The following is a 459,080-nucleotide window of genomic DNA, read 5'->3' as shown; positions in this document are numbered from 1 at the left end:
GGGTCCACGTCGACGGCACGCCGCTCGCCGCGCCGCCGGAGCGGACCGACCTGGCCGGCGGCGGCAGCCTCACCCGCCGTCCCTCCGACACCGGACCGACCGACGGGTACGACGTCACGTGGCCGGACGGCTCCGCCGCCGCGGTCGACCAGATCGGCCGGTACGGCTACCGCGTGCTGGTCCGGCTCGCCGACGGTCGGGCCGGGAAGGTGCGTGGACTGCTCGGCGACTTCGACGGCGACCCCGCCGACGACATCGCGCCCGCCTCCGGCCCCGCCCTCACCCAGCCGGCGCCGTTCGCGAAGCTCTACCCGGCGTACGCGGACAGTTGGCGGATCACCGCGGACCGTTCGCTGTTCCCCTACGACGCCGGGGAGGACACCGGCACGTTCACCGACCGGAGCTTCCCCGAGCGGCAGGTGACCGCCGCTGACCTCGACCCGGCCCGCCGCGCCGCCGCCGAACAGGTCTGCCGGTGGGCCGGCGTCACCGCCCCCGGCCCGCTCGCCGAGTGCGTCTTCGACGTCGCGGTCAGCGGGCGCCCCGAGTTCGCCGTCGCCGTCGCCACCACCGAACGCGTCGCCCCGCCGGCCGCCGCGCCGATCACCGCCGTGCCGGTGGCCACCGCCAGCCTGACGCCGGGCGGTGAGCCGCTGACGTTCGCCGGCCGCGCCGGGGACGCCGTCTTCGTCGACGCCACCGCCCCCGGCATCGACGACCGCTGCTCGCCGTACCTGCTCGTCGACCCCGGTGGGCGGGAGATCGCGAGCGGCTGCAACATCAACGGCGCCGGTTACGTCGACCGCGTCGACCTCCCCACCACCGGCACGTACGCGATCCGGGTCGCCGCCGTCCCCGGCGACGCCGGCCGTGCCGCCGTCCGGGTCTACCTGGCCCGGGACAGCGGCGGCACGCTTCAACCGAACGGCCCGGCCGTGACCGCGACCGTCGAGCAGCCGGGCGCCCGGTCGCAGTACCGGTTCACCGGCCGCAAGGGGGAGCGGGTCTTCGTCGAGGTGCCCGAGAGCACGCTGCCCGACCAGTGCTCCCCGCTGGAGTTGCGGAACGCCGAGGGGCAGTTGTTGCGCAGCGGCTGTGTGATCAACGGCGTCGGCGAGGTCGACGGCACGCTCCTGCCCGCCGACGGGACGTACACGGTGCTTGTCGACCCGGTCGAGCGCGGCACCGGCACGGCCACGCTGCGCCTGGTCACCGGCCGGGACCGGGACGCGACGATCACGGTCGGCGGGCCGCCGGTCGTCGCCGGGATCGACCGGCCCGGGGCGGTCACCGGCTACCGGTTCACCGCCGCCGCCGGCACGTCGGTGACGGTCACCGCGACCGCCGCGACGCTGCCCGACCAGTGCGGCACGCTGGTGCTGAACGCCCCGGACGGCAGCACGCTCGCCACCGGGTGCGTGATCAACGGGGCCGGCGGGATCGACTCGACCACGCTGCCGGCGGCCGGGGAGTACACGCTGTCGGTGGATCCGTCGGGGGCCGCGACCGGGGAGGTCACGCTGGCGGTGCGATGAGGTGGCCCTGCCGTCAAGGGCCGGCGCGGAGGCTGCTAACGTTCCGTCCCGTTGTCGGTGAGCGCCGCTAGCTCAACTGGCAGAGCAGCGGACTCTTAATCCGCGGGTTCGGGGTTCGAGTCCCTGGCGGCGCACCAACGATCAAGGCCCTGACCTGGTGGTGTTCACACCGGGTCGGGGCCTTTTTCGTGGGTGTCGATGGTGGGTGGTCGGGCTGCCCTGCTCGGGCGCGGATTTCCCGGCCTACGCCCGTCGACACCACCTGCTCGGGTGACGGCCTGGAATGCTTCGGCCATGCCTTCCTTTCCACCCACCTTCGCCGACCGGGTCGTCGCGTTGCCGCCCGGCGCCCAGTTCGAGGCGTTCCTCGACGAGCACCGCGACGCGCTCGCCGGCTGCCTGGACGGGCTGACCGAGGAGCAGGCACGCCGGTCGCTCGTCGCTTCCCGGACCACGCTGCTGGGTCTGGTGAAGCACGCGACCTTCGTGGAGAAGGTCTGGTTCGACGAGGCCGTCACCGGCCGGTCGCGCGCCGAGATCGGCATCCCGGAGCGGTCGGAGGAGTCGTTCGTCCTCGACGACGGCGACACGATCGCCACGGTGCGGCAGGCGCACCGCGACGCCTGTGCGGCGTCCCGACGTGCCACGTCGTCCCTCGGCCTGGACGACGTCCTGCGTGGACACCGCCGGGGCCCGCTGCCGCTGCGGTGGGTGTACCTGCACGTGCTGCGTGAGCTGGCCCAGCACTGCGGGCACGCGGACATTCTCCGTGAGCAGCTCCTCGACGGCTGACCTCCCGCGCGGGCCCGGTCGCGCCGCGGCTCAGCCCTGACGGGTGGGCCGGATGGTCAGGTCGCCGATCTCGACGTCGTCGGGCTGGTCGATGGCGAAGGCGATCGCCCGGGCCACCGCCGCCGGGTCGATACCGAGGCCGGCCATGTGCTGCCGGGCCTGCTCGCGCGCGGCCGGGTCGTCCAGCGCGTTGTCGATCAGCTCGGTACGCACGTAACCGGGGGAGATCGACGTGGTGCGCAGCGAGCCGTCGGTGCTCTCCTGGCGCAGCGCTTCCAGGAGCGTGCGGACCGCGTTCTTCGTGCCGGCGTAGACCGCCTGGGTAGGGACGATCTTGAGCCCCGAGGTCGACACGACGGTGACCAGGTGTCCGCTGCCCTGGCGGCGGAACGTCGGCAGCGCGGCGGCGATCCCGTGCAGGATGCCCTTGACGTTCACCTCGATCATGGCCGACCAGCCGGCCACGTCGAGGTCGGCCAGTGGGCCGATCCTGGTCATCCCGGCGTTGCCGACCAGGACGTCCAGCCGCCCGTACCGCTGCACGGCGGTGTCGACGAGCGACGTGAGGTCGTCCGCGTCGGTGACGTCGACGCGTACGGCGGTCGCGGCGCCACCGGCGGTGGTGATCTCGTCGACGAGCTGGTCCAGCCGGTCGGTACGGCGGGCGCCCAGCACGACGGTCGCGCCGAGTGACGCGAGGTGGCGAGCCGTCGCCGCCCCGATACCGCTGCTGGCGCCGGTGACGGCGACGACCTTGCCCTGGATGGCCATGATGCCTCCCCCTAGACTGGACACATGTCCGGTTACCCCGACCAGCCTAGCGGACACGTGTCCGCTTCCGCCACCGGCCACCCGTCGCGGCGGGCCGACGCGCAGCTCAACCGCGAACGGATCCTCGCGGCGGCCCGCGAGCTGGTGCGCCAACCGGGCGAGCTGAAGCTCAACGCGGTCGCCAAGGCGTGCGGCATCGGGCAGGGGACGTTGTACCGGCACTTCCCGACCCGGGAGGACCTGTTGGCCGAGGTCTACCGCCAGGAGGTCGACGAGCTGGTCGCCGCCGCCCCGCGACTGTTGGCCCGACACCAGCCGGTGGACGCGCTCGCGGCCTGGTTCGACCGGGTGGCCGCGTACGCCCGGGTCAAGCGCGAGGTGTTCGCCGCCGTGGAGGCGGCCACCTGGCGCGGCCTGGCCGCGCACAGCCTGGGCCCGATCGGCGAGTCGGTCGAGCTGCTGCTCGCCGCCGGCCGCGCGGCGGGCACCATCCGTCCCGACGCGGACGCCCGCGACGTCATCGTGCTCATCAGCTGGCTGTCGCGCCTGGACGACGCCGAACTCGACGCCCGCGGGTCCCGGCTGCTCGCCATCCTGGTCGACGGGCTCCGGGCGGGCCCGGCCTGAGCCGGGTGGCCGTCCGGCCACCGCACGGTGCAGCCGGCCGGGGGCCGCACGCGCCGACGCGTCAGCCCGGCGCCGGCGTGAAGAAGCGGACGATCTCGTCGGCTGCGGTGGGCGACAGCATCATCGCCTGGACCCGTGCGGACATCTCGGCGATCGGCTGGATCCGGCGGAACATCGCCTCCTCGTAGGCCCGGATCGCCGCGTCCGGGTCGGCGGGGGTGTGGACGAGCTGGGCGGCGAGTTCCGCCGCGTCGAGCATGGCCTGGTTGGCGCCCTCGCCGACCGGCGGCATGAGGTGAGCGGCGTCGCCGATGAGGGTGACGCCGGGGCGGTGCGTCCAGCGGGTGCCGGTGGGCATGGCCTGGATCCGGCGGAGGATCGGCGGCCCGTCGCCGGCTTCGATGAGTGCGGTCAGGCGGGGGCTCCAGTCGTCGAAGAGGGCCAGCAGGTCGCGCTTGGTGCGGCAGGTGTCCGGGTGCCGGTCGTCCGGGGGCAGGGAGATCCCGACCCGGATGCTGCCGTCGCCGAGGCGTTGCGCGGACAGGATCTGGCGTACCCCGACGCCCCAGAGGTTGCCGGGGCCGACCAGCTCGGCGACCTCCGGGTGGCGCCGGTCCGCGTCGCCGATGCGGAGCTCCACCATGGTGGACACGGCGGCGAGGGGAGCGTCGGTGAGCAGCGGCCGGACGACCGAGCGGGCGCCGTCCGCGCCGATGAGGACGTCGCAGTCGTCGTGGTGGCCGCCGTCGAACGTCAGCCGGAAGCCGCCGCCGGGGCGTGGCGCTGCCGCGACGAGTCGGTGCCGCCACCTGACCGTGCCGGCGGGCAGCGAGTCGAGCAGCAGGTCGCGCAGTACGCCGCGGTCGATCTCGGGGCGGCCGTCGAACGAGCCGGGCTGCGGCTCGTGGTGCACGAGGGTGCGACCGGCCGGGTCGAGGATGCGGTGTTCCTCGCCCTCCGGCCGCGCCTCGGACCGGAACCGGCCGGTGAGGCCCGCCTCGTCCAGCGCCCGCTGGCCGGACTCGGGGTGCAGGTCCAGCATCCCGCCCGGGGAACGCGTCGTGCGGTCGGCCTCGCGCTCGTGGACCACCGCGTCGATGCCGTGCCGGTGCAGGATCCGGGCCAGGGTCAGGCCGCCCAGGCCGCCACCGGCGATCGCGATTCGCATCGCCGCCTCCTTTAACGTACGCTGTATTTCATGGATACACCGTACGGTAGCGTACCGTTGCCGGTCTGGGAACGCCCCGAACCTCAGCCGCGGGCGGCGCCGGTGCCGTTGAGCCGGGCGAAGATCGCCGCCGTCGCGATCCGGCTCGCCGACGCGGACGGCCTCGACGGGGTGTCGATCCGCAAGCTCGCCAAGGCACTCGACGTCGGCCCGATGCGGCTCTACGACTATGTGCTCAACCGGTCCGAGCTGCTCGACCTGATGGTCGACGCGGTGTACGCCGACATCGCCGGGGCCGACCGGCACGACGGGTGGCGCGACACGGTGCTGGCCGTCATGCACCGGACCCGGGAGGCCGCGCTCGCGCACGAGTGGTTCGTCGACCTGCTCGGCGCGCGTCCCCACCTGGGCCCGCACGCGCTCGCCGTGGCCGAGGCGACCGCGGCGGCGCTCGGCCGGGCCCCCGCCGTACGCGGGATCGACGATCTGCAACGGGGCCTGGGCGCGCTCAACGCGTTCGTCGTCGGGGCGCTCCGCCGGGAGATCACCGAGCGGCGCACCGCCCGGTCGACCGGCACCGACGTGGCCGCCTGGCAGACCGCCCTCGGGCCCTACCTGACCCGCATGCTCGACACCGGTCGTTATCCGACAGTCGCCCGGCTCGTCGTCGACGGCGCCCACCTCGACGCCGCGGAAACGTTCCACCACAACCTGGTCACCGTGCTGGACGGCATCACCGGCCGTCCGTGACCGCCCCGGGTCGGGTCCGCGGCGACCGGTCAGGTGGACCGCTTCGGGAGCAGCAGCTCCTCGTGGTCGAGTTCGCGCTCCAGCACGCGGAGTTCCTCGTCGGGCAGCCGGCCGGAGTCCCGCCAGCGGACCAGCTCCTCGCGCTGGGCGTCGATGGTCGCCCGGCGGACCCGCAGCGCCGTCTCGTACGCCGGTGAGGTGGGCATCTCGGACGAGCCGCTCTGCTCGATCAGGTCGAGCCGGCCCCGGTAGCGGGCCAGGCGGGTCAGTAGCTGGGCACGGATGGTGTTGACGGCGACGCCGCTCTCCGGATCCTCGGCGGCGACGGCGTCGAGGCGGGCCAGGGCGGCCTCCACCGCGGCGGAGCGGGCCTCGTTGCGTACCCGGGCCTGGTCGGCCTCGTTGGCGCGCAGGCCGAGCCGGCGCACCAGCGGCGCGAACGTCAGGCCCTGCCCGACGAGCGTCACCAGGACGACCACGAACGTGCAGAACAGCAGCAGGTCACGGTCCGGGAAAGGAGCGCCGCCGTCGGTGGTGAGCGGCAGCGTGAAGATCGCGGCCAGGCTGATCACGCCGCGCGTGCCGGACCAGCTCAGCGCCGCCACCTCCCGTGCGGTCAGCCGGTCGGCGTTGCGGTCGGCGCGGGCGACCTGCCGGGCGCTCGCCGGCTCGTCGGCGTCGTCCGGCTCGGCGATGCCACCGAGCCGGGTGTGCAGCGACCGGGGGAGCGACTGGGTCAGGACCAGCCAGGCGGGACGCAGCAGCAACACCACGCCGACGGACACCGCGACGGCGGTGACGATTGTCGAGGTGTCGTACTGGCGCAGGTTCTTGACGACCTCGGGGAGCTGCTGGCCGATCAGCAGGAAGACGAACCCCTCCAAAAGGAAGTCGACCAGCCGCCACACCGCGTTGGTCTGGAGCCGGGCCGCGCCGGACCCGAACTGGGGCGTCTGGTGGCCGACGATCAGCCCGGCGACCACCACCGCGAGCACGCCGGAGACGTGCAGCTCCTCGCCGATCAGGTAGGCGACGAACGGGGTCGCGAGCGAGATCGCGTTGGACAGCAACGGATCCGCGGTGAGCGGTCGGGCCAGCCGCTTCGCCCAGGCGACGGCGGCGCCCACGGCGACGCCGCCGACCGCCGCGACGACGAACTGGGCGACGGCGCCGGGGAACGAGAACGTCCCGCCGACGGCGGCGGCCACCGCGACGCTGAGCATGGTCAGCGCGGTGGCGTCGTTCAGCAGCCCCTCACCCTGAATGATCGTGACCATCTTGGGCGGCAGGTTGACCCGGCGGCCGACCGCCAGCGCCGCCACCGGGTCCGGCGGCGCGACGGCGGCGCCGACCGCGATCCCGGCGGCCAGCGTCGCGCCGGCGACGAACAAGTGGAACCCGATGCCGACGAGCAGCCCGGTGAGGAGCACCAGCACCACCGAGAGGCTGACCACGATGCGCAGGTTGCGGCGCAGGTCGAGCAGGGAGGAGTCCAGCGCCGCGCTGTAGAGCAACGGCGGCAGCACGACCATCAGGACGAGGTCGGGATCGAGGCCGACGTTGGGGCCGGGGAGCAGCGCGTACGCGATGCCGATGAGCGGCAGGAGCGCCGCCGCCGGCAGGCCGGTGCGGGCCGCCACCCACCGTACGGCGATGATGACCGCGACGGCGGCGAGCACGAACAACAACGTCGAGTGGATGCTCACCTCGACCGACCCTACCCACGCCTGCGATCATCATGCGATGCGGGGAGCGGTATGAGCATCACGTCGGTGATCAACTACAAGGGCGGGGTCGGCAAGACCACCATCACCGCGAACCTCGGCGCCGAGCTGGCCGCCCGTGGCCGCCGGGTCCTGCTGATCGACCTCGACCCGCAGGCCAGCCTCACCTTCTCGTTCTATCCGGCGGACGAGTGGGAGAAGGACCTCGCGTACGAGAAGACGATCCTCCAGTGGTTCGGCTCGGTGCTGGCCGAGGAGCCCACCGACCCGCTGCACCCGTACGTGATCACGCCGAAACCGGCCAACGCGCTGCTGCCCGACGAGGGCCGCCTCGACCTCGTCGCCTCCCACCTGGGTCTGGTCGACGTCGACCTGGACCTCGCCGCGGCGCTCGGCGGGTCGCGCTTCCAGCACGGCAGCCCGCACTTCCTGCCGCTGCACCGGGCGCTGGCCGACGCGCTCGCCGCCGAGGAGTTCGCCGGGTACGACGACATCCTCATCGACTGCGCGCCGAACTTCACCATGGTCACCCGGACCGGCATCGTGGCCAGCGAGCACATCCTCACCCCGGCCCGGCCCGACTACCTGTCCACGCTCGGTATCGACTACCTGCGCAGCAAGGTCTCCGAGCTGGTCCGGGACTTCAACCGGGTCGCCGCGCCCGGACCGACAATCGACCCGCAGTACCTGGGCGTGGTGTTCACTATGATCCAGTACGCCGCGGGCGGGCCGATCAACGCGTCCCGCAACTACATGCGGCACACCGACAGCCTGGAGGTCCCGGTGTTCCGGCAGACCGTCCGGGAGAACAAGACCCTGTTCGGCACCGCCGGTGAACGGCGGCTGCCCGCCGTGCTGGTGCCGAACGCCAACGAGACGGTGCAGCACGAGCTGCGGCAGCTGGCCAGCGAGTTCCTGGCCCGCACCCGCCTGTGAGAAGGAGACTCCCGGTGTCCAACCCCGCCGACCTCGCCCACGCCGTCCTGCTGCGGGTGGCGGAGTTCGTCCGCGCGCTCCCCGCCGACCAGCTCAGCGCGCTGGCCGACGGCACCGCGAAGCTGGCCGTGGTCGACCGGACGCGGGCCGCCGCCCGGCCGGCCACCACCGCGTCGGCCGGCGTGGACGCCGACCGGGTCCGGGCCGACCTCGCCGCGATCGGGGACCGCGCGGCCGGCGTCCGCTACCTCGCCGACCTGAAGCTCACCGTGGCGAAGCTGCGGGCGCTCGCCGGCGAGCTGGGCATCGCGGTGCCGGGCAAGGCACGGAAGGCCGACATCGAGCGCGACATCGTGCAGTGGACGGTGGGGCGACGGCTGGACTCGGCCGCGGTCAGCCGTCCGCCGGCCGCCCGGGGCTGACCGCGGCCTCCGGCCGTTCGGGGTTGCCTGCGGTCTCCGGCAGCAGCGTCCGCACCTCGGCGAGCACCTCGGCCCAGAACGCGGCCGGGGCGGCGCTGCGCACCTGCCCGGCCAGGTGTTCGGCGAGCCGCCGCGCCTCCCGCCTGCTGAACGGCGCGTCCGTCGGGCCGCCCACCCGCTGCCGGGGCCGGGCCGGCGCGTCCAGCGGCACCGGGTCGCCGGTGCAGACGATGTCGAGGTGCCCGGTGGTGCGCGTCAGCGCCACGTAGAGCAGCCGGTGACCGCGTTCGTCGCCGGCCACGATCTCCTCCGGCTCGACCACCACCACCGCGTCGAACTCCAGGCCCTTGGCCTCCTGGGGACTGACCAGGTTGACCGCGCCGCCCAGCTCGCCGCGGTCGGCGCTGCTCCAGGCCATGTCGTTCGCCGCCAGCGCCGCCTCGACCGGGCGTCGCTGCCGCGGCGGGCAGACGATGCCGACGAACCGGCCGGCCTCGGCGTGCTCCCGCGCCACCGCGACCGCCCGGGCGGCCAGCTCGGCCAGGCCGACCCGGTGCACGCCGGTGTCGGCCGGGCCGTCCCGGACCACCTCCACCGGCGGCACGCCCGGCGCGGCCACCGGCAGCAGCGCCGCCGCCGTCGCGTACGCCTGCCGGGGTACCCGGTAGCCGTACCGCAGTGGGGCGACCCGGGCCGGATGCACGGTCGGTAGGTGCGCGAGCACCTCGTCCCACGAGTCGCGCGCCCACCTGCCGGTGGACTGGGCGAGGTCGCCGACCACCGTCAGTGACCCGGTGGCGCTGCGCCGGGCCACCGCGCGCAACTGCATCGGGGACAGGTCCTGCGCCTCGTCGACCACCACGTGCGCGTACCGTCGGCCCGGCCCGTCGATGAGGAACGCCAGCTCGTCCAGCAGCGGCAGGTCGGCCGCCGACCAGGTCTCCCGGGACAGCCGGTCCGCGCCGCGCCGGTGCAGCGCCGCCACCTCGGCCGGGGCGAACGCGTCCCCGGCGGCGGCCCGCAGCCGGGCGGTGGAGCCGAGCAGGTCGCGCAGCAGCCCGGTCGGCGTCTGCTGTGGCCAGAGCCGCTCGACGAGGTTGCCGACCGCCTCGGACCGGGCCGGGTCGACGCCGGTGCGGGCCGCCACCAGGGCGGCGAGCCGGTCACCGAGCAGCCGGCGCCGGCCGGCGTACGGCAGGGCGGCGGCCCGGGCCACGGCGAGCGCCTCGGCCACCTCGGTGCCGGGCAGCGTGACGAACCGACCGCCGACCAGCAGCCGCTCGGCCGGGTCGGGGACGCCGACCCGGGCGTCCAGCGCGCGGGCCAGCAGCTCGGCCATCCGGGCCTCGCCCTTGATCCGGGCGACCGCGTCGGACTCGGTCCGACCGCGTGGCACGTCCGGGGCGAGCCGGCCGACGTCGCGCAGCTCCACCCCGTCGTCGCCGAGGGCGGGCAGAAGCTGGCCGATGTAGCGCACGAAGGTCGGGTGCGGCCCGACCACCAGCACGTCCGCGGCGGAGAACTCGGTGCGGTGCTGGAACAGCAGCCAGGACACCCGGTGCAGCGCCACGGCGCTCTTGCCGGTGCCGGGACCCCCCTCGATCACCAGCACCTGGTCACGCGGGGCGCGGATCAGCGCGAACTGGGCGGCCTGGATGGTGGCCACGATGTCCCGCATGGTGCCGGTGCGGCCCCGGCTCAGCTCGGCCAGCAGGTGCGCGTCCACCGCCTCGGCGATCTCGGCGAGGATGGTGTCGGTCAGGTCGTCGATGGTGTTGCCGGTGCAGGTGAAGGCGCGCTTGCGGCGGATCCCGGCGGGGTTCTCCGGGGTGGCCTCGAACCAGCCGGTGGCGGCCGGGGCCTGCCAGTTGACCACCAGCACCTCGCCGTCGGCGTCCCGGATCAGGTGTCGTCCGACGTACCGGGTCCCGCCGGCCTCGTCGTCGATCCGGCCGAACGCCACCGCCTCGTCGGCCGCGCCGAGCGCCCGCCCCGCGGCGTCGGCGTAGCGGCGCAGGTGGGCCGCGGCGGTGGCGTGGGCGGCGGCGGACGGCAGCCGGGCGAGGTGGTCGCGGCGCTGGTCGCGGCGCTCGGCCGCGGTGTCGAAGTATTTCTGCTCGGCGGCGATGTCGGCTTCCCTGGACGCCACGCAGCCCTCCCTCACGCCGGTGTGGACCGGTCCGGCCGACGGGACTCGGTCGGGGCTCACCGTACCGGCTCGGTCCGACGTCACAGGCACCTCACCCGCCGGCAACAGCATTGACATACTTCACTGCTCGGCCTAGGGTCTGGTCGAATCGATTCGAGTCGTGCTGTGGCGTTCCAGCGGCGACGGCGGGCGGTTCGGGTCGCGATCGGGCACGTGCGGTGCGGGTGCCGCCGCCGACGCGACGGCCGGCTGGTCGCGCACCGGGCATGCGGACCAGGGGCGAAGTCCGGGACAGCTACGCCGCGCACGGCGGACCACGTCGTGCGCGTTCTCCCCGTGCCGGCCGGCGGAGTGGCGGTACGGGGGTCGTCGTCGATCCCCGTACCGGACAGGTTCCCACCAAGTGGCGAAGGAGCCGCGTCATGAGATTTCGCAGCACCGTCCTCGGACCCCTCGCGGCCATGGCGGTCCTGGTCGTGGTGGCCGCGACGACAGTGGCGGGCGGCCCGGGCGGGTCCGCCTCGGCCGCGGAGTTCGGCACGCTCGCCGGGACCGCCGGCTGTGGCCGGGCGCCCACGCTGACGAGTGGTCCCCGGACCATCCAGAGCAGTGGCCAGAACCGGAGCTTCATCCTGCGGATCCCCGACAACTACGACCGGAACCACGCCTACCGGCTGATCTTCGGATTCCACTGGAACGGCGGCACCGCGAACGACGTCGACTCCGGTGGGGCGGACCGGGAGGCCTGGTCCTACTACGGTCTGCGACAGCAGGCGAACAACAGCACCATCTTCGTCGCGCCCCAGGGCAACGGCAACGGCTGGGCCAACCCCGGCGGTCAGGACGTCACCTTCGTCGACGACATGATCAGGCTGATCGAGGGGGACCTGTGCGTCGATACGACGCAACTCTTCGCGCTCGGCTTCAGTTACGGCGGCGGCATGAGCTATTCGCTGGCCTGTTCCCGGGCGGGCGTGTTCCGTGCCGTCGCGGTCTACTCCGGTGGCCAACTCAGCGGGTGCGCCGGCGGCACGCAGCCGATCGCGTACCTGGGGATCCACGGCATCGGTGACCCGGTGCTCAACATCTCCGCCGGACGCTCGCTGCGGGACACGTTCGTGCGCAACAACGGCTGCACCCCGCAGAACCCGCCGGAGCCGAGGGCGGGCAGCCTGACGCACACCACCACCACCTACGCCGGCTGCCGGTCCGGCTATCCGGTGGTGTGGGCCGCGTTCGACGGTGGCCACACCCCCGGCCCGGTGGACGGCGGCGGGGACAGCGGCGCCCGGACCTGGACGAAGACCGAGGTGTGGCGATTCTTCACCCAGTTCGGCGGCACCGATCCGACCCCGACCCCGACCCCGACGGTCAGCCCGACCACTCCGCCGCCGGGCGGCACGTCGATCGTCCGCAACGCCGCCTCCGGTCGGTGCCTGGACGTCAACGGCGGCTCGCAGGCCAACGGCGCGGCGGCGATCATCTGGGACTGCCACGGCCAGAGCAACCAGTCCTGGACCTCGACGGCGGCCCAGGAACTGCGGGTCTTCGGCGGCAAGTGTCTGGACGTCAACGGCGCCGGTACGGCCAACGGCAGCTCCGTGATCATCTGGGACTGCAACGGCCAGTCCAACCAGAAGTGGCGGCTCAACGCGGACGGCACCGTCACCGGGGTCGGATCGGGTCGGTGCCTGGACCTGGTGGGCGCCGGCACGACCAACGGCACGCGGACCGAGATCCGGGACTGCACCGGCGCGGCCAGCCAGCGGTGGAGCCGCGTCTGAGCCGTTGACCGCTCCTTGTGTGAACGCTAACATATGACGTCTTATAGATTGACATTGATCGATTAATCGGGACCGGGAGGCGGATCGGATGTTCAGCACAGTGAGTCGTCCACGGAGATCGTGGCGGTCGGTGATGTCGGCTGCGGCGGCATCGGTCCTCGCGGCGGCGGCCGTTCTGACCGCGTCCGCCTCTCCGGCCCAGGCGGCCACCGCCATCACCATCAACGGGTCGTCCGGCGGGCGGACGCTCGACGGCGTCGGCGCGGTCAGCGGCGGCGGCGGAAACAGCAGACTGCTGATCGACTATCCCGAACCGCAGCGCAGCGACATCCTCGACTACCTGTTCAAGCCGGGCTACGGCGCCGCGATGCAACTGCTCAAGGCGGAGATCGGCGGCGACACCAACTCCACCTCCGGCGCCGAGCCCAGCCACGAGCACACCCGGGGCAGCGTGAACTGCAACCGGGGCTACGAGTGGTGGCTGATGGAGCAGGCCAGGCAACGCAATCCCAACATCGCGCTGGCCGGCCTGGCCTGGGGGGCGCCGGGCTGGATCGGCAACGGCAACTTCTGGTCCACCGACTCGATCAACTACCTGGTGGGTTGGCTGGACTGCGCGGCGACGCACGGGCTGACCATCAACTACCTGGGCGGATGGAACGAGAAGGGCTGGAACACCACCTGGTACAAGAACCTGCGGTCCACGCTCAACGCCCGCGGCTACGGCAGCGTGAAGATCGTCGCCTCGGACGACTGGGGGTGGGGGGCCGCCGACGACTCGCTGCGTGACCCGGCGTTCGCCGCCGCGGTGCAGGTCTTCGGCAGCCACTACGTCTGCGGCTACCGCGGCGCCCAGAGCAGTTGCCCCAGCTCCGCCAACGCCATCTCGACCGGCAAGCCGCTGTGGGCCAGCGAGAACGGCTCCGACGACTACAACGCCGGCGCGCCGGCGCTCGCCCGGGGCATCAACCGGGGCTACATCGACGGCAAGATGACCGGCTACATCAACTGGCCGGTGATCGCCGCCATCACCCCGAACATCCCCTGGGCGACCACCGGCGTCGCGGTGGCCCAGCAGCCCTGGTCCGGGGCGTACTCCATCGGCAAGAGCACCTGGGTGATGGCACACACCACGCAGTTCGCCGCCCCGGGTTGGCGCTACCTCGACGCGTCGAGCGGCTATCTCGGCGGCAACCGCAACAACGGCAGCTACGTCTCGCTGAAGTCCACCAACAACAGCGACTACAGCACCATCATCGAGACGCAGGACGCCGGCGCGGCCCAGCAGCTCGACTTCACCGTCACCGGCGGGCTCTCCACCGGCACCGTGCGCGTCTGGGCGACGAACGTCAGGTCCAACAACAGCGCCGACCACTTCGTCCGGGGCAGCGACATCACCCCGAACGGCGGGCGCTTCTCGCTCACCGTCCAGCCCGGCTACGTCTACAGCATCACCACCACCTCCGGGCAGGGCAAGGGCACCGCGGTCAGCCCGGCGCAGGGCAACCTGAAGCTGCCGTACAGCGACAACTTCGACAGCTACGCCACCGGCCGCGAGGCCAAGTACCTGATGGACCAGCAGGGCTCGTTCGAGATCGCCGGGTGCGCCGCCGGGCGGACCGGCCAGTGCGTCCGCCAGATGTCCGAGCAGGCGCCGATCTACTGGACGACCGGCCAGGCCGAACCGTACGCCCTGCTGGGCGACCTGACCTGGCGCAACTACACGGTCTCCTCGGACGTGCTGCTGGAGAAGCCCGGTTACGTCCAGCTCATCGGGCGCGGCAACACCTACAACCACCAGGGCCCGCAGAACATGAACGGCTACTACTTCCGGGTCACCGACGGCGGCGCCTGGTCCATCCGGAGCAACAACACCAGCGGCAACTGGCGCACCCTGGCCAGCGGCAACACCTCGGCGCTGGGCACCGGACGCTGGCACAACCTGTCGTTGAAGCTCAACGGCAGCACGCTCACCGCGGCGATCGACGGCTCCACGGTCGGCACCGTGTCGGACTCCGCCTGGGTCGCCGGCCAGATCGGGTACGGCACCGGCCAGGGTGTCACCGCCCAGTTCGACAACCTCACCATCACGCCGGGCGACGGTTCCAGCAGCCCGACCGGAGAGATCCGCAGCGCCAACGCCAACCGCTGCCTGGACGTCAACGGCGCCAGCCAGGCCGACGGCGCGGTGGTGCAGATCTGGGACTGCAACGGCGGCGCCAACCAGCAGTGGACGGTCGGCACGAACAACCAGCTCACCGTGTACGGCAACAAGTGCCTCGACGTGGCGGGCACCGCCTCCGGCAGCCGGGCGCGGATCATGACCTGCACCGGCGGCAGCAACCAGCAGTGGCGGCTCAACGCCGACGGCACCATCGTCGGCGTCGGCTCGGGGCTCTGCCTGGACGTCAACGGCGCGGGCACCGCCAACGGCACCGCGGTCCAGATCTGGACCTGCAACGGCGGCAGCAACCAGCAGTGGGTACGCGGCTGACCCCGCCACCCGTCGCCGACCCGGCCGTCCCGTCACGGGGCGGCCGGGTTGGCGCGTCCCTCCTACGATGACGGTCATGGATGTCGCCGCGGTGACGAACGTGGTCGTGGCCGCGATCTCGGTGCTCACCGTCGTCGTCTCGGCGTTCTTCGCGCTCCGGCAGCTCCGGCTGGCGCAGGGCGCGAACCACACCCTGGTCGCGATCGAACTGCTCACCCGCGACCGGATGAGCGACACGTTCCTGGACAGCCAGCAGTTCGTGCTCACCGAGCTGCGGACCGCCTGCCCGCGCGGCGTGCCGGTCAGCGAACTGCCCGCCGACGCCCGCAAGCACGTGAACCGGATCGCGCTCTACTACAACGGGCTGGGCCAGATGCTGGCCTTCAAGGTGGTCGAGCCGGCGCTGCTGCTCGGCACCGGTGGCTACCGCGCCCGGGAGGCGTGGGCCGTGCTGGAGCCGTACATCCTCGCCGAGCGGGCGGTGCGCGGTGAGTCGTACCTGTCCAACTTCGAGCATCTCGCGGTGCTGGCGACCGAGACGCCGTGGCCGGTCGCGGTGCGCAAGCTGGGCCTGCGTCGGTTCGACCACTACCCGGCAGACGTGGGTCGGGCGCCCCGACCGGCCGACGGACCGGATGGGGCAGCGTCAACCGGGGGTTGACGGGGGGTGTTCGTCAACCTATGGTTGACGCATGGACGAGACCGAACCGCTCAAGACGAGCCACCCGGTGCGCCTCGACGACCTGATCGAGGGCATCAAGAAAGCCCGCCCGGACGCACTCGACCAACTGGCCGACGCGGTCCTGCTCGCCGACCACCTCGGCGACGTCGCCGACCACCTGATCGGGCACTTCGTCGACCAGGCGCGCCGCTCGGGCGCCTCGTGGACGGAGATCGGCCGCAGCATGGGGGTGAGCAAGCAGGCCGCCCAGAAGCGCTCCGCCGCCAAGGCCGAGACCGCCGCCGCGCTCGACCCGAACGCCGGGTTCGGCCGGTTCACGCCGCGCGCCCGCAACGTGGTGCTGGCCTCGCAGGAGGAGGCACGGGCCGCCGGCCACGCCGAGATCACCCCGGAGCACGTGGCGCTGGGACTGCTCGCCGAGCCGGACGGGCTGGCCGCTGCGTTGATCAAGGCGAAAGGCGTACCCCTGGAGATGTTCCGGGAGGCCGTGGCCGCGACCCTGCCGGCGAAGGCCGACCAGGTTCCGGACCTGATCCCCTACGACGCACGCGCCAAGAAGGTCCTGGAGCTGACGTTCCGGGAGGCGCTGCGGATGGGGCACAACTACGTCGGGACCGAGCACATCCTGCTCGCCCTGCTGGAGGAGGAGGGGGCCGACGGCGTGCTCGGTGGCCTCGGCCTGACGAAGGAGGCGATGGAGTCCGCGGTGGAGGGCGCGCTGGCGGAGCTGACCCGTAAGCGCGCCTGAACCGCGTCGGGCACGGGCCACGGGGGCGCGTGCCCGACGTACGGTTGTCAGTCGACGGCGGGGAATCCGTAGCGGGCGGCGTGCTCCGGATCGGCCGGGTCGACCTGGCGGATGCCGGCGTCGGCGAGAAGCTTGTTCACCTCGTCGAGCCGGTCCCGGACCAGCCGGGCCTCCTCCTCGGTGACCCGGCCGCGGTGCGGCCGGCCGGCGTGCTCGATGGTGCCGTAGTCGATCTTCTCGGCGGTACGCCGCGTCTTCGGCGGCCTGACCCGCTCGGCGGTCCGCAGCAACTGCGCCATCGGCACGTCGGTCGCCATCGCGTCGAACTCGCTGGCGGTCAGCACCACCCGGCGCGGCTCACCGCCGCCGTGCCGGTCGTGGATCTCCACCACGGCCACGTCCAGCGCCGCGTCGTCGATGCTCTCCACGTCGACCGGGGTGGCGTCCAGTTGCACGGGCCCGGCGACCAGGTCCGGGTGCTCCAGCACGACGACCCGGACCACCTCGTCGTCGGGGGACAGCACCTGGCCGGTGAAGTCGGAGACGTGGATCGTCTTCTTGCCCATGCGCGGAGCTTCTCCTGTCGTAGGCCGGAAATCGGACCACAAGACGCTACCGCACAGGCGTACGAAGGCCGGTACGACCGCCGCCCGGTGTGTCGCCGCCCGCGTCGCTCAGAGACTGCCCCGCGGCGCCACCCACTCAGTCGGTTGGCCGGTCAGCGCGGCGATCCGGTCGTAGTCGGCGTCGTAGTGCAGCACCACCGCGCCGTGGAGTTCGGCGGTGGCCGCGATGACGAGGTCGGGCAGGCGGAAGTGGCGGTGCTGGCTGTCGGCCGCCAGGAGGCGATGGACCGACAGGGCGCGGTCCATCGCCTCCGTGGTGACGTCCAGCCAGCGGTGCCCGCGCAGTGCCTGCCAGAGGATCTCGTAGCCCTTGGGGCTGGGCGCGTTGTTCAGGTATTCCAGGGAGGTCATCTGGCACGCCGCCAGCCGTCCTTCCGCCAGCAGCGTCTCGAAGCGCTTCCGAACCGAGGGGTGGCGGCCCTGGAGCACGTACACCGAGGTGTCGGCCAGATAGATCCGGCCGGCCATCAGGCCGCGGCCTCGCCCTCTCGCGCGTGCTCGGCCAGCCGGCTCAGATCGCGCCCTCCGCCGTGCCGCCACGCCTGCTCCGACCTGGTGAAGTCCATCTCGACCTGGTCGAAGGCCGCGACGATCTCCTTGGCCTGTCGCCGGACCGCGAACGCGTGGAGCGCGGCGTTGATGGTGGCGACCTTGGTGTCCGTGCCCAGAGCCTCCCGGGCCGCCTCGAGCCACTCGTCGTTCACGTCCACGGTGATGCGCGTCATGTCGCCGACCATACACCGGAAGAGTCGCACGGGACGCACCAAGGAATCAGGTGTCGTGGTGCGTCACGTCGTCGTGAGGCCGCGCCAGGCGGGGGTGCCGGCCGGCTGCGCGTTCAGCTCGGCCCAGCAGGGCCCCCGGTGCCGGGCCTCGCGGTAGGCCGGCTGCGCCGGGAAGCGGTTGGCCGCGTCGGCGGCCCGCCAGCTCCGCGCCGGGTCCTGCTGGAATCGGTCATTCGGCTTCTGAGGCATGACCACTACCGTCCCAGAGAAACTTGTCCATGTATGAAAGTGAATATGACGCGGGGTCGAGGCGTTCGGTTCCGCCGAAGCGTCAGATTCCGGCGGCCGGCAGGCGGACCACGAATCGGCATCCGTCGCTGACGTTCTGGACCTCTACCCGCCCGCCGTGCGCCTCAACCAACCCGCGCACGATCGCCAGCCCGAGGCCGCCGGACCCGCTCGGCTCCACCGCCGCCGGCGTACGGGCCGGCTCGCCCCGGAACGCCACGTCGAAGACCCGGGGCAGATCGTCCGCCGGAATGCCGCCACAGGTGTCCGCGACCGCCAGCCAGGCGGTGTCGACGTCCCGCCCCGCGTCCACCGTCACCGTGCCGTCGGCCGGCGTGTAGCGGATCGCGTTCAGCAGCAGGTTGCCCACCACCCGCGCCAGCTCCCGCTCGCTGGCCGTCACCGCCGGCCAGCCCGACTCGGGGGCGACCAGCCGGATCCGGCGGGCGGCGGCCAGCGGCGCCGCGCCGGCCAACGCGTCGGAGACCACGTCGCCGAGCGCCACCGTGGACAGCGACAACCGGAGCGCGCCGGCGTTGATCCGGGACAGCTCGAACAGGTCGTCCACCAGCCGGGTCATCCGGTCGGTCTCGACCCGGATCCGGCGGTGGTACTCGGCCACCGTCACCGGCTCGTCGACCACCCCGTCCTCCAGCGCCTCGGCCATCGCCCGCAACCCGGCCAGCGGGGTCCGCAGATCGTGCGAGACCCAGGCGACCAGATCGCGGCGTCCCTTCTCGATGAGGCGTTCCCGGGCCCGGGCCTGGTCCGCCCAGACCGCGGCGGCGGCCAGCCGGCGGCCGAACAGCCAGCCCACCGCCAGGCTCACCACCGCGGCGGCGGCGAGCGTGGTCAGCACCACCTGGAGGTCGTGCGGGGAGAGGAACATGGCCTGGGCGACCACCGCCACCCCGGCGGCCACCGCGCCGACGGTCGTGGCCAGCAGCACCGAGATGTGCACGGTGATCGACCGGCCGCGCAGCACCCGCAGCGCCACCGCGCCGGCCAGCCCGACCGCGAGCGCCGCGGCCAGCGACGCACCGAAGATCAGCGCGAGGTCACCCATCGGCCGGCTCGTACCGGTAGCCGACACCCCAGACGGTGACGATGCGCCGGGGACTGGCCGGGTCGGTTTCGATCTTCTCCCGCAGCCGCCGCACGTGCACGGTCACCGTCGACTGGTCACCGAAGCTCCAGCCCCAGACCCGCTCCAGCAGCTCGGCCCGGCGGAACGCCCGCGCCGGATGCCGCATCAGGTGCGCCAGCAGGTCGAACTCGCGCAGCGTGAGGGCCAGTTCCCGGCCGTGCAGGCGGGCCACCCGGGGCCCGGTCTCCACCTCCAGGCCGCCGTCGGTGAGCAGCTCCGGCAGCACGCCGGCCGGCTCGCCGCCGGCCCGGCGCAGCACCGAGCGCACCCGCAGCACCAGCTCGCGCGGGGAGAACGGCTTGCCCAGGTAGTCGTCCGCGCCCAGTTGCAGGCCGAGGATGCGGTCCGCCTCGTCGCCGCGCGCGGTCAGCATGACGATGGGTACGCCGTCCGGCCGCTCCCGCAGCCGCCGGCACACCTCCAACCCGTCCAGCACGGGGAGCATCAGGTCCAGCACCACCAGGTGCGGCGGGCGGCGGGACACGGCGTCCAGGGCCGCCGCCCCGTCCCCGGCGTGCTCGACCTCGTAGCCGGCGTGCTCCAGGTAGCGGCAGACCACGTCGGCGACCGTCCGGTCGTCGTCGACCACCAGCACCCGCTGCCCCACGGTGCACCTCCTGCCGACCGGGAGGCCAGCGTAGCCACGGGCGGGCACGTGATCCATTGCCAGGTTCTTACGGCCGGCGGCGACCGGGCGGGCCCGGTGGGCGTACCGTGATCATGTGCTCGACCGACGGCTCTTCCTGCACCTGGCGACCTGGTTGGGGCAGTGGCCGGCGGGGCCCGGGTTGCACGTGGTCCGGTCCTGGCGCCGCGCCCGCCCGGCGTGGGACGGGCGACCGCGCCCGGCGATCGGCGTCACGGTCGGCGACAGCACCGTCCTCTCGGTGCCGCCGGCCCGGGTCGAGGCGGTGCGCGCGCTGGTCGCGGGGCGGTCGATCGAGGAGTGGCTGCCCGCGCTGCCGGCGGCGGTCGGCACCCCGGAACTCACCACGAACCGGGGCGTGTTCCGTTGGTGCACCGACCCGGCGCCGCTGCCCGACGTGGGGGAGTGGCTGCCGCCGGAGATGCCCGGCGCCCCACCGTGGCTGGGTCTGTTCGACACCGACGTGCTGGTGGTCCGGGACGCCGACGGCGCGTACCTGGCCGGCGTGGGGATCAAGCGGCACGACGCGTTCGGGCACGAGCTGGCGCTGGGCACGGTGCCGGCGGCCCGGGGGCGCGGACTGGCCCGGCGGCTGGTCGCGCAGGCGGCCCGGCGGGTGCTGGCCGAGGGGGCGATCCCCACCTACGTCCACGATCCGGGCAACCTGGCGTCCGCCCGGGTGGCCGAGGCGGCCGGGTTCCCGGACCGGGGCTTCACCTCGTTCGGCGTCTTCCCGCACTGAGCGGCGGCGCGGACCGTGGATCCCGGGCCGGATCCACGGTCCGCTGCCTCTCCCCCCAGGCCCCGATGTCGGTAACGCTAGGTGAACCTATGCGGCCGAGCAAGACGCTGACCTTGTCCGGTTGCGGACTTGACCTGTGGAATCGCCGTCGCAGTCAAACGGTGGGTCAGTGACGCAGCGTGTGGATCAGGGTGACTGCCTGGCGGGTGACCGGGCGGAGCACCCGCAGCCGTGACAACCCCACGAGCCGGTCGACCAGCGGGACCACGCCGTCGATGAGCTGCCGGGTCTTGGCCTGGCCGGGCGAGCGGTCGTGCACCCAGTAGAGCACCACGCCCAGGTAGCCGAGCCAGAGCAGCTCCGGCAGGGCCGCCCGCAGCTCCTCGTCCAGTTTCGCGGTGGAGCCCGAGAGCACCTCGCGGAAGAGCGCCACCGACGCCTCGCGAGGCGCCGACGACTCGGCGGAGAACGGGCTGAGCGGCGAGGTCGGCTCCGCCGCCGTCTTGAAGAAGGTGCCGGCGAACGAGTGGTACGGGCTGAGCACGTCGACGCCGGCGTGCAGCACGCCGGCCAGCCGCGGCGCGAAGTCCCGCTCCCGGGCGAGCACCGGCGCGGAGGCGGTCCGGTGCTCGCGCTGGGTGTCCGCGTAGAACTCCTGGATCAGGTGTTCCTTCGAGCCGAAGTAGTAGTAGGCGTTGCCCACCGCCACGCCGGCCTCCTGGGCGACGGCACGCATGGTGGTGCGCGCGTACCCCCGCTCGCGGAACAGGCGCATCGCGGTGTCCAGGATCAGCTGGCGGGTCTGCTCACCCCGGGCGGTCGCCCCACCGCTCGGGTCACCCGCACCGGTCGTCGGCGCACTGTGCTCGGTCATCGTGGTCACCGTATCCCGGTTCCCGGACGCGTTCGCGGACCGCGGCGGCGACCGCCACCACCCGCCGGGCCAGTGGCAGCAGGTGCGGGCGGGCCAGCCGTTCGGCGGTGGCGCGGTGCCCGGCGAGCGCCCAGAGACAGGCGAACCAGGCGCCGTCGCCGGTGTAGACCGCGCCGGTGTCGGCGACCACGGTCAGGTCCCGCAGCGTGGCGTCGTGGTCGAGCCCGGGGAAGCGTCGCCGGGCCTGCGCCGACCCGGCCGCCACGAACTCCAGCGGTACGAGGTGGTCCCGCGAGGCGAGCCACCGCCGGGCGGAGCGGCACAGCGGGCAGCCGGCGTCGAAGAGGACGGTGAACCCACGGATCCCACCGGCCCCGTGCCCGGTGGGATCCGGCGGGTGCCCGCCGGGGGCGGACGTCACCGTGCCGGCGGGTTCGGGCCGGCGGACTGGACCGGTCGCGGGCCGCCCCGCGGCGGGAGCGCGGCGCCCTGCGGCGGGAGTGCCACGCCGGGCGGCGGGAGCATGCCGGCCGGCGGGATCGGCGGGTGGGTCGCCTGGTGGCGCATCCGGCCGCGGCGGTAGCGGCCGAGCGCGAACACGTTGAAGAAGTGCAGCGCACCCAGGACCAGGAGCACCAGCCCCACCTTCAGCGAGAGCTGCTCCAGCGCCTGGCTGGCGTCGCCGATCGGGTCGGACTCCTTCATGGCCACCGTGACGTAGCCGAGGTTGAGCAGGTAGAAGCCGACGACCAGCAGGCTGTTGACCGCCTCGGCCAACCGGTCGTCGGGGAACACGTCCCGCAGGAACACCAGCCCGTTGCGGGAGAGCGTCCGCGCCACCCAGACGGTCAGCCCGATGCTGACCGCGAGGTACGCCAGGTACATCCAGACCTTCACGTCCATCCCCGTCGCCTCTCTTGAACGCGTTCAAATTGTCGTCGTCGGCGAGCGTACGACGTTTCTTGAACGTGTTCAAGTTGGTGTGGCCCGAACGCGCGCCGGCCCGCCGTCGGGTGGACGGCGGGCCGGCGGGCACGGACGGATCAGCCGGTCAGGCCGAGCACCCGGGCGGCGGCCCGGCCGTTGGCGTGGCTCGCGCCGTAGGTGGCGACGAACGCGCGCGACCCGGCCGGCCGCCAGGCCGCCGGCCAGCCCATCTCCACCACGGTCACCGGATGCGTGGCGGCCAGCGCCTCGACCAGCTCCCGCGCCCCGGGCAGCCGGTGCAGGTGCCGCCCGACCAGCACCACCGGCCGCTCGCCGGCGAGCCGGCCCAGCTCGCCCGGGTCGGTCTCGCCGGCCACCGCGCGGACCTGCTCGACTCCGGCGGCCAGGTGCGGACCCAGCCCCCACGGCACCCGCCCCTCGGCGATCGTGGCGGCGGCGTGCACCTGCACCACCAGCGGGGCGCCCGGACCGGGCAGGTCGCCCTCGACGTGCACCGCCCGCAGCGCGGCGGCGTAGCCGAGGCCGTCGGCGGGCGGGGTCGGGACGTCGGCCGGCCCGGCCCAGCCGGCGAGCGCGGCGGTCCGGCCGGCGGCCTCCTCCACCCGGGCGCGGTCCAGCCGGCCGTCCCCGAGCGCGGCGACGATCTCGGCCGCGACGTGTTCGACCAGGGCGGCGTCGACCTGGGCGCCGATGCAGAGCAGGTCGGCGCCGGCGGCCAGCGCGCGTACCGCGGCCGGACCCACCCCGCCGGCGGCCAGCGCCGCGCCCTTCATCTCCAGCGCGTCGGTGATCACCGTGCCGGTGAAGCCGTACTCGCCGCGCAGCAGGTCGTGCAGGACCGCCCGGCTGAACGTGGCCGGGCCGTCGCCGGTCAGCGCCGGCACCCGGATGTGCGCGGTCATCACCGCGCGGACGCCGGCGTCGACCACCGCGGCGAACGGCGGCAGGTCCCGCTCCCGCAGCACGGCCGGCGGCACGTCGACAGTGGGCAGCTCGTGGTGGGAGTCGGCGACCGTCGCGCCGTGCCCGGGGAAGTGCTTGGCGCAGGCGGCCACGCCGACCGACTGGAGGCCGGCGACCGCGGCGGCCGAGTGCACCGCCACCCGCTTCGGGTCCGCGCCGAACGAGCGGGTGCCGATCACCGGGTTCTCGTCGGCGGTGTTCACGTCGACCGTGGGCGCCAGGTCGAGCGTGAGGCCGAGCGCGGCCAGCTCCGCGCCGATCGCCGCGTACACCGCCCGGGTGAGGTCCGGGTCGTCGACCGCGCCGAGCGCGGCGTTGCCCGGGTACGGGCTGCCGGTGGCGTGGGCCAGTCGGGTGACGTCGCCGCCCTCCTCGTCGATCGCGACGATCACGTCCGGGCGGCCGGCGCGCAGCGCCGCCGTGGACGCCGCCACCTGGGCCGGGTCGTGCACGTTCGTGCCGAACAGGGTGTGCCCGGCGAGCCCGTCGGCGAGCAGGTCGACCGCCCAGTCCGGCGGCACCGGGCCCGGGTACGCGGCCAGCAACGTGCCCAGCGCGAGCCGACGGAGTCCTGGATCCAGCCCCACTGTCGTTCCCCTTTCCCTGCCGGGTCGTCCGACCTCCGTCGGACAGGGTGGCCGATACGCTAACGGGCACCCTTCGGCAGGCGTTTTATGGTTAGCAACCTTACGAAAAAAATTGAGGACGTTGGCATGAGTGCGACCCGGCTGCCCGGCACCCCCCGACTGTTGCGGGCGCTCAACGACCGTGCGGCGCTGGAGCTGCTGCTCGAACGCGGTCCGCTGACCCGGGCCCGGATCGGCGAGCTGACCGGGCTGTCCAAGGTGACCGCCTCCCAACTGGTCGAGCGGCTGGAGGAGCGCGGCCTGGTCGCCCGGGTCGGCGAGCAGGCCGGCGGGCGGGGCCCGAACGCCCAGCTCTACGCGGTGCGTCCGGGCAGCGCGTACGTGGTCGGCGTGGACGTCGGCGCGGAGCGGGTGGTGGCGGCCTGCGCCGACATCACCGGCACCGTCGCCGGCCGGGTCGAGCAGTCCACGAAGGACACCGACGACCCGGTCGGGGTGGTGCACAACGCCGTGGTGCAGGCCGCCAGCAGCGCCGGCGCGGAGCTGTCCGCGGTCCGGCGCGTCGTGCTGGGCACCCCCGGCCTGGTCGATCCGCAGACCGGCGACATCACGTTCGCGTTCAACCTGCCGCGCTGGCACAGCGGCCTGCTCGCCGCGCTCCGGGAGGATCTGGACACCCCGGTCGTGTTCGAGAACGACGTGAACCTGGCCGCGGTGGCCGAGGCGCAGTCCGGCGCCGCCCGGGGCACCGCCGACTTCGTGCTGGTCTGGGTGGACGCGGGCGTCGGCCTGGCGATCATGCTGGGCGGCCGGCTGCACCACGGCAGCAGTGGCGCGGCCGGTGAGATCGGCTACCTGCCGGTGCCCGGGGTGCCCATTCCGCGCGACGTGTCGCGGCGGGCCAAGCCGGCGTTCCAGCAGCTCGCGGGCGCCGACGCGGTGCGCGCCGTGGCGGCCGAGCACGGCTTCGCCACGCCGGACGCGGCCGAGCAGGGTGTCGCGGCGGCGCGGGCGGCCGAGGCGGTGCAGGCCGCCATCGCCGCAGGCGAGGCCGGTGGCCCGGTGCTTGACGAGCTGGCCCGCCGGCTGGCGCTCGGCGTGGCGAGCACCTGCGTGGTGCTCGACCCGCCGTTGGTGGTGCTCGCCGGCGCGGTCGGTCGGGCGGGCGGGGCCGCGTTGGCCGAGCGGGTGCAGCAGGAGGTCGCGGCGATCACGCTGGTCCGTCCCCGGGTGGTGAGCACCGGGCTGACCGAGGAGCCGATCCTGCGCGGCGCGTTGCGGACCGCGCTCGACGCGGTCCGGGACGAGGTGTTCGGCTCGACGGTCGGCTGACCGCCGACCTGTCACCGCACCGGCCGCCATGTGAAGGAATTCTTCACGCTGTAGGCAAAGTCTGCAAGGAGTTGCCGGCGATGTCCGGTCGGCTCGCGTCGGCACGGCCCGGCCGGACCGGGCCGCGCCGACGTGCTCAGATCAGGTCACGGCGGCGGAACACCGCGAACGCGGCGGCCACCAGCGCGGCGGTGAGCCCGAGCAGGACCACCAGGCCCGCCGGCCAACCCAGCGTGTACGAGCCGTCGCAGAAGCCGGAGATCCCGGTGCTGCACGCGTTGTCGTCCCAGAACCGCACCTGGCCGGCGAGCCACGCCCCCAGGTAACTGGAGAGCATGAACCGGTCCGGGCGGCCGACCTGGAGGATCTGGAACACCAGCCGCGCGCCCAGCTCCCACACCACCACGTACGCGGCCACCGTGCCGAGCGCCGCCGAGGTGTGCCGGCCCAGCGTGGCGACGGCGAACCCGAGCGCCGCGGCGAGCAGCACCAGCACCACGCCGCGCGCCCAGACCGCGCCGAGCCCGGCCCAGAACTCGCCGCTCATCCGGCCGGTCAGCCCCGACGCCTGGCCGATCAGCCAGAACGCCCCGAGGTACGCCACCGACGCCAGCACGGAGAGCCCGAGCAGGCCACCCAGCAGCGTGCCGAGCTTCGCGGCGAACACGGTCGGTCGGCGGGGCCGCCACAGCAGCAGGTTGACCACGCCGCCGGAGTTCAGGTCCGCCCCGATGTAGGAGGCGCCGACCAGGAACCCGAACAGCGCCAGGAACGCGATCAGGAAGTAGAGCAGTGGCTTCGCCTCCTTGGCGAAGACGAACACGCCACTGAGGTAGTCGGACGCGGTCGGCAACTGCTCGGACCGCGCCGGGTCGATCTGGGCGCAGTCACGCGGCAGGTAGTCGTTCTCGTCCGGGGTGAGCGTGCCGGCCTTGATCCGCAGGCACCGGTCGTGCGCCAGCTCCAGCCGGCGCACCTCGTCCGCGGCCTGCGACTGGGCCCGGCTCAGCTCCACCTCGGTCGGCCGGTGCGAGCCGCCCAGCGTGGTCACCACCGTCACCGCGAACGCGACCGCCAGCAACACCACCATGAGCTGCACGAAGCGCCGGGCGGCGAGCCGCTCCAGCTCGGCACGGACCAGGTTCACGCGTCCACCTCCCGGCTGCCCCGGACGTCGAGATCGATCACACCGTCGTACGCCGGCGCGCCGTCCACCTGGCGCGGCACCGCCACGTGCTCGTCGCCGCGGGTCAACTCCAGGAAGACGCTCTCCAGGTCGGGTCGGATCGGGACCAGCTCCCGCACCCACATGCCCTGCTCACCCAGCGTGCGGCTGATCACCTCGGGGTCCTCCACGCCGGTCACCACCAGATGGTCGGCGTGCCCGGCCACCGACAGGCCGGCCCGGCCCAGCAGCAGCGCGGCCGGCTCGGGCTCGGCCACCCGGACCCGCCACTGGTGCTGGTCGAAACCGGCAAGCACCTCGTCGACCCGGCCGTACGCGACCCGCCGCCCCCGGCTGACGATCGTCACGTGGTCACAGATCAACTGGATCTCGGCGAGGATGTGGCTGGACAGCAGCACGGTCACCCCGGACGCGGCGAGCGACCGGGTCAGGTCGCGCATCTCCCGGATGCCGGCCGGGTCGAGCCCGTTCGCCGGCTCGTCGAGGATCAGCAGCTCCGGGCGCTTGAGCAGGGCCGAGGCCACCGCCAGCCGCTGCTTCATGCCGAGCGAGTAGCCCTTGACCCGCTCCTCGCCCCGGTCCCGCAGGCCGACCTGCTCCAGCACCTCGTCCACCCGGGAGGTGGGCACGCCGCCGGCGAGCGCCAGCAGCCGCAGCGTGCGGTGCGCGGTGAAGTTGCCGAAGAACTGCGGACTCTCCACGATGGCGCCGACCCGCCCGGCCACGTCCGGCAGCCGCTCCGGGGAGCGGGCGCCCAACACGTGCATCAAGCCGGCATCCGGCCGGACCAACCCGAGCAGGGCCCGCAGCGTGGTCGTCTTGCCCGAGCCGTTCGGCCCGAGGAAGCCGTGCACCTGGCCCGCCTCGACCAGCATGTGGAAGTCGTCGACGGCGACCCGGCGCCCATGACGCAGCGTGCGGAACGTCTTGCGGAGGCCGGCGATCTCGATGACCGCGCTCATCCGCCTGCCTCCCGGCAGCGGTCGGGCATGAGTCGTCCTTCCTCAGGCAGTGACCAACGACACGGCGCCCCACCCTATGGCGGCGGCGCCGCCCGTGGGGGGCGCCGGGCCGGGTGCGTGGTTGGATGGGGCGGTGACTGGTGACCTGATCCCCGGCGCCGTGGGCGCCCCCGCCCCCTCGACCGTGGACGCGGATCTGGTGGTCAGCCTCGACGGGGTCGGCGTCACGCGCTCCGGCACCGCGCTGGTGCGCGACGTCGACTGGCAGGTCGAGCTGGACGAACGGTGGGTGCTGCTCGGCCCGAACGGCGCCGGCAAGACCACCCTGCTCAACCTGGCCGCCGGCCGGCTGCACCCGAGCAGCGGCGTCGCGCACGTGCTCGGCGAGCGCATCGGCCGCACCGACGTCAACGAGCTGCGTACCCGGATCGGCCTCTCCACCGCCACCCTCGCCGAGCGGATCCCCGCCGACGAGCGGGTCGTCGACGTGGTGGTGACCGCGGCCTGGTCCGTGGTCGGCCGCTGGCGGGAGAGCTACGACCGCACCGACGAGGCGCGGGCCGCCGCGCTGCTGAGCCAGCTCGGCGTCGGCCACCTCGCCGAGCGCGGCTACGGCACGCTCTCCGAGGGCGAGCGCAAGCGGGTGCAGATCGCCCGCGCCCTGATGACCGACCCGGAGCTGCTGCTGCTCGACGAGCCCGCCGCCGGGCTCGACCTGGGCGGTCGGGAGGACCTGGTGGCCCGGCTCGCCGAGCTGGCGTACGACCCGGACGCGCCGGCCATGGTGCTGGTCACCCACCACGTCGAGGAGATCCCGCCCGGCTTCACCCACGCGCTGCTGCTGCGCGAGGGCGGGGTGGTGGCGCAGGGCCTGCTCGCCGACGTGCTCACCGCCGACAACCTGTCCAAGACCTTCGGCCTGCCGTTGGTCGTCTCGCGGACCGGCGACCGCTGGACCGCCCGGGCCGCCTGAGACTGTCATGCCGCAGACCCGGATCGCCGTCGTCGGCAGCGCCAACATGGACCTGGTCGGCACCGCCGCCGCGCTCCCCCGGCCGGGGGAGACGGTGCTCGGCAGCGACTTCGTGATGCTGCCCGGCGGCAAGGGCGCCAACCAGGCGGTCGCCGCGGTCCGCGCCGGCGCGTCCTGCGTCTTCCTCGGCGCGATCGGCTCGGACGCGTTCGGCGTCACCCTCCGGGCCCGGATCACTGCGGCCGGCGTCGACACCGGCCACCTCCGGGTGACGTACGGGCCGTCCGGTGTCGCCCTGGTCATGGTCGGCGGCGCGGGGGAGAACGCGATCCTGGTCACCCCCGGCGCGAACGAGGCGTTCACCGGGCTCACCGAGGACGAGCTGGCCGCCGTACGCGAGGCGGACGTGCTGGTCGCGCAGCTTGAGGTGCCGGTCGAGACGGTGACCGAGGCGGCGCTGGCGGCCCGGTCCGCCGACACCCGGGTGGTGCTCAACGCGGCGCCGGCCCGGCCCCTGCCGCCCGAGCTGCTGGCCGCGACCGACCTGCTGGTGGTCAACGAACCCGAGGCGCAGGCGTTGACCGGCCGCGGTCGGGACGAGCCGGCGGCGCTGCTCGATCTGGTGCCCCGCGCGGTGCTCACGCTCGGCGGCGACGGCGCCTGGTACGTCGACCGGGACCGCCCGGCGCTGCACGTGCCGGCCCTACCGGTGGACGTGGTCGACTCCACCGCCGCCGGGGACGCCTTCACCGCCGCGCTGGCGGTGGCCTGGGGCGAGGGGCGCGACCTGGCCGAGGCGGTCCGCTGGGCGGCGGCGGCCGGGGCGGCCTGCGTCCGCAAGCTCGGCGCCTCCGTGGCCCTGCCCCACCGCCCGGAGATCGACGCGCTGTTCGGCGGGAGTCAAGGAGGGGCCCCTTCTTAACGCCTCCGGTATAGGCGGGGCCCCTTCTCAACCCTCGGCGCGCTCGCCGCGGCGGCGGAGCATGGCGAGGCCGGGGATGCCGGCCACCGCGAGTTTCAGGTCCCGGGTGACGTCCAGCAGGTCGTGCAGGTCCGGGCCGACCCGGTCCAGCGTGGCCAGGATCGGCAGCACGTCCGAGGTGAGGTGCTCCTTCAGCTTCGGCAGCTCGTCGACGAGCCGGATCGCGGCGGTCACCTCCTCCGGGCTGAGCTGCTCGACGAAGCGGGCCGCCATCGGCGCGGCCCGGCGCAGCGTCGCCTCGTACGCGGTCAGCAGCTCGGTCGCGGTGCCGGCGGCCTGCTCGGCGGTGGCCACCGTGCCGGCGGCCCGGGTCGCCACCGTGTCCGCCTCGGCCACCACCCCGGCGGCGGCCCGCGCCACCCGGTCCGCCCCGCCGACCACCGTGGCGGCGGCAGCCGAGACGCGCTCCGCCTCGCCGACCACCACCGCCGCCGCGGCGGCCACCTCGGTCGCGGTGTCGATCGCGGTGGTGGCGGCGGCGCTGATCACGGCCACCTCACGCACCGCCCCCTCGGCGTCGGTGAGCACCCGGTCGGTGCGGTCGAGCGTGCCCTCGATCCGGTCGACCACCCCGTTGATCCGCCGCACCAGCGCCTCCACCTCGTCGAGCACGGCGAAGGCGCGGGCGGGCACGCCGGCGAACGCGGCCGCCGAGCCGAGCGCCTGGTCCAGGGCGGAGCGGGTGAGGCCGACGACGGCGCGGGGCCGGGGAAGTGGGATCGCCATGATGACCAGTGTGCGTCGCGCCAGCCAGCGACGCTCGCCGGCCGCCGGGCGGTGCACGTGTCAGTGGCACGCGGGCAACGAGGCATCCGGGTGCGGAAACCCGGGGCAACGCCGGCTCTCCCGCGGCGCGGGCGTGCCGCGTAGGGTGCCGACATGCCCGCCCCCGGCTCGGCCCCGCGGCGACCCCTCGTGCTCGGCGTGCTCGCCCTGCTCGCCGTCGTGCTCGGCACGCTGCTGCTGGTCCGCGCGGACGCCGGCCTGAGCACGCGGCGGGCCACCGTCGCCGGGGTGCCGCTCACCGAGGTTCGCCAGTCCGGGACGGGCGGCGACCGTCGACCGGGGGTGGTGATCGCGCACGGGTTCGCCGGCTCCGCCCGGCTGATGCGACCGCTGGCCGACTCGGTGGCCCGGCACGGCGCGGTCGCGGTGCTGCTCGACTTCGCCGGGCACGGCGCCAACCCGGCCGCGCTGCCCGGTGCGGGTCGGGACGACGAGCGGGCCCGGGCGGTCCTGCGGCACGACCTGGACGTCGCGCTGGCCTGGCTGCGGAGCCGGCCGGACGTCGACCCGGACCGGATCGTCCTGGTCGGCCACTCGATGGGCGCCGGGGCGGTCACCCGATATGCGGTCGACCACCCGGAGATCACCCGGACCGTGGCGATCTCGCTGCCCGACGCGGACGACGTGCCGCCCGGCTGGGCGGGCCGCCTCACGGTGGTGGTTGGCGGGCTGGAGTTTCCCGACTTCCGCCGGGCGGCCGAGGCGGCGGCGGCCGGCGGGCCACCGGGGGCGCGGGAGCGGGTGGTGGCACCCGGCACCGAGCACATCTCGGTGCTCTTCGCGCCGCGTACCCACGCCGCGACGCTGGCCGCGATCCCGGGTCGCCCCGGCGGTCCGCCGCCGGCCCCGCTGACCCGCCTGGCCGGCGGCGGGCTGCTTCTGCTCGGCCTGGGGCTCGGCTTCGTACCGCTGGCCTCGCTGCTGCTGCGCGGCCCGCCGCCGCCCGCCGCGTCGGCCGGCGGACCACGCTCCCGGCCGGGTCGGTGGCTCACGGTGGCGGTGCCGGCGGCCGGGCTCGGCGCGGTCCTCGCCACGCCGTTGCCGACCGACCGGCTGCCGCTCGCGGTCGGCGGGCACGTGGCCGTGTTCCTGCTGCTCACCGGCGTGCTGCTGGTTGCGGCGCACCGGAGTTTCGGGCTTCGTCGGCCGCCGGCCGGCCACGCCCGCCGGCCGACGCGCGCCGCCGGAGTGGCGGCGGTGCTTCTCGGGTACGCGGTGCTCGCCGTCGCGTTGCCGCTGCACCTGGGGTTCACGTCGACGGCACCGGTCGGCGCCCGTTGGTGGCTGCTGCCCCTGGTGACGCTCTGTTGCCTGGCCTTCCTGCTCGGCGCCGAGCTGGTCACCGAGGGCCGGGGCGTGGCCTACGCGGCGGTCGGCGGGCTCGCGGTGGTGGTCCTGGCCGCCGCGGCGGTGACCGGCCTTGCGCCCGGGTTCGTGCTGCTGGTGGTGCCGCTCTTCGCGGCGCTGGTGGCCTGGCAGGCGGCGTGGGCCGGGGTGCTGCGCCGTCGCGACGCGCCGTGGTGGCTGCCGGCGGCGGTCGGTGCGGTGGTGCTCGCCTGGCCGATCGCCACCACGCTGCCGCTGACCTGAACCGGGGCGGGAATCAGCGGTTCGGCCGCGCCACCCGCAGCGCCCACCAGATCAGCGGCGCCTGCATCGGCACCCGGCCGTAGGCGACCGCCCGCTTCACCGGCCGTCGCCGTCGCCAGTCCCAGGCCATCTGCGCGTTGGCCGGCAGCACCGCGACGAACAACGCCGCCGCGGCCAGCCCACCCCGTCGTCGGGTCGCCGGATGCGCCACCGCCGCCGCCACGGCCAGTTCCGCGACCCCCGAGGCGTACGTCCAGAAGCGGGCCGGCCCGGGCAGGACGCGCGGCACGATCGGGTCGTAGAAGCCGGGGCGGGCGAAGTGGGTGACGCCCGCGGCGGCGAGCAGCCCGGCGAGCGCGACGGCCTCGCCGCGACGGTGGGTCATCGTCGGTCTCCCTGCTGTTCGACGGCGCGCTGCACGGCCCGGTAGATCTGCCCGAACCGTAGCGCGTCGGGCGTGCGGACCAGCATCGTCTCCCGGCCGTGGACCTGCACCCACAGCTCGTGCACCCGGTTGCCCCGCTCGTAGGAGCGGTCCAGCCAGCCCAGCGGCACCTCCAGGAACGGGGTGAGCACGAGCCCCACCACCACGAACGCGGCCAGGATGATCAGGGCGAGTTTCCAGTCGCCCCGGTCCTGCGCGGCCCAGGCCAGCGACAGCACGCAGACCAACGCCACCAGCGGCGGCAGCGACAGCAGCAGGACCAGCACGCCCCGGCCCAGGACCCGGCCCCGGACCGCCATCGTGGTGGTGCCGCGGGCGTGCCAGACGTACGTGATGTCGGCGAGCGCGACGACCTGCCCGCCGGCGTGGATGGTCTGCGAGGTGACCTGTACCGCGTCGTCCCGGTAATAGAGGGTCATAAATCAGCGTACCCACTGGGAGTGCGCGGGCGGAATCTGTGGGTAGCGTGGTCGGCATGGCGGACGGGGACGAGCGGGCGCGCAACGTCGAGGTGGTCCGGCGGTACCTGCGGACGTTCGTCACCAAGGACCTGGCCGAGCTGGCCGAGGTGGTCGACGAGGACGTGGCGATCTACGGCTCCGGCACGGCGGTACGCGGCCGGCGCTGGCCCGAGGCAGCCGTCTCCTCGCCCGGCCTGACCGTGCTCGACCAGGAGATCGTGGAGATCTTCGCGGCCGAGGACCGGGTGGTGGTGTCGATCGCGCAGACCTACCGGCGGGACGCGACCGGGGCGACCACGGTGCAGAGCGCCTGCAAGATGTACCGGTTGGCCGGCGGCCGGATCGTCGAGTTCTGGGGCGAGCAGGACACCTACGGCCTGCTGCGCGGGCTGGGCCTGGTGCCAGACGACCCGATCACCTTTTGAGCGGCGCCGGCACCGGGACCGGCACCGGGCCCCGAGGGCATGCGCTCCATGGCCCGCTGCACCGCCCGGTAGATCTGGCCGAAGCGCAGCGCGTCGCCGGTGTGCAGCAGCCGCACCGGCCGGCCCCGCCAGGTGGCCCACATCTCCAGCTCGCGGCTGCCCCGCACGTACGAGCGGTCCAGGTGTTCGAAGAGCACGTCGGCGAGCGGCCCGACCGCGAGGCCGACAAGCACGGAGGCCCCGACGATGGCGACGGTGACGGTGAGCGAACGGTGCAGCCAGACCGCCAGCGCGATGCCCAGCAGCGCGGCCACCAGCGGCCCGGCGAGCGCCGCGCCGATCGCGCCGCGCCCGGCGAGCACCCGCCAGGAGCGGCTGCCCCGGCGGTGCCACACCATGGTCAGCTCGGCCAGCGGGTAGCTGTGCTCGTCCACCCGCAGCGCGGTGGACGTGACCCGGACCGACCGGTCGTCGTAGTAGGTGGTCATGACCTCACTCCCGGTGTCCGGCGGCTACCGCACTGTCTACCCCAACGACGTGGGTCGTAAGGTTGGCACGCTACTTCGACGAGGAAGTGAGGGCGGCGTGGGCGAGTTCGTCAGGCTGGAAGTGAAGGACGGCATCGGGACCATCCGGCTGGAGCGGCCACCGATGAACGCGCTCAACACCCAGGTGCAGGAGGAGTTGCGCGCCGCCGCCACGGCGGCCACCGCCGACGCCGAGGTCCGCGCCGTCATCGTGTACGGCGGCGAGAAGGTCTTCGCGGCCGGCGCGGACATCAAGGAGATGGCCGACATGTCCTACGTGGACATGGCGGAGCGGGCGGCCGACCTGTCCAGCGCGCTGGGCGCGATCGCGCGCATCCCCAAGCCGGTGGTCGCCGCGATCACCGGGTACGCGCTCGGCGGCGGGTGCGAGCTGGCGCTGGCCTGCGACTGGCGGATCGTGGCCTCCGACGCCAAGCTCGGCCAGCCGGAGATCAAGCTCGGCATCATCCCGGGCGCCGGTGGCACCCAGCGGCTGGCCCGGTTGGTCGGCCCGGCCCGCGCCAAGGATCTGATCATGACCGGCCGGATGGTCGACGCCGACGAGGCGCTGCGCATCGGCCTGGCCGACCGGGTGGTGCCGGCCGCCGAGGTGTACGACGCCGCGGTGGCGTACGTGAAGCCGTTCCTGACCGGGCCGGTGCAGGCGCTGCGGGCGGCGAAGGCGGCGGTCGACGGTGGTCTGGACATGGACCTCACCTCCGGTCTGGCCTGGGAGAGCCAGCTCTTCGCGGCGCTGTTCGCGACCGACGACCGGCGCGAGGGCATGGCCGCGTTCGTGGAGAAGCGCAAGCCGGGCTTCACCGGCCGCTGACGCGAGGGTTGTTCACATCCGGTCTACCGGCCAGTAGCGTGTGACTCCGGTCGCGCGACGAAGGGGAGTGGCATGACGGAACGCCTCGAGGGGCACGGCGGCGAGTTGGCGCTGGCGGCGCTGCGGGCGCACGGCGTACGGGAGATGTTCACGCTCTCCGGCGGGCACGTCTTCCCGCTCTACGACGCCGCGCACAAGTCCGGCTTCCCGCTCTACGACGTGCGGCACGAGCAGTCCGCCGTGTTCGCCGCCGAGGCGGTGGCCAAGCTCCAGCGCCGCCCGGGCCTGGCCGTGCTCACCGCCGGCCCCGGCGTCACCAACGGTGTCTCCGGCCTGACCAGCGCGTTCTTCAACGCCTCGCCGGTGCTGGTGCTGGGTGGGCGCGCGCCGCAGTTCCGCTGGGGCTCCGGCAGCCTCCAGGAGATGGACCATCTCCCGCTGGTCGCGCCGGTGACCAAGCACGCCGAGACGGTGTTCAGCGCCGACGACATCCCGCGCGCGGTGTCGGCGGCGCTGACCACCGCGCTCACCCCGCACCGGGGCCCGGTCTTCCTGGACTTCCCGCTGGAGGCGGTCTTCTCGGTCGGCGACGCCGACCTGCCGGCGGTCACCCCGCCCGCACCGATCGAGCCCGACCCGGACGAGGTGGCGAAGGCGGCCGGCCTGATCGCCGGCGCGTCCCGGCCGGTGATCATCGCCGGCTCCGACGTGTACGCCGGCGACGCGGTCGACGCGCTGCGCGCCGCCGCCGAGGCGTTGCAGGTGCCGGTGTTCACCAACGGCATGGGCCGGGGCGCGTTGCCGCCGACCCACCCGCTGGCGTTCGCCAAGGCCCGCCGGGTCGCGCTGAAGGGCGCCGACGTGGTCGTGGTCATCGGCACGCCGCTGGACTTCCGGCTCTCCTTCGGCGACTTCGGCGACGCCACGGTGGTGCACGTGGTGGACGCGCCCAGCCAGCGCGCCGGGCACGTGCAGCCGGCCGCCGCGCCCGCCGGTGACCTGCGACTGATCCTCGGCGGGTTCGCCGAGCACAGCGGCGACCGGGCCGACCACGCCGGCTGGATCGCCGAGCTGCGCACCGCCGAGGACGCGGCGAAGGCGCGCGACGCCGAGGAGATGGGCGCCGAGACCGACCCGATCCGGCCGGCCCGGGTCTACGGCGAGCTGCGCAAGGTGCTCGCCCCGGACGCCATCACCATCGGCGACGGCGGCGACTTCGTCTCGTACGCCGGGAAGTACCTGGAACCCGCGCAGCCCGGCACCTGGCTGGACCCCGGCCCGTACGGCTGCCTCGGCACCGGCCTGGGCTACGCGATGGGCGCCCGGGTCAGCCACCCGGACCGGCAGATCTGCGTGCTGATGGGCGACGGCGCGGCCGGGTTCTCGCTGATGGACGTGGAGTCGCTGGCCCGGCAGAAGCTGCCGGTGGTGATCGTGGTCGGCAACAACGGCATCTGGGGGCTGGAGAAGCACCCGATGCGCGCCATGTACGGCTACGACGTGGCCGCCGACCTCCAGCCCGGCCTGCGCTACGACAAGGTGGTCGAGGCGCTCGGCGGCGCGGGCGAGACGGTGGAGAAGGCCGCCGACCTCGGCCCGGCGCTCGGTCGCGCGTTCGACGCCGGCGTGCCGTACCTGGTCAACGTGCTGACCGACCCGGCGGACGCGTACCCCCGCTCGTCGAACCTGGCCTGACCACGACCGTGACCGCCGCCGCCGGGTGACCGGCGGCGGCGCGCGGCGTTTCAGACCTCCGGGCGGTCCCGGTCGTCGGGGCGGTCCCGCAGCTCCGCCTCGCGGCGACGCAGGTCCTCCTCCCAACGGCGGAGGCGTTCCTGGTCCTCGTCGCGGGAGCGCTTGTCGAGCGACGCGAGGAAGTCGGGGTCGTCGTCCGGGGCGAGCGGCCCGCGGGCCGGTGCGGCGGGTCCCCCGAACCCGGTGCCGCCGGCCGGGCCGGTCGGGCGTTCGCGACCGGCCACGAACCAGGCGATCGAGCCGACCACCGGGAAGAACAGGATGACCAGCACCCAGATCATCCGGGGCAGCGCCTTGACCTGACCCTCCTCGGCGGAGAGGCAGCTGATCAGCGCGCAGACGGCGAGCACGACCTGGACCAGGAAGAGCAGTACGTAGAGGCGGGCCATGCCCCATGATGGCCCACCCGACGGGGTCAGTGCACCCGGCCGAGCACGTGCGCCACGCCGAGCAGAGCCAGCGCGGCGGCGCCGAGCGCGGTCAGCGGCACGGACAGACGGCCGAGCCGGCGCGGGCCGGTGCCGGTGGCGCGCCGCCAGTCGACCACCAGCACGGCCAGCCAGACCGCGACCGCCGCCCCGGCCGGCACCGCGTCCCGGACGCGGCCGGTGAACGCCGGCCGGAGCTGGAGCAGCAGCACGACGGTCAGCGTGAGCAGCGTCCGCCGCCAGGCCAGCCGGGTGCGTTCGACCGGGAGACCGGCGTCGGTCATGAGGTGCTGGCTGGGCATGCTCTCACGGCCCTCGCTTCGCTCGGTGCGTTCGCTCATGCCGGGGCACCTCGAAGCAGCACGGCCGCCACCAGCAGCAGCGCGCCGACCGCGACGATCAGCGCCAGCACGGCGGGGAAGCGGGATGCCGGCAGTTCCTCGCCCAGCCGGATGGCGCGTTCGGTGCGGGCCCAGTGGTCCACCGCCCGGATCGACACGGTGGCGCCGAGCAGCAGCAGCCCGACGGCGAGCACCTCGCGCAGGTGGGCCAAGGGGAGCGGGGGGAGGAACTGCGCGGCGGCCAGCCCGCCCGCGACCAGCGCCAGCCCGGTCCGCAGCCAGGCCAGGAACGTCCGTTCGTTGGCCAGCGAGAAGCGGTAGTCCGGCGTAGTGCCGACCGAACGCAGTTCCCGCGGGTCGAACCAGCGCTTGATCGACTCCCACACGGCACCGATTATCCGCTTTGCCACCGGCCTAGCCTGAGGGGATGACCGATCTTGACGCGCGCGCCCTGCGCGACGCCTACGACACGCAGGTCCGTCCGGAGCTGCCGGACCCGGTGCCCGCCGGGGTGACCATCGAGCGGGACGGCCCGCTGTTCCGCGTGCTCGGGCTGGACCAGCGCGGCTTCCTCACCTACCGGACGCTCGACGGCCTGGCCGGCGCCGAACTGGACGCGTTGATCGCCCGGCAGGTCGAGCTCTTCCGGGCCCGCGGCGAGGCGGTCGAGTGGAAGCTCGCCGGCCACGACGAGCCGGCCGACCTGGGCGACCGGTTGCGCGCCGCCGGCTTCGTCCCGGAGGACGAGGAGACCGTCGTGGTCGGCCCGGTGGCGCCGCTGGCCGCCGCCGTCCCGGTCCTCCCCGAGGGGGTACGCCTGCGCGAGGTCACCGGCCGCGCCGACCTGGCGCGGATCGCCGCCATGGAGGAGGAGGTCTGGCACGACGACCGGGGGCACCTGGTGACCGGGTTGGCCCGGGAGGTCGAGGCGGACCCGCAGTCGATCACGATCGTGGTGGCGGAGGCGGGGGAGTCGGTGATCAGCGCGGGCTGGATCCGCTACCAGGCCGGCACCGGGTTCGCCAGTCTCTGGGGCGGCTCGACGCTGCCCCGGTGGCGTCGCAAGGGCGTGTACCGGGCGCTGGTGGCGTACCGGGCGCGGCTGGCGCAGCAGCGCGGCCGGACGTTGGTGCAGGTGGACTGCTCGCCGGACAGCCGGCCCATCCTGGAGCGGCTGGGGCTCGTTGCGGTCACCACCACCACGCCGTACGTCTACACTCCGTGATCATGGACCGGTTGACGGAGGACGAGCAGCTCACCCTGAAGACCGGCGCGTTCGGGGCGGTGTTCCTGGTCTCCAACGCGGTGCCCGGGGTGCTGGGCATGGTGCGCGAGAGCATCGCCGCCTCCGGTGCGCTGGCCGACGTCGGTGGCGTGGTCAAGGAGGCGCTCACCACCGGTCCGCTGCCGCAGCTGCCCCGCGACTCCGCGCTGGAGATCGAGTCGGTGGTGCTGCCCGCGTTGGGCCGGGCGGTGGAGATCCTGCGCGCCAAGTCGCCGGGCGACGTCGAGGCGTACCGGTCGGTGGTGCTGGCGGCGGCGGACCGGGTGGCGGCGGCGCACCGGGGCGTGGCGCCGGCCGAGGCGGCGGCCATCGACAAGATCCGGGTGGCGCTGACCGAGGCGGCGTGACCACCACAGGTTACGGTGAGTTGCGTCACTCCGGGCCCCCGGGGAGTCGATGCTACTTGCGGGTAACATTGCCCCGTGGGCAAGTGCACAGCGGCCTGCGGTTGACCGAGCGTTAAGTCACGCGGCAGGCTGCGCCCGTGACCGGGCGAGTGATCGCTACACCAAACAGGAGGGTCGTCGAAGCGCGATGAACATCGTCGTACTCGTCAAGCAGGTGCCCGATTCGGGCGCGGACCGCAACCTGCGTCCTGACGACAACACCGTCGACCGCGGCTCGGCGAACAACGTCATCAACGAGATGGACGAGTACGCCATCGAAGAGGCGTTGAAGATCAAGGAAGCGCACGGCGGTGAGGTCACCATCCTGACCATGGGTCCGGACCGGGCGACCGAGTCGATCCGCAAGGCGCTCTCCATGGGGCCGGACAAGGCCGTCCACGTCGTCGACGACGCGCTGCACGGCTCCTGTGCGGTGGCCACCTCGAAGGTGCTCGCCGCCGCCCTCGGGCAGCTCAACGCCGACCTGGTCATCTGCGGTGCCGAGTCCACCGACGGTCGGGTGCAGGTCATGCCGCACATGATCGCCGAGCGGCTGGGCGTGGCCGCCCTGACCGGCGCGCGCAAGCTCACCGTCGACGGCTCGACGCTGACCGCCGAGCGGCAGACCGAGGAGGGCTACGAGGTGGTCACCGCCTCGACGCCGGCCGTGGTCTCCGTCTGGGACACCATCAACGAGCCGCGCTACCCGTCCTTCAAGGGCATCATGGCCGCGAAGAAGAAGCCGGTGCAGACGCTCTCCCTGGGCGACCTGGGCGTGGCCCCGGCCGAGGTGGGCCTCGACGGCGCCACCAGCGCCGTGCTGGAGCACACCAAGCGCCCGCCGCGCTCCGGCGGCGAGAAGATCACCGACGAGGGCGAGGGCGGCGTCAAGCTGGTCGAGTTCCTCGCCACCGAGAAGTTCGTGTGAGAGGTCTGGACATGTCTGAGGTTCTCGTCGTCGTCGAAGCCACGAAGGAATTCGGCGTCAAGAAGGTCACCCTGGAGATGCTCACCCTCGCCCGCGAGCTGGGCACCCCGAGCGCGGTCGTGCTCGGCGGCGCCGGCGCCGCCGAGGCGCTGAGCGCCAAGCTGGGCGAGTACGGCGCGGAGAAGATCTACGCCGCCGAGGGCGAGGAGATCGACGGCTTCCTGGTGGCCCCGAAGGCCACCGTGGTCGCCGAGCTGGTCAAGCGGGTGCAGCCGGCCGCCGTGCTGCTCGCCTCGTCGCAGGAGGGCAAGGAGATCGCCGCCCGCCTGGCGGTCAAGCTGGACAACGGCATCCTGACCGACGTGGTCGCCCTGGCCGCCGACGGCACCGCCACCCAGGTCGCGTTCGCCGGCTCCACCATCGTCAAGTCCAAGGTCACCAAGGGCCTGCCGCTGGTCACCGTCCGGCCGAACTCGCTCAACCCGACCCCGGCCGCGGCCACCCCGGCCGTCGAGCAGCTCACCGTGTCGGTCGCCGACGCGGACAAGCTGGCCAAGGTCGTCGAGCGGGTCGCCGAGCAGAAGGGCTCCCGCCCCGAGCTGACCGAGGCGTCGATCGTCGTCTCCGGCGGTCGCGGCGTCGGCAACGCCGACAACTTCAAGCTGGTGGAGGAGCTGGCCGACCTGCTCGGCGGCGCGGTCGGCGCGTCCCGCGCGGCGGTCGACTCCGGCTTCTACCCGCACCAGTTCCAGGTCGGCCAGACCGGCAAGACGGTCTCCCCACAGCTCTACGTCGCGCTCGGCATCTCCGGCGCGATCCAGCACCGGGCCGGCATGCAGACGTCGAAGACCATCGTCGCGGTGAACAAGGACGGCGAGGCGCCGATCTTCGAGCTGGCCGACTACGGCGTGGTCGGCGACCTGTTCAAGATCGTCCCGCAGGCCGCCGAGGAGATCCGCAAGCGCAAGTGACCCCAGGGTCGTGAACGAAGGCCGCCGCCCGGATCACCGGGCGGCGGCCTCTTCTCGCCGGGAGCTGATCGGCGGGCCGGGGAGCTGAGCCGGCCCGCCGATCAGCCCGTCAGGGTGCCCCTCAACAGGCTGTCGCCGGAGTGGCGGGTGTTGTTGTCGTACTGCTCGGCGCTGATGTCGACGACGGTGAAGGTGCTCAGGTCGACGTTGCGGGGGATCGGCAGCAACGCGTCCCCCGATCCGTTGCTCAACGTGCCCACCGAGAACATCTCCATCGTCTTCGGATCGATCAGCCAGACCTCGTAGTACCCCGGAACGCTCGGGAGATTCGCCACGTGCAGATGCAATTGGTTGTCCCCGAGCACCCGGGCGTCGCCCGAGGCGTCCTTCGGCGTCGCGCCGAACGCGGCCAGCGGCGCACTGGCCAACACCGTCGGCTGCGGCGCCGGATCGTCACCGCCGGTGCCGAGCACCGCGACGGTGCCCGCCACACCGATCACCGCGGCGGCGGTGGCGGTGACCGCGGTGCTCGCCCACCTCGGCCAGCGGCGGCCACGGCGTGGGCGGACGACGGTCGTCGACCGGTCGCCGACGTCGGCCGGATCGCCGGCACGCGCCGGCCGGCGGCCGTTCAACGTGGGCAGTTCCTCGGCGGCCCGGATCTCGGCGACGATGCCCTGCCAGACGTGCTCCGGCGGATCGGGCAGCTCGGTCAGGCCCTGGGTGCCGGCGCCGAGCCCGGCGACGTGCCGGAGCGTCTCCAGCTCGCCCCGGCAGTGCCCGCAGGCGACGAGATGGGTGGATTCTCCGTCGGCCGCCTCGCTCTCACCGAGCGCCAGAAAGACCAGCCGGTCGTGGTCCAGGTGCTGCACCGTCCACCTCCCATCTGCGTTTCAGGCTCTGCATGCCGCGCCGGATGTGGCTCTTGACCGTGCCGAGCGGCACTCCGGTCACGGTCGAGATCTGCTGGTGTGTCAGGTCGTCGTAGAACGCCAGCTCCAGCATCCGCCGTTGCTCGTCGGGGAGCCGGGCCAGCTCGTCGGCGACCACCAGCCGGTCGACCACCGTGTCCGGGTCGGGACCGGTGTCCACCGGCTCGGGCAGTTGCTTCACCGTCTCGACCACCCGGGTCTCCCGGGCCGCGGCGCGGATCCGGTCGACCACCTTGCGTCGCCCGATGCCGAGCAGCCAGCCGATCAGTGATCCCTTCGCCGGGTCGAACGTCTCGCGGCCGAGCCAGGCGGCGACGAACGTCGCCTGCGTCACGTCCTCGGCGTCACTGCGGTTGACCAGCGTCGTGGTGGCCAGGTGCAGCACCGCTCGGCCGTATCTGTCGTACGCCTCGCGCAGGGCAGCCTCGTCGCCGTCGCGGAACCGTGTCGCGAGATCGTCCTCGACCGGCGGCTCGGGGCCCTGCCTCGCCGCCGTCACCGGGCGGCTCGCCATCCGTGGGGCATGCCGAACTGTAACTCCCACCGCCCCCGCCCCACTCCCGGTGTGTCCGACACGACGCTCATCACCCCTTCCTTCGTCGGCGAGGGGCCCGACGGATGCGTCCGCGGCCGGAAAAAGAAAACGGATCCGGTGCGCATCCGGGGGCGGCGGGGCCGGCGTAACCCGTTCTGCAAGCCAGGCCTGACGAATCAGCACCAACCACCAGGAGGCACTCAAATGCAGTACGCCATGTTCCGTCGGGTCGCCGCGGGCGGCGCGGTGGCCGCCCTCACCTTCGCCGGCGTCGGCGCCGCCACCATGAGCCCGGCCTACGCCGCCTCGTCGAAGGTCTCCGTGGTCCACGGCATCCCGGACACCCCGGTCGACGTCTACGTCAACGGCAAGAAGACGCTCGACAACTTCAAGCCCGGCGACGTGGCCGGCCCGCTCACCCTGCCCGAGGGCGAGTACGACATCGCCCTGACCAAGCCCGGTGAGGCGGTCGACAAGGCCATCCTGAAGGTCGACGACGCCGAGGTGCCGGGCGGGGCGAACATCAGCCTCGCCGCCCACCTGAGCGCCGACGGCAAGCCGCAGATCACCCCGTTCGTCAACGACGTGTCCAAGGTGGGCGCCGGCAAGGCCCGGCTGATCGTCCGGCACACCGCCGCCGCGCCGGCGGTGGACGTGCGGGCCGGCGGCAAGCCGGTCTTCGAGGGGCTGACCAACCCGAAGGAGGCCAAGGCCGACGTGGCCGCCGGCACCGTCAAGGCGGACGTGGTGCTCGCCGGCACCGACACCGTCGCCATCGGCCCGGCCGACCTGAACCTGAAGGAGGGCACGGCCACCATCGTCTACGCGATCGGCTCCGCCGAGGCCAAGAACCTCGACCTGGTCGCGCAGACCATCAGCGGCCTGCACTCGGCGCCGGGCGGTGTGCCCAGCGGCACCGGCGGCCAGGCTGGCACCGGCGTTGACACCTGGTGGTACGTGCTGGCCGGCGCCGGCGTGCTGCTCCTGGTCGGCGGCGGTGCGCGGGTGGCCACCGCCCGGGCCGGTCGCCGGTGACGGTGCGCAACCGCGGGGCGCTGGCGGCGATGGCCGCCGGCGTCGCCGCGCTCACCGTGGCGACGCTTGTGGCGTGCGGGTCGCAGCCCGCCGAGGACGTCGGCGCCGACGAGGCGGCGGCCCTGGCCAGCGCCACCCCCAGCGCGACGCCGGCGGCGACACCGACCGGGGACGCGTCGGTGCCGGTGAACGCCGGCACGCTGCCGGCGGACGGCAAGGCCGTGCCACCGGTACGGCTGAGCATCCCGCCGATCAAGGTCACCGCCTCGGTCAACCCGGTCGGCATCAACGCGCGCACCAACGAGTTCGAGGTGCCGCCCAGCGTGGACCAGGTCGGTTGGTACCGCTACGGGCCGGGGCTGGAGGCCGACGCCGGCTCGGTGGTCATCGCCGGGCACGTGGACAGCGCGGAGCAGGGCAAGGGTGCGTTCTTCCGGCTCCGTGAGCTGGACCGGGGGGACACCTTCACCGCCACCGGCGCGGACGGGAAGGACCGTCGCTACCGGGTGGTGGCCCGGGAGGAGTACACCAAGACGAAGATCCCGCTGGAGCGGTACTTCGCCCGCGACGGCAGCCCGCGACTCACGTTGATCACCTGCGGCGGCCCGTTCGACCCGAAGACCCGGCACTACCGCGACAACATCGTCGTCACCGCGGTTCCCGCGTGAGCGCGAGGAGTGAGCCGGTCTTGCGAGCCCCGCAGTCGCGAACGAAGAGCGGCCCCGCATGAGCGTCCGGACCGCCCGTCCCGCCTCCGCACGGGACGGGCGGTCCGGCCAGCGGTGGCCCGCCCACCGGCCGTTAGGCTGAACGGTGATGGCATACCTGGATCACGCGGCGACGACCCCGATGCTCGACGAGGCACTCGAGGCGTACGTCGCCACCGCCCGCGAGGTGGGCAACGCGTCGTCGCTGCACGCGGCCGGCCGCCGTGCCCGGCGGCGGGTGGAGGAGTCCCGCGAGCGGGTGGCCGCCGCGCTCGGTGCGCGCCCCTCCGAGGTGATCTTCACCGGCGGAGGCACGGAGAGTGACAACCTCGCCGTGAAGGGCATCTTCTGGGCCCGCCGCGACGCCCGGCCCGATCGGGTCCGGGTGGTCTCCAGCGCGGTCGAGCACCACGCCGTGCTGGACGCGGTGGACTGGCTCGTCGGGCACGAGGGCGCGGAGGCCGGCTGGCTGCCGGTCGACGCGACCGGCCGGCTCGACCCGGAGCGGCTCCGCGCCGAGCTGGCCGAGCACGGCGACCGGGTGGCGGTGGTCACCGCGATGTGGGCCAACAACGAGGTCGGCACCGTCCAGCCGGTGGCCGCGCTGGCCGCGGTCGCCGCCGAGCACGGGGTGCCGTTCCACACCGACGCGATCCAGGCGGTCGGTCAGGTGCCTGTCGACTTCGCCGCGACCGGGGTGTCCGCGCTCACCGTGACCGGGCACAAGCTCGGCGGCCCGACCGGCGTCGGCGCGCTGCTGCTGGCCCGCGACGTCGCGGCCGTCCCGCTGCTGCACGGTGGTGGCCAGGAGCGCGACGTCCGCTCCGGGACGCTGGACACGGCCGGCATCGTCGCGTTCGCGGTCGCCGTCGAGGCCGCGGTGAAGGGCCAGCAGGAGTACGCGGCCCGGGTCGCCGCGCTCCGCGACGAGCTGGTCGAGCGGGTCCGTCGGGCGGTGCCCGAGGTGGTCTTCAACGGCGACCCGGCGGACCGCCTCCCCGGCAACGCGCACTTCTCCTTCCCCGGCTGCGAGGGGGACGCGCTGCTGCTGCTCCTCGACGCCCAGGGCATCGCCTGCTCGACCGGGTCGGCCTGCTCGGCCGGCGTGGCCCAGCCCTCGCACGTGCTGCTGGCCATGGGCGCAGACGACGACCGGGCCCGCTCCTCGTTGCGTTTCACGCTCGGTCACACCAGCAGCGGCGCGGACGTGGACACGCTCATCGCCGCGTTGCCGGCCGCCGTCGAGCGGGCCCGGCGCGCGGCCGCCCTCCGTACCCCCCGCTGACCCGGATACCCTCGGTAGGGACGAGGGGAGTGGGCCGGTGAGGGTTCTGGCGGCGATGTCGGGCGGGGTGGACTCCGCCGTGGCGGCGGCGCGTGCGGTGGAGGCGGGGCACGACGTGACCGGCGTGCACCTGGCGCTGGCCCGCAACCCGCAGACCTACCGCACCGGCGCCCGGGGCTGCTGCACGCTGGAGGACTCCCGGGACGCCCGGCGGGCCGCCGACGTGCTGGGCATTCCGTTCTACGTGTGGGACATGGCGGACCGGTTCCACGACGACGTGGTCGACGACTTCGTCGCCGAGTACGCGGCCGGCCGTACCCCGAACCCGTGCCTGCGCTGCAACGAGAAGATCAAGTTCGCCGCGGTGCTGGACCGGGCCGTGGCCCTGGGCTTCGACGCCGTGGTGACCGGCCACCACGCCCGGCTCGGCCCGGACGGCCTGCTGCGGCGCAGCGTCGACGCGGCCAAGGACCAGTCGTACGTCCTCGCGGTGCTGACCCGCGCGCAGCTCGACCGGTCGGTCTTCCCGCTCGGTGACTCGACCAAGGCCGAGGTGCGCGCGGAGGCCGCCCGGCGCGGCCTCGCCGTGGCCGACAAGCCGGACTCGCACGACATCTGCTTCATCGCCGACGGCGACACCCGCGGCTTTCTGGCCGAGCGGCTCGGCGAGGCCCCCGGCCCGGTGGTGGACGCGCTCACCGGCGCGGTCGTCGGCAACCACAGCGGCGCCTACCAGTACACCGTCGGGCAGCGACGTGGGCTGCACCTGGACCGCCCCGCGCCGGACGGACGGCCCCGCTACGTGCTCTCCATCACCCCGAAGACCAACACGGTGACGGTCGGCCCGGCCGAGGCGCTGGAGGTCTCCGCGGTGCGCGCGGTCCGCCCGGTCTGGACCGGCGGCCCGCGCCCGGACGGGCCGGTCGAGTGCGAGGTGCAGCTCCGGGCGCACGGTGACGTGGTCCCGGCCGCCGTCCAGGTCGACGCCGACGGCCTGCACGCCGCGCTGCGCCGACCGCTGCGCGGGGTCGCCGCCGGCCAGGCGATCGTGGCCTACCGGCCGGACCCGGCCGGCGACGTGGTCCTCGGCTCCGCCACCATCGCCACCATCGCCGCCTGACAGGTCGCCGCCCGGCTGCCCGTCCCGGCGGGCTGTCCCTGTGACGGGCTTGTTCTTGTGACGGGCTGCCCTGCTGGCGGGGCTGTCCACCCGGTGCGCTGCCGTCGCGGGCGGATCGTTTCCGGGCTGGGCCGTCTCGGACCGGACGTGTCCGGCGCGGCGCCTGACCGGCCCGACCTCTTCCACCCGGTGTCTCGCGCGGCACGTCGGGTCGGAGCAGGTATCCGGCGGTCCGGAACCTCCGGCGACGCGATGCCGTTGACCAGGCGGATCACCCGGTACCGACGAAGCCGGCGCGGAGCCTGCCGCCACCCCCTGCAAACTTGATGGCGTCGATGAGTCGCCTCGACCCGCCCTCGGCCCGGCTCTTCGATGACGCGGTTCGGCCGCTGTCCGGCGCGGTGACCCATCCGTGCCATCAAGTTTGTAGCCACTTCGTCAGTGACCGCCGGACGCTTCGGTGGCCATCCGCGCCCGCCCGGCGCCCCGACTCGCCCCGGCCGTGCGCCTTCGGCCGTGCGCCTTCGGCCGTCCGGCCGCTGCCGTCCGGCCGCTGCCGTGGCCCGGTCCCGGCCCGCGCTGTCCGCCGGGGGCGGCCCAGTCGATAGGCTTCGGCGGTGACTGATCAGCAGTGGCCCTGGCCGGCCGGGGCGGCGACCGGAATCGGTTCGCTGCCCGGCACCGACATCGCCGAGGCGCAGCGGATCGTGCTCGGCGAGCTGCCCGCGCTGCCGCATCTGCCGGAGCTGCCCGCCCGGGGCCCGGGCGCGGATCTCGTGGGCCGCACCGCCGGGCTGCTCGTCGAGCTTCCGGTCGAGCTGTACGCGGCCCGCTGGCGGATCGCCCTGCGTCCCGGCCGGGACCTGCGCCGCGCCCGTGACCTCATGGAACGCGACCTCGACCAGCTCGCCGAGCAGGCCGAGGAGTACGCCGGCCCGGTCAAGGTCCAGGCCGCCGGCCCGTTCACCCTGGCCGCCACGCTGGAGCTGCCGCTCGGCGGCCGGGTGCTGCGCGACCCGGGCGCGGTGCGGGACCTCGCCGGCTCGCTGGGCGAGGGGCTGCGCGGCCACCTGGCGGCGGTGAGCCGACGGCTGCCCCGCGCCACGGTGCTGCTCCAGCTCGACGAGCCGTCCCTGCCGGCGGTGCTGGCCGGGCGGGTGCCCACCGAGAGTGGCCTCGGCACCCACCGGCCGATGGAGGCCGAGGTGGCCCGCGCGCTGCTGCGCGGCGTGCTCGACGCGGCCGGCGTCCCCACGCTGGTGCACTGCTGCGCGCCGGACGTGCCGCTGGAGCTGATCCGTTCCGCCGGCGCGGTCGGCGTCGCCCTCGACCTGTCCCTGGTCACCGACCTGGACCCGCTCGGCGAGGCGCTCGACGCCGGGTTCGGGCTGCTGGCCGGCGCCGCGCCGACGCTGCCGCCGTCGTCCGGCCGGGCGCCCACGTCCGCGGAGGTCGCCGACCGGGTCCGCCGGCTCTGGGACCAGCTCGGCTTCCCCCGCCGGCGGCTGGCCGAACAGGTGGTGGTCACGCCCGCGTGCGGGCTGGCCGGCGCCACCCCGGCGTACGCGCGGGCCGTGCTGGCCGCCTGTCGCGACGCCGGCCGGCGGCTCGCCGAGGAGTGACGTTTTCCTGTCGTACGCCGGGGGCAGGATGGCCGGCATGATCGGACGACTGCGTTCCACCGTGATCGACTGTCCCGACCCGCGTGCGCTGGCCGGCTTCTACGCGGAACTGCTCGGTCTCCCGCTGATCGAGGACAATTCCGACGGCGACGACTGGGTGGTCCTCGGCGGCGCGCCCGGGCACCAGCCGCGGCTCGCCTTCCAGAAGGCGCTCGACCTGCGGGCACCCGACTGGCCCGACCCGGAGCGTCCGCAGCAGTTCCACCTGGACGTGACGGTGGACGACATCGAGGCGGCCGAGAAGGCGGCGCTGGCCCTCGGCGCCCGGCGGCTGCCCGGCGAGGGGGAGGGCTTCCGGGTCTACGCCGACCCGGCCGGCCACCCGTTCTGCCTCTGCTGGGACTGACCGCACGGGGCTTGCGCGGCCGGTGCATGATCACCACCGTGACCGCCTCCACCGACCGACGCGCCGCCGGCTCGCTCTTCGGCCTGGCCTACGGCGACGCCCTCGGCAAGCCGACCGAGTTCCTCACCGTCACCGAGATCGTCCGGCGCTACGGCCCGGCCGGTCCCCGCGAGCTGGAAGGTGACCCGGCACTGGTCACCGACGACACCCAGATGGCGCTGGCCGTGGCGTGGGCGTTGCACGACGCACCCGCGTACACGGCGGAGGCGGTGGAGCCGCTGCTGCGGCAGCGCTTCCTCGACTGGGCGGCCAGCCCGGAGAACAACCGCGCGCCGGGCATGACCTGCCTGCGGGCCTGCGCCGAGCTGAGTCGGGGCACCCGCTGGCAACAGGCCACGGTCGCCGGTTCGAAGGGCTGTGGCGCGAACATGCGGGTCACCCCGGTCGGGCTGCTCGACGTCGACCTCGACACGCTGGCCGGGCTGGCCCAGCTCCAGGCCGGCCTCACCCACGGGCACCCGACCGGGCTGGCGGCCAGCGAGCTGACCGCGTACGCGGTCCGGCTGCTGCGCGACGGCGCGGCGCTGCCGGCGCTGCCCGGCCTGCTCACCGAGCGGGCCCGCGAGCAGCGCACGGTCTACCGGGGCGAGTGGCTCGGCGACCTGTGGCAGCGTCCGGGCGTCACCGACCCGGCGGAGTTCATCGCCCGCGGCTGGGACGACTGCCTGCGGGTGCTCGGCCGGCTGGAGGCGGCGCTGGCCCGCCCCGACGACGGCGGCGACCCGTGTCGGCTCACCGGCGAGGGGTGGATCGCGGAGGAGGCGCTCGCGACCGCGCTGCTCTGCGCGCTGCGGCACCCGGACGAACCGGTCGCCGCGCTGGCTCGGGGCGCCACCACCGCCGGCGACTCGGACTCCATCGCCGCGCTGGCCGGGGCGTTCCTCGGGGCCGCGTACGGCATGGCCGCCTGGCCGGCCGGCTGGTCCGCCCGCATCGAGTACGCGGATCAGCTCACCGCCCTGGCCGACCCGCTGGACTGAGCGGCGTCCCGCGCTACGCGGTGAGGTGGGGCAGGCGGCGTACGCCGCGCCACACCTCGGGGTCGCAGTCGCCGGCGCGGTCCGCGAACGCGTCGAGCGGCACCCGGATCGGTTCGCTGACGTCGAGGAAGCTGTCGTGGTCCGCGCCCGGGTCCCAGGTACGGGTCGGGATCCGCACGTGGTCGTCCCGGTCCGACTTGTCCTGGCTGGTGATCTTCAGGACCTCGGCCGCCCGGCCGTCGACGCGCAGCACCAGGCAGGGGCGCACCTTCGAACCGGTGCCGTCGGCGTACGGCACGTCGGCCCACCAGATCTCCCCGGGCCGCGGCCGGTCCCCGGTCGGCCGGTCGGCGCCACGCGGCTTCGGCGGAGCGGCCACCCGCCCACCACCGGGTCGGTTGTCCCGCCCACGCCCGGGCCGGCTGCCCCGACCGTCGGTGGCGCGGCGGCGCCACTCGCTCCACAGCCAGCCCGCCGCCACGCAGGCCACGATCACCAGTGCCCAGATCAGCGCGTCGCGCATCCGTGCCCGCCTTCCGTCCGCTTCGGCCCAGCGATCGTCGCACGGTTGCGGCCCGTCCGCTCCGCGGCGCGGCACGCGTCCCCGGGGCGGCGGGTCGCCCTGCTCAGCACGGGTGGGCGGACGGTTGTCACAGCCGACCGTTACGGTTCGGGGGTAGCACGAGCACGGGAGGTCGACAGCGTGTCCGATGGTGGCGGCGTGTCCGAAGAAGCGGTTCCCCCGACGGTCGACGCCGCCCAGGAGGCGGCGGCCGGCGTCGAGCCGACCCCGGAGGCCCGGGAGCGGCACGCCACGCTGAGCCAGGAGCTCACCGAGCACCAGTACCGCTACTACGTGCTGGACGCGCCGACGATCACCGACGCCGAGTTCGACAGGCAACTGCGCGAGCTGGAGGCGCTGGAGGCGGAGTTCCCGGCGTTGCGCACCCCCGACTCGCCCACCCAGCGGGTCGGCGGCACGTTCTCCACCGACTTCACCCCGGTCACGCACGCCGAGCGGATGCTCTCGCTCGACAACGCGTTCGCCGACGAGGAGCTGGCCGCCTGGGCCGAGCGGGTCGAGCGCGACGCCGGCGGCCCGGTGCCCTACCTCTGCGAGCTGAAGGTCGACGGCCTGGCCATCAACCTGACCTATGAGAAGGGCCGGTTGGTCCGGGCGGCCACCCGCGGCGACGGCCGCACCGGTGAGGACGTCACCGCCAACGTCCGCAGCATCAAGGGCGTGCCGGCCCGGCTGACCCCGTCCGACGACTTCCCCGACGTGCCCGAGCTGATCGAGGTGCGCGGCGAGATCTACTTCCCGGTGGCCGGGTTCGCCGACCTCAACGCGAGCCTGGTCGAGCAGGGCAAGGCGCCGTTCGCCAACCCACGCAACGCCGCCGCCGGCAGCCTCCGGCAGAAGGACCCGCGGGTCACCGCCGGTCGGCCGCTGCGCCTGATCGTGCACGGCATCGGCGCCCGCAAGGGCTACCGGCCGTCCGCGCAGTCCGAGTCGTACGCCGCGCTCAAGGCGTGGGGGCTGCCCACCAGCGACCGCTGGAAGGTGGTGGCCGACCTGGCCGGCGTGGCGGAATACATCGCCTGGTACGGCAAGCACCGGCACGACGTCGAGCACGAGATCGACGGCGTGGTGGTCAAGGTCGACCCGGTCTCCATCCAGGGTCGCCTCGGCTCGACCAGCCGCGCGCCGCGCTGGGCGATCGCCTTCAAGTACCCGCCGGAGGAGGTCAACACCACGCTGCTCGACATCGACGTCAACGTCGGGCGCACCGGCCGGGTCACCCCGTTCGCCGTGCTCCAGCCGGTCCTGGTGGCCGGCTCCACGGTCGCGCTGGCCACCCTGCACAACGCTCGCGAGGTCGAACGCAAGGGCGTGCTCATCGGTGACACGGTGGTGCTGCGCAAGGCCGGCGACGTCATCCCCGAGATCCTCGGCCCGGTGGTCGACCTGCGGCCGGCCGACGCCCGCCCGTTCGTCATGCCGACCACCTGCCCGGCCTGCGGCACGCCGCTCGCGCCGGCCAAGGAGAGCGACGTCGACATCCGCTGCCCCAACGGGCGGACCTGTCCGGGGCAGATCCGCGAGCGGGTCTTCTACCTGGCCAGCCGCAAGGTGCTCGACATCGAGGTGCTCGGCGAGAAGGGCGCGGCGGCGCTGCTGGACGCGCAGATCATCACCAACGAGGGCGACCTGTTCCAGCTCGACGCCGAGCAGCTCGCCCGCTCGCCGTTCTTCGTCAACAAGGACGGCAGCCTCGGCACCAACGCCACCAAGCTGCTGGAGAACCTGGCCGAGGCCAAGGAACGGGATCTGTGGCGGGTGCTGGTGGCGTTCTCCATCCGGCACGTCGGCCCGACCGCGGCGCAGGCGCTCGCCCGGCACTTCCGCTCCGTCACCGCGATCGAGGAGGCGTCCGAGGAGGAGCTGTCCTCGGTGGACGGCGTCGGCCCGACCATCGCCGCGAGCCTCAAGGAGTGGTTCGCCGTCGACTGGCACCGCGACGTGGTGCGCAAGTGGGCCGCGGCCGGCGTCCGCATGGCCGAGGAGTCCGCCGACGAGGGGCCGCGCCCGCTCGACGGGGTCACCGTGGTGGTCACCGGCACGCTTGCCGGGTTCAGCCGTGACGAGGCCGCCGAGGCGATCCAGAGCCGGGGCGGAAAGGTGACCGGCTCGGTCTCCAAGAAGACCGGCTTCGTGGTGGTCGGTGACAACCCCGGCACCAAGGCCGACAAGGCCGCCACGCTGAAGCTGCCGATCCTCGACGAGGACGGGTTCCGGGTGCTGCTGGAGTCCGGTCCGGAGGCGGCCCGGGCGGTGGCCCGGGTCCAGGAGTGACCGGCGCCCGGGTGACCGCCCGGCGGCGTATACCAACTTAATTACGACTAGCACCGATTCGTGACTGTCGTGTCGGGGAAAGCGGTCCGGAGGGCGTTTCATTGGCGTACGGCGCGTGACTGCGCGCGCCAGGACCGTGCCCGGGAGGTGCGATGGCGACCGACGACCCGCGCAACTCCGTCCCGCCGGGGCGGACCGGGCCGTTCTTCGGCTTCGTCGGTGCGGTAGGTGTCGTCGCCCTGCTCGTCTCGGTCGGGCCGCTTGCCGCGCTGCCCGGCCGGCTGACCGAGCTGCCGGTAGCGTTCTGGACGATGGCGGCGCTCGCCGTCGCCTGCGACGCCCGCCCGTTCGTCCCGCCCGGCCGGCGGCAGACCTCGGCGGTCTTCCCGTCCACCTGCTTCACCTTCGCCATCCTGCTCGGCTGGGGTCTCGGCCCGGCGGTGGCGGTGCAGGCCGTGGCGGTGGCCGTCTCCGGCTGGCGTCTCGGGTACGCCGCCTGGCGCACCGGCTTCAACGCGGCCCAGTACGCGTGCGCGTTGGCCGCCGCGTACGCGGTCACCCGGTTCGGTCCGGGCGAGCTGTTCGGCGGTGGCCGGCTGCACTGGACGGACGTGGCAGCGGTGGGCGGCGCCACGGTGGCCTGGTTCGCGGTCAACTACGGGCTGGTCAACTCCGCCATCCGGCTGCGCTTCGGGGACCGGTGGTGGCCCAACGTCCGGCTCGGGCTGGCCTACGAGCTGCTCTCCACCGGCTCGCTGCTGCTGCTCGCGCCGGTGCTGGTGGCCGCCGCGCGGGCCAGCGCGGCGCTGATCCCGCTGGTGCTGGTGCCCCTCTTCGCGGTCTACCGGATGGCCCGGCTCTCCGCCGAGCGGGAGCAGCTCGCCGACGTCGACCCGCTGACCGGGCTGCCCAACCGCAAGGCGTTGCTCAGCGAGGTGGTCGAGCAGGTGCACCTGCACGCCGAGCGGGCCGCCCGGGGCGAGCCGGACGCCCACGTGGCCCTGCTGCTGCTCGACCTGGACCGGTTCAAGAACGTCAACGACGCGCTCGGCCACGCGGTCGGGGACCGGCTGCTGGTCGAGGTGAGCGCCCGGCTGATCGACGTGGTCGGCGAGCACGAGATGGTGGCGCGGCTCGGCGGCGACGAGTTCGCCATCGTCGTGCCGGGGCTGGCCGGCGTCGAGGAGGCCCGGGAGCGGGCCGACCGGGTGGTCGCCGCGCTGGCCGAGCCGGTGCCGTTGGACGGGCTGCCGCTGGACGTGGGCGGCTCGATCGGCGTCGCGCTCTTCCCCGAGCACGGCGAGGACTTCGCCACCCTGATGCGGCACGCCGACGTGGCCATGTACGACGCCAAGCACCGCACCGACACGGTCGCGGTCTACGCGCCGGAGTCCGACCACAACTCGGCCGAGCGGTTGAGCCTCCTGGCGGACCTGCGTCGGGTGCTGGAGTCCTCGCCGTCGCCCTCCGGGGAGCCGGTGGGCGTGCGCGGCGGGGACGGCGCGGCGCTGACGCCGGGTCTGCCCGCCGCCCGGCCGGCGCACCCGGCCCGCCGGCGGCTCCGGTGGCGTCGGGAGCGTGTCGAGGCGCGCTCCGACGACGACCTGATCGAGCGGATCCTGACCGGCGCCGACCCGACCCGCCGCCGGGCCGACCGGGTCCCCGGCCCGGTTCGTTCCGGCGGTGATGCGGCGTCGGCCGCGTCGGCCCCACCGGCGTCGGCCGCGTCGGCCCCACCGGCGTCGGCCGCGTCGGCCCCACCGGCGTCGGCCGCGTCGGCCCCACCGGCGTCGGCCGCGTCGGCCCCACCGGCGGCGGCGAAGGTGGCGCCGGCTGCGTCGACCGTGTCGGCCCCGGCCGGCGGATCAGCCGCGGAGGCCGTCCCGGCCGCGCGGCTCGCGGAGACCACGGCCGCGTCGGCCGCGGAGGCCGGCGAGATCACCATGTACTACCAACCGCAGATCGCCATCGCCACCGGCGAGGTGGTCGGCGTCGAGGCGCTGCTGCGCTGGCGGCACCCGCGCCGGGGCATGGTCGACCCGGGGGAGCTGATCCAGGTCGCCGAGCAGAGCGCGGTCATGCGGCTGCTCACCCGCCGGGTGGTGGACGACGTGGTGGAGCAGCTCGCCAAGTGGTCCGCGGCCGGGCTCACGTTGCGGTCCGCGCTCAACGTCAGCGTCCGGGACCTGCACACCGGCGAGATCGCCGACCAGATCGCCGACCGGCTGACCCGGTACGGCGTCCCGCCCGAGCGGCTCCAGGTGGAGATCACCGAGGGCGCGCTGATGGCCGACCCCCGTCGGGTGCTGGCCAGCATCACCCACCTGCACCGGATCGGCGTCGGGATCGCGCTCGACGACTTCGGCACCGGGTACTCCTCCCTTCAGCACCTGCGCCGGCTGCCACTGTCCGAGGTGAAGGTGGACCGGTCGTTCGTGCTGGGCATGGCCGACGACCCGGACGACGCGGCGATCGTCCGCTCGATGATCGAGCTGGCCGGCGCGCTCGGCCTGCGGGTGGTCGCCGAGGGCGTGGAGGACGAGCGCACCTGGCGGCTGCTGCACGCCGCCGGCTGTGACGTGGCACAGGGCTGGTTCCACGCCCGGCCGATGCCGGCCGAGGAGCTGATCGCCTGGCTGTCGCGTTACCGCCCGGTCCGCCCGACCGCGGTGGACGGCGACGGGCGGGCCGGGCCGGCAGCGGAGGGGGAGTCGAAGGCGTCGTCGTGACGGCGGGACAATAGACTCGCTCCGGTCACCGCGCGTCATCGTGCTCCGTCAGGCGCGCGGCCGGCACACGCAGACGTCTGAAGGACAGCCACGAAGGGGGCACCCGATGGCCGCCATCTCCCGCGAGGAGGTCGCGCACCTCGCGCGACTGTCGCGGCTCGCCGTCACCGAGGAGGAGCTGGACATGTTCGCCGGCCAGCTGGACGTGATCCTCCAGTCGGTCGCGCAGGTCGGCGAGGTCGCCGCGGCGGACATCCCGCCGACCTCCCACTCGGTGCCGCTGACCAACGTGCTCCGCGAGGACGTGGTGACGCCGAGCCTGACCCCGCAGGAGGTGCTGTCGGGTGCGCCCGACGCCGAGGAGCAGCGGTTCCGCGTTCCGCGGATCCTGGACGAGGATGTGGCATCGTGACCGACCTGACCAGGCTCAATGCCGTCGACCTCGCCGGCCTCGTCGCCAACGGTGACGCCTCGGCGGTCGAGGTCACCCGCGCCCACCTGGACCGGATCGGTGCCGTCGACGACCGGGTGCACGCGTTCCTGCACGTCGACAGCGACGGCGCGTTGGCCGCCGCGCGGGCCGTGGACGAGCGCCGCGCCGCCGGTGAGGAGCTGGGCCCGCTGGCCGGCGTCCCGGTCGCGGTCAAGGACGTGCTGACCACCAAGGGCGTGCCGACCACCGTCGGGTCGAAGATCCTGGAGGGCTGGCGTCCGCCGTACGACTCGACGATCGTCGAGCGGCTGCGGGCCGCCGGCACGGTGATGCTCGGCAAGACGAACATGGACGAGTTCGCGATGGGCTCGTCCACGGAGTACTCCGCGTACGGGCCGACCCGGAACCCGTGGGACACCGAGCGCATCCCGGGCGGCTCCGGCGGCGGCAGCGCGGCGGCGCTGGCCGCGTACGAGGCGCCGCTGGCGATCGGCTCGGACACCGGCGGCTCGATCCGTCAGCCCGGCGCGGTCACCGGAACGGTCGGCGCGAAGCCCACCTACGGCGGCACCTCCCGGTACGGCCTGGTGGCGTTCTCCTCGTCGCTGGACACGCCCGGCCCGTGCGCGCGTACCGTGCTCGACGCCGCGCTGCTGCACCAGGTGATCGGCGGCCATGACCCGCGCGACTCCACCTCGATCCCGGCCCCGGTGCCGGACGTGGTGGGCGCGGCGAAGCTCGGCGCGAGCGGTGACCTGACCGGCGTCAAGCTGGGCGTGGTCACCGAGTTCACCGGCGAGGGCGCCGAGCCGGGCGTGATGGCGGCGTTCCGCGAGTCGGTCGAGGCGCTGGCCAAGCTGGGCGCCGAGATCGTCGAGATCTCCTGCCCGCACTTCAAGTACGCGCTGCCGGCCTACTACCTGATCGCGCCGAGCGAGTGCTCCTCCAACCTGGCCCGCTTCGACGGCGTCCGGTTCGGCCTGCGGGTCGGCGACGACGGCAACCGGTCGCTGGAGGAGGTCATGTCGCTGACCCGCGAGGCCGGCTTCGGCCCCGAGGTGAAGCGGCGCATCATGATCGGCACGTACGCCCTCTCGTCGGGCTACTACGACGCCTACTACGGCCAGGCGCAGAAGGTCCGCACGCTGATCACGCGCGACTTCACCAGCGCGTTCGAGCAGGTGGACGCGCTGATCTCGCCGACCACGCCGTTCGTGGCGTTCCCGATCGGCGCGCGCACCTCGGACCCGTACCAGATGTACCTGGCGGACCTGTTCACCATCCCGACGAACCTCTACGGCGGTCCGGCCATCTCGGTGCCGTGCGGGTTGTCCGACGGGCTCCCGGTGGGTCTGCAGATCATGGCGCCGACCATGGCCGACGACCGGATGTACCGGGTGGCCGCCGCACTGGAGTCCAGCGTCGGCGCGTTCACCCCACCAGCACTGTGAGGCAGGAGCAGATGACGACGACACTGCCCGCGTACGACGAGGTCGTCGCGCGCTACGAACCGGTGATCGGCCTGGAGACCCACGTCGAGCTGGGCACGAACACCAAGATGTGGTGCGGCTGCCCGACCGACTTCGGTGGCGAGCCGAACACCCGGGTCTGCCCGGTGTGCCTGGGCCTGCCCGGCTCGCTGCCGGTGGCCAACAAGGCGGCCATCGAGGCGACCATCCGGATCGGCCTGGCGCTGAACTGCTCGATCGCCGAGTGGTGCCGGTTCGCCCGGAAGAACTACTTCTACCCGGACATGCCGAAGAACTTCCAGATCAGCCAGTACGACGAGCCGCTCTGCTTCGACGGTCACCTGGACGTCGAGGTCGACGGCGAGCTGGTGCGCATCGGCATCGAGCGGGTGCACCTGGAAGAGGACACCGGCAAGACGCTGCACGTCGGTGGTGCCACCGGCCGCATCCACGGCGCCACCGAGTCGCTCGTCGACTACAACCGGGCCGGCATCCCGCTGGTCGAGATCGTCACCAAGCCGATCCCCGGCACCGGTGCGCTCGCCCCGGAGATCGCCCGCGCGTACGTGGCCGAGCTGCGCGACGTGATCCGTTCGCTGGGCGTCTCGGACGTGCGGATGGAGGAGGGCTCGCTGCGCTGCGACGTCAACACGTCGCTGAACCTGCCCGGCGCGGAGTGGGGCACGCGGACCGAGACCAAGAACGTCAACTCGCTGCGCTCGGTCGAGCGGGCGGTCCGCTCGGAGATGCTGCGCCAGGCGTCGGTGCTGGACGCGGGCGGCCGGATCGTCCAGGAGACGCGCCACTTCCACGAGGACACCGGCGACACCACGTCGGGCCGGTCCAAGGAGACCGCCACCGACTACCGGTACTTCCCGGAGCCGGACCTGGTGCCGCTCGCGCCGGACACCGCCTGGGTGGCCGAGCTGAAGGCCGCCCTGCCGGAGCTGCCGCGGCTGCGCCGCAAGCGGATCCAGCAGGACTGGGGCCTCTCCGACCTGGACATGCAGTCGGTGGTCAACGCCGGCGCGGTGGAGCTGATCGAGGCCACCGTGGCGGCCGGCGCCACCCCGGCGGCGGCCCGCAAGTGGTGGCTCGGTGAGCTGTCCCGGCGCGCCAACGAGACCGGCGTGGAGCTGGCCGACATCGGGGCGACCCCGGCGCAGGTGGCCGAGCTTCAGGGCCTGGTCGACGCCGGCAAGCTCAACGACAAGCTGGCCCGTACGGTGCTGGAGGGCGTGGTGGCCGGCGAGGGCTCGCCGACCGAGATCATGACCGCCCGAAACCTGGAGGTCGTCTCGGACACCGGCGCGCTCACCGCCGCCGTGGACGAGGCGATCGCCGCCAACCCGGCCATCGCCGACAAGATCCGCAGCGGCAAGGTCGCGGCGGCCGGCGCGTTGGTCGGCGCCGTCATGAAGACCACCCGCGGCCAGGCGGACGCGAAGACCGTCCGCGAGTTGATCCTGGAGCGCCTCGGCGCTGCCTGACGTGCAAGGAAGGGCCCCTTCTTAACGCCTGGTGCATAAGAGGGGGCCCTTCCTGACACCTCACCCCCACACCGAGGGCGTCAACGGCGACGCCCGGATGGAGACAGCGTGAACACCGACGTCCTCGACGAGATCCAGCGCCGGGTGCTCTGGCTCGCCACCCGCATCGTCGACGCGGCCAACCACGACCGGGACACCGGCGACGGGGTGAAGGTCGGCGGCCACCAGGCGTCGAGCGCGTCGCTGGTGACCGCGATGACCGCGCTCTGGTTCCAGCACCTGGACGCCGAGGACCGGGTCGCGGTGAAGCCGCACGCCTCCCCGGTGTTCCACGCCATCCAGTACCTGCTCGGCAACCTGGACCGGTCCTACCTGCCGAAGCTGCGCGCGCGGGGCGGGCTCCAGTCGTACCCGTCGCGGACCAAGGACCCGGACGAGGTGGACTTCTCCACCGGCTCGGTCGGCCTGGGCGCCGCCGCGCCGCTGTTCGCCGCCGTCACCCGCCGCTACGTCGACGCGCACTTCGGCGCGCGCCCGCACTCCCGGTTCATCGCGCTGATCGGCGACGCGGAGCTGGACGAGGGCAACATCTGGGAGGCGGTCGCCGACCCGGCCACCACCGGCCTGGGCAACGTGATGTGGCTCGTCGACTTCAACCGCCAGTCGCTGGACCGGGTCGTCCCCGGCATCCGGATCAACCAGTGGCGGGGTCAGTTCGAGGCCGCCGGCTGGCACGTCGTCGAGGTCAAGTACGGTCGCCGGCTCGCCGAGGCGTACGCCCGGCCGGGCGGCGCGGCGCTGCGCGACTGGATCGACCGGATGCCGAACGAGCAGTACCAGTCGCTGTTCGGCCTGGCCGGGCCGGTCCTGCGCAAGCAGTTCCTGGACGGCGCGCCGGACGAGGTGACCGCGTTCGTCGCCGACGTCCCGGACGACGAGCTGGGCCCGCTCGTCACCGACCTGGGCGGGCACGACGCGCAGGCGCTGCTCGACGCGTACGCCCAGTGCGACGCGGTCACCGACCGGCCCAGCGTGGTGTTCGCGTACACGGTGAAGGGCTGGGGGCTGCCGATCGCCGGCAACCCGCGCAACCACTCGGCGCTGCTGAGCACCGAACAGGTGGCCGCGCTGCGGACGGCGCACGGCCTGACCGCGGAGACCGAGTGGGACCGCCTCGACCCGGCGTCCCCGGCCGGCATCTGGGCCGGCGAACGCCGGGAGGCGCTGTCCCGCGCGCCGCGCGAGCGGGCGCTGGGCGTCACCGTGCCGGAGTCGACCCGGGTACGCGCGAACAAGCCGGTCTCCACCCAGGAGGTGTTCGGCCGGGTGCTCGTCGACCTGGCCCGTGACCCGCAGGTGGCGCCCTACCTGGTGACCACCGCGCCGGACGTGGCCACCTCGACCAACCTGGCCGGCTTCATCAACAAGACAAGTGTGTTCGCCCCGACCGAGCAGCGTTCGTGGACCGAGGACCGGATGCTGCGCTGGACGGAGAGCCCCGCCGGGCAGCACATCGAGCTGGGCATCTCCGAGATGAATCTGTTCCTGCTGCTGGGCCAGCTCGGCCTCTCCTGGGACCTGTCCGGCCAGCCACTGCTGCCGGTCGGCACGGTCTACGACCCGTTCGTGCTGCGCGGGCTCGACGCGTTCCTGTACGGCACCTACTCGGGTTCGCGGTTCGTGGTGGCCGGCACCCCGTCCGGCATCACGCTGGCGCCCGAGGGCGGCGCGCACCAGTCCACCATCACCGCGTCGGTGGGCCTGGAGCTGCCCGGGGTGACGTTCCTGGAACCCGCGTACGCCGGCAGCCTGGACTGGCTGCTCTGCGACGCGCTCGGGCAGATCGCCGGCGGCGCCGCGCCGGCCGTCACCGCCGCGCCGGCCGAGGACGGGGCGTACTACTTCCGGCTCAGCACCCGACCGATCGACCAGGCGCCGTTCGAGGCGGCGCGGGCCCGGCTCGGTGACGCGGTGCTGCGCCGGCAGGTGGTGGCCGGGGCGTACCGGCTCGTCGACGCGCACCAGGCGTACCCGGATCTGGCGGACGCCCCGGTCGTGCAACTCGCCGCCTCCGGCGCGGTGCTGCCGGAGGTGCTGGCCGCCGCCGCGGAGCTGGCGGAGGAGGGCGTGGCGGCGCACGTGGTGGACGTGACCAGCCTGGACCGGCTCTACCGCGCGTGGCAACGGACGCTGCGTCAGGGCGTGCGGACCGCCACCGTGCCGAGCGTGCCCGGCGCGCTGCGGTCGGCGTTCGCCGACCGGGTGCCGGTGGTGACCGTGCAGGACGCGGCCTCGCACGCGATGGCCTGGCTCGGTTCGGCGGTCGGCGCCCCGGCGGTGCCGCTCGGGGTGGACGAGTTCGGTCAGTCCGGCACCGTCCGGGAGCTGTACGAGCTGCACGACCTGCTGCCCGGCAGCATCGTCAACGCGGCGCTGGCCGCGCTCGCCCTGCGCTGAGTCAGCTCGGGGTCGGGGCCGGGGTCGCGCTGGGCGATCCCGATTCCGGGGCGCCGCGGGTCGGCGTCGGGGTGACCGGCACCTCGTCGCCCTTGGCCGGGTCCCGGATGACGTGCCGTTCCAGGTTGACCTGCGACTGCCCGGTGCCGCCCACGGTGATCTCGTCGTACGCCTGGAGCAGCTTCTGCTGGTCGAAGTAGAGCACCGTCATGGCCAGCGGCGTCGGCTTCTCGCCCTCCAGCCCGCGCAGCCCGGCCCCACCGGTCGAGCCCTCCACCATCAGCGTCGTCGGCTGCTCGCCCGGCACCTGCGGCAGCTTCGACACCTGGCGGGCGTGGGTGTGCCCGGAGAGCACCAGCGGGCAGGTGCCGGAGAGCGGCCCGGCCGACGCCGGGTCGTGCACCAGCGCCACGTCCACCTTCCGCGGTGACTTCTCCACCGTGGCGGCGAGCTGCTCGCCGGCGCCGATCACCTGGTCGGCCACCGCCGACGTGAGTCCGCTGCCGGCCGGCGAGGTCTCCTTGTCCGGGGTGAACCGCGGATCGCCGATGCCGGCGATGGTCAGCCCGGCCACGGTCGTGGTCGAGTTGTTCAACACCACGGCGTTCGGCTGCTGGGCCACCGCCGCGGCGGTCCGCGGCGAGTCGTGGTTGCCGCGGATGTAGACGTAGGGCTTCTTGAGCAGGCCGATCGAACCGACGTAGGACGCCTCCGGCTCGCTGCCCCAGTCGGTGAGGTCGCCGGTGTCGATCACGACGTCGATGCCGAACTGCTCGACCACCGTGCGGATCAGCTGCCAGCCGGTCGGGTTGAGGTGCATGTCCGAGACGTGCAGCACCCGGGTGGTGCCCGGGGACGGCTGCACCACCGGCAGCGACGAGACCGTGGTGTAGAGCTTGCTGACGTTGCCGACCAGCCGCTGGAGCTGCTCCGCGTACTTGGTGTAGTCGTTGGCGATCCGCCGCGCGTCACCCACGATCGCGGGCGCGTTGACCAGCAGCCCCTCGTACCGCGGTTCCTCGATCGCCTGTGGCCGCAGGGTGGCCGCGCCCAGGCCGAGACTGCCGGCGGTGATGACCAGCGCCAACCCGCCGGCCCAGGCGGTCCGCCGCACGTCGCGGAAGACCAGCCCGGCCAGGAGCAGGGTGGCCAGCACCGCCGCGGCGAGCGTCCGCAGGCCGAGCCGCATCACGCCGTCGCGGACGTCCTGCACCGCCGACTGGCTGGCCCGGCTGATGCTCGCCGGATCGTCGATGAGTGCCTCGGTGCGTCGCTGGTCCAGGGAGCCCACCTCGACGGTCAGGTACGCCGGCCCGTCGTGGCTGTCCAGCAGCAACGCGCCCAACGGCGGGATGTCGACGGTGGTGCCGCCGCTCAGCGACGGGCTGAGCTTCAGCTCCGCCCGGAACGGGCCGATGTCGGTGCCGACGTGGCCGCCGGCGTACGTGCCGACCACGATGCCGCCGAGCGTGACCGCGAGCAGCGCCAGCGCCACGCCGACCCGGCGCAGCCGGTGGCCCGGCCGCCAGGCCGCGAGGCGGCGGGCGCGTCCGGTCGCCGGGGACGTCGGGTTCCCGGCGCGCTCCTCTTCGTTCTCCTGGCCGTCCATGCTGAGATTCTGACCTGCCCAGTGAGTGATCTTGGCAAACCTGCCCGAAGCGGCTCAGCTCCGGCCGGCGCCGCCGTCCGCGAGGACCAGCCGCAGGATCCGGTCGTCCTCGGCGGCCGGCCGGCCCCGGCCGTCCCGGTTCGAGGTGCTCACCCAGATCGAGCCGTCCGGCGCCACGGCGGCGGCGCGCAGCCGACCGTACCGCCCGGTGAGCAGCTCGCGCGGCTGGCCCAGGACGGTCCCGTTGCCGGCCAGCTCGACCAGCCACAGCCGCTGCCCGCGCAGGCACGCGGCGACCAGCAGCCGCTCCACGGCGGCCAGCCCGGAGCAGGACGCGTCGGCGGTGCGCCACTGCACGACCGGGTCCACGTAGCGGTTGTCGTCGCCGCGCCCCTCGACCTGCGGCCAGCCGTAGTTGCCGCCCTGGTTGATCTGGTTGATCTCGTCCCAGGTGTTCTGGCCGAACTCCACCGCGTACATCCGCTTGTCCGGCATCCAGGCGAAGCCCTGCACGTTGCGGTGCCCCGAGGACCACACCGGCGAACCGGCGGTCGGGTTGCCCGGGGCCGGCTTGCCGTCCGGGTTGATCCGGAGGATCTTGCCGGCGAGGCTCTTCGGGTCCTGCGCGTTCGCGGTGCGCCCGGCGTCCCCGGTGCTCACGTAGAGGAAGCCGTCCGGGCCGAAACCCAGGCCGCCGCCGTCGTGGTTGCCGGCCTTCGGGATGCCGGTGAGGATCGGCGTCGGCGTCTGACCCAGCCGCAGCTTCGCGACCCGGTTGTCGGCCTCGGCCGTGTAGTAGACGAAGATCATCCGGTCCTGCGCGTACTTCGGCGAGACGGCGATGCCGAGCAGGCCCCCCTCACCGCCGGCCGCCACGCCGGGCACCGTCTGCACCGGCCGGACGGCCAGCCCGTCCGGCCCCGACTCCGGGCCGACCTGGACGATCCGGCCGCTGTCCCGCTCGGTGACCAGCGCCGCGCCGTCGGGCAGGAACGCGATCGCCCACGGCACCGCCAGCCCCTTCGCCAGCACCGTGGCCACCACCTGCTGGCTCGCCCCGCCGGGGCTGGCCGTGCTCGACGGCGTCGGCAGGTTGGGTGGCTCGCCGGCCGGGTCCGGCTCGGGCTCGCCGAGTGCGCAGCCGGCGGTGCCCAGCAGCAGCGCCGCGCAGGACGCCGCCAGCGCCGTCCGGAGGCGGTGGGCGCGGGGGTACGGGAGTCGCGGGCTCACCCGGCCCAGCGTAGCCGCACGCGACGGCGAACCGGGCCGGACGAGCGCCGCCGGTGACCGCCGTGTCCGGGCCGTGTCCGGGCGCCGGGTGCGGATGACGTGGTGCGGGCCGGCCGCTCAACCGGCGCGCAGGGCGAGCACGGCGACGTCGTCCTCGCGGCGGTGCGCGGCGGCCAGCAGCCGGTCGCAGAGCGCGGCCAGCGGCACGTCGGGACCGTCGGCGGCGAGCCGGTCGAGCAGCTCCGCCTGCCCCTCGTCGATCGGCTGGTCGCGGCGCTCGATCAGACCGTCGGTGTGCAGCAGCAGCGTGTCGCCCGGAGCGAGTGTCAGCGTCCGGCCGGTGCGCCGGGGCGGGCGGACCAGACCGAGCAGCGGACCGCGTCCCTCCGCCACCGACACCGTGCCGTCGGCGCGGATCAGCACCGGCGGCGGGTGCCCGGCATTGCACCAGCGGACCTGGAGCCCACCGTCGCCGGGCCGGACCCGGGCCAGCACGGCGGTGGCGACCGTCGGCACCCGGAGCCCACCGATGGCCCGGTCGAGGTTGGCCACCAACTCCTCCACCGGATCGTCCCGCCCGTACGCGTTGCCCCGGACCAGATTCCGCAACTGGCCCATGGTGGCGGCGGCCTCGATGTCGTGGCCGGCGACGTCACCGATGGCGGCGATCAGCTCGCCGTCGGGCTGGACGAACGCGTCGTACCAGTCGCCGCCGACCTCGACCCGGTCCGCCGCCGGCAGGTAGCGGGCGGCCAGTTCCATCCCGGACACGGTCGGCAGCACCGGCAGCATGCTGTGCTGGAGCACCTCGGCCACGTGCCGCTGCTCGCCGTAGAGCCGGCTGTTGCCGACCGCCTGGCCGGCGCGTACCCCGATGTCCTGCGCGGTGCGCAGGTCGCTCGCGTCGAACCCGCGCCGGCCGGCGCGGTTGACAAGCGTGACGGTGCCGATCACCCGGTCGCCGACGGCGGTGATGGGCACCGTCAGGTGCGAGCCGATGCCGAGCCGTTCGGCAAGCGGCACCAGCTCCGGGCGGGTGGTGCCGCGCGCCACGTCCGCGATGCCGGCGGCGCTGCTCATCACCGGCCGACCGGAGCGCAGCACCGAGCGGATCAGCGACTCCGGGCCGAGCCCGGTGGTCAGCAGCGAGGCGAAACGGGCCAGGTCGGCGCGGCGGTCCCCGTCCCGGTGCACGCCGGAGACGCTGCGCGGCCGGCCCGCCGGGTCGACCAGCGTGATCAGGCACCAGTCGGCCAACAGCGGCACCATGGCGTGCGCCAGGCGGTCGACCGCGGTGGTCACGTCGAGCGTGCCGCCGAGCATCTCGCTCATCCCGGCCAGCATCGCGAGCCGGTCGTGGGCCTCCTCCGCGCGGCGGCGGGCCTGTTCGGCGCTGCGGACCGCGATCCGCAGCCGCAACTCCGACGAGCAGGCGGCGGCCAGGTCGGCGAGCGTACGCAACTGCTCCCTGGTCCAGGCGCGGGGCTTGCTGTCGATGGCGCAGAGCGAGCCGAGCACCCGCCCCTCCAGGTCGGTCAGCGGCATGCCCGCGTACGCCACCACGCCGAGGTCCTCGATGGCGAGGTTCAACCGCACCCGTGGGTAGAGCCGGGCGTCGGGCAGCACCATCGGCACCTCGATGTCGACGACGTGCTGGCAGAACGAGTGGCTGAGCGGGGTCTCCCGGCGATCGGCCCAGGGCTGCGGCAGCCCGGTCGCGCCGGGGAAGAACTGGCGATCCGCGTCGACCAGGGAGACCAGCGCGACCGGCACGTCGAGCAGGTCGCCGACCAGCCGCGCGAACCGATCGAACGCCTCGTCCGGCACCGCGTCGAGGCGTGTCTCGTCGAGGGACCGCAGCCGGTCGGGATCGGTAAGCGCCGGAATCGGCGCCGCCTTCCGCTCCGGGTCGTCCTCGCTCATCGCCCCCCTGTCGTGCGCACCGCGACGCCGGCCGGCGTCCCGCCCCCGATTAAACCCTGTCGCACTGGTGTCCGACCCCCGGCGGGGCGTTCGTCACGGCCGCCGCGGCGTCTACCTGCGGCTACGGATATCGTCGGCGGTCGTGAAGGCATGGATTCCGCACCCCGACGGTCGTCGCCTGCTCGGCGAACTGCCGCCCGACGTCACCGTGGAGGTGCTGACCGATCCGGCCCGCCTCCCGTCGTCCCCGGCCGGGGTGCGGTTCTGGGTGCCGCCGTTCCTGGCCGGCCCGGACGCCGGCGCGCTCCTGGCCGACCTGCCGGACGTCGAGGTGGTGCAGTTGCTCTCCGCCGGCGCGGACGCGTGGGCGGGTCGGATGCCGGCCGGCGTGACGCTCTGCGACGCCCGCGGCGTGCACGACTCGGCCACCGCCGAGTGGGTGGTCGGCGCGATCCTGTCCGCGCTGCGCGGATTCGCGCCGCTGGCCCGCGCCCAGGCTCGCCGGGAATGGGCGTACGACGAGGTCGCCCCGACCGACGAGCTGGCCGGCAAGCGGGTGCTGATCGTCGGCGCCGGCTCGATCGGCGCGGCGGTACGCGCCCGGCTCGCCCCGTTCGAGGTGAGCTTCACGCTCGTCGCCCGCACCGCCCGCCCCGACGAGGACGTGCACGGGGTGGCCGACCTGCCCGCCCTGCTGCCCGCCGCGGACGTGGTGGTGCTGCTGGTGCCGCTGACCGGGCAGACCCGGGGTCTGGTCGACGAGCGGTTCCTCGCCGCGATGCCGGACGGCGCGTTGCTGGTGAACGCCGCGCGGGGGCCGGTGGCCCGGACGCCGGCGCTGCTCGCCGAGCTGGCGTCGGGGCGGCTCCGGGCCGCGCTGGACGTCACCGACCCGGAGCCGCTGCCGGCCGACCATCCGCTGTGGGAGCTGCCGAACGTGCTGCTCACCCCACACGTCGCCGGCTCGGTGCGCGGTCTGCTGCCGCGCGCGTACCGGCTGGTGGGGGCGCAACTGCGTCGCTTCGTGGCCGGGGAGGAGCTGACGAACCGGGTGGTGGACGGCTACTGACCGGTGTCGTCGTCGGGCTGCTCCCGACCGGTGCCGTCGTCGGGAAGGCGCTGCCCGGTGGCGGCGACCAGCCGGGGGAGTTCGGTGGCGCGTACCGCGGGCAGCACGAGCACCTGCCCGTCGTCGAGCCGGACGACGGCCCGGCCACGGGCGTCGCCGGCCAGCTCGGCGACCCGGTCCCAGGGCACCCGTCGCTGCCCGACGAGTGCCCGCAGCCGTAGCTCCCGGGCGTCGGCGTCGGTGCCGGACCGCCACGCCCACAGCCCGATCCCGAGCGGCACCAGCAGCACCCAGAGCAGCCACCACCGGGCGGTGGCCAGCGGCAGCGCGCCGATGAAGGCGACGATGGCGGCCACCAGGATGGCCTGGTTGGGACGGAAACGGACGGTGTCGGCGCGACTCACGCTCCGATGATCGCATCCGACCAGCTCACGCCCCTGCGCCGCCCCCGGGTCGAGGCTGCCTGACTTGATTGTGACGCACGTCACTAACAACGTGCCGTCACCGGCCGATTCCGGGATCGTTCTTAGGCATGGCCGCAGCGGTCCACGCCGATGCGACCGTGCCTGCCCGACCCCGCACGTCGCACCGCAACAGCACCGCCCCGTGCCCCCTCACGAAGGCGACCGCCGTGCCCGTCATCCCCTCCGCCGGACCCCGCCGGCGGCCACCGCTGCCCGACCTCGCCGTGTCGGTCCTCGGCATGTCCTTCCTGCTGGCGGGCATCGCCGGGGTCGTGCCCGGTCCCGCCGCCGCGGCGCTCGCCGTGGCCGGCGCCTCCGCCCTCGCCTGCGTCCGGCTCGCGTGGCTGGCGGGCGTGCCGCCCACGCCGGCGCCGGCACCTCGCGCCGTCCCGACCCGAGGCCCCCTGCCCTCGGCCCGGACGCGCCGCGGCGTGACCGGGGCCGGCCATCCGAACTCGACGCCGCGCGCCGTTCCGGGTCGGCCGAGGACCTGCCTCGGCGTACCGGGGGCGGGCGGCTCCGGGCCGGCCGAGCGGACCACCGCCCCGGGCCGGGTCGAGGCGACCGGCCGGGTGGGCCCACCCGGCCCGGGCAGCGCGACCGGCCGGCAGGCCCGCCGGGTGGCGCTGTCCCGCCGGGTCGCCGCGATTCTCGACGCGGCCGTCCTGGTCGCCGGGCTCACCGTCGCGGTGCTGCCGCTGAGCGACCCGGCGCACCGGCTGCCGGTGGCGCTGGTCGGGCTCGGCCTCACCGCGCCGCTGCACGCCGCCGCGCTGCTCCGCCTGCCGGGTCGGTCCCGGCTCCCCGGCCGGGAACGCCTGCGCCGCACCGTCGACGTCCTCGCGCTCGGCGTCAGCCTGGTCTTCGCCGGCTGGATGCTGCTGCCCGCCGGCCCGGTGCCGCCGGTCGCGTGGGTCGCCACCGGTGGCGGGGCGCTGGCGTTGGCCGTGCTCGCCATGGCGGCGGTCTCCGAACGCCGGCGTCGGCCGGGCGCCGCGTGCTGCCACGCCGGCGCCGGTCTCACGCTGGGCGGGTTGGCGCTGCTGGTGGTGCTGCTCGCGTACGACGTTCCGGATCGCGCGCTGTCGGCCGTCGCGCCGCCGGTGCTGGCCGGTGCGCTGCTGATCGCCGCCGGCGCCCGGCGTACCTCGGCGGGGGAGCGACCGCACCACGGGGCCGCGCCGGCCGCGTGGCCCCGGCTCACCGCGCCGGCCGGCATCGCCGCGCTCGCGGCCGGCGTGCACCTGGGCACGGTGGGCGAGTTCACCCCGGCGGCGATGGCCCTGGGCCTGGCGGTCATCCCGCCGATCATGGTGGGTGAGCTGCTGGCCGCCGCCGACCAGCGCCGCCGGGTGGAGCGGCTCGCGGCCAGCGAGGCGTGGCTGCGGCGGCTGGTCGGCGTGGGCGACGACGGCGGTGAGCCGGCGTTGTTGACCCGGGCCGAGCTGGTGCGGGCACTGTCCCTGCGCAGCGGCGGCGCGCTCCTCCTGGTGGACGTGCACGGCGACGAGGCGGCCCCGCCGGACGGGCCGGCGCTGGTCGAGGTGGGGCGCCGGCTGCGCGCCGGCTGCGGTCGGCACGATCTGGTCGCCCGCGTCGGCGACACCGGGTTCGCCGTGCTCACCGACCTCGGGCCGGTGCCCGCGTACGCGCTGGGCACGCGGCTGCTGACGGCGCTCGCCGAGCCGTACCCCCGGCCCGAGGGCGGCACCCCGCTCCGGGTCAGCGTCGGGCTGGCCGAGACGACCGGTGGCGACCCGGAGGACGTGCTGCGCCAGGCCGACCTGGCCCGGCGGCGGGCGGCGCAGCTCGGCCGGGAGCGGATCGAGTGGTACGACGCCTACCTGGAGGAGCAACTGGTCCGCCGGCTCGACCTGGAACGGGAGCTGCCCGGCGCGGTGGCCCGGGGCGAGCTGGATCTGGTCTACCAGCCGGTGGTGGCGCTGGCCGACCGGATGCCGGTCGGCACCGAGGCGCTGTTGCGCTGGCGCAGCCCGGCGCTGGGCACCGTGCTGCCGGCGGAGCTGCTGCCGGTGGCGGCCGACCTGGACCTGCTCGGTGAGGTCGGGTGGTGGGTGGTGGACCGGGCCTGCCGGCAGCTCGCCGCCTGGTCGGAGGGGGGCCGCGAGCTGTGGATGGCGGTCAACGTGACGCCGCGGGAGCTGGCCGCGACGGACTTCGTGGCGCGAACCGCGACCGCGTTGGCGGCGTACGACGTGCCGCCGGAACGGCTGGTGGTGGAGGTGGCCGAACCGGCGGTGGGGGCGGAGTTGCCCACCGTGACGGCGCGGCTGGCCGGCCTGCGGTCGCTCGGGGTGCGCACCGCGCTCGACGACTTCCGCGCCGAACACGCCTCGCTCGCCCAGCTCCGCCGGTTGCCGATCGACCTGCTCAAGGTGGGCCCGCACCTGGTGGCGCCGGGCGGGGACGGGCAGCGTCCGCTGATCGACGTGGTGGCGAACCTCGGCGACCGGCTCGGCGTGGAGGTGGTGGTGGAGGGGCTGGAGTCCGACGGTCAGGTGGCCGGCGCCCGCCGGGCCGGTTGCCGGTACGGCCAGGGCTTCGCGCTGGCCAGGCCGGCGACCGCGGAGCGGGTCGAGGCGTGGTTCGAGGAGTTCCCCTCGGCGTCCCGGTGAGGAGCTGACTTAACCGGTTCAGCGTTGACGCGGCGGGGCGGTGCTGCCGCGCGGCGTCAGGTGGGCGGTCTCGTCCTGCAACTCGGTCACCGGCTCCCCGGCGATCACGGCGAGGAGCTGTCGGGCGGCGTGCGACCCGTACGCCGGGATGTCCCGGCCCAGCGCGGTCAGCGGCGGGTGCACGAGCTGGCAGAGCGGTGAGTCGTCCCAGGCGACGATCGAGAGGTCGCCGGGGACGGCCAGCCCCATCTCCTGCGCCACGGACAGCCCGGCGATGGCCATCACGTCGTTGTCGTAGATCACCGCGGTCGGGCGGTTGGCGGAGCTGAGCAGCCGGCGGGTGGCCCGCGCGCCCTCCTCGCCGGTGTAGTCGGACCAGACCGTGCTCGCCTCGTCCAGCCCGAGCCGCCGGCACACGTCGGTGAACGCGTCGGTGCGGATCTCGGTGTGCAGCAGCGAGGGGAGCCCGCCGACCCGGGCGATCCGCCGGTGCCCGAGCGCGACCAGGTATTCGACGGTCTCGACCAGGGCTGCCGCGTCGTCGGACCAGACGCTGGCCAGGGTGCCGGTGTGCCCGGGGCCGCCGATGACCACGGCGGGCAGTTGCAGCTCCTCCAGCGCGGGCACCCGCCGGTCGTCGGTGCGCAGGTCGCAGACGAAGACGCCGTCGACTCGGCGCTCGGCCCACCACCGGCGGTAGACCGCGATCTCCGCCTCCTGGTCGGTGACCACCTGGAGCGTGAGCGCGTACGAGCGGGCGGAGAGTTCCGCCTCGACGCCGCTGATCAGCTCCATGAAGAACGGCTCGATGCCCAGTATCCGGGCGGGCCGGCACAGCGCCAGCCCGACCGCCTTGGCGGTGGCGCCGGAGAGCGCCCGCGCGGCGCTGCTCGGGCTGAAGCCGATCTCGGCGGCGATGGCCAGGATGCGCTGGCGGGTCGCCTCGGAGACGCCGGGCTGCCCGTTCAGCGCATACGAGACCGCGCCCTTGGAGACCCCGGCGCGCCGGGCGACGTCGGCGATGGTCGGCCGCTTCACCGCAGCGTTCCTCCACTGTGTCCAGCCCTCGCGGGCGCCTTCCGGCCGCCGGGTGGCGGCGGGGAGTGACGCTACTGCACCCGGCCCGTCGGCCGGTCGGCGCGGCGGCCGGCCGGCGACTGAACCGCACAGTTGGTCACTTGTGCGGTTCAGCGTACGGGCATCCGGCCCGGTGTCCACCATCCCGACGCTCCCGAAACTGCTCCGGAAAGCGCTCCACCACGCATGGTCGCGCTCCCATCCGGTCCGGAAGGTTACGGGACGGCCTCGCTGTTAACCGGCCGTTGACAGTGCAAAGAGCGAACCGTACGGTGGCCTCACTTATCCGGTTCAGTCAACGTCTCTCGATCTCGGGAGCGTTCCCATTTGGCGCGGAGGATGACATGAAACGGTCCTGGACGCACTGGGCGCGCACGGCCGCCGTCGGTGCCGTCAGCCTGGTCATGGTCGCCGCCTGTAGCGGCAAGAGCACCACCGGCGGCGCGGACGCGGCCGACGGCCAGGTCACGTTGAAGATCAATTTCTGGGGTGACTTCGGCCTCCAGGACCTCAAGACGAAGTACGAGGCCGACCACCCCAACGTCAAGATCCAGCTCAACTCGGGCGAGTACAACGCCCAGCACGAGGACCTGCAGAAGAAGCTCGTCGCCGGCAACGGCGCGCCGGACATCGCGGCGATCGACGAGGGCTTCATGGTCCAGTTCCGCAGCCAGTCCGACAAGTTCGTCAACCTGCTGGACAAGGGCGCCGGTTCGTACGAGAGCAAGTACCTGCCCTGGAAGTGGAAGCAGTCGCTGTCCGCCGACGGCAAGACGCAGATCGGTCTCGGCACCGACGTGGGCGGCCTGGCCATGTGCTACCGCACCGACCTGTTCAAGGCCGCCGGCCTGCCCACCGACCGCGACCAGGTCTCCGCGCTCTGGCCCACCTGGGACAAGTTCCTGGAGGTCGGCCAGCAGTACACCGGCAAGACCAAGAAGAAGTTCATCGACGCCGGTACGAACCTGTTCAACCCGATCCTCGGGCAGCAGCAGGTCGGCTTCTACAACGACCAGGAGCAGCTCCAGATGGAGCAGGGCCCGAAGGTCGCGTTCGACTACACGGTCAAGGCCGTCCAGGGCGGGCTCTCCGCCAACCTGGTCAGCTTCCAGGCCGACTGGGACAAGGGCTTCACCAGCGGCGCGTTCGCGGTGCTCGCCTGCCCGGCGTGGATGCTCGGCCACATCAAGGACACCGCGCCCGGCACCCAGGGCAAGTGGGACATCGCCGCGGTGCCCGGCGGCGGCGGCAACTGGGGCGGCTCGTTCCTGACCATCCCCAAGCAGGGCAAGCACGTCGACGAGGCGTACAAGCTGCTGGAGTGGCTGGTCGCGCCGGAACAGCAGATCGAGATCTTCAAGAAGGTCGGCAACCTGCCGTCGCAGCCGGCGCTCTACGCCGACCCGGCCATTGCCGACTTCAAGAACCCGTTCTTCAACGACGCCCCGGTCGGCCAGATCTTCCCGAAGATGGCGCAGGGCCTCACCCCGCAGTACCTGGGCAAGAAGAACGGCCCGACCCGGGTCGCGGTGGAGAACGTCATCCGCCGGGTGGAGAACAAGTCGCTGAAGCCCGACGCCGCCTGGACCGAGGCGGTCAAGGAGGCCGACAAGGCCGCCAAGTCCTGACGCACCGCCGGTGCCGGAGCGGACCGACCCGCTCCGGCACCGCCGTACCCCGTCCACCCCCACCTCGGCTCTGGAGTGATCCGATGTCCAGCACCCGTGCCGCGCCCGCGCCGCAGCGCCACCGACCCGCGCCGGAGCGCGGCCGTCGCGGGGCCGAAGACCGGCGGCTGACCTGGCGCAACCGGCTGTACCGCTTCGACATGCGCTACATGCCGTACCTGATGATCGCGCCGTTCTTTCTGCTCTTCATCGTGTTCGGGCTGTTCCCGCTGCTGTTCAACGCGGTGGTCTCGCTGCGCAACTACCGCCTGGACGACCCGACGCTGCCCTACTGGGCCGGCGTCGAGAACTTCAGTCGCCTCATCGCCGACGAGGACTTCTGGAACGCGCTCTACAACACCTTCGGCATCTTCCTGCTCTCCACCGTCCCGCAGCTGCTGCTCGCGCTGCTGGTCGCCTCGCTGCTCAACCGGCAACTGCGGGCGCAGACCTGGTGGCGGGTCGGTGTGCTGCTGCCGTACGTGACGCCGATCGTGGCCTCGACCATGGTGTTCAGCGTCTTCTTCTCCCGCGACTTCGGCATGGCCAACTGGGCGCTCGGCCTGCTCGGCATCGGCGGCCCCGACGACCCGATCGACTGGCGGGCCGACAAACTGCACGCCTGGATCGCCATCGCCACCATGGTCAACTGGAAGTGGATCGGCTACAACGCGCTGCTCTACCTGGCCGCCATGCAGTCCATCCCGCGCGACGTCTACGAGGCCGCCGCGATCGACGGCGCCGGTCAGTGGAAACAGCTCTGGCGGATCACCGTGCCGATGATCCAGCCGGTGGTCGTGTTCACCGTGATCCTCTCCACCATCGGCGGGCTCCAGCTCTTCACCGAGCCGATGCTGTTCGACCCGAACGCCCAGGCCGCCACCGGCGGCCCGAACGGCGAGTGGCAGACCATCGCCCAGCTCATCTACAAGGTCGGCTGGAAGGACCTCAACCTCGGCTACGCCGCGGCCATGTCCTGGGCGCTGTTCCTGATCATCCTGATCGTCGCCGGCCTGAACTACCTGATGACGAACCGACTGTCCGGAGGGCGCAAATGAGCGTCGCAGCCCCACCCGCCGTCCCGCCGGCCCCGCGTAAGCGGCGCGCGATGGCCCGGGCGCCGCAGGAGACGCCGGCCGGGCTCTGGACCTACCTGCTGCTCGCGGTCAGCATGCTGTTCGCCGCGTTCCCGCTCTACTGGATGTTCGTCATCGCCACCAGCAACGACGAGGCGCTGGCGAAGCTGCCACCGGCGATCGTCCCGGGTGACCGGTTCCTGACCAACGTCGACGAGGTCTTCTCCCTCCAGGACGTCTACTTCGCCGCCTCGCTCGTCAACAGCGTCATCGTGTCGACGGTGGTCACCGCCTCGGTGCTGTTCTTCTGCTCGCTGGCCGGGTTCGCGTTCGCCAAGCTGCGGTTCAAGGGCAGCGGCGCGCTGATGCTCTTCGTGGTGCTCACCCTGACCGTGCCGAACCAGCTCGGCATCGTCGCGCTCTACATCGTGATGGGCAAGCTCGGCTGGAACGGCACGCTGCTCGCGGTCATCGCGCCCGGCCTGGTCACCGCGTTCGGCGTGTTCTACATGCGGCAGTTCATCGTGAACACCGTCCCGGACGAGCTGATCGAGTCGGCCCGGGTCGACGGCGCCACGACCATGCGGGTGTACGCGACGATCGTGCTCCCCGCGATCCGCCCGGCCCTGGCGGTGCTCGGCCTGCTCACGTTCGTGGCCACCTGGAATGACTTCCAGTGGCCGCTGATCACGTTGAGCGGCACCGACTACCCGACCTCGATGGTGGCGATCTCCGACCTGGCCAGCGGCAACTACGTGATCTACCGGCGGGTGCTGGCCGGCGCGTTCATCGCCACCGTCCCCCTGCTGCTGATGCTGTTCATCGGTGGACGCCAGATCGTCCGCGGAATCATGGAAGGCGCGGTGAAGTCGTGAGCCGTTCCACGCTGCTGCACGAGGGTTGGACGCTACGGGCCGAGCCCGGCGCGCAGGTGCCGCCGGAGATCGCCGGCGCCGAGGTGCCGGCCACGGTGCCCGGATGCGTACACACCGACCTGCTCGCCGCCGGTCTCGTCCCCGACCCGTACCTCGACGACAACGAGAACCGGCTGCTCTGGATCGGGCGCACCGACTGGGTCTACCGGACCACGTTCGCCTGGCAGCCGGGTGCGGACGACCGGGTCGACCTGGTCTGCGCCGGCCTGGACACGGTGGCCACCCTGACGCTCAACGGCGTCGAGGTCGGGCGCACCGAGAACCAGCACCGTTCCTACCGGTTCGACGTCCGCACGCTGCTGCGCCCGGGCGACAACACCCTGGCCGTACGCTTCGACTCGCCGTACCGCTACGCCGAGGCGCACCGGGACCGGCTCGGCGACCGGCCCAACGCGTACCCGGAGCCGTTCCAGTTCATCCGCAAGACCGCCTGCAACTTCGGCTGGGACTGGGGACCGACAGTGGTCACCGCCGGCATCTGGCAGGAGATCGGCCTGCACGCCTGGTCCACCGCCCGGCTCGCGGCGGTCCGGCCGCTGGTCACCGTCTCCGACGGCGTCGGCCGGGTGGAGCTGCACGTCGACGTGGAGCGGGCCGGCGACGAGCCGCTGGCCGTACGCGCCGACGTCGCCGGCGTCACCGCCGAGGTCACCGTGCCGGCCGGGGAACGCACCGCCGTGCTGGCGCTCACCGTGCCGGACCCGGCGCTGTGGTGGCCGGTCGGGTACGGCGACCAGCCGCTGCACGACCTCCACGTCACGCTGCACGCCGCCGACGGCCGGGACCTCGACGCCGCGTCCCGCCGGATCGGCTTCCGCTCGGTCCGCCTCGACACCACGCCCGACGCCCACGGCACCCCGTTCACGCTGCACGTCAACGACCTGCCGATCTTCGTCAGGGGGGTCAACTGGATCCCCGACGACGCGTTCCCCAACCGGGTCACCCGCGGCCGGCTGGCGCAGCGGTTCGACCAGGCGGTCGGCGCGAACGTCAACCTGCTGCGCGTCTGGGGCGGCGGCCGGTACGAGTCGGACGACTTCTACGAGCTGGCCGACGAGCTGGGACTGCTGGTGCAGCAGGACTTTCTGTTCGCCTGCGCGGCGTACCCGGAGGAGGAGCCGTTCCGCGCCGAGGTCGAGGCCGAGGCGCGGGAACAGGTGGCCCGGCTCGCCGGCCACCCGTCGCTGGTGCTCTGGACCGGCAACAACGAGAACATCTGGGGCTGGCACGACTGGGACTGGCAGGAGCCGCTCGCCGGCCGCACCTGGGGGCGCGGCTACTACCTGGAGCTGCTGCCCGCGATCGTCGGCGAGCTGGACCCGACCGTCCCGTACTGGCCGGGCAGCCCCTGGTCCGGCACCGAGGACCGGCACCCCAACGACCCGGCGCACGGCACCATGCACATCTGGGATGTCTGGAACGACGACGACTACACCAAGTACCGCGAGTACGTGCCCCGCTTCGTCGCCGAGTTCGGCTACCAGGCCCCGCCCGCGTACGCGACGCTGCGCCGGTCCATCTCCGACGAGCCGCTCGCGCACGACTCGCCCGGCATGGCCCACCACCAGAAGGCGATCGACGGGGACCGGAAACTCCAGCGCGGGCTGGACGCCCACCTGCCGCCGCCCGCCGACTTCGACGACTGGCACTACTACACCCAGCTCAACCAGGCGCGCGCCATCCAGCTCGGCGTCGAGCACTTCCGGTCCCACCGGCCGGTCTGCACCGGCACCATCGTGTGGCAGCTCAACGACTGCTGGCCGGTCACCTCCTGGGCCGCCGTCGACGGCGACGGCCGGCGCAAACCCCTGTGGTACGCGCTGCGCCGCGCCTACGCCGACCGGCTGCTCACCGTGCAGCCGCGCGACGGCGGGCTGGCGGTGGTCGCGGTCAACGAGACCGGGCAGGCGTGGACCGGCCCGGCGACGGTCACCCGGCTCACCGTCACCGGGGAGCCGAGGGCGAAGACCTCGGTCGACCTCGACGTCCCGGCGTACTCCTCGGTGGTGCTGGCGCTGCCGGCGGAGCTGGCGCGGCCGGACGAGGCCCGCCGTGAGCTGCTCGTCGCGGACGCCGGCGACACCGCGGAGCGGGCGCTGTGGTTCTTCGCCGAGGACCGCGACATCACGTGGCCGGCGGCGGAGTGGGACGCGACCGTCGAGCCGGTGGACGGCGGCCAGCGGGTCCGGGTGACCGCCCGGACCGTGCTGCGCGACCTGACGCTCTTTCCCGACCGGCTGGACCCGTCCGCGCAGGTCGACACCGCGCTGGTCACGCTGCTGCCGGGGGAGAGCGCCGTCTTCACGGTGCGCGCCGCCGCCCCGCTCGACCGGGCGGCGCTGACGCGCCGCCCGGTGCTGCGCTGCGTCAACGGCTGAAGGAGGGGCCCCCTGTTAACGCATTCCGCATAGCAGGGGGCCCCGCTTAACACTGACGCATCTGTCAGCGTCCGGCCCGCTTCCACGCCCGATAGAACTCCTTGTACAGGAATCGCTGTACCGGCGTGCCGGTGGCAGCCATCTGCTTGCCGATCACCCGGGCACCGATCCACATTCCCGAGACCTTTGGAATGCCGGGCACCGACTCGGCGACGGACGCCACGCCGTTGACGAGTTCCTGCTCCACCGCCGACAGTGCGATCTTGCGAAACCCGAGGCGTTCGAGCAGTTGCTTCTTCGCCTCGTCGATGTCCCGTACGAGGCGTAGGTAGTCCTCGTCGGTGACGCACCTGGCGACGGCCTCTCGTAGATCGGCCGCCTTCTGCCGATAATCGCCGATGCGGCTGACGACCAGGTCGACCCACGCGTTGTCGCCCAACCTGCCGGTCTCCGAGGCCTGCCAGAGCCGGCCACCGAGAAGCGGTAGTTCCAGCTCGAGCAGCCGCACCTGATGGGTGTCGCTCTCGCTCGCGGCAGTGGCGAGCGACTGGTGGATGCCGCGAATGGCCTTGATGACGTCGAGTACGACCCCCTCGGCGGCGCCCTCGCGGGACAGGTCGAAGGTGAGGAGGAAGTCTCTTCGTAGGGGGTGTGCCTGGTAGGAAAGGCCGGTGGCATCCGCTCTCGACCGGTACTTGAGCCCGCGGGCAAGGGTGGCCGCTACGTAGACCTCCTCACCCGGCGGGGCCATCGACTGAAGTGGCCCCCGTAGGACGATCGAGGCCGCCCTCGCCCACTCGCCGAAGGGGTCGTCCTCCACACCGTCGGAGGTCGCGATCCGATCGGCGTGATGACCGGCGACGCGGACATGTGTGGCCTGGAACGTGGACCACCCGTGGATGCGCTTCGACAGTGAGTTACGGGCGCCGGGCATGGCGTCGTCGCAGGCGAGCGCCTGTTCGATGAACTGTCCGAGTGCCCGGCTTCCCTGCCAGCTCTGCAGATCCTGAAGAGCGGACTCCTCGGCGGTTCGAGCGGCTTGGCTCTCGTCGGCGTCAAGATGCAGCGGATGGAGCAACTCGGCCTCTGCCAACGCCCGGAGCAGGAGAGGCCTGGTGCCGAAGTCCGCAGCGGTAGGTCGTGCGAGTACCGGGTGGGCGACCCACACCCGGTTCATGAAGATCAATGACTGGATCAGCTCGACGAACGCCTGTCGCGCGAACGGATCGCCGGGTTGCGCGCGGCGGTTCTGGGCGGCAACGAAGTCATCGGCACCGATGATCGATGTGACGTCTACGAGGACCTCGGTGTTTCGGTGCGGGAGTTCCGCGCCACCTCCACGAACCACTTGACTGCCTCCGGGCGACCCATCACGGTGCTGGCGAAAGTCGGTTCTGGCTGAGCGAGCGTCTCGATGGACACTGGCAGGCGTTTGCCTCCATCAATGTCCGTAGACATTAGACCGACGATCTCACCCAGACACAAGCCCGCCAAGCCGTCCCAGACCTTCTGTCGCCTGCGATAGAAGAGGTCGAAGCGTGGTGTGCCCTCGACCAGGTCGGTGAGGTCCAGCGCGGTCCGGATCATGTCGAGCGTCTGCGACGTGGTGCGGGTCTTCAGTCGATATCCGGCCTTGGTCATGGCCAACTCGTGAAGCGGCGCCTCGGAGGTCGCACTTCGTGTCAGAGATGCGACAAGTGCGGGCTCCGGGCCGTTGTTGAGCGCTGCGGGGCGGCCGTTGACCACGATCGTGCTGGTGGCTCGGGACGCGTGCACGACCACCGGCGCGCGGCCGGTGCCGAGTTCGGGGGCGACGATGAGCGCCGCCACCGGCTCCCGCCGCTCCAGCAGGCAGACGACCGAGCAGAACTCACTGCTCTGCGGTCGGACGAACTCCGCCGTGCCGTCGATCGGATCGATGATCCAGATCCGCTCGGGCTCCTCGTCGACGCCGGGCCGCCAACTGCCGCTTCCGGACTCCTCCGCCAGTACGCGGGCTGCCGGATCGAAGGCACGGAGCCTGTCGATGATCATCTTTTCGACTGCGAGGTCGGCCTCCGTGAGCAGAGTCCGATCGGCCTTCTCCTGCACGTCGATCTCCGACAACCGGGACCGATAGGCGGCAAGGGTGCGGAGGATTTCCGTCGTCAGCCCGGACCACAGCCGCTCAAGGTTCATCAACACTCCTACACGCCTGCGTGGGACAAGCCTGTCAGTGGTGGAGCCCATCCTCCCACCTCTTCCCTCGCCCGTAACAACATGGTCTACGCCGGCTGAGCGGGCCTGCAACGGCCAGGACCGGTCGGCCGCCAGCGGGTTGCGCGGAGCGCCGGGTCGCGTCATCACCCCGAAACGGCTTTGTCATCCACCGTTTCCGCCGCCCGGATGCGACATCGATTACGGTCACCGGACCAAACGTTTTCTACGAGGGGGAGAGCCCTGTTGAAGATCGGACGAATGTTCCGTTCAGGTGCCGCAGCCGCCGCGGCGGCCGGCCTCGCGGTCGCGCTGGTGTTCGCCGGCTCGACGCCGGCATCGGCCATCTTCGGCGGCACCACCAGCGGGGTGCTCCGCGGCCAGGTCAACATCTGGGCTGACTACGGAGACAAATACGTGTGCACGGGGACGCTGATCGGTCAGCGTTGGGTGCTCACCGCCAAGCACTGCTTCGACGGCGAAGACCCCGACTCGTTCCAGATCTGGACCGGCGACCGCAGGCCGATGTACGGCGAGGGAGTCCCGGTCATCGGCTGGGCGCCCAACGACAAGTACGACGTCGCGGTCGTGGAACTGCAGTGGTCCGTGCGCAATGTGCAGCTCATCGCGAAGTACAACGCCAACTCGCTCCTGAAGACGGGCATCCAGGTCGCCGTGCGGGGCTGGGGCCGGGATCAGCCGAACGTCCCCTCATCGGCTCCGACCTCGTCGCTCCGGGTCTGCTCCATGAAGGTGGACGGGTCCGCCGTGGACGAGATGCGGCTGACTCCCGTCGACGGAATTCCGCTGGAGGGAGATTCGGGTGCGGGCGTCTGGCAGGGCGACCGCGTCTATGGGATCTGGTATGCAACGTCGGGCCTTTCCTACGGCCATGCCACCCAGACGTCAGTGGTCGCCGGGTGGATCGAAGGCATGACGGGCATCCCTGGAGTGAGCTGACACGCAGCCCTACCCGATTTTCGGCGTTCCTTCCCGCACGCCACTCGTGCGGGAAGGAACGGCAGGTTCACGGCCTCTGCTGGTTGTCTGCCTCGTGGTTGTCGCCCGCCGCCGACGGGTCGTGGAGGTCGGGGCTGTCCTGGGAGGAGATGGCGGTCGAGACGAGACTCGCGGCGACCGGCTGCACCGGCGTGACGTCGTCCGGCGTACGCAGGCGCGGCGGGGCGGGCATCCACGGCTTCAGGTTCTGGATGATCTGCTCGTAGAAGTCGTCGACCGCGCGCAGCACGGAGTCGATGAAGGCACCCCGCCCGCTGCCCCGCTTGGTGCCCGCCGCCGTGCTCTGCGCGACCCGGAACGCCCGCAGCTCACGGGCCGGGTCGGTGATCAGCATGCTGGGCTCGGCGCGGACCTGTCGCAGCAGGTCCGTCGCGCCACCCCCGCGGGCGTGCAGGGCGAACGCCTCGATCCGTACCGTCTCCGGCGCGTCCTTGAGTTGGCGGACCAGCCAGTTCACCCTGGTGGTCGGCCTGCCGGTGCGCGGAGCGTCCACGTCGACGTGGCAGACGATCTGCCCGGCCCGCAGGTCGGCGGTGACGTGGAGGTGGCCGACCGCGCCCGGAATCCGGATGCTTCCGGTCAGGCTTCCGGTGGTGACGAGCTGGTTGACAAGCAACTGGGTGCGGGCGGCCGGGTCGGCGAGGTCACGGCGGCTCAGCGCGGGCGTGACGTCGGTGCCCAACTGCCGGCCGAGGCGCAGGCAGGCGTAGCGGATCAGGGCGTCGAAACGGCCGGCCACCTCCGCCGCGCCGCCGTCGCCGGCCCGCAGCGTCCCGGCCGACACCCCATCGCGTACGGAGACCCAGGCCGGTCCCATGTCGCTGAACTCCAGTGCGCCCGAACGTGGGTGCTCGAGGTACCTGATCAGCTCGCCCAGAATCCACGCCTGGTCCGGGTCGGCGATGCCGCGGTACTCCTTCTGGATCACCGCCTGGGTCAGGATCTCCGTCCAGGGCAGGTGGTAGAGCGCGACCTTGCGCAGCTTCCGGCGATCGATCGTGGTCGGGTGCTGGCCCGGGACCGGGGCGATCTCGTTGGAGATCGTGATGAGAGCGTCGAAGCCCTGTTCGCGGGCGATGTCCAGGTACGCCTCCACCTGCTCGGTCCGCAACGCGTTGCTGCCGGTCTTCACCTCCACCACCGCGGTCCACTGTCGCTGCCCCCGCGTGACGCGGATGAGGCCGTCCGGAAAGAGCTGCTGGTTGTCGAGCTTGAACGGCACCTCGATGAAGGTCTGCACCGTGCCGGCCGGTGCGCCGAGGGACTGGGTGAGCACCCGCCCGAACTCCCGTACCGCGCTCATCACCGCCAGCAGCGCGGATGTGGCCCGGCGTTCCTGCTCCTCCGCGCCGTTGATGCCGGACGTGGGGATCAGGCGGGCCGCGAGCCAGGTCTCCTGGGACATGCGGATACTCCTCGTGAAGGCGGTGGTACGAGAAGTTACCTGCGGGCCGGGCCGGAAAGCGGTGTGATCGTGGGCGCGTACGCATGGAAAGAGCTGCCCGGGTCGGGTGCCGGACGATCCGCCCGGCCGGATCGGGCTGCCGGACGGAGGCGTCCGTGTCAACGGTTCGGCCCTTACCGGCAATTCCGTCCATTAGTTGACTGCACTTCCCGCGCCGCTAGTGGAACGCCATGGGTGTCAAACGGGTGCTGACACACCCATGATGTTCCACTCACCCGGCCTGAGCGCGGTGAGTGGAACGGTATGGGTGTCAAATGGGGCCGGAGAGACCCATGGCGTTCCACTCGCCGGCTGGGGATCAGCGAGTGTGCTTGGTCTGGGCGGTGAAGGTGGTCCAGGCGGCGGGAGTGAAGGTGAGGACCGGACCCGCCGGGTCCTTGCTGTCGCGTACGCCGACCAGGCCGGGCAGGTTGTCGGCCACCTCGACGCACTCCCCGCCGTTGCCGCCGCTGCGAGTACTCTTGTGCCACTGGGCGTCGGTCAGATCAGCCATGGTGAGCCTCCCCAAGGATCTTGTTGATCAGGTGCCGTGATTGTTCCTCATCAAGCGTCAGCCGATCGAGACTCATCCACACCTTCTCGTAGGCCGCGAACTCCGACGGGCGGTCGAGGTAGAGCGCGCCCGTCCATGATTCGCAGTAGATGACGGCGGGCTCCGGAGTGCTCCGATTGCCTAGTGGGAATTCCAGCATCACGAACTCTCCGCCCACCGCACCAAGATGCGGCCCGGCGGACAGCGGGAGGATGCGCACGGAGACGTTCGGCAGGTCGGACATCTCCAGCAGATGCCGGAGTTGCTCGGCCATCACCGAGGGATCGCCGACCGGGCGAAGCAGCACCGACTCGCAGAGCGTCACCTGCACCCGTGGTGCCCTGGGCAGCCGGCGAGTGAGCAGGGACTGCCGTTGCAGACGCAGCTCGACCGCCAACTCCCGGTCTTCCGGACTCATGTCCGGCTGATCGACCTGATAGATGCCGAGGGCGTACCGCTTCGTCTGGAGCAGTCCCGGCACCAACGTGTTCTTGAAGAACCGGAGTCGGGAAGCGGCCGACTCCAAGCCGACGTACAGCTCGAACCAGTCCGGGATGGCGTCGCCGTAGGCGTGCCACCAACCCTTCGCCTTCGTCTCGCTCGCCAGCGCGGCCAGCGCGCCGGTCAGCTCCGCGTTCGCGTCGTAGAGCTGGCACATCGCCCGCACGTCGACCCCGCGCGCCGACCCGAGGCCGCTCTCGATCCGCCACACCTTCTGCCGGCTGCATTCCAGCGCCTCGGCCGCCGCGTCGAGCGTCACCCCGGCCTCGGTGCGCAACTGCCGCAGCGCCCGGCCGAGCTGCCGTCGCGGCACCGTCGAACCCATGTCCTCCGCCAACGACCACGCCTCCGTCCCATTTTGCAACATTCCGAGTACCCGTTCCGGAATGCCTATCCGTTATGCAGAAATAAGTCAAGAATCGGGGCCGGAGAGCGTTGCGCAAATGCCGATACAGCCACAGGATGACCAGCGCACAAGCCCTGTTCTAGCGGTTATCGGAAATGGGAGTGACGCTCTCGTGTACGTATTCTGGGAATCCCATGGGTGAGCGTTTCGTGGCGCATCTGCCGTTCACCGCCGTCGACCTGTCCGCCGCCCGCCACTTCGCCGGCACGCTGGCCCGCTCGGTGAGCTTTCTGTCCGAAGTGGACGCCGGTGAGGTCACCGTCAGCTTCGAGGACGCGCAGGGCGTACGCCATCGGGTCTTCTGCGACCTGCCGCTGCCCGACCGCCGCCGGTGCGCGCGCCGGGTCGACCACGACGGAGCCTGCGCGCCGAGGCCACCGCGATGAGCGACGTGACCGCCTGCCCGCAGTGCGGTGGCGCCGGTTGCCCGCGCTGCCGCTGGCGGGGCCGCCGCCGCGCGCAGCTCCTGCTGACCGTCGCCAACACCGACACCGGCGCGGTCGCCTCACACCGGGTGACGCCCGCCGACCTCGAACCGCGACCGGACGCGACAGGTCGCGTGGTGGCCGACCTGACCGCCCGGGTACGCGACCTCGCGTCCACCGTGGCCGTCGCGCTCGACCCCGACGCGCTGTGGATACGCCTCCCGCCGACCTGGCGTCCCGAGCTGTCCGTCGCCGACTGGTACGCCCTCGCGGCGCAGGCCCTCGCCGACGCGGCCCGCCGCCCGTGGCGGCTCTGGGTGGGCGGGAAGACCGCATCCGAACGGGTGGACCCGGACGGTCGGCTCACCCAGCTCTGCCGTCTGGCCGACCTGCTCCTGCTCGACCTCGTCGTGACGCTCCGCCGATGCGACGGCCGTCGTTCGTGGACGGCTTACCGAGACGACTGTCATCTGATGTGGATGGTTCGTTACGAGGTGCCCGGCTCACCCGTCCCCAACGGTCCGGTCGAGGGTAGCCCCGACCTGACGACTGCGATGACGCTCACCGATGCGCGAGCGGCCCTGACCGGCCTCACCGAGCGCGGGCTGACCGTGCCGGCCCGGCTGCTCGACCCCGGTCGGCGACGCTGCGGTGCACCGCCGATCCCCGTCTCACCCGGGCCGGTCGGCCGGATCGAGCGACGCGTCGTTGCCGAGCTGGCCGACGGTCGACCGGGCGCGCAGGCGGTGTGGCGGGACGGCGGCTGGTGGTACACCGGCCTGCGGTACGCCGGGTCACCCGCCCGGTCGGCGGTGCGTGGCCGGCCGCCGCTGTGTCGGGTCACCGAGCCGCCCGACCCGTCCCGGCTCGACGACCCGGGACCCTCGTCCAAAGAGCCGGGGACCGGGTTTCCGTCCGGTGGCACCCCCGGCCGGGACCGCCCGGCGGTACTGGTCACCATCACCGACCTGCGACACCGGGTGGTGCACCTGACCTGGCGCAGCGGTATCCCGGAGGCCACCCGCACGGTGGCGCACACGCCCGACGGCCGGCCGGTGGTGCAGCTCCCCGAGCGCTACCGGCTCGGCGCGTGGGCGCGCGTCTTCGACGTACGCCCGGAGGACCTGGCGGAGGCGGACGGCGGCCACATGATCGCCCGCGAGCTGCGCGACGGTTACGTCAGCCTGCCCTGGGCGGGGGCCGACCCGGTCGGGGAGTACGTGCGTCAGATCGGCGGCGGCCGGCTTCTCGTCACCGCCGTCCGCCCGGAGGTGCCGCCGCTGCCCGAGCTGGTCCGGCTCGTGCTCGGCCTCGACCTGGCGCTGCACGTCGGCGTGCTCGACCTGCGGCGGCACGCCGACCACCCGCTGCGGCCGGACGGCCGGTGGTGGTCGGTGGAGGTGCGGCGGCGCGACGCCCCGGTGCACCCGGACGACCTGCCCGACCGGCCCAGCCTGGCGGCGGCGCTCGACGACTGCCTCACCCACTTGGCCGACGACGTGGCCGCACTGGTCCCCGCCGACCCGGACGAGCCGCTTCCGGTGCCCGGCTCACCGGCCTGCGAGCTGGGTGCCGACCCGGCGCCCGAGCTGGTCCGGCTCGCCGCGCAACACGCCGGCCGGGCGGTGACCCTGCGCGTCACCCGCGACGGCCACACCGTGTACCGCCACGACGACGACGGCGTTCGCCGGTTGGGCGGCTAGTTGGGCAGGGCGGCGAGGCCGGCCAGCAGTTCCCACCGCTCGGCGTCGGTGAGCACCGCGTACGCCGGCTCGTCGCGGCGGTCGGTGTCGGCCTCGATCGGCGCGCGCTCCGGCCCGTCCGGCAGCGCACGGATCTCGTCGGCGGTCAGCCCGGCGGCCCGCCACGCGGCCCGGTGCGCGTCCGCCCGGTGGTGCCGCAGCGAGCCCAGCCGGGTGACGAGCAGCAGCGCCGGGGACGCGCCGTCCGGCTCGTACGGCGGGGACATGGCCCGGAACGCCGGCCCGCCGGTGGCCTGCGCGTGCGCCAGCACCCGGCCGACCAGGTCCGCGAGCCGGGGCACGATGCTCAGGCCGGGCAGCACCTCGGGCCGCGTCCCCCACAGCTCCTCGGCGGCCTCGCCGCTGGCGCGCTGACCGAACGACGCCAACTCCCGGCCTCGCTCGGTCAGGTGCCAGGCGCCCTCGTCGTCGCGGACGAAGACGCCCTGCGCCAGCTCCCGGCTCAGGTCGACGCCGGTGTAGATGAGGCCGTCGGCGAGCGCCTCGGCCGGCATCGGTCGGGCCAGCACGCCGGAGAAGAGCGTGTTCTCCATGCCGAGTTCGTGGCCGCGTTCGGCGTAGAACGCCGCCATCCGGGGGCGCGCCTTGAGGCGGGCGCCCATGTAGACCCGGTCGATCGCCGGTCGGATCAGTCGCGCGTAGCTCACCGTCGTCTCCACGTCGCCGGAGGTTACCGGTGAAAGGCGTCGAGCGGGGCCCCCGCCTATGCACGAGGCGTTAAGCGGGGGCCCCTCCTTGCACCTACTCGGGGACGCGGCGGTACGCGCCGTCGCTGGCCGAGGTCGCCATCGAGGCGTACGCGCGCAGCGCCGCCGAGACCGGGCGCTGCCGGTCGGCCGGGGTGTACGGGCGGTCGCGCTTCTCCTCGGCCACCCGGCGCGCGGTCAGCTCGTCGGCGGGCACGTTCAGCTCGATGGAGCGGCCCGGGATGTCGATGACGACCTCGTCGCCGTCGCGCACCAGCGCGATCAGCCCGCCGGAGGCCGCCTCCGGCGAGACGTGCCCGATGGACAGGCCGGAGGTGCCGCCGGAGAACCGGCCGTCGGTGAGCAGCGCGCAGGCGCGCCCGAGCCCTCGGCCCTTGAGGAACGAGGTGGGGTAGAGCATCTCCTGCATGCCGGGGCCGCCCTTCGGGCCCTCGTAGCGGATCACCACCACGTCGCCGGCGACGATCTGCTTGGCCAGGATGGCGGTCACCGCGTCGTCCTGCGACTCGAAGACCTTGGCCGGGCCGCGGAACGTCAGGCACTCCTCGGGCACCCCGGCGGTCTTCACCACGCAGCCGTCCGGCGCCAGGTTGCCGTGCAGGATGGCCAGCCCGCCGTCGGCGCTGTAGGCGTGCGCACGGTCGCGGATGCAGCCGCCGGCCGCGTCGGTGTCCAGCGACGACCAGCGGTTGGTGGTGGAGAACGGCTCGGTGGTGCGCACCCCGCCGGGCGCGGCGTGGAACAGCTCGACCGCCTCGGGCGTGGCCGAGCCGCCGCGCACGTCCCAGTCGGCCAGCCACCGGTCGAGGCTGGGGGAGTGCACCGCGCGCACGTCGCGGTGGAGCAGGCCGGCGCGGTCCAGCTCGCCGAGGATGGCGGGGATGCCGCCGGCCCGGTGCACGTCCTCCATGTGGTAGTTCGGCGAGTTCGGGGCGACCTTGGCCAGGCACGGCACCCGCCGCGAGACGGCGTCGATGTCGGCCACGTCGAAGTCCAGCTCGGCTTCGCGGGCGGCGGCGAGCAGGTGCAGGATCGTGTTGGTGGAGCCGCCCATGGCCACGTCGAGCGCGACCGCGTTCTCGAACGCGGCCCGGCCGGCGATCGCGCGCGGCAGCACCGAGGCGTCGTCCTCGTCGTACCAGCGCTTGGCGATCTCCACGGCGGTGCGGCCGGCCTCGACGAAGAGCGACCGGCGCGCGGCGTGGGTGGCCAGCGTCGAGCCGTTGCCGGGCAGCGCCAGGCCGATCGCCTCGGTCAGGCAGTTCATCGAGTTGGCGGTGAACATGCCGGAGCAGGAGCCGCAGGTCGGGCATGCCGAGCGCTCGATCTCGCCGAGCTGGTCGTCGGTGACCGCCTCGTTCGAGGACGCGATCATGGCGTCGATCAGGTCGATCTTGGAGTGGACGACGCCCTCGATCGCCACCGTCTTGCCGGCCTCCATCGGGCCGCCGGAGACGAACACGGTCGGGATGTTCAGCCGCAGCGCGGCGAGCAGCATCCCGGGGGTGATCTTGTCGCAGTTGGAGATGCAGACCAGGGCGTCCGCGCAGTGCGCGTTGACCATGTATTCCACCGCGTCGGCGATCAGCTCGCGGCTGGGCAGCGAGTAGAGCATGCCGCCGTGGCCCATGGCGATGCCGTCGTCGACGGCGATGGTGTTGAACTCCCGACCCACGCCGCCGGCCTCGGCCACCGCGTCCGCGACCAGGCCGCCGAGGTCCTTGAGATGGACATGACCGGGTACGAACTGGGTGAAACTGTTGGCGATGGCGACGATCGGCTTGCCGAAGTCGTCGTCGGTCATCCCGGTGGCCCGCCAGAGGGCCCGGGCACCGGCCATCGTCCGACCGTGGGTGGATGTCCTCGACCGCAGCTCAGGCATGTCCACCAGTCTGACACCGCCGGCCCGGCGACTTCCGGCCGTACACCCTGTGTCCCAACAGTTGCACACCCGGTCCCCCACGGAGGGCACGGATCCGGCAGAGTTGGACGTGTGCAGTCGTCCCCGGGGATGGTCGCCGTCGCGGCGCTGAGCGGTTGCGCCGCGGCCGGCGCCGTCACGCTGCTCGCCGCGTCGGCCCGGCGCCGCACCGGCCCCCGTCGGCAGGCCCACCTGCTGCTGGCCGTGGCCGGCGGGACCGCCCTGCTCAGCCTGCTCCTCGGCCTGGGCGGCCTGCTGCTCGCCGGGGACCACTGGGTGCACCGGCAGGGCCAGCGCACCGGCTGGGCCACGCTCGTCGCGGCGTCCACCACCGTGGCCGCGGTGGGTCTCGGCGCCGCGCTGCTGCGGTTGCCCGGCGCGGCGGCGACCCGGGCCGCCACCGCCCGGCTGCTGCTCGACGGCGTGATCATGGCGACCGCGCTGTGGTTCGTCGGCTGGGTGACGTTCAGCGCGCCGACCCGGCTGCTCGGCGACGCCACCCCGGTCGCCTGCCTGCCCATCCTGCTGGCCACCGTCAGCGCCGCGCTCACCACCGGGCTGACGCTGATCCTGGTGCTGCGCGCCGCCCCGCCGCGCGGCTGGCTGACGCTGCTCGGCGGCGGCGCGATCGCGGTGACCGCCGGGGGCCTGGGCGTGGCGGCCGGGCTGTGCCAGGGCGGCCCGCGCATGCTGCTGGCCGGCGCCGTGCTGACCGCGGCCGGCCTGGTGGCCACCGCCGTCGCCGGGCGCCGGGCGGACGCGACGCGGTTCGACGTCGACCTCATCCGCCGCGACGGCGAGTACGCGTTCGTGCCGATGTTCGCCATGGCCGCCTCCGCGATGTACCACCTCACCCAGGGTGGCCGGTTCGACGGGTACGGCATCGTGACCGGCAGCGTCGAGGGGTTCGCGCTCGTCGCCCGGCAATATCTCGCCCTCAACGACGTGCGCGGCTACGCCGTCCGGCTGGCCGAGCGGGAGGCGCACTTCCGCGAGCTGGCGCACACCGATCCGCTCACCGACCTGGCCAACCGGCGTGGGCTGCTGCGGGCCCTGCACCGGTGCGCCGAGACGGGGGTGCCCTGCGTGCTGCTCGGGCTCGACCTGGACGGCTTCAAGAACGTCAACGACATGCGCGGGCACGACGTCGGCGACGCGGTGCTCGCCGAGGTGGGTCGGCGGCTGCGCGGCAACCTGCGGCCGGGTGATCTGGCCGCCCGCCTCGGCGGCGACGAGTTCGCGGTGCTGATGCACGGTTCGGCCGAGCCCGGGCCGGTCGCCGAGCGGCTGCTCGGGCTGCTCGGCCGCCCGTACGAGGAGGCGGACGGGCCGGTCTTCCTCTCGGTCAGCATCGGGGTGGCCGGCAGTCCCGGCGACCACGACGTCGAGCTGTTGCTGCGCAACGCCGACCTGGCGTTGCGCTACGCCAAGCAGCGCGGCAAGAACCGGATCGAGCGCTACGACGCCACGTACGACCAGTTGCTGAGCCGGCGCACCCGGCTGGAGCACGAGCTGCGCGGCGCGATCGAGCGCGACGAGCTGCGGCTGGTCTTCCAGCCGGTGGCCTCGCTGCCCTCGGTCCGGCCGGTCGGCGCCGAGGCGCTGCTCCGCTGGCGCCACCCGGAGCTGGGCAACGTCCGGCCGGACGAGTTCATCCCGCTGGCCGAGGAGTGCGGGATGATCTCCAAGCTCGGCGCGTGGGTGCTGCACCAGGCCTGCTACCAGCTCTCCCGCTGGCTGGCCGACGGGCACGACGTCTGGGTGTCGGTGAACGTCTCGCCGCGCGAGCTGCACGCCCCGCAGTACGTCGTCCAGGTGGCCGACGCGTTGCGCGCGCACCACGTGCCGCCGCAGCGGCTGGTGCTGGAGGTGACCGAGCACGCGGTCGCCACCGACCTGGACGAGCTGATCCGGCGGCTGACCGCGTTGCGGCTGACCGGCGTCCGGATCGCGCTCGACGACTTCGGCGCCGGCTACTCCTCGCTGGGTCAGCTTCGGCGGCTGCCGATCGACATCCTCAAGATCGACCACAGTCTGGTCGCCGAGCACGAGCCGGTGCGGCCGGTGGGCCGGGAGGGGCCGGCGTTCGCCCCGATGGTCGACATCGTCATGCGCCTCGGCCACCAGCTCGGGCTGGAGGTGATCGCCGAGGGGGTCACCAACCCGACCGAGCTGGCCGCCGTGGTGGCCGCCGGCTGCCGGTTCGGCCAGGGCGCGCTCTTCGGCTGGGGAGTGCCGGCCGAGCACCTGGAGGCGATGCTGGAGGCGGCCACCGCGCCCGGCAACCGGCCCGCCGCGATCCCGCCCGCGCCGCCGTCCCCGCCGGCGCGTACGCCGTCGCCGTTGCTGCCCCGGCTGCGCAACAACCCGCCCGCCCAACGCCCCGCCGTGGAGGCGTCTCCGCAGGTGACAGCCGGCGTGGAGGGGGTGTCGACGACCGACACGCCCACGTCCGTGAACCAAAATGTGGGATCAGTTGACTCATCGCGTGAGATGCGTCAGGCTTAGCCGCATGTCGTCGAACCGGTCGCTGCGAGTACTTACCTGAGCGCACTCTCCTCCCGAGAGTGCGCTGGCCCCGTGCATCCTGCACGAGGGCTTTTTTGTTGCCGTCGGACCATCGCCGGGACGCCCGCCGTCCCATCCTGACAACCGCGTCACCCACTCACAGCCGAAGGCCTGAACCGCCATGACGAGACCCACGCCAGAGACCCTCGCCCACTCCGCCCGACGAGCCCGCACGGGCACCGGCGCGACCGGCGACGCCGACCACGCCCCCGCCGCCCGCACCGGCGCCGCCCCCGCCGCGAGCCGGGCCGTCCCGGCCGGCGCGGACCCGGCCGGCACACCGGTACGGCAGCCCGCCACCGCGCAGGTCTCCGGCGCCGGCTCGCTCGTGCGCTCGCTGGAGGCGCTCGGCGTCGACGTGGTCTTCGGCATCCCGGGCGGCGCGATCCTGCCCGCGTACGACCCGCTCTACGACTCCACCGTCCGGCACATCCTGGTCCGCCACGAGCAGGGCGCCGGGCACGCGGCCACCGGCTACGCCCAGGCCACCGGCCGGGTCGGCGTCTGCATCGCCACCTCCGGCCCGGGCGCGACCAACCTGGTCACCCCGATCGCGGACGCCTACATGGACTCGGTGCCGATCGTGGCGATCACCGGCCAGGTGGCCCGGCCGTCGATCGGCACGGACGCCTTCCAGGAGGCCGACATCCAGGGCATCACGCTGCCGATCACCAAGCACAACTTCCTGGTGCAGACCGCCGACGAGATCCCCCGGGTGCTCGCCGAGGCGTTCCACCTGGCCTCCACCGGCCGGCCCGGGCCGGTGCTCGTCGACATCCCCAAGGACGTCCTCCAGGCGCCGGCCACGTTCTCCTGGCCGCCGACGCTGGACCTGCCCGGCTACCGGCCCACGCTGCACCCGCACGGCAAGCAGATCCGCGAGGCGGCCCGGCTGATGACCACGGCCCGCCGGCCGGTGCTCTACGTCGGCGGCGGCGTGCTCAAGGCCGGCGCCACCGAGGGGCTGCGCCGGCTGGCCGAGCTGACCGGGATCCCGGTGGTCACCACGTTGATGGCGCTCGGCGCGTTCCCCGACTCGCACCGGCAGCACCTCGGCATGCCCGGCATGCACGGCACCGTCGCCGCCGTCTACGGCCTCCAGAAGGCCGACCTGATCGTGGCGCTCGGCGCCCGCTTCGACGACCGGGTGACCGGCAAGCTGGACTCGTTCGCGCCGGACGCCGCGGTGGTGCACGCCGACGTCGACCCGGCCGAGATCGGCAAGAACCGGCACGCCGACGTCCCGATCGTGGGTGACGCGCGGCACGTGATCGACGAGCTGATCGCGGCGGTCACCGCCGAGCAGGCCACCCACCCGGCCGCCGACCTGGCGGACTGGTGGCACCAGCTCGACGACCTGCGCGAGCGGTACCCGCTCGGCTTCGAGGAGCCGGCCGACGGCACGCTCTCCCCGCAGTACGTGATCAAGCGGTTGGGCGAGATCGCCGGTCCGGACGCGATCTACGTGGCCGGCGTCGGCCAGCACCAGATGTGGGCCAGCCAGTTCATCTCGTACGAGAAGCCGAACACCTGGCTGAACTCCGGTGGGCTGGGCACCATGGGCTACGCCGTGCCGGCCGCGATGGGCGCCAAGGTGGGCCGGCCGGAGACCACGGTCTGGGCGGTGGACGGCGACGGCTGCTTCCAGATGACCAACCAGGAGCTGGCCACCTGCGCGCTGGAGGGCATCCCGGTCAAGGTCGCCGTGATCAACAACGGCAACCTCGGCATGGTCCGGCAGTGGCAGACGCTGTTCTACGGGGAGCGTTACTCCAACACCGAGCTGGGCACGCACAAGCACCGCATCCCGGATTTCGTCAAGCTCGCCGAGGCGCTCGGCTGCGTCGGGCTGCGCTGCGAGAACGCCGCCGACGTGGACAAGACCATCGAGGCGGCCATGGCGATCACCGACGCACCGGTGGTCATCGACTTCGTGGTCGGCAAGGACGCGATGGTCTGGCCGATGGTGGCCGCCGGCACCAGCAACGACGAGATCATGTTCGCGCGGGGCGTGCGCCCCGTCTTCGACGAGGACGACATCTAACTATGACACTGCACACGCTGTCCGTGCTGGTGGAGAACAAGCCGGGTGTCCTGGCCCGGGTCTCCGGGCTGTTCTCCCGGCGCGGGTTCAACATCGACAGTCTCGCCGTGGGCGAGACCGAGAACCCGGACGTCTCCCGGATCACCATCGTGGTCAACGCCGAGTCCTCGCCGCTGGAGCAGGTGACCAAGCAGCTCAACAAGCTGGTCAACGTACTCAAGATCGTTGAGCTGGATGCGCAGGTCTCGGTGGCCCGGGAGCTGCTGCTGGTCAAGGTCCGCGCGGACCGCAGCGCCCGCGCCCAGGTGCTGGAGACGGTCGGCCTGTTCCGGGCCCGGGTGGTCGACGTCGCGCCGGACACGTTGACCATCGAGGCCACCGGCACGCCGGACAAGCTCGACGCGCTGCTGCGTGACCTGGAGCCGTTCGGCATCAAGGAGATGGTCCAGTCCGGCACGGTGGCCATCGGGCGCGGTTCCCGCGCCATCACCGCCGGCCCGGCGCTGCGCGCCGCCTGATCCGTACCCACCAGTTTTTCGACGGGCCGACGGGCACCGCCGTACGAAAGGGAAGTCAATGAGCGTTGAGGTTTTCTACGACGACGACGCCGACCTGGGCCTGATCCAGGGCCGCAAGGTCGCCGTGATCGGGTACGGCAGCCAGGGCCACGCGCACGCGTTGTCGCTGCGTGACTCCGGCGTCGACGTGGTGATCGGCCTGCCCGCCGGGTCGAAGAGCCGGCCCAAGGCCGAGGAGCAGGGCCTGCGGGTGCTCACCCCGGCGGAGGCGGCGGCCGAGGCCGACGTGATCATGATCCTGGCGCCGGACACCGCCCAGCGTGGCCTCTACGCCGACGCCATCGCGCCGAACCTGGCCGCCGGCAAGGCGCTCTTCTTCGGCCACGGCTTCAACATCCGGTACGGCCTGATCACGCCGCCGGCCGACGTGGACGTGGCGATGGTCGCCCCGAAGGGTCCCGGTCACCTGGTCCGCCGCCAGTACGTCGACGGCAAGGGCGTGCCCTGCCTGGTCGCCGTCGAGCAGGACCCCAGCGGCAACGCGTTCGCCCTGGCGCTGGCGTACGCCAAGGCGATCGGCGGCACCCGGGCCGGCGCGATCCGGACCACCTTCACCGAGGAGACCGAGACCGACCTCTTCGGCGAGCAGGCGGTGCTCTGCGGCGGCGCGGCGGCGCTGGTGCAGACCGGTTTCGAGGTGCTCACCGAGGCCGGCTACGCGCCCGAGGTGGCCTACTTCGAGTGCCTGCACGAGCTGAAGCTGATCGTCGACCTGATGTACGAGGGCGGCATCGCCCGGATGCGCTACAGCATCTCCGACACCGCCGAGTATGGTGACCTGTCCCGTGGCCCCCGGGTCGTCGACTCGCGGGTCAAGGACGAGATGCGCAAGATCCTCGGCGAGATCCAGTCCGGCGAGTTCGCCCGCGAGTGGGTGGCCGAGGACGAGGCCGGCCGGCCGAACTTCGCCAAGTGGCGGGCCGAGGGCGCGGCCCACCCGATCGAGGAGACCGGGCAGAAGCTGCGCGCCATGATGAGCTGGGTCGACCGCCCGATCACCGAGACCGCCTGATCGGACCCACCGCCCGACCGGGCACACCGTGCGACCCGCGACCCGACGCTCTTCCCGGCGTCGGGCCGCGGGTCGTCGTCGTCGGCACATGAACCGGCGGTGTCCGGCGCGTGACGACCGCGTGTGAGGGCCCTCACCCCCTGGTCCGGGACCCGGAGGGCGGGCCGACACCTACCATCCTTGGTGTGGTGCTCCACGCGGCACCCGACGGCCATGGCACGGATCGGCGCAGGGCGCAGTGCGGCGCCCCGACGCCCCAGGCCAACCGATACCGAGCGTCTACGAGGACCGATGAATCCTGTCGTACTGATCGCCGAAGAACTCGCCCCCGCCGCCATCGAGGTGCTCGCGCACGACTTCGACGTGCGCCACGTGGACGGCACCGACCGTCCGGCCCTGCTCTCCGCGCTCTCCGAGGCCGACGCGGTGATCGTACGCAGCGCCACCCAGATCGACGCCGAGGCGGTCGCGGCGGCGCCCCGGCTGAAGGTGGTCGCCCGGGCCGGCGTCGGCCTGGACAACGTCGAGGTGCCGGCCGCCACCGCGCGTGGCGTCATGGTGGTCAACGCTCCCACCTCCAACATCGTCTCCGCCGCCGAGCAGGCGGTCGCGCTGCTGCTCGCGGTGGCCCGCAACACCGCCAGCGCCAGCGCCGCGCTCAAGGCCGGCGAGTGGAAGCGGTCGAAGTACACCGGCGTGGAGATCCAGGGCAAGACCGTGGGCGTGGTCGGCCTCGGCCGCATCGGCGTGCTGTTCGCGCAGCGCATCGCCGCGTTCGGCACCCGGCTCATCGCGTACGACCCGTACATCCAGCCGGCCCGCGCCGCGCAGCTCGGGGTGCGCCTGGTCGGCCTGGAGGAGCTGCTGCGGGAGAGCGACTTCATCTCGATCCACCTGCCGAAGACGCCGGAGACGGTGGGCCTGATCGGCGAGAAGGAACTGGCGGTGGTCAAGCCGGGCGTCCGGATCGTCAACGCCGCCCGGGGCGGGCTGGTCGACGAGCAGGCGCTCGCCGACGCGATCGCGGAGGGCCGGGTCGCCGGCGCCGGCGTCGACGTGTACGCCAAGGAGCCCTGCACCTCGTCGCCGCTGTTCGCGTTCGACAACGTGGTGGCCACCCCGCACCTGGGCGCCTCCACGAACGAGGCGCAGGACAAGGCCGGTCTGGCCGTGGCGAAGAGCGTCAAGCTCGCGCTCCAGGGCGAGTTCGTGCCGGACGCGGTGAACGTGCAGGCCGGCGGCGTGGTCGCCGAGGACGTCCGGCCGCTGCTGCCGCTGGCCGAGAAGCTGGGCCGGGCGTTCACCGCGCTGGCCGGCGGCGTGGCCGCCAGCGTCACCGTCGAGGTGCGCGGCGAGATCGCCAGCCACGACGTGTCGGTGCTCAAGCTCGCCGCCACCAAGGGGCTGTTCAGCTCCGTGGTGGAGGAGCAGGTCACCTACGTCAACGCGCCGCACCTGGCCGCCGAGCGGGGCGTCGAGGTCACGCTGGCCACGCCGACCGAGACGGTGGACCACCCGAACCTGGTGACGGTGCGCGGCGCGCTGCCGGACGGGCGGACCGTCCGGGTCTCCGGCACGGCGGTGCACACCGGGGCCCGGGACGTGCTCAAGCTGACCGAGGTGGACGGCTTCGACGTGGAGATCGGCGCGGAGGGCATCCTGGTCTTCCTGCGCTACGTCGACCGGCCCGGCGTGGTCGGCACGGTCGGCACGCTGCTCGGCGAGGCCGGCGTCAACATCGCCGCCATGCAGGTGGCCCGGCGGGAGGCCGGCGGCGAGACGCTGATGACGCTCACCGTCGACCAGGCGCTCGGCGCCGACCTGCTCACCTCCGCGGCCGACTCGATCGGCGCGGTCGCGGCCAGCGCGGCCGACCTGCGCGACGAGTAGTCCGCACCGGACGGATCGGGGCCCGGCCGCTTCGGCCGGGCCCTTCGTCGTGCGGCGACGCCGGTCGCGTCGGTCAGGACCGGACGCGGGCGGGCGGCGGGTAGACCGAGCCGTCCTGCGCGTCGAAGAGCATCAGGTCGTGTTCGCCGGCCAGCCGCTCGATGTCCAACAGGACCTGGTCCGGGCAGGCGGGGTGCAGGTTCATCTCGACGTGGTCGGCGGCCGCGTGCAGCGGTGCGACCTCCCACGGCGTGCCCGGTCGGGCCGGCCGGTCGGGGTAGCTCGCCGTGATCGCCCGGTAGAAGCCGACCACGCGCGGGTCGGGGTGCTGCTCGCCGTGCCATCCCTCGCGGCACTGCCGCACGGCCGCTCGCACCTGCTCCGGGGTGGCCCCGTTCGGCAGGGCCCACACGCTCAGATCGAAACTCACGGCGGACAGCGTGCCATCCCGGGCGGCCGGCGTCACTTCCGCCCCGCCCCGAGGGTTCACCTGCTGATTGTCGACACCGCTCCGGCGGCGTCCGCTGTGGAGACTCTTGCGTCGAGTTGCGTCGATTCGCTAGCGTACCGGTGCGGTTTCCGGCTGAGTCGATGTCCCGGCCCGTCTTCGGGTGACGCGGTCGGGTGCCCGGCTTGTCGGCCCGCACCCCTCGATTGCGCGAGCCACGCGCATTCGTCGCTGACCGGCCCCCACGGTCGTTGCCGAGACCGCGGGGGCCGATCGCGGTTCCACGCCCCGGATGCGAGCGGGGCGCGACCGCGCGTCAGCGGCGCTGGTGCGCGAAGAGCGCGCGGTAGTCCGAGCCGTCGCGGAACCAGGCCAGGCCGGCCGGGCCGGCGGCGTACAGGGCGGTGGCGTAGGCGTCGGCGATCGCCAGGTCCGGGCCGACCACGGTGGCGGCGACCAGTCGTTCGGTCGGCTCCCCGGTGTGCGGGTCGACGACGTGCCCCCGCCGCCCGGTGACCCCGGAGGTGCCGACCGCGCCGGCGGTCATCTCCAGCACCAGCGGCGACCGGCGCGCCTCGGTCGGGTGGTGCACCGCGACCCGCCACGGGCCGCCGTGCGCGGCGTGGCCGCGTACCGTCAGGTCGGCGCCGCTGAGCACGGCGTAGTCGTGGATGCCGGCGGCCCGCAACCGCGCCGCGGCCCGCTCCACCGCCCAGCCGCCGAGCAGGCCGCCCGGGTCGAAGCCGCCCGGCACCGCCCAGGCGTCGAACCACCCGTCGGTCGCCGCCCGCATGGCGGCGCAGCGGTCCACCAGGTCGGCCAGCGGAGGGTACGAGTCGGGGCTGATCTCGTCGCGCCGCAGCCGCGACACCAGGCTGTCCGGCTGGTTCGGGCCGAAGGTGAGGTCGACGGCGCGCAGTTCGGCGACGGCGTCGCGGAGCGCCTCGCCGACGCCCCGGTGACCGAACCAGTCCGGCGCGTTGAGCAGCAGCGTGTACTCCGCGGTGGAGGTGCTGACGGTGTGCCGGACGCTGATCCGGTCGTAGGGGGTGGTGCCGTCGCGCTCCACCCGGTGGCTGCGGGCGCCGAGGCGCAGGTCGGGGCGGGGCTGGCGGAATCCGGTCTGGTCGACCCAGCGGGTCCGGGGTTGTTCGTCCGCCCAGTGTGCCCGCCGCTGGTCGATCCGCATGACACCCGCCCCCTCGCTGGCCGCCGCAGCGTCGCGGCGATGCCGGTGCCGGGCTCCCGTCGACCCGGTCGACTCGACCCTAAGCAGTGGAGATGACCGCACCATGAATGCCGGCTGGGAGCCTCCTGTGCATCGGGCTTCCCGGATGGTGGAAGACTCGTACCGGGAGGCGGGACGGCGACGTACCGTTGCGCAGAACGACGAGGTGAGGAGCGCCAGGTGGCACGCATCGCGGTGGTGGCCGGTGACGGCATCGGTCCCGAGGTGGTCGGGCAGGCCCGCAAGGTCCTCGACGCCGTGCTGCCCGGCATCGAGGCCACCGAGTACGACCTCGGCGCCGCGCGCTGGCACCGCACCGGCGAGGTGCTCCCGGACAGCGTCCTCGACGAGCTGGCCGGTCACGACGCCATCCTGCTCGGCGCCGTCGGCGACCCGACCGTGCCGCCCGGCGTGCTGGAGCGCGGCCTGCTGCTCAAGCTCCGCTTCGCCTTCGACCAGTACGTGAACCTCCGGCCGTCCCGGCTCTGGCCCGGCGTGACCGGCCCGCTGGCGGCCGTCAAGCCCGGCGAGGTGGACCTCGTGGTGGTCCGCGAGGGCACCGAGGGGCTCTACGCGGGCGCCGGCGGCAGCCTGCACCGGGGCACCCCGGCCGAGGTGGCCACCGAGGAGAGCCTGAACACCCGGCACGGCGTCGAGCGGGTGATCCGGGACGCGTTCGCCCGGGCCGGCCGCCGGGAGCGGCGCAAGGTCACGCTGGTGCACAAGACCAACGTGCTCACCCACGCCGGCTCGTTGTGGTCCCGCGCCTTCGCCGAGGTGGCCGCCGAGCACCCCGACGTGACCACGGAGTACCAGCACGTCGACGCCGCCGCGATGTTCCTGGTGACGAACCCGTCCCGGTACGACGTGGTGGTGACCGACAACCTCTTCGGTGACATCCTCACCGACATCGCCGCCGCGGTGACCGGCGGCATCGGGTTGGCCGCCAGCGGCTGCATCAACCCGGAGGGGCGTTACCCGTCGATGTTCGAGCCGGTGCACGGCTCCGCGCCGGACATCGCCGGCAAGGGCGTCGCCGACCCGGTGGCCGCCGTGCTCTCCGCCGCGCTGCTGCTCGACCAGCTCGGCCACGCCGACGCCGCCGCGCGGGTCACCGCCGCGGTCGCCGCCGAGCTGTCCGGGCGTACCCCCGGCACGCCGCTGCGCACCGACGAGGTCGGCGACCGGCTCGCCGCCCACGCGGTAGCCTGACCGGGCCGATCCCTCCTGGCGGCCCGGAACCGGGCCGCCAGACCCGTTTCCGGGCCAGCTCCCCCCGATTGGCATCGTCGATGTGCGGGGTCGGAGCTATCCGCTGAACGACCGTTCGGGGTAAGTTTCTGGCACCAGTGACGTCGGTGTGCGACCCCGCATGCCGTGGACCCGCAGGGAGGTCAGCGCGATGAGCGGTGGTGACAAGCTCGATTTCGAGACCCGTCCGAATCCCGCGCCGGTATCCGCCGCCGACCGGGCCGCCCTGCTGGCGAACCCGGGGTTCGGCCGGGTGTTCACCGACCACATGGTCACCATCCGCTACGCCGACGGCAAGGGCTGGTACGACGCCCGCATCGAGGCGCGCGCCCCGATCCCGATGGACCCGGCCGCCGCCGTGCTGCACTACGCGCAGGAGATCTTCGAGGGCCTGAAGGCGTACCGCACCGGTGACGGGGCGGTGACCATGTTCCGCCCGGAGGCCAACGCGGCCCGCTTCGTGGCGTCCGCCCGCCGGCTGGCCATGCCGGAGCTGCCGCCGGAGACGTTCGTGGAGTCGCTGCGCCGGCTGGTCGAGATCGACCGGGAGTGGATTCCGGAGCAGGAGGACGGCAGCCTCTACCTGCGGCCGTTCATGTTCGCCAGCGAGGTCTTCCTCGGCGTGCGCCCGGCCAACGAATACCTCTACTGCGTCATCGCGTCGCCGGCCGGCGCCTACTTCGCCGGCGGGGTGAAGCCGGTGACGGTCTGGGTCTCGCCGGACTACACCCGGGCCGCGCCCGGCGGCACCGGCGCGGCCAAGTGCGGCGGCAACTACGCCGCGTCGCTGGCGGCCCAGGCCGAGGCGATCGAGGCCGGCTGCGACCAGGTGGTCTTCCTGGACGCGGTCGAGCGGCGGTTCGTCGACGAGCTGGGCGGCATGAACGTCTTCTTCGTCTACGACGACGGCACGGTGGTCACGCCGCCGCTGGGCGGCACGATCCTGCCGGGCATCACCCGCGACGCGATCCTGTCGCTGGCCGCCGAGGCCGGGCACACGGTCCGGGAGAGTCCGGTCAGCTTCGCCGACTGGCAGGCGGACGCGGCCAGCGGCCGGCTGCGCGAGGTCTTCGCCTGCGGCACCGCCGCCGTGATCACCCCGATCGGCGGCGTGCGCTTCCCGGACGGCGAGTTCCTCATCGGCGGCGGCGAGCCGGGCCGCACCACCATGGCGTTGCGGCAGCGGCTGGTCGACATCCAGCGCGGCCGTGCCGCCGACCCCCACAACTGGGTCACCCGGGTGCTCTGACGACCCCGGAGGCGTGAGCAAGGAGTTGGCGTCCGCCCGGTCCGGCGCCGGACGCCAACTCCTTGTCGACACGTCATTCCAGAAGGTGGGTGCGGAGCGCGTCGAGCTGGGCCTCGGTGACGCCGGCGTGCGTCAGGTAGCCCTCGACCGAGCCGTGGCCGGCGCGTAGCTCGGCGAGGAACAGCTCCATCGCCTCGGCGGGGGAGCCCAGGAACGGCGGCGGCAGCTCCTCCGCGTCCGGCAGGGTGGCCCGCACCCAGGCGCTGAACCGTTCCGAGGCGGCGGTGCTGAGCGCGTAGTCCGCGACGATGTCGTCGTCGGCCACGCCGAGCACGGCCAGCGTGAGCGCGCAGACGATGCCGGTGCGGTCCTTGCCGGCGACGCAGTGCACCACCACCGGGGCGTTGGCGCTGTCGGCGATCAGGCCGACCGCCTCGGCCAGCCCCGCCGTGCCGGTGCGGGCCAGGTCCGCGTACCGGTCGGCGAGGTAGCGGGCCAGGTCGACGCCGGAGGACTCGAACTGCTGGGCGGCCCAGTCCGCGTGCTCGGGATGGATGTGCCGGTAGACGAGCCCGTCGTAGTCGGGCACCCGGCCGTCGCGCGCCACCTCGGTCGGCCGGCGCAGGTCGATCACCGTGCGGATGCCGAGCGCGGTGAACGCGGCCCGGTCGGTCTCGTCGATGCGGTGCAGGGAGTCGGAGCGGTAGAGCCGACCGCGTCGGACGGCGCGCCCGTCGCGGGCGGGGTAGCCGCCGACGTCGCGGAAGTTGAACAGGGCGGGGAAGGGGGTCTCCGGGGCATCCACCCCTGACACGGTAACGGCCGGCGGCGGCATCGGTGTGCCCCGCCGGCCGTGGCCGGTGCTGTCTCAGATCCGGGCCGGGCCGTCCGGCGGCAGCGCGGAGTAGTTCTCGCCGTAGTAACCGCCGAGCTTGTCCCGGTAGGCCGGGTCGGCGTGGTTGCTCTCGTCGTACTCCGGGGCCGCCTTGATCTGGTCCTTGTCCCGGTCGACGAAGACCTTCCGGTCGTCGTGGTCGACGCGGTTCACCGTGCCGGCCGGGAGCATGACCTTCTTGCCGAAGATCCACGGGCCGGTGTCGACCACCAGGTAGCTGTCGTCGACCTCGTGGCTCGCCTTGTCGATCTTGCCGATGCTGCCGTCGGTGGCCTCGACCTTGTAGCCGGTGAGGTCGGCGCTGGCCACGCCGGCCTCGTCGCGGTAACGCCAGGGGTCGAACGCGCCGGCGGGCGCGCCGCCGGCGTAGGCGCCCTGGCCGCCGTCGGCGACCGGGTCGGTGGTGCCGTGCGTGGTGTGCGGGTCGAGCCTGTCCATAGGGGTGACTCCTGTCCCGGCCGGTCGGCCGTCATGGAGTGAATGTGTCGTTGCTGAGCCGGTTCATACCCGTTGGCCGACTTTTCAATCCTTGCCCGCATCCCGGAATGTGGATTACCCCTCCCAACACGCGGCGGAGGTGGCAGAGTACCGGTCGTGACCAGCTCCGTCCTGATCATTAGCAGCTAGCGCGCCGGCTTCCCTCGCCGAGCGCGCCGACCTCCCGCATTTCGCGGGGGGTCTTTTTGTTGCTCTCCCCAGGCACGAGAAGAGGACTCCGATGACCTTCCAGGTGTACGACACGACGCTGCGCGACGGCGCCCAGCGTGAAGGGCTCAGCTACTCGGTGGTCGACAAGCTGGCGGTGGCCCGCCTGCTCGACGACCTCGGGGTCGGCTTCATCGAGGGCGGCTGGCCGGGCGCGGTGCCCAAGGACACCGAGTTCTTCCGCCGGGCCCGCACGGAGCTGGACCTGCGGCACGCCGTCCTGGTCGCGTTCGGCGCCACCCGCAAGGCCGGCCTGGCGGTCTCCGACGACCCGCAGGTGCGCGGGCTGCTCGACGCGGGGACCCCGGCCGTGGCGCTGGTCGCCAAGGCGGACCTGCGACACGTCGAGCGCGCGCTGCGCACCACCGCCGAGGAGAACCTGGCGATGGTCCGGGACACCGTCACGTACCTGGTGGCGCAGGGGCGGCGGGTGTTCGTCGACGGGGAGCACACGTTCGACGGCTTCCGCCACGACCCCGGCTACACCGCCGCCGTGGTGGCGACCGCGATGGCCGCCGGCGCCGAGCGGTTCGTGCTCTGCGACACCAACGGCGGCATGCTGCCCTCCCAGGTCACCGCCGCGATCGAGGACCTGGCCGCGCGGACCGGCGTGGCACCCGAGCGGCTGGGCATGCACGCCCAGAACGACACCGCCTGCGCGGTGGCGAACACGATCGCCGCGGTCGAGGCCGGGGTCCGGCACGTGCAGGGCACCGCCAACGGGTACGGCGAGCGCCCCGGCAACGCGGACCTGTTCGCGATCGTCGCCAACCTCCAGCTCAAGCTCGGCATGCCCGTCCTACCGGAGGGCTGCCTGGAACAGATGGTGCGGGTCTCGCACGCCATCGCCGAGATCGCCAACATCGCCCCCGACACCCACCAGGCCTACGTCGGGGCCGCCGCCTTCGCCCACAAGGCGGGGCTGCACGCGAGCGCGATCAAGGTCGACCCGTTGCTCTACAACCACGTGGACCCCGCCGTGGTGGGCAACGACATGCGGATCCTGGTGACCGAGATGGCCGGCCGGGCCAGCATCGAGCTCAAGAGCCGCGAGCTGGGTCTGGACCTGGCCGGCCATCCGGAGGCGCTCTCCCGGGTCACCGGCCGGGTCAAGGAGCTGGAGGCCGACGGCTGGTCGTTCGAGGCCGCCGACGCCTCGTTCGAGCTGCTGGTCCGCTCCGAGCTGCCGGACGCCGCGCCGGCCCGGCCGTTCGCGCTGGAGTCGTACCGGGTGCTTGTCGAGCACCGCGAGGACGGCGCGGTGGTCTCCGAGGCGACCGTCAAGATCCGGGTACGCGGCGAGCGGGTGATCGCCACCGCCGAGGGCAACGGCCCGGTCAACGCGCTCGACGAGGCGCTGCGGTCCGGGCTGGCCCGGCACTACCCGGAGCTGCGGGAGTTCGAGCTGGCCGACTACAAGGTGCGCATCCTGGAGGGCAGCCACGGCACCGGCGCGGTGACCCGGGTGCTGGTGGAGACCGCCGGCGCGGGCCGGGACTGGACCACGGTCGGCGTGCACCCCAACGTGGTGGAGGCGAGCTGGCACGCGCTCGTCGACGCGCTCACCTACGGCCTGGACAAGGCGGGGGCCCGGCTGAACGCCTGAGGCGGGGGCCCGCGCCCCGCTCACGCCGCCGGCAGGCGCAGCTCGGCCAGCACCGCCCGGTGGTCGCTGCCCGGCACCGGCCAGACGTCGACGGCGCGGACCGCGATGCGCCGGTCGACAAGCACGTGGTCGATGGTGACCGGCGGGATCGGGTCGCCGTCGTACGGGCCCCAGGTGCCGGCGAGCCCGGCCCCGACCGCGTCGGCGGCGTCGGTGTAGCCGGTCGCGATCAGGCGGCGCACGGTGGCGTGGTCCAGCGTGGCGTTGAAGTCGCCGGCCAGCACACTGAGCCCGGCGGTCGGGGTGGCCGGCGGCTGCGCGCGCTGGTCGGTCCACCACTGCGGCACCGCGTCGAGGATGTACGGCGCGCCCGGGTGCGCCGACTCCACCCGCAGCGGCGGCGCGCCCGGCACCGTCAGCGTGGCGTACGCCTGGGTGAGGAAATATCGCCGATGGCGTCGGTAGCCGGGGTCGTGCAGCGGATGGCGGGCGTACAGACCGGAGCCGGTGGAGCCCACCTCCGGGCTCAGCGACCGGTACGGCAGCAGCGTGGCCAGGCCGAGCCGGTCCAGGTCGGCGGCGAGCTGCGGGCTGAGCTCCTGCACGGTGAGCACGTCCACCCGGTGCACGCGGACCAGGGCCACCAGCCGGGCCGGGTCGGCCGAGCCCAGGCGCAGGTTGGCGGTGAGCAGCCGCAGCGTCGGTCCGTCGGCGGGCGGCTGGTCGTCGGCGACCGCACGCGGCGCCACGGCGCCGACCAGCGCCAGCGTGGCGAGCGCCGCGACCACCGCGGGCGCGTGGCGCCGCAGCGCGAGCGCCAGCCCCGCGACCACCGGCGCCACCGCGGCGACGTACGGCGTGAAGGCGGTCGTCAGCACCAGCGGGCCGCGTTCCAGCCCGGCCAGCCGCAGCACCGCCCAGGCGGCCACCGGCGCGACCGCCAGCCAGCACGCCACCGTCGTCCACCGGCTGCGTCGGGTGCCGCCGCGCGGGGGAGCGTCCATGGTGATCATGGCGGTGAGCGTACCGGCGGACGGGTCGGTCCGGTGTCCCGCGAAGCAATTTCGTGAATGGTCGAGCGTTGCCTTCTCACAATTTCAGGACGGCTTTCGAGGTGCGTCGGACACGCGATTAACGCTATTGACCGCCCCATTTTCCGGTGTTAGGTTCCACCTGGTTGAGACATCCCAATGCTTCGTAGTAAGGCCAGCTCAGCGGCCGTGCTCTCCACTGCGGGAACCCGATGTCCCGCAATTGCTCGCGCCGTTTCATCACCACGGTCAAAAGAGGGAGATCAGTCATGGCTACATTCTTCAAGCGGAAGGCGACGGTGGTGGCGCTCGCCGCGCTCGCCCTCACCGTGGCCGGTGGCGGGATCGCGGTCGCCGCCCAGCCGGAGTCGAAGGCCGGCCAGCCCACCCAATCCGCCGGGCAGCAGCCGGCGGTCAGCCCGGCCGAGCGGCAGGCCGCCCGGTCCGCCATGCGGGCCACGCTGGCCCCGCCGGCTCCCGGGCAGGTCGCCTGGGCGGTGGTGTCGTCCACCGGCGTGCTGCTCCAGCACTCCGGCAACGTGGTCTCCGCGTTCCGGTTCCCGCCCGGGCCGGGCGTGTCGCCGGGGCAGTTCCAGGTGCTGCTCGACTACGACGTGAGCCAGAAGGCGTACGTGGCGACCGTCGGCACCAACGACTCGGCGAACGTCCCGCCGGCCGGCGAGGTCTCCGTCGCGCCGCGGCTGCTGACGCCGAACGGGGTCTTCGTGCAGACCCGCAACTCCGTCGGCATCTTCTCGCCGCGCCCGTTCCACCTCGTGGTCACGAACTGACCCGCCCCGCCGGACACCGGCCCCCGCCACGGCGGGGGCCGGTGTCGTGTTCCGTCCCGGTCCGGTGCCCCGGACGCCGCTTCGCGCCGTTCCCGCCCGCTCGGCGAGGTCCTCCCGGTCCGGCCCGGACCGGGCCGACCTGGGCCGGATAATCCGACGTTTGTCGGCCGTCCGGCCCGGGAAGCAAGCACCGTGACGGACATCTCGGACACCCTGGCCAGCGTGCCCAGCCCGGTCGATGCGGACGCGAGCGGCGTCGAGCTGGACCAGACCCTCTTCGAGGTCAAACGCGTGATCGTCGGGCAGGATCGGCTCGTCGACCGCCTGCTCACCGCGCTCGTCGCCGACGGTCACTGCCTGCTGGAGGGCGTGCCGGGAGTGGCCAAGACGCTGGCCGCGCAGACACTCGCCACAGTGGTCGGCGGCACGTTCTCCCGGATCCAGTTCACGCCCGACCTGGTCCCGTCGGACATCGTGGGCACCCGGATCTACCGGGCCTCCACCGAGGCGTTCGACGTGGAGCTGGGACCGATCATGGCGAACCTGGTGCTCGCCGACGAGATCAACCGCGCCCCGGCCAAGGTGCAGTCCGCGTTGCTGGAGGCGATGGCCGAGCGGCAGGTCTCCATCGCCGGACGGAGCTGGCCGGTGCCCGACCCGTTCCTGGTGCTGGCCACCCAGAACCCGATCGAGTCGGAGGGCGTCTACCAACTGCCCGAGGCGCAACGCGACCGGTTCCTCATGAAGGTCGTGGTCGACTACCCGAGCGACGCCGACGAGCTGGCCATCCTCTACCGGATGAGCACCGAGCGACCCACCGCGCGCCCGGTGCTGGACCCGGTCCGGCTGCGGGAACTGCAACGCCGCGCCGCCGACGTCTTCGTCCACCACGCGCTCGCCGAGTACGTGGTCCGACTCATCCTCGCCACCCGGGACCCGGGCCGGTTCGGCCTGCCCGAGGTCGCGCCGCTGTTGGCGTACGGGGCCAGCCCCCGGGCCACGCTCGGCCTGGTCGCCGCCGCCCGCGCGCACGCGCTGATCCACGGCCGGGACTACGTGCTCCCCGAGGACATCCGGGACCTGGCGGTGGACGTGCTGGCGCACCGGCTGGTGCTCTCCTTCGACGCGGTGGCCGACGGTGTCACCGGCGAGGAGTTGGTGCGCCGGCTGGTCGAGGCGGTGCCCCCGCCCCGGCTGGTGACCGGTCCGGCGCCGGCGGCGGCGGACCTGGCGGCGGCGTGACCCGCCGCACCGCTCCCGCGCCGGCCGGTCCCGGCCTCGCCGACCTCGCCCCCGACCAGCGGCTGCGCCGGTTGGAGCTGATCGTGACCCGGCGGCTCGACGGCCTGCTGCACGGCCGGTACCGGGGCCTGCTGCCCGGCCCCGGCAGCGAGGCGGCCGGCAGTCGCGAGTACCGCCCCGGCGAGGACGAGGTACGCCGGATGGACTGGGCGGTCACCGCCCGCACCACCGTTCCGCACGTGCGGGAGGTCGACGCCGACCGCGAGTTGACCACCTGGCTGCTCGTCGACGCCAGCCCCAGCATGGAGTACGGCACCGCCACACTGGACAAACGCGAACTGGCGGTGGCGGCGGTGGCCTGCGTCGGCTTCCTCACCGCCGGCGTGGGCAACCGGCTCGGCGCCCAGGTGCTCGCCCCGGACGGGCTGCGCCGGTTCCCGGCCCGCAGCGGTCGGACCCATCTGCTCGGGCTGCTCCGCGCGTTGCTCGGCGCCCCGCGTACCGGTGAGCGGCCGGACGCGCGCGCGGTCGGACGGGCCGACGGCGGCCCCGACGCCCCGACGCCGGGCCTGGCCGACGGTCTGGCCGGGGTGCAGCGCGTCGCCACCTCGCGCGGCTTGGTGGTGGTGGTCTCCGACTTCCTGGACGACCTGCCGGACGACCCGGACGCGCCCCCGCCGTGGGCGACCGCGCTGCGCCGGCTGGCGGTCCGGCACCAGGTGCTCGCCGTGGAGGTGACCGACCCGCGCGAGCTGGAGCTGCCCGACGTCGGGCTGATCACCCTGGTCGACCCGGAGAGCGGGCGGCACCGCGAGGTGTGGACCGGCGACCCGGTGCTGCGCGAGCGGTACGCGCACGCCGCCGCCGGGCAGCGCGACCAGGTGCGTCGGGCCCTGCGCCGGGCCGGCGCCACCCACCTGACGCTGCGCACCGACCGGGACTGGTGCGCGGACGTGATCCGGCACGTGCACGAGCAGCGTCGGCTGGCCACCGCCCGGGGCGGTGCGGCATGAACTGGCAGTCACCCGCGCGCCTCTGGCTGCTGCTCGTGGTCGCCGCGCTGGTCGCCGGCTACCTGATGCGCCAGCGCCGGCAGAGCCGGTACGCGGTCCGCTTCACCAACCTGCGCCTGCTGGACCGGGTCGCGCCGCGCCGGCCGGCCTGGCGCCGGCACGTGCCGGCGGGGCTCTTCCTCGCCATGCTGGCGTTGCTGGTGGTCGGATTCGCCCGGCCCGAGGCGGAGGTGCGGGTGCCCCGGGAGCGGGCCACCGTGATGGTCGCGGTGGACGTCTCCACCTCGATGCTCGCCGGTGACGTGGACCCGGACCGGCTCACCGCGGCCAAGGAGGCCGGCCGGAAGTTCGTCGACGGGCTGCCGGACGAGTTCAACGTCGGCCTGGTCGCGTTCGCCGGCAGCGCGGCGGTGCTGGTGCCGCCGAGCACCGACCGGGAGGCGCTGCACGAGGGGATCCAGCGGCTCGCCGAGGGGATCACCGGCGTGCAGGGCACCGCCATCGGCGAGGCGATCAGCACCTCGCTCGGCGCGGTGAAGAGCCTGGACGCCAGCGCCGCCAAGAACCCGCCGCCGGCCCGGATCATCATCCTCTCCGACGGCGCGAACACCTCCGGGATGGACCCGATGGAGGCCGCGGACCAGGCGGTGGCCGCCAAGGTGCCGGTGCACACCATCTCGTTCGGCACGCCCGGCGGGTCGGTGGACCGGGGCGGCCGGGCGATCCAGGTGCCGGTGGACGGGCAGACGCTCAAGGCGGTCGCCGAGGCGACCGGCGGCGGCTTCCACGAGGCGTCGACCAGCCGCGAGCTGAAGGACGTCTACGAGGACATCGGCACCTCGGTCGGCTACCGCACGGAACGGCAGGACATCTCGGCCCGCTTCATCGGGTTCGGGCTGGTCCTGGCCATGGGCGCCGCCGCCGGCTCGCTGCGGTGGTTCTCCCGGCTGCCCTGACCCGCACATCCGGACCGGACGACGCACGACACGTGAGGAGCCAGGCATGGCAGTGCAGACCGGACTCGGCGAGCCGCGCGGCCCGTGGTTCGTCTCCCCGGAGCTGGACCCGGACGGACGCGGTCACGACGGCGTACCCGGATCGGCCGGGCCGGCGGGGCGACGGAGCTGGTCGGGCCGGCTGCTGAGCGCGGCGGCGGTGGTGGCGCTCTCCACCGTCTCCGGCGCGGCGGCCGGCACCTGGGCGGCCGACCGGGGCGCACCCGGCCCGTCCGCGGCCTCCGCCGCGCCGGTGCCGGCCGAGCTGGTCACCGCCGCCGGCAAGACGGTGCCCGGGGTGGTGTCGGTGATGGTCGGCGGGAGGTCCGGCGCGGGAGCGTCCGGCTCCGGCTTCGCCATCGACAACGAGCAGCACATCGTCACCAACGACCACATCCTGGCCCGGGGCGGCGCCGGCCCGGTGACGGTGGAGACCTCGGACGGGCGCCGGATCGCCGCCGAGGTGGTGGGCCGGGCGCCGGACAGCGACCTGGCCGTGCTCAAGGTGCCCGCGTCGGCCGGGTTGCCGCCGCTGCCGCTGGCGAAGCCGAACGGGACCCGGGTGGGCGAGCCGGTGCTCGCGGTCGGTTCGCCGCTCGGGCTCGCCGGCACGGTCACCGCCGGTATCGTCAGCGCGCTCAACCGGCAGGTCCGGATCGGCAACGGCCGGCACACCGCGGTGCAGACGGACGCCTCCATCAACCCGGGCAACTCCGGCGGGCCGCTGGTGAACGCGCGCGGGGAGGTGGTCGGCGTGAACACCGCCATCGCCACCATCGACGGGAACGGCTCGATCGGCATCGGCTTCGCCATCCCGATCGACCAGGTGCAGCAGACCGCCGACACGATCATCGGCCGGGGCGGCTGAGCTGCGCGGACAAGCCGGAACTGTCGGATATCCGGCGTGGGACCATCGGACCATGGAAATATTACGCTGAGTATGGATACTGGCGGAGGTGGAGCAAGCTGTCATCGCGGCCCTCCTCCTGGTGGGCCTGGTCATCGGCGCCGGAGTCGGCGCGTCGTACGCCCGTGCCAAGCGCGGCTGGAAGGACTACCAGACGGTCCGTACCAGCGTGCCGGGCGCGCGGCGCAACGCCTGGGCCGCGATCCGGGGCGTGGCCGTCAAGCTCGCCGTGATCGCCCTGCTGCTGGTCGGCGCCGCCGCGTACGCGGCGTCCGGCGCCGGTCAGGAGCGGGCCGGTCCGGCCCCGACCGGCACCCCGACCCCGAGCCACCTTCCGGGGCGCTAGCCTCGGGGCGTGGACGACGGACTCCGGGTGACCGACCGGCTCGTGGTGCCCGCCGCCGAGCTGCGCGAGCGGTTCTCCCGGTCGTCCGGGCCGGGCGGGCAGGGCGTCAACACCACCGACTCCCGGGTGGAGCTGAGCTTCGACCTGGCCGGCTCGCCCAGCGTGCCGCCCGCGCTGCGGGAACGGGCCCTGGGCCGGCTCGCCGGCCGACTGGTCGACGGCGTGCTGACGGTCACCGCCAGCGAGCACCGCGCCCAGTTGGCCAACCGGGAGGCGGCCCGGGAGCGGATGACCGCGCTGCTGCGCGAGGCGGTCGCCCCGCCGCCCAAGCCGCGCCGGCCGACCCGTCCGTCCCGGGGCGCGAAGGAACGCCGGCTGGCCGAGAAGAAGCGGCAGTCCCAGCGCAAGCGCGACCGCCGGGTGGACGGCGACTGACCGCTGTCCGGGGGTTGAATCACAGGCTTCGAAGCGCTTCAATGCGTACGGGAGCGTCAGGGCCGTCACCGACCATCGTCACGTGACAGGAGTCCCGTACGCATGCCCCGAATCCGCCTGCGCGCCGCGTTGACCGCGGTCGCCGCGCTGCTGCCCGCCCTCGCCCTCGGTCTCACCCTCGTCTCCGTCACCCCACCGGCCGCCGCCGCGGCCGCCCCGATCCGGGTCATGCCGCTCGGCGACTCCATCACCGGATCGCCCGGCTGCTGGCGGGCCGTGCTCTGGAACCGGCTCCAGTCCACCGGCCACACCGACGTCGACTTCGTCGGCACGCTCGGCCCCCAGGGCTGCGGCGTGCCCTACGACGGCGACAACGAGGGGCACGGTGGCTACCTGGCGACCAACATCGCCAACCAGAACCTGCTGCCGGGCTGGCTCGCCGCCACCCACCCCGACGTGGTGCTCATGCACCTCGGTACCAACGACGTGTGGAGCAACATCGCGCCGAGCACCATCCTGGCCGCGTACTCGAAGCTGGTGGACCAGATGCGGGCCGCCAACCCGGCCACCACGGTGCTGGTCGCGAAGATCATCCCGATGAACCCGGCGAGTTGCCCGGAGTGCGGGCAGCGGACCGTGGCGCTCAACGCCGCCATCGACGGCTGGGCGGCGGGGAAGACCACCGCCGCCTCGCCGATCGTGGTGGTCGACCAGTGGACCGGCTTCAACACCGCCACCGACACGTACGACGGGGTGCACCCCAACGCCGCCGGTGACCAGAAGATGTCCGACCGGTGGTACCCGGCGCTGACCGCCGCGTTGCGCGGGACCACCCCGACCACCCCACCGAGCCCGACCACCTCGCCGACGCCGACCTCGCCGACGCCGACGCCGAGCCAGACGCCGACCGGTCCGACGTACCCGACCGACAGCCCGTCGCCGACGCCCACGGTCGGCGGCTGCACGGCCACCTGGCGCATCGCCGGTCAGTGGCCGGGCGGCTTCCAGGCCGAGGTGACGGTCCGCAACACCGGCGCCGTGTCGATCCCCTTCTGGGTGGTCCGCTTCGCGCTCACCGGCGGGCAGCGGATCACCCAGGCGTGGAGTGCCCAGGTGGCGCAGGGCGGGACCGCCGTGACGGCCCGGAGCGCGGCCTGGAACGGCGCGCTGGCCCCGGGTGCCGAGGCCACGTTCGGCTTCCTGGCCGACGGCGCGGTCCCAAACCCGGTGCCGCTGCCGGCGTGCGCCCTCGGCTGACCCGGGCTGCCTCCGGCCGGAACCAGCGTTGACCACGTTGATCGCAATGCGTGACCGGCGAGGAGAAGGACGTGGTGTTTTCCGGTATGCCTCCTGGTCATAATTATGACCAGGAGGCATACCGCTCGCAGCGGGTCTGTTCCCGGCGCGCGACACGCCCGGCGCGCGACAGCGTCAGCGTCGGTTCGGCGCGGCAAAGTGCCATAGCCGCCGTGGGACGAGCGGGTCTCAGGCCGGGACGACGTGGTCCAGCGCGGCCAGCAGCCGGGCCCGCAGGCCGGCGGCCCGCTCGGCGAACCCGCGCTGGGCGGCGGCGTACTCGGCCCGGCCCTCCGGCGTCTCCACCCGCACCGGCGGGTGGCCCAGGTCGGCCAGGTCGTACGGGCTGGCCCGCATGTCCAGCGTCCGGATCTCGCGCGCCAGCGCGAAGCAGTCGGCCACGAGTTCCGAGGCCACCAGCGGGGAGAGTTTGTACGCCCATTTGTAGAGATCCATGTTGGCGTGCAGACAGCCCGGCTGTTCCAGCGCGTGCTGGCGTTCCCGGGTCGGCTGGAGCACGTTCAGCGGCCGGGCCGGCGCGGTGAAGAAGCGGAACGCGTCGAAGTGGCTGCACCGCACGCCGCGCTCCTCGACCACCGCCGCGGTCGCCGCCGGGCTCAGCCGCAGCGGCCAGGCGTTGTGCCGCACCTGCTCCTGGGTCTGCCGGTAGACCATCGCCCACTCGTGCATGCCGAAGCAGCCGAGGTGCGCCGGACGGGAGGCGGTCGCCGCCAGCAGTGTCCGGATCCAGGAGATCGACTCGGCGCGGCGGGTGCGTACCCGGTCGGTGTCGAGCGTGAGCCCGGCGGCGCCGGCGGTGTAGTCCGGGCCGAACCCGGCCGGGTCGGCGTCGCGCAGCTCCACGCCCGCGCCCGGGTGCCAGCGGCGCAGCTGGGCCGGCCGGTGCGAGTAGTAGGTGAAGAGGAAGTCCTCCACCGGGTGCTTCACGCCGGTGCGGCGGCGGGTCAGGTGCGGCGTCAGCCAGGCGTCGACCCGTTCCTCGTGGTCGCGCCGGCGGGCCCGCCAGTCGGCCGCGTCGAGCACGGCGGCGGGGGCGAGGGCGGCGGTCACGCACCCAGGGTACGACCGCCGGCCGGTCCCCGGTCAGTCCACGTCCACCCGCACGCCGGCGGAGAACACGCCGCTGCGCAGCTCCAACTGCTTCGGCGGCTCGGCCCCGCGCACGGTGAACACCAGCGGCAGCAGCACCCGCCGGCCGGCGGCCACCGGTTGGGCGAACACGTCCCGGCCCAGGTTCGCCACCCGGGTGGCGTCCTCGTCCGCGGCCACCCAGTTGCCGCTCGGCAGGTACGCGCGCTGCAACTGCCCGTGCCAGGTCTGCTGCTCCGACGTGAGGTTGCGCACGCCGACCGTGGCCAGGCAGGGCCGCCCGCCGGCCGGCGCCGCCGGCACCACGCCCGTGCCGCAGCTCATCCGGTAGACGGTGAACTCGAACGCGGTCTCGCGCAGCGGCACGCCGAGCGCTCCGGTCACGCTGCTGCCCACCCAGGCGCCGCTGGTCGGCTGCTTGGTGGTGTCCATCGCGGCGACCCGCTGGGTCGCGGTCCAGGCCGCCGCGCCGACCACGCCGGCCAGTACCGCCGCCGCCACGCCGACCGTCAACCAGACCGGCGGGCGGCGACGCCGGACGGTGGGCGTCGGCAGCGCCGGGCGCGGGTAGACCGTGCCCCGGTCCGTCGGGCCGCCCGTCTCGCGGCCGACCGGTGGGCCGGGCGGGACGGCACCGGGTCCGGCGGCGCCCACCGGGCCGGTCGGGCCCGTGGCGGACCTGGCGACGCTCACCGCCGGGGCAGCCCGCCGCCGGCGCCACGCCGTCCACCACAGCGCCCCGCCGACGAGCACCAGAAGCGCGGTCGCCGCGGCCAGCAGCACCGGCGGGCGGCGCCAGGCCGGGGCGGCCGTCGCCGGCGCCGTCGGGGCCGTGGCCGCGCCCACCCAGGTCGCCGTGGCGCAGTCGTACGGGCGGGTGCCGTCGGTGCCGTAGACGCAGGCGGGAGCCGTCACCGAACGGTCCTGGCCGGTGACCGCGAGCGCGGTGTGCAGCGTGGTGGTGCTCCGCGCCGGCAGGCGCAGCCGCCAGGTCACCTCGCCGGTGGTCGCCCCGACCGGGCCGGTGCGTTGCCCGCCGCCGGTGACCAAGGTGGCCCGGGACCCGGTCGGCAGCTCCTGCCGGACCATCGTCTCGACCGGCGCCGGGCCGGCGTTGCGGAGCTCGATCCGGTACCCCGGCGCCGGGGTGCCGGCGGCGCCGACGGCCAGGCTCACCGGTGGCATCGACGGCTGCACCGGCGCCGGGCCGGTGGTCGGCACCGCGGGGGGCACCGCCGGCACGCCGGTCGGGATCGGGGTGGCCGCCGCCACCGGGCGGACCGGCGTGGCGGCCAGGGCCGGTGGCGGGGCCGACCGGGCGGGCGCGGCGACCGCCCGGGGCGCCGCCGGGGGCAGCGCCGGCACGGCGGCGAGCACGCCGAGGCAGTTCACCAGCACGGCCAGGGTCCTGTGGTGTCGTCTCGATGCAGGCATACCAACGAACCTCCGGACCCGAAGCTATGGGCCGGGGCCCGCCGGGCGGGTACGAAGCCGGCATATTCCTCCCGGTCGGCGGGAGCCGGCGTATCCTGGCGCACCGGTCGAGGCCGGGATCACCTGCCGGTCTCCGGCGGCCGGCGGGCCGGTGCGGGATAGATTGGCCCGGTGCGTATCGCTCGTTTCGCTCATGCCAAGGGAATGTCGTTCGGGGTCGTCGAGGGCGAGCCGGAGGCCGGGCCGCAGGGCCTGACCATCGCCGAGATCGAGGGCCACCCGTTCGGGCAGATCCAGTTCTCCGGCGCCCGCTGGGCGCTCTCCGACGTCCGGCTGCTGTCGCCGATCCTGCCGAGCAAGGTGGTCTGCGTCGGTCGCAACTACGCCGAGCACGCCGCCGAGCACGGCAGCGAGGTGCCGAAGGAGCCGCTGCTCTTCCTCAAGCCGTCCACCTCGGTGATCGGCCCCCGGGACGCCATCCGGTTGCCGATCTTCTCCAAGCAGGTGGAGCACGAGGCGGAACTCGCCGTGGTGATCGGCGCCCCCGGCGCGCGGCGGGCCGACCGGGCCGCCGCCGAGCGGGCCATCTTCGGCTACACCTGCGCCAACGACGTCACCGCTCGGGACCTCCAGCGGTCCGACGGGCAGTGGACCCGGGCCAAGGGCTTCGACTCGTTCTGCCCGATCGGGCCGTGGATCACCACCGGGCTGGACGTCCGCGACCTGGAGGTGCGCTGCGAGGTGGGACGCGATCCGGAGGAGATGGAGGTGCGCCAGCTCGGCCGGACCAAGGACATGGTGTTCGACGTGCCGGGTCTGGTGTCGTACATCTCGCACGTGATGACGCTGCTGCCCGGCGACGTGGTGCTCACCGGCACGCCGGCGGGGGTTAGCCCGCTCACCGAGGGGGATACGGTCACCGTGCGGATCGAGGGCATCGGGGAACTCAGCAACCCGGTCGTTCCGGTCGCCTGATCCGTCCGATGCCTTGTTTCCGCAGCTCAGGTGCGGTTCGGGGGGTTGGATTTGGCCTGCTGGCGGTGGGAGGGTAAAGTTCATTCCCGGCGCCGCAAGGGGCCAATGGGGTATGGGGTAATTGGCAGCCCGACTGATTCTGGTTCAGTTAGTCTAGGTTCGAGTCCTGGTACCCCAGCGCAACCGCGGGTTCGTGAGAATCCCGGTCGCTGGATTCCGGCAGTTGCCACTGCCGGAGTGCACGAAAGTTCTGGCCCCGTCGTCTAGTGGCCCAGGACGCCGCCCTCTCAAGGCGGTAGCGCCGGTTCGAATCCGGTCGGGGCTACAGCACCGTCAGCCCGTCCCGTTCTCGGGGCGGGCTGTTCTGCTGTTCGGCCCCGGTGTGCTCGGCAGCCTCGCGGGGGCGACCCCCCGCGGCGGCGCCGGAAGCGGTGCCGCTAGACTACTCCCGCACCGCCCGCGAGGGTGGTGAAGCAGGAAAGGTGCCTGGCCCCGTCGTCTAGTGGCCCAGGACGCCGCCCTCTCAAGGCGGTAGCGCCGGTTCGAATCCGGTCGGGGCTACAGCTCACCGAACGGCCCGTCTCGCTCTCGCGAGGCGGGCCGTTCGCCGTTTCGCCGGGATCCTCTGCGCCCGGCGGGGGTCAGAGGCCGGAGAGGCGTTGGCCGGCCCGGACGACGGCCATGGCGTGGCGTTCGCCGGGACGGCGGCCGAGGCGCTCGATCGGGCCGGAGATGCTGATCGCGGCGATCACCCGGCCGGTGCGGTCGCGGATCGGGGCCGAGACGCTCGCCACGCCCGCCTCCCGCTCGGCGACGCTCTGCGCCCAGCCGCGCCGGCGCACCTCGGCCAGCGTGCGGCCGGTGAACTTGGAGCGGGGCAGCAGCGGCATGACCGCCTCCGGTGGCTCCCAGGCGAGCAGGATCTGCGCCGCCGAGCCGGCGACCATCGGCAGCACCGAACCGACCGGGACGGTGTCCCGCAGGCCGCTGGCGCGTTCGGCGGCGGCCACGCAGATCCGCTCGTCGGCGCGGCGCAGGTAGAGCTGGGCGCTCTCGCCGGTGGCGTCGCGCAGCGCGGCGAGCAGCGGCTCGGCGGCGGTGAGCAGCACGTCCGGCGCCGCGTTCGCCAGCTCGCCCAGGCGTGGCCCGGGGCGCCATCGCCCCTGGGTGTCCCGGACCAGCATCCGGTGGATCTCCAGCGCCTGCGCCAGCCGGTGCGCGGTGGCCCGGGGCAGCTTGGTGCGTTCAACGAGTTCGGCCAGGCTGGCGCCGTCGACACAGGCGGCCAGGATGACCACCGCCTTGTCGAGAACGCCGACACCGCTCATACTGTGTCCCACAAGCCGAAATTTACCTCCCAGAATTTAGGATGTCCAGATGGTGGGAGTCACTCAACCGAGGACCCTGGCCGAGAAGGTCTGGGACGCGCACGTGGTCCGCTCCGCCGCCGGCGAGCCGGACCTGCTCTTCATCGACCTGCACCTGCTGCACGAGGTGACCAGCCCGCAGGCGTTCGACGGCCTGCGCCTGGCCGGTCGCGGCGTCCGCCGGACCGATCTGACCATCGCGACCGAGGACCACAACACCCCTACCGGGTACGACGACCCGGCGTTCCGCTCCCGGCGCGGCGACCTGCTCACGATCGCGGACCCCACCTCCCGCACCCAGATCGAGACGCTGCGCCGCAACTGCGCCGAGTTCGGCGTGCGGCTGCACCCGCTCGGCGACGAGAACCAGGGCATCGTGCACGTCATCGGCCCGCAGCTCGGCCTCACCCAGCCGGGCATGACGATCGTCTGCGGCGACTCGCACACCGCCACCCACGGCGCGTTCGGCGCGCTCGCGTTCGGCATCGGCACCAGCGAGGTGGAGCACGTGCTGGCCACCCAGACGCTGCCCCAGGCCCGGCCGAGGACGATGGCCGTGAACGTCGTCGGCGAGCTGGCCCCCGGCGTCACCGCGAAGGACCTGGTGCTCGCGCTGATCGCGCAGGTGGGCACCGGCGGCGGGCGCGGCCACATCGTCGAGTACCGGGGCGAGGCGATCCGGGACCTCTCCATGGAGGGGCGGATGACGATCGCGAACATGTCCATCGAGTGGGGCGCCAAGGCGGGCATGATCGCGCCGGACGAGACCACGTTCGCGTACCTGAAGGGGCGGCCCCACGCGCCCCAGGGGGCCGACTGGGACGCGGCGCTGGAGTTCTGGCGGACGCTGCCCACGGACGACGGCGCGACGTTCGACACCGAGGTGACGCTGGACGCCGGCCGGATCACCCCGTTCGTCACCTGGGGCACCAACCCGGGTCAGGGCGTGCCGCTGGGCGCGGTCGTGCCGGACCCGGAGGAGTTCGTCACCGAGCCGGAACGGGTGGCCGCCCGCCGGGCGTTGGAGTACATGGACCTCACCCCCGGCACGCCGCTGCGCGACCTCGCGGTGGACGTGGTCTTCGTCGGCTCCTGCACCAACGGCCGGCTGGAGGACCTGCGGGCCGCCGCCGAGGTGCTGCGCGGGCGCCGGGTCGCCGACGGCGTACGCATGCTCGTGGTCCCCGGCTCCGCCGCGGTCCGGGAGGCGGCCGAGATCGAGGGGCTGCACCAGGTCTTCACCGACGCCGGCGCCGAGTGGCGGTTCGCCGGCTGCTCCATGTGTCTCGGCATGAACCCCGACACGCTGAAGCCGGGGGAGCGCTCCGCCTCGACATCCAACCGCAACTTCGAGGGCCGCCAGGGCCGGGGCGGACGTACCCATCTGGTGTCCCCGCCGGTCGCCGCCGCCACCGCCGTGGTCGGCCGGCTGGCCGCCCCCGCCGACCTGTAGAAGGGCAGCCGAGAGATGGACAAGTTCACCGCACACACCGGCACCGCCGTGCCGCTGCGCCGGTCCAACGTGGACACCGACCAGATCATCCCCGCCGTGTACCTCAAGCGGGTGACCCGGACGGGCTTCGCCGACGGTCTCTTCAGCGCGTGGCGGGAGGACCCGTCGTTCGTGCTCAACAACCCCGCCTACGCGGGGGCGTCGATTCTCGTCGCCGGCCCCGAGTTCGGCACCGGCTCGTCCCGCGAGCACGCCGTCTGGGCGCTGCGGGACTGGGGCTTCCGGTCGGTGATCTCGCCCCGCTTCGGTGACATCTTCCGGGGCAACGCCCTCAAGGAAGGTCTCCTTCCGGTGGAGTTGGAATTGAAGGCCGTCGAGGAACTGTGGGATCTGGTGGAATCCGAGCCCACCACCGCGGTCACCGTCGACCTCACCGCCCGCCAGGTCCACGCCGGGCAGGCCACCTGGGCCTTCCCGCTGGACGACCACAGCCGGTGGCGGCTGATGGAGGGCTTGGACGACATTGGACTCACCCTCCGCCACGAGGCCGAGATCGGCGCGTACGAGGCCGCCCGGCCGGCTTTCCTGCCCTCCATCGCCTGACCCCGACCCCCTTTTCGCCCCCACCGGCCCGGCCGGTGGGGGCGAATCCGTTGCGACACAAGGGCTTTTTTCCACCGAATGTTTGTGTCCAGGCAGCACAGGGCATACGGTGCGCGCAGAATGGCTCGCGTCGAGTCAGTTGCACAATCGGGAGGAAGTCGTGAACAAGGCCGAGCTCATCGAGGCGCTCGCCGTTCGCCTGGGGGACCGGAAGACGGCGACGGCCGCGCTCGACGCGGTTCTCGCTGAGGTCCAGGCGGCGGTCACCAAGGGCGAGAAGGTGGCGATCACCGGTTTCGGAGCGTTCGAGAAGCGGGTACGTGGGGCCCGAACAGCGCGCAACCCGCGGACCGGCGAGGCGGTGAAGGTCAAGAAGACCTCCGTCCCGACCTTCCGGGCGGGTGCGGGCTTCAAGGAGATGGTCGCCAGCGGCAAGGTTCCGAAGGACACCACCGCCGCGAAGAAGACCACCGCCGCCACCAAGACCACGGCGGCGGCGAAGAAGACCACGGCGGCGAAGACCACCGGGGCCGCCAAGAAGACCACGGCGGCGAAGGCCACCAAGGCCACCACCGCCGCGACCAAGAAGGCCGCGCCGGCGAAGAAGGCCACCGCGACCAAGACGGCCACGGCGGCGAAGAAGACGACCGCGGCGAAGTCCGCCACGGCGAAGAAGGCGCCCGCCGCCAAGAAGACGACCGCGGCGAAGTCCGCCACGGCCAAGAAGACCACGGCGGCGAAGAAGGCACCCGCGAAGAAGGCACCGGCCAAGAAGGCCGCCAGTCGGCGCTGACCGGACGGCCCGATCGAGGGCGCCCACCGTTCGCGGTGGGCGCCCTCGATTCGTCGGTACGCGTTGACCACCCGCCGTACCGGCCCGCAGAATCGCCGTGCCGAAACCCCCTCGGTCACGAGAAGAGGCGCCCGTGCGGCACCGTCACCTCTCCACCGTCGCGCTCGCCCTGGGCGTCGCGGTCTTCCTGGACGTCCTGCGGGTCTGGCTGCCGTCGGTCATCACGCTCTTCGGCCGCGCCGCCGAGACACCCGCCGAACTGCTCGGCGCGTTCGCGCTCGGCTGGTTCCTGCTCGCGCTTGCCGCGCCCACCGTGGTCCGTCGGCTCGGCGCCCGCCCGGTCGGCCTCGCCGCGGCCGGCGTGCTCGCCGCCGCCCGGCTGGCGCTCACCGCCGCGCCCGGTGGCGGCGCCCAGCTCTGGCTCGCGTGCGCCGGCCTGCTCGCCGGACTGACCTGGCTCGCCGCCACCGCCGCCCGCGTCGACCGGCCGGTGCCCGGGCTGGCGCTCGGCCTGGCCGGCGCCGCCGCCGGGCACGCGTTGCTCGGCACCGAGGACCTGGTCTGGCGCGGCGGCGCGCTCGGCTGGACGCTGAGCGTGGCGCTGGTGGCGGCGTTCCTGGCCGCGACCGTGCCCGCGCCACCGCCCGGCGCGGCGCCGGGGGAGCCGCCGGCGGCCGGCCGCCGGGCGTGGCTGCTCTGCGGTCCGGCACTGTTGCTGGCCAACCAGATCGCGCTCGCCCCGGCGGTGTGGGCGGCCGCCTCGGGTGTCGGCCCGGCCGGCTTCCCCGGTCTGTCCCGCGCCCCGGTCGGCATCGTGCCGTGGGGCGCGTTGGCGGTCGCGCTGTTCCTGGTGACCGCGCTGTACCGGCCCTCGGCCCGGTTGGTCCGGCCGGCCCGGGTGCTCTGGCCGGTCGCGCTGCTCGCCGGGGCGGCGCTGTTCGCCGCCGGGCGGCTCGGGCCGGCGTACCTGCTCACCGCCGCCGGTCTCGGCGGCTGCCTGGCCGCCACCGACACGGCCGCGCCCGGCGGCGACGTGCCGGACGGGCGGGCCGCGGCGCGGCGCGGTCGGGCGGCGGTCGGGGGGACGGTGGTCTTCGCGGCGGCCACGGTCGCCTACTACGCCGCCTACGACCTGGGGTACCCCAACGGGTGGGTGCCGGTCGCCACGGCGCTCCTGGTCGGCCTGGTGGCCGTTGCCGGGCCGTCCTGGTCACCGACGGAGCTGTCCGGGCGGGCCCGGCGGTGGAGCGTGGCCGCGCTGGTGCTGGCGACCGCGCTCGTGCCCGTGTTCCACCACACGCCGCTGTCCGCCCCGCGGCCCGGCGTCGCGCCGGCCACGGTCCGGGTGGCCGCGTACAACATCCGGATGGGGTTCGGCCTGGACGGCCGGCTGGACCTCGACGCGGTGGCCCGGGCGTTGCGCGGGGCGGACGTGGTGCTGCTCAGCGAGGTGGACCGCGGGTGGTGGCTCAACGGCGGCCACGACACGTTGGCGTTGCTGGCGGCGCGGCTGCGAATGCCGTACGTCTTCGCGCCCGCCGCGGACCCGGTCTGGGGCGACGCGGTGGTCAGCCGGTTTCCGGCGCGCTCCGGTCGGACCCGGCCGCTGCCCGCGCACGGCGCGCCGACCGGCGCGCAGGTCCTCGGCGTCACGCTCGACCTCGGCGGGCGGGAGCTGGCCGTGGTCGCCACCCACCTGCAACCGCCGCCCGGCCAGGACCCGGTGGAGCAGGCCCGCGAGGCGGCCACGTTCGCCCGCGGGTACGCGGCCGGCCGGCCGCTGGTGCTCGGCGGTGACCTGAACACCGAGCCGGCCGACCCGGCGTTCGCCGAGTTCACCGGCGCCGGTCTGGTGGACGCGCTGGCCGCGGCCCGGCCGCTGCGGACCAGCCCGGCCGACGACCCGCGGACCCAGATCGACCACGTCTTCGTCTCGCCGGGCGTGACCGCCGCCGAGGCGCGCGCCCCGCGCACCGAGGCCAGCGACCACCTCCCGGTGCGCCTGACCCTGACCCTGCCGTGAGCCCCCGCCCGCCGCCGGCCCGGTCCGGCGCGGCGGTGGTGAGAAGGGGCCCCGGCTATACCGGAGGCGTTAACCGGGGGCCCGGCCTTACAAGCGGTCGGGGAGGAGGAGACGGTCGCCGGCGAACGGGAGCAGCCAGCCGCCGCCCTTGGCGGTGGTGAAGTCGTCGGCGCTGCCGGTGAGCCGTTCCAGCGCGCCCGGGATCACCTTGCCCTGGCTGCACACCGCGACCGGCTCCCCGGCGGCGGCCAACGCGGCCAACCGCGCGGCGGCGGCCAACGCGCACTCCTCGGGCTGCTGGCCCGGCCCCGGCTCGTCCAGGTCGCCGCAGACCTCGATCGGCAGGTCCAGCCGGGCCGCCGCCGGATCCAGCGTCTGCACGCACCGGCGGGCCGAGGCGGAGAGCAGGCGGGCCGGGCGGACCAGGGCCACCAGCGGAACCAGCGCCCGCGCCTGGGCCCGCCCCTCGGCGTCCAGCGGCCGGCCGGTGTCCGGACCGGACCAGGTGCCCCGCTTGCCGGCGTGCGCGTGCCGGACCAGCAGCACGGTCGTGGTGACCGGTGGCAGCGCCGCGAACGCGGCGATCACCTCCGCGTCGTGCGGGTAGCTGACCCGGCGGGCCGCCGCGTCGACCGGGAACCAGGCCACGTCGTCCACCTCGGTGCCGGGCTGGAAACCGCCGCTGCCGACCGCCCGCATCGACCACCAGTCGACCGCCTTGGCGCGACCCTCGCTGCGGTAGCGGACCGTGGGCAGGCGCACCTGCGGCACCGCCCGCACGTCGGTCTCCTCGGCCACCTCCCGGACGGCCGCCGCCAGCGGGTGCTCGCCGGCGTCCAGCTTGCCCTTCGGCAGCGACCAGTCGCCGTACCGGGGGCGGTGCACCAGGCAGACCTCGACACCGCCGGGGCCGGGACGCCAGACGACCCCGCCCGCCGCCCGGATCCGCACCGGCTCCTCGTCGCTCATCGGATCACCGTATGCCCGCCCGCCGCGTGTCGCGCGTCGCTCAGTCCGCCCGGCCACCGACCCGACGCAGCAACAGTTCCTGGAGATGGGTCGACGGTGTGTCGCCGTCGCCGGTACGCCGGTGCCAGGTGCCGTCCGCGGCCAGCTCGAACGCGTCCACCTCGGGAGCGAACGCGGCGGCCAGCACGTGGTCCAGCTCGGCGCGGGCCACCGGGTCGCTCACCTGCACCAGCGCCTCCACCCGGCGGTCCAGGTTGCGGTGCATCAGGTCGGCCGAGCCCATCCAGAACTCGGCGTCGCCGTTGTTGCCGAACCGGAAGATGCGCGAGTGCTCCAGGAACCGGCCGAGGATCGACCGGACCCGGATGTTCTCCGACAGCCCCGGCACGCCCGGCCGCAGCGTGCACATGCCCCGGATCAGCAGGTCCACGTGCACGCCGGCCCGCGACGCCCGGTAGAGCGCGTCGGTGATCTCCTCGTCGACGAGCGCGTTCACCTTGAACTGCACCAGGCCCGGCATGCCCAGCCGGACGTGGTCGATCTCCCGCTCGATCCGTTCGATCAGGCCGCTGCGGATGCCCTGCGGCGCGACCAGCAACCGCCGGAAGGCCGTCTGCCGGCTGTAGCCGGTGAGCACGTTGAACAGGTCGGTCAGGTCGGCGCCGATCTCCGGGTCGGCGGTGAGCATGCCGAAGTCCTCGTAGAGCCGGGCGGTCTTCGGGTGGTAGTTGCCGGTGCCGATGTGGCAGTAGCGCCGGATCTGGTTGCCCTCCTGCCGCACCACCAACGCGGTCTTGCAGTGCGTCTTCAGGCCGACCAGGCCGTAGACCACGTGGCAGCCGGCCCGCTCCAGGGTGCGCGCCCAGCCGATGTTGGCCACCTCGTCGAAGCGCGCCTTCACCTCGACCAGCACCACCACCTGCTTGCCGGCGGCGGCGGCGTCGACGAGCGCGTCGACGATCGGGGAGTCGCCGCTGGTGCGGTACAGCGTCTGCTTGATGGCGAGCACGTTCGGGTCGGCCGCGGCCTGCTCGACGAAGCGCTGCACGCTTGTCGCGAACGAGTGGTACGGGTGGTGCACCAGCACGTCCCCGTCGCGCAGGGTGGCGAAGACGCTGCGCGGCACCTCGCCCTCGGTCAGCCGGGGATGGGTGGCCGGCACGAACGGCCGGTCCTTGAGGTCGGGGCGGTCGGCCTCGCCGTACACCTGCCAGAGCGCGGAGAGGTCGACCAGGCCGCGGACCCGCAGCACGTCGTGGTCGTCCATGTCCAGCTCGCGGACGAGCAGCTCCAGCATGTGGTCGGAGATGGAGGCGGCCACCTCCAGCCGCACCGGCGGGCCGAACCGGCGCCGGGCCAGCTCCCGTTCGAGCGCCTGGAGCAGGTCCTCGTCGCGGTCCTCGTCGACCTCCACCTCGGCGTTGCGGGTGACCCGGAACAGGTGGCACTCGACCACCTGCATGCCGGAGAAGAGCTGGCCCAGGTGGACCGCGATGAGGTCCTCCACCGGCAGGAAGCGGACGCCGGGCCGGTCCCGGGCGACCCGGACGAACCGGGGCACGTTGTTCGGCACCTTGACCCGGGCGAACAGCTCGGAGCCGCCGTCCGGGTCGCGCACCGAGACGGCCAGGTTCAGCGACCGGCCGGAGATGTAGGGGAACGGGTGCGCCGGGTCGACCGCCAGCGGGGTGAGCACCGGGAAGATGTGCTCCCGGAACCAGGTGCGCAGCCGCTCCCGCTCGGCGTCGTCCAGCTCGCTCCAGCGCAGGATGCGGACGTCCTCCTCGGCGAGCCGGGGGAGCACGTCGTCGACGAAGCAGGCGGCGTGCCGGGCGACCAGGTCGGCGGCCTTCTCGGTGATCAGGTCGAGCTGGGTGCGCAGCGGCAGCCGGTCGCCGCCGCGCACCGGCAGGCCGGCGGAGAGCCGGCGCTTCAACCCGGCCACCCGCACCATGTAGAACTCGTCCAGGTTCCCGGCGAAGATGGCCAGGAACTTCGCCCGCTCCAGCAGCGGCGTCCGGGGGTCCTCGGCGAGCGCGAGCACCCGGGCGTTGAAGTCGAGCCAGGAGAGCTCCCGGTTGAGGAAGCGATCCTCCGGCAGCGGCTCCGCGGCCGGCGGCTCGTCCCGCGGGCCGGCGATCGGGCCGGGCCCCTCGACCGGGTCGAGCGGCTCGTCCAGCCCGGTGGCGCCGGCCGCGTCCGGGTCGGCCCCGAGGCGCTCCTCGGGCGGCCGGGACGGCCGGAACCGCCCGTCCGCCCCGCGCGTCGGGCGGCCGTTGCGGGGCATGCCGGGGTCGAGGATGGGCGGCGGACCGTCGGAGTGCTCGCGAGGGGTGCTCACCACCCCATGATTCCCTGACGAGGGTGAACGGAAAATGAACTCGACCAGGTTGTTCAGGCCATCGTCGGCAACGTCACCCGGGTGACCTCGCCGGCCGCGTCCCGTTCGACGCGCACCCGCTGCCCGAGCCGCAGCAGCCGCAGCCCGGAGGCGTCGAAGGCGCGGGCCGGGAACGCCAGCTCGGTGCCGTCGTCGAGCAGCAGCACGCCGCTGCGCGTCGACGCGTCGTAGGTGGCCACCGTGCCCTGCATGCCAGCACCGTACCGGACCGGGTCGCCGGCGCGGTCCAGCAGCGCGCCGGTGCGTGGCCCCAGGCCCAGCCCGGCGGCGGTGGCCAGGTCGGCCGCGGTGTCCACGTCCCGCCGCAGGCTGGGCCAGTCGCCGGTCAGCGGCAGCGCGCCGCCGGCCGCGTGCGCACCGGCCGAGCCGGGCCCGAACCGGGGCGCCAGCGGCACCCCGGGCGGTGTGGCCAGCAGCACCGTGCCGGTGCCCGGGGCGTCGGCGACGAATCCGCGTACCCCCTCGGCCGCGCGCAGCGCCGCGGCCAGCTCGGCCGGGCGCAGCGCCGGCAGGTCGGCGGTGAGGGCGGCCACCGGGGCGCGCGGCCCGGCCACTGCGGCGCCGTGCCGGAAGGCGGCGTTGAGCCCGCCGGCGGGGTCGCCCGCGACCCGGGCGCCCGCCGCGGTCACGGTGGCGGTCACCCGCGGGTCGTCGGTGACCACCAGCACCCGCCCGACCGCCGGGCAGGCCAGCGCCGCGCGCACCGTGTCGGCCGCCAGGGCCAGCGCCAGCTCCTCATGGGGTACGCCGGGCAGCGCGCCGCGCAGGCGGCTCTTCGCCACCCCGAGGTGCTTCACCGGCGTCACCACGGTCCAGCTGGGCTCAGGCACACCGACCATCCTGCCAGCGCGGCCGGCGGTACCCTCACTGGCCGGACCGGTGGCGAGCAGGCATGATTCTTCCCCGGGGCGCGTGGGGCGGAACGAGGAGGCACTGTGGCACCGCGGAGGCTGGGATTCTGGCAACGGTTCGCCGTGGTGCTGGTGAAGCCGGTGTTGACCGTCTGGACCCGGCGCACCTGGCGGGGCATGGAGCACCTGCGGGGCGACGGCGGCGTCATCATCGTGCCCAACCACATCTCGCACGCCGACCCGCTGGTCTCCGCGCACTTCATCTACGACGCCGGGCGCTGGCCGCAGTTCCTCGGCAAGGCGAGCGTGTTCCGGGTGCCGGTGATCGGCTGGATCCTGCACCGGTGCAAGCAGATCCCGGTCGAGCGGGGCAGCGTCGAGGCGGTCAAGTCGCTTGACAAGCTGATCGCCGCGCTGGACGACGGAGGCGCCGTGGTGATCTACCCGGAGGGGACCACCACCCGGGAGCCGGAGCTGTGGCCGATGAAGGGCAAGACCGGCGCGGCCCGGCTGGCGCTGGCCACCGGCGCCCCGGTGATCCCGGTGGCCATGATCGGCCCGGAGCGGATGTTCGACCCGCGCACGGCCCGGTTCGGGCTCCGCCCGCGTACGCCGGTGACGGTGGTCGCCGGGCCGCCGGTCGACCTGGGCCGGTGGGCGGGCGCCACGCCGACCCGGCCGATCCTGGAGGAGATGACGGACACCATCATGCTGCGGATCCGGGACCTGGTCGCCGAGATCCGGGGCGGCACACCGCCGCCGCTGTGGCAGCGCCCGGCCCGCACCGGCACCCCGGAGGTCTCCGAATGAGCGGGCACGTCGCGGTGCTGGGCGCCGGTTCCTGGGGGACCGCGTTCGCCAAGATCCTCGCCGACGCCGGGCGGGACGTGACGGTGCTGGCCCGCCGCGCCGCGGTGGCCGAGGCGATCCGCGACGGGCGGCGCAACCCGGAGTACCTGCCGGACGTGCGCCTGCCCGAGCGGGTCACCGCCACCGGCGACGCCGCCGAGGCGATCGAGGGCGCCGAGGTGGTGGTGCTGTCGGTGCCCTCGCAGACGCTGCGCGGCAACCTCGCCGAGTGGACGCCGCACCTGGCCCCCGACGCCACGCTGGTGTCCCTGATGAAGGGCATCGAGCTGGGCACCACCAAGCGGATGAGCCAGGTGATCATGGAGACGGCCGGGGTGCCGGCCGACCGGGTGGTCGTGGTCTCCGGGCCCAACCTGGCCCCGGAGATCGCCGCCGAGCAGCCCGCCGCCACCGTGGTCGCCGGCACCGACAGCCGGCGTACCGCGCTGGTGCAGGCGTCGATCCGGACGCCCTACTTCCGCCCCTACACGAACGACGACGTGATCGGCTGCGAGCTGGGCGGCGCGGTGAAGAACGTGATCGCGCTCTCCTACGGCATCGCCACCGCGATGGGCTTCGGCGACAACACCCGCGCCATGCTGATGACCCGTGGCCTGGCCGAGACCGCCCGGCTGGGCGTGGCGCTCGGCGCCGACCCGATCACCTTCGCCGGGTTGGCCGGCATGGGCGACCTGGTCGCCTCCTGCTCGTCGCCGCTGGCCCGCAACCGCACGTTCGGCGAGCACCTGGGCCGGGGCGAGACGCTGGAGCAGGCGCAGGCGGCCACCCGGCAGACCGCCGAGGGCGTGAAGAGCTGCCTGGCCATCCGGGACCTGGCCCGGGCGCACGGGGTGGAGATGCCGATCACCGAGCAGATCGAGCGGATCTGCCACGAGGGGATGGACCCCCGCCTGGCCGTGGACGCGCTGATGAGCCGCACCGCCAAGCCGGAGTCGTACGAGTGAGCGCGGGCTGGGGGGACGGCACCCGCAGCGTCCACGCCGGCCTGCCGGAGGCGGTGCCGGGCCAGCCGTTCCTGCCCGGCCCGGTGTTCGCCGCGCCGTACCACCTCGACCCGTGGCGCGGGCCGGCGGCGGCGCCCGACGGGTACGGGCGGCCGGACAATCCCACCCGCCGGCTGCTGGAGGCGGCGATCGGCGAGCTGGAGGGCGGCGAGTGCCGGGCCTTCGCCAGCGGCCAGGCGGCCATCACCGGGCTGCTGCTGGCCGTGCTGCGCCCCGGTGACACGGTGCTGCTCCCCGCCGACGGCTACTTCCCGGTGCGCGCGTTCGCCACCGGGACGCTGGAGCGGATCGGGGTTCGCGTCGTCCTCGTGCCGACCGCCGGGCCGTACCCGTCGTTCGACGGCGTCCGGCTGGTGCTGCTGGAGACGCCGGCGAATCCCGGCCTCGACGTGGCCGACGTGCCGGCGCTGGCCGGGGCGGCGCACGCCGCGGGCGCGCTGCTGGCGGTGGACAACACCACCGCGACGCCGCTCGGGCAGCGCCCGCTGGACCTCGGCGCGGACGTGGTGGTGGCCTCCGGCACCAAGGCGCTCACCGGCCACTCCGACCTGCTGCTCGGCTACGTGGCGACGCGCGACGCCGCGCTGCGCGACGCGGTGACCGGGTGGCGGACCACCACCGGCGGGGTGCCCGGCGCGTTCGACTGCTGGCTGGCCCACCGCTCGCTGGCCACCGTCGACCTGCGGCTGGCCCGGCAGACCGCCAACGCCGGGGCGCTTGCCGAGCTGCTCGCCGGCCGACCGGACGTGACCGGCCTGCGCTGGCCGGGGCGGCCGGCGGACCCGGCGTACCGGGTGGCGTCGACGCAGATGCGGCGCGTCCCGGGCGTGCTCTCGTTCGACCTGGGCGACGCCGACCGGGTGGCCCGGTTCCTGGACGCGTCCCGCCTGGTGGCGGCCGCCACCTCGTTCGGTGGGCTGCACACCACCGCCGACCGGCGGGCCCAGTGGGGCGACGACACCGCGCCCGGCTTCGTCCGGCTCTCCTGCGGCATCGAGGACGCCGCCGACCTGGTCGCCGACGTGGCCGCGGCGCTGGACGCCGCCGCGCGTTGACGTGCCGGGCAGACGGCGGGTCGACCGCTGGGCTATCGTGACGGGCAGCCACGGCCCGTGCGGCCCCGACGCGAGGAGGTGAGTCCGATCCACCAGCAGAGGACCGGCGCTCCCTCCGAGTCCGTGTCGCCCCGGGGCTGAGGCGACGCCGGGGGCGCCGACGAGCGTTCCCCGAGAGGCTTGCCATGGCATCCACCGTGTTCACTCCCGACCGTCCCGCCCTCGTCCGCCGGCTGCGTGCCGCCGGTTGCGTCTTCGCCGAGGACGAGGCGGATCTCCTGATCGCCGCCGCCGACTCGGCCGGCGCGCTGACCCGCCTGGCCGACCGTCGCGTCGCCGGCCTGCCGTTGGAGCACCTGCTCGGCTGGGCCGAGTTCTGCGGGCGGCGGATCGTCGTCCACCCCGGCGTGTTCGTGCCCCGGGGGCGTACCGCGCTGCTCGTCGACGCCGCCGTGGCGGTGACCGGGCCGGCGCCGGCGGTGCTGGACCTCTGCTGCGGCTCCGGTGCCGCCGCCGTGGTGCTGCACGACCGGCTGGCGCCGCGCTGGTTGGGCGCCGCCGACGTCGACCCGGTGGCGGTGGCCTGCGCCCGGCGCAACCTCGACCCGCTGGGCGTGCCGGTCTACCGGGGTGACCTGTTCGCGCCGGTGCCGGCGCGCTGGCGCGGCCGGCTGGACCTGGTGGTGGCGAACGCCCCGTACGTGCCGAGCGACGCGGTGGCGATGATGCCGGCCGAGGCCCGGTTGCACGAGGCGCCGGTGGCGCTGGACGGGGGCGCGGACGGGCTGGCGGTGCTGCGCCGGGTGGCCGCCGGCGCGGCCGAGTGGCTGGCCCCGGGCGGGCACCTCGCGGTCGAGGTGAGCGAGGAGCAGGCACCCGCGCTCTGCGCCGTGTTCACCGCCGCCGGGCTGGACCCGACCGTGGTGCGCGACGAGGAGTGGGAGGCCACCGCCGTGACCGCCCGCCGCCCCGGCTGACGTCGCCGTGGCGGGTGGGCCGGCCGGGAACTAACCTCGGCTCAGACTCGACGGCGAGGCGGTGGCGGTGGGCAGCACAGGAATGCCGGTGGTGGTGGGGCTGGACAACGGCGGCACGAGCAACAACGCCACCGTGCTGACCGTCGACGGCCGGTTCCTGGTGGACGGGCTGCGGGAGATCCCGAGTGAGGTGGGCGACGGCCCGGAGGCGGCCGTCGAGGCGCTCGCGCGGGCCTTCGACGGGGTGCTCGCGTACACCGGGGTGCCCCGCGAGCTGGTCCGCGCGGTCGGGCTGGACACGCCCGGCCCGGCCAGCGCCACCGGGGTGATCTCGTCGCGCGGGTCGACCAACTTCGCGCAGCCCGCGTGGCGCGGCTACGACGTGCGCAGCGCGCTGGAGCGGCGGCTCGGCCTGCCGGTGGTGTACGCCAACGACGGCAACGCCGCCGCGCTCTACGCCCACCACGTGCACTTCGGCACGGACGCGGCGGCCCGCTCGTCGGTGTCCGCGATCGTCGGCACCGGCCTCGGCGGGGGCGTGGTCGAGGCCGGCCGGGTGGTCGGCGGCGCGGCCGGCATGGCGGGCGAGTTCGGGCACGTGCACATCCCACTGGACGGGCTGCTCGAACCGGGCCAGCCGGTGCCGGTCTGTGCCTGCGGCTTCGCCGGGGACGCGGAGAGCGTCGCCTCGCTCACCGCCATCCGGCGCAACCTGCTGCCGTACTGGCTGGCCCGGCATCCGGAGCATCCGTTGGCGGCGGAGGAGCCCGGCCGGGCGGCGAAGCTGCTCCGCGACCTCGGCGAGCGGGGCGACCCGTTGGCCCGTCAGGTGTTCGGCCAGCAGGCCCGGGCGCTGGGGCGGTTGTTCACCATCGCGGCGAACTTCACCGACCCGCACGCGTACTTCGTCGGTGGCGGCGTGGTGGAGGCCGCGCCGGAGTTCCGGGACTGGTTCCTCGCCACCGTCGCGGAGCACACGGTGCTCCGCGACGAGCAACGCGCGGTGGCGACGTTCGCGCTGGTGCCCGACCGTGACATGGCCGGCGCGCGGGGCGTCGCGATCGCCGCCCTGGAGCGGGTGAAAGGCGGGGCCCCGCTTGACGCCTCCGGCAGCGGTGGGGGCCCCGCCTGACATCCCGCGTTCAGGCGCGGGGCGGCGCGGCGGTGAAGGCGGCCCAGGCGGCGGGCGGGAACACGAGCACCGGGCCGGTCGGGTCCTTGGAGTCGCGGACCGCGACGGTCTCCGGCAGCGGCGCCATCTCCACGCAGGCGCCTTCGTCGCCGCTGTGGCTGCTCTTGCGCCACCGCGGCGTCGGGTGGCTGGGGGTCGTGCCGTTCATGCGGTCACCTCTCGTTGAGCAGACGGAGGAGCTGGTCCCGACTGGCCGCCGGGCTCAACGCCACGGTCCGCAGGTGCTCCATGATCTTTGTACAGGTACGCAGGTCGCCCGGGCGGTCCAGGACCATCTGTCCGGCGACGGTCTCCACCGACGCGATGATCGGGTCCTCCGGGTCGGCGAACTCCAGGATGTGCAGGGAACCCCGGGTGCCCCGGTGGTAGCCGGCGGAGAGTGGGATCACCTGCACCGTGATGTTCGGCAGCTCGGTCATCTTGAGCAGGTGCTGGAGCTGGCTGGCCATCACCGCCCGGCCGCCGACCGGGCGCAGCAGCGCGCCCTCGTCGATGATGGCGTCGAGGATCGGCGGCTCCGCCGCGGTGATCCGCTGCTGGCGGTCCAGCCGTAGGTGGACGCGCTGCTCCACCTGCTCGTCGCTGAGCGTGTGCGGGCCACCGCGCATCACCGCGCGGATGTAGTCGGCGGTCTGCAGCAGGCCCGGCACCACCGACGGTTCGAAGTTCGCGATGCCGGTGGCCTCGGCCTCCAGCGCGATGAAGTCGATGGTGCGGCGGTCCAGCAGGTACGAGTAGGACACCCACCAGCCGGGCTTGCGGGCGTCCTTGGCCAGTTGGACCGCCGCGGCGATCTCGTCGGGTCCCACGCCGTAGCTGGTGAGCAGCGCGCGCACGGTGGCCGGGCTGATCAGCGTCTGGGCGTTCTCGTAGCGGGACAGCGTGCTGCGGGTGCTGTTGATCTCGTCGGCCGCGGTCTCCAGCGTGAGGCCGGCGGCCTCACGGTGGGTTCGCAGGGCGATGCCGAGCCGTCGGGCTCGGGCGGTCTTCGGCGCCATGTATCGATGGTCTCATATCCGGTGGGAAAGTGGGCATGAGAGAAAGCCGATGAGAGTTGCATTCACGCCCGTCCACCTGTCAATCTGTGATGGCGTCCTCACCACCGGTTGTCGTGGCGACGGTGGTGGTGAGCGACCGGAGGGGATGGGGTGCGCGGCGGTCGGGTCTACTCCCCCACGACCCGATCGCCGCGTGCCCCTACCCGGTCCGCCAGACGGGGAGGAATCGCGATGACGGTGACGGCCTGCCGCCCCGGGGGCGGGGGTGGCCCGGAATGACCCGGTTCCTCGTGGTCCTCACCGACGTACGCCCGACCGACTGCCCCGGACGCGACGAACGGACCAGCCCGGAACGACGCCGGCAGGTGGTCGGCGCGAGCAGCCGGGAGGCGGCCGACCGGATCGCCGGCGCGTTCATGGCGCTGGGCATGGTGCGGGCCGGCCGGCAGCGGGTCAAGGTCATCGCGGTCGGTCGCCGGCTCCGGCGTCCGGTCACCTGAACCACACCGGGCCCGACCCCGTGGAGGCGGCAACGGGGGTCGGGGAGCCGGGCGGCCGACGGCAGGTCCCGCCGTCGGCCGCCCGCGCCGTTACTCCCCGTATATGTCATCTTGACCGTTTGCCACACCGTTGCGCTCTGCCCGGGTATCGGCCACCGCTGCCGACGACGCACAGTAAGGTCAACCGGGTGAGCGCCACCGGCGAGCACGGCCAGCCGCAGCCGCGAACGATGAGGTGACCATGACCACCCCAGGCAAGACCCGTGTGGCGATCGTCTTCGGCGGCCGGAGCCCCGAACACGGCATCTCCTGCGTCAGCGCCGGCAGCGTGCTGGCCGCCCTGGACCCGGACGAGTTCGAGGTCGTCCCGGTCGGCATCACCCGGCGGGGCCAGTGGGTGCTCGCCAGCGGCGACCCGGCCGGGCTCGCCATCGCCGACCGCAAGCTGCCCGAGATCACCGCCGGCTCCGGCGCCGAACTGCTGCTGCGCGCCGACCCGGCCGCCGGCGGCCTGATGGTGCTCGACCCGGCCCAGGGCCCGGTGGCGCTGGCCGACGTGGACGTGGTCTTCCCGGTGCTGCACGGCGCGTACGGCGAGGACGGCACGATCCAGGGCATGCTGGAGATGGCGGACCTCCCCTACGTCGGGGCGAACGTGTTCGCGTCCGCCGCCGCCATGGACAAGGAGTTCACCAAGAAGCTCTGCGCGGCCGAGGGCATCCCGGTCGGCCCGTACGCGGTGCTGCGCGCCGGGATGTCGCTGAGCGAGGAGGACAAGGAGCGCCTCGGCCTGCCGGTCTTCGTCAAGCCGTCCCGCGCCGGTTCCTCGTTCGGCATCACCAAGGTCGACGACTGGGCGCAGTTGGACGCCGCGCTGACCACTGCCCGCGAGATCGACAGCAAGGTGCTCGTCGAGGCCGCCGTGGTGGGCCGCGAGATCGAGTGCGGCGTGCTGGAGGGCGAGGCCGGCGGCGCGCCCGAGGCGTCGGTGCTCGCCGAGGTGCGGATGATCGGCGACCGCGACTGGTACGACTTCGAGGCCAAGTACATCTTCGCCGACGAGGTGACCGAGTACGACGTTCCCGCGGAGCTGCCCGAGGCGGTGACCCGGCAGGTGCGCGACTACGCCACCCGGGCGTTCACCGCGCTTGACTGCTCCGGCCTGGCCCGGGTCGACTTCTTCGTCACCCCGGCGCAGGAGGTCTTCCTCAACGAGATCAACACGATGCCGGGCTTCACGCCGACCTCGATGTTCCCGCGTATGTGGGCGGCCAGCGGGCTGGAGTACCCGAAGCTGGTCAACCGCCTGATCCGTACCGCCCTGCACCGCCGCGCCGGCCGCTGACGGGCCGGCCCGGGCGTCACCCGGCGCAGCCCGAGGGGGCCTGCTTCGCCGAGGGGACCGCGCTGACGATCGCGTCGGAGATCTGCACCACCCACTGCAACGCGGGCTGGTACGTCTCCGGCGCCCGGACCTGGACAGGCACCTCCCGGTCGACGGTGGTCAGCACCGTGGCGCCGGCCCCGGTCACCGGGTGCCAGCAGACGCCGTTGACCCGGAACACCTCGTCGGTGTCCGGGAAACAACCGGCGGGCAGCGTGGCGCCGCCGGTGGGCGACGGGCAGGGCCGCACCGGCGGCGTCGCGCCGCAGGCCACGGTGAGCGCCGGGTCGCCGTACGCCGCGTTCTGTTCCGGACCCGCGGTGACCGGGCGCTGCCGCAGGTCACGCACGCTGTCGGGAAGCTGCGAGACCAGGGCGCGGCAGACGACCCCGGGGCGCTGGGCGAGCGCCGGCGCGGGCAGCTCGACCGGCGCGGTGGACTGCGCCCGAGGGCTCGCCGACGCGCTCGGCGCGGCGTCCGGGGACTCCGGGGCGAGCTTGGCGAACGTGAAGCCGGCCACCGCCAGGGTCACCGGCACCGCGATCACCGTGGCCCAGAGCGCGGCCCGTCGGGTGCCGGGGTCCCGGCGCGTGATGGGTTCCGTCTCGTCCACTTACAGCCGCACCACCGAACACGTGAGCGTGCGGGTGATGCCGGGCACCATCTGCACCTTGCTGACGATGAGTTTGCCCAGCTCGTCGACCGTGTTCGCCTCGGTGAGCACGACCACGTCGTAGGGCCCGGTGACGGCGTCGACCCGTACCACGCCGGCAAGGTCCGCGATCAGACCGGCCACGTCACGCGCCCGGCCGACCTCGGTCTGGATGAGGATGTACGCCTGTACCACGACTCGACCTCCGTCCGTCGCCGCCTGGGGCGGCCCGAAGGGTGAAACTACCGTACCGACCGGGCGTGATCCCTATCGGTCGCCGGTGGGCGGGCAGGTCGAGGGCGGGGGACGGGTGCGGAACGTGCGGAACGACGGAGCGGAACGAGGGGACGGCATGACGGTCGCGGGTGTCGGGGAGTTCGGACTGATCGACCGGGTGACCGCCCGGCTGTCGTACGGGGAGAGCTGCCTGCTCGGCCCCGGCGACGACGCGGCGCTGGTGGCGGCGCCGGACCGGCGGGTGGTCGCCTCCACCGACGTGCTCGTCGAGGGGCGGCACTTCCGGCGGGACTGGTCCTCGGCGCGGGACGTCGGGCACCGGGCCGCCGCGGCCAACCTCGCCGACGTCGCCGCCATGGGCGCGACGCCGACCGCGCTGCTGGTCGCGCTCTGCATGCCGGCCGACCTGGACCCGGCCTGGGCCGAGGAACTGGCGGACGGGCTGGGCGCGGAGGCGGCCGGCGTGGGCGCGAGCGTGGTCGGCGGGGACATGTCCGCCAGCCCGACGCTGACCGTCGCGGTCACCGCGCTCGGTGACCTGGCCGGCCGCGCGCCGGTGGTCCGTTCCGGGGCGCGACCGGGCGACGTGGTGGCGCTCGCCGGGCGTACCGGCTGGGCGGCGGCCGGCTTCACCGTGCTGTCCCGCGGCTTCCGTACGCCCCGGCTGCTGGTCGAGGCGTTCCGCCGCCCCGAGGTGCCGTACGCCGCCGGGCCGGCCGCCGCCGCGGCCGGCGCCACCGCCATGATCGACGTCTCGGACGGGCTGCTCGCCGACCTGGGACACGTGGCCACGGCCAGCGGGGTGGCGGTCGACCTGAGCCGGGACGCGTTCGAGGTGCCCCGACAGATGCGCGACGCGGCGCAGGCGCTCGGCGTCGACCCGTACTCCTGGATCCTGGCCGGCGGCGACGACCACGCCCTGGCGGCCACGTTCCCCGCCGACGCGGCGCTGCCGGACGGCTGGCGTCCGGTCGGCCGGGTCACCGAGGGCGCCGGGGTCACCGTCGACGGCGGTGACTACGACGGCCCGCGTGGCTGGGACCACTTCCGCCAGGGCCCGCAGTGATCTGCGTCCGAGCGTGGCGACCGGCGCCGGCCGGGGGTCGGGGCCGGTCGTAGCCTGGCACGGTGAGCGAGATCGAGATTCTCCCGCGGCGCTTCGACGCGCCCGAGTCGCAGGAGCTGATCCGGGCGGCGCTGGCCGACCTGGGCCGGCGGTACGGCGGCAACGGCGACGAGACGCCCGTCGACGCCGCCGAGTTCGTCCCGCCGGCCGGCGGGTTCCTGGTCGCGTACCTGGACGGCCTGCCGGTGGGCTGCGGTGGCTGGCGCAGCCACGGCGCGGACGGCGAGGAGGCCGAGCTGAAGCGGATGTACACCGCGCCGGCCGCCCGGGGCCGGGGCGTGGCCCGTGCGGTGCTCGCCGCGATCGAGCGGTCCGCCCGCGACGCCGGCCGGAAGCGGATCGTGCTGGAGTGCGGCGACAAGCAGCCCGAGGCGCTCGCCATGTACGCCTCGGCCGGCTACGAGCGGATCCCGAACTTCGGCTACTACCGGGACGCGCCGGGCTGCCTGTCGTTCGGCCGAACGCTCTGACCGCCGCCGTCAGCCGACCGTGATCCGGATCTCCGCGGCGGCCCGACGGGCGGCGCCCGCCGCCTCGTCCGGCGTCGCGCCCCAGGTCATCAGGTGCCCACTGCGGTGCGCCGAGGAGATCAGCTCGGGCACTGTCTGCCCGACCCTCGTCTCGACCTGGACGTCGAGGACGCCCGGCACGCGCAGCGCCGCCCGCCGGCCGTCCACCGCGGTGACCCGGCCGGGCGGGGCGGTCAGGAACTCGATCGCCGCCGCCCCGGTGGGCCGCTGCGGCAGCGCCGGCCGTTCGCCGGAGAGCACCCGCAGGTACGCCTCGATGACGTCCCGCCCGTAGGCGATCGAGATGAGCGCCGTGATCATGTCGCCGGGCATCCGGGCGGCGCACTCCACGAGCGTCGGCACGCCGTCGGCCAGGATCCACTCGCTGTGCAGCATGCCGCTGCCGAAGCCGGCCGCCGCGGCGAGGCGTACCGCCGCCGACCGCAGCGCGTCGTGCTCGGCCGACGGCAGCGCGGACGGCACCGTGTGCCCGGTCTCCACCGGGTGCCGGCCCCCGGCGACCCGCTTGTCGGTGACGTTGGCGAAGATCACCTCGCCGCCGGCGACCAGCAGCTCCACGCTGTGCTCGGAGCCGACCAGCAACTCCTCGACCAGGACGCCGGTGGGTAGGCCCGCGGTGGCCTCGGCCGGCTCCGGCGGGGTGGCGCTGGCCGCCCAGCGGGCCGGCACCTCGGCCGGGTCGGTGATGAGCTGCACGCCGAGGCTGCCGGAGCGGCGGGTGGGCTTGAGCACGCACCGGCCGCCGTGCGCGCGGGCGAACTCCGCCGCCCGGCCCGCGTCGTCGACCAGCTCGTAGGCCGGGTTGGCCAGGCCGATCTCGTCGGCGAGCAGCCGCATCCGGTGCTTGTCGGAGAAGATGTCCGCGGCGACCGCCCCGGCGCCGGGCAGGCCGAGCCGGTCGGCCAGCCGGGCGGTGGCGGCGACCGCGTACTCCAGGCCGGGCAGCACCAGGCGCGCGTCGGCCAGGCCGGGCTCGCGACCGAGCAGGGCGTCGACGTCCAGGCCGGTCTGGTACTCCGCGGCCACCAGACGGCCGATCAGCGGCAGCTCCTCGGCGAACCGGACCAGGTCGCGGCGGCGGATCACGTCCGGCTCCTCGACCAGCACCACACTGCCGGCCGGTAGCTCCTGGTCGAACCAGCGCAACGAGCCGAACGACCCGCCCACCACCACCAGTTGCTCGCGGCCCAGATCGAGGTCCACCGGTCGTCCTCCCCACGGTCCGCGCCGGAGCCGGACGGCCGGCGCAGCAGCACCCTAACCGGCGGGGACCAGCCGGTCGCCGTACGGTCGGTCAGCGGTCGCCGCGGACCGGCGGACACGACAGAAGCCGGCGGACCCGAGGGGTCCGCCGGCGACCGACGATGTTCCGGTGGTGCTCCGCGTCAGGCGCGGGTGACCTTGCCGGCCTTGATGCACGAGGTGCAGACCTGCAACTTCTTGGTGGTGCCGCCACCGGCCGGGGTACGCACCGACTGGATGTTCGGGTTCCAGCGGCGGTTGGTCCGCCGGTGCGAGTGGGACACGTTGTGGCCGAAGCCCGGTCCCTTGCCACAGACGTCGCACACGCTAGCCACGGGATACTCCTGGGATTGAAACGTTCATGAGGTCGCCGCCAGGCGCAGCCCGGGCAACCTGGCCAGGTTACCCGATGCCGGTCGGTACGCCCAATCGGCCCTTCGCCGAGCCAACCCAGCGTACCGGCCGGGTCGGCGCGTGGTCGGCCCGGGACCGCGGCCGGCCGGGCCGACCCCGGCGGGCGGACACGCCGGACGACCCCGGCGCGTGTCGGTGTGCGCCAGTAGGCTTCCCGACGTGCTGGACACCCTCGACGCCGCCGCGGTGCGCCGCTGGTGCACGAGCGGGCTGGCCGCCCTCCAGCGGCACCAGGGCGAGATCGACGACCTCAACGTCTACCCGGTGCCGGACGGCGACACCGGCACCAACCTGGTGCTCACGCTCACCTCGGCCCAGCAGGCCCTGGCCATGGATCTCGGCACCCTCCCGGACGACGGGCACACCCCGCACGGGCACGCGCTGCGGCTGATGGCCCGCGGCGCGTTGCTCGGCGCGCGGGGCAACTCCGGGGTGATCCTCTCGCAGATCCTGCGCGGCCTCGCGGACGCGCTCGCCGCCGCGCCGGCGGTCCGGGGCCGGCAGCTCGCCGGTGCGCTCGCCGACGCCGCCACCGCCGCCTACGCCGCGGTCGCCCGGCCGGTCGAGGGCACGCTGCTGAGCGTGGTCGCCGCGGCGGCCCGCGCGGCCCAGCGGGCGGACAGCGACGACCTGCGCACGGTGGCCGGGGCCGCCGCCGAGGCGGCCACGCACGCGCTGGCCCGCACCCCGGAGCAACTGCCCGAGCTGGCCCGCGCCGGCGTGGTCGACGCCGGCGGGCGCGGGCTGTGCCTGCTGCTCGACGCGCTGGTCGAGGTGATCACGGGGGAGAGCCCCGGCCGGCCGGCCCCCGCGCCGGCCGCGCCGCACCGGCCCGGGGCCGCCGTCCGGGAGACCGGCTCCGACGCGTACGCCTACGAGGTGCAGTACCTCCTCGACGCCACCGAGGAGGCGGTCGCGCGGCTGCGCGGCGAGCTGGCCGGGCTCGGCGACTCCCTGGCCGTGGTCGGGGACGGCGACGGCACCTGGAACGTGCACGTGCACGTCAACGACGTGGGGGCCGCCGTGGAGGCGGGCGTGGTCGCCGGCCGGCCGCACCGGATCACGGTGACCCGGTTCGCCGACCACCCCGTTCCGGTCCCCGGCCCGCCGCCGACGCCGTCCGGTGGCCGGGCCGCCGTGGTGGTCGCCACCGGCGCCGGCATCGCCGAGCTGTTCGCCGCCGAGGGCGCGGTGGTGGTGCCGGCCAACCCGTCCACCGGCGAGCTGCTCGACGCGATCCGGGCCACCGAGGCGGCCCGGGTGGTGGTGCTGCCGAACGACCCGAACACGCAGTCGGTGGCGAGCGCGGCGGCCAAGGAGGCGCACCGCCTCGGCATCAAGGTCAGCGTGGTGCCCACCCGCTCCCCGGTGCAGGCGCTCGCCGCGCTCGCCGTCCGCGACCCGAAGCGCCGCTTCGAGGACGACGTGATCGCGATGGCCGAGGCCGCGGGCGCCTGCCGCTACGCCGAGGTCTGCCACGCCGGCCGGGAGGCGCTCACCGTCGCCGGCCCGTGCCGTCCCGGTGACGTGCTGGCCCTGGTGGAGGGCGAGGTGCACCTGATCGGGCAGGATCTGACCGACACCTGCACCGCCGTGGTCGACCGGATGCTCGGCGGCGGCGGCGAGCTGGTCACGCTGCTCTGCGGGGCGGACGCCCCGGCCGGGCTGGCCGACCGCGTCCGCGCGCACGTCGAGCGCGCCTGGCCGTTCGTCGAGGTGCAGGCGTACGAGGGCGGCCAGCCGCACTACCCGCTCCTGCTGGGGGTCGAATGACGAGCGAACCGTCGACGGTGGACACCCCGCTCAAGAAACTGGTGGGGGAGAAGACCGCGAAGGCGCTTGCCGGTCACCTCGACCTGCACACCGCCGGTGACCTGGTCTACCACTTCCCGCGCCGCTACGACGAGCGCGGCGAGCACACCGACATCCGCTCGCTCGACGTGGGGGAGCAGGTCACCGTGCTGGCCCAGGTGCAGCGCACCGCGGTCCGCCCGATGCGCCAGCGGCGCGGCAACCTGCTGGAGGTGACCGTCGGCGATGGTTCCGGCGGCGTGCTGACCTGCACCTTCTTCGGCAACCAGGCGTGGCGGGAGCGGGAGCTGCGACCGGGCCGCTGGGGGCTGTTCGCCGGCAAGGTGACCGAGTTCCGGGGCAAGCGGCAGCTCAACGGCCCGGAGTACGTCCTGCTCGGCGAGGGCGGTGACGGCGAGGCGGCGGCCAACGAGGAGGTCGAGGAGTTCGCCGGCGCGCTGATCCCGGTCTACCCGGCCGCGGCGGCGGTGCCGACCTGGGTGATCGCCCGCTGCGTCCGGGTGGTGCTGGACACGTTCACCCCGCCGGACGACCCGCTGCCGGCCACCCTGCGGGCCACCCGCAACCTGGTCGGCATCGGCGCCGCCCTGCGGGAGATCCACCGGCCGTCCAGCAAGGAGGCGCTCTACCGGGCCCGCCGCCGGCTCAAGTGGGACGAGGCGTTCGCGGTGCAGCTCACCCTGGCGCAGCGCAAGCACCGGGCGGCGGCGTGGCCGGCGCGGGCCCGACCGGCCCGGGCGGGTGGCCTGCTGGACGCGTTCGACGCCCGGCTGCCGTACGAGCTGACCCCTGGCCAGCAGGTGGTCGGGCGGGAGATCGCCGCCGACCTGGCCACCGCGCACCCGATGCACCGGCTGCTCCAGGGCGAGGTGGGCTCCGGCAAGACGGTGGTGGCGCTGCGCGCCATGCTCCAGGTGGTCGACGCCGGCGGTCAGGCCGCGCTGCTCGCCCCGACCGAGGTGCTCGCCGCCCAGCACCACCGCGGCATCCGGGAGCTGCTCGGCCCGCTCGGCGCCGCGGGTGAGCTGGGCGCCGCCGATGACGCCACCCGGGTGGAGCTGGTCACCGGCTCGCTGGGCGCGGCGGCCCGACGCCGTGCCCTGGCCGAGGTGGCCGAGGGCCGGGCCGGCATCGTGCTCGGCACGCACGCGCTGCTCTACGAGGGCGTCGACTTCGCCGACCTGGGCCTGGTGGTGGTGGACGAGCAGCACCGCTTCGGCGTGGAGCAGCGGGACGCGCTGCGCGCCAAGGCCGAGCAGCCGCCGCACGTGCTGGTGATGACCGCCACCCCGATCCCGCGCACGGTCGCCATGACCGTCTACGGCGACCTGGAGACCTCCACGTTGTCCCAGTTGCCGCAGGGCCGCTCGCCGATCGCCTCGCACGTGGTGCCGGCCGCCGAGAAGCCGGCCTTCCTGGACCGGGCCTGGCGTCGGCTGCGCGAGGAGGTCGGCAAGGGCCACCAGGCGTACGTGGTCTGTCCCCGGATCGGGGACGGTCCGGTCTCCGACGAGGAGGCGCCGCGGGAGGACGACAACGGTCGCCGGCCGCCGCTGGCGGTGACCGAGGTGGCCCCGCTGCTCGCCGACGGGCCGCTGCACGGGCTGCGGATCGGGGTGCTGCACGGGCGGCTGCCGGCCGACGAGAAGGACGCGGTGATGCGCGCGTACGCCGCCGGCGACCTGGACGTGCTGGTGGCGACCACGGTCGTCGAGGTGGGCGTGAACGTCCCCAACGCGACCGTGATGATCGTGCTGGACGCCGACCGGTTCGGCGTCTCCCAGCTGCACCAGTTGCGCGGCCGGGTGGGCCGGGGGTCGGCCGCGGGTCTCTGCCTGCTGGTCACCGAGGCGGCCGAGGGCTCGTCGGCCCGGGAGCGGCTGGACGCGGTGGCCTCCACCACCGACGGGTTCAAGCTGGCCGAGCTCGACCTGGAGCAGCGCCGGGAGGGCGACGTGCTCGGCGCGTCCCAGTCCGGCCGGCGCTCACACCTGCGGTTGCTGTCGCTCCTGCGCGACACGGAGCTGATCCGGGACGCCCGCGCCGAGGCGATCGAGCTGGTCGAGGAGGATCCGGAGCTGGCCCGGCACCCGGCGCTGGCCGCGTCCGTCGCCGCCCTGGTCGACGAGGAGCGGGCCGAATACCTGGAGAAGGGCTGACCTCGCCGGTCGACCGGGTGCGCCTAGGCTCCGACGGATGTCGACGTTTTCGCACGGCCGTGGCGTGCTCCTGCTGGCCCGGGGCGACGAGGTGGTGGTGGACCGGGTCACCGGCGCGGCCGACGAGGCCACCGGAGTGCCCTGCACCCCGGCCACCCGGTTCCAGATCGCCTCGATCAGCAAGCAGATGGCGGCCGTCGCGGTCCTGCTGCTCGCCGAGCGGGGCGTGCTGCGTCTGACCGATCCGGTCACCCGGTGGTTGCCCGACCCGCCGCCGGCGTGGTCCGGCATCACGCTGCACCATCTGCTCACCCACACCTCGGGCCTGGGCCACTGGCCGGAGTATCCGGCCGTCGACCTGGCCGGGCCGGCGGAGCCGGACGCCCTGCTCGCCGCGTTCGCGGCCGTGCCGCCACTGTTCCGACCGGGGGCCGGCTGGCACTACAGCAGCCCCGGGTACGTGCTGCTGGCCCGGACCGTCGAGCGGGCCGCCGACCGTCCGTACGCCGACTTCCTGGCCGATGAGCTCTTCGCGCCGCTCGGCATGGCGGGCAGCTTCGCCGGCCCGGCCGGCGGTCGGCCGGACGTGGCGGTCGGGTACGAGGGCGGCCGGCCGGTGCCGTCCTGGGACCTGGCGACCGTGAGCCTGGGCGCGGGTGACGTCTGGTGCACCGGCGCGGACCTGCTCGCCTGGCTCGACGTGCCGCGCCGGGGCGGGCTGCTGGCCCCGGCCTCGCTGGTGGCGCTGACCGCGCCGCACGCGCCTACCGGACGGCCCGGGGAGGCGTACGGCTACGGCTTCTTCGTCGGCCCGCTGGCCGGCCGTCGGGCGGTCCACCACTCCGGGGACAACGGCGGCTACAAGGCGTTCGCCGCCTGGCTGCCCGGTACCGACCAACGGTTGGTGCTGCTGACCAACCAGGCCGAGGTGGACCCGGCCGCCGTCACGTCGGTGCTCGACCCGGACGGTTCCTGACCGACGCCGCCGCGGCGAGGTGGGGGCATCGAGGACGGGTGCGCCCCGGCCACCTCGACGGGCCGGTGTGGAGTACGCGCGGCGAGGGCGCGCCGACCGGGTGGTCGACGCGCCCTCGCGGCGGTGCGGGCGGGTCAGGCGGTGAAGCGGATCCGGCGGCGGCGGGCCACCACGAACAGCACCGCGCCGGCGGCCAGCAGCAGCGCGGCGCCACCGGCGATCGCGCCGGCGGCCGGGCCGGTCACCGGCAGGCCGCCGCCCTGGCCGGAGCAGTCCTCCGGCTGGGTGTACGGGACGGTCTCGGCGTCGGCGACCACGTCGTACTTCACGGTGACCTTGAGGCCCCGGTAGGCGTCGAACTCGACCGAGGCGGTCGTGCCCGGCGCTGAGGTGAGCTTCTTGGTGACGCCCTTCTCGGTGGTCAGCGTGGCGGTGAAGGGGATGCCCCTCGCCGGGTTCTCCACGATGAAGGTCATCGAGTCGCAGTCCTGGTCCAGCTTGAAGATCGGCTCCGCCGGCTCGGCCGGGGCGGACGGCGTCGCGGACGGGCTCGGCGGCGTGGAGGCGGACGGCGTCGGGGTGGGCTGCTCGGGCGACCGGGTCGGCTCCGGCGTGGCGCTCGGCGACGGCGCGCTGGGCGACGGGGACGGGCTCTCCACGACTTCGCAGTCGCGGCTGGGCCGGGCCACCACGGTGCGCTCGCCGTCGTGCGACTGGCGGCCCCGCTCCCAGTGCGCCCCGACGGTCAGCTTCAGCTCGGGGATCTCACCGGTGAACGTGTGGGTCTGGGTGCCGGTCAGCGGCCCCTCGCTCTGCTTCTTCAGTTCCGCGCCGACGGTCAGGCCGCCGGTGATGTCGCCGGGCACGGTGGACTCGAGCTTGGTGATCCGGCCGGAGATGTCGCGCTCGCTGCTGATCACCGACCAGGTGACGGTGACCGTGCCGTCCTTGGTGGCGCAGAAGCTGCCGGACGGTTCGGGGTGGTGGGCCGCGGCGGGGGCGGCCGTGGTGGCGACGCCCGCGAGGCCGATCAGCGCGCCGGCGGTGAGGACGGCGGCACGCCGGAGGTTGAGACGGTTCACGTCTTCTCCTGATGAGGGGAGGTGCGGAGAGGGATGCGGCGGACGGACCGGAGTCACGCGTCCACGCGGCAACCGGGCAGACCCTAGCGAGATCGACACTGTGGGCGTTACCGAGATCTACGGGTCGTAAAGGGTCCGTTATGAATTCGAGATCATAGATGTACGGGGCGTCATGAATCGTTGCTCCCGGTGGTCCGCCCGTCCGGTGTCCGCGGTCGCGTAGCGTCGGGGCATGCGGAGGGAACGACGGTGACCCGGATCGTGGCCGGCGCGTTCGGTGGGCGGCGGATCGCCGCGCCGCCCGGCGCCGGCACCCGACCGACCTCGGACCGGGTGCGGGAGGCGCTGTTCAGCGCCGTGCAGGCCGATCTCGACCTGGCCGGGGCGCGCTTCGTCGACCTGTTCGCCGGCTCCGGCGCGGTCGGGCTGGAGGCGCTGTCCCGGGGCGCGGCGCACGTGCTGCTGGTCGAGTCGGACGCCCGGGCCGCCCGGGTGATCCGGGAGAACATCGCCACCCTCCGGGCCGCGCCGGCAGCCCGCCTGGTCACCGGCAAGGTGGCCGGCGTGCTGGCGGCCGGGCCGGACGGCGCGCCGTACGACGTGGTCTTCGCCGACCCGCCGTACGCGGTGCCGGCCGCGGAGGTCACCGCGATGCTGGCCGCGCTGGTGCACGGCGACTGGCTCGCCCCGGACGCCCTGGTGGTCGTCGAGCGGTCCCGCCGATCCGGACCGGTCGACTGGGTGGAGGGCGTCACGCCGGAACGCAGTCGCCGCTACGGCGAGACCACCCTTTGGTACGGTCGCCGATCATGAGACGTGCGGTCTGCCCGGGCTCGTTCGACCCGGTCACCAACGGTCACCTCGACATCGTCGGCCGGGCCAGCCGGCTCTTCGACGAGGTGATCGTCGGCGTGCTGGTCAACCAGTCGAAGCAGGGGTTGTTCACGGTCGAGGAGCGGATCACGATGCTCCGCGAGGTGACCGCCTCGTACGACAACGTCCGGGTGGAGTCGTTCCGCGGCCTGCTCGTCGACTTCTGCCGGGACCAGCAGGCGAGTGTGCTGATCAAGGGCCTGCGGGCGGTCAGCGACTTCGACTACGAGTTGCAGATGGCCCAGATGAACATCGGCCTGGCCGGCGTGGAGACGCTCTTCATGCCGACCAACCCGCTCTACTCCTTCCTCTCCTCCAGCCTGGTCAAGGACGTGGCCAAGTGGGGCGGCGACATCTCCGCCCACGTCCCCGACCTGGTCCGCGAGCAACTCGTCGCCCGCCTCCGCCCCTGACCGCCCCGACCCCGCCGATCTTGCACTTGCCGCCCGGCTGGTGTCCCTTTCGCGTCAGATGTCGGGGCGGAAAGTGCAAGATCAACGGCCGGGGTGGAGGCGTGGGCGACGCGCCGGGTGGGCGGGGTGGGGCGGGAGTGGGCGGGGCGCGACATGATGGGGGCAGCGCCGGAACCGGGCGCAGGCCGCATCATGGAGGGCGGCCGACGAAGACAGGAGTGAGGCGCCGGTGGACCCGCTCGATCGCATCGACGAACTGATCGCCATGGTGGAGCAGGCCCGCTCCGTCCCGATGTCGCGCAACAACTGCATGGTCGACCGCGGTGAGATGATCGCCGTGCTCGACGAGCTGCGCGCCGAGCTCCCCGCCGACCTGCGCCGGGCCGCCGCGCTGCTGGAGGAACGGGACAAGATCATGGAGGCCGGCAAGCGCGAGGCCGACCGGATCATCAGCGAGGGTGAGGCGGAACACGCCCGCCTGGTCTCGGTGAACGAGATCACGGTCTCCGCCGAGCACGAGGGCGCCCGGATCATCGGCGAGGCGCGGGCCGAGGCGCAGCGCCTCCGCGAGGAGGTGGACGACTACGTCGACACCGCGCTGGCCAACTTCGAGCAGTTCCTCACCCGGGCGCTGGCCTCGATAGAGCGCGGCCGGGACAAGATGCACGCACTGCGCGAGATCGGCACCTTCGCGGGGGACGAGGCCGACCGCCCGCTACCCTTCTGAGCGGCGCACGGGCCGGTCGCCGACAGCCGGCTGCCGCCGGACCGGGGCGGACACGCCCCCGGTTCGACGGTCCGCCCCCCTGCCAGGTAACCTTTTTTGTCGGCCTCTCACCGGCCGGAGTCTGACTATGCCCAAACATTCGCCTCGCCAACTCGACCCCAGGGCGCCGCTGGTCCTCGACACGAGGGACCTGCCGCGTCGCCCTGGCGCGTTGCGTGAGCTTCGGCGGGTCGTGACGGCACCGGCGGACCTCGGCGTGGAGTTGATCAGCGTGCCGGCGGGCGCGGACCTCGACCTCGACCTGAGGTTGCAGTCGGTGTCCGAGGGCGTGCTCGTCTCCGGGACCGTCACCGGCCCCGTCAAGGGCGAGTGCGGTCGCTGCCTGCGCGAGATCGACGACTCGGTGGTCGTGAACGTCCAGGAGCTGTACGCGTACGAGGACAGCACCACGGACGAGACGACCGACGAAGACGAGGTGGGCCGGATGCAGGGCGATCTGATCGACCTGGAGCCGGCGTTGCGGGACGCGGTGGTGCTCGCGCTGCCGACCAACCCGCTCTGCCGGGAGGACTGCCCAGGGCTGTGCCCCGAGTGTGGGGTGCACTGGGACGATCTGCCGGCCGACCACAGTCACCAGCAGGTCGACCCGCGTTGGGCGGGCCTGTCGCAACTGACCCGTACAGAGGAGTAGGAACCGTGGCCGTCCCCAAGCGCAAGATGTCGCGCAGCAACACCCGCGCCCGCCGGGCGAACTGGAAGGCCACGGCGGTGTCGACCGTTGCCTGCCCGCAGTGCAAGTCGCCGAAGCTGCCGCACGCCGCCTGCTCCGTCTGCGGCACGTACAACGGCCGCCAGGTTCTCGAGGTCTGACCTGGACGCCGAGTGACGCCCCCGACCACCGGTCGGGCGGCGCGCGCACCACGGCTCACGCCCGGTGCCCCGGCTCCCTCCGCCGCCGGCCGTTCCCCGGCCGGCGGGCCGACGGAGCCGGGCACCGCGCGGATCGCCGTCGACCTCCTCGGCGGGGACGATGCTCCCGCCGTCGTGGTTGACGGCGCTCTGCGGGCGGTGCGCACCGACCCTGACCTGCGCCTGATGCTCGTCGGCCCGTCCGAGGTGGCCGACGGGCTGATCGCTGCGCTCGACCCGGCGCACCGCGCCCGGGTCACGGTCCGCCCGGTGCGGGCCGCCGTCGGCATGGCCGACCATCCGACCGCCGGACGCGGCGAGAGCACGGTACGCACGGCCGTGCAGGCCGTCCACGACGGGCTCGCCGACGCCGTGGTCTCCGCCGGCTCGACCGGGGCCACCGTCACCGCCGCCGCGCTCGGCCTGGGCCGCTGGACCGGGGTACGCCGACCCGCGCTGGTCGCCACGCTGCCGGCCGTCGCCGGGCCGGTGGTCCTGCTGGACGTCGGCGGCACACTCGAACCCGGCCCCGCCACGCTGGCCCGGCACGCCGTCCTCGGCGCCGCCTACGCGGCGGTGGCGCACGGCGTCGTCGCACCCCGGGTGGGCCTGCTCTCCGTCGGCCACGAGGCCGGCAAGGGTGACCGCCTGCGCCGCGCCGCCGACCCGGCGCTTGCCGCCGTGCCGCTGCCCTGCGGCGCCCGCTACGTCGGCCTCGTCGAAGGATTCGACCTGTCCCTGGGCGGTCGCGCCGACGTGGTGGTGACCGATGGCTTCACCGGCAACGTCCTGCTCAAGGCCATCGAGGGCGCGTACGCCATGGCCGGGGGTCCGCCGGTCGGCGGCGGCGCGCCGCGCGCGGCGGCCCTGCTCGGGGTGGCCGGCACGGTGGTGGTGTGCCACGGCTCGGCCGGCCCCGACGACGTCGCCTCGGGCATCGCGCTGGCCGCCCACCTCTGGCGTCGCGACGCCGCCGGCACGGTCCGTGCCCTGCTCGCCGAGATCCCGCACGATCCCGCACCTGACCGCAACGACACCGAGGTAGCACCATGACCAACGACAAGCGGCGGCGTGCTCCCGTCGGCCTCCTCGAGGCGGCCTTCGGGGTGTCGCTCGACCCGGAGCTGCTGGAACGCGCCCTGACCCACCGCTCGTACGCGTACGAGAACGGCGGGCTGCCCACCAACGAGCGGCTGGAGTTCCTCGGCGACTCGGTCCTCGGCGTGGTGATCACCACCGCGCTCTTCCACAACCACCCGGACCTGCCCGAGGGGCAGTTGGCGAAGCTGCGGGCCAGCGTGGTCAACATGCGCGCGCTGGCCGACGTGGCGCGTGGCCTCGGCCCGGACGGGTTGGGCGCGTACCTCCTGCTCGGCAAGGGCGAGGAGGCCACCGGTGGCCGGGACAAGGCGAGCATCCTGGCCGACACGCTGGAGGCGCTGCTCGGCGCCATCTACCTCCAGTACGGCCTGGACACCGCCGCCATCGTGATCCACCGCCTCTTCGACCCGCTGATGGCGGAGTCGGCCGGGCGGGGCGCGGCACTGGACTGGAAGACCAGCCTCCAGGAGTTGACCGCCGCACTGGGGCTGGGCGTGCCGGAGTACCGGATCGAGGGCACCGGACCGGACCACCTGAAGACGTTCACCGCCTGGGTGGTGGTGGCCGGCAACCGGTACGGCGGCGCGGAGGGGCGCAGCAAGAAGGAGGCCGAGCAGCGGGCCGCGGAGTCGGCCTGGCGGATGCTCACCGAGCAGGCGGAGGCGACCGCGCGGGCGGAGGCCGAGGCGCGGGCGGAGGCCGAGGCCGAGGCGGCGGCCGACCCGGAGGACGCCGAGGCGGGCGCCGGCCGTGCCTGAGCTGCCCGAGGTCGAGACCGTCCGGCAGGGGCTGGCCGAGTGGGTGGTCGGCCGACGGATCAGCGCCGTCGAGGTGCGCCATCCCCGGGCGGTACGCCGGCACGCGCCGGGCGGCGCGCACTTCGCCGACGTGCTGGCCGGCCGGACGATCACCGACGTCCGCCGCCGGGGCAAGTATCTCTGGCTGCCGCTGGACAGCGGGGACGCGGTGATCGGCCACCTGGGCATGTCCGGGCAGTTGCTGCTGCAACCGGTCGGCGCGGCCGACGAGCTGCACCTACGGGTCCGGTTCCGGTTCGCCGACGACGGCCCGGAGCTGCGCTTCGTCGACCAGCGCACGTTCGGCGGGCTGTCCGTCTCCGACGGCGAGGCGGAACTGCCGGCCGAGATCGCGCACATCGCCCGGGACCCGATGGACCCGGAGTTCTCCGACGACGCGTTCGTGGCCGCGTTGCGCCGCCGGCGTACGGAGATCAAGCGGGCGCTGCTCGACCAGACGCTGATCTCCGGCGTGGGCAACATCTACGCCGACGAGGCGCTGTGGCGGGCGAAGCTGCACGGCGCCCGGCCGACCGACGCGTTGACCCGGCCGGCGGCGCTGCGGCTGCTCGGCCACGTGCGGGACGTGCTCGGCGAGGCGATCAAGCAGGGCGGCACCAGCTTCGACGAGCTGTACGTGAACGTCAACGGCGAGAGCGGCTACTTCGACAGGTCGTTGAACGCGTACGGCCGGGAGGGCGAGCCCTGCCCGCGCTGTGGCGCGCCGATCCGGCGGGAGGCGTTCATGAACCGTTCCTCCTACAGTTGCCCGCGCTGCCAGCCGCGCCCCCGGGGCACGCTCCGGGGATGACCCCGAGCCGGTTCGGGGTTGCGCCGGTGTGCTGCGCCGGACCGGGCCCGGGGGCCCGCCGCGACGTACCCTGAAATGCCCTTTTCCGCCCGACCGGCGCGGCCGGTTCCGGCCGCCCGGTAGGGCCAGCCCCATCGGGGAGGAGCCGGGGCCGTTCCCCGATGTCCGGGCTCCGTCGGCTGCCTAGCGTCTCCAGACGTCGGCACGGGGCCGACGGCTGGAGGGGGACCCGGATATGGGCAGGCGACCGGTGACCGTGCGGGTGGCACGGTGGAGTGCGGAGCATCCGTGGCGGGCCATCGCGCTGTGGGTGGTGTTCGTGGCGGTGTGCTTCGTCGGCGGCAACGCCGCCGGGCTGAACGAGGCCACCGACGCGGATCAGGCGATCGGCGAGTTCGGGCGGGCCGAGCTGATCGTCGACGACGGCGGCTTCCATCAGGCGGCCACCGAGAACGTGCTGATCACCGCACGGTCCGGCGCGCTCGACCCGGCCGCGGCGAAGGCCGCCGCGCAGGACGCCGCGGGCCGGCTGCGGCAGGTCGAGGGCGTCGCGTCGGTGGGTACGCCGATGCCGTCCCGGGACGGGAGCGCGCTGCTGCTGCCGATCACCATGTCCGGCGACCCGGAGACCGCCGGGGACCGGGTGGGGCCGCTGCGGGACGCCACCGCCGGTGTGCAGGCGGCCCATCCGGGGCTGCGGGTGGAGGAGGTCGGCGGCCCGTCGATCGACAAGGCGCTCGACGACACGCTCGGCAAGGACTTCAAGCGGGCCGAGCTGCTCAGCCTGCCGGTGACGCTGGCCATCCTGATCATCGCGTTCGGCGCGTTGATCGCCGCCGGCGTGCCGGTGCTGCTCGCGCTCTCCTCGGTGGCCGCCGCGATGGGCCTCTCCACGCTCGCCTCGCACCTGGTGCCGGCCACCGACACCACGGCCAGCGTGATCCTGCTGATCGGCATGGCGGTGGGCGTCGACTACTCGCTGTTCTACGTGCGGCGCGAGCGCGAGGAACGGGCGAAGGGGCGGTCCGGCCTGGACGCGGTGGAGGTCGCGGCGGAGACCTCCGGGCACGCCGTGGTGGTCTCCGGCACCGCCGTGATCATCGCGATGGCCGGCTTGCTGCTCGCCCAGGACGCCATCTTCTCGTCGCTGGCCGTCGGCTCGATCCTGGTGGTCGCGGTGGCGGTGCTCGGCTCGCTGACCGTGCTGCCGGCGCTGCTGGCCAAGCTGGGCCGGTGGGTGGACCGGCCCCGGGTGCCGCTGCTGTGGCGGCTCACCACTCCGCGTCCCGGGCGGCGTCCCCGCTTCTGGCCGGCGGTGCTCCGGCCCGCGCTGCGCGCGCCGGTGGCCACCCTGCTGGTGTCGGTGGCGTTGCTGCTCGCCCTGGCCGCGCCCGCGCTGGGCATGAAGCTGAAGTTCCCCGGGACCGAGGACGTGCCGCGCACCACGGCGGCCATGCAGGCGTACGACCGGCTCGCGGCGGCCTTCCCGAGCAACGGCACCAGCCACACGGTGGCCGTGCGGGCGCCCGCCGACCAGGCCGACCGGGTGCGGGCCGCGCTCACCGGGCTGGCCGCCCGCACCGGCACCGACCCGCTCTTCGCGCCGGCCGAGGGGGACGGCCCGGAGATCCGGGTGTCGACGGACCGGCGGGTGTCGGTGCTGGAGGTGGCCACCCCGTTCGCCAGCCGCTCGGCGGAGGCGTCCCGCTCCCTGCACGAGCTGCGCGACGACCTGGTGCCGGCCGCCCTGGACGGCGTTCCCGGCGTGGAGTACGCGGTCGGCGGCGGGGTGGCCGCCAGCGAGGACTACGCCGACCACATCTGGGCGAAGCTGCCGGTGGTCGCGGCGTTCGTGCTGGCGCTGACGTTCCTGGTGATGGCCTGGACGTTCCGGTCGGTGGTGGTGGCGCTCACCTCGATCCTGCTGAACCTGCTCTCCGTCGGCGCCGCGTACGGGCTGCTGGTGCTGGTCTTCCAGAGCCACTGGGCGGAGGGGCTGCTCGGGTTCACCTCGATGGACGCGATCGTCACCTGGCTGCCGCTGTTCCTGTTCGTGGTGCTGTTCGGGCTCTCCATGGACTACCACGTCTTCGTGGTCAGCCGGATCCGCGAGGCGGTGGACCGGGGCATGCCCAACCGGGAGGCGGTGGCGTACGGGATCACGTCGTCGGCGCCGGTGGTGACCAGTGCGGCGATCGTGATGGTCGGGGTCTTCTCGATCTTCGCCACGCTCAGCATGATCGACTTCAAGCAGCTCGGCATCGGGCTGGCGGCGGCGATCCTGCTGGACGCCACGATCATCCGCGCGGTGGTGCTGCCGTCGGTGATGACGCTGCTGGGTGACGCGAACTGGTGGGCGCCGCGGTTCCTGCGCCGCCGGGTGACCGCCCCGCCGGCCGAGCCGCCGCCCGCGCCGGCGCCGGAACTGGTCGGCGCCCGCTGACCGATGGGGGCCGGATCGTCCGATCCGGCCCCCGCCCCGACTCCCATGCGATTGCCATCCGATTCCCAGCCGGCTCCCATCCGGCCGGGAAAGCCAAAGGCAGGATTAGTGCTGGTGGCCCCGGGGCATCTGGGCGGCCATGGATGAACAGCTCTCGCCGGAGGCGCTTACTTCCGCCCCGGCTCCCGAATCCCTCCGGCGGGCGTCATGAGCACCGACGTGTCGACCGGCACCGTACGGACCAACGTCCCGGCCCGCCTCGACCGGCTGCCGTGGTCCCGCTGGCACTGGATGATCGTGATCGGTCTCGGGACGGTGTGGATCCTCGACGGTCTCGAGGTGACCATCGTCGGCAACCTGTCCGGGAAGCTGGCCGAGCCGGGCAGCGGTCTGGACATCACCCAGAGCCAGGTCACCGGCCTGGCCGCCGCGCTCTACGTGGCCGGCGCGTGCACCGGCGCGCTCTTCTTCGGCTGGCTCACCGACCGGTTCGGCCGCAAGAAGCTGTTCCTGCTGACGCTGGGGCTCTACCTGGTGGCCACCGCGCTCACCGCGCTCTCGTTCGACACCTGGTGGTTCTTCCTGTTCCGGTTCCTCACCGGCATGGGCATCGGCGGTGAGTACGCGGCCATCAACTCCGCCATCGACGAGCTGATCCCGGCCCGCCACCGCGGGCGGATCGACATCATCATCAACGGCACGTTCTGGCTCGGCGCGGCGGTCGGCGCGCTGCTGACCGTACCGCTGCTCAACGGCCTGCCGACCAACCTCGGCTGGCGGGTGGCGTTCGGCATGGGCGCGGTGCTCGGCGTGGTGATCCTGCTGGTCCGCCGGCACGTGCCGGAGAGCCCACGCTGGTTGTTCATCCACGGCCGGGCGGACGAGGCGAACCACCTCGTCGACTCGGTCGAGGCCGAGGTGGAACGGGAGACCGGCAAGGACCTCGCCGAGGCCGACAACTACATCGAGATCCGGCAGCGGAAGAGCACGAACTTCCTGGAGATCGCGAAGACGTTGTTCCGTCGCTACCCGAAGCGCGCCACGCTGGGCTTCTCGCTCTTCATCGGGCAGGCGTTCCTCTACAACGCGATCACGTTCGGTTTCGCCCAGATCCTGGAGACCTTCTTCGACGTCCCGCCCGGCAACAGCGGCTACTACTTCGCGGTGATCGCGGTCGGCAACCTGCTCGGCCCGCTGCTGCTCGGCAAGCTGTTCGACACGGTCGGCCGGGTGCCGATGATCGCCGGCTCGTACATCGGCTCGGGCGTGCTGCTGCTCGGCACCGCCTGGCTGTTCCACTCCGGCGTGCTCAGCGCGGTGACCATGACCGCCTGCTGGTGCGTGGTGCTCTTCTTCGCCTCGGCGGGGGCCAGCGCGGCGTACCTGACGGTCAGCGAGATCTTCCCGATGGAGACCCGGGCCATGGCGATCGCGTTCTTCTACGCGATCGGCACCGCCGCCGGTGGCATCACCGGCCCGCTGCTCTTCGCCAAGCTGGTCGGCAGCGGCCAGGTCGGCGACACCGTGATCGCGTTCGTCATCGGCGCCACCATCATGATCATCGGTGGTCTGGTGGAGCTGGCGCTCGGCGTCAAGGCGGAAGGCAAGTCCCTGGAGGACCTGGCCACCCCGCTCAGCGCCGAACCCGCCGGCGTGCCGTCGCAGCGCGACGCCGGCAGCCCCACCTCGACCACCGGCGCGAGCGCCGGCTGACCCCGACCACGCCCACCGCCCCCGCCCACGACGGGCGGGGGCGGTGCCGCGTTCACGGCAGCGGGCAGGGCGCCCGCCAGGCGTCGAGCGCGCGTTCCTTGCGGATCGACGTGAAGCCGTAGCCGACCGAGGTGACGCAGAACGTGGCCGGCTCGCCGACGTACTCGACGTGGAAGACCGGCTTGTGCGCGTCGACGAACGGCAGCAGCTTCGCGCACTCGCGCCGGCGGACGCACTCCTGGTTGACCGCGAAGTCGAAGTCGGGCGCCAGCGCGGCCACCTGCGTCACGTCGTCGACCAGACCGGGGGAGAGGTCGAACCGTCGGGCCAGCCCGGCCAGCCGACGGTTGAACAGCACCTGCTCGTCGAAGCCGAGCGGGAAACCGGAGCGGTGCCGGAAGCCGTCCACGTCGGACAGCGCCACCGCGCCGAAGCCCTTGCCCCGGCAGAGCCGGAACCGGTCGGCCAGCACCGGCTCCAGCGAGTCCCAGCGCCGGACGTCCAGGAACCGGCTACCGGGCCGACCGGGCACCGCCGCGCCGCGCACCGCGGCCGGGAAGCGGGTGGCGTCCGGGTCGCCTGTCGCGTACGTGCCGACCCGGACCTGACAGACCAGCCGGCGCCCTTTGGCCCGCAGCGCGGCGGTCTCGGTCGAGGTGGTGGCGACCGGGTCGAGGAGGAAGACGTCCGCCGCGACCGAGACGTCGACCGGGCCGGTGAGCTGCCACTGCCACGCCCAGCGACGGGCCAGCGCGGCCGGCCACGAGGTGGGGGCGCCGGGCGGCGGGGCGAGCTGGTCCCGGCAGCCCGGGAGCGGGGCGAGCAGCAGCGCGGTCAACGCCAGCGCCACGCCCCGGCGCGGTCCCCGTCGGCGGACGCGGACCGGCCGGGAGCGCGGCACGGCGTACGCCGGCCGGATCCGCATCGACAGCTCCCCGGACGCGGGCGGCCCGACGCCGCCCCCGACCGGTCAACGAGCGCCGGCCCGGTCACGACGCGCCGGTCAGCGCGGGGTGCCGAAGTCCTGCGTCCAGTACGGCCCGTTGCTGCGTGCCACGCCCACCCCGATCTCGGTGAACGAGCAGTTCAGGATGTTGGCCCGGTGGCCGGGGGAGTTCATCCAGGCGTCCATGACCGCAGCCGGGCTCTGTTGGTTCCAGGCGACGTTCTCGCCGTACGCCCGCCAGGCGTAGCCGACCCGGTCGAGCCGCTGCCCGACGTCGCTGCCGTCGCTGCCGTCGTGCGTCATGGTCTTGTGGTCGGCCTGGTCCTGGCTGTGCCGCTGGGCGGCGAGCGTCAGCTTGCTGTCGACGCCGAGCGCCTTGCAGCCGGCCTTGGCCCGCTCCTGGTTGACCAGGTCGACGACCTGCTGCAACTCGGCGCTGAGCCCGCCCGAGGAGGTGGTCCGGGCGGTGGTGCCGCTCGGCGCGCTGCTGCGCTGCTGCTGGCGCGACGGGGCGGTGGTCCGGCTCGGCTTCGGCGTGACCTTCCTCGTCGGGCTCGGCTTGGCGGTGGTCGGCGCGGTGGACGGGCTGGCGGACGCCGAGCCGGAGGCGGACGCGTCCGCGGCGGGCGTGGCGTCGGACTCCCCGGTCGGCGACGGGGCGGCGGCCACCGGCGCGTCCACGGCGGCCCGCTCGGCCGGCCCGTCGTCGCCGGGCAGCAGCACCGCGCCCACGCCCAGGCTCACCACGAGGGTGGCCGCGGCGGCGGCGCCACCGATCACGAACGGACGGGACAGTCGCCGCTTCGGCCGGTGCCGGTCGTCGTCGGCCGGGGTGTCGGTCACCGGCTGCCAGGCGGCGGTGGGCTGCTCCCACCCGCCGGCCGGCTCCTCGCCGTTCCAGCGGTCCCGGCCCGCCGGGTAGCTGTCGCCCGGCGCGTACGGCGCCCGCGGGTCGTACGCCGGCTGCGCCTGGGCGTGGCCGGGCCGGTCGTGGCCGGGCACGGCGGCGGGCCCGTAGCCCGGCTGGTCGTAACCGGGCTGGTCGTAGCGGGACTGGTCGTAGCCTGCCTGGTCGTAGCCGGCGGTCCGGTCGTAGCCGGGCGCGGCGGCCGGGCCGTACCCCGGCTGGTCGCCGTGGCCGTAGCCGGCGGGCGAGCCGTACCCCGGCTCGGAGGGGTGGCCCCAGCCCGGGTGCGCCTCGGTGGCGTCGGCCGGGCCATGGCCGGGCCGGGTGGTGTCGCCGTAGCGGCCGGCGTCGAGGGTGGGCGGCAGGTGGCCGGCGGGCGGCTGCCCGGACTCGTCCCCGAAGAGGTACGACGACCGCGGCTCGGGCCGGTCGGTGAGCCACGCCGGACCCTGGTCGGTCGGCGGCTCCGGGCGCCGGGCGGCGTCGTCCGGGTCGATCGGGTCGGTCCAGCGGTACACGCCTGTCGCCTCCACGGGTCGGTTGCGGGCCGGGGTGACGCTACGGGCGCGGTCCGAGCAGCGGCAACGTGGCTAAGAAAGAGTTAAGGCGAACCGGGCGGGAAGGGGGAGGTGTTCCCGGACACCCGGGCGTACAGTGAAGGCGTCCGGACAGAGCGTGTCCGCGCCCTTTGTGGCAGCCCCCCGGTGAGTGGCCCGGCCGACGTGGAGATGATCTACGGCCTGCGGCAACTTGACGAAGGAGGGGGGTTCGGCTCAATATATAGGTGTCGCCAGTCGCGCCCAGCCATGTCCCGATACACAGCGGGAATGGCAGCCGCGAACATCATGGGCGCGCGTTGGCCGGCCTTTCCGGCAGCGCATATCGAGGAGTTCAGCATGGCGAAGGCCCTCTACGGCCACGTAGGTGCAGCGTCCGACCGGCGTCTGCTCGACGAGGTCACCCGACTGCGTGCCAGGGTTCAGGCACTGGAATTCGAGATCACGCGTCTGCGCGCCGAGAACGATCGGCTCGCGGCGGCGGCAGCGGAGGCCGACGACCTCCTCCGTCTCGCCGAGCCCGCGCTGACCTGAGTTCCAGTCGCCGGAAAACTGAATCGCACCACACCGAAAAGCGCGCCGACACACTTCAGTGCCGGCGCGCAGCCATGTGCGTACCCTTTCCGCAATTATCGATCTTGCGAGGCGTTCCGGAATTGCGCCGGCGGAAACCGGGTGGGTCGCGTGCCGGCGGCGTCCCGGTCGCGGGTTAGTCTGCGGGTTCACCAGGTCCGCGGCTCCGGCGACGGTACGGCGGCCACCGGACGAGGATCGAGAAGGTGCATCTCAAGAGCCTGACGGTGAAGGGCTTCAAGTCCTTCGCCTCCGCCACGACGTTGAAGCTGGAGCCCGGGATCACCTGCGTGGTCGGTCCGAACGGCTCCGGCAAGTCCAACGTCGTCGACGCCATCGCCTGGGTGCTCGGCGAGCAGGGCGCCAAGGCGCTGCGCGGCGGCAAGATGGAGGACGTCATCTTCGCCGGCACCGCCGGACGGGCCCCGCTGGGCCGGGCCGAGGTCACCCTCACCATCGACAACACCGACGGCGCGCTGCCGATCGAGTACACCGAGGTCTCCATCACCCGCCGGATGTTCCGCTCCGGCGAGAGCGAGTACGAGATCAACGGCGACTCCTGCCGCCTGCTCGACATCCAGGAGCTGCTCTCCGACTCGGGCATCGGCCGGGAGATGCACATCATCGTCGGGCAGGGCCGGCTCGACGGCATGCTGCACGCCAAGCCGGAGGACCGGCGGTCGTTCATCGAGGAGGCGGCCGGCGTCCTCAAGCACCGCAAGCGCAAGGAGAAGGCGCTGCGGAAGCTCGACGCGATGCAGGTGAACCTCAACCGGCTCACCGACCTCACCGCCGAGCTGCGCCGCCAGCTCAAGCCGCTGGGCCGGCAGGCCGAGGTGGCCCGGCGGGCCGCTGCCATCCAGGCCAACCTGCGCGACGCCCGGCTCCGGCTGCTCGCCGACGACCTGCACACGCTGCGGACCACGCTGGACAAGGAGATCGCCGACGAGACCGCGCTGCGCGAGCGGCGCGAGCAGATCGAGGGCGAGCACGGCGAGGTGCAGGGCCGCCTCGGTGAGCTGGAGGCGGCCCTGGCCGAGGACGCCCCGCTGCTGGCGGCTGCCCAGGACACCTGGTACAAGCTCTCCGCGTTGCAGGAGCGGTTCCGGTCCATCGAACAGCTCGCCCGGGAGCGCCTGCGGCACCTCAGCGCCACCGGCGACGACGAGCGGCCCGGCCGCGACCCGGAGCAGCTCGAGGCGGAGTCGCGGCGGGTCCGCGAGCAGGAGGAGGAACTGCGCGCCGCGCTCACCGACGACCAGATCCGGCTCGCCGAGGCGGTCGAGCACCGGCAGGAGTTGGAACGGCAGCTCGCCGCCGCCGAACGGGAGCTGGTGGCCGCCGCCAAGGCCATCGCCGACCGGCGCGAGGGGCTGGCCCGGCTGACCGGCCAGGTGAACTCCGCCCGGGCGCGGACCACGAGCGCCGGCGAGGAGATCGAACGACTCGCCGCCGCGCACGCCGACGCGCTGGGCCGTGCCGAGAAGGCGCAGGCCGACCTGGACGCGGTCGCCGAGCAGTCCACCGAGGCGGACCGGGACAACGCCGACCTGGACGCCCGGCACGCCGAGGCGGTGGCCGCGCACGAGCGGGCCCAGGCGACCGTGCGCGGTCTCGTCGACGCCGAGCGGGCCGCCGAGAAGGACGCCGCCACCTGGAAGGCCCGCGAGGAGGCGCTCGCGCTCGGCCTACGCCGCAAGGACGGCGCCGGGGCGCTGCTGGCCCGCGCCGACCAGGTGCCCGGCCTGCTCGGCAGCCTCGCCGGGCTGCTCACCGTGGCCCCCGGCGACGAGGCGGCGCTCGCCGCCGCGCTGGGTGGGCTCGCCGACGCGGTCGCGGTCACCGGCGTGGACGAGGCCGTCGAGGCGATGCGGCTGCTCAAGATCTCCGACGCCGGCCGGGCCGGGCTGCTGGTCGGCAGCCCCGCCGGGCCCGGCATGGACGGCTCGGCGGACGCGCTGCGCCCGAAGCTGCCCGAGGGCGCCCGCTGGGCGCCCGACCTGGTGGAGTGCGCGGCCGGGATCCGCCCGGCCGTGCACCGGGCGCTGCGGGACGTGGCGCTCGTCGACGACCTGGCCGCCGCCGCCGAGCTGGTCGCCGCGAACCCGGAGCTGCGCGCGGTCACCCCGGACGGCGACGTGGTCGGGGCGTACGCGGCGGCCGGCGGCTCGGCCAAGGCGCCCAGCTTCATCGAGGTGCAGGCCGCGGTCGAGGAGGCCCGCACCAACCGGGCCACCGCCGAGCACACCGCGGCCGAGCTGCGGGAACAACTGGTCGAGGCGCGGGCCGAGGTGACCGCCGCGAAGGAGGCCGTGCAGCACGCCGCCGCCGCGAAGCGGGAGGCGGAGAGCCACCGCAACGCCGCCGCCCGCCGCCTCGCCGAGCTGGGCGCGGCCGCCCGGTCGGCCAAGGCGGAGACGGACCGGCTCGGCGACTCCCGGGCCCGCGCCGAGGCGGCCCGGGAGCGGGACCTGACGGCCCTGGCCGAGCTGGCGGAGCGGCTGCGGCTGGCCGAGGTCACCCCGATCGACGCCGAACCGTCGACCGAGGAACGCGACCAGCTCGCCGCCATGGTGCCGCCGGCCCGGCAGAACGAGATGGAGGTCCGGCTCGCGGTGCGTACCGCCGAGGAGCGGGTCTCCTCGATCGCCGGTCGGGCCGACTCGCTGGCCCGGCAGGCGACCGCCGAACGCGCCGCGCGGGAGCGCGCGGCGGCCCGCCGCGCGGCCCGCACCCGCGGCGCGGAGATCGCCCGCGCCGTGGTCGGCGGCGCCCGCGAGGCGCTCACCCGGCTCACCGTCTCGCTCGCCCGGGCCGAGGAGCACCGGGACGCCGTCGCCCGCGAGCGCGCCGCCCGCGAGGCCGAGCTGTCCGAGGTACGCGGCGCGGCCAAGCGCCTCGCCGCCGAGCTGGAGCGGCTCACCAGCCAGGTGCACCGGGACGAGGTGGCCCGCGCCGAGCAGCGGATGCGCATCGAGCAGTTGGAGGTGAAGGCCGCCGAGGACTTCGGTCTGGACGTGCCCACCCTGGTCGCCGAGTACGGCCCGGCGCAGCTCGTGCCACCGACCGACGCGGACGTCGCGCAGGCCGAGAAGGACGGCCGGCCGGTGCCCGAGCCGGTCCGCTACGAGCGGCCGGCGCAGGAGAAGCGGGCCGCCAAGGCGGAACGGGAACTGGCCCTGCTCGGCAAGGTGAACCCGCTCGCGTTGGAGGAGTTCGCCGCGCTGGAGGAGCGCTTCAAGTTCCTCTCCGAGCAGCTGGAGGACCTCAAGGCCACCCGGCGGGACCTGCTCACCGTGGTCAAGGACGTGGACGACCGGATCCTGGAGGTCTTCGCCAGCGCGTTCGAGGACACCGCCCGGGAGTTCGAGCAGGTCTTCACCGTGCTCTTCCCCGGCGGCGAGGGCCGGCTGGTGCTCACCGACCCGGAGGACCTGCTCACCACCGGCGTCGAGGTCGAGGCCCGACCGCCGGGCAAGAAGATCAAGCGGCTGTCGCTGCTCTCCGGCGGCGAGCGGTCGCTGACCGCGGTGGCCATGCTGGTGGCGATCTTCCGCGCCCGGCCCAGCCCGTTCTACATCATGGACGAGGTGGAGGCGGCGCTCGACGACGTCAACCTGGGCCGGCTGATCACGCTGATGGCACAGTTGCGGGAGAAGAGCCAGCTGATCGTCATCACCCACCAGAAGCGGACCATGGAGATCGCCGACGCGCTCTACGGCGTGACGATGCGCAGCGGCGTGACCCAGGTGATCAGCCAGCGGCTCAACCGGGCCGAGGACGACGGGCAGGAGACAGACGAGTGAGTCGGGAACGCGCCACGGCGCTCCTGGTGGATTTCGACGGCGTGCTGCGCCGCTGGGACCCGGCGGTGGCCGCCGGCGTCGAGCGGGAGTACGGGCTCACCGAGGGGGTCCTCGGCGAGATCGCGATGTCCTGGGGGCTGCTCCAACCGGTGCTCACCGGCCGGATGAGCCACGCCGCGTGGATGGCGAGCGTGGCGGACGCGCTGACCCCGTCGGTCGGCGACCCGGCCCGGGCCCGCGCGGCGGTCGAGGCGTGGCAGCGCTACCGCGGGGAGGTGGATCCCGACGTGCTCGCGTTCGTCCGCGAGGTGCGGGCGGCCGGCATCCGGGTCGGGTTGGGCACCAACGCCACCGACCTGCTCGACGCCGACCTGGCCGCGTTGGACCTGACCGACGAGCTGGACGTGGTGGTCAACTCCTCGGTGATCGGTGTGCACAAACCGGCGAAGGAGTACTTCCAGGCCGCCTGCGCGGCGCTGGACACGCCGCCGGGCCGGGTGCTCTTCGTCGACGACCAGGACCGCGCGGTGGCCGGCGCCCGGGTCGCCGGCCTCTCCGCGCACCGGTGGAGCGGGCCGGCCGACCTGCGCTACCTGCGCGCCGCGCTGGCGTACTGAACCGGGATGCGGATCAGCTCCCGGTGACGCCGTCGATGCGTTCCCGGATCAGGTCGGCGTGGCCGTTGTGCCGGGCGTACTCCTCGATCATGTGCACGTAGACCCAGCGGAGGCTGATCTCGTGGAACCCGTCGCCGTCGCGGCGGCGGTGCGGGAAGGTGTGCTCCAGCGGCAGGTCGGCCACCGCCCGGTCGGCCGCCTCGATCTCGGCGGCCAGCGTGGCGAGCGCCTCGGCCGGGTCGGCGTCGGCGATGTCGTTGAGGTCGGCGTCCGGGTCCTTGTCGTAGTCGTACATGTCGGGCAGTTCCCTGCCGGCGGCGCGGACCCGGAACCACCAGCGCTCCACGTCGGCCATGTGCCGGACCAGGCCGAGCAGGGTCAGCCCGGAGGGCTCGACGCTGCGGGTGCGCAGTTGCTCGGCGGTCAGCCCGGCGCACTTGAGGCGCAGGGTGTCGCGGTGGTTGTCCAGCCAGCCCTGGAGCATGGCGCGTTCGTCGGCGACGAAGGGCTCGTGGCGGCGGTCGATCTCGGGTGCGGTCCAGGTTGTCATCCCGGCGATGTTAGGAGGGGGCCCGGGTACAACGCGAGGCGTTAACCGGGGGCCCCTCCTTACACCTCAGGGCACCACGACGACCGGCCAGCGGCCGGCGCGCACCAGCCGGGTGGCGACGGAGCCGACCAGCTTGTGCCCGGCCTGCTCGGAGGAGCCGACCACGACCAGGTCGGCCCGGTGCTCGTCGGCGGCCCGGCACAGCTCGGCGTACGCGTCGCCGCGCCGGCTCAGGAACGTCACCGGCAGGGCCAGCTCCTCGGCCCCGCGCCGGCACTCGGCGCGCAGCTCGTCGGCCAGCTCGTCGTGGGTCTGCTGCACCGCGCCGGCCACCACCCCGGACATGATGCCGCTGTACGGGGCCGGCGAGCTGACGAACACCACCACCAGGCCGGCGCCCTGCCGGCGGGCCAGCCCGGCGGCGTACGAGGCGGCCCGCATCGAGGTGCGGCTGCCGTCCACGCCGACCAGCACCACCCGGGGCCCGTCGGTGCCCCGCTCGTAGGGCAGCGGCCGGGCCTGCGGGCCGTACCGCTCACGCTCCGGCGCGTTCATCGGGCCACCGGGGCGGCGGCCGGGGCCACCTCCGGCTCGATCCCGGTCGGGGCCGGGTCGGCGTTGGTGCGGCGCAGCGGCACCTCCCGGATCAGCACCACCGCGAGCAGGGCGAGCAGCCCGAACGGGGCGGCGGCCAGGAAGATGTCCCCGGCGCCGTGCCCGTACGCGGACTCGACCACGGCGCGGATCGGGGCGGGCAGCGTGTGCACGTCCGGCAGCGCGCCGCCACCGCCCGAGCCGGAGGCCGGCACACCCAGCCGGGCGAGCCCGTCGGCGAGGTAGCCGGTGACCCGGTGGCCGAGCACCGCGCCGAGCGCGCTGACGCCGACCGCGCCGCCGAGGCTGCGGAAGAACGCCACCACGGAGCTGGCCGCGCCCAGCTCGTGCGTGCCGACGGTGTTCTGCACGGCCAGCACCAGGTTCTGCATGGTCATGCCGAGGCCCAGGCCGATCAGCGCCATGAAGATCGCGAGCCGCCAGTACGGCGTGTCCACCCGCATGCCACCCATCAGCGCGAAGCCGGCGGTGAGCAGCAGCGAACCGGTCACCAGCCAGCGCTTCCAGCGGCCGGTGCTGGTGATGATCCGGCCCACCACGGTCGAGGCGACCAGCAGGCCGCCGATCATCGGCAGCGTCATCAGGCCGGCCATGGTCGGGCTCTCGCCGCGGCTGATCTGGAAGTACTGGCCGAGGAAGACCGAGGAGCCGAACATGCCGACGCCGACCGCGACGCTGGCCACCACGGCGAGCGTGATGGTGCGGTTGCGGAACAGCCGCGGCGGGATCATCGGCTCGGTGGCGCGCTGCTCGACCCGGACCGCGAGCACCCCGAGCAGCACCGCGCCGGCCACCATGGCCGCGCTGGTCCAGGAGATCCAGTCGTACCGGTCGCCGGCCAGGGTGATCCAGATCAGCAGCAGCGAGACGGCGGCGGTGATCAGCGTGGCGCCCCACCAGTCGATGGTGACCTTCCGCTTCACCACGGGCAGGTGCAGCGTCTTCTGGAGCACGATCAGCGCGAGCACGGCGAACGGCACGCCGACGTAGAAGCACCAGCGCCAGCCGAGCCAGTCGGTGTCGACGATCACGCCGCCGATCAGCGGGCCGCCGATGGTGCCGACCGCCATCACCGCGCCGAGGTAACCGCTGTACCGGCCGCGCTCGCGGGGAGCGATCATCGTCGCCATGATCACCTGGGCCAGCGCGGTGAGCCCGCCCGCGCCGACGCCCTGCACCACGCGGCAGGCGATCAGCTCGCCGGTGGTCTGGGCCTGCCCGGCCAGCACCGAGCCCAGCACGAAGACCGTCAGGGCGAGCTGCACCAGGATCTTCTTGCTGGTCAGATCCGCGAGCTTGCCCCAGATCGGGGTGGTCGCGGTGGTGGCCAGCAGCGTCGAGGTGACCACCCAGGTGTACGCGGACTGGCTGCCGTGCAGGTCGGTGATGATCCGGGGCAGCGCGTTCGAGACGACCGTGGAGGAGAGGATCGCGACGAACATGCCCAGCAGCAGGCCGGAGAGCGCCTCCAGGATCTGCCGGTGGGACATGCCGACGGCGGGGGCCCGGGTGGACACGGTCGCCTGGGTCATCGTGGGTCGCCTCCGAAAGGGGGAGAGAAATGGGTGCCTCGGGCAACCGTACGGTTTGGTTGCCTTGAGCAACAACCGCGAGTGGCGCGTCTCCTATTCCCCGCCGGAGCAGGTCAGAACGTCTCGTTGAAGCGGTGCATCAGCCGGGCGAACGCCGCCACGTCCTCGGCCGGCCAGCTCTCCAGCGACCGCCGGATCTGCCCGAGCCGGGCGGACCGGGCCGCGTCGAACCGCCGGGTGCCCTCCTCGGTGAGGCTGAGCTGGGCGGCCCGCCGGTCGGTCGGGTCCGGGTCGCGACGCACCAGGCCCAGCGTCTCCAGGCCGCCGATCTGCCGGCTCAGCGTGCCCTTGCCGATGCCCAGCTTCACGGCCAGGTCGGTGAGCCGGATCTGACCGGAGCGGCGCAGCCAGAGCAACAACCCGTAGGCGTTCGGCTCCAGGTTCGGGTGAACCTCGCGGGCGATCTCCCAGGACAGCGCCCGGCCGCGGCGCAGCAGCGCGGTCAACTCGTGTTCCACGGCCCGCAGCGTCTCGTCCACGGTCAGAGGGTACTCATCCCTCGTCGCTGAGCTGCTGGCGCGCCACCGGCCGCAACTCGCCCTGACTGGTGGTGCCCTCGATCACCACGGCGGCCGACCGGCCCCGGTGGGTGAGCGTGGCCACCGCGTTGCCGAAGTACGGCCCGGCGAGCTTGCGCCACCGCACCGGCGGCCGGCGCACCCCGGCCGACCGGGCCAGCGCCCGGGTCGCCCCGGCCGGACCCGGGTTCCAGCCCAGCGTCATCAGCGGCCGCATCGCGGCCGGCACCTGGTTGTGGATCGGCGAGCAGGTGAGCTGGTGCACCGGCGTCTGCACGCCGCGGTCGGCGAACCGGGCCCGGGCCACGTACGAGTGGTGCACGTCGCCGGAGAGCACGCTGATCGACGCCGGCCGCGGGTACGCCGGACCGGCGCCCACCCGGGCGCCGGTGCGTGCCGCGGCGCCGCTGCCCAGCCGGGCGAACAGCTCGCCGAGGGCCTCGAACGAACGCCGGAACGCCGCCCAGTGCTCCAGGTCCCAGGCCCGGCGCATCTGCTCGGCCAGCCGCGCCACCCAGGGCCGGTCGGAATCGGCCAGGCGCTCGTTCCACGCCTCCACGTGGTGGATGCCCGGCGGCAGCAGCCACGGCAGCGAGGTGCCCACCACCAGGTGGTCGTAGGCGCCGTGCGCCTGGTCCAGGAACCACGACCACTCGCCCGGCGGCAGCATCGCCCGGCTGCCCGGCAGCAGCACCCGGCTGGAGCGGTTGTCCAGCATCACCAGGCGGGTGCGCCCCAGGTCCAGGGCGTAACTCCACTGGTACTGCACGGCCCGCCAGCGCTCGGTGTCGTGCGCCAGGTCGGCCTCGGTGTCCACCCGCGCGCCGAACTCGTGCAGCACGCTCGTGGCGTCCTCGGCGGCCACCACCTTGGCGTACACCGGGTCGGCGGCGATCTCGTCCGGGCTCAGGTTGCCCAGGTGCTGATAGACCCAGTAGGAGGCGAGGCCGCTGCGGATCCGCTCGGCCCACCACGGCTCCTCGCGCATGTCCGCCCGCCAGGACTGCGAGGTGTTCCAGTCGTCGATGACCTCGTGGTCGTCGAAGATCATCACGCTCGGCACGGTGGAGAGCAGCCAGCGGATCTCCGGATCCCGCCAGGACTCCAGGTAGAGCTTCGTGTACTCGTCGAAGCTGACCACCTGCGTCGCCGGGGCGTCCTTCGGCCGCCGCCGGCGCCGCTTCAGCAGCTTGCGCACGGTCGGCGAGGTCTCGTCCGCGTAGACCTGGTCACCGAGCAGCACCAGCAGGTCGGGCAGCGTGTTCTCCTCGGGCGCGGCCATCACCCGCCGGGCGTACGCGTCGAGCGCGTCCGGCGGCAGCTTGCGCGCGGTGGAGTGCTGGGTGGTCTCCCGGCAGGAGCCGAACACCAGGCGCACCGGCTGGTCGGCGTCGTCGGCCGCGCGGGTGCGGATCACGCTGGGCGGGAACGCGCTGTCCGGCAGCGGCCAGGCCGCCTCGTCGTCGATCAGCACCTGGTATTCGGTGGTGCTGTCCGGCGTGAGGCCGGTCACCACCACGATCGCGTAGTGGTGGTCGTACGCGGAGAAGGTGGGCGCGCTGCCGGTGGCGCCGTCGGCCGTGCGGACGGTGACCACGGCGGGCGCGCTGGTCTCCACCCAGACCGTCGCCCGCGTGTCGACGACCCGGCGCAGCAGTGGGCCGATGAGCAGGCGGGAACCGGGCACGGCGTCTACCTCCGACAAGATCGTATGGGCGTTCCTACCCGGCCGGCGGTTGCGGTACGCCTTCCGAACGCGAGCGTACCCGCAGGTTGTTCGCGTGCCGAGGCGGTGAGTGGGACGCCGTCGCCGGCATCTGACAGGATTTCGGCATGAAGGAATACCTCCTCGTCGCTCTCGCCCTGCTCGGCGTGCTCATCATCGGCGGCCTGAGCCTCGTGGTGCCCCGGCTGCGCCGGCGCCCCGAGCCGCCGCTGCCGCGCACGGAGGTCGACACCCGCACCGAGGAGGACCTGGCCGGCCCGCCGGTGGAGGCGCCCGAGGCGGAACTGACCACCGGCGTGGTGGTCGAGGCGCCGCCGGTCGAGGCGCCCCCGATCGAGGTCCCCGAGCCCACCGCCGGCCGGCTGGTCCGGCTGCGCTCCCGGCTGTCCCGCTCGCAGAACGCGTTCGGCAAGGGTCTGCTCGGCCTGCTCAGCCGCGACCGGCTCGACGAGGACACCTGGGAGGAGATCGAGGACAGCCTGATCACCGCCGACGTCGGCGTGGACTCCACCCGGGAGATCGTCGACCGGCTGCGGGAGCGCACCCGGGTGCTCGGCACCCGCACCGGCGACGAGCTGCGCACGCTGCTCGCCACCGAGCTGGTCAACGCGCTCGACCCCGGCCTGGACCGGTCGCTGCGGACCACGCCGAAGGATGGCGTGCCGGCGGTGGTGCTGGTGGTCGGCGTGAACGGCGCCGGCAAGACCACCACCTGCGGCAAGATCGCCCGGGTGCTGGTCGCGGACGGCCGTACCGTGCTGCTCGGCGCGGCCGACACGTTCCGGGCCGCCGCCGCCGACCAGTTGGAGACCTGGGGCGGCCGGGTGGGCGCGGAGACGGTCCGCGGCCCGGAGGCCGCCGACCCGGCCAGCGTCGCGTTCGACGCGGTCCGGCGCGGCATCGAGACGGGCGTCGACACCGTGCTCATCGACACCGCCGGCCGGCTCCAGAACAAGATCGGTCTGATGGACGAGCTGGGCAAGGTCAAGCGGGTGGTGGAGAAGCACGGCCCGATCGACGAGACGCTGCTGATCCTGGACGCCACCACCGGCCAGAACGGCCTGGAGCAGGCCCGGGTCTTCACCGAGGCGGTCAACGTCACCGGCGTGGTGCTGACCAAGCTCGACGGGACGGCCAAGGGCGGCATCGTGATCGCCGTGCAACGCAAGCTCGGCATCCCGGTCAAGCTGGTCGGGCTCGGCGAGGGCAAGGACGACCTGGCCCCGTTCGACCCGGCGCAGTTCGTCGACGCGCTGCTCGGCACCGAGCCGCTCGGCCGGGACGCGTAACCCCTGCCGTGACCACCGACGATCGCGCCTACCCGGAGTGGCGCGACCCCCACCACCCCGCGCCGCGCCTCGGGAGACCGTACGTGACTTCGCAGGAGATCCCGCTGCACGGCGGGAACGTCAGCACCGTGGTCCGCGTGGGCGACACGGTCCGGCGCAACGCCGGCCCCTGGACCCCCTCGGTGCACGCGCTGCTGCGCCACCTGGAATACGTCGGCTTCACCGGCGCGCCGCGCGCGCTCGGCATGGACGAGCGCAACCGGGAGGTGCTGTCGTACCTGGAGGGGGAGTGCGGGGAGTACCCGCTGGCCCCGCACTGGGTGACCGACGAGGCGCTGGTCACGGTGGCCACCATGCTGCGGATGTTCCACGACGCCCAGTACGGTTTCACCCCGCCGCCCGGCGCGGTCTGGCGCTCGTTCGGCCCGCCCCCGCCGGACACCGAGGTCATCTGCCACCACGACGCCGCGCCGCACAACGTGATCTGGCGTCCCGACGGCACGCTCGGGCTGATCGACTTCGACCTCGCGTCGCCCGGCGCCCGCATCTACGACGTGGCGTACGCGGCCTGGACCTGGGTGCCGATCTTCGCCGACCGGGACTCCATCACGCTCGGCTGGAAGCGCCCCGACCGGCCGCGCCGGCTGCGCCTGTTCGCCGACGCGTACGGGTTGATCCCCCGCGACCGGCACCGGCTCATCCGCACCATCCGCAAGCGCATCGTCGACCACGTCGAGGGCATCCGGCGGATGGCCGCCGCCGGTGAGCCGGCGTTCGTCCGGATCGTGCACAAGGGCCATCTCCGCCGCCCGATGCGGGACCTGCGCCTGCTCGACTACGAGCGGCACCACCTGGAGTACGCGCTGCGCTGAGCAAGATCGGCGTTCTTCACACGCCGGAAACAACCCGTCACGCGTCGGAAATCGAGCGGTGTCGGTACAGGAAACAGCGGCCGACCAAGCTTCCGCGCAACCGGCGTACGGGCGACGCTGCCCCGGAAGCCGCGAAGGAGGAAGTTCACCTTTAGGAGGCCAGCGTGCCTGAAGCACCGACGATCGACGGCGGCAACACCGTTTGGCTGCTGGTTTCGACCGCTCTCGTGCTGCTCATGACCCCCGGCCTGGCGCTGTTCTACGGCGGCCTCAACAGGTCCAAGGGCGTGCTCAACATGATGATGATGAGCTTCTCGGCCATCGGGCTCATCTCTGTTCTGTGGTGGTTCTACGGTTTCAGCGTCGCGTTCGGCAGCGACGTCAACGGGCTCTGGGGTGACCCGGGCGCCTACCTCGGCACCAAGACGTTCCTCGCCGAGACCGACCTCTGGGGCGCCACGGCGGAGAACCCCAGCGGCATCGGCATCCCGCTCTACGTGTTCATGGCGTTCCAGATGGTCTTCGCGGTGATCACCGTCGCGCTGATCAGCGGCGCGATCTCCGACCGGGCCAAGTTCTCCGGCTGGCTGCTCTTCGCGTTCGGCTGGGCCACCCTGGTCTACTTCCCGGTCGCGCACTGGGTGTGGGGCGGCGGCGTCATCGGCGCCAAGCTGCACGCGCTGGACTTCGCCGGCGGCACCGCGGTGCACATCAACGCCGGCGCGGCGGCGCTCGGCGTGGCGCTGGTGCTCGGCAAGCGGGTCGGCTGGCCCCGCGAGGGCATGAAGCCGCACAACATCCCGCTCGTCGCGCTCGGCGCCGGTCTGCTCTGGTTCGGCTGGTTCGGCTTCAACGCCGGCTCCGAGCTGACCGTCGACTCGGTGGCCGGCCTGGCGTTCCTCAACACCCAGCTCGCCACCGCCGCGGCGGTGCTCGGCTGGCTGCTGGTCGAGCGGATCAAGGACGGCCGTCCGACCATGGTCGGCGCGTCCTCCGGCGCGGTCGCCGGCCTGGTCGCGATCACCCCGGCCTGCGGTTTCATCGCCCCCTGGGCGGCGGTCCTGCTCGGGCTCGTCGCCGGTGCGGTCTGCGCGCTCGCCATCAGCCTGAAGTACAAGCTCGGCTACGACGACTCGCTCGACGTGGTCGGCGTGCACTTCGTCGGCGGCTGGATCGGCTCGCTCTGGCTCGGGTTCTTCGCCACCAACTCGGTCAACAGCGCGATCGGCGACGTGGTCGGCGCCTCCGACGGCCTGTTCTACGGCGGCGGCGTCACCCAGCTCGGCCGGCAGGCGCTGGCCGGTCTGATCGTCACCGTCTGGTCGGGCGGGGTGGCCTGGCTGCTCGCCTTCGCCATCCAGAAGACGATCGGCTTCCGGGTGTCGGCCGAGGCCGAGGTCGACGGCATCGACGTCGCCGAGCACGCGGAGAGCGCGTACGACCTGTCGCCCACCACGGGCAGCAGCACCAGCGCGTTCGCCCTGGCCGGGATCGGCGGCGGCAAGCCGAGCCCGGAGCCCACCGCCGAGGCGGACCCGTCCGCCGCGCCGGTCGGCGAGAAGGTCGCCGGTTAACGTTCCTGGGATGGAGGGATTGGACATGAAGCTGGTGACCGCGGTCATCAAGCCGTACCAGCTGGACGCGGTGAAGGAGGCCCTGCACGCCCTCGGCGTGGCCGGGCTGACCGTCAGCGAGGTCCAGGGCTACGGCCGGCAGAAGGGGCACACCGAGGTCTACCGGGGTGCGGAGTACACGGTCGAGTTCCTGCCCAAGATCCGGGTCGAGGTGCTCACCGACGAGATGGACGTCGACAAGATCGTGGACGCCATCGTCGGCGCCGCCCGGACCGGCAAGATCGGCGACGGCAAGGTCTGGGTGACCGGTGTCGAGGAGGTCGTCCGGGTGCGTACCGGCGAGCGCGGGCTCGACGCGCTCTGACCACGGAATCCGCCGACGTGACCTCGTTGACCACGGCCACCGCCCCGGGCGGGGACGGCGTACCCGTGGTCAACGAGGTCACCGGCGTGCCCGGGGGCGTCGGCGCGGCGGCCCGTGCCGACCGCGCCGACGCGCTCGACGCCTGGCTGCGCCGGATCTTCCCGGCCCGGCCCGGCGTCGCGCTGGTCGCCGTGGGCGGGCTCGGCCGCCGCCAGTGCGCCCCCTACGGCGACCTCGACCTGGTGCTGCTGCACGCCGGGGTGCCCGGCGTCGACGAGCTGGCCGCCGCGCTCTGGTACCCGATCTGGGACGCCGGCCTGCGGCTCGACCACTCGGTACGCACCGTCGCCGAGGCGCTCTCGGTGGCCCAGGACGACGTCAAGGTCGCCCTCGGCCTGCTCGACGCGCGCCACGTGGCCGGCGACCCGGCTCTGACCGAGCAGCTCGCCCGCACCGCCACCGACCACTGGCGGCGTACCGCCATCCGGCAGCTCCCCGGGCTGCGCGAGATCACCGCGACCCGCTGGGAGGCCCACGGCGAGCTGGCCTTCCTGCTCGAAGGCGACCTCAAGGAGGCCGCCGGTGGGCTGCGCGACGTCGGCATCCTGCGGGCCATCGCGACCGCCGGCGTCACCGACGCGCTCCGCCCCGCCGTGCACGCCGCGCACCGGCGGCTGCTGGACACCCGGGACGCCCTGCACCAGCAGGTCGGCCGCCGGGTCGACCGCCTGGTCGCGCAGGAACGCGACGGCGTCGCGAAGCTCCTCGGCGTCGACGGGGGCGACGCGCTGCTGCGCCTGATCGCCGGCGACGCGCGGACCGTCCGCCACGCCCTCGACGACGCCTGGCGGGCCGCCGACCGACTCCGTTCCGGCCGGCAGCGCGCCGCCTCGGGCCGGCCGGTGCGCCGCCCGGTCGCCCGGGACGTCGTCGAGCAGGACGGCGAACTGGTGCTCGCCCGGACCGCGATCGGGGCCCGCCCCGACCCCTGCCTGTCGCTGCGGGTGGCCGCCGCGGCGGCCACCACCCGGCTGCCCATCGCGCGCGCCACCTGCGAGTGGCTGGCCGCGTACTGCCCGCCGCTGCCCGCGCCCTGGCCGCCGGCCGCCCGCGCCGCGCTGATCACCCTGCTCGGCGCCGGCCCCGGCCTGGTGCCGGCCTGGGAGACCTGCGACCGGTACGGGCTGATCGACGGCTGGCTGCCCGAGTGGACCCGGATGCGCAGCCTGCCCCAGCACAACCCGGTGCACCGGTTCACGCTCGACCGGCACCTGGTGCAGACCGCGTACGAGGCCAGCCGGCACACCCGCGACGTGGAGCGCCCCGACCTGCTGCTGCTCGGCGCGTTCCTGCACGACATCGGCAAGGGACTTCCGGGAGACCACTCGACGGTCGGGGCGCCGCTGGCCGAGGCGGTGGCCACCCGGATCGGGCTGCCCCCGGCCGAGGCGGCGCTGATCGGCACGCTGGTCCGGCTGCACCTGCTGCTGCCCGAGGTGGCCACCCGGCGGGACCTGTCCGACCCGAAGACCATCGCCGGGGTCGCCGGGCTGGTCGGCGACCCCGGCACGCTGGAACTGCTGCACGCGCTGGTCCGGGCGGACGCCGCCGCCACCGGCCCGGCCGCCTGGTCCGGCTGGAAGGGCCGGCTGATCGCCGACCTGGTCGCCCGGGTACGCACCACGCTGGACACCGGCGTGGTGCCCGCCCCGCCGGCCCCCGACCCGGCGCTGGTCGCCGGCCCGCTGCCGGTCGTACACCTGGGCGAGGACCGGGTGTCGGTGGCCGCGGCCGACCGGCGTGGGCTGCTCGCCACCGTGGCCGGGTGCCTGGCCCTGCACCGACTGGAAGTGATCTCCGCGGACGCCGCCACGGTGGACGGTCGCGCCCTGGTCGAGTGCCGGGTGCAGCCGCGCTACGGGCTCGCCCCCGACCCGATCGCGCTCAGCGCCGACCTGCGCCGGGCGGTGGCCGGCGACGTCTCGGTCACCCAGCGGCTGCGCGGCCGGGCGCTCGCCGCCCGCAGCCGGGGCGCCGCGCCCCGCGTGGTCTGGCACCGGGAGGCGGCCACCGACGCGGTGCTGCTGGAGTTGCGCGCGGCGGACGCGGCCGGCCTGCTCTACCGGGTCACCTGCGCGCTCGACGAGGCCGGCGCCCAGGTGCGCGCCGCCCGGATCGCCACCCTCGGCGGCGACGTGGTGGACACGTTCTACCTGGTCGGCACCGACCTACCGGACGAGCGTCGGGCCGTCGTCGAGGCCGCCCTCCTCGCCGCCGTGTAAGGAAGGGCCCCCTATTAACGTTTTCGGTAGAGGCGGGGCCCCCGCTTAACACCTCGCGCTACGCCCACTGACGTACGCCGGGAGCCGCCGCCGGGCCGACGCGGCGGAGGGCCGCCGGCGGGACGCTCAACGGCATGAACCCGCCCGTGCAGACCGAAGCGCTCACCAAACGGTACGGCGGCCTGACCGCCGTGCGGCATCTCGACCTGACCGTCCGACCCGGCGAGGTATACGGCTTCCTCGGCCCCAACGGCGCCGGCAAGACCACCACGCTGCGCATGCTGCTCGGCCTGGTCCGGCCCAGCGCCGGCACGGTGCGGCTGTTCGGCCGTACCCCCGGCGTCGGGCGGCTCGCCGGCGTCGGCGCGCTGATCGAGGGGCCGGCGTTCTACCCGTACCTGTCCGGCCGGGACAACCTGAGCGTGCTGGCCCGCTACGCCGGCGTCGGCGCGGACCGGGTCGCGGCGGTGCTCGACCAGGTCGACCTCGCCGACCGGGCCGGCGACCGGTACACCGGCTACTCGCTGGGCATGAAGCAGCGCCTCGGGGTGGCCGCCGCGCTGCTGAAGGACCCGCGCCTGCTGATCCTGGACGAGCCGACGAACGGCCTCGACCCGGCCGGCATGGCGGACATGCGGACGCTGATCCGGCGGCTCGGTGCGGCCGGGCACACCGTGCTGGTCTCCAGTCACCTGCTCGGCGAGGTCGAGCAGATCTGTGACCGGGTGGGCGTGATCGCCCGGGGCGCGCTGGTCGCCGAGGGCAGCATCGACGAACTACGCGGCGCGGCCGCGCTGCGGGTGCTCGCCGACCCGCTGGACGCGGCGGCGGAGCGGGCCCGGGAACTCGTCGGCGCGGACCGGGTCCGTGTCGTCGACGGCGGGCTGGAAGTGGCGGTCGAGCCGGCGCGGGCCGCCTGGCTGAACACCGCGCTTGTCGGTGCCGGGCTCGCCGTACGCGAGCTGCGGCCCCGGGAGCGGGACCTGGAGCAGATCTTCTTCGACCTGGTGGAAAGGGGTACCGCCGATGTCGCGTAGTTTCGGTGCCGAGCTGGTCAAGCTGGTCCGGCGGCCGGCCGTCTGGCTGCTGCTGGCCATCACGCTGGCGTTGTCGCTGATCTTCACCTACCTCTTCCCGTACGCCGGGGTGGCCGGCGGCGCCGACGGCCCGAACACGGACCGGGCGCTGCCCGCCCTGCTCCCCGATCACCTGGTCGGCAACTCGCTCGGCGGCCTGCCGATCTTCCTCGGTGCGATCCTGCTGATCCTCGGCGTGCTCACGGCCGGCGGCGAGTACGGCTGGGGCACCTGGAAGACCGTGCTCACCCAGGGCCCGACCCGGCTCCAGGTGTACGCGGGCAAGCTGCTCGCGCTCGCGGTCGCCGCGCTGGGCGTGGTGCTTGCCGTGTTCGCGGTCGGCGCGGTGGCCGCCGCGCTGATCGCGTCCGCCGAGGCGCAGCCGGTGCGCTGGCCGTCGGCCGGTGATCTGGTGGTCGGCGTCGGCGCGGGGTGGCTCGTCGCGACGATGTGGGCCATGCTCGGTGCCGTGCTCGCGGTCGCGTTGCGTGCGGTGGCGCTCCCGGTCGGCCTGGGACTGGTGTGGATGCTCGCCGTGCAGAACCTGCTCGCCGCCATCGCCGCCCCGCTCGTCGACTGGGTGGCGACCGCCCAGCAGGGGCTGCCGGGCCCGAACGCCGGGGCGTTGGCCGCCGCGCTGGGCGCGCCCGGGGACACCCCGGGTGTCGCCGCCACCGTCGGCGGTGGACAGGCGGCGGTGGTGGTGGCCGCGTACCTGGTGGGCTTCGCGGCGATCGGCGCGGCGCTGCTGCGCCGGCGGGACATCGGCTGAGCCGGGACGGGGGGAGCGAGGTGGACCGCGAGCGTCGGCGCCGGTGGTCCCTCGACGGCCTGCTCGCCCTGGCCCTGCTGGCGATCGGGCTGGCCGGCACCGGGCCGGCCGGCCTGAACCAGGACGTCCGGGCCGACCTGGGCGCCTATCCGCTGGTGGTGGTCGCCGCGCTCGCGGTGGCGGGACGCCGACGGTGGCCGGTGCCGACCCTGGCCGTGGTCACCGCCGCGACCACGGCGTACCTGATGCTGGACTACCCGTACGGCCCGATCCTGCTGTCGTTCTTCGCCGCGGTCTACGCGGTGGCCGCGCACCTGCCGTTCCGCGACGCGGCGGTGGCCGGCGCGGTCGCGTTGGCCGCGCTGCTGGCCTACGTGTTCGTCGGGGTCCGGCCACCGGGGCCGGTCGGTCTGATGCCGGTCGCCGCGTGGGTGGTGGTGCCGGTCGCGATCGGGGTCACCGTGCGGATGGGCCGCGAGGCCACCGCGCGGAGCCGGGCGGACGGGGCCCGCCGGCTGGCCGACGCGGAGCGGCTGCGGGTGGCCCGGGAGGTGCACGACGTGGTGGGCCACGGCCTCGCCGCGATCCACCTCCAGGCCGAGATCGCGTTGCACCTGCTGGCCCGCAGGCCCGAGCAGGCCGAGGCGGCGCTCACCGCGATCAGCCGGACCAGCCAGGAGGCGTTGGACGAGCTGCGGGTCACGCTCACCGTGGTCCGTCGCGAGGAGTCCGTCGACGAGCGCGCGCCGGCGCCCGGGCTGGGCCAGCTCCCGCAGTTGCGGGACCGGCTGGCCGGCGCCGGCGTGCCGCTCACCGTCGAGGTGGCCGGCGTGACACGCGCGCTGCCGGCGGCGGTGGACCTGGCCGCGTACCGGGTGGTGCAGGAGGCGCTGACCAACGTGTTGCGGCACGCCGGGCCGGCCACCGCCGCGGTCCGCCTCGGCTACGCGCCGGGCCAGGTCACCGTGGAGGTCACCGACACCGGCCGGGGCCCCTCCGCCCGGCCCGCCCGGCCTACCGGCTCGGGCCTGGCCGGCATGCGCGAACGGGTCACCGCGCTCGGCGGTACGTTCAGCGCCGGGGCGGCCCCGGCCGGCGGGTTCCGGGTGCACGCCACGCTGCCCACGGGGGAGGTCACATGATCCGGGTGCTGCTCGCCGACGACCAGGACCTGGTCCGGATCGGACTGCGGGCCCTGGTGGAGAGCGAGGACGACCTGACGGTCGTGGGGGAGGCCGCCGACGGGCTCGCCGCCGTGACGGTGGCCCGCCGGGAACGCCCCGACGTGGTGCTGATGGACGTGCGGATGCCCGGCGTCGACGGCATCGAGGCCACCCGTCGCATCGTCGGCGACCCGACGCTGGCCGGCACCCGGGTGGTGGTGCTGACCACGTTCGAGCTGGACGAGTACGTCTTCGACGCGCTCCGGCACGGCGCCAGCGGCTTCCTCACCAAGGACACCCGCCCGGTCGACCTGCTGCGGGCGATCCGCCTGGTCGCCGACGGGGAGGCGCTGCTGTCCCCGTCGGTGACCCGGCGGGTGGTCCGGGAGTTCGCGACCCGGCCGGCCCGGGTGCCGCGTCCGCATCCCCGGCTCGGGTCGCTCACCGACCGGGAACGCGAGGTGGTGGGGCTGGTCGGGGAAGGGCTGAGCAACGCCGAGATCGCGGACCGGCTGGTGGTCAGCCCGGCCACGGCGCGTACCCACGTCAGCCGGGCGATGGTGAAGCTCGGGGCCCGGGACCGGGCGCAACTGGTGGTCTTCGCGTACCAGTCGGGCCTGGTCGTCTCCTGACCCGCTCGGGTGCCGGCCGGTGCCCGTCGGACCGCGGCGGGCGGACCTCGGCGCGTCGGCGCCTTTCGAGCTGAGAGCAGGAACGACTCGGCGGCCCGGCCGGGTCGGAGCGGGGGTGCGGGCGGCGGGCTACCCTAACGGTGGGCTGGACAGCCGGCCCGGCCGCACTGTGCCCGCCGATGACGACAAACGGGATGTTCGCGTGTTTGACACCTTGAGTGACCGCCTGTCCGGGATCTTCACCAAGCTCCGCGGCAAGGGGCGGCTCACCGACGCCGACATCGACGCCACCGCACGCGAGATCCGGATGGCGCTGCTGGAGGCCGACGTCGCCCTGCCGGTGGTCAAGGGCTTCATCGCGAACGTCAAGGAGCGGGCCCGCGGGTCCGAGGTCTCCCAGGCGCTCAACCCGGCCCAGCAGATCGTCAAGATCGTCAACGAGGAGCTGATCAACGTCCTCGGTGGCGAGGGGCGGCGGCTCCAGTTCGCCAAGAACCCGCCGACCGTGATCATGCTCGCCGGCCTCCAGGGCTCCGGCAAGACCACGCTCGCCGGCAAGCTGGCCCGCTGGCTCAAGGGCCAGGGCCACCAGCCGCTGCTGGTCGCCGCCGACCTTCAGCGCCCGAACGCCGTCGGGCAGCTCCAGGTGCTCGGCGGCCGGGCCGGCGTCGAGGTGTACGCCCCGGCGCCCGGCAACGGCGTCGGCGACCCGGTGCAGGTGGCCCGCGACTCGATCGAGCACGCCCGCCGCGCCGCCCGCGACATCGTCATCGTGGACACCGCCGGCCGGCTCGGCATCGACGCCGAGATGATGCGGCAGGCGGCGGACATCCGCGACGCGGTCCAGCCGGACGAGGTCATCTTCGTCATCGACGCCATGGTCGGCCAGGACGCGGTCCGCACCGCCGAGGCGTTCCGCGACGGCGTCGGCATCACCGGCGTGGTCCTCTCCAAGCTCGACGGTGACGCCCGCGGTGGTGCCGCGCTCTCCGTCCGGGAGGTCACCGGCCAGCCGATCCTGTTCGCCTCCACCGGCGAGAAGCTGGAGGACTTCGACGTCTTCCACCCCGACCGGATGGCCAGCCGGATCCTCGGCATGGGCGACGTCCTCACGCTGATCGAGCAGGCCGAGGCGGCCTTCGACTCCGATCAGAAGGAGAAGATGACCGCCAAGCTGATGGGCGGGGAGACCTTCACGCTGGAGGACTTCCTCGATCAGCTCATCGCGGTCCGGCGGATGGGTCCGATCGCCAACGTGCTGGCCATGATGCCCGGCATGGGCCAGATGAAGGACCAGATCGCCGAGCTGGACGACAAGCACTTCGACCGGGTCACCGCGATCATCCGGTCGATGACGCCGGGCGAGCGCACCAACCCGAAGATCATCAACGGTTCCCGTCGGGCCCGCATCGCCAACGGTTCCGGCGTCACCGTGATGGACGTCAACCAGCTGCTCAACCGCTTCGCCGACGCGCAGAAGATGATGAAGCAGATGGGCGGCATGATGGGCCTGCCCGGCGGCGGCCGGCGCAAGGCGACCAAGTCGCCCAAGAACAAGCGCAAGGGCACCAAGGGCGGCGGCGGTCGGCCGCGTACCGGCGCCGGGATGCCGGGCGGCTTCCCCGGCGGCATGCCGCAGCTCCCGCCGGGCCTGGACCCGGGCGACCTGGCCGGTGGGCAGGGCTTGCCTCCGGGCTTCAAGCTGCCGAAGATCGACTTCAACAAGCTGGGAAAGGGTGGGGAGAAGGGTCCCCGCTAGCGTGTCGGTGACGGTGGGCGACGTCATCATCTCCTAGGGTGATGTCGCCCCCCTGGAAGGAGATGTCAGTGACCGCGGCCCCGATCCTGCCGGAGCGGCACGAGTGGACGGTCGACGACCTGGGCGACCTGCCCAAGGACCTTCCGTACGAACTGATCAACGGAAGGTTGATCGTGCCGTCCCCCACTGCCCTGCACCAGGACCTGTGTGTCCGCCTGCTGCTCGCGCTCGAAGTCAACTGCCCGCCGGAGTTCCTGGTCACCATCGACCTGTCGATGCGGGTCGACCGGCGTAACGAGCCGCGACCCGACGTGGTGGTCATCCGGCGTAAGCACGCCGGCCGGTCACCGGTGCCGATCGAGGACGCGTTGCTCGCGGTGGAGGTCGTCTCGCCGACGTCGCACTTCCGCGACCTCTACGACAAGGCGAGGGTCTACGCCCGCGCCGGGGTCGGCTCCTACTGGGTGGTGGACCCGCAGCACGAGCGGATCGCGCTCACCGAGTACACGCTGGGTGGCGCTGCCCGCGAGTACGAGCAGTTGACCCACACCGAGGACCTGTTCGTCACCGAGCGACCCTGGAAGGTCTCGGTCGATCTGCCGGCGTTGACCGCACGACGCAACGACCTGCTGGCCGGCGAGGACGACTGAGATCGGGTAGGACTGTGCGCATGGCTCTGCACGTGCGCGGTGTGTTCCTCCCCGACGACGAGGTCCGGGACGTCTGGCTGGTCGGCGACCGGGTCACCTTCGAACCGGTGCCGGGCGCCGAGACGGTGGCCGACGGCGGCTTCGTGCTTCCCGGCCTGACCGACGCGCACTGCCATATCGGCATCGCCCGGGGCGGCGCGCCGATCACCGGGCTCGACCAGGCCCGCGAACTGGCCCGGATCGACCGGGACGCGGGCGTGCTGGCGATCCGTGACGCCGGCTCGCCGTACCCGTACCCGGAGTTGGAGGACGAGCCGGAGCTGCCACGCCTGGCCCGCGCCGGCCGGCACGTCGCGCCGCCGAAGCGGTACCTGCGCGACATCGGCGTGGAGGTCGACGCCGCCGAGGTGGCCGCGACCGTGGCGGCGCAGGCCGCCGCCGGCAACGACTGGGTCAAGCTGGTCGGGGACTGGATCGACCGGGGCGTGGGCGACCTGGCGCCGGCCTGGGACGCCGACACGATGACCGCGGCGGTCGCCGCCGCGCACGCCGCCGGGGTACGCGCCGCGGTGCACACGTTCTCCGAGTCGGCCGTGGAGATCATGGTGCGGGCCGGGGTGGACTCGGTGGAGCACGGCACCGGGCTGAGCCTCGACCTGATCGACCTGATGGCCCGGCAGGGCACCGCGCTGGTGCCCACGATGATCAACATTCGGACGTTCGGCCACATCGCGGAGCAGGCCCGAACCAAGTTCCCCGGGTACGCCGACCACATGCTCGCCCTGCGCGACCGCTTCCCCGAGGTGGTCCGCGCCGCGCACGAGGCCGGCGTGCCGATCTACGTGGGCACCGACGCCGGCGGCGGCATCGACCACGGGCTCGCGGCCGAGGAGATGCTGCTGCTGCACGAGCAGGCCGGGATGCCCGCCGAGGACGTGCTGGCCGCCGCCTCCTGGCGGGCCCGGGAGTGGCTCGGCTTCCCCGGCCTGGTCGAGGGCGGCCTCGCCGACCTGGTGGTCTACGCCGCGGACCCGCGCCGCGACCTGCGGGTCGTCCGGACGCCCAGCCGGATCGTGCTGCGCGGCCGCGTGATCCGCTGACGCCGGCGCGCGCCCCCGTCCGTCTGCCCGTCCGCGCCGCTGCTGTCTCCCGGAACGAGTGCGTGGGGGTGGGTCAGCGCGGTGGGGCGGCGGCCAGGAACAGGTGGACGGCGAGGTCGGCCAACTTGCCGGCGGTCTCGTCGACCGGGGCCCGGGGCAGCACGATGTGGCTCACCACCAGGCGCACCACGCTGTCCGCCGCGAACGCCAGGGCCGCCGGGTCGGCGTCGGGCAGGTGGCACCCGGCCCACTCCAGCAGCGCCGCGGTCGACTCGGTGAGCACCAGCTCGGAGCGGGTGGTCAGGTAGGGCAGCAGTTCGTCCGAGCCGCCCCGGGCGCTGGTCAGGATCGCCTTGACCAGCGGGTTGTCGGCGGCGGCGGCGAGCGTCCGGCGGATCGCCGCGTACGCGGCCGCGCGCACGTCGGCGCCGTGCTCGCCGAGCGCGGCCCGGACGTCGCCGACGAAGCGGTCCACCTCGCGTCGGGCCAGCGCCTCGGCCAGGCCGGCCTTGGTGCCGAACTCGTTGTAGACCGTCTGCCGGCTGACGCCGGCGGCCTCGGCCACCGCGCCCATCCGTACGCCGTCCCAGCCGCAGGCCACGGTCTGCGCCCGGGCGGCCTCCACGATCGCGTTCCGTGCGTCACCCATCGACGTCGAAGTCTACGGCCGCCGGGTCGACACGGCGCGGGTCGGCTCCCCGGCGCAGCGGCGACCCGCGCGACGCATAGGATGTGCGGTCATGGCACGCGTGCTCACTCCCCGTGCGGAGGACTTTCCCCGCTGGTACCAGGACCTGATCGCCAAGGCGAAGCTGGCCGACAACGGCCCGGTTCGGGGCACCATGGTCATCCGACCGGCCGGCTACGCCATCTGGGAGCGGATGCAGGCCGAGATGGACGCCCGGATCAAGGCGGCCGGCGCGGAGAACGCGTACTTCCCGCTCTTCATCCCGGAGAGCTACCTCAAGCGCGAGGCCGAGCACGTCGAGGGCTTCTCGCCGGAGCTGGCGGTGGTCACCCACGGCGGCGGCAAGCAACTCGCCGAGCCGGTGGTGGTGCGCCCCACCAGCGAGACGGTCATCGGCGAGTTCATGGCCAAGTGGATCGACTCGTACCGGGACCTGCCGCTGCTGCTCAACCAGTGGGCGAACGTGGTCCGCTGGGAGCTGCGCCCGCGGATCTTCCTGCGCACCAGTGAGTTCCTCTGGCAGGAGGGGCACACCGCGCACGCCTCCCGGGACGACGCCCGCGCCTACGCCCGGCGGATCCTGCACGAGGCGTACGAGGATCTGATGGTCAACGTGCTGGGCATCCCGGTGGTGGTCGGCCTGAAGACCGCCCGGGAGCGCTTCGCCGGGGCCACCGCCACGTACACGTGCGAGGGCATGATGGGCGACGGTAAGGCGCTCCAGCTCGGCACCAGCCACGAGCTGGGGCAGAACTTCGCCAAGGCGTTCGACATCAGCTACTCGTCGGCCGAGGGCGGCCGGGAGCACGCCTGGACCACCTCCTGGGGCACCTCGACCCGGATGCTCGGCGGGCTGATCATGGCGCACGGCGACGACAACGGGCTGCGGGTGCCGCCGAAGCTGGCGCCGGTCCAGGCGTACGTGATGGTCGTCAAGGACGGCGAGGGCGTGAGCGAGGCCGCGACCAAGCTGCGCGACGCGCTGCGCGACGCCGGTGTCCGGGTGGCGCTGGACGACCGCACCGACACCGCGTTCGGCCGCCGTGCCGTCGACGCCGAGCTGCGCGGTTACCCGGTCCGCGTCGAGGTCGGCCCGCGCGATCTGGCCGCCGGCAACGCGGTGGTGGTCCGGCGTACCGACGGCTCGAAGGCCCCCACGCCGGTGGCCGACGTGGTCGGCGCGGTGCTGGCCGCGCTGGAGGCCGACCAGCGGGCGCTGCACGACCAGGCGCTGGAGTTCCGCCGGTCCCGCACCGTCGAGGTGTCGACGCTGGCCGAGGCGATCGAGGCGTCCGCCACCGGTTGGGCCATGGTGCCCTGGTCGGCGGTGGGCGTGCCCGGTGAGGCCGAGGCGAACGCGCAGGGCGTCACCGTCCGCTGCCTGCTCCGCGCCGACGGCTCGGTGCCGGACACCGAGGACGAGCCCGACCTGGTCGCCATCCTCGCCCGCGCCTACTGAGGGTGTAAGGAAGGGCCCCCTGTTAACGCATTCGGTAGAGGCGGGGCCCCCTCTTAACAAGTCAGGGATGGTGAGCGTGCGCTTCGAACCCGGCCGGCTGGTCCTGCACCGCAACGTGCGGCACGGGCGGATCGGGTGGGTCCGGACGGCCCGCGTCGTCTCCGACGACGAGCGCGGGCTGCTGCTCTGGGTGCCCCGCGACGCGCCGGTGGCGTACGAGGTGACCGCGGCCGGGTCGGGCATGCGCGCGGTGCCGTTCGCCGAGTGGATCGTCTCCTCGTACGCCCTGGCGGTCGGCACCTGGAACGGGCCGTCGGTGCTCAAGTTCCTGCCCGCCGGCGCCGCCCACTCGGTGTGGTGGTTCTCCGACGAGCGGGGCCGGTTCAAGAACTGGTACGTGAACCTGGAGGAGCCCGGCGTCCGCTGGGACGACGGCGCGGTGGCCGGGGTCGACATGGTGGACCAGGACCTCGACGTGGTGATCCACCCGGACCTGACCTGGGAGTGGAAGGACGAGGACGAGTTCGCCGAGCGGCTCGCCTTCCCGGAGCACTACTGGGTGACCGACGAGAAGGCGGTGCGCGCCGAGGGGGAACGGGTGATCCGGATCGCCGAGTCGGGCGCGTTCCCGTTCGACGGGACGTGGTGCGACTTCACGCCGCCCGCGGAGTGGGACGTTCCGGACGAGCTGCCGCCCGGTTGGGACCGCCCGCCGGCACGCTGAGGGTGTCCTTCGTCACGGACCGGCCGGTCCGGGGCGCGCGGTCCGGGTCCGGTGCGAGCGTTCCGGGTCGGATCTGGCAGAATGGTCCGCTGGTATCCGGCACGCGTCCGGCGCCCTCTAACCCGGGCGCGTCGCCAGTTCACCGAGCAGTCTCCGGCCCAAACCCCACTGTGCCGGTCGGCGCTCACCCGCCACACCGCCCAGACGGGCCGGTGAGATCGCAACAGGAGCGAAACAACTGTGGCCGTAAAGATCCGGCTCCTGCGGATGGGCAAGATCCGCAACCCGCAGTACCGCATCGTCGTCGCCGACTCGCGCACCAAGCGTGACGGTCGCGCGATCGAGTTCGTCGGTGTGTACCAGCCGAAGGAGGACCCTTCGGTGATCGAGGTCCGGTCGGAGCGGGTCCAGTACTGGCTGTCGGTCGGCGCTCAGCCGAGCGAGGCCGTGCAGCGTCTGCTGGAGCTGACCGGTGACTGGCAGAAGTTCAAGGGCCTGCCGGCCCCGCCGCCGCTGAAGGTCGCCCCGGAGCGGGCCGACCGCAAGGCGGCGTACGAGGCCGAGGCGAAGGCCGCCGCCGGTGTGGCGGACACCCCGGCCAAGCCGGCCAAGAAGGCCGCCAAGACGGAGGCCGCGAAGCCCGAGGCCGAGGCGCCGAAGGCGGAGGAGCCGAAGGCCGAGGCGCAGACCGGCGCCGAGTCCGGCGAGCAGGCCTGACATGGCGCTGCGTCCCGCCCTGGAGCACCTGGTCAAGGGGATCGTCGACCACCCGGATGACGTCCGGGTGCGGATGGTCGATTCCCGTCGGGGCAAGCGGCTCGAGGTCCGCGTGCACCCGGAGGACCTCGGCACGGTGATCGGGCGGTCCGGACGGACCGCCAAGGCGCTGCGCCAGGTGATCGGCTCCATCGGCGGACGTGGGGTACGCGTCGACATCGTCGACTCGTACTGATGCTTCTCGTCGTCGGCCGGATCGGCAAACCGCACGGCATCCGCGGTGAGGTCACCGTGGAGGTGCGGACCGATGAGCCCGAAGCACGCTTCGCCCCCGGTTCGGTGCTGGTCACCGAGCCGGGGGTGGTGCCGGCCGAGCCCGGCGCCTGGCGGGTGCCGCCGACGCTGACCGTGGAGTCGGCGCGCTGGCACCAGGGCCGCCTGCTGGTCGTGTTCGCCGGCGTCCTGGGTCGCGACGTCGCCGAGGCGTTGCGCAACACGCTTGTCGGCGTGGACAGCGCGGACGTCGCCGAGCCGGACGACCCGGAGGAGTTCCACGACCACCAGTTGGTCGGGCTCGCCGTGGTCACCCGGGACGGGGAACGGCTCGGCGAGGTGGACCGCATCGACCACGCCCCCGCCTCCGACCTGTTGGTGGTGCGGCGTCCGGCGGGGAGTCCCGTGCTCGTTCCGTTCGTCAAGGCGATCGTGCCCGAGGTGGATCTCGCCGGCGGTCGCGTCGTCGTCGACCTGCCCGGCGGTTTGCTCGACCTCTAGCTGGAGCCACCGCATGCGCGTCGACATCGTCTCGATCTTCCCGGAGTACTTCGCCCCGCTGGACCTCTCGTTGATCGGCAAGGCCCGGGCGAACGGGCTGCTGCGGCTGGCCGTACACGATCTGCGGACCTGGACCCACGACGTGCACCGCACGGTGGACGACACGCCCTACGGCGGCGGTCCCGGCATGGTGATGCGGCCGGAGCCGTGGGGTGAGGCGCTGGACGCGCTGGCCCCCGACGAGCTGAGCCCGGACGGCCACACGCTGCCCCGGCTGCTCGTCCCGTCGCCGGCCGGCGTCCCGTTCACCCAGGCGATGGCGCACCAACTGGCCACCGAGTCGCACCTGCTCTTCGCCTGCGGCCGGTACGAGGGCATCGACCAGCGGGTGCTCGACCACGCGGCGGCCCGGATGCCGGTGACCGAGGTCTCACTCGGCGACTACGTGCTGTTCGGCGGCGAGGTCGCCGTGCTGGTCATCCTGGAGGCGGTGACCCGGCTGCTGCCCGGGGTGCTCGGCAACGCCGGCTCGCTGGACGAGGAGTCGCACGCGCACGGGCTGCTGGAGGCGCCGCTCTACACGAAGCCGGCGACCTGGCGTGACCTCGACGTGCCCGAGGTGCTCCGCTCCGGCGACCATGCCCGGATCGCGCGCTGGCGACGCGACGAGGCGCTGCGGCGCACCGCGGCCCGTCGCCCCGACCTGGTCGGCGCGCTGCCCCCGGAGAGCCTGGACCAGCGGGACCGGGCGGCGCTGGAGCGGGGTGGGTTTCAGTCCCCGCCGGGGCATGTGGCAAAGTAGAGGGGTTGCCGCATCCGCTCACGCCGTGGGCGGCTGCGAGGACCCCCGACCGGGGCCGGCGTCGCCGGTCACCACCCGGGGGTCAGAATCACCCGTTCGCGCATCGACTGACGATGCGCCGTGAGCCTCACGAGGACGCAGCGATGAACATCCTGGACGCCCTTGACGCCCAGTCGAAGCGCGCCGACCTGCCCGACTTCCGTGCCGGTGACACCGTCAAGGTGCACGCGCGGGTCGTCGAGGGCAGCCGGTCCCGGGTCCAGATCTTCCAGGGCGTGGTCATCCGTCGCCAGGGTGACGGCCTGCGCGAGACCTTCTCGGTCCGCAAGATCAGCTTCGGTGTCGGCGTGGAGCGGACCTACCCGCTGAACAGCCCGGGCATCGACCGGATCGAGATCGTGACCCGCGGTGACGTGCGGCGCGCCAAGCTCTACTACCTGCGCGAGCTGCGCGGCAAGAAGGCCAAGATCAAGGAGCTGCGGGAGAAGCAGCCGGCGAACTGATCCACTTCCGCCACGCCGTCCCGCCTGCGCGGATGTCGTATCGACCGGATCGCATTACCCTGGTCGGTACGGGCGCAGCCGGACGGCGCGAAGCGGTCCACTGCCGCCCGTGGGGTCTTCGAGGAGACTCCCGGGCGGTAGTGTCGTTTTCGCGGCGATCCGGAGAGTGGCATGGTGCAGATGCTTGACGAGGACGGCACCGTCGATCCCTGGCGCCGGCGGTCCCGGCGTTCCCGACGGCAGATGCCCCTCTGGCAGGAGTTGCCGCTGCTGCTCGTCGTGGCGTTCTGCCTCGCGGTGCTGATCCGCACGTTCCTGCTCCAGGCATTCTTCATCCCGTCCGGGTCGATGGAGAACACGCTGCTCATCGGCGACCGGGTGCTGGTCAACAAGGTCGTCTACGACATGCGCGACCCGGTCCGCGGCGAGGTCGTGGTGTTCCGGGGCACCGACCGCTGGGTCGCCCAGGAGGCGCCGGCCCCGCCGACCAACCTCGCCGGCAAGGTCGGCCGCACGCTCGGCGACCTGGTCGGGGTCAGCCGCCCCGGCGAGAAGGACTTCATCAAGCGTGTCATCGGGGTGCCGGGCGACAAGGTCTGGTGCTGCGACAACGGCCGCGTCGTGGTCAACGGCACGCCGCTGGAGGAGCAGGCGTACGTCTCCGAGGACTCCCCGGTCGACCTGCCGCCCAACCCGAAGGAGTGCCGCTCCCGGCAGTTCACCGAGGTGGTGGTGCCGCCGGGGCAGATCTTCGTGATGGGCGACCACCGACTGGTGTCGCAGGACGCCCGCTGCCAGGGGCCGGTGCCGATCGACAACGTGGTCGGCCGGGCCTTCATGATCGTCTGGCCGTCCGAGCGGTGGACCAGCCTGCCCGTACCCAAGACGTTCGCGGACCTGCCCCGCGCGGACGCCGCGCCGGCCCGTCCGGTCCCGATCGATCCCGACCCGCTGGGGGGTGTCGTCCTGATTCTTCCGGTCGCGGCCACGCTGGCCGTTCTCCCGGGTTCGGGGCGACTGCGCCGCACCGGTGGACGTAGGCTCCTCCCGTGATTGACGAGCAGACCGAAAAGCCGCGCAGCTCCTTCTGGAAGGAACTGCCCATCCTCCTGGGTGTGGCGATCCTGGTCGCAGTGCTGGTTCGTGCCTTCGTGCTGCAGACCTTCTTCATTCCGTCCCCGTCCATGGAGAACACCCTCGCGATCGACGATCGGGTGCTGGTCAACAAGCTGGTCTACGACTTCCGCTCGCCGCACCGCGGTGAGGTGATCGTCTTCAAGGCGCCCACCGAGTGGAGCGGCAACCCCAACGGTGAGGACTTCATCAAGCGGGTGATCGGCGTCGGGGGCGACCACGTGGTCTGCTGCGACCGCACCGGTGGCCAGGAGCGGCTGGTCATCAACGGCAAGCCGATCGACGAGCCGTTCGTCTTCCCCGGCAACAAGCCCGCCGACCAGGACTTCGACATCACCGTGCCGAAGGGTCGGCTGTGGGTGATGGGCGATCACCGGGAGGCCTCCGGCGACTCACTGGAGCACTGGCAGCAGTCCGGTGAGGACATCACCGAGGCCACCATCCCGGAGGGTGAGGTCGTCGGCCGGGCCTTCACGATCTTCTGGCCGGTCGACCGGGCCACCTGGCTCACCGTGCCCAAGCAGTTCGACGGCATCCCCAATCCCTAACCGGAGCGCGTGGTCGTTCGTCGGAGGCGTCTGGCAGGCTGGTGCGGTGACCGTCTACACCCCTCGTCGCGCGGCCCGGGTGCTGCTGATCGACGCCGCCGGCCGGGTGCTGCTGTTCGAGGGCAGCGATCCGGGCCGGCCGGGGCACCGCTACTGGTTCACCCCGGGCGGCGGGCTCGACCCGGGGGAGACCCCGGCGCAGGGCGCGGCGCGGGAGTTGGCCGAGGAGACCGGCCTCCGGCTGACGCCGGCCGAGCTGGGCGCGCCGGTCTGGTCGGAGACCGTCGAGTTCCCGTTCGACGGCGTCTGGTACCGCCAGGAGCAGGAGTTCTTCCTCGTCCGGGTGCCCGGGTGGGAGGTCGACACCGCCGGCTTCGACGAGATCGAGCGGGCCAGCGTGCACGGGCACCGCTGGTGGGTGGTGACCGACCTGGCCGCCACCACCGAGCGCTACTACCCGCCCGACCTGCCCGACCGGCTCGGCCGGGTGCTGACCGGGGGTGGCACGTGCTGACCCCGCCGCGCACGGTGGTGCGCCGCGACGGCGGCCTCTACGCGTTGGAGCGGGCGCTGCAACGGCGCGGCTTCCGGCACGTGGCGGGCGCCGACGAGGCCGGCCGGGGCGCCTGTGCCGGGCCGCTGGTGGCCGCCGCCGCGGTGCTGCCCGAGGGGCGGCGCGGTGAGATCGACGAGCTGGCCGACTCGAAGCTGCTCACCCCGGCGGCCCGCGAGCGGGTCTACCACCAGGTGGTGGCCCGGGCCCTGGCGTACGCCGTGGTGATCATCCCGGCCGAGGAGGTCGACGCGCGCGGGCTGCACGTGTGCAACCTGGCCGCGATGCGCCGCGCGCTCGCCTCGCTCGACACCCGGCCGGACTACGTACTGACCGACGGCTTCGGGGTGGACGGGCTCGACGTGCCGGGGCTGGCGGTCTGGAAGGGGGACCGGGTGGCGGCCTGCGTCGCGGCGGCGAGCGTGCTCGCCAAGGTCACCCGGGACCGCATCATGGTGGAGCTGGACGGGCGCTTCCCGGGCTACGGCTTCGCCGAGCACAAGGGCTACATCACCGCGGAGCACAGCGCGGCGCTGCGGGAGCGGGGGCCCTGCCGGGAACACCGGTTCTCGTACGTGAACGTGGCGGCCGTCTCCGGGCGGGACGGCCGGCCGCCGCGGGCCCGCCGCCCGGCCGGCGGGGAACCGACGGCACCGCTCACCGGTCGTGGGGCCGGGGGTCGGGACGAGCCGATGGAGCACTCCGGCCCGCCAGGGGGTACCGTCGGCGTGGCGTTGGGCGAGCAGCCTCGACCTCCGGTGTCGGTGGGGGAAGATGTGGTCATGGAAGGCGGAGTGCGATGAGCGCGGAAGATCTCGAGAAGTACGAGACCGAGATGGAGCTGCAGCTCTACCGGGAGTACCGCGACATTGTCCGTCAGTTCTCCTACGTGGTGGAGACCGAGCGCCGTTTCTACCTGGCGAATCAGGTGGACCTGCACGTCCGCAACTCCGACGGTGAGGTCTACTTCGAGGTCGAGATGCACGACGCCTGGGTGTGGGACATGTACCGTCCTGCCCGTTTCGTCAAGAACGTCCGAGTAATGACGTTCAAGGACGTCAATGTGGAAGAGCTCGAAAAGCCCGACATCTCGCTTCCCGCGGATTCGGGCTTCGGCGGCTGAGCCGGGCGGGCCGAACCGCCCGCCGCCGGCCGCCGATCACTCCGCCGGCACGACCACCTCGACGCGCTGCACCAGGTTGTTCGCGAACCCACCCCGGTTCCACGGCTGCTCGACCGGCTGGGTCCGCCCCGAGGCGTCCGTCGCCCGCGCCCCCAGCACGTACCGCCCCGGCGTCGCCGTCCACGCCACCGACCACCGGCGCCACGCCCACCCGCCCCCGGTGGGCTCGTCCAGACGCGCCGACGTCCAGGTGTCGCCGCCGTCGAACGTCACCTCGACCGACGTCACCGGCGCGTGCCCCGACCAGGCGCGACCGTCCACCGTGCACGGCCCCGGCCGCAGCACCCGCGTCCGGGACATGAAATCCGGGAACCCGGGCGGACGCACCAGCGCGCGCGGCTCGATCCGGGTCACCGGCACGCCCGGGTCGACGGCGTCGGTCCGCAGCCGGTAGGCCACCGCGTTCTGGTAACCGTCGAACGGCTCCGTCGTCACCCGGATGTCGCGCAGCCACTTGACGTGCGCCATGCCGTACCAGCCGGGCACGATCAGCCGCAACGGGGCGCCGTGCTGCGGCAGCAACGGAGCGCCGTTCATCTCGTACGCCAGCAGCACCTCCTCGCGCAGCGCGTCGGCCACCGGCAGCGCGCGTTGGTAGTCCTGCTCGACGCCGCGCTCCACCCCGTGATCGGCGCCGGTGAACACCACGTCGACCGCGTCGGCGGACAGGCCGGCCTCGCGCAGCAGCGGAGCCAGCGGGGTGCCCGTCCACTCGGCGTTGCCCACCGCCTCCACCAGCCAGGGCTGGCTGACCGGACGTGGACGCAGCAACGCCCGCCCGTTGCCGGCGCACTCCAGCGTGACCTGCCGGGTGACCCGGGGCCGGGCGCGCAACGTCGCCAGGTCCAGCCGGAGCGGGCGCTCGACCGCCCCGGACACGGTCAGCGTGTGCCCGGCCGGGTCCACGTCCGGGATGTCGTAGTGGATGAGCAGGTAGTGCAGGCCCGCCGGCGTCACGTCGTACCGCAACGCCTCCAGCGGGATGCCGTGGTTGCGCGCGGCGAGCTGAAGCTCCTCGACGCTGATCGCCTCGTCCGGCCCGGCGACCCGCGAGGGGCGGCTGACGTCGTCCACAGAGGTCATCGCTGCTCCAACTCGTCGTACCCCACGAACTCGAACATCCGCACCCCCGGGGCGAGCGGCCGGGGCGGGCCGGTGAAGCGGTGCGCGCCGACCCCCACCCCGTCGGCCGGGCTGCTCACCGCCACCGGCACGAAGCCCTCCTCGGCGAACCAGTCGCAGATGACGGGCACCAGGTCCGGCTCCCGCCGGTGCCGGGTCCACAGCACCGTGCCACCGGTGGCGCAGAGCGACGCACAGTGTCGCACCGTCGACCGGATGTCGTCGTCGTCGATATTGCCGAAGATGCCGCAGGCCAGCACCAGGTCCGCCGGGACCAGGTCGGCGTAGCGGTCGGTCAGGGCCGCGTCGCCGGTGACGACCTCCACGCCGGTCAGCCCCGCCTCGGCGGCGGCCCGGCGGGCCGGTTCGGTGTTGCGCGGATCCAACTCGACCAGGCGGGCGGTCACGTCCCGGCCGCGGGGATGGGTGGCGAGCACCGGGATCAGGTCGCGTCCCTGGCCGGCGCAGAGGCTGATCGCGCGCAGTGGGCCGGGCGGCGCCGCGTCCAGCGCCTCGACGATCCGGTGCCGCACCTCGGCGAGCCGCCGGGACAGCGCCGAGTCGGGTTGGTCGTAGTCGCGGTGCCAGGCGTGCCAGTCCTTCGTCACGCGGCCAGCATAGGCGGATCCGCTATAGCAGATCCGTCCCGAGTTCGGGCGTCGTCCACAAGCGGGTGTCCGTCCACAGCGTCGTCCGCGAGCGGTGGTCGGACGCCGGGCGGCGCGGGCAGAGTGCGCGGCATGGCTACCCCGATCGGTCGCGCCGGTTCGGCCGTGCTGCTGGTGCTACTCCTCACGCCGGGCCCGTCCGCCGAGCCGTCGCGCCGCCCGGCACCGGCCGGCGCCGTACGCCCGGCGGGCCCACCGCCGGCCGCGGCCGTACCTCCCGTCGGGGCTGCGCCACCGCCGGTCCGGGCTTCCCCGCGGGACGGCGCCGCACCGTTGGTCGGTCCAGCGCCGGTTCGGGCCTCTCCGCCGGCCGGCGCCGCACCGTTTGTCGGTCGACCGGTGTCGGCGGCGCCGGGAGCCGGTCCGGCGGCACGTTTCCGGTGGCCGTTGCCGGGCCCACCCCGGGTGGCCCGGCGGTTCGACCCGCCACCTGAGCCCTGGCTGCCCGGGCACCGGGGCGTGGACCTCGTCGCCACACCGGGTGCCGAGGTGCGCGCCGCCGGAGCGGGCACGGTCCTCTTCGCCGGTGCGGTGGCCGGCCGGCCGGTGCTCACCGTCGGGCACGGTGACGGGCTGCGCACCACCTACGAGCCGGTCCGTTCCCGGCTCGCGGCCGGCACCCGGGTCGACGCCGGCACCCCGGTCGGCGAGCTGCTCGCCGGGCACCCCGGCTGTGCCGCCGCGGCCTGCCTGCACTGGGGACTGCGCCACGGTGACGACTACCTGGACCCGCTCGCCCTGCTCGGGTTGGGCCGGGTCCGACTCCTCCCCCTCGACCCGACGCCGGCCAACCCGGGCGCTCAGCCCTGGGCGAGCAGCGCGGGCAGCCGTGCCGCCAGCCGGTCGTACTCCTCCGGGGTGTTGTAGACCTGGCCGCACAGCCGCAGGTAACCCCGGCCGTTCCAGCCGGCCACCGACACCTCGGCGGCCAGCCGGTCCGCGATCCGGGCCCGCAGCGCCCGGGCCGCGTCCAGCGTCGTCGCGACGCCGGGCGGCAGCGGCACCAGGCGCATGGCGACCGCCGGTCCGCCGGGCGCCGGCAGCCGCTCCGGCGCCACCCCGAGCGCGTCCCCGACCACCCGTTGCCCGTACGCGGCCAGCGCCGCGTTGTGCGCGCGCACCCGGTCCACGCCGAGGCTGCGCAGCGTGAACAGGCCGACCGGGGCGGCCAGCCAACCGGTGTAGTCGAGGGTGGCCTGCCACTCGACCCGGGTGGGGAACCCGCTGCCCTGCTCCCACGAGACGACGAGCGGCTGGATCCGCTCCCGCCACGGCTCCGCCACCACCAGCGCGGCGGTGCCGCGCGGCGCGTACGCCCACTTGTGCAGGTTGCCGACCCAGAAGTCGGCGCCGACCGACGCCACCGTGGCCGGCAGCATGCCCGGCGCGTGCGCCGCGTCCACCAGCACCGGCACGCCCCGTTCCCGGGCCACCGCGACGAGCGCCGCCGCCGGGAACAGCCGGGCGGTCGGCGAGGTGAGCTGGTCGACGATCAGCAACCGGGTCCGCTCGGGGCGCAGCCCGGCCCGGACGATCTCGACGATCTCCTCGTCGGTGGCCGTCAACGGCACCGGCAGGGTCCGGGACACCGCCCCGGTCCGCTCGCACTCCCGGGCCACCGACAGGGCGACCGCCCCGTACCCGTGGTCGGTGGTCAGCACCTCGTCGCCGGGGCGCAGCCCGAGCGACTGCAACACCACGGCCGCGCCGGTGGTGGCGTTGCCGACCAGGGCGGTGCCGTCCGGGTCGGCGCCGAGGAAGGTGGCCAGGTGCCGCCGGGCGTGAGTGATCCGGTCGACCAGGCCCTGGGCGAAGAACCGCAGCGGGTTGGCCTCCATCTCGTCGCGCAGCCGCTGCTGGGCGCGCTGCACGGCGACCGGTACGGCACCGAACGAGCCGTGGTTGAGGTGGCTGACGGACGGGTCGAGGGAGAAGAGCAGCCGAGCCCCGGGAATCGGCTCGGGCGGCTGCGGCACCGTCATCCGTCGATGGTAGCCCGCCGTGGATCACCGCCGGCCGGTTCCGTCAGGCCCGTGGGTGCGCCTGCCGGTAGGCCGCCCGCAGCCGCTCGACCGAGACGTGTGTGTAGATCTGCGTGCTGGCCAGTGACGAGTGGCCGAGCAGTTCCTGCACGGCGCGCAGGTCCGCGCCGCCTTCGAGCAGATGGGTGGCGGCCGAGTGGCGCAGCCCGTGCGGGGTCACCCGCGGCACGCCGGCCGCGGCGGTCCAGCCGGCCACGATCCGCCGGGCGGTGGTCGGGTTCAGCCGTCCGCCCCGGGCCCCGAGCAGCAGCGCGCGGCCCGAGCCGGGCACCACCAGGGCGGCCCGACCGGCGTCGAGCCACGCGTCCAGGGCGCGCTGCGCCGGGACCCCGTACGGCACCGCCCGCTCCCGACCGCCCTTGCCCAGCACGCGTACCACCCGGCGGGCCTGGTCGACGTCCGTGACGTCCAGGCCGCACGCCTCGCTGATCCGCACCCCGGTGCCGTAGAGCAGTTCGAGCAGCAGCCGGTCCCGCAGCAGCACCGCCTCCGGCGTACCGGGCCCGTCGCCCGCCCCGGCCCCGGCGTCGGTCCCGGCGGGCAGCCCCGGGTTCCGGTCGGTGGCCTCGGCGGTCCGTGCCGGGGCGTCCATCAGGGCGGCGGCCTGATCGGCGCGCAGAACCGTGGGCAGGTCCCGGCGGGCCCGAGGGCTGGCCAGCGGCGCGGCGACGTCGCCGGGGAGCAGGCCGGCCCGGTGCGCCCAGGCGCTGAAGGTCCGGGCGGCGGCGGCCCGCCGGGCCAGCGTCGTCCGGGCGGTCCCCATGATCCGCTGCCGGGCCAGCCAGCTGCGCAGCACCGCGAGGTCCAGCTCGGGCAGGTCGGCGCAGCCCATCCGCGCCGCGTGGTCCAGCAGTGAGACCACGTCCGTAACGTACGCCCGGACGGTGTGCGCGGAGCGGTTCCGCACCCGGGACAGGTGGTCGGCGAAGTCGTCCACCGCCGCGCGCATGGCGGTGGGCAGCGCCGCGTGGAGGTCGCGGGTGCCGCCGCGTCGTCCGCTCATGCCCACCTCGTCGTCGATCCCGCACCGGCGGGGGCCCCGTGGTCGGGATGAGCCTACGGGCACCGGTTGAGCCGCTCGGGCACCGACAGGCGGACCCGCGCTGCCCGCCGCAGTCCGTCGTGCGGTCTCCGTCCACCGTGGCCTGCCGGACGCGATCCGGGCCCTCGTCGCGGAGCTGGAGACCGGGGAGCGGAACGCTCACCCATCTCCGGTCCCGGCGTCCGTCCGCCTGACGGGCGTCGGCGGGGGAGCCAACGCGTACCCGCCGTCACGGCGCACCACGAGGTGGAGCTCCTCCAGCAGCGACAGCTTCCGCATGGCCGCCCGGATGTCCACGCCGGCCCGGGCGGCCAGCGCCTCCAAACCGATCACGCCGCGACGCGGAAACGTCTCCACCAGCAGCGTGGCCTCGTCGTCGAGCTGGTCGGTGGGCCGGCTCGGCCCGCGTACGGGCGGGGCGAGGTCCGCGCCGATCCGACCCACCTCCTCCAGCACGTGTGCCACGCCGGTGACCAGGCGGGCCCTCGGCTCCTCGCGGAGGATCTCGTGGGCGCCGACGGACATGGCCGACGTGACCGGACCCGGAACGACCATGGCCGGGCGGCTGAGGGCGAGCGCCCGTCTCGTCGTCTGGGTCGCCCCGCTGCGGGCGGACGCCTCCACCAGCACGGTGCCGACGGTTCCGGCGGCGATCACGCGATTCCGGATGAGGAACCGGGGACGCAGGGGCTCCGCCCCCGGCAGCCATTCGCCGAGCAGCAACCCGGACTCGGCGATCCGGTCGAAGAGCGCGGCGTTGCCCATCGGGTAGGGCCGGTCTATCCCGCACGCCAGCACGCTCACCGTCACCCCGCCCGCGTTCAGCGCGCCCCGATGCGCCGCCGCGTCGACGCCGAAGGCGCCCCCGGAGACCACGGTCCAGCCCCGGTCGGCGAGACCGTAGCCGAGTTCGGTCGCCACGTGCAGGCCGTACGCGGTCGCGGCCCGGGCGCCGACCACGGCCACGGAACGCTCCAGGGATTCGTCCAGTCGCGGGGCGCCGCGCAGCCACAGGCACAGCGGCGGGGCGGTTTCCAGGTCCACCCGCCGGCTGGCGTCGGGCAGCCGGAGACGGCGCAGGTCGGCGAGTCGAACCGGCCACTCGGCGTCCTCCGGGCAGATGACGCGGGCACCGAGCCGTTCCGCGCGGGCCAGCGCGTCGGCGGCGACGCCGCGTGCGTCACCGCCGGCGCGGCGGGCCGCCACGGTGGCGCGGAGCCGGTCCTCGGGTGCGCCGCCGTCGAGCAGCAGGTCCAGCGTGGCGATCGGGCCGATCGAGTCCACCAGCCGGTACACGGTCCAGGTGCCGGGCTCGGCGAGCCAGGTCAACGCCAGCCGGGCGAGCAGCCGCTCCTCCCTGGTGCTCATGCGCCTGCTCCCGTCCTGAGTTGGAGGGCCTCCAGCACGTCCTGCCGGTCCGGGCGTGCGCGCCCGTCCAGGTCGGCGACGGTCCAGGCCATTCGGATGACGCGATCGAAGCCGCGTGCGGAGATCGATCCGGAGTCCAGCCGGGCGCGTAGCTCAGCGGTGTCGTCGGCGGGGAGCCGCCACGGTGGACGGCGGAGGAGCGGCCCCGGTATCTCGGCGTTGAGCCGGTGCCCGGTGCCGGCCCACCGGTCGGCGGCGGCTCGTCGGGCCGCGGTGACGCGGGCGGCGACAGTCGACGAGGACTCGCTCACGGTCACCGTCTCCATCAGCTCCGCCGCGGTCACCGGCATCAGTTGCACCTGCACGTCGACCCGGTCGAGCAGTGGCCCGGAAAGCCGGCCGAGGTAGCGCCGCCGGGCCTGCGGTGCGCACTCGCAGTCGGCGTCGCCGGACGGCTTCGCGCAGGGGCAGGGGTTGGCGGCCAGCACCAGTTGGGAACGGGCCGGGTACTCAACGGCGCCCCGGGTGCGGGCGACCCGGACCCGTCCGCTCTCCAGCGGCTGGCGCAACGCCTCCAGCGCGCCCTTGCTGAACTCCGGCGCCTCGTCGAGGAAGAGCACGCCCCGGTGGGCCAGTGACACGGCGCCGGGCCGGGCCAGCCCGGAGCCGCCGCCGACCAGCGCGGGCACCGTGGCGGTGTGGTGCGGCGCCTGGAACGGTGGGCGGCGCAGCAGCCCGCCGCCGGGCGGCAGCAGGCCGGCGATCGAGTGCAGCGCCGTCACCTCCAGGGCGGCCTCGTCGTCCAGCGCGGGCAGGATCGACGGCAGCCGTTCGGCGAGCATGGTCTTGCCGGCCCCGGGCGGGCCGAGCAGAGCGAGGTGGTGGCCGCCGGCGGCGGCGATCTCCAGTGCGCGCCGGCCGAAGGGCTGCCCGGCGACGTCGCTGAGGTCGGGACCGGTGGGCGTGCCGGCCGGCGGCGGCTCCGGTGAGGCGAGCAGTGGCACGCCGCCGCGAACGTGCGCGACGAGCCGGTGCAGCGTGTCGACCCCGTGCACCCGTACGCCGGGGATGACGGCGGCCTCCGCGGCGTTGCCGGCGGGCACCACGACCCGCGGGCAGCCGGCCCGGGCGGCGGCGGCGACCATGGGCAGAGCGCCCCGGACCGGGCGGACCGCGCCGTCGAGACCGAGTTCGCCGAGGACGACGGTGCCCTCCAGGGCGACCGGCGGTAGTTCGCCGGAACCGGCGAGCACGGCGACGGCGATGGCGAGGTCGAACGCGGAACCGTACTTGGGCAGGGTGGCGGGGAGCAGGTTGAGTGTGATCCGCCGGTTCGGCCACTTCTGGCCGGAGTTGACGATGGCGGCGCGAACCCGGTCGCGGGCCTCGTGCAGCGCGGTGTCCGGCAGGCCGGAGATGAGCACCGCCGGCAGGCCGGGCGCGAGGTCGGCCTCCACCTCGACCACCTGCCCGGACACGCCGGCCAGCCCGACGCTGAGGACCTTGGCGTAGCCCATGTCAGAACGCGCCCCGGAGGTGTTCCACGCGGGCGTGGCCGGCGGCCGGCAACCGGACCGAGAGCACGTCGAAACGGACCTCGTCGGCGGTGGTGCCGGTCTCGGCGAGCCAGCGGGCGGCCAGGCCGCGCAGCCGGCGTGCCTTGGCCCGGACCACGGCCTCGGCGGGGGAGCCGTACCGCTCGGTGCGCCGCGTCTTCACCTCGCAGAAGGCGAGGACCGGCCCCTCCCAGGCGATGATGTCGATCTCCCCGTCGGGGCAGCGCCAGTTGCGGGCGATCGGGCGTAGCCCGGTCTCGATCAGGTGCCGCAGCGCGCACCGCTCGCCGTAGGCGCCGACGGCCTGGTTCCGGTTCGTCATGCCGGTCAGGATGCGGGCCACCGGGCCGATCGTGCGCGTCCCGCGGCTCCGGCCTGTGGATGACGGCGGCTTGTGGACGGGCCCGCGATCACTCGACCAATCTGCTATGTCGAGCGTGCTCGCGGACGGTGAGGGCGCTGCCGCTCTCAGGATCACATGGGCGTTTTGTGGCTACCATTTGTGACGCCGCTTTACACCGGGAGTTGGTACTCCCTACTGTCACCTAGCCGATAGTACTTAACGGGGGCTCGGGTGAATCTGCGCAGGACGCTAGCGCCGCGTTGGTGCGGTGCCGGAACGACGACGACCGCATCATCTCCCACGAACCTGCGGTGCGGCTGCTGATCACGCGCCTTCCTTAGTGATCCACGAAGGCTGACGAGTCCTGACTGTCGGCTCGGGCTTCGCCGCCCCTGCCGTACCTGGTTGACAGTCACTTACCCTTCCCGCGCTCCCATGCGCGGGTCCTTTGGGCTGCTCACACACGCGTAACGAGGAGTGCTTGGTGACAAGACGTGAAATCGCCGTCGGGCGGTGCCGCCCCGGACTCGCCGCGTCGGTGGTCGCGCTGGCCTTGGTGGCCGTCGCCGGTCCGACCGCGATGTCCTCGCCAGCTGGGGCGGAGCCGGCGGCCCCCGAATCGTCGGCCGCCCCGGAGGCGCCGGCGCTGAACGAGGTCGACGCCTTGGCTCAGGCCCGGAAGTTGAAGATGTCAGTGGAGGTGACCGCCCTCAAGGCTGAGAGCGCACGTGTGCTGGCGACTCCGCGGGGCACGCTGGTGTTGGAGTCCTATGCGGAGCCGCAGTGGACCCGGGGTCGCGGTGGTGGGCCGTGGCGGAAGATCGATACCCGGCTGGAGCGGCGGGCCGACGGGTCGGTGGCGCCGGTGGCGACGTTGACGGACGTGACGTTCACCGCCGGTGGGAGCGGTCCGACGATCCGGCTGCCCCTGGCCGAGGGGCAGGTGTCGCTGTCCTGGCCAGGAAACCTGCCGGCGCCGACGATCGATGGTGACACCGCCGTGTACGAATCGGTGCTGCCGGAGGTGGACCTGCGGCTGCGGGCGCTGCGCGACGGGTTCACCTGGGCTCTGGTGGTCAGGTCCGCGCAGGCGGCGGCGAACCCGGCGCTGGACGAGCTGCGGTTCGCGCTGCACACCACGGGCACTCTCACCAAGCGGTCCCGGTCCGGCGGCGGGTTCGAGGTCGCCGACCGTAACGGTCGCTCGGTGCTGTCCGCTGGCGGGGCGTTGATGTGGGACTCGGCCGGGGTGGCCTCGGCCGCCCAGGGCGCCGCGAGTCGGGCGGCGAACGCATTCGCGGTTCAGGGCCGTCGTGAGGCGCTGCGGGTGGTGCCGGACCGGGCGCGTAAGGCGGAGATCCCGACCGGGGTCCAGGGCGAGGATCTTGTTATCCGGCCCGACCGGGCGCTGCTGCGTGGTAAGGGCACCGTGTACCCGGTCGTCATCGACCCGTGAAGCACGATCGAGAAGACCCGGTGGGGTTACTCGAGCACCAACGACGCGACCCGTAACGACGGTGTGGCCCGGGTCGGCAAGGACCCTGAGGGGTCCGGCACGTACCGGTCGTACTTCTCGTTCAAGCTCGTCTCGCTGTCCGGCAAGACGATCCGCGACGCGAAGTTCCTGACAGAGATGACGCACTCGTGGGACTGCGACAGCACGCCGGTGAACCTGTGGCGTACGGCCGACATTGCGACCACTGGTAAGCAGGCATGGTCCGGGCCGAGCTTCTCGAAGTGGTTGGAGGAGCGGTCGGCGCACGCGCACAAGCCGTCGGGGGGCGCTGGTTGCAGCGATGATCCGCAGCCGGACAAGCCGATGGAGTTCGCGAGCCAGAACGTCATCGACGACATCAGCGCCAACCGCGGCCAGGACATCTACACGCTGGCTCTGTCGACCCGGCGGTCCGACGGAACGTCGGAGTCGACCAGCAACTGGTGGAAGAAGTTCGACCCGGTACAGACCAAGCTGACGATCGAGTACAACACCAACCCCAACACCCCGACCGCGGCGCAGCTGTCGACCCACGCCGGCTACACCGCGCCGGCGCAGGTCTGCGTGACCGGCACGTCGCGGCCCGCGGTGCGTTCGGACTTCCCGTGGCTGAAGGCGACGGTGAGCGATCCGGACGGCAGCGGCGGTGGCAGCCTCGCCGGCGTCTTCACGCTGCAGAAGCTGGTGGGCAGCACCTGGACGAACGTGTCCGGCTGGCCGAAGACCGACTCCGGGGTCGCACCCGGGGCCAAGGCCGAACTGCAGTTGACCACGAAGACGGTGAACGGCGAGCTCTACCGGTGGCAGGTGCAGACCAAGGACACGCTGGGCGGGGTGTCGGCGAGCGCGTCACCGTGGTGCGAGTTCTCCGTCGACTACTCCGCGCCGGCCTCGACTCCGACCGTCACGGCAGCGGACGGGCTGTACCCCGAGGCGCCACCGCGTGGCACCGATCTGGATTCGCATGGATCGCCCGGCTATTCGGGGCGGTTCACGTTCTCGGCCAATGGCGCGGCTGACGTCTTCGACTACGTCTACCAGGTCAACGGCGGCCCGGAGATGACGGTACGGGCAAGCCAGCTGGGCGGCCCGGCGACGGTCTGGGTCACGCCGACCGTACGGCTGGAGAACGTGGTAACAGTGCGCAGCCGTGACCAGGCCGGCAACCCCTCCGCCTCCTACGACTACGTCTTCTACGCCGGTGACCCCTCGGCCCCGGTCGCCCACTGGGCGATGGACGAGGGCTCCGGCACCACCCTCGCCAACAAGCTCGACGGTGGGGCCGCAGCGACGCTGGCCCCTTCGCCGAAGTGGGCGGACTCCCGCGTACTGGGTGTCCACAAGCAGTCCGGCAAAGACTGGGCGGTCGAACTTGACGGCGTCGACGACCAGGCGGTCACCGCAGGCCCAGTCGTTGACACCGCCCGCAGCTTCACTTTCGCTGCATGGGTTCGCGCCGATGCCGTCGGCGGAGTGGTCGTGGCGCAAGCTGGCGCCAACAAGAGCCCCTTCGAACTTCAGTACTTCCCCACCAAGCAACGGTGGTGCTTCACCAGCTATACCTCCGATATCGCGAACGCCTCGGTCACTCCCTCGCCAGCATGCACTCCTGACCCGGTCCAGGTCGGGGCGTGGGTGCACCTGGCCGGTATCTATGATGCGGGCGCCAGCAGCCAGCTGTCGCTATACGTCAATGGCGTTCGCAGGGGCGTGGGCACGACCAGTGCCCCTGCCTGGACAGCTAGTGGCCCCCTGCTTATCGGTGCCGGACGTAACGGATCACCGGTCGGTTGGTTCAGGGGTGCGATCAGCGAGGTCCGCGTCTGGGATCGAGCCATCGACCCGGCGATCGATCTGGTGGAACTTGTTCGTCCCGTCCGGGTGGGCCAATGGGACATGGACGACGATGATCAGGAGGAACCGCGGCAAGCTGGTGACTCGTCCGGCTATCAACGCCCGCTGACTTTGGCCGCGTCACCGTCTGCCGCTTGGACCGCGGACGGCTACGACTCGATGGGGCTGACCTTCGACGGTGTCTCCGGGGCCAGCCAGACCGACGGACCAGTACTGCGCACCGACCAGTCATACACCGTGTCCGCGTGGGCCCGCTACACGGGTGGAGCAGGCGCCAGAACCGTCATCGCTCAGGACGGAAAGAACGTGTCCAGTTCATTCCTGAGTTGCCGCAGCGACGCGACGGGAACGAAATGGTCAGTGATGACCCGCTCTGCCGACTCAACCTCCAGCTCGGCGCTTTACGTCATCGGAAGTGACTGCATACCCAACCAGTGGACCCACCTAGTTGCCGTCCAAGACGTCACGAGCAGGACGTTGAGCCTCTACGTCAACGGAGTCTTGGTTAAGCAGAGTGCCCAGACCTATGACCCATGGCATGGCGATGGCGCGCTGGCGATCGGCCGAGGACTGTGGCGCACGCCCGCCGACTACTTCGGTGGGCAGATCGACAGCGTCAAGGTATGGCAGGGGGCGCTGAGCGCCGCCGAGGTCCAAGCCGTGTTCGCCGGATTCTGACACCGAACGGCCATCGTCGATCTCGTGAACGGTCCGGGCGTCCTGCAGGCATGAGCGTGACGCCCGGACCATCCAGCAACCTCCCGCGCGAGCCGGCGCGGGTCGGACATCCGTGACCTCCGAAGGGACCTGATGAGAACTGCCAGAGCTGGTCGGCCGCACCGCAATCGCGGGCGAACGCCGGCCGTCAACACCATGGGGAGCGGTGCCCGACGCGCCCTCACCGTCGGTCTGGTCGCGCTGCTCGCCGCCGCAGGCGGCGGGCAGATTCCCGTGCAGGCGCAGCGCCCGGCCGCGGCTCCCCACCTTGAGCCGCAGCGGTATCCGTCCGCCCCGCTGCACGAAGTCAAGCGGACCAAGCCCACCACCAAGGACACCGACGCCGCGATGGTGAAGCGGCCCGCGCCGGTGTGGCCGACCGCGTCCGCCGCCGAGGTGGCGTTGCCGGCGACCTCCGCCAGCGACCGATCGACCAAGGTCGCCGCCCGCGCCGGCACCCTTCCGGTGACGGTCCGGCCCGCCACCGGCCCGTCGACGGCTCGTTCGGCCGCATCCACCCCCGGCAAGGTGCGGGTGCAGGTGCTGTCGCGCACGCAGAGCGCTGCGGCAGGGGTGAACGGGTTGCTTCTGCGGGTCGGTCGCTCCGACGGGACACGCTCCGCCGGGCAGGTCGAGATCGGCGTCGACTATGCAGCCTTCGCCACCGCGTACGGTGCGGACTGGTCGTCGCGGCTACGGCTTGTGAGGCTGCCCGAGTGCGCGTTGACCGCGCCCTCGGCCAGGGACTGCGGTCCGGTCGCGTTGGACTCACGCAACAACGTTCGCACCCGGACCGTGTCGGCGACCGTTGCGGCGGCCCCGGTGAGCGGGGCGTTGTCGCCGGCAGAGGCCAAGCGGCTCGGCGTCGCTCCGGCGGCCGCCAGTGCGGGGACGCTTGTTGCGCTGACCAGCGGTCCCTCCGGCGGGGCGGGTAGTTTCACCGCGTCGAGCCTCAGCCCGTCCTCTTCGTGGGGCCACAGCGGTGCCACGGGTAGCTTCCAGTGGTCCTACCCGATGCGCACGCCGCCTGGGCCGGGTGGGCCGTCGCCCTCCCTCACCGTCGGCTACTCGTCCCAGTCCGTGGACGGCCGGCATGCCGCTTCCAACAACCAGCCGGGCGCTTTCGGTGAGGGCTTCGACTACTCTCCCGGCTTCATCGAACGCCGTTACAAGGCATGCTCCGACGACATGGGCGGCAACGCCAACAACACGGTCAAGACCGGTGACCTGTGTTGGGGGCCGGACAACGCCGTGATGTCGCTCAACGGCAGTTCGGTCGAACTGCTCAAGGGCAGTGACGGCAAGTGGCATCCGCGCAACGAGGACGGCTCGAAGATCGAGTTGGCCACCACGCCCGCCTACAGCAACGGCGACGACAACAACGAGTACTGGAAGGTCACGACCACCGACGGCACGCAGTACTGGTTCGGCCGCCACCAGTTGCCGGGATGGTCGTCCGGGAAGCCCACGACGAACTCGGTGCTCACCGTCCCCGTGTACGGCAACAACCCGGGTGAGCCCTGCAACGCCGACACGTTCGCCGCCTCCGACTGCAACGGCAAGCGGCAGGCCTGGCGCTGGAACCTGGACTACGTCCAGGACATCCACGGCAACACCATGTCCTACTGGTGGGCCAAGGAGACCAACTACTACGCCAAGAACAAGGTCACCTCGACTCCGGTCGTCTACGACCGGGCCGGCTACCTGACCCGCATCGACTACGGCAGCGACAACCGGGACAACAACGAGTACGCCGCCTCCTCACCGTACGTCGAGAACGTCCCGGTCCGCATCGACCTGACGAACATGGACCGCTGCCTGGCCAACTGCACCACGAAGAACGACACCACGTGGCCGGACACCCCTTGGGACCAGGAGTGTCTCTCCTCCACCAAGCCCTGCCTCAACGGCTCGCCCACGTTCTGGTCGGCCAAGCGGACCACCGAGGTCCTGACCAAGGTGTGGAAGAGCAACGCGTACCAGAACGTCGACTCCTGGACGTTCCGGCAGTCCTTCCCGGACCCGGGTGACGGAACCCGCGCCGGCCTGTGGCTGGAGGGCATCACCCACAAGGGCCTCAACGGCGGCACGGTCACCGCGCCGGAGGTGACCTTCGAACGGGTCCAGATGCAGAACCGGGTCGACGCGGCGGGCAGTGACTGGGCCCTCGCCATGAACTGGCACCGGGTCAAGCAGATCAACCTGGAGACCGGCGGCAAGATCTTCGTCACCTACAGCGACCCGGGGTGCGTCAAGGACAGCAAGATGCCCTCGAAGAGCGCGCTGGACAGCAACACGCTGCTCTGCTACCCGGTCAAGTGGACGCCACCCGGTTACACCGACAAGGTCACCGACTTCTTCCACAAGTATGTGGTGAAGGAGGTGCAGCAGATCGACGAGGTCGGCGGAGCAAGGCCGGTGCGCACCGCCTACGACTATCTCAACGAGAACGACGAACCGCTGTGGCACTACGAGGACGACACCGGCATCGCTCCGGACGACACCCGTACCTGGTCGCAGTGGCGGGGATACCCGACGGTCGTCACCTACCTCGGTGAGGGCGTCGACCGCACCAAGACCGAGACCCTGTACTTCCGCGGCATGTACGGCGACAAGCTCGCCTCTGGTGGCACCCGCACCACCAAGGTGCAGGGCAGGGAGGGTGGTCCGGCCAACGACTACGAGCACTTCGCGGGCAGCCCTCGGGAGACCATCACCTGGCTCGGCTCCACGGTCCTCGCCGCCACCGTCAACGACATGTGGCGCTCCGACCCACCGACCGCCACGCGTTCCGGCACACCGGTCGCGGAGGCCCGGTACGCCCGGATCGGCGCAACGCACGCCCGCGGGGCAACCGACGGCGGTGTCCGGCGGACCACGACCACCACCAGCTATGACGAATACGGCATGCCGACCGACGTCGAGGACGGCGGGGACGACAGCAAGACCGGCGACGAAGCATGCGTGAAGACCGAGTACGGCCGTAACGCCACGAAGTGGTTGCTCGACCCGGTGCGGCGGACGCACGGCTGGGTGGGCGGGTGCGGCACCACTCCCACCGCGGAGAACCAAATCACCGCGGACACCCGCTTCAGCTTCGACTCGCAGGCGTACGGCGCGGCGCCGACCAGCGGTCTGGCGACCGCGGTGGAGACGATCACGGGTTTCAGCGGCGGTACCCGGACGTACAAGAAGGTGTCTTCGGCCACCTACGACGCCTACGGGCGGGTCGACGTGAGCTTCGACATCGCCGGGGAGCAGACCGACACGGACTACGTGCCGGCGTCCGGCGGGCCGGTCACGCAGGTGATTACCACGAACCCGCTGTTGTGGAAGAGCACCGTCGATCTCGACCCTGCCTTCGGTGTGCCGGTGAAAACCACCGACCCCAACAACCGGATAACCGAGATCACCTATGACGCCATGGGCCGCACCATCGCGGTCTGGCTGCCCAACCGTGACCGCGCCATCTACGGGTCGGCACCCTCGAACAGCTACAGCTACACCCTGTCCAAGTCGCAGCCCTCGTTCATCACCACCAAGGCGTTGAACGCCGGCGGCGGCACCGACACCTCCTACCTCCTTCTCGACGGTCTGGGCCGCCCCCGGCAGGCACAGGAGTCGGCATACGGCAGCGGCCGGATCCTGTCCGACACCTTCTACGACGCCGCCGGCCGCATCTACAAGGAGAACGCGGCCTACTTCGACGCCGGCGCCATCGACACCACCATCATCAAGTTCCGCGACGACAAGGACGTGCCCAGCCAGACCAAGACCCTCTACGACACGGCCGGCCGCCCGATCCACTCACTCCTGCTCGGCACCAACGCCGGCGTGCAGGTGGAGAAGGCCCGGACCTCCACGACCTACCACGGCGATCACACCACCGTGACGCCGCCGACGGGTGACGCGGCCACCACGGTGTGGACGGACCTGTACGGCCGGACCGAGAAGCTCTGGCAGTACCACGGTCCCACCGCGGCCGGTACCTACGACGAAACCAGCTACACGTACCACCCGGTGGGGCAGCTGGCGACCGTCAAGGACCCGTCCGGCAACACCTGGTCGTACTCCTACGACATCCAGGGCCGGCCCACCTCCACCACCGACCCGGACACCGGCACGTCGACCAGCAAGTACAACGACCTGGGCGAGCTGGAGCGGACCACCGACGCCCGCCCGGACACCCCCGACGTCTGGTACACCTACGACCGGATGGGGCGGCTGTCGACCACGCGCGAGGGCAGCCTGACCGGCCCGAAGCGGACCGAGTTCACCTACGACTCGCCGATCAAGGGCGCGACGAAGTCCGCCTCGCGCTGGATCGGCACCGAGGAGTACCGCAGCGAACTGGTCTCGGTCGACAAGATGGACCGACCCACCCAGACCAAGCTGACCCTGCCCTCCTCGCAGGCCGGCTTCTGCGGCATCGGCGCGGTCACCTGCACCTTCACCTCGAAGGCCAGCTTCCTCGCCGACGGTTCACCGAACACTCTCACCATTCCGGCGGCCGGCGGGCTCAGCGAGGAGGTCCTCAACTACCAGTACGACAGCACGTACGCGCTGCTGGACAAGCTCGCCACCAACTACGGTGACGCCAGCTACTACGCGATCGAGTCCAAGTACACGAACCTGCACGAACTCAGCCTCATCACCCGGTCCACCCAGTTGACGGGCACCAAGTCTGTCCAGACGAAAAACACCTTCGACCCGGCTACCGGCCGTGTCAGCAGCGGCACCGTCCAGCGTTCCACCGCTCCGGTGCCCGTGTCGAACACCTCATACGAATACGACGCCAGCGGCAATGTCCTGAAGATCGACGACAACTCCGGTGCCCGCCCCCGCGACACCCAGTGCTTCACCTACGACCACCAACGCCGACTGACCGAGGCCTGGACCCCGGCCTCCTACGACTGCGGCACGAAGCCGCAGAACGAGTCGGAGTTGGGTGGCCCGGCACCGTACTGGCAGCAGTGGTCGTTCGGCGCTCCGGACGACCCGAAGGGGCGCGTCGGCAACCGCCTGACCCAGATCGAGCGCGGCACGCCGACCGGCACGGTCACCACCTCCTACTCCTACCCGGCGGCCAGAGCTGCGCAGCCGCACCGACTCGACGGTTGGAGCAGGACCGACAACACCGGCACGACCACCGGCTCATACACCTATGACGAAGTCGGCAACATGAAGACCCGCCCCGGAACGTCGGGGCAACAGACCATGAGCTGGGACGTCGAGGGACACCTGGCCTCGGTGACGGACAGCGCCGGGACCAACTCCTACATCTACGACGCCAGCGGCAACCGGCTCATCGCCACCGACGGAACCGGCAGCACACTCTTCCTCGGCGACCAAGAGGTACGCAAGAACGGCACCAACGGCCAGGTGAGCGCCACCCGGTACTACGGGTTCAACGGCGAGGTCATCGCCCAGCGCACCGTCACGGGCATCACCTGGTTGGCCAGCGACCACCAGGGAACCTCCCAAGTCAGCATCGCCAACGACACCAACCAGACCATCACCCAACGCCGCCAGACGCCCTACGGCGCCCCGCGCGGCGCCGCGGTCACCTGGCCGAACCAACAGGGATTCCTCGGCGGCTACCAGGACCCCACAGGTCTGACGCACCTGGGCGCCCGGGAGTACGACCCGTCCATCGGGCGGTTCATCTCCGCCGACCCGATCAACGACATCGGCAACCCACAGCAGATGCAGGCGTACGCCTACGCCTCCAACAATCCCACCACCTATGCCGACCCCAGCGGTGAGATCATCCCCGAGTACGCGGGGATTGACACACCCAAGGGCCTCTGCCCGCGCACCATCGACGGATACGCCTGCCAGGACGTTGTCGAGAAGTACAAGCCACAGTCGACCCGTCGTGACCCTGGACGGTTCAACAACAAGGTGTTGCACGATGCGGCGGGGGTGGTGTCCTGGGTGCCGGTCCTCGGCTCGGGAGCCGACGCGGCCGATGCCGCCCTCTATCTCCACGAAGGCGACACGAAGTCGGCCGTCGTCACGATGGCCCCGGGCCCGCCGGTCTGCAAGTTCGTGAAGCGGGCCTGCAAGTGGGTCAGTGAACAACTCGGCAGGAAGGCGGAGAAGAAGGCCGCCAAGACCTTGAGCAAGGAGGCGTTGGAGCGCCTCACGCCCAAGATCAACCCGCGCCAGGAGTTGGCCGAGATGGCCATGCTCAAGGCCGAGGCGCGCGCCAAGGACCTCGCGAAGGTCAAGCCGAAGGCTCCGCCCGCTCCCGCGAAGAAGCCGGATCCGGGCACGAAGGGGAAGCCCGCAAGCAAGAACACCGATGCGCCGCCGGAGAAGTCGTGCAAGCACAGCTTCGCCCCGGACACCCTCGTCTTGATGGCGGACGGGGAGCGCAAGCCGATCGCGGAGATCGCCGAAGGCGAGGAGGTCCTCGCCCACGACCCCGAGACAGGTGCCACCAGCGCGGAGCCCGTCGACGCCGTTCACGACAACGAGGACGAGGCGCTGACCGATCTCTCGGTCCGCGATGATCGCGGCGAGTTTGTCACCCTGCACACCACGCAGCACCACCCCTTCTGGAGCGAGAGCCGCGACCGATGGGTCGAAGCGGCGGATCTCCAACCGACGGAAGAGCTGTTGTCGCCGGACGGGGTCGCCCTAACGGTGGCGAAGGTCGACAACTTCAGCGGGCAGCGCACGATGCGCGACCTCACGGTCCGCAGCGTCCACACGTACTATGTGATCGCTGGCGACACGCCGGTCCTCGTGCACAACTGTGGCACTACAGACTTGTATCGTGTTTCGCCCAACGCACGTGGCTCAAGTGAATTGGATAATGGACTTAATCCCGAACACTTCCCCTTGACTGATGAGCTTGACGGTTCCGCTCATTTCGGCAATGTAGCGCGGGTAAATGACTATGCTGCAAATCACGGAGGGACTCACGGTCAGGGATTCAGGGTTGCAGTCCCGAACAAATGGTTGACTGATAATGATATTGAAATTTGGGAAGACATGACGCCCGATCTACTTGAGTTTATTATCCCAAGGAACCTGTTCGGCGAATTCAATCAGTTCCCACGGACCCCCTGGGTTCCGGGTGGATCTTCATGACCGAATCGCAGATTCCGAGGTATGCGCTCGTCCAATGCGAGGTCACGGGTCATGCGTCATATGGCCTTGTGCTGCAGGTGAGCGGCGGCGTGCGGGGGTTCGTTGACAAGGTGGATATAGCCGACGAAGCCGTCGCTTTCGAGGACTGGCCTCATGTTGGTGAATCCCTGACTTGCGTAGTTCTGGGCTACTCTCGGGACGGTAGGATTCGTGCAAGTGCTCGACCTAGGGATATAGCCTTGGTCGCGGCGGTTAGTGACCCTGAGTCGGCCCTGATGGCATGGGTTCGGATACGCGACCAAGGCTTCGCGGACTCCCGTGACCGAGCACGCTTCATTGAGTCGGCGGATGCCATTCCGGTGATAAGATGGGCACTTCGCCATCGCATTGGTACCGCTGATTGGAATCGTGCTTCCGAGATACTTTCAGACGCTCCTGACCGCTTGAAACGCGAGGTTTACAGGTAGGGGCATACTGCTGCGCGTTCGTCGTATTGGTCAGATGGAACAGCGGATCCTGCCGAGCGCGGACGGGCGACGTGTCGCAATCTATGGTCCGAATCTGAAAGGTAGTGTCGCGAAGGGGATCGAAAAGCTTGGTGTGCCCGTCTTCCGGAACGCGGAAGATCTAATCGCTTGGATTGGGCCGAAAGCGTGACGGAGACGGTGATCCTGGTTTTTGATGACCAGACAGTCGATCTGGGAAGGTTGGCGGACTTTGCTCAATCGGTCGGCACCGTCTCGAACGAGGGGAACGTTTTGACAATTCGGCGCGGCGATGAGCGGTGCTACGTTGTCGAGGTGTCAGATCCCGAGGTTGAAGGCATTTTCGAGGATTGGCCGAGATCTCAGCTTCCAGAATCGCTGCGTTCTATCTTCAGCGTGGACTACCGTGAGCCTGATCTTGTTCTCACCCTAGTTCGGTCAGTTGCCCAACGGTGCTCGTTGAAAGTCGATACAAACCGCGGTCTGGTTGTACGGGGTGGGGACTTGAATCTCGAAGATGTTGAATCACAGGTAAGGGTTTCAAGTCCTATTCTTTGGGTGTTGTTGACCGCTTGAGTCGATCCGGATCGACTCAAGCGGTCAACAACTTCCCCTCGGCCGTCTGGACCGCGCTGTTTTCGAGGTGCTCGGACGTGCTGATCGATCCTATCTGGAGCAGCAGTTACATTACTCAGCGTGCTTTCTCTGTGACGCCAATAGGTTGTCGCCGGGACCGCCGACAGTGCATGGCCGAATGGCGTTGCTGGTGGCGGTCGCATACCGTGCCCGTCGTGGACGGACGACGGAGCTATCCCGAGGATCAGCAGGAACCGCGGTGGGGCGACCGCGGGTACGAGTCGGACTGGCGTGCCGCGGGCGAGCCGCGCTACCGCGACGACGACTACCGCGCCCCGGAGCAGCGGGCGGGCGAGGGCCGGTACGCGGACCGGTACTCCGCCGCCGATCCGCTCGTCGACGACACGAGTGGTTGGCGGTCACAGCGACCGGACGACCCGGAGGTCTCCGGGGAACTGCCGGGGCGGGCCGGCCGGCGGGCGGCCCGCGAGTCAGCGGCCGGGCACGGGGACGACCGGCTCGGAGCGGTGTCGCGCAGCGGCGTCGACGCGCTCGGCACCGCGTCGCGCGGCGCGCCGGACCCGCTCGGGTCGCGCGGAACCGACGCCCTCGCCGGGGGCGCCGACCCGGCCCGACCCGCCTCGTTCGGGAGTTTCGGCGCGGACGCCCCGGCCGGAGGTGCCGTTTCGGCCGGTCCGGCCTCGTTCGGGGGGTTCGGCGCGGATGCCCCGGCCGGGAATGCCGGTCCGGGCTCGTTCGGGGGGTTCGGCGCGGACGCCCCGGCCGGGAGCGGCGATCCGGCGCGTCCGGGCCCGCTCGGCGGCTACCCGATCGTGGAGACCGGCCGGTCGGCGGAGCCCGCCACGGCCGGCGGGACGCAGATCTCGGTGGGCGGCCGGCCGAGCCCGGGTGCGGCCACCTCGCTGACCATCGGCGAGCGCCCGACCGCCCCGACCGAGCCGACGGCGCCGGTGAACCCGCTGGAGATGCCGACCGGCCCGATGCCGGCGGTCGTGCCCCGGTCGGACGGGCCGCCGCCCGGTGACGGCGTCTACCGGACCCGGCGCCCGGCGTTGGCGGTGCTGCTGGCGGCGCTCGTGCTGGTGCTGGAGGTGCCCGCGTTCCGGGTGCTGCTGCACGGGCTGGTGGGTGACCCGGTCTCCACGTCGCACGTCGTGGTGGGCACGTTCCTCGTGGTCGGGCTGCCGATCTTCGGTGCCGGGCTGTACGGCCTGCGCACCGGTGGGCTCGCGCTGGCCGACGGCAGCCGCGGCTGGCTCCGCCCGCCGACCGCGTACCTGACCGTGGGTCTGGTGCTCTTCGTCGCCGCCGCGCTCGCCGCCCGCTGACCGCCGCCGCGCTCGCGGCCCGCTGACCACCGCTGACCGCTGGCGTGCTCGCGGCCCGCTGACCACCGCTGACCGCTGGCGTGCTCGCGGCCCGCTGACCACCGCTGACCGCTGGCGTGCTCGCGGCCCGCTGACCACCGCTGACCGCTGGCGTGCTCGCGGCCCGCTGACCACCGCTGACCGCTGGCGTGCTCGCGGCCCGCTGACCACCGCTGACCGCTGGCGTGCTCGCGGCCCGCTGACCACCGCTGACCGCTGGCGTGCTCGCGGCCCGCTGACCACCGCTGACCGCTGGCGTGCTCGCGGCCCGCTGACCACCGCTGACCGCTGGCGTGCTCGCGGCCCGCTGACCACCGCTGACCGCTGGCGTGCTCGCGGCCCGCTGACCACCGCTGACCGCTGGCGTGCTCGCGGCCCGCTGACCACCGCTGACCGCTGGCGTGCTCGCGGCCCGCTGACCACCGCTGACCGCCGCCGCGCTCGCGGCCCGCTGACCGCCGGCGACTACGCACCCCGGGGCCGGGGGGCGGAGAAGGCGCGTACACTGGTCAACTGGCGACCGCCTCGTGCGGTCGACCTCGCGTGCCCTCTCCATGGTCATTCCGTGGAGCGACGGCCTCCCTGGTCCCGGTCCTTCGTCCGGGCCCACCCTGGCCGGCGACCGGGCGCCAGGCGTCCGGCCGCCGGCCGGACGGACAACCAGGGACAAAGTAGGAGTACCCACCATGGCCGTCGTGACCATGCGTCAGCTGCTGGAGAGCGGTGTGCACTTCGGGCACCAGACCCGGCGCTGGAACCCGAAGATGAAGCGCTTCATCTTCACCGAGCGCAACGGTATCTACATCATCGACCTGCGCCAGACCCTCGACTACATCGAGAAGGCGTACTCGTTCATCCGCACCACCGTCGCGGGCGGCGGCAGCATCCTGTTCGTCGGCACCAAGAAGCAGGCCCAGGAGGCCATCGCCGAGCAGGCGACCCGGGTCGGCCAGCCGTACGTCAACCACCGCTGGCTCGGTGGCATGCTGACCAACTTCCAGACCGTGTACAAGCGGCTCCAGCGGATGAAGGAGCTTGAGGCCCTGGGTGACCTGAGCGGCACCGCCGCCGGTTACACCAAGAAGGAGACCCTCCAGCTCTCCCGCGAGAAGATCAAGCTCACCAAGACCCTCGGTGGCCTGCGGGACATGCAGAAGCTCCCGGCCGCGGTCTGGATCGTCGACACCAAGAAGGAGCACATCGCCGTCGACGAGGCCCGCAAGCTGGGCATCCCGGTGATCGCCGTGCTGGACACCAACTGCGACCCGGACGAGGTCGACTTCCCGATCCCGGGTAACGACGACGCCATCCGCTCGGCCGAGCTGCTGACCAAGGTCGTCGCCGCGGCCGTCGCCGACGGTCTGATCGCGCGTTCCGGCCGTGGCCGGGGCGGCGACGAGAAGCCCGAGGCGGGCCAGGTCGGCGCCGACGAGCCGCTGGCCGAGTGGGAGCGCGAGCTGCTCGAGGAGCCGAAGAAGGCCGACGAGCAGCCCGCCGTCGCCGCTGAGCAGCCCGCCGCCGCTGAGCAGCCGGCCGCCGCCGAGCAGCAGCCGGCCCCGGCCGCTGCCGAGCAGCCGGCGACCGCCGCCGCGGAGTGATCGCACCGTCGCGTCCCCGCCGGCCGGTTCTGCGCCGGCCGGCGGGGCGCGGCGGACACACCGGGCGACACCGGCCCGGTTCCGGGTAACCGGCAGTCAGACCATCCCACCGCAGTAGTCACAGACACCGAAGAGAGAGTCATGTCCAACTTCACCGCCGCGGACGTCAAGAAGCTCCGGGACCTCACCGGCGCCGGCATGATGGACTCCAAGAAGGCGCTGACCGAGGCCGAGGGCGACTTCGACAAGGCCGTCGAGATCCTGCGCGTCAAGGGCGCGAAGGACGTGGGCAAGCGGGCCGGTCGCACCGCCGCCAACGGTCTCATCGCCCACTCCGGCCAGGCGCTGCTCGAACTCAACTGCGAGACCGACTTCGTCGCCAAGAACGACGCCTTCATCGCGCTGGCCCAGCAGCTGGTCGAGCACGGCGTGACCAGTGACGCCACCAACGCCGAGGAGCTGCTCGCCAGCACCATCGACGGCAAGACCGTGGCCGACCTGATCCAGGAGCAGTCCGCCAAGATCGGCGAGAAGCTGGTGCTGAACCGCTTCGCCAAGCTCGACGGCACCACCGCGGTCTACCTGCACCGCAAGAGTCAGGACCTGCCCCCGGCGGTCGGCGTGCTGGTGCAGTTCTCCGGCAAGACCGACGAGGCGGGCGACGCGGACGCCCGTGGCGTCGCGATGCAGATCGCCGCGATGCGGCCGAAGTACCTCACCCGCGACGAGGTGCCCGCCGAGACGGTCGAGTCCGAGCGGCGCATCGCCGAGCAGACCGCCCGCGAGGAGAACAAGCCCGCGGCGGCGCTCCCGAAGATCGTCGAGGGCCGGGTGAACGCCTTCTTCAAGGACTTCGTCCTGCTGGAGCAGGCCTCGGTCGCCGACAACAAGAAGACCGTCAAGCAGGTGCTGGCCGAGGCCGGCATCGAGGTGACCCGCTTCGTGCGGTTCGAGGTCGGCCAGGCCTGAGCCGCCACCCGGGCCGCGGGCCCGGGCAGCGAGAACGTGGACGAGGAGGCCGCCGGTGTACGCGACAGGCACCGCGGCCTCCTCGTCACATAGGGTCGGCAAGGGCAGGTACGCGACGCTCGCGCGGTGCGCGGGGAGAAGGGGCGGGGCGGATGACGCAGGTTGTGAGTGACCGGAGCCTGGCGGCGGATGACCCGACCGCCCCTCCGCCCGGCCGGTCCCGTCGGGTGGTGCTGAAGCTGTCCGGCGAGGTCTTCGGCGGCGGCGCGATCGGCGTCGACCCGGACGTGGTCCAGGGCATCGCCCGGCAGATCGCCACCGTGGTCCGCCGCGGCGTGCAGGTCTCCGTGGTGGTCGGCGGCGGCAACTTCTTCCGCGGCGCCGAGCTGCAGAAGCGCGGCATGGACCGCGCCCGCGCCGACTACATGGGCATGCTGGGCACGGTGATGAACTGCCTCGCGCTCCAGGACTTCCTGGAGAAGGAGGGCATCGAGACCCGGGTGCAGAGCGCGATCACCATGGCCCAGGTCGCCGAGCCGTACATTCCTTTGCGCGCGATCCGGCATCTGGAGAAGGGCCGGGTGGTGATCTTCGGCGCCGGCGCCGGGATGCCGTACTTCTCCACCGACACGGTGGCCGCCCAGCGCGCGCTGGAGATCCGCGCGGACGTGGTGCTGATGAGCAAGAACGGCGTGGACGCGGTCTACACCGCCGACCCCCGGATCGACCCGACGGCGAGCAAGCTCGACTCGATCACCTTCTCCGAGGTGCTGCGCCGCAACCTGCGGGTCGCCGACGCCGCCGCGTTCAGCCTCTGCATGGAGAACGGCCTGCCGATGCTGGTCTTCGGCGCCCAGGGTGACGACACGATCGTCCGCGCCGTCGGCGGTGAGAAGATCGGCACGCTGATCACCGCCTGACCGGCCCACCCGGACCGGCAGCGGTCCTCTGCCACAGCCCCAGCACAGCCCACGACGAGCGACAGAAGGAGGCGAGGAGACCGGTGATCGACGACACCCTCCTCGAGGCGGAGGAGAAGATGGAGCGTGCCATCGAGCACGCCAGGGAGGAATTCGGCGGGATCCGCACCGGTCGCGCCAACGCCGCCATGTTCGCCCGGATCGTCATCGACTACTACGGCAGCCCGACCCCGCTGCCGCAGATGGCGTCCATCGCGGTGCCCGAGCCGCGCATGGTGATCATCAAGCCGTACGACACCTCGCAGACCAATGCGATGGAGAAGGCGATCCGCGACTCGGATCTCGGGGTGAACCCGAACAACGAGGGTAACCAGCTGCGCATCGTGCTCCCGCAGATGACCGAGGAGCGGCGACGCGAGATGATCAAGGTCGCCCGGCAGAAGGGCGAGGAGGCGAAGGTCGCCGTCCGTAACATCCGCCGTAAGGGCAAGGAAGAGCTGGACCGCCTGGTCAAGGACGGCGAGGTCGGCGAGGACGAGGGCCGGCGCGCGGAGAAGGACCTGGACGACCTGACCCAGCGCTTCGTCGGCACCGTGGATGAAATGATCAAGCACAAGGAGAGCGAGCTGCTCGAGGTCTGAACGGCCCGCGCACTCCGTCACGGCACCGCGCCGCCGTCGCCCGGCACCCCGGGCGGCGGCCCGGTGCCGTCGTCGTGCCCGGCGGCGTCCACCCTCGACGCCGGCCGGTTGCAGTAGGCTCGGCACGATTCCCGACCACCACCGGGTGAACGGCGGGAATCGCCCGGCCGTCGGTCGGTCAACAGGAAGTCTCACGCCGGTAGGGGATGGTCTTGGTCTTGCGTCATGTGGTGGCTTTCGTACCGTCTGCCGGTGCGTGATGTCCCACCCCGACCCCTACGGCAGCACCGAGCCGCGCGGCTGGGACCGCTCGGCCCCCGCCCTGCCCTGGCCGGAGACCGGCCTGGAGCCCGGCCCGTGGCGGCGTCCCGCCCCCGGCCCGGACGCCTTTCCCGACGCGGAGGCGTACGCCGGGCCGGTCACCGACGCGTACCCGCTGGATCAGCGGCACCACGACGCGCCGTGGCCGCCCGACGGCCCCCCGGCCGCGCCGCGTGGCCGGCGGGACGAGCCCGGGCCCGGCGACCGTGGCCCGGCGGGCGACGACCGCCCGGACGACGACTACCCCACCGCGCAGATCGCCCCGGTCCGCGACGAGCTCACGGTCCGTGACGACCCCGCGGTACGCGACGAGCCCGCGCCCGAACCGCCGGCCGGTCGCCGGTCGAAGGGGCGTCGACGGGCGAGCGCGGACCGTCCCCCGAGCACCGCGCCGCCGGCGTCCCGGGCGGGTCGCAACCTGCCGGCGGCGATCGGCGTCGGGGCGGCCCTCGGCGCGGCGATCGTGGTGCCGCTCTTCTTCTTCCTGCCGGCGTTCCTGGCCGTGCTCGCCGCCGCGGTGGCGATCGGCATCTGGGAGATGGCGCGGGCGGTCCGCCGCAGCGGCGCCCACCCGCCGCTGGTGCCGCTGGTCGCCGGTGGCGTGATCATGGTCGGGTTGGCCTGGTTCGCCGGCCCGGACGCGCTCTGCCTCGGGCTGCTGGTCACCGTGCTGGGCACGATGATCTGGCGGCTCGGCGACGGTCCCGGCAACTATCAGCGTGACCTGACCGCGGCCACGCTGATCGCGGTCTACGTGCCCTTCCTCGCCGGCTTCGCGGCCCTGCTCGCCGCCGCGCCCGACGACGGTCACCTGCGGGTGCTGGTCACGCTGGTGGCGGTGGTGCTCTCCGACACCGGCGGGTACGCGGCCGGGGTGGCCTTCGGCAAGCGTCCGATGGCTCCGAAGATCAGCCCGAAGAAGTCGTGGGAGGGCTTCGCCGGCTCGGTCACCGCCGCCGCGGCGGGCAGCGCGCTGTTGCTGTGGCTGCTGTTCGACGTGGCCCCGTGGTGGGGCGCGCTGTTCGGGATGGCGATGTCCTGCGCGGCGGTGCTCGGTGACCTCGCCGAGTCGATGATCAAGCGGGATCTGGGCGTCAAGGACATGAGCAACCTGCTGCCCGGCCACGGCGGCCTGATGGACCGGCTCGACTCGATCCTGTTCGCGGTGCCGACGGCGTACCTGCTGTTGGCGGTGTTCGTGCCGGTGGTGAGCTGAGGGATGGATCACGTCGTCGCCACGCCCCCGACCGGCCGGTCGGGGGCGATTCGGCGCCGGTGGACAGGTGCGTCCGGCTCGGCGCGTGTCAGACTGGACGCGCCATGACGAGCCTCCCGCTGATCTCCGTAGACCCCGACGCCCGCGGCCGCCGGCCCGCGATGCCTCCCCGCCACCTCGCCGACCTCGACCTGCCGGGCCGGCAGGCGCTCGTCACCGAGCTGGGCGAACCGGCGTTCCGCGCCAAGCAGGTGTCGAACCACTACTTCGGCCGCCTGGTCCGTGACCCGGAGCGGATGACCGACCTGCCGGCGGCGACCCGGGAGCGGCTGGCCGGCACGTTGCTGCCCACGCTGCTCACCCCGGTGCGCGAGCTGGCCTGCGACGACGGCGCCACCCGCAAGGCGCTCTGGCGGCTGCACGACGGCTCGCTGGTGGAGAGCGTGCTGATGGGTTACCCGGACCGGGTCACCGTCTGCATCTCCAGCCAGGCCGGCTGCGGCATGGCCTGCCCGTTCTGCGCCACCGGCCAGGCCGGGCTGACCCGCAACCTCTCCACCGCGGAGATCGTCGACCAGGCCGTCTACCTGGCCGGCGTGGCCGCCTCCGGTGCGGTGGCCGGCTCGCCGCCGCGGCTGTCGCACGTGGTGTTCATGGGTATGGGTGAGCCGTTGGCCAACTACGCGCGGGTGGTGGCGGCGATCCGCCGGCTGGTCGCGCCGGCCCCGGAAGGGCTCGGCCTGTCCCAGCGGCACATCACCGTCTCCACGGTCGGGCTGGTGCCGGCCATTCGGCGGTTGGCCAGCGAAGACCTCTCCGTGACCCTTGCGTTGTCGCTGCACGCCCCCGATGATGAGCTGCGCGACGAACTCGTCCCGGTCAACCAGCGCTGGAAGGTGTCCGAGGTGCTGGACGCGGCGTGGGACTACGCGGCCACGACGGGGCGTCGCGTGTCCATCGAATACGCGATGATCAAGGACGTGAACGACCAGCCGTGGCGGGCCGACCTGCTCGGGCGGCTGCTGGCGGGCAAGCTGACCCACGTGAACCTGATCCCGCTCAACCCGACTCCGGGCAGCCGCTGGGACGCCAGCCCGAAGCCGGTCGAGCGGGAGTTCGTCAGGCGGTTGCGCGACGCCGGCGTGTCCACCACGGTGCGGGACACCCGGGGGCGCGAGATCGACGGGGCGTGTGGGCAGCTCGCCGCCGCCGAGGACACCGACAGCGACCCCCGCGCGGCAACGGCGTAGCGGTACGAGACCAGGAGACATAGTGGCGAGTCAGGGTCAGCGTTTCCGGCGGAAGGCGCTCCGTCGGGGATACAAGGTCGACGAGGTGGACGCCTTCCTGGACCGGGTCGAGGCGACCCTCGACGGCCAGCCGGTCGGTGCGCCCGTCGCGTCCCAGGAGGTCCACGACGTCGTCTTCCGGGTCCGGTTCAACGGCTATGACGAGTGGCAGGTCGACCTGCACCTCGACCGGGTCGAGCGGCAGCTCGCCGAGCTGGAGGAGCGCGCCGGCGCCCCCGGCGGGCGCGGTGGCGATCCCCGGATGGCAGACCGGCTCGGCCCGCCGATGCGCGACGACCGTGGCCTGTCCCCGGTGCCGCAGCCGCCGATGCCGCCCCGGCAGATGCCGGCCCAGGCCGGCCCGCCCGTCGACCGCTACGGCAACCGCTACGACGAGCCGACCGGCGCGTTCGCCGGTGGGTACGACGGCCCCCGTGGCGGCTACGACGCGCCGCGCGGCCCGGCCGGTCCCGGCCCGATGGGCCCCGGGCCGGGTGCCCCGATCGGGCACGGCGGACCGCCGCCGCGCAGCCTGCCACCCGGCCCGGGCGGCTACGGCCAGGACACCGGTCCCGGCGGATACGGTCAGGACACCGGTCCGGGCGGCTACGGCCAGGACACCGGCCCCGGCGGATACGGCCAGGACAAGGGCCCGGGTGGGTACGGCGGCCCGAGCGACCGCTTCGACGGCTTCGAGGCCGGCCGGCACGGTCGGACCGACATGACCGCGGAGATCCGGATGCCCGAGCGGGACCTGCGGGAGCTGCGTGGGCGCGGCCCGGCCGGCCCGCCGGCGCTGCCGCAGCAGGGCTACGGCCCGCCGGATCCGGGCTACGGCCCGCCGGACCAGGGCTACGGCCCGCCGGACCAGGGCTACGGCGGCGGCCCCTCGATGACGGGCCCGCCGCTTGTCGGTCCGCCGGCCGCCGGCCCGCCGATGGTGGGACCGCCGATGGCCGGCCCGCCCGGCAGCGACCTGCACCGGGTCGACCAGATCCGGCGCGGCTTCCAGGTCCGTCGGTTCGGCAGCGGGTACGACCCGGACCAGGTCGACCGGTTCTTCGACACGCTGCTCGGCGGCATGCAGGGGCGCAACCCGATGCCGGTGAACCCGAAGGAGCTGGACACGCTGCGCTTCGGCCTGGTGCCCGGCGGCTACTTCGAGGCCGAGGTCGACGCCGCGCTCAAGGACGTGCAGGACATCCTGCTCGGCCGCTGAGCCGCACCCGACGACGCACCGACGACGCACCGACGACGAAGGGCCCGCCCCCGAGGGGACGGGCCCTTCCGCGTACCGCTGGTGCCGGGTGTCAGGACCGCAGGCCGTTGCGGCGCAGCACGGCGTCGCCGATGACGATGGCGAGCAGCAGCGCGGCGATCCCGAACAGCCAGATGTGCTCCACCCGGCCCTCCTCGGTGCCGCAGAGCGCCATCAACACCAGGGCCACCGCCGACACCACCGCACCGATCCGTCCGGACCTGCGGTGCCCGGGCCTGTGCTGGTCTGGCGCGGTTACCGGCTCGTCTCCTGCCACTGTCGGTCCTTCCCTCGCGATCGGATCTCCGGTTAGTCTGGCACGCCGCGTGCCGGGCCCGGCGCAGGGTCCGACCCGACGCGGTCGGACGACCCGCACGGGCGACCGGCGGCCGGCGCGACGGTGGGCGGATCGGCCCGGGCCGTTGGACCTGTTCCGCGGGGGCCGGCCGGCACTGTGGGCGTCGCGGGACGGCGACCACACTGTCTCCGGTAGCGTCTTGTCGTACGCCTGATGCCTTTTTGAGGGGGACTACGGTGCGAGTGACCGGTACGGGCCACGCCAGCATGCGGATCGACACGCCCGCGGGCAGCATCCTGTGCGACCCGTGGGTCAATCCCGCCTACTTCGCCTCGTGGTTCCCCTTCCCCGACAACTCCCAGCTCGACTGGGCGACGCTGGGCCAGGTCGACTACCTGTACGTGTCGCACCTGCACCGGGACCACTTCGACGCGAAGCACCTGCGGGACTTCGTCTCGAAGGATGCCACCGTCCTGCTGCCCGAGTACCCGACCTCCGAGATGGAGGACGAGCTGCGGGAGCTGGGCTTCACGAAGTTCCTGAAGGCCCCGAACGAGCAGGTGGTGGAGCTGCCCGGCGGCCTCAAGATCATGATCCAGGCGTTGACCAGCCCGACCGACGGCCCGATCGGCGACTCGTCGCTCTGGGTCGAGTACGACGGCGTCCGGCTGCTCAACCAGAACGACGCCCGCCCCACCGACCTGACCGTCTTCGCCGAGCTGGGCCACGTGCACGCGCACATGCTCCAGTTCTCCGGCGCGATCTGGTACCCGATGGTCTACGAGCTGCCGCAGTCGGCGAAGACCGCGTTCGGCAAGCAGAAGCGGGACCGGCAGTTCGACCGCACCTGGCGCTACATCGACGACCTGAAGGCCGACCACGTCTTCCCGATCGCCGGCCCGCCCTGCTTCCTCGACGACGAGCTGTGGCAGTTCAACGACATCTTCGGCGACGAGGGCAACATCTTCCCCGACCAGTCGGTCTTCCTGGCCGAGTACGCGAAGGTCGGCGGCCACAACGGCATCGTGCTGCTGCCCGGCAGCGTCACCGAGATCACCACCGAGGGCGCGACCACCACCCACCCGCAGCCGGTGGAGGAGTTCTTCGCGAACAAGGTCGCCCACCTGGAGGAGATGCGGGAGCGCAAGCGCGGCGTCATCGAGGCCGAGAAGGCGTCCTGGCGGCACCCGGAGATCGACGTGCTGGCCGAGATGAAGCGCCGGATCGAGCCGCTGCTCGACGAGTCGATCTATCTGGCCAAGGGCGTCGGCGGCCCGGTCCGCTTCGACCTGGTCAGCTACGACGGCGCCGACGTCGAGTCGATCGTGGTGGACTTCCCGGGCAAGGAGGTCCGGCCGTACGCGGACGAGAAGGTCCGCTACCGGTTCCGCACCGAGCGGGCGCTGATCGAGCACCTGTTCCACATCGGCGAGGTCGACTGGGTCAACTCGCTCTTCCTCTCCTGCCGGTTCTCGGCGGCCCGGATCGGCCAGTACAACGAGTTCGTCTACGCGTTCTTCAAGTGCCTCTCCGAGGAACGCCTCCAGTACGCCGAGGGCTGGTACGACGAGCACGAGCGCGCGGTCGACGCCGAGGACATCACGGTCGACGGCTGGGTGGTGCAGCGGCGCTGCCCGCACCTGAAGGCGGACCTGAGCCGGTTCGGCATCGTCGACGGTGACCAGCTCACCTGCCAGCTCCACGGCTGGAAGTTCGACCTGCCCAGCGGCCGGTGCCTGACCAGCGTCGGGCACAAGATCCGCGCCCACCGGGCCGACGAGGAGACGCCGGCGCCGGCCGGGAACCCGGTCATCTGACGCTTTCGCCCCGCCCGCCGCCCCCGGCGCGCGACCATCTCCTGGTGAGGTGGGCGGCGTGACGGGCGCGGACCGGGAGCCGGCGTACCGGTTCGCGCGCAGCAGCGAGATGGCGCGGGACGCCTCCCGGGTGGAGGCGTTCAGCGACGCGGTGATCGCCATCGTGCTCACGCTGATGGCGGTCGAGCTGCTCCAGTTCGGCCCGGACGCCCCGGACGACCGGGGGCTGTCGGCCGCGTTGGCACACGAGTGGCGGGCCTACCTGGCGTACGTGATCACGTTCGCGGTCGTCGGCCAGGTCTGGCTGACGCACCACAACATGTGGCGCTACGTCTGCCGGGTCGACCAGATGCTGCTGGTGTTGAACCTGCTGCTGCTGATGTTCGTGGCCGCCATCCCGTTCACCGCGAACCTGCTGGCGGACAATCTGCGCGGCTCGGCCGGCGACCAGCGGCTGACCGCGGCGCTGTACGTCGGCACGGTGCTCGGCGAGGCGACGTTCTTCAACCTGAGCTGGTGGTGGGCCCGCCGCCGGGGCCTGCTGCACCCGGATCTCGACCCGCGGCTGGCCCGGGCGGTGGCCCGCCGGTTCCGGCTCGGCCCGCTGCTGTACCTGGTCGCGTTCGCGGTCGTGTTCGTCGACCCGATCCTCAGCCTGCTGGCGTACCTGCTGCTGATCGGGCTCTACGTGATCCGTGGCCCCGGTGACCTGCCGCGCGCCGGGCAGGAGGCCGCCGAGCCGTCGTGAGGTGTGAGAGGGGGCCCCTGCTATACCGGAGGCGTTAACAGGGGGCCCCTCCTTACCCCAGATCGGCGAGGATGCGGCGGGCGGCGTTGTGGCCGGCGGCGCCGATCACGCTGCCTGCCGGGTGGCAGCCGGCGCTGCCGGCGTAGACGCCGTCCACGCCGGTGGCGTACGGCATCCGGTCGGTGAACGACACCGTGTTGTCGACGTGGTGGATGTGGCCGCCGGTGATGCCGAAGTGGGCCTCGATGCCGGGCGGGGGCAGCGGCACCGCGTCCGCGATCAGGTCGGCGGTGCCCGGCGCGTACCGCTCGCAGATCGCGACCAGCCGCTCGACGTACCCGGGCAGCGCCGCGTCCCAGGTGGTGCCGGCCAGCTCGTAGGGGACCGACTGGACGAACAGCGCCGACGAGTGGTGCCCGGCGGGGTCTTGCAGCGACGGGTCGACGGTGGTGTGCACGTACCACTCGATGGTCGGCTCGTCCGGCAGCCGCCCGGCCTGGACGTCGGCCCACATGCCGCGCAGCGCCGCCATCGGCGACTCACCGCCGCCGCCGACCAGCGAGTCGGAGCCGGGCAGCAGGTGGATGGTCGAGCCGAACGGGCTCGGCGCGTCGGCCGGCAGGCAGGAGAAGCGCGGCAGCCCGGTGAGCGCCAGGTTGAGCTTGAGCGTGGTGCCGGGCCGGCGGACCGCCGCCATCCGCGCGCCCAGCTCCGCCGGGAGCGCGCTCGGGCAACAGGTCGATCAGCCGGTACGGGTCACACGCGCCCAGCACCACTGACGCGCCGACCTCCCGGCCGTCGGCCAGCACCACGCCCGACGCGGCGCCGGAGTCCAGCGTGACGGCGGTGACCGGGGCGCCGGTGACGATGCGGGCGCCCGCGCCCCGGGCCGCGTCGGCGAACGTGCGCGACACGGTGCCCATGCCGCCCTCGGCGATCATCCAGGTGCCGTCCGCGCCGGGGAGCCGGCACATGTTGTGCACCAGGAAGTTGTGCCCGGTGCCCGGGTCGTCCGGGCCGGCGTTGAGCCCGGACAGGCCGTCGGTGACCGCGTACATGCTGACCAGCAGCTCGGAGCGGAAGTCGAAGCGGGCCAGGTGGTCGGCGACCGAGCCGCGGACCAGGTCGACGAAGACCTGTCGCAGGGCCGGCCGGACGTAGCGCTCGGCGGTCTCGTCGACCGGCAGCGGCTCGGCCAGCCAGGCCGGCGCGAGGTCCTCGCGGAGCTGCGCCAGCTCGGCCTGGAGCGCGTCGTCGGCCGCCACGTCCGCCGCCGAGAACATCTCGGTGAGCTGCCGCCGGGTGGCCGCCACGTCGCTGCCGAAGAGGAGGTACGGCGCGCCGGGGCCGCCGGGCGTGGGCAGGAAGTAGTGCGGGTCGCGGCGCAGCACCGGAATGGTCACGTCGAGCGTGGCGAGCAGTTCCGGCGGCATCAGCCCGAGCAGGTACGACCCGGTGGAGTGACGCAGCCCGGGCACCAGCGGGAACGGGTTCTCGGTGCGGGTGGCGCCGCCGATCACCTCGGCCGCCTCCAGCACCAGCACGTCGAGGCCGGCGCGGGCCAGCAGGATCGCCGAGACCAGGCCGTTGTGCCCGGAGCCGACCACGACGACGTCGGCGCGTGCCGGCAGCTGAGTCCCGTCAGTCATGGGAACGGAGCCTACTGCCGGGCCGACCCCGGCGGGAGGGTTCGCGGCCGGGCGCTACCGTGGCCGGCATGCCCGAGGCAGTCCAGTTCGCGCTCCCGGCCGTACTCGTCGTCCTGCTCCTGCTCTGGTTCGTGCTCCGGCGGTCCGCCGGCCGTCCCCGGGATCTGGTCGCCCCGGACCCGGCCGCGGGCGGTGGGCAGGGGGAGGTGCTCCGGCTGGCCCGTGCGGGGCACACGGTCGAGGCGGTCCGGCTGTTGCGCCAGCAGACCGGGCTGCCGCTGCTGGAGGCGAAGCAGGCGGTCGACGCGTTGCGGGCGGGCGGCCCGCTGCCGGCCCCACCCGGCGGCCCGGTCGACCCGGGCGGCGGCGTGCGCGCCGAGGCGACCCGGCTGGTGCACGCCGGGAAGAAGATCCACGCCGTCAAGCTGGTGCGGGAGCACACGAACTGGTCGCTGGCCGAGGCGAAGCGGTACGTCGACCGACTCTGACGTCACGCCACGTTCACCGGGCAGTGGCGGCGGTCGATGCGGTCCGACAGCTACCGTCGGCGGGGAGTCGTCGTCTCGGGGAGGTCATCCGATGGATCGTCGTACCGTCCTGCGTGCTGCCACCGTGACGGGCGGCACCGCCTTCGCGGGCGGCCTCTGGGCCGCCGCCGCACCGGCGGCGCCCGCCCAGCCCGGTCCCGGCCCCTACGGTGACCTGCTGGCCGCCGACGCCAACGGCCTCCGGTTGCCGGACGGCTTCACCAGTCGGGTGATCGCCCGTTCCGGCCAGCGGGTCGCCGGCACCTCGTACGTCTGGCACCCGGCGCCGGACGGCGGCGCGTGCTTCCCGGCCGGCGACGGCTGGTGCTACGTCTCCAACTCGGAGGTGCCGCTGGTCGGCGGCGCCTCGGCGGTGCGCTTCGCGGCCGACGGCACGATCGTCGCCGCGTACCGGATCCTCGGCGGCACCAACAACAACTGCGCCGGCGGTCCCACCCCGTGGGGGACGTGGCTCTCCTGCGAGGAGGTGCCGCTGGGCCGGGTGTTCGAGACCTGGCCGGACGGCGGCCGGGGCGGCGAGGAGCGGACCCGGATGGGTCGCTTCAAGCACGAGGCGGCGGCCTGCGACCCGGTCCGGCAGGTGGTCTACCTGACCGAGGACGAGCCGGACGGCTGCTTCTACCGCTTCGTGCCGGACACCTGGGGTGACCTGCGCACCGGTCGGGTGCAGGTGCTCTGCGCCCCGGAGGACCAGGTGGCCGGCCCGGTGACCTGGCGGGACCTGCCGGACCGGGACGGTTTCCCGGTGCCCACCCGCTACCAGGCGGGCGCCGCGAAGTCGTTCGCCGGTGGCGAGGGCTGCTGGTACGCGGACGACACCTGTTGGTTCACCACCAAGGGCGACAACCGGGTGTGGGCGTACGACGCGGCGCGGGAGCGGCTCGACCTCGCGTACGACGACTCGCTGGTGGAGGCCGGCGCGGCGCCGCTGACCGGGGTGGACAACATCACCGGCACCGGAGGCGGCGACCTCTACGTGGCCGAGGACGGCGGCGACATGGAGATCAACATGATCACGCCGGCCGGCGTGGTGACGCCGTTCCTGCGGCTGCTCGGGCAGGCGGCGTCGGAACTCACCGGCCCGGCGTTCGCGCCGGACGGCAGCCGGCTCTACTTCTCGTCGCAGCGCGGCACCAGCGGCGCGAAGGCCGGCACCGGCGGCATCACCTACGAGGTGCGCGGCCCGTTCCGGCGCTGACCGGGCTCAGGCGCGGGCCGCCTCCCGGGCGGCCCGCCACCGGCTCAACGCCAGCGTGGCCGAGTAGCCGGCCAGCACGATCACGTGGAACAGGTAGAGCCAGAGCAGCACCGCCACCCCGCCGCCGATCTCGTCGAACCCGCCGAACGGCACGCCCAGGTTCAGCGGCAGCGAGCAGAACAGCACGAAACCGTGCAGGAAGCCGGAGAGGTTCGCGGCGGTGAACGAGCCCATGCCGAGCGTGGACAACCAGTCCGGGGAGGCCGGGCCGACCACCCGGAACACCCACACCAGCACCGGCGTGAGCACCAGCCACACCGCCAGGAACGACAGCACCACACCGAGCGCGCCGATCCAGCCGCCCTGCCGGACCAGCCGGGTGGTCAGCGGCAGCGCCAGCAGGATCGACAGCAGCAGGGCCGGGGCGGGCGCGAGCAGCGGCAGCAGCAGCAGCCGGCCGCGCCAGCCGACAAGCGCGCCGGACTCGGCGCGCGGCTCGGCCACCGAGACGAACGCCCGGCGCAATCCCTCGCCGTAGAGCGAGGCCGGCAGCAGCGAGGCGAGCGCCAGCAGCGGGGTCAGCCCCAACCCGGCCTCGACCAGCGCGGCCACCGCCCGGTGCGCGCCGATCTCGGTGGGCAGCGTGTCGATCGCGTACGAGGTCAGCCGGCGCACCCGGTCGGCGCCGGCGAGCAGCCCGGTGAGCCAGATCGCCAGCAGCGCCACCGGCACCACGGCGATCGCGCCGTAGAACGTGATCGCGGCGGCGTGCAGTGAGAGATCCCGGCCCCGGACCGGCCGGAACGCCGCCGAGGTGATCCGCTTCGTGCGGTGCCAGCCGTCGCCCATCGCCCCCTCGTTCCCCGTGCGGTCGCCGGCCACGCATTACGATCCGGCGTCATGATGATCGCCTCGACCGAGCGGCTCGTGGTCCGGGACTGGACCGAGTCACCCGACGACCTCGCCCGGGTCTACGACATCTACTCCCGTGCGGAGGTGATGCGCTGGCTGGGCGGCGGGAAGGGGCGGCTGACCGACCCCGCGCAGGCGCTGGAGCGGGTGCGTTCCTGGCGCGAGCGCAACGCGCCGTACGCCGGTCGGTGGGGCCTGTGGGCGATCGAACCGCACGCGACGGGCTGCGCGGCCGGCAGCGTGCTGCTCAAGCCGCTGCCCGGCCGGGACGGTGTCACGCCTACCGACGACCTGGAGGTCGGCTGGCACCTGCACCCCGACGCCCAGGGCCACGGCTACGCCACCGAGGCGGCCCGGGCGGTGCTGGAGCGGGAGTTCGCCACCGGCACCGGCCGGGTGTACGCGGTGGTGATGGCCGGCAACGAGCCGTCGACGGCGGTGGCCCGGCGCCTCGGCATGACGCACGTCGGCGTCCGCACCGACTGGTACGGCGGCGCGGAGCTGGAGACGTTCGTCCTGGACCGGCCCGCCTGACCGAAGTCGGGTGCCCGTACGTTGGCAGTTCGCCGTCGGACTCCTACGGTGGTGGGGACGCGGGGGAGGTGCGGTGGTCGACGGCGGCGAGGCAGCACGTTGGCTGCAACTCCACGCGTCCCGGGGCGGGCCGGACGAGTTGTCGCTCCTGGTGAGCAGCGCCGCGCCGGCCATCGGCGCCAGCGAGATCGTGATCTACCTGGCCGACTACACGCAGTCGTCGCTCGTCCCCATGCCCGGCGCCGGCCCGGCCCGGGGCGAGCTGACGATCGAGACGACGCTGGCCGGTCGGGCGTTCACCAGCCTCGAGGTGCAGCGCGCGCCCGCCCACCCGGACCGGCTCTGGGTGCCCCTGCTGCTCGGCTGCGAACGGCTGGGGGTGCTGGAGGTCGTGTCGCCGGCCGCCGCCGACCCCGCGTCGGACCGGCCGGCCTGGGAACTCGCGGTCAACGTCGCCCAGCTCCTGGTGAACCGCCGCCTCTACGGCGACGTCGTGGAACGGATCCGCCGCCGCCTGCCGATGCAGGTCGCCGCCGAGATCGTCTGGGGGCTGCTGCCGCCGCTGACGTTCGCCACCGACGACCTGGTGATCACCGCCATCCTCGAACCCTGCTACGACGTCGGCGGGGACATCTTCGACTACGCGCTCAACGACGACGTGCTCAGCGTCGGGCTCTTCGACACCTGCGGGCACGGCATCAAGGCGAGCGCGCTGGCCTCGCTCGTGGTCAGCGCGTACCGCAACGCCCGGCGTACCGGCCTCGACCTGGTCGACACGGCGATCAGCATCGACAGGTGGGTACGCGCCGAGCACCCGGGCACGTTCGCGACCGCGCTGCTCGCCGAACTCGACAGGCGCACCGGCCAGCTCCGGATCATCAACGCGGGTCATCCCGGCGCCATGCTGCTGCGCGACGGCCGGGCCGTCCGGGCGCTGCCCGGCCCGACCGCGCTGCCGCTCGGCCTGGGCAACCTGTCGGGCAAGCGCCCCCGGGTGCACGAGGAGGCGCTGCACCCGGGCGACCGCATCCTCGCCTACACCGACGGCATCACCGACGCGCGCGGCGACAACAGGGAGCGTTTCGGGCTGGACCGGCTGGTCGACTTCGTCGAGCGTGCCCTCAACGACCGGCTGCCCAGCCCGGAGACGATGCGTCGTCTGATACGCGCCGTCCTCGCGTACCAGCAGGACGAGCTGGACGACGACGCCACCGCGCTGTTCCTGGAGTGGCAGCCGCCGCACCTGCCCATGCGGCACCTGGAGCACCTCGCCGCGTCCGGTGACCGCGACCGCTGATGCCGCGAGGGCGGGCCTCGGATGATCAGTCCGTGGCCCGCCCGGCCTGGCGGCCGCGGCCCACGTTGACGCGGACGCGGCCTCACCCCGCGGTCAGCAGGGGGAGGTGATCCACCTGTGCGAGAGCAGGTAGGCAGGGCCGATGTTGCCCTGCCAACCCTGCCCCATGCACCCGTTGTAGCCGCTGTAGTTCGTGCCCGTGTAGAACGCCACCGCCGTGTAGGAGGTGGACGTTCCGCGGTTGTACACCGAGCGGGCCGGAGCGCTCCGGGCCCAGGAGCAGCGGTCGATCCCCAACGTCCAGTCCGGGTCGGCGTCCGACCATTTGCACATGTTGCCGGACCCGCCGCTGCCGGTGTAGAAGCACACGTTGGAAGCGGGGCAGTCGGCGTAGGTGGCGGATGGGGTCACCACGGCCGCGGCCGGAGAGCTGACTGCCAGAAGGGCCGCTGCCGCCGTTGCGGCCACGGCGAGAGCCCGGCTCGGTCGGGTGACTGCGGACAGTGTTCGCTGGAACATGCAGAACCTCCTAGGGCCGCCGAAAAGGGCTTCCGGCTTGTCGGCAGGAACGCCGCGCGGGTGCCAGCCGATCTGCCCGCGCTGACGTTTGTCTATGACTTGTAGTGTCGTGAGCACACCGGAGCCGATCCAGGCGACTGACCGGCGATCCACCGGCGACTTCCTCCCACGACGGCTGAGGGACAGGGCAAGCGATGGAGTTCGGTCCTTTGATCAAGTCGCGTCGACAGTCGCTGAACCTCTCTCAGGAGGAGCTCGCCGCTCGGTCGGGAATCAGCGTGCGGAACCTTCGTGACCTGGAAACCGGGCGGATCCGGCAACCCCGCCAGCAGACTGTGCGGTTGCTGGCCGAGGCGTTGGGGCTGTCCGGTGACGAGCGGCGCGACTTTCACGAGCGGGCACGGGCGGCTCCGGGACTCAGCTTGCCGACGGACGGGACAGGAGGCGCCTCCACGGCGAGTCGACCCCTTCCGGCTCAACTGCCACCGGACACCGCCTCCTTCACCGGACGCGCCGACGCTCTGGCCGTGATGGACGCGCTCCTCAGCACGGAGACGCCAACCGTGGGCACGACGACCCTGGTGGTAGGTCCGCCAGGGATCGGTAAGACCTCGCTCGCGGTGCACTGGGCGCACCGGGTGAAGGACCGCTTCCCGGACGGACAGCTCTTCGTCAACCTGTCTGGATTCGACCCCAGCCAACCGCCGCTGGCTGCCACCTCGGCGGCCCACGCGTTCCTGGGCGCGCTGGGGGTTCCGGCAGCGGCTACGCCGGTCGACGAGACGGGCCGGACTGGCCTGCTGCGCAGCCTGCTCGCCGGCAAGCGAATGTTGTTGCTGCTCGACAACGCCCGCGACGCGGAGCACGTCCGACTGCTGTTGGTAGCGGCACCGGGATCCGTAGTCGTCGTCACCAGCCGGGACCGGCTCCTGGGGCTGGTCGCGGCGGCGTCCGCACACCCGGTCAGCCTCAGCCCGCTCAGCGACGACGAGTCGCGACAACTGCTGCGCCGCCGGGTCGGCGCCGGCCGCCTCGATGCCGAAGCGACCGCCGCGCAGGTGATTGTCGACCGCTGTGGCGGCCTGCCGCTCGCCCTGGCGGTGACGGCTGCCCGTATCGTCTCCCAGCCCGCGGTGCCGCTGGCCGTCGTCGCGGGTGACCTGACCGGTGCCGTGCCACGGCTCGACAGTCTGGCCAGCCACGACAGCCCGACAGACCTACGCTCCTGCCTCCTCGGCTCATACCGGTTGCTGAACCCCGGGGCCCGGCAGGTCTTCCGGGTGCTTGGACTGCATCCCGGCGCCGCCAACGAGGCGGCGGCGGCAAGCCTGGTCGGGCGCCCACCCGGGCACGTGGGCCCGCTGCTCGCCGAGTTGGCCCGGGTCCACCTGATCGGCGAGACGGCCGACCGCCGGTGGCACCTGCACGACCTGGTGGCCGCCTTCGCCAAGGAACGAGGGCGGCGGGACAGCGATGCCGACCGCATGTCCGCGCTGAGGCGGCTCGGCGATCATTACCTGCAGACCGCGGTTGCGGGTGCGCGTCTACTTGAGCCTCGCCGGGAACCGCTCCCCACGATCACCCCGGCGCCGGGTGTCACCGTCCACTCGCTCGTCGACGAGGAGGACGCCAACGCCTGGTACCGGGCGCACCGGACAACCCTCGTCGCCATGGTGCACCTGGCCGCCGAGCACGGCATGGCGACCCACGCATGGCAGTTGGCGTGGGCGATGACCACGTTCCTGTCCCGCGGCGGCCACTGGGCCGACCAACTGGTGGTGAACCGCGTCGCCCTCCGTGCCGCCCGAGTGGGCTCCGACGCCCGCGGCATGTCGTACGCGCTGCGCGGTATGGGCCGCGCCTACCTGCGCCTCGGCGACCACGATGCGGCCGAGGCCAGCCTGCGTCGGGCGCTGCGGCTGTCGAGCCGGATCGGAGACCTCGGCGGGCGGGCGCGGGCCCACCACGGGTTGGCGTATGTGCGTCAACAGCGCCGCGACCTGCCCGGCGCCCTCCACCACTCCCGGCGGGCGAGGCTCCTCTTCCTGCTGGCGGGCAACCACAGCGCTGGTGCCGAAGCGCTCAACAGCTCTGGTTGGTACCACCTGCTGGCTGGCAATCTCCGCCAGTCGTTCCGTCAGACCCGGACGGCGCTGGTTCTGTTGCGGCGGTTCGGTGAGCGGCACGGCGAAGCCAGCGCCTGGGATACTCTCGGCCGGCTCTGCGCCCATCTCGGCGATCCGGGCCAGGCGGACCGATGTTACGAGCACGCCCTTGCGTTGTTCCGGGATCTGGGGGACCCGTTCTTCGAGGCGGAGGTGCTGATGCACCGGGCGGAGGACCGGTGGGCGGCGGGCGACCGGGACGCCGCCAGAGCGGACTGGAGCGCCTCCGCGCGGATCCTTGAGGGCCTGCACCATCCGTGGGCCGTCATGGTGCGCGATCGGATCGGCAATCCGGGCAGCTAGCTGTAGTGCCCTGGACCGGCCATGGTCGGGTCCAGCCGACGAACCGGGCGAAGTGCTCGGCCGGGTCGACCTCGCCCGGTCCCCGCCGCGGCGCGTCGGCGATCGCGTCGTGCATCAGCATGCAGAGGTAGACGGCCAGGCCGGGGCGGTCGTGCGCGTACTCGCGGCGCAGCCGCAGTCGGGCCGGCTGGCACGGCCACGGCGCGGCGCACTCCCGGCACCGCCAGGCCGCGACGGACAACGTGTGCGAGCCGAGCAGAGCGGGACAGCGCCGCTAGGGTGGGTTGCAGCACGATTACCCGCTGAGGGGGTGAGCCCGATGGCCCAGGCAGCATTCACGCCGGAGCCGGCACCGCAGTCCGCCGAGCCGTCGTTCGACGTGCTCCGCTGGCACGATGAGCCGTGGACCGCGCAGCTCGCTCTCGATCTCCTACCGGAGACCAACGGCCCGAAGGTCGAGGTCCTGAGCGGAAGCGTGATCGTGACACCACATGCCGGCATCGACCACCAGTCGGTCGAGCGCGAATTGCCGTACCTGTTGCACCGGGCCGCCCGCCGGGCAGGGCTCTGGGTTTATCCGGAGATCAACTTGGTCTCCGGCAAGGAGCTGTTCATTCCCGACATCGCCGTGCTGCGTTCGTCGGGTGGTGGGCGATCGGCGGTCGACATCGGCCAGGCCGTCCTTCTCGGGGAGATCGTGTCACCCGGCAACCGGCGTAAGGATGTCATCGACCGGCCTCGGGAGTACGCCGCCGCCGGCGTGCCGTACTTCCTCCGGGTCGACCTGCGCAACCGCGTGCCGGCCCTCGCGCTCTACGAACTGGTCGACGACGACTACCGGCCGCTGGCCGCCGCGGCGGCGGGAACCACGTTCGTGATGCGGCAGCCGTTCGAGTTCAGCGTCGACCCGGCCGACCTGCTCGACGAGGAGGCCCCGGAACGGCCCGGGTGAGGCGTGCGGCGGCGCTGGGGAACAATGGGCGCGTGACCACTCCCCGAGACCTCGTGCTGCTCGGCTCGACCGGCTCCATCGGCACCCAGGCCATCGACATCGTCAGGCGCAACCCCGGCCGGTTCCGGGTGGTCGCGCTCGGCGCCGGCGGCGGCAACGTGGCGCTGCTGGCCGCGCAGGCGCTGGAGCTGGGCGTGGCGGCGGTCGGGGTGGCGCGGGCATCCGCCGCACAGGATCTCCAGCTCGCGTTCTACGCCGAGGCGAGCCGGCGCGGCTGGGCCTCCGGCGACTTCAAGCTTCCCAAGATCGTGGCCGGGCCGGACGCGATGACCGAGCTGGCGCAGTGGCCGTGCGACGTCGTGCTCAACGGCGTGGTCGGCTCGTTGGGCCTGCCGCCGACGCTGGCCGCGCTGCGCGCCGGGCGTACCCTCGCGCTGGCCAACAAGGAGTCGCTGGTGGCCGGCGGCCCGCTGGTCAAGGCCGCGGTGACGCGGCCGGGGCAGATCGTCCCGGTCGACTCCGAGCACTCGGCGCTGGCGCAGTGCCTGCGCGGCGGCGCCCGGGGCGAGGTGCGCCGGCTGGTGGTCACCGCCAGCGGCGGGCCGTTCCGGGGCCGGCGGCGCGAGGAGTTGACCGACGTCACACCGGAGCAGGCGCTGGCGCACCCGACCTGGCAGATGGGCCCGGTCGTCACGATCAACTCCGCCACCATGGTCAACAAGGCGCTGGAGGTCATCGAGGCGCACGAGCTGTTCGACGTGCCGTACGCCGACATCGAGGTGATGGTCCACCCGCAGTCGGTGATCCACTCGATGGTCGAGTTCGTCGACGGCTCCACGCTCGCCCAGGCCAGCCCGCCGGACATGCGGCTGCCCATCGCGCTGGGCATCGGCTGGCCGGACCGGGTGCCCGACGCCGCCGCCGCGGTCGACTGGACCACGGCGCACACCTGGGAGTTCACCCCGCTCGACGACGCCGCCTTCCCGGCGGTGGCGCTGGCCAAGGCGGCCGGCGAGGCGGGACGGTGCCGGCCGGCGATCTACAACGCGGCCAACGAGGAGTGCGTGGCCGCGTTCGTGGCGGGCCGGCTGCCGTTCCTCGGCATCGTCGACACCCTCGGGCGGGTGCTGGAGGACGCTCCCGACTTCGACGAACCAGGTACCGTCGAGGACGTGCTCGCCGCCGAGTCGTGGGCACGGGCGCACGCCCAGGAGATCATCGTCGGGTCGGTGGAAGGAGCTCGATGAGCTATCTGCTCGGGGTGGTGCTGTTCGCCCTGGCGATCCTCATCTCGGTGAGCCTGCACGAGGCGGGGCACATGATGACCGCCAAGGCGTTCGGGATGAAGGTCACCCGCTACTTCGTCGGCTTCGGGCCGACGCTCTGGTCGTTCAAGCGGGGCGAGACGGAGTACGGCGTCAAGGGCATCCCGCTCGGCGGCTTCTGCAAGATCGTCGGAATGACCCCGCAGGACGACGACGTCGAGCCCGGGGACGAGAAACGCGCCATGTGGCGCTACCCGGTGTGGAAGCGGACGATCGTGATGTCCGCCGGCTCCGCGATGCACTTCGCCATCGCGCTGGTCGCGCTCTGGATCATCGCGGTCTCCGCCGGTCTGCCGAACCCGAAGTTCCCCACCACCGAGGCCGGCTTCCGGGCCGAGCCGGCGGTGATCGCGCTCGCCCCGTGCGTGGTGGTGGAGAACGCCCCCCGCGCCTGCCAGGCCGGCGACCCGGCCAGCCCGGCCGGTCAGGCCCAGCTCAAGGACGGCGACCGGATCACCGCGGTGAACGGCCGACCGGTCTCCACCTGGGGCGACATGCTCGACGTGGTCCGCGGCACACAGCCCGGCCCGGCCACCGTCGCCTACCTGCGCGACGGCACCCCGGCCACCGCCACCGTCGACCTGGCGTCGGTGCAGCGCCCACCGCTGAACGACCCCAAGGGCGCCACCTCGGCGGTCTCCGCGCTGGGCGTGGCGCTGCGACCCAGCACGCCGACCCGGGTGGAGTACGGTCCGGTCGCCGCGTTCGGCGCCACCGCCGACTTCACCGGCAACATGGCGGTGCAGACCTTCCACGCCATGCAGCGCATCCCGCAGAAGGTGCCGGCGCTGTGGAACGCGATCACCGGCGCGGAGCGCGACGTGGACACCCCGATCAGCGTGGTCGGCGCCAGCCGGCTCGGCGGCGAGGCCGTGGAGAACAACGCCTGGCTGGTGTTCTTCATGCTCTTCGTGTCGCTGAACTTCTTCATCGGCGTGTTCAACCTGCTGCCGCTGCTGCCGCTGGACGGCGGCCACATCGCCATCGCCTGGTTCGAGCGCGCCCGCTCCTGGCTCTACGCCCGGATCGGCCGCACCGACCCGGGTCGCGTCGACTACCTCAAGCTCATGCCCCTCACGTACGCGGTGATCCTGGTGGGTGGCGTGTTCACGCTGCTGACCGTCACCGCGGACGTCGTCAACCCGATCACGCTCTTCTCAAGGTGAGTGCCTGAAGTGACCGCTGTCAGTCTCGGTATGCCCCCCGTACCGCCGCCCCCGCTGGCCCCGCGCCGGGCCAGCCGCCAGATCATGGTCGGTTCGGTGCCGGTCGGTGGTGGCGCACCGGTCTCGGTGCAGTCCATGACCACCACCCTCACCGCCGACGTCAACGCCACGCTCCAGCAGATCGCCGAGCTGACCGCGTCCGGCTGCCAGATCGTCCGGGTCGCCGTGCCGTCGCAGGACGACGTGGAGGCGCTGCCGGCGATCGCGCGCAAGTCGCAGATCCCGGTGATCGCCGACATCCACTTCCAGCCGAAGTACGTCTTCGCCGCGATCGACGCGGGCTGCGCCGCGGTGCGGGTGAACCCGGGCAACATCCGGCAGTTCGACGACAAGGTCAAGGAGATCGCCAAGGCGGCCGGTGACGCGGGCACGCCGATCCGGATCGGCGTGAACGCCGGCTCGCTGGACAAGCGCCTGCTGGCCAAGTACGGCAGGGCCACCGCCGAGGCGCTCGTCGAGTCCGCGCTCTGGGAGTGCTCGCTGTTCGAGGAGCACGGCTTCCGGGACATCAAGATCTCGGTCAAGCACAACGACCCGGTGGTGATGATCCGCGCCTACCGGCTGCTCGCCGAGAAGTGCGACTATCCGTTGCACCTGGGCGTCACCGAGGCCGGCCCGGCGTTCCAGGGCACCATCAAGTCGGCGGTGGCGTTCGGCGCGCTGCTTGCCGAGGGCATCGGCGACACGATCCGGGTCTCGCTCTCCGCCCCGCCGGTGGAGGAGATCAAGGTCGGCGCGGCGATCCTGGAGTCGCTGGGCCTGCGCGAGCGCGGCCTGGAGATCGTCTCCTGCCCGTCCTGCGGCCGGGCCCAGGTCGACGTCTACAAGCTGGCCGAGGAGGTCACCGCCGGCCTGGAAGGGCTGCCGGTGCCGCTGCGCGTCGCGGTCATGGGCTGTGTGGTGAACGGTCCGGGTGAGGCCCGTGAGGCCGACCTGGGCGTCGCCTCCGGTAACGGCAAGGGCCAGATCTTCGTCAAGGGCAAGGTCGTCAAGACCGTGCCGGAGGCGCAGATCGTGGAGACGCTGATCGAGGAGGCGCTGCGGATCGCCGACGAGATGGGCGCCGAGATCCCCGAGGAGCTGCGCGAGCTGCTGCCGGGCGGCGCCACCGTCACCGTGCACTGACCCGCGTTCCGTCTCACCGTGCGGCCGTTCCCTCCGGGGGGCGGCCGCACGAGCCGTCTCGGGCGTTGCCGTCCCTCCGCCGCCGACCCGGCGACGCTGGTGCCGGGCGTCGCACGCGGCACCGCCGCGCAAACCGTCACCTTCACCGCCCGGAACGTCGCCGAGGGGTTCGACGTGGTTCAGCTCCTCGACCGGACCGGGTGACCCGGCGGTGGCGCTGGCACCACAGCCGACCTCGACGCTTTCCACAGAGTTATCCGAGCATTACCCCATAGCGATTGCATACTTGCGTATGTGCATGCTTCGATGGGCAGCGTTCGCGTGTCGTGGAAGCCGGAAGGAAAGACGTGAGACCTTTTTCCATTGTGGTCGCGGCGGCACTGGCGCTGGCCGTACTGGTACCACCCACGGTTTTCGACGCCGACCGAGGCGCGGCGGCGGCAGTGCGGGCCGACGTACTCGACGCTGAAGACGAATCCCAGGACTTTCCTTTTCCCGGCGCCGACACGATCGCTCTCCACGACGGGTCCGACAAGTACATCACCTATGGCGCCAGTGCCGGCGGACGCAAGGTGCCCTACGCCATATCCGGCTCCGGCAACGTCGTCGGCACCTCGCCGGTGGTGGCCGGCGACGCCCTGCCCGACGGCGGCGGAGCGTGGGTCGAGGCCGGCTCCGGCATCTGGACTCCCGCCGCGTTCTACCACGTCAAGGACGGTGTGGGTCGCTACTACCTGTTCTACACGGCGACCCGGAAGAACGACGACGGACGCAAGTGCATCGGCGTGGCGCGGTCAAGGAGCCCGTACGGCGCGTTCGTCGCCGAGGACACCCCCATCGTCTGCCCGGACAAGGGCAACCGCTGGGCGCTCGACGCGGATGTCACCACCGGGCCCGAGGGCGCGATCTGGATGACCTGGCGCGACGGCCAACGTGCCGAAGGGCCCGAATCCGCGCTGTCGGTAATGATGCTGACGTTCAACACCAACGGCACGGTCGACCGCAACAGCGATCCGGTGGTCATCCTGCGCAGCGACAACCTCGCCTGGACGAGATGGCGGGACACCGGCGGGGTGACGGTCATCGAGAACCCGAGCGCCTTCTACCACAACGGATCGTGGTACCTGTTCTACTCCGGAAACAGCTGGAGCGAGAACTACTATTCGACCGGAATCGCGTTCTGCGGCACGAAGATTGACGGCGGCCCCTGCTCGCCACTGCCGGGGCCCAACCGTGCCTGGTTCTCGTACTCGGGGCCGGCCGTGCACCTCCCCGACGATATGCGCAAACGGTCGTTGCCGGGAAACAAGCGCGGCCCAGGCGCGATGGACGTCTACCGCGCCCGGGACGGCAAGCCGTGGGTGACCTGGAACTACCTCGCCGACCAGAGCAGCGGGCGGAAGAGCCGCACGGGTCGCCTCGTGATCACCGGATCGGGCGCCGCCGCTGATTTCAAGGTCGAGCTTCCCTAGTCCGTCACAGTCCACACTGCCGAAAGGGCCGTTCGTGAGTAACCGAAGGATCAACCTTGCCCGCCGGGCCGCCGCGGTGGTGGCCTCAGTCACCGCGCTCGCGCTGCTCCATCCCGCTGCCCCGGCCGTCGCGGCGAACGCGACATTCCAGGTCGGCACGCTCAACATCTACAATGGCCTCACCCACGCGAAGTTCCTTGAGGATCTGCAACTGATCACGTCGAAGGCGGACCTGGTCGGCCTCAACGAAGTTGGTGCCCGGAAGGACTTCCTGACGACGTGGGCCAGCGACAACGGCTGGTGGTTCTACTCGCCGGGCGGGGTCAACCAGGCGGGTGAGGCCCTGCTCGCCAAGAAGAGCATGTTCGACCGTGTCGACGCGGGCTCCCAGTTCGCCTGCGACACCAACGGAGCCGGTGAGGTACCGCCCGCCCGGTACAACAACTGGGTCAAGTACCAGCACAAGGCCAGCGGGCGCAGCGTCTACCACATCAACTTCCACGCCAACGCCAGCATCGAGGACAACGGCCGCCCCACCGACCTGCCCCGTACCGACTGCGCGGCGAAGCAGTTCCAGATGGTCAAGGACCTCGCCCGCGCCAAGAAGGACGACGGTCAGGTCGTCGTCAGCGGTGACCTGAACGTCGACTTCAGCGCCGACCGGGCGTACGGGTCGCCCGTGTTCCCGTGGAAGGTCTTCGAGGCCAACGAGCTGCCGAACCTGCGGTCGGTATACAACCTGTACGGCGAGAAGGGTGCGGGTACCCACGGAAACCGGCACATCGACTACATCTACTTCTGGAAGCGGGTCGACGGGTTCCGCTACCTCTGGATGACCGACTACCGCATCATCGGCGGCACCAACTCCGACCACCAGGGAGTTGTGGCCGACTTCGCAATCGAACTCTGAGCATCGCGCCGACCACGTGGCGGGAGTGGACGGCGAACCCGGGCGCCGCTGGACCCGACGACACCCGGGCGGCGTTCAGTCGGACTCGGCGAGGATGGCGTAGAGCTTGCGGCGGGTCTCGTCGAGCACCTGGGCGGCGCGGGCGCGTTGGTCGTCGGTGCCGGTGGTCATCACCTGCCGCAGCGCGTTCATGGCCTGGGTCCCCGCGTCGCGGATGTCGTGCCAGCTGTTGACGGTCTGCTCGGCGAACTCCGCCCAGGGCGGGGCCTCCGCCGCCTGGGCGGCCTCGGCCTGCCCCTGCTCGGTGAGGGCGAAGCGCTTGCGCCCGCCGTCGGAGTCGGCGGCGGTGGCGATGACGCCCTCGTCCTCCAGCAGTTGCAGCGTCGGGTAGATCGACCCGGGGCTGGGCCGCCAGGCCCCGCCGGTGCGGGCGTCGATCTCCTGGATCATCTCGTAGCCGTGCATCGGCCGCTCGGTGAGCAGGGCCAGCACGGCGCCGCGCACGTTCGGCCGGCGGCCGCGACCCCGGCCGCCCCGGCCGCGCCCGTGGCCGTGCGGTCCGTGCGGCCCGGGTGGGAACGGCGGCGGACCCGGGGGTACGGGCGGGAAGCCGAAGCCGCCGTGCCGGTGCATCTCGTCGTGCATGGTGTGGACGTGTCGACGGAAACCCATCGGACTCTCCTTCGTCAGGACTATCACTGATGCATCAACGATATATCGGCAATGCATCGTCGACAAGACGTGACGGGAGTGTGCGAGTGCCCGGTCGGCCCACCGGCTCCCGGCTGCGTCTGGCAGGCTGGTAACCGTGCTCACGATGCCGGTACGCCAACTGGGGGAGTCGGAGCGCCGTTCGGTCGAGCGGCTGCTCGACCTCGACCCCTACGCCGGCGCGCAGGTCGCCGAGCGGGTCGCGGCGCGCGGCCTGGCCTGGTGGCGGGCCGAGGCGCGGATCCTCGGCTACGGCTCCCGGCGCAACCTGGAGTCGATCTGCTGGCTGGGCGGCAACCTGACCCCGGTGCTCGCGTCCGAGTCGGCGGTGGCCGCGTTCGCCGAGCAGTTGGGCGAGGAGGAGCGGCTCTGCTCCTCGATCGTGGGTCGCGCCGACGCGGTGCTCGGCCTCTGGGACCGCCTCTCCGCGCACTGGGGGCCGGCCCGGGACGTACGCCCGAACCAGCCGTTGCTGGCCACGGACGCGCCGCCGCCGGTGGCGCCCGACCCGCAGGTGCGTCGCGTGCGCGTCGGTGAGGTGGACCGGCTCTTCCCGGCGGCGGTGGCGATGTACACCGAGGAGGTCGGCGTCTCGCCGCTGGCCGAGGACGGCGGGCGCGGCTACCGGCGGCGGGTGACCGAGCTGGTGCGCGCCGGCCGGGCCTACGCCCGGTTCGTCGACGGCCGGGTGGTCTTCAAGGCCGAGCTGGCGGTGGTGACCCGGCGCACCGCGCAGGTGCAGGGGGTCTGGGTGGCGCCCGAGTGGCGCGGCCGGGGCATCGCGGTCGCCGCGATGGCCGCGGTGGTCCGCGACGCGCTGGCCCGGGTCGCGCCCACGGTCAGTCTCTACGTCAACGACTTCAACCAACCGGCCCGGCGCGTCTACGAGCGGTGCGGCTTCCGCCCGGTCGGCACGCTCGCCACCGTGCTGTTCTGAGGATCACCCCGCCTCGCCTTGCCCCGAACCGGACACCCGGCGCTATGCTGGTCATGTTTTTGTACTGACCAGTCAGTCTAGAAGGGTGCCATGGCAATCGTCGAGGCCAGCGGATTGGGACTACGGACCCGTCGGGGCTGGGTCTACCGGGACGTCGACCTCACCGCGGCACGCGGTGAGCTGCACGCGGTCACCGGCCCGCCCGGCAGCGGTCGCACCTCGCTGCTGCTCGCGCTCGCCGGGCGTTTCCCGCACAGCCACGGCGAGCTGCGCCGCCGCGGCCCGGCCGCGCTCGGCCAGGTGGCCGGCGTGCACGAGCCCGACCCGACGCTCACCGTCGCCGAGCACATCACCGAACGGCTGCTGCTGCTCGGGCCGGTGCCGCGCCGCCGCCGGCAGCTCGTCCCGGTGGCCGCGCTGCGGGCCCGCCGCGCCTACCGCCGCGACGCCTACGCCACCGCCATCGCCGGCGCCGGCTTCACCGACACTCCGCTCGACCCCGAGCGGTACGGCCGCGACCTGACCCCGGTCGACCGGCAGGTGCTCGGGCTGGTGCTGGCCAGCCTCGGCGGCCCCAGCCTGATCGTCGCCGACGACGTGGACGCCGGCGCCGACCGAGGCGAACGGGAGTGGATCTGGGCCGCGCTGGAACGCCTCGCCGACCAGGGGTACGCGGTGGTCGTCAGCGCCCGGGCCGTCGAGCCCGGCGTCGCCGCCACCGTGCACCGCATCGGTGACCCCGCGTTGCCCACACCCGCCCTGCCCGGTCCCGTTGCGACCGCTCCCGTTCCGACCGCCGAGGTGACCGCATGAGCGTGCTGCGACTGGCCCTGTTCGAGCTGCGCCGGATGACCCGGGGCCGGCTGCCGCGCGCCGCGCTCGCCGTGCTCACCGTGGTCCCGCTGCTCTACGGCGCGCTCTACCTCTACGCGTTCTGGGACCCGTACGGGAACCTCGACCGGATCCCGGTCGCGCTGGTCAACGCCGACCGACCGGCGAAGGCGGCCGACGGCAGCGAGGTGCACGCCGGCCGGGACCTCGCCGACGAACTGGTCGACCGCAAGGTCTTCGGCTGGACCGTCACCGACCAGGCCGACGCCACGAAGGGCCTCCGCGACGGCCGCTACCATCTGGTCTTCTCCATCCCGGCCGAGTTCTCGGCCACGCTCGCGGCCAGCCCCGACCCGGACCGGCCGGCCCGGCAGGGCGAGCTGAAGGTGGTCAACGACGACGCCACCAACTACCTCTCCGGGCTGCTCGCCCGCTCCGCGTTCAGCGAGATCCGGGCTGCCGCCGCGGAGAGCACCGCCGCCTCGTACTTCGACAAGATGCTGATCGGCTTCACCGACGCCAAGGCCGAGACCGGCCGCGCCGCCGACGGGGCCGGAAAGATCTCCGACGGGCTCGACGCCTCCCAGCGGGGCGCCGGGCAGCTCGCCGACGGGCTCGGCGACGCCGAGAACGGCGCCGGGCAGCTCGCCGGCGGGCTGAACACGTCCGTCCAGGGCGCCGACAAGCTGGCCAAGGGCCTCGACCAGTTGCAGACCGGCGCCGCCCAGCTCGCCGACGGCGCCGGCCGGGCCGCCACCGAGACGAAGGCCGCCGCCGCCACCGTCGACGCCGCCGCCGACAGGTACGAGCCGGTGCTGCGCCGCAACGCCGACAAGATCCAGCAGGCGGCCACCGCGGTGGCCACCGGCGCGCAGCAGCTCGCCGCCGGCCTGGACGCGCTGCCCGCCAAGGCCGACGAGGTGGTCAGGCTGGCGCAGGAGATCTCCGACCGGCTCGACGCGGTCGCGAAGGAACACCCCGAGCTGGCCGACGACCCGAACTTCGCCGCCGCCCGCACGGCCGCCGACCGGGCCGTCACCCAGGCCGAGGCGCTGGCGTCCGCCGTGGACAGGTCCGACCTGGCCGCGCTGAAGAAGCAGATGACCGAGGTCGCGAAGACCGCCCGGGAGGTGGCCGCCGCCGCGCCACATCTGGCCGACGACGTCGCCGCCGCCCGGGCCAAGGTCGACAAGCTGGCCAGCGGCCTCGGCACGCTGGCCCAGGGCAGCGCCAAGCTCCGCGACGGGCTCGGTGACGCGTCCACCGGCGCCGACCAGTTGCGCGGCGGGCTCTACCAACTGTCCACCGGCGCCCGCGCGCTCGACGGCGGCCTGGCCCGGCTCGGCACCGGCAGCACCTCGCTCGTCGACGGGCTGACCAAGCTGGAGGGCGGCGCCGGCGACCTCGCCGACGGGCTCGCCGCCGGCGAGAAGAAGCTGCCCGGGTACGACGACGCGGCCAGTCGCGCCGACGTGCTCGGCGACCCGGTCGGCCTGATCCGCGACTCGCAGCACCCGGCCGGCTCGTACGGCGTGGGCTTCGCCCCGTACTTCCTGGCGCTGGCGCTCTGGGTCGGCGCGATGATCACGTACATGCTGTTGCGGCCGGTCAACCGGCGCCACGTGATGTCCGGCGCGCCCGGCTGGCGGGTGGTGCTCGCCGGCTGGCTGCCCGCCGCCGGGATCGGCCTGGCCCAGGTCGCCGTGCTCTACACCGTGGTGACGCTGGCGCTCGGGCTGCACCCGACGCACGGCGCGGCGACGTTCGGGCTGCTCGCGCTCACCTCGCTGGCGTTCACCGCGATCATGCAACTGCTCGGCGTGGCGCTCGGCCCGGCCGGCCGGCTGGCCGCGCTGGCGCTGCTGATGCTCCAGCTCACCTCGTCCGGCGGCACCTACCCGGTGCAGACCTCGCCCGGCTTCTTCCAGGCCATCCACCCCTGGCTGCCGATGACGTACGTGGTCGGCGGCCTGCGGCACACGATCAACGGCGGGCCGGCCGGCCCGGTGGTCACCGGCGCGCTGGTGCTGCTCGCGTTCGGCCTGGGCGCGCTGGCGCTCGGCGTCGGCGCGGCGCGCCGCTCCCGCCGGCTCACCCCGGCCAAGCTGCACCCCGAACTGACCATGTGAGGATGGGCCGGTGACGGACGGACGGACCCGCCGGCGGGAGGACACCCGCCAACGACTCTTCGTGGCCGCGGTGGACCTGATCGCCGAGCAGGGCTTCTCGGCCACCACGGTGGACGACATCGCGGCTCGCGCCGGGGTGGCGAAGGGGACCGTCTACTACAACTTCGAGTCCAAGACGGTCCTCTTCGAGGAGCTGCTGCGACACGGCATCGGCCTGCTCACCGCCGAGTTTCGGGCCGCGGTCGACGGGCTGCCGCCGCGCGAGGCGCTCGCCGCGCTGGTTCGCGCCGAATTGGACTACATCCGCCGCTACCGGGCCTTCGCCCAACTGCTGCTCTCCGAGATGTGGCGCACCAACCGGGAGTGGCAGCAGACGCTGCGGCTGCTGCGCGGCGAGGCGATCGAGGTGATCGCCGAGACGGTCCGGGCCGGCGTGGACAACGGCGACCTCCCGGCCGACCTGGACGTGCGCACCGCCAGCTCGGCGCTGTTCGGCGTCGGGCTGGTGGTGGCCGTGGACTGGCTGGTGTTCCAGCCCGAGCGGCCGATCACCGACGTGCAGGAGGCGCTGCTCGGCATCGTCCGCCGGGTCGCCCGGACCTGACCGGAACGCGGTAATTCGGTTGAACCACGCCGGTCCGGCGGGAAGGCTGGGTGCACCGCCCCCACCCGTCCGAGTCCGGAGGACCGTCCTATGCGCCTGCTCCGAGACCTCTGGGCCACCGCGCCCCGGCGGATGGCGGCCGTTCTGCTGCTGATCGTGCTGGGCGCCGGTGGCCAGGCCGCCGCCTCCGCGCTCGCCGGGCCGGTGCTCGTGCACCGCTCGTCCGGCTGGTTCGTCGCGCTGGCCGTGGCGCTGGTCGCCGCCGTCGTCACCGACCTGCTGATCGGGCTGATCATGGCCCGGCTCACCGCCGACTGGTCCGCCGACGTGCGTCGCCGGCTCTGCCGGGTCGCGCTCGGGCAGGAGCTGCCGGCCCTGGAGACCACGCCGGTCGGCGAGCTGCTCGACCGGATCGACAACGACGTCTACCAGGTCGCCGCCGAGATGCGGAACACCGGCGTACGGCTGGCGCAGGGCATCGCCGTCTGTGTGCTCGCCACCGTCAGCGCGCTCGTCGTCTGGTGGCCGGCCGGCGTGGGGATGGTGCTGCTCACCACGCTGCTCGCGGTCGTGCTGCGCCGGCCCACCGCCCGCATCGCCCCGGCCCGGATGGCCGAGGAGGAGGCCTGGTCCGACCTCGCGGCCGTGATGGAGGAGGCGGTGCACGGGCAGGACGACGTGCGCACCAGCCTGGCCCGGCCGTACGTGCTGCGGCTCTACGCCCGCCGCGCGGCCGAGGTGGTCGCCCGCTGCGGCCGGGTGTTCCGGCTCTCCGCCCGGGTCACCTCGGTGGCCGCCGGTGGCGTCCGGGCCGGCATCGCCGGTGTGGTGCTGGCCGGCGCGTGGGCGCTGTCGACCGGGCGGGTCGACGCCGCCCGGCTCACCGCCGTCTGGTTGCTCGCCATCGCGTTCGGCGCCACCGTCGAGCACATCGCCCGCTGGGTGCCGCACCTGCAACAGGCGTTCGGCGCGTGGGCCCGGGTGCAGTTGCTGGCCGGCGCGCGGCAGGAGCCGGCCGGCGGGGCCGCCCCGACCGACGGCGACCTGAGCGTGCGCGGGCTCACCTTCCGCTACCCGGTCGCCGGCGAGGAGCGCGGCCCGGCACTGCGCGACGTGCGGCTCGACTTCGTCCGCGGGCGCTCGTACGCGCTGGTCGGGCGCACCGGCTCGGGCAAGTCGACGCTGGCCAAGGTGCTCACCCGGGCGGTGGAGGTGCCCCGTGGCACCGTCTTCCTGGGCGACACCGACCTGGTCGACCTGGACGTCGAGGAGCTGCGCCGGTGGATCGCCGTGGTGCCCCAGCGCACCGAGATCCTCGCCGGCACGCTCGCCGAGAACGTCGCGTTGCACGACCCGGAGCTGCTCGACGCCGCCGAGCGGGCACTGGCCGAGCTGGGCCTGGCCGGCTGGATCGCCGAGCTGCCCGACGGGGTGCACACCCGGCTCGGCGAGGGCGGGCACGTGCTCTCCGCCGGCCAGGAGCAACTCGTCGCGTTCGCCCGCATCCTGGTCCGGGACCCGCACGTGGTGATCCTCGACGAGGCCACCGCGCGACTCGACCCGGTCACCGAGAACCGGGTCCGCGAGGCCACCGAGCGGCTGCTCACCGACCGGATCGGCATCGTCATCGCGCACCGGCTCTCCTCGGTGCGCCGCTGCGACGAGGTGGTGGTGATGGCCGACGGCGCGGTGCTGGAGGCCGGCCCGATGCGCGAGTCCGCCCGCTTCGCCGAGCTGCTCGCCACCAGCCACGCCGGGGCGTACGCGGGCACCGGCGCGCGGCGCGGCGGCGTGGAACTGCTCGACGCGCCCGGCTGGGCCGACGAGGCGGCCCCGGTCGTGGCGCCGGCCCCCGCGCCGCGTCGCGCCGGGATGCCGCGCGCCGAACCGCCGCCGGCGCCGCCCGCGCCGCCCGCGCGGACCATGCGGGAGATCCTCCGGCTCGGCCTGAACGATCCCCGGTACGGCCTGGCCGCGGTCGCCATGTTCGTCGTGATGACGCTGCTCGGGCTGGACGGTTCGGTGCTGCCCTGGCTCTGGGCCGAGCTGGTCGCCGGCGGCGACCCGTGGCTGCCGGCGCTCGGCATCGCCGCCGCGCTGCTGCTGGTGCTGCCGCTGCCCTACCTCACCAACCTGTGGTTCCCGCAGTGGTGGATCCGGCAGATGCTGCGGATCAGCGCCCGACTGGTGCACGGGCAGACCGGCGCGCGCCGGGTCAGCGGGCACACCCCGGCCGAGGTGGTCGCGCAGGGCGGCGACACGGACCGGGTGGTGCAGCTCGCCGACAACCTGATGGACCAGTTCATCTCGCTGGCCATCGTGCTCACCATGACGCTGGTGACCGGCAGCTTCGTGCCGGCGCTGTTCTTCGTCGGCACGATGGTGGTCTCCGGGCTGGCGGCGACGCTGTTCGGGCCCCGGCTGGAACGCACCGCCGCCGGCACCGTCGCCGCCCGCGCCGCGTTCGCCACCGCGCTGGTCTCCGCGCTCTCCGCCGCCCGCACGGTGAAGCTGGCCGGTGCCACCCGGCCGGTGCTGACCCACCTCGCCGGGCTGGACGCGGTGCGCAGCGAGCGGCAGCGCCGGGAGATCGCCATGCAGGTGTGGGCCCGCTCCACCCCGGCGGTCGTCAGCGGGCTGCTGCCGATCGGGGCCTGGGCGCTCTACCTGACCGGCGGGCTCTCCGCCGGCGCCACCCTGGTCGCGGTCTCCACGCTGGGCGCGGCCCGCTGGTTCGCGTGGACCACCGCGGCGCTGGTCTCGCAGTACCCGTCGGCCCGGGTGTGGACCCGGCGGACCGTGGCGATGACCGGGACGGCCAACTACTCCGAGCCGGTGCCCGGGCTGGATCTGGTCGCCGGCACCGCGCCCGCACCGGAGCCGCCGTCCCGGCACCCGCTGCGCCGGCTGGAGCTGGCCGGCTTCGGCGCGCTGCACTCCGACGGCACGCTCGCCGTCCGCGACGTCGACCTGGTGGTCGAACGCGGGCAGTTGGTGCTGGTGGTCGGCCCGGTCGGGGCCGGCAAGTCGTCGCTGCTGCGCGCGCTCGCCGGGATCGTGCACCACGTCGGCGCGTTGCGCTGGAACGGCGAGCCGGTCACCGAGCCGGAGCTGTTCCTGCGCCCGAACCAGGTCGGCTACGTGGGCCAGCTACCCCGGGTGCTCTCCGGCACGGTGGCCGAGAACATCGCGCTCGGCCACCCGGTCGACGCCGCGAGCGCGGTGTCGACCGCCCAGCTCGACCACGACCTGGCCGCCGCCGGAGGCGGGCTCGGGCTGCTCATCGGGCACAAGGGGACCCGGCTCTCCGGCGGCCAGCTCCAGCGGCTGGCGCTGGCCCGGGCGCTCGCCCCGCGTACCGAACTGCTCGTCGCGGACGACGTGTCGTCGGCGCTGGACGTGACCACGGAGCTGGCGCTCTGGGCGGCGTTGCGCGAGCACGGGGTGACCGTGGTCGGCTCGACCGCCAAGCGGGCCGCGCTGGTCCGCGCGGACCACGTGGTGGTGCTTGTCGACGGCGTGGTCGCCGACCAGGGCGCGTGGTCCGACCTGGAACCCCGCTGGAACCACCTGGCCGGCTGACCGCCGGGCCCCGACCCGCCCAAGGGTCGGGGCCCGGCGCGGTCAGAACGCGCGGGCGTACTGGTCGGGCCAGGCCGGGGTGGCGCCCAGCTTGGCGGCGGCGCGGCGCGGCCAGTACGGGTCGCGCAGCAGTTCCCGGCCCAGCAGCACCAGGTCGGCCTCGCCGCCGGCCACGATCTGCTCGGCCTGCTCGGGCTCGACGATCAGGCCCACCGCGCCTGTCGGCACGGCCGCCTCACGGCGGATCCGGGCGGCCAGCGGCACCTGGTAGCCGGGGCCGACCGGGATCGACGCCTTCGCCGCCGCCCCGCCGGAGGACGCGTCGACCAGGTCCACGCCGGCGGCGGCCAGCTCGCCCGCGAGCACCACGCTGTCCTCGATCGTCCAGCCGCCGTCGGTCCAGTCGGTGGCCGAGATCCGGGTCAGCACCGGCACCGCCTCGCCGACCGCGGCGCGGACCGCGCGCGCCACCTCCAGGGTGAGCCGCATCCGGCCGGCCCGGTCCCCGCCGTAGCCGTCGGTGCGCCGGTTGGTCAGCGGGGACAGGAACTCGTGCAGCAGGTAGCCGTGCGCCGCGTGGATCTCCACCGCGGCGAAGCCGGCGTCCACCGCCCGCCCGGCGGCGACCGCGAACGCGTCCACCACCGCCGCGACGCCGGCCTCGTCGAGCGCGGTCGGGGTGCGGTAGTCGCTGACGAACGGGTCGACGCCCGGGCCGACCGGCGTCCAGCCGCCCTCGGCGTCCGGCACGCCGCCGCGCCGCTCCGCCCACGGCCGGTACGTCGACGCCTTGAACCCGGCGTGCGCGAGCTGCACGGCCGGCACCGCGCCCTGGCCGGCGACGAACGCGGTGACCGGCCGCCACGCGTCGACGTGCGCGCCGGACCAGAGCCCGACGTCCTGCGGGCTGATCCGCCCCTCCGGCACCACCGCGGTCGCCTCGGTGAGCACCAGCCCGGCCCCGCCGACCGCGCGGGAACCGAGGTGGACGCGGTGCCAGTCGGTGGGCAGCCCGTCGGGCCCGGCACTGTACTGGCACATCGGCGCCAGCGCGATCCGGTTGGGCAGTGTGACGCCGCGCAGGGCGAGCGGGGTGAACAGGGCGCTCATGCGGTTCTCCTCCGGTCAGGGCGACGGGTGCGTTCCCGGCCGGGAACGCACCCGTCGGGCGTGGATCAGGCGGGTACGGGGGCGAGCCGCTCGTTCTCGCGCTCGGCGGGCTCGACCGGCTCGATCAGGTCGCGCCGGCCGGCCGAGTCGTACGCGGCCCGGTCGAGCGTGCCCTCGCGGGCGGCCACGATGGTCGGCACCACGGCCTGTCCGGCCACGTTCGTCGCGGTCCGCATCATGTCCAGGATCGGGTCGATGGCCAGCAGCAGACCGGCACCGGCCAGCGGCAGGCCCAGCGTGCTCAGGGTCAGCGTGAGCATCACGATCGCGCCGGTCAGGCCGGCGGTGGCGGCCGAGCCGACCACCGACACGAACGCGATCAGCAGGTAGTCGGTGACGCCCAGGTCCACGCCGAACACCTGCGCCACGAAGATCGCGGCGAGCGCCGGGTAGATCGCGGCGCAGCCGTCCATCTTCGTGGTGGCGCCGAACGGCACCGCGAAGGAGGCGTACTCGCGGGGGACGCCGAGGCGCTCCACCGCACGCTGGGTCACCGGCATGGTGCCCACCGAGGAACGGGACACGAAGGCCAGCTCGATGGCGGGCCAGGCGCCGGCGAAGAAGCGCAGCGGGTTGAGCCGGCCGGCGGCGACCAGCAGCACCGGGTAGACCACGAACATCACCAGCGCGCAGCCGACGTAGACGGCGGTGGTGAACTTGGCGAGCGGGGCCAGCAGGTCCCAGCCGTACGAGGCGACGGCGTTGCCGATCAGGCCCAGGGTGCCGATCGGGGCGAGCCGGATGACCCACCACAGCGCCTTCTGCACGATCGTCAGGACCGAGCGGTTGAGCTGCACGAACGGCTCGGCGGGCTCGCCGACCAGCAGCGCGGCGGCGCCCACCACCAGGGCGAGGAAGACGATCTGGAGCACGTTGCCCTCGACGAACGCGCCGACCGGGTTGGTGGGCACGATGCCGGTGAGGAAGTCGATCCAGGAGCCGGTGGTCTTCGGCGCGTTGGCGCCGGCCGGGTCCAGGTTCACGCCGCGACCGGGGTCGGTGAGCAGGCCCAGGCCGATGCCGATGCTCACCGCGATCAGCGCGGTGATGCCGAACCAGAGCAGCGTCTTGAGCGCCAGTCGGGCGGCGTTGGCGACGCCGCGCAGGCTGACCACGCTGACCACGATGGCGGTGAAGACCAGTGGCGGCACGGCCAGCTTGAGGAGCTGGACGAAGAGACCGCCGACGGTGTCGAGCGTGCTGGTCAGCCAGGCGAGGTCGTTGGCGCGGGCGAGGAAGCCCAGCGCCACGCCGAGCACGAGGCCGAGCAGGATCTGCACGGAAAAGGGGATCTTGCGCAGGGCGGAAGCCATGAGGACGGGTCCAAGGTCTGGAGAGGGAAGGGCGGGCGTCGGGGAGCGGAGCTACGCCGGACAGACGCCGCTGGCCTGCCGTCGGAGGTCGACGTACAGGCGCTCGGTGAGACACCAGACATTGGTCATCGCCGAACCACGCTACTCCCGCACCCGCCCCGCCGGAAGGACCGTTCCCCGTGACGCCCCTTACAGCCTGTCCTGCCGAAGGAGGGGCCCCTTTTTAACACCCGTCGGTTAGCGGGGGCCCCTTCTATCGCCCAGGCGTTAACAGGGTGCCCTTCCTTACCAGCACCGCGGCGGTGGTCAGGCCCCACGCGGCGGTTGCTCCCAGCAGCACGCGCTCCAGCACGCCGACCAGCGTGCCCCGGCCGACCAGCAGCATGGCCAGCCCCACCGCGCCGGCCAGCGGCAGCGCCAGCGCCGCGCCGACCGCGGCGACCCGCCGCAGCGCCGCGCCCGCGGCCGGGCAGCACACCAGCGCCACCATCGCGAAGACCACCGCCGCGGTGGCCGCGATGCTGGCCCCGCCGTGCACCAGGTCGGCCACCGTGGCGGCCTCGAACGGCGGCAGCGGGCAGCCGGCGCTGCACGTCACCGTGCCGGAGAGCACGGTGGCGACCGCGCCGACGCCGAGCAGCACGGACGCCGCCCGCGCCACCGCCGGCAGCGCGCCGGCGAGCAGCAGCAGCGCCGCCGCCAGCGTGAAGATCCCCATCCGGTACGCCCCGGCGTACCCGCTGTCGGCGACACCGGCCTCGCTGACGTACCTGGTCGGGCCGGGGCCCGGACCGGCGATGACGGCAACCGTCACCGCGACCGCCCCGGCCAGCACGCAGGCGGCGGCCCCGGCGGCGGCGACCCGGCGCGACGCGCGCTCAGCCACGCCCGTGCGGCGTGGTCCAGCCGGCCAGGTCCGGACCGAGCGGCACGATGCGGGTCGGGTTGATCATGTCGTGGGTGGCGTAGTAGTGCCGCTTGATGTGGTCGAAGTCCACCGTCTCGCCGAAGCCCGGCGTCTGGAACAGGTCCCGCGCGTACGCCCACAGCACCGGCATCTCGGTCAGCTTCTGCCGGTTGCACTTGAAGTGCCCGTGGTACGCCACGTCGAAGCGGACCAGCGTGGTGAACAGCCGCACGTCCGCCTCGGTGATCGCGTCCCCCATCAGGTAGCGCTGCCCGGCCAGTCGCTCGCCCAGCGCGTCCAGCCGGGCGAACAGCGCGGTGTACGCCTCGTCGTACGCCGCCTGCGAGGTGGCGAAGCCGCACCGGTACACGCCGTTGTTGACGTCGGAATGGATCTCCGCCATCAGCGCGTCCAGCTCCGGCCGCAGCTCGACCGGGTAGAGGTCCGGCGCGTCCGGTGCGTGGAACCGCCGCCACTCGGTGGAGAGGTCGAGCGTGAGCCGCGGGTAGTCGTTGGTGACCACGCGCCCGGTCAGCGTGTCGACGAGTGCCGGCACGGTCACCCGGCCGGTGTAGTCCGGGTCGGTGGCCAGGTACGCCTCGGAGAGGAACCCGACGCCCAGCACCGGGTCGAAGCCGTCCGGGTCCAGCGCGAACCGCCAGCCCCGTTCGTCCCGGATCGGGTCCACGGTGCCCAGCGAGATCACCTCGTTCAGGCCGAGCAGGCCGCGCACGATCCGGGCCCGGTGCGCCCACGGGCAGGCCCGGCACCAGATCAGCCGGTACCGGCCCGGCTCCAGCGGCCAGCGGCCCTGCTCGTCCGGCCCGCCGCCGGCCGGCGAGGTGGAGTGCGGGGTGACCCGCCCGGTGAACCGGTTGGGTTGGCGGACGAACGAACCGCCGCCACTGGTCTCTGCGCTGAACTGGGCCCCGGCCATGCCGCCAACCTATCCGCTCCGGGCGCGGATATCCTGGCGCCGTGGCACCCCGGCGCGACCCGCCGGGGCCGCCGCCGACCGACCCCTTCCCACCCCCGAAGGACGTGCGCGCGATGACCGTGGCCTACCTCGTTGCCGGAGTCCGCACCCCGATCGGCCGGTACGCCGGCGCCCTCGCCGGGGTCCGCCCCGACGACCTCGCCGCGCACGTGATCCGCGAGCTGGTGGCGCGGCACCCGTCGGTCGACTGGGCCCGCACCGACGACGTGATCCTCGGCTGCGCCAACCAGGCCGGCGAGGACAACCGCAACGTGGCCCGGATGGCCGCGCTGCTCGGCGGCCTGCCGGCGGAGGTGCCGGGCAGCACGGTCAACCGGCTCTGCGGCTCCGGCCTGGACGCGCTCGCCGCCGCCGCCCGCGCCATCGTCGCCGGGGACGCCGACCTGGTGGTGGCCGGCGGCGTGGAGAGCATGAGCCGCGCGCCGTTCGTGATGCCCAAGGCGACCACGCCGTTCGCCCGCACCGCCGAGGTCTACGACACCACCATCGGCTGGCGGCTGGTCAACCCGCTGATGGAGCGCGGCTGGGGCATCGACTCGATGCCGGAGACGGCGGAGAACGTGGCCGCCGAGTTCGGCGTGGACCGCGCCGCGCAGGACGCGTTCGCGTACCGCTCGCAGCAGCGGGCCGCCAAGGCGCAGGCCGACGGCCGGCTGGCCGAGGAGATCGTCGGCGTGACCGTGCCGGCCGGCAGGCGGGAGACGAAGCTCGTCGAGGTCGACGAGCACCCGCGGGAGACCACGCCGGAGAAGCTGGCCGCGCTGCCCACCCCGTTCCGCGCCGGCGGCACGGTGACCGCCGGCAACTCCTCCGGCGTCAACGACGGCGCGGTGGCGCTGCTGGTCGCCTCCGCGGCCGCCGTCGAGCGCCACGGCCTCACCCCGCTGGCCCGGGTACGCGGCGCGGCGGCGGCCGGCGTACCGCCACGGATCATGGGGATCGGGCCGGTCCCGGCGACCCGGAAGCTGCTCGACCGCCAGGGCCTCACGCTGGCCGACGTCGACGTGATCGAGCTGAACGAGGCGTTCGCCGCGCAGTCCGTGGCGGTGCTGCGTGAGCTGGGCCTGCCGGAGGACGCCGAGCACGTCAACCCGAACGGCGGGGCCATCGCGCTGGGCCACCCGCTCGGCGCCAGTGGCGCCCGGCTGGCGTTGACCGCCGCGCTGGAGCTGCGCCGCCGGGGTGGTCGGCGGGCCCTCGCCACCATGTGCGTCGGCGTCGGGCAGGGCATCTCGCTGCTGCTGGAGTCGGCCGGCTGAGCGCGAGCGGCGGCATCGCCAGAAGTGGATCTCCCGTTGCCGGTCCGGCGCGCATAGAGTGGGCTGGACCACATGATCCGCCGCACCAGGCGGGTGACGACCGGGGAGATCGCACGATGCAGACGTCGGACGGACCTCCCGCCGGGATCGACCTGAGCCGGCCCAGCGCCGCCCGGGTCTACGACTACTTCCTCGGCGGGGCGCACAACTTCGAGATCGACCGGCAGCTCGCCGAGCAGATCGCGGCCATGACGCCGAACCTGGCGGCCACCATGCGCTCCGGCCGGGAGTTCCTGCGCCGGGCGGTGCGGGTGCTGCTCGACGCCGGCATCGACCAGTTCCTCGACATCGGCTCCGGCATCCCCACCGTCGGCAACGTGCACGAGGTCGCCCAGGCCGCGAACCCCGAGGCCCGGATCGTCTACGTCGACATCGACCCGGTGGCGGTGGCGCACAGCCACGAGTTGCTGGCCGGCAACGACCGGGCCACCGCGCTCCTGGCTGACCTGCGCGAGCCGAAGCTGATCCTGGACCAGGCCCGGGCCGGCGGCCTGATCGACTTCGACCGGCCACTGGGCATCCTGCTCGCCGGCGTGGTGCACTTCGTGCCGGACGCCGACCGCCCGGCCGACATCCTGGCCACCCTGCGGGCCGCCGCCGCGCCGGGCAGTTTCCTGGTCGTCTCGCACTCCACCTTCGAGGACCAGCCGCAGGAGATGCTGGACGCGCAGCGGCTGTCGGCGCGTACCGCCACCGAGATCACGCTCCGCTCGCGGGCCGAGATCACCGGCTTCTTCGGTGACTGGACGATCCTCGAACCGGGTGTGGTGCACATGCCGCTCTGGCGGCCCGACTCGCCCTCGGACGTGGACGAGCACCCGGAACGTTTCGGGGCGTTCGGCGGCGTCGCCCGGTACGACCGCGCTGCCGGGTGAGCCGACGTGCCCGCCCCGGAGCCCGTCGGGGATGACTTCAGCCGTCCCGGCGCCACGGCGTACGCCGCCGAGTGGGCCCGGGCGGTGCGGCGCATCGGTTTCGTGCCGCTGAGCGCGGCCGAGACCGAGCGCCTGTTGGTGTCGCTCACCGAGCGGCTGGCCCGCGCGTTGCGGGCGCCCGCCTTCTCCGCCCGACCGGCGGAGGAGGTGGGGCGGGCCCTGGTGGAGGCGCACCTGACCGAGCCCGGCGTGCTCGACTGGTCGGTGCAGGCGCTCGGCGACCGGTTCCTGCCCTGGGTGCTGCCGGCCCGCGAGGATCTGCCCGAGCTGCGGGAACGGATCGCCTCGTTGCAGGGCGCGGTCGCCGCCGGGTTCAGCCGGGCGCTGCGGGACCGGGTGTTCAGCCAGCAGGAACGGATCGCCCGCTCCGCCTGGCAGGCCCGGGACGCCGTCGAGCAGGCGTTGCGGGACAGCGAGGCACGGTTCCGGGCGGTCTTCACCGGCGCCGCCATCGGCATCGGCATCGCCGGTGTGGACGGGCACATCATCGAGGTCAACCAGTCCTTCGCGGACATGCTCGGCTACACGGTCGCGGAGATGCGGCAGATGAACGTGTCCGCGCTGGCCCACGCCGACGACGCGGCCGGCATGTGGGAGCTCTACCAGGAGCTGGTCGAGGGCAAGCGGGACAGCGCCCGGGTGGAGAAGCGCTACTACCGCAAGGACGGCAGCGTGGTCTGGACCGACCTGGCCGTGTCGCTGATCCGGTACGACGACGGCCGCCCCCGGTTCACCGTCGCCATGATCGAGGACATCACCCAGCGGTACGAGTTGCAGCAGCGGCTGCGTTTCCAGGCGCTGCACGACCCGCTGACCGGCCTGCCCAACCGGACGCTGTTCTTCGAGACGCTCGGTGGCGTCTTCGCCGCGGCCGGGCCCGAGCAGCGCGTCGGGCTCTGCTTCATCGACCTGGACGGGTTCAAGGCGGTCAACGACAGCCTCGGCCACGACCTCGGTGACCGGCTGCTCCAGGTGATCGCCCGACGGCTCAGCGACTGCGTGGCCGGCCGTGGGCACCTGGTGGCCCGGATGGGCGGCGACGAGTTCGTCATCCTGGTCGACTCCGGCGGCGGTCTCGACGACGCGGTGGAGGTGGCCGAGCTGGCGCTCGCGGCGGTCTCCGCCCCGGTGCACGTCGCCGACCAGCAGCTCGCGGTCTCGGCCAGCATCGGCATCGTGGACTGCCCGGCGGCGGAGACCAGCGCCGGCGAGTTGATGAAGGCCGCCGACACCACGCTCTACTGGGCCAAGGCCGAGGGGCGGGGCCGCTGGGCGGTGTACGACCCGGAGCGCAGCGCCGCCGACATCGCCCGGTCGGCGCTGGCCGCCAACCTGCCCGCCGCGTTGGACCGGGGCGAGTTCGTGCTGCACTACCAGCCGATCGTGTCGCTGTTGGACGGCAGCATGGTGGCGGTCGAGGCGCTGGTCCGCTGGCAGCACCCGGAGCTGGGGCTGCTCGGGCCGGACCGCTTCATCGGCCTGGCCGAGGAGACCGGCCTGATCGTCCGGCTCGGCGCCTGGGTGCTGCGCCAGGCGTGCCGGGACGCCGAGTCGTGGCGGCGCGCCTTCGGTGAGTCGAAGCCGGTGGTCAGCGTCAACCTGGCCGCCCGGCAGGCCGACGACCCGGCCATCGTGGAGACCGTGGCGGAGGCGTTGCAGCACACCGGCCTCCCCGCCGAGCTGCTCCAGCTCGAACTGACCGAGAGCGCGGTGATGGGCAGCGCGGGTGAGCCGCTGCGGGCCCTGCACCAGCTTGCCGACCTCGGGTTGCGGTTGGCCATCGACGACTTCGGCACCGGCTACTCGAACCTGGCGTACCTGCGCCGGCTGCCGATCCACTGCGTGAAGCTGGCCGGCCCGTTCGTCGAGGGCATCCGCGGTGACGGCGCGGTCGCCGACCACCGCGACGAGCGGATCGTCGACGCGCTGGTCCGGTTGGCGCACGCGTTGGAGCTGTCGGTCACGGCCGAGGCGGTGGAGACCGAGGTGCAGGCCGAGCGGCTGCGGGCGTTGCGCTGCGACACCGGCCAGGGCCGCTGGTTCGGTGCCCCGATGCCCGCCGACGCCATCCGCGCCCGCCTGGCGGGGTAAGGAAGGGCCCCCGCTCAACGCCTCCGGTAGAGGAGGGGCCCCCGCTTAACATCTCGGTTTACGCACCGCCCGCGCAGAGAAGAGAGAACTCGTGAGTCTGACCGATTCGCAGGCCGTGGTGTCGGTGGTCGCCGCGCTGGCGATCCTGGCCGGGCTGGCCGGCGTGGTGGTGCCCGGCCTGCCGGCGCTGCCGCTGTGCTGGGGCGGCGTGCTGGTGTGGGCGCTGTTCGGCGACGCCGGCCCGGGCCGCTGGGCGGTGCTCGCCGCGGCGACCGTGGTCGCCGCCGGTGGCACCGTGGTCAAGTACCTCTGGCCGGGGCGGAACCTGAAGCGCACCGGTGTGCCCACCCGGTCGCTGCTGGCCGGCGCGCTGCTCGGCGTGGTCGGGTTCTTCGTCATCCCGGTGGTCGGGCTGCCGATCGGCTTCATCGCCGGGATCTGGGGCGCGGAGCTGCTGCGGCTGGGCAGCAACCGGCTGGCCTGGCCGGCCACCGTGCAGGCGCTCAAGGCGGCCGGCCTGTCCATGCTCGTCGAGTTCATGGCGGGCATGGTGATCGCCGCGCTCTGGGTGGCGGGCCTGCTGTTCGCCTGAGGCACGACACCCGCCACCGCGCGGCGGTCCTGGTCAGGGTTGGGGCGAAGCGTTCGTCACCGGCGGGAAGCGGTGAGTGATCCCGCCCGGGGCCGGGCGGTGACCAGATCGGTGCGACGACGGTGCCTGCGGTAGAGCTGTCGGAACACGCCGTCCGGGAAGGCCGGATGCCAGGGCTTCACCGGGCCGGCGAAGTGGATGATGGACGCGTCCGTGATGCTCCCGCCGACGGTCGGGTCGAGCCGCCACGCCATCATGTGGTTCCAGCGCTTGGGGAGCCGGGTCCACCGGCCGTAGACCGCGTGGTTGAGCGCGTCCTGGTCCGGGAAACGCGCCTCGTGGGCGTGGCGGGCGATGTAGTCGAGCGCCGCGGCGGTGATCTCGAGTTCCCGCCACCGTGGCACGTCGATGAGTAGCACCCCGGAGTTCAGGTACGGCGCCTGGGCGTCGAGGTCCCGGTAGCCGTAGATGCCGGGCAGGCCGCCGTTGTCGATGAGGCGGCGGGTGAACGCGTCCCGGACCGCGCCGACCGGCGTGTCGCCCAGGTCGACGTCGCGCAACGGCGCCAGGGAGCCGGTGCAGAGCACGTCGGAGTCGAGGTAGAGCAGCCGGTCGACGCCCGGGGGCAGGGAGTGCGGGATCAGCAGCCGCAGGTACATGGCGGCGGAGAGATAGCTCAGGTGGGGCTCGCGGGATCCGGGCAGGCGGATCGGAGGCGGGTCCACGGTCAGGAAGGTGACGGTGGCGTGCCGGGCCGCCCGGGTCAGCGAGGCCCGGGCCTGCTCGGTGACGTCGTCGTCGGCGGCCAGCCAGAACCGCAGCGGTTCGGTCGGCATCTGGGCGGCGACGGTGGACATCACGACCGCCGCGTGCGGGGCGTAGGTGGCGTCGAAGGCCAGTGCGCAGTCCAGGATTACCTCCTCGGTCGGGGTGGACACCTGTCAATTTACAACGTTGTATAAGTGTCGACAACCAGGGCCCCTGCGCCGGTTCGAGAGACGTGGCCTTCCCGGGCTGATGGTGACCGTCGGGTCGGGAGGGAGCGGCGGCGCGGGCGTCCGGGGGTACGGCGAGACGCCGTACTTCAGTGAGAGAGAGGTGGACGCCGCGCGCCGCCGCGGACCGGGCGTTGCCGAGCGCCCGGTGCCGGCCCGTCGGGTCGGGCCTGGTCACAGCTCCAAGGATGCCCCGGTCCGGGAACCGGGACAACGCATTTAACCGGTACGCGTATTGACCACCTTGATCGGCGGGAGCAGACTGCGAGCACTCGCCCGAGGAGGTGTGCAGTGGCCACGACGCCCGCGCCGACCGCCGAGCAGCCGATGGACGACGACGCCCGACGACTCGCCGAACTCGGCTACAAACAGGAGCTGCGCCGCAAGTGGAGCGGCTTCTCCAACTTCGCCATCTCGTTCTCGATCATCTCGATCCTGGCCGGCTGCTTCACCACGTTCGGTCAGGCGTGGAACAACGGCGGCCCGGTGGCCGTGTCCTGGGGTTGGCCGCTGATCTCGATGTTCATCCTGGTCATCGGGTTCTGCATGGCCGAGCTGGTCTCCGCCTACCCGACCGCGGGCGGGATCTACTGGTGGGCGGCGACCATGGGTCGGCCGGTGCACGGCTGGTTCACCGGCTGGCTCAACCTGATCGGGCTGGTCGCGGTCACCGCCTCGGTCGACTACGGCTGCGCCACGTTCCTCAACCTGACGCTGTCGGCGCTCGTCGACGGCTGGGCCGGCACCGGCCAGCAGACGTTCGGGCTGTTCGTGGTGATCCTCGCGCTGCACGGCCTGATCAACATCTACGGGCACCGCATCATCGACGTACTCCAGAACGTCTCGGTCTGGTGGCACGTGGCCGGCGCGGCCGTGGTGGTGCTGATCCTGGTCCTGGTTCCGGACGAGCACCAGAGCTTCCAGTTCGTGTTCACCGAGCGGTTCAACAACTCCGGCTTCGGCGACGGGGACACCGGCGGGTTGACGTTCTGGTTCTACGTGCTGCCGCTGGGCTTCCTGCTCACGCAGTACACGATCACCGGCTTCGATGCCTGCGCGCACGTCTCCGAGGAGACCCGGGGCGCGTCCAAGGCCGCCGCGCAGGGACTGTGGCGGTCGATCTTCTACTCCGCCGTCGGCGGCTGGATCCTGCTGCTCGCGTTCCTGTTCGCCGCCACCGACGTGGACGCGATCAACTCCGCGGGCGGCTTCTCCGGGGCGATCTTCGAGACGGCGCTGACCCCGTTCTTCTTCAAGGTGGTCATCATCATCTCCACCATCGGGCAGTTCTTCTGCGGGATGAGCTGCGTGACCTCGATGTCGCGGATGGCGTACGCGTTCAGCCGGGACCGGGCGGTGCCGGGCTGGCGGCTCTGGTCGAAGGTCAACCGCAACGGTACGCCGGTCAACGCCATCATCGGCGCCACGCTGGCCGGGCTGGTGCTCACGCTGCCCGCGCTCTACCAGCGCGGCGGCATCCCGGTCGCGTTCTACGCGGTGGTGTCGGTGGCGGTGATCGGGCTCTACCTGTCGTTCATCATCCCGATCTTCCTGCGGCTGCGGATGGGGGACCGGTTCGTCCCGGGCCCGTGGACGCTCGGCCGCCGTTACCGGCTGCTCGGCTGGATCGCGGTGGTGGAGATCGCCGTCATCTCGGTCTACTTCGTGCTGCCGATCGTCCCGGCCGGCGTGCCGGGTCATCCCGACTTCTCCTGGACGGCGGTGAACTACGCGCCGCTGGCGGTGGGCGGGGTGCTGCTCGGCGTCGCGATCTGGTGGTACGCCTCGGCCCGCACCTGGTTCACCGGCCCCCGCCGAACGGTCGAGGAGCTGCCCGCCGACACCCCCACCCCACCCTCCTGACCAACACCCCCCGGCACCCGCCCCCTCGGCCCTCGGCCCTTCGGCGTCGATCATGAGGTTGGCGGCAGTTGTGGATCTCCAAACCACCGTCAACCTCATGATCACCCGCTTGTCGTCCGGAAGGGTGGGCGGGTTGAGCCGACCCGGCCGAGATCTTGGAAGGAGATGGCCCCTGGAGGGGCACCTTCCTTCCAAGATCTCTTCGACTCCCGGCATGCGAGAGGGATCGTCCGCCACGTGGGAGCGGTGCGTCGGTTGGTCGACGCCGGTGGAACGCCATGGCTGTCAAAACGTGCCTGAGACAGCCATGGCGTTCCACCGACGCGGCGGTGGACCCTGTGGGTTCCGCGATCAGGGGGCGGTGGGGAACTGCCGGGTCAGGGTGATGAACGAGCGCCACGATGACGGGGTGACGTGGAGGGTGCCGCCGTCGCGGTCCTTCGTGTCACGTACCAGCACCACGCCCGGCAGGTTGGCCGCCACCTCCACGCAGTCCGTGTTGCCGCTGCGGGTCGCCTTGTGCCAGGTCGCGTCGCTCAGATCCATGACGTCACCACCTCTTTCAGGAGTTCGATCGACTGCCGGCGGGGCAATGCTTCGCTCCGAATCATCTCCCACCGTGACAGAAGAGTAGCCACGTCGGCATCGCCGTCGATCACGCTCGTGGTGAGCTGACACTCCATGCTGGCGACCCAGCCGCCCTCCTCGCCTCGGGCCAGGGTGAACGGACCGGACATGCCGATGTGCAGCCCGACGTGCAGCGGAAGGACGTGGATGCTGATGTGCGGACGCTCCGCACATGCGATCAGGTGCTCGATCTGCTGGGACAGCAGGCCCCGGAAGCTCTCGTCGGGTCGGTGCAACACGCCTTCGTCGAACACGACCACGAGCTGCGGCGGGTTCTCCTGTCGCAGCGCGTCCTGGCGATCCATCCGCGCCGTCACCCGACGATCCACCTCGGTGTCGGTGAGCAGACCGTCGCACCGAATGACTGCGCGGGCGTAGTTCTCGGTCTGGAGCAGGGCCGGGATGAGCGTCGGATGGAAACACCGAAGCTGTCGAGCGCTGCGCTCCGCGTCGAGCCACGGCCTGAGCCACGACGGCAGACCGTCTCGCTCGGCAATCTTGAGCAGGGCGACAAGCAGGCCGCCGGAGTTCAGCACCTCGTCTGCGCGTGCCAGAAAGAGGCGATCGTACGGACGGCCGCCGGTCTCGACGGCCGACACCATCGAGGCGGAGTAGTCCACCAGCCTGCCGAACTCCTCCTGACTGAGACCGGCCGCGTTCCGCAGCCGGCGGATCTGTGCCCGGATCAACTCCGCTGTCGGTTCCTCCACAGTTCCTCCACAGATCTGATCCGAGGTGCACTCGGCATCCGCTGACCGTCCCGCGCCCGCACAGGGGCTTCGTGACCAGGCTCGATGCCTTCCGACCGTAGCGGTGTGCTCAGCAGACTGTCACGTAGGCGGATCCGCTCGCCGCAGACGGGCGCGGGCGGGTTCCAGCCCGGGGCCGCCCGGTTCCGACGATTCGCCGGGCGGCCCCCTCCACACGAACCACCAGGAGGCCGATGGTGACGGGTCGCCGACGGGTGCCGCACGTGCCCACGCGCCCGCTGTGGCGGTGCCGCAACTGCGGCGCGGAGTGGCCCTGTCAGCCGGCGCGGCTGTCGCTGCTCGTCGAGTACCGGGGTGACCGCGTCGGGCTGCTGTTCCACCTGGGCGGCCTGATGGCCGAGGCGCACGAACACCTCGCCCGGCTGAACCCGGACCATGTGCCGGACCTGCACCGCCGCTTCCTGGCCTGGGCGCGGGCGCGTGGCTGACGCCGTGGGCGGCTGTCCGCGTACCGCTGGGTCAGGGTGTGGGTTGGCGGTGGGTGAGCGGGAAGCGGAGGACGCGGTCGTCGTCGGCCGCCGGTGGGACGTTGCGCGGCTCGCGGTTGCTGGTGGTCACCCAGAGCGCGCCGTCCGGGGCGACCGCGACGGTACGCAGGCGGCCGAACGTCCCGACCAGCTCCGCCACCGGTACGCCGACCGTGCCGTCGTGGTCGACCGGCACCGCCCAGAGTCGGGTACCGCGCAGCGCGGCCACGTAGAGCGTGCCCCGGGCGAACGCCGCGCCGCTCGGGGACGCCTGTGCCGGCGGCCAGACCACGACCGGGTCCCGGAAGCGGGGGTCGCCGGCGACGCCCTCCACGATCGGCCAGCCGTAGTTGCCGCCCGGCACGATCCGGTTCACCTCGTCCCAGGTGTTCTGCCCGAACTCGGTGGCGAACAGCCGGCCGTGCCGGTCCCAGGCCAGCCCCTGCACGTTGCGGTGGCCGTAGCTGTAGACCGGCGAGCCGGGGAACGGGTTGTCCGCCGGCACGCCGCCGTCCGGGCGGATCCGCAGGATCTTGCCGTTGCGGCTGGTCAGGTCCTGGGCGCGGGCCGGGACCCCGGCGTCGCCGACGCCGGCGTAGAGCAGCCCGTCGGGGCCGAACGCGATTCGCCCGCCGTCGTGGAACGTGGCCCGGGGGATGCCGCTGAGCAGCACCTGCGGGACCGGCGTGGCGGCCAGCCGGAACCGGACCACGCGGAGGTCGGTGGCGGTGGTGTAGGCGGCGTACACCCAGCCGTCCCGCCGGTAGGTGGGGGAGACGGCGAGCCCGAGCAGGCCCGCCTCGCCGCCGGCGACCACGTCGGCGATCCGGGCCACCTGCTGCGCGGGCCGGCCGGGGCGGACCCGCAGGATGGTGCCCGGGTCCCGCTGGGCGACCAGGGCACTGCCGTCGGGCAGGAAGTCCAGCCCCCAGGGCACCACCAAACCGGTGGCGACCACCTGCGGGTTCGTCAGGTCGTAGCCGGTCGCCGGCCGCCGGGGGCGGCTGACGTGCCGCTCCACGTCGGCCGGGCGCAGGTCGACCAGGTCCGGCTGCGGCGCCGTCTCGACGGCGGGCCGGTCGGGGGCGGCGGTGGGCTGCCGGTCGGCGCGGGCGTCGGTGGCGCCCAACCCGATCGCGAGGACGGCCACGGCGGCCGCGACGATCCGACGACGCATGTGCTCTCCCCGGTTTCGCACCCGGTCCCACCGGGGCATTGACGGTGATCCGGTTTGCCAGTAGACCTTGGTGATGGAGGCCCCCTGATGAGTAGAACGCCGTTCTCGCTGGAGCAGTTGCGGGTCGCCGTCGCCGAGGGCGAGATCGACACGGTGGTGCTCGCCCTCACCGACATGCAGGGTCGCCTCCAGGGCAAGCGGATCCACGCGCCGTTCTTCCTCGACAACGTGCTCGAGAACGGCAGCGAGGGCTGCAACTACCTGCTCGCCGTGGACGTCGACATGAACACCGTCGACGGGTACGCGATGTCGAGCTGGGAACGCGGCTACGGCGACTTCGCCATGAAGCCCGACCTGGACACGTTGCGCCGGACGCCGTGGCAGCCCGGCTCCGCGATGGTGCTGGCCGACCTGGAGTGGCTGGACGGCTCCGGCCCGGTGGTCGCCTCGCCCCGGCAGATCCTGCGCCGGCAGCTCGACCGGCTGGCCGCGCACGGGCTGACCGCGTACGCCGGCACCGAGCTGGAGTTCGTGCTCTACCGCGACTCGTACGAGGAGGCGTGGTCGCGCGGCTACCGCGACCTGACCCCGGCGAACCAGTACAACGTGGACTACTCGCTGCTCGGCACCGCCCGGGTGGAGCCGCTGCTGCGCCGCATCCGCACCGAGATGGCCGCCGCCGGGTTGACGCCGGAGAGCGCGAAGGGCGAGTGCAACCTCGGCCAGCACGAGATCGCCTTCCGGTACGACGAGGCGGTGGCCTGCGCCGACCACCACGTCGTCTACAAGAACGGGGCGAAGGAGATCGCCGCCCAGGAGGGCATGGCGATCACGTTCATGGCGAAGCCGAACGCGCGGGAGGGCAACTCCTGCCACATCCACTTCTCGCTGCGTGACGCGTCCGGCTCGTCGGCGATGCTTGGCGACGGGCCGGCGCACCTGAGCGTGACCGGGCAGCGGGTGCTGGCCGGGCTGCTCGCCACGATGCGCGAGTTCAGTCTGCTCTTCGCACCCAACATCAACTCCTACAAGCGGTACCAGCCGGGCTCGTTCGCGCCGACCGCGCTGCGCTGGGGCACCGACAACCGCACCTGCGCGCTGCGGCTGGTCGGGCACGGGCAGGGGATGCGGGTGGAGAACCGGGTGCCGGGGGCGGACGTCAACCCGTACCTGGCGATCGCCGCGCTGGTGGCCGGCGCGGTCCACGGCATCGAGCACGAGCTGGAGCTGGCCGAGGAGTGCACCGGCAACGCGTACGACGACCCGGCCGCCGAGCGGGTCCCCGGCACGCTGCGGGACGCGCTCGACCTCTGGCAGGGCTCGACAGTCGCCCCGGAGGCGTTCGGCGACGAGGTGGTCGCCCACTACGCCAACCAGGCGAAGGTCGAGCTGTCCGCCTTCGACGCCGCCGTCACGGACTGGGAGCTGACCCGTGGCTTCGAACGCCTCTGACCCCGCCTGTCGCCCCCGCCCCGCCCCCGTCCCTCGCCGATCTTGCACTTGCGGCCCGCTTTTCGCGGCATGAGAGGCTTTTGTCCGGGCAACATCTGCAAGATCGACGAGGCGGGAGGCGAGGGATGGCGAGGGATGGCGAGAGGTAGGGGAGCGCGTGGGTGAGGTGATCTCGCCGGTCAGTGGGACGGCGATCGCGGAGGTGGCGTCCGCGTCCGTGGCGGAGGTGGACGCCGCGGTGGCGCGGGCGGCTGCCGCGTACGAGGGGTGGCGTCGGGTGGCGCCGGGGGACCGGGCGCGGCTGCTGCGGCGGTTCGCCGCCGAGGTGGACGCGCACCTGGAGGAGCTGGCGCAGTTGGAGGTGCGCAACTCCGGCCACACCGTCGGCAACGCGCGCTGGGAGGCCGGCAACGTCCGGGACGTGCTCGACTACTACGCGGGCGCGCCGGAGCGGCTGACCGGCCGGCAGATCCCGGTGCCCGGCGGGCTCGACGTCACGTTCCACGAGCCGCTGGGCGTGGTCGGCGTGATCGTGCCGTGGAACTTCCCGATGCCGATCGCCGGCTGGGGGCTCGCCCCGGCGCTGGCCGCCGGCAACACGGTGGTGCTCAAACCGGCCGAGCTGACGCCGCTGACCGCGCTGCGCCTGGCCGAGCTGGCGCTCGACGCCGGGCTGCCGGAGGGCGTGTTCGCCGTGCTGCCCGGCCAGGGCGGCGTGGTCGGCGAGCGGTTCGTCACCCACCCGGCGGTCCGCAAGATCTGCTTCACCGGCTCCACCGAGGTCGGCACCCGGATCATGGCCGGTGCCGCCGACCAGGTGAAGCGGGTGACGCTGGAGCTGGGCGGCAAGTCCGCGAACATCGTCTTCGCCGACGCGGACCTGGCGAAGGCGGCGGCCACCGCGCCGTCCGCGGTCTTCGACAACGCCGGCCAGGACTGCTGCGCACGCTCCCGGATCCTGGTCCAGCGTCAGGTGTACGACCGCTTCCTGGAGCTGCTCGAACCGGCCGTGCGGGCGTTCCGGGTGGAGGACCCGGCCCGCGAGACGGCCGAGATGGGGCCGCTGATCTCCGCCGCGCACCGGGACCGGGTCGCCGGGTACGTCGACGGCGCGACCGTGGCGTTCACCGGCTCCCGCCCGGACGGCCCCGGCTTCTGGTACGCCCCGACCGTGCTGCTCGCCGACTCCCCGACGGACCGGCACTGGCGCGAGGAGATCTTCGGCCCGGTCGTCTCGGTGCTCCCGTTCGACGACGAGGCGGACGCGGTCCGGCTCGCCAACGACACCGAGTACGGCCTCTCCGGCTCGATCTGGACCCGGGACGTGGGTCGGGCCGTGCGGGTCGCCCGGGGGGTCGAGGCCGGCAACCTCAGCGTCAACTCGCACTCGTCGGTGCGCTACTGGACCCCGTTCGGCGGGATGAAGCGTTCCGGCCTCGGCCGGGAGCTGGGTCCGGACGCGCTGCACGCCTTCACCGACGTCAAGAACGTGTTCATCGGCACCGAGGAGTGATCACAGTGCAGGGACGGCTTTCCGACCGGGTGGCGGTGGTGACCGGCGCGGGCAGTGGCATCGGGCTGGCCACCGTGCGGCGCTTCGCCGCCGAGGGCGCGCGGGTGGTCTGCGTGGACATCGACGCCGACGCCGGCACCCGGGCCGCCGACGAGGTGGGCGGCGAGTTCGTGGCCGCCGACGTGGCCGACGAGACGGCGGTCCGCGACCTGTTCGACGGCGTGGTGGCCCGCCACGGCCGGGTGGACGTGTCGTTCCACAACGCCGGCATCTCGCCGCCGGACGACGACTCAATCCTGGAGACCGGGCTGGACGCCTGGGAGCGGGTGCTGCGGGTCAACACCACGAGCGTCTACCTGTGCTGCAAGCACGTCATCCCGCACATGCGGCGGCAGGGCAAGGGCTCGATCATCAACACCGCCTCGTTCGTGGCCCTGATGGGGGCGGCCACGTCGCAGATCGCGTACACGGCGAGCAAGGGCGGGGTGCTGGCGATGACCCGCGAGTTGGGCGTGCAGTTCGCCCGCGAGGGCATCCGGGTCAACGCGCTCTGCCCCGGCCCGGTCGCCACCCCGCTGCTGCTGGAGCTGTTCGCGAAAGACCCGGAGCGGGCCGCCCGCCGGCTGGTGCACGTGCCGATGGGGCGGTTCGGCGACCCGACCGAGATCGCCGCCGCGGTGGCGTTCCTGGCCAGCGACGACGCCTCGTTCATGACCGCCGCGCAGTTCGTGGTCGACGGCGGCATCACCGGCGCGTACGTCACGCCGCTGTGAGGCTGATCAACCCGGGGGCGAGCCGGGGTCGCCCCGGCCCGCCGGTTACGACAGGATGAGGCGGAGGTAACCAGCGTCCATCGCGCCGAATGCGTTACGTTGCTCCACCGTCGGGGTAGTAGCCAGGGACGGTCGGCGCAGCGGCGCCGGCCGTCGGGGATATGAGGCCGGAGCGGGAGGCTGCATGGGCTCGGCCCAGGGGGGCGGGGACGCCGGTTGGTCGTCCCCGGCGGCCGGCGAGTCGTCGCTCCCGCCGCTGCTGACCGCCGCGTTCGCCGCCGGCGGTGAGATGGGCGAGCGGCTGCGCGGCTTCGACTGGTCCACCACCCCGCTCGGCACCCCGGACGGCTGGCCCGCCGCGCTCTGCCACGCGGTGAGCACCATGCTCGCCTCCCGCGCCCAGATGGTGGTGTTCTGGGGCGCGGAGCACCTGGCCTTCTACAACGACGCCTACCGGCCCACCATCGGCGAGAAGCATCCGGCCGTGATCGGGCAGTCGGCCCGGCTGCACTGGGCGGAGACCTGGGACGTGCTCGGCCCGCTGCTGGACGGCGTGCGCGGCACCGGCGTGCCCTACCGGGGTGAGGACCACCCCTTCGTGATCAACCGGCACGGCTTCCTGGAGGACGTCTACTTCGACGTCTCGTACGACCCGATCCGCGACGCGGACGGCACCGTCAACGGCATCTTCTGCTTCGTCAACGAGACCACCGGCCGGGTGCTCGGCGAGCGCCGGCTGCGGGCCCTGGCCGAGCTGGGCAACGAGTTGGGCGACGTGCCGAACACGCTGGAGCTGGGCCGGGCCGTGGCGCGGGTGCTCGACGCGCACCGCGACGACGTGCCGTTCAGCGCGCTGTGGCTGCACGACGCCGACGGCACCCCGGCGCTGGCCGGCTGCGCCGGCGTGGATCCGGCCACGCTCGCCGGCTGGCCCGGTCGGCCCGCCGGTGAGCCGCTGACCGAGCCGCGCTGGGTCGCCACCGCCGACCTGCCCGGCGCGGTCCCGCCGGACGCCGCCGACCAGGCGCTGCTGCTGCCGTTGGCCGCCACCAACGAGCCGGCCGGCGCGCTGCTGCTGGGCGTGTCCCGCCGGCTGCCGTTCAGCGACGACTACCGCGACTTCGTCGACCTGGTCGCCGCGCAGGTCTCCCGGGCCGTGGGCAAGCTGCGGGCGTACGAGCAGGAGCGCGCCCGCGCCGCCGAGCTGGCCGCGCTCGACCGCGCCAAGACCAACTTCTTCGCCAACGTCAGCCACGAGTTCCGGACCCCGCTGACGCTGGTCCTCGGGCCGCTGGAGGACATGCTCGCCGACCGGGAGCTGCCCGACCGCTACCTCGACCCGCTGACCGTCATGCACCGCAACGGGCTGCGCCTGCTCAAGCTGGTCAACACCGTGCTCGACTTCTCCCGGCTGGAGTCCGGCCGGCTGGCCGCCCGCTACCAACCCACCGACCTGCCCGACTACACGGCCCGGCTGGCCAGCACGTTCCGCTCGGCCACCGAGCGGGCCGGGCTGCGGCTGGTGGTCGACTGCCCGCCCCTGCCGGCACCGGTCTACGTCGACCGGGACATGTGGGAGAAGATCGTCCTCAACCTGGTGTCGAACGCGGTGAAGTTCACCTTCGAGGGCGACATCGTGGTCCGGGTGCGCCCTGGCGACGGGGCCGCCGTGCTGGAGGTGAGCGACACCGGCGTCGGCATCGCGCCACAGGAGCTGCCGCAGGTCTTCGAACGGTTCCACCGGGTGGCCGGCGCGCGCTCGCGTACCCACGAGGGCACCGGCATCGGGCTCGCGCTGGTCCGCGAGCTGGTCGAGATGCACGGCGGCACGGTCACCGCGCACAGCGTCGTGGAACGGGGCACCACGTTCACCGTCACCGTGCCGTTCGGCTACGCGCACCTGCCCGCCGACCGGGTGTCCGCGCTGGCGCCGGTGCCGCTGACCGAGCCGGAGCAGGCCCGGCTGTACGTCGCCGAGACGGCGCTCTGGACCGACGAGGTGGCCCGGCCCGTGGGGCTGCCCGAGCCGTCCGGCACACCCGGCGGCTCCGGCCGCGTCCTGGTCGCCGACGACAACCCCGACCTGCGGGAGCACGTCAGCCGGCTGCTCGCCCCGGCGTACGAGGTGGTGGCCGTGCCCGACGGCGTGGAGGCGTTGCGGCTGGCCGTGGACAGCCCGTTCGACCTGGTGTTGACCGACGTGATGATGCCCCGGCTGGACGGCTTCGGGCTGGTCGCCGCGCTGCGCGCCAATCCGGTCACCCGGGGGGTGCCGATCGTGCTGCTCTCCGCGCGGGCCGGCGCGGCGGAGGAGGTGGCCGGCCTGTCGGCCGGCGCGGACGACTACCTCACCAAGCCCTTCTCCAGCCAGGAACTGGTCGCCCGGGTCCGGGCCAACGTCGAGTTGGGCCAGCTCCGCGGGCAGATCATCCGCCGGCTGCGGGCGCTCGCCGACGCCGCGGTGGCGATCAACACCGCCCGTTCCACGGCCGAGGTGGTGCGGGTGGCCGCGCAACACGCGATCGGCCTGGCCGAGGCGGGCCGGGTGCTGGTGGTCGCCACCGGCGTCCGCCACGAGGAGGACACCGGCGGGGACCTGCCGGCCGAACCGTCCGCGGTGCTGCCGCTCACCGGCACCACCGGTGAGCAGCTCGGCGAGCTGCGGGTGTGGCGTCGGGAGGACGGCGGCGCGGAGCAGGCGGCGTTGACCGAGCTGGCCCGGCTGGTCGGCGTACGGCTGGAGAACGCCCAGCTCTACGAGGCCGAGCATCGGATCGCCACCACGCTCCAGCACAGCCTGCTGCCGCGTACGCTGCCGCAACTGCCCGGCGCGCTGGTGGCCAGCCGCTACCTGCCGGGCAGCGCCGACGTGGAGGTCGGCGGCGACTGGTACGACGTGGTGGGCACCCCCGACGACGAGCTGGTGCTGGTCATCGGCGACGTCGTCGGCAAGGGGGTGCGGGCCGCCGCCGCGATGGGTCAGCTCCGCAACGCGCTGCGCGCGTACGTGCTGGAGGGCTACGACCCAGGCGAGGCGCTGACCCGGCTCAACCGGCTGGTGCACTCCACCGGCAGCGGCTCCTTCGCCACTGTGGTCTGCCTCACCTTCTGCCCGCGCACCGGCCGCCTCCGGTACGCCAGCGCGGGTCATCCCTCGCCCCTGCTGATTCGCGGAGACGATGTGGCGTTCCTGCACGATCGGGCCCTCGGACCGCCGGTCGGGGCGATCCCCGGCACCACCTATCCGACCGCCGAGGGTGAACTCGCCCCCGGCGGTCGGCTGCTGCTCTACACCGACGGTCTGATCGAGGACCGCGAGGAGGGCATCGACGCCGGGCTCCGCCAGCTACGGGTCGACGCCGCCGCCGGCGGCGGGCACGTCGCCGACCTGGTGGACGCCGTCGTGGAGCGCGTGGCCGGGCGACCCCGGCACGACGACGTGGCGGTGCTGGCGCTGGAGGCGGCTGAGCGGCACCGTTTCGCGCTGCGGCTGCCGGCCGACCCGACCCGGCTCAGCGTGCTGCGCAAGCGCCTGGAGGACTTCCTCGTCGCCCACCGGGTCGACGAGACCGACCTGTTCGACCTGACGGTGGCGATCTCGGAGGCCGCCGCGAACGCGATCGAGCACCCGGTCGACCCGGTCGACCCGTCCATCGAGGTCGACGTCACCATCGTCGGTCGCACGGTGACCGCGACCGTCCGGGACAGCGGCCGGTGGCGCGAGCCCAGCGGGTCGGGGTTCCGGGGCCGCGGGCTTGGGCTGATCCAGGCGCTCGGAGAGATGAGCGTCACCCGCACCGGAGACGGCACCGAGCTGACGCTGCGACGCCGGCTGGCCGACTAGACCGGTCGTGCGCTCAGGCGTCGGCCAGCCACTCCTGCTCACCCAGACCGGAGATCTCCAGCACGCGCCGGACCTGCCGCGACGGCAGCACGGTGAGCGCGGCCGGGAACCGCTGGGAGAGCCGGACCACCGCGTGGATGGCGGCCGAGTCGAAGAACGTGACCGCCCGCAGGTCGAGCAGCAGCCGCGTGGCGGGCTCGCGCAGCGCGGTCTGAAACATGGTGTCGGCGGTCGCCATGTCGACCTCGCCGGTGACCAACACATGACGGTGGTCGCCGTCACCCTGCGCCGTCACGGAGAAGACGGGCGGCGCACCCCCTTGATCCACGCAGCAACAATGGCACAGCGTTTGCGGCACGGCAACAACCTCCCCACCGAGCCGTGGCGAGGTCGTCGTCGAGGGCGGCGATAGGCTGAGGGCATGACCGTCCGTGCGCCGCTGACCCCCGGCACGCTCTCCCCGTGGCGAGCGGTCCCCGCCCACATCCCGCGACCGGAGTACGTGGGCAAGAAGCGCCCGCAGGAGTGGCGCGGGTCGCACGTGCAGACACCGGAGACCATCGAGAAGATGCGCGTGGCCGGCCGGCTCGCGGCCCTGGCCACCCAGCTCGCCGGCGAGCACTGCAAGCCGGGGGTGACCACCGACGAGATCGACCGGGTGGTGCACGAGTTCCTCTGCGACCACGGCGCCTACCCGTCGACGCTTGGTTACCGGGGCTTCCCCAAGTCCTGCTGCACCAGCCTCAACGAGGTGATCTGCCACGGCATCCCCGACACGACGGTGCTCCAGGACGGCGACATCATCAACGTCGACGTCACGGCGTACCTGAACGGCGTGCACGGCGACACCGACGCGACGTTCTGCGTGGGCGAGGTGAGCGAGGAGGCCCGGCTGCTGGTCGAGCGGACCCACACGGCCATGATGCGCGGCATCAAGGCGGTCGCGCCGGGCCGGCAGATCAACGTCGTCGGCCGGGTGATCGAGTCGTACGCCAAGCGGTTCGGCTACGGCGTGGTCCGCGACTTCACCGGTCACGGCATCGGCGAGGCCTTCCACAGCGGCCTCTACGTGCCGCACTACGACAGCCCGCGCCCCACCGACCTGATGGAGCCCGGCATGACGTTCACCATCGAGCCGATGATCACCATCGGCACCCACCAGTACGACGTCTGGGACGACGGCTGGACGGCCGTCACGAAGGACCGGAAGTGGACCGCGCAGTTCGAGCACACCATCGTCGTGACCGACGACGGCTACGAGATCCTGACGCTGCCGTGACCGAGACCCCGGCGGCGCTGCGCGAGGCGCACCACGCGGACGTGTCCGGCGGCTGGCTGCGGCCGGCCGTCTTCGGCGCGATGGACGGGCTGGTCACGAACATCGCGTTGATCGCCGGCGTCGGCGGTGGCGGGGTGTCGCCGCGCAGCGTCGTGCTGACCGGCGCGGCCGGCCTGGTGGCCGGCGCCATCTCGATGGGCCTGGGCGAGTACACGAGCGTCCGGTCCGCCAACGAGCAGGTCGCCGCCGAGGTGGCCAAGGAACGGCGTGAGCTGGAACGGCACCCGGAGGCGGAGGCGCGTGAGCTGGCCGACGCCTGGGTGGCCCGCGGCCTGCCCCGTGAGCTGGCCACCCAGGTCGCCGAGGCGGTCCGGCGCAACCCGGAGGAGGCGCTGCGCGTGCACGTCCGGGAGGAGTTGGGCGTCGACCCGGACGACCAGCCCAGCCCGTGGGCGGCGGCGATCTCGTCGTTCGTCTGCTTCTCGATCGGCGCCCTGGTGCCGCTGCTGTCGTACCTGCTCGGGTTCACCAGCCTCTGGCTGGCGCTCGCCGTCGGCGGGGTGGGGCTCTTCGTCGCCGGCGCGATCGTGGCCCGGTTCACCTACCGCTCGTGGTGGACCAGCGGCCTGCGGCAGTTGCTGCTCGGCGCGCTGGCGGCCGGCGCCACCTACCTGATCGGCACCCTGATCGGAGTCGGCGGCCTCGGCTGACGCCCCACCGGAGGGTCAGGCGGTGGGGACGAGACGGAAGACCTTGATCTCGCGGCCACCGGCCCGCTCGACGTAGGTGCGGTAGGCCGGCCACTCCTGGGCCAGCCGGTCGAACAGCCGGTCCCGGTCGGCGCCGGTGACCTGCTCGGCGCGCACCGGGATCCGGCGACCCTTGACGTCGACCTCGGCGGAGGGCTGGGCCAGCAGGTTGAACGTCCACGACGGCTGGTGCTGCTGCCCCCAGTTGGAGCCGATCACCACGTAGGCGTCGCCGTCCGGCACGTAGAGCAGGGGGTTGCTGCGGGGCCGGCCGGAGCGGCGGCCGGTGGACGTCAGCACCAGCGTGGGCACCAACCCGAACGCGACCACCCGCCCCTTCGTCAGCCGGCCGACCAGCCGGTCGGCGGGGACGAGCACGCGCATGGTGGCGGCGAACCACCGCTGGTGACCGAGGTGGCGGGCGAGGGATCCCAGGGCGGACACCCGTCCAGTCTGCCGCTCCCGCCGCGCCCCGTCACCCCCTGAGCCACCCCGACGGCCGGCCGGCAGTCAGTCGAGGCGGCGTTCGACGGGCAGGCGTGAGCGGGTGAGCAGGGCCGCGCCGAGCATCGCCACCAGCGGCACCACCACCAGCACGGCCATCGTGAGGCCGGGCACGGTCACCGGGTACGGCGGCTGCACCGGCCAGGACTGCGCGTACCGCTGGTTCAGCGAGGCCAGCACGACGGCGGCCGAGCCGAGTCCGGCCACGATGCCCAGCGCCGAGCCGAGCACCGCGATCACGCCGGCCTGGCAGAGCGACAGCACCCGGCGTACCCGCGGATCGGCGCCGACCGCCGCGAGCGTGGACAGGTCCCGACGGCCCTCGGCGGCGGCCAGGCCGGTGGCGACCGCGGCGGCGCCCAGCGTGATCACCCCGGAGGCGGCGGCCAGCAGGAGCAGCAGGGGACGCTGGTCGGTCGGCGGGTCGGCGGTCGACACCTGGAGGGCCGTCGGCGCCTCCTCGGACAGCTCGTCGATCAGCCGCTCGCGCTGCCCGTCGGTGGGTGGGGCCGCGGTGTCCACCAGGTAGCCCATCGGCGCGGCCACCAGGCCGAGCGCCCGCGCGGCGGCGGGGGAGAGGACCAGCCGGTCCACCGGAAGGCCGCCGCGCAGCGGGTACCCGGGCAGCAGACTGGCGTCCGTCGGGGCACCGGAGCTGTGGGTCACCTCCACCCGGACCCGTCCGTCCGCCACCTGCCGAGGGTCGGTGACCACCACGCCGCCCGCGGCGAGCGTCCGGCGGGCGGCGGCCACCTCGTCGGCCGGCGCGCCGGTGAGCGCCGCCAACACGTCACCGTCGTCCACGATGGCCGGCAGCGAGATGTCGTTCGGTTCCCGGAACGGCTGTCGGCAGCGGGGATCGTCGCGGGTCGAGGCGGGAGCCACCTCGAACGGCTCGTACCGGCAGCGCTCGTCGGGCGGACGCACCGCCTGGGCGACGCAGTAGTCCTCCGGGGCGGCCGGACGGGCGCACTCGGGAATGGCGAGTCCCGCCACGCCGGCGTCGGGCAGCACGGCCCGGACCCGTCCGGTGACCGCTGCGAGCGTCGGCCGCGGGTCCCCCTCCCGGTCGGCGAACTGGACCAGCGCGTGTCCCGGCGGCAGGCCGGGTTGCCACCCCGCCCGCTGCCGGGCGTCGTCGCTGGCCACGTAGACGCCGAGCGCGACGCTGCCGGCGACCGCCGCCATCACGGCCGAGATGGCCGGCGCGGCCGACGACCGGTTGCGACTGGCGTCGCGTAACGCGAGCCGGGGGGTCAGCGGCAGCAGCCGGCCGGCCCGGGCCAGCAGCCCGACCAGCGTCGGGGTGCAGAAGACCAGCCCCAGCTCACCGAGGGTGACACCGGCCAGCACCCCGGTCGGCGAGGTCTGGGAGGCGGCGAACGCGGCCAGGGCGGTGCCGACGACGGTGAGCAGCGCGCCGAGCAGCAACCAGCGCCGACGTGGCCGGGGCGCATCCCGCCGGCCGGCCAGGCCGGCCACCACGTCCTGCCGGGCCGCGGTCCAGGCCGGCGCGAGCGCCGCCAGCACACCGGCCAGCACCGCGACCGCGGCGATCGCGGCCAGCGCGCTGGGAAAGACGCGGTACGCGCCGAGGCGCTCGTGGATCAGGTACTGCTCGACCAGCGGCCGGCCGGCGAACGCGGTCCCGACGCCGAGCAGCAGCCCGAGGGCGGCCCCGCCGGCGCCGAGCACCACCCCGTCGGCGAGCACGATCCGGCGCAGGTGGGCGGCGTCCCCGCCGGCCACCGCGACCAGCGCGAGATCCCGCCGCCGGCGGCGTACGCCGACCGCGAAGGCCGGCCCGACCAGCAGCACCACCTCCAGCAGACCCAGGCCGCCGACCAGCACCGAGACGCCGGCCTCCTCGGCGTCCGGCAACGGCGTGCCGTTGTCGAACTCCTGCCGACCGGGCAGCGGGGACCGGGTGGACACCTGGATGCCGCGGGCGTTCAGCCGGTCGGCCAGCGCCTCGTCCATCGCCCCGGGCAGGTCCACCAGCCAGCTCTCGTCGGTGGGCGGCCCGTCCGGAGCGACGCCGGAGAGCGTCACCACCTCGCCCAGGTTGTCCGGGAACTCGACCACCCCGACCACCCGGTACGGCGTGCCGTCGGTGGTGCGTACCGGCGCCCCGGGGCGGGTGTCCAGCCGGCGTTGCGCGGCCGGACTGACCGCGATCTCGTCCGGGCGCACCGGCACCCGGCCCGCCCGCAGCGTGGCCAGCGGACGGGCGAGCGGGTCGGTCAGGTCGAGCGCGCGCGCCTGGAACGACACTGTCCGGCGGCCGAGCGGCGTCTCGAACGGCATCCACCGTCGGACCCGGATGACCCGGCTGCCGGCGGGCAGGAGCGCCCGCAACTCGTCGGCGGTGACCGGGCGGGTCCGGGGCACCGGGTCGCCCTCGACCGGCCAGGAGTTGTCGCCCCACCTGTCCTGCGTCACCGGGGTCAGGCTGCTCCAGCGCAGCTCGGCGTCGGCCGCGCCGAGCCGGCGGTCGAGCCGTTCCGAGCGGGTCAGCTCGGACATGTCGTAGCTCGCCGCGGCGAAGCTGAGTCCCAGCACCGGCAGCGCGATCATCACCAGCACCAGCAGGGTGCGGCGGCGGGAGCGGCGGGCCTCCCGGCGGGCGATCCGCAGCGCGGTGCGCCACGACCCCCGGGCCGCGGCGAGCCGGCCGGGGCTCACCGCTCGCTGCCGCTGAGCAGGTGCTCGATGCCGACCAGCGGCGCGGTCGAGTCGACGAGCACCCCGTCGCGGAGGAAGACCACCCGGTCCGCCCAGCCGGCGTGCCGGGCCTCGTGGGTGACCAGCACCCCGGCCGCGCCGTCGTCCACCCGGCGGCGCAGCAGGTGCAGCACCGCCTCGCCGGCCTGCGAGTCCAGCGCGCCGGTCGGCTCGTCGGCGAGGACCAGCCGGCGTTCGCCGACCAGGGCCCGGGCGATCGCCACCCGCTGCTGCTGACCGCCGGACATCTGGTCGGGGAACCGGTCCGCCTGCCCCGCGACGTCGACCTCGCGCAGCGCGGCCAGGGCCAGCCGGCGGGCCGCCCGCACCCCGATGCCGTCCAGCTCCAGGGGCAGCGCCACGTTCTCCACCGCGGTCAGGCTGCCCAGCAGGTTGAGGTCCTGGAAGACGTAACCGATCCGGCGGCGACGCAGGCGGGCCAGCTCGCGGGCCGGCAGGCCGCCGAGCGCCTCGCCCTCGACCAGCACCTCACCGCCGGTGGGCCGGTCCAGCCCACCGGCCAGCGCCAGCAGGGTGGACTTGCCGGACCCGGAGGGGCCCATCACCGCCACCAGCTCGCCGGCCGCCACGGTGAGGCTGACGCCGCGCAGCGCGTGCACGGCGGCCTCGCCCGCGCCGTGCGTCCGGCGCACGTCGCGTAGTTCGAGCACTCCGCTCATCGTCGCGGGCCTCCCGTGCCCCGTCACCGGCGGGCCTCGTCACCGGCCCGGTCCACCGCCTCGGGGTGGGCGACCGGCCGGCCCGCCGTCGGGCGGTGGCGGACCAGGCTGGTCTCGCAGTGGTCGAGCCACCGCACCTCGGCCTCGGCCTGGAAGATCATCGCGTCCAGCACCAGCCGCCAGGGCAGATCCTCCGGCTTGTCGCTGGTGTACTTCAACCGGGTGAACTCCTGCAACGCGCGCATGGTGGCGCTGCGCTGGGTCTGCACCACCGCCCGGACGTCCACCCCGGGTGTGGTCAGCGCCAGCGCCAGCTTGATCGACAGTTCGTCCCGGGGCCGGTCGGCCCGGCTGATCGGCGTGGCGAACCAGAGCGCCAGGTCCGCCCGCCCGGCGTCGGTGATCTCGTACGGCCGCTGCCCGCTCTCGTTCTCCGGCAGCGGGCGCACCAGACCGTCACGTTCCAGCCGGGCCAGCGTGGTGTAGACCTGCCCGATGTTGAGCGGCCACGTCGAGCCGGTCGACTCCTCGAACGCGGCACGCAACTGGTAGCCGTACATCTGGCCACGTTCGAGGAGGGCGAGCAGGCCGTGGCGGATGGACATGGCCTGGAGTATGCATACCTGGTATGCGCGCCGCAACCGGAGGGCTCCACCGGGTGACCGCCGTCGCGCTCAGGCCGGCCGACCCGGGAACGGCACGGTGACCGGGCTCACCCCCGCCGTACGCCGCCAGCGGGTGGCCCGCAGCGCGCAGTCGGTGAGCGCGGCGAGCGCCGTGTTCCGGTCCGCGCCGGCGGTGTGCGGCAGCGCGGCCCGCCAGTGACCGGCGGTCCGTTCCTCGACCTCCACGGCCAGTTGGAGCGCGCTCGTCCGGTCGGTCACCGGGTAGGGCAACGCGTAGCCGGCCCGGTCCGCCGGCACCTGCCCGGCCCCCTCGGCGAGCTGGAGCAGCAGCGCGTCCCGGCGGGAACGGTGCGCCGCCTCGGCGGCACGGGCGGCCGAGCGGGCCGCGTCGGTGAGGTGCACGCCGATCACCCCGTACGCCCAGACCGCCGCGTACTCGGCGGCGAGCGCGTCACCGAGCGCCCGGGTCGGGCCGTTGCTCGGTCCGTTGCTCGGGTCCACGCGCTGCCCGGCGGGCATGGCCACCCGGCCCTCGCTGCGTTCGGTGCGTTCGCTCATGCGGTGCTGGTCGGGCATGCGCTCACGGCCCTCGCTGCGTTCGGTGCGTTCGCTCATGCGGTGCTGGCTGGGCATGCGCTCACGGCCCTCGCTGCGCTCGGTGCGTTCGCTCATGCCAGCGCCTCCACGTGGGTGGCCCGGGCCGCGGCGATCGAGCCGAGCAGCGCCGCCCGGTCGACGGGTGCGGTCGCGGCGGCCTTGGCGGCGCTCGCGTGGCCCTGCTGCTCGGCCCGGCGCAGCTCGGCGAGCACGGCGTCCGGAGCGTCGGCCGGTGCCCCGGACGCCGGGCCGGTCGGGCCGGTGGACGTCGTCCCGGAGGGCGCCGCCCGGCCGATCACCCGGCGCAACTCGTCGGCGTGCGCCCGGTGCGCGTCGGCGATCGGGGTGAGCCGCGCGGCCAGCGTCGGCGCGGTCGAGGCGGCGGCCCGGTGCCGCGCCTCCAACGCGAGGGCCTCGGCCGCCAGCGGCTCCAGCGCGTCCGGCGGCGGTGGCTCGTCGTCGCGGTCGAAAGGATCACAACCAGTCAGCGGCGCGGTGGCGCCACCGAGCGCCACGAGCGCTCCGGCCCGCAGCAGGCGACGCCGGGAATGCCCCGCTCCGCCCTGGTCAGATGGTGTTCTGCCGGTCCCCACCGGACAAGTCAACACCATCCCCGCCACCCCGTGGGGCAGCCTCCTCGGTGCGCCGCCCGGGCCGCCACCCGGCCCAGGCGTTACGCTCTGCGCAGCCACCGGGCGCGAACGCCCCGGTGGCGTGCCGGCATTGCGGGTCGACCGCGTACGCCGGCCCGGACGAACCCGGCCCCGAGGGGCCGTGGCAACAGCAGAGAGGTGCGCGGAATGACGCAGCGTGGCCGTGCCACCCGGTCGTCCGGGCCCGCCGGGCGGCCCCGCCGGTCCGACGGCCCCCGCGGTCCGGAGCGGAGCGGCGCACCCCGTGGCGACCTCGCCGCCCGCCGGGCCCGGCTGCGCGAGGTGATCGAGCCGGTGGTCACCGCCGCCGGCTACGACCTGGAGGATCTCTCCGTCTCCCGGGCCGGGCGCCGGCACGTGGTCCGGGTGATCGTGGACGCCGACGGCGGGATCAACCTGGACGCCGTCGCGGACGTCTCCCGGGCCGTCTCCACCGCGCTGGACGCCGCCGAGGAGGCCGGTGGCGACATCGTCGCCGGCGAGTACCAGCTCGAGGTCAGCTCGCCGGGCGTGGACCGCCCGCTCACCCTGCCCCGACACTGGCGGCGCAACGTCGGCCGGCTGGTCAAGGTCACCGTCCGTGGCGACGCCGGGGACCGGCAGCTCACCGGCCGGATCACGGCCGCCGACGACGAGCGCGTGACGCTGGAGACCGACGCCGGCTCCGCCGCCCATCCGTACGCCGAGCTCGGGCCCGGCCGGGTCCAGGTGGAGTTCTCCCGCCTGGACGACCTGGCCGACGCCGACCTCGACGACGACACCGACACCGACATCGACGACGAAGATCTGGAGGACGAGGAGAGGTGAACATCGACCTCGCGGCGCTGCGCGCCCTGGAGCGCGAGCGGGAGATCCCGTTCGACACGATCCTCGCGGCGATCGAGACCGCGCTGCTGACCGCGTACCGGCACACCGACGGCGCCGAGCCGCACGCCCGGGTGGAGATCGACCGTAAGAGCGGGGCCGCCTCGGTCTACGCCCAGGAGATGGACGACGACGGCACGGTCACCCGGGAGTGGGACGACACCCCGCACGACTTCGGCCGGATCGCCGCCATGACCGCCAAGCAGGTGATCCTCCAGCGGCTGCGGGAGGCCACCGACGAGGTCCACTTCGGCGAGTACGCGGGTCGCGACGGCGACCTGGTCACCGGCGTGGTGCAGGCGCACGAGGCCCGCAAGGAGAAGGGCATCATCAGCGTCGACCTGGGCAAGCTGGAGGGCGTGCTGCCCCAGTCCGAGCAGGTGCCGGGGGAGGACCCGCAGCACGGCGAGCGGATCCGCTGCATCGTCGTGCACGTCGCCAAGGGCATGCGCGGGCCGCAGATCACGCTGTCCCGGTCGCACCCGGCACTGGTGAAGAAGCTCTTTGCGCTGGAGGTGCCGGAGATCGCCGACGGCACGGTGGAGATCGGCGCGATCGCGCGTGAGGCAGGTCACCGCACCAAGATCGCCGTACGCTCCACCACGCCCGGCGTGAACGCCAAGGGCGCCTGCATCGGCCCGATGGGACAGCGGGTCCGCGCGGTGATGAGCGAGCTGCACGGCGAGAAGATCGACATCATCGACTGGTCGGACGACCCGGCCACCTTCGTCGGCAACGCGCTGTCGCCGGCCAAGGCCCTGCGGGTCGAGGTGGTCGACCTGGCCAGCCGCGCCGCCCGGGTCACCGTGCCGGATTTCCAGCTCTCGCTCGCGATCGGCCGGGAAGGGCAGAACGCCCGCCTGGCTGCCCGGTTGACCGGATGGCGCATCGACATCCGCTCCGACGCGGAGTCCTCCGGCAGCGCCGGCCGCAGCGGAGCCGCTCACGTACCGGAGCCGGGCGGCGCGATCTCGAGCAGCTAGGGGTAGACTTTCTCAGTGGCACGACGCGAGCTGCCGGAGCGCACCTGTGTGGGCTGCCGGAAACGAGCGCCGGCCAGCGAGTTGTTGCGGGTCGTCGCGGTCGGTGACGAGGCTGGTCAGACCAGTCTCCGGCCCGATCCGGCCCGCAGACTGCCGGGTCGGGGAGCGAACATGCACCCCAATCCGGCCTGCTTCGCGCAGGCGGTGCGGCGCCGCGCCTTCGGGCGGGCACTGCGCGTCGCCGGGGTCCCCGACCACGGCGCGCTTGCCGAGCACGTCGACGCGCAACCCCCGACGAGCGGTCAAACCCGACCGGTCGCGGGTCGCTAGCAAGGTAGGACGACCGACATGAGCACACGATGAAGTCGCAGAAATGACCAGGCTTCAAGTGCACGAGTGAGGTCGCTGCGGGTGCTGCCCGCACGACCTCGGAGTGAGGAGTGCAGTGGCAGGAAAGGCCCGCGTACACGAGCTTGCCAAGGAGCTCGGGGTCGAAAGCAAGACCGTTCTCGCCAAGCTCAAGGAGATGGGCGAGTTCGTGAAGTCCGCCTCCAGCACCGTCGAGGCGCCTGTCGCCCGACGGCTGCGGAACGCGTTCGTGGCGTCCGCCGGTTCGCCGGCGCCCGCCGCCCCGCCGACTGCCGCGTCCAGCGGCCCGGCACCGACCCCCACGCCCACCCCGACCCCGGGTGCCCCCCGGGTCTCGGCCCGTCCGATGCCGCCCCGGCGGCCGGCCGCGCCGACCCCTGGACCGCGGCCCAAGGGCCCGGTCCCCGGCCCGCCGCAGCCGGCGACCCCGGTCGCCAAGCCGGCGAGCGCGCACGACATCGAAGTGGCGGCCGCGGAGGCACGCGCCGCCGCGCTGAAGGCTGAGCAGGAGGCCGCGGTCAAGGCCGCCCAGGCCGCCCGCCAGCAGCAGCGCGAGACCCCCCGCCGGGAGCCCCCGGCCGAGGGCGGTCCCCGTCCCGGCCCGCGTCCCGGCCCGAACGCCATGCCGCCGCGTCCGGGTTCCCCGGCCGCGCGTCCCGGCGGTCCGGGTCAGGGTCAGGGCCCCGGTGCCCGGCCGGGCGGTCGCCCGCCGGCGCGTGGCGCCGGCAACAACCCGTTCGGCATCCAGGGCGGCCAGCAGCGTCCCCCGGCCGCCGGTGCGGGCGGTCCCCGTCCCAGCCCGGCCGGCATGCCGCCGCGGCCCAGCCCGGCGTCCATGCCGCCGCGGCCGAGTCCGGCGTCCATGCCGAGCCAGCGTCCGACCACCGGTCGCCCCGGCGGTCCCGGTGGCGGTCGTGGCGGCCCCGGCGGCGGCGCGGGTCGTCCCGGCGGCGGCGGTGGCGGTGGCTTCCGCGGCGGTCCCGGTGGCGGCGGCGGTGGCGGTGGCTACCGCGGCGGTCCCGGTGGCGGCGGCGGTGGCGGTGGCTTCCGTGGTGGTCCCGGCGGTGGCGCCGGCGGCGGTGGCGGCGCGCCCGGTGGCGGTTTCCGTCCCGGTGGCGGCGGTGGCCGTCCGGGTGGCGGCGGTCGCGGCCGTGGCGGTGGCGCGGCGGGTGCCTTCGGGCGTCCCGGCGGTCGGCCGACCCGCGGTCGCAAGTCCAAGAAGCAGCGCAGACAGGAGTTCGACAACCTGTCGGCCCCGACCATGTCCTCGGGTGCGCCCCGCGGTCAGGGTCAGGTCGTCCGGTTGTCCCGTGGCGCCTCGCTGTCGGACTTCGCCGACAAGATCAACGCCAATCCGGGTTCGCTGGTCCAGGAGATGTTCAACCTGGGCGAGATGGTGACCGCGACCCAGTCCTGCTCCGACGAGACCCTGCTGCTGCTGGGTGAGCACCTCGGCTTCGACGTGCAGATCGTCAGCCCGGAGGACGAGGACCGCGAGCTGCTCGCGCAGTTCAACATCGACCTCGACGCCGAGGTCGCGGCGGACCGCCTGGTCAGCCGTGCGCCGGTGGTGACCGTCATGGGTCACGTCGACCACGGTAAGACCAAGCTGCTCGACGCGATCCGCAAGGCGAACGTCGTGGCCGGCGAGGCGGGTGGCATCACCCAGCACATCGGCGCCTACCAGGTCCACGTCCCGCACGAGGGCGAGGACCGCGCGGTGACCTTCATCGACACCCCGGGTCACGAGGCGTTCACCGCCATGCGTGCCCGTGGTGCCCAGGTGACGGACATCGTGATCCTGGTGGTGGCGGCCGACGACGGCGTGATGCCGCAGACCATCGAGGCGCTCAACCACGCCAAGGCGGCGGACGTGCCGATCGTGGTCGCGGTCAACAAGGTCGACAAGCCGGAGGCGAACCCGGACAAGGTCCGCCAGCAGCTGACCGAGTACGGCCTGGTCGCCGAGGAGTACGGCGGCGACACCATGTTCGTCAACGTGGCCGCCAAGCCCGGCATCGGCATCGAGGAGCTGCTCGAGGCCGTCCTGCTGACCGCCGACGCGTCGCTGGAGCTGACCGCTCCGATCGACGGGCCGGCGCAGGGTGTGGCCATCGAGGCGCACCTGGACAAGGGCCGCGGCGCGGTGGCGACCGTGCTGGTGCAGAAGGGCACGCTGCGGGCGGGTGACTCCATCGTCGCCGGTGGGGCGCACGGCCGGGTGCGGGCCATGCTGGACGAGAACGGCAAGCCGGTCGACACGGCCGGGCCGGCGCGTCCGGTCATGGTGTTGGGTCTGACCACGGTGCCGGGTGCGGGTGACACCTTCCTGGCCGCCGAGGACGACCGCACCGTGCGGCAGATCGCCGAGCAGCGGCAGGCACGGCGGCGGGCGGCGTCCTTCGCCAACTCCCGTGGCCGGGCCACCCTCGAGACGCTCATGGAGCAGCTCAAGGAGGGCGAGAAGACCTCGCTCAACCTGGTGCTCAAGGGCGACGTCTCCGGTTCCGTGGAGGCGCTCGAGGACGCGCTGTTCAACCTCGACATCCCGGAGGAGGTCCAGCTTCGGATCATCCACCGGGGCGTGGGCGCGATCACCGAGAGCGACGTCATGCTCGCGAGCGCCTCGTCCGAGGCGGTCACGATCATCGGCTTCAACGTGCGGGCCGCCAACAAGGTCCGCGAGATCGCCGACCGCGAGGGCGTGGAGATCCGGTACTACACGGTCATCTACCAGGCCATCGAGGAGATCGACGCCGCGCTCAAGGGGCTGCTCAAGCCGGAGTACGAGGAGGTCGAGCTGGGCACCGCGGAGATCCGCGACGTCTTCCGCTCGTCCAAGATCGGCAACATCTCCGGCTGTATCGTCCGGTCCGGCCTCATCCGCCGCAACGCCAAGGCGCGGCTGCTGCGGGACGGGTCGGTCGTGGCGGACAACCTCACGATCAGCTCGCTGAAGCGGTTCAAGGACGACGCGACCGAGGTCCGCGAAGGCTTCGAGTGTGGTCTGACGCTGGGCGGTTACAACAACGTCCAGGTCGGCGACATCATCGAGACCTTCGAGATGCGGGAGAAGCCGCGCGCCTGAGTGGTGTGCACGACCGGTCGACGGCCGGGGCCTTCGGGCCCCGGCCGTCGCCGTTTCCGCAGGCTGAGACAATCTCCGGCGTGATCGGGTACGCACTGCTCCTCGCCCCCTCCGCCAACCGCGTCTACGCCGACGCGGCGGCCCGGCTGGCCCGCGCCGAACTGGCCGTGTTCGCCGGCTCGGGTGTGCTCGACGCGCCGCCGTCCGACGCGGAGGTCACCCGCATCGGCGGAGTGGAGTATCTGACGTTCACCGCGCCCGCACCCGGCCTCGGCGCACGGGACCTGGCCCACCTGGCGAACCTGTCGGCGGCGTACGCGCTCTTCGAGCGGGTCGGCGACGACCTGCTCCGGCCGGTGCCGCTGCACCCGCTGGCCCGGTACGACTCGGACCTGATCACCATCCCCAAGTACGCCGGCAAGACCAACGAGCAGTTCACCCGGCTGCTGCTCAACGTCACGCTGCTCGCCTCCGCCGCCGCGCCCCGGATGCTCGACGGCGGGCTGGTGGTGCTGGACCCGCTCTGCGGCCGGGGCACCACGCTCAACCAGGCGCTCATGTACGGCCACGACGGCATCGGCGTCGAACGCGACAGCCAGGACGTGGAGGCGTACGCGGCGTTCCTGCGTACCTGGCTGCGCCGTAAGCGGCTCAAGCACACGGCGGAGTCCACGTCGGTGCGCCGGGACCGCAAGCTGGTCGCCCGCCGCTTCGAGGCGGTGCTCTCGCCGTCGAAGGACGCGCACCGGGCCGGTGCCACCCAGCGGATCGTCGTGCTGAACACCGACACCACCCGGGCCCGCGAGGTGCTCCGTCCCCGCTGCGCCGACGTGCTCGTCACCGACGCCCCGTACGGGGTGGCGCACGGCAGCCGCACCGGCCAGGGCCTGTCCCGCAGCCCGCTGGAACTGCTCACCGCCGCCGTGCCGGTGTGGCGGGAGCTGCTGCGGCCGGGCGGCGCGTTGGGGCTGTCCTGGAACACCCACGTGGCGCCACGCGCGGCGGCCGAGGCGGTGCTGACCGATGCCGGCCTGCGCGTCGTCGACGGGCCCGGCTGGCGGGACCTGGCCCACCGGGTCGACCAGGCCATCGAGCGGGACGTGGTCGTGGCGGTCGCGCCATGACCGGGTGACCGGCGGTGGTCACGGCTTATCCGGGGTGACCGGCGGTGGTCACGTCTTATCCGGGTGACCGGCGGCGTCCCGGCGCGTACCGTTGCTCGCCGTGTATACCGGAACCGCGCTGTTCGACCTGTTGCTGCCGGGTGACTCCCGGTCCCTGAAGGCCAAGCGGTCCTACGTCCGGCCGATCGTCGCCGCGCTGCGCAAGTTCGAGGTCTCGGTCGCCGAGGTCGGCGCGCTCGACCTGCACGGCCGGGCCGAGATCGGGGTGGCCGTGGTGGCCGCCGAGCCGGCCCACGTCCGCGAGGTGCTCGACTCCTGCGAACGGATGGTCGCCGCCCGCCCGGAGACCGAACTGCTGTCGGTGCGTCGCCGCCTGCACGGCGCGGACGACTGACACCGTCGGCGCGTCGCGCGGCAGCCGGGCCGCGCCGCGCGGGGCCGGTCAAGGCGCGGGTAGTGTTCTCGGACGTTGGGCGGTCGGGCCCGGCGGCGCCCGGCGCCGCCCCCGGCCGGCGGCTTCCCGATCGCGGCGTCAGGCGCGCCGGGGTCGTAGGAACAGTGATCGTGGAGGTGGGGGACATGTCGGATCCGGCCAAGGTACGCCGGCACGCGGAGCGCGTCCGTGAACTCGTCGCGTCGGTGGTGCGGAGCCAGATCAAGGACCCCCGGCTCGGCATGATCACGATCACCGACGCCCGGATCACCGCCGACCTGCGCGACGCCACCGTCTTCTACACCGTGCTCGGTGACGCGGCGGCCCAGGCGAGCACCGCCGCCGCGCTGGAGAGCGCCAAGGGCATGCTGCGCAGCACGGTCGGCAAGGCACTTGGCCTGCGGCACTCGCCGACGCTCACCTTCGTTCTCGACGACGTGCAGAACCAGGTCAAGCACATCGACGACCTGCTGACCGCCGCCCGCTCCGCCGACGCCGAGGTGCAGCGGCTGGCCGCCAAGGCCGCGTACGCGGGCGACGCCCAGCCGTACCGCGTCGAGGAGGACGACGCCGACGCGGAGGGCTACTCCCCGGTGGGCGACGCCGACGCCGAGGGTGGCTCCCCGGCGGACGACGCGCCGCGCGGCGGCGACCGCCGGTGACCGAGGCCGTCCCGAGCGGCGGGCCGGGCACCGCCGTGAGTGGCGCGCCGTCCCCCGCCGGTCCCACCGACGCCGACTGGGCGGCTGCCGTCGCGGCGGTGCGGGGCCTCCACCCGGACGCGCGGGTGCTGCTGATCTGCCACGTCAACCCGGACGGGGACGCGCTCGGCAGCATGCTCGGCTTCGCGTTGGGCCTGCGCCGACTCGGGGTACGCCACCTCCAGGCGACGTTCCCCGGGCCGGCCGGCGTGCCGGAGCCGTTCCGCTGGCTGCCCGGCGTCGAGCTGCTGGTGCCGCAGGACGACGCGGACCCGGCACCGGACCTGGTGATCTGCTTCGACGCGGCGAGCGAGTCCCGGCTCGGCGACCTGGCCGACCGGCTGGGCGGGGCGGGCACGTCGCTGGTGCTGGACCACCATGCCTCGAACACCGGCTTCGGTGACGTCAACCTGGTGGACCCGCACGCGGCGGCCACCTCCGTGGTGGCGCTGGGGCTGCTGGACCGGCTCGGCGTTCCGCTGGACGCGGCCACGGCGACCGGGCTCTACGTGGCACTGACCACCGACACCGGCTCGTTCCGGTTCGAGGCGACCACCCCGGCCGTGCACGAGATGGCCGCGCGCCTGCTGGCCACCGGCATCCGCCCCGGCGACATCTCCCGGCGGGTCTTCGACACCCGCCCGTTCGGCGCCGTCCGCCTCTTCGGCGAGGTGCTCGGCCGGGCCACGTTGGAACCCGCCGCCGCCGACGGGCACGGCCTGGTCTGGACGTACGCGACCCGTGACGACCTGGTCCGCCACGACCAGCCGGCGTACGTGTTGGAGGCGCTCATCGACTCGGTCCGCTGCACCGCCGAGGCGGACGTGAGCTGCGTGGTGAAGCAGTCCGGGGACGCCGAGTGGGCGGTCTCGCTGCGCAGCAAGGGCGCGGTGGACGTGAGCCGGGTGGCGGTCGGCCTGGGCGGCGGCGGGCACCGCTTCGCGGCCGGTTTCACGGGTCGTGGCCCCCTCGACGACGTGATCGGCAGCATCCGCGCCGCACTCCCCACCGCGGTACTGACCGCCCCACCCGTCTGACGGGACGCCGCCGGCCCTGGCCCTCGCTGATCGGCTCCGCCCCGCTCCGGGCGGCACGTCATCGAATGTCCCGGACATTCCCGTGACGCCCATAACGTTCCACTCGTGGCGTTGGCGGGCGGTGGGTGGAACGGTATGGCTGTCTGGGCAGCCGTATGACAACCATGGCGTTCCACTCGTGGTGGTAGGGGCGGGTGGGTGGAACGGTATGGGTGTCTGGGCGGTTCGGCATCCGGTGCCTTGTGCGTGCTCCCGCGCTGTGGGGGCGTTTTGTTCGGTTCGGTGGTGGTCGGCGGCACGCTGGCGGTGGAATGGGTCGGGGGGTCGCGGCGTTGTATCCCGGTGCACGGCCGAGGAAGGCAAGCGCCTCCAGCCCCCTGGGAATGACGGTGGGGGCCCGGTCGTTGCACAGACTTCCGGCGCCGCGTCGAGGCCCCCGCCCCGCGAGCAACCGGATCCCCCGAGAACTTGTTGTGCGCCTGACGGTGCCCGCACCCCCCGGTGCGTTGACCCCCGAATGGAGCCCCCTCATGAACACGATGCTGCGTAAGAGCGTGCTGGGTATTGCTGGTCTGGCCTTCACCGGTGGTGTGTTCGCCGGTCCGATCGCCGGTCATGTCGAGTCCGCGCACGCCGCCACGGCCAAGCCGGTCACGGCGGTGGCGAGTGTGCAGGGTGAGCAGTCGACGATCAACCTGAACGACGAGCAGACCGCGAACGTGAAGGCGATCATCGCGGCGACGAAGAAGGCCGGGCTGCCGGAGCGGGCCGCGGTCATCTCGATCGCGACCGCGTTGCAGGAGTCGAAGCTGGAGAACCTGGGCCACCTCGGCGACCGCAACGACCACGACTCGCTGGGTCTGTTCCAGCAGCGCCCCTCCTCGGGTTGGGGCACCCCGGAGCAGATCACCGACCCCGAGTACTCGACGCTCGCGTTCCTGAAGGGTCTGAAGCAGGTCGACGGCTGGCAGGACATGCCGCTGACCAAGGCCGCGCAGACGGTGCAGGTGTCGGCCTACCCGGACGCGTACGCGCAGTGGGAGAAGCAGGCCACCGACCTCGTCAGCAAGCACTGGACCAAGTAAGACCGAGCGTGAAGGCCGGCACCCCGCCGAGGGTGCCGGCCTTCGGCGTTTCCCCGCAGACACGAGGCGTGCCGGTCTTCCCGCGCTACGTCACGCTGGGGACAATCGGATGATGGATCACCCCCGTGAGCTCACCGTCGAGGCGCCCCGGGTCTGGGACCGACCGGTCGTCTCCGTACCGGTGTTGATCTGCCTCTCCCTGGTCGGTGGCCAACTTCCGTCGTTCTCGACGGTGGCGAACCTCTACATCCTCGGCACCGGCGGGGGGTTGATCTGGGTCGGTCTGAGCAACCGGGTGCCCCGACGCCCGGCGCCGCGGCGGCTGCCGTCGGCCGCGCTGTGGTGGCTGCTGCCGGTCACCGTCTTCGGGGTCTTCGAGGGGGCGACGTTCGTGCTGTCCGTGGGCGACGACTTTCCCACCTTCTCCCGGCTGGCCGATCCGCTGCTCGAGGACCACCTGGCCCGCTCGGCGGCCTGGTTCGCCTGGCTGGCCGCGTTCTGGGGACTGGTCCGCCGATGATGCGCGCGTTGGCCATCGGCGGGTTCCTGACCGCCGTGCTGCTGTTCGCGGTCGTCGAGTGGGCCGCCCGCCGGGAGGGTTCCCGGGTCCCGTCCCTGGCCGACGTCTGCGCCTTCGTCATGCGGTACGAGGTCGGGCCGGTGCCGGTGGGCCGGATCGGTCTGTTCGGCTTCTGGTGGTGGCTGGGCTGGCACTTTCTCGCCCGCTGAGGCGTTGCCGGAAACGGGGTTACCTGTCCGCATCGCGGGAACAGTGGGCACTATCTGGAAAGTGAACGTTAATTTGGGTGCGGGACCGGCGCTTCGCGGCGCTGGTCACGGGGGGTGGTGCCGCACCCGGCGCTGCCTCCCTCCAGGGTCAGACCGACCCGGGCTCACGCTGCCAGGCGAGCCGCTCCGGTGATCCCGGACCGCTGCCCGGCGCGCAGCAGGCCGACGACTCCGGTCGCGGCGCGACGGACGTCGCGTCGTCGACGACGGGGCGTCGGGCGCCCGCAGGGCCGCCGTGCCTCGGTGGTCCGCACCCTGGAAGGACATGCCATGCCGAGCAAGCGCAAGCCGCAGACCGAGACCACCAACGACGAGGCGCGCGAGCAGATGCGTCGCGCGTTGCAGACCTCGATGGACACCCGTCAGTGACGCAGGCCGCCCGGCGGTGACGCCGGCCGGCTGGGGCCCCGCGACACCGTGACCGGCCCCACCGCCAGCGTCACCGCCGCACCGGTCGCCGCACCCGCAGCGCTGGTCCGGAGCCCGCGCTCACCGGTCGCCGCACCCGCAGCGCCGGTCCGGAGCCCGCGCTCACCGGTCGCCGCACCCGCAGCGCCGTCGCGCGGCGGAACGCCAGCGCTACCGTCACCCGGTGCGCCGCATCCTCGTCGTCGGCAGCTCGGGCGCCGGCAAGAGCACCCTCGCCGGTGAACTGGCCCGGCGACTCGACCTTCCGCTGATCCACCTCGACCGCCACTACTGGCGGCCCGGCTGGGTCGCCCCGACCGGCGCCGAGTTCCGCGCCGAGGTGGCCGCGCTCGCCGCCCGCCCGGCCTGGGTGATGGACGGCAACTACGCCAGCACCCTCGACCTCCGACTGCCCCGCGCCGACCTGATGGTGCTCTGCGACCCGCACCGGCTGCGGTGCCTGGCCCGGGTGGCGCGTCGCCGCTGGGCCCACCGCACCGAGCCCCGACCCGACCTTCCCGAGGGCTGCCCGGACCGCGTCGACCTCGACCTCCTGCGCTACGTCTGGCGCTATCCGCGCCGCTCCCGCCCCCGCGTGTTGGCGGCCGTCGCCGCGTACGCCCCGAACCTGCCGGTGCGTCGGCTGCGCGGCCGGCGGGACGTGGCCCGCTTCCTGGACCGGGCAAGTAAGCGGTACTAGCGGGTTGCGTGCCTTACCGAGCGCGTGCCAGGATCGGCGGCGATGAGCACGACCGCCGCCCCCGCCACCGCCGCCACGCCCCGGCGGATCGCCGCGCTCGCCCTGCCCGCGCTGGTGGTGCTGGCCGCCGAGCCGCTCTACGTGCTCGTCGACACCGCCGTGGTCGGCCATCTCGGGCGGGTGCCGCTCGCCGCCCTCGCCGTCGGCGGCACGGTCATGACGCTGACCGCCTGGATCGGCACCGTCGTCGCGTACGGCACCACGGGGCGGTCGGCCCGCCGGTTCGGTGCGGGGGACCGGACCGCTGCGGTGGCCGAGGGCGTCCAGGCGTCCTGGCTCGCGCTGACCGCCGGCGTGCTGGTGGCGGTCGCCATCGGCATCGGCGGGGGCGCGCTGGCGCGTACCCTCGTGGGCGGTCCCGGCGAGGTGGCCGACGCCGCCGCCGGCTGGCTGCGGGTCGCGGCGCTCGGCGCGCCCGGCCTGCTGCTCGCCGCCGCCGGCAACGGCTGGCTGCGCGGCATCCAGGACACCCGCCGGCCGCTGCTGTTCGTGCTCGCCCCCAACCTGCTCTCCGCGCTGCTCTGCCCGCTGCTGGTCTACCCTGCCGGCCTCGGCCTGGTCGGCTCCGCGGTGGCGAACGCGGTGGCGCAGACGCTCTCCGGCGCGCTCTTCGCGGCGGCGCTGGTGCGCGAGCGGGTCTCCCTGCGGCCCCGGCCCCGCACCATCGGGCAGCAGTTGGTGCTCAGCCGCGATCTGCTGGTCCGGGGCGTCGCCTTCCAGGCGAGTTTCCTGTCGGCGACCGCGGTCGCGGCCCGCTTCGGCGCCGCGGCGGTCGGCGCGCACCAGATCGCCGTACAACTGTGGTTCTTCACCGCGCTGGTGCTGGACGCCCTCGCGATCGCCGCGCAGGCCCTGATCGGCGCCGCGCTCGGCGCCGGCGACGCGGCCGGCGCGCGGTTCCTCGCCCGCCGCGTCGCCCTGCTCGGCGGCGTGTGCGGCGTCGCGTTCGCGGTGCTCATCGCCGCCGGCGCCGGCGGCGTGCCGTCGTTGTTCAGCTCCGATCCGCAGGTACGCGAGCAGGCCATGGTGGCCTGGCCGTGGCTGGTCGCGCTCCAGCCGATCGGTGGCGTGGTGTTCGCGCTCGACGGGGTGCTGATCGGTGCCGGCGACGTGCGCTACCTGCGCAACCTCACCATCGTTGCCGCGCTGGGCGGGTTCCTGCCGGCGATCTGGCTGGCCTACGGCCTCGACCTCGGGCTGGGCGGGATCTGGGCCGGGCTGACGCTGTTCGTGGTGCTCCGGCTGATCGCGCTGCTGCTGCGGCTGCGTTCCGGCGCCTGGGCGGTGGTCGGCGCGGTCCGCTGACGCCGGTCAGCAGGACTGATGTGAACCGGGGCCGCCCATCCACGGCTCGACGACGAAGAACCCTTCCCCCAGGCGGGCGCAGTCGGCGTTGCTGGCGGTCGCTCGCGCGGAGACGAGCCAGAGACCGCGCTTGGCGGCGGGCACATCCTTCGACCGGGGGACCTCCCAGACCACCCGGTCGCGGATGGTGGCGATTCCGGCCCGGCCCGGTGTCGTCCGGGGCACGTCGAAGGCGTACATCCAGACGTATTCGGTGGTGATCCTCAGGATCGGCAGGCCGTTCGCGCCGGTGACGGCCCGGTAGCGTGTCTCGCCCCGCACCCGGATCTCGTCCGCGCTGTCCTGGGAGCCGATGCGGGTGGCGTAGTTCAGGAACGAGGCGTCGTCGAAGTCGGCACGTCGCTCGGAGCGGGCGGCCGGCGCCAACAACGCGAGAAACGGCTCCGGGTCGCCGACGATCATGCTGGTGTCCAGCCGGGTCTGTACCAACGCGGCCCGGACCTGGGACAGCGCCACGGCCACCTCGCGGGCGGTGAACGGAAACTGCGCCGTGGCCCGGGGCAGGGTGATCCCGGCCTCGCCGACCGCGAAATCCGCGCCGAGGGTGCCCGCGAAAAGGTCGCGCGGTTCGCCGACCTGGCTGAGTGGAAGCGGAGACGGGCTGGGGGAGGCCGACGCGACGGTGGTGCCGGTACGCACCCGGTCGACGGTGATCGTGCCGAGGACGGCGGTGCCGCCGATCAGCGCCAGTGCCAGCACTACCACAAGGGTGACGTAGCGCTTGCCGCTATGCCGGTGCCACACCATCCGGAACCGCTCGCCGCGGGTCAGTGGGGTGGCCGCGTCCTCGCCGGTCATCCAACTCGGCAACCGGACACCGTCGCCACGGGTGGCGACGGCATACGGGTCCGGCTCGGCCGGCGTGGTCTCGCGTTCGTTCAACGGGGGTCCCAGTGGGTGTGGGGTAGGGGGCAGATGATGATCGCATCGGGAGGTGCCGGTCGTGGTGCCCCGATGGTCAGACCTGGTGGTGCCTGATCCGCCACAGCAGGTAGGACGCACCCGCGACCAGCAACGTGGCCGTCACGGCCACCACCACGAAGGACACGATCGCGGAGAGCACCGGGCGCCGCTCACTGAACCGGGTCCGGTCCCGCCGGGCCCAGAGGCGGCGCCGCGCCGCCGCCAGCGCCGGAACGCCGTCGACCAGTTCGGAGACGCGGCGGCCGAGCGTACGTCGGGGCGGCTCCGGGGCGCGCATCCAGTCGGGCAGGTCCACCCGGGCGCGGTGCGGCCCGGTCGGCGGATCGGTGCTCATCGCGGATTCCTGTCGTTCGTGCGGGAAGGTGCGGGTCGGTGGCGCGGGGTCAGCAGGTGTCCGGGAGGTCGAGGGTCTTGTCCGGGTCGAAGACCGCGTCCGGATCCGGGTCGACGGGACCGCCGAACGAGGGCTTGCCGAGCGCGAGCAGGCCCTTGTCCCAGGCCGCGCAGTCGATGTTGGAGGCGTACGAGTCGGACTTCTCGATCCAGAGCCCGAGCGAGCCGCGGCGCACGTCGTCCGGGTGGGGCACGCTCCACACCACGGTGTCGTGCACCACCACGACACCGTCGCCCGGCTCGGCGCTCGCGGTGCGGAACGCGTACGCCCAGACGAAGTTCGTGGTGACCGCCAGGATCCGGATGCCGTGCGGATCCTTGGTGACCCGGTAGCTGATCCGGCCCTTGACCCGGGGCTGGTCGGCGGTGAGCCGGGCGCCGGGGGCCAGCCGGGTGGCGTAGCTGCCCACCTCGCCGGAGGGGACGTCGCGGCGCAGGTCGGGCCGGGCGTCCGGCGCGAACTGGCGGACCAACCGCTCCGGATCCTTCGCGGTGAAGAACGCGCGGTCCAGCCGGGCGGTCACCAGCGCCTTGCGTACCTTGGCCAGCGTGTCGGCCACCTGCTTCTCGGTGAACGCGCCGGTCCGCTTGGCCCGGGGCAGCGCGATCCCGGCCGCGCCCTGCGGGAAGCCGGCGGCCGGGGTGCCGTCGAACGGCCCGGTGGCCGGTGGCGGCGACGCCGAGGTGACGGCCTGCTCGCCGCTGGGCGGGCTGACCGTCGGATGGGCCACCGGTGTCGCCTGCCAGCGTCGGTAGCCCTGGTAGCCGACCGTGGTGACCACCCCGGCGCAGGCCAGCAGCAGCACCGCGACCGCGCCGCCGAGCAGCTTGCCCGAGTGCCGGGCCAGGCCGATGCGCCAGCGTTCGAGGCGGGTGGGCTCGGCGTCCGGAGCGGCCTGGCGGAGCCACTCGGGAACCCGCCCCAGGGCATCCGCGGACAGCGGGTCGGCGGGGTCGGGCTCGGGGGTGGCGCGGTGATCGGTCATCGGACTTCCGGTGGCGGCGGACGAGGGCGCATGATCTTGACACCTCGTCGACCCCGGCGGTATCCCCCGCGGGGTCGGTCGCCGCCGTCTGGCAGGCTTGGCGGTCGTGAGCGCAGACGGTCTGATCGTGGTCGACAAGCCCGGCGGCATGACGTCGCACGACGTGGTGGCCCGCATCCGGCGGCTGGCCCGGACCCGCCGGGTCGGGCACGGCGGCACGCTGGACCCGATGGCCACCGGTGTGCTCGTGATCGGGGTGGGGCGGGCGACCCGGCTGCTCACCTACGTGATCGGCGCGGGCAAGAGCTACGCCGCGACGATCCGGCTCGGCCAGGCCACGGTCACCGACGACGCCGAGGGGGACGTGATCGCCACCACCGCCACGGCGGGGGTGACCGACGACGCGGTCCGGGCCGCGCTGGCGGCGCTGACCGGCGAGATCGACCAGGTGCCGAGCGCGGTGAGCGCCATCAAGATCAACGGAGAGCGGGCGTACAAGCGGGTCCGCGACGGGGAGAGCGTGGACCTGCCCGCCCGCCGGGTCACCGTCTCCCGCCTCGACGTGCTGGCCATCCGCCGGGACACCCCTGACGTGGTGGACGTGGACGTGGACGTGACCTGCTCGTCCGGGACGTACATCCGGGCCGTCGCCCGGGACGCGGGCCTGGCGCTCGGGGTCGGCGGCCACCTCACCGCGCTGCGTCGTACCGCGGTCGGCGGCTTCGCGCTGGCCGAGGCGGCCACCCTGGCGCAGCTCGAACAGCGCGCGCCGGAGGTGGTGAACCTGCCGCTGGACGCCGCCGCCGCGCGGTTCTTCCCGCGCCGGGACGCCACCGCCGAGGAGGCCCGCACGCTGTCCCACGGCGGGCCGCTGGCCCCGGCCGGGATCGCCGGTCCGTACGCGGTCTTCGATCCGGCGGGCGGGCTGATCGCTATCGTCAGCGAACGGGACGGGCGGGCCCGCGCGGAGATCGTGCTGGCCCCGGCCTGACGGCGCGCGGGCGGACAGGGGAGGAACGGCATGCAGCGGTGGCGGGGGTACGAGGCGGCGCCCGGCGGCTGGGGGCGTTCGGTGGTCACCATCGGCGTCTTCGACGGGGTGCACCAGGGGCACCAGGCCACCATCGGGCACGCCGTGGCGCGCGCCCGGGAACTGGGTGTCAAGTCGGTGGTGGTGACGTTCGACCCGCACCCGGCCGAGGTGGTCCGCCCCGGGTCGCACCCGGCGGTGCTCACCGAGCCGGCCCGCAAGGCGGAGTTGATCGAGGCGCTCGGCGTGGACGTGCTCTGCGTGGTGCCGTTCACCGCCGAGTTCTCCCGGCTGCCGGCCGAGGCGTTCGTGCACGACATCCTCACCGAGCACCTGCACGCCGCGCTGGTCGTGGTCGGCGACAACTTCCGGTTCGGGCACCGGGCGGCCGGTGACGTGGCGCTGCTGGAGCGGCTGGGCCGCACGTTCGGCTTCGGCGTGGAGGGCGCCCCGCTGGTCGCCGAGGCGGGCACCGTCTTCTCGTCCACGTACATCCGCTCCTGCGTCGACGCCGGTGACGTGCGCGCGGCGGCGGCGGCGCTGGGCCGCCCGCACCGGGTCGAGGGCGTGGTGGTCCGCGGCGACCAGCGCGGACGTGAGCTGGGTTACCCCACCGCCAACCTGCTGACCCACCGGTACGCGGCGGTGCCCGCCGACGGGGTGTACGCGGCCCGGCTGGTGCGTCGCGGCGGCGACCCGCTCGTGGCGGCGGTGTCGATCGGCACGAACCCGACGTTCTCCGGCCGGGAGCGCCGGGTGGAGGCGTACGCCCTGGACTTCTCCGGTGACCTGTACGGCGAGCGGCTGGCGCTGGACTTCGTGGCGCACCTGCGCGAGCAACGGACGTACGACGCGATCGAGCCACTTGTCGCGCAGATCGCCGAGGACGTGGAGCGCACCCGACGGGCGGTGTCCTGACCCGCGGGGGGAGCCCTTGACCGGCCGGGCCGGTCCGGGGCTGGTAGGCTGACGGAGACGTCGGCTGACCGACGGGAGCCTCGCGTGCCTGCACGACGCCGCGGGCGCGAGGAATCCGGTCCGTCGCACCGGTCGCCACGACCGCTCCGACAGACCTCATCGAACCACCCACGAAACAGGGAGAACATGGCGCTCGACCAGGAAGCCAAGGCCAAGATCCGCCAGGAGTACGCGACCGCCGAGGGCGACACCGGTTCGCCGGAGGTGCAGGTCGCGGTCCTGACCAAGCGGATCGCGGAGCTGACCGAGCACCTGAAGGTGCACAAGCACGACCACCACAGCCGCCGTGGGCTGCTGCTGCTGGTCGGCCGGCGCCGTCGGCTGCTCAACTACGTCCAGAAGAAGGACATCAACCGCTACCGGTCGCTCATCGAGCGGCTCGGCCTGCGCCGATGACCTGACGGGGGAGTGGCCACTCGGCCGCTCCCCCGTTCCGGTACCACCAGAAAGAAACCCGGCCGCGCGACGACCCGAGAGGGAGCCGGTCAGCACCGGTCTCCGGTAGTGGCCCCCGGGAATCCCGGCATCATGCCGGCCCACCCGGGCGCTTCGATCGAAGACCGGCCGCCTGAGCAGTTCCCGTGTCGTCGGCCGACGACGCGAAGGAGCACCACAGCACATGACCGAGACCAACCTCGGCACCGAATCCCGCACCGCCGTGATCGACAACGGGTCCTTCGGCACCCGTGAGATCACCTTCTCCACCGGCCGGCTGGCCCGGCAGGCCGCCGGCTCCGTCGTCGCCCAGCTCGGCGAGACGGTCGTCCTCTCCGCCACCACCGCCGGCAAGCAGCCGCGTGAGTCGTTCGACTTCTTCCCGCTGACCGTCGACGTCGAGGAGCGGATGTACGCCGCGGGCCGGATCCCCGGCTCGTTCTTCCGCCGCGAGGGCCGGCCCAGCGAGGACGCCATCCTCACCTGCCGGCTGATCGACCGGCCGCTGCGCCCGTCGTTCGTCAAGGGCCTGCGCAACGAGGTCCAGGTCGTCGAGACCGTGCTGGCGCTCGACCCGCAGCACCCGTACGACGTGGTGGCCATCAACGCCGCCTCGATGTCGACCAAGCTCTCCGGCCTGCCGTTCTCCGGCCCGATCGGGGCGACCCGGGTCGCGCACGTGGACGGCCAGTGGGTCGCCTTCCCGACCCTGGAGGAGCTGGCCCGGGCCACCTTCGACATGGTCGTGGCCGGTCGCACCCTGGCCGACGGCGAGGTCGCGATCATGATGGTCGAGGCCGAGGCCACCCCGAACGCGGTGGCCCTGATCTCGGACGGCGCCACCGCGCCGACCGAGGAGATCGTGGCCAGCGGCCTGGAGGCCGCGAAGCCGGCCATCCGCGAGCTGTGCCGGGCGCAGAGCGAGCTGGCCGAGGTGGCCGCCAAGCCGGTCAGCGAGTTCCCGGTGTTCCTGGACTACCAGGACGATGCGTACGACGCGGTGGCCGACGTGGCCCGCGCCGACGTCACCGAGGCGCTCAAGATCGCCGGTAAGGCCGACCGCGAGGAGGCCCTGGACCGCATCAAGGCCAAGGTCGCCGAGGAGCTGTCCGGCCGCTTCGAGGGCCGCGAGAAGGAGCTGTCCGCCGCGTTCCGCTCGCTGACCAAGTCCGAGGTCCGCAACCGGGTGCTGCGCGAGCAGGTCCGCATCGACGGCCGCGGTCCGCGCGACATCCGGCCGCTGAGCGCCGAGGTCGGCGTGCTGCCGCGGGTGCACGGCTCGGCGCTGTTCGAGCGCGGCGAGACCCAGATCCTGGGCGTCACCACGCTGAACATGCTCCGCATGGAGCAGATGGTGGACACGCTGTCCCCGGAGAACCGCAAGCGCTACATGCACAACTACAACTTCCCGCCGTACTCCACCGGGGAGACCGGCCGGGTCGGCTCGCCGAAGCGGCGCGAGATCGGCCACGGCGCGCTGGCCGAGCGGGCGCTGATTCCGGTGCTGCCGTCGCGCGAGGAGTTCCCGTACGCCATCCGGCAGGTCTCCGAGGCGCTCGGCTCCAACGGCTCCACCTCGATGGGTTCGGTCTGCGCCTCGACGCTGGGCCTGCTCTCGGCCGGTGTGCCGCTGAAGGCCCCGGTCGCCGGCATCGCCATGGGCCTCATCTCCGACGAGGTCGACGGCAAGACCCAGTACGTGACGCTGACCGACATCCTCGGCGCCGAGGACGCGTTCGGCGACATGGACTTCAAGGTCGCCGGCACGCGTGACTTCGTCACCGCGCTCCAGCTCGACACCAAGCTCGACGGCATCCCGTCGGACGTGCTGGCCGCCGCGCTCCAGCAGGCGCACGAGGCCCGGCAGACCATCCTCGACGTGATGCAGCGGGCCATCGAGACGCCGGCCGAGATGTCCGACTACGCGCCGCGGGTCACCACCGTCAAGATCCCGGTCGACAAGATCGGCATGGTGATCGGCCCGAAGGGCCAGACCATCAACGCGATCCAGGACGAGACCGGCGCCGAGATCTCCATCGAGGACGACGGCACGATCTACGTCGGCGCGACCAACGGCCCGTCGGCCCAGGCCGCGGTGGACCGGATCAACGGCATCGCCAACCCGACCCTGCCGAAGGTGGGGGAGCGGTTCCTCGGCACCGTGGTGAAGACGGCCGCGTTCGGCGCGTTCATCTCGCTCCTGCCGGGCCGCGACGGCCTGCTGCACATCTCCAAGGTGGGCGACGGCAAGCGCGTCGACAAGGTGGAGGACTTCCTCAACGTCGGCGACAAGGTCGAGGTCGAGATCGCCGACATCGACGCCCGCGGCAAGATCTACCTGGACAAGATCCGTCCGGAGGGCGCCGAGGCGCCGGCCGCCGGCGAGGCCGCCGGTGGCGAGCGTCCGGCCGGCCGGGACCGCGGCGGCGACCGTGGCCCGCGCGACCGCGGCGACCGCGGTGGCGACCGGGGCGGCGACCGCGGTGGCGAGCGTCGCTCGGAGGGTGGCGGTGAGGGCGGCGACCGCCCGCGTCGCCGCACCCGGCACAGCTGATCGACCGACCGGCCCGGGTGACGTCCGCGTCGCCCGGGCCGGCCCACGGCTCCAGGTCGCACGGCGGGCTGGAGCCGTCGTTCGTCCCACCCCACCCCTCGTGGCACGGAGAGCAGGTTTGTCGTGAGTTCGTCCACCCCGGCGGCACGGGCGGTCACCCGCACCCTCAGCGACGACCCGCTCGGCGGCACCGTCCGGCGCACCGTGCTCCCCAGCGGCCTGCGGGTGCTCACCGAGGCGATCCCGGCGATGCGCAGCGTCTCGTTCGGCATCTGGGTGGCGGTGGGCTCCCGGGACGAGACCGGGTCGCAGGCCGGCGCCGCGCACTTCCTGGAACACCTGCTCTTCAAGGGCACCAAGAAGCGCAGCGCGTTGGAGATCTCGTCCGAGATCGAGGCGGTGGGCGGCGAGACCAACGCGTTCACCACGAAGGAATACACCTGCTACTACGCGCGGGTGCTGGACGAGGACCTGCCGCTGGCCATCGACGTGATGTGCGACGCGGTCGCCGACTCGGTGCTGGCCGCCGCCGACGTGGAGACCGAACGCGGCGTCATCCTCGAAGAGATCGCCATGCACGACGACGAGCCCGGCGACGAGGTGCACGACCTGTTCGCCCGCGCCGTCTACGGCGACCACCCGCTCGGCCGGCTCATCTCCGGCACCGAGGAGACGGTCACGCCGATGACCCGGCGGCAGATCCAGAACTTCTACCGCAGCCGGTACACCGCGCCGCAGATCGTCATCGCCGCCGCCGGCAACCTCGACCACGCCGCCGTGGTCAAGCTGGTCCGGCAGGCGCTGCGGGGCACCCCGCTGGACACCGACCCGGCCGCGCCGGCGCCGCACCGCGCGACCACCCCGGCGGTACGCGTGAAGCCGGCCACCACACTTGTCGAGCCGAAGGAGACCGAGCAGGCGCACGTGCTGCTCGGCTGCCCCGCCATCGACCGCACCGACGAGCGGCGCTTCGCGCTGGGCGTGCTCAACAACGTGCTCGGCGGCGGCATGTCCAGCCGGCTGTTCCAGGAGATCCGGGAGCAGCGCGGCCTCGCGTACTCGGTCTACTCCTACGCCAGCCAGTACGCCGACAGCGGCGTGTTCGCCGTCTACGCCGGCTGCGCGCCCGGCAAGGTGGACGAGGTGCTGGCCCTGACCCGGGCCGAGCTGGCCCGGGTGGCCGCCGAGGGGGTCACCGAGGCCGAGCTGGTCCGCGGCAAGGGAATGAGCAAGGGCTCGTTCGTGCTCGGGCTGGAGGACACCGGCTCCCGGATGAGCCGGCTGGCCAAGGGCGAGCTGCTCTACGGCAACCTGATGCCGGTGGACGAGCTGCTGGCCCGGGTGGACGCGGTGACGCTGGCGGACGTGAACGACCTCGCCGCCGAGCTGCTCGGCCGGCCGATGTCGCTGGCCGTGGTCGGCCCGTTCGACTCCGGCGCGTTCCCGGTCGACCGCTGACCGGTCCGGCGGGTGGGGCGCGTCCCGATTGGGATAGGTTGTGCCCCGTGACTGACGTGCGGGAGAAGGGCCCGGCCGAGGCGGCGCGGGTCGGTGTGCTGGGTGCCCGGGGCCGGATGGGCCTGGAGGTCTGCAAGGCGGTCGACGCCGCCACCGACCTGGAACTGGTGGCCGCCGTCGACCAGGGCGACGACCTGGCCGCGGTGGCCGACGCCGGGGCCGGCGTGGTCGTCGACTTCACCACCCCCGACGCCGTCATGGACAACCTGCGCTGGTGCGTCGAGCGGGGCGTCCACGCGGTGGTCGGCACCACCGGCTTCACCGAGCAGCGGCTGGCCCAGGTGCGGGACTGGCTGGCCGACCGGCCGTCGGTGGGCGTGGTGATCGCGCCCAACTTCGGCATCGGCGCGGTGCTGATGATGCAGTTCGCGGCGCGCGCCGCCCGGCACTTCGAGTCGGTCGAGATCGTCGAGCAGCACCACCCGCGCAAGCTGGACGCACCGAGCGGCACCGCCACCCACACCGCGCGGCTGATCGCGGCGGCCCGCGCCGAGGCCGGTCTCGGTCCCGCGCCGGACGCCACCCGCGACGAGGTGGCCGGCGCCCGGGGCGCCGACATCGACGGGGTACGCGTGCACGCGGTGCGCGCCACCGGCCTGGTCGCCCACCAGGAGGTGCTGTTCGGCACCACCGGTGAGACGCTGACCATCCGGCACGACTCGTACGACCGGGCCTCGTTCATGCCCGGTGTGCTGCTGGCGGTCCGCGAGGTGGGTCGCCGGCCGGGCCTGACCGTCGGCCTGGACGCCCTGCTCGACTGATTCCCGCCGCGCCGGCCGGCCCGTCGGCTGCCGCCGGCCGGCGGTGTGCCGGTGCGGCCACCTGCGCCGTGCGGTGTGCGGCTGCGCAACGGCGATCAAGCGGCGCGGTCGTCGGCGGGTGCAGGCTGGGCACATGACCTCGACGGACGGACTCACCGGCCTCCTCGACGTGCTCCAGGCGGCGCTCGACGATCCGGAGGTCGCCCCGGTCGACCTGGCCGCGCGGGCCCACCTGTCCCGGTTCCACTTCGACCGGCTGGTCGCCGCGGCCACCGGCGAACCGCCGGGCGTGCTGCGTCGACGCCTGCTCCTGGAACGGGCGGCCCATCGGCTCGTCACCAGCGACCGGACGGTCCTCGACATCGCGGTCGAGGCCGGGTACGGCTCGCACGAGGCGTTCACCCGTGCCTTCCGTCGGTCGTACGGCTTCGCCCCGACCGCGGTCCGGCGGCGTCGGCCGCTGACCTTCCGCGAGCTGGAGTTGCCCTGCCCCAGCGGCGTCCACTTCCAACCGCCCGGTGGCCTGCGGCTGCCGGCCGCACGTCAGGAGACCCCGATGAACGTTCTCCAACATCTGGTCGACCACCACGTCCAGACGCTCACCGCGATCATCGACCGCGCCGCCGGTCTCGACGACCGGGTCCTCGACCGGCCCGTCACCGTGTCCGTGGAGACCATCGACGAGCAGCCGACGCTCCGCTCGCTGGTCAACGCCATGGTCACCCAGGAGGAGCACTGGCTCTCGGCGCTGCGCGGCGGGGAGTGGCCCGACGAGAGCGACCGGTCGATGACCGGCCTGGCCGCCCGGCACGCGGTCGCCGGCCGCGACTGGCGGGCCTTCGTGGCCCGGACGCTTGCCGACGGCACCCTGGCGGACACGTTCGTCGACACCACCTGCACGCCCCCGTCCACGCACACGTTGGGCGGCACCATCGGCCACGTGATCACCTTCGCCGCCGTGCGTCGGACCCTGGCGATCGGCGCCCTGCGCAGCGCCGGGGTCACCGACCTCGGCGCCGGCGACCCGCGCCCGTACCTCGACCGCGTCGCCCTCGCCGCCGCCGACTGACGTGAAGGAAGGGCCCCCGGTTAACGCAATACGCATAACAGGGGGCCCCTCCTGTCGCCTCCCGGGGCGGTCGGTGCCGGCGGACCCGACCGGGTCGCGGTGACCTCGGCGAAATCGATGGTCGGTGGGCGGAGCCGAGCCTAGGCTGACCGCCATGATCGACTCTGGAGAGCGTGACCGTCTCGGCCGCCGGGTGACCCTGCGGCCGGTGGACGACGACAACTGGCGGCCGGTGGCCGACGTGGCCCCGCGCGACGACCAGCGCGCCTTCGTCGCCGCGCTGGCCGCCCGCTACCTGCTGCTCTCCACGCACTCGGAGGTCTGGAACTCGCTCGCCGTGTACGCCGACGACACCGTGGTGGGGCACGTGATGTGGGGCGTGGACGACGACGGCTCCCGCTGGATCGGCGGCATGGTCATCGACGCCGCCGAGCAGGGCCGGGGGTTGGGCCGCGCCACGGTACGCACGCTGGCCGACTGGCTGGCCGAGGCGGGCCGGCCGATCCGACTGAGCTACCACCCGGACAACACCGCGGCCGCCGGTCTCTACACCGCACTCGGCTTCCGCCCGACGGGCGCGATGGAGGACGACGAACTGGTAGCCGAACTCCACCCCGCCCGACCCCACCGCCCCGACCCGACCCGAACTCCTTGATCACCGCCGTCGAGCACCCGGACCGGCTTCGGTGACCATGAAGTTGGCGGCGCTTGTGGAGATCGACAAGGCCGCCAACTTCATGATCAACGCCTGGGGGCGGTGGGGGTGGCGGGTTGGCGGGGGGTGGGGATGTGGGCGGGGTGCAGGGTGGGAGGCAGGTCCGTCAGGGTGGGGTGGCCGGTGTGGGTGACCGTGGCCGTCACCGGGGTGCCGGCGATGCGCAGGTTGGTCGCGCTGAGCGCGCCCAGTTCCGGGCCGGCCAGCGGGCGCAGGTCGACCCGGCCGTTCGGCACGTCGGGGTAGACGCCGAGACCGGCCTGGAGCAGCAGCACGGCCGACGCCGCCGACCAGGCCTGCGGGCGGCACGCCGCCGGGTAGGGCACGGGCCGGCCGAGCGCCGCCCGGTCGTCGCCGCCGTACAGCTCGGGCAGGCGGTAGTCGAACGCCTCGGCGGCGGCGAGCAGGCCGTCGGCGAGGCGTAGCGCCGCGTCCCGGTGCCCGTCGCGGGCCAGCCCCGCGAGCACGATCGCGGTGTCGTGCGCCCAGATCGAACCGCAGTGGTACGACAGCGGGCTGAACCCGGCGTCGTCGGTGGACATGGTGCGCAGCCCGAAGCCGCCGGCCATCGCCTCGGTGGAGAGCAGCGCCGCCACCTGGGCCGATTCGGCGTCCGACAGCAGCCCGGTGCCGAGCAGGTGGCCGATGTTGCTGGTCAGCGCGTCGACCGGGCGCTTGTCCCGGTCCAGTGCCAGCGCGGGTTGCGGGCCGTGGCGGCCGTCCACCCAGAACGCCGTGCGGAACCTCGTGGCGAGCCGGTCGGCGTAGCCGCGCCAGCGGTCGGCGTCCGGACGACCGAACGCGTCCAGCAGGTCCGCCCCGTCGGTGGCCGCCCGGTACGCGTACCCCTGCACCTCGGCCAGCACGATCGGCGGCGCGGCCAGCCGGCCGTCGCGGAAGCGCACCGCGTCGCCGGAGTCCTTCCAGCCCTGGTTGGCCAGGCCGTGGCCGGTGGTGTCGACGTACTCGACGAAGCCGTCGCCGTCGGCGTCGGCGTGCTCGCCGAGCCAGTGCAGCGCCGCCTCCAGGTGCGGCAGCAGCGGCTCGATCTGGTCGGCGGGCAGGCCCCAGCGCCAGGCGTCGTGCAGCAGGCTGACCCAGAGCATGGTCGCGTCGACGGTGCCGTAGTACGCGGGCGGCAGCCGCAGCCCCTCGTTCGGGGCGAACTCGTGCCGGCGCAGCTCGTGCAGGATCTTGCCGGGCTGCTCGCCGGTGGCCGGGTCGACCCGGGTGCCCTGCCGACGGGCCAGCACCCGCAGCGTGCCGGCGGCCAGCTCGGTGCCGAGCGGCAGCATCATCCGGGCGGCCCAGAGGCTGTCCCGGCCGAACAGGGTGAGGAACCAGGGCACGCCGGCGCCGAGGAAGACGTCCTCCGGGTGGGCCGGCTCGGCCAGGCGCAGCGCGTGCAGGTCGGCCAGGGACCGGTCGAGCAGCCGGAGCAGTCGGCGGTCGTCGGCGGCGACCCGGGGCTCGGCCCAGCCCGGGCCGGGCGGCGCGGCGGTCACCACGGCCCGCGGGTCGGTGACGGCGAGCCGCCAGCGCAGCGTGACCGAGTCGCCCGGGTCGACGGCGACCGCCCAGCTCAGGCGCGGTGCGACGGCGCGCTCGCCGGTGGCGTCCACGGTGGCGCCCGCGCCGGTCACGGTCACGGTGAGGCCGTCGGCGGCCCACTGCACCCGGCCCGGCTCGCCGGCCCCGGCCTCCAGCGGCTGACCGGCGTGGCCGGTCTTGACCTGCTCGATCGGGGCTAGATCGCAGGCCAGGTCCACGGTGACGGTGGTGCGGACCGGCTCGGCGGCGGTGGACGACACCACGATCTCCTCGGTGAGACCGGCCGGGCTGGCCCGTCGGGTGCGTTCGACCCGGACGGTCGGGTCGGGGGTGGGGTCACCGAGCCAGCGGGCCAGGGCGACGAAGCGGGCGCCGTGCGGGCCGGCGGCGCCGTTCGCGATCGGCTCCGGCGCCCGGTCGTCGAGGCGCAGCTCGGCGCGGGAGAGCACCCGGGCGTCGGCGTGGAAGACGCCCTGGACGCCGTGCGGCCGGAGCTGACCGGCCGCGTCGCCGAGCGCGCTCGTGGGGGCGTGCACCACCCCGACCAGGTCGTGCAGCAGTGGTTGGAGGCGGCGTTCGGTCACGGGGGAACTCCTGGTGCTGATCGGTGGCGCGGATGTCTTGACAACTGGCTGCGGCCGGGTGCAGAGTGCGAAACATTCCAGAAACTTTGAACGATCTAATCCTGCCGCATCGGCATTGGATCGTTCAAGGCGGCGAGAGGGATTTCGTGGGAGAAAAGGTAACCATCGCGACCGTGGCCCGGCATGCCCAGGTCAGCCGGCAGACCGTCTCCAACGTGCTCAACGCCCCGCACATCGTCCGCGAGGACACCCGCCGCCGGGTGCGGGAGGCCATCGCCGTGCTCGGCTACCGGGCCAACCAGGCCGCCCGCCAGATGCGGACCGGGCGGTCCCGGCTCATCGCCGTCCGCATCGAGCCCACCCGGGACGGCATCAACGGCTCCGTGCTCGACCGCTTCCTGCACGGCCTCACCGAGACCGCCGACGCCACCGGCTACCGGGTCATGCTCTACACCGCCCGCCACGACGACGACGAGATCGCCACCTACGACGACCTGCTCGGCGCGTACGACCTGGACGCGTTCGTGCTCACCGGCACCAAGCACCGCGACCCGCGTACCGCGTGGCTGGCCGAGCGGAAGGTGCCGTTCGTGACGTTCGGCCGGCCCTGGGACACGCCGGAGGCGCACCCCTGGGTCGACGTGGACGGCGCTGCCGGCACCGCCCAGGCCACCCGGCACCTGCTCGCCGCCGGCCACCGTCGGATCGCGTTCCTCGGCTGGCCCGCCGGCTCCGGCGTCGGTGACGACAGGCGCGCCGGCTGGCGTACCACGATGGCGGAGGTCGGCCTCGACGGCGCCGCACCGGACCGCGCCACCGAGGACGGCATCGCCGAGGGGGAGCGCGAGGCCCGCGCGCTGCTCGCCCTCGACGCGCCGCCGACGGCGCTGGTCTGCGCCAGCGACTCGCTGGCCCTCGGCGCGTGGCAGGCCGCCCGCGACGCCGGGACCGACGTGGCGGTCGTCGGCTTCGACGACACCCCGGTGGCCGCCGCGGTCGGGCTGAGCAGCGTCAGCCAGCCGCTCGGCGAGGCCGCCGCCCGCTGTGTCGAGCTGCTCACCGGGCTGCTCGACGGGCAACAACGCGACCCCCAACTGCTGCTCGACCCCTCGCTGGTGCTCCGGCACTCGGCGTGATCCCATCCCCCACCAGGAGAAACAGATGACACCACGGATGCTCACCCGGGCCGCGGTGGCCGGCGTCGCCGCCGTCGCCCTGCTCGGCTCCGCCGCCTGCGGCAGCGGCTTCGACGACTCGGCCACCGACACCAAGCAGTCCAGCGGCCCGGCCAGCCTGCAGATCCTGATCGGCTCCTCCGGGGACGCCGAGACCAAGGCCGTGAAGGACGCCGCCGCCGCGTGGGCCGGCTCCTCCGGCAACTCCGCCACCGTCACCCCGGCGCAGGACCTCACCCAGCAGCTCGGCCAGGCGCTGGCCGGCGGCACCCCGCCGGACGTCTTCTACGTCGACGCGGCCCGCTTCGCCGACTTCGCCAGCGTCGGCGCGCTGGAGCCGTACGGGGACAAGGTCGCCAACTCCGACGACTTCTACGAGAGCCTGCGCACCGCGTTCACCTACGACGGCAAGCTCTACTGCGCGCCGAAGGACTTCTCCACCCTGGCGCTCCAGATCAACACCGACCTGTGGGCCAAGGCCGGCCTGACCGACGCCGACGTGCCGACCACCTGGGACCAGCTCACCGCCGTCAGCCAGAAGATCAAGGCCAAGGGGCAGGTCGCGCTCGCGCTCGGCGACACCCGGGACCGCATCGGCGCGTTCATGGTGCAGAACGGCGGCTGGCTGATGAGCAAGGACGGCAAGCAGCCGACCGCGGACACCCCGGAGAACCTCCAGGCCCTCCAGTACGTCAAGTCGCTGCTCACCAACGGCTACGCGAAGTTCCCGAAGCAGCTCGACTCCGGCTGGTCCGGCGAGGCGTTCGGCAAGGGCAAGGCCGTGATGACCATCGAGGGCAACTGGATCAAGGGCGCCCTGCAGAACGACTTCCCGAACGTGAAGTACAAGGTGGTGCCGCTGCCGGCCGGCCCGAAGGGTCAGGGCACGCTCTCCTTCACCCAGTGCTGGGGCATCGCGGCCAAGTCGAAGTACAAGGAGCAGGCGATCAAGTTCGTCGAGGCGATGACCGCCGGCGAGCAGCAGATCGGCTTCGCGAAGGCGTTCGGCGTGATGCCGTCCCGCCAGTCGGTCCGCGACCAGTACACCGGCGCGTTCCCGGCGGACAAGCCGTTCATCGACGGCGTCGAGTACGCCCAGGGCCCGGTGAACGCGCCGAAGATGGACAGCGTGCTGCGGGACCTGGAGGCCGGCCTCCAGGGCCTGACCACCGGTGACCCGAAGACGATCCTGGCCAACTTCGACAAGAACGCCAAGGCGGCGCTCGGCGGCTGAGGTGCAAGGAGGGGCCCCCTGTTAACAGACGGGTGTTAACAAGGGGCCCCTCCTTCCACCTTCCCCGAGCGAAGGAGGAGGGAATGGCAACGGACACGCTCGCCGCGCCGGGCACCGCGTCGGCCGGCCCGCCGCGTCGCCGTACGGGCGGCATCCGCAGTAACGAGAACCTGGCCGGCTGGCTCTTCGTCGCGCCGGTGATCGTGATCCTCGGGCTCTTCCTGCTGCTGCCGATCCTGATGGCGCTCTGGGTGAGCCTCACCGACTGGAACGGCCAGGGCAGCCCGTTCACCGGCGACGTGCCGTTCGTCGGCGGCGACAACTACAGCCGGCTGTTCACCGACGACGGGCTCGCCCGCCGCGACTTCATGACCGCCATCCGCAACAACATCTACTACGTGGCGATCGTGGTGCCGGTGCAGACCGCGCTCGCGCTCGGTCTCGCCCTGGTGGTCAACAACCGGCTGCTGAAGGGGAAGGGCTTCTTCCGCAGCGCGTTCTACTTCCCGTCCGTGACCAGCTCGGTCGCGGTCAGCGTGGTCTTCCTGTTCCTGTTCGCCAACTCCGGCGCGGTCAACCGGCTGCTCGGCCTGCTCGGCGTCGACGGGCCGGAGTGGTTCGCCGACGGGCGCGGCGTCCTGCACCTGGTCCTCGGCGCGTTCGGGCTGGACACCCCGCCGGCCGCGCTCACCTCCGGCGGCCCGTTCGGGCTGAGCTGGTGGGAGTGGCTCTCCGGGCCCAGCGTGGCCATGATGTCGATCATCTGCCTGGTCATCTGGACCACCTCGGGCACGTTCATGCTGATGTACCTGGCCGCGTTGCAGAACGTCCCGGTGGCGCTGGACGAGGCCGGCATGCTCGACGGGGCGTCCCGCTGGCAGCGCTTCCGGTACGTCACGCTGCCGCTGCTCAAGCCCACCACGTTCCTCGTGGTCACGCTGGGACTGATCGGCTCCTGGCAGGTCTTCGACCAGGTGTACGTGATGAGCCAGGGTGACCCGGCCAAGACCACGCTCACCCCGGCGTACCTGTCGTACCGGACCGCGTTCCGCGACTTCGACTACGGCTCCGGCGCGGCCATCTCGTTCGTGCTGTTCCTGATCATCATCCTGCTCACCCTGTTCCAGCGCCGGCTGATGGCCGACCGGGACGGCAACCGGCGCGGCCGGTGGTGGCGGCGACGCGTACCGGAGGGGTCCTGACATGGCCGTGCTGACCGACCGGCCGGCGCCGGTCGCGCGCCGTCGCGACCGCGAGCCGCGCGCCCGGGCCAACCGCTTCCTCGGATACGCCGTCCTGATCTTCTTCGGACTGGTCTTCCTCTACCCGTTCGTGATCCAGCTCGGCAACTCGTTCAAGACCGAGCCGGACGCGGCGGCCAACCCGCTGTCGCCGATCCCGGACCCGCTCACGCTGGCCGGCTTCGAACGGATCTTCTCCGGCACCAACTTCCCGCTCTGGCTCGGCAACTCGCTGCTGGTCACCGTGCTGGTCACGCTCGGCCGGGTGTTCTTCGACTCGCTCGCCGGCTACGCGTTGGCCCGGCTGCGCTTCCGGGGCCGGGCCGGGCTGTTCGCCGCCGTCATCGCGGTGATGGCGGTGCCGGGCGTGGTGCTGCTGATCCCGAAGTTCCTGGTGCTCAAGCAGATCGGCCTGTACGACAGTTACGCCGGCCTGATCGTGCCGCTGCTCGCCGACGCGGCCGGCGTGTTCATCATGAAGCAGTTCTTCGAGTCGATCCCGGTCAGCGTGGAGGAGGCGGCCCGGATCGACGGCGCCGGTGTCTTCCGCACGTTCTGGTCGGTGGTGCTGCCGATGGCCCGACCGGCGCTGATCACGCTGACCATCCTGTCGTTCCAGGGCTCCTGGAACGAGTTCCCGCACAGCCTCGTCTCGGTGCAGGACCCGGGCCTGTTCACGCTGCCCCGTGGCCTGGCCGACCTGGTCGGCGGCTCGCTCGGCAAGGGCAACCAGTATCCGCTGAAGCTCGGCGCGGCGCTGCTGGCCACCATCCCGGTGGCGGTGCTCTTCGTGATCTTCCAGCGTTACTTCGTGCGCGGCGCCAACGAGGGCGCGGACAAGGGCTGACCGGTGGCGCCGGCGGTCCCGCCCCGTGCCGGGACCGCCGGCGCCACCCGTCGAGGGCAGACCGGCGGCCGGCCGGAAACTCATCGCTGCGCCGGCGCCGCTTCCTCCGGGACGGCCACGTGCAGCCGGAGCTGGGGCACCAGCATGTCGTCCACGTCCAGCGCCCGGGTCGCGCCGTCCGGCTCCCAGCCGGTCGAGCCGAGGAACGCGCGGGTCGCCGCGTCCGCGTCGAACGCCCACGCCACCGCGCGGGTGAGCCCGTCCGCGCGCCAGTGCTCGACGGCGGCGGCGAGCAGCCGGCTGCCGTGCCCGCGCCGCCCCCACCGCGGCTCGACCAGCAGGTCGGTCACCGCGGCCACGCCCGAGTCGAACGCGTCGGCCGGTTCGCCCGGGGCGAGCGCCTCGGCGTCGGCCGGACCGGAGGCGGCGAACCCCACCAGATACGATTGCGCGGCCTGTTCGACGGCGACCAGCACCCGGTGCGCGCCCGAGGGCGGCTCCTGCACCGCCGCGTCCCACCGCCGGGCGAGGTACGCCTCGTCCAGGTTGTCGAGCACGTGCCGGGGCAGGATCCGGCGGTACGCGACCCGCCAGGTCGCGAGCTGGATGCGTGCGATCTCGGCGACGTCCTCGGGACGCGCGGGGCGGACGTAGCCTGCAGCCATGGCACGTGAGCCTACGCAGGGCGAGGAGGAGGACGGTGGCGCAGGGTGCCGGGCGGACGACCGCGCAGGTCGTGGCCGTGGCGGCGCTCGCCGCGGCGGTCACCGGGTTCCTCTCCGTGGCGGCGGTGCGGCACGGCTTCTTCGACCTGAGGGTCTACCACGGCGCGCTCACCTACTGGGCGCGTGACGGCGGCGAGATCTACGACTTCCTCAAGGCCGGCACCCAGTACGGCTTCACCTACCCGCCGTTCGCGGCGCTCGTCATGCTGCCCATGGCGTACCTGCCGTGGGGCGCGGCGATCGTGGTGAGCGTGGCGGCGACGGTGGTGGTCAGCGCCGTGGTGATCTGGTGGCTGCTGGACCCGGTGGCCCGTCGGGCCGGCTGGACCCGCTGGTTCACGCTCGCGGTCGCGCTCTGCCTGGCCGCCGCGTACGAGCCGATGCGCGAGACGGTCAATTTCGGTCAGGTCAACATGCTGCTGCTGTTCCTGGTGGCGGTGGACCTGCTCCGGCTGCTGCCGGCCGGCAACCGCTGGGCCGGCGTGGGCATCGGCCTGGCCACCGCGATCAAGCTGACCCCGGGCATCTTCATCGTCTACCTGCTGGTCACCGGCCGCTGGCGGGCCGCCGCGACCGCGGTCGGCTCGGCCGCCGTCGCCACGCTCGTCGCCGCCGGCCTCTTCCCGGACGCGTCCCGCGAGTTCTGGACCGAGGCGCTGTGGAACACCGACCGGGTCGGTGAGCTGGCGTTCGTCTCCAACCAGTCGCTGCGCGGCGTGGTCGCCCGGCTCGACCCGGAGCATCCGAGCACCGTGGCCTGGCTGCTGCTGGTCCTGGCCACGCTGGCGGTCTGGGGCTGGCGCTGCCGGGCCGCGGTGTCCGCCGGCGACGAGGCCACCGGCCTGGCCCTGACCGGTGCGGTGATGTGCCTGGTCAGCCCCGTGACCTGGGTGCACCACCTGGTCTGGCTGCTGCCGGGGCTGATCCTGCTGGTCGACAACGGCATGGCGGCCCCCGCCCGCAGCCGGCGGCGCCGTCTGCTGCTGGCCGCCGCGCTGATCGGGTACGCGCTGCTGTGCAGCCGGATCGTCTGGTCCTGGGAGAAGGACTTCACCGGCGTGGACGGCTTCCTCGGCAGCAACACCTACGTGTGGATCAGCCTGGCGCTGCTGCTCGGCCTGCCGATCCGCCGCTGGGCGGTCCCGGCCGGCGGCGCCGGGCCGGCGGGCGACGCCGGGCCGGCCGGGTCAGCGGTCGAGCCGGGCGGTGTACCGCAGCTCGCGGAGCAGGACCGGATCGCGCCCACCGTGCAACGGCACCGGGTAGGCGGACTCCTCGCCGTCCGGTGAGTGCCCGGCCCGCTCGTAGAAGCGGCGGGCCCGGGCGTTGTCGGCGAGCACCCAGAGCCGGTACTCGGTCCAGCCCTGCCCGGCCAGCCCGGCCCGGGCGGCGGCGAGCAGCGCCGCGCCGGTGCCCGAACCCCAGTACGCCGGCTCCAGATAGAGGGCCAGCAACTCGCCGTACGCCGGGTCGAGGTCGCCGCGGTCCTGGTTGTTCCGGTACGGCCCGAACGTGGTGAAGCCGGTGACCTCCCCGTCGGCCTCGGCGACAAGCGTGGTGAACGGGTGCTCCGGGTCGGCGGTGCCGAGGTCGCGGCGGCGCTGTGCCCAGGCGGCCGGGTTCAGCCGGCGCAGCACCTCGGCGGGCATGATGCCGGCGTACCCGGCCTGCCAGCCGTGGACGTGCACCCGGGCGATCGCCTCGGCGTCGTCCGGTTCCTCCCGGCGGATGGTGGGCACCCGTCCAGTTCTATGCCCCGGCGGTCGACCGGTCCAGCCGCCGCACCGTCCGCGTCGTACCGGTGGATTAGGGTCGCGACGATGGCCGCACCGGAATCGCTCTCGCTCGCCCAGGCCCGCCGGGTCGCGCTGGCCGCCCAGGGCTTCGCCGACCCGACGCCCGCCGGCGTGCCCACCCGCCGGCACCTGCGCCGGGTGCTCGACCGGGTCGGGCTGATCCAGATGGATTCGGTGAACGTCCTGCAACGCGCGCACTACCTGCCGCTCTACAGCCGGCTCGGGCCCTACCCGACCGCGCTGCTCGACACCGCCGCCTACCGCCGCCCCCGCGAGCTGTTCGAATACTGGGCGCACGAGGCGTCGCTGGTCCCGGTGGGGCTGCACCCGGTGTTGCGCTGGCGGATGGCCAAGGCGCGCGACGAGGCGTGGGGCGGGATGCGCCGGATCGCGCAGGAGCAACCCGAGCTGGTCGCGTGGGTCCGTGACGAGGTGGCCGCCCGGGGCCCGCTCACCGCCGCCGAGATCGAGCACGACGCGCCCCGGGAGACCGGCAACTGGGGGTGGAACTGGTCGGCCGTCAAGCGGGCGCTGGAGTTCCTGTTCTGGGCCGGTGAGGTCACCGCCGCCGACCGCACGAACTCGTTCGCCCGCCGCTACGACCTGCCCGAGCGGGTGCTGCCGGCGGCCGTGCTCGACGCGCCCACCCCGACCGTCGCCGAGGCGCACCGGGCCCTGGTGGCGCTCGCGGCCCGGTCGTTGGGCGTCGCCGCCGAGCCGGAGCTGCGGGACTACTTCCGCCTGCCGGTGGCCGGGGCCCGGCAGGCGATCGCCGAGCTGGTCGAGGCGGGCGAGCTGACCCCGGTCACCGTCCAGGGGTGGCGGCAGCCGGCCTTCCTGCACGCCGACGCCCGGCTGCCCCGCTGGGTGCGGGGCAACACGCTGGTCAGCCCGTTCGACCCGCTGGTCTGGGAGCGGGCCCGCACGGAGCGGCTCTTCGGCTTCACCTACCGCATCGAGATCTACGTGCCGGCGCCCCAGCGGGTGTACGGCTACTACGTGCTGCCGTTCCGGCAGGGCGAGCGGTTCACCGCCCGGGTCGACCTCAAGGCCGACCGGAAGGCGGGCGTCCTGCTGGTGCCGGCGGCCTGGCTGGAGCCGGGCGCCGACCCGGGGGAGACGGCCGTGGCGCTCGCCGCCGAGCTGTACCGGCTGGCCGGCTGGCTCGGCCTGGACGCGGTCGCCCCGCCGGCCGCCGGTGACCTGGCCGCGCCGTTGGCCGCCGCGCTGGTGGGCGTGGCCGGTGTACGGTGACCTCGTGACGAGCGTCGACCGGCCCGCTACCACGCCGCACCCGCACCCGGACGCGCCCACGCACCCGGACGCGCCCACGCACCCGGAGCAGCCCACGCACCCGGAGCCGCACGGGCCCGCCGGGGCGGTGTGGCCGGCCGAGGTGGTCTACCAGCCCGTCGAGCCGGACCGGTTCACCCGCATGGTGCTGCGCCTGCACGACCGCGCCCCGCGTTGGGCGGTGCCGCTGGCCGCGCTGGCCTGCGTCGGCCTCGGCATGACGTACGCGTTGATCAGCGACCCCACCCGGAGCGATCCGGACGCCCGGCCGACCTGCCTGCTCAAGCTCACCACCGGGCTGGACTGCCCGGGCTGCGGCGGCACCCGCGCGCTCTGGTTCGTGCTGCACGGCGACCTGCCGGCCGCCGCCCGGCACCATTTCCTCTTCGTCTTCGCGCTGCCGTTCCTGGCCTGGCTCTTCGTCGCCTGGGCCGGCAACCGGGCGTTCGGCTGGCGGCTGCCCGAGCCGCAGTTCAGCCCGAAGGTGCTCGGTGGTTTCCTGGCCGCCTGGGCGGTCTTCTCGGTGGTCCGCAACCTGCCCTGGGCGCCGTTCCCCTCGCTCTACGTCTGACCGCCCGCCGGCCCGGGCACGCCGACGCCGGTCGGCCGCGTGCCCGATTTCCACGCCGGACGACGGGCAACTACAGTCCTCGGCATGCCGGAGATGGTGCAGCCCCAGGTCAAGCTGATCGCGTGGACCCAGTTCCAGGCGCCGGACGAGGTGCCGTGGTCGACCGACGCCGACGGCGGGCAGGCGCTCGCCGAGTTCGCCGGCCGGGCCTGCTACCAGAGCTGGAAGAAGCCGAACCCGGTCACCGCGACGAACGCCGGCTACCTGGCGCACATCCTGGAGGTGGGTCACCTGTCCGTGCTGGAGCACGGCTCGGTGAGCTTCTACTTCAGCGGCGTCTCCCGGTCGTTCACGCACGAGCTGATCCGGCACCGGCACTTCTCCTACTCGCAGCTCTCCCAGCGCTACGTGCCCGAGCGGGACGCCGCCATGGTCGAGCCGGCGGTGATCGCCGAGGACCCGGAGCTGCACAAGAAGTTCGTCGAGGCGTCCGAGGCGGCGGTGCGCGCGTACACCGATCTGCTGGAGGGGCTGGAGGCCCGCTTCACCGACGAGCCCAACCCGACGCTGCGCCGCAAGCAGGCCCGGCAGGCGGCCCGGGCCGTGCTGCCGAACGCGACCGAGACCCGGATCGTGGTGACCGGAAACTACCGGGCGTGGCGGCACTTCGTGAAGATGCGCGCCACCGAGCACGCCGACGTGGAGATCCGCGAGCTGGCGATCGAGTGCCTGCGGCAGCTCCAGGGCGTCGCGCCGAACGTCTTCGCCGACTTCGTGATCACCACGCTGCCGGACGGCACCGAGGTGGCGGCGTCGCCGCACGCGGAGTGAGTCGTCTCCCTTCGCCGCCGGGGCACCGGTGGTCGTCCGCTAGGTTGTGAACATGACGCACGACCACTCCGCCGCCCTGGACCGCGGCGCGTCGCGCCCGTTCGGGCGGGTGATCACGGCCATGGTGACGCCGTTCACCCCTGACGGCGCGCTCGACCTCGACGGCGCCGCCCAGCTCGCCCGGCACCTCGTCGACGAGCAGGGCAACGACGCGCTGGTGCTCAACGGCACCACCGGTGAGTCGCCGACCACCACCGACGCGGAGAAGGAGACGCTGATCCGCGCCGTGGTCGAGGCGGTCGGCGACCGGGCCCGGATCGTCGCCGGGGTGGGCACCAACGACACCCGGCACACCGTCGAGCTGGCCGCGCAGGCCGAGAAGGCCGGTGCGCACGGCCTGCTCGTGGTCACCCCGTACTACAACAAGCCGCCGCAGGCCGGGCTGCTGCACCACTTCACCACCGTCGCGGACGCCACCGGGCTGCCGGTGATGCTCTACGACATCCCGCACCGCTCCGGCGTCGCGATCGCCACCGACACGCTGGTCAAGCTCGCCGAGCACGGCCGGATCGTCGCGGTCAAGGACGCCAAGGGCGACCTGATCGCGACCTCGGAGGTGCTGGCCCGCAGCGACCTCGCGTTCTACAGCGGTGAGGACGCGCTGACCCTGCCCGCCCTGGCGATCGGCGCGGTCGGCGTGGTCGGCACGTCCACGCACTTCACCGGCATGGCGACGAAGCAGATGATCGAGGCGTTCGAGACGGGCGACCACGCCGGCGCGCTCGCCCTGCACCGGCGGCTGCTGCCGCTCTACACCGGTATCTTCCGCACCCAGGGCACGATCCTGGTCAAGGCCGGCCTCACGGCACACGGCCTGCCGGCCGGCCCGGTGCGACCGCCGCTGGTGGAGGCCACCGGCGACGAACTGGCCCAGCTGCGCGCCGACTGCGCCGCGGCGGGCCTGCCCCTGCCCGAATGATTCAACGACACGACGGACGCCGCGCGCGGCGTCGCAGAATGAGGTGACGCGTGACCGAGGCGCACATCGACGGTGAGCTGCCCCCGCCGCTGCCGGAGGGCGGCCTGCGGATCATGCCGCTCGGCGGACTCGGCGCGATCGGCCGGAACATGACCGTCTTCGAGTACGACGGCAAGCTGCTGATCGTCGACTGCGGGGTGCTCTTCCCCGACGTCGAGCAGCCGGGCGTGGACCTGATCCTGCCCGACTTCGGCCCGATCCTGGACCGGCTGGCCGACGTGCAGGCGATCGTGCTCACCCACGGCCACGAGGACCACATCGGCGCGGTGCCGTACCTGCTCGCCCACAAGCCGGACATCCCGCTGGTCGGGTCCCAGTTCACGCTGGCGCTGGTCGAGGCGAAGCTGGCCGAGCGGCGGATCCAGCCGTACACGCTGACCGTGCGGGAGGGCGGCCGGGAGCGGCTGGGCCCGTTCGAGTGCGAGTTCTTCGCGGTGAACCACTCGATCCCGGACGCGCTGGCGGTGGCCATCCGCACCCCGGCCGGCCTGGTGCTGCACACCGGCGACTTCAAGATGGACCAGCTCCCGCTGGACGGGCGGATCACCGACCTGGCCGGCTTCGCCCGGCTCGGCGCCGAGGGCGTCGACCTGCTGCTCTCCGACTCGACAAACGCGGAGATCCCCGGCTTCGTCACGCCGGAGCGGGAGATCGGGCCGGTGCTCGACTCGATCTTCGCGAAGGCCAAGGGGCGGATCATCGTCGCCTCGTTCGCCTCGCACGTGCACCGGGTGCAGCAGGTCTTCGACTCGGCGGCCGAGCACGGCCGCAAGGTGGCGCTGATCGGCCGGTCCATGGTCCGCAACATGGGCATCGCCCGGGACCTGGGCCTGCTCAACATCCCGGCCGGTCTGGTGGTCAACATCGAGGAGGCCACCAACCTGCCGCCCGAGCAGATCGTGCTCATGTCCACCGGCTCGCAGGGCGAGCCGATGAGCGCGCTGGGCCGGATGGCCAGCGGCGACCACCGGCACATCACCATCGCGCCGGGCGACACCGTGGTGCTGGCCTCGTCGCTGGTGCCCGGCAACGAGACCTCGGTCTACCGGGTGATCAACCGGCTGGCCCGGGCCGGCGCCGTGGTGGTGCACAAGGACGTCGCGAAGGTGCACGTCTCCGGGCACGCCCCGGCCGGCGAGCTGCTCTACCTGCTCAACGTGGTGCGGCCGAGCAACCTGATGCCGGTGCACGGCGAGTGGCGGCACCTGCGCGCGCACGCCCGGCTCGGCATCGAGTCAGGTGTCGCGCCGGACCGGGTGGTGCTCTGCGAGGACGGCGACGTGGTCGACCTGGTCGAGGGCCGGGCCAGCCTGGTCGGGCGCGTGAAGAGCCGGTACGTCTACGTCGACGGCCTCGCCGTGGGCGACGTCAGCGAGTCGCTGCTGACCGAGCGCCGGATCCTCGGCGACGGCGGCTTCATCGCCACCACCGTGGTGGTCGACTCGGTCACCGGCAAGGTGGTCGCCGGGCCGACCGTCTCGGCGAAGGGCTTCTCCGAGGACCCGGCCGCGTTCAACCCGGTGGTGCCGCTGGTCACCGAGGCGCTGAACCGGGCCGCCGCGGACGGCATCACCGACCCGCACCAGCTCCAGCAGATCGTCCGCCGGACGGTGGGCCGCTGGGTCAACGACGCGTACCGCCGTCGGCCGATGATCGTCCCGACCGTCGTCGAGGTCTGACCCCGACCGGCCACGTTCGCGTGGTGGCCCCGCGGCACCTGAGGGTGCTGCGGGGCCTTTTTCGGTAAGCCTGGCGGGTTTGATTTCCGGGCATTTCGTTATGTGGCCAGCCTGTTCGCGGATTGACTATTCGCGTCGACAGAAAACGCTCTGACCTGCGAAAACAGCGACAGATCGCTACTGCTGAAAGGGTGGGCGTGATAGAAGGATAGGGCGCGCCAGATTTCCTGTCGTGAATTTTCGTCTCCTTCTTCCCACCTATTCGCCGCTGGCGCGCCATGGGCGTGCCCGTCGATCTCGCAGAAAGGTAGGGTTCGATGTCCTCGTCGTCCCGCCTGCGCGTCTGGGCCGCACCGGCCCTCGCCGGCGCGCTCGTCCTGTCGGTGCTGTCACCACCCGCACCCGTCTCGGCAAGACCCGCCGCCGCAGCGGAGAACCGGGCCGCCGCGGCGAAGCCGGCCACCTCGGCCGCGTCCACCGCGTCGTCCCGGCCGACCGTCCGGACCGGACGGCTGGTCGAGCCCTCCGCGCCGGCCGCGCCGAAGAAGCCGCGCGCCGGCCACCGCGGCACCCTCGCGGTGGTCACCTGGCAGGCGCCCGCAGACCACGGCAGCGCCATCACCGGGTACGTGGTGACGCCGCACCGCAACAAGAAGGCGGCCAAGCCGGTCTCGTTCGACGGCACCGCCACCACCGGCACGCTGCGGCTGGCCTCCGACAAGGGTTCGTGGACGTTCACGGTGGCCGCCCGTAACACGGTCGGCACCGGCCCGGCCAGCCCGCTGTCGGCGCCCGCCAAGGTGCTCGCGCTGCCGGCCGCGCCGACCATCATCGCGCTCAGCGCGAACAGCACCACCGCGCTGCTGAGCTGGACACCCGGCTCCGACGGCGGCTCGCCGGTGACCAACTGGGTGATCACCCCGTACGTCGGGGCGGCGCGGCAGGCGAGCCAGACCGTCGGACCGGCCATCACCGGGGACATCACCGGCCTGATCTCCGGTGTCACCTACCGGTTCACGGTGTCCGCCCGGACCGCGGCCGGCACCGGGCCGGAGTCGCCGCTGTCGTTCCCGGTGACCATGAACGTGTCACCGACTCTGGCGTTCGCGACGCCCCCGACCGGCGCGGTGGGGGTGGCATACGTGGCGGCCCTCGACGTCACGCGCGGCGTCCCGCCGTTCACCTGGTCGATCGCCTCCGGAACGCTGCCGCCGGGGCTGACCGTGAGGGCCGAGGACGGCACCCTCAGCGGTGTGCCCACCGCCGCCGGCATCTTCCCGGTGGTGGTGCGGGTGGTGGACGCGCACGCGCAGCAGGCCAGCCGCCTGGTGACGCTGGAGATCCGCCAGGCGCCCGACCTGAACAACGCGGCCCCGCCGCTCGCCGAGGTGGGCGCGATCTACTCCGACCAGCTCCTGGTGACCGGCGGCACCGCGCCGTTCAGTTGGTCCGTCACCGGGACGCTGCCGCCGGGGCTCACGCTCAACCCGGCCACCGGGCTGCTGTCCGGGCGGCCCACCGCGGCCGGGGCATACTCGTTCACGGTGCGGGTCACCGACGCGTTCGGACTCTACGACACCCAGCAGTTCCGGCTGCTCGTCCAACCCACCAGCGTGGCCACCCTCACCGTCGAGAGCACGCTGGTCAACTTCGGCACGCCGAGCGCCTTCCACGTCCGGATCGGACCGGGCGTCGCCGAGGGGAACGTCACCGCGATCGACGTGCTGCCCAACGGCACCGACCGGCCGCTCGGCACGTTCCCGGTGACGCTCAACGCCGCGGACTTCGAGGTTATCCTGCCGGCGTTCGGGCTCAACAACTTCCGGGTGCAGTTCGACGCGACGAACACCAACACGGTGGTCAACTCCAACACGGTCACCGTGGACGTCCGGGCGGTGCCCGGCCAGGTCGTCATCGGCCAGTTCGCCCAGTCCGGCACCGCCGGCGACCAGGACCAGTTCATCTCCATACGTAACACGCTGCCGATCGAACTGCCGATCGCCGGGTTCAAGATCCAGGCGCCGGGCGGGTTCAGCCTCACCGTTCCGGCCAGCGCCCGGCCGCTGCCGAGCCGACGGGGCTATCTCGTCGCCGGACCCGACTACTCGCTGACCAACATCCTGCCCGACCTGGTGGTGACCGACCTCGGGCCGTCGGGCGGCGGATTCCGCCTGGTGGCGCCGGACGTGCCCGGCACGGTGACCGACGCCGCCGGGTCCGCGCCCGGCTTCTTCGAGGGCACCGCGCTGCCGGCGTTCAGCAGCCCGCCGCACGTCGCGCACACCTGGGGCCGCATCTACCAGAACGGCCAACTGGTGGACACCAGCAACTCGCGGAACGACTTCCGGCTGGTGAGCGTGCAGCTCGGCCCGACCGAAGGGGTGCCGTCCGCGCTGGGCTCCCCGAGCCCGCGCAACTCGCTCGGCACCTACCAGCAGAACGACGTCCTCCAGTCCACCCGGCTGGACCCGGACGTGTCCAACGCGGCCGTGCCGAACCGGGTGGTGAGCGGTAACACCATCATCCTCCGGTTCCGGCTCACCAACCGCTCGTCCACCTCCGCCATCACCCAGGCGCGGCTGCGGATCACCTCGCTCAGCCAGGTCAACGGCGCACCGAAGCCGAACGGCCCGACGCCGACGCCGCACGGCAACCTGCGGGTGATCAACCCGACCACCGCCACCAGCGACGTCACGCTGAGCAACGGAAGCGTGGTCACGGTGAACAACCTCCGGATGGACGCGCCGGCCACCGACCCGCCCGGCGGCGGCCTGTTCACCACGCTGACCGTTCCGCTGGCGCTCGGCGGCCTCGGTCCGGGCGTGTCGACGAACGTGGCGCTCTGGCTGCGCATCGAGACCCCGGGGCAGTACTGGGTCGGCTGGGACGCCGACGCGCTCGGCGGACCGGTGCCCGTACCCACCGTGGCGACGTCCGCCAACGGCAAGGGGCACCTGCGGAAGATCAAGCCGGGTTCGGCCAAACTCACGCCGTCCCACGTGGTCAGCGGCACGGTCCGCTGACCGGATCGTAACGGTGCGGGTGACGCCTCGGCGTCACCCGCACCACCGTGCCCGCTGCCGGAGCGACAGGAGGAGCAGATGACCGGACGATTCGCCTACGGGCTCCGGGTGCACGGGCTGGACGACGTCACCGACCTGATGCCGGCCGGCCCCGGTGACGACCTGCCCGAGGTGACGATCCGCCAGGACGACGGCCCGCGCCCCACGCCGGTGCCGCTGGACCGGTGGCGGCAGGTGCGCCTGCTCGCCGACGGACGGCACCTCACCGTCGACCGGCGGGCCGGCACGGCCACGTTCCACGGGCCGCCGTTGACGCCGGACCTGCTCGCCCACCCCTACCTGGCGCCGCCGGCCGTCGTAATGAACCGGTGGGCCGGTCGGGAGACGTTCCACGCCGGCGCGTTCGTCCGGCACGGTCACGCGTACGCGGTGCTCGGTCCGCGTACCGCCGGCAAGAGCAGCCTGCTCGCGGCGCTCGCCGCCCGGGACGTGCCGGTGCTCGCCGACGACGTGGCGGTGGTGCACGACGGCGCGGTCTTCGCCGGGCCGCGCTGCATCGACCTGCGACAGCCGGTCCCCGGCGCGGCGCTGCCGGGTCGGACCGCCCGGGAGGGCAGCCGGACCCGGGTGCCGCTGCCGCCGATCGCCACGCACGCGCCGCTGGCCGGCTGGTTCTTCCTGTCCTGGGGCGACGGGCCGGCGGTGACCCGGCTGCCCGCGGTCGACGCGCTGGGCCGGCTCGCCGCCGAACGGTCCTGGCCGCAGTTGCCGTCCGACCCGGCCGTGCTGCTCGCCCTGGCGGCGCTGCCCGCCTGGGAACTGACCCGGCCCCGGGACTGGACCGCTCTGGAGCGCACGTGGCGGCTGATGGCGTCGGTCACCGGGACCGCCGACCTCGCCATGGCGAGCCGGCCGGCCTGATCAGCGGTCGCCGGCCAACCCCTGCGGCGCGTGGTCGCGGGGCACCGGTGGATGCTGCCGCAGCCACAGGTGCTGCACCAGCCCGGCGGTGCACTCCGGGATCGGCCACCGGCTCCAGACCGCGCGCAACACGGCCGGATCCACCACCGACTCGTCCACGCCGCCGCCGTCCCAGCTCCGCACGAACTCGCGCGTCGGCGTGCGCAGGAACACGTCCAGGAAGTACGCCTTGCCCTGCCGCTGGAACAGCAGCGGCGGCAGGTGGCCGGCGGCCACCTCGGCGAGCAGGTCGCGGCGGGCCACGCCACGGCGGTGACCGGCGGTGGCGGCGAGCGCCGCCACGAACCCCGGATCGAGGAACGGGTGCCGGACCAGGACGGCGTGGTCCGCGCCCATCCGGTCGAACGAGGCCACGGTGAGCCGCAGGTCACGACGGCGCAGGTGCCAGGCCATCCGCCGGTCCAGCCGGGTCGGCTCGGCCCGCCGCTCGGCCCGGAACCGACGTAGCACCTCCTGCGCCGCCGCCGGCCGCAGCCAGGGGAACCGGTCGGCGCCGGACGGCCCCCGCCGCCATCGGGCCCGCACCCGGGACGCCCGGTGGCGCAAGCGGCGGTACGGCGAGGCCGGCAGCGGGGGTCGCCAACCGGCGAGGATCTGGTCGCCGCCACCACCGGTCAGCATCGACCCGCCGGCCGCCAGTTCGACGATCGGCAGGTGCAGGTGGGTGTTCAGGGGGTGGCACACGCCGTAGCGGTGCAGGAACCTTTGGGCGACCGGACCGACCAGATCGAGGTCGTCGTCCGCGTGCAGGATCTCCCAGCGGTCCCGCAGTCGCAGCTCGTCGATCACCCGGTCCTGCCAGTGCGACTCGTCGGCCGCCGGGGCGCCGGTGAAACGCCAGGTCACCGGCACCGGCGCGGGCAGGCCGTGCCGGGCGGCCACCCGGGCGGCCACGGCCAGCACCACTGACGAGTCGAGGCCACCGGAGAAGCTGACCAGGCACGGCGCGCGGCGGACCGCCGGCAGCACCGCCGCCTCCAGCGCCGCCAGGGGGGATGCGACGACCGGAGCCGGCGGACCGGTCCGGTCCGCCGGCTCCACGCCGGGCACCAAACCGGTGGCCAGCTCGTACGGCGACGGCCAGGGCGCGGACACCCGGGTGTCGACTGTCGACTCGGTCATGTCAGCTCCTGGTGAGCGTGTCGCGGTGGTGCGCCTGGTCCTCAGAGGGACGCGCCGCTGCCGCCCTGCCCGTCACCGACGGGAAGCTCCCCGCCCTTGGTCAGTTCGGCCAGGGTGCCGAGCCGGGTCAGCCGCGGCGGCCGGTATCCCTCGGCGACCGTGGGCTGCGCGTCGGTCGGGGTTGTCTGGGGTGTCGTCATGTCTCACGTCCTCCGTGCGATTTCTGATGGACCATGCAGTTCTGTCCGCACTGTCTATCGAAGGCGGGGCGGAGGGGATACGGTGCGCACCGAACATCCACCCGAAGGCGTGATCCGGCCGGTGTCGTCGCTTTGCGCACGCGTCCGACCACGCGGCGTCGAAAGGGTGGCGCCACGCTCAACCGTTCGGCGTCCGGCTCCGTACCCCCGGTCGGTCGGCGTGCCCCCGCGCCGGCCGGGAGGAGCGTGGCGGATGGACCGCAGACGGATGACAGCCATCGGCGTACTGGTGGCGGCGGCCGGCCTGACGGCGGCGGTGACGCTGCCGTCGTTCGCCGGTGAGGAACCCCGGCGGGCGGCCCCGGCCGCCGACGGCATCGCCCCGGAGGTCCTGGACGCGCTGGGCCGTGACCTCTCGCTCACCCGCGACCAGGCGGTCCGCCGGCTGACGACCGAACGCTGGGCGGCCGGCACGGTCAGCAGATTGCGCACCGAACTAGGCGCCGGCTACGGCGGGAGCTGGCTCGGCGACGACGGCGTCACGCTCCACGTGGCGGTGACCGATGCGGCCGGGGCGGCGCGGGTCACCGCGGCCGGCGCGGTGCCGAAGCGGGTGCAGCGGGGCGTCGCCGAGTTGGACGCGGTGAAGACCCGGCTGGACGCGGCCGGCGCGGACGCCAGTCCGGACATCGCCGGCTGGTACGTCGACGTGGCCAGCAACTCCGTGGTGGTGGTCGCCCGGCCCGGCGCGGAGGCCGCCGGCCGCCGGTTCGCCGCCGCCGGCGGGACAACCGGCCCGGTCCGGGTGCGGACCGCCGACGAGGCCCCGCGCCCGCTGTTCGACGTGCGGGGCGGCGACGCGTTCTTCATCAACAACGCCGGCCGCTGCTCGGTCGGCTTCTCCGTGGTCGGCGGCTTCGTCACCGCCGGGCACTGCGGCCGGCCGGGGGACCGCACCACCGGCAGCAACCGGGTCGCCCAGGGCACGTTCGCGGCCTCGTCGTTCCCCGGCGACGACTGGGCCGTGGTCGAGACCAACGGCGACTGGACGCCGCAGGGCGTGGTGAACGACTTCAACGGCGGCACGGTGCCGGTGAACGGCTCCACCGAGGCCCCGGTCGGCGCGTCGATCTGCCGGTCCGGCTCCACCACCGGCACCCGCTGCGGCGTGGTGCAGGCCAAGAACGCCACCGTCAACTATCCGGAGGGGACGGTCACCGGACTGACCCGGACCGACGTCTGCGCCGAGCCGGGCGACTCCGGCGGCGCGTGGCTCTCCGGTGACCAGGCGCAGGGTGTCACCTCCGGTGGTTCCGGCGACTGCACCCGGGGCGGCGTGACGTTCTTCCAGCCGGTCAACGAGATCCTCCAGCGCAACAACCTGACGCTGGTCACCGCCGGCGGCCAGCCGGCGCCCGCGCAGCCGCCGGCCGGTGGCGACCAGACCGCCCCGCCGGCCGCGACGCCGCCCGCCGAGCCGCCGGCCGGCGGCACCGAGTGCACCGGCCAGGTGAGCCGCACCGGCCGGATCGCCGCCGGGCGCGCACAGGTGCAGCCGGACGGCCGCTTCTTCCGGGTGGCCGGCGGCGCGCAGGAGGCCTGCGTCGTCGCGCCGGACGGCGCCCGGGTGGTGCTGGAGCTGCAACGCTTCACCGGCGGCGCGTTCCGCACCGTCGCCCGCGCGGCCACCGCCGACGGCGCGGCCACGCTGACCGCCGACACCCCGGCCGGCGCCTACCGCTACCGCGTGGTCGGGCTGTCCGGCGCCGGCGACTACACGGTGGCGTTCTCCGCCCGCTGACCCGCCGCCCCCCCCCGAGACCGCGGCCCCCGATCCCCACCGCCCGGTGGTCGGGGGCCGCGCCGCGTCGGCGGCACGGTTCCTCCGGGCATCCCCACCGCCCGACGCCGCGCGGGCCGCGTGCGGCTCAGCCCAGGGCGGCGACCGCGTCGGCGTACGCGGTGCCGGTGCGGACGGCGGCGGCCACCAGCACGGCCAGTTGGGTCGGCGCGACGCCGCAGGACAGGTCCGTGGTGACACCGGCGGCCAACACCAGCGTCCCGTCGCCGGGCTCGTGCACGTAGGCGGCGGGCAGCAGGCGGTCGTGGTTCCAGGCGTTGCAGAACGCGTACGCCTCGGCGCGTCGGTCGGCCGGCAGCGTGCGTGCCGCCACCACCCGGGCGTGCAGCACCTCGCCGAGCACGCGGAACTGGATCGTGGCCTCGCCCCACCGGCCGACGAGCGTGCCGTCCGGCTCCGCCGTGACCGCCTCGCGGCGCGCCGCCAGCGCGGCGGCGAGCAGCGCGGCGTCCAGCGGGGCCGGCTCCTCCGGGCCGGGCGGGCCCGGGTCGGCCGGGTCGGCCTCCGGCTCCTCGTCGAACTCGCTCTCGGCCGCCAGCGACACCGGCCCGGCGAGCGGCCGTTCGGCCAGCCAGGAGGCGATCCGGCCGGACTGGTGCCCGGTGCCGTTGCGGGCGTCGAAGCTGCCGGCCAGCGCGGTGGCCAGCGCCTGGAGCTGTGCGCCGAGCGTGGCCACGTCCACCTCGGCCGCCGGCCGGGAGCCGTGCCCGGGACGGTGGATCCGCCGCCCGCCGAGACCGGCCTCCGCGGCCAGCCCGCAGAGCAGTGCGCCGGCCGCGGCGAACTCCATCGCGGACAGGTCGTCGGCCGGCCGGTCCAGCCGGGGCAACTGCTCGGTCAGCAGCTCCAGGCCGCGGTGCGGGTACCCGCCGAGCGCGCAGAACCGCAGGTGCGTGGCGAGCAGCGGGAACGCGGCCCGCTCCCGACGGTGCCGGCGGTACGCGCGGACGTGCGCCCGCGCCGCCCGCTCCACCGCGCCGGTACGCAGCCACGGCAGCAGCCCCGCCGTGAGTGACCGTTCGGGCTGGTCGGTGCAGTCCGGCGCGCCGTCCGCCGCGTCGCGTTCGCCGTCGTGCGGGCCGTGCCGGCCCAGTGCCGCCAGGGCCGCCTCCGGCTCACCCCAGCCGGTCAGCAGCTCGGCCCGCCGGGCCGGGGCGCAACCCGGGCAGCCGCCCACCGGGTCGGCCGCGTCCCCGGCCGTCCACCGCTGGTACGCGCGCCGGGCGGCCGGCTCGTCGCCGAGGTGGTCGGCGATCCGGCAGCGCAGCTCGGCGACCGGCGTGGCGTCCGGGCCCAGCTCGTCGGCGAGTTCGTCGGTGAGCGACCGGATCTGGTCCAGCCCGACCCGGGGGGTGCCGAGCGCCGCCTCCACCGCCTGCCGCTGGTGCCGGCGCAGCCGGACCAGCTCGTCGGGGTGGGCGTCGAGCAGCCCCGGATGCCGGGCCAGCGTGGCCCGCAGGCGGCGTACCGGCTCCACGGTCCGCCACCGCTCGCCCCGGTGCAGGTACGCCTCGACCAGCGCGAACCGCGCCGACAGGGCGGTACGCGGGTCGTCGGCGGCGTCGGCGCGGGCCGCGATCCGGCCCAGCTCGGCGCAGCGTTCCTCGTCGTCCGGCCGGTCCCGGGCGTCGGCGAGCGCGGCGGCCAGCGCCCGGTCGCGGGCCGTGGTCACCGGAGCGTCCCGCCGGGCAGGTCGGCGACGGCGGCGGCGAGTTGGCAGCCGGTGGTGACGCCGCAGTCGATCAGCCGGTCGAGCTGGTGCGGGGTGACGCCGCGCTCCAGGTCGGTGGTGACCTCGCCGCAGACCTGGGCGACGCCGTCGTCGTCGACGTGCACGTACGCCTTGGGCCAGAGCCGGTCGTGGTTCCACGTGTTGCAGAACGCGTGCAGCCCGGGGACCTGTTCGATGCCGAACCGGTGTGCGGCGACGGTGCGCACCTGGAGCAGCTCGCCGGCCGCGCCCCGGCGGTGGAACCAGATCAGGCTGCGTTCCCAGCGGCCGACGAGCGCGCCGTCGGATTCCTCGGCCACCGCGTACCCCCGGTGGGCCAGCACGGCGGCGATCAGCTCGCCGGTCAGTGGCCGCAGTGCCTGCGGGTGTCCGGTCAGGGGACCGTCCGGACCGTCCTCGATCTCCGGCGACGCCATCGGGCATCCCTTCTGAGGCGAATAACACAAACGACGGCCCGGCCCGCGCTGCGACACGCGCACCCGACCCGGAAAAGCGGCGTTCCGCCGGTTACCGCCGTTACCGTGACTCTATGGCGGGCCGTACCTCTCAGGCGAGCCGGCGGCGCGGCGCGTCGCCGCGCGGAACCACGAACAACCGTGCCCGTCAACCGGCGAAGAAGGCGGCGCGCAAGCCGGTCCGGCGGCGGCCGACCCGCGGGCCGAGCCCGGCCGCGTTCGTCGGCGGCGCGGTCAACGCACTGTGGATGGGGTTGGCGCACTCGGTCGGCTGGGCGTTCCGGGCCGCCGGCCGGCAGGCCGCGTCCACCCGGGAGCTGGACCCGGAGCACCGCCGCGACGGGGCCGGCCTGCTCCTGTTCGGGCTGGCCATCCTCGCCGCGGTGGGCATCTGGGGCGGCGGCGCGGGTCCGGTCGGCCGGCATCTGGCCGACACGGTGCGCCTCTTCTTCGGCGCGATCTCCATCGTGCTGCCGGTGCTGTTGATGATCGGCGCGTGGCGGTTGATGCGTACGCCGGTGGACCCGGAGCATCGCGGTCGCGGCCTGGTCGGCTGGGGTTCGATGCTGCTGGCCACCGCCGCGATGCTGCACATCGGGCAGAACCCGGTCGACGAGGTGCAGCGCGACTACGCCGGCGGCCTGATCGGCGCCGGCCTGGGTGACCTGCTGAAGTCGGCGGTGACCGCCTGGGTGGCCATGCCGTTGCTGTTCCTGCTGCTGGTGTTCGGCCTGCTGGTGGTGACCGCGACGCCGATCAACCGGATTCCGGAGCGACTCGGGCTGCGCGCCGGCCTGATCCCGTCCGACGACGTCGAGGTGGAGGAACCGGTCGAGGTCGCCGCGCCGCCGAAGCCGGCGCGCAAGCGGCCGGCGAAGCGGCTCCCGCCGCCGCTGGACCCACCGGACCCGGACGACGAGCTGGCCGGCGTGGACCTCCAGGAAACCATCGTGCTGCCGCGCAAGATGCCCAAGGTGCCGGCGAACCGCAAGCCGGCCGAGCCGCCGGAGCACTCGCCGCTGCCCACCCGCGCCGAGCAGCTCGCGCTCACCGGGCTGGCCGGCGACTACACGCTGCCGCCGGCCAACATGCTCGGCGCCGGCGCCGCGCCGAAGACCCGGAGCAAGGCCAACGACGAGGTGATCGCGGCGCTGACCGGCGTGTTCGACCAGTTCGGGGTGGACGCCGAGGTCACCGGCTTCACCCGGGGCCCGACCGTGACCCGCTACGAGGTCGAGCTGGGGCCGGGCGTCAAGGTCGAGCGGATCACCCAGCTCTCCCGCAACATCGCGTACGCGGTGAAGTCGCCGGACGTGCGGATCCTCAGCCCGATCCCGGGCAAGAGCGCGGTCGGCGTGGAGATCCCGAACACCGACCCGGAGAACGTGTCGCTCGGCGACGTGCTGCGGTCGCGCAACGCGACAAGCGACCACCACCCGATGGTGGTGGCGCTCGGCAAGGACATCGAGGGCGGCTACGTGGTGGCCAACCTGGCGAAGATGCCGCACATCCTGATCGCGGGCGCCACCGGCGCCGGCAAGTCGTCCTGCCTGAACTCGCTGCTGGTGTCCATTCTGACCCGGGCCACGCCGGACGAGGTGCGGCTGCTGCTGATCGACCCGAAGCGCGTCGAGATGACCGGCTACGAGGGCATCCCGCACCTGGTCACGCCGATCGTCACCAACCCGAAGAAGGCGGCCGACTCGCTGGAGTGGGTCGTCCGCGAGATGGACATGCGCTACGACGACCTCGCCGCCAACGGGGTCCGGCACATCGACGACTTCAACCGCAAGGTGCGCAACGGCGAGATCAAGGCCCCGCCCGGCAGCGAGCGGGAGATGCGCCCCTACCCGTACCTGCTGGTGATCGTGGACGAGCTGGCCGACCTGATGATGGTCGCGCCGCGCGACGTGGAGGACTCGGTCGTCCGGATCACCCAGCTCGCCCGCGCCGCCGGCATCCACCTGGTGCTGGCCACCCAGCGCCCCTCGGTGGACGTGGTCACCGGTCTGATCAAGGCGAACGTGCCGTCCCGGTTGGCGTTCGCCACCTCGTCGCTCGCCGACTCCCGGGTCATCCTCGACCAGCCCGGCGCGGAGAAGCTGCTCGGCCGCGGTGACGGCCTGTTCCTGCCGATGGGCGCGTCGAAGCCGGTGCGCATCCAGGGCGCCTGGGTGACCGAGCGCGAGATCGCCGACGTGGTCAAGTTCTGCAAGGACCAGCGCGAGCCGGAGTTCCGCAAGGACGTGCTCGCCCCGGCGCAGGACAGCAAGAAGAAGATCGACGAGGACATCGGCGACGACCTGGACCTGCTGGTGCAGGCCGTGGAGCTGGTGGTCACCTCGCAGTTCGGCTCGACCTCGATGCTCCAGCGCAAGCTGCGGGTCGGCTTCGCCAAGGCGGGCCGGCTGATGGACCTGATGGAGACCCGGGGCGTGGTCGGCCCGTCCGAGGGCTCCAAGGCGCGCGACGTGCTGGTCAAGCCGGACGAGCTGGAGGAGGTCCTGGTCGGCCTGCGGGGCGGCGAGGAGTAGACCCGGTCACGACGAGGGCCCGCCGGAGAACGGCGGGCCCTCGTCGTGCGGGTGGTGCGATCAGGCGTTCAGGAGCGCGGCGGCGATGATGAAGCCGAGGACGGCGCCGGCGACGCTCGCGGCGGCGGCGTACCAGCCGAGGGGCTTGTCGCCGAGCACGGCGCCCACGATGCCGAGGATGACGCCGAGGACCCCGAAGATCAGCGGGGACAGGAAGAGCGCGAGCGCCGCGAAGACGAACGCGATGATGGTGCAGATCCGGGCGGCGTTGCTGCGCGGACGGGCGGTGGCGTGGACGTCGGCCATGGGGTCCTCCGTGAGTGATCTTCTCGATGAGCTGGGGATCACCTACCCCGGCGCGGCGGCTGTCCAAACCGGATGACGCATCGGTCAGTGGAACACCTTGAGGCCGACCACGCCCGCGACCACCAGCAGCAGGCAGGCGATCCGGGGCAGGTTGGCCGGCTCGCCGAGCGCGACCATGCCGACCAGCGCGGTGCCCACCGCACCGATGCCGACCCACACCGCGTAGCCGGTGCCGACCGGGATGTCGCGCAGCGCGTACGCCAGGCCGGCCATGCTGCCGACGAGCGTGACGGCGAAGACGGCGGAGGGGACGGGGCGGGTGAAGCCGGCGCTGCGGTCCAGGGCGATCGCCCACGCGGTCTCCAGCAGTCCGGAGAGCACCAGCACGATCCAGGCCATGACGGATCACCTCTGACGGGCGGGCCCGGCGGTCGGCCGGGCGGCGGTCGGTTCACGCGGGGCGTCGTGCCTGACCGGGTACGCCCACCACTCGTCCGGGGCGGCCCGGGGACCGCCACGGCCGACGCTAGCACCGGCGGGTCGGGTCGGGCGGCGTGGTGACGAAGCCCACCATCACTGGAGTTGACGTCAACTTCAGGTTGCACGATGGGTCCATGACGGTGCTCTTCTCCGACGAGGACGTGGCGGCGGTCGTGGACGCCCCGCTCACCGTCGCCGCCATGCGGGACGCGTTGCTGGCCTCGTACGCCGGGCGGCTGATCGCCCCGCCCCGGGCGTCCGCGTCGCTCGGTGGCGGCCGGATGGTCCTCACCGCCGGCCACCTGACCGGCGAGTGGTACGGCTTCCGCTCGTACGACACGTTCGGGCACCCGGAGAGCGGGCAGCTCGTCGTGCTGCACGACGCGCGTACCGGCGCGGTCCGGGCCATCGCGGTCGGCGACGAGCTGGGCTCGCGGCGCACCGGGGGACTGGGCGGCGTGGCGGTGGACGCGCTGGCCCGACCGGACGCCGCCACGCTCGGCGTGGTGGGTTCCGGACGCCAGGCGTGGACCCAGGTCTGGGCCGTCGCGGCGGTCCGGCCGCTGCGCGAGGTGACCGTGCACAGCCGCTCGGCCGCCCGGCGGGAGGCGTTCGCCGCCCGGGTCCGGGCCGAGCTGGGCGTGCCGGCCCGGGCCGTCGGCTCCGCCGCCGCGGCGGTACGTGACCGCGATCTCGTGGTGCTCGCCACCACAAGCACCACCCCGGTGCTGGCCGCCGCCGACCTGGCCCCCGGCACGCACGTCAACACCGTCGGCTTCAAGCAGGTCGACCGGCACGAGTTCGGCACCGACCTGCTCGACGCCGCCGACCTGCTGGTCACCGACTCGCCGGGGCAGGCCGCCGCGTACGCCCCGCCGATGCTCGCCGCCGTCGAGCCGTACGCCGGGCGGCTGGGTGACCTGGGCGCGGTGCTGGCCGGCGCGGTCCCCGGCCGGACCCGCGCGGAGCAGATCTCGGTCTTCTGCTCCACCGGCCTGGCCGGCACCGAGGTCTTCCTGCTGGACCGTCTGGCCCGCACCCTCGCGCCCGCGCGCCCGGCGCGGTGAGACGGGAACCCTTCTCTACCGCAGGCGTCAAGAAGGGGCCCTTCCTTGCACCTGTACCCTCGGATGGTGTCTGATTCTTTGTCTGGGCGGCGGGTTGCGCTGCTGACGCTGGGGTGCGCGCGCAACGAGGTCGACTCGGAGGAGTTGGCCGCCCGGCTGCACGCCGACGGCTGGCAGGTGACCACCGACGGCGAGGGCGCCGACGTGGTGGTGGTGAACACCTGCGGCTTCGTGGAGAAGGCGAAGCAGGACTCGATCCAGACGCTGCTGGCCGCCGCCGACACCGGCGCCAAGGTGGTCGCCGCCGGCTGCATGGCCGAGCGGTACGGCCGTGAGCTGGCCGACAGTCTCCCCGAGGCGCAGGCGGTGCTCAGCTTCGACGACTACCCGGACATCGCCGCCCGGCTCGACGCGGTGGTGGCCGGCGAGGCGATCTCCGCGCACACCCCGCGCGACCGGCGCGAGTTGCTGCCGCTGACGCCGGTGAAGCGCCGCGAGGCGGCGGTCTCGCTGCCCGGCCACGGCACGCCGACCCGGGTCGCGCCGGAGACCGACGCGCACACCCCGGCGCACCTGCGGCAGGTGCTGCGGCACCGGCTCGACACCGGCCCGGTGGCCTCGCTGAAGCTGGCCAGTGGCTGCGACCGGCGGTGCGCGTTCTGCGCCATTCCGGCGTTCCGTGGGGCGTTCGTCTCGCGTACCCCGGACGAGCTGCTCGCCGAGGCGGAGTGGCTGGCCAAGACCGGCGTGCGGGAGCTGGTGCTGGTCAGCGAGAACTCCACCTCCTACGGCAAGGACCTGGGCGACCCGCGGGCGCTGGAGAAGCTGCTGCCGCAGCTCGCCGCCATCGACGGGATCGTGCGGGTGCGGGCGAGTTACCTCCAGCCGGCCGAGACCCGGCCCGGCCTGGTCGAGGTGATCGCCACCACGCCGGGCGTGGCCGCGTACTTCGACCTGTCGTTCCAGCACTCCAGCGAGCCGGTGCTGCGCCGGATGCGCCGGTTCGGCTCCACCGACCGGTTCCTGGAGCTGCTCGCCTCCGCCCGTGCGCTGGCGCCGGAGGCGGGCGCGCGGAGCAACTTCATCGTCGGCTTCCCGGGCGAGACGAAGCAGGACGTGGCCGAGCTGGTCCGGTTCCTGACCGAGGCGCGGCTGGACGCGATCGGCATGTTCGACTACAGCGACGAGGACGGCACCGAGGCCGCCGGGCTGCCCGGCAAGGTCTCCGCCGCCACGGTCAAGCGGCGCTACGACAAGCTCAGCGCGCTCGCCGACGAACTGTGCTCGCAGCGGGCCGAGGAGCGGCTCGGCTCGACGGTGGAGGTGCTTGTCGACTCGGTCGCCGACGGCGTGGTCGAGGGCCGGGCCGCCCACCAGGCGCCCGAGGTCGACGGGTCGACCACGCTCGTCGCGCCGGACGGCGGCGGGGTGGACCTGGTCGCGCTGCGCCCGGGTGACCTGGTCCGGGCCCGGGTGACCGCGACCGAGGGGGTCGACCTGATCGCCGTACCGGATGAGATGATCTCGGCGGCGCCCGGCGCGGCACGGTGACGGCGGGCCCGGACGGAGCGGGGAAGCCACGTGGGGCGATGCCGGACATGACCGGGGCGGAGTCGACGGTGTCCGCTCCCGTGCCGCTGCTCAACGCGGCCAACCTGCTGACCGCGGCGCGGCTGGTGCTGGTGCCGGTCTTCGCGGTCACCGTCGTCGCGTCCGGGATGAGTCACGCCGGCTGGCGGATCGCGGCCTGCCTGATCTTCGTGGTGGCCTCGGCGACGGACCTGGTCGACGGCTGGATCGCCAGGCGGTTCGAGCTGGTCACCTCGCTGGGCAAGGTCGCCGACCCGATCGCCGACAAGGCGCTCACCGGCGCCGCGTTGGTGCTGCTCTCCGTCTACGACCGGCTGCCCTGGTGGGTGACCGTGGTGATCCTGGTCCGGGAGCTGGGCATCACCGCGTTGCGCTTCTGGGTGATCCGGCACGGGGTGATCGCGGCCAGCCGGGGCGGCAAGATCAAGACCGCGTTGCAGATCCTGGCCATCACCTGGTACCTCTGGCCGATGCCGGCGGCGCTGGCCCCGGTCGGCCCCTGGATCATGGGCGCCGCCGTGGCGGTCACGGTCGCCACCGGCTTCGACTACGTCGCCCAGGCGCTGCGGCTGCGACGTCCCACGCGTTGATCCGGGCAGCCGGCGGGTAAGCCGGCGCGGCGCGGGAAGAAGGGGCGGTCATGGGAGACACCGACGCGAGACACCAGCGGCCCGCCGGCAGTCCGGCGGCCTCCGCGGTGCACCGCCTGCACGAGTGCGGCCAGACGCTGGCCACGGTCGAGTCGCTCACCGGCGGGCTGCTCGCCGCCGCCATCGTGGAGATCGCCGGCGTCAGCGCGATCTACCGGGGCGGGCTGGTGGTCTACGCCACCGAACTGAAGGCGGTGCTGGCCGCTGTGCCGGAGGACCTGCTGGCGGCGCGCGGGCCGGTCGACCCGGACGTGGCCGTCGCGCTCGCCGAGGGCGGGCGGCGGCGCTGCGGCGCGGACTGGGGACTGGCCACCACCGGCGTGGCCGGGCCGGAGCCGCAGGACGACAAGCCGGTCGGCCTGGTCTACGTGGCGGTCGCCGGCCCCACCGGCAGCGACGTGCGCCGGCTCGACCTCGACGGCGGCCGGGACCACATCCGCTCGGCCGCGGTGATCGAGGCGCTGCGCCTGCTCGCCGAGCGCATCCCGGGCGCCGACGACGCCGGGGTCGCCGACCCGGCGGGCGTCGGCCGGCGGTGAGCCGTCCGACCGCCGACGCGCCCGGCCGCGGGGTCGCCGGCACGGCGTTCCGCACAGGATTGGAGAGGCGGGGTGGGATGTCGTCGTGGCGGTCAACGGGTACGGTTGCGGGAAGGCTCCGGCGGGCGACGCCGGCGCCGGGGCGGCCCGCCGTCCCCGGCGCGGCGCGGACCGGCCGGACAGGTGTCCCGTCAGGGGAGGTGCGATGGTCCTGCTACGCCGGGTGATCGGTGACGCACTGCGGGCGCGCCGGCAGGGGCAGCACCGCACCCTCCGCGAGGTCTCGTCCGCGGCCAACGTCAGCCTCGGTTACCTCTCCGAGATCGAACGCGGCCAGAAGGAGCCCTCCAGCGAGCTGCTCGCCGCGATCTGCGACGCGCTCGGCGCCCGCCTGTCCGAGCTGCTGCGCGAGGTGAGCGACACGGTCGCGTTGGCCGAGCAGATGCCCGGCGTGCTGGTGCCGGTGACCGACGAGCCGACGCCGGTGGCCCCGTCCGCCGTGCGCAAGGCCACCAACCGGGGTGTCCGGCAGGTCACCACCGACGGCGCGGTGGCCGTCCAGGTCCGGCAGGATTCGCCGCTCAAGGCGACGCTGCGCAGCACCCGCGTGCGCCCCGCCGAGCGGGACGTGGTCTGCGCCGCCTGACCGACCGGTCCGCGCGATGGTCGCCGGTGGCGCGTGCGTCGTACTGTTGATCAGGGTCGTACGGGTGCCGGAGTGGTGTCCGACTGGGACGATGTAGGCGCGACACTACTGAGGGGACGAGGCGGAGATGGCGAACCCGTTCGTCAAGGGTTGGAAGTACCTGATGGCGCTCTTCGGCGCGAAGATCGACGAGCACGCCGATCCGAAGGTGCAGATCCAGCAGGCGGTCGAGGAGGCGCAGCGGCAGCACCAGGCGCTGGTCCAGCAGGCCGCGGCGGTGATCGGCAACCAGCGCCAGCTGGAGATGAAGCTCTCCCGGCAGATGACCGAGGTGGAGCAGCTCCAGGGCAACGCGCGGCAGGCGCTCGCGCTGGCCGACCAGGCCCGGGGCCGGGGCGACGAGACCGAGGCCGGCCGCTACGAGCAGTCCGCCCAGTTGCTCGCCACCCAGCTCGTCTCCGGTGAGCAGGCGCTGGAGGACCTCAAGACGCTGCACGACCAGGCGCTCGGCGCGGCCGCGCAGGCCCGCAAGGCGGTCGAGAACAACTCGATGATCCTCCAGCAGAAGCTCGCCGAGCGCACCAAGCTGCTCAGCCAGCTCGAGCAGGCCAAGATGCAGGAGAGCGTGGCCCGCTCGCTGGAGTCGATGTCGTCGCTCACCGCGCCGGCCAGCACCCCGTCCCTGGACGAGGTGCGGGACCGCATCGAGCGCCGCTACGCCACCGCCATGGGCCGGGCCGAGCTGGCCGGCAACTCGGTCGAGGGCCGGATGCTGGAGATCCAGAAGGCGACGCTCGACTCGGCCGGGTCCTCCAGACTGGAACAGATCCGGTCGAGCATGGCCGGCGAGCAGCTCGGCGGCCAGCAGCAGCGGCCCGCCGTGGGGCAGCCGACCGACCCGGCCGCCGCCGCCCGGCTGGACGAGATCCGGGCCAGCATGAGCCGGGACCGCGGCGCCGGGGAGAGCACCACCGGCTGACGGACGAGGGAGAGCGATGGCGGACGAGCGGACGCGACACTTCCGGCGGCTGGCCAAGCTGCGTCGTTCGGCGCGGCGGTGGAGCGTGCTGGCCGGTGGGCTGGGCGGTGCCGCCGCGGTGCTCACCCCGTACGCCGGCCTGGGGCTGCCGGACGCGGCCTGGGCCGGTGCCGCGGGCAGCGCGATCGCGGTGGCCGCCTGGCGCTGGATCGACCACCGGGCGCTCGCCGCCGTGCCGGCCCCGCCGGCGCTCGACCCGGCCGAGGCCGCCGCCCGCTCCCGGGCCCGGCTGGTCGCCGCCGTCGAGCGGCTGCCCGTCGGCCCCGGCGTCCTCGCCGAGGTACGCCGCGTCCGGTCGCGCCTCGCGCTGCGCGGCACCTCCGCGGCCGAGCCGTGGGCCCGCCTGGACCGCGCCGCGCTCACCCTCGGCGGGCTGGCCGGCCGGTTGACCGGGCTGGCCGAGCCGGCGGTCCGGGAGGCCGCCGAGGCGGACCATTCCCTGCGTGAGCTGGCCGGACGGGTGGCCGGCGTGGAGCGCGCGCTGAAACTGGCCCCGCGGGGGCCGCTCGCCGAGGTGCACGCCACGCTCGTCGCCCAACTCGAGGAGGGGGTGGCCGCCTACGAGCGGCTGGTGGTGGCCGCCGCCGGCTACGTCGCCGAGGACGCCCGCCCCGACACCCACCACCCGGCCGCCGCACGCCTCACCGAGGCCACCGACCTGCTGCACGGCGTCGCCTCTGCCCTCGCCGAACTCCGCACCCCCCTCAGAACCACCCCCTGACAGCCCCGCCCGCCCCCGGGTGATCATGAGGTTGGCGGCGATGTCGATCTCCGATCCGGCCGTCAACCTCATGATCGACAGGAGGGGTGTCGAGCGGGTCACTCGGGGGTGGTGATCTGGATCGGGGGGGTCCACGGGGAGGTGCCGACGATGTTCGTCGCGCGGACCCGGTAGTAGTAGGTGACGCCGGGCGGCAGGGCGGTGTTGGTGAAGCCGCGGCCGGTGACGCGGAACGTGGTGGGGTCCCGGGTGAAGCCGGCGTCGGTGGCGCGTTCGACGAGGAAGCCGGCGCCCGGCCCGACCGGCGTCGACGCCGACCAGCTCAGCGTCACCGTGGTGGTGTCCGGGGCCGGCGCGCCGGCGGTGGCGGAGACCCGGGTGGGCGCGGCCGGCCGGGGCGGCGTGGTCACCGTGGCCACCGTCGACCAGGGGGACGCCGCGCCGAGGTACGTGGTGCGTACCCGGTAGTAGTACGTGGTGTCCGGTGCGACGACCGGGTCCAGGTGGGCCTCGCCGACGGTGATCGCCGTGGTGCCCGGCCCGCTGGTGAACGTGGGGTTGGTGGCCCGCTGCACGTCCACCCCGGTGGCGAAGGAGTGGTTCGCCCAGCGCAACGCCACCCGCAGCGGGGCGGCCGGCGGCACCGCCGCGGTCAGCCGGGACGGCGCGGTCAGCCGCACCGCCGCCGGCGCGTCGTTCGACCAGGCCGAGCAGCTCACCGCGTTCTCGGCGCGGATCCGGTAGTGGTAGGTGACGCCGGGGGTGACCGTCGCGTCCGTGTACCGGGTCGCGGTGGCGGCCACGGTGATCTCGGTGCGGCCGGTCGTGAAGGCGCTGTCGGTGGCGCGTTGCAGCCGATGGCTGGTGGCCGGCGGCCGGCTGCCGTTGCCGGTCCAGGCCAGCGCGATGGCCGGCAGCGCGGTGGCCGAACCGGGCACCGGCGTGGCGGTCAGGCCGGTGGGCGCCCGGGGCGACACCCGCAGCACCAGCGGCCGGCTCATGCCCTGGTCGCGCAGCCCCGCCGAGCGCGTCTGCCAGCGGTACTCCCAGCCCAGGTTGACCACCTGGTTGACCACCGTCGCGGGCCGGCCGTCGACCGGGCTGACCGGGCCGGCGTCCAGCCGCGCGCCGGCCGGGCGGCTCGGATCGAGCAGCCGTACGCTGTCGCCGACCGTGAACGGCAGGCTGGGCGCGACCGGGCGCAACGCCACCACCACGTCCTCCCGGGGGTTTACCCGGACGGTGTCCTTCCAGCCCAGCTCGCCCTGTTCCGGTGGGCGGAGCGTGCCGTCCCAGCCGACCCGGTTGACCACCTGCACGTCGACGCCCTCCACGTGCACCGGATGGGTCCGGTCCGTGTCGCCGACGATCCGCCAGAGCTGGGTGCCGTCCGCCGGCGCGCCCACCGGCACGGTCGGGTCGGTCACGAACAGCTCCTCGGTGACCGGGTCGGCCGGGCCGAGCGGCAGCACGGCCGGCGCGAGCGGGCCGGCGAGCGGGTGGCCGACCCCGAGTCGCCCCACCGCCCGGCCGTGCCGGGGCTCGAACACCTGCCCGACCGACTTCACCGCCAGCGGCAGCGTGACCGGGCCGGACCCGCCGGCCGGGGTGAACGTGACCGAGGTGGCACGCGCCGGGACCAGCGTCGGGCCGGCGGTGCGGGTGCCGAACGCCGGGTCGTACGCCGGTTGCGGCACGATCGGCGGCGGCTGGCTCTGCGCGTACGCGGCGGGCAGCCGGGCGGCCAGTCGCCGCATGTCGTAGCGGGGCGCCGGGCTGCCGACCACCCGGATCTGGAGCAGCGTGCGCGTGTTCGGGCCGTAGCCGGGGTGGGCCGGCGGCAGGCCGCCCGCGCCGGTGCGGTCGGCGGCGCCGGTGTGGTGGTCGTAGCGCGGATCGAAGCGGGGCAGCGGGGCCGGGCAGTCGTTGTAGAGGATCAGCGTGCGGCCCGGCGGCACGGTGGAGAAGTCCACCACCACGTCGGCGCGTTCGCCGGGCGCGAGCAGCAGCGTGTGCCCGTCCACGTTGAGCACGGTCGGGTCCTGCCGGTCGTAGCGGTAGCCGACCGGCTGGTTCGCCAGCACCACCGGCGCCGGCAGCAGGCCGCCCTCGTTGCCGATCTGGATCAGCTCCGGCCCGGCGGCGGCCGGGTCGGGCACGCCGCCGTCGCGCCCGTCCACCGGCCAGTACGCCGCCCGCCCCGGCACGCGTACCGCCTCGACCATCGGCACCTCGCCGGCGCGCGGGTCGGCCGCGTCGCCGTCCGGCGTCCACATCGGCCCGTCCGAGGCGGCCCGGTAGAGCTGGAGGTTGAGCGCCCGGTCCGCGCAGGCGTTCAGGATCCGGAACCGGTACGCCCGCGGCTCGACCTCCAGGTACGGGTACGCGACGCCGTTGACCAGCGGCGTGTCCCCGTACGCCGCGGGGACCGCCGACGGGTGCGGCACGCCCGGCACCAGCGGTGGCTCGTCGGGTTCGGTGACCGGGTCGTGGTGCGGGTTGGGCACCGGGGCGACCCAGGGGCTGGTCCCGCCGTCCGGGTCGTGCGCCCACGGCCCGTAGTCCCACCGCCCGGTCGGGTTCGTGCCGCTGATCCGGTACGGGTTCTGCCGGGGCTGGTAGACGTGTGGGTGCCAGAGGCTGCCCTTGGCGCCCCAGCGGTCCCGGTCCCAGGTCGGGTCCTGCGCGGCGAGCTGCGCGTCGTCGGGGACGAACGTCTTGTCCTCGATCACCAGCGGGAGCTGGTCGGCGGGGAGCACGCCGTCGGCGACGAGGCGGTCCTCGGCCGGGTCGGTGAGCAGGTAGAGCGCGAGCTGCCCGGCGTAGACGGTGAGCCGGGACAGGCCGAGCGTGTTGTCGTGCAGCCACATCAGCCGGCCGCTCTGGTCGTTCGGGAAGTAGAGCGTGGTGGCGCCCGCGCCGGGCGCCGGCATGTCCGGCACCGGCGTCACCCCCACCCCGACCGGGTACGGGGTGATCTCGCCGGCCGGGGTCACCCACTGCCACGGGTTGCCGGCGCTGATCCAGGCGGTCCGCGCGCCGGCCAGGTGCGGCACGGCCCGGTTCTGCGGGTACGGCGCGGGACCGTCCAGCGGCCCGGTCCCAGCCCCGTCGACCGTCTCGTCGACCGGTAGGAACAGTTCGCCGGCCCGGCCGGTGGGGAGCTGGTTGATGAACTTGATCCGGACCGGCCGGCCGCGCCGGGCCTCGATCATCGGCCCGAGGTGCCAGGGCCGGTCGGGCGGGCTCACCGTGTTGTGGCCGGACGCGTCAGTGCCCAGGTTGAGCTGGCGGTAGCCGCGGAGCCGGGTGGCCGGCAGGTCCCGGTGCAGGCGCTGCGCGTACTCCTGGAGGCCGATCTCGTAGTAGTCGCAGCCCGGCCAGGTGATGGTGTCCGGCACCGCGACCGGCAGTCGGGCGCCGAGCCCGGCGGTGGGCGCCCGGCCCGGCAGCGGCAGCGGGTCGACGAACTTGCGCAGGCCGGTGCCGGGGACCGGGCGGCCGTCCGGGTCGAGCGTGGGCAGCGGGCTGCCGGCGGTGTTCGGCACCGGACCGAACAGCCGCGGCACCCCGCCCGGGTCCAGAGGGGCCGGGCCGGTGCGTTCGGCCGGTCCGGCGGGCGTCTCGTCGGCGGCGCGGGCGGTCGGGACGGTGGGCGCGGTCTCCTCGGCGACCGTGGCGGCCCGGTCCGGCCGGTCCGGCCGGAGTCTGCGGAACAGCACCATGGCTCTCCCCGGGATCGGGGCGCGCCCGGCCGTCACCCCGGCGTGGCGGGCGTACGCGCTGCTGACGATCGGTGCGGTCCACCGCAGCATGCGACGCCGGACGGGCGGGAGGGAAGTACCCAATCGTCCGTATCTCGGGTGATCTTATGCGGTTCGTGGAAGTTGCATGTCACGTCCGCTCCGGCTGGCAGACCGGGCACCAGTAGGTGACCCGCTCGCCCAGCTCCTCCTTGCGGATCGCCGTCCCGCAACGCCGGCACGGCTGGGCCCGGCGACCGTAGACGTAACTGGTCCCGCCCCGGCGCAGCACCCCGGTGGTGCTCTGCGTCCAGCGGCCCCGGTTCGCCGCCAGCAGCCGCTGGGCCAGCGCGACGGTGCCGGCCAGGTCGGGCACGTCGCGCACCGGCGTCCACGGCGACACCCCGCGCAGGAACAGCACCTCGCACTTGTAGAGGTTGCCCACCCCGGCCAGGTTGCGCTGGTCGAGCAGCGCCTCGCCGATGCTCTGCTCCGGGTGCGCGGCCAGCCGGCGGACCGCCTCGGCCGGGTCCCAGTCCGGACCGAGCAGGTCCGGACCGAGGTGACCGACGAGCGACTCCTCCTCGGCGGTCGGGATCAGCGCCAGTTCGTGCAGGTGGTAGCCGACCGCGACCGCGCCGGCGGAGCGGAGCACCACCCGGATCAGGTGCGCCGGTCGGGCCGACCACCGCTCGCCCGGGGCGTACGCCCGCCACGCGCCGTCCATCCGCAGGTGCGAGTGCAGCGTCCGGTCCTCGCCGGCCGGACCGGCGAGGCGCAGCAGCAGGTGCTTGCCGCGGCTGGCCGACTCGCGCACGGTCCAGCCGGTCAGGTCGGTGGTGGCGAGCTGCGGCACGCGGAAGTCCGACCCGGTGAGACGGGCCCCGGCCAACGCGCGGTGCAGGACGCGGGCGGTGTTCCAGACGGTGTCACCTTCGGGCACCCCGTCATTGTCGCCTACCGAACGGAATTCACATGTTTCGCTATCTGCACCGATATTCTTTTTTGTGTTGATAGCGGACAGGATCAGGGGGTTCTGAGGAGAATCCCATGGCCCGAGCCCGTCGTACCGTCATCGCCCTGACCGCCCTGCTCACCGCCATCGCCGGCCTGCCCGCCGCCGCGTCCGCCGCGCCGGCCCGCGCCCCCGGCCCCGAACGCTGGTCCGCCGACCTCGCCGTCGCCGGTGGCGACGACGTCAACGTCACCTGGCGCGCCGGCCGCCTGCGGCTGGCCGACCCCCGCCCCACCGCCCGCACCCGCCCCGCCGCCGCGTCCGGCCCGCTCGCCGAGGGCATCCTGCTCGCCGCGCCGCGCGCGCTGGACCGGCCCGCCACCCGGGTACGCGCCCGGCTCGCCGCCCGCACCGGCGACGGCGGCACCGCGACGGCCGAGGTACGCGGCTGGCGGGCCGGCGGCTGGACCGAGTGGCGCGACGCCACCGAGGCCCTCTTCGACCAGCCGGTCACCCGGGTCCAGGCGCGCGTCGTGCTGACCGCGCCGGGCACCGCCGCCGAGGCCACCGTGACCGACCTGACGCTCGCCGCCGACCAGGCCGCCGCCGCCGCGACCCAGCCCACCGCCGGGCGCACCTACCGGGTGTACGCGACCCGGATCGGCCTGGTCGGCGGCGTCACCGCCAACGGGCACGTCGTCGGCGCGCGGGACCACTTCGCGGCGCTGCCCACCCGGCGCGGCCTCTCCCCCCGGGGCACCGGCGACTACACGGTCAAGGTCTGCACCACAAACGGCAGCCGGTGCGAGTACGCGCCGGTCTGGGACGTCGGCCCGTGGAACACCCGGGACGACTGGTGGAACCCGCCGACCGTCCGGGAGAACTGGCGCGACCTGCCGCAGGGCCGGCCCGAGGCGCAGGCCGCCTACGAGGACGGCTACCACGGCGGGCGGGACCAGTTCGGGCGGGTCGTGCGCAACCCGGCCGGGCTGGACCTGGCCGACGGCACGTTCTGGGACGGGTTGCGGCTCACCGACAACGCGTGGGTGAACGTGACACTGCTCTGGACCGGGGGCGGGGCGCGGGCGGTGGTCGGCTCCGGGCCGCTGACCCTGCGCACCGGGGCGGGCACCTCGTACGCGAGCCGGGGCCTCGCCGCCACCCACGCGCAGGTGCCGGTGCAGTGCTACCTGACCGGCGAGCGCATCGCCGGCACCTACCGCACCACGACGCGGTGGTACCGCCTGGTCGGCGGCACCTACGTCAGCCACGCCTACCTGTCCGCAATCTCCGGCGGCCCCGTCCCCCGCTGCTGACCCTCCCTCCCTCCCTCCCCGCGTCTCTCCCCGCCTCCCTCCCCGGCGATCTTGCACTTGCGGCCCGTCCGGCGCGGCTTTCGGGTCATTTGTCGGGGCATGAACTGCAAGATCGCGGGGTCAGGGGGTGGTGACGGTGACCATGTCGCCGGGGGAGAGGGTGAGGAGGTCGGCGGCGCGGCCGGTGTGCACGGCCACGGCCACCAGGCCGGCCGAGTCGACGTAGGCGACCAGGCTGCCGGGAGCGGCGTCGCCGAACGTGCGGCCGTGCACGGCCTCGCGCCCGTTCACCAGCACCCGGGACGGCAGGCCGTCGAGCAGCGGGCCCGGCGCGGCGAGTTGGACGTTGCCGAAGTGGTCGACGGTGAGCACCTCGGCGTCGAACCCGGCGGCCTCCGCCCGGACGACCGGCTCCGGCAGCCGGACCAGGGTGGCCGGGTCGACGGCCGGCCCGGCCCCGGCCGGCGGCGCGCCGAGCGCCAGCCGGGCGGCCACCGGCGCGAACACGTCCCGCCCGTGGAAGGTGCGGGACACGGTGGGCGCGAGCCACGCCGGGTTGGTCAGCTCCACCGCGGCGGTCACCCCGCCGAGCGCCTCCGCCGCGGGCAGGAGCAGCCCGTTGTCCGGCCCGACCAGCAACCCGCCGGGCGCGGCCAGCGCGATGCCGCGCCGCTCGGTCCCGACCCCCGGATCGACCACCCCGACGTGCACCCCGACCGGCAGGTACGGCACCGTCTGCGCTAGCACCGCAGCGCCCCGGCGGACGTCGCCCGGCGGCACCAGGTGCGTCACGTCGATCACCCGGGCGGTCGGCGCGAGCCGCGCGAGCACCCCGTGGCAGGCCGCGACGAAGCCGTCCGCCAGCCCGTAGTCGGTGGTCAACGAGACGCACGGCCGGCGCGTCACCGGTGGCCCGTCCGGATGACTCGCCATCGGCTCCTCCTCGTCGTCTCCGGCCACCCTAGCGAGACGCCGCCCCGCCCTCCCGCCGTGGCCGTGCGGGAGCCGCCCGGTCCGTGCGGGAGCTGGCCGGTCCGTGCGGGAGCTGGCCGGTCCGTGCGGGAGCTGGCCGGTCCGTGCGGGAGCCGGCCGTGCCGCCGGCCGGTCCCTGCGGCGCCGCCCGGTCCGGGCTGAGCCAGCCGTGCGGTGCCGGCCGGTCCGGGCGGGGTCAGCCGTGCGGCGCCGCCCGGACCGGGGCGGGTCAGCCACGCAGGCGCAGGCCCCGGGGGGTGGCCCGGAACCCGGCCGCGGTGAGCGCGTCGCGCAGCGGTGAGGAGTGCACCGCCTCGCCGTCGGCGCGCTCCACCGAGATCGCGCCGAGCGCGCCGGAGTGCACCGCGTCCGCGAGCGCCTTGCCGGCCGCCCCGAGCGCGTCGGTGTCGTCGGTGAACGAGAGGATCGTCCGCCCGCCCCGCTCCACATAGAGCACCAGGTCGCCGCCGACCAGCACCACCAGCGCGCCCGCCTTGCGCCCGGCCCGGTGGCCGGTGGCGGGTGCCGACCCGTCGCCCGAGTCGACGACGCGGTCCGGCCAGGACAGCGCCGCGCCGTACGGGTTCGCCGGATCGGTGGCGGCCAGCACCACGGTCGGGCCGCCGCCCCGGTCCCGGCTGTCGTCGGCCAACGCGCGGATCCGGTCGACCGCGCCGGGCACCGCGAACTGGGCCGCGCCCAGGCCCTCGACGAAGTAGCCGCGCCGGGCCGCCCCGCGCTCCTCCAACGCCGACAGCACCGGGTAGACCGCGGCGAAACCACCTGTCACCTGCTCCGCCACCACCGCGCCCCGGGTCACCACCCCGTGCCGTTCCAGCAGCAGGTCGGCCAGGGCGGCGGCCCGACGGGTCGGGTCCAGGTCGCGTTCCGGCAGCCGGGACCAGCGGCCGGCCATGGTCGGCGGGCCGCCCCGGCTGGGCAGCGCCACCCGACCGGGCCGGCGGTAGCGGGTGCGCGGCGCCGCCGGCCGGGACCGGTGCGCCCCACCCGCGCCCAACGCGGCCCGCAGCGGCGCGAGCGTGTCGTTGGTCAGGTGGCCGGCCCAGACCAGGTCCCACACCACGGCCGACAACGCGGCGTCGTCGGTGGTGCCGACCCGATCGGAGAGCGAACGGAAGAACAGCGCCTGCCCGTCGCCGAGCGCGTCGAGCACGGCCTCGTGCAGCGGGGTGAGCGTCAACGTCTCGTCCGGTGGCGGCAGCAGCAACGGCGCGACGTCGGCGTACGCCAGCGTCACCCACCCGTCGCCGCCGGAGATCGCGCCGGCGCCGGCCCAGACCACCTCGCCGCCGGCGCACAGCTCGTCGAGCTGGGCCGGCGAGTAGTCGGCGACCCGGGCCGGCAGCACCAGACGCTCCAGCGCGGACGCCGGCACGGTGGTGCCCTGCACCTGCTCCACGGCGGCGGCGACCGCCTCGACGCCCCGGGCCGACGAGCCGACCTGCTGCCAGCGGGGCAGGAACGCGGCCAGCGCCCGGGGCGGCACCGGCTCGATCTCCCGGCGCAGCGCCGCCAGGGAGCGGCGGCGCAGCAGGCGCAGCACCTCCGCGTCGCACCACTGGGTGCCGACGCTGTCCGGGGCGAACTCGCCGGAGACCACCCGACCGGTCGCCGAGAGCCGGCGCAGCGCCTGCTCGACCACGAACACCCCGAGCCCGAACCGGGCGGCGCAGGTGGCCGCCGCGAACGGGCCGTGGGTGCGCGCGTACCGGGCGACCATGTCGCCGAGCGGATCGGCCACCGGCGCGAGGTGGGCCTCGGCCACCCCCACCGGCAGCGCCACCCCGAGCGCGTCGCGCAGCCGGGCGGCGTCCTCGACGATCACCCAGCGGTCCTCGCCGGCGACCCGGACCCGCAGCACCCGGCGGGCCGCCGCCAGCTCCACCGGCCACGCCTCCGGCACCCCGCGTTCGGCCAGCTCGGCCGGGCTCAGGTCGCCGACCACCCGGAGCAGCTCGACCACGTCCTCGGCGTCGCGGGGCCGCCGCTGCTCGGTGCGCCAACGCAACTGCCGCTCGGTCTCGGCGAGCACCGCCGGGTCGAGCAGCTCCCGCAGGTCGACCCGGCCGAGCAGCTCGCCGAGCAGCCCGGAGTCGAGCGCCAGCGCGGCGGCCCGCCGCTCGGCCAGCGGCGCGTCGCCCTCGTAGAGGAACGCCCCGACGTACCCGAACAGCAGCGACCTGGCGAACGGGGACGGGCGTTCGGACTCCACCTCGACCAGGCGCACCTTACGGGCGGCCAGGTCGCGCATCAGCCCGCCCAGGGCCGGCTGGTCGAAGACGTCCTGGAGGCACTCCCGGGCGGCTTCCAGGGTGACCGGGAAGTCGGCGTACTCGCGGGCCACGTCGAGCAGTTGCGCGGCGCGCTGGCGTTGGGCCCAGAGCGGCTGCCGGCGGCGCGGGTCGCGGCGGGGCAGCAGCAACGACCGCGCCGCGCACTCGCGGAACCGGGCGGCGAACAGCGCCGACGTGCCGACCGACTCCTCGACGAGCTGGGCGATCTCGTCCGGCTCGAAGACCACCACGTCCGCGCCGGGCGGCTCCTCGGCGGTGTCCGGCAGTCGCACCACGATGCCGTCGTCGGAGGGCATGACCTGGGCGTCCACGCCGTAGCGTTCGGCCAGCCGGCGACCGATGGCGAGCGCCCACGGGCCGTTGACCCGGGCGCCGAGCACCGAGTGCACGGCGAGCCGCCAGTCGCCCAGCTCGTCGCGGAAGCGCTCGACCACCACCGTCCGGTCGTCGGGCAGCGACCGGGTGGCCGCCTTCTGCTCGCGCAGGTACGTCATCAGGTTGCCGGCGGCCCAGTCGTCCAGCCCGCCGGCGCGCAGCGCCGCCACCGCGTCGGCGTCGGACTGTCGCAGCAGCGCACGGACCCGGGCGCCGATCGCGCGGCCCAGCTCGACCGGCCGGCCGAGCTGGTCGCCCTTCCAGAACGGCATCCGGGCGGCCTGCCCCGGCGCGGGGGAGACCAGCACCCGGTCGGGGGTGATCTCCTCGATGCGCCAGGACGACGAGCCGAGCAGGAACACGTCGCCGACGCGCGACTCGTAGACCATCTCCTCGTCCAGCTCGCCGACCCGCGCCGCCCGCTCGGCCCCGGCCAGGAAGACGCCGAACAGCCCCCGGTCGGGAATGGTGCCGCCGCTGGTCACCGCGAGCCGCTGGGCGCCGGGCCGGCCGGTCAGCACGTCGGTGGCGCGGTCCCAGACCAGCCGGGGGCGCAGCTCGGCGAAGGCGGTGGACGGGTAGCGGCCGGAGAGCATGTCGAGCACCGCGTGCAGCGCCGAGTCGGGCAGCTCGGCGAAGGGCGCCGCGCGCCGCACCAGCACGGCCAGGTCGCCGAGCGGCCACGGCTCCAACGCCACCATCGCGACGATCTGCTGGGCCAGCACGTCGAGCGGGTTGCGCGGGTAGTGCAGCTCCTCGATCGCGCCCTCGCCCATCCGCTCGGCGACCACGGTGCAGGAGAGCAGGTCGCCGCGGTGCTTGGGGAAGACCACGCCCCGGGAGACGGCGCCGACCTGGTGCCCGGCCCGGCCCACCCGTTGCAACCCGGCCGCGACGCTCGGCGGCGCCTCGATCTGCACCACCAGGTCCACCGCGCCCATGTCGATGCCCAGCTCCAGACTGGAGGTGGCCACCACGGCGGGGAGCTGACCGGACTTGAGCGCCTCCTCGATGTGCTTGCGCTCCTCCCGGGAGACGCTGCCGTGGTGCGCCCGCGCGATCACCGACGGCGCCCCGGTCGCGGCCCCGGACTGTGCCATCACCTCGGCCGGCTGCCGGGGCGCGCGCACCGGCCCGGCCCGGTCGCCGGCCGGCGGGCCGTCGACGCCGGGCAGCAGATCGGATACGCGCACCGGCTCCCCGCCCCGGGCCACGCGGCTGCCCTCCGGCGCGGACGCCGCCTCCGCCTCCTCGGCGGCCAGCTCGTTGAGGCGGGCACAGAGTCGCTCCGCCCCCCGCCGCGAATTGGTGAACACGATCGTGGACCGGTGCGCGCGGATCAACGCGAGCACCCGCTCCTCGACGGCCGGCCAGATCGAGGGCCGGCGCGGGCCGAGCCCGCCCAGCTCGTCCTCCGGGGGCTCCTGCTCGTCGAGGCGGGTCATGTCCTCCACCGGAACCTGGACGCTGACCTCGATGGTCTTGTCGGCCGGCGGCTGCACCACGTCGACCGGGCGGACGCCGCCGAGGAAGCGGGCGCAGACGTCGATCGGGCGCACCGTGGCGGACAGCCCGATGCGTTGGGCGGGCCGCTCCAGCAGCGCGTCGAGGCGTTCCAGGGAGAGCGCCAGGTGGGCGCCGCGCTTGGTGCCGGCCACCGCGTGCACCTCGTCGACGATCACCGTGTCCACCCCGCGCAGCGAGTCGCGGGCGGCGGAGGTGAGCAGCAGGAACAGCGACTCGGGCGTGGTGATGAGGACGTCCGGCGGGGTGCGGGCGAAGGCCCGCCGCTCGTCGGCCGGGGTGTCGCCGGTGCGCATGCCGACGGTGATGTCGGGCGGGGCGAGCGCGAGCCGGGTGGCGGCCTGCCGGATGCCGATGAGCGGGGTCCGCAGGTTGCGCTCCACGTCGACGGCGAGCGCCTTGAGGGGGCTGACGTAGAGCACCCGGCACCGCCGCCGAGGGTCGGCCGGCGGTGGCTCCTTGCCCAGCCGGTCGAGCGACCAGAGGAACGCCGCGAGCGTCTTGCCGGAGCCGGTCGGGGCGACCACGAGCGCGTGGTGACCGGCGGCGATCGAGCGCCAGGCGCCCGCCTGGGCCGGCGTGGGCGCGGCGAACGCCGCGGTGAACCACTCCCGGGTCGCCGCGCCGAACTCCGCCAGCACCCCGTCGGCCGGGGTCACCTCGTCCGCCACGGCACCATCCTGCCCCGCCGGTACGACATCCGGCCCGTCGCCGGGGTGGTTCCGTACCGGGCGGACAATTGACGCGACGAATAAGGGATTTGTTCCGTTAAGTCTCACTTAACTGCTTGCTTGCGGCATGCAACATAAAGTAACTTCACTCGCAACGTGGCGTGGGTGGAGGCGTGGATGACCGTTGAGGAGCGAGGCTCTCGACCCGGCACCGACGTGCTCATCCGCAAGGTCGACAGCCGGCTCGCCTCGCTCCGCGCCGGCCTGCACGGCCCGGAGCTGGAGCTGGCCGAGGAGCTGGCCGAGCGCCTGCGTCAGCTGGTCGTCGCCACCGCCCGGTCCAGCGCCGCCGACCGCGCGCTGGTCCGCGCCGCGGTGCACTACTTCGTGCTGCGCCGGGAGAGCCGCGACACCCGGCTTCCGGTCCGCTCCCTCGCCGCCGCCCAGCGCGTGGTGGACCGGGCGGCCCGCCAGCTCAACCACCCGGCCCAGCCCGGCGACCCCCGCCGAAACCCGGCCCGCTTCCCCTGACGGTTTTCGGGGAAAACGGCGCGGCGGGTGGGGAAGTGGCGTGTGATCGGTCGTACCCGCAGCGTGCCCCCGCGCTGTACCTCGACCGGGAGTACGCGTGCTCGTCCTGCTGATCCTGCACCTGGTGGCGGCACTGCTCGCCCCGCTGCTGGTCCGCAGGTGGGGCCCGCGCGCCTGCCTGCTGGTGGCGCTCGCCCCGGCGGCCACGGCCGGCTGGGCGGTGGCGCACACCGGCGCGGTACGCCACGGCGGCGCGGTGGTCGAGACGTACCCCTGGATCCCGCAGCTCCGGTTCGACCTGGCCCTGCGGGTCACCACGCTGTCCTGGCTGATGCTGCTGCTGGTCGGCGGCGTCGGTGCGCTGGTGCTTGTCTACTCCGCCCGCTACTTCCCGCCCGGCTCGGTGGGGCTGGCCCGGTTCGCCGCCGTGCTTGTCGCGTTCGCCGGCGCGATGCTCGGCCTCGTCGCCGCCGACGACCTGCTGCTGCTCTACGTCTTCTGGGAGCTGACCACCGTCTTCTCCTACCTGCTGATCGGGCACAGCACCGAACGCCGGGCCAGCCGGTGGGCCGCCGCCCAGGCGCTCACCGTCACCACGCTGGGCGGCCTGGCCATGCTGGTCGGCTTCCTGCTGCTCGGCCACCACGCCGGGAGCTACCGCTGGTCGGCGGTGGCCGCCGCGCCGCTGCCCGGCGGCGGGTACCTGGCCACCGCCGTGCTGCTGATCCTGACCGGCGCGCTGGCCAAGTCCGCGGTGTTCCCGTTCAACGCCTGGCTGCCGGTGGCGATGGCCGCGCCGACACCGGTCAGCGCGTACCTGCACGCGGCGGCGATGGTGAAGGCCGGCATCTTCCTGATCGGGCTGCTCGGCCCGGCGCTCGCCCCGGCCGGGCCGTGGCGGCCGGTCACCGTGGTCGCCGGGCTGGTCACGCTGGTCGGCGGCGGCTGGGCGGCGCTGCGGCAGTGCGACCTGAAGCTGCTGCTGGCGTACGGGACGGTCAGTCAGCTCGGCCTGCTGGCGGTGGCGTTCGGGGCGGGCACCCCGGCTGCGGCCCTGGCCGGCGTCGCCCTGCTGGCCGCGCACGCGCTGTTCAAGGCCGCGCTCTTCCTCGTCGTCGGCATCCTCGACCACGCCACGGGCAGCCGGGACCTGCGGGACCTGTCCGGCGTGGGCCGGGCCTCGCCGCTGCTGGCCACCGTCGCCGCGCTGGCCGCCGCGTCGATGGCCGGCGTCCCGCCGCTGCTCGGCTTCGTGGCCAAGGAAGGCGTGCTCGCCGCGTTCACCGACCGGCCGTGGGTGCTGGTGGTGCTGGTCGCCGGCAGCGCCTTGACGGCGGGCTACAGCATCCGCTTCCTGTGGGGCGCGTTCGGCACCCGACCCGGGGTCCGGGACACCGTGCTGGACCGACCGCCGGTGGCGATGGTGGTACCCCCGGCGCTGCTGGCCGTGGCCGGGCTCGCCGCCGGCCTGACCGCCGGCTGGGTGGGCGGCCTGCTCCAGCCGTACGCCGAGCTGTTCGGCCCGGTCGAGGAGCACCTGGCGCTCTGGCACGGACCCACCGTGGCGCTCGGCCTCTCCGCGCTGGTGCTGGCCGGCGGCGTGCTGCTGCACCTGCTCCGCGGCCCGCTCGCCCCCGCGCTGGCCCGGCTGCGCTCGCCGGTGGGCGGCAACCAGGGCTACGAGTGGGCGATCCACCGGTTCGACCGGCTCGCCATCGAGGTCACCGGCGCCACCCAGCGGGGTTCGCTGCCGCAGTACCTCGGCACCGTGCTGCTCGTCCTGGTGGTCGTGCCGGGCGGAGCGATGGTGGCCACCGCGCCGTGGCGGGTCGAGCTGGCGCCCTGGGACACCCCGACCCAACTGGTGGTCTGCCTGGTGATCGCGGTCGCGGCGGTGCTCGCGGTGGGCGCGCGCCGCCGGCTCACCGCCATGCTGCTGGTCGGCGTGACCGGCTACGGCACCGCGATGATGTTCGTCCTCTACGGCGCGCCGGACCTGGCACTCACCCAGTTCCTGGTGGAGACCGCCACCATCGCCGTCTTCGTGTTGGTGCTGCGCCGGCTGCCGGAACGCTTCTCGGCCCGTCCGCTGCGCCGCAGCCGGTGGCTGCGGCGGGGCATCGGCGTCGCCGCCGGCCTGGTGATGGCCGGCCTGGCGCTGACCGCGGCCGGTGCCCGCCGGGCGCCGTCGATCTCCGCGGCGTTCGGTGACCTCGCGGTCGCGCAGGGGTACGGCCGCAACGTCGTCAACGTGACGCTCGTGGACATCCGGGCCTGGGACACCATGGGCGAGATCTCGGTGCTGGTGGTGACCGCCACCGGGGTGGCCAGCCTGATCTTCGAGCGCTCCCGCACCGGGCCGCGCCCGCGCCGTCCCCGCCCGGCGGTGCCGCGCCCCGGCCGCACGGTCTGGCTGCGCGGCGGGCAGACGCTGCACGAGCGGCGGCGGTCGATCGTGTTCGAGGTGGTCACCCGGCTGATCTTCCACACCGTGCTGCTCTTCTCGCTGTTCCTGCTCTTCTCCGGGCACAACGCGCCGGGCGGCGGGTTCTCCGGCGGGCTGGTCGCCGGCCTCGCGCTGACCCTCCGCTACCTGGCCGGCGGGCGGTACGAGCTGGCCGAGGCCGCGCCGGTCGGGGCCGGCATGGTGCTCGGCGCCGGCCTGGCGGTCTCGGTCGGCAGCGGCGTGCTCGGCCTGGTGCTCAGCGGCGAGGTGCTGCAGAGCGTCAAGGTGGATCTGTGGCTGCCGCTGATCGGCCACTTCTACCTGGTCACGTCTATCTTCTTCGACATCGGCGTCTATCTGGTGGTGGTCGGGCTGGTGCTGGACATCCTGCGCAGCCTGGGCGCCGAGGTGGACCGGCACGTCGAGGCGGCCGGCGAGCCGGGCCGTGGCCTGACGGTCCGGCGTGAGGGGCCGGGCGCGTGACGGGGCCGACGCTGGTGCTGGTGCTGGCGGTCGGGGTGCTCGTCGCCGCCGGCGTCACGCTGCTGCTGGAACGCAGCCTGACCCGGATCCTGCTCGGCGTCATCCTGCTCGGCAACGGGGTGAACCTGCTCATCCTGCTCGGCGGGCGGTCCGGCGCCGCCCCGCTGGTCGGCACCGCGCCGGCCGGCGACATGAGCGACGCCCTGCCGCAGGCCATGGTGCTCACCGCCGTGGTGATCACGTTCGGGCTGACCGCGTTCCTGCTCGCGGTCGCCTACCGGAGCTGGTACACCAGCGGCGACGACGAGGTGCAGGACGACCTGGAGGACCGGCAGACCGTCCGGCTGGCCGAACGCAACGAGGTGGCCACCGCGGACCTCGGCGGCGACGGCCCGGACGGCGACCCGGAACAGGTCGACCCGGAGCCGGCCCGCCGCCGGCTGCGGCGGAACGAGGAGTCATGAGTGGGCTGGTGCCGCTGCCGGTGGTGGTGCCGCTGCTCGGCGCGGCGCTCACCCTGATGCTGACCGGCCGGCCCCGGTTGCAGCGCTCGATCAGCGTGCTCTGCCTGGCCGGCGTGCTGCTGGTCGCGGTGGTGCTGCTGGTCCAGGCGTACCGGTACGGGCCGGTGGTGGTGCGCGTCGGCGGGTGGCCGGCGCCGGTCGGCATCGTGCTGGTGGCCGACCAGTTGGCGGCGCTCATGGTGGTGGTCTCCTCGGCGGTCACGCTCTGCGTGCTGATCTACTCGATCGGCCAGGGTCGGGCGGAGATCGGCGAGACCGCGCCGGTGAGCATCTTCCACCCCACCTACCTGGTGCTCACCGCCGGCGTGACGAACGCGTTCCTGGCCGGGGACCTGTTCAACCTGTTCGTCGGCTTCGAGATCCTGCTGGCCGCGAGCTTCGTGCTGATCACGCTGGGCGGCACCGAGGTGCGGCTGCGCACCGGCTCGACGTACGTGGTGGTCAGCATCCTGTCGTCGCTGCTCTTCCTGTCCGCCGTCGGGTTGGTGTACGCGGCCACCGGCACGCTGAACATGGCGCAGCTCGCCGGCCGGCTGGACGCGCTGCCCGCCGGCGTACGCCTCGCGTTGCAGCTCATGCTGCTGCTCGCGTTCGGCATCAAGGCGGCGGTCTTCCCGGTCTCCGCCTGGCTGCCGGACAGCTATCCGACCGCGCCCGCGCCGGTGACCGCGGTCTTCGCCGGCCTGCTGACCAAGGTCGGCGTGTACGCGATCATCCGCACCGAGACGCTGCTCTTCCCCGGCGGCCAGGTCGACGGGCTACTGATGGTGGTGGCCGGTCTGACCATGGTGGTGGGCGTCCTGGGCGCGGTGGCGCAGTCGGACATGAAGCGGCTCTTCTCCTTCACGCTGGTCAGCCACATCGGCTACATGATCTTCGGGGTGGCGTTGAGCAGCGTCGCCGGTCTGTCCGGCGCGATCTTCTACGTGGTGCACCACATCACCGTCCAGACCACGCTCTTCCTGGTCGCCGGCCTGGTCGAGGAACGCGCCGGCAGCACCGACCTGCGGCGGCTCGGCGGGCTGGCGCGGGTCACCCCGGTGGTCGCGGTGCTCTTCTTCGTCCCGGCGATGAACCTGGCCGGCGTCCCGCCGTTCTCCGGCTTCCTCGGCAAGCTCGGCCTGCTCCAGGCCGGCGTGGCGGCCGGCGGCGCGCTGCCCGCCGTGCTGGTCGGCGCCGGCACGCTGACCAGCCTGCTGACGCTCTACGTGGCGTCCCGGGTGTGGAACATCGCGTTCTGGCGGGCGCCGCGGCTGGCCACCACCACGCCGGACGCCCGGCTACCCGCCCTGATGGTCGGCGCCACCGCCGCGCTCGTCGGGCTCGGCGTCCTGCTCACGCTGGTGGCCGGGCCGCTGTTCCAGGTCACCGCGGACGCCGCCGCCGACCTGCGCCAACGCACCCCGTACGTGCGGGCCGTGCTGCCCCGGGACGTGCCGTGACCGCCGACCCGGGCCCGGACCGGGGCGGCGCGGCGCCGGGCGGCGACCCGCCGACGGTGGGCCGCGGCGGCCGTCGGCGGGACCAGGCCGTGGCGCTCGGCTGGCTGGTCGTCGTCTGGCTGCTGCTCTGGGGCGACGTCTCCTGGGGCAACCTGCTGACCGGCCTGGCGATCGGCGCGGCGGTGCTGTTCTTCTTCCCGCTGCCGTCGGTCACCTTCGGCGGGCGGCTGCGGCCGGGGCCGCTGCTGGTGCTCGCCGGCACGTTCGTCGGGGAGCTGGTCAGCGCCAGCGTGCACGTCGCCGCCGTCGCGTTGCGCCCCGGCTACCGGCCGCGCGGCGGGATCATCGCGGTGCCCCTGCGGGTCCGCACCGACCTCAACCTGGCGCTCACCGCCGAGGTGATCTCGCTGGTGCCGGGCACCCTGATCCTCGACATCGACCGCACGCGCGCGGTGCTCTACGTGCACGTGCTCGACGTGCGCGGCCCCGAGGACCTGACCGGCAGCCGCGACCGCGTGCTCGCCGTCGAACGGCGCATCGTCCGCGCCGTCGGCTCTCCCACCGAGGTACGCCAGCTCGACACCGAACCCGTCGAACGGAGGAACCACCCGTGACCGTCCTGCTCGCCGTCGCGCTGACCGTGCTGCTCTCGGCCACCGCACTGCTCGCCCTGACCCGGATCTACCGTGGCCCGTCCCTGCTCGACCGCATCGTCGGCGCCGACCTGCTGCTCGCCGCCATGCTCGGCGCGGTGGGGGCGGAGGCGGCGGTGAACCGGCACGCCACCACGCTGCCCGTGCTGGTGGTGCTCTCCCTGCTCGGCTTCGTGGGCTCGGTCTCCCTGGTCCGCTTCGCCGTCCGGGCCGAATCGTGACGGTCGTGGCGGTCGTGGCGGACTGGGTGGGTGGGCTCCTGCTGCTGGGCGGCGCGCTGCTGAGCCTGGTCGCCGGCATCGGGCTGGTGCGCTTCCCGGACACGCTGGACCGGATGCACGCTGCCACGAAACCGCAGGTGCTCGGCGTGCTGCTGTTGTTGGGCGGGCTGGCGTTGCGGCTGCGTACCGGCTCGGACCTGGGCATGTTGGCGCTGGTGGCGATCTTCCAGCTCTCCACCGCGCCGGTCGCCGCGCAGATGATCGGACGGGCCGCCTACCGGTCCGGGCGGGTCGACCGGTCGCTGCTCGACGTCGACGAGCTGGCCGGACGCTGAGAACCGGACGCGGGGGAGGCTTTTCGGCACCTTCAGCGAGCATCCAGCGGGCACCGATAAAATGGGCCGCATGATCGACTCTCCTGCCCCGGAGGGCAGCAGTAGCCGGCCGGGTCGTACCCGGCATCTTCCCTCCCCGACGACCCCGGGAGCCCTGAACCTCCCGTGTTGATCCTCGTCGGTCTCCTTCTCATCACCGTGCTCACCGCCGCCACCGGTTACTTCGTGGCGCAGGAGTTCGGTTACGTCGCCGTGGACCGCGGCAAGCTCAAGCAACTCGCCGACGGTGGCGACCGTGCCGCCGCCCGCGCCCTGGAGGTGACCGGGCGGCTCTCCTTCATGCTCTCCGGCGCCCAGCTCGGCATCACCGTGACCGCCCTGCTTGTCGGTTACGTCGCCGAGCCGTACCTGGGCGCCGGGCTGGCCGACCTGCTCGGCGTGGCCGGCGTGTCCGGCGCGGTGGCGCTGCCGCTGTCGGTGGCGCTGGCCCTGGTCATCGCCACCGTGGTGCAGATGGTCCTGGGTGAGCTGGCCCCGAAGAACCTGGCCATCGCCCGGGCCGTGCCACTGGCCCGGGCGCTGTCCCGGTCCACCCTGATCTACCTGCGGATCGCCGGTCCGCTGATCACGCTCTTCGACCGGGCCGCCGTGCGGCTGCTCCGCCGGGTCGGCATCGAGCCGATCGAGGAGCTGCCCAGCGGCGCCACCCCGGCCGACCTGGAACAGATCATCGCCGAGTCCCGTGAGGAGGGGCATCTCGACGCGGAGATGTCCGACCTGCTGGACCGGGGGCTCGACTTCCGGGGGCTGACCGCCGGTGAGGCCATGGTGCCCCGGGTCGACGTGCACACCGTCCGGGCCGACGAGCCGGTCAGCCGGATCGTCGAGATGCTCGACACCGGCCACTCCCGGTTCCCGGTGCGCGGCGCCGAGGGCGTCGACGACCTGATCGGCGTGGTCGGCATCGCCGACGTGCTGGGCGTGTCGCCGGCCGAGCGGGCGCGTACCCGGATCGGCGCGGTGGCCGTACCCCCGTTGCTGGTGCCGGAGACGCTGCCGCTGCCGACGGTGCTGGACCGGCTCCGGTCCGGGCACCGGCAGTTGGCCTGCGTGGTCGACGAGTACGGCGGGTTCGCCGGCGTGATCACGCTGGAGGATCTCGCCGAGGAGCTGGTCGGGCCGATCCGCGACGAGGACGACCCGCCGGAGCGGGCGCCGGCCCGGCAGGAGGACGGCTCCTGGGTGGTGCCGGCCCGCTGGCGGATCGACGAGGTCGCCGACAGCACCGGCATCGAACTGCCCGAGGCGCCGGAGTACGACACGCTCTCCGGCCTGGTGATGCGGGAGCTGGGTCGGGTGCCCGAGGTCGGCGACCGGCTGGAGATCGCGCTCGCCGGTGACGGTGACGAACCGCCGCCGTCCGGGCCCCGGGTGCTGGTGGAGGTGCTGGCCGTGGACCGGCACGTGGCCGACTCGGTCCGGCTCCGGACGACTGCCGGCGTGGCCGGGGAGGGTGCGGCATGAGCCCCGGATTCGCGTTGATCTTCTCCGTGGTGCTGCTGGCGCTCAACGGATTCTTCGTGGCGGCCGAGTTCGCGCTGGTCGCCTCGAAGCGGTACCGGCTGGAGCAGTCGGCGGCCGGTGGTGGCCGGGCGGCCCGCGCGGCGCTGGACGGCGTCCGCGAGCTGAGCCTGATGCTGGCCGGCGCGCAGCTCGGCATCACGCTGTGCACGCTGGGCCTCGGCGCGTTGGCCGAGCCGGCCATCGAGCACCTGCTCAGCCCGTTGCTGCACGCGGTCGGCCTGCCCGACGCGGCGAGCCACGTGGTGGCGCTGGTGTTCGCGCTGGGCCTGGTGACGTTCCTGCACCTGGTGGTCGGCGAGATGGCGCCGAAGTCGTGGGCGATCACCGACGCGGAGCGCTCGGCGATGCTGCTGGCGCTGCCGTTCCGGGCGTTCGCCCGGATCGCCCGCCCGGTGCTGTCGTTGCTGAACGGGCTGGCCAACGCGATGCTGCGGCTGGTCGGCGTGCAGCAGCAGGACCAGCTCGCCCAGGTGCACGGCCCGGACGAGCTGCGCATCCTGCTGGAGCAGTCCCGGGAGCACGGGCTGCTCGGCGCCGAGCAGCACCAGTTGCTGACCAGCATGCTGGAGTTGCAGGGCACCACGGTGGCCCAGGTGATGGAGCCGTTCGACAAGATCGTCACGGTCCGCCGGGACGACACCGCCGAACGGATCGAGCACGTCTCCCGGGACAGCGGCCGGTCCCGCCTCGCCGTGGTCGACAGCGGTGGCGAGGTCTGCGGCCTGGTGCACGTCCGGGAGGCGGTGCGCGCGGTGACCACCGGCCGGACGGCGACCGCCGGGGAGCTGATGACGAACGCGTTCACGCTGCCGGCCGAGTCGTCGGTGTCCGAGGCGGTGGCGGCGATGCGGGGCCGGCAGGCGCAGCTCGCGTTGGTCCGCAACGGTGGTGGCCCGACCCGGCCGATCGGCTTCGTCGCGCTGGAGGACCTCCTGGAGGAGGTCATCGGCGAGTTCGACGACGAGACCGACCCGGTCCCGAGGGGCCGCCGCCTCCGCTGACCCACCCCGCCCACCCCGGGCGGGTGTGGGTGGGCGGGGAGGGGGAATGCCCCGGTATGCGGCTCACCGGGGTGTCGCGGGGGTCGGCCTGGACCGGGCTCTCGGTCACCACCACGTTGCCCAATCCGAGCACCCGGCCGGGCCTGCGCCTGCCGGGTCGGGTGACGTTGGCCGCCGACGGCGAGGACGTCCTGGTCCGGCACATCCGCCTCGGGCTGGTCACCCAGGTCGAGCCGGAGGACCCGGGGGCGTCGCGCCGGCTGGTGCAGTACCACCAGTGGCCGATCGCGGGCCGGTTCGTGGTGCCGGGCGGGCGTCGGCGGGCGGTGGACTTCGCCGTGCCGCTGCCCTGGGCGACGCCGGTGACGGTGTTCGGCGGGGTGCCGTTGATGACGTTGCGCACCGGGCTGCGGACCGAGGTGTCCGTCGACCCGGACCTCGACCAGGGCGAGATGGTGCCGGTCCTGGTCCACCCGCTGCCCACCCAGCAGCACCTGCTCGCCGCGTTGGACACGCTCGGCTTCGTGATGCGGCAGGCGGGACTCCAGCAGGGCCGGCTGCCCGGGGTGGCGCAGACGCTGCCGTTCCAGCAGCGGCTCGGCTTCTGGGCCGCCCCGCTCTACGCCGGCCCGATGACCGAGCTGGAAGTGACCATGCTGACCGACTCGGCCGGCATGGAGGTGTTGTTCTGGCTGGACCGGCGGCTGTCCCTGGCCGGGGTGACCCACCAGAGCATCAGCCGGTTCCGGGTCTGGCACGCCGGAGCGGACCGGCGGGACTGGGTGGCCACCGTGGACGGCTGGCTGCGGCACGCCATCGACCGGCACGCCGCAGCCGCCGCGTACGCTGACTGGTCGGCCACGATCCGGGAGTCGGCGCACGTCAGCCGCCATCCCGACCAGCCGGTCGCACCCGGCTACGGCCTCGGTGGCACGGCCGGCAGCGGGGGCGTCGGCGGCGGTGGCGGCGACGGCACCTGAGCGCCGCGCGGGGCGTCAACAGGGGCCCCTCCTCCACCGAATACGTTAAGGAGGGGCCCCTCCTCTACCGAATACGTTAAGAAGGGGCCCCTCCTTACACGTCAGCCGGCGGCGAGCTTGAGGCTGAAGCCGAGGAACAGCATCGCGATCGCGGTGGTGCCGGTTGCGGCGAGCCGCTGACGGTGCTGGAACTGGGCGGCCAGGAACGTGCCGGTGAAGATCAACGCGGTCAGGTAGAGCGCGCTGGTGACCTGCGCGATCAGCCCGAGCAGCAGGAACGACAGTGCCGGCCAGGCGTACCCGGGGTCGACGAACTGGATGAAGAACGAGACGAAGAAGAGGATCGCCTTCGGGTTGAGCAGGCTGATCGTCAGCGCCCGCCGGAACGGGTCGCGGGCCGGCTCCACCTCGTCGATCAGGCGCGGCGTGGCCGGGTCGTTGCGGTCACGCCAGCGCCGCCACGCGCCGCGCAGCATGGCCAACCCCAACCATCCGAGGTACGCCGCGCCGGCGTACTTGATCACGAGGAAGAGTGGCGGGTACGCCCGGAGCAGCGAGGCCACCCCGGCGGCGGAGAGGGCCATCAGCGCGGCGTCGCCGACGAACACCCCGGCGGCGGCCCGGTAACCGGTGGCCACCCCGCGCCGGGCGGCGGTGGCAAGCACGAAGAGCGAGTTCGGCCCGGGCAGCAGCACGATCGCCACGGTGCCCAGCACGTACGTTCCGATGTCGGTGATCCCCAGCATGCCGGACATCATGAACCGGCCGGTGCCGCCGGCTGAAGTCGTTTCTGCAGCCTGAGCTGTGCGTTCGGCCACTCCTCGGCGATCATCGAGTAGAGCGCGGACTGCCGCCAGGTGCCGTCGGCCCGGCGCCGGTTGGACCGCAGCGTGCCCTCCCGCACCGCGCCGAGCCGCTCGATGGCCCGCTGGGACCGCTCGTTGAGCGTGCTGGTCTGCCAGGTGACCCGCACCGCGTCCAGCTCCTCGAAGGCGCGGGTGAGCAGCAGCAGTTTCGCCTCGGTGTTGATCCCGGTGCGCCACCACGGCCGGCCGAGCTGGGTGTAGCCGATCTCCACGGTTCGCAGGTCGGCGTCGGGCTGGTAATAGGAGGTGGTGCCGACGATCGCCCCGGTGGCCGCGCAGCGCTGCACCCACGGCGTCCGGACACCACGGAACCCGGCGTTCAGGGCGGCGCGGATCAGCTCGGCCGTCCCGGCCACGTCGGTGGGGCGTGGACTGCCGACGTGCCGCCAGGCCTCCTCGTCGTCGAGCGCGGCGTGCAGCTCCTCGGCGTGCGAGAGGTCCAGCGGTTCCAGCACGACGTGCTCGCCGCGCAGCACCACCGGCTCCAGCCAGGGCGAGCGGGCCGGCCGCAGGTAGGCCGGCACCGGCGCGGTGACGCCGGCGTCCGGCTCGGGCCGGCCCGGCGTCAGCCGCAGCGGCAGCACCCCGGCCCAGTACGGCAGCTCCGCGTCGGCCGGCTCGTCGTTGACGCCACCGGTGCGCATCCGCACCGACACCTCCCGCAGGGGCAGCGCCAGCACCGCGGTCTCGGCCAGCTCGCGCCGGTTCGGCGGCCGGCTCTCGGTGGACCGGCCGGCGGCCACCTTCTCCACCAGCGCGGTCAGCACGGCGGCCTTCTCCCGCTCGTCGGTGACCAGCCGGGCGGTGCCGTGCGCGACGACCGAGCGGTAGTTGGCGCTGTGGTGGAACTGGGAACGGGCGTAGACCAGCCCGTCGAGGTGGGTGACCGCGACGCTGACCGGCAGTCCGTCCGCGCCCCGGGCGGCGAGCAACGGTCGGCTGCCGGTGGAGCCGTGCAGGTAGAGCGTGTCGTCGACGCGCACGTGCAGGGTCGGCAGGACGCGTGGCTCGCCGTCGGAGGTGAACGCCAGCGCGCAGTGGTACGCCTCGTCGAGCAGCGCGTGGGCGGTGGCCCGGTCGTAGTGCATCCGGTCGCGGGTGCGGGTGGCGGTGGTGCGTTCGGTCCGGGGGTACATGCGATCTCCCGATTTTGTTCTAGTACAATCTCCGAACTGTGTCAGCACGTTATCAGATCAGCGGTGCCACGTCGGTGGCCATTTCGGCGAGCGTGGAATCCGCCGTCCGCGCCGGCGCGCTCGCCCCGGGCGACCCGCTGCCCGCGGTCCGGGCGCTCGCCGGCGAGCTGGGCGTCAGCCCGGCCACCGTCGCCCGGGCGTACCAAGACCTGCGGCAGCGTGGCCTGGTCGTCACCGCCGGCCGGCTCGGCACCCGGGTCCGACCCCGCCCGCCGGTGGCCGCCCGCCGCGCGGCGCTGCTGCCGCCACCGCGCCCCGACACCCGCGACCTCGCCAGCGGCCACCCCGACCGCCGGCTGCTGCCGCCGCTCGGGCCGCACCTGGCCGCGCTCGCCGCCGGATTCGGGCCCGCCACCGGGTACGCGGAAGCTGCCGTCCTGCCCGAACTGGCCGCCGCCGCCCGGGAACGGCTCACCGCCGACGGGGTGCCGGCCGACGAGCTGACCGTGACCGGCGGCGCGCTGGACGGCATCGAGCGGCTGCTCGCCGCCCACCTACGGCCCGGCGACGCGGTCGCGGTGGAGGACCCCGGGTGGGCCAACCTGCTCGACCTGATCGCCGCGCTCGGCCTGCGTACCGTCGGGGTGCCGGTGGACGACGAGGGCCCGACCGTGGCCGGGGTGCGGGTCGCGCTGGCCGCCGGCGTCCGGGCGCTGGTGGTGACCAGCCGGGCCCAGAACCCGACCGGCGCGGCCGTCTCCGCCGACCGGGCCGAGGCGCTGCGCACGCTGCTCGCCGACCGGGCCGACCTGCTGCTGATCGAGGACGACCACGCCGCCGAGCTGGCCCGCGTACCCCTGCACCCGCTCGCCGGGGTGACCCCGGCGTGGGCCCTCGTCCGGTCGGTGAGCAAGCCCTACGGGCCCGACCTGCGGCTCGCCGTGCTGGCCGGCGACGAGGCCACGGTGGCCCGGGTGGCCGGACGGGCGCAGGTCGGCGCCGGTTGGGTCTCCACCGTGCTGCAACACCTGGTCCTGGCGCTCTGGCGTGATCCGGCCACCGCCGAGCTGGTGCGGCGCGCGGCGGACGGCTACGACCGGCGGCGGGACGGACTGGTCGCCGCGCTCGCCGCGCGCGGGCTGGCCGCGCACGGGCGCACCGGGATCAACGTCTGGGTGCCGGTGCCGGACGAGACGGTCGCGGTCACCGCCCTGCGCGACGCCGGCTGGTCGGTGGCGCCCGGCAGCCTCTACCGGATCGCCGCCGCGCCCGCCGTCCGGATCACGGTGAGCACGCTCGACGACACCGACCTGCCGCTGCTAGCCGACGCACTCGCGCACGCGGTGCGCCCCGTGAAAGGAGGGGCCCCCTATTAACGCCTCCGGTATAGCAGGGGCCCCCTCCTAACACGCGCGCCGGCAGGTGCCGCGTGCCGGCCGGCGGACGGGGTAGAACGGTCCGCATGGCCGAGACCGAGAACGCGCCCGGCGCGCAGGAGTTCATCCCGCCGTCGGCGGACACCATCGACGCGCTGCGGACCGCGGCGGCCGGATGCCGCGGCTGTGAGCTGTACCGGGACGCGTCGCAGACCGTCTTCGGCCGGGGCGACGAGAGCGCCCGGGTGGTCTTCGTCGGCGAGCAGCCGGGCGACGTGGAGGATCAGCAGGGCCTGCCGTTCGTCGGCCCGGCCGGCCGGCTGTTGCGCAAGGCCGTGGACGACGCCGGCCTCGACCCCGGCCAGATCTACCTGACCAACGCCGTCAAGCACTTCCGCTTCGAGCTGCGCGGCAAGCGGCGCATCCACCAGACCCCGGACCGGGTGCACATCACCGCCTGCCGGCCCTGGCTGGTCGCCGAGTTCGCCCGGCTGCGCCCGGAGATCGTGGTGGTGCTCGGCGCCACCGCCGCCAAGGCGCTGCTCGGCCCGACGTTCCGGGTGACGAGACAACGTGGCGAACTGCTGCCCTGGCCGGCCGCCGCCCAGCACCCGGAGGACTTCGCGCGGGTGCCGGTGGACCGGTCCGGCGCGGTCGCCGACGCGCCGGACACCCGGCTGCTCGCCACCATCCATCCGTCCGCCGTGCTGCGCGCCGACAACCAGGACATCGCGTACGAGGGCCTGGTCGCCGACCTCAAGGTGGCGGCCGGCGTGCTGCGCTGAGGTCGGCCGCGTTCTTCCGGTTCCCGATTCGAGCGGCGTCCCCGGCAGCACGGTCGTGCCGGGAGACCTATCACCTGAATGCGATATACCTCTGCGTCATTATTATGACTCAGAGGCATACGACGTCGAGGTGATGTCTTCCCGTCCCCTGACCCGCCGACCGCACCCCATCGGCGTGTCGAATCCGGGAAGGCACGTTGTGCTCAGGCCAGGTGCTGTTCCTTGATCGCGGCGACGAACGTCTGGAAGGTCTCCGAGGCGAACACCAGCGCCGGCCCCTTTCGGTCCTTGCTGTCCCGGACCGCGACGACACCGGGGAGATCGGCAGCCACTTCCACACAGTTGCCGCCGTTGTTGCCGCTCTTCGTGCTCTTGTGCCAATGCGCGCTGCTCAGGTCCATGATGCTGCCGCTTCTCTGATCAGGTTGGCCGATTGGGTTCGAGGGAGAGCCTCTCCTACTATGCGTGCCCAGCGTTGCTCCAGGATGCCGACATCCTCCCGGTCCTCAATGATCTGCGCCCTTACCTGGGCGTCGACGTGAGCGACCCGAGTGCCGTCGGGCATCTCGGCCATCGCAAACGGACCCCCCATTCCTGGGTACAGCGGCGAGCCGAGAGGGACAATGTGCACCCGCACAGAGGTCAGCTCGGTGCAGGCGAGGATGTGCAGGCACTGCTCGCGCATCACCGAACGGTCCGAGTTGGCCGGACGACGAAGGACCGCCTCGTCCATGACGGCGACAAAGAGCGGAGGTCGGGACCGGCGCAGGATCGACTGGCGCTCGATCCTGGCGGCGGTCAGCGCGTCGACCTCCTCCAGCGTCAGTGACTCCATCGCCAGTGTCGCCCTGGCGTACGCCTCGGTCTGCAGCAGCCCGGGCACCCAGGCCAGTTCGAAGCCACGGAGGGCGAGGGCCTCCCGCTCGATGTCGGCCCACGGCCGGAACCATGACGGCTCACGTCTCTTGAGTACGTCCGGCCACAGGTCCTTGACGTCCCTGCCGAGGATGGCCGCGACCCGGGAACGGGCCACCGGGCGCGGGATGCGCCCACGGCTGACCCACCGCTGTGCCGTCTTGGGGTCCACGCCGGTCTGCGCGGCAAGGCTCTCCGCGGTCTCCCCGGCCTCGGTCATGGCCGCTATGAGTCCGTGATTCACGGCATCTCCTCAGTGGACGTCCCCGACGTCTCCCGAACATACATCAACGCAGTGTGAGGGTCCTGTCACCACGCGGCATCCTGCCGGAAGGCGGCGATGCGGAGGTGCGGAGATGCCCAGGTGGAAGTGGTTCCAACGCGAGAACGAGCCGGTCGACGTGGTGCAGCCGGCGACGGCTTATCCCGACCGGGCCGGCGCCCACGCGAAGCAGCCCGAGGCTTCCCATAAACGGGAAGTCGACGAACGCCAGTCGGACGGCGGCTGCGAGCGCCTTGCGTGAGCCGGGGAGATGCTGCGCGCCTGGCGGAACAACCGGGAGAAGACCGATGACGCTGAACGGCGGTGACGTCCTGCTGGTCACCAGGGCGGCGAGCGTCCAGTTCACGAAGCCGGTCCGGTTCCGCGTGATCAAGGACGTCACGGACGCCGCCGACGGGGTCAGGCGCGTCCCTGCCAGGTGCACAGGCAGACCCGGTTGCCGTCCGGGTCGGCGAGCATCCAGAAGTTCGGGGCCTCCGCGTCACTGACCAGCGTGCCGCCGGCCGCGAGCGCCGCCTCGATGCGCGCCGCGACAGCGGCCGGGTCGACCCACACGTCCGGATGCCAGCGCTGCCGGGGCTCCTCGCGGCCGGACGCCTGGAACCAGATCGTGGGCAGCGCGCCGGCCGGGTCGCGTACCTCGTTGGTGGCGTCGCCCGACGGCTCCCACGCCAGGACCGCCCGCCAGAACGGCGCGACGGCGGCGTGCTCCGGGCTGTCCAGCGCGAACTCCAGGCGGGACAGCCCGGCCGGGGACGGCGACAGGCCGGCGTCGGCGGCGAGCGCCGAGATCGTCCGGGCCAGGCGCAGGTCCCGCCCGGTGACGCCGCCCGCGTCGTGCGACCACAGCCGCACATCCACAAAGGTGTAGCGCAGGTCCAGGTCGGGATGATGGTCCACCCGCTCGGCCTCCGCGCCGACCGCGGCCACCAACGCCAGACCGGCCGCGAAGTCGGGGGTACGGATGCGGGTGTGCAAAGCGCCCAGCAGGTACGTCCACCCGTCCAGCCCGGCGTCGGCGATCTGTGCTCCGGTCAGCGTGGTCACCGGGTCATCCTGACGCGCGTCCCGCCGACCCGCCACCCCGGGGCACAGCACCGCATGTGCTCACGGCCCTCGCTGCGCTCGGTGCGTTCGCTCATGCGGTGCTGGCTGGGCATGTGCTCACGGCCCTCGCTGCGCTCGGTGCGTTCGCTCATGCGGCCCCTGTCCAGGGCGGGTGAGCGGTGCCAGACTGGCCGCCATGGAGCAGCATCTCTACCAGCCGGTGCACGACGAGTTCCGGGACCTGTGCCGTCGGTTCCTCGCCCGGGAGGCGGTGCCGCACCACGAGCGCTGGGAGGCCGAGGGCATCGTCGACCGCGCGGTATGGCGGGCCGCCGGCGCGGCCGGGCTGCTCGGGCCGGACGTGGACCCGGCGTACGGCGGTGGCGGGCAGCGTGACTTCCGGTTCAACGCGGTGCTCGACGAGGAGATCATCGCGGCCGGCTGCACCGGTCTGGGCTTCGGCCTGCACAACGACGTGGTGGCGCCGTACCTGACCGAGCTGACCACCGCCGACCAGCGCAAGCGCTGGCTGCCGGGCTTCTGCTCGGGTGACCTGGTCACCGCGATCGCGATGAGCGAGCCGGGCGCGGGCAGCGACCTGGCCGGCATCCGCACCACCGCGGTCCGGGACGGCGATTCGCTGGTGCTCAACGGCCAGAAGACGTTCATCACCAACGGTGAGCTGGCCGACCTCGTGGTGGTGGTGGCGAAGACCGCCCCGGAGCAGGGCGCGCACGGGGTGAGCCTGGTGGTGGTGGAGCGTGACACGCCGGGCTTCGGCCGGGGACGCCGGCTGGCCAAGGTCGGGCTGAAGGCCAATGACACCGCCGAGCTGTTCTTCGACGACTGCCGGGTGCCGGCGGAGAACCTGATCGGCGCCGAGAACCAGGGCTTCTACCACCTGATGGCCAACCTGCCCCGGGAGCGGCTGAGCATCGCGGTCGCCGCGGTGGCGGCCTGCGAGAAGCTGCTCGCGCTGACGCTGGAGTACGCCCGCTCGCGGGAGGCGTTCGGCCGCCCGATCGGCTCGTTCCAGCACAACCGGTTCCTCCTGGCCGAGCTGGACACCGAGGTCACCATCGCGCGGACGTTCGTGAACCACTGCGTCGCCGAGCACGACGCGGGCCGGCTCTCGGTGACCGACGCGGCGAAGGCGAAGTGGTGGACCACCGAGTTGCAGACCCGGGTCGCCGACCGGTGCGTGCAACTGCACGGCGGGTACGGCTTCATGGCGGAGTACCCGGTGGCGAAGGCGTGGCTGGACAGCCGGGTGCAGACCATCTACGGCGGCACCACCGAGATCATGAAGGAGATCATCGGCCGCGGCCTCGGCCTGTAGCGAAACCGGGTGCCGGCCGGCCGGTCCGGTGCGGAAGGATGGGGCACCCGTCCCCACCAGGAGCGCCATGGCCACCGACCTGACCGCGCCGGCCCCGCCCCGGCCCGATGTCGCCGCCATCCAGCGGCGTACCCTCCGGCTGCTCTTCCTCACCCAGATCGTCGGCGGCCTCGGCGTGGCCATCGGCATCTCGGTCGGCGCGCTGCTCGCCGCCCGGATCGCCGGCACCGCACTGGCCGGGCTGGCGCAGAGCGCCGGGGTGGTCGGCGCGGCGCTGCTCGCCGTGCCGGTGACCCGGCTGATGGCGGCGCGTGGGCGGCGCCCCGGGCTGGTCCTGGCCTATCTGATCGGCGCGACCGGCGGCGTGCTGGTGGTGGCCGCCGCGGTGACCCGTGTGGTGCCGCTGCTCTTCGTCGGCATGCTGCTGTTCGGCGGCGGCACGGCGGCCAACCTCCAGGCCCGCTACTCGGCGGTGGACCTCGCCGAGCCGGCGCGCCGGGGCCGGCAGTTGTCGCTTGTGGTCTGGGCCACCACCATCGGCTCGGTGACCGCGCCGAACCTCGCCTCGTTCGCCGACGACGCCACCCGGGGCTGGGGCGTGCCGACGCTGGCCGGGCCGTTCGTCTTCAGCGCCGTCGCGTTCGTGCTGGCTGCCGTCGTACTCTTCGCGTTGCTCCGGCCGGACCCGCTGCGCACCGCGCGCCGGCTGGCGGCGGCCGAACCGGCCGCTCCCGCCGGCCCCGACCGGGCGGTCACCCGCCGCGGCGGCATGGTCGCCGCGTGGCGGACGGTACGCGGGCGGCCGGCCGCCCGCCTCGGCATCGCCGCGGTCGCGGTGGGGCACCTGGTGATGGTCGCGGTGATGTCGATGACCCCGGTGCATCTCGGTGAGTGGCACTCCGACGCGGACGTGCTGCGGGTGGTCGGCATCGTGCTCAGCCTGCACATCGCCGGCATGTACGCGTTCTCGCCGGTGGTGGGCTGGCTGACCGACCGGCTGGGGCGGCGGCCGGTGATCCTCGGCGGCGTGGCGCTGCTGCTGGCCGCGTGCGCGGTGGCCGGCACCGCCGGGCACCACACCCCGCCGCTCTCGGTGGGGCTGGCGCTGCTCGGGCTGGGCTGGTCGGGCACCATGGTGGCGGGCTCGACGCTGCTGTCGGAGTCGGTGCCCGCCGCCGACCGGCCCGGTGTGCAGGGCCTGTCCGACCTGCTGATGGGGCTGGCCGGGGCGGGCGCGGCGGCGGTGAGCGGGTTCGTCATGCGGGCCGTGGGGTACCCGACGCTCACCCTGCTGGCGGCGATCGCGGTGGTGCCGCTGGTGGCGCTGGCGATGCGGCGTCCCGGCGCGGAACCACTCGACGAGGAGGACTGAACACGTGCGGCTGACCGACTTCTGGACGCGTCTGGAGGAGGCGTTCGGGCCGGGCTACGCGGCCAGCATCGCCAGCGACCAGGTGCTGTCGCAGCTCGGCGGGCGGACCGTCGAGCAGGCGCTCGCGGCCGGTGAGGAAACGCACGTGGTGTGGCGGGCGGTGGTCGCCGCGTATCCCGACCGCGTGCCCGCCCGGCTACGCTGAGCAGCCTTTTCTCTGGTTCCGCGTGTCGCTTGCCCAGTCGTACACCTGTTCGGCTATTGTCCACAGCGGGGTGCTCGTCCACAGCTCACGGCCCGTCGGCTGGTTTTCTGTCGGACCCAGCGCCTAGCGTGTCCCGCGTGACGCGAAGCTCAGGAAAGACGCCGGCGAAGGCAGGGGTGGCAACGATGGCGGCAGGTCCTGACCGGGAGAAGGCGCTAGACCTTGCTCTCGCTCAGATCGACAAGCAGTTCGGCAAGGGTTCGGTGATGCGGCTGGGGGAGCGGCCCGTCGTGCAGACGGCGGTCATCCCCACCAGCTCCATCGCGCTCGACGTGGCGCTCGGCGTGGGCGGTCTGCCGCGCGGCCGGGTCGTCGAGATCTACGGTCCGGAGTCCAGCGGTAAGACCACCGTCGCCCTGCACGCGGTGGCCAACGCCCAGCGGGCCGGTGGCATCGCCGCGTTCATCGACGCCGAGCACGCGCTCGACCCGGAGTACGCGAAGGCGCTCGGCGTCGACACCGACGCTCTGCTGGTCTCCCAGCCGGACACCGGCGAGCAGGCGCTGGAGATCACCGACATGCTGGTCCGCTCCGGCGCGATCGACATCATCGTGATCGACTCGGTCGCGGCCCTGGTGCCGCGCGCCGAGATCGAGGGTGAGATGGGCGACAGCCACGTGGGCCTCCAGGCCCGGCTGATGAGCCAGGCGCTCCGGAAGATCACCGGCATCCTCAACAACACCGGCACCACCGCGATCTTCATCAACCAGCTCCGCGAGAAGATCGGCGTGATGTTCGGCAGCCCGGAGACCACCACCGGTGGTCGGGCGCTGAAGTTCTACGCCTCGGTCCGGCTCGACGTGCGCCGCATCGAGAGCCTCAAGGACGGCACCGACGTGGTCGGTAACCGCACCCGGGTCAAGGTCGTGAAGAACAAGGTCGCCGCGCCGTTCAAGCAGGCCGAGTTCGACATCATGTACGGCAAGGGCATCTCCCGTGAGGGCTCCCTGATCGACGTCGGTGTGGAGCAGGCGATCATCCGCAAGTCCGGCGCCTGGTACACCTACGACGGCGACCAGCTCGGCCAGGGCAAGGAGAAGGCCCGCGAGTTCCTCCGCGAGAACCCGGACGTCGCGGCCGAGATCGAGAAGAAGATCCTGGAGAAGCTCGGCGTCGGCACCGGTGGTGCGGGCGATGCCGCCGGCGGCCCGGAGTTGCCGCCGGTCGACTTCTGATCCGCTGACCAGTGGCAGGACGACGCGCCCGTACGGGACGGGGCTGGGATGCCAGCCCACCCCGTACGGGTGACGCCACCGGCGCGCCGCAGCCCCGCCGTGGCCGCCGTGGTCGCGCGGCGGAGTCCGATCCGGGGGAGGCTCCGGCTCCGCCGCGCGACGAGGCCGAGCTGGCCCGGGAGATCTGCCTGCGGCAGCTCGCCACCCGACCGCGCACCCGGGCCGAGCTGGCCGGCGCGCTCGCCCGGCGCGGCATCTCCGAAGAGGTGGCCGAGCGGGTCCTCGACCGTTACGACGAGGTCGGCATCGTCGACGACGCGGCCTTCGCCCAGGCCTGGGTGAGCAGCCGGCACACCGGCCGTGGGCTGGCCCGCCGGGCGCTCGCCAACGAGCTGCGCCGCAAGGGCGTCGACGACGAGCTGGCCGGCGCGGCGCTGGACGGGATCGACGAGGAGGCCGAGGCGGAGACCGCCCGCGCCCTGGTGGACCGGAAGCTGCGCACCGCCCGGGGCGAGCCCGACGCGGTGTTCCGGCGTCTGGTCGGCATGCTGGCGCGTAAGGGCTACCCGGCCGGCGTGGCGATCCGCGCGGTGAAGGACGCGCTGGCCGCGCAGAGCGCCGAGGCGGCGGAGTTCGCCGAGCACATCGACGCCGACGCCCTGGCCGACGCGGAGAACGACCTCGACGCCCGCCGGCACGACTGACCGTCCGGTCCCGGACGCGACCGTCCGGCGCCGGTGGTTCGCCCGCGAGACCGGCGGCGGACTGCGCGCCGAGGACGTGGTGATCTGGGTCGCGGGCGCCATGGCAGAAGGGCTGCACACCGGTGCTGAAGGCGTGTCTGAACGGCGGGCGGCGACGGGACGAGCACCCCGCCGTCCCGCTCACCCCGGCCGAGTTGGCCGCCGACGCCGCCCGCTGCGTGGCCGCCGGGGTGGCTGCGGTGCACGTGCACCCGCGTGACGACAGCGGCATCGAGTCCCTCGACCCGGCCGTGATCGCCGCTGCGGTCGACGCCGTCCGGGCCGCCTGCCCCGGCCTGCCGGTCGGGGTCAGCACCGGCGCCTGGATCGTGCCCGACCCGGCCGAGCGGGTGGCCGCGGTGCGCGCCTGGACGGTGCGGCCCGACTTCGCCTCGGTCAACGCCCACGAACCGGGCGCGGCGGCGGTCGCGGCGGCCCTGCACGAGCGCGGCGTCATGGTCGAGGCCGGCCTCTGGACGGTGGCGGCGGTCGACGCGTGGCGTCGCTGGCCGACTCCGACCGGCCGGGTCCTCGTGGAGTGCATGGCCGAACCGGCGGAGGCGGCGCTCGCCGACGCGGTGGCGATGCTCGCCGCGCTGCCGACCGGGTGCCCGCCGGTGCTGCTGCACGGCGAGGGGCCGGCCACCTGGCCGGTGTTCGTCGAGGCGGTCCGTCGAGGCCTGCACACCCGCATCGGCCTGGAGGACACGCTGCTGCTCCCGGACGGCAGTCGCGCGCCGGACAACACCGCCCTGGTCGCCGCCGCCCGGCATCATGCCCCGGGGATGGGTCTGAGCAGCCGGGAAACGTCACGCTAGGATGACAGGCGGCGAGGTTTGTCCGGCCCTGTCCGGCATATTCTCAGCAATCCGTGACGGCTCAACTTCTCTCCGTCCGGGTGGTTTGATCATGACTCCTTGACCGAACGGGTCCTCGCGACCTAGCCTCGCCATACAGGCTCACTTTGCCCGACCAGCGCAGGCTAAGCGCACAACATAGATCGCGTAACAGAACAGCATCACTTTGGCCAGCTTCACCGGCCCTTGACGGCAGCTCCGGACCCGGTCCGGAGCGTCCGACAACTGCAACCGGCCGCCGGCGGTTCCCCCCGAAGGGGCACCGCCGACGGAAAGCTGCCCACAGCCAGCCGCTCCGGTCGGGCGTCCAGAGTCGCAGGCGCGTGCCCGTCGGCGCGTGTCCTGCGGCGCCGACGTTCAGGGGAGGCGGCCATGGCGCGGCGGCACAGGTTCACCGGCGGTCTGCGATGAGCGCCTTCGACGTCGTCCTCCTCGTGGTGGTGCTGCTGCTGGTCGTGGTGGTGGTCGGCGCCGTGCTGTTCGGTGTGCGGGCGCTCCAGCGGTTCAGCCTGGCTCCGGCACCGGAGGACCCGGCCTTCATCGCGGAGAAGGACCGGCAGGAACAGTCCCTGGCCGCGTTGCGTACCGCCGCCGACGAGGTCAACAGCACCATCGACGTGGCGAAGTCGGCGGCCTCCGCGGCCCGGGCCGAGGCAGCCGCCGCGAAGGCCGAGGCGAAGGCCGCCCGCGCCGAGGCGCGACGGGTGCTCGACGACGCCCGCACCGAGGCCGACACGGTGCTGGAGCGGGCGCACAAGCAGGCCGAGGCGGACGCCGAGCAACTGCGTACCACCGCCCGGCGCAGCGGCGAGCGGGAGGTCGCGGTGCTCGCCGCCACCACCCGAGAGCAGGCCGCCGAGGTGGAGCGCCGGGCCGCCCGGATGGACGAGCGGGAGCGGCTGCACACCGAGGAGGTGGAGCGGCTCGCCGAACGGGAGCGGCAGCTCACCGCCGCGACCGCCGCGCTCGCCGCCCGGGAGGCCGCGCTGGCCGAGCGCGAGCGGGCGCTGACCGAGGTGGAGGAGAAGCGCCGCCGCGAACTGGAGCGGGTGGCCGGGCTGACCGCCGACGCCGCGCGGGCCGAGCTGGTCGAGTCGATCGAGGGACAGGCGAAGCGGGAGGCCGCGCTGCTGGTCCGGGAGATCGAGTCGGACGCGCGGGGCACCGCCGAGCAGCGCGCCCGGCACATCGTGGTGGACGCCATCCAGCGGGTGGCCAGCGAGCAGACCGCGGAGAGCGTGGTCAGCGTGCTGCACCTGCCCGGCGACGAGATGAAGGGCCGGATCATCGGCCGGGAGGGGCGCAACATCCGCGCCTTCGAGTCGGTCACCGGCGTCAACCTGATCATCGACGACACGCCCGAGGCGGTGCTGCTCTCCTGTTTCGACCCGGTCCGCCGGGAGGTCGGCCGGCTGACGCTGGAGAAGCTGGTGCTGGACGGTCGGATCCATCCGCACCGGATCGAGGAGGTCTACGACCTGGCCCGCCACGAGGTGGAGGAGCTGTGCCACCGGGCCGCCGAGGACGCCCTGGTCGAGGTGGGCATCACCGAGATCCACCCGGAGCTGGTCACCCTGCTGGGCCGGCTGCGCTACCGGACGTCGTACGGGCAGAACGTGCTCAAGCACCTGGTGGAGACCGCGCACATCGCCGGCACCATGGCCGCGGAGCTGCGCCTGGACGTGGCGACCATCAAGCGCTGCGCGTTCCTGCACGACATCGGCAAGGCGCTCACCCACGAGGTGGAGGGCAGCCACGCCATCATCGGCGCCGACCTGGCCCGCAAGTACGGCGAGGCCGAGGACGTGGTGCACGCCATCGAGGCGCACCACAACGAGGTGCCGCCGCAGACCATCGAGGCGGTGCTGACCCAGGCGTCGGACGCCTGCTCGGGCGGGCGGCCCGGGGCCCGGCGGGAGAGCCTGGAGGCGTACGTCAAGCGGCTGGAGCGGATCGAGGAGATCGCGGCCGGCAAGCTCGGTGTGGAGAAGGTGTTCGCCATGCAGGCGGGCCGGGAGATCCGGGTGATGGTCAAGCCGGACGACGTGGACGACATCGGCGCGGCCGTGCTGGCCCGCGACGTGGCCAAGCAGATCGAGGAGGAGCTGACCTATCCGGGGCAGATCCGGGTGACCGTGGTGCGCGAGTCCCGGGTCACCGAGATCGCCCGCTGACGCAACGACGACGGGCGGGTGGGGGAGAAACCCCGCCCGCCCGTCGTGTGTCCGTCGGATCAGATGAGCTGCGTGGCGCCGGCGCCGCCGTCGGTCTGGGTCGACGGCACCGGCTTGGCCGCGCTGCGCGGCAGCCGGGTCAGCCGCTTCTGCAACCACCAGGCCAGCACCGACAGCAGGCCGCAGATGCTGATGTAGATGGCCGCGACGATCAGGTACGTCGGCACGTACGGCAGGCCGAAGGCGAGGCGGCCACCGATCTGCTTGCCGGCGAAGAGCAGCTCCGGGTACGTGATGATGAAGCCGAGCGCGGTGTCCTTGAGCAGCACGACGAGCTGGCTCACGATCGCCGGCAGCATCGAGCGGAACGCCTGTGGCAGCAGGATCAGCCGGAGCACCTGGTTCTTGCGCAGGCCGACCGCGTACGCGCCCTCGGACTGCCCGTACGGCACGGCGTTGATGCCGGCGCGGAAGATCTCCGCCAGCACCGAGCCGTTGTAGAGCGTCAAGCCGATGACCAGCGCCCAGAACTTGTCGATCGGCCAGCCGTACTGCAACGGCACGTAGTAGCCGAAGAAGATCAGGATCAGCAGCGGGATGGCTCGGAACAGCTCCACCACGAACGTGGCCGGGCCGCGCAGCAACCACTTGTCGCTGAGCCGGGCGCTGGCGAAGACCGCACCGAACAGCAGGGCAAGCACGGTGGCGACGGCGGCGGCCTTGAGCGTCGCCCAGAGGCCGGAGAGAAGTTCCCGCTGCACCGCGACGTACTGGAACTGGTCCCACTTGCGGGCCTCGAACTGGCCGGTCTGGTCGAACTTGTAGACGATGAACGCGACTAGGGCCACGATCCCCGCGATCGCGGCGATGCCGAGGATCCGGTTGCGCAGTCGTGCCTTCGGGCCGGGAAGGTCGTAGAGAACGCTGCTGCTCATCGGGCCACCGCCCACTTGCGCTCGAGGAACCGCTGGAGCACCACCAGCGGAAGGATCAGGATCAGGAAGCCGATGACGATCCAGGTGAGTACGACGAACTGCGGCTCACCCCGTTCGGCCATGTACGCCGGGATGGCGCCGGCCTCCAGCACGGAGAAACCGGCGGCGATCGTGGTGTTCTTCAGCATGGCGATGAGGACGCTCATCAGCGGCGGGACCATGGCCCGCAGCGCTTGTGGCAGCACGATCAGCGTCAGCACCTGGCCAAATGTCATGCCGAGCGCGCGGGCGGCCTCGGCTTGGCCGGTGGCGACCGTGTTGACGCCGGAGCGGACCACCTCGCAGATGAACGCCGAGGTGTAGACCGTGAGCGCGATGCAGGCACTCGGGAAGTAGTCGATGTTCACGTCCAGCTTCGGCACCGCGAAGACGAGGAACGCGAAGACCAGGGTCAGCGGGGTGTTGCGGACCAGGTTGACGTAGGTGGCCCCGAACGCCCGCAGGGCGGGGATCGGGGACACCCGCATCGCGCCGAGCAGCGTGCCGAGGACGAGGCTGCCGACGCCGGCGATCAGGAACAACTTGACGGTGTTGATGAACCCGTCGCGGAACAGGCTCGCGTTGTCCGTCAGGACGCGGAAGAACTCGCCCATGCCTCGCTCTCAGACTGTCAGACGGGGCCGGGCGGGGAGGAGGACCTCCCCGCCCGGCCCGAGGTCGGGGGGCGGACCGTCAGTACCGCTCGAGCTGCGGCGGGGTGGCCGGCGAGCCGGACTTGCCCAGCGTGCCGTCGTAGATCTTCTTCCAGGTGCCGTCGGTGAACGCGGCCTCGATCTGGTCGTTCACGTAGTCGCGCATGGCCTTGTCGTCCTTGGGCAGGCCGATGCCGTACTTCTCGGTGCTGAACGGCTGGCCGACGACCTTGAGCTCGTCCGGGTTCTGCGCGGCGTAGCCCTTGAGGATGGCGTCGTCGGTGGTGACCGCGTCGACCTTCTTGTCCAGGAGCTGCGAGACGCACTCGGAGTAGGTCTTGAACTCGACGATGTTCTCCGGCTCGGTCATGCCCTCGTCCCGGACCTTCTGGATCGGGGTGGAGCCGGTGGCCGAGCAGACCTTCTTGCCCTTGAGCGTGTCCTTGCCGGTGATCGACGACTCGTCCTTGCGGACCAGCAGGTCCTGACCGGCGACGAAGTACGGGCCGGCGAAGGAGACGTCGTTCTTGCGCTTGTCAGTGATCGAGTAGGTGCCGACGTAGTAGTCGATCTCGCCACCCTTGATCGCGGTCTCCCGGTTGGCCGACGCGATCTCCTTGTACTCGATCTTCGCCGGGTCGACGCCGAGCGTGCTGGCGACGTACTGGGCGATCTCGATGTCGAAGCCGCAGCGCTTGCCCTGGGCGTCCTTGTAGCCGAGGTTCGGCTGGTCGAACTTGACGCCGACGACGACCTTGCCGGCCGACTTGACCTTCGTGAAGGTCGGGCTGCCGGCGACGTTGGCGTCCGTCTTGGGGGTGAAGGTGACGCCCGAGCTGGTGCAGTTGTCGGACTGCGCCCCGCCGCTGGCGTTGCCGCCACCGCTCGGGGCCGGGTCCCCCTCCTTGCCGCAGGCAGCCGCGGAAAGGGCGAGCGAGGCCATCATGGCCACCGCCGCCACGCGCTTCATACGCATACTCATCTCCTTCTTCGACGGAGCCGCCGGGGACGACTCCACTACGGACGCTCAGTGCGTGAGGATTTTGGAGAGGAAGTCCTTGGCCCGCTCGCTGCGCGGGTTCGCGAAGAACTCGTTCGGCGGGGCGTCCTCGACCAGTTTGCCGTCGGCCATGAAGATGACCCGGTTGGCCGCGTGCCGGGCGAAGCCCATCTCGTGCGTGACCACCACCATGGTCATGCCGTCGCGCGCCAGCGAGGTCATCACGTCGAGCACCTCGCCGACCATCTCCGGGTCGAGCGCGCTGGTCGGCTCGTCGAAGAGCATCGCCTTGGGCTGCATGGCCAGCGCGCGGGCGATCGCCGCCCGCTGCTGCTGGCCGCCGGAGAGCTGGGCCGGGTACTTGTCAGCCTGGTTGGCGATGCCGACGCGGTCGAGCAGGGCCAGGCCGCGCTCGCGGGCGGCGGCCGGCTTCTCCTTGCGGACCTTGACCGGCCCGAGCGTGACGTTCTCCAGGATGCTCTTGTGCGCGAAGAGGTTGAACGACTGGAACACCATGCCGACCTCGCTGCGCAGCTTGGCCAGCGGCTTGCCCTCGGCCGGCAGCGGCTGCCCGTCGAACGTGATGGTGCCGTTGTCGATCGGCTCCAGCCGGTTGATGGCGCGGCACAGCGTCGACTTGCCGGAGCCGGACGGGCCGATGACCACGACCACCTCGCCCCGGCCGACGGAGAGGGACACGTCGTCGAGCACGTGCAGCGGCCCGAACCACTTGTTGACCCCGTCGAGCACGATCAGCGGGTCGCCCGTCGTCACGATCGTCCACCGTCCCTGTCGTCCGTGCCGGAACAGAGGGTCGGTCGACCCCCGGTTGGGCAACTGTAGGCGGGGTGACGTGGCGGAACGCAACTCAGTTGGTCACGGAGCGGTAACACCGGTCACCGGTGTGCCGGCGGGTCCCAATTCCGTCCCTGGCCGGGGCGCCCGAGTGGCGACGCCGCCGTCTCGCGGAGATCATGGAGCGATGACGTTCCGGCTCACCGAGTACGCCCGTGGCGGCGGCTGCGCCTGCAAGATCCCGCCCGGTGAGCTGGAGGCGATGGTCGCCGGGTTGGGCCCGAGCGGCGGCGCCGCCGAGTTGCTGGTCGGCCTGGAGAACGGCGACGACGCCGCGGTGGTCCGGCTGGACGAGCGCACCGGCCTGGTGACCACCGCCGACTTCTTCACCCCGGTCGTCGACGACGCGTACGACTGGGGCCGCATCGCCGCCGTCAACGCGCTCTCCGACGTGTACGCCATGGGCGGCACCCCGCTCGTCGCGCTCAACCTGCTGTGCTGGCCGCGGGAGGTGCTGCCGCTGGAGCTGGCCCGGGAGGTGCTGCGCGGCGGGCAGGACGTGGCCCGCGAGGCGGGCTGCCATCTGGCCGGCGGGCACAGTGTGGACGACGACGGTCCGAAGTACGGCCTGGCGGTCACCGGGTTGGTCCGCCCGGACGAGTTGATCACGCTGGACGCCGGGCGGGCCGGGCTGCCGCTGTCGCTGACCAAGCCGCTCGGCGTGGGCGTGCTCAACACCCGGCACAAGCAGACCGGGGAGCGCAACGCTGCGGCGGTCGACTCGATGACCCGGCTCAACCGGGACGCCGCCCGCGCCGCGGTGGCCGCCGGCATCCGCTGCGGCACCGACGTGACCGGCTTCGGGCTGCTCGGGCACGCCTCGAAGCTGGCCCGCGCCAGCCGGCTCACGGCGGTGATCGACACCGCCGCGGTGCCGTACCTGGAGGGCGCGCGGGAGGCGCTGCGCGACGGGTACGTCAGCGGCGGCACCCGGCGCAACCTGGAGTGGGTGACGCCGTGGACCGACTTCGGCGACGTCGACGAGGCCGAGCGGCTGCTGCTGGCCGACGCGCAGACGTCGGGTGGGCTGCTGGTGGCCGGCGAGGTGCCGGGCGGCACGGTGGTCGGTGAGTTGCTGCCCGCCTCCGACACGTTGATCCGGCTGCGCTGACCGGCGTGGCAGCGGTGCGGACGCGACACCGTACCCGATAAACTGTCATCTTCCCGCTACTCAGGGCAACGTCGCCCAGGGGAAATTTTGCCCGGAATGGTCACAGACCGGTAACTTGCCCCCGGTCGAGGTCAAATGCCCCCCACCATCGTCAGTAAGGCCCGATCCGGAGGCCGGTGGGACGAGCGCAGCGAGGAGGCGGCATGACCGAGCTGTGGAACTGGAGAATCGACGGCGGCGCGCCGGTGGAGGTCTACCCGGCGTTGGCCGAGGCGCTCGGCCGGGTGGTGATGCCGCTCGCCGTCGCCGACCCGGTCCGGCTGCCCGCGTACGCGGTGGTCTGCGACGTGTGGGAGGCGCCCGGGGCGTACGGCACCGTGGTCGACTGTTACGGCGTGCCCGAACGCCTGCCCGAGCTGCCCGCCATCGCGGCCCTGGCCCGGGTGCTCGGCCGCAACTGCCTGATGCGCGACGACACGCTCGACGCCGGCCGGCACCTGCTGGTCGCCCCGGACGGCACGATCCGCCCGGTGCACTTCGACGTGGTCGAGACCGACGACGGCGAGGCGCTCAGCGACCAGCGGCTCTGCACGCTTGCCGACCCCGGCTGCCGGGGCTGGTCGCAGTGCCACCGCTCCCGCTGGGCCCCCGACTCGGTCGCCCCCGCGCTGGCCGCCGCCTGACCGCCCCACCCCCCACCCGCCCGGGCGGGACACGGGGGTGGGGCGGTCCGGGTGGCCCGGATACGCTGTCCGGGTCATGACTACCGCAGCCGCGGGCAGCCCGCGCACCTACCAGGTGCGCACGTACGGCTGCCAGATGAACGTGCACGACTCCGAGCGCATCTCCGGCCTGCTCGAAGACGCCGGCTACGTGCGCGCCGCCGAGTCCGTCGAGCAGCCCGACGTGGTGGTGTTCAACACCTGCGCGGTCCGGGAGAACGCCGACAACCGGCTCTACGGCAACCTCGGCCACCTCCGCCCGGTCAAGACGAAGCACCCCGGCATGCAGATCGCGGTCGGCGGCTGCCTGGCCCAGAAGGACCGCGGCGAGATCGTCCGCAAGGCGCCCTGGGTGGACGTCGTCTTCGGCACGCACAACATCGGCTCGCTGCCGGCGCTGCTGGACCGGGCCCGGCACAACGCGGCGGCCGAGGTGGAGATCCTCGAGTCGCTGGAGGTCTTCCCGTCCACCCTGCCGACCCGGCGCGAGTCGACGTACGCGGGCTGGGTCTCCATCTCCGTCGGCTGCAACAACACCTGCACGTTCTGCATCGTGCCGTCGCTGCGCGGCAAGGAGAAGGACCGCCGCCCCGGCGACGTGCTCTCCGAGGTGCGCGCGCTGGTCGCCGAGGGCGTGCTGGAGGTGACGCTGCTCGGGCAGAACGTCAACTCCTACGGCGTGGAGTTCGGCGACCGGTACGCGTTCGGCAAGCTGCTGCGCGCCTGCGGCGACGTCGACGGGCTGGAGCGGGTCCGCTTCACCAGCCCGCACCCGAAGGACTTCACCGACGACGTGATCGCCGCGATGGCCGAGACGCCGAACGTCTGCCACTCGCTGCACATGCCGTTGCAGTCCGGCTCCGACGAGGTGCTGCGGGCGATGCGCCGCTCGTACCGGTCGGAGAAGTACCTGGGGATCATCTCCAAGGTCCGGGCGGCGATGCCGGACGCGGCGATCACCACCGACATCATCGTCGGCTTCCCCGGCGAGACCGAGGCGGACTTCCAGCAGACCCTCGACGTGGTCCGGGAGGCCCGGTTCTCGTCGGCGTTCACGTTCCAGTACTCCAAGCGCCCCGGCACCCCGGCCGCCACCATGGTCGAACAGCTCCCCAAGCAGGTCGTGCAGGAGCGCTACGAGCGGTTGATCGCCTGTGTCGAGGAGATCACCTGGGCGGAGAACAAGAAGCTGGTCGGGGAGACCGTCGAGGTGCTGGTCGCCGTCGGCGAGGGGCGCAAGGACGAGCGCACCGGCCGGATGTCCGGCCGGGCCCGCGACGGCCGGCTCGTGCACTTCGCCACCGGTGACCTGGCCGGGCGGATCCGCCCCGGCGACATCGTGCACACCACTGTCACGTACGCCGCCCCGCACCATCTCAACGCGGACGGGGCACCGGTGGCGCACCGGCGTACCCGGGCCGGCGACGCGGCCGAGGCGGGACGCGCCCCGCGTACGCCCGGGGTGCTGCTCGGGCTGCCGACGGTGGGCGCGCCGGCCGAGTCGCCCGCCCCCACCGGCGGCTGCGCCGCCCACTGACCCGCCCGCGCTGAAGGAGGGGCCCCTTCTTAACACCGAGTGTTAAGAAGGGGCCCCTCCTCTACCGAATGCGTTAAGAGGGGGCCCCTCCTTACACCATCAGCAGGCGGTGCCGTTGAGCTTGACGGTGGCGGGGGCGGCGGCGGTGCCGTTGGCGGTGAAGCCGACGGTCACCGAGGCGCCCGGCGCCAGCGACGACGCCCAGTTCGGCGCGGCGGCCGTGACCGTCGTGCCGGACTGCGTGACGGTGGCGTTCCAGCCGCTGGCCAGCGTCACCCCGGACGGCCACGTCCAGGTGGCCGACCACGGGTTCAGCGCGGCGGTGCCGGTGTTCTTCACGGTCAGCTCGCCCTGGAACCCGCCGGCCCAGGCGTTGGTCTGCTTGTAGCTGGCGGTGCAGCCGCCGCTGGGCGCCGGCGTCGTCGGTGCCGGCGTGGTCGGCGCCGGTGAGGTGTTCGGGGTGCCGGTCGGGGACGGGCTGCTGGTGCTGCCGCCACCCGTCGGCGGGATCAGGTACGGCTGGAGGATGGCCTGCTTGGCCTGGTTGACGGTGGTCCAGTCGTCGTTGGCGATGCCGCCGGTGTCACCCGAGTTCGGGTTCCACGACCAGTAGGTGAACGACATGCCGTTGACCCCGGTGCCGGTGTAGGCCATCAGGTTCTCCAGCCAGACCTTGTCCTTCGGGTCCTGGAGCGTGGTGCCGAACTCGCCCATCATGATCGGCGCGATGTTCTGCTTGTAGAGGTAACCCCAGTACTTGTCCCAGATCGCCGGCATGTTCGCCGGGTAGCTCGGGTCGTCGAACCAGGCCTGCCGGTAGACCGAGGTGGCGTACTCGTGCGGCGAGTAGACCAGCCGGTTCGCCACGTTCAGCCGCACCGGGAACTGCCCGGCCTTGGACAGGTTGCCGCCCCACCAGCCGCAGTCCTCGTCGTTGCTGGGGTCGTTGTCCCAGACGTTCGACAGACCGCCGCTCGGGCAGCTCACCCCCTCCACGAAGATCAGCCAGTTGGGCTGCACGCCGAGGATCGCGTTGCCGGCCCGCTCGGCGGCGAGCCGCCAGTCCCGGGCGGTGTCGCCGCAGCCCCAGCAGGCGCCGGTGGCGGCCGGGTTGGTGCCCTCGGCGTGCGGCTCGTTGTGCAGGTCCGCGCCGATCACCGTGGGGTTGTTCGCGTACCGCTGGGCCATCGTCTTCCAGTCGGCGATCCAGGTCGCCTCGGACACGCCCGAGGTGTACCAGAGCGGCGACTGCCCGGCCGAGGTCGGCCGGTGCCGGTCCAGGATGACCCGCATCCCCTTGCTGCCCGCGTAGCCGATGACCTTGTCCAGGATCTGCAACGGGGAGAGCCCGATCAGGTCCGGGTTGACGAAGTCGTTGATCCCGGTCGCCGTCGCGCCGGGCTTGATGGAGTCGTTCGAGAACGGGATGCGCAGCGTGTTGTAGCCCAACCGGGCCATGGTGTCGAGTTGGCCGCGCCACGGGTTGCTCGACCACAGGCCGTGGAACGTCTTGTTGTCGGTCTCCATGCCGAACCAGTTGATGCCGGTCAGCCGGACGGTCGCGCCCGTGCTGTCGACGATCTTGTTGCCGTTGGTGTGCAGGTAACCGGTGCCGGTGCCGCCGGCCGCGGCGACGGCCGGGGTGGTGCTGACGGCCGCGGCGACGAGGATGCCGGCCGCGGCGGTGGCGAGCGCCGTCAGGGCGCCGCCGAGGGCGGTGCGTCGGTGCATGGGAGCTCCACTTCGGATGCCCGCGCCGCTCGGGCGCCGCGGGCGGCAGGACCAGGAGGCCCGACCCGCTCGTCATCGAGTACGCGGACAGCGTCCGCCGGGCCGGTCACGTGGACGGCCAACCGCGGGGGAACACCGGCGATCCTCGACGGCGATGATCGCCGTCGACGCCCTAACGCCGGTGTCGAAACCTGACTCCGCCGCCCATTCTGATCAGCCCACCTCGATGCGTCAACCGCCGCCCGGACAGACGGAAGCCCCGGCCCGCCAGGGACCGGGGCTTCCGAACGCGTCCGTCAGCCGGCCTGCTCGGCGAGCTGGAGGAACTGGCGCTTGGACGCCAGCGCCTGCTCGGCCTCCTTGATGCGGCGGGTGTCGCCGGCCGCCTGGGCCCGGGCCAGCCGCTCCTCGGCCTCGGCCACCTGGGCGCGCATCTGCGCCAGCAGCGGATTGTCCTCCTTGGAGGTGCGCCGCCACGCCGAGTCCATCACCTGGCGGACCTTCTCGTCCACCGTCCGCAGCCGGCGCTCCAGGCCGGCGGCCGCCTCGCGGGGCACCCGGCCGGCCTCGTGCCACTGCGCCTGGATCTCCCGCAGCTTCGCCTGGGCGCCCTTCGGGTCGCCGTCGACGTCGAGTGCCTCGGCCTCGACCAGCAGCGCCTGCTTGCGCTCCAGGTTGACCTTCTGCTCGTTGTCCCGCGCCGAGAAGACCTCGCTGCGGCGGGTGAAGAACTCGTCCTGCGCGGCCCGGAACCGTTCCCAGAGCTTCTGCTCGGCCTCCTTGGCGGCGCGCGGCGCGGCCTTCCACTGAGCCATCAGGTCCTTGAGCTGGCCGGCGGTGACGCCCCAGTCGGTGGACTCCTTGAGCTTCTCGGCCTCGGCGACCAGCTCCTCCTTGACCGTCTGCGCCTGCTTGCGCTGCTGGTCGAGGGAGGCGAAGTGGGCGCCCCGGCGCCGGGTGAAGCCGTCCCGCGCGGCGGCGAACCGCTTCCACAGCTCACCGTCGGTCTTCTTGTCGACGCCGCGGATGGTCTTCCACTCGTCGAGGATCTCCTTGAGCCGGTCGCCCGCGGTCTTCCAGCCGGTCGACTCGGCGGCCAGCTTCTCGGCCTCCTCGACCAGGGCGGTCTTGCGGGTCAGCGCCTCGCCCCGGGCGGCCTCCCGGGCCGCCTTGGCCTCGCCGGCCTTCTCCTCGGCGACGGCGGCAAGCTTGTCCAGCCGGGCGGCCAGGGCGTCGATGTCCCCGACCACGTGCGCCTCGGCCAGTGACGCGCGGATCCGGCGGATCGTGGTCAGCGAGTGGCCGGCATCGGCCGCGCCCGAGTTGAGCCGGGCCTCGGTGAGGTCCACCTCGGTCACCAGGTCGGCGAAGCGCCGGGCGAAGTGGGCGAGCCCTTCCTCCGGGGCCCCCGCCTGCCAGGATCCGACCACCCGCTCGCCCTCGGCGGTCTTGACGTAGACGGTGCCGTCCTCGTCGACCCGTCCGAAGGCAGTCCAGTCGCTCATGTGCCCATCCTCGTTCTCCCGGCGCCGAGGGAACAGCCCTCGGTCGCCGCCACGGCGCAGCAAACTTTCTCCCGGCATTGTCACAGGTCCGCCCCCGTCCGTGTCGAGCGCCTGTCGTCGACCGTGACCATACGGTGTCGTACGCCCTCGATGACCGGATCGGCGCGGGACGCACCGGGGTGTCCCGCTAGGTTGGGGTCGTGCCCCTGGTCGCCGCCGCCGTCTGCCCCCATCCGCCGCTGCTCGTGCCCGAGCTGGCCGGCGCCGCCGCACCCGAGCTGGACGACCTGCGGGCCGCCGCCGACGCGGCGGTCGCCCGGCTGCTCTCCGCCGAGCCCGACGCGATCCTGCTCGTCGGCGGGGGACCGGAGACCGTCCGGTTCAACGCCGCCGACTCGGGCTCTCTGCGCGGCTTCGGGCTCGACCGGCCGGTGCGGCTGTGGAAGATCTCCTGCTCCGGCGGAGAGGTCCTGCCGCTGAGCCTGACCATCGGCGCCTGGCTGCTGAACCGCTCCGGCACCGGCCTGCCCCGCCTGGCCCGGTCGGTGGCCCACGACGCCGCACCGGCGGAGTGCGCGGCGTTCGGCGCGAGCCTGATCGCCGCCGACGATCCGCGGGTCGCGCTGCTCGTGCTCGGCGACGGGTCCGCCTGCCGGGGCGTCACCGCGCCGGGGTACGACGACCCGCGCGCGCCCGCGTACGACGAGGTGGTCGCCGCGGCCCTGGCCGGCGCGGACGCCGACGCCCTGCGCGGCCTGGACCCGGTGCTCTCCGCCGAGCTGCGGGTCGCCGGGCGGGCGCCATGGCAGACGCTGGCCGGCGCGGTGGGCGCGGCGGGCGGCGACTGGCGGGGCGAGCTGAGCTACCACCGGGCGCCCTACGGCGTCGCCTACTTCGTGGCGAACTGGGAGCTGTCATGACCGTCGTCGCGGTGGTCGGGCCGACCGCGGCCGGCAAGTCGGCGCTGAGCATCGCGTTGGCGCACGCGCTCGACGGCGAGGTGGTCAACGCCGACTCGATGCAGCTCTACCGGGGCATGGACGTCGGCACCGCCAAGCTGACCCCGGCCGAGCGGGAGGGCGTGCCGCACCACCTGCTGGACATCTGGCCGGTGACGGAGCCGGCCAGCGTCGCCGAGTACCAGAAGCTGGCCCGCGCGGCGGTCGACGACATCCTCGCCCGGGGGCGGGTGCCGTTGCTGGTCGGCGGCTCCGGGCTCTACGTGCGGGCGGTGCTGGAGCAGTTCGAGTTCCCCGGCACCGACCCGACGCTGCGGGAGCGGCTGGAGGCGGAGCTGGCCGAGGTCGGCCCGGCCCCGCTGCACGCCCGGCTCGCCGCCGCGGACCCGGTGGCGGCGGCCGGCATCCTGCCCGGCAACGGCCGGCGGATCGTCCGGGCGCTGGAGGTGATCGAGCTGACCGGCGCGCCGTTCACCGCGTCGCTGCCGGCGCCCACGCCGTACTACCCGTCCGTGCAGCTCGGCGTGGACCTGGACACCGCGACGCTGGACGAGCGGATCGCGCTGCGGGTGGACCGGATGTGGGCCGACGGCCTGGTCGACGAGGTGCGCACGTTGGTCGGCGCGGGGCTGCCGGCGGGCCGGACGGCCAGCCGGGCCCTCGGCTACCAGCAGGTGCTGCGGTTCCTGGCCGGTGAGCTGACCGAGACGCAGGCGTACGAGGAGACGATCCGGGCCACCCGCCGGTTCGTCCGCCGGCAACGCTCGTGGTTCCGGCGCGATCCGCGCGTGCACTGGCTCGACTCGGCCGCCCCCGGGTTCGTCGACACGGCGCTGCGGATCGCCGTCGGGCATCGGGGATGATGGGACCGTGGAGTTCAGCAAGGGGCACGGCACCGGCAACGACTTCGTCATCCTGCCCGACCCGGACGGCACGCTCGATCTGACGCCCGGCCTGGTCGCCGCGCTCTGCGACCGCCGGCGCGGGCTGGGCGGCGACGGCGTGCTGCGGGTGGTGCGCGCCGCGAAGCACCCCGACGGCGCCGCGCTTGCCGGCGAGGCCGAGTGGTTCATGGACTACTGGAACTCCGACGGCTCGTTCGCGGAGATGTGCGGCAACGGGGCCCGGGTCTTCGTGCGCTACCTGCTGGAGCGGTCACTTGTCGCCCCGTCGGGCGGGACGCTGCCGATCGCCACCCGGGCCGGTCTGGTCCGGGCCCGCGTCGAGGGCGCGGACGTGGCGGTCGAGATGCGCCGGCCCCGCCTGCACGACGCGGCCACCGCCACACTGGGCGGGCTGACCCTGACCGGCGCGGCGGTGGACGTCGGAAACCCGCACCTGGTGTGTGCGCTGCCCGCCGCGCTTGACCTGGCCGCCCTCGACCTCACCCGCGCCCCCGAGGTCGATGCCGCGACGTTCCCGGCCGGCGTCAACGTCGAGTTCACCACGCCCGGCGAGCCGGTCGACGGCACCGACGGGCACGTGCTGATGCGGGTCCACGAGCGGGGCTCCGCCGAGACGCTCTCCTGCGGCACCGGCGCGTGCGCGGTGGCGGCGGTGGCGTTGCGGGACATGGGCCGGGAGAACGGCGTCGTGGCCGTGGACGTCCCGGGCGGCCGCCTGACGGTCACCGTGACCGCCGACTCCTGCTGGCTGGCCGGCCCTGCCGTACTGGTCGCCACCGGCACCCTGACCCGCGCCGCCCTGCGCCCCTGACCAGCGCTTCCCCGTCCGGCGCCGGTCGCACCGGGCGTCACTCCGCACGGGGAGCGTTGCCCCAGCCGGGGGGCGTTTGCCTCGCACGAGGCATTGCCCAGCCGGGAGCGTTGGTCTCGCCCGGGTGCGTCGCCCCAGCCGGGTGCGTCGCCCGCGCCGGGTGCGTCGCCCCACCCGGGTGCGTCGCCCGCCCGGCTGCGTCGCCCGCCGGGGGCATTGGTGACGCCGGGTAACGGCCTGGGAGACGGATGGGTTCGGGAGCGATATACCGCCTGGTCATATTTATGACGCTGCGGTATATCGCTACACAGTCGCACCTCTGCCGGCCGCGACACGCCGGCCCGCGACACGCCGGCGGCAGCTTAGGTAAGCGGCCAGACGGCGCGGCATGCGGCGAAGGCGGGCGGCCGGACGGCGCGGCATGCAGCGAAGGCGGGCGGCCGGACGGCGCGGCATGCGGCGAAGGCGGGCGGCCAGATGGCGCGGCATGCAGCGAAGGCGGGCGGCCGGACGGCGCGGCATGCAGCGAAGGCGGGCGGCCGGACGGCGCGGCATGCAGCGAAGGCGGGTGGCCAGGTAGTGGGGGCGGCGGCGAAGGCGGGCGGCCAAGGGGTGGGGTGGCAGCTCAGGCGGGCGGTGGGGCCGCGGTCGGGGTGGCGCCGTCAGGGGGTGGCGCTGGCGTTGGCGGCGATCTCGGGAAGGTCGGCCGGGCCCGGGTCGGCGGCGGGCGGCGGCGTGACGGCCGGGTTCTGCGCGGCGGCGCGCACCGCGGCGGCCACCGCCGGGGCGACCCGCGAGTCGAACACGCTCGGCACGATCACGGTGGGGTTGATCTTGTCCTCGCCGACCACGTCGGCGATGGCGCGGGCCGCCGCGATCGCCATCTCCTCGGTGAACTCCTCGGCGTGCGCGTCGAGCATGCCGCGGAACACGCCCGGGAAGGCGAGCACGTTGTTGATCTGGTTCGGCTGGTCCGAGCGGCCGGTGGCGACCACGGCGGCGTGCTTGCGCGCCTCCCGCGGGTCCACCTCCGGGTCCGGGTTGGCCAGCGCGAAGACGATCGCGTCCTTCGCCATCGCGGCCACGTCGTCGCCGGTGAGCAGGTTGGGCGCGCTCACCCCGATGAACACGTCCGCGCCGCGCACCGCACCGGCCAGGTCGCCGGTGTAGTTCTCCCGGTTGGTGTTCTCGGCCAGCCACTGCCAGGCCGGGTTCAGGTCGGGCAGCCCGCGGTGCAGCGCGCCCTGCCGGTCGTACGCGATGATGTCGCCCACGCCCTGACGCAGCAGCAGCTTCATGATCGCGGTGCCGGCCGCGCCGGCGCCGGAGACCACGACCCGGACGTCCGCGAGCTGCTTGCCCACCACGCGCAGCGCATTGGTCAGCGCGGCCAGCACGCAGATCGCGGTGCCGTGCTGGTCGTCGTGGAAGACCGGGATGTCCAGCGCCTCGCGCAGCCGGGCCTCGATCTCGAAGCAGCGCGGCGCGGCGATGTCCTCCAGGTTGATCCCGCCGTACGCCGGCGCGATCGCCTTGACGATCGCCACGATCTCGTCGGTGTCCTGGGTGTCCAGCACCACCGGCCAGGCGTCCACGCCGCCGAAGCGCTTGAACAGCGCCGCCTTGCCCTCCATCACCGGCAGTGAGGCGGCCGGCCCGAGGTTGCCCAGGCCGAGCACGGCCGAGCCGTCGCTGACCACGGCGACCGTGTTGCGCTTGATGGTGAGCCGCCGGGCGTCGGCCGGGTTCTCCGCGATCGCCATGCAGACCCGGGCCACCCCCGGGGTGTACGCCCGGGACAACTCGTCGCGGGTGCGCAGCGCGACCTTCGGGGTCACCTCGATCTTGCCGCCCAGGTGCAGCAGGAACGTCCGGTCGGAGACCTTGCGCACGTCCACCCCGTCGAGCGCGGTGAGCGCGTCGACCACCTGGTCGGCGTGGCCGGCGTCGGCGGTGTCGCAGGTGAGGTCGACGATCACGTTGGTCGGGTCGGAGTCGACCACGTCCAGCGCGGTGACGATGGCGCCGGCCTCGCCCGCCGCGGTGGTCAGTCGACCGATGGAGGAGGCGTCGGCGGGCACCGCGATCCGGATCGTGATCGAGAATCCGGCACTCGGCAGTCGGGTGATGGCCACGAGAAAACAACTCCTCCGTCGACGCTGAGCGGCTCGACTGGCATTTCTACCCGCCCACCCGGGCCGACCGGCATCCGGCCCCACTACCGGTGGGTAGCGCCACGGGCATAACGCGGGTGCGCCCGGCGTTGACACGTGTCAGGATTGCTGTCACGCGCCGAAAATTCTCGGTGATGCACATAACGGACAGGAGACGCGGTTTGCGCGAGCAGGAGACCTTCCACCCCTACGAGGACGACGAGCTCGACACCACCACCGGTGAGTACGAGCTGTCGGAGCGGCAGGCACTGCGGCGGGTCCCTGGCCTCTCCACCGAGCTGACCGACATCACCGAGGTCGAGTACCGCCAGCTCCGGCTGGAGCGGGTCGTCCTGGTGGGCGTCTGGACGGAGGGGAACCAGTCCGACGCGGACAACAGCCTCACCGAGCTGGCGGCGCTGGCCGAGACGGCCGGCTCGCAGGTGCTCGAAGGGCTGATCCAGCGCCGCAACCGACCGGACCCGGCGACGTACATCGGTCGGGGCAAGGTCGACGACCTGGGCGCGGTGGTGCTCTCCACCGGCGCCGACACGGTGATCTGCGACGGTGAGCTGTCCCCGTCGCAGCTGCGCAACCTGGAGCAGCGCACCAAGGTCAAGGTGGTCGACCGCACCGCGCTGATCCTCGACATCTTCGCCCAGCACGCCAAGAGCAAGGAGGGCAAGGCGCAGGTCGAGCTGGCCCAGCTCGAATACCTGCTGCCGCGCCTGCGCGGTTGGGGTGAGACGCTCTCCCGGCAGACCGGTGGTAGCGGTCGCGGCGGTGGCGCCGGCGGCGGCGTGGGCCTGCGCGGCCCGGGTGAGACCAAGCTGGAGACCGACCGCCGTCGGATCCGGCACCGCATCGCGCGGCTGCGCCGCGAGATCAAGGGCATGACCACGGTACGCCAGACGAAGCGCGCCCGGCGCTCCCGCAACGCGGTGCCCGCGGTGGCCATCGCCGGCTACACCAACGCCGGTAAGTCCAGCCTGCTCAACCGCCTCACCGGGGCGGGCGTGCTGGTGGAGAACGCGCTGTTCGCCACGCTGGACCCGACCACCCGCCGGGCCACCACCTCCGACGGGCGGCTCTACACGCTCTCCGACACGGTGGGCTTCGTCCGGCACCTGCCGCACCAGATCGTCGAGGCGTTCCGCTCGACGCTGGAGGAGGTCGGCGACGCCGACCTGGTGGTGCACGTGGTCGACGGCACGCACCCGGATCCGGAGGAGCAGGTCCGGGCGGTCCGCGAGGTGCTCGCCGAGGTGGGCGCCGACCGGCTGCCCGAGCTGCTGGTGGTCAACAAGACCGACGCCACCGACGAGGAGACGATGCTGCGTCTCAAGCGGCTCTGGCCGGAGGCGGTCTTCGTCTCCGCGCACAGTGGGCGCGGGGTCGACGAGCTGCGCGAGGCGGTCGAGCGTCGGCTGCCCCGGCCGGCGGTCGAGGTCCGCGCGGTGCTCCCGTACGACCGGGGTGACCTGGTGGCCCGGGTGCACCGTCAGGGTGAGGTGCTGAGCACCGCGCACCTGCCCGAGGGCACGCTGCTGCACGTGCGGGTGGGTCAGGCGCTCGCCGCCGAGCTGGCGCCCTACCGCGCGGGTGACCGGCTCACCAATGACGATCGGGTGGGCGCCGGGCGGTGACCGTCCGGCGTCACCCGCCCGAAACCCGGCTCGTGCGACACTGAGCGCCATGCGGCACGTTGTCTCCTCGGTCACGCTCGCGCTCGGCCTGGTCGGCGCGGTCGTGGCGCCGGCCGGGCCGGCCCCGGCGGCCCCCGCCGCGGCCCCGGTGCTGGCCGCGGCTCCCAAGAAGAAGTGCACGGTCGCCGACGACCGGCTCCGCGAGCTGTCCGGCCTGGTCGCCACCGGCGACGGGTACGTCGTCATCAACGACGGCTCCGACGACCCGAGTCGCAAGCGCGTCTTCTACCTGGACGCCAAGTGCAAGGTCGACAAGGAGATCCGCTACTCCGGGGACGGCCCGCTCGACACCGAGGACCTGGCGCTCGGTCCGGACCGCAAGACGCTCTGGGTCGCCGACACCGGCGACAACATCGAGAAGAAGACCCGGCGGGAACGCGTCGCGGTCTGGACGATGCCGCTGTCCGGGTCGAAGGAACCGGTGCTGCACCGGCTCGCCTACCCGGGCAAGGAGCCGCACGACGCCGAGGCGCTGCTGGTCGGCGACGACAACCTGCCGCTGGTGATCACGAAGGAGCTCTCCGGCAAGTCGGAGGTCTTCACCCCGACCGCGAAGCTGAAGGCCGGCGGCGACCCCGAGCCGATCCCGATGGAGAAGGTCGGCGAGGTCACGCTGCCGAAGACCAACACCGAGAACAAGCTCGGCTCGCCGGGGCGGGCGCTGGTCACCGGCGCCGCCCGCTCGCCGGACGGCGCCAGGGTCGTGCTGCGCACGTACGCCGACGCGTTCGAGTTCGACGTGGCCGGCGGTGACATCCTCAAGGCGTTGACCAGCGGTAAGCCCCGGGTCACGCCGTTGGCCGACCCGTTCGGCGAGGCGATCTCCTACACCTCCGACGGCAAGTCGTTCGTCACCGTCTCCGACGGCGGCTCGCTCGACCCGACCGACCCGATCGACATCCTCGGCTACACACCGGCCACCACAGGTGTGGAGGCGTTGCCCAACGGCGGCAAGGTCGAGACCCGGCCGGCCGCCGAGAAGTCCTGGCTGGAAGGGCTGTCGCTCGACGAGATCACGTACCTGATCGCCGCGGTCGGGGTGCTCGGTGCGCTGCTGGTCGGCGCCGGCGTCTTCGGCATCCTGCGGGCCCGGCGCAGGCCGGCGCCCGTCGCGCCGGCTGACGAGTCCGAGCGCAGCGACGAGTTCCCGGTGAACGGCGGCGTCCCGCCCGGCAACCGGCCGGACGCACCGCCACGCGGCGGGGTCTACGGCGGCGCTCAGGGCGGTGGCGTCTACGGCGGTGCCGCAGCCGGGGAGCGCCCGGCCGGCGGGGTGTACGGCGGGGGCCGGCCCCCGGGCGGCGCCGTGTACGGAGGGGGTGCCCAGGGCGGCGGTCGGCCTCCGAGCGGCGGCGCTGCGCAGGGCGGCGGTCGTGGCCAGGTCGGCGTTCCCCAGGTCGGCGTTCCCCAGGTCGGCGGTCCCCAGGGCGGCGGTCCGCAGGGCGGCGGCGCCTCCCCGGGCGGCGGCCGACCGGGTGGTGCTTCCCAGGGCGGCGGCGGCCGGTCGGGCGGGGGCCGTCCCCAGGGTGGCCGGCCGCAGGGCGGTGGCGGTGCCCCGGGCGGTGGCGTCTACGGCGGCGGCGCGGGCGGTGGCGGTGGCACCGGCGAGCGGGGCGGTTCGGGCGGCGGCGTCTACGGCGGCGGGGGAGGCGGCCAGGGTGGTGCGCGTCCGGGCGGCCGGGGTGGCGGTCCGGGTGGCGCGGGTCACCGCGGGCAGCCCGGTGGTGGCCGGCGGGGTGACGGCGGCCGGGCCGAGCCGCCGAGGCGCGATCCCCGGGACCCGCGCGGCGAGCGCCGCGACGACGGTTACGGCGAGCGCGGTCAGTACGGGCCGGTCCCCGGTGGCCGGGAGCCCCGGGGCGACCGCTACTGAGCACGACGCGAACGAGGGGTGACCGGCCACCGGTCACCCCTCGTGCGTCAGTCGGCCGGGGTCAGATCCGGCGCAGCACCGCCACCACGCGGCCCATGATGGTGGCGTCGTCGCCCGGGATCGGGTCGAAGGCCGGGTTCTGCGGCATCAGCCAGACGTGCCCGTCGCGGCGGCGGTAGGTCTTCACGGTCGCCTCGCCGTCGAGCATGGCCGCCACGATGTCGCCGACCTCGGCGTTGGGCTGCTGCCGGACGACCACCCAGTCGCCGTCGCAGATCGCGGCGTCGAGCATCGAGTCGCCCTTGACCTGGAGCATGAAGACCTCGCCCTCACCGACCAGCTCGCGGGGCAGCGGGAAGATGTCCTCCACGGCCTGCTCGGCGAGGATCGGCCCACCGGCGGCGATCCGGCCCAGCATCGGCACGTACGCCGGGGCGGGACGCTGCGCGCGGGCGGCCTCGTCGTCGACGTCGCTCGGGGCCCGGACGTCGACTGCGCGCGGGCGGTTCGGGTCGCGGCGCAGGAAGCCCTTCTTCTCCAGCTCCTTGAGCTGGTAGGCGACGCTGGACGGGGAGACCAGGCCGACCGCCTCGCCGATCTCGCGGACGCTCGGCGGGTAGCCGTGGCGCTCGACCCAGGTGCGGATGAACTCCAGGATCCGGCGCTGCCGGGCGGTGAGGTCGACCGTGGCCGGTTCGGGGAAGGCGCTGACCACCGGTGTGACCGGACGCACGGCGGGCTGGGCGGCCCGACTGCGCGCGGCGCGGGGTCGGCGGGTCGCCGGCGGCCCCGCCCCGTCGATCGGCTGCGGGTTCTTCTGCCGGCTGGCCCGGTCCTCGGTCACGTCCGTCCTCCCTGGTCGGCGCTGGGTGCCTCGTCGGCTCGTGGTGCGTGTGGTCCGACCGTATAGGTGAGATCGGCCATTTTCAAACATCTGTACGACCTGCTGTCGGCGTGTCGCGCCGAAATCCTGGATTTCCGAACGCTTGTTCTGATAAATGGTACGCCGCACTCGAACGGGTGTTCCATCCCGACGCCCCGTGACCGAGGGTGCCGGGTCGGCGTTGGGCTCCTCGACGGGTGACGCGCCGGACACGCCGACCAACTTGACCTCGCTTGGGGGACGGCATACGGTCAACCCCTAGATGTAGTAGTCACATGGGCGTAAGTTGCCTACAGGTTGGGTTTCCACTACCGAACGCACTCCCGCACCGCACATCCGGCGACGGTCATCCACGATGGCTCCGCCGGGTCGACGCGTGCCCGGGAGTCGGTAGGTGTGCCCGTGGTCGATGAAGGAGGTCGGGCGATGCGGTGTCCGTACTGCCGGCACGCCGACTCCCGGGTCGTCGACTCGCGGGAGGCCGACGACGGCCAGCTCATCCGGCGGCGGCGGTCCTGCCCGGAGTGCGGCAAGCGGTTCACCACCGTCGAGGAGGCGGTGCTCGCGGTGGTCAAGCGCAGCGGGGTGACCGAACCGTTCAGCCGCACCAAGATCATCGGTGGGGTGCGCAAGGCGTGCCAGGGCCGGCCGGTCGACGACGACTCGATCGCGCTGCTGGCACAGAAGGTCGAGGAGACCGTACGCGCCAAGGGGGCGGCGGAGATTCCCAGCCACGACGTGGGGCTGGCCATCCTCGGCCCGCTGCGTGACCTCGACGAGGTGGCCTACCTGCGGTTCGCCAGCGTCTACCGGTCGTTCGACTCGCTCGCCGACTTCGAGCGGGAGATCGAGACGCTGCGGGCCGCCGCGCGCGCCCGGGGGGGCGCGGACACGCCGGCGGGCGACACCGCCGGCGCGATCAACTGACATCTCTGATTCTGACAGGTTCGACCAGGCGCGGTGGGTGACCGTGCCGACGAGGGGGCGAGGGCGTGACGACCAGCAAGTCACGGAACAAGGCCGGGGCGGGGCTGAAGACCGAGCGCGTCTGGACGACCGAGGGGGTGCATCCCTACGACGAGGTCGCCTGGGAGCGCCGCGACGTCGTCATGACGAACTGGCGGGACGGCTCGATCAACTTCGAGCAGCGCGGGGTGGAGTTCCCCGAGTCCTGGTCGGTCAACGCGGCCAACATCGTGACCACGAAGTACTTCCGGGGCGCGGTGGGGACCCCGGAGCGGGAGTGGTCGCTCAAGCAGCTGATCGACCGGGTGGTCGACACCTACCGCACCGCCGGTGAGGAGTACGGCTACTTCGCCTCCCCGGCCGACGCCGAGGTGTTCGCGCACGAGCTGACCTGGATGCTGCTGCACCAGGTGTTCAGCTTCAACTCGCCGGTCTGGTTCAACGTCGGCACGCCGTCGCCGCAGCAGGTCAGCGCCTGCTTCATCCTGGCCGTCGACGACTCGATGGACTCGATCCTCGACTGGTACAAGGAGGAGGGGCGGATCTTCCAGGGCGGCTCGGGCGCCGGGGTGAACCTCTCCCGCATCCGGTCCTCGAAGGAGCTGCTCTCCTCCGGCGGCACCGCCTCCGGTCCGGTCAGCTTCATGCGCGGCGCGGACGCCTCCGCCGGCACCATCAAGTCCGGTGGCGCCACCCGGCGCGCGGCCAAGATGGTCATCCTCGACGTGGACCACCCGGACATCGAGGAGTTCGTGGCGACCAAGGCGCGCGAGGAGGACAAGATCCGCGCGCTGCGGGACGCCGGGTTCGACATGGACCTGGGCGGCGCCGACATCGTCAGCGTGCAGTACCAGAACGCCAACAACTCGGTCCGCGTCTCCGACGAGTTCATGACCGCGGTGGAGAACGGCGGCGGCTTCGACCTGCGCGGCCGGCTCGACGGGCAGACCATCGAGACGATCGACGCCAAGAAGCTGTTCCACACCATCTCCCAGGCCGCCTGGGAGTGCGCCGACCCGGGCCTGCAGTACGACGACACCATCAACGACTGGCACACCTGCCCGGAGACCGGGCGGATCACCGCGTCGAACCCGTGCTCGGAGTACCTGCACCTGGACAACTCCTCGTGCAACCTGGCCTCGCTGAACCTGATGAAGTTCCTCCGCGCCGACGGCGGCTTCGAGGTGGAGAAGTTCGTCCGGTCGGTCGAGTTCGTCATCACCGCGATGGACATCTCGATCTGCTTCGCCGACTTCCCGACCGAGAAGATCGGGGAGACCACCCGCGCCTACCGGCAGCTCGGCATCGGGTACGCCAACCTGGGTGCCCTGCTGATGGCCTCCGGCCTGCCGTACGACTCGGAGCAGGGGCGGGAGGTGTCCGCGGCGATCACCTCGCTGATGACCGGCACCGCCTACCGCCGCTCCGCCGAGCTGGCCGGCATCGTCGGCCCGTACGACGGCTACGCCCGCAACGCGGAACCGCACAAGCGCGTCATGCGCAAGCACGCCGCCGCCAACGACAGCATCAAGCCGACCGGCACCGTGGGCACCGCCGTGCAGCGCGAGGCGACGAAGCAGTGGACGCTCGGCAACAAGCTCGGCGACCGGAACGGCTGGCGCAACTCGCAGGCCAGCGTGCTCGCCCCGACCGGCACCATCGGCCTGATGATGGACTGCGACACCACCGGCGTCGAGCCGGACCTGGCGCTGGTCAAGTTCAAGAAGCTGGTCGGCGGCGGCTCGATGCAGATCGTCAACCAGACCGTGCCGCGCGCGCTGCGCAGCCTCGGCTACCCCGAGGAGCAGGTCGAGGCGATCGTCGAGCACATCGCCGACCACGGGCACGTGGTGGACGCCCCCGGCCTGAAGCCGGAGCACTACCCGGTCTTCGACTGCGCCATGGGTGAGCGGTCCATCGCGCCGATGGGGCACGTGCGGATGATGGCGGCGGTCCAGCCGTTCATCTCCGGCGCCATCTCCAAGACGGTCAACATGCCGGAGCAGGCCACCGTCGCGGACGTCGAGAAGATCTACTACGAGGGCTGGAAGCTCGGCCTCAAGGCGCTGGCGATCTACCGGGACAACTGCAAGGTGGGCCAGCCGCTGTCGGTCGCCAAGCCGAACAAGGGCGCCGCCGAGACCCCGGCCCCGGTGGCCGAGGCCGAGAAGGTCGTGGAGAAGGTCGTCGAGTACCGCCCGGTGCGCAAGCGGCTGCCGAAGAAGCGCCCGTCGCAGACGGTCTCGTTCTCGGTCGGCGGCGCCGAGGGCTACCTCACCGCCTCGTCCTACCCGGACGACGGCCTCGGCGAGGTCTTCCTCAAGATGTCGAAGCAGGGCTCGACCCTGGCCGGCGTGATGGACGCCTTCTCGGTGGCCATCTCCATCGGTCTCCAGTACGGCGTCCCGCTGGAGACGTACGTCAGCAAGTTCACCAACATGCGCTTCGAGCCGGCCGGCATGACCGACGACCCGGACGTGCGGATGGCCGCCTCGGTGATGGACTACATCTTCCGTCGCCTGGCGCTGGACTTCCTGCCGTACGAGCGCCGCGCGGAGCTGGGCATCTTCACCGCCAAGGAGCGGGCCGCCCAGCTCCGGGCCGAGGCGGAGGCGGAGGCGAGCGGTGCGGACCTCACCGCGATGGCCGCCTCCGCCCCGGTCGAGGCGCCCGAGCCGAAGACCGGCCCGGTGGCCCAGCCGGCACAGGAGACGGCGAATGTTGCCGCCGCCAAGCCGGCGCCGGCGGTGGGTTCCAGCACCGAACTGCTGGAAGCCGTGATCGGCAAGGCCGCGGACGCGCCGCTCTGCTTCACCTGCGGCACCAAGATGCGCCCGGCCGGTAGCTGCTACGTCTGCGAGGGCTGCGGCTCCACCAGCGGTTGCAGCTGACAAAAGCAACGAGCCCCGGGCGCTCCAACGCCCGGGGCTCGTGAGCCGGGACGGAGCCCGACCTGTTCCTTGCAGAGACAGATCTTCGCTCCTCCCGGCTCGGTCAGGCAAGTTGATCGAGTAGGAACGGAGGAGTTATGCCTGGTAAGGCGAAGCCAGTGCACGTCGTCCCTCGGGACGGCGACTGGGCTGTGGTTCGAGAGGGAAATCAGCGGGCATCGTCGGTGCACGCTACCCAGGCGGAAGCCGAGAGGGCGGGGCGACCGGCGGCTCGGGCGGACCAGACGGAGTTCTATCTTCACGGCAGAGACGGTCAGATCCGTGAGCGAGACAGCTACGGCAACGATCCGAATCCGCCCCGCGACGCACGCTAGTTGAAGGGCCGGGGCGTACGCGAAGGCGTGCGCCCCGCTTGCCTTTCTGGGTCCTACCGGCTGGCTTTCAGCCCAGCGATGAAGGCCACCCAGCTCTGGCGGGGGAGCCCGAGGTTGGGGGCCGAGGGGTTCTTGCTGTCGCGGACTTCAACCGTCATGTTGACGTACCTAGCTTCGACGCAGGCTCCGTTGCTGCCGCTCCGGCTGCTCTTGCGCCACTGCGAGTCCACGTCCGCCTCCTACTCGGTGAGCCGCGCGCCTCGGATTTCCTCGATCATCGCGGCCGAGTCAGTGGGTGACAAGGCCGCTGCGCGCAGGCTGTTGAACACCACCGTACAGCGGCGTACATCCTCGCCCTCCGCATAGAGGTCACCCGTCAGGCCCTCGATGTAGACCACGCTCGGGCCGTCGGCGAAGTTGAGGATGTGGAAGCTGGACAGCATGGAGGCGTACGCGCCTTCCCGGAACGGGATCACCTGAATCGTGACGTTCCACCGGCTGCTCGCATCGAGCAAGGCGGTGAGCTGGTCGGCCATGACGGCAGCCCCGCCGATCTGGCGTTGGAGGACAGCTTCATCCAGTACGGCCACGAGGCGGAGCTTGCCAGAGGAGATCAGCTCTTGGCGGTGCGTTCGGACGGCAACTCGCCTCTCGACCGCGTCGGGTGATGGCTCGAAGGCGTCCTCCGCCATCATCGCCCGCGTGTATGCCGGCGTCTGGAGCAGGCCGGGTACGACAAGCGTCTCGAAGTTCTGTACCTCCTCGGCTGCGGATTCCAGGCCGATGTATTGCCGGTACGACGAGGGCAGGTCTCCGTACTTCGCCCACCAGCCGCGTTGCTTGCCGGTGCGTGCCATCGACAGCAACGTCTCGCGCAACTCGATGTCGGTCACGCCGTAACGGTCCAGCAGAGCGTTCAGCGCCGGCCCCTTGATGCCGACACGGCCTGCCTCGATCCGTCGAAGTGTGCTCGCGGTGACCTCGATGATGTCGGCGGCCTGCTCGGCGGTGACATCAGCCTGCTCTCTGGCCTGGCGCAACTGCGAGCCAAGTTGGAAGCGAACGAACGTCGGGCTTTCCATGGCGGTGATTGTTCCGCTCAGAGTGGCCTTGGGGAACGCGACACGCCAATTTGCATGCGCGTAGATGGTTGACCATCCGAAAATGCGCGCGCAAAATTAGCCGTGCATGGCAGCGGTGGGCTACGGCAGGAGACCTCTTGCGTAACCGGGTGTCGTACGAGGAGTACCTGGTGGCGGTCGCGTTGACCCTCGCCCGGCGACACCGTCCGGTCTGGTCATGGCAGCGGTGGCGGCGTATCTGTCGATGCGGTGCCGACCTGCCATGCCGCGCCCGTCACCGCATCCCGATCCGTAGTGGCCACTGGCCTGGGGAGGAAGAGACGTGACTGCCCACGTGCCGGTATTGCCGGCTTGGAGCTGCGGTGGATGCGGCGCACCCTGGCCCTGCGCGACCCGACGCCATGAGCTGCGGGTGGAGTTCGCCGGAGTGCCCCTGTCGCTGGCCCTCTACATGGGGTCCTATCTGGTCTGGGCGACCGAGGATCTGACCTGGGTCTCGGCCGGGCTGTTGCACCGCCGCTTCCTCGGGTGGGTGCGATGAGTGCCATCAGCCGGGGCGACGAACGCTTCCACTACTGCGATGGCTCCCACCGTTGGATCCCGCCCGACCCGGACTTCGACCAGGAGGTCTGGGAGGCGATGGTCCGTCAGCACCAGCAATGCCATCTGGAGGAGATTTCTCGCGGTCTCCGCCGACGTCGGCCCGAGGCACGTTAGGTGTGCACGGTCACAGACCCGAGTACGCGAGGAGCTGCGATGCTCAGGCGATGAGCACGGCCGACATCTATCAGGCGTTCGCCGACCGCGAGGCACACGGCCTGTCCCCGGCGTACGAACGGTTGTCGCGGGCCGTGGCGCGCGACCCGGAACTGCTCGCGATGCTCGACACGTTGCCGCCGGCGAAGCGTCAGCCGAACCTGCTCTTCGGTGTGGTCCGGTTGCGCGGCGGCCCGGTGGACGACCCGGCGGCGTTCCGCGCGCACGTGCTGGCGCACTGGCCGGAGATCGCGGCGCAGATGCGGGCCCGGGCCACGCAGACCAACGAGGCCGGCCGCTGCGCGGTGCTGCTGCCGGTGCTCACCGCGTTGCCGCAGCCGCTGGCGCTGCTGGAGGTGGGCGCCTCCGCCGGCCTGTGCCTCTACCCGGACCGGTACACGTACCGCTACGGCGACCGACGGATCGGCGACGGCGAGCCGGTGCTCGACTGCACGCTCACCGGCGTCGCCCCGCCGGACCGGCGGCCGGAGGTGGTGTGGCGGGCCGGGCTCGACATGAACCCGCTCGACGTCACCGACCCGGCGGACCTGGCCTGGCTGGACGCGTTGATCTGGCCCGAACACACGCACCGGCGCCAACGGCTGCGCGCGGCGGCGGCAGTCGCCGGGGCCGACCCACCGCTGCTGGTCCGCGGTGACCTGGTCGACGACCTGCCGGCGCTGGCGGCCCGCGCCCCGGCCGGCGCGACGCTGGTGATCTTCCACAGTTCGGTGCTCTACCAGGTGCCGCCGGCCCGCCGGACGGCCTTCACCGAGCTGGTCCGGACGCTGCCCGGGCACTGGCTCGCCAACGAGGACCCGACCCTGCTGCCGGGGGCGGGCGTCCCCGACCCGCCGGACGGCGGGTTCCACAACCTGCTCGCGCTCGACGGCCGACCGCTGGCCTGGACGCGGGGCCACGGGCAGGCGGCCACCTGGTTCGGCTGACGGCCGCCGCGGCCGGCCCGACGGTCAGTCCGCGGGCAGCGAGTCGATCGCGGCGGCCAGCACCCCGCGCAGGTCGGCCTCCGCGCCGGCCGGCAACGTCTTCGGCTCGACCACCTGGTACGCGACGCGCACCTCGTACCTGTCACCCCGCCAGGCCCAGCCGTCGAACCGGGTCTCCCCGCCGTCCCACGGGCGCACCGCCACGCAGGAGTTGTCGCCCGGTCCGCCGCCGGTCAGGTCGCTTCCGATCCTGGCGCACCGGTCCCGCCGCCACCGGTCGTCGTACATGCCCTCGGCGTCGACGGCCACGGTGACGACCAGGTCGCCGCGCATGGTGGTGCCGCTGGTCAGGTCGACCGCGCACTCCCGGGAGCCGCTGCGGTCACCGAGGTTTGCCGAGGCGCTGGGCGACGCGCCCGGCGCGAGCCGGGTCAGCAGGTCGGCCGGGAGCAGCGCGCAGGGGTCGCGCAGTTCGTCAGGCGTCGCCGTCTCGTCGGTGCCGCAGCCGGCGACGGCCAACAGCGCGCCGGCGACCACGATCGTCGCGGCCGATCTCGTCATCTGTCCTCCTTGGACGGTCGCGGCGACGGTAACAGCGCCACGCCACCCCGGATCTCGCGGTCCGCCCCCGTCCACATCCCGACCTCACCCACCACCCGTCCGCCCTGTTTCGCGGAAAGCGTGGTCATCCGGGCCCGAATGGCCACGCTTTCCGGGAAAGCGAGCGTGGGGGTGGAGGGATGGGGTGGGGCGGAGCGGGCCGGTAGGGTCGCGGGGTGGCCGAACCGCGCTGGCTGGCCGAGACCCGGGACGCCTACGACACCGTCGCCGAGGACTACGCGCGGCTGCTGCCCGACGTGGCGGAGCCGCCGCTGGACCGGGCCGTACTGACCGCGTTCGCCGAAACGGTGGGGCCGGATCGACCGGTGCTGGAGGTCGGCTGCGGCACCGGCCGGGTCACCGCCCACCTGCGCCGTCTCGGCCTCGACGTGGCCGGCGTCGACCTGTCGCCCGGCATGGTGGCGGTGGCCCGCCGGGCCCACCCGGAGCTGCGCTTCGACGTCGGCTCGATGACGGAGTCGGTCGCGACCGACGCGTCCCTGGCCGGGCTCGTCGCCTGGTACTCGATCATCCACCTCCCGCCGGAGCTGCTGCCCGAGGTCTTTGCCGGCTTCCACCGGGCGCTCGTCCCGGGCGGCCACCTGCTGCTCGCGGTGAAGGCCGGCGACCGGGTCGACCGGCGGGCTCGGGCCTACGGGCACGCGGTCGCGTACGACGTGCACTGGCTGTCACCGGAGCGGCTCACCGAGCAGCTCACCGCCGCCGGACTCACGGTCACGGCCACGCTGCTCCGGGCGCCGGTCGGCGCGGAGCGCCAGCCCCAGGCGTTCCTGTTCGCGCGGCGGGCCGGCGGATGAGCGTCGCACTGTTCACGCTCGGCGGGACCATCGCGATGGCCGACGCCGACGCCGGGGGAGTGGTCACCCGGCTCACCGGCGCCGACCTCACCGCCGCCGTACCCGGGCTTGCCGACATCCCACTCGACGTGCGTGACGTCGAGGCGGTGCCCAGCGCCGCGCTCGCGTACCGGCAGATCCTCGATCTGGTGGACGCGGCGGCTGCGGCGGTCGACGGCGGGGCGACCGGCGTGGTGGTCACCCAGGGCACCGACACGCTGGAGGAGACCGCGTTCCTGGCCGACCTGGTCTGGGCGCGCGCCGCGCCGCTGGTGTTCACCGGCGCGATGCGCAACCCGACACTCGCCGGCCCGGACGGGCCGGCGAACCTGCTCGCGGCGGTCCGGGTCGCCGCCGCGCCGGCCGCGCGGGACCTCGGCGTGCTGGTGGCGATGAACGACGAGATCCACGCCGCGCGGTTCGTCCGCAAGAGCCACAGCACCGGTACGGCCACGTTCGCCTCGCCGGACGCCGGGCCGCTCGGGCACGTGATCGAGGGGCGGGTACGCGTGCTCACCCGGCCGCCCCGGCACGCGCCGCTGCCGGCGGTGGGCCGCGACCGGCTGGCCGCCGTCCGGGTGGCGCTGCACACGGTCACGCTGGACGACGACGTGGCGCTGCTCGACGCGCTCGCCGCCGGTCGGGACGGGCTGGTGGTGGCCGGGTTCGGGGTGGGGCACGTGCCGCCGGCGTTCGCCCCGGCGCTGGGCGCGCTGGCCGGACGGATGCCGGTGGTGCTGACCTCGCGCACCGGGGCCGGGTCGGTGCTGCGGGACACCTACGGCGCGGTCGGCTCGGAGCGGGACCTGCGGCGGCGCGGGCTGGTCGACGGCGGGCTGCTCCACCCGTACAAGGCGAAGGTGCTGCTGCGGCTGCTGCTCGCCGCCGGCGCGGACTCCGGCGCCATCGCCGAGGCGTTCGCGCGGCACGGCTGAGGTGTAAGGCGGGGCCCCCTCTTAACACCTGCCGTTCAGAAGGGGCCCCGCCTATGCGGGAGGCGTTAACCGGGGGCCCCTCCTTACACTCCAGCGGTGAGTGAGGAGCTGGCGGACCGGCCGTTGACCGAGCCGCACCCGTCGCGGCTGCCGCCGGCGCACCCGGGGCGGGAGCGGATCCTGGCGGCGCACGCCGCCGCGCTGGCCGCCGGGGAGGCCGGCTACCCGGACCCGGAGACCGGTCTCTTCGTGCTCAGCGCCGGTTTCCTGGCCCGCCGGGGCACGTGCTGCGGGCGGGGCTGCCGGCACTGTCCGTACCTGACCGACTGAGGCACGTTCGGCGCGTGCCCGGGCCGACACGCAGGGTTGCGCTCGGGTGCGACCATTGTGGTGCGCCGAGACCCACAGGCTATCGGAGGATGCGTCCATGAGCGGGTTCTGGAAGCGGCTGTGGCGGTCCGGCAAGCCGGCGGAGCAGCGGCCAACCCGTGTCGGCGACGACCCCGACGCGCCGTTCACGGTCACGTCCCGGACAGCGCCGGACGGACATCCCATCATCGAGGTCACACTCGGCCCGACGATGAGTTCGGCTCTGCGACGGGACTACGCCGCCGAGGAGTACGGCGACACCGACCCCCGCACCATCGCGGCCGGCCGCGCCCACGCGCAGACCCTGATGAAACAGGGCGAGGTGGCGGAGGCCGTCTCGACGTACCGGTCCGTCCTCGGCGCGCAGCGGGCGTCGCTCGGGCCGAACCACCCCGACACCCTGGCCACCCAGCACAGCCTCGGATTCGCCCTGCAGACGCTGGGCCGGGACGCCGACGCGGCGAAGGTGCAACAGGAGGTGTACGACCGACGGCGGCGGGTCCTCGGTCCCGACCACTCCGACACGCTCACCAGCGGCACCAACCTGGGGGAGATGTTGCACCGGCTCGGCCGGCTCCAGGAGGCGGAACGGACGCACCGTGCGGTCACCGAGAGCCTGGTGCGCTCGGAGGGACCCACTGCCTCGCGCACCCTGCTCAGCAAGATGAGCCTGATGAGCGCGGTGCACTCGTTGGGCGACCTGCACGAGGCCGAGCGGCTGTGCACCGAGGTGGTGGCCGGGCTCCGCCGTAGCGAGGGGCAGCGGGCCCGGGTCACGCTCCAGGCCCGCAGCAACCACGCCACGTTGCTGATGAGTCTCGACCGCGTCCGTGACGCGCTGCGCGTCGTCACGGCGGTGGTGGCCGACGCCGAGGAGGCACTCGGCCGGCGTGACCCGGTGACCCTGCACGCCCGGCACGGGCTGGCGAACGCCCTGAGCCGCAGCGGCCGGACCGACAAGGCGGTACGAACGCTGGACGCAGCCGTACCCGACTTCACCCGGACGTTCGGCGCCGAGCATCCGCTGACGCTCGCGGCCCGGGTCGGGCTGGTGGAGGCGCTCGTTGCCGACGGGCAGCGGACACGGGCCAGGCGGGAGGCCCGCGAGTGCCTCGCCGCCTGCGAGCGGGCCCTCGGGCCCGGGCATCCGCAGACCCAGCAGGTGCGGGCACTGGTCGCGACGACCGGCGGCCGATGACGGCACCCGGGACGCGAGCGGCCCACGGTCGACCCGGGCGCGGTCACGGGCCCACGTGCACGTGCGTGGCCCACAGCGTGGGGCTGAGCCGATACCTGTCGCGTAGCGCGCGGGCCGCCTCGTGCAGCGCGTACGCCGGGGGCCGGGCCGCCGCCGCCGGGTAGAAGCGCCGGGCGATCTCCAGCGAGGCGTCGTCGTCGGTCTCCCACAGCGTGCCGATCACGTGCCGGAAGCCGGCGATCTGGAACGCCCCGGTGATGTGCACCGCCTCGTCGGCGAGTTCCGGGGTGGACCGTGCGGTGGAGCAGGCGGCCAGGAACGCGAGCTGGCTGTGCTCCAGCCCGAGGTTGGCGATGTCGCCGACGGTCAGCGGATGCTCGGCGTGGTCGTGGCTGAGCAGCCGGCCCGTCGCCGGGTCGTACGGATCGCCGAGCGCGTGGCAGGCGAGGTGGACGTGGGTGGCGGTGGACAGGCCGTGGAGCACCCGCTCGCGGGTCGCCGCCGCGCCTGTGTCGATCTCCACGTCTCCCCGGGCGGCGGCGACCGCCTCCGCCTCCCGCAGCGCGGCGGGCAACGGCGGGAAACCCCCAGGGGTCTCGGGCATGGCCACCACGTAGGTGCGGGTCCCGCCCCGGCCGTCCGGCTGGGCCGAACGCAGTCGGCGGAGCGCCTCGACCGTCGGGGTGTAGGAGGAGACCACCCGATCCAACGCGCCGTCCGGTGCCGTTCCGGCCGGCGGAGCCGGCTCGGCCGCGTGCAGCGGAAAGAACGCCATCGGGCCGGTGGGGCACCACCACAGCCGGGGGCGGACGGCGGATTCGCCCACGACGGCGGCGAGCCCCAGGTGGTCGAGGACCGGCCGCACGGCGACCCGCCACAGCCAGTCCAGGATCTCCCGTACGACCTGCTGGGCCGCCAGCCGGTCGCGGGCCCGCACACCGGGGTCGTGGGCCCGCCCGGTCGCCGTCCGCAGCCGGTCGACGTTCTCGGTGGCCGTCCGTAGGCTCAGTTCGGGCAGCGGCAGCACCGCCAGGTGGCCGCGGCGCAGGACGAGTGCGTCACAGCGGTACAGGCTCGGCGTGATCACCACCACGGGCTCTTCGCCGACCCCGGCCAGCAGCTCGGCGGCGGTGGCCGGACGCAGGAAGTCCGCCAGGCCGGGCAGGGCGCGGACCCGCCGCACCAGCGCCGTCCACTCCGCCTCCCGATCCCGGCCGCCGTCGTACCTGCCGCGCTCCGCGCCCCGCCCGCCCGGCTCCGGGGCGTCCATCTCCCGGCGTAGCCGCACGTACTCCCGGGCCAGGTCGGGATCGGCGAGCCACAGCGCCGCCAGGCCGCCCCGGGCGGCGAGACGCCGACCCAACAGCACCCCGCGCGCCTGCTCCAGGAGTTCGAGGGCGCGCTCCGGTCGTCCGGCGGTGAGCGCGAGCGCGGCGGCCCCGCCGGCGACCCCGGCGGTCTCGGCCAGGTCGTGGTGTTGGTCGACCCGCAGGCGGTCGCGGGAGGCGAGCCGGGGCAGCAGCGCCACCGCCGTGGCCAGCGCGTCGGTCGCATCCTCCCAACGACCGAGTGAGGCGCGTACGTAGCCGAGCGCCGCCTGCGCCTCGACCCGCCGGGAAACCGGTGCCGCCTCGACGCCGGTGGCGACAGTCGCCACCCGTTCCGCCTCCCGCAACGGGCCCGGCTCGCCGGTGCGCAGGTGCTCGGCGCGCAGCGCCTGGACGAGCGAGAACCGGGACGCCATCTGACCGGGATGCCGGGCCGGGAACAGAGCCGTCGCCTCCCGCATCAGCTCGATGCACTCGTGCAGGTCGGCGGGTTCGCCCCGGGCGTCGTAGCGCTTGCGGAGCGCGTAGCCGAGCTTGTCGACGAGCACCCGGCGCTGCGGATCGGCCCGCCCGGCGAGGGTGAGCACGCGCCGGAGGAGGCCGACGGCCAGGTCCAGCGAATCCACGTCACCGGTCTCCCGGTGGATGATCTGGGCCAGGTCGGCCGTGTCGACGACGGCCGCGATCGAGTCGGGATGCCCCTCGTCGACGTCCGCCGGAATGGCCAGGTAGGCGTCGGCGGCTTGGGCGAGGAGCTCCGGCTCGTGCCGACGGTGGTAGAGCTGCGTCAGGGCGGCACCGAGATGGCGCAGGGTCAGCCGCCGGTGGTGGTTCGGCGTCCCGTCCCGCTCCAGGCGGGCCAGCTCGCCACGGAGGAGTTCGACCGCGTACTCGCAGTCCGCGGTGTGCCGGGTGGTCTCGGCCCGGGTGAGCAGGCAGACCGCGAGCTGGGCCACCGCCGACGTGCGGTTGCCGTCGGGGAGCCGGGTCAGCACCGCGCGCAGCGCGTCGATCGCCTCGTCCAGGTCGGCGGGTGTGCCGGCCACCTCGTAACGGTGCCGCAGCGCCTCGGCGAGCCGCCCGCCGGCAGCCGTCAGGTTCATGGTGTCGTCGTCCCCGGCCGCTGCGAGGGCCCGTCGTCCGTAGCCGATCGCCTCGTCCAGGGCCGGGAGAGCGCCATTGAGCTGGTACGCCAGCAGCCGCACCCCGGCCGACTGGAGCAGTACGGCGACGTGGTGGGGGTGGTCGGGGTCGTCGACCGCGTCGGTGGCCTCCAGCACGGCCGACGCGGCGTCGAGATTCGCGGTGTCGCCGGTCAGGCCGGCCCGGGCCATCAACGCCTCGGACACCACCACCCTGATCGGCACGGCGTCGCCGTCATCCGCCGCGGTCGCCCGGACGGCCTGGTGGAGCAGGACCACGGCCTCCTCCAGATCCACCGGATCGTGGCCGAGCCGAAACCGCCGCAGCAGGGTCTCACCCAGGCCGAACTGACAGAAGGCGTGGTCGGGGACGCCGGCGGGGTGCAGGTCGAGCATCGCCCGCCAGGCCTCCACCATCTCGTCGACCAGCGTCTCGGAACCCCCGGCCTCCCACCGGATCGCCAGTCCGTCCGACCAGGCACGCAGCCAGGCGGCCCGGCGCGGGTGCTCCGGCGCGGCCACGGCGAGCACCCGCTCGTACAGGTCGACGGCCTCGGCCAGGTCGGTGGACCGCCGCCGGCCGGACCGGTAGCGGCCCTGGAGGGCCTCCGCGGCACCGACGAGATGGTCGAGGTCGGGTTGCCTGTCGGTGGGGGACCGCACGAGCCGGCGGAAGAGGTCGATCGACTCGTCCAACTCGTCCGGGCCGTCGTACCGCCGCAGAGTCGTGGCGAGCTGGTAGCGGCACAGCGATTCGAGGCCCGGCTCGTCGGTGGCGGCGAGCGCGAACCGGAGCAGGTCGACGGCCTCGTCCAGGTGGCGTCGCCGCCGATCGTTCCCCCACCTCAGCACGGCGACGACCGCGAGGTTCTGCGCGACGCCCGGGCGGGACTCGCGGGACCCGTGCCGCAGGACCCAACGCAGCAGCGACTCGGCGCGGTCCAGCCGGCCGGGATCATGGTCGTCCGGGTACGCCTGGAGCAGGCGGACCCCCTCCCACAGACGCGCGGCCACCAGATCGTGGTCGGATGTCATGCCCCTCCCCGTTGACGTCGCGACTCACCGATGTCGATCGTCGCAGCCGTTGGCGCCGAGCACTACTGTCGGTTCTGTCGTACGCCCGGGCGAAGGTCAGACGGGCGGTCGACCCACCTGCGGCGGGACGGGAACGGATGCGGATGAGCCACGTGCAGCGGCCACCAGGTCGCCGGATCAGCGACCCGACGGCCGCGAACGTGGCACGTGTCTGCGCGGACATGGTCGACGTCGCCGACCTCGTCGACCTCACCGGTCCGGAGGCGGAGCCGGTCCTGGCCCGGTTACGCGCCGACGACGCCACCGAGGAAGCGGTCCGGGTGGCGCTGGACGAGGTGGCGGATCTCCTGCGTCGGCACGGCCTGACCGGTGTGCTCGGCGCCGCGCGCGGTGGGGAGGTCCTGCCGGACGGGTTCACCGGCCTGCCCGCCATCGGCACCGGTCGACCGCTCGAAGAGGTGTACGTCTGCCCGGGGAACCTGTGTGACCGGACGGAGATCCGGCGTCCCGGGGCCACGGCCGCGCCGTCGTGCGCGGTCTGGGCGCGTCCGCTCCTGCTGTTCCGGCTGGACCGATGACGGCGTTCGTCACCTCACTCGGGGGCAAGCTCGCCGAACGGTGGCTGCAGGCTCTCCTGCTGCCCGGGATGGTCTTCGTCGGCGCGGTGGCGGTGGCCGGCCGACTCGGGCACGGCCGGTGGTCGGACGTCGACATGCTGGCCGCCGCCGTCGACCAGCTCGGTGAGTCGGCCACCAGGCGCGGCAACGGCGCGGTTGCGCTCCTCGCCGTCGCGGTGGTGACCGGCGCGGTGGCTGCCGCCGCGCTCGCGCAGGGGTTGGGACAGGTGGTGACCTACGCCTGGACCGCCACCTGGGGCCCGGTCGGGCGGTCCTTCGTGCACCGGCGTCGCCGCCGGTGGCGGCGCGTGGTCACCCGGTACGAGCAGGCGCTGATCGAGAAGGCCCGCGTGCTGCGCGGCGTGCGCCCCGCGGATCCGCCGCCGGAGGTGCCGGACACCGCGGCGCTGGCCGCCGCCCGCGACCGGATCTCGATGGTCGAGCCGCGGCTGCCCACCTGGATGGGTGATCGGATGCACGCGGTGGACGAGCGGATCCGGACCGCGTACGACCTGGATCTCGCCTCCGCGTGGCCCCGGCTCTGGCTGACCGTCCCGGACGAGGTTCGGAATGCCCTCGTCCGGGCCCAGGCCGAGTTCGCCGCCGCCGGCCGGCTGGCCGGTTGGGGCGGTCTCTATCTCCTCCTCGGCCTGCGGTGGTGGCCGGCGGCCGTGGTGGGCGCCGGCGTGTGGGCGGTGGGATGGTGGCGCGGTCGGATGTCGATGGGGAACCTCGCGCAGCTCGTCGAGGCCACGGTCGACCTGCACGCGTCCGCGCTCGCGGTCGCGCTCGGGCATCCGGTCGACGGATGCTTCACGCCCGGCGACGGGGAGGTCGTGACCCGAATCCTCCGCAAGGGCACCTAGCCGGGGCCTTCCGTCCCCGCCGACCGACCCGTACGGTGTCCGACGGAACTCCGGCGGGCCGGCCCCGCCGCCGACCGCGGAGGTCTTCCCGTGCGCGCCCGTAGTACCTGGCTGGCCGCCTCGGCCGTCCTGCTCGCCGCCGGCTGCGCCGACGACAGGTCCCCGGTGGCCGTGCCGGCGCCCCCGCCGCCGGCGGCCGAGGTCGCCGCCGCCTCCTCCGGCGGGGCGTGCCGGCTGCTCGACTTCGGGGTGATCGCCGAGCACACCGGCGGCACGTTCGACGTGGCCGCCGCCACCGACCAGGGCGACACGCACACCTGCGTGGTCCGTGCCCAGGGCGCGGTGCTGCCGGAGCTGACGCTCGCGGTGACGGACACGTCGATCGACGCGGCGACGTTCACCGCCGACGTGCAGCCGAGCGGGGCGACGAAGGTCACCAAGCTCGGCAAGATCGCTTACCGGCGGACGCTGCCGAGGACCGCGAACAGCGGCCCGGCCGCGGAGGTGGGCTGGCTGGCCGCCGAGGACCGGCTCGCCAGCCTGCGCTGGACCAGCCCCGAGGGGACCGCCGCGGCGGAGGTGGCGCAGGCGACCGGAAAGCTGGTCGCGCTGGCCAAGGTGATCGACACCCGGCAGTTGTGAGCCCAGCGGGCGAGTCGGTGGGCCACGACCCGCCTGGTCGGCGGGCCGTGACCAGGCCGGTCAGCGGGCCGCGACGAAGACGCGGGAGGCCACCTCGCGGGGCAGCCGCACCCGGTCGCCGGAACGGTCGATGGAGACACCGTCGCGCTCCTGCGCCACGGTGACGGTCGCGCCCGGGTCGACGCCCGCCGCGTGCAACTGCCGGAGCACGTCCGCGTCGGTCTGCACGCTCTCGCAGATCCGCCGCACCACCACCGAGCCGGACAGGCCCGGGAAGGCCAGGTTCCGCTCGCTCTCGACGGTCTCGGCCGGCGGCTGGCCGGGGTCGCCCAGCTCCTCCAGCCCCGGGATCGGATTGCCGTACGGCGACCGGGTCGGGCGGTTGAGCAGGTCGTAGACCCGCTTCTCCACCGCGTCGCTCATCACGTGCTCCCAGCGGCAGGCCTCCTCGTGGGCCTCCTCGTAGGGCATCCCGATCACGTTGACCAGCAGCAGCTCGGCCAGCCGGTGCTTGCGCATCACCGAGACCGCGGTGCTGCGGCCCAGCTCGGTGAGAGTCAGGTGTCGGTCGCCCTCGACGGTGAGCAGGCCGTCGCGCTCCATCCGGGCGACGGTCTGGCTGACGGTCGGGCCGCTCTGCCGCAGTCGCTCGGCGATGCGGGCGCGCAGCGGCGGCACACCCTCTTCCTCCAGCTCGAGGATGGTGCGCAGGTACATTTCGGTCGTATCGACCAGTGAGTGAGCGTTTATCTTTATCACCCGTAAGCGAGGAACGAACCGGAATCTCCAGTGTCTCACGAGCCGCCCCTGAGCTGCCAACACCACGACCGGCCCCCGCCCCGGATGGTGTTGACTGGGTCGCATGTCCGGAACCGCAGAGTTGCTGGTCGAGCCGGACCGGCTCGCCGCCGAACTCGACCACGCCGACCCGCCCGTCCTGCTCGACGTCCGCTGGCGGCTGACCGGCCCGCCCGGCCGCGACGACCACGCCGCCGGCCACCTGCCCGGCGCCGTCTTCGTCGACCTGGACACCGAGCTGTGCGGGCGTCCGGGCGCCGCCGGGCGGCACCCGCTGCCCGACCCCGCCGCGTTGCAGGCCGCGCTGCGGGCGGCCGGCGTCCGCGCCGGTCACCCCGTGGTGGTGTACGACGGCGGCGACGGGATGTCCGCCGCCCGGGCCTGGTGGACGCTGCGTTGGGCGGGGCACCGACCGGTGCGGGTGCTGCACGGCGGCTTCCCGGCCTGGGTCGCCGCCGGCCTGCCGGTGGACACCGCGACGCCCGAGCCCACGCCCGGCGACGTGACCGTCACCCCGGGCGCGTTGCCGGTGCTCGACGCCGGGCAGGCCGCCCGGCTCGCCGCCGCCGACGACGCGGTGCTGCTCGACGTGCGGGCCGCACCGCGCTACCGGGGCGAGCACGAGCCGGTGGATCCGGTCGCCGGGCACGTTCCGGGCGCGGTGAACCTGCCCGCCCCGGAGTACGTGACCCAGGGCCGGTTCCCGGCCGCGGAGGCGCTGCGCGCGCGGTTCGCCGAGGCGGGGGTGCGCGGGGACGCGCCGGTCGGGGCGTACTGCGGCTCCGGGGTGACCGCCGCGCAGACGGTGCTGGCGCTGCACCTGGCCGGCCGGCCGGACGCGGCGCTGTACGTGGGCTCGTGGAGCGGCTGGGTGGCCGACCCGGACCGTCCGGTGGCGACCGGGGGCGCCGCCGGTCGGTGAGTGCGCAGTTGGTGGGCGTGTCCGCGCTCACGTGCGACGATGGCCGCATGGCCGACGACACGGTGGTGGTGTGGGACTCCGCCCTCCTCGCCTACGACATGGGGGACCACCCCCTCGACCCGGTCCGCGTCGAGCTGACCATGGCGCTCGCCCGCGAGCTGGGCGTGCTCGACCGACCGGGCGTGCGCCTGGTCAGGCCGGAGCCGGCCGACGACGCGCTGCTCACCCGGGTGCACGATCCGGCCTATCTGGACGCGGTCCGGGCCGCGCCGCGTGACCCGCTCTTCGCCGGCTTCGGACTCGGCACCTCGGACAATCCGGTCTTCGACGGGATGCACGAGTCCAGCGCGCTGATCGCCGGCGCCACCGTGGCCGCCGCCGAGGCGGTCTGGCGGGGCGAGGCGCGGCGCGCGGTGAACGTGGCCGGCGGCCTGCACCACGCCATGCCGGCCCGGGCGGCCGGCTTCTGCGTCTACAACGATCCGGCGGTGGCCATCGCCCGCCTGCTCGACCTGGGCGCGGAACGGATCGCGTACGTCGACGTGGACGTGCACCACGGCGACGGGGTGCAGGAGATCTTCTACCGGGACCCGCGGGTGCTCACGGTCAGCCTGCACGAGACCCCGCTGGCGCTCTTCCCCGGCACCGGTTTCCCGGACGAGACCGGCGGGCCCGGCGCGGAGGGCAGCGCGGTCAACGTGCCGTTGCCGCCGGGGGTCGGCGACGCCGGCTGGCAGCGCGCGTTCCACGCGGTGGTGCCGTCGGTGCTGCGCGCGTTCCGGCCGCAGGTGCTCGTCACCCAGTGCGGGGCGGACGGGCACCGGGCCGACCCGCTGGCCGACCTGCACCTGTCCGTGGACGGGCAGCGGGCCACCTACCGGGCGTTGCGGACGCTCGCCGACGAGCTGTGCGAGGGCCGCTGGGTGGCCACCGGCGGTGGCGGGTACGCGCTGGTCGAGGTGGTGCCCCGGGCCTGGACGCACCTGCTCGCGGTGGCCACCGGTGAGCCGCTGGACCCGGCCACGCTCACCCCGCCGGGGTGGCGGGAGCTGGCCGCGCGCCGGCGGCCCGGGCACGACATCCCGCTGCGGATGACCGACGACGTCGATCCGGAGTTCCAGCCCTGGCAGCCCAGCGGCGAGCCGAACGCGGTGGACCGGGCGGTCGCGGCCACCCGCAAGGCCGTCTTCCCGCTGCTCGGGCTCGACCCGCACGACCCGCGCGACTGAGCGGCGGTGGGGAGGACCGACCGGTGACCACAGTCGAACAACCGGTGGACGTGCTGCTCAGCGACGGCACGACCGTCCAGCTGCGGCAGATCCGCCCGGATGACGCGGGGGCGATCGTGGCGATGCACGCCCGGTTCTCCGAGCGCACCCGCTACCTGCGGTACTTCTCGCCGTATCCGCGCATCCCGGAGCGGGACCTGAAGCGGTTCGTCACGGTGGACCACCGCGACCGGGAGGCGTTCGTGGTGCTGGCCGGCGAGCGGATCGTGGCCGTCGGCCGGTACGAGCGGCTCGGTCCCGCCTCGCCGGAGGCCGAGGTGGCGTTCGTGGTGGAGGACGCCTACCAGGGGCGAGGCATCGGCTCGGTGCTGCTGGAGCACCTCGCGGACGCGGCCGGCCGGCACGGCATCGGGCACTTCGTCGCCGAGGTGCTGCCGGCGAACGGGACGATGCTGCGGGTCTTCGCCGACTTCGGCTACCAGGTGCAGCGCCAGTACGCCGACGGCGTGGTGCACCTGAGCTTCCCGATCGCGGCCACCGAGGCGACGCTCGCGGTGCAGCGTGGCCGGGAGCACCGCACCGAGGCGCGGTCCATCGCCCGGCTGCTCGCCCCGCGCGGCATCGCCGTCTACGGCGCCAGCACCACCGGCCAGGGCATCGGCGCGGCGCTGCTCGGGCACCTGCGGGACGGCGGGTTCACCGGCGCGATCGTCCCGGTGCACCCGAGCGCGGCGACGGTGGCCGGGCTGCCGGCGTACCGGTCGGCGGCCGACGCCGGGCTCGACGTCGACCTGGCCGTGGTGGTGGTCGCGCCGGACGCGGTGCACGACGTGGTGCGGGACGCCGCCCACGCGGGCGCGCACGGGCTGGTGGTGATCTCGGCCGGGTTCGCCGAGGCCGGCCCGGCCGGGGCGGCGGCGCAGCGGGCCCTGGTCCGGGCCGCGCACCTGGCCGGCATGCGGGTGGTCGGCCCGAACTGTCTCGGCGTCGCCAACACCGACCCGGCGGTACGCATGAACGCCACGCTCGCGCCGGCGCTGCCGGCGCCCGGGCGGGTGGGCGTGTTCAGCCAGTCCGGCGCGTTCGGGGTGGCGTTGCTGGCCGAGGCGTCCCGGCGCGGGCTCGGGGTGTCGAGTTTCGTCTCGGCCGGCAACCGGGCCGACGTGTCCGGCAACGACCTGTTGCAGTACTGGCAGGACGACCCGGGCACCGACGTGATCACGCTCTACCTGGAGACGTTCGGCAATCCGCGCAAGTTCGCCCGGCTGGCCCGGCACATCGGCCGGCGCAAGCCGGTGGTGGCGCTGGCGTCGCTGGCCCGGTCGCCCGGGGTGGGCGAGGCGCCGGCGCTGGACGCCGCCGCGGTGAGCGCGCTGTTCGCGCAGTCCGGCGTGCTCCGGGTGGACACGGTCGCGGAGCTGCTCGACGTGGGCGTGCTGCTGGCCCACCAGCCGCTGCCGGCCGGCCGGCGGGTCGCCGTGGTCGGCAACTCGTCGGCGTTGACCGGGCTGGCCGCGACCGCCGGCGCCGGGCAGGGGCTGACCGTCGTCGACGGGTACCCGCACGACGTCGGGCCGACCGGCGGCGCCGCCGCGTACGCCGCCGCGCTCGCCGCGGCGGCGGCGGACGACCGGGTGGACGCCGTGGTGGCGGTGTTCGCGCCGCCGCTGCCCGGTCAGCTCACCGATCCGGAGGCGGACTTCGCGGCGGCGCTGCCGGACGCGCGGGCCACCGGCAAGCCGGTGGTGGCGACGTTCCTCGCCGGGCAGGCGCCGACCGGGGTGCCGACGTACCCGAGCGTGGAGGAGGCGGTGCGGGCGCTGGCCCGGGTCACCCGGTACGCGGACTGGCTGCGTCGGCCGCCGGGCGTGCTGCCCGAGCTGGCCCGGGTCGACCGGGCGGCCGGGCAGGCGGCGTGGGGCCCGGACGGGGCGGATCCGGCGACGCTGCTCGCCGCGTACGGGATCGACGTGGTGGCGTCCGTGCCGGCCGGTTCGGCCGAGGAGGCGGTGGCGGCGGGGGAGCGGCTCGGCTGGCCGGTGGCGCTCAAGGCAGCCGCCCCGGGGCTGCGCCACCGCCTGGACCTGGGCGCGGTCCGGCTCGACCTGGCCGACGCCGGGGCGGTGCGCCGCGCGTACGCCGAGATGTCTTCGGGGTTCGGCGCGGAGGTGCTGGTGCAGCCGATGGTGCCGCCGGGTGTGGCGTGCGTGGTGGAGCTGGTGGAGGATCCGGCGTTCGGCCCGGTGGTCGGGTTCGGGCTGGGCGGGGTGGCGACCGAGCTGCTCGGCGACCGGGCCTGGCGGGCGGTGCCGCTGACCGACCGGGACGCCGCCGAGCTGGTCGACGAGCCGCGCGCCGCGCCGCTGCTGCACGGGCACCGGGGCGCCGCCCCGGTGGACCGGGCGGCGCTCGTCGACCTGCTGCTGCGGGTCGGGCGGCTGGCCGACGAGCAGCCCCGGGTGCGTGCGCTGCGGCTCAACCCGGTGCTGGCCCGTCCGGACGGCATCTCGGTGCTGCACGCCACCATCCGCACCGGCCCGGATTCACCGCGCCCCGACACCGGCCCCCGCCGCTTGTAAGGAGGGGCCCCTTGTTAACGCCTCCGGTAGAGAAGGGGCCCCTTCTCACCGGCGATCACGCGCGACAGGCCCCGGCGAACCGCCGGGGCCTGTCGGGGCTTGGTGCTCGGGTCAGCAGGCGTACGCCTCCAGCCGGTTCGCCCGCTCCGGGTCGCGCAGCTTGAGCAGCGTCACCTTCTCGATCTGCCGGATCCGCTCCCGGGACAGCCCGAACTCGCGGCCCACCTCGTCCAGGGTGCGCTGCCGGCCGTCGTCCAGGCCGAAGCGCAGCCGGATCACGGCCTGCTCCCGCTGGGAGAGGGTGGCCAGCACGATCCGGACCTCGTTGCGCAGCTCGCCGTTGGCGGCGGCGTCGCCCGGCTCGGTACGCGGGTCGACGGCGGCGACGAAGTCCCCGAGCGCGCTCTCGCCGTCCTCGCCGACCGCCTGGTCCAGGCTCACCGGCTCCCGGTCGAACGAGATCAGCTCGATCACCTGGTACTCGGGGACCTCCAGCGCGGTGGCGACCTCGGCGACGGTGGGCTCGCGACCCAGCGTCACGGACAGCTCGCGGCGCACCCGGACCATCCGGTTGACCTGCTCGACCATGTGCACCGGGATGCGGATGGTGCGGGCCTGGTCGGCCATGGCGCGGGTGATGGCCTGGCGGATCCACCAGGTGGCGTACGTGGAGAACTTGAAGCCCTTGGTGTAGTCGAACTTCTCGACCGCGCGGATGAGGCCGAGGTTGCCCTCCTGGATCAGGTCGAGGAAGGCCATCCCGCGCCCGGTGTAGCGCTTGGCGATGCTCACCACCAGGCGGAGGTTCGCCTCCAGCAGGTGGTCCTTGGCGGCGCGTCCCTCGGCCGCGACCAGCGCCAGGTCCGCGCGCAGGTCGGCGGAGACCGGCGTGCAGGTGGCGAGCTTCTCCTCGGCGAAGAGGCCGGCCTCGATCCGCCTGCTCAGCTCGACCTCCTGCGCCGCGGTGAGCAGCTTGGTGCGGCCGATGCCGTTCAGGTAGGCCCGGACCAGGTCGGTGGAGACGCCGCGGTCGTCGGTGGCGTCCAGGTCCGTGAGGGTGACGTCCATGTCCTGGTGCTCGATCATCTGCTGGGTCATCTCTGTCTCTCCCCGTGTCCTACGTGCCGTACCGGCCCGTGCCGCCGGCGCGGTGGGGGCCGGTGACAAACAGCTTCGCAACCGGGGCGTGAGACGGGAGTGAGGCGATCGGGGACCCGACACGAATCCGGGGGGAACATGGGGTGTCGCTTGTCCCGTCCGGCTACCGTGCCAGCGAACCGGCCGGCAGGGCCGGGGACGAACCGGCGATCGGAGAACTCAGGTGGTCTTCAAGCGGCTCATGCAGGCGATGGGGGTGGGCGGGCCGTCGGTGCAGACGGTGCTGGCCAACCCGAACTGCCGTCCCGGCGGTCAGCTGGAGGGCCGGGTCCAGGTGGTCGGCGGCGAGCACCCGGCGGACGTGAGCTGGATCTCGCTCGGCCTGCTCACCCGGGTGGAGGTGGAGAGCGGCGACTCGGAGTACAACACCAACCAGGAGTTCGGCCGGATCCAGCTCACCGGCGCGTTCCAGCTGGCGCCGGGGCAGCGCCACGACGTGCCGTTCCGCTTCCAGGTGCCCTGGGAGACGCCGCTCACCGACCTGTACGGCCAGCACCTGCACGGCATGACCATGGGGCTGCGGACCGAGCTGGAGGTGGCCCGGGCGGTGGACTCCGGTGACCTGGACGCGGTCGCGGTGCACCCGCTGCCGGCCCAGGAGCGGCTGCTGGAGGCGCTGCTGCGGTTGGGCTTCCGGTTCGCCCGCGCCGACGTCGAGCGGGGCCACATCTACGGCGTACGCCAGCAGTTGCCGTTCTACCAGGAGATCGAGTTCTATCCGGCGCCGCAGTACGCCGGCGCGATGAACCAGCTCGAGGTCACCTTCGTCACCGACCCGCAGCAGGTGCAGGTGGTGCTGGAGATGGACAAGCGGGGCGGCCTGTTCACCGAGGGCCGGGACGCGTTCGGCCGGTTCACCGTGGACCACGCCACGGCGGACCGCACCGACTGGGCCGCCCAGCTCGACGGCTGGCTCCGCCAGTCGTTGTCCCAGCGGGGCCTGTTCTTCTAGGCGGCGACGCGGGCGCTCACAGGTCCAGCAGGAGCGAGCGGGGGCCGACGTTGACGCTCTCCACCAGCATGTGGGTGCGGAACCGACCGGTCGCCACCGTCGCGCCGCGGGCGCGCAGCTCCTCGACCACGGCGTCGACAAGCGGCTCGGCGACGTCCGCCGGGGCAGCGGCGGTCCAGCTCGGCCGCCGACCCTTGCGGGCGTCGCCGTAGAGCGTGAACTGACTGACCACGAGCAGCGGCGCCCCGGTGTCCGCGGCGCTGCGCTCGTCGTCCAGGATGCGTAGCTCGTGCAGCTTGCGGGCCATGGTGGCGGCCACCTGCCGGGTGTCGGCGTGGGTGACGCCGACCAGCACCAGCAGCCCGTCGGTGATCTCGCCGACCACCGCGCCGTCGACCGTGACGGAGGCCCGGGCGACGGTCTGCACCAACGCCCGCATCAGTCCGTCACCGGCTCGACGAGACCGCGCTCGACCAGGTGCGCCACGATCGGGCCGGCCGCCTCGGCCAGCTCGTCCGGGGCCACGTCGTGCGCGGCGGCGAGCAGGGCGAGCTGGTCGCGCAGCGGCAGCCGGCCGTCCGCGCCGCCGACCAGGGCGAGCACCAGCGGGTCGATCTCCTCGGACCAGCGCAGTCCGCGCGGCGCGGCGAGGACCTGCCGGTCCACCGCCCAGCCGTCGTCGCCCATCGTGGCCTCCTGGCGGAGCTGGAGCCCGTCGGCGGCGCGGTAGCGGGCGGCCAGCAGCCCGTCGGTGTCCCGGGCGCGCAGCCAGTCCTGCCTGTCGAACCATTCGGCGATCCGGTCGCCGAGCGGCGGTTCGACCCGCTGGCGCAGGTCCTCGACCCGGACGATCGGCTGGTCGTGGCCGGCCCGGCGCAGCGACACGAGGCCGAAGCCGATCGCCTCCACCTTGTGCGCGTCGAACCAGTCCAGCCAGGCTTCCATCCGCTGCGGGTCGGCGCTCTCCCCGACGTCGGTGAGCCAGAGGTTGACGTACGCCATCGGGTCGGCCACCTCGCGCTGGATGACCCAGGCGTCCAGCCCGGTGCCGGCGAACCAGCCGGTGACCCGGTCGGCCCAGTCCTCGCCGGTGACGTGCACCCAGTTCGCCAGGTACTGCATGGTGCCGCCGTCGGTGAGCAGGTGCGGCGCGGCGGCGGCCAGCTCGGCGCCGATCGCGTCGCCGACCCGCCCGGAGTCGCGGTAGACGTGCGTGGTGGTGCCGGGGCCGACCACGAACGGCGGGTTGCTGACCACCAGGTCGAAGCGGCGTCCGGCGACCGGGGCGACCAGGTCGCCGTGGAGCAGCTCCCAGTCCTGCCCGTTGAGCGCGGCGGTGGTGGCGGCGAAGCGCAGCGCCCGCTCCGAGACGTCGGTGGCGGTGACCCGGCGGGCGTGGGTGCCCAGGTGCAGCGCCTGCACGCCGGAGCCGGTGCCGAGGTCCAGCGCGGTCTCCACCGGGCGGCGTACGGCGGCGCCGATCAGCGTCTGAGTGGCCCCGCCGATGCCCAGCACGTGCTCGGCGTGCAGCGGCCGGCCGGGTCGGGCGCTGGCCGGCACGTCGGCGAGCACCCACCAGTCGTCGGCGTACGGCTCCAGGTCGACGCCGGCGCGCAGGCCGTCGCCGTGCCGCTCGACGATGCCGCCGGCGAGCGCCTCGTCCACGGTCAGCGGCGCCAACGCGGCGGCCACCACCGGCTCCGGCTCGGTGCGGTCGCAGATGAACACCCGGATCAGCGTGCCCAGCCGGTCCCGGTCCTCGGTGGCGCGCAGCGCGGCCCGGTAGTCGTTGCGGGCGACGCCGCCGGTGGCCTGCGAGCCGAGCCGCCCGGCGATGCCGTTGGCGGTGAAATCGGCAAGCGTCAGCGCGGTGCGCAGCGCGTCGACCCCGGCGGGGGAGAGCAGCATGTCGTGACGGTCCACGTGGCCATCCTGCCCCGGCCGCCGCCCGGCGCGGCGCGCACCCGCCGGATCCGGCCGGCAGACGGTATTACCCGGCAACTATCTCTTTCATGAGCATCAATGTGTGGTTAGCATTCCCGTCAACATCCGTCGATGGGCGGCCCGCCGGCCACGAACCGGCCCGCCCGGTAGGGAGCCAGACGATGCCCGACGTGTCCGTTCCCCGGCGTCGCGTGCTGCACGCGCTCGCCGTCACGGCCGCCGCCGCGGCCCTCACCGCCGCCGCCTCCACCCCGGCCCTCGCCGCGCCGACCGGTCAGGTCCGGTTCGCCGGCGCCGCCGACGCCGTCAGCGGCAGCTACCTGGTCGTGCTCAAGGGCGACGCGGTCGGCGCCGCCAACAGCCGCACCGCGCGTACCGCCGTGCCGGAGCGGGCCGCCGGCCTGGCGAAGCGCTACGGCGGCAGTGTCGCCACGGTGTGGAGCGCCGCGCTCACCGGCTACAACGCGAAGATGAGCATCGGGCAGGCGCGCCGGCTGGCCGCCGACCCGGCCGTCGCGTACGTCGAGCAGGACCGCCGGGTGACCGTCCAGGGCACCCAGACCGGCGCCACCTGGGGGCTGGACCGCATCGACCAGCGCAACCTGCCGCTCAACAGCACCTACACCTACCCGAACACCGCCACCAACGTGCGCGCGTACATCATCGACACCGGCATCCGGACCACGCACAGCCAGTTCGGCGGCCGGGCCACCTGGGGCACCAACACGGTGGACAGCAACAACACCGACTGCAACGGCCACGGCACGCACGTCGCCGGCACGGTCGGCGGCAGCACCTACGGCGTGGCCAAGGGCGTCCGCCTGATCGCGGTCAAGGTGCTCAACTGCTCCGGCAGCGGCAGCACCGCCGGCGTGGTCAACGGCGTCAACTGGGTCACCTCGAACGCGGTCAAGCCGGCCGTGGCCAACATGAGCCTCGGCGGCGGCGTCAGCACCACGCTGGACAACGCGGTGGCCAACTCGATCAGCTCCGGCATCACGTACGCGCTCGCGGCCGGCAACTCCAACGCCAACGCCTGCAACTCCTCGCCGGCCCGGGTCGCCTCGGCGATCACGGTGGGCTCCACCACCAGCAGCGACGCGCGGTCGTCCTTCTCCAACTACGGCACCTGCGTGGACATCTTCGCGCCGGGCTCGTCGATCACGTCGTCGTGGAACAGCAGCGACAGCGCGACCAACACCATCAGCGGCACCTCGATGGCGTCGCCGCACGTGGCGGGCGCCGCGGCGCTGGTGCTGTCGGCGAACCCGTCCTACACCCCGGCGCAGGTGGCCAGCTACCTGACCAGCAACGCCACCACCGGCAAGGTGACCAGCCCGGGCACGGGCTCGCCGAACCGGCTGCTCTTCGTCGTCAACTGACACCCGTCGGCTGACCGCGGCCCGGTGGATTCGAGTGGAGTCCACCGGGCCGCGTCGTGCCGGGTGTCGGAGAGTCGGCGGCGGGAGCGGTGGCCGGGGCGGCAGGATGGGGGCATGACGCTCTCCCTACCCATCGACCCGCAGGCCAACGAGATGCTGCGGCGCGACCCGCTGGCCCTGCTGCTCGGGATGGTGCTGGACCAGCAGGTGCCGATGGAGAAGGCGTTCTCCTCGCCGTACGTGCTGGCGCAGCGGCTCGGCCACGAGCCGGACGCCCGGGAGCTGGCCGGGTACGACCCGGACGCGCTGGTGGCGCTGTTCGCCCGGCCGCCGGCGCTGCACCGGTTCCCGAAGGCGATGGCGGCCCGGGTGCAGGAGGTCTGCCGGGCGCTCGTCGAGCGCTACGACGGCGACCCGGCGCGGCTCTGGTCGGAGGCGGCCGACGGCGCGGAGCTGCTGCGCCGGGTCGGCGAGCTGCCCGGCTTCGGCCGGCAGAAGGCGCAGATCTTCGTGGCGCTGCTCGGCAAGCGGTTCGGGGTCACCCCGGCGGGCTGGCGCGAGGCGGCCGGCGCCTACGGCGAGGCGGAGGCGTACCGGTCGGTCGCCGACGTGACCGACCCGGAGTCGCTGGGCCGGGTGCGCGAGTTCAAGCAGCGGATGAAGGCGGAGGCGAAGGCCGCGAAGGGCTGACGCGTGAGCGAGCAGCGGGGCGGGGGGCTGCTGCGCACCATGTCCAGCCCCGGCCGGGCGACCTTCCTGGAACTCTTCTTCGACCTGGTGTTCGTGTTCGCGCTGACCCGGGTGTCGCAGCGGCTGGTGGCCGACGTCGACAGCGGGCACCTGGCGGCCGGTGTCGCCCGGACGCTGCTGCTCTTCCTGGTGCTCTGGCACGTCTGGACCATCACCACCTGGGTGACCAGCCGGTACGAGCCGGAGCGGGCGGTCATCCAGGCGGTCGTGGTCGGTGTGATGTTCGGCAGTCTGGTGCTCGGGGTGACGCTCCCCCGCGCGCTGGAGGAGCGGGCGTTGGCGTTCGCGCTCGCGTACGTGGTGATGATGGTCGCGCGTCCGCTGGTGCTGGTGGTGGCGCTGCGCGAGCATCCGCGGCGAATGGTGCCGGTGCGGCTGGTCGGCTGGGCCGTGGCGACCGCCCCGCTCTGGCTGGCCGGCGCGCTGGTGCCCGACCTGCGCCTGCCGCTGTGGGCGGTCGCGCTGGCGGTGGACTACCTGGGCACGTTCCTGGGGTGGCCGCTGCCCCGGCTCGGTTCGTCCCGCATCCGGAGCTGGCTGGTCGCCGGGGAGCACCTGGCCGAGCGCTACCAACAGATCTTCCTCATCGCGCTCGGCGAGTCGATCCTGGTGATCGGCGTGTCCTACAGCGGGGAGCAGTTCTCCGGGCGGTCGGCCGCCGCGTTCGCGCTGGCGTTCCTGGTCACCGCGTTGCTCTGGCGGATCTACTTCCACCGGGCCGGGCACCTGCTCGTGGAGGCGTTGCGGCTGGCCGGCACGCCCGGGCGGCTGGCTGAGTCGGCCGCCCAGACCCACCTGTTCATGGTGCTCGGGGTGCTCGTCTCGGCGGTCGGCTACGAACTGGTCATCGCCCACCCGTACGACGCGGCGGATGCCCGCTGGCTGGTCTTCGTGGTGGGCGGCCCGGCGCTGTTCCTGGCCGCCCGGTCCCGCTTCGAGTACGAGATCTTCGGCCGGGTGTCCCGCTCCCGGCTGGTCGGGCTGGCGGGCCTGCTGCTGCTCGCGCCGGCGCTGACGGCCGGGCCGGTCCTGCTGGCGCTCGCCGTGGTGGCCGGCATGCTGGCGCTTGTCGCGCTCGCCGACATGTGGCGCGCCCGGGGTGGGCCGCCGGAGTCGTCGGCATCGCCGGTCGGGCGGGAGGCGCTCGGCAAGGCCGGCCCCGAGGCGTGAACCGGGCCCGCGCGGCCCGCGGTCGCGAACCGAGGTGACGCGTGCGGGCTCAGGCGGCGGTCGGGCGGGACAGTGAGGCCAGCGCGCGGCGGACGTCGGCCAGCGAGACCGTGGCCGAGTCGTCCAGGTCGGCCAGGCCCGCCTCGATCCACTGCCGCATCAGCGTGGTCACCCCGATGCCGCGCGCGTCGGCGGCGGCCCGGACCCGTTCGTACGTCTCCAGCGGCAGGCGTACCGACCGGCTGACCATCGGCACGTCGGTGTCGGGGGTGGGCAGTTGCGCCGGCGACGTCTCGTCGATCAGGTCGGCGAACGCGTCGCCGCCGGCGTGGAACCGCTTGGTCGCCTCGTCACGGTGCATGGTGACCGCCTCCTCGTCGGCGTGCCCTCCGCACCGCCTCGTCGTAGCGCTTGGCCTCGACGTCGCTCAGCTCGCGGGCGGAGAGGATGTCCCAGTCGTTGTCGGTGCCGTCTGCCTCGGCCAGCAGCACGGCGAGGCGCCGGCCGCGGTGGTCGGTGGCGTAGACCACCATCACGTCGTCGCCCAGGTGCCGGATGACCCGGCGGTTGCTGTGCAGGGCCTCCCAGACTTCCCCGGGTGTGACGTCGTAGACCCGCAGGTTCGCCAGCGCCTCGTCGGTGAAGCTGAACCGGTTGGCCACGAGCGGAGCGTACCACGCGCGTAACACGTAACCGGATTGTCGCCGATCACCTGCCCCGAGTGACAGGATGGGCGGTATCCCCTCGTAGGAGGTCCGTGGTGAAGCGTCAGGCCTACCAGCCGATCCTGATCACCGACGCCCGGCGCAGCCAGGACGACCAGCTCAGCAGCCGGCAGAAACGCTACGTGCTGATGATGGGCATCCGGGTCGCCTGCATCGTCGTGGGTGCCGTCCTGGTCGGCGTCAAGGCGCCGCTGCTCTGGCTGTGGTTGCCGCTGTGCGCGCTCGGCATGGTGCTCATCCCGTGGCTCGCGGTGCTGCTGGCGAACGACCGCCCGCCCAAGGAGGAGCACCGGCTGGCCAACCGTTTCCAGCCCCGGGGCCGCGACGAGACCCCGCCGATGGCGCTCGCCGCGGAGGAACGCCCGCACAAGGTCATCGACGCCGAGCCCTGACCGGTCGTCACCACGCTCCGGGACGCCGGACCGGAGAGTTCGCCGACGAACCGATATACCTCTCAGGCATAAGCATGACCAGAAGGCATATCGGCCGTCAGGCACACCCGGTTCCGAGCCGGCACCCGATCAGCGCGCGCCCGGCCGTCACGCGCCCGGCCGGGCGCCGACCGTGGTCACGGCCAGGGCGCCGAGGTCGCCGGCCCGGGCCAGCGCCGCCCGGGGGTCGGCCCCGGCCAGCCAGGCGGTGAGCAGGCCGGCCGCGAACGCGTCCCCGGCGCCGGTGACGTCCACCACGGCCACCCCGGGCGCCGGGGCCGTCTCCACCCGGCCGCCGCGCTCCACCCAGACCGCCCCCGCCGCGCCGCGCTTCACCACCACCCGGTGCGCCACCGCGGTCAGCGCCCGGCCCTGCGCCGCCGGATCCAGGCCACCGGCCAGCACGGTCGCCTCGTCAGTGTTGACCAGCAGCAGGTCGACGTCGCGTACCCAGGTCAGGAACGACCCGCCGACGCGCCGCAGCGGCGCCGCGGAGGCCGCGTCGACGCTGACCGTCAACCCGCGCTCGCGGGCGACGGCCAACGCGCGCAGGCCGGCGCCGCGCGACCCGACGTCCAACAGGGTGTACGCGGACAGGTGCAGATGCCCGACGTCGGGCGCCGCCGCCAGGGCGGCCTCGACGTGCCGCGCGGTCAGCCGTAGGTTCGCGCCGCGCTGACTGACCATGGTGCGCTCCCCGCCGTGGGTGAGCACGATCACCGTGCCGGTCGGGTAACCCTCGTGCCGCTCGACCGCGCAGTCCACCCCGATCCGGGTCAGCTCGGCGACCCGGTCCCGGCCGGTCTCGTCGTCGCCCACGGCGGCCACCAGCGTCACGGCCGCGCCCTGGCCGGCGAGCCAGGCCGCGGTGTTGGCCGCCTGCCCACCGCCGCTGAACCGGATCCCGGCCGCGGTGTCCGAGCCGGTCGCGAGCGGCCCGGACAGCATCGCGACCACGTCCGTGATCACGTCGCCGACGACGGCGATGCCGGGCGCTCCGCTCGTACCGGGCCCTCCGGACATGCCCTCGCTGCGCTCGGTGCGTTCGCTCATGCCGGGCCGGCGGCGGGTCGGGTCGCCGCGGCGACCGCGATGCGCGCCGCCAGGTCGGCGTTGCGCAGGATGATCCGGACGTTCACCGCCAGGCTGGCGCCCTCGGTGGCGGCGTGGAAGTGGGCTAGCAGGAACGGGGTCACCGCCTTGCCGGTGATCCCGTCCCGGGCCAGCGCCGCCAACCCGTCGGCGAGTGTGCGGTCGTGCAGCGCCGGGTCGAGCTGCTCGTCGGCCGGCAGCGGGTTGGCCACGATCAGCCCACCGGTGTGCACACCCTGTTCGGCGCGGGCGGCCAGCACGTCGGCCACCCGCTCCGGCGAGTCCACCGACCAGTCCAGGTCGAAGCCGGCGTCGGTGAGGTAGAAGCCGGGGAACCGGCGGGTGCGGTACCCCACCACGCCCACCCCCAGCGTCTCCAGCCGCTCCAGCGTGGCGCCCACGTCCAGGATCGACTTCACGCCGGCGCAGACCACCGCGATCGGCGTACGGGCCAACGTGACCAGGTCCGCCGACTCGTCGAACGTGTGCGCCGCCTCCCGGTGCACCCCGCCCAGCCCGCCGGTGGCGAACACACCGATCCCGGCCGCCGCCGCCACCGCGCTGGTGGCCGCCACCGTGGTGGCGCCGTCCGCGCCGGTCGCCGCCGCCGGCGCCAGGTCGCGGACCGAGAGCTTGCTCACGCCGTCGACCGTGGCGAGCCGGGTGAGCTGGGCGTCGTCGAGCCCGACCCGCAGCTCGCCGCCGACCATGCCGATGGTGGCCGGGACCGCGCCCGCGTCCCGGACCGCCTGCTCGATCTGCCGCGCCACGCGCAGGTTGTCCGGCCGGGGGAGACCGTGCGACACGATGGTGCTCTCCAGCGCCACGACCGGCCGCCCGGCGCGCAGGGCGTCGGCCACCTCACCGCCGAGACTGATGCGAAAGTTGGTCACTTCCGTTACGGTACGGGCCGCCCGCCGGAGGGCCGTGGTGGACCCGACCCGGCCGGCCTGCAAAACTGGGAAGCCGGAGGTGGGGACGTGAGCACTGAGATTCTGGAGCGCCCGGAGCAGAAGGAGGCCGACACCGGCCCCGAGATGTTCCACTACGTGCGCAAGGACAAGATCGCCGAGAGCGCGGTCATGGGCACGTACGTCATCGCGTTGTGCGGGGAGACCTTCCCGGTGACCAAGGCCGCCAAGCCCGGTTCACCGGTCTGCCCGAAGTGCAAGGAGATCTACGAGTCCTGGGGCGAGTGATCGCGGGCGGCTCCGCCGCCCGCCCACGTAACCTGCGCCGGTGACCACCTCCACCGCCCTGCTCCTCGCCGACCTCACCGGCGTGGCGGTCTTCGCCGCCTCCGGCGCCTCCGCGGCGGTGGCCAAACGGCTCGACCTGTTCGGGGTGGTCTTCGTCGGTGTGGTCGCCGCCCTCGGCGGCGGCATCTTCCGTGACCTGGTCATCGACGAGGTGCCCCCGCTGGCGTTCGCCGACTGGCGGTACGCCGTCACCGCGGCCGTCACCGCCGCCGCCGTGTTCCGACTGCACCCGCAGCTCGCCCGGCTGCGCACCACCGTGCTGGTGCTGGACGCCGCCGGGCTGGCCCTGTTCACCGTCACGGGCACGCTCAAGGCGCTCGACGCGCACGTGCCGGCCGTCGGCGCCTGCATGATCGGCATGCTCACCGCGATCGGCGGCGGGCTGGGCCGCGACCTGCTCACCGGCGAGATCCCGGTGGTGCTGCGCCGGGAGATCTACGCGGTGGCCGCGCTCGCCGGCTCGATCGCGGTGGCGTTGCTGTCGGCGTACGGGCACGCCACCGCGGCACCGCTGACCGGTGCCGCGGTCTTCGTCTTCGGGCTGCGGCTGATCTCGCTGCGCCGGCGCTGGTCCGCCCCGGTGCCGACGGTCCGCCCGGGTGGGCGGATGTGACCAGCGTGGCGTCGGGTGGGGCGGCCCGGGCCCGCTGGTTATGCTGAGTCGGCCTTCGCGGCACGGACGCGCGAGGGCGTTTTCATGGGCGGCGGCCCCCGTGGCCCCGGTCGGGCCCGTCGCCGTCCGCGGCGGAGAGGAGCTACCCGTGCCACCGCGGTTGCCGGCGCTCGACACGTTCCCACCACTGCGTTCCTGGCAACGCAAGGCGATGGTGGAATACCTGCGCCGCCGGGCCGAGGACTTCACCGCGGTCGCCACCCCCGGCGCCGGAAAGACCACCTTCGCCCTGCGGATCGCCGCCGAGCTGCTCGGCGACGGCACCGTCGAGGCGGTCACCGTGGTCGCGCCGACGGAGCATCTGAAGACCCAGTGGGCGCAGGCCGCGGCCCGGGTCGGCATCCAGCTCGACGCCGCGTTCCGCAACGCCGACCTGCACTCCGCCGCCGACTTCCACGGCGCGGTGGTCACGTACGCCCAGGTCGGCATGGCGCCGCAGGTGCACCGGCGGCGCACCATGACCCGGCGGACACTGGTCATCCTCGACGAGATCCACCACGCCGGCGACGCCCGCACCTGGGGCGACGGCGTCAAGGCGGCGTTCGAACCCGCGGTACGCCGGCTGATGCTCACCGGCACGCCGTTCCGCTCCGACGACAACCCGATCCCGTTCATCAGCTACGAGCGCGGCGGGGACGGGCTGCTGCGCTCCCGCGCCGACTCGGTCTACGGCTACGCCGACGCGCTGCGCGACGGCGTGGTCCGGCCGGTGCTGTTCCTGGCCTACTCCGGGGAGACCCGGTGGCGCACCAACGCCGGCGACGAGCTGGCCGCCCGGCTGGGCGAGCCGATGACACAGGATCTGATCGCGCAGGCGTGGCGTACCGCGCTGGACCCGGCCGGCGACTGGATGCCGCAGGTGCTGCGCGCCGCCGACGCCCGACTGAGCACGCTGCGCGCCAACGGCATGCCCGACGCGGGCGGCCTGGTCATCGCCACCGACCAGCAGGTCGCCCGCGCGTACGCCAAGCTGCTGGAGCAGGTGACCGGCGAGAAGGCCGCCGTGGTGCTCTCCGACGACCAGGGCGCCTCCGCGCGGATCGCGACGTTCGCGGCCTCCGAGCAGCGCTGGCTGGTCGCGGTGCGGATGGTGTCCGAGGGCGTGGACATCCCCCGGCTGGCCGTCGGCGTGTACGCGACGAGCGCCAGCACCGCGCTCTACTTCGCGCAGGCGATCGGCCGTTTCGTCCGGGCCCGCCGACCGGGCGAGACCGCCTCGGTCTTCCTGCCCAGCGTGCCGCACCTGCTCGGGCTGGCCAGCGAGATGGAGATCGAGCGGGACCACGTGCTCGGCAAGCCCAAGGGCTCCGACGGCTTCGACGACGACCTGTTGGAGCGCGCCCAGCGCGACGACGGGGCCAGCGGCGAGCTGGAGAAGCGGTTCGCGGCGCTCTCCGCCACCGCCGAACTGGACCAGGTGATCTTCGACGGCGCGTCGTTCGGCACCGCCGCCCAGGCCGGCACGCCGGAGGAGGAGGAATACCTCGGACTCCCCGGCCTGCTCACCGCCGACCAGGTCTCGCTGCTGCTGACCAAGCGGCAGGCCGACCAGCTCGCCGCGCAGAAGCGTCGGGCGGCCCAGCGGGCCGCTGAGCCGGCCGCTGCGGCCCCGGCGGCGGCGCCCCCACCGATGAGTGCGGCCCAGCGTCGGGTGGCGCTACGGCGGCAACTGAACGCCCTGGTGGCCGCCCGGCACCATCGCACCGGCCAGCCGCACGGCAAGATCCACGCCGAGCTGCGCCGGCTCTGCGGCGGCCCGCCCAGCGCCCAGGCGACGATCGAGCAGCTCGAGGAGCGCATCGCCACCGTGCAGACGTTGTGACAGAAACCGGCCGGAGACACCTCGTGCGGTGTCTCCGGCCGGTTATGTCGAGTTACTCGTTGTCTGTCGGACTCAGTTCGCCATGAGATCGGTGCCGCGCCAACTGAACTCCGGGTCCGTCGCGTACCGCACGGTGATCTTCACGAGATCCTCCGCGTACTTGTTCGCGTGGTGCCCACAGAACACCAGCTCGCTCCCACCCGAGAGGGTGATCCGGAGCTTGCCGGCAGCATTACAGCGGTCGCACCGTTCATCGGCGGCCGGGGGGCTCACCGTCTCGGGCGGCGGCGTGAGGGTCGGGGTCATCGCCTTCCTCCTCTGGTCGTCACCGATGAACACACTCGTCGGTCGTTGCTCACCTATCCTGCAACACCCATCTCGGGCCCTGCCTTCCCTGTGTGCCCGCGGGGGACCGAGGTCACACCTGGCGTGGAAGACAGTGTGCCGTGCACCAAGGGTGCCACGTCAACGATCACAAACAGGCAACCGACCGATCAAGGATCGGTGTTCTACGGGTGGTGATCAAACCGACACGTCTGGTTGACGTGTGCGGTCAGTCCAGGTAGTCGCGGAGCACCTGGGAACGCGAGGGGTGCCGCAACTTGGACATGGTCTTGGACTCGATCTGCCGGATGCGCTCCCGGGTCACGCCGTACACCTGACCGATCTCGTCCAGGGTGCGCGGCTGGCCGTCGGTGAGGCCGAAGCGCAGGCGCACCACGCCCGCCTCACGCTCGGACAACGTCTGGAGGACCTGCTGGAGCTGGTCCTGCAGCAGCGAGAACGACACCGCGTCGACCGCCACCACGGCCTCGGAATCCTCGATGAAGTCGCCGAGCTGGCTGTCCCCCTCGTCACCGATGGTCTGGTCGAGCGAGATGGGCTCCCGGGCGTACTGCTGGATCTCCAGCACCTTCTCCGGTGTGATGTCCATCTCCTTGGCCAGCTCCTCCGGAGTGGGCTCGCGGCCCAGATCCTGGAGCAGCTCGCGCTGGATCCGGCCGAGCTTGTTGATCACCTCGACCATGTGCACCGGGATGCGGATGGTGCGGGCCTGGTCGGCCATGGCGCGGGTGATGGCCTGGCGGATCCACCAGGTGGCGTACGTGGAGAACTTGTAGCCCTTGGTGTAGTCGAACTTCTCGACGGCCCGGATGAGGCCGAGGTTGCCCTCCTGGATCAGGTCGAGGAAGGCCATCCCGCGCCCGGTGTAGCGCTTGGCCAGCGAGACCACGAGTCGGAGGTTCGCCTCCAGCAGGTGGTTCTTGGCCCGCTCGCCGTCCCGGGAGATCCACATCAGGTCGCGCTGCAGATCGCGGACCAGCTTCTCCTCGCCCTCGTCGGCGGCGCGCAGCCGCTCGGCGGCGTAGAGGCCGGCCTCGATCCGCTTGGCGAGCTCGACCTCCTGCTCGGCGTTGAGCAGCGGCACCTTGCCGATCTGCTTGAGGTAGGCCCGGACCGAGTCGGCGGAGGCGGTCAGCTCGGCGTCCCGACGCGCCTGCTTGAGCGCCTCGGACTCCTCGTCGTCCCACTCGAAGTCGTTGTCGGTGGCGGAGTTCGCGGCGTCGGCCTCGGCGGCCTGGGCCAGCTCGGCCGGCTCCTCGACCACCACGTCCTCGATCTCGGCGGCCAGCTCCTCCGGGTCGACCTCACCCTCGGCGCCCTCGCCGGCCTTCGCCGGCTTCGCCGCGGCCGTCTTGGCGGCCACGGTGGCCTTGGTGGCCCGGGTCGTCTTGGTGGCCTTGGCCGGGACGGCGGCCTTGCCGGCCACCTCGGCGGTGGTGCCGGCGGCCTTGCGGGCCGTCGCCTTCCGGGGCGCCGGCGCGGGGGACTCCTCGGCGGCGGGCGCCTGCTTGGGGGCGGGTGCGGCCGCCTTCTTGGTGGTCTTGGCGGTGGTGGCCCGGGAGGCCGGGGTGGCGGACCGGGCCGCGGCGACCCGGCGGCGGGTGCTCGCGGAGCCGTCCACCACGACCGTCACGCCCGCCTCGGAGAGCGCGCGGAGGATCTTCTTGGCCTGGGCCGGGGTCACCTCAGCGGACTCGACGGTGCGCGCGAGCTGGGCCGACGTGAGCTGACCGCCGGCGCTCTGGGCGTGGGCGATCAGGGTGTCGGTGAGCGAGCGAACGTCGGCGCCGGTCTGGCGGGGTTCTGTCACGAATGACCTTCCGGAGGCGAAGAGCGAGCACGGCCGGGTCGTCCGGCGCAGCACGGGGCCGTGCCGGGCGAGTCGTTGAGGGACCCCCGTGTCCCGGTCCGTCCGGTCGTTGGCGGTCCGTGGCGCGTGGGCAGGGTGAATTGTAACGCCGTCTGCCGCGATCATCCTGCGCAGCACGGCGTACCGGCGGTCCGGACCGCCGATTCGACGCAGATGTGGACTTTGTAAGGATGATACCCACGCACGGCCAGGCCGGTCCGGGCCGCGCGGGAAGGGGACGAACATGATCGCCTCGGCGCCCACGCCGCGGGAATTGCTCACCATCGCCGTCGAGGTGGCCCGGGACGCCGCGGCCACCGCCCACCGGATGCGCGCCGAGGGCGTCTCGGTGGCCGCGACCAAGAGCACCGCGACCGACGTGGTCACCGCCGCCGACCGCGCGGTGGAGCGGCAGGTGCTGGCCGCGTTGCGGGACCGGCGGCCCGGCGACGCGGTGCTGGGCGAGGAGTACGGCGTGGCCGGTCCGGTCGCGGGGGGCGGGGTGCGCTGGATCGTCGATCCGATCGACGGCACCGTCAACTACCTCTACGGGCTGCCCTACTGCGCGGTCTCGCTCGCCGCCGAGGTGGCCGGCGAGGTCGTCGCCGGCGTGGTGCGCAACGTGTTCACCGGCGAGGAGTGGACCGCGACCGCGGGCGGCGGCGCCTGGCGGGACGGTCGGCGGCTGCGCTGCTCCGCCGAGGCCGACCTCGGGCAGGCGCTGGTCGCCACCGGCTTCGGGTACGCCGCGGGCCGCCGCGCGCACCAGGCGCGGGTGGTCGCCGAACTGATCCCGCACGTGCGCGACATCCGCCGGATGGGTGCGGCCGCGCTCGACCTCTGCCTGGCCGCCGAGGGACGGGTGGACGCGTACTTCGAGAAGGGGCTGGCCGACTGGGACCTCGCCGCGGGCGGGCTGGTCGCCCGGGAGGCCGGGCTGCTGGTGACCGGCTTGTCCGGCCGGCCGGCCGGACCGGACCTGGCGCTCGCCGCGCCGCCCGCGCTGCACGGCCCGCTGCACGCCCGGCTCGCCGACCTGGACGCCGCCGGCGGGCCGTGACGACCTGTCACCCACCCCACGGGTACGCGACGAGGGCGGCCTCCCGAACCGCGGAGACCGCCCTGCGTCGTCGGGCCGGCGGACCGGCCCACGGGTCACTTCTCGACCGGCATCGGGCACGTCTCGGGCGGCGCCTCGGGAGCGCCCAGGTCACCCAGCGACTGGTTCACCTCGGTGGTGGTGGCCAACTGCTGGAACCCGTTGCCGAGGACCACGTCGACGGTGTCGTCCTTGCGGTCCGGCAGGAACACCCGCTCGGCGTTGTTGAGGAAGTAGGCCCGGAGCAGGTGGGCCGAGCCGACACCCTTGGGGCCGAAGCGCAGCACCGCCACGCCGTCGACCTCCTTCGACTCGTTGCCGACCTTCTTGACCTGGAACTTGCGGTTGCGGAAGTCGTCCGCCACGCCGCCGGCCCGGCCGGACTCGTCGGTGGCGTTGTAGACGTTGATCTTCACGTCCTTCTGCTCGCGCAGTCGCAGGTCGACAAGCGGCCAGCCGGCGGGGCAGTCGGCGGCGGTGCCGGCCGAGCCCTGACTGTCCTTGACCACGGCGACGATCACGAAGACCAGGGCGATGACCGCCAGCAGTCCGACGACAACGAGTGCCCGCACTCGCGCAAAACTCATCCTGGGCGCTCCCCGGACAGTGATTGGGTGGCGGCGGCCGGCGCGGTCGGGCCGCGTCTGTCGACCGTCGGAGTACGCCGCTGAGGTTAACCCTTGTCCGGCTCCCGCGTGGAAACAGTCCGACATGCCGGCGCGCCACGGGGGGAACGGGTAGGACTACCCCTATCTTCGTGTCGCCTGAGTCACATTGGGAACAACTTCGGGCGCAGGGGCGTACATCTCTCCCGCGAGGGCGGTATACATGCCTCGCCCAAAGGGGGGGTAAGGTTCCGCGCTCGCCGGAGGGTTCCGCTCCGGCGAACCCGGCCCACCGGTCGTCGGGTCGGGTGCCCGACACAGTTGGTGGCCGGCCAGGGGAACCGAAACGGCGTCGTCCGGCGTTACAACCGGCAGCGACCATATCGATATTGGAGAGTGAAACCGATGGCCACCGACTACGACGCCCCGCGTCGCGACGAGGTCGACCTCGGCGAGGACAGCCTCGAGGAGCTCAAGGCCCGGCGGGTCGACTCACAGTCGGGCGCCGTGGACGTCGACGAGGCCGAAGTGGCCGAGAGCTTCGAGCTGCCCGGCGCCGACCTGGCCGACGAGGAGCTCACGGTCAAGGTCCTCCCGATGCAGCAGGACGAGTTCCGGTGCGCGCGCTGCTTCCTGGTCCACCACCGCAGCCAGCTCGCGGTCGAGCGCAACGGCGACCTGATCTGCCGAGAGTGCGTCTGATCCCGAGCCGGGACACCGGCGGCGGCCTCCTCGTCGGGGCCGCCGCTGTTCGAGCCGCCGTGCGCCGGTGGCCGGAAGCTGCTTGACTCGTACGGGCGGCTGCCGGCCGCGCGGAGCAGGAGGGCGGACGGGTGAGCGAGCGCAGCGAGCGGGATGACCGGACGCGAGTCCCGGAGACGGGACCGACGTCGTCCATGCCGGACCCGACCACCGCTCCGGCGCGGGCGGAGGAAACCGTCGACCCGGCCGCGACGCCGACCGGCGAGGAACTGGGCGCCACGGTCGCGGCCCTGACCGCCGACGACATCGCCCCGGCCCGCCGCCGGCAACTGCTGGTGCGGCTGGTCGGCCAGGCCCGGGCGCGCGGCCTCACCGACCTGTTCAAGCCCAAGGCCGCGCTGCGCTGGATGACCGAGACCGTCGCCGAGGTCGCGCCGCACGTGCCGATCCGTGACCTCGCCACGCTGCGGCGGCACTTCCCCGGCCTGGACGACGACGCGCTCGCCGACCGGCTGGTCCGCAACGCGTCCCGGGCCACCGCCGGGGTCGGCGCGGCCGGTGGCGGGGTCGCCGCGGTCGAGTGGGCGGTCACGCCCACCCTGCTCTCCGCCCCGGTCCTGCTGGCCGCCGAGACGGTCGCCGTGGTGGCGATCGAGTTGAAGCTCATCGGGGAACTGCACGAACTCCACCGGATGCCGCTGCCCACCGGCGGCACCGCGCGTGCCGTGGCGCTGGTGCAGTCCTGGGCCGGCCAGCGGGGGATCAACCCGATGATGCCCGGCGTCGGGGTGAGCGCCGTGCTGGGCACCGCCGCCCGCCGCGAGCTGCGGGACAGCATGCTGCGTCGCTTCGGCCGCAATCTCACCACGCTCGGGCCGTTCCTGACCGGCGCGGCGGTGGCCGGCTACCTCAACCGGCGGGCCACCCGCACGCTCGGCGAGCAGCTCCGCAAGGACCTCCGGCACACGTCCCGCGGCCTGCCCCACAAGCGGGGCTGACGGCCGGGGCGGGGAAGCGTCAGGCGGTGTCGCGGGCGGCCAGCAGCGCGGTCGCCAGCTCCACCGGGTGCCGGGTGCTGACCACCCAGAACGGGGTGGGGTCCGCCGGGTCGTCCAGCACCACCTGCACGGCGCCGCCGATCCAGGGGCGCTGCACCACGAACGCGAGCGGATCGGCGCCGACGCCGAGCACCTCGCGCCGGCCGGTCGCGTCCAGCGGCACCGCGTCCGCCACGTGGCGCACCGGGAGGTGGGCGTCGTCGACCCGCAGCTCGCCGTCGCGTACCTCGACCCGGATCCGGCCCAGCCACCACAGGGCGGCCCCCGTGCCGGGGATCAGCAGCACGAACGGCAGCCAGGCCCGGAAGCCGGTCGCGCCCAGCCACAGCTCGGCGGCGAGCAGCCCGGCCACGGCCAGCCCGGCGGGCCAGGCCCACCAGGGCAGCCCCAGGCGCTCCGCGTACGGCGCGGGGGTGGCCGTCGGGGCGGCCGGGGATGACGACTGACGCACACTGCGAGGGTACGGCGCGTGGCGGGCCGGCCAACCGGCAGGATGGCAGGGGCACCCCGAGGACCGGACGGAAGAGGATGACCGTGACAGATGTCGTACCCGTGCCCGTACGGCGGCTCGACCCGGAGCTGCCGCTGCCGGCGTACGCCCATCCCGGCGACGCCGGCGCGGACCTGGTGGCCGCCGCGGACGTGGAGCTGCCGCCAGGCGGGCGCGCGTTGGTGCCCACCGGCGTGGCGGTGGCGCTGCCGGAGGGGTACGTCGGGCTGGTCCACCCCCGGTCGGGGCTGGCCGCCAGGCTCGGCGTGACGGTGCTCAACGCGCCCGGTACGGTCGACGCCGGCTACCGGGGTGAGATCCTGGTCAACCTGATCAACCATGATCGGGACACGCCGGCGCGGATCAGCCGGGGCGACCGGATCGCGCAGTTGGTGGTCCAGCGGGTCGCCCGTGCCGAGTTCCGGCCGGTGGCCGAGCTGCCCGGCTCCCGGCGCGGGACCGGCGGGCACGGGTCCACCGGCGGGCACGCCGGGCTGGTTCCGGCTCCGGGCGGCGGGCAGAGCGAAGAGGTGGCAGGGTGAGTGCGAACAGCGGAGGGTGGGCGCAGTGATCTTCTCCCGGAAGCGGGCCGACGAGGCGCGGCACGCGCGTGACAACGGGGTCCTCGACGCCGGGGAGACCCCGGCGGCGCCGGCTCGTGGCCCCTACGACGTCAGCGAGGCGCCCGACGCGCCCCGGCTCGACCTGGGCAGCCTCCAGATCCCGGCGGTGCCGGACGTGGAGGTGCGGGTGCAGGCCGACCCGCAGGGCGTGATCCAGCAGGTGGTGCTGGTGCACGGGCAGAACGCGTTGCAGCTCGGCGTGTTCGCCGCGCCCCGTTCGGAGGGCATCTGGGACGAGGTGCGCGAGGAGATCCGCACCTCGCTGCTGAACGACGGCGCCGCCGCCCAGGAGGTCGAGGGGGAGCGCGGCACCGAGCTGCGGGCCCAGGTCCGCACCCCGGACGGCATGACCGACCTGCGGTTCATCGGCATCGACGGGCCGCGCTGGATGGTGCGGGGCGTCTTCCAGGGCCAGGCGGCCGTCGACCCGGCCGCCGGCGGCCCGCTCGCGGCCTGCCTGGACGGCCTGGTGGTGGACCGCGGCCAGGAGGCCAAGCCGGTCCGCGAGCCGCTGCCGCTGCGGCTGCCGCGCGAGGTGGCCGAGCAGCAGGCCGCCGAGCAGCAGGCGGCCGGTCCGCAGGAGGTCTGAGGCACGCGTCGGGCCCGGTCCCGTCGGCTCCGAGCCGGCGGGACCGGGCCCGCGGCGTGTCCGCCCGGCGTGCCGCCGATCCCGCACGCCGGCCGGACCGGCGTACGCTGGCGGGACGGTTCCGCCATCCGCGGGACCCCGGTGCGGAGAGGTGACGCGGAGGTCATGACGACCGACCAGGGCCGGGTGTCGCTGCGGCGGCTGCTGCAACGGTTCACCGCGAGCGAGGCCGAGATCGAGGCGCAGGAGCTGCGCCGGGAGAGCGCCGAATCCGGCGGCACCCCCACCCACCAGTGCAACCGGGGCCAGGTGGTCTCGGTGGCCGGGCGGCTGCGCACCGTGGTCTACACGCCGCGCACCAACCTGCCCACGCTGGAGGCGGACCTCTACGACGGCAACGACGTGGTCACCCTGGTCTGGCTGGGCCGGCGGCACATCGCCGGGATCGAGCCGGGCCGGCACCTCACCGCCCACGGCCGGGTGGCCGTGCGGGACGACCGCAAGGTGATCTACAACCCGTACTACGAGCTGGAGCCGCCGAAGTGACGACCGGACAGCAGCACACCCCGTCGGGCCTCGACCCGCAGGACGAGGAGCGGCTGCCCAGCATCGCCGAGCAGATGGCCGACCAGCTCGGCGGCTGGCGCGGCCTGGTCGAGTCGAGCATCCCGGTGGTGGTCTTCGTGATCGCCAACGTGGTGGGCGAGCTGCGCCCGGCGCTGATCGCCTCGATCGCGGTGGCGCTGCTGATCGCCGCGATGCGGCTGGCGCAGCGCAAACCGGTGCGGCACGCGCTGAACGGGTTGTTCGGCATCGGCGTCGGCGCGTTCTTCGCCCTGCGCAGCGGCGACGCGCGCGACTTCTATCTGCCCGGCATCCTCTACGGCATCGGCTACGGCCTGGCGCTGCTGCTCTCCGCCGCGATCCGGCAGCCGCTGGTCGGCTGGATCTGGTCGGTGCTGGTCGCCAAGGGCCGCTCCGAGTGGCGCGACGACCCCAAGCTGGTGCGCACGTTCACCCAGCTCACCGTGCTCTGGGGCGTGGTGTGGCTGGCCAAGGTCGGCGTGCAGGCCGGGCTCTACCTGGCCCACCAGGACACCGCGCTCGGCGTGGCCCGGCTCGCCCTGGGCTACCCGCCGTACGCGCTGCTGCTGCTGATCACGGTGTGGGTGGTGCGCCGGGTCACCCGGGAGGGCACCACCGTCACGCCGCTGCCGGGGGCCTGAGCCCGCTCAGGACCGCTCGCGGTTCCGCTCGGTGCTGTCCGGCCCGAGGATCACGGCGCGCACCGCGTCCTCCACCTCGGCGGTGCACACGAACACCAGCTCGTCGCCGGCCTCGATCGGGTCGTCCGGGGTGGGCACCAGCACCCGCTTGCCGCGCAGGATCGCCACCAGCGCCGCGTCCCGGGGGATCGGCACCGCGTGGATCGGCTGCCCCACGTAGGGCGCGGTCGGCGGCAGGGTGATCTCCACCAGGTTCGCCTCGCCCTGCCGGAACGTCATCAGCCGGACCAGGTCCCCGACGGTCACCGCCTCCTCGACCAGCGCGGCCATCACCCGCGGCTTGCTGACCGCGACGTCCACGCCCCACTGCTCGGTGAACAGCCACTCGTTCTCCGCCCGGTTGACCCGGGCCACCACCCGGGGCACCGCGAACTCGGTCTTGGCCAGCAGCGAGACCACCAGGTTGACCTTGTCGTCGCCGGTGGCCGCGACCACCACGTCGCAGCCGGCCACGTTGGCCTCCTCCAGGCTGGCCAGCTCGCACGCGTCGGCCAGCACCCAGTCGGCGGTCGGCACCCGGTCGGGCCGCAGCATCTTCGGCTGCCGCTCGATCAGCATCACCTGATGACCGTTGTCGATCAGCTCCTGGGCGATCGAGCGGCCCACGTTGCCGGCGCCGGCGATGGCGATCCGCATGACTCAGTGCCCCCCTTCCGGCGGCGCCGCCGCCACCGAGGTGACCGAGGCGACGATGTCGTCGGTCACCAGCATGAAGACCTGGTCGCCCTCCTGCACCACGGTGGAGGCGGTGGGCAGCGTGCCGATCCCGAAGCGGGTCAGGTAGGCGACCCGGGCGCCGGCGGACTCCTCGAGCTGCCGCAACGGCCGGCCGATCCAGTCCTTGTGCACCGGCACCTCGACGATCGACACGGTGCTGGTCAGGTCGCGGAAGATCTCCACGTTCCCCTCGGGGACCAGGTGGCGCAGCATCCGGTCGGCGGTCCACCGGACGGTCGCCACGGTCGGGATGCCGAGGCGCTCGTAGACCTGGGCGCGGCGCTGGTCGTAGATCCGGGCCGCCACCCGGGAGACGCCGAACGTCTCGCGGGCCAGCCGGGCCGAGATGATGTTGGAGTTGTCGCCGCTGGAGACCGCGGCGAACGCGTCGGCCCGCTCGATGCCGGCCTCGCGCAGCACCTCGCCGTCGAAGCCGGCGCCGGTGACCGTGATGCCGGCGAAGTCGGGCCCGAGTCGGCGGAACGCGTCCGCGTCCTGGTCGATCACCGCCACCGAGTGCCCCCGGGACTCCAGGCTGTGCGCCAGGGTCGACCCGACCCGGCCGCAACCCATGATCACGACATGCACGGTGTCCGCTCCTCCCACGGTGCCGCCCGCCGACCCGTCGTCTGCGAGCCTGCCACGTCCCCGCGTCCGGCGGGGCACCGACGGTACCGCGCGGGTGCGCGCGGCGGTGATCAGCCACCCCACCGTCCCGCGCCAAGGGGCCGTACGCTTGTCGGTTGTGGCCAGCCCCACCTCGCTGCTGAAGCGACTCCTCCTCGGTCGACCGTTCCGGTCCGACCGCCTCCAGCACACCCTGCTGCCGAAGCGCATCGCGCTGCCGGTCTTCGCGTCCGACGCGCTCTCGTCCGTGGCGTACGCGCCGGACGAGATCCTGTTGACGCTCTCCATCGCGGGCGCGTCCGCGTTCTTCTTCTCGCCGTGGGTCGCGCTCGCCGTCGTCGTGGTGATGCTCACCGTGGTGGCGAGCTACCGGCAGAACGTGCACGCCTACCCGTCCGGCGGCGGCGACTACGAGGTCGCCACCGTCAACCTCGGTCCGCGGGCCGGCCTCGCGGTGGCCAGCGCGCTGCTCGTCGACTACGTGCTGACGGTCGCCGTGTCGGTCTCCTCCGGGGTGGCGAACCTCGGCTCGGTGGTGCCGTTCGTGGCCACCCACAAGGTGCTCATCGCGGTCAGCGCGGTGGTGCTGCTCACCGCGATCAACCTGCGCGGCCTGCGCGAGTCGGGCACCGCGTTCGCCATCCCCACCTACGGCTTCGTCATCGTCATCGGCGGCATGCTGCTGACCGGTGCGGTGCGGATCTTCGTGCTCGGCGACGACCTGCGCGCGCCGAGCGCCGGCCTGGAGATCCACGCCGAGCACAGCGTCACCGGGTTCGCGCTGATCTTCCTGCTGCTGCGGACGTTCTCCTCCGGCTGCGCGGCGCTCACCGGCGTGGAGGCGATCTCCAACGGCGTACCGGCGTTCAAGTCGCCGAAGTCGAAGAACGCGGCCACCACGCTGCTGCTGCTCGGCGGCATCGCGGTCACCATGCTGGTCGGCATCATCCTGCTGGCCCGCCGGACCGGCCTGCAGTTCGTCGAGAGCCCCAGCCAGATCGTCTCCGGTCCGGACGGGTACGTGCAGAAGACGGTCACCGTGCAGCTCGGCGAGACCGTGTTCGGCGGCGGATCGGTGCTGCTCTACGTGGTCGCCGGGATGACCGCGCTGATCCTGTTCCTGGCCGCGAACACCGCGTTCAACGGCTTCCCGGTGCTCGGCTCGATCCTCGCGCAGGACCGCTACCTGCCCCGCCAACTCCACACCCGGGGCGACCGGCTGGCGTTCTCCAACGGCATCGTGTTCCTCGCCGTCTCCGCGGTGGTGCTGATCGTCGGCTTCCAGGCCGAGGTGACGCGGCTCATCCAGCTCTACATCGTCGGCGTGTTCGTCTCGTTCACGCTCTCCCAGGCCGGCATGATCCGGCACTGGAACCGGCACCTGCGCAACGAGCGCGACCCGGAGGCCCGCCGGCGCATGATCCGGTCCCGGGCCATCAACGCGTTCGGCATGGCCATGACCGGCGTGGTGCTGGTCATCGTGCTGGTCACCAAGTTCCTGCTCGGCGCGTGGATCGCGATCGTCGCGATGGCCGTGATGTACGTGGTCATGCTGGGCATCCGCCGGCACTACGACCGGGTCGCCGCCGAGCTGGAGCCGACCGAGCAGCGGGCCGTGCTGCCCGCCCGCAACCACGCCATCGTGCTGGTCAGCAAGCTGCACCAGCCCACGCTGCGGGCCGTCGCGTACGCCCGGGCCACCCGGCCGGACACGCTCACCGCGGTGACCGTCAACGTGGACGAGAAGGACACCCGGGACCTCCAGGCCGACTGGGAACGGCGGGAGCTGCCGGTGCCGCTGACCGTGATCGACTCCCCGTACCGGGAGATCACCCGGCCGATCCTCAACTTCGTCGCCTCGGTCCGCCGGGAGTCGCCGCGCGACGTGGTCACCGTCTTCATCCCGGAGTACGTGGTGGGCCGCTGGTGGGAGAACCTCCTGCACAACCAGAGCGCGCTACGGCTCAAGGGCCGGCTGCTGTTCGAACCGGGCGTGATGGTGACCAGCGTGCCCTGGCAGCTCGCGTCCACCGCCAGCAAGAACCTGGACCGCCTGGACGCCACGCTCAGCCGCGGACCGGCGCGCGGTCCCCGGGTCGCGCCGCGCAGCACCCTGCCGCCGCCGGTCGACGCCACGCCCTCCGGCGAACAGGGGGAGCGTTCGTGAGCGCGGGGAGTGAGCCGGCCCGGCGAGCCCCGCAGTCGGGAACGAAGGGTGGCGCCGTGAGCGCGCCGGAACGTCCCGGGCTGGTGGAGGCCGAGCGGGTCGAGCTGACCGTCGACGCGGTCGCCCCCGGCGGGCACTGCGTGGCCCGGGTCGGCGGCCAGGTGGTCTTCGTCCGGCACGCGCTGCCCGGCGAGCGGGTGGTGGCCGAGGTGACCGAGCTGCACCGGGGCTTCGCCCGCGCCGACGCGGTGCAGATCCTCGACGCCTCGCCGGACCGGGTCACCCCGCCCTGCCCGTACGCCCGGCCGGGTGGATGCGGCGGCTGCGACCTCCAGCACGTCGCCCCGGCCGCCCAGCTCGACTGGAAGCTCGCCGTGGTGCGCGAGCAGCTCACCCGGCTGGGCCGGCTCACCGACGCGCAGGTGGACGCGCTCGGCGTCCGGGTCGAGGCGCTGCCCGGCGGGCCGCTGGGCTGGCGCTCCCGGGTCCGCTACGCGGTGGACGCCGCCGACCGGGCCGGGCTGCTCAAGCACCGCTCGCACGAGGTGGTGCCGATCGACCGCTGCCTGATCGCCCATCCGGCGATCCGGGAGCTGCCGGTGCTGCCGCCCACCGGGGCGCGCTGGCCGGACGCCGACGCGGTGGAGGCGGTCGCCAGCAGCGGCGGGGACGTCGCCGTGGTCGCGTACGCCGACGGGGTCGCCACCGCGGTGAGCGGGCCGGAGCGGGTCCGGGAGACGGCGGCCGGGCGATCGTTCACGCTGCCCGCGTCCGGCTTCTGGCAGGTGCACCCGGCCGCGGCGGACGCCCTGGTCGGCGCCGTGCTGGACCTGCTCGACCCGCGTCCCGGCGAGACCGCCTGGGACCTGTACGGCGGGGCCGGGCTGTTCGCCGCCGCGCTCGCCGGCCGGGTCGACGGGGCCCGGGTGACAGTCGTCGAGTCCGCCCCGGACGGGGTGGCCGCGGCCCGGACGAACCTGGCCGACCTGGCCGCCGTGGAGGTGGTCGCGGCCCGGGTGGAGACCGCGCTGGCCCGCCGCCGGGTCACCGGCCCGGTCGACCTGGTGGTGCTCGACCCGCCGCGCTCCGGCGCGGGCGCGGCGGTGGTCCACGGCGTGGTGGCCGCCGACCCGCGGGCGGTGGCGTACGTGGCCTGCGACCCGGCGGCCTTCGCCCGGGACGTGCGCACGTTCGCCGAGGCGGGCTGGCGGCTGGCCGCGCTGCGCGGGTTCGACCTGTTCCCGATGACCCAGCACGTCGAGCTGGTCGGCCTGTTCCTGCCCCCGGCACAGTGACTAGCCTGGTCCGATGAAGATCGTCGGGTTGATGTCGGGGACGTCGTACGACGGGGTGGACGTGGCCGCCGGCGAGTTCACGCTCGACGGGGACACGCTGCGGCTACGGCCGCTCGGGCACCGTGAGCTGGCGTACCCGGGCGACCTGCGGGCGCAGATCGGTGCGCTGCTGCCGCCGGCGGCCACCACGATCGAGGCGGTCTGCCGGCTCGACAACCGGCTCGGCGACGTGTTCGCCGAGGCGGCTGCCGTCGGCGTCGAGCTGGCCGGTGGCGCCGTCGACGCGGTCGTGTCCCACGGTCAGACCGTCTTCCACTGGGTCGAGGCCGGCCGGGCGCGCGGCACGCTCCAGCTCGGCGCGCCGGCCCGGGTCGCCGCGCGCGTCGGCGTACCGGTGTTGCACGACCTGCGCTCGGCGGACGTGGCGGCCGGCGGGCAGGGCGCGCCGCTGGTCCCGGCGTTCGACGCGCTGCTGCTCGACGCCGCCGCCGGCCCTCGGGCGGCGTTGAATCTCGGGGGGATCGCGAACCTCACCGTGGTCGCCCCCGGGGCACCGGTCCTCGGGTACGACGTGGGCCCGGCCAACGCGCTGCTGGACGCCGCCGCCCGGCGCCTCCTGGGCCGCTCCTGCGACGTCGACGGGGCGCGCGCCGCCGCCGGCCGGGTGCACGGCGCACTGCTGGATCGGCTGCTCGCCGAGCCGTACTATGCCGCGCCGCCGCCCAAGTCGACGGGCAAGGAGCTGTTCCACGGCGGCTACCTGGACGCCGCGCTGGCCGCGCTCGGCGAGCCGGTGGCCGCCGACGACGTGCTGGCCACGCTCACCGAGCTGACCGCCCGCACGGTCGCCGACGCGTGCGACCGGCACCGCGTCACCGAGGTGGTGGCCGCCGGTGGGGGAGTGCGTAATCCCACACTCCGGGCCCGGCTGGCCGCGCTCGGCGCCGGCCGCTGGCGGCTGCGGACCACCGACGAGCTGGGCGTCCCGGCGCAGGCGAAGGAGGCGTACGCGTTCGCGCTGCTGGGCTGGCTGAGCTGGCACGGGCTGCCCGGCGCGGTGCCGTCGGTGACCGGCGCGTCCCGGGCCGCGGTGCTCGGCTCCTGGACCCCGGCCGGCCCTCCGTTCGGGGCGCCGACCCCGACGCCACCACGTCGGCTGACGGTGGCGTCCTGAGCCACGGCTCGGCTGCGGACTGTGCCACGACCGATAGACTCTCCGGTCATGAGTGTTGAAGAGGGCACGGCCAACCACGGTCGGCTGCTGGGCGCCGTCCGTGGCCCGCAGGACGTGAAGCGGATGACCGCCGAGCAGCTGGACATCCTCGGTGCCGAGATCCGTGACTTTCTGATCGCCAAGGTCTCCCGCACCGGTGGGCACATCGGCCCCAACCTCGGCGTCGTCGAGCTGACGCTGGCCATGCACCGGGTGTTCGACTCCCCGCGCGACCGGCTCCTGTTCGACACCGGCCACCAGGCCTACGTGCACAAGATCCTCACCGGTCGGCAGGAGGGCTTCGACAAGCTCCGCCAGCGCGGTGGCCTCTCCGGCTACCCCAGCCAGGCGGAGAGCGAGCACGACCTGATCGAGAACTCGCACGCCTCCACCGCCCTGTCGTACGCCGACGGCCTGGCCAAGGCGTACGCGCTGCGCGGCGAGAAGCGCTCCGTGGTGGCCGTGGTCGGCGACGGCGCGCTCACCGGCGGCATGTGCTGGGAGGCGCTCAACAACATCGCCACCGCCGGCAACCCGCTGATCATCGTGGTCAACGACAACGGCCGGTCCTACTCGCCGACCATCGGCGGCCTCGCCGACCACCTGTCGTCGCTGCGGCTCAACCCCGGCTACGAGAAGGTGCTCGACACCGTCAAGGACGCGCTGGGCAACACGCCGTTCGTCGGCAAGCCGATGTACGAGGTGCTGCACGCGGTCAAGAAGGGCATCAAGGACGCGGTCGCCCCGCAGGCCATGTTCGAGGACCTCGGCATCAAGTACGTCGGCCCGGTCGACGGTCACGACGTGCCGGCGGTCGAGGCGGCGCTGCGCGCGGCGAAGAACTTCGGCGGCCCGGTGATCGTGCACGCGGTCACCCGCAAGGGCTACGGCTACCGTCCCGCCGAGGACGACGAGGCCGACTGCCTGCACGGCCCGGGCGGCGCCTTCGACGTGGAGACCGGCCAACTCGTCGCCGCGCCGTCGGTGAAGTGGACCCACGTGTTCGCCAACGAGCTGGTGGCGATCGCCGACGAGCGCCCCGACGTGGTCGGCATCACCGCCGCCATGGCGGAGCCCACCGGCATCGCCGCGCTGGCCCGCAAGTACCCGAAGCGGGTCTACGACGTCGGCATCGCCGAGCAGCACGCCGCCACGTCCGCCGCCGGCCTGGCCATGGGCGGCCTGCACCCGGTGGTCGCGGTCTACGCCACGTTCCTCAACCGGGCGTTCGACCAGGTCCTGTTGGACGTGGCGATGCACAAGCTGCCGGTCACGTTCGTGCTGGACCGGGCCGGCATCACCGGCCCGGACGGGCCCAGCCACTACGGCATCTGGGACATGTCGGTCTTCGGCGTGGTGCCCGGCCTGCGGATCGCCGCGCCCCGCGACTCGGCCACGCTGCGCGAGGAACTGCGCGAGGCGATCGCCGTCGACGACGGCCCGACCATCCTGCGCTTCCCGACCGGCACCGTCGCCGCCGACCTGCCGGCCGTGCGCCGGGTCGGCCCGGTCGACGTGCTGACCGAGTCGGCGCGTACCGACGTGCTGCTGGTCGCGGTCGGCTCGTTCGCCGGCCTCGGCATGGAGGTCGCGTCCCGGGTCGCCGAGCAGGGCTACGGCGTCACCGTGGTCGACCCGCGCTGGGTCCGACCGGTCCCGGCCGAGCTGGTCGAGCTGGCCGCCGGACACCGGCTCGTGGTCACCGTCGAGGACGGCGTCCGGGTCGGCGGCGTCGGCTCCGCGCTGGCCCAGGCGATGCGCGACGCCGACGTCCGCGTGCCGGTCCGCGACCTCGGCGTACCCGCCGACTGGCACCCGCACGGCACCCGCGCGCAGATCCTCGCCGACCTGGGGCTGACCGCCCAGGACGTGGCGCGCGACGTCACCGGCTGGATCTCCGGCCTGGACGCCGCCCCGGTCGACCCGGCCACCGACGGGGCCACCGCGCAGAACTGATCCGGTTCACGGCACTCGGGCGGTCCCGCTGTCGCGGGGCCGCCCGAACGCTGTTCCGGGCACCGTCGCCACGTCGGCGGTGTGGAGCGGACGCAGGAGGGATGGCCGGAGAGATCTTGGAAGCAAAGTGCCCCTCCGGGGGCCATTTCCTTCCAAGATCTCAGGCGGCGTCGAGGACGGGGGTCAGCGGGGGGAGGAGAGGGAGCGGTACCAGGTCTTCTCGGTGCCGGCCAGGCTGAACGTCTGCTTGGCGTCGGTCTGCTCGACCACCACCAGGCCCGGACGGTCGACCAGGCGGGTAGTGCCGGGCGGCGCGGCGAACGAGGCGTCCCGGGTGCGCCAGGTGAGCACCGCGAGCGGCTGGCCCGGCACCGGCAGGGGGTACGCCTGGAGCGTGGTGGACCGGTCGGCCGGGGAGACGACGGGCGCACCGCCGCCGGACGGGCGGTAGAGCACGGCGGTCATCGTCCCGGTGGGACTGTCCCAACTCAACTGCTCCAGGTCGCCCGGCTCCCCGTCGCCGAGCGCCACCTCGCCCAGCGAGCGCGTGGCGATCTTCGCCATCGGCCAGGACTCGGGCACGGAACGGGGCGCCTCCCGGTCACCGAGACGGCGCGGGACGCTGCCGAACGGGCCCCGTCCGCCGGTCAGCGCGCAGGTGTCCAGGCCGGTCAGGGCGCGTTTGCCGGCACCGGTCTCGTCGCGCACCAGCGGGTAGCGGGGCGCTTCGGTGGCCGTACCCAGGTCGAGGACGCGGTCCGCGGCCCGGCCGCGCGGCAGCGACGGCGTGGGCCGCAGCGTCGCGGTCAGCGCGACGGCCCGGCAGGCCGGCACCGCGACCGGCTCGGTGATGCCGTCGGCGCCGGGCACCGTGCGGCCGTCCGGGCCGAGCAGGCGTTCGACGCGGGCGGAGGTGAGGTAGCGGCGCCCGGTGGGTTGCCGGACCGGCAGCACGTCGGCGTAGACCAGGTAGCCGGCCTCGGTGTACTCGGTGGCGTGCGACACCCGCCACCGCTGCCCGTCCCGGTTCAGTTGCAGCAGCCAGGAGGCGGCCTCGCCGGGCACGTCGGCGGCGACCAGTGCCAGCGGCGCGCCGGCCACCTCGCCGGAGAAGAGGATGCCGGAGGAGGGCAGGTGGACCCGGTCGTCGACCGGTGAGCGCCAGTCACGCACCGCAGCGGTGATCGCGGCGGTGGCGGCGGCGTCACCGGCGAGGCTGCCGCGCGGCGGCCAGACCGCGAGCGAGCCGTCCAGGCTGTCGTAGCCGACCCGCAGGGTTGTCGGCTGCCGCTCGGTCACCGGCCCGCAACCGGCTGTGGCCAGCGCCAACGCTGCCAGCGCGGCGCCCGTCACCGCGTTTCGGCGGGCTGAAACCACACTGATCCCCTCGGCGGTCGTCGGTCGGAAGCCCACATGGTACGAGACGTGCGGTCACCGGGCGGAGCCCGGCTCACCCGTTCGTCGCGGAACGTGACGTGCGATTCGTGGCTCAATATCCGGCTCCGGTAGACTCCGCCGACTGTGACGCCTGCCGAGACCCGCGGCGCCTCGACGCCGGCCGCCGCCGCCCCGACGGGCTCCCGATCCGTCACCCTCGACCCCCCACCGCCGGTCACCCGGACCGAACCGCCGGCCGCATCCACCACCGAGGAGGCCGCGCCGGCCGCCCGACGCCGGTGGCGGTGGACGCGCCGCCGCATCGACCTGGTGGTGTACGCCGCCTTCCTGCTCGCCGCGATCTGGGTGACCAGCGGCATCTGGGCCGACCCGGCCGGCCGGGTGGCCGCGCTCTACAGCAGCGACCCCGCCCAGGTGCAGTTCTTCCTTGCCCACTCGGTGCGGGTGGTGCTGCACGGCGAGTTCCCGTTCTTCACCGACCAGTTCAACTACCCCGACGGGGTCAACCTGATGGCGAACACCGCCATCCTGGCGCTCGGCATCCCGATGGTGCCGGTGACGCTCCTGTTCGGACCGGCGGTCTCCTTCGTCGCGCTGGTCACACTCGGCCTGTGCGGCACCGCCGCCGCCTGGTACCGGGTGCTCTCCCGGCACCTGGTTCGGCACCGGCCGGCCGCCGCGGTCGGCGCGTGGTTCTGCGGGTTCTCGCCGGCGATGCTGTCGCACGCCAACTGGCACCCGAACATCATCAGCCAGTTCCTGCTGCCGTTCATCGTCTGGCGGGTGCTGGTGCTGACCCGGTCGGTCCGGCCGGTCCGCGACGGCGCGCTGCTCGCCCTGCTGGTCGTCGTGCAGGCGTTCATCAACGAGGAGATCCTGCTCTTCACCGCGCTGGCGCTCGGGGTGTTCCTGATCGCCGTGCTGGTGCAGCAGCGGGACCGGTGGGCCACCGCGTGGCGACCGCTCGGCACCGGCCTGGCGGTCTGCGCGGTGCTGGCCGGCGCGCTGCTGGCGTACCCGCTCTGGGTGCAGTTCGCCGGCCCGATGGCGTACCACGGGCTCAGCGACGCGGTCCGCGACTACGGCAACGACATCGCCGCGTTCGTCGCCCCCGGCTCGCCCACGTTCGGCGGCAACGAGCGGGCCAACGTCAACCTGGCCCCGAACTACTCGGAGGAGAACGCGTTCTTCGGCTGGAGCCTGTCGCTGCTGGCCGTCGGCATCGTCGTCTGGCTGCGCCGGGACGTGATGGTCCGGGCGCTGGCCGCGACCGGGCTGTTCTTCGCGGTGCTCTCGCTCGGTGAGCGGATCTCCTGGTGGGACCGGGAACTGGTGACCGGCCCGTGGGAGCTGCTGGTGCGGCTGCCGCTGCTGGACGCCGTGGTGCCGACCCGGTTCGGCCTGATCACCACCGTGACGGTGGCGGTCCTGCTGGCGTACGCGGTGCGCAGCGCCTGGGTGCTGCGCGGCGTCCAGCGGCGGACCGCGCGGACGCTGACCGCCGCCGGCCTGGTCTTCGCGCTGCTGCCGATCGCGCCGATGCCGCTGCGCGTCACCACCCGACCGCCGGTGCCGGAGTTCATCACCGCCGACCGGTGGCGGCAGTACGTCGGGCCGGACCAGACGCTGGTCTCCGTGCCGGTGCCGGCGATGGGTAACACCGACCCGATGCGCTGGGCGGCCAGCACCGACCTGGCGTTCAAGATCCCCGGCGGCTACTTCCTCGCGCCGCGCAACGGCGTCACCGGCGACCCGGGCCGATTCGGCGGCCGGCGCAGCGGCATCGGCGAGCTGCTCGCCGACGTGGCGTCCACCGGGCGTACGCCGAAACTCGACGACCGGCAGCGCCGTCGCTTCCTGGACGAGCTGCGGCACTGGAACGCGGCGGTGGTGGTGCTGCCGCTGGACGAGCAGAACGCCGAGCCGCTGCGGCGCACCGTGGAGCAACTGGTCGGGCCGGCCCGGCAGGAGCTGGACGTGTGGGTGTGGGACGTCCGGACACTGACCGACCGGTCCGCCTGAGCCCGGCGGCCCGCCCCGGGCCCGCGCCCCGGCGGTGGTGGCGGCCCCGGCCGGTCGACGCGCTCGTGGTGGCCGGCTACCTCGCCCTGGCCGTGCTGCTCACCGCCGACCAGTGGCGCCGCCCGGATCGGCTGTTCCACCAGGCCGGCGACCAGATGCTGTTCGAATGGATGCTGGCCCGGGCCGCCCGCGCGGTGACCGACGGCGAGAACCCGCTGCACAGCGCCGCGCTCAACGCCCCGCACGGGGTGAACCTGATGGCCAACACCTCGGTGCTCGGGCTGGGCGTGCCGCTCACCCCGGTCACCGTGGCGTTCGGCAGCCAGGCCGCGTTCCTGGTCGCGGTGGCGCTCAGCCTCGCCGGCACCGCCACCGCCTGGTACGCGCTGCTCGCCCGCCGGCTGGTCCGCTCCCGGGCCGCCGCCGCGGTCGGCGGGCTGGTCTGCGGGTTCGCCCCGGGCATGGTGGCGCAGGCCGGGGCGCACCTGCACATGGCCGCCCAGTTCCTGGTCCCGGTGATCCTCGCGCTGGTGTTCCGGCCGGCCACCGACCGGGTCCGGCGCGACGGGGTGCTGCTCGGGCTCGCGGTCGCGTACCAGGTCTTCCTCGGCGAGGAGGTGCTGGTCTTCCTGGCGCTGGCCGCCGGCGTGCTGGCCGGGGCGTACGCGCTGGCCGACCGGGACACCGCACGCCGGCTGGCGCCCGTGGTGGCGCGCCGGCTGGGCCTCGGCGCGCTGGTCGCCGGCGTGCTGCTGGCGTACCCGCTGTGGGTCCAGTTCCTCGGCCCCGGCCACTACACCGGGATGCCGTTCCACACCCGCGGCTACCGGTTGGACCTGGTCTCGTTCACCGCCACCGCCCGGCAGACCGTGGGCGGGGACGGCCACCGGGCCGGGCTGCTGTCGCCGAACCCGACCGAACAGAACTCGTTCTTCGGCCCGTTCCTGCCGCCGCTGGCGCTGCTGGTGGCGGTGCGGCTGTGGCGGCGACCGCTGGTGCGCGCGCTCGCCGCGTGCGGCCTGCTGTTCGCGCTGCTGTCGCTCGGCACCACGGTGATCGTGGGGCGGCACGACACCGGGCTGCCCGGCCCGTACCGGCTGGTCGCCGGCGTGCCGCTGCTGGACCTGGTGGTGCCGGCGCGGTTCGCGCTGGTCTGCGTACCGGTGCTGGGGGTGCTGCTGGCGCTGGCGGTGGACCGGGCCCCGGGCGGCACCGCGCGCGGGCGGGCGCTGTGGGCCGGCGCGGTCGCCGCCGCGCTGCTGCCGCTCGTCCCGACCCCGATCCGCACCGTGCCGGTCCCGCCGGTGCCGGCCGTGGTGACCGGCGGCGGCTGGCGGGCGTACGTCCCGCCGGGCCGGACGCTGGTGCCGGTGCCACCGGTCACCGGCGCGGCGGTCAGCCCGGCCATGTTCTGGTCGGCGCGCGCCGGGCTGGCCTTCGACGCGCCGGGCGGCTACTTCATCGGGCCGCGCTCAGCCGCCGACCCGACCGCCCGGTGGGGCGCGCCGGACCGTCCCACGTCGTTGCTGCTGCGCCGGGCCGCCGAGACCGGCCAGGTGCCGCCGGTGGGCGAGGCGGAACGCCGGCAGGCGGTCGAGGACCTGCGGCACTGGCGGGCAGCGGCGCTGGTGCAGGCCGACTCGTCGCCCGGCGACCCGGTACGGGTCACCGTGGACGCCCTGGTCGGGCCCGGGCGGGACGTCCCCGGCGGGCACCTGTGGGACGTCCGCCCCCTGCTCGGCGGCTGACCCTTACACGCGGTCGCGCACGTCCCAGAGCCAGACGTCGTCGATCCGCTGCGGGGGGCCGAGCAGCGCGGTCATCAGGTCACGCAGCACCGCCTCGCGCGGCCCGGCGCCGAGCACCACCACCGACGCCCGCCAGAAGCGTAGGTCCTCGACGGCCTGCCGGCGGTTCTCCGCGGTGATCTCGGGCAGCGCGTTGCGGTCCATGGTGGCGTAGATCAGCGTGCTGGTCGGGCGGTTCGGGGCGCCGAACACGCCTTCGCCCAGCTCGTTCGGGCCGATGAAGTATCCCCCCGGGATGGGGAACTCCTGCCCGGTCAGCGCGCTCCAGCGCAGTGTCGGCAGCCCGTGCACGTTGCTCGGGATCGGCACCGGCACCAGCGTCCGGCCGGCCGGCACGAACGGTCGCCAGCCACCGGCGGTGATGAAGTGCGGCGGCGGGTCCATCCGCTGCGCCGGCAGGGGGCGCGGGACCAGCGGCAGCAGGGCGGCCACGATCGCGGCGTACCCGACCAGGCGCAGCGCCCGCCGCCGGCCGGACGCGGCCCGGCCCGCGTCGTCGGTCCGCCCGTCGTCGGTTCGCCCGTCGTCGGTTCGCTCATCGTCGGTCCGTCCGTCGTCGGTCGGCTCGTTGTCGTGGTCGCCGGCGCGGGGTACGGGCACCGGGGCGGTCCCGGGCCGGCCGGCGCGGGACAACGCGTCCCAGGCCAGCGCGAGCAGCACGCCCACGGCGGCCACCACCACCAGGCTCAACCGGGTCGGCATCATCATCTCGACGAGCGGCAGGTCGTCCGGCACGTACGCCCACGGGCCGGCCACACTCGTCTCCACGCCGTCGAACCGCACCACGGGCCCGATCGAGGCGATCGTGAAGAGCGCCACCAGCACGGCCAGGATCCGGGCCGGCACCGACCGGCGGACCAGCAGCCCCAGCGCGGCCAGCGCGACCAGCACCAGCGGCCAGCCGAACCAGGTGTTCTGCTCGGTCAGGCCGATGGTCTTCTCCACCGCCTCGTCCCCGGCCGCGGTGTCCCGGGCGAACGTGACGAAGGCCATCAGGTCCTCGCCCCAGTTGTGGAAGACGCCGCCCTGCAACCCTCGGTAGGACTGCGGGCCGTTGAACTGGAACCAGATCGGGTACGCGGTGAGCAGCAGCGCCACCCCGCCGCCGACGGAGATCGCGGCCAGGAAGGACCCGGCCCGCGCCCGCGTCTCGCGCGGCCGTTGCACCGCGTACGCCAGCACGACGACCAGGCAGGCCAGCGCCGTGAGCAGCAGCATCTCCTCGTTGATGAAGATCTGGTACGCCACCAGCAGTCCGAGCGCCACCCCGTTACGTCGCCAGCGGCCCGGCTCGCCGAGCCGGAGCACCCGGGCCACGATCAGCGGGAGCAGGAAGTTCGACACGAAGTTCGGCTGCCCGTTGGCGTGGTGCACGATGCCCGGGGCGAACCCGAGGAACGCGCCGCCGACGAACGCCGCGCCGCGGGAGCGGACCAGGTGCCGCGACAGCGTCCAGTACGACGTCGCGGCGGTCGCCGACAACGCCGCGCCCAGGTAGAGCGCGTACATCACCTGTGGACCGAGCAGCATGGTCAGCGGCGCGAGCGGCAGCGTCACCCCGAGCAGCGAGGTGTTCGCCATCATGTTCACCCCGTCCGGCGCGTTCTGCCGGGCGGTGAACAGCGGGTTCTCCAGGTGCCGCACCGAGTACGCGCCGTGCGCGAACAGCCACTCGAACCAGCTGTGGTCGGTCGGCAGGTGCGAGGACACCCGGTGCTGCACGTCGCCCCAGTAGTTGAGGCAGACGAGAACGCCGAGCAACGCATAGGCTCCGAGGGCCAGCAGGTCGGCGCGAGCCGGCCGGCGACGGGGCCGTCGCGGCGGATCCGCCGTGACGGCGTCCACCTCGACGGATGAGGAGTTCAGCGAGGGGTCCACCACCGGCACGGCCACGACGGGCCATCGTACAGGCGGTCCGGCGTCGGTCCGGTCACGGTCGGGCGGCGGTCCGGCGGCGCGGAAAGGGGTGGTCGTGACCGTCATCGATCTGGGTGACCTGCGCGGCGACGACGCGGCGCCCGACGCCGCGCCCCGCCCGCCGCGTGCGGTCGGCCGCCCGTTCCGCGTCGTGGTGGCGCTGCTGGTGGCGCTGGTCACGCTCGCCGCCGCCGCGCCTCCGGCGCGGTCCGGGCCGGTCACGATCCCCGGCGGCACCGGGGCCTCCGCGTTCCTCTCCGACAACCGGGTGTACGTGGTGCGACGCGCCGCGTCGGAACCGGGCTGGGACCTCGTCGCGTACCGGGTGGGGCGGGAGCGGTGGCGGGCCCGGGTGGACGGTGTCGACGACGTGGTCGCGGTGTGGGAGCAGGGCGGGCGGGTGCTTGCCGTCGGACCGGCCGGAAACGGCGGCCGCTGGGAGACGACGGTGTTCGACGCGGGCACCGGCGCGCCGCGCTGGCGGCAGGACGGCGTGGTGTTCCCGGCCGGCGACGCGCTGCTGCTGCGCCCGTCCGGCGGGCCGGGCCCCCAGTCGGTCCGCCGGTTGGCGGTGGCCGACGGGCGCACGCTCTGGACCGTGCCCACCACCGGTCGGGACGTGCAGTTCAGCTACGGCCGGTCCGGGGTGGACCGGATCCTGCTGCTGCCGGCCGCCGGCGAGACGGTGGTGCTGGACGCGGCGACCGGCACCCGGCTGGCCGCCCGCGACCTGCATCCGGGGGAGGTGCCCGGCGCGCGCGCCATGCAGGGCGCGGGCCGGCTGTTCCTGGAGACCCGGTTGGCCGGCGACGTCGTCACTGCCTTCGAGATGGACACGCTCCGGCCACGCTGGACCGCCGAGCTGCCACTTGTCGATTACCTGGAACCGTGCGGGTCACTGCTCTGCGCCAGCCGGCAGACCGGCGGGATGTGGGCGCTGGACCCGGCCACCGGCGCGGTGCGCTGGGCCAGCGACCTGTGGTCGAGCGTGCTCCGGGCCGAGGGCGGACGCCTGCTGGTCGCCGCCGGCCGGGAGGGCGGCGAGGGCCTGTCGGTGCTGGCGGAGTCGGACGGCCGGCTGATCGCCGAGGTCGGCGACTGGGACGTGCTCCCGCAGGGCGAGAGCGGTGACCGGCTGTTCCTGAGCCGGCCGCTGGGCGGCGACCGGAGGCTCCTCGCCGAGCCGGACCTGTCCGGCGGCCCACCCGTGGTGCGGGACGTCCTGACCGGCACCGACTGCACCGCCGGCCGGACGCTGCTGGTCTGCCGGGAGCGGGGCGGCGACTTCACCGTGCGGCGGCTGCCGTGAGCCCGGTCATCGAGCTGGGCGAGCTGCGCCGTCCCGAGGACGGCGACGAGCCGCTCCCCGCGCCGCCGCGGCGACCGCCGGGCCGGGCCGCCCGCGCGGTGGCGCTCGGGTGCCTGCTGCTCACGCTGGCCGGCGCGGCGGCGCCGGCCCGGCCGCCGGCGCCGGTCCGGGTGCCCGCCGCGCCGGATGCCCTCTTCGTGGTGCTGGCGGGCCGGCTGATGGTGGCGGACGGTCCGAGCGCGCTCCACCAGGGCGGTCGGGTGGTCACCGGCTACCGGCTCACCGCAGGCGCGCCGGCGTGGCGGTTCGCGCTGCCCACCGGGGACCACGTGCTGGGGCTGACCGGCGCGGCCGGCGGCCTGCTGGTGTCGAGCAGCCCGACCGGGGTCGGGGACGCGCGCGCCACGCTGCTCGACCCGGCGACCGGCGCGGTGCGCTGGCAGCAGGTCGGCTACCCGGTCCCGACCGCGTCCGGCGGGGTGCTGTTCGAGAACCCCCGGCCGGGCGGAACGGGCCGGGTGCTCGCCGTCGACCCGGCCTCCGGCGCGACGCGCTGGTCGCTGGCGGTGCCCCCGCAGGGAGTGGCGTACCGGCGGGACGACCGGGGAGTGACGCAGCTCCTGCTGATCGAGCCGGACGGCCGGGTCGCCGTGCACGACGCGGACTCGGGCGCCCGGGTGCGCGCCGGCCGGGTGTCGTCCGCGCCGGACGGTGTCGCCTACCGGTTCGCGCAGGTCGTCGCCGGTCTGCTGCTGGTCGAGGGCGTCTCCGGTGAGATCACCGCGTACGGGGTGGACCGGCTGGACCGGCGCTGGAGCGTGCCGGTGGACCCGCGCGCCGGGTCGTGGTTCACCGACTGCGCCGGCATGGTCTGCCTCCGCGACCAGGTCGGCGACGCGCAGGCGCTCGACCCCGCCACCGGCCGCCCGGCCTGGACGGACGAGCGGTGGGCGGGGTTCGGGCCGGTCGGCGACCGGCTGATCGCCGCCGCGGCGGGGGACGGGCCGGAACTGGAGTTGTCGGTGCTGGAACCGGCGACCGGCCGGGTGCTCGGGCGGCTGGGCCGCTGGCGGGTCAGCGGGCGGGACGACGGGTCCGGCCGGTTGCTCAGGCTGCTCGGGCTCCGGCACCTCGCCGGGGACCGGACGCTCGTCGGTGACCTGGACGTGGCGGCCGGCGAGGCGCGACCGCGGGCGGTCCTGCCCGGCTCCTGGGCCGAGTGCGCGGACGCCGAGGCGGTGTTGGTGTGCCTGCGCCCGGCCGGCGGGCTGGCGGTGTGGCCGGCGCGGCGGTGATCACCAGTTGGCCTGGGCGGGCGGCGCCGGCAGCGGCACCGTCTCCGGCCGCAGCACGTACGCGATCCCACCGCTGCCCGCCTGCCAGGCCGCCTCGAACGGCGCGCGCGGCACGGTCCGGCGGACCCGTTCGTCGTCCGGCGCGTACGGGTCGTTGAGCACCGGGTCGCCGTCGGTGGTGAAGCCGGCCAGCACGATCAGGTGGCCCCGGGTGTCGTAGTCCAGCCCGGGAACCTGCCCACGGGTGAACGCCGCCGAGACGACGAGCGGGATGCCGGCGGCCACGAACCGTTCCGCCTCCGCCAGCGAGCGCAGCCGGGTGACGAACGCGTCCACCCCGTGCGTCGCCGCGTACGCGGTGTTGAACGGCCAGTTCCCGGCCCCGGCGTACGCGTGGTCGTAGCAGTGCCGCGCGGCGTGCACCACCACCGGGCGGGGGCCGGGCGGGTCGACCCAGGCGTACCGGTCCGGGGTGGGGCCGGCGCCCCAGAAGTCCAGCACCATCGACACGCAGGTGGGGCTGCACCAGGAGTCGCCACCGCCACCCCAGCGGGTCTCCCCGCCGGCGTGCAGCCGCTGCGCGTAACGCGGCACGTCCAGCACCCGCCCCCACGCCCGGCCCGCTGCCCCGGCGTCGTCGTGCGCGCCCCCGCCGGCCGGGCCGCTGTCGACCTGCTCGGGCGACGGGGACGCCGGGACCTGGCTGCCGGCGCTGGCGACCACGCCGACCGTGCGCAGCACCGGGCCGGCCGGCGCGTCGGGCCGGCGCAGCAGCGTCACCCGGACCTGCCAGCCGGTCACCCGTGCCCCGGTCACCCGGAGCGTGTCCGCGTCCACCCGGGCCCGGTCGTCGGACTGGCCGGGCACCGAGGCGCGGCGTACCGTGCCGTCGTCGGCCGCCCAGTGGCCCAGCTCGTACCAGCCGGTGGTGGCCGCGTCGCCGGCCCAGCCGCGTACCTCCACCCGGAGCCAGCAGCCGGGCGGCGTGTCGGCGGTCCAGGACGGCACCAGCTCGGCGGCGGCGAAGCCGACCTCCGTCACCGGCGAGGTCCAGGTGCCGGCGGCGGCCCCGGGAACCGGATCGGGGCGCGCCGGCCGGCGGGCCGCCGCGTCGGGCGTGGACCCGTTCGCGTCGGGCGTAGGTCCGTTCGCGTCGGGCGTGGGGCCGTCCGCGTCGAGCGTCAGCCCGGCCGGGCCGGCGGAGAGTCCGGCGGCGCGACCCAGGTCCCGGTCCGCCGGGAAGCGGAAACGGCGGTACGCGACGTTCCGGCCGGGGGCGGCGGCGGTCATCGGCGGCTCCGCTCGGCTCGGCCCGGCCGGCAGCCGGGGCGGTGGGCGATCGTTGCCGGCGAGCATCGCGTACCCGAAGGTTTTCTGCAACGGCGGGCCGTGCCGTCCGGTTGGCGCCGCGCACTAGGTTGTGGGAGGTCACGAGGCGGGAGGCCGGAATGCGGGTACTGGTGGTCGAGGACGAGCGCAACCTCGCCGACGCGATCGCGCGCGGGCTGCGCAAGCGCGGCATGGCGGTGGATGTCGCCTACGACGGCGACGCCGGGCACGAGGCGGCGTTCGTCACCCGCTACGACGTGGTGGTCCTGGACCGGGACCTGCCCGGCGTGCACGGCGACCGGATCTGCGCCGACCTGGCCGCCTCCGGCACGCTGACCCGGGTGCTCATGCTGACCGCGAGCGGGACCGTCGCCGACCGGGTCGAGGGGTTGCAGCTCGGCGCCGACGACTACCTGGCCAAGCCGTTCGCCTTCGACGAGCTGGTGGCCCGGGTGCAGGCGTTGGGCCGGCGGGCCACCCCGGCCGCGCCGCCGGTGCTGGCGGTGGCCGACCTGGAACTCGACCCGGCCCGGCGGGTGGTGACCCGGGGCGGCGTGCCGCTCGACCTGACCAACAAGGAGTTCGGCGTGCTCGCCGAGCTGCTCCGGGCCCGCGGCGCGGTGGTGTCCAGCGAGGAACTGCTGGAACGGGTCTGGGACGCCAACACCGACCCGTTCACCACCATCGTCCGGGTCACCGTGATGACGCTGCGCAAGAAACTCGGCGACCCCCCGCTGATCGACACCGTGGTCGGCGCGGGCTACCGGATCGAGCGCGCCAAGTGACCTCCGCGCGGGTACGGCCGACGCTGCGGCTGCGGCTGACGCTGCTCAACGGCGTGCTCCTGGTCGGCGCCGGCGCGATCCTGGTGCTGCTGGCCTGGCTGCTGGTCCGGGACGCGTTGCGCCCCACCGACGAGCTGCTGCCCGGCACCACCGTGGTGCTCACCGACGGCCGCACCCTCGACGCCGGGCAGTGGCAGCGGCAACTGGTCGACGCCGCGTCCCGGGAGCTGCTGTTCAAGGGCCTGCTGGCGCTGCTGGCGATCAGCGTCGTCGGGGTGGCCGGCGCGTACCTGGTGGCCGGCCGTGCGTTGCGCCCGCTGCACCAGGTCACCGCCACCGCCCGCCGGCTCGGCGAGACCACGCTCGACGAGCGGATCGGGTGGTCCGGCGCGGACGACGAGGTGGCCGAGCTGGCGGAGACGTTCGACGCGATGCTGGACCGGATCACCGCCGCGTTCGAGGCGCAGAAGCGGTTCGTCGCGAACGCCTCGCACGAGCTGCGGACCCCGCTTGCGGTGATGCGTACCGAGATCGACGTGACGCTCAGCGACGACGACGCGGACCTGGCCGAGTACCGGCGGATGGCCGGCGTGGTGCGGGAGGCGTCCGAGCGGGCCAACGGCCTGGTGGACGCGCTGCTGGTGCTGGCCCGCAGCGAGGCGCAGACCGGCCGGCGGTTGGCCCGCCGCGCCGAGAGCGACCTGGCCGTCGGCACCGCCAACGCGCTCTCCGCGGTGGCCCGCGAGGTGGAGCGGATCGGCCTGCGGGTGCACACCTCGCTGCGCCCCGCGCCGGTGGTCGGGGACCCGGGGCTGCTCGACCGGCTGGCCGGCAACCTGGTGGAGAACGCGGTCCGCTACAACCACCTGCACGGCCGGATGTGGGTGCGCACCGGCACCGACGGGCAGCGGTCCTGGCTGGTGGTGGGGAACACCGGCTTCGAGGTCGCCCCGGCCGAGGTGCCCGGCCTGTTCGAGCCGTTCCGGCGCGGCGGGCAGGAACGCACCGGGGCGCGCGGCTCCGGTCTCGGCCTGTCCATCGTCCGGGCGGTCTGCGACGCGCACGGCGGCACGGTGAAGGCGGTCCCGCAGCCCGGCGGCGGTCTGGAGGTGACCGTCACGCTCCCGTCGGCCGACCCGCCGGCGGCCACCTGACCGCCGATCCGTGACCGCCCGGCCGGACATCCGCCCTCACCTGTTCGTGCGGCCGGGCACGCTGTCCCGCCCGCCCGCGACGGTGGTCGGGCGTGGCGGCGCGGTGGTCGGTCAGAAAGCTTGCCGCGCGCTGGACGCCGCCGCGGACGTGGCTCAGGGTGAGCGGTGCGACACGCCTCACCGCCGAATCTACGGAGCTGCCCGTGACCCACCCCTCGGCCCCGCGCCGCCGCGCCCTCGCGGCCCTCGCCGCCGTCGCGCTCACCGCGGCCGGCCTGGCCCCGGCCGCGCCCGCCGGCGCCGCGCCCGACCACACCACCGTGGTCAAGGCCGTCCCGGCCACCACCTCGCCGGACATCATGGACGGCACCGTCGACGCGATCCACGACGCCGGCTCGAAGATCATCGTGGCCGGCTCGTTCAGCACCGTGCAGAACCGCAACTCCGACACCGACATCACCCGCAACTACCTGCTCGCCTTCGACAAGGCCACCGGCACGGTCGACACCGCGTTCGCGCCGTCGGTCGACAACGAGGTGTACGCGGTCGTCGCCGGCCCGACCGCCGGCACGGTCTTCGTCGCCGGCAAGTTCAACACCGTCAACGGGGTGACCCGGCGCAAGGTGGCGCTGCTCAACGTCGCCACCGGCGCGCTTGTCACCAGCTTCGCCCCGCCGGCGTTCAACGGGCTGGTCAACGACATCGCGCTGGCCGGCACCCGGCTGCTGGTCGGCGGCATCTTCACCACCGCCGGCAACCCCAACCCGCGCGGCGGGCTGGCCTCCCTCAACGCCACCACCGGCGCGGTGGACAGCTACCTGACCACCGCGCTCACCGAGCACCACAACTACGACGGGGTCAGCGGCTCCAACGCCGGCGTCGGGGTGGAGAAGATGGCGCTCGCCCCGGACGGCACCAGGCTCGTGGTGATCGGCAACTTCAAGAAGGCCGACGGGGTGCTGCACGACCAGATCGTCCAGCTCGACCTGGGCGCCACCGCCGCCACCGTGGCCGACTGGAACACCAGCCGCTACACGCCGCGCTGCGCGTGGTGGGCGTTCGACTCGTACATGCGGGACGTCGCGTACGCGCCGGACAGCAGCTACTTCGTGGTGGTCACCACCGGCGCGCCGAACGGCGGCACGCTCTGCGACGCCGCGGCCCGCTTCGAGGGCGGCACGACCGCCACCGACGCGCAGCCCACCTGGATCGACTACACCGGCGGCGACACGTTCCTCTCGGTCGCGGTCAGCGAGCAGGCCGTCTACGTGGGCGGCCACTTCCGCTGGCTGAACAACAGCGCCGGCGGCGACAACGCCCGGGCCGGCGCGGTCGGCCGGGCCAGCATCGCCGCGCTCGACCCGCGTACCGGCCTGCCGCTGTCCTGGAACCCCGGCCGCCACCCGCGCGGCATCGGCGCCTCCGAGATGCTTGTCACCCCGGCCGGGCTGTGGGTCGGCGGCGACACCTCGTGGATCGGCAACTTCCAGTACCGCCGGGAGCGGATCGCGTTCTTCCCGCTGGCCGGCGGCACGGCCCCGCACCCGACCACCGAGCCCACCCTGCCCGGCACGGTCTACCAGGCCGGCGTGCCGAAGCCCACCAACGTGCTGTACCGGGTCAACGCGGGCGGCCCGCTGGTCGCCGCCACCGACGGCGGACCGGACTGGGCGGCCGACGACGGCGGTAACCCCAGCCCGTACCACAACAGCGGCAGCTCCGCCGCCGGCTTCGCCGCGGTGGGCGCGCTGGACACGACCGTGCCGGCCGGCACGCCGGCCGCGCTCTACAGCGACGAACGTTACGACCCGGCCGGCGCGCCGGAGATGACCTGGCAGTTCCCGGTGCCCACCGGCACCGAGGTGCGGGTCCGGCTCTACCTGGCCAACCGGTACGACGGCACCGCCGCCGTCGGCGCCCGCGTCTTCGACGTGGCGCTGGAGGGCGCCACCGTCCTCGACGACCTCGACCTGTCCGCCGCCGCCGGGCACAACGTGGGCACCATGCGCGAGTTCACCGTGGTCAGCGACGGCACCGTCGACCTGGAGTTCCGGCACGTGGTGGAGAACCCGCTGATCGACGGCATCGAGATCGTCAAGACCGGCCCCCCGCCGGCCGGCACCGGCGACGAGGTGCAGGCCCGCTCGTACGACGGGACGACCACGGTCGGCGCGCCGAGCCCGGTGGCGAACCCGGACGGCACCGCCTGGTCCACCGCGCGGGGCGCGTTCTGGGTCGGCGGCACGCTGTTCTACGGCATGGACGGCGCGCTGTGGCGGCGCACGTTCGACGGGACCACGTTCGGCACGCCGGCGCTCGTCGACCCGTACCACGACGCCTACTGGGACACCGTGGAGACCGACTCCGGGCCGGCCGGTCAGACGTACGCCGGGGTGACCACCGGCTTCTACGCCGAGATCCCCAACGTGACCGGCATGTTCCACTCCGGCGGTCGGCTCTACTACACGCTCGCCGGGCAGAGCGGCCTGTTCTGGCGCTGGTTCACCCCGGACAGCGGCACGGTCGGCGCGGACCGGTTCACGGTGGCCGGCGCGGGCGGGCTCGCCGACGCGGGCGCGGTGTTCCTGGCCGGCGGCACGCTCTACAAGGTCAACCGGAGCACCGGTGACCTGTTGGCGACGGACTGGCTCAACGGCGCGCCGACCGCGACGTTCACCGTGCGCAGCGGCCCAACCGTCGACGGCACCGACTGGCGCGCCAAGGCGGTGTTCCTCGCCCCCTGAGCGGTGTAAGGAGGGGCCCCTTCTTAACGTTTGCGGTAGAGAAGGGGCCCCATCTCACCGCCCCGGGCAGGTCTTGTCGGGGGACGGTGGAGGATGGCAGGATCATGGCGTCAGCCGAGAGGTGGAAGGGGGTGTGGTGATGTCCGTTCTCAACAATCCCGCGCCCCGCGTTCCCCGCTGACCCTCGCACTCCGCCGGGGCGCATTCCCCATCGGAGGAAACATCGTGAGTGCACACATCCACTGCGTGACCGTGGAGTCCGACGACCCGTACGCCCTGGCCGGATGGTGGGGCCGCGTGCTCGACCGCGAGCGGCACGCCGACGACCACCCGGGTGACCCGGAGGCCGTCCTCGTCTCGCCCGACGGGCACGGCCCCGACCTGCTCTTCGTCGAGGTGGGTGAGCGCCACCGCAAGGGCGCGTTCCACCTCGACCTCCAGCCGGCCGAGGGCACCCGGGACACCGAGGTCGTCCGGCTGCGCGAACTCGGTGCGACGCTTGTCGCCGACCGGCGCCGGCCGGACGGCAGCGGCTGGGTGGTGCTGGCCGACCCGGAGGGCAACGAGTTCTGCGTGTGCCGCTCCACGGCGGAACGCGCCGCGTCGGCCTGACCCGGCGCCGGGTCGTGTCGGCCTGACCCGGAAACGGCGCCGGGCCCCCGCCGTCGGCGGGGGCCCGGCGCTCCGAGCGGGATCAGTCCTGCTTCTCGATCTCACCGCGCATGTTGACGAACTCCGACTGGAGCTCGGACACGGACTTGAAGTAGACGACCACCATGCCGAGGCTGCCCTTGT

Annotated in this window: 409 protein-coding genes, 4 tRNA genes and 4 pseudogenes (2 of these 417 only partly in view); 274 read left to right on the top strand and 143 right to left on the bottom strand. The window is 73.6% G+C overall.

Annotation, left to right across the window (positions count from 1 at the left end):
* From TPA0908_RS07700 to TPA0908_RS07690, 3 genes are all read left to right on the top strand, one after another.
* Positions 1-1,535, top strand: the final stretch of a protein-coding gene (locus tag TPA0908_RS07700) for a VWD domain-containing protein (protein ID WP_281935976.1). It extends 1,546 nt beyond the left edge of the window; 1,535 of the gene's 3,081 nt are visible here — the last part of the coding sequence; the start codon falls outside the window, past its left edge; it ends in the stop codon at positions 1,533-1,535.
* Positions 1,536-1,596: 61 nt separating this feature from the next.
* Positions 1,597-1,672: transfer RNA gene (locus tag TPA0908_RS07695), tRNA-Lys, on the top strand.
* A gap of 157 nt (positions 1,673-1,829) precedes the next feature.
* A complete protein-coding gene (locus tag TPA0908_RS07690) occupies positions 1,830-2,327 on the top strand; it encodes a DinB family protein (RefSeq protein ID WP_281935974.1) in 498 nt (165 codons plus the stop codon).
* Between the two features lie 30 nt (positions 2,328-2,357).
* Here TPA0908_RS07690 and TPA0908_RS07685 read toward each other — a convergent pair whose 3' ends face one another.
* Complete coding sequence (locus TPA0908_RS07685; protein ID WP_281935972.1) at positions 2,358-3,098, bottom strand: SDR family oxidoreductase; 741 nt, start codon at positions 3,096-3,098, stop codon at positions 2,358-2,360.
* 57 nt (positions 3,099-3,155) lie between these two features.
* Between TPA0908_RS07685 and TPA0908_RS07680 the strand changes: the two genes are divergently transcribed.
* Positions 3,156-3,725: a TetR/AcrR family transcriptional regulator gene (locus TPA0908_RS07680; RefSeq protein ID WP_281935970.1), complete on the top strand. Its 570-nt coding sequence runs from the start codon at positions 3,156-3,158 to the stop codon at positions 3,723-3,725.
* Between the two features lie 61 nt (positions 3,726-3,786).
* Here TPA0908_RS07680 and TPA0908_RS07675 read toward each other — a convergent pair whose 3' ends face one another.
* Positions 3,787-4,893, bottom strand: a complete 1,107-nt coding sequence (locus TPA0908_RS07675) for an FAD-dependent oxidoreductase (protein WP_281935968.1) — start codon at positions 4,891-4,893, stop codon at positions 3,787-3,789.
* A 30-nt stretch (positions 4,894-4,923) separates the two neighbouring features.
* On the opposite strand from TPA0908_RS07675, the gene TPA0908_RS07670 reads away from it, so the two are divergent.
* Positions 4,924-5,643: a TetR/AcrR family transcriptional regulator gene (locus tag TPA0908_RS07670; RefSeq protein ID WP_281935966.1), complete on the top strand. Its 720-nt coding sequence runs from the start codon at positions 4,924-4,926 to the stop codon at positions 5,641-5,643.
* Positions 5,644-5,672: 29 nt separating this feature from the next.
* On the opposite strand, the gene TPA0908_RS07665 is transcribed toward TPA0908_RS07670, so the two are convergent.
* Entirely contained in the window at positions 5,673-7,349 is a 1,677-nt protein-coding gene (locus TPA0908_RS07665; RefSeq protein ID WP_281935964.1) for a Na+/H+ antiporter, read from the bottom strand.
* A gap of 51 nt (positions 7,350-7,400) precedes the next feature.
* Between TPA0908_RS07665 and TPA0908_RS07660 the strand changes: the two genes are divergently transcribed.
* Entirely contained in the window at positions 7,401-8,303 is a 903-nt protein-coding gene (locus tag TPA0908_RS07660; RefSeq protein WP_281935961.1) for a ParA family protein, read from the top strand.
* A 14-nt stretch (positions 8,304-8,317) separates the two neighbouring features.
* A complete protein-coding gene (locus TPA0908_RS07655) occupies positions 8,318-8,725 on the top strand; it encodes a hypothetical protein (protein ID WP_281935960.1) in 408 nt (135 codons plus the stop codon).
* On the opposite strand, the gene TPA0908_RS07650 is transcribed toward TPA0908_RS07655, so the two are convergent.
* Positions 8,697-10,874 carry a HelD family protein gene (locus TPA0908_RS07650; protein ID WP_281935959.1) on the bottom strand — a complete coding sequence of 726 codons (2,178 nt, stop codon included), beginning with the start codon at positions 10,872-10,874 and terminating at the stop codon, positions 8,697-8,699. The genes TPA0908_RS07655 and TPA0908_RS07650 overlap by 29 nt on opposite strands.
* A 422-nt stretch (positions 10,875-11,296) precedes the next feature.
* Between TPA0908_RS07650 and TPA0908_RS07645 the strand changes: the two genes are divergently transcribed.
* The 4 genes from TPA0908_RS07645 (at position 11,297) to TPA0908_RS07630 (ending at position 16,582) form a co-directional block, all read left to right on the top strand.
* A complete protein-coding gene (locus tag TPA0908_RS07645) occupies positions 11,297-12,658 on the top strand; it encodes a ricin-type beta-trefoil lectin domain protein (protein ID WP_281935958.1) in 1,362 nt (453 codons plus the stop codon).
* A gap of 88 nt (positions 12,659-12,746) precedes the next feature.
* Entirely contained in the window at positions 12,747-15,152 is a 2,406-nt protein-coding gene (locus tag TPA0908_RS07640) for a ricin-type beta-trefoil lectin domain protein (RefSeq protein WP_374709179.1), read from the top strand.
* A gap of 76 nt (positions 15,153-15,228) precedes the next feature.
* Positions 15,229-15,813, top strand: coding sequence for a DUF4760 domain-containing protein (locus TPA0908_RS07635; RefSeq protein ID WP_281935956.1), 585 nt, complete (start codon positions 15,229-15,231; stop codon positions 15,811-15,813).
* Between the two features lie 31 nt (positions 15,814-15,844).
* Entirely contained in the window at positions 15,845-16,582 is a 738-nt protein-coding gene (locus TPA0908_RS07630; protein WP_281935954.1) for a Clp protease N-terminal domain-containing protein, read from the top strand.
* A gap of 47 nt (positions 16,583-16,629) precedes the next feature.
* On the opposite strand, the gene TPA0908_RS07625 is transcribed toward TPA0908_RS07630, so the two are convergent.
* The 6 genes from TPA0908_RS07625 to TPA0908_RS07600 all read right to left on the bottom strand — a co-directional run bounded on the left by TPA0908_RS07625 (position 16,630) and on the right by TPA0908_RS07600 (position 19,975).
* Positions 16,630-17,148, bottom strand: coding sequence for a hypothetical protein (locus TPA0908_RS07625; protein ID WP_281935952.1), 519 nt, complete (start codon positions 17,146-17,148; stop codon positions 16,630-16,632).
* 108 nt (positions 17,149-17,256) lie between these two features.
* Positions 17,257-17,676: a PIN domain nuclease gene (locus TPA0908_RS07620; RefSeq protein ID WP_281935950.1), complete on the bottom strand. Its 420-nt coding sequence runs from the start codon at positions 17,674-17,676 to the stop codon at positions 17,257-17,259.
* The gene (locus TPA0908_RS07615; RefSeq protein WP_281935948.1) at positions 17,676-17,933 is read right to left on the bottom strand and encodes a type II toxin-antitoxin system VapB family antitoxin; all 258 of its coding nucleotides are present in this window, start codon (positions 17,931-17,933) and stop codon (positions 17,676-17,678) included. The genes TPA0908_RS07620 and TPA0908_RS07615 overlap by 1 nt, the downstream gene beginning before the upstream one ends.
* Positions 17,934-17,996: 63 nt before the next feature.
* Complete coding sequence (locus TPA0908_RS07610) at positions 17,997-18,182, bottom strand: DNA repair protein (RefSeq protein WP_281935947.1); 186 nt, start codon at positions 18,180-18,182, stop codon at positions 17,997-17,999.
* Positions 18,183-18,264: 82 nt separating this feature from the next.
* Positions 18,265-19,287 (bottom strand): sensor histidine kinase, encoded by a 1,023-nt coding sequence (locus TPA0908_RS07605; RefSeq protein WP_281935946.1) that lies wholly within the window; start codon positions 19,285-19,287, stop codon positions 18,265-18,267.
* The gene (locus tag TPA0908_RS07600; RefSeq protein WP_281935945.1) at positions 19,280-19,975 is read right to left on the bottom strand and encodes a response regulator transcription factor; all 696 of its coding nucleotides are present in this window, start codon (positions 19,973-19,975) and stop codon (positions 19,280-19,282) included. The genes TPA0908_RS07605 and TPA0908_RS07600 overlap by 8 nt, the downstream gene beginning before the upstream one ends.
* A 115-nt stretch (positions 19,976-20,090) precedes the next feature.
* Here TPA0908_RS07600 and TPA0908_RS07595 point away from each other — a divergent pair, with 115 nt between their 5' ends.
* The gene (locus TPA0908_RS07595) at positions 20,091-20,756 is read left to right on the top strand and encodes a GNAT family N-acetyltransferase (RefSeq protein WP_281935944.1); all 666 of its coding nucleotides are present in this window, start codon (positions 20,091-20,093) and stop codon (positions 20,754-20,756) included.
* Between the two features lie 166 nt (positions 20,757-20,922).
* On the opposite strand, the gene TPA0908_RS07590 is transcribed toward TPA0908_RS07595, so the two are convergent.
* The 4 genes from TPA0908_RS07590 to TPA0908_RS07575 all read right to left on the bottom strand — a co-directional run bounded on the left by TPA0908_RS07590 (position 20,923) and on the right by TPA0908_RS07575 (position 24,128).
* The gene (locus tag TPA0908_RS07590) at positions 20,923-21,630 is read right to left on the bottom strand and encodes a TetR/AcrR family transcriptional regulator (protein ID WP_281935942.1); all 708 of its coding nucleotides are present in this window, start codon (positions 21,628-21,630) and stop codon (positions 20,923-20,925) included.
* Entirely contained in the window at positions 21,593-22,051 is a 459-nt protein-coding gene (locus TPA0908_RS07585) for a thiol-disulfide oxidoreductase DCC family protein (protein WP_281935940.1), read from the bottom strand. Before TPA0908_RS07585 ends, TPA0908_RS07590 begins: the two co-directional genes overlap by 38 nt.
* Positions 22,048-22,533 (bottom strand): hypothetical protein, encoded by a 486-nt coding sequence (locus TPA0908_RS07580; RefSeq protein ID WP_281935938.1) that lies wholly within the window; start codon positions 22,531-22,533, stop codon positions 22,048-22,050. The genes TPA0908_RS07585 and TPA0908_RS07580 overlap by 4 nt, the downstream gene beginning before the upstream one ends.
* 140 nt (positions 22,534-22,673) lie before the next feature.
* The gene (locus TPA0908_RS07575) at positions 22,674-24,128 is read right to left on the bottom strand and encodes a glycoside hydrolase family 3 protein (protein ID WP_281935936.1); all 1,455 of its coding nucleotides are present in this window, start codon (positions 24,126-24,128) and stop codon (positions 22,674-22,676) included.
* A gap of 126 nt (positions 24,129-24,254) precedes the next feature.
* Between TPA0908_RS07575 and TPA0908_RS07570 the strand changes: the two genes are divergently transcribed.
* Positions 24,255-25,460, top strand: a complete 1,206-nt coding sequence (locus TPA0908_RS07570) for an ROK family transcriptional regulator (RefSeq protein ID WP_281935934.1) — start codon at positions 24,255-24,257, stop codon at positions 25,458-25,460.
* 136 nt (positions 25,461-25,596) lie between these two features.
* Here TPA0908_RS07570 and TPA0908_RS07565 read toward each other — a convergent pair whose 3' ends face one another.
* A complete protein-coding gene (locus TPA0908_RS07565) occupies positions 25,597-26,607 on the bottom strand; it encodes an ABC transporter permease subunit (RefSeq protein ID WP_281935932.1) in 1,011 nt (336 codons plus the stop codon).
* Positions 26,604-27,608: an ATP-binding cassette domain-containing protein gene (locus TPA0908_RS07560; protein WP_281935931.1), complete on the bottom strand. Its 1,005-nt coding sequence runs from the start codon at positions 27,606-27,608 to the stop codon at positions 26,604-26,606. The genes TPA0908_RS07565 and TPA0908_RS07560 overlap by 4 nt, the downstream gene beginning before the upstream one ends.
* A 76-nt stretch (positions 27,609-27,684) precedes the next feature.
* Here TPA0908_RS07560 and TPA0908_RS07555 point away from each other — a divergent pair, with 76 nt between their 5' ends.
* Positions 27,685-28,581: an ABC transporter ATP-binding protein gene (locus tag TPA0908_RS07555; RefSeq protein WP_281936291.1), complete on the top strand. Its 897-nt coding sequence runs from the start codon at positions 27,685-27,687 to the stop codon at positions 28,579-28,581.
* 7 nt (positions 28,582-28,588) lie between these two features.
* Positions 28,589-29,503 (top strand): ribokinase, encoded by a 915-nt coding sequence (locus TPA0908_RS07550; RefSeq protein ID WP_281935929.1) that lies wholly within the window; start codon positions 28,589-28,591, stop codon positions 29,501-29,503.
* 27 nt (positions 29,504-29,530) lie between these two features.
* Here TPA0908_RS07550 and TPA0908_RS07545 read toward each other — a convergent pair whose 3' ends face one another.
* Entirely contained in the window at positions 29,531-30,289 is a 759-nt protein-coding gene (locus TPA0908_RS07545; RefSeq protein WP_281935927.1) for a hypothetical protein, read from the bottom strand.
* 153 nt (positions 30,290-30,442) lie between these two features.
* Here TPA0908_RS07545 and TPA0908_RS07540 point away from each other — a divergent pair, with 153 nt between their 5' ends.
* Positions 30,443-31,939 carry a dienelactone hydrolase family protein gene (locus tag TPA0908_RS07540; protein WP_281935925.1) on the top strand — a complete coding sequence of 499 codons (1,497 nt, stop codon included), beginning with the start codon at positions 30,443-30,445 and terminating at the stop codon, positions 31,937-31,939.
* A 13-nt stretch (positions 31,940-31,952) separates the two neighbouring features.
* Here TPA0908_RS07540 and TPA0908_RS07535 read toward each other — a convergent pair whose 3' ends face one another.
* Both TPA0908_RS07535 and TPA0908_RS07530 read right to left on the bottom strand, forming a co-directional pair.
* Complete coding sequence (locus tag TPA0908_RS07535) at positions 31,953-32,324, bottom strand: DoxX family protein (protein ID WP_281935923.1); 372 nt, start codon at positions 32,322-32,324, stop codon at positions 31,953-31,955.
* Complete coding sequence (locus TPA0908_RS07530) at positions 32,321-32,803, bottom strand: DUF6232 family protein (RefSeq protein WP_281935921.1); 483 nt, start codon at positions 32,801-32,803, stop codon at positions 32,321-32,323. Before TPA0908_RS07530 ends, TPA0908_RS07535 begins: the two co-directional genes overlap by 4 nt.
* Positions 32,804-32,859: 56 nt before the next feature.
* On the opposite strand from TPA0908_RS07530, the gene TPA0908_RS07525 reads away from it, so the two are divergent.
* Positions 32,860-33,270, top strand: a complete 411-nt coding sequence (locus tag TPA0908_RS07525; RefSeq protein WP_281935919.1) for a nuclear transport factor 2 family protein — start codon at positions 32,860-32,862, stop codon at positions 33,268-33,270.
* On the opposite strand, the gene TPA0908_RS07520 is transcribed toward TPA0908_RS07525, so the two are convergent.
* Entirely contained in the window at positions 33,216-33,758 is a 543-nt protein-coding gene (locus TPA0908_RS07520; protein WP_281935917.1) for a DUF6232 family protein, read from the bottom strand. The genes TPA0908_RS07525 and TPA0908_RS07520 overlap by 55 nt on opposite strands.
* A gap of 97 nt (positions 33,759-33,855) precedes the next feature.
* Between TPA0908_RS07520 and TPA0908_RS07515 the strand changes: the two genes are divergently transcribed.
* Positions 33,856-34,629, top strand: a complete 774-nt coding sequence (locus TPA0908_RS07515; RefSeq protein WP_281935915.1) for an enoyl-CoA hydratase/isomerase family protein — start codon at positions 33,856-33,858, stop codon at positions 34,627-34,629.
* A gap of 72 nt (positions 34,630-34,701) precedes the next feature.
* The gene (locus TPA0908_RS07510; RefSeq protein WP_281935913.1) at positions 34,702-36,324 is read left to right on the top strand and encodes an acetolactate synthase; all 1,623 of its coding nucleotides are present in this window, start codon (positions 34,702-34,704) and stop codon (positions 36,322-36,324) included.
* Between the two features lie 50 nt (positions 36,325-36,374).
* Here TPA0908_RS07510 and TPA0908_RS07505 read toward each other — a convergent pair whose 3' ends face one another.
* The 3 genes from TPA0908_RS07505 to TPA0908_RS07495 are packed head-to-tail and all read right to left on the bottom strand — an operon-like array spanning position 36,375 to position 37,539.
* Positions 36,375-36,773 (bottom strand): PLD nuclease N-terminal domain-containing protein, encoded by a 399-nt coding sequence (locus tag TPA0908_RS07505; protein ID WP_281935912.1) that lies wholly within the window; start codon positions 36,771-36,773, stop codon positions 36,375-36,377.
* A 26-nt stretch (positions 36,774-36,799) separates the two neighbouring features.
* A complete protein-coding gene (locus tag TPA0908_RS07500) occupies positions 36,800-37,153 on the bottom strand; it encodes a DUF202 domain-containing protein (protein ID WP_281935910.1) in 354 nt (117 codons plus the stop codon).
* Entirely contained in the window at positions 37,150-37,539 is a 390-nt protein-coding gene (locus TPA0908_RS07495) for a YidH family protein (RefSeq protein WP_281936290.1), read from the bottom strand. Before TPA0908_RS07495 ends, TPA0908_RS07500 begins: the two co-directional genes overlap by 4 nt.
* A 41-nt stretch (positions 37,540-37,580) precedes the next feature.
* Here TPA0908_RS07495 and TPA0908_RS07490 point away from each other — a divergent pair, with 41 nt between their 5' ends.
* The 4 genes from TPA0908_RS07490 to TPA0908_RS07475 all read left to right on the top strand — a co-directional run bounded on the left by TPA0908_RS07490 (position 37,581) and on the right by TPA0908_RS07475 (position 40,723).
* Positions 37,581-38,378, top strand: a complete 798-nt coding sequence (locus TPA0908_RS07490; protein WP_281935908.1) for a GNAT family N-acetyltransferase — start codon at positions 37,581-37,583, stop codon at positions 38,376-38,378.
* A 2-nt stretch (positions 38,379-38,380) separates the two neighbouring features.
* Complete coding sequence (locus TPA0908_RS07485) at positions 38,381-38,785, top strand: hypothetical protein (RefSeq protein WP_281935906.1); 405 nt, start codon at positions 38,381-38,383, stop codon at positions 38,783-38,785.
* A 187-nt stretch (positions 38,786-38,972) separates the two neighbouring features.
* Positions 38,973-39,752 (top strand): electron transfer flavoprotein subunit beta/FixA family protein, encoded by a 780-nt coding sequence (locus TPA0908_RS07480; protein WP_107156198.1) that lies wholly within the window; start codon positions 38,973-38,975, stop codon positions 39,750-39,752.
* A gap of 11 nt (positions 39,753-39,763) precedes the next feature.
* Entirely contained in the window at positions 39,764-40,723 is a 960-nt protein-coding gene (locus TPA0908_RS07475) for an electron transfer flavoprotein subunit alpha/FixB family protein (RefSeq protein WP_281935904.1), read from the top strand.
* Between the two features lie 101 nt (positions 40,724-40,824).
* Here the strand turns inward: TPA0908_RS07475 and TPA0908_RS07470 are convergent, their stop codons facing one another.
* On the bottom strand, positions 40,825-41,595 hold the full coding sequence (locus TPA0908_RS07470; RefSeq protein WP_281935903.1) for an anti-sigma factor: 771 nt from the start codon (positions 41,593-41,595) through the stop codon (positions 40,825-40,827).
* Positions 41,549-42,154, bottom strand: a complete 606-nt coding sequence (locus TPA0908_RS07465) for an RNA polymerase sigma factor (protein WP_281935901.1) — start codon at positions 42,152-42,154, stop codon at positions 41,549-41,551. Before TPA0908_RS07465 ends, TPA0908_RS07470 begins: the two co-directional genes overlap by 47 nt.
* A gap of 240 nt (positions 42,155-42,394) precedes the next feature.
* Here TPA0908_RS07465 and TPA0908_RS07460 point away from each other — a divergent pair, with 240 nt between their 5' ends.
* From TPA0908_RS07460 to TPA0908_RS07430, 7 genes are all read left to right on the top strand, one after another.
* Positions 42,395-43,225, top strand: a complete 831-nt coding sequence (locus TPA0908_RS07460; RefSeq protein ID WP_281935899.1) for a DUF4397 domain-containing protein — start codon at positions 42,395-42,397, stop codon at positions 43,223-43,225.
* Positions 43,222-43,893, top strand: coding sequence for a class F sortase (locus tag TPA0908_RS07455; RefSeq protein WP_281935897.1), 672 nt, complete (start codon positions 43,222-43,224; stop codon positions 43,891-43,893). Before TPA0908_RS07460 ends, TPA0908_RS07455 begins: the two co-directional genes overlap by 4 nt.
* A 148-nt stretch (positions 43,894-44,041) precedes the next feature.
* Positions 44,042-45,217 (top strand): cysteine desulfurase family protein, encoded by a 1,176-nt coding sequence (locus TPA0908_RS07450; RefSeq protein WP_281935895.1) that lies wholly within the window; start codon positions 44,042-44,044, stop codon positions 45,215-45,217.
* A gap of 37 nt (positions 45,218-45,254) precedes the next feature.
* Positions 45,255-46,337, top strand: a complete 1,083-nt coding sequence (mnmA, locus tag TPA0908_RS07445) for a tRNA 2-thiouridine(34) synthase MnmA (protein ID WP_281935894.1) — start codon at positions 45,255-45,257, stop codon at positions 46,335-46,337.
* Positions 46,338-46,954: 617 nt separating this feature from the next.
* Complete coding sequence (locus tag TPA0908_RS07440; RefSeq protein WP_281935892.1) at positions 46,955-47,959, top strand: methionine synthase; 1,005 nt, start codon at positions 46,955-46,957, stop codon at positions 47,957-47,959.
* A gap of 37 nt (positions 47,960-47,996) precedes the next feature.
* Positions 47,997-48,365 carry a VOC family protein gene (locus TPA0908_RS07435; RefSeq protein WP_281935890.1) on the top strand — a complete coding sequence of 123 codons (369 nt, stop codon included), beginning with the start codon at positions 47,997-47,999 and terminating at the stop codon, positions 48,363-48,365.
* 26 nt (positions 48,366-48,391) lie between these two features.
* On the top strand, positions 48,392-49,405 hold the full coding sequence (locus tag TPA0908_RS07430) for an ADP-ribosylglycohydrolase family protein (RefSeq protein ID WP_281935887.1): 1,014 nt from the start codon (positions 48,392-48,394) through the stop codon (positions 49,403-49,405).
* Positions 49,406-49,418: 13 nt separating this feature from the next.
* Here TPA0908_RS07430 and TPA0908_RS07425 read toward each other — a convergent pair whose 3' ends face one another.
* Positions 49,419-49,928 carry a type II toxin-antitoxin system PemK/MazF family toxin gene (locus tag TPA0908_RS07425; RefSeq protein WP_281935886.1) on the bottom strand — a complete coding sequence of 170 codons (510 nt, stop codon included), beginning with the start codon at positions 49,926-49,928 and terminating at the stop codon, positions 49,419-49,421.
* A 180-nt stretch (positions 49,929-50,108) separates the two neighbouring features.
* Here TPA0908_RS07425 and ligA point away from each other — a divergent pair, with 180 nt between their 5' ends.
* The 6 genes from ligA (at position 50,109) to TPA0908_RS07395 (ending at position 60,840) form a co-directional block, all read left to right on the top strand.
* Positions 50,109-52,262 carry an NAD-dependent DNA ligase LigA gene (ligA, locus tag TPA0908_RS07420; RefSeq protein ID WP_374709178.1) on the top strand — a complete coding sequence of 718 codons (2,154 nt, stop codon included), beginning with the start codon at positions 50,109-50,111 and terminating at the stop codon, positions 52,260-52,262.
* Between the two features lie 152 nt (positions 52,263-52,414).
* Positions 52,415-54,991 (top strand): putative bifunctional diguanylate cyclase/phosphodiesterase, encoded by a 2,577-nt coding sequence (locus TPA0908_RS07415; RefSeq protein ID WP_281935883.1) that lies wholly within the window; start codon positions 52,415-52,417, stop codon positions 54,989-54,991.
* 106 nt (positions 54,992-55,097) lie between these two features.
* Positions 55,098-55,403, top strand: coding sequence for an Asp-tRNA(Asn)/Glu-tRNA(Gln) amidotransferase subunit GatC (gatC, locus tag TPA0908_RS07410; protein WP_281935881.1), 306 nt, complete (start codon positions 55,098-55,100; stop codon positions 55,401-55,403).
* A complete protein-coding gene (gene gatA, locus TPA0908_RS07405; protein ID WP_281935879.1) occupies positions 55,400-56,875 on the top strand; it encodes an Asp-tRNA(Asn)/Glu-tRNA(Gln) amidotransferase subunit GatA in 1,476 nt (491 codons plus the stop codon). Before gatC ends, gatA begins: the two co-directional genes overlap by 4 nt.
* Positions 56,876-56,886: 11 nt before the next feature.
* Positions 56,887-58,383, top strand: coding sequence for an Asp-tRNA(Asn)/Glu-tRNA(Gln) amidotransferase subunit GatB (gene gatB / locus TPA0908_RS07400; RefSeq protein ID WP_281935876.1), 1,497 nt, complete (start codon positions 56,887-56,889; stop codon positions 58,381-58,383).
* Positions 58,384-58,491: 108 nt separating this feature from the next.
* Positions 58,492-60,840 carry a transketolase-like TK C-terminal-containing protein gene (locus TPA0908_RS07395; protein ID WP_281935874.1) on the top strand — a complete coding sequence of 783 codons (2,349 nt, stop codon included), beginning with the start codon at positions 58,492-58,494 and terminating at the stop codon, positions 60,838-60,840.
* A 1-nt stretch (position 60,841) separates the two neighbouring features.
* Here TPA0908_RS07395 and TPA0908_RS07390 read toward each other — a convergent pair whose 3' ends face one another.
* The 3 genes from TPA0908_RS07390 to TPA0908_RS07380 form a co-directional block, all read right to left on the bottom strand.
* Positions 60,842-62,449: a metallophosphoesterase family protein gene (locus tag TPA0908_RS07390; RefSeq protein ID WP_281935872.1), complete on the bottom strand. Its 1,608-nt coding sequence runs from the start codon at positions 62,447-62,449 to the stop codon at positions 60,842-60,844.
* Positions 62,450-62,503: 54 nt separating this feature from the next.
* Complete coding sequence (locus TPA0908_RS07385) at positions 62,504-63,679, bottom strand: PQQ-dependent sugar dehydrogenase (RefSeq protein WP_281935870.1); 1,176 nt, start codon at positions 63,677-63,679, stop codon at positions 62,504-62,506.
* A gap of 117 nt (positions 63,680-63,796) precedes the next feature.
* Entirely contained in the window at positions 63,797-65,602 is a 1,806-nt protein-coding gene (locus tag TPA0908_RS07380; protein WP_281935868.1) for a SpoIIE family protein phosphatase, read from the bottom strand.
* Positions 65,603-65,744: 142 nt separating this feature from the next.
* Here TPA0908_RS07380 and TPA0908_RS07375 point away from each other — a divergent pair, with 142 nt between their 5' ends.
* A complete protein-coding gene (locus tag TPA0908_RS07375) occupies positions 65,745-66,671 on the top strand; it encodes a 2-hydroxyacid dehydrogenase (protein ID WP_281935867.1) in 927 nt (308 codons plus the stop codon).
* On the opposite strand, the gene TPA0908_RS07370 is transcribed toward TPA0908_RS07375, so the two are convergent.
* Positions 66,665-67,075 carry a PH domain-containing protein gene (locus TPA0908_RS07370; RefSeq protein ID WP_281935866.1) on the bottom strand — a complete coding sequence of 137 codons (411 nt, stop codon included), beginning with the start codon at positions 67,073-67,075 and terminating at the stop codon, positions 66,665-66,667. The genes TPA0908_RS07375 and TPA0908_RS07370 overlap by 7 nt on opposite strands.
* A gap of 227 nt (positions 67,076-67,302) precedes the next feature.
* On the opposite strand from TPA0908_RS07370, the gene TPA0908_RS07365 reads away from it, so the two are divergent.
* Positions 67,303-69,771, top strand: a complete 2,469-nt coding sequence (locus tag TPA0908_RS07365) for a putative bifunctional diguanylate cyclase/phosphodiesterase (protein WP_281935865.1) — start codon at positions 67,303-67,305, stop codon at positions 69,769-69,771.
* 18 nt (positions 69,772-69,789) lie between these two features.
* On the opposite strand, the gene TPA0908_RS07360 is transcribed toward TPA0908_RS07365, so the two are convergent.
* Positions 69,790-70,809, bottom strand: a complete 1,020-nt coding sequence (locus TPA0908_RS07360; protein WP_281935863.1) for a LacI family DNA-binding transcriptional regulator — start codon at positions 70,807-70,809, stop codon at positions 69,790-69,792.
* Positions 70,810-71,192: 383 nt separating this feature from the next.
* Between TPA0908_RS07360 and TPA0908_RS07355 the strand changes: the two genes are divergently transcribed.
* From TPA0908_RS07355 to TPA0908_RS07340, 4 genes are all read left to right on the top strand, one after another.
* The gene (locus tag TPA0908_RS07355) at positions 71,193-72,476 is read left to right on the top strand and encodes an ABC transporter substrate-binding protein (RefSeq protein WP_281935861.1); all 1,284 of its coding nucleotides are present in this window, start codon (positions 71,193-71,195) and stop codon (positions 72,474-72,476) included.
* Between the two features lie 83 nt (positions 72,477-72,559).
* Entirely contained in the window at positions 72,560-73,573 is a 1,014-nt protein-coding gene (locus TPA0908_RS07350) for a carbohydrate ABC transporter permease (protein WP_281935860.1), read from the top strand.
* 50 nt (positions 73,574-73,623) lie between these two features.
* Positions 73,624-74,466, top strand: a complete 843-nt coding sequence (locus tag TPA0908_RS07345; RefSeq protein ID WP_281936289.1) for a carbohydrate ABC transporter permease — start codon at positions 73,624-73,626, stop codon at positions 74,464-74,466.
* A complete protein-coding gene (locus tag TPA0908_RS07340) occupies positions 74,463-76,904 on the top strand; it encodes a glycoside hydrolase family 2 protein (protein ID WP_281935859.1) in 2,442 nt (813 codons plus the stop codon). Before TPA0908_RS07345 ends, TPA0908_RS07340 begins: the two co-directional genes overlap by 4 nt.
* A gap of 64 nt (positions 76,905-76,968) precedes the next feature.
* On the opposite strand, the gene TPA0908_RS07335 is transcribed toward TPA0908_RS07340, so the two are convergent.
* Together TPA0908_RS07335 and TPA0908_RS07330 are read right to left on the bottom strand one after the other, a co-directional pair.
* Positions 76,969-78,252: a hypothetical protein gene (locus TPA0908_RS07335; RefSeq protein WP_281935858.1), complete on the bottom strand. Its 1,284-nt coding sequence runs from the start codon at positions 78,250-78,252 to the stop codon at positions 76,969-76,971.
* Positions 78,198-79,082: an inositol monophosphatase family protein gene (locus TPA0908_RS07330; RefSeq protein WP_281935856.1), complete on the bottom strand. Its 885-nt coding sequence runs from the start codon at positions 79,080-79,082 to the stop codon at positions 78,198-78,200. Before TPA0908_RS07330 ends, TPA0908_RS07335 begins: the two co-directional genes overlap by 55 nt.
* A gap of 264 nt (positions 79,083-79,346) precedes the next feature.
* Here TPA0908_RS07330 and TPA0908_RS07325 point away from each other — a divergent pair, with 264 nt between their 5' ends.
* Positions 79,347-80,060, top strand: a complete 714-nt coding sequence (locus TPA0908_RS07325) for a trypsin-like serine protease (protein ID WP_281935854.1) — start codon at positions 79,347-79,349, stop codon at positions 80,058-80,060.
* A gap of 67 nt (positions 80,061-80,127) precedes the next feature.
* On the opposite strand, the gene TPA0908_RS07320 is transcribed toward TPA0908_RS07325, so the two are convergent.
* From TPA0908_RS07320 to TPA0908_RS07310, 3 genes are all read right to left on the bottom strand, one after another.
* Complete coding sequence (locus TPA0908_RS07320; RefSeq protein ID WP_281935852.1) at positions 80,128-81,525, bottom strand: stress response protein; 1,398 nt, start codon at positions 81,523-81,525, stop codon at positions 80,128-80,130.
* A 358-nt stretch (positions 81,526-81,883) separates the two neighbouring features.
* Complete coding sequence (locus TPA0908_RS07315; RefSeq protein WP_281935850.1) at positions 81,884-82,078, bottom strand: DUF397 domain-containing protein; 195 nt, start codon at positions 82,076-82,078, stop codon at positions 81,884-81,886.
* Positions 82,071-82,943: a helix-turn-helix domain-containing protein gene (locus TPA0908_RS07310; RefSeq protein WP_308447818.1), complete on the bottom strand. Its 873-nt coding sequence runs from the start codon at positions 82,941-82,943 to the stop codon at positions 82,071-82,073. Before TPA0908_RS07310 ends, TPA0908_RS07315 begins: the two co-directional genes overlap by 8 nt.
* A gap of 215 nt (positions 82,944-83,158) precedes the next feature.
* Between TPA0908_RS07310 and TPA0908_RS07305 the strand changes: the two genes are divergently transcribed.
* Complete coding sequence (locus tag TPA0908_RS07305; RefSeq protein ID WP_281935846.1) at positions 83,159-83,410, top strand: hypothetical protein; 252 nt, start codon at positions 83,159-83,161, stop codon at positions 83,408-83,410.
* The gene (locus TPA0908_RS07300; RefSeq protein ID WP_281935843.1) at positions 83,407-85,152 is read left to right on the top strand and encodes a hypothetical protein; all 1,746 of its coding nucleotides are present in this window, start codon (positions 83,407-83,409) and stop codon (positions 85,150-85,152) included. Before TPA0908_RS07305 ends, TPA0908_RS07300 begins: the two co-directional genes overlap by 4 nt.
* On the opposite strand, the gene TPA0908_RS07295 is transcribed toward TPA0908_RS07300, so the two are convergent.
* Positions 85,149-85,871 (bottom strand): hypothetical protein, encoded by a 723-nt coding sequence (locus TPA0908_RS07295; RefSeq protein WP_281935841.1) that lies wholly within the window; start codon positions 85,869-85,871, stop codon positions 85,149-85,151. The genes TPA0908_RS07300 and TPA0908_RS07295 overlap by 4 nt on opposite strands.
* Before the next feature lie 82 nt (positions 85,872-85,953).
* Entirely contained in the window at positions 85,954-87,801 is a 1,848-nt protein-coding gene (gene ilvD, locus TPA0908_RS07290) for a dihydroxy-acid dehydratase (RefSeq protein WP_281935839.1), read from the bottom strand.
* Between the two features lie 129 nt (positions 87,802-87,930).
* Between ilvD and TPA0908_RS07285 the strand changes: the two genes are divergently transcribed.
* From TPA0908_RS07285 to serA, 5 genes are all read left to right on the top strand, one after another.
* Positions 87,931-90,348 carry a putative bifunctional diguanylate cyclase/phosphodiesterase gene (locus TPA0908_RS07285; protein ID WP_374709186.1) on the top strand — a complete coding sequence of 806 codons (2,418 nt, stop codon included), beginning with the start codon at positions 87,931-87,933 and terminating at the stop codon, positions 90,346-90,348.
* Positions 90,349-90,529: 181 nt separating this feature from the next.
* A complete protein-coding gene (locus TPA0908_RS07280; RefSeq protein ID WP_281935837.1) occupies positions 90,530-92,452 on the top strand; it encodes an acetolactate synthase large subunit in 1,923 nt (640 codons plus the stop codon).
* 2 nt (positions 92,453-92,454) lie between these two features.
* Positions 92,455-92,970, top strand: coding sequence for an acetolactate synthase small subunit (gene ilvN / locus TPA0908_RS07275; protein ID WP_107156164.1), 516 nt, complete (start codon positions 92,455-92,457; stop codon positions 92,968-92,970).
* A 58-nt stretch (positions 92,971-93,028) separates the two neighbouring features.
* Positions 93,029-94,042 (top strand): ketol-acid reductoisomerase, encoded by a 1,014-nt coding sequence (ilvC, locus tag TPA0908_RS07270; RefSeq protein ID WP_281935834.1) that lies wholly within the window; start codon positions 93,029-93,031, stop codon positions 94,040-94,042.
* A 291-nt stretch (positions 94,043-94,333) separates the two neighbouring features.
* Positions 94,334-95,932 (top strand): phosphoglycerate dehydrogenase, encoded by a 1,599-nt coding sequence (serA, locus tag TPA0908_RS07265; protein ID WP_107156162.1) that lies wholly within the window; start codon positions 94,334-94,336, stop codon positions 95,930-95,932.
* Positions 95,933-96,005: 73 nt separating this feature from the next.
* On the opposite strand, the gene TPA0908_RS07260 is transcribed toward serA, so the two are convergent.
* Positions 96,006-96,362, bottom strand: a complete 357-nt coding sequence (locus tag TPA0908_RS07260) for a hypothetical protein (protein ID WP_199199609.1) — start codon at positions 96,360-96,362, stop codon at positions 96,006-96,008.
* A 334-nt stretch (positions 96,363-96,696) separates the two neighbouring features.
* Positions 96,697-97,569: an FAD:protein FMN transferase gene (locus tag TPA0908_RS07255; RefSeq protein WP_281935830.1), complete on the bottom strand. Its 873-nt coding sequence runs from the start codon at positions 97,567-97,569 to the stop codon at positions 96,697-96,699.
* A 219-nt stretch (positions 97,570-97,788) separates the two neighbouring features.
* On the opposite strand from TPA0908_RS07255, the gene TPA0908_RS07250 reads away from it, so the two are divergent.
* Positions 97,789-98,820, top strand: a complete 1,032-nt coding sequence (locus TPA0908_RS07250) for a 3-isopropylmalate dehydrogenase (protein ID WP_281935828.1) — start codon at positions 97,789-97,791, stop codon at positions 98,818-98,820.
* A gap of 190 nt (positions 98,821-99,010) precedes the next feature.
* On the top strand, positions 99,011-100,108 hold the full coding sequence (locus tag TPA0908_RS07245) for a branched-chain amino acid aminotransferase (protein WP_281935826.1): 1,098 nt from the start codon (positions 99,011-99,013) through the stop codon (positions 100,106-100,108).
* A gap of 73 nt (positions 100,109-100,181) precedes the next feature.
* Here TPA0908_RS07245 and TPA0908_RS07240 read toward each other — a convergent pair whose 3' ends face one another.
* Together TPA0908_RS07240 and TPA0908_RS07235 are read right to left on the bottom strand one after the other, a co-directional pair.
* The gene (locus tag TPA0908_RS07240; protein WP_281935824.1) at positions 100,182-100,913 is read right to left on the bottom strand and encodes a tyrosine-protein phosphatase; all 732 of its coding nucleotides are present in this window, start codon (positions 100,911-100,913) and stop codon (positions 100,182-100,184) included.
* A gap of 63 nt (positions 100,914-100,976) precedes the next feature.
* The gene (locus tag TPA0908_RS07235) at positions 100,977-101,441 is read right to left on the bottom strand and encodes a PRC-barrel domain-containing protein (RefSeq protein ID WP_281935822.1); all 465 of its coding nucleotides are present in this window, start codon (positions 101,439-101,441) and stop codon (positions 100,977-100,979) included.
* Positions 101,442-101,721: 280 nt separating this feature from the next.
* Between TPA0908_RS07235 and cimA the strand changes: the two genes are divergently transcribed.
* Positions 101,722-103,314: a citramalate synthase gene (gene cimA / locus TPA0908_RS07230; protein WP_281935821.1), complete on the top strand. Its 1,593-nt coding sequence runs from the start codon at positions 101,722-101,724 to the stop codon at positions 103,312-103,314.
* Positions 103,315-103,334: 20 nt separating this feature from the next.
* Here the strand turns inward: cimA and TPA0908_RS07225 are convergent, their stop codons facing one another.
* Entirely contained in the window at positions 103,335-104,318 is a 984-nt protein-coding gene (locus TPA0908_RS07225; RefSeq protein ID WP_281936286.1) for an endonuclease/exonuclease/phosphatase family protein, read from the bottom strand.
* A 296-nt stretch (positions 104,319-104,614) separates the two neighbouring features.
* Here TPA0908_RS07225 and TPA0908_RS07220 point away from each other — a divergent pair, with 296 nt between their 5' ends.
* The 8 genes from TPA0908_RS07220 to TPA0908_RS07185 all read left to right on the top strand — a co-directional run bounded on the left by TPA0908_RS07220 (position 104,615) and on the right by TPA0908_RS07185 (position 111,331).
* Entirely contained in the window at positions 104,615-105,136 is a 522-nt protein-coding gene (locus TPA0908_RS07220; protein ID WP_281935819.1) for a hypothetical protein, read from the top strand.
* Between the two features lie 192 nt (positions 105,137-105,328).
* Positions 105,329-106,378: an AAA family ATPase gene (locus TPA0908_RS07215; protein ID WP_281935817.1), complete on the top strand. Its 1,050-nt coding sequence runs from the start codon at positions 105,329-105,331 to the stop codon at positions 106,376-106,378.
* Complete coding sequence (locus TPA0908_RS07210; RefSeq protein ID WP_281935815.1) at positions 106,375-107,391, top strand: DUF58 domain-containing protein; 1,017 nt, start codon at positions 106,375-106,377, stop codon at positions 107,389-107,391. The genes TPA0908_RS07215 and TPA0908_RS07210 overlap by 4 nt, the downstream gene beginning before the upstream one ends.
* Positions 107,388-108,347: a VWA domain-containing protein gene (locus TPA0908_RS07205; RefSeq protein ID WP_281935813.1), complete on the top strand. Its 960-nt coding sequence runs from the start codon at positions 107,388-107,390 to the stop codon at positions 108,345-108,347. Before TPA0908_RS07210 ends, TPA0908_RS07205 begins: the two co-directional genes overlap by 4 nt.
* A gap of 46 nt (positions 108,348-108,393) precedes the next feature.
* Positions 108,394-109,254: a S1C family serine protease gene (locus TPA0908_RS07200; protein ID WP_281935811.1), complete on the top strand. Its 861-nt coding sequence runs from the start codon at positions 108,394-108,396 to the stop codon at positions 109,252-109,254.
* A gap of 88 nt (positions 109,255-109,342) precedes the next feature.
* Positions 109,343-109,639 (top strand): hypothetical protein, encoded by a 297-nt coding sequence (locus tag TPA0908_RS07195; RefSeq protein ID WP_281935809.1) that lies wholly within the window; start codon positions 109,343-109,345, stop codon positions 109,637-109,639.
* 9 nt (positions 109,640-109,648) lie between these two features.
* Positions 109,649-110,074: an alternative ribosome rescue aminoacyl-tRNA hydrolase ArfB gene (arfB, locus tag TPA0908_RS07190; RefSeq protein ID WP_107156148.1), complete on the top strand. Its 426-nt coding sequence runs from the start codon at positions 109,649-109,651 to the stop codon at positions 110,072-110,074.
* A gap of 102 nt (positions 110,075-110,176) precedes the next feature.
* The gene (locus TPA0908_RS07185) at positions 110,177-111,331 is read left to right on the top strand and encodes a cellulose binding domain-containing protein (RefSeq protein ID WP_281935806.1); all 1,155 of its coding nucleotides are present in this window, start codon (positions 110,177-110,179) and stop codon (positions 111,329-111,331) included.
* A gap of 228 nt (positions 111,332-111,559) precedes the next feature.
* Here TPA0908_RS07185 and TPA0908_RS07180 read toward each other — a convergent pair whose 3' ends face one another.
* Together TPA0908_RS07180 and TPA0908_RS07175 are read right to left on the bottom strand one after the other, a co-directional pair.
* Positions 111,560-112,441, bottom strand: a complete 882-nt coding sequence (locus TPA0908_RS07180) for a 3-methyladenine DNA glycosylase (protein WP_281935803.1) — start codon at positions 112,439-112,441, stop codon at positions 111,560-111,562.
* Positions 112,442-112,474: 33 nt separating this feature from the next.
* Complete coding sequence (locus TPA0908_RS07175) at positions 112,475-113,914, bottom strand: hypothetical protein (protein WP_281935801.1); 1,440 nt, start codon at positions 113,912-113,914, stop codon at positions 112,475-112,477.
* Positions 113,915-114,085: 171 nt separating this feature from the next.
* Here TPA0908_RS07175 and TPA0908_RS07170 point away from each other — a divergent pair, with 171 nt between their 5' ends.
* From TPA0908_RS07170 to TPA0908_RS07155, 4 genes are all read left to right on the top strand, one after another.
* Complete coding sequence (locus tag TPA0908_RS07170; protein WP_107156144.1) at positions 114,086-114,889, top strand: fumarylacetoacetate hydrolase family protein; 804 nt, start codon at positions 114,086-114,088, stop codon at positions 114,887-114,889.
* A 106-nt stretch (positions 114,890-114,995) separates the two neighbouring features.
* A tRNA-Gln gene (locus TPA0908_RS07165) sits at positions 114,996-115,067 on the top strand.
* Between the two features lie 74 nt (positions 115,068-115,141).
* Positions 115,142-115,214, top strand: a tRNA-Glu gene (locus TPA0908_RS07160).
* Positions 115,215-115,377: 163 nt separating this feature from the next.
* Positions 115,378-115,450, top strand: a tRNA-Glu gene (locus TPA0908_RS07155).
* 80 nt (positions 115,451-115,530) lie between these two features.
* On the opposite strand, the gene TPA0908_RS07150 is transcribed toward TPA0908_RS07155, so the two are convergent.
* The gene (locus tag TPA0908_RS07150; RefSeq protein ID WP_091084913.1) at positions 115,531-116,217 is read right to left on the bottom strand and encodes an IclR family transcriptional regulator; all 687 of its coding nucleotides are present in this window, start codon (positions 116,215-116,217) and stop codon (positions 115,531-115,533) included.
* A gap of 49 nt (positions 116,218-116,266) precedes the next feature.
* Here TPA0908_RS07150 and leuC point away from each other — a divergent pair, with 49 nt between their 5' ends.
* The 4 genes from leuC to TPA0908_RS07130 all read left to right on the top strand — a co-directional run bounded on the left by leuC (position 116,267) and on the right by TPA0908_RS07130 (position 121,128).
* Complete coding sequence (gene leuC / locus TPA0908_RS07145) at positions 116,267-117,709, top strand: 3-isopropylmalate dehydratase large subunit (RefSeq protein WP_281935796.1); 1,443 nt, start codon at positions 116,267-116,269, stop codon at positions 117,707-117,709.
* Between the two features lie 15 nt (positions 117,710-117,724).
* Complete coding sequence (leuD, locus tag TPA0908_RS07140; RefSeq protein WP_281935794.1) at positions 117,725-118,312, top strand: 3-isopropylmalate dehydratase small subunit; 588 nt, start codon at positions 117,725-117,727, stop codon at positions 118,310-118,312.
* Positions 118,313-118,472: 160 nt separating this feature from the next.
* The gene (locus TPA0908_RS07135; RefSeq protein ID WP_308447817.1) at positions 118,473-119,105 is read left to right on the top strand and encodes an HU family DNA-binding protein; all 633 of its coding nucleotides are present in this window, start codon (positions 118,473-118,475) and stop codon (positions 119,103-119,105) included.
* Positions 119,106-119,238: 133 nt separating this feature from the next.
* Positions 119,239-121,128 carry an endonuclease/exonuclease/phosphatase family protein gene (locus TPA0908_RS07130; protein WP_281935792.1) on the top strand — a complete coding sequence of 630 codons (1,890 nt, stop codon included), beginning with the start codon at positions 119,239-119,241 and terminating at the stop codon, positions 121,126-121,128.
* A gap of 87 nt (positions 121,129-121,215) precedes the next feature.
* Here TPA0908_RS07130 and TPA0908_RS07125 read toward each other — a convergent pair whose 3' ends face one another.
* The 3 genes and pseudogenes from TPA0908_RS07125 to cofC form a co-directional block, all read right to left on the bottom strand.
* Positions 121,216-122,097, bottom strand: coding sequence for an NUDIX hydrolase (locus TPA0908_RS07125; RefSeq protein ID WP_281935790.1), 882 nt, complete (start codon positions 122,095-122,097; stop codon positions 121,216-121,218).
* Positions 122,098-122,137: 40 nt separating this feature from the next.
* Complete coding sequence (locus TPA0908_RS07120; protein WP_374709177.1) at positions 122,138-124,438, bottom strand: RNA degradosome polyphosphate kinase; 2,301 nt, start codon at positions 124,436-124,438, stop codon at positions 122,138-122,140.
* Between the two features lie 278 nt (positions 124,439-124,716).
* Positions 124,717-125,337 (bottom strand): annotated as a pseudogene (cofC, locus tag TPA0908_RS07110) (2-phospho-L-lactate guanylyltransferase); the annotation flags it as partial.
* A 96-nt stretch (positions 125,338-125,433) separates the two neighbouring features.
* On the opposite strand from cofC, the gene TPA0908_RS07105 reads away from it, so the two are divergent.
* The 5 genes from TPA0908_RS07105 to TPA0908_RS07085 all read left to right on the top strand — a co-directional run bounded on the left by TPA0908_RS07105 (position 125,434) and on the right by TPA0908_RS07085 (position 130,387).
* Complete coding sequence (locus TPA0908_RS07105) at positions 125,434-126,159, top strand: lysophospholipid acyltransferase family protein (RefSeq protein WP_281935786.1); 726 nt, start codon at positions 125,434-125,436, stop codon at positions 126,157-126,159.
* On the top strand, positions 126,156-127,163 hold the full coding sequence (locus tag TPA0908_RS07100; RefSeq protein ID WP_281935784.1) for an NAD(P)H-dependent glycerol-3-phosphate dehydrogenase: 1,008 nt from the start codon (positions 126,156-126,158) through the stop codon (positions 127,161-127,163). The genes TPA0908_RS07105 and TPA0908_RS07100 overlap by 4 nt, the downstream gene beginning before the upstream one ends.
* Entirely contained in the window at positions 127,160-128,278 is a 1,119-nt protein-coding gene (locus TPA0908_RS07095) for a cystathionine gamma-lyase (RefSeq protein ID WP_281935782.1), read from the top strand. The genes TPA0908_RS07100 and TPA0908_RS07095 overlap by 4 nt, the downstream gene beginning before the upstream one ends.
* Positions 128,279-128,463: 185 nt before the next feature.
* A complete protein-coding gene (locus tag TPA0908_RS07090; RefSeq protein WP_281935780.1) occupies positions 128,464-129,255 on the top strand; it encodes a putative protein N(5)-glutamine methyltransferase in 792 nt (263 codons plus the stop codon).
* A 67-nt stretch (positions 129,256-129,322) separates the two neighbouring features.
* On the top strand, positions 129,323-130,387 hold the full coding sequence (locus tag TPA0908_RS07085) for an ROK family protein (RefSeq protein ID WP_281935778.1): 1,065 nt from the start codon (positions 129,323-129,325) through the stop codon (positions 130,385-130,387).
* 10 nt (positions 130,388-130,397) lie between these two features.
* Here the strand turns inward: TPA0908_RS07085 and TPA0908_RS07080 are convergent, their stop codons facing one another.
* Both TPA0908_RS07080 and TPA0908_RS07075 read right to left on the bottom strand, forming a co-directional pair.
* Positions 130,398-130,595, bottom strand: coding sequence for a DUF397 domain-containing protein (locus TPA0908_RS07080; RefSeq protein WP_107156132.1), 198 nt, complete (start codon positions 130,593-130,595; stop codon positions 130,398-130,400).
* Positions 130,596-130,599: 4 nt separating this feature from the next.
* Entirely contained in the window at positions 130,600-131,445 is an 846-nt protein-coding gene (locus TPA0908_RS07075; protein WP_281935775.1) for a helix-turn-helix domain-containing protein, read from the bottom strand.
* 275 nt (positions 131,446-131,720) lie between these two features.
* Here TPA0908_RS07075 and TPA0908_RS07070 point away from each other — a divergent pair, with 275 nt between their 5' ends.
* Both TPA0908_RS07070 and TPA0908_RS07065 read left to right on the top strand, forming a co-directional pair.
* A complete protein-coding gene (locus TPA0908_RS07070) occupies positions 131,721-131,945 on the top strand; it encodes a hypothetical protein (protein ID WP_281935773.1) in 225 nt (74 codons plus the stop codon).
* A gap of 241 nt (positions 131,946-132,186) precedes the next feature.
* On the top strand, positions 132,187-133,290 hold the full coding sequence (locus TPA0908_RS07065; protein WP_281935772.1) for a D-alanine--D-alanine ligase family protein: 1,104 nt from the start codon (positions 132,187-132,189) through the stop codon (positions 133,288-133,290).
* Positions 133,291-133,306: 16 nt separating this feature from the next.
* Here TPA0908_RS07065 and TPA0908_RS07060 read toward each other — a convergent pair whose 3' ends face one another.
* Positions 133,307-133,942, bottom strand: a complete 636-nt coding sequence (locus TPA0908_RS07060) for a DUF3515 family protein (RefSeq protein ID WP_281935770.1) — start codon at positions 133,940-133,942, stop codon at positions 133,307-133,309.
* Positions 133,943-134,176, bottom strand: coding sequence for an Lrp/AsnC ligand binding domain-containing protein (locus tag TPA0908_RS07055; RefSeq protein ID WP_013284547.1), 234 nt, complete (start codon positions 134,174-134,176; stop codon positions 133,943-133,945). It abuts the gene before it with no gap.
* 157 nt (positions 134,177-134,333) lie between these two features.
* On the opposite strand from TPA0908_RS07055, the gene TPA0908_RS07050 reads away from it, so the two are divergent.
* On the top strand, positions 134,334-135,284 hold the full coding sequence (locus TPA0908_RS07050; RefSeq protein ID WP_281935766.1) for a thiamine-phosphate kinase: 951 nt from the start codon (positions 134,334-134,336) through the stop codon (positions 135,282-135,284).
* Positions 135,285-135,346: 62 nt separating this feature from the next.
* Complete coding sequence (locus tag TPA0908_RS07045; protein WP_281935764.1) at positions 135,347-135,814, top strand: GNAT family N-acetyltransferase; 468 nt, start codon at positions 135,347-135,349, stop codon at positions 135,812-135,814.
* A 9-nt stretch (positions 135,815-135,823) separates the two neighbouring features.
* Here the strand turns inward: TPA0908_RS07045 and TPA0908_RS07040 are convergent, their stop codons facing one another.
* Entirely contained in the window at positions 135,824-137,077 is a 1,254-nt protein-coding gene (locus TPA0908_RS07040; RefSeq protein WP_281935762.1) for an ATP-grasp domain-containing protein, read from the bottom strand.
* Positions 137,078-137,259: 182 nt separating this feature from the next.
* Complete coding sequence (gene rpmB / locus TPA0908_RS07035; RefSeq protein ID WP_013284551.1) at positions 137,260-137,451, bottom strand: 50S ribosomal protein L28; 192 nt, start codon at positions 137,449-137,451, stop codon at positions 137,260-137,262.
* Between the two features lie 238 nt (positions 137,452-137,689).
* Between rpmB and TPA0908_RS07030 the strand changes: the two genes are divergently transcribed.
* The 3 genes from TPA0908_RS07030 to TPA0908_RS07020 are packed head-to-tail and all read left to right on the top strand — an operon-like array spanning position 137,690 to position 142,477.
* On the top strand, positions 137,690-139,303 hold the full coding sequence (locus TPA0908_RS07030; protein WP_281935759.1) for a DAK2 domain-containing protein: 1,614 nt from the start codon (positions 137,690-137,692) through the stop codon (positions 139,301-139,303).
* Positions 139,300-141,501, top strand: coding sequence for an ATP-dependent DNA helicase RecG (gene recG / locus TPA0908_RS07025; RefSeq protein WP_281935757.1), 2,202 nt, complete (start codon positions 139,300-139,302; stop codon positions 141,499-141,501). The genes TPA0908_RS07030 and recG overlap by 4 nt, the downstream gene beginning before the upstream one ends.
* Before the next feature lie 37 nt (positions 141,502-141,538).
* On the top strand, positions 141,539-142,477 hold the full coding sequence (locus tag TPA0908_RS07020) for a serine hydrolase domain-containing protein (RefSeq protein ID WP_281935755.1): 939 nt from the start codon (positions 141,539-141,541) through the stop codon (positions 142,475-142,477).
* A 134-nt stretch (positions 142,478-142,611) separates the two neighbouring features.
* Here TPA0908_RS07020 and TPA0908_RS07015 read toward each other — a convergent pair whose 3' ends face one another.
* Positions 142,612-143,559, bottom strand: coding sequence for a cell wall anchor protein (locus TPA0908_RS07015; RefSeq protein WP_281935754.1), 948 nt, complete (start codon positions 143,557-143,559; stop codon positions 142,612-142,614).
* 249 nt (positions 143,560-143,808) lie between these two features.
* Here TPA0908_RS07015 and rsmD point away from each other — a divergent pair, with 249 nt between their 5' ends.
* The 10 genes from rsmD to TPA0908_RS06965 all read left to right on the top strand — a co-directional run bounded on the left by rsmD (position 143,809) and on the right by TPA0908_RS06965 (position 153,346).
* The gene (gene rsmD / locus TPA0908_RS07010; RefSeq protein WP_281935752.1) at positions 143,809-144,372 is read left to right on the top strand and encodes a 16S rRNA (guanine(966)-N(2))-methyltransferase RsmD; all 564 of its coding nucleotides are present in this window, start codon (positions 143,809-143,811) and stop codon (positions 144,370-144,372) included.
* Positions 144,369-144,845 carry a pantetheine-phosphate adenylyltransferase gene (gene coaD / locus TPA0908_RS07005; protein ID WP_107156120.1) on the top strand — a complete coding sequence of 159 codons (477 nt, stop codon included), beginning with the start codon at positions 144,369-144,371 and terminating at the stop codon, positions 144,843-144,845. The genes rsmD and coaD overlap by 4 nt, the downstream gene beginning before the upstream one ends.
* A gap of 229 nt (positions 144,846-145,074) precedes the next feature.
* Entirely contained in the window at positions 145,075-145,572 is a 498-nt protein-coding gene (locus TPA0908_RS07000; protein WP_107156119.1) for an SPFH domain-containing protein, read from the top strand.
* A 127-nt stretch (positions 145,573-145,699) separates the two neighbouring features.
* A complete protein-coding gene (locus TPA0908_RS06995) occupies positions 145,700-146,263 on the top strand; it encodes a YceD family protein (RefSeq protein WP_281935750.1) in 564 nt (187 codons plus the stop codon).
* Between the two features lie 5 nt (positions 146,264-146,268).
* The gene (gene rpmF / locus TPA0908_RS06990) at positions 146,269-146,442 is read left to right on the top strand and encodes a 50S ribosomal protein L32 (protein ID WP_107156117.1); all 174 of its coding nucleotides are present in this window, start codon (positions 146,269-146,271) and stop codon (positions 146,440-146,442) included.
* A gap of 132 nt (positions 146,443-146,574) precedes the next feature.
* A complete protein-coding gene (locus TPA0908_RS06985; RefSeq protein WP_281936279.1) occupies positions 146,575-147,534 on the top strand; it encodes a phosphate acyltransferase PlsX in 960 nt (319 codons plus the stop codon).
* Positions 147,531-148,340 carry a ribonuclease III gene (gene rnc, locus TPA0908_RS06980; protein WP_281935746.1) on the top strand — a complete coding sequence of 270 codons (810 nt, stop codon included), beginning with the start codon at positions 147,531-147,533 and terminating at the stop codon, positions 148,338-148,340. Before TPA0908_RS06985 ends, rnc begins: the two co-directional genes overlap by 4 nt.
* Positions 148,333-149,190 (top strand): bifunctional DNA-formamidopyrimidine glycosylase/DNA-(apurinic or apyrimidinic site) lyase, encoded by an 858-nt coding sequence (gene mutM / locus TPA0908_RS06975; RefSeq protein ID WP_281935744.1) that lies wholly within the window; start codon positions 148,333-148,335, stop codon positions 149,188-149,190. The genes rnc and mutM overlap by 8 nt, the downstream gene beginning before the upstream one ends.
* Positions 149,191-149,425: 235 nt before the next feature.
* Entirely contained in the window at positions 149,426-151,633 is a 2,208-nt protein-coding gene (locus TPA0908_RS06970) for an MMPL family transporter (RefSeq protein ID WP_281935742.1), read from the top strand.
* Positions 151,634-151,840: 207 nt separating this feature from the next.
* Positions 151,841-153,346, top strand: a complete 1,506-nt coding sequence (locus TPA0908_RS06965) for an MFS transporter (protein WP_281935739.1) — start codon at positions 151,841-151,843, stop codon at positions 153,344-153,346.
* A gap of 52 nt (positions 153,347-153,398) precedes the next feature.
* Here TPA0908_RS06965 and TPA0908_RS06960 read toward each other — a convergent pair whose 3' ends face one another.
* Positions 153,399-154,271: an endo alpha-1,4 polygalactosaminidase gene (locus TPA0908_RS06960; protein WP_281935737.1), complete on the bottom strand. Its 873-nt coding sequence runs from the start codon at positions 154,269-154,271 to the stop codon at positions 153,399-153,401.
* Between the two features lie 78 nt (positions 154,272-154,349).
* Positions 154,350-155,717, bottom strand: coding sequence for a CAP domain-containing protein (locus TPA0908_RS06955; protein WP_281935735.1), 1,368 nt, complete (start codon positions 155,715-155,717; stop codon positions 154,350-154,352).
* A gap of 378 nt (positions 155,718-156,095) precedes the next feature.
* Here TPA0908_RS06955 and TPA0908_RS06950 point away from each other — a divergent pair, with 378 nt between their 5' ends.
* From TPA0908_RS06950 to TPA0908_RS06940, 3 genes are all read left to right on the top strand, one after another.
* Positions 156,096-156,290: a hypothetical protein gene (locus TPA0908_RS06950; RefSeq protein ID WP_107156252.1), complete on the top strand. Its 195-nt coding sequence runs from the start codon at positions 156,096-156,098 to the stop codon at positions 156,288-156,290.
* 245 nt (positions 156,291-156,535) lie between these two features.
* On the top strand, positions 156,536-160,135 hold the full coding sequence (smc, locus tag TPA0908_RS06945; RefSeq protein ID WP_281935732.1) for a chromosome segregation protein SMC: 3,600 nt from the start codon (positions 156,536-156,538) through the stop codon (positions 160,133-160,135).
* Entirely contained in the window at positions 160,132-160,752 is a 621-nt protein-coding gene (locus TPA0908_RS06940) for an HAD-IA family hydrolase (protein WP_281935730.1), read from the top strand. The genes smc and TPA0908_RS06940 overlap by 4 nt, the downstream gene beginning before the upstream one ends.
* A gap of 13 nt (positions 160,753-160,765) precedes the next feature.
* Here the strand turns inward: TPA0908_RS06940 and TPA0908_RS06935 are convergent, their stop codons facing one another.
* The 5 genes from TPA0908_RS06935 to TPA0908_RS06915 form a co-directional block, all read right to left on the bottom strand.
* Positions 160,766-161,302 (bottom strand): DinB family protein, encoded by a 537-nt coding sequence (locus TPA0908_RS06935; RefSeq protein WP_281935728.1) that lies wholly within the window; start codon positions 161,300-161,302, stop codon positions 160,766-160,768.
* 66 nt (positions 161,303-161,368) lie between these two features.
* A complete protein-coding gene (locus TPA0908_RS06930; RefSeq protein ID WP_281935726.1) occupies positions 161,369-161,857 on the bottom strand; it encodes a universal stress protein in 489 nt (162 codons plus the stop codon).
* Positions 161,854-163,449, bottom strand: a complete 1,596-nt coding sequence (locus tag TPA0908_RS06925; protein ID WP_281935725.1) for an MDR family MFS transporter — start codon at positions 163,447-163,449, stop codon at positions 161,854-161,856. Before TPA0908_RS06925 ends, TPA0908_RS06930 begins: the two co-directional genes overlap by 4 nt.
* Positions 163,450-163,562: 113 nt before the next feature.
* Positions 163,563-163,988: a MarR family winged helix-turn-helix transcriptional regulator gene (locus TPA0908_RS06920; RefSeq protein WP_281935723.1), complete on the bottom strand. Its 426-nt coding sequence runs from the start codon at positions 163,986-163,988 to the stop codon at positions 163,563-163,565.
* A 13-nt stretch (positions 163,989-164,001) separates the two neighbouring features.
* Positions 164,002-165,714 (bottom strand): alkaline phosphatase D family protein, encoded by a 1,713-nt coding sequence (locus tag TPA0908_RS06915; RefSeq protein WP_281935721.1) that lies wholly within the window; start codon positions 165,712-165,714, stop codon positions 164,002-164,004.
* A 146-nt stretch (positions 165,715-165,860) separates the two neighbouring features.
* Between TPA0908_RS06915 and ftsY the strand changes: the two genes are divergently transcribed.
* The 12 genes from ftsY to TPA0908_RS06855 all read left to right on the top strand — a co-directional run bounded on the left by ftsY (position 165,861) and on the right by TPA0908_RS06855 (position 179,286).
* Positions 165,861-167,042, top strand: coding sequence for a signal recognition particle-docking protein FtsY (ftsY, locus tag TPA0908_RS06910; protein WP_281935719.1), 1,182 nt, complete (start codon positions 165,861-165,863; stop codon positions 167,040-167,042).
* An 8-nt stretch (positions 167,043-167,050) separates the two neighbouring features.
* Positions 167,051-167,914: an aminoglycoside phosphotransferase family protein gene (locus TPA0908_RS06905; protein ID WP_281935717.1), complete on the top strand. Its 864-nt coding sequence runs from the start codon at positions 167,051-167,053 to the stop codon at positions 167,912-167,914.
* Between the two features lie 164 nt (positions 167,915-168,078).
* The gene (locus TPA0908_RS06900; RefSeq protein WP_281935715.1) at positions 168,079-169,488 is read left to right on the top strand and encodes an ammonium transporter; all 1,410 of its coding nucleotides are present in this window, start codon (positions 168,079-168,081) and stop codon (positions 169,486-169,488) included.
* 25 nt (positions 169,489-169,513) lie between these two features.
* Positions 169,514-169,852, top strand: coding sequence for a P-II family nitrogen regulator (locus tag TPA0908_RS06895; RefSeq protein ID WP_013284578.1), 339 nt, complete (start codon positions 169,514-169,516; stop codon positions 169,850-169,852).
* 17 nt (positions 169,853-169,869) lie between these two features.
* Positions 169,870-172,134: a [protein-PII] uridylyltransferase gene (locus tag TPA0908_RS06890; protein ID WP_281935711.1), complete on the top strand. Its 2,265-nt coding sequence runs from the start codon at positions 169,870-169,872 to the stop codon at positions 172,132-172,134.
* A gap of 134 nt (positions 172,135-172,268) precedes the next feature.
* Positions 172,269-173,171, top strand: a complete 903-nt coding sequence (locus TPA0908_RS06885) for an ABC transporter ATP-binding protein (RefSeq protein WP_281935710.1) — start codon at positions 172,269-172,271, stop codon at positions 173,169-173,171.
* The gene (locus tag TPA0908_RS06880) at positions 173,161-173,982 is read left to right on the top strand and encodes an ABC transporter permease (RefSeq protein WP_281935708.1); all 822 of its coding nucleotides are present in this window, start codon (positions 173,161-173,163) and stop codon (positions 173,980-173,982) included. The genes TPA0908_RS06885 and TPA0908_RS06880 overlap by 11 nt, the downstream gene beginning before the upstream one ends.
* Before the next feature lie 20 nt (positions 173,983-174,002).
* A complete protein-coding gene (locus tag TPA0908_RS06875) occupies positions 174,003-175,124 on the top strand; it encodes a sensor histidine kinase (RefSeq protein WP_281935707.1) in 1,122 nt (373 codons plus the stop codon).
* Positions 175,121-175,777 (top strand): response regulator transcription factor, encoded by a 657-nt coding sequence (locus TPA0908_RS06870; protein ID WP_107156095.1) that lies wholly within the window; start codon positions 175,121-175,123, stop codon positions 175,775-175,777. Before TPA0908_RS06875 ends, TPA0908_RS06870 begins: the two co-directional genes overlap by 4 nt.
* Before the next feature lie 202 nt (positions 175,778-175,979).
* The gene (gene ffh / locus TPA0908_RS06865) at positions 175,980-177,536 is read left to right on the top strand and encodes a signal recognition particle protein (protein WP_281935704.1); all 1,557 of its coding nucleotides are present in this window, start codon (positions 175,980-175,982) and stop codon (positions 177,534-177,536) included.
* A 68-nt stretch (positions 177,537-177,604) separates the two neighbouring features.
* Positions 177,605-178,186, top strand: coding sequence for a Uma2 family endonuclease (locus TPA0908_RS06860; RefSeq protein ID WP_281935702.1), 582 nt, complete (start codon positions 177,605-177,607; stop codon positions 178,184-178,186).
* A gap of 20 nt (positions 178,187-178,206) precedes the next feature.
* Entirely contained in the window at positions 178,207-179,286 is a 1,080-nt protein-coding gene (locus TPA0908_RS06855; RefSeq protein ID WP_281935700.1) for an amidohydrolase family protein, read from the top strand.
* Positions 179,287-179,359: 73 nt separating this feature from the next.
* Here the strand turns inward: TPA0908_RS06855 and TPA0908_RS06850 are convergent, their stop codons facing one another.
* On the bottom strand, positions 179,360-179,935 hold the full coding sequence (locus tag TPA0908_RS06850) for a TetR/AcrR family transcriptional regulator (RefSeq protein ID WP_281935699.1): 576 nt from the start codon (positions 179,933-179,935) through the stop codon (positions 179,360-179,362).
* A 91-nt stretch (positions 179,936-180,026) separates the two neighbouring features.
* Between TPA0908_RS06850 and proS the strand changes: the two genes are divergently transcribed.
* The 12 genes from proS to TPA0908_RS06790 all read left to right on the top strand — a co-directional run bounded on the left by proS (position 180,027) and on the right by TPA0908_RS06790 (position 188,311).
* Positions 180,027-181,433 (top strand): proline--tRNA ligase, encoded by a 1,407-nt coding sequence (gene proS, locus TPA0908_RS06845; protein ID WP_281935698.1) that lies wholly within the window; start codon positions 180,027-180,029, stop codon positions 181,431-181,433.
* A gap of 76 nt (positions 181,434-181,509) precedes the next feature.
* Complete coding sequence (locus tag TPA0908_RS06840; protein ID WP_281935697.1) at positions 181,510-182,157, top strand: DUF402 domain-containing protein; 648 nt, start codon at positions 181,510-181,512, stop codon at positions 182,155-182,157.
* A gap of 240 nt (positions 182,158-182,397) precedes the next feature.
* Positions 182,398-182,874 (top strand): 30S ribosomal protein S16, encoded by a 477-nt coding sequence (gene rpsP, locus TPA0908_RS06835; protein WP_107155951.1) that lies wholly within the window; start codon positions 182,398-182,400, stop codon positions 182,872-182,874.
* 1 nt (position 182,875) lies between these two features.
* Entirely contained in the window at positions 182,876-183,109 is a 234-nt protein-coding gene (locus TPA0908_RS06830; RefSeq protein WP_013732101.1) for an RNA-binding protein, read from the top strand.
* Positions 183,109-183,648: a ribosome maturation factor RimM gene (gene rimM / locus TPA0908_RS06825; RefSeq protein ID WP_281935694.1), complete on the top strand. Its 540-nt coding sequence runs from the start codon at positions 183,109-183,111 to the stop codon at positions 183,646-183,648. Before TPA0908_RS06830 ends, rimM begins: the two co-directional genes overlap by 1 nt.
* Positions 183,649-183,661: 13 nt before the next feature.
* Positions 183,662-184,450, top strand: a complete 789-nt coding sequence (trmD, locus tag TPA0908_RS06820) for a tRNA (guanosine(37)-N1)-methyltransferase TrmD (protein WP_281935693.1) — start codon at positions 183,662-183,664, stop codon at positions 184,448-184,450.
* A 143-nt stretch (positions 184,451-184,593) separates the two neighbouring features.
* Complete coding sequence (rplS, locus tag TPA0908_RS06815) at positions 184,594-184,953, top strand: 50S ribosomal protein L19 (protein WP_091064199.1); 360 nt, start codon at positions 184,594-184,596, stop codon at positions 184,951-184,953.
* Between the two features lie 171 nt (positions 184,954-185,124).
* On the top strand, positions 185,125-186,006 hold the full coding sequence (lepB, locus tag TPA0908_RS06810; protein WP_281935691.1) for a signal peptidase I: 882 nt from the start codon (positions 185,125-185,127) through the stop codon (positions 186,004-186,006).
* On the top strand, positions 186,003-186,635 hold the full coding sequence (gene lepB / locus TPA0908_RS06805) for a signal peptidase I (RefSeq protein ID WP_281935690.1): 633 nt from the start codon (positions 186,003-186,005) through the stop codon (positions 186,633-186,635). The genes lepB (TPA0908_RS06810) and lepB (TPA0908_RS06805) overlap by 4 nt, the downstream gene beginning before the upstream one ends.
* Positions 186,636-186,681: 46 nt before the next feature.
* Positions 186,682-187,149, top strand: coding sequence for an NUDIX hydrolase (locus tag TPA0908_RS06800; protein WP_281935689.1), 468 nt, complete (start codon positions 186,682-186,684; stop codon positions 187,147-187,149).
* A complete protein-coding gene (locus TPA0908_RS06795) occupies positions 187,143-187,991 on the top strand; it encodes a ribonuclease HII (protein ID WP_281935688.1) in 849 nt (282 codons plus the stop codon). Before TPA0908_RS06800 ends, TPA0908_RS06795 begins: the two co-directional genes overlap by 7 nt.
* The gene (locus TPA0908_RS06790) at positions 187,988-188,311 is read left to right on the top strand and encodes a DUF2469 domain-containing protein (protein WP_007075222.1); all 324 of its coding nucleotides are present in this window, start codon (positions 187,988-187,990) and stop codon (positions 188,309-188,311) included. The genes TPA0908_RS06795 and TPA0908_RS06790 overlap by 4 nt, the downstream gene beginning before the upstream one ends.
* A gap of 36 nt (positions 188,312-188,347) precedes the next feature.
* On the opposite strand, the gene TPA0908_RS06785 is transcribed toward TPA0908_RS06790, so the two are convergent.
* Entirely contained in the window at positions 188,348-189,454 is a 1,107-nt protein-coding gene (locus TPA0908_RS06785) for a sulfite oxidase (RefSeq protein ID WP_281935681.1), read from the bottom strand.
* Complete coding sequence (locus TPA0908_RS06780) at positions 189,451-190,101, bottom strand: SAM-dependent methyltransferase (RefSeq protein ID WP_281935679.1); 651 nt, start codon at positions 190,099-190,101, stop codon at positions 189,451-189,453. Before TPA0908_RS06780 ends, TPA0908_RS06785 begins: the two co-directional genes overlap by 4 nt.
* Before the next feature lie 132 nt (positions 190,102-190,233).
* On the opposite strand from TPA0908_RS06780, the gene TPA0908_RS06775 reads away from it, so the two are divergent.
* Positions 190,234-191,028 carry a murein hydrolase activator EnvC family protein gene (locus tag TPA0908_RS06775; RefSeq protein WP_281935677.1) on the top strand — a complete coding sequence of 265 codons (795 nt, stop codon included), beginning with the start codon at positions 190,234-190,236 and terminating at the stop codon, positions 191,026-191,028.
* On the opposite strand, the gene TPA0908_RS06770 is transcribed toward TPA0908_RS06775, so the two are convergent.
* The 5 genes from TPA0908_RS06770 to TPA0908_RS06750 form a co-directional block, all read right to left on the bottom strand.
* Positions 190,962-192,143, bottom strand: a complete 1,182-nt coding sequence (locus tag TPA0908_RS06770) for an aminotransferase class V-fold PLP-dependent enzyme (RefSeq protein WP_281935676.1) — start codon at positions 192,141-192,143, stop codon at positions 190,962-190,964. The genes TPA0908_RS06775 and TPA0908_RS06770 overlap by 67 nt on opposite strands.
* A 43-nt stretch (positions 192,144-192,186) precedes the next feature.
* Positions 192,187-193,206 carry a tyrosine recombinase XerC gene (locus TPA0908_RS06765; protein WP_281935675.1) on the bottom strand — a complete coding sequence of 340 codons (1,020 nt, stop codon included), beginning with the start codon at positions 193,204-193,206 and terminating at the stop codon, positions 192,187-192,189.
* A gap of 198 nt (positions 193,207-193,404) precedes the next feature.
* Positions 193,405-194,613 carry a DNA-processing protein DprA gene (locus TPA0908_RS06760; protein WP_281935673.1) on the bottom strand — a complete coding sequence of 403 codons (1,209 nt, stop codon included), beginning with the start codon at positions 194,611-194,613 and terminating at the stop codon, positions 193,405-193,407.
* Positions 194,610-196,130 (bottom strand): YifB family Mg chelatase-like AAA ATPase, encoded by a 1,521-nt coding sequence (locus TPA0908_RS06755; RefSeq protein ID WP_281935671.1) that lies wholly within the window; start codon positions 196,128-196,130, stop codon positions 194,610-194,612. The genes TPA0908_RS06760 and TPA0908_RS06755 overlap by 4 nt, the downstream gene beginning before the upstream one ends.
* A 1-nt stretch (position 196,131) precedes the next feature.
* Positions 196,132-196,491, bottom strand: a complete 360-nt coding sequence (locus tag TPA0908_RS06750) for a YraN family protein (RefSeq protein WP_281935668.1) — start codon at positions 196,489-196,491, stop codon at positions 196,132-196,134.
* 505 nt (positions 196,492-196,996) lie between these two features.
* Here TPA0908_RS06750 and TPA0908_RS06745 point away from each other — a divergent pair.
* The 12 genes from TPA0908_RS06745 to TPA0908_RS06690 all read left to right on the top strand — a co-directional run bounded on the left by TPA0908_RS06745 (position 196,997) and on the right by TPA0908_RS06690 (position 218,301).
* Positions 196,997-197,968, top strand: a complete 972-nt coding sequence (locus tag TPA0908_RS06745; RefSeq protein ID WP_281935667.1) for a hypothetical protein — start codon at positions 196,997-196,999, stop codon at positions 197,966-197,968.
* A gap of 63 nt (positions 197,969-198,031) precedes the next feature.
* A complete protein-coding gene (locus tag TPA0908_RS06740; protein WP_281935665.1) occupies positions 198,032-200,539 on the top strand; it encodes a LamG domain-containing protein in 2,508 nt (835 codons plus the stop codon).
* Positions 200,540-200,671: 132 nt separating this feature from the next.
* Positions 200,672-207,679, top strand: coding sequence for an RHS repeat-associated core domain-containing protein (locus tag TPA0908_RS06735; RefSeq protein WP_281935663.1), 7,008 nt, complete (start codon positions 200,672-200,674; stop codon positions 207,677-207,679).
* A 653-nt stretch (positions 207,680-208,332) separates the two neighbouring features.
* Positions 208,333-208,740: a hypothetical protein gene (locus TPA0908_RS06730; protein ID WP_281935661.1), complete on the top strand. Its 408-nt coding sequence runs from the start codon at positions 208,333-208,335 to the stop codon at positions 208,738-208,740.
* A 206-nt stretch (positions 208,741-208,946) separates the two neighbouring features.
* Positions 208,947-210,089: a hypothetical protein gene (locus TPA0908_RS06725; protein ID WP_308447816.1), complete on the top strand. Its 1,143-nt coding sequence runs from the start codon at positions 208,947-208,949 to the stop codon at positions 210,087-210,089.
* 725 nt (positions 210,090-210,814) lie between these two features.
* A complete protein-coding gene (gene rpsB / locus TPA0908_RS06720; protein ID WP_281935658.1) occupies positions 210,815-211,726 on the top strand; it encodes a 30S ribosomal protein S2 in 912 nt (303 codons plus the stop codon).
* 141 nt (positions 211,727-211,867) lie between these two features.
* Positions 211,868-212,695: a translation elongation factor Ts gene (tsf, locus tag TPA0908_RS06715; protein WP_281935656.1), complete on the top strand. Its 828-nt coding sequence runs from the start codon at positions 211,868-211,870 to the stop codon at positions 212,693-212,695.
* Between the two features lie 152 nt (positions 212,696-212,847).
* On the top strand, positions 212,848-213,615 hold the full coding sequence (gene pyrH, locus TPA0908_RS06710; RefSeq protein ID WP_036345766.1) for a UMP kinase: 768 nt from the start codon (positions 212,848-212,850) through the stop codon (positions 213,613-213,615).
* 83 nt (positions 213,616-213,698) lie between these two features.
* On the top strand, positions 213,699-214,256 hold the full coding sequence (frr, locus tag TPA0908_RS06705; protein ID WP_281935654.1) for a ribosome recycling factor: 558 nt from the start codon (positions 213,699-213,701) through the stop codon (positions 214,254-214,256).
* 259 nt (positions 214,257-214,515) lie between these two features.
* Positions 214,516-215,793, top strand: a complete 1,278-nt coding sequence (locus tag TPA0908_RS06700) for a phosphatidate cytidylyltransferase (RefSeq protein ID WP_281935653.1) — start codon at positions 214,516-214,518, stop codon at positions 215,791-215,793.
* Between the two features lie 104 nt (positions 215,794-215,897).
* A complete protein-coding gene (gene rlmN, locus TPA0908_RS06695) occupies positions 215,898-217,043 on the top strand; it encodes a 23S rRNA (adenine(2503)-C(2))-methyltransferase RlmN (RefSeq protein WP_281935651.1) in 1,146 nt (381 codons plus the stop codon).
* 22 nt (positions 217,044-217,065) lie between these two features.
* Positions 217,066-218,301 carry a DivIVA domain-containing protein gene (locus TPA0908_RS06690; RefSeq protein WP_281935650.1) on the top strand — a complete coding sequence of 412 codons (1,236 nt, stop codon included), beginning with the start codon at positions 217,066-217,068 and terminating at the stop codon, positions 218,299-218,301.
* A 91-nt stretch (positions 218,302-218,392) separates the two neighbouring features.
* Here TPA0908_RS06690 and TPA0908_RS06685 read toward each other — a convergent pair whose 3' ends face one another.
* Positions 218,393-218,617 carry a DUF2631 domain-containing protein gene (locus TPA0908_RS06685; protein ID WP_107155975.1) on the bottom strand — a complete coding sequence of 75 codons (225 nt, stop codon included), beginning with the start codon at positions 218,615-218,617 and terminating at the stop codon, positions 218,393-218,395.
* Between the two features lie 257 nt (positions 218,618-218,874).
* Between TPA0908_RS06685 and TPA0908_RS06680 the strand changes: the two genes are divergently transcribed.
* Both TPA0908_RS06680 and TPA0908_RS06675 read left to right on the top strand, forming a co-directional pair.
* Positions 218,875-220,455 carry a Rieske 2Fe-2S domain-containing protein gene (locus TPA0908_RS06680; protein ID WP_281935647.1) on the top strand — a complete coding sequence of 527 codons (1,581 nt, stop codon included), beginning with the start codon at positions 218,875-218,877 and terminating at the stop codon, positions 220,453-220,455.
* A gap of 109 nt (positions 220,456-220,564) precedes the next feature.
* Positions 220,565-221,203 (top strand): TMEM175 family protein, encoded by a 639-nt coding sequence (locus tag TPA0908_RS06675; protein WP_281936277.1) that lies wholly within the window; start codon positions 220,565-220,567, stop codon positions 221,201-221,203.
* Positions 221,204-221,255: 52 nt separating this feature from the next.
* On the opposite strand, the pseudogene TPA0908_RS06670 reads toward TPA0908_RS06675, so the two are convergent.
* A pseudogene (locus tag TPA0908_RS06670) lies at positions 221,256-222,852 on the bottom strand (phytoene desaturase family protein).
* A 68-nt stretch (positions 222,853-222,920) separates the two neighbouring features.
* Between TPA0908_RS06670 and TPA0908_RS06665 the strand changes: the two are divergent.
* On the top strand, positions 222,921-223,340 hold the full coding sequence (locus tag TPA0908_RS06665) for a 50S ribosomal protein L7/L12 (protein ID WP_281935646.1): 420 nt from the start codon (positions 222,921-222,923) through the stop codon (positions 223,338-223,340).
* Positions 223,341-223,431: 91 nt separating this feature from the next.
* On the top strand, positions 223,432-224,598 hold the full coding sequence (locus tag TPA0908_RS06660) for an alkaline phosphatase PhoX (protein WP_281935644.1): 1,167 nt from the start codon (positions 223,432-223,434) through the stop codon (positions 224,596-224,598).
* A gap of 6 nt (positions 224,599-224,604) precedes the next feature.
* Here TPA0908_RS06660 and TPA0908_RS06655 read toward each other — a convergent pair whose 3' ends face one another.
* Entirely contained in the window at positions 224,605-225,447 is an 843-nt protein-coding gene (locus TPA0908_RS06655) for a YhjD/YihY/BrkB family envelope integrity protein (RefSeq protein ID WP_281935642.1), read from the bottom strand.
* A gap of 51 nt (positions 225,448-225,498) precedes the next feature.
* Here TPA0908_RS06655 and TPA0908_RS06650 point away from each other — a divergent pair, with 51 nt between their 5' ends.
* A complete protein-coding gene (locus tag TPA0908_RS06650; protein ID WP_281935640.1) occupies positions 225,499-226,044 on the top strand; it encodes a GNAT family N-acetyltransferase in 546 nt (181 codons plus the stop codon).
* A gap of 73 nt (positions 226,045-226,117) precedes the next feature.
* Complete coding sequence (locus TPA0908_RS06645; protein ID WP_281935638.1) at positions 226,118-227,341, top strand: PP2C family protein-serine/threonine phosphatase; 1,224 nt, start codon at positions 226,118-226,120, stop codon at positions 227,339-227,341.
* A gap of 93 nt (positions 227,342-227,434) precedes the next feature.
* On the opposite strand, the gene TPA0908_RS06640 is transcribed toward TPA0908_RS06645, so the two are convergent.
* Positions 227,435-227,755 (bottom strand): peptidase inhibitor family I36 protein, encoded by a 321-nt coding sequence (locus tag TPA0908_RS06640; protein WP_281935637.1) that lies wholly within the window; start codon positions 227,753-227,755, stop codon positions 227,435-227,437.
* Between the two features lie 299 nt (positions 227,756-228,054).
* Here TPA0908_RS06640 and TPA0908_RS06635 point away from each other — a divergent pair, with 299 nt between their 5' ends.
* Positions 228,055-230,328 carry an ATP-binding protein gene (locus tag TPA0908_RS06635; protein WP_281935635.1) on the top strand — a complete coding sequence of 758 codons (2,274 nt, stop codon included), beginning with the start codon at positions 228,055-228,057 and terminating at the stop codon, positions 230,326-230,328.
* Here TPA0908_RS06635 and TPA0908_RS06630 read toward each other — a convergent pair.
* Positions 230,291-230,569, bottom strand: coding sequence for a hypothetical protein (locus TPA0908_RS06630; protein WP_281935633.1), 279 nt, complete (start codon positions 230,567-230,569; stop codon positions 230,291-230,293). The two genes, TPA0908_RS06635 and TPA0908_RS06630, sit on opposite strands and share 38 nt — an antisense overlap.
* A gap of 78 nt (positions 230,570-230,647) precedes the next feature.
* Here TPA0908_RS06630 and TPA0908_RS06625 point away from each other — a divergent pair, with 78 nt between their 5' ends.
* The 6 genes from TPA0908_RS06625 to TPA0908_RS06600 all read left to right on the top strand — a co-directional run bounded on the left by TPA0908_RS06625 (position 230,648) and on the right by TPA0908_RS06600 (position 237,338).
* Complete coding sequence (locus TPA0908_RS06625; protein WP_281935632.1) at positions 230,648-231,280, top strand: Uma2 family endonuclease; 633 nt, start codon at positions 230,648-230,650, stop codon at positions 231,278-231,280.
* Positions 231,281-231,312: 32 nt separating this feature from the next.
* A complete protein-coding gene (dxr, locus tag TPA0908_RS06620) occupies positions 231,313-232,527 on the top strand; it encodes a 1-deoxy-D-xylulose-5-phosphate reductoisomerase (RefSeq protein WP_281935629.1) in 1,215 nt (404 codons plus the stop codon).
* Entirely contained in the window at positions 232,524-233,771 is a 1,248-nt protein-coding gene (locus tag TPA0908_RS06615; RefSeq protein WP_281935627.1) for a M50 family metallopeptidase, read from the top strand. Before dxr ends, TPA0908_RS06615 begins: the two co-directional genes overlap by 4 nt.
* A 9-nt stretch (positions 233,772-233,780) precedes the next feature.
* Positions 233,781-234,956 (top strand): flavodoxin-dependent (E)-4-hydroxy-3-methylbut-2-enyl-diphosphate synthase, encoded by a 1,176-nt coding sequence (gene ispG / locus TPA0908_RS06610; RefSeq protein ID WP_281935625.1) that lies wholly within the window; start codon positions 233,781-233,783, stop codon positions 234,954-234,956.
* A gap of 347 nt (positions 234,957-235,303) precedes the next feature.
* Complete coding sequence (locus TPA0908_RS06605) at positions 235,304-236,428, top strand: family 43 glycosylhydrolase (protein WP_281935623.1); 1,125 nt, start codon at positions 235,304-235,306, stop codon at positions 236,426-236,428.
* A 34-nt stretch (positions 236,429-236,462) separates the two neighbouring features.
* The gene (locus tag TPA0908_RS06600; RefSeq protein WP_281935621.1) at positions 236,463-237,338 is read left to right on the top strand and encodes an endonuclease/exonuclease/phosphatase family protein; all 876 of its coding nucleotides are present in this window, start codon (positions 236,463-236,465) and stop codon (positions 237,336-237,338) included.
* Between the two features lie 75 nt (positions 237,339-237,413).
* Here TPA0908_RS06600 and TPA0908_RS06595 read toward each other — a convergent pair whose 3' ends face one another.
* The gene (locus TPA0908_RS06595) at positions 237,414-238,010 is read right to left on the bottom strand and encodes a PadR family transcriptional regulator (protein ID WP_281935619.1); all 597 of its coding nucleotides are present in this window, start codon (positions 238,008-238,010) and stop codon (positions 237,414-237,416) included.
* Between the two features lie 136 nt (positions 238,011-238,146).
* Here TPA0908_RS06595 and TPA0908_RS06590 point away from each other — a divergent pair, with 136 nt between their 5' ends.
* The 5 genes from TPA0908_RS06590 to TPA0908_RS06570 all read left to right on the top strand — a co-directional run bounded on the left by TPA0908_RS06590 (position 238,147) and on the right by TPA0908_RS06570 (position 246,132).
* Positions 238,147-238,986: a GNAT family N-acetyltransferase gene (locus TPA0908_RS06590; protein WP_281935617.1), complete on the top strand. Its 840-nt coding sequence runs from the start codon at positions 238,147-238,149 to the stop codon at positions 238,984-238,986.
* A gap of 90 nt (positions 238,987-239,076) precedes the next feature.
* Positions 239,077-239,799, top strand: coding sequence for an ATP-binding cassette domain-containing protein (locus tag TPA0908_RS06585; protein ID WP_281935615.1), 723 nt, complete (start codon positions 239,077-239,079; stop codon positions 239,797-239,799).
* Positions 239,796-241,946 (top strand): YhgE/Pip domain-containing protein, encoded by a 2,151-nt coding sequence (locus tag TPA0908_RS06580; protein WP_281935613.1) that lies wholly within the window; start codon positions 239,796-239,798, stop codon positions 241,944-241,946. The genes TPA0908_RS06585 and TPA0908_RS06580 overlap by 4 nt, the downstream gene beginning before the upstream one ends.
* Before the next feature lie 10 nt (positions 241,947-241,956).
* Entirely contained in the window at positions 241,957-242,550 is a 594-nt protein-coding gene (locus TPA0908_RS06575) for a TetR/AcrR family transcriptional regulator (protein ID WP_281935611.1), read from the top strand.
* Positions 242,551-242,640: 90 nt separating this feature from the next.
* The gene (locus tag TPA0908_RS06570; RefSeq protein WP_281935609.1) at positions 242,641-246,132 is read left to right on the top strand and encodes an ATP-binding cassette domain-containing protein; all 3,492 of its coding nucleotides are present in this window, start codon (positions 242,641-242,643) and stop codon (positions 246,130-246,132) included.
* 42 nt (positions 246,133-246,174) lie between these two features.
* On the opposite strand, the gene TPA0908_RS06565 is transcribed toward TPA0908_RS06570, so the two are convergent.
* From TPA0908_RS06565 to TPA0908_RS06550, 4 genes are all read right to left on the bottom strand, one after another.
* Positions 246,175-247,242, bottom strand: a complete 1,068-nt coding sequence (locus tag TPA0908_RS06565; protein ID WP_281935607.1) for an NADH:flavin oxidoreductase/NADH oxidase — start codon at positions 247,240-247,242, stop codon at positions 246,175-246,177.
* 65 nt (positions 247,243-247,307) lie between these two features.
* Positions 247,308-248,603 carry a dicarboxylate/amino acid:cation symporter gene (locus TPA0908_RS06560; protein WP_281936275.1) on the bottom strand — a complete coding sequence of 432 codons (1,296 nt, stop codon included), beginning with the start codon at positions 248,601-248,603 and terminating at the stop codon, positions 247,308-247,310.
* 265 nt (positions 248,604-248,868) lie between these two features.
* Complete coding sequence (locus tag TPA0908_RS06555; RefSeq protein ID WP_281935605.1) at positions 248,869-249,501, bottom strand: DUF998 domain-containing protein; 633 nt, start codon at positions 249,499-249,501, stop codon at positions 248,869-248,871.
* Positions 249,494-250,459: a glutathione S-transferase family protein gene (locus TPA0908_RS06550; protein WP_281935603.1), complete on the bottom strand. Its 966-nt coding sequence runs from the start codon at positions 250,457-250,459 to the stop codon at positions 249,494-249,496. Before TPA0908_RS06550 ends, TPA0908_RS06555 begins: the two co-directional genes overlap by 8 nt.
* 113 nt (positions 250,460-250,572) lie before the next feature.
* On the opposite strand from TPA0908_RS06550, the gene pcaF reads away from it, so the two are divergent.
* From pcaF to TPA0908_RS06530, 4 genes are all read left to right on the top strand, one after another.
* Positions 250,573-251,778: a 3-oxoadipyl-CoA thiolase gene (pcaF, locus tag TPA0908_RS06545; protein ID WP_281936273.1), complete on the top strand. Its 1,206-nt coding sequence runs from the start codon at positions 250,573-250,575 to the stop codon at positions 251,776-251,778.
* A gap of 116 nt (positions 251,779-251,894) precedes the next feature.
* Positions 251,895-252,713 carry an SAM-dependent methyltransferase gene (locus TPA0908_RS06540; protein ID WP_281935601.1) on the top strand — a complete coding sequence of 273 codons (819 nt, stop codon included), beginning with the start codon at positions 251,895-251,897 and terminating at the stop codon, positions 252,711-252,713.
* A 6-nt stretch (positions 252,714-252,719) separates the two neighbouring features.
* Complete coding sequence (locus tag TPA0908_RS06535) at positions 252,720-254,864, top strand: putative bifunctional diguanylate cyclase/phosphodiesterase (RefSeq protein ID WP_281935600.1); 2,145 nt, start codon at positions 252,720-252,722, stop codon at positions 254,862-254,864.
* Between the two features lie 91 nt (positions 254,865-254,955).
* Entirely contained in the window at positions 254,956-255,456 is a 501-nt protein-coding gene (locus TPA0908_RS06530) for a DUF456 domain-containing protein (protein ID WP_107156000.1), read from the top strand.
* 56 nt (positions 255,457-255,512) lie between these two features.
* On the opposite strand, the gene TPA0908_RS06525 is transcribed toward TPA0908_RS06530, so the two are convergent.
* On the bottom strand, positions 255,513-256,394 hold the full coding sequence (locus TPA0908_RS06525; RefSeq protein ID WP_281935597.1) for a glycosyltransferase family 8 protein: 882 nt from the start codon (positions 256,392-256,394) through the stop codon (positions 255,513-255,515).
* A 348-nt stretch (positions 256,395-256,742) separates the two neighbouring features.
* Here TPA0908_RS06525 and TPA0908_RS06520 point away from each other — a divergent pair, with 348 nt between their 5' ends.
* Positions 256,743-258,314: an amino acid permease gene (locus TPA0908_RS06520; RefSeq protein WP_281935595.1), complete on the top strand. Its 1,572-nt coding sequence runs from the start codon at positions 256,743-256,745 to the stop codon at positions 258,312-258,314.
* A 351-nt stretch (positions 258,315-258,665) separates the two neighbouring features.
* Here TPA0908_RS06520 and TPA0908_RS06515 read toward each other — a convergent pair whose 3' ends face one another.
* Positions 258,666-258,860, bottom strand: coding sequence for a DUF397 domain-containing protein (locus TPA0908_RS06515; RefSeq protein ID WP_281935593.1), 195 nt, complete (start codon positions 258,858-258,860; stop codon positions 258,666-258,668).
* Positions 258,851-259,651, bottom strand: a complete 801-nt coding sequence (locus TPA0908_RS06510) for a helix-turn-helix domain-containing protein (RefSeq protein ID WP_281935591.1) — start codon at positions 259,649-259,651, stop codon at positions 258,851-258,853. The genes TPA0908_RS06515 and TPA0908_RS06510 overlap by 10 nt, the downstream gene beginning before the upstream one ends.
* Before the next feature lie 263 nt (positions 259,652-259,914).
* Between TPA0908_RS06510 and TPA0908_RS06505 the strand changes: the two genes are divergently transcribed.
* Positions 259,915-260,139 carry a flavin reductase gene (locus TPA0908_RS06505; protein ID WP_308447815.1) on the top strand — a complete coding sequence of 75 codons (225 nt, stop codon included), beginning with the start codon at positions 259,915-259,917 and terminating at the stop codon, positions 260,137-260,139.
* 31 nt (positions 260,140-260,170) lie between these two features.
* Here the strand turns inward: TPA0908_RS06505 and TPA0908_RS06500 are convergent, their stop codons facing one another.
* Positions 260,171-261,355, bottom strand: coding sequence for a PQQ-dependent sugar dehydrogenase (locus TPA0908_RS06500; protein WP_281935589.1), 1,185 nt, complete (start codon positions 261,353-261,355; stop codon positions 260,171-260,173).
* Positions 261,356-261,442: 87 nt separating this feature from the next.
* Between TPA0908_RS06500 and TPA0908_RS06495 the strand changes: the two genes are divergently transcribed.
* From TPA0908_RS06495 to TPA0908_RS06480, 4 genes are all read left to right on the top strand, one after another.
* Complete coding sequence (locus TPA0908_RS06495) at positions 261,443-262,807, top strand: glutamine synthetase family protein (protein WP_281935588.1); 1,365 nt, start codon at positions 261,443-261,445, stop codon at positions 262,805-262,807.
* A 157-nt stretch (positions 262,808-262,964) separates the two neighbouring features.
* On the top strand, positions 262,965-264,320 hold the full coding sequence (locus TPA0908_RS06490; RefSeq protein WP_281935586.1) for an aldehyde dehydrogenase family protein: 1,356 nt from the start codon (positions 262,965-262,967) through the stop codon (positions 264,318-264,320).
* 5 nt (positions 264,321-264,325) lie between these two features.
* Positions 264,326-265,093: a 3-oxoacyl-ACP reductase gene (locus TPA0908_RS06485; protein ID WP_107156082.1), complete on the top strand. Its 768-nt coding sequence runs from the start codon at positions 264,326-264,328 to the stop codon at positions 265,091-265,093.
* A gap of 184 nt (positions 265,094-265,277) precedes the next feature.
* Entirely contained in the window at positions 265,278-268,937 is a 3,660-nt protein-coding gene (locus TPA0908_RS06480; RefSeq protein WP_281935582.1) for a SpoIIE family protein phosphatase, read from the top strand.
* Positions 268,938-268,950: 13 nt separating this feature from the next.
* Here TPA0908_RS06480 and TPA0908_RS06475 read toward each other — a convergent pair whose 3' ends face one another.
* Complete coding sequence (locus TPA0908_RS06475) at positions 268,951-269,265, bottom strand: STAS domain-containing protein (RefSeq protein WP_281935580.1); 315 nt, start codon at positions 269,263-269,265, stop codon at positions 268,951-268,953.
* 93 nt (positions 269,266-269,358) lie between these two features.
* Here TPA0908_RS06475 and map point away from each other — a divergent pair, with 93 nt between their 5' ends.
* Positions 269,359-270,216, top strand: coding sequence for a type I methionyl aminopeptidase (map, locus tag TPA0908_RS06470; protein ID WP_281935577.1), 858 nt, complete (start codon positions 269,359-269,361; stop codon positions 270,214-270,216).
* Positions 270,213-270,926 carry a VIT1/CCC1 transporter family protein gene (locus TPA0908_RS06465; RefSeq protein WP_281935575.1) on the top strand — a complete coding sequence of 238 codons (714 nt, stop codon included), beginning with the start codon at positions 270,213-270,215 and terminating at the stop codon, positions 270,924-270,926. The genes map and TPA0908_RS06465 overlap by 4 nt, the downstream gene beginning before the upstream one ends.
* Positions 270,927-270,941: 15 nt before the next feature.
* Here TPA0908_RS06465 and TPA0908_RS06460 read toward each other — a convergent pair whose 3' ends face one another.
* The 6 genes from TPA0908_RS06460 to TPA0908_RS06435 form a co-directional block, all read right to left on the bottom strand.
* Positions 270,942-271,409, bottom strand: coding sequence for a nitroreductase family deazaflavin-dependent oxidoreductase (locus tag TPA0908_RS06460; protein WP_281935573.1), 468 nt, complete (start codon positions 271,407-271,409; stop codon positions 270,942-270,944).
* Positions 271,410-271,475: 66 nt separating this feature from the next.
* Complete coding sequence (locus TPA0908_RS06455; protein WP_281935571.1) at positions 271,476-274,154, bottom strand: FtsX-like permease family protein; 2,679 nt, start codon at positions 274,152-274,154, stop codon at positions 271,476-271,478.
* A complete protein-coding gene (locus TPA0908_RS06450) occupies positions 274,151-274,873 on the bottom strand; it encodes an ABC transporter ATP-binding protein (RefSeq protein ID WP_281935569.1) in 723 nt (240 codons plus the stop codon). Before TPA0908_RS06450 ends, TPA0908_RS06455 begins: the two co-directional genes overlap by 4 nt.
* A 23-nt stretch (positions 274,874-274,896) precedes the next feature.
* Positions 274,897-275,478, bottom strand: a complete 582-nt coding sequence (locus TPA0908_RS06445) for a PadR family transcriptional regulator (protein WP_281935567.1) — start codon at positions 275,476-275,478, stop codon at positions 274,897-274,899.
* A gap of 69 nt (positions 275,479-275,547) precedes the next feature.
* On the bottom strand, positions 275,548-276,018 hold the full coding sequence (locus TPA0908_RS06440) for a ferritin-like domain-containing protein (RefSeq protein WP_281936271.1): 471 nt from the start codon (positions 276,016-276,018) through the stop codon (positions 275,548-275,550).
* A 149-nt stretch (positions 276,019-276,167) separates the two neighbouring features.
* A complete protein-coding gene (locus TPA0908_RS06435; protein ID WP_281936269.1) occupies positions 276,168-276,632 on the bottom strand; it encodes a hypothetical protein in 465 nt (154 codons plus the stop codon).
* A 264-nt stretch (positions 276,633-276,896) separates the two neighbouring features.
* On the opposite strand from TPA0908_RS06435, the gene rimP reads away from it, so the two are divergent.
* The 13 genes and pseudogenes from rimP (at position 276,897) to TPA0908_RS06370 (ending at position 289,695) form a co-directional block, all read left to right on the top strand.
* A complete protein-coding gene (gene rimP, locus TPA0908_RS06430; protein ID WP_281935565.1) occupies positions 276,897-277,556 on the top strand; it encodes a ribosome maturation factor RimP in 660 nt (219 codons plus the stop codon).
* Positions 277,553-278,596 (top strand): transcription termination factor NusA, encoded by a 1,044-nt coding sequence (gene nusA / locus TPA0908_RS06425; RefSeq protein WP_281935563.1) that lies wholly within the window; start codon positions 277,553-277,555, stop codon positions 278,594-278,596. Before rimP ends, nusA begins: the two co-directional genes overlap by 4 nt.
* A 15-nt stretch (positions 278,597-278,611) precedes the next feature.
* A pseudogene (locus TPA0908_RS06420) lies at positions 278,612-278,948 on the top strand (YlxR family protein).
* 93 nt (positions 278,949-279,041) lie between these two features.
* Entirely contained in the window at positions 279,042-282,053 is a 3,012-nt protein-coding gene (infB, locus tag TPA0908_RS06415; protein WP_281935560.1) for a translation initiation factor IF-2, read from the top strand.
* Positions 282,054-282,133: 80 nt separating this feature from the next.
* Positions 282,134-283,177 carry a TRM11 family SAM-dependent methyltransferase gene (locus tag TPA0908_RS06410; RefSeq protein WP_281935558.1) on the top strand — a complete coding sequence of 348 codons (1,044 nt, stop codon included), beginning with the start codon at positions 282,134-282,136 and terminating at the stop codon, positions 283,175-283,177.
* A 100-nt stretch (positions 283,178-283,277) separates the two neighbouring features.
* Positions 283,278-283,571 carry a DUF503 domain-containing protein gene (locus tag TPA0908_RS06405; protein WP_107156020.1) on the top strand — a complete coding sequence of 98 codons (294 nt, stop codon included), beginning with the start codon at positions 283,278-283,280 and terminating at the stop codon, positions 283,569-283,571.
* Between the two features lie 185 nt (positions 283,572-283,756).
* Entirely contained in the window at positions 283,757-284,272 is a 516-nt protein-coding gene (gene rbfA, locus TPA0908_RS06400) for a 30S ribosome-binding factor RbfA (protein ID WP_281935555.1), read from the top strand.
* Positions 284,273-284,307: 35 nt separating this feature from the next.
* Complete coding sequence (locus TPA0908_RS06395; protein ID WP_281936267.1) at positions 284,308-285,348, top strand: DHH family phosphoesterase; 1,041 nt, start codon at positions 284,308-284,310, stop codon at positions 285,346-285,348.
* Positions 285,349-285,878: 530 nt separating this feature from the next.
* Positions 285,879-286,433, top strand: coding sequence for a hypothetical protein (locus TPA0908_RS06390; RefSeq protein WP_281935553.1), 555 nt, complete (start codon positions 285,879-285,881; stop codon positions 286,431-286,433).
* Positions 286,434-286,545: 112 nt separating this feature from the next.
* A complete protein-coding gene (locus TPA0908_RS06385) occupies positions 286,546-286,953 on the top strand; it encodes a hypothetical protein (protein ID WP_281935551.1) in 408 nt (135 codons plus the stop codon).
* Positions 286,953-287,162, top strand: coding sequence for a DUF6186 family protein (locus TPA0908_RS06380; RefSeq protein ID WP_281936265.1), 210 nt, complete (start codon positions 286,953-286,955; stop codon positions 287,160-287,162). The genes TPA0908_RS06385 and TPA0908_RS06380 overlap by 1 nt, the downstream gene beginning before the upstream one ends.
* Before the next feature lie 652 nt (positions 287,163-287,814).
* Positions 287,815-288,330, top strand: a complete 516-nt coding sequence (locus TPA0908_RS06375; protein WP_281935549.1) for a P-loop NTPase family protein — start codon at positions 287,815-287,817, stop codon at positions 288,328-288,330.
* 42 nt (positions 288,331-288,372) lie between these two features.
* Positions 288,373-289,695 carry an MATE family efflux transporter gene (locus tag TPA0908_RS06370; RefSeq protein ID WP_281935547.1) on the top strand — a complete coding sequence of 441 codons (1,323 nt, stop codon included), beginning with the start codon at positions 288,373-288,375 and terminating at the stop codon, positions 289,693-289,695.
* 6 nt (positions 289,696-289,701) lie between these two features.
* On the opposite strand, the gene TPA0908_RS06365 is transcribed toward TPA0908_RS06370, so the two are convergent.
* From TPA0908_RS06365 to TPA0908_RS06355, 3 genes are all read right to left on the bottom strand, one after another.
* Positions 289,702-290,637, bottom strand: coding sequence for a hypothetical protein (locus TPA0908_RS06365; protein WP_281935546.1), 936 nt, complete (start codon positions 290,635-290,637; stop codon positions 289,702-289,704).
* Between the two features lie 76 nt (positions 290,638-290,713).
* Entirely contained in the window at positions 290,714-291,013 is a 300-nt protein-coding gene (locus TPA0908_RS06360) for a hypothetical protein (RefSeq protein WP_281935544.1), read from the bottom strand.
* Positions 291,014-291,062: 49 nt separating this feature from the next.
* Positions 291,063-292,058 (bottom strand): hypothetical protein, encoded by a 996-nt coding sequence (locus TPA0908_RS06355; RefSeq protein ID WP_281935542.1) that lies wholly within the window; start codon positions 292,056-292,058, stop codon positions 291,063-291,065.
* Positions 292,059-292,164: 106 nt separating this feature from the next.
* Between TPA0908_RS06355 and truB the strand changes: the two genes are divergently transcribed.
* The 8 genes from truB (at position 292,165) to TPA0908_RS06315 (ending at position 301,058) form a co-directional block, all read left to right on the top strand.
* Positions 292,165-293,049 carry a tRNA pseudouridine(55) synthase TruB gene (gene truB, locus TPA0908_RS06350; RefSeq protein WP_281935540.1) on the top strand — a complete coding sequence of 295 codons (885 nt, stop codon included), beginning with the start codon at positions 292,165-292,167 and terminating at the stop codon, positions 293,047-293,049.
* A gap of 30 nt (positions 293,050-293,079) precedes the next feature.
* Positions 293,080-294,006, top strand: coding sequence for a bifunctional riboflavin kinase/FAD synthetase (locus TPA0908_RS06345; RefSeq protein ID WP_281935538.1), 927 nt, complete (start codon positions 293,080-293,082; stop codon positions 294,004-294,006).
* Positions 294,007-294,192: 186 nt separating this feature from the next.
* A complete protein-coding gene (gene rpsO / locus TPA0908_RS06340) occupies positions 294,193-294,462 on the top strand; it encodes a 30S ribosomal protein S15 (RefSeq protein WP_013284678.1) in 270 nt (89 codons plus the stop codon).
* 223 nt (positions 294,463-294,685) lie between these two features.
* Positions 294,686-297,055: a polyribonucleotide nucleotidyltransferase gene (locus tag TPA0908_RS06335; protein ID WP_281935535.1), complete on the top strand. Its 2,370-nt coding sequence runs from the start codon at positions 294,686-294,688 to the stop codon at positions 297,053-297,055.
* Between the two features lie 123 nt (positions 297,056-297,178).
* Positions 297,179-298,513: a M16 family metallopeptidase gene (locus TPA0908_RS06330; RefSeq protein WP_281935533.1), complete on the top strand. Its 1,335-nt coding sequence runs from the start codon at positions 297,179-297,181 to the stop codon at positions 298,511-298,513.
* 47 nt (positions 298,514-298,560) lie between these two features.
* Positions 298,561-299,334: a 4-hydroxy-tetrahydrodipicolinate reductase gene (gene dapB / locus TPA0908_RS06325; RefSeq protein ID WP_281935531.1), complete on the top strand. Its 774-nt coding sequence runs from the start codon at positions 298,561-298,563 to the stop codon at positions 299,332-299,334.
* A 133-nt stretch (positions 299,335-299,467) separates the two neighbouring features.
* Positions 299,468-300,403 (top strand): helix-turn-helix domain-containing protein, encoded by a 936-nt coding sequence (locus tag TPA0908_RS06320; RefSeq protein ID WP_281935529.1) that lies wholly within the window; start codon positions 299,468-299,470, stop codon positions 300,401-300,403.
* A 154-nt stretch (positions 300,404-300,557) separates the two neighbouring features.
* Complete coding sequence (locus TPA0908_RS06315) at positions 300,558-301,058, top strand: GNAT family N-acetyltransferase (RefSeq protein ID WP_281935527.1); 501 nt, start codon at positions 300,558-300,560, stop codon at positions 301,056-301,058.
* A gap of 86 nt (positions 301,059-301,144) precedes the next feature.
* Here the strand turns inward: TPA0908_RS06315 and TPA0908_RS06310 are convergent, their stop codons facing one another.
* Positions 301,145-303,253, bottom strand: coding sequence for an amylo-alpha-1,6-glucosidase (locus tag TPA0908_RS06310; RefSeq protein ID WP_281935526.1), 2,109 nt, complete (start codon positions 303,251-303,253; stop codon positions 301,145-301,147).
* A gap of 146 nt (positions 303,254-303,399) precedes the next feature.
* On the opposite strand from TPA0908_RS06310, the gene TPA0908_RS06305 reads away from it, so the two are divergent.
* From TPA0908_RS06305 to TPA0908_RS06290, 4 genes are all read left to right on the top strand, one after another.
* Positions 303,400-304,389 carry a LacI family DNA-binding transcriptional regulator gene (locus TPA0908_RS06305; RefSeq protein WP_281935524.1) on the top strand — a complete coding sequence of 330 codons (990 nt, stop codon included), beginning with the start codon at positions 303,400-303,402 and terminating at the stop codon, positions 304,387-304,389.
* Between the two features lie 25 nt (positions 304,390-304,414).
* Positions 304,415-305,662 carry a sugar ABC transporter substrate-binding protein gene (locus TPA0908_RS06300; protein ID WP_107156037.1) on the top strand — a complete coding sequence of 416 codons (1,248 nt, stop codon included), beginning with the start codon at positions 304,415-304,417 and terminating at the stop codon, positions 305,660-305,662.
* A gap of 83 nt (positions 305,663-305,745) precedes the next feature.
* Positions 305,746-306,864 (top strand): carbohydrate ABC transporter permease, encoded by a 1,119-nt coding sequence (locus TPA0908_RS06295; RefSeq protein ID WP_281935521.1) that lies wholly within the window; start codon positions 305,746-305,748, stop codon positions 306,862-306,864.
* Position 306,865: 1 nt separating this feature from the next.
* Positions 306,866-307,750, top strand: a complete 885-nt coding sequence (locus tag TPA0908_RS06290) for a carbohydrate ABC transporter permease (RefSeq protein WP_107156039.1) — start codon at positions 306,866-306,868, stop codon at positions 307,748-307,750.
* An 80-nt stretch (positions 307,751-307,830) separates the two neighbouring features.
* Here TPA0908_RS06290 and TPA0908_RS06285 read toward each other — a convergent pair whose 3' ends face one another.
* A complete protein-coding gene (locus TPA0908_RS06285; protein ID WP_281935518.1) occupies positions 307,831-308,415 on the bottom strand; it encodes a GNAT family N-acetyltransferase in 585 nt (194 codons plus the stop codon).
* A 35-nt stretch (positions 308,416-308,450) separates the two neighbouring features.
* On the opposite strand from TPA0908_RS06285, the gene TPA0908_RS06280 reads away from it, so the two are divergent.
* Positions 308,451-309,764, top strand: a complete 1,314-nt coding sequence (locus TPA0908_RS06280; RefSeq protein ID WP_281935516.1) for a glycosyltransferase family 87 protein — start codon at positions 308,451-308,453, stop codon at positions 309,762-309,764.
* On the opposite strand, the gene TPA0908_RS06275 is transcribed toward TPA0908_RS06280, so the two are convergent.
* Positions 309,663-310,214 (bottom strand): GNAT family N-acetyltransferase, encoded by a 552-nt coding sequence (locus TPA0908_RS06275; RefSeq protein WP_281935514.1) that lies wholly within the window; start codon positions 310,212-310,214, stop codon positions 309,663-309,665. The genes TPA0908_RS06280 and TPA0908_RS06275 overlap by 102 nt on opposite strands.
* A gap of 81 nt (positions 310,215-310,295) precedes the next feature.
* On the opposite strand from TPA0908_RS06275, the gene TPA0908_RS06270 reads away from it, so the two are divergent.
* The 7 genes from TPA0908_RS06270 to TPA0908_RS06240 all read left to right on the top strand — a co-directional run bounded on the left by TPA0908_RS06270 (position 310,296) and on the right by TPA0908_RS06240 (position 319,628).
* A complete protein-coding gene (locus tag TPA0908_RS06270; protein ID WP_281935511.1) occupies positions 310,296-311,525 on the top strand; it encodes a winged helix-turn-helix domain-containing protein in 1,230 nt (409 codons plus the stop codon).
* Positions 311,515-312,135 carry a DUF2752 domain-containing protein gene (locus TPA0908_RS06265; protein ID WP_281935509.1) on the top strand — a complete coding sequence of 207 codons (621 nt, stop codon included), beginning with the start codon at positions 311,515-311,517 and terminating at the stop codon, positions 312,133-312,135. The genes TPA0908_RS06270 and TPA0908_RS06265 overlap by 11 nt, the downstream gene beginning before the upstream one ends.
* 93 nt (positions 312,136-312,228) lie before the next feature.
* Positions 312,229-312,966, top strand: a complete 738-nt coding sequence (gene thyX / locus TPA0908_RS06260; RefSeq protein ID WP_107156087.1) for an FAD-dependent thymidylate synthase — start codon at positions 312,229-312,231, stop codon at positions 312,964-312,966.
* 52 nt (positions 312,967-313,018) lie between these two features.
* Positions 313,019-313,945, top strand: coding sequence for a 4-hydroxy-tetrahydrodipicolinate synthase (dapA, locus tag TPA0908_RS06255; protein WP_281935507.1), 927 nt, complete (start codon positions 313,019-313,021; stop codon positions 313,943-313,945).
* A 50-nt stretch (positions 313,946-313,995) separates the two neighbouring features.
* The gene (locus TPA0908_RS06250; protein ID WP_281935505.1) at positions 313,996-315,684 is read left to right on the top strand and encodes a ribonuclease J; all 1,689 of its coding nucleotides are present in this window, start codon (positions 313,996-313,998) and stop codon (positions 315,682-315,684) included.
* A 317-nt stretch (positions 315,685-316,001) separates the two neighbouring features.
* Entirely contained in the window at positions 316,002-318,707 is a 2,706-nt protein-coding gene (locus TPA0908_RS06245) for a putative Ig domain-containing protein (protein ID WP_281935504.1), read from the top strand.
* 78 nt (positions 318,708-318,785) lie between these two features.
* A complete protein-coding gene (locus tag TPA0908_RS06240; RefSeq protein WP_281935503.1) occupies positions 318,786-319,628 on the top strand; it encodes a hypothetical protein in 843 nt (280 codons plus the stop codon).
* Here the strand turns inward: TPA0908_RS06240 and TPA0908_RS06235 are convergent, their stop codons facing one another.
* The gene (locus TPA0908_RS06235) at positions 319,629-320,810 is read right to left on the bottom strand and encodes an asparagine synthase-related protein (RefSeq protein ID WP_281935502.1); all 1,182 of its coding nucleotides are present in this window, start codon (positions 320,808-320,810) and stop codon (positions 319,629-319,631) included.
* A 41-nt stretch (positions 320,811-320,851) separates the two neighbouring features.
* Positions 320,852-321,010: a lasso RiPP family leader peptide-containing protein gene (locus tag TPA0908_RS06230; protein WP_281935501.1), complete on the bottom strand. Its 159-nt coding sequence runs from the start codon at positions 321,008-321,010 to the stop codon at positions 320,852-320,854.
* 253 nt (positions 321,011-321,263) lie between these two features.
* Between TPA0908_RS06230 and TPA0908_RS06225 the strand changes: the two genes are divergently transcribed.
* Positions 321,264-322,811 carry a S1 family peptidase gene (locus TPA0908_RS06225; protein WP_281935499.1) on the top strand — a complete coding sequence of 516 codons (1,548 nt, stop codon included), beginning with the start codon at positions 321,264-321,266 and terminating at the stop codon, positions 322,809-322,811.
* A 127-nt stretch (positions 322,812-322,938) separates the two neighbouring features.
* Here TPA0908_RS06225 and TPA0908_RS06220 read toward each other — a convergent pair whose 3' ends face one another.
* Both TPA0908_RS06220 and TPA0908_RS06215 read right to left on the bottom strand, forming a co-directional pair.
* Complete coding sequence (locus tag TPA0908_RS06220; protein WP_281935497.1) at positions 322,939-324,543, bottom strand: type III secretion system chaperone family protein; 1,605 nt, start codon at positions 324,541-324,543, stop codon at positions 322,939-322,941.
* Positions 324,540-325,019 (bottom strand): type III secretion system chaperone family protein, encoded by a 480-nt coding sequence (locus tag TPA0908_RS06215; RefSeq protein WP_281935495.1) that lies wholly within the window; start codon positions 325,017-325,019, stop codon positions 324,540-324,542. The genes TPA0908_RS06220 and TPA0908_RS06215 overlap by 4 nt, the downstream gene beginning before the upstream one ends.
* Positions 325,020-325,132: 113 nt before the next feature.
* Here TPA0908_RS06215 and TPA0908_RS06210 point away from each other — a divergent pair, with 113 nt between their 5' ends.
* Complete coding sequence (locus tag TPA0908_RS06210) at positions 325,133-327,592, top strand: DNA translocase FtsK (RefSeq protein WP_281935493.1); 2,460 nt, start codon at positions 325,133-325,135, stop codon at positions 327,590-327,592.
* A 60-nt stretch (positions 327,593-327,652) separates the two neighbouring features.
* Here TPA0908_RS06210 and TPA0908_RS06205 read toward each other — a convergent pair whose 3' ends face one another.
* Positions 327,653-327,898 (bottom strand): hypothetical protein, encoded by a 246-nt coding sequence (locus tag TPA0908_RS06205; RefSeq protein ID WP_107156049.1) that lies wholly within the window; start codon positions 327,896-327,898, stop codon positions 327,653-327,655.
* Between the two features lie 84 nt (positions 327,899-327,982).
* Positions 327,983-328,297 (bottom strand): DMT family transporter, encoded by a 315-nt coding sequence (locus TPA0908_RS06200; protein ID WP_107156050.1) that lies wholly within the window; start codon positions 328,295-328,297, stop codon positions 327,983-327,985.
* Positions 328,298-328,512: 215 nt separating this feature from the next.
* Between TPA0908_RS06200 and TPA0908_RS06195 the strand changes: the two genes are divergently transcribed.
* From TPA0908_RS06195 to pspM, 7 genes are all read left to right on the top strand, one after another.
* A complete protein-coding gene (locus tag TPA0908_RS06195; RefSeq protein ID WP_281935489.1) occupies positions 328,513-329,445 on the top strand; it encodes an ornithine cyclodeaminase family protein in 933 nt (310 codons plus the stop codon).
* 63 nt (positions 329,446-329,508) lie between these two features.
* On the top strand, positions 329,509-330,996 hold the full coding sequence (gene rimO / locus TPA0908_RS06190; RefSeq protein WP_281935487.1) for a 30S ribosomal protein S12 methylthiotransferase RimO: 1,488 nt from the start codon (positions 329,509-329,511) through the stop codon (positions 330,994-330,996).
* Positions 330,997-331,043: 47 nt separating this feature from the next.
* Positions 331,044-331,625 (top strand): CDP-diacylglycerol--glycerol-3-phosphate 3-phosphatidyltransferase, encoded by a 582-nt coding sequence (pgsA, locus tag TPA0908_RS06185; protein WP_281936263.1) that lies wholly within the window; start codon positions 331,044-331,046, stop codon positions 331,623-331,625.
* Between the two features lie 50 nt (positions 331,626-331,675).
* Positions 331,676-332,224, top strand: coding sequence for a CinA family protein (locus tag TPA0908_RS06180; protein ID WP_281935485.1), 549 nt, complete (start codon positions 331,676-331,678; stop codon positions 332,222-332,224).
* Between the two features lie 205 nt (positions 332,225-332,429).
* Complete coding sequence (locus tag TPA0908_RS06175; RefSeq protein WP_281935483.1) at positions 332,430-332,870, top strand: helix-turn-helix domain-containing protein; 441 nt, start codon at positions 332,430-332,432, stop codon at positions 332,868-332,870.
* Positions 332,871-332,997: 127 nt separating this feature from the next.
* Positions 332,998-333,849 (top strand): PspA/IM30 family protein, encoded by an 852-nt coding sequence (locus TPA0908_RS06170; protein ID WP_281935482.1) that lies wholly within the window; start codon positions 332,998-333,000, stop codon positions 333,847-333,849.
* 16 nt (positions 333,850-333,865) lie between these two features.
* Positions 333,866-334,630, top strand: coding sequence for a phage shock envelope stress response protein PspM (gene pspM / locus TPA0908_RS06165; RefSeq protein WP_281935481.1), 765 nt, complete (start codon positions 333,866-333,868; stop codon positions 334,628-334,630).
* Positions 334,631-334,728: 98 nt separating this feature from the next.
* Here the strand turns inward: pspM and TPA0908_RS06160 are convergent, their stop codons facing one another.
* The gene (locus TPA0908_RS06160) at positions 334,729-338,445 is read right to left on the bottom strand and encodes a fibronectin type III domain-containing protein (RefSeq protein WP_281935480.1); all 3,717 of its coding nucleotides are present in this window, start codon (positions 338,443-338,445) and stop codon (positions 334,729-334,731) included.
* Positions 338,446-338,524: 79 nt separating this feature from the next.
* Complete coding sequence (locus tag TPA0908_RS06155) at positions 338,525-339,316, bottom strand: DNA-formamidopyrimidine glycosylase family protein (RefSeq protein WP_281935479.1); 792 nt, start codon at positions 339,314-339,316, stop codon at positions 338,525-338,527.
* A 107-nt stretch (positions 339,317-339,423) separates the two neighbouring features.
* Between TPA0908_RS06155 and TPA0908_RS06150 the strand changes: the two genes are divergently transcribed.
* Positions 339,424-340,644 carry a hypothetical protein gene (locus TPA0908_RS06150; protein WP_281935478.1) on the top strand — a complete coding sequence of 407 codons (1,221 nt, stop codon included), beginning with the start codon at positions 339,424-339,426 and terminating at the stop codon, positions 340,642-340,644.
* 120 nt (positions 340,645-340,764) lie between these two features.
* On the opposite strand, the gene TPA0908_RS06145 is transcribed toward TPA0908_RS06150, so the two are convergent.
* Positions 340,765-341,577 carry an SAM hydrolase/SAM-dependent halogenase family protein gene (locus tag TPA0908_RS06145; RefSeq protein ID WP_281935476.1) on the bottom strand — a complete coding sequence of 271 codons (813 nt, stop codon included), beginning with the start codon at positions 341,575-341,577 and terminating at the stop codon, positions 340,765-340,767.
* 268 nt (positions 341,578-341,845) lie between these two features.
* Positions 341,846-346,501 carry an Lhr family helicase gene (locus TPA0908_RS06140; RefSeq protein ID WP_281935474.1) on the bottom strand — a complete coding sequence of 1,552 codons (4,656 nt, stop codon included), beginning with the start codon at positions 346,499-346,501 and terminating at the stop codon, positions 341,846-341,848.
* A gap of 177 nt (positions 346,502-346,678) precedes the next feature.
* Here TPA0908_RS06140 and TPA0908_RS06135 point away from each other — a divergent pair, with 177 nt between their 5' ends.
* The 10 genes from TPA0908_RS06135 to TPA0908_RS06090 all read left to right on the top strand — a co-directional run bounded on the left by TPA0908_RS06135 (position 346,679) and on the right by TPA0908_RS06090 (position 356,701).
* Entirely contained in the window at positions 346,679-347,032 is a 354-nt protein-coding gene (locus TPA0908_RS06135) for a hypothetical protein (RefSeq protein ID WP_281935472.1), read from the top strand.
* Between the two features lie 97 nt (positions 347,033-347,129).
* The gene (locus TPA0908_RS06130; RefSeq protein ID WP_281935470.1) at positions 347,130-349,961 is read left to right on the top strand and encodes a Na+/H+ antiporter subunit A; all 2,832 of its coding nucleotides are present in this window, start codon (positions 347,130-347,132) and stop codon (positions 349,959-349,961) included.
* Positions 349,958-350,425, top strand: coding sequence for a Na(+)/H(+) antiporter subunit C (locus tag TPA0908_RS06125; RefSeq protein ID WP_281935469.1), 468 nt, complete (start codon positions 349,958-349,960; stop codon positions 350,423-350,425). The genes TPA0908_RS06130 and TPA0908_RS06125 overlap by 4 nt, the downstream gene beginning before the upstream one ends.
* Positions 350,422-351,927, top strand: a complete 1,506-nt coding sequence (locus TPA0908_RS06120) for a Na+/H+ antiporter subunit D (RefSeq protein WP_281935467.1) — start codon at positions 350,422-350,424, stop codon at positions 351,925-351,927. Before TPA0908_RS06125 ends, TPA0908_RS06120 begins: the two co-directional genes overlap by 4 nt.
* Entirely contained in the window at positions 351,924-352,541 is a 618-nt protein-coding gene (locus TPA0908_RS06115; RefSeq protein WP_281935465.1) for a Na+/H+ antiporter subunit E, read from the top strand. The genes TPA0908_RS06120 and TPA0908_RS06115 overlap by 4 nt, the downstream gene beginning before the upstream one ends.
* A complete protein-coding gene (locus TPA0908_RS06110) occupies positions 352,538-352,801 on the top strand; it encodes a monovalent cation/H+ antiporter complex subunit F (protein WP_107156066.1) in 264 nt (87 codons plus the stop codon). The genes TPA0908_RS06115 and TPA0908_RS06110 overlap by 4 nt, the downstream gene beginning before the upstream one ends.
* Before the next feature lie 5 nt (positions 352,802-352,806).
* Entirely contained in the window at positions 352,807-353,136 is a 330-nt protein-coding gene (gene mnhG, locus TPA0908_RS06105) for a monovalent cation/H(+) antiporter subunit G (protein WP_281935461.1), read from the top strand.
* A gap of 165 nt (positions 353,137-353,301) precedes the next feature.
* Positions 353,302-354,660 (top strand): hemolysin family protein, encoded by a 1,359-nt coding sequence (locus TPA0908_RS06100; protein WP_281935459.1) that lies wholly within the window; start codon positions 353,302-353,304, stop codon positions 354,658-354,660.
* On the top strand, positions 354,657-355,721 hold the full coding sequence (locus TPA0908_RS06095) for a hemolysin family protein (RefSeq protein ID WP_281935457.1): 1,065 nt from the start codon (positions 354,657-354,659) through the stop codon (positions 355,719-355,721). Before TPA0908_RS06100 ends, TPA0908_RS06095 begins: the two co-directional genes overlap by 4 nt.
* Before the next feature lie 56 nt (positions 355,722-355,777).
* A complete protein-coding gene (locus TPA0908_RS06090; protein ID WP_281935455.1) occupies positions 355,778-356,701 on the top strand; it encodes a sporulation protein in 924 nt (307 codons plus the stop codon).
* Positions 356,702-356,802: 101 nt separating this feature from the next.
* Here TPA0908_RS06090 and leuE read toward each other — a convergent pair whose 3' ends face one another.
* Complete coding sequence (leuE, locus tag TPA0908_RS06085) at positions 356,803-357,459, bottom strand: leucine efflux protein LeuE (protein WP_281935453.1); 657 nt, start codon at positions 357,457-357,459, stop codon at positions 356,803-356,805.
* On the bottom strand, positions 357,456-358,703 hold the full coding sequence (locus TPA0908_RS06080; RefSeq protein WP_281935451.1) for a bifunctional pyridoxamine 5'-phosphate oxidase family protein/GNAT family N-acetyltransferase: 1,248 nt from the start codon (positions 358,701-358,703) through the stop codon (positions 357,456-357,458). The genes leuE and TPA0908_RS06080 overlap by 4 nt, the downstream gene beginning before the upstream one ends.
* Positions 358,704-358,741: 38 nt before the next feature.
* Between TPA0908_RS06080 and TPA0908_RS06075 the strand changes: the two genes are divergently transcribed.
* Together TPA0908_RS06075 and TPA0908_RS06070 are read left to right on the top strand one after the other, a co-directional pair.
* Positions 358,742-360,079, top strand: a complete 1,338-nt coding sequence (locus TPA0908_RS06075; RefSeq protein WP_281935449.1) for an aminotransferase class I/II-fold pyridoxal phosphate-dependent enzyme — start codon at positions 358,742-358,744, stop codon at positions 360,077-360,079.
* An 86-nt stretch (positions 360,080-360,165) separates the two neighbouring features.
* Complete coding sequence (locus tag TPA0908_RS06070) at positions 360,166-360,864, top strand: UdgX family uracil-DNA binding protein (protein ID WP_281935447.1); 699 nt, start codon at positions 360,166-360,168, stop codon at positions 360,862-360,864.
* A 203-nt stretch (positions 360,865-361,067) separates the two neighbouring features.
* Here TPA0908_RS06070 and TPA0908_RS06065 read toward each other — a convergent pair whose 3' ends face one another.
* Together TPA0908_RS06065 and TPA0908_RS06060 are read right to left on the bottom strand one after the other, a co-directional pair.
* Entirely contained in the window at positions 361,068-361,265 is a 198-nt protein-coding gene (locus TPA0908_RS06065; protein WP_281935445.1) for a DUF397 domain-containing protein, read from the bottom strand.
* Complete coding sequence (locus TPA0908_RS06060) at positions 361,256-362,023, bottom strand: DUF5753 domain-containing protein (protein ID WP_281935444.1); 768 nt, start codon at positions 362,021-362,023, stop codon at positions 361,256-361,258. The genes TPA0908_RS06065 and TPA0908_RS06060 overlap by 10 nt, the downstream gene beginning before the upstream one ends.
* Positions 362,024-362,135: 112 nt before the next feature.
* Between TPA0908_RS06060 and TPA0908_RS06055 the strand changes: the two genes are divergently transcribed.
* Positions 362,136-362,303 carry a hypothetical protein gene (locus tag TPA0908_RS06055; protein WP_281935442.1) on the top strand — a complete coding sequence of 56 codons (168 nt, stop codon included), beginning with the start codon at positions 362,136-362,138 and terminating at the stop codon, positions 362,301-362,303.
* A 158-nt stretch (positions 362,304-362,461) separates the two neighbouring features.
* Here the strand turns inward: TPA0908_RS06055 and TPA0908_RS06050 are convergent, their stop codons facing one another.
* On the bottom strand, positions 362,462-363,109 hold the full coding sequence (locus tag TPA0908_RS06050; RefSeq protein WP_281935440.1) for a 4a-hydroxytetrahydrobiopterin dehydratase: 648 nt from the start codon (positions 363,107-363,109) through the stop codon (positions 362,462-362,464).
* Positions 363,110-363,305: 196 nt separating this feature from the next.
* On the opposite strand from TPA0908_RS06050, the gene TPA0908_RS06045 reads away from it, so the two are divergent.
* The 7 genes and pseudogenes from TPA0908_RS06045 (at position 363,306) to rny (ending at position 371,034) form a co-directional block, all read left to right on the top strand.
* On the top strand, positions 363,306-364,448 hold the full coding sequence (locus TPA0908_RS06045) for an acyl-CoA dehydrogenase family protein (protein ID WP_281935438.1): 1,143 nt from the start codon (positions 363,306-363,308) through the stop codon (positions 364,446-364,448).
* A gap of 67 nt (positions 364,449-364,515) precedes the next feature.
* Positions 364,516-365,834 (top strand): annotated as a pseudogene (locus tag TPA0908_RS06040) (MFS transporter).
* Positions 365,825-366,025, top strand: coding sequence for a DUF3046 domain-containing protein (locus TPA0908_RS06035; RefSeq protein WP_018785963.1), 201 nt, complete (start codon positions 365,825-365,827; stop codon positions 366,023-366,025). The pseudogene TPA0908_RS06040 and the gene TPA0908_RS06035 overlap by 10 nt, the downstream one beginning before the upstream one ends.
* A gap of 185 nt (positions 366,026-366,210) precedes the next feature.
* Positions 366,211-367,260 (top strand): recombinase RecA, encoded by a 1,050-nt coding sequence (gene recA / locus TPA0908_RS06030; protein ID WP_107159085.1) that lies wholly within the window; start codon positions 366,211-366,213, stop codon positions 367,258-367,260.
* An 11-nt stretch (positions 367,261-367,271) separates the two neighbouring features.
* Entirely contained in the window at positions 367,272-367,964 is a 693-nt protein-coding gene (locus tag TPA0908_RS06025) for a regulatory protein RecX (protein WP_281935433.1), read from the top strand.
* Positions 367,965-368,086: 122 nt separating this feature from the next.
* On the top strand, positions 368,087-368,821 hold the full coding sequence (locus TPA0908_RS06020; RefSeq protein WP_281935432.1) for a 3-keto-5-aminohexanoate cleavage protein: 735 nt from the start codon (positions 368,087-368,089) through the stop codon (positions 368,819-368,821).
* 446 nt (positions 368,822-369,267) lie between these two features.
* A complete protein-coding gene (gene rny, locus TPA0908_RS06015) occupies positions 369,268-371,034 on the top strand; it encodes a ribonuclease Y (protein WP_281935430.1) in 1,767 nt (588 codons plus the stop codon).
* A gap of 59 nt (positions 371,035-371,093) precedes the next feature.
* Here rny and TPA0908_RS06010 read toward each other — a convergent pair whose 3' ends face one another.
* The 4 genes from TPA0908_RS06010 to TPA0908_RS05995 all read right to left on the bottom strand — a co-directional run bounded on the left by TPA0908_RS06010 (position 371,094) and on the right by TPA0908_RS05995 (position 374,435).
* Complete coding sequence (locus tag TPA0908_RS06010; protein WP_281935428.1) at positions 371,094-371,969, bottom strand: amino acid ABC transporter permease; 876 nt, start codon at positions 371,967-371,969, stop codon at positions 371,094-371,096.
* A complete protein-coding gene (locus TPA0908_RS06005; RefSeq protein ID WP_281935427.1) occupies positions 371,966-372,622 on the bottom strand; it encodes an amino acid ABC transporter permease in 657 nt (218 codons plus the stop codon). The genes TPA0908_RS06010 and TPA0908_RS06005 overlap by 4 nt, the downstream gene beginning before the upstream one ends.
* A 79-nt stretch (positions 372,623-372,701) precedes the next feature.
* A complete protein-coding gene (locus tag TPA0908_RS06000) occupies positions 372,702-373,637 on the bottom strand; it encodes a glutamate ABC transporter substrate-binding protein (RefSeq protein ID WP_281935425.1) in 936 nt (311 codons plus the stop codon).
* A gap of 51 nt (positions 373,638-373,688) precedes the next feature.
* On the bottom strand, positions 373,689-374,435 hold the full coding sequence (locus TPA0908_RS05995; protein WP_281935423.1) for an amino acid ABC transporter ATP-binding protein: 747 nt from the start codon (positions 374,433-374,435) through the stop codon (positions 373,689-373,691).
* Between the two features lie 208 nt (positions 374,436-374,643).
* On the opposite strand from TPA0908_RS05995, the gene selD reads away from it, so the two are divergent.
* From selD to miaB, 3 genes are all read left to right on the top strand, one after another.
* Positions 374,644-375,627, top strand: coding sequence for a selenide, water dikinase SelD (selD, locus tag TPA0908_RS05990; RefSeq protein ID WP_281935422.1), 984 nt, complete (start codon positions 374,644-374,646; stop codon positions 375,625-375,627).
* 203 nt (positions 375,628-375,830) lie between these two features.
* Positions 375,831-376,310 carry a hypothetical protein gene (locus TPA0908_RS05985; protein ID WP_281935421.1) on the top strand — a complete coding sequence of 160 codons (480 nt, stop codon included), beginning with the start codon at positions 375,831-375,833 and terminating at the stop codon, positions 376,308-376,310.
* A gap of 76 nt (positions 376,311-376,386) precedes the next feature.
* Entirely contained in the window at positions 376,387-377,886 is a 1,500-nt protein-coding gene (gene miaB / locus TPA0908_RS05980) for a tRNA (N6-isopentenyl adenosine(37)-C2)-methylthiotransferase MiaB (protein WP_281935419.1), read from the top strand.
* 99 nt (positions 377,887-377,985) lie between these two features.
* On the opposite strand, the gene TPA0908_RS05975 is transcribed toward miaB, so the two are convergent.
* The gene (locus TPA0908_RS05975) at positions 377,986-379,617 is read right to left on the bottom strand and encodes a cellulase family glycosylhydrolase (protein ID WP_281935417.1); all 1,632 of its coding nucleotides are present in this window, start codon (positions 379,615-379,617) and stop codon (positions 377,986-377,988) included.
* A gap of 296 nt (positions 379,618-379,913) precedes the next feature.
* A complete protein-coding gene (locus TPA0908_RS05970; protein ID WP_281935416.1) occupies positions 379,914-381,122 on the bottom strand; it encodes a DUF349 domain-containing protein in 1,209 nt (402 codons plus the stop codon).
* A gap of 200 nt (positions 381,123-381,322) precedes the next feature.
* On the opposite strand from TPA0908_RS05970, the gene TPA0908_RS05965 reads away from it, so the two are divergent.
* From TPA0908_RS05965 to dapF, 3 genes are read left to right on the top strand one after another with little or no spacing between them, the layout of a single operon-like run.
* Positions 381,323-382,042 carry a class III extradiol ring-cleavage dioxygenase family protein gene (locus tag TPA0908_RS05965; RefSeq protein ID WP_281935414.1) on the top strand — a complete coding sequence of 240 codons (720 nt, stop codon included), beginning with the start codon at positions 381,323-381,325 and terminating at the stop codon, positions 382,040-382,042.
* Positions 381,925-382,944 (top strand): tRNA (adenosine(37)-N6)-dimethylallyltransferase MiaA, encoded by a 1,020-nt coding sequence (gene miaA / locus TPA0908_RS05960; RefSeq protein ID WP_374709176.1) that lies wholly within the window; start codon positions 381,925-381,927, stop codon positions 382,942-382,944. Before TPA0908_RS05965 ends, miaA begins: the two co-directional genes overlap by 118 nt.
* Before the next feature lie 7 nt (positions 382,945-382,951).
* Positions 382,952-383,797: a diaminopimelate epimerase gene (gene dapF / locus TPA0908_RS05955; protein ID WP_281935410.1), complete on the top strand. Its 846-nt coding sequence runs from the start codon at positions 382,952-382,954 to the stop codon at positions 383,795-383,797.
* A 662-nt stretch (positions 383,798-384,459) separates the two neighbouring features.
* On the opposite strand, the gene TPA0908_RS05950 is transcribed toward dapF, so the two are convergent.
* Positions 384,460-385,932 (bottom strand): NAD-dependent malic enzyme, encoded by a 1,473-nt coding sequence (locus tag TPA0908_RS05950; protein ID WP_281935408.1) that lies wholly within the window; start codon positions 385,930-385,932, stop codon positions 384,460-384,462.
* 200 nt (positions 385,933-386,132) lie between these two features.
* On the opposite strand from TPA0908_RS05950, the gene hflX reads away from it, so the two are divergent.
* A complete protein-coding gene (gene hflX, locus TPA0908_RS05945) occupies positions 386,133-387,596 on the top strand; it encodes a GTPase HflX (RefSeq protein ID WP_374709175.1) in 1,464 nt (487 codons plus the stop codon).
* Positions 387,597-387,645: 49 nt separating this feature from the next.
* The gene (locus TPA0908_RS05940) at positions 387,646-389,529 is read left to right on the top strand and encodes a hypothetical protein (RefSeq protein WP_281935404.1); all 1,884 of its coding nucleotides are present in this window, start codon (positions 387,646-387,648) and stop codon (positions 389,527-389,529) included.
* Between the two features lie 61 nt (positions 389,530-389,590).
* Here the strand turns inward: TPA0908_RS05940 and lexA are convergent, their stop codons facing one another.
* Positions 389,591-390,373, bottom strand: a complete 783-nt coding sequence (gene lexA / locus TPA0908_RS05935) for a transcriptional repressor LexA (protein ID WP_281935403.1) — start codon at positions 390,371-390,373, stop codon at positions 389,591-389,593.
* Positions 390,374-390,838: 465 nt separating this feature from the next.
* Between lexA and nrdR the strand changes: the two genes are divergently transcribed.
* The 3 genes from nrdR (at position 390,839) to TPA0908_RS05920 (ending at position 394,643) form a co-directional block, all read left to right on the top strand.
* Positions 390,839-391,339, top strand: coding sequence for a transcriptional regulator NrdR (nrdR, locus tag TPA0908_RS05930; RefSeq protein ID WP_107159129.1), 501 nt, complete (start codon positions 390,839-390,841; stop codon positions 391,337-391,339).
* 65 nt (positions 391,340-391,404) lie between these two features.
* Entirely contained in the window at positions 391,405-394,269 is a 2,865-nt protein-coding gene (locus TPA0908_RS05925; protein ID WP_281935399.1) for a vitamin B12-dependent ribonucleotide reductase, read from the top strand.
* 137 nt (positions 394,270-394,406) lie between these two features.
* The gene (locus TPA0908_RS05920) at positions 394,407-394,643 is read left to right on the top strand and encodes a DUF2188 domain-containing protein (protein WP_281935397.1); all 237 of its coding nucleotides are present in this window, start codon (positions 394,407-394,409) and stop codon (positions 394,641-394,643) included.
* 53 nt (positions 394,644-394,696) lie between these two features.
* Here the strand turns inward: TPA0908_RS05920 and TPA0908_RS05915 are convergent, their stop codons facing one another.
* On the bottom strand, positions 394,697-394,873 hold the full coding sequence (locus TPA0908_RS05915) for a DUF397 domain-containing protein (RefSeq protein WP_281935395.1): 177 nt from the start codon (positions 394,871-394,873) through the stop codon (positions 394,697-394,699).
* Positions 394,874-394,882: 9 nt separating this feature from the next.
* Complete coding sequence (locus TPA0908_RS05910; protein ID WP_281935393.1) at positions 394,883-395,725, bottom strand: helix-turn-helix domain-containing protein; 843 nt, start codon at positions 395,723-395,725, stop codon at positions 394,883-394,885.
* Between the two features lie 412 nt (positions 395,726-396,137).
* Here TPA0908_RS05910 and TPA0908_RS05905 point away from each other — a divergent pair, with 412 nt between their 5' ends.
* Both TPA0908_RS05905 and TPA0908_RS05900 read left to right on the top strand, forming a co-directional pair.
* Positions 396,138-396,266, top strand: coding sequence for a hypothetical protein (locus TPA0908_RS05905; protein ID WP_281935391.1), 129 nt, complete (start codon positions 396,138-396,140; stop codon positions 396,264-396,266).
* Positions 396,267-396,492: 226 nt separating this feature from the next.
* The gene (locus TPA0908_RS05900; RefSeq protein ID WP_281935390.1) at positions 396,493-397,428 is read left to right on the top strand and encodes a DUF2332 domain-containing protein; all 936 of its coding nucleotides are present in this window, start codon (positions 396,493-396,495) and stop codon (positions 397,426-397,428) included.
* A 24-nt stretch (positions 397,429-397,452) separates the two neighbouring features.
* Here TPA0908_RS05900 and TPA0908_RS05895 read toward each other — a convergent pair whose 3' ends face one another.
* Positions 397,453-397,989, bottom strand: coding sequence for a hypothetical protein (locus TPA0908_RS05895; protein ID WP_281935388.1), 537 nt, complete (start codon positions 397,987-397,989; stop codon positions 397,453-397,455).
* A gap of 215 nt (positions 397,990-398,204) precedes the next feature.
* Here TPA0908_RS05895 and TPA0908_RS05890 point away from each other — a divergent pair, with 215 nt between their 5' ends.
* The 4 genes from TPA0908_RS05890 to TPA0908_RS05875 all read left to right on the top strand — a co-directional run bounded on the left by TPA0908_RS05890 (position 398,205) and on the right by TPA0908_RS05875 (position 401,387).
* The gene (locus TPA0908_RS05890; protein WP_281935385.1) at positions 398,205-398,846 is read left to right on the top strand and encodes a class I SAM-dependent DNA methyltransferase; all 642 of its coding nucleotides are present in this window, start codon (positions 398,205-398,207) and stop codon (positions 398,844-398,846) included.
* The gene (locus TPA0908_RS05885; protein ID WP_281935383.1) at positions 398,843-399,820 is read left to right on the top strand and encodes an asparaginase; all 978 of its coding nucleotides are present in this window, start codon (positions 398,843-398,845) and stop codon (positions 399,818-399,820) included. The genes TPA0908_RS05890 and TPA0908_RS05885 overlap by 4 nt, the downstream gene beginning before the upstream one ends.
* Positions 399,821-399,916: 96 nt before the next feature.
* Positions 399,917-400,150, top strand: coding sequence for a DUF5522 domain-containing protein (locus TPA0908_RS05880; RefSeq protein WP_281935381.1), 234 nt, complete (start codon positions 399,917-399,919; stop codon positions 400,148-400,150).
* A gap of 97 nt (positions 400,151-400,247) precedes the next feature.
* A complete protein-coding gene (locus TPA0908_RS05875; RefSeq protein WP_281935379.1) occupies positions 400,248-401,387 on the top strand; it encodes a tetratricopeptide repeat protein in 1,140 nt (379 codons plus the stop codon).
* A gap of 43 nt (positions 401,388-401,430) precedes the next feature.
* Here the strand turns inward: TPA0908_RS05875 and TPA0908_RS05870 are convergent, their stop codons facing one another.
* The gene (locus TPA0908_RS05870; protein ID WP_281935377.1) at positions 401,431-404,892 is read right to left on the bottom strand and encodes a CHAT domain-containing protein; all 3,462 of its coding nucleotides are present in this window, start codon (positions 404,890-404,892) and stop codon (positions 401,431-401,433) included.
* A 143-nt stretch (positions 404,893-405,035) separates the two neighbouring features.
* Here TPA0908_RS05870 and TPA0908_RS05865 point away from each other — a divergent pair, with 143 nt between their 5' ends.
* From TPA0908_RS05865 to TPA0908_RS05855, 3 genes are all read left to right on the top strand, one after another.
* The gene (locus TPA0908_RS05865; RefSeq protein WP_281935375.1) at positions 405,036-405,470 is read left to right on the top strand and encodes a hypothetical protein; all 435 of its coding nucleotides are present in this window, start codon (positions 405,036-405,038) and stop codon (positions 405,468-405,470) included.
* Positions 405,467-406,375, top strand: a complete 909-nt coding sequence (locus tag TPA0908_RS05860) for a hypothetical protein (RefSeq protein ID WP_281935373.1) — start codon at positions 405,467-405,469, stop codon at positions 406,373-406,375. Before TPA0908_RS05865 ends, TPA0908_RS05860 begins: the two co-directional genes overlap by 4 nt.
* Positions 406,376-406,465: 90 nt before the next feature.
* Positions 406,466-407,017, top strand: coding sequence for a hypothetical protein (locus tag TPA0908_RS05855; protein WP_281935371.1), 552 nt, complete (start codon positions 406,466-406,468; stop codon positions 407,015-407,017).
* Between the two features lie 60 nt (positions 407,018-407,077).
* Here TPA0908_RS05855 and TPA0908_RS05850 read toward each other — a convergent pair whose 3' ends face one another.
* Positions 407,078-407,776, bottom strand: a complete 699-nt coding sequence (locus tag TPA0908_RS05850; protein ID WP_281935369.1) for a metal-dependent transcriptional regulator — start codon at positions 407,774-407,776, stop codon at positions 407,078-407,080.
* 103 nt (positions 407,777-407,879) lie between these two features.
* On the opposite strand from TPA0908_RS05850, the gene TPA0908_RS05845 reads away from it, so the two are divergent.
* The 3 genes from TPA0908_RS05845 to TPA0908_RS05835 are packed head-to-tail and all read left to right on the top strand — an operon-like array spanning position 407,880 to position 412,545.
* Entirely contained in the window at positions 407,880-408,737 is an 858-nt protein-coding gene (locus tag TPA0908_RS05845; protein ID WP_281935367.1) for a sulfurtransferase, read from the top strand.
* Between the two features lie 47 nt (positions 408,738-408,784).
* A complete protein-coding gene (locus tag TPA0908_RS05840) occupies positions 408,785-409,966 on the top strand; it encodes an acetoin utilization protein AcuC (protein ID WP_281935366.1) in 1,182 nt (393 codons plus the stop codon).
* Between the two features lie 23 nt (positions 409,967-409,989).
* Positions 409,990-412,545 (top strand): bifunctional acetate--CoA ligase family protein/GNAT family N-acetyltransferase, encoded by a 2,556-nt coding sequence (locus TPA0908_RS05835; RefSeq protein ID WP_281935364.1) that lies wholly within the window; start codon positions 409,990-409,992, stop codon positions 412,543-412,545.
* 111 nt (positions 412,546-412,656) lie between these two features.
* On the opposite strand, the gene sigB is transcribed toward TPA0908_RS05835, so the two are convergent.
* Complete coding sequence (sigB, locus tag TPA0908_RS05830) at positions 412,657-413,643, bottom strand: RNA polymerase sigma factor SigB (protein WP_281935362.1); 987 nt, start codon at positions 413,641-413,643, stop codon at positions 412,657-412,659.
* Between the two features lie 223 nt (positions 413,644-413,866).
* Between sigB and TPA0908_RS05825 the strand changes: the two genes are divergently transcribed.
* Complete coding sequence (locus tag TPA0908_RS05825; RefSeq protein WP_281935360.1) at positions 413,867-414,655, top strand: sporulation protein; 789 nt, start codon at positions 413,867-413,869, stop codon at positions 414,653-414,655.
* Between the two features lie 16 nt (positions 414,656-414,671).
* Here the strand turns inward: TPA0908_RS05825 and dtd are convergent, their stop codons facing one another.
* A complete protein-coding gene (gene dtd / locus TPA0908_RS05820) occupies positions 414,672-415,094 on the bottom strand; it encodes a D-aminoacyl-tRNA deacylase (protein ID WP_281935358.1) in 423 nt (140 codons plus the stop codon).
* Positions 415,094-416,578, bottom strand: coding sequence for a DUF7782 domain-containing protein (locus TPA0908_RS05815; RefSeq protein ID WP_281935356.1), 1,485 nt, complete (start codon positions 416,576-416,578; stop codon positions 415,094-415,096). The genes dtd and TPA0908_RS05815 overlap by 1 nt, the downstream gene beginning before the upstream one ends.
* Before the next feature lie 182 nt (positions 416,579-416,760).
* On the opposite strand from TPA0908_RS05815, the gene TPA0908_RS05810 reads away from it, so the two are divergent.
* From TPA0908_RS05810 to TPA0908_RS05800, 3 genes are all read left to right on the top strand, one after another.
* Entirely contained in the window at positions 416,761-417,981 is a 1,221-nt protein-coding gene (locus TPA0908_RS05810; RefSeq protein ID WP_281935355.1) for a S8 family peptidase, read from the top strand.
* A 114-nt stretch (positions 417,982-418,095) separates the two neighbouring features.
* The gene (locus tag TPA0908_RS05805; RefSeq protein WP_281935353.1) at positions 418,096-418,671 is read left to right on the top strand and encodes an HhH-GPD-type base excision DNA repair protein; all 576 of its coding nucleotides are present in this window, start codon (positions 418,096-418,098) and stop codon (positions 418,669-418,671) included.
* Positions 418,672-418,674: 3 nt separating this feature from the next.
* On the top strand, positions 418,675-419,901 hold the full coding sequence (locus TPA0908_RS05800; RefSeq protein WP_281935351.1) for a low temperature requirement protein A: 1,227 nt from the start codon (positions 418,675-418,677) through the stop codon (positions 419,899-419,901).
* Positions 419,902-419,950: 49 nt separating this feature from the next.
* Here the strand turns inward: TPA0908_RS05800 and TPA0908_RS05795 are convergent, their stop codons facing one another.
* A complete protein-coding gene (locus tag TPA0908_RS05795) occupies positions 419,951-420,262 on the bottom strand; it encodes a hypothetical protein (RefSeq protein WP_107159166.1) in 312 nt (103 codons plus the stop codon).
* Positions 420,252-420,563 carry a hypothetical protein gene (locus TPA0908_RS05790; RefSeq protein ID WP_233219766.1) on the bottom strand — a complete coding sequence of 104 codons (312 nt, stop codon included), beginning with the start codon at positions 420,561-420,563 and terminating at the stop codon, positions 420,252-420,254. The genes TPA0908_RS05795 and TPA0908_RS05790 overlap by 11 nt, the downstream gene beginning before the upstream one ends.
* A 98-nt stretch (positions 420,564-420,661) precedes the next feature.
* Here TPA0908_RS05790 and TPA0908_RS05785 point away from each other — a divergent pair, with 98 nt between their 5' ends.
* The gene (locus TPA0908_RS05785) at positions 420,662-421,018 is read left to right on the top strand and encodes a DUF3099 domain-containing protein (RefSeq protein ID WP_281935345.1); all 357 of its coding nucleotides are present in this window, start codon (positions 420,662-420,664) and stop codon (positions 421,016-421,018) included.
* 147 nt (positions 421,019-421,165) lie between these two features.
* Here the strand turns inward: TPA0908_RS05785 and TPA0908_RS05780 are convergent, their stop codons facing one another.
* Positions 421,166-422,110 (bottom strand): carbohydrate kinase family protein, encoded by a 945-nt coding sequence (locus TPA0908_RS05780; RefSeq protein ID WP_374709174.1) that lies wholly within the window; start codon positions 422,108-422,110, stop codon positions 421,166-421,168.
* The gene (locus tag TPA0908_RS05775) at positions 422,107-423,042 is read right to left on the bottom strand and encodes a pseudouridine-5'-phosphate glycosidase (protein ID WP_281935344.1); all 936 of its coding nucleotides are present in this window, start codon (positions 423,040-423,042) and stop codon (positions 422,107-422,109) included. Before TPA0908_RS05775 ends, TPA0908_RS05780 begins: the two co-directional genes overlap by 4 nt.
* 87 nt (positions 423,043-423,129) lie before the next feature.
* On the opposite strand from TPA0908_RS05775, the gene TPA0908_RS05770 reads away from it, so the two are divergent.
* From TPA0908_RS05770 to TPA0908_RS05760, 3 genes are all read left to right on the top strand, one after another.
* Entirely contained in the window at positions 423,130-423,348 is a 219-nt protein-coding gene (locus TPA0908_RS05770) for a DUF3039 domain-containing protein (RefSeq protein WP_107159174.1), read from the top strand.
* Between the two features lie 40 nt (positions 423,349-423,388).
* Positions 423,389-424,021 carry a trimeric intracellular cation channel family protein gene (locus tag TPA0908_RS05765; protein ID WP_281935341.1) on the top strand — a complete coding sequence of 211 codons (633 nt, stop codon included), beginning with the start codon at positions 423,389-423,391 and terminating at the stop codon, positions 424,019-424,021.
* 148 nt (positions 424,022-424,169) lie between these two features.
* Complete coding sequence (locus tag TPA0908_RS05760) at positions 424,170-425,903, top strand: DEAD/DEAH box helicase (protein ID WP_281935339.1); 1,734 nt, start codon at positions 424,170-424,172, stop codon at positions 425,901-425,903.
* Between the two features lie 72 nt (positions 425,904-425,975).
* Here the strand turns inward: TPA0908_RS05760 and TPA0908_RS05755 are convergent, their stop codons facing one another.
* Together TPA0908_RS05755 and TPA0908_RS05750 are read right to left on the bottom strand one after the other, a co-directional pair.
* The gene (locus TPA0908_RS05755) at positions 425,976-426,209 is read right to left on the bottom strand and encodes a DUF7455 domain-containing protein (protein WP_091070720.1); all 234 of its coding nucleotides are present in this window, start codon (positions 426,207-426,209) and stop codon (positions 425,976-425,978) included.
* A gap of 247 nt (positions 426,210-426,456) precedes the next feature.
* Positions 426,457-428,058 (bottom strand): RNA polymerase sigma factor, encoded by a 1,602-nt coding sequence (locus TPA0908_RS05750; protein ID WP_281935336.1) that lies wholly within the window; start codon positions 428,056-428,058, stop codon positions 426,457-426,459.
* A gap of 283 nt (positions 428,059-428,341) precedes the next feature.
* Here TPA0908_RS05750 and TPA0908_RS05745 point away from each other — a divergent pair, with 283 nt between their 5' ends.
* A complete protein-coding gene (locus TPA0908_RS05745; protein ID WP_281935334.1) occupies positions 428,342-429,157 on the top strand; it encodes an inositol monophosphatase family protein in 816 nt (271 codons plus the stop codon).
* 95 nt (positions 429,158-429,252) lie between these two features.
* On the opposite strand, the gene TPA0908_RS05740 is transcribed toward TPA0908_RS05745, so the two are convergent.
* Positions 429,253-429,768, bottom strand: a complete 516-nt coding sequence (locus TPA0908_RS05740) for a LytR C-terminal domain-containing protein (RefSeq protein ID WP_199199858.1) — start codon at positions 429,766-429,768, stop codon at positions 429,253-429,255.
* Positions 429,769-430,206: 438 nt separating this feature from the next.
* Here TPA0908_RS05740 and TPA0908_RS05735 point away from each other — a divergent pair, with 438 nt between their 5' ends.
* A complete protein-coding gene (locus TPA0908_RS05735; protein ID WP_013284790.1) occupies positions 430,207-430,503 on the top strand; it encodes a DUF4193 domain-containing protein in 297 nt (98 codons plus the stop codon).
* Positions 430,504-430,697: 194 nt separating this feature from the next.
* Positions 430,698-431,501: a hypothetical protein gene (locus TPA0908_RS05730; protein ID WP_281935329.1), complete on the top strand. Its 804-nt coding sequence runs from the start codon at positions 430,698-430,700 to the stop codon at positions 431,499-431,501.
* 19 nt (positions 431,502-431,520) lie between these two features.
* Here the strand turns inward: TPA0908_RS05730 and TPA0908_RS05725 are convergent, their stop codons facing one another.
* The gene (locus tag TPA0908_RS05725) at positions 431,521-432,012 is read right to left on the bottom strand and encodes a DUF3093 domain-containing protein (RefSeq protein WP_281935327.1); all 492 of its coding nucleotides are present in this window, start codon (positions 432,010-432,012) and stop codon (positions 431,521-431,523) included.
* An 83-nt stretch (positions 432,013-432,095) separates the two neighbouring features.
* Here TPA0908_RS05725 and dut point away from each other — a divergent pair, with 83 nt between their 5' ends.
* The 4 genes from dut (at position 432,096) to TPA0908_RS05705 (ending at position 434,489) form a co-directional block, all read left to right on the top strand.
* Positions 432,096-432,593: a dUTP diphosphatase gene (gene dut, locus TPA0908_RS05720; RefSeq protein WP_199199859.1), complete on the top strand. Its 498-nt coding sequence runs from the start codon at positions 432,096-432,098 to the stop codon at positions 432,591-432,593.
* 25 nt (positions 432,594-432,618) lie between these two features.
* Positions 432,619-433,263 carry a DUF3710 domain-containing protein gene (locus TPA0908_RS05715; protein ID WP_281935325.1) on the top strand — a complete coding sequence of 215 codons (645 nt, stop codon included), beginning with the start codon at positions 432,619-432,621 and terminating at the stop codon, positions 433,261-433,263.
* Between the two features lie 165 nt (positions 433,264-433,428).
* A complete protein-coding gene (locus TPA0908_RS05710; RefSeq protein WP_107159277.1) occupies positions 433,429-433,809 on the top strand; it encodes an OB-fold nucleic acid binding domain-containing protein in 381 nt (126 codons plus the stop codon).
* Positions 433,806-434,489 (top strand): DUF3159 domain-containing protein, encoded by a 684-nt coding sequence (locus tag TPA0908_RS05705; protein WP_281935322.1) that lies wholly within the window; start codon positions 433,806-433,808, stop codon positions 434,487-434,489. Before TPA0908_RS05710 ends, TPA0908_RS05705 begins: the two co-directional genes overlap by 4 nt.
* A 6-nt stretch (positions 434,490-434,495) precedes the next feature.
* On the opposite strand, the gene TPA0908_RS05700 is transcribed toward TPA0908_RS05705, so the two are convergent.
* Both TPA0908_RS05700 and TPA0908_RS05695 read right to left on the bottom strand, forming a co-directional pair.
* The gene (locus TPA0908_RS05700; RefSeq protein WP_281935321.1) at positions 434,496-435,185 is read right to left on the bottom strand and encodes a potassium channel family protein; all 690 of its coding nucleotides are present in this window, start codon (positions 435,183-435,185) and stop codon (positions 434,496-434,498) included.
* 3 nt (positions 435,186-435,188) lie between these two features.
* Positions 435,189-435,854 carry a potassium channel family protein gene (locus TPA0908_RS05695; RefSeq protein WP_107159279.1) on the bottom strand — a complete coding sequence of 222 codons (666 nt, stop codon included), beginning with the start codon at positions 435,852-435,854 and terminating at the stop codon, positions 435,189-435,191.
* 157 nt (positions 435,855-436,011) lie between these two features.
* On the opposite strand from TPA0908_RS05695, the gene TPA0908_RS05690 reads away from it, so the two are divergent.
* The 4 genes from TPA0908_RS05690 to dxs are packed head-to-tail and all read left to right on the top strand — an operon-like array spanning position 436,012 to position 442,524.
* Positions 436,012-438,060 carry an APC family permease gene (locus TPA0908_RS05690; protein WP_281935319.1) on the top strand — a complete coding sequence of 683 codons (2,049 nt, stop codon included), beginning with the start codon at positions 436,012-436,014 and terminating at the stop codon, positions 438,058-438,060.
* Positions 438,061-438,116: 56 nt separating this feature from the next.
* Positions 438,117-439,355, top strand: coding sequence for a class I SAM-dependent RNA methyltransferase (locus TPA0908_RS05685; RefSeq protein WP_281935317.1), 1,239 nt, complete (start codon positions 438,117-438,119; stop codon positions 439,353-439,355).
* Positions 439,356-439,368: 13 nt separating this feature from the next.
* The gene (locus tag TPA0908_RS05680) at positions 439,369-440,529 is read left to right on the top strand and encodes an anhydro-N-acetylmuramic acid kinase (protein WP_281935315.1); all 1,161 of its coding nucleotides are present in this window, start codon (positions 439,369-439,371) and stop codon (positions 440,527-440,529) included.
* Positions 440,530-440,577: 48 nt separating this feature from the next.
* A complete protein-coding gene (gene dxs / locus TPA0908_RS05675; protein WP_281935313.1) occupies positions 440,578-442,524 on the top strand; it encodes a 1-deoxy-D-xylulose-5-phosphate synthase in 1,947 nt (648 codons plus the stop codon).
* Between the two features lie 183 nt (positions 442,525-442,707).
* Here dxs and TPA0908_RS05670 read toward each other — a convergent pair whose 3' ends face one another.
* Complete coding sequence (locus TPA0908_RS05670; protein WP_281935311.1) at positions 442,708-443,901, bottom strand: hypothetical protein; 1,194 nt, start codon at positions 443,899-443,901, stop codon at positions 442,708-442,710.
* 321 nt (positions 443,902-444,222) lie between these two features.
* Between TPA0908_RS05670 and TPA0908_RS05665 the strand changes: the two genes are divergently transcribed.
* Both TPA0908_RS05665 and TPA0908_RS05660 read left to right on the top strand, forming a co-directional pair.
* Positions 444,223-445,944 (top strand): hypothetical protein, encoded by a 1,722-nt coding sequence (locus TPA0908_RS05665; RefSeq protein WP_374709185.1) that lies wholly within the window; start codon positions 444,223-444,225, stop codon positions 445,942-445,944.
* The gene (locus tag TPA0908_RS05660; protein ID WP_308447814.1) at positions 445,902-447,692 is read left to right on the top strand and encodes a hypothetical protein; all 1,791 of its coding nucleotides are present in this window, start codon (positions 445,902-445,904) and stop codon (positions 447,690-447,692) included. Before TPA0908_RS05665 ends, TPA0908_RS05660 begins: the two co-directional genes overlap by 43 nt.
* Before the next feature lie 3 nt (positions 447,693-447,695).
* Here the strand turns inward: TPA0908_RS05660 and TPA0908_RS05655 are convergent, their stop codons facing one another.
* Entirely contained in the window at positions 447,696-449,735 is a 2,040-nt protein-coding gene (locus tag TPA0908_RS05655; protein WP_308447813.1) for a hypothetical protein, read from the bottom strand.
* Here TPA0908_RS05655 and TPA0908_RS05650 point away from each other — a divergent pair.
* Positions 449,725-450,978 carry an outer membrane protein assembly factor BamB family protein gene (locus TPA0908_RS05650; RefSeq protein WP_281935305.1) on the top strand — a complete coding sequence of 418 codons (1,254 nt, stop codon included), beginning with the start codon at positions 449,725-449,727 and terminating at the stop codon, positions 450,976-450,978. The two genes, TPA0908_RS05655 and TPA0908_RS05650, sit on opposite strands and share 11 nt — an antisense overlap.
* Positions 450,975-452,273: an outer membrane protein assembly factor BamB family protein gene (locus TPA0908_RS05645; protein ID WP_281935303.1), complete on the top strand. Its 1,299-nt coding sequence runs from the start codon at positions 450,975-450,977 to the stop codon at positions 452,271-452,273. The genes TPA0908_RS05650 and TPA0908_RS05645 overlap by 4 nt, the downstream gene beginning before the upstream one ends.
* On the opposite strand, the gene TPA0908_RS05640 is transcribed toward TPA0908_RS05645, so the two are convergent.
* Positions 452,274-453,653, bottom strand: coding sequence for a C39 family peptidase (locus tag TPA0908_RS05640; RefSeq protein ID WP_281935302.1), 1,380 nt, complete (start codon positions 453,651-453,653; stop codon positions 452,274-452,276).
* A gap of 68 nt (positions 453,654-453,721) precedes the next feature.
* Between TPA0908_RS05640 and TPA0908_RS05635 the strand changes: the two genes are divergently transcribed.
* From TPA0908_RS05635 to TPA0908_RS05620, 4 genes are all read left to right on the top strand, one after another.
* Positions 453,722-454,387: a response regulator transcription factor gene (locus tag TPA0908_RS05635; protein ID WP_281935301.1), complete on the top strand. Its 666-nt coding sequence runs from the start codon at positions 453,722-453,724 to the stop codon at positions 454,385-454,387.
* Positions 454,384-455,541 carry a sensor histidine kinase gene (locus TPA0908_RS05630; RefSeq protein WP_281935299.1) on the top strand — a complete coding sequence of 386 codons (1,158 nt, stop codon included), beginning with the start codon at positions 454,384-454,386 and terminating at the stop codon, positions 455,539-455,541. Before TPA0908_RS05635 ends, TPA0908_RS05630 begins: the two co-directional genes overlap by 4 nt.
* A 203-nt stretch (positions 455,542-455,744) precedes the next feature.
* Complete coding sequence (locus TPA0908_RS05625) at positions 455,745-458,285, top strand: malectin domain-containing carbohydrate-binding protein (protein WP_281935298.1); 2,541 nt, start codon at positions 455,745-455,747, stop codon at positions 458,283-458,285.
* Between the two features lie 225 nt (positions 458,286-458,510).
* Entirely contained in the window at positions 458,511-458,897 is a 387-nt protein-coding gene (locus tag TPA0908_RS05620; protein ID WP_281935297.1) for a VOC family protein, read from the top strand.
* A gap of 82 nt (positions 458,898-458,979) precedes the next feature.
* Here TPA0908_RS05620 and TPA0908_RS05615 read toward each other — a convergent pair whose 3' ends face one another.
* Positions 458,980-459,080, bottom strand: partial view of a hypothetical protein gene (locus TPA0908_RS05615; protein ID WP_281935295.1) — the 3' portion only. 670 nt of this gene lie beyond the right edge of the window; only the last 101 of its 771 coding nucleotides appear in the window; its start codon lies beyond the right edge, outside the window; the stop codon is at positions 458,980-458,982.

The sequence above is a fragment of the Micromonospora sp. AKA38 genome, assembly GCF_027925725.1.
GTDB lineage: Bacteria > Actinomycetota > Actinomycetes > Mycobacteriales > Micromonosporaceae > Micromonospora.
The sequence above is the reverse complement of the archived record's forward strand: the minus strand, read 5'-3'. Positions and strand labels throughout refer to the sequence as shown.

Excerpts from the sequence above, each read along its gene's own strand:
- TPA0908_RS07690 (WP_281935974.1), top strand. The coding sequence starts at position 1,830 with ATGCCTTCCTTTCCACCCACCTTCGCCGACCGGGTCGTCGCGTTGCCG.
- TPA0908_RS07685 (WP_281935972.1), bottom strand. The coding sequence starts at position 3,098 with ATGGCCATCCAGGGCAAGGTCGTCGCCGTCACCGGCGCCAGCAGCGGT.
- TPA0908_RS07675 (WP_281935968.1), bottom strand. The coding sequence starts at position 4,893 with ATGCGAATCGCGATCGCCGGTGGCGGCCTGGGCGGCCTGACCCTGGCC.
- TPA0908_RS07670 (WP_281935966.1), top strand. The coding sequence starts at position 4,924 with ATGGATACACCGTACGGTAGCGTACCGTTGCCGGTCTGGGAACGCCCC.
- TPA0908_RS07660 (WP_281935961.1), top strand. The coding sequence starts at position 7,401 with ATGAGCATCACGTCGGTGATCAACTACAAGGGCGGGGTCGGCAAGACC.
- TPA0908_RS07645 (WP_281935958.1), top strand. The coding sequence starts at position 11,297 with ATGAGATTTCGCAGCACCGTCCTCGGACCCCTCGCGGCCATGGCGGTC.
- TPA0908_RS07640 (WP_374709179.1), top strand. The coding sequence starts at position 12,747 with ATGTTCAGCACAGTGAGTCGTCCACGGAGATCGTGGCGGTCGGTGATG.
- TPA0908_RS07635 (WP_281935956.1), top strand. The coding sequence starts at position 15,229 with ATGGATGTCGCCGCGGTGACGAACGTGGTCGTGGCCGCGATCTCGGTG.
- TPA0908_RS07630 (WP_281935954.1), top strand. The coding sequence starts at position 15,845 with ATGGACGAGACCGAACCGCTCAAGACGAGCCACCCGGTGCGCCTCGAC.
- TPA0908_RS07625 (WP_281935952.1), bottom strand. The coding sequence starts at position 17,148 with ATGGGCAAGAAGACGATCCACGTCTCCGACTTCACCGGCCAGGTGCTG.
- TPA0908_RS07620 (WP_281935950.1), bottom strand. The coding sequence starts at position 17,676 with ATGGCCGGCCGGATCTATCTGGCCGACACCTCGGTGTACGTGCTCCAG.
- TPA0908_RS07615 (WP_281935948.1), bottom strand. The coding sequence starts at position 17,933 with ATGACGCGCATCACCGTGGACGTGAACGACGAGTGGCTCGAGGCGGCC.
- TPA0908_RS07610 (WP_281935947.1), bottom strand. The coding sequence starts at position 18,182 with ATGCCTCAGAAGCCGAATGACCGATTCCAGCAGGACCCGGCGCGGAGC.
- TPA0908_RS07605 (WP_281935946.1), bottom strand. The coding sequence starts at position 19,287 with ATGGGTGACCTCGCGCTGATCTTCGGTGCGTCGCTGGCCGCGGCGCTC.
- TPA0908_RS07590 (WP_281935942.1), bottom strand. The coding sequence starts at position 21,630 with ATGACCGAGCACAGTGCGCCGACGACCGGTGCGGGTGACCCGAGCGGT.
- TPA0908_RS07580 (WP_281935938.1), bottom strand. The coding sequence starts at position 22,533 with ATGGACGTGAAGGTCTGGATGTACCTGGCGTACCTCGCGGTCAGCATC.
- TPA0908_RS07570 (WP_281935934.1), top strand. The coding sequence starts at position 24,255 with ATGAGTGCGACCCGGCTGCCCGGCACCCCCCGACTGTTGCGGGCGCTC.
- TPA0908_RS07560 (WP_281935931.1), bottom strand. The coding sequence starts at position 27,608 with ATGAGCGCGGTCATCGAGATCGCCGGCCTCCGCAAGACGTTCCGCACG.
- TPA0908_RS07555 (WP_281936291.1), top strand. The coding sequence starts at position 27,685 with ATGGCGGCGGCGCCGCCCGTGGGGGGCGCCGGGCCGGGTGCGTGGTTG.
- TPA0908_RS07550 (WP_281935929.1), top strand. The coding sequence starts at position 28,589 with ATGCCGCAGACCCGGATCGCCGTCGTCGGCAGCGCCAACATGGACCTG.
- TPA0908_RS07545 (WP_281935927.1), bottom strand. The coding sequence starts at position 30,289 with ATGGCGATCCCACTTCCCCGGCCCCGCGCCGTCGTCGGCCTCACCCGC.
- TPA0908_RS07540 (WP_281935925.1), top strand. The coding sequence starts at position 30,443 with ATGCCCGCCCCCGGCTCGGCCCCGCGGCGACCCCTCGTGCTCGGCGTG.
- TPA0908_RS07535 (WP_281935923.1), bottom strand. The coding sequence starts at position 32,324 with ATGACCCACCGTCGCGGCGAGGCCGTCGCGCTCGCCGGGCTGCTCGCC.
- TPA0908_RS07530 (WP_281935921.1), bottom strand. The coding sequence starts at position 32,803 with ATGACCCTCTATTACCGGGACGACGCGGTACAGGTCACCTCGCAGACC.
- TPA0908_RS07525 (WP_281935919.1), top strand. The coding sequence starts at position 32,860 with ATGGCGGACGGGGACGAGCGGGCGCGCAACGTCGAGGTGGTCCGGCGG.
- TPA0908_RS07520 (WP_281935917.1), bottom strand. The coding sequence starts at position 33,758 with ATGACCACCTACTACGACGACCGGTCGGTCCGGGTCACGTCCACCGCG.
- TPA0908_RS07510 (WP_281935913.1), top strand. The coding sequence starts at position 34,702 with ATGACGGAACGCCTCGAGGGGCACGGCGGCGAGTTGGCGCTGGCGGCG.
- TPA0908_RS07505 (WP_281935912.1), bottom strand. The coding sequence starts at position 36,773 with ATGGCCCGCCTCTACGTACTGCTCTTCCTGGTCCAGGTCGTGCTCGCC.
- TPA0908_RS07500 (WP_281935910.1), bottom strand. The coding sequence starts at position 37,153 with ATGAGCGAACGCACCGAGCGAAGCGAGGGCCGTGAGAGCATGCCCAGC.
- TPA0908_RS07490 (WP_281935908.1), top strand. The coding sequence starts at position 37,581 with ATGACCGATCTTGACGCGCGCGCCCTGCGCGACGCCTACGACACGCAG.
- TPA0908_RS07485 (WP_281935906.1), top strand. The coding sequence starts at position 38,381 with ATGGACCGGTTGACGGAGGACGAGCAGCTCACCCTGAAGACCGGCGCG.
- TPA0908_RS07480 (WP_107156198.1), top strand. The coding sequence starts at position 38,973 with ATGAACATCGTCGTACTCGTCAAGCAGGTGCCCGATTCGGGCGCGGAC.
- TPA0908_RS07475 (WP_281935904.1), top strand. The coding sequence starts at position 39,764 with ATGTCTGAGGTTCTCGTCGTCGTCGAAGCCACGAAGGAATTCGGCGTC.
- TPA0908_RS07460 (WP_281935899.1), top strand. The coding sequence starts at position 42,395 with ATGCAGTACGCCATGTTCCGTCGGGTCGCCGCGGGCGGCGCGGTGGCC.
- TPA0908_RS07450 (WP_281935895.1), top strand. The coding sequence starts at position 44,042 with ATGGCATACCTGGATCACGCGGCGACGACCCCGATGCTCGACGAGGCA.
- TPA0908_RS07435 (WP_281935890.1), top strand. The coding sequence starts at position 47,997 with ATGATCGGACGACTGCGTTCCACCGTGATCGACTGTCCCGACCCGCGT.
- TPA0908_RS07430 (WP_281935887.1), top strand. The coding sequence starts at position 48,392 with ATGATCACCACCGTGACCGCCTCCACCGACCGACGCGCCGCCGGCTCG.
- TPA0908_RS07425 (WP_281935886.1), bottom strand. The coding sequence starts at position 49,928 with ATGCGCGACGCGCTGATCTGGGCACTGGTGATCGTGGCCTGCGTGGCG.
- TPA0908_RS07415 (WP_281935883.1), top strand. The coding sequence starts at position 52,415 with ATGGCGACCGACGACCCGCGCAACTCCGTCCCGCCGGGGCGGACCGGG.
- gatC (WP_281935881.1), top strand. The coding sequence starts at position 55,098 with ATGGCCGCCATCTCCCGCGAGGAGGTCGCGCACCTCGCGCGACTGTCG.
- gatB (WP_281935876.1), top strand. The coding sequence starts at position 56,887 with ATGACGACGACACTGCCCGCGTACGACGAGGTCGTCGCGCGCTACGAA.
- TPA0908_RS07390 (WP_281935872.1), bottom strand. The coding sequence starts at position 62,449 with ATGGACGGCCAGGAGAACGAAGAGGAGCGCGCCGGGAACCCGACGTCC.
- TPA0908_RS07380 (WP_281935868.1), bottom strand. The coding sequence starts at position 65,602 with ATGAGCGAGGACGACCCGGAGCGGAAGGCGGCGCCGATTCCGGCGCTT.
- TPA0908_RS07355 (WP_281935861.1), top strand. The coding sequence starts at position 71,193 with ATGAAACGGTCCTGGACGCACTGGGCGCGCACGGCCGCCGTCGGTGCC.
- TPA0908_RS07350 (WP_281935860.1), top strand. The coding sequence starts at position 72,560 with ATGTCCAGCACCCGTGCCGCGCCCGCGCCGCAGCGCCACCGACCCGCG.
- TPA0908_RS07345 (WP_281936289.1), top strand. The coding sequence starts at position 73,624 with ATGGCCCGGGCGCCGCAGGAGACGCCGGCCGGGCTCTGGACCTACCTG.
- TPA0908_RS07330 (WP_281935856.1), bottom strand. The coding sequence starts at position 79,082 with ATGAACCTTGAGCGGCTGTGGTCCGGGCTGACGACGGAAATCCTCCGC.
- TPA0908_RS07320 (WP_281935852.1), bottom strand. The coding sequence starts at position 81,525 with ATGTCCCAGGAGACCTGGCTCGCGGCCCGCCTGATCCCCACGTCCGGC.
- TPA0908_RS07315 (WP_281935850.1), bottom strand. The coding sequence starts at position 82,078 with ATGGCTGATCTGACCGACGCCCAGTGGCACAAGAGTACTCGCAGCGGC.
- TPA0908_RS07310 (WP_308447818.1), bottom strand. The coding sequence starts at position 82,943 with ATGGGTTCGACGGTGCCGCGACGGCAGCTCGGCCGGGCGCTGCGGCAG.
- TPA0908_RS07305 (WP_281935846.1), top strand. The coding sequence starts at position 83,159 with ATGGGTGAGCGTTTCGTGGCGCATCTGCCGTTCACCGCCGTCGACCTG.
- TPA0908_RS07300 (WP_281935843.1), top strand. The coding sequence starts at position 83,407 with ATGAGCGACGTGACCGCCTGCCCGCAGTGCGGTGGCGCCGGTTGCCCG.
- ilvD (WP_281935839.1), bottom strand. The coding sequence starts at position 87,801 with ATGCCTGAGCTGCGGTCGAGGACATCCACCCACGGTCGGACGATGGCC.
- TPA0908_RS07285 (WP_374709186.1), top strand. The coding sequence starts at position 87,931 with ATGGTCGCCGTCGCGGCGCTGAGCGGTTGCGCCGCGGCCGGCGCCGTC.
- TPA0908_RS07280 (WP_281935837.1), top strand. The coding sequence starts at position 90,530 with ATGACGAGACCCACGCCAGAGACCCTCGCCCACTCCGCCCGACGAGCC.
- ilvN (WP_107156164.1), top strand. The coding sequence starts at position 92,455 with ATGACACTGCACACGCTGTCCGTGCTGGTGGAGAACAAGCCGGGTGTC.
- ilvC (WP_281935834.1), top strand. The coding sequence starts at position 93,029 with ATGAGCGTTGAGGTTTTCTACGACGACGACGCCGACCTGGGCCTGATC.
- serA (WP_107156162.1), top strand. The coding sequence starts at position 94,334 with ATGAATCCTGTCGTACTGATCGCCGAAGAACTCGCCCCCGCCGCCATC.
- TPA0908_RS07255 (WP_281935830.1), bottom strand. The coding sequence starts at position 97,569 with ATGCGGATCGACCAGCGGCGGGCACACTGGGCGGACGAACAACCCCGG.
- TPA0908_RS07245 (WP_281935826.1), top strand. The coding sequence starts at position 99,011 with ATGAGCGGTGGTGACAAGCTCGATTTCGAGACCCGTCCGAATCCCGCG.
- TPA0908_RS07235 (WP_281935822.1), bottom strand. The coding sequence starts at position 101,441 with ATGGACAGGCTCGACCCGCACACCACGCACGGCACCACCGACCCGGTC.
- cimA (WP_281935821.1), top strand. The coding sequence starts at position 101,722 with ATGACCTTCCAGGTGTACGACACGACGCTGCGCGACGGCGCCCAGCGT.
- TPA0908_RS07225 (WP_281936286.1), bottom strand. The coding sequence starts at position 104,318 with ATGGACGCTCCCCCGCGCGGCGGCACCCGACGCAGCCGGTGGACGACG.
- TPA0908_RS07220 (WP_281935819.1), top strand. The coding sequence starts at position 104,615 with ATGGCTACATTCTTCAAGCGGAAGGCGACGGTGGTGGCGCTCGCCGCG.
- TPA0908_RS07205 (WP_281935813.1), top strand. The coding sequence starts at position 107,388 with ATGAACTGGCAGTCACCCGCGCGCCTCTGGCTGCTGCTCGTGGTCGCC.
- TPA0908_RS07200 (WP_281935811.1), top strand. The coding sequence starts at position 108,394 with ATGGCAGTGCAGACCGGACTCGGCGAGCCGCGCGGCCCGTGGTTCGTC.
- TPA0908_RS07185 (WP_281935806.1), top strand. The coding sequence starts at position 110,177 with ATGCCCCGAATCCGCCTGCGCGCCGCGTTGACCGCGGTCGCCGCGCTG.
- TPA0908_RS07175 (WP_281935801.1), bottom strand. The coding sequence starts at position 113,914 with ATGCCTGCATCGAGACGACACCACAGGACCCTGGCCGTGCTGGTGAAC.
- TPA0908_RS07150 (WP_091084913.1), bottom strand. The coding sequence starts at position 116,217 with ATGAGCGGTGTCGGCGTTCTCGACAAGGCGGTGGTCATCCTGGCCGCC.
- leuC (WP_281935796.1), top strand. The coding sequence starts at position 116,267 with ATGGTGGGAGTCACTCAACCGAGGACCCTGGCCGAGAAGGTCTGGGAC.
- leuD (WP_281935794.1), top strand. The coding sequence starts at position 117,725 with ATGGACAAGTTCACCGCACACACCGGCACCGCCGTGCCGCTGCGCCGG.
- TPA0908_RS07125 (WP_281935790.1), bottom strand. The coding sequence starts at position 122,097 with ATGAGCGACGAGGAGCCGGTGCGGATCCGGGCGGCGGGCGGGGTCGTC.
- TPA0908_RS07100 (WP_281935784.1), top strand. The coding sequence starts at position 126,156 with ATGAGCGGGCACGTCGCGGTGCTGGGCGCCGGTTCCTGGGGGACCGCG.
- TPA0908_RS07090 (WP_281935780.1), top strand. The coding sequence starts at position 128,464 with ATGGCATCCACCGTGTTCACTCCCGACCGTCCCGCCCTCGTCCGCCGG.
- TPA0908_RS07080 (WP_107156132.1), bottom strand. The coding sequence starts at position 130,595 with ATGAACGGCACGACCCCCAGCCACCCGACGCCGCGGTGGCGCAAGAGC.
- TPA0908_RS07075 (WP_281935775.1), bottom strand. The coding sequence starts at position 131,445 with ATGGCGCCGAAGACCGCCCGAGCCCGACGGCTCGGCATCGCCCTGCGA.
- TPA0908_RS07070 (WP_281935773.1), top strand. The coding sequence starts at position 131,721 with ATGACCCGGTTCCTCGTGGTCCTCACCGACGTACGCCCGACCGACTGC.
- TPA0908_RS07065 (WP_281935772.1), top strand. The coding sequence starts at position 132,187 with ATGACCACCCCAGGCAAGACCCGTGTGGCGATCGTCTTCGGCGGCCGG.
- TPA0908_RS07050 (WP_281935766.1), top strand. The coding sequence starts at position 134,334 with ATGACGGTCGCGGGTGTCGGGGAGTTCGGACTGATCGACCGGGTGACC.
- recG (WP_281935757.1), top strand. The coding sequence starts at position 139,300 with ATGACGAGCGAACCGTCGACGGTGGACACCCCGCTCAAGAAACTGGTG.
- TPA0908_RS07020 (WP_281935755.1), top strand. The coding sequence starts at position 141,539 with ATGTCGACGTTTTCGCACGGCCGTGGCGTGCTCCTGCTGGCCCGGGGC.
- coaD (WP_107156120.1), top strand. The coding sequence starts at position 144,369 with ATGAGACGTGCGGTCTGCCCGGGCTCGTTCGACCCGGTCACCAACGGT.
- TPA0908_RS06995 (WP_281935750.1), top strand. The coding sequence starts at position 145,700 with ATGCCCAAACATTCGCCTCGCCAACTCGACCCCAGGGCGCCGCTGGTC.
- rnc (WP_281935746.1), top strand. The coding sequence starts at position 147,531 with ATGACCAACGACAAGCGGCGGCGTGCTCCCGTCGGCCTCCTCGAGGCG.
- TPA0908_RS06970 (WP_281935742.1), top strand. The coding sequence starts at position 149,426 with ATGGGCAGGCGACCGGTGACCGTGCGGGTGGCACGGTGGAGTGCGGAG.
- TPA0908_RS06965 (WP_281935739.1), top strand. The coding sequence starts at position 151,841 with ATGAGCACCGACGTGTCGACCGGCACCGTACGGACCAACGTCCCGGCC.
- TPA0908_RS06960 (WP_281935737.1), bottom strand. The coding sequence starts at position 154,271 with ATGCGGATCCGGCCGGCGTACGCCGTGCCGCGCTCCCGGCCGGTCCGC.
- TPA0908_RS06950 (WP_107156252.1), top strand. The coding sequence starts at position 156,096 with ATGGCGAAGGCCCTCTACGGCCACGTAGGTGCAGCGTCCGACCGGCGT.
- TPA0908_RS06935 (WP_281935728.1), bottom strand. The coding sequence starts at position 161,302 with ATGACAACCTGGACCGCACCCGAGATCGACCGCCGCCACGAGCCCTTC.
- TPA0908_RS06930 (WP_281935726.1), bottom strand. The coding sequence starts at position 161,857 with ATGAACGCGCCGGAGCGTGAGCGGTACGGCCCGCAGGCCCGGCCGCTG.
- TPA0908_RS06925 (WP_281935725.1), bottom strand. The coding sequence starts at position 163,449 with ATGACCCAGGCGACCGTGTCCACCCGGGCCCCCGCCGTCGGCATGTCC.
- ftsY (WP_281935719.1), top strand. The coding sequence starts at position 165,861 with ATGAAGGAATACCTCCTCGTCGCTCTCGCCCTGCTCGGCGTGCTCATC.
- TPA0908_RS06895 (WP_013284578.1), top strand. The coding sequence starts at position 169,514 with ATGAAGCTGGTGACCGCGGTCATCAAGCCGTACCAGCTGGACGCGGTG.
- TPA0908_RS06885 (WP_281935710.1), top strand. The coding sequence starts at position 172,269 with ATGAACCCGCCCGTGCAGACCGAAGCGCTCACCAAACGGTACGGCGGC.
- TPA0908_RS06880 (WP_281935708.1), top strand. The coding sequence starts at position 173,161 with ATGTCGCGTAGTTTCGGTGCCGAGCTGGTCAAGCTGGTCCGGCGGCCG.
- TPA0908_RS06870 (WP_107156095.1), top strand. The coding sequence starts at position 175,121 with ATGATCCGGGTGCTGCTCGCCGACGACCAGGACCTGGTCCGGATCGGA.
- TPA0908_RS06855 (WP_281935700.1), top strand. The coding sequence starts at position 178,207 with ATGGCTCTGCACGTGCGCGGTGTGTTCCTCCCCGACGACGAGGTCCGG.
- TPA0908_RS06850 (WP_281935699.1), bottom strand. The coding sequence starts at position 179,935 with ATGGGTGACGCACGGAACGCGATCGTGGAGGCCGCCCGGGCGCAGACC.
- proS (WP_281935698.1), top strand. The coding sequence starts at position 180,027 with ATGGCACGCGTGCTCACTCCCCGTGCGGAGGACTTTCCCCGCTGGTAC.
- TPA0908_RS06830 (WP_013732101.1), top strand. The coding sequence starts at position 182,876 with ATGGCGCTGCGTCCCGCCCTGGAGCACCTGGTCAAGGGGATCGTCGAC.
- rimM (WP_281935694.1), top strand. The coding sequence starts at position 183,109 with ATGCTTCTCGTCGTCGGCCGGATCGGCAAACCGCACGGCATCCGCGGT.
- trmD (WP_281935693.1), top strand. The coding sequence starts at position 183,662 with ATGCGCGTCGACATCGTCTCGATCTTCCCGGAGTACTTCGCCCCGCTG.
- rplS (WP_091064199.1), top strand. The coding sequence starts at position 184,594 with ATGAACATCCTGGACGCCCTTGACGCCCAGTCGAAGCGCGCCGACCTG.
- lepB (WP_281935691.1), top strand. The coding sequence starts at position 185,125 with ATGGTGCAGATGCTTGACGAGGACGGCACCGTCGATCCCTGGCGCCGG.
- TPA0908_RS06790 (WP_007075222.1), top strand. The coding sequence starts at position 187,988 with ATGAGCGCGGAAGATCTCGAGAAGTACGAGACCGAGATGGAGCTGCAG.
- TPA0908_RS06785 (WP_281935681.1), bottom strand. The coding sequence starts at position 189,454 with ATGACCTCTGTGGACGACGTCAGCCGCCCCTCGCGGGTCGCCGGGCCG.
- TPA0908_RS06775 (WP_281935677.1), top strand. The coding sequence starts at position 190,234 with ATGGCTACCCCGATCGGTCGCGCCGGTTCGGCCGTGCTGCTGGTGCTA.
- TPA0908_RS06770 (WP_281935676.1), bottom strand. The coding sequence starts at position 192,143 with ATGACGGTGCCGCAGCCGCCCGAGCCGATTCCCGGGGCTCGGCTGCTC.
- TPA0908_RS06765 (WP_281935675.1), bottom strand. The coding sequence starts at position 193,206 with ATGAGCGGACGACGCGGCGGCACCCGCGACCTCCACGCGGCGCTGCCC.
- TPA0908_RS06760 (WP_281935673.1), bottom strand. The coding sequence starts at position 194,613 with ATGAGCACCAGGGAGGAGCGGCTGCTCGCCCGGCTGGCGTTGACCTGG.
- TPA0908_RS06755 (WP_281935671.1), bottom strand. The coding sequence starts at position 196,130 with ATGGGCTACGCCAAGGTCCTCAGCGTCGGGCTGGCCGGCGTGTCCGGG.
- TPA0908_RS06750 (WP_281935668.1), bottom strand. The coding sequence starts at position 196,491 with ATGACGAACCGGAACCAGGCCGTCGGCGCCTACGGCGAGCGGTGCGCG.
- TPA0908_RS06735 (WP_281935663.1), top strand. The coding sequence starts at position 200,672 with ATGAGAACTGCCAGAGCTGGTCGGCCGCACCGCAATCGCGGGCGAACG.
- rpsB (WP_281935658.1), top strand. The coding sequence starts at position 210,815 with ATGGCCGTCGTGACCATGCGTCAGCTGCTGGAGAGCGGTGTGCACTTC.
- tsf (WP_281935656.1), top strand. The coding sequence starts at position 211,868 with ATGTCCAACTTCACCGCCGCGGACGTCAAGAAGCTCCGGGACCTCACC.
- pyrH (WP_036345766.1), top strand. The coding sequence starts at position 212,848 with ATGACGCAGGTTGTGAGTGACCGGAGCCTGGCGGCGGATGACCCGACC.
- TPA0908_RS06700 (WP_281935653.1), top strand. The coding sequence starts at position 214,516 with ATGTCCCACCCCGACCCCTACGGCAGCACCGAGCCGCGCGGCTGGGAC.
- rlmN (WP_281935651.1), top strand. The coding sequence starts at position 215,898 with ATGACGAGCCTCCCGCTGATCTCCGTAGACCCCGACGCCCGCGGCCGC.
- TPA0908_RS06675 (WP_281936277.1), top strand. The coding sequence starts at position 220,565 with ATGGCGCGGGACGCCTCCCGGGTGGAGGCGTTCAGCGACGCGGTGATC.
- TPA0908_RS06665 (WP_281935646.1), top strand. The coding sequence starts at position 222,921 with ATGCCCGAGGCAGTCCAGTTCGCGCTCCCGGCCGTACTCGTCGTCCTG.
- TPA0908_RS06660 (WP_281935644.1), top strand. The coding sequence starts at position 223,432 with ATGGATCGTCGTACCGTCCTGCGTGCTGCCACCGTGACGGGCGGCACC.
- TPA0908_RS06655 (WP_281935642.1), bottom strand. The coding sequence starts at position 225,447 with ATGGGCGACGGCTGGCACCGCACGAAGCGGATCACCTCGGCGGCGTTC.
- TPA0908_RS06650 (WP_281935640.1), top strand. The coding sequence starts at position 225,499 with ATGATGATCGCCTCGACCGAGCGGCTCGTGGTCCGGGACTGGACCGAG.
- TPA0908_RS06635 (WP_281935635.1), top strand. The coding sequence starts at position 228,055 with ATGGAGTTCGGTCCTTTGATCAAGTCGCGTCGACAGTCGCTGAACCTC.
- TPA0908_RS06625 (WP_281935632.1), top strand. The coding sequence starts at position 230,648 with ATGGCCCAGGCAGCATTCACGCCGGAGCCGGCACCGCAGTCCGCCGAG.
- TPA0908_RS06615 (WP_281935627.1), top strand. The coding sequence starts at position 232,524 with ATGAGCTATCTGCTCGGGGTGGTGCTGTTCGCCCTGGCGATCCTCATC.
- TPA0908_RS06595 (WP_281935619.1), bottom strand. The coding sequence starts at position 238,010 with ATGGGTTTCCGTCGACACGTCCACACCATGCACGACGAGATGCACCGG.
- TPA0908_RS06585 (WP_281935615.1), top strand. The coding sequence starts at position 239,077 with ATGGCAATCGTCGAGGCCAGCGGATTGGGACTACGGACCCGTCGGGGC.
- TPA0908_RS06580 (WP_281935613.1), top strand. The coding sequence starts at position 239,796 with ATGAGCGTGCTGCGACTGGCCCTGTTCGAGCTGCGCCGGATGACCCGG.
- TPA0908_RS06570 (WP_281935609.1), top strand. The coding sequence starts at position 242,641 with ATGCGCCTGCTCCGAGACCTCTGGGCCACCGCGCCCCGGCGGATGGCG.
- TPA0908_RS06565 (WP_281935607.1), bottom strand. The coding sequence starts at position 247,242 with ATGAGCGCCCTGTTCACCCCGCTCGCCCTGCGCGGCGTCACACTGCCC.
- TPA0908_RS06550 (WP_281935603.1), bottom strand. The coding sequence starts at position 250,459 with ATGGCCGGGGCCCAGTTCAGCGCAGAGACCAGTGGCGGCGGTTCGTTC.
- pcaF (WP_281936273.1), top strand. The coding sequence starts at position 250,573 with ATGACCGTGGCCTACCTCGTTGCCGGAGTCCGCACCCCGATCGGCCGG.
- TPA0908_RS06540 (WP_281935601.1), top strand. The coding sequence starts at position 251,895 with ATGCAGACGTCGGACGGACCTCCCGCCGGGATCGACCTGAGCCGGCCC.
- TPA0908_RS06515 (WP_281935593.1), bottom strand. The coding sequence starts at position 258,860 with ATGGATCTGAGCGACGCGACCTGGCACAAGGCGACCCGCAGCGGCAAC.
- TPA0908_RS06500 (WP_281935589.1), bottom strand. The coding sequence starts at position 261,355 with ATGCGTCGTCGGATCGTCGCGGCCGCCGTGGCCGTCCTCGCGATCGGG.
- TPA0908_RS06495 (WP_281935588.1), top strand. The coding sequence starts at position 261,443 with ATGAGTAGAACGCCGTTCTCGCTGGAGCAGTTGCGGGTCGCCGTCGCC.
- TPA0908_RS06480 (WP_281935582.1), top strand. The coding sequence starts at position 265,278 with ATGGGCTCGGCCCAGGGGGGCGGGGACGCCGGTTGGTCGTCCCCGGCG.
- map (WP_281935577.1), top strand. The coding sequence starts at position 269,359 with ATGACCGTCCGTGCGCCGCTGACCCCCGGCACGCTCTCCCCGTGGCGA.
- TPA0908_RS06450 (WP_281935569.1), bottom strand. The coding sequence starts at position 274,873 with ATGAGCGGAGTGCTCGAACTACGCGACGTGCGCCGGACGCACGGCGCG.
- TPA0908_RS06445 (WP_281935567.1), bottom strand. The coding sequence starts at position 275,478 with ATGTCCATCCGCCACGGCCTGCTCGCCCTCCTCGAACGTGGCCAGATG.
- TPA0908_RS06440 (WP_281936271.1), bottom strand. The coding sequence starts at position 276,018 with ATGCCCGCCGGGCAGCGCGTGGACCCGAGCAACGGACCGAGCAACGGC.
- rimP (WP_281935565.1), top strand. The coding sequence starts at position 276,897 with ATGACGCAGCGTGGCCGTGCCACCCGGTCGTCCGGGCCCGCCGGGCGG.
- rbfA (WP_281935555.1), top strand. The coding sequence starts at position 283,757 with ATGTCGGATCCGGCCAAGGTACGCCGGCACGCGGAGCGCGTCCGTGAA.
- TPA0908_RS06390 (WP_281935553.1), top strand. The coding sequence starts at position 285,879 with ATGAACACGATGCTGCGTAAGAGCGTGCTGGGTATTGCTGGTCTGGCC.
- TPA0908_RS06385 (WP_281935551.1), top strand. The coding sequence starts at position 286,546 with ATGGATCACCCCCGTGAGCTCACCGTCGAGGCGCCCCGGGTCTGGGAC.
- TPA0908_RS06380 (WP_281936265.1), top strand. The coding sequence starts at position 286,953 with ATGCGCGCGTTGGCCATCGGCGGGTTCCTGACCGCCGTGCTGCTGTTC.
- TPA0908_RS06370 (WP_281935547.1), top strand. The coding sequence starts at position 288,373 with ATGAGCACGACCGCCGCCCCCGCCACCGCCGCCACGCCCCGGCGGATC.
- TPA0908_RS06360 (WP_281935544.1), bottom strand. The coding sequence starts at position 291,013 with ATGAGCACCGATCCGCCGACCGGGCCGCACCGCGCCCGGGTGGACCTG.
- TPA0908_RS06355 (WP_281935542.1), bottom strand. The coding sequence starts at position 292,058 with ATGACCGATCACCGCGCCACCCCCGAGCCCGACCCCGCCGACCCGCTG.
- TPA0908_RS06345 (WP_281935538.1), top strand. The coding sequence starts at position 293,080 with ATGCAGCGGTGGCGGGGGTACGAGGCGGCGCCCGGCGGCTGGGGGCGT.
- rpsO (WP_013284678.1), top strand. The coding sequence starts at position 294,193 with ATGGCGCTCGACCAGGAAGCCAAGGCCAAGATCCGCCAGGAGTACGCG.
- TPA0908_RS06335 (WP_281935535.1), top strand. The coding sequence starts at position 294,686 with ATGACCGAGACCAACCTCGGCACCGAATCCCGCACCGCCGTGATCGAC.
- TPA0908_RS06320 (WP_281935529.1), top strand. The coding sequence starts at position 299,468 with ATGACCTCGACGGACGGACTCACCGGCCTCCTCGACGTGCTCCAGGCG.
- TPA0908_RS06315 (WP_281935527.1), top strand. The coding sequence starts at position 300,558 with ATGATCGACTCTGGAGAGCGTGACCGTCTCGGCCGCCGGGTGACCCTG.
- TPA0908_RS06300 (WP_107156037.1), top strand. The coding sequence starts at position 304,415 with ATGACACCACGGATGCTCACCCGGGCCGCGGTGGCCGGCGTCGCCGCC.
- TPA0908_RS06295 (WP_281935521.1), top strand. The coding sequence starts at position 305,746 with ATGGCAACGGACACGCTCGCCGCGCCGGGCACCGCGTCGGCCGGCCCG.
- TPA0908_RS06290 (WP_107156039.1), top strand. The coding sequence starts at position 306,866 with ATGGCCGTGCTGACCGACCGGCCGGCGCCGGTCGCGCGCCGTCGCGAC.
- TPA0908_RS06285 (WP_281935518.1), bottom strand. The coding sequence starts at position 308,415 with ATGGCTGCAGGCTACGTCCGCCCCGCGCGTCCCGAGGACGTCGCCGAG.
- TPA0908_RS06270 (WP_281935511.1), top strand. The coding sequence starts at position 310,296 with ATGGCCGCACCGGAATCGCTCTCGCTCGCCCAGGCCCGCCGGGTCGCG.
- thyX (WP_107156087.1), top strand. The coding sequence starts at position 312,229 with ATGGTGCAGCCCCAGGTCAAGCTGATCGCGTGGACCCAGTTCCAGGCG.
- dapA (WP_281935507.1), top strand. The coding sequence starts at position 313,019 with ATGACGCACGACCACTCCGCCGCCCTGGACCGCGGCGCGTCGCGCCCG.
- TPA0908_RS06245 (WP_281935504.1), top strand. The coding sequence starts at position 316,002 with ATGTCCTCGTCGTCCCGCCTGCGCGTCTGGGCCGCACCGGCCCTCGCC.
- TPA0908_RS06240 (WP_281935503.1), top strand. The coding sequence starts at position 318,786 with ATGACCGGACGATTCGCCTACGGGCTCCGGGTGCACGGGCTGGACGAC.
- TPA0908_RS06235 (WP_281935502.1), bottom strand. The coding sequence starts at position 320,810 with ATGACCGAGTCGACAGTCGACACCCGGGTGTCCGCGCCCTGGCCGTCG.
- TPA0908_RS06230 (WP_281935501.1), bottom strand. The coding sequence starts at position 321,010 with ATGACGACACCCCAGACAACCCCGACCGACGCGCAGCCCACGGTCGCC.
- TPA0908_RS06225 (WP_281935499.1), top strand. The coding sequence starts at position 321,264 with ATGGACCGCAGACGGATGACAGCCATCGGCGTACTGGTGGCGGCGGCC.
- TPA0908_RS06215 (WP_281935495.1), bottom strand. The coding sequence starts at position 325,019 with ATGGCGTCGCCGGAGATCGAGGACGGTCCGGACGGTCCCCTGACCGGA.
- TPA0908_RS06210 (WP_281935493.1), top strand. The coding sequence starts at position 325,133 with ATGGCGGGCCGTACCTCTCAGGCGAGCCGGCGGCGCGGCGCGTCGCCG.
- TPA0908_RS06205 (WP_107156049.1), bottom strand. The coding sequence starts at position 327,898 with ATGGCCGACGTCCACGCCACCGCCCGTCCGCGCAGCAACGCCGCCCGG.
- TPA0908_RS06200 (WP_107156050.1), bottom strand. The coding sequence starts at position 328,297 with ATGGCCTGGATCGTGCTGGTGCTCTCCGGACTGCTGGAGACCGCGTGG.
- TPA0908_RS06195 (WP_281935489.1), top strand. The coding sequence starts at position 328,513 with ATGACGGTGCTCTTCTCCGACGAGGACGTGGCGGCGGTCGTGGACGCC.
- rimO (WP_281935487.1), top strand. The coding sequence starts at position 329,509 with ATGGTGTCTGATTCTTTGTCTGGGCGGCGGGTTGCGCTGCTGACGCTG.
- pgsA (WP_281936263.1), top strand. The coding sequence starts at position 331,044 with ATGACCGGGGCGGAGTCGACGGTGTCCGCTCCCGTGCCGCTGCTCAAC.
- TPA0908_RS06180 (WP_281935485.1), top strand. The coding sequence starts at position 331,676 with ATGGGAGACACCGACGCGAGACACCAGCGGCCCGCCGGCAGTCCGGCG.
- TPA0908_RS06175 (WP_281935483.1), top strand. The coding sequence starts at position 332,430 with ATGGTCCTGCTACGCCGGGTGATCGGTGACGCACTGCGGGCGCGCCGG.
- TPA0908_RS06170 (WP_281935482.1), top strand. The coding sequence starts at position 332,998 with ATGGCGAACCCGTTCGTCAAGGGTTGGAAGTACCTGATGGCGCTCTTC.
- pspM (WP_281935481.1), top strand. The coding sequence starts at position 333,866 with ATGGCGGACGAGCGGACGCGACACTTCCGGCGGCTGGCCAAGCTGCGT.
- TPA0908_RS06160 (WP_281935480.1), bottom strand. The coding sequence starts at position 338,445 with ATGCTGCGGTGGACCGCACCGATCGTCAGCAGCGCGTACGCCCGCCAC.
- TPA0908_RS06150 (WP_281935478.1), top strand. The coding sequence starts at position 339,424 with ATGGCCCGAGCCCGTCGTACCGTCATCGCCCTGACCGCCCTGCTCACC.
- TPA0908_RS06145 (WP_281935476.1), bottom strand. The coding sequence starts at position 341,577 with ATGGCGAGTCATCCGGACGGGCCACCGGTGACGCGCCGGCCGTGCGTC.
- TPA0908_RS06135 (WP_281935472.1), top strand. The coding sequence starts at position 346,679 with ATGACCGTTGAGGAGCGAGGCTCTCGACCCGGCACCGACGTGCTCATC.
- TPA0908_RS06120 (WP_281935467.1), top strand. The coding sequence starts at position 350,422 with ATGAGTGGGCTGGTGCCGCTGCCGGTGGTGGTGCCGCTGCTCGGCGCG.
- TPA0908_RS06095 (WP_281935457.1), top strand. The coding sequence starts at position 354,657 with ATGAGCCCCGGATTCGCGTTGATCTTCTCCGTGGTGCTGCTGGCGCTC.
- TPA0908_RS06090 (WP_281935455.1), top strand. The coding sequence starts at position 355,778 with ATGCGGCTCACCGGGGTGTCGCGGGGGTCGGCCTGGACCGGGCTCTCG.
- leuE (WP_281935453.1), bottom strand. The coding sequence starts at position 357,459 with ATGATGTCCGGCATGCTGGGGATCACCGACATCGGAACGTACGTGCTG.
- TPA0908_RS06080 (WP_281935451.1), bottom strand. The coding sequence starts at position 358,703 with ATGTACCCCCGGACCGAACGCACCACCGCCACCCGCACCCGCGACCGG.
- TPA0908_RS06070 (WP_281935447.1), top strand. The coding sequence starts at position 360,166 with ATGGCCGAGACCGAGAACGCGCCCGGCGCGCAGGAGTTCATCCCGCCG.
- TPA0908_RS06065 (WP_281935445.1), bottom strand. The coding sequence starts at position 361,265 with ATGGACCTGAGCAGCGCGCATTGGCACAAGAGCACGAAGAGCGGCAAC.
- TPA0908_RS06055 (WP_281935442.1), top strand. The coding sequence starts at position 362,136 with ATGCCCAGGTGGAAGTGGTTCCAACGCGAGAACGAGCCGGTCGACGTG.
- TPA0908_RS06045 (WP_281935438.1), top strand. The coding sequence starts at position 363,306 with ATGGAGCAGCATCTCTACCAGCCGGTGCACGACGAGTTCCGGGACCTG.
- recA (WP_107159085.1), top strand. The coding sequence starts at position 366,211 with ATGGCGGCAGGTCCTGACCGGGAGAAGGCGCTAGACCTTGCTCTCGCT.
- rny (WP_281935430.1), top strand. The coding sequence starts at position 369,268 with ATGAGCGCCTTCGACGTCGTCCTCCTCGTGGTGGTGCTGCTGCTGGTC.
- TPA0908_RS06010 (WP_281935428.1), bottom strand. The coding sequence starts at position 371,969 with ATGAGCAGCAGCGTTCTCTACGACCTTCCCGGCCCGAAGGCACGACTG.
- TPA0908_RS06005 (WP_281935427.1), bottom strand. The coding sequence starts at position 372,622 with ATGGGCGAGTTCTTCCGCGTCCTGACGGACAACGCGAGCCTGTTCCGC.
- TPA0908_RS06000 (WP_281935425.1), bottom strand. The coding sequence starts at position 373,637 with ATGCGTATGAAGCGCGTGGCGGCGGTGGCCATGATGGCCTCGCTCGCC.
- selD (WP_281935422.1), top strand. The coding sequence starts at position 374,644 with ATGACGTTCCGGCTCACCGAGTACGCCCGTGGCGGCGGCTGCGCCTGC.
- TPA0908_RS05985 (WP_281935421.1), top strand. The coding sequence starts at position 375,831 with ATGACCGAGCTGTGGAACTGGAGAATCGACGGCGGCGCGCCGGTGGAG.
- miaB (WP_281935419.1), top strand. The coding sequence starts at position 376,387 with ATGACTACCGCAGCCGCGGGCAGCCCGCGCACCTACCAGGTGCGCACG.
- TPA0908_RS05975 (WP_281935417.1), bottom strand. The coding sequence starts at position 379,617 with ATGCACCGACGCACCGCCCTCGGCGGCGCCCTGACGGCGCTCGCCACC.
- TPA0908_RS05970 (WP_281935416.1), bottom strand. The coding sequence starts at position 381,122 with ATGAGCGACTGGACTGCCTTCGGACGGGTCGACGAGGACGGCACCGTC.
- miaA (WP_374709176.1), top strand. The coding sequence starts at position 381,925 with ATGGCAGACGCTGGCCGGCGCGGTGGGCGCGGCGGGCGGCGACTGGCG.
- TPA0908_RS05940 (WP_281935404.1), top strand. The coding sequence starts at position 387,646 with ATGCGGCACGTTGTCTCCTCGGTCACGCTCGCGCTCGGCCTGGTCGGC.
- nrdR (WP_107159129.1), top strand. The coding sequence starts at position 390,839 with ATGCGGTGTCCGTACTGCCGGCACGCCGACTCCCGGGTCGTCGACTCG.
- TPA0908_RS05920 (WP_281935397.1), top strand. The coding sequence starts at position 394,407 with ATGCCTGGTAAGGCGAAGCCAGTGCACGTCGTCCCTCGGGACGGCGAC.
- TPA0908_RS05910 (WP_281935393.1), bottom strand. The coding sequence starts at position 395,725 with ATGGAAAGCCCGACGTTCGTTCGCTTCCAACTTGGCTCGCAGTTGCGC.
- TPA0908_RS05900 (WP_281935390.1), top strand. The coding sequence starts at position 396,493 with ATGAGCACGGCCGACATCTATCAGGCGTTCGCCGACCGCGAGGCACAC.
- TPA0908_RS05895 (WP_281935388.1), bottom strand. The coding sequence starts at position 397,989 with ATGACGAGATCGGCCGCGACGATCGTGGTCGCCGGCGCGCTGTTGGCC.
- TPA0908_RS05885 (WP_281935383.1), top strand. The coding sequence starts at position 398,843 with ATGAGCGTCGCACTGTTCACGCTCGGCGGGACCATCGCGATGGCCGAC.
- TPA0908_RS05875 (WP_281935379.1), top strand. The coding sequence starts at position 400,248 with ATGAGCGGGTTCTGGAAGCGGCTGTGGCGGTCCGGCAAGCCGGCGGAG.
- TPA0908_RS05870 (WP_281935377.1), bottom strand. The coding sequence starts at position 404,892 with ATGACATCCGACCACGATCTGGTGGCCGCGCGTCTGTGGGAGGGGGTC.
- TPA0908_RS05865 (WP_281935375.1), top strand. The coding sequence starts at position 405,036 with ATGAGCCACGTGCAGCGGCCACCAGGTCGCCGGATCAGCGACCCGACG.
- TPA0908_RS05860 (WP_281935373.1), top strand. The coding sequence starts at position 405,467 with ATGACGGCGTTCGTCACCTCACTCGGGGGCAAGCTCGCCGAACGGTGG.
- TPA0908_RS05845 (WP_281935367.1), top strand. The coding sequence starts at position 407,880 with ATGTCCGGAACCGCAGAGTTGCTGGTCGAGCCGGACCGGCTCGCCGCC.
- TPA0908_RS05840 (WP_281935366.1), top strand. The coding sequence starts at position 408,785 with ATGGCCGACGACACGGTGGTGGTGTGGGACTCCGCCCTCCTCGCCTAC.
- sigB (WP_281935362.1), bottom strand. The coding sequence starts at position 413,643 with ATGACCCAGCAGATGATCGAGCACCAGGACATGGACGTCACCCTCACG.
- dtd (WP_281935358.1), bottom strand. The coding sequence starts at position 415,094 with ATGCGGGCGTTGGTGCAGACCGTCGCCCGGGCCTCCGTCACGGTCGAC.
- TPA0908_RS05810 (WP_281935355.1), top strand. The coding sequence starts at position 416,761 with ATGCCCGACGTGTCCGTTCCCCGGCGTCGCGTGCTGCACGCGCTCGCC.
- TPA0908_RS05805 (WP_281935353.1), top strand. The coding sequence starts at position 418,096 with ATGACGCTCTCCCTACCCATCGACCCGCAGGCCAACGAGATGCTGCGG.
- TPA0908_RS05795 (WP_107159166.1), bottom strand. The coding sequence starts at position 420,262 with ATGCACCGTGACGAGGCGACCAAGCGGTTCCACGCCGGCGGCGACGCG.
- TPA0908_RS05780 (WP_374709174.1), bottom strand. The coding sequence starts at position 422,110 with ATGAGCGAACGCACCGAGCGCAGCGAGGGCATGTCCGGAGGGCCCGGT.
- TPA0908_RS05755 (WP_091070720.1), bottom strand. The coding sequence starts at position 426,209 with ATGACCCCGACCCTCACGCCGCCGCCCGAGACGGTGAGCCCCCCGGCC.
- TPA0908_RS05745 (WP_281935334.1), top strand. The coding sequence starts at position 428,342 with ATGATCGCCTCGGCGCCCACGCCGCGGGAATTGCTCACCATCGCCGTC.
- TPA0908_RS05735 (WP_013284790.1), top strand. The coding sequence starts at position 430,207 with ATGGCCACCGACTACGACGCCCCGCGTCGCGACGAGGTCGACCTCGGC.
- TPA0908_RS05730 (WP_281935329.1), top strand. The coding sequence starts at position 430,698 with ATGCCGGACCCGACCACCGCTCCGGCGCGGGCGGAGGAAACCGTCGAC.
- TPA0908_RS05710 (WP_107159277.1), top strand. The coding sequence starts at position 433,429 with ATGACGACCGACCAGGGCCGGGTGTCGCTGCGGCGGCTGCTGCAACGG.
- TPA0908_RS05700 (WP_281935321.1), bottom strand. The coding sequence starts at position 435,185 with ATGCGGATCGCCATCGCCGGCGCCGGCAACGTGGGCCGCTCGATCGCC.
- TPA0908_RS05680 (WP_281935315.1), top strand. The coding sequence starts at position 439,369 with ATGAAGATCGTCGGGTTGATGTCGGGGACGTCGTACGACGGGGTGGAC.
- dxs (WP_281935313.1), top strand. The coding sequence starts at position 440,578 with ATGAGTGTTGAAGAGGGCACGGCCAACCACGGTCGGCTGCTGGGCGCC.
- TPA0908_RS05655 (WP_308447813.1), bottom strand. The coding sequence starts at position 449,735 with ATGACGGTCACGACCACCCCTTTCCGCGCCGCCGGACCGCCGCCCGAC.
- TPA0908_RS05635 (WP_281935301.1), top strand. The coding sequence starts at position 453,722 with ATGCGGGTACTGGTGGTCGAGGACGAGCGCAACCTCGCCGACGCGATC.